Genomic DNA, 461,373 nt, shown 5'->3' on the forward strand with positions numbered 1-461,373 from the left:
AACCCTGCTTCTCTTTGTGTATGATGTACGTGAAGTAAACTATCTTCTACATTACGAGTCATCTGTGGAAGGTTAAATACAGTTAAAGCTAAGGCTCCTGAAATAATGGAGAAACCATATTGAAATTGGACAACGAATATCAAATAACCAAATAAACCAACAACAACTGATGGTAAAGATGAAAGAATTTCAATACAAGTACGGATAAAGTTAGTAAGGGGGCCTTTAGTTGCATATTCAGCAAGGTAAATACCAGCACCCGTTGAGAGGGGAATTGAAATGAGTAACGTAATAACTAGTAGAAAAAATGAGTTATATAGTTGGATACCAATCCCACCACCAGCTTCGTATGAAGACGAGCGACCAGTTAAGAAAGACCAAGAAACATGCGGTAAACCACGGACGAGAATATATAGAATTAATGAAGCTAAAATAGCTACAATGATTCCAGCAATGGTATACAAAGTACCAGTTGCTAATTTATCAATCTTTTTAGCGTTCATAATTTCTCTTTCTCTCTTTCGTAATTAATTTAACTATTGAGTTAAATGCTAAACTCATTAATAATAATACTAAGGCTAATGACCAAAGAACGTTATTTTGAACAGTTCCCATAACTGTATTACCAATACCCATTGTTAATACAGATGTCAATGTCGCCGCTGGTGTTGTAAGTGAAGTAGGCATAACAGCTGAATTACCAACAACCATTTGTATAGCAAGTGCTTCACCAAATGCTCTAGCCATACCAAAGATGACTGCTGTAAAGATTCCTGGTCTAGCAGCATTCAATACAACACGCCAGATTGTTTGCCAACGAGTTGCACCCATAGCCATGCTTGCTTCACGATAATGACGTGGGACTGCTTTCAAACTATCCACAGTCATGAATGTTACAGTTGGAAGAATCATAACAAAGAGCACACAAACCCCAGATAAGATACCAAAACCAGTGCCGCCAAATAGTGAACGAACAAAGGGTACAATTATTTGTAAACCAATAAATCCATAAACAACTGAAGGAATACCAACAAGTAATTCAACAGCTGGTTGTAGTAATTTTGCACCATATTTTGGTGAAATCTCAGTCATGAATACTGCTGCTCCAATTGCAAATGGTGTTGCAATAATAGCAGAAAGGATTGTTACGACAAAAGAACCTGTAATCATTGGAAGTGCTCCAAGATAAGGCATACCATTCTTATCTTTCAAACTCGGTTGCCATTCTTTACCAAATAAGAAATCAAAAATATTTACTTTATCAACAAAAAAGGTTGACAACCCTTTTTGAGCAACGAAAATTAAAATCATTGCAACTATAAAAACGATTAAAGCTAAACATAAAAATGTTAATGTTTTACCAAATTTTTCTAAACGTGAATTTTTAGATGGCGAAACTAATTTTTTAGCTAATTCCTGATCTTTCATAATACTCCCACTATTTCTTTGAAACTTTTCCATCATGAGATTTAACAACTTTCATCTCAGTCATTGGAATATAACCCATATGTGTAACAACTTTCTTTTGTACTTCTTCAGAAGTCATAAAGTCAAGAAATTCCTTAGTTAAACCATCTGCTTTTCCATAAGTATACATATGTTCATAAGACCAAATTGGCCAGTCATTGGTTTTTACATGTTCCGCATTCGGAGAAAAACCATTTAGGTTAGGTGCTTTAACACTTTTATCAACGTAAGAAAATGCTAAATAAGAAATAGCTCCCGGAGTTTGAGCAACAATTGATTTAACCATACCGTTTGAATCTTGTTCTTGACTTTGTTTAGCTGGAACATCCCCCATGATAACATTGTCAAATGTCGCACGTGATCCAGAACTTGCTGCTCTATTAATAACAGAAATTTCTAGATTTTGACCACCAACTTGTTTCCAGTTTGTATATTCACCAGAAAAAATCCGTCTTAATTGGTCAGTTGTAAGATTTGAAACTTTAACTTTTTTGTTTGTAATAATTGCTAGTCCAGCTACTGCCACTTGATGATCAGTAAGTTTTTTAGCATCAATACCATCTTTTTCTTCAGCGAACAAATCACTATTCCCGATTTGAACTGATTGTGATTGAATTTGAGAAAGACCAGTTCCAGAACCACCGCCTTGAACATTTATTGTTTTACCAAGGTGTGTACTTGCAAATTCATCAGCTGCCGCTTCAACTAGTGGCTGTAATGCCGTTGACCCAACAGCTGTAATGGATTCACCTTTTTGAATCCAACTTGAACATGCTGTCAAAAATAGTGTTGATATTGTTAACAAACTAAACAAAAAGAATTTCTTTTTAATATTCATTGATTTATTTCCTATTCATAAAATATTAGGGTAGGTTGATTTTTCAACTCAATCATTATAGTAACATAACTAGCATTTCAAAGGAAGAACTTTTATCTGGATTGTACGAAAAAAGCAGACATTATATTTTTCTTTGAAATCTAAATATATTATTAGTATTTCAAGCTTAATTCAATATTTTTTTTAATACTGGAAGCTCTGCTTCTGGAACAAACATTACCTTCTGCCGAGTTTGAAAATCTGGTTTTTCACCTTCAATAGTGAGAAGTACATAACCTAATCTTTCACCAAAAATATACGCAGCTGCATAGTCCCAAGGCTGAATATATGAAAAGTAGCCAAATACTTGTTGCCTTAAGACTTTAATGATTGAAATACCAGCTCCGCCATAAATCCTAACACCTAATGACTGTCTAATTAAATTCATCAAACCACAATAATTTTCTAAATACATTCCTGAATTACAAATGACTAATGATTCTGATAAACCCTTAGGCTCATAAGGAAGTACTTTTTTATCATTAAATAAAACATCAAATTGACCACCACCCGCAAGGAGTTGATCTTTCATAACATCATATATAAAAGCAAATTGGCCTACACCATCTTCAAAGTAAGCTAACATAATAGCAAAATTTTCACCCTGTACAATAAAATTGACAGTTCCATCAATTGGGTCAATTACCCAAACAGAACCATCATTGATAGGATGTCTGACATCATTCTCTTCAGCTAATATATTGTCTTGAGGGTAGTGTTTTTTTATTTGGGAAATCAAAAAGTCCTGAGTTTCTTGATCCACATTTGTAACTAAATCGTCATGGTTGCTTTTAACCTGGATATCCAATTGTCCAGACATTTTTTCTTTAATGAAATCAGCTGCATCATAGATTAATGATTTTGCAAAGTCGAATTTATTTATCAAGTGTAAAATATCCTTCCTCAAGTTTTTTGGCAGCTTGAACTACTTTATAGGTAGAATAGCCACTACTTTTTTCAAATTCACGATCAATTTGTTTTTCTTGAGCTTTACTCGGAACTACTTTTTTAAACGCCGAGTATGCCTGCAAGAGATTTTTAGCATTAACTTTTCCTTCATAAGCAAGTTCAACTTGATTTAAAAAATGAAGCACTGATGTGATATCGTCAGTGCTCCAGTTTATATCAAGTGGATAATTATAATTAGTTGACATGTCATCCCTCAATTTCTGCTTTAATTGTTGCTTGACGTAATTCTTGTTTACGGTAATCTCTTGGTAAAAATGCTCTGATATCATCTTCGTTAAAACCAATTTGCATTCTTTTTTTATCCATGATAATTGGACGTCTCAAAAGACTAGGATTTGATGCAATTAAATCAATTAAGTCAGAAATGGATAAATCTTCTACATCTATATTTAATTTTTGAAATACTTTTGAACGAGTTGAGATAATATCTTCTGTCCCGTTTTCCGTAAATGATAATATTGATAAAAGTTCATCTCTTGTTAAGGGACTGGTAATTATATTATGTTCTTGAAAATTCACTTCATGTTTTAATAGCCATGCTCGCGCCTTACGACACGAAGTACAACTTGGTGATAAAAATAAGGTAACCATACTTTTCCTCTAATTTTTCTACTTACCTCATTATACAAAAATTTAATTAAATTTGCTATCTTTTTTCCAATTTAATGCAATCTCTTTATCATTATTTAATTGATCTATTAAATCTTCAATCCCCTCAAATTTAGCCATATCTCTTATTTTATCTAACCAGATAATTTCTAAAGATTCTCCATAGATATCACCATCAAAGTCAAAGATATTAACCTCGAGACGCAGCTCGTCTCCGCCGAAGGTAATATTTTTACCAATACTTGTCATTGAGCGGTAGATTCGTCCATTAACTAAGACATCTGTAACATATACTCCATCAGCTGGCAGATAAGTACGATCAATTGGTGCTAAGTTAGCTGTAGGAAATCCTAAGGTGCGACCACGCGCATCCCCGTGAACTACCATCCCTCTTGTCGTAAAATCATAACCTAATAATTGATTGGCAGCATTCACATCACCAGATTTGATAGCTTCTCTAATCCATGTTGAAGAAATCTTTCTTCCATTAAAAGAAACTTCATCAATTGTATAGACTTTCCCATCAAAATTGCGTTGTAAATAATCACTATTAGTACGATTATGACCAAATTTATAGTCAAAGCCAACTACTATATATTTGGCATTTAAACTTCCAATATAGTTTTTTATAAAATCATCAGAGGTAATTTTTGAAAAAGCCGTTGTAAAATCAATCAGGTAGAGATGGTCTACTCCATATTCTGAAAATTTTTGATATCGTTTTTCTGGGTAAGTAATGTGTAAAAGTAACTCTGGATTATATTTGGCAAAAGCGAGTTTTGGTGTTTCATTAAAAGTTAAGCTTACAATTTTAAAATTTTCTTTTTTAGCCAAACTTTTTGCTTTATCAAATAAAGCTTTATGCCCTCGGTGCAAACCATCAAAATAACCCAGTACTAAGACTGTTTTGTCATCTTCACTAATATCTTTATATGATTTAATTTGTTGAATTTTCATAATACCCTTTTTCTAGTAATCCTATAATAGGACTTTTTTTGGTTTATAACCATCTTCTCTTTGTTCAAGAACAGCGACTAACTGATCATCAAAAAAGGCAGCAACTAGTTTTTCCTGGCTTGGTAAGACTATCCTTCTGCCAAAAGATAGTTCCTCTTTTTCACTTTCACTAATCATCATTTTTGGTAAATCAGAAACACCTAAACTAATTGGAAGAAAGAAACTGTAATCTTGATTTTTTACAAGTTCCTCAATCTCACTAAGTGTTAGAGCATTGTCTAATGTCAAACCAGCTGAAGCTGTCCGCATTAATTTTGACATATGACTTGGGTAATCAAGCTTTTCACCTAAATCCACAGCTAAAGTTCTTACGTAAGTTCCTTTACTACATGCAACTTTAAAAGAGAAACGACATAGTCCGCCAACGAAAGTTAAAGGACTAGTTCTTTCAAACTGATAAATAGTAACTTGTCTTTCTGGACGTTCAACAGTTTGACCAGCTCGAGCATATTCATATAGTTTCCGTCCGTTTACTTTAACAGCTGAGTACATAGGAGGAATCTGAGTAATTTCACCAATAAATGTTTTCATCGTGGCATCAATTAATTCTTCAGTTAAATCTTTCGATACAGGAACTTGTTCAATGATTTCACCACTAGCATCTTCTGTTGTTGTTGAGAAACCTAGCGTTACTTCTCCCTCGTAGACTTTCCCTGCTTCAGTCATATATTCAATGACACGAGTCGCCTTTCCAACTGCTATTGGTAATACACCAACGACGTCTGGATCAAGGGTTCCACCATGACCAATCTTTTTCTCTTGCAAAATGCGTCTTAATTTAAAAACCACATCATGGGAAGTCATTCCAGCTTCCTTTTTAACATTTATTATTCCATTTTTCATAATTTTCTTTCATTTTCTGATTATTTTATCAATCTGGATTATACGTTTTTTCTTTCTCTTAACATACCAAAAGATTTTAAAGCAGCCTATTTACTCATTTCTTAAAGCATCAAATTTCTCACGCATTGTTGGATTCTGACGCGTTAATTTTTTTATTGAGACATCATCTAGTTTATTGTTTGCCAGACGGAGTTGATTCTCACTGGTAGTTAAAAAGCGTTTGACTTCTTCCATGCGTTTAATCGACTTGTCTATTTCATCAATAGCTTTTTTAAAGTTACTACTTGCTGACTGATAATTCTTAGCAAAGGCATTTTTAAAGAGATCCAAATCTTCTTCAAAGTGTGTAATATCTATATTTTGCTCACGAACTAAAGCAAGTTCTTGTTTGTAGGTCATGGCATTCATAGCAGCGTTTCGCAATAAACCTATAATTTGAATAAAGAATTGAGGACGAATGATATACATCTTTGGATATTCATGACTGACATCTACTATCCCTGTGTTATAGTAATCATTGTCTGCTTCAAGCATAGTGACTAAAACGGCATACTCACACCCTTTTTCACGACGATCACGGTCAAGTTCTTTCAAAAAATCACTATTTCTATGTTTGGTCTTGGTGGTGTCTGCCTCATTTTTCATTTCAAACATGATAGACAAGAGTTCTATCCCGTCTATATTCTCCTTAAAAATATAGTCCCCTTTTGAGCCACGACTTGATAATTCATTATCTTTAGCAAAATAAGCATTCGGAAAGGCATAAGCGCGAACTTTATTAAATTCAGTTTCTGCGTATAATTCTAAACTTTCTCCTATTGCTTTGGTTGATTGCTGTGCTTTAAAGTTTTTATAGAAATCAACTTGTTCATTTGCTGCTTTAAGTTGAGCATCGTAATCACGTTTTAAGGAAGCAAGAGATAGCTCGCTTTCTTTCTCCTGAAGAAGAATTTGATTTTGTAAGGCATCGCGCTCTTTTTCAATACTTGTCATTGCTGACTGTAATTTACTCTGATTTTCCAGTTCCATTTTTTCTAGCTTATTTTGTAACTGGGTTAATGCTTTATCTTTTTCAGTTAATGATTTGGCTAAATCTAAAGCATTTTGAGATTTAATCTTTTCAAGTTGACTTTCAAGTTCATAAATCTCTTTATCCTTTTGAGCTAGAGCTTCTTGCCGAACCATAGTCTGATCTTTTTCAGATTGGCTGAGTCGATTACTTAACTCTTGAATCGACTTATCTTTCTCCGCCAATTTTTCTTGTAACAGTCCTTTAGCTTTTTCTTGATGGATTGCTAATTCATTAGTAAGTCGTTGTTGAATTTCACGGTCAAATTCTTCACCTCTTATTTGTGACAATAATAAACTATATTCTGATTCATCAATTGTAAATACTGTATGACATTTAGGACATTTAATTTCTTTCATGATTACTCCAATCACTGATATTCATGCTTACTATTATAGCAAAAAAGACTAAGAATATGCTCATCTTAGCCTTTGTAATTATCTCTTTGTTAACTCACCCTCTTGATAAGTTTGATAAAAATTTGTTTTTTCCAATATAAAAGATTCCAAATCATTTAATAGTTGAAATAGCGAGGCACGATTTTCAAATTCTAATCGTGTTTTTGGTAATTCTTCATGCCTAAAAGTCTCTAATAGTTGTTCAATATCATCAATCAGTGTCAATGCTGGATTTCCTTGACTGAGTTGACTAGCTGTTTCGTGAATCAGGTGGGCTAGTAAGATACTTTGCCTTGTCGTTACTGATACTTTTGATATACTTACGAACATCTGTTTCATTAATTTAGTTTGTTGTTTGCGCATTTCAAAATAATGTACTTGATAGTTGCTAGCTTGAAATAATTGATTATAACTATCCCGATAAACAAGACCTAATGCCTCTTTTAAACTAGATTCTAAGTGTTGGATTTCAGACAAGCTACTTTGACTTGATTCTTCCAACAAATCTGCTTCCATCTCAAATAAAATTGTTTTCATTTGCTCTTCTACTTTTCTATGGTATTGGGCAATTTTACGTTGATTTGATCCCATATAACTATTAAACAAAAGTGCAACACATGTTCCAATGACAAAAATATAAAATTCATTTAATAACATTGATAGAGCAATTGACTGGATGGCCCATAAATGGCTGACTAAGACAGTAATTGGAACTAATCCAGATTCCAATTTAAAGAGATACAATATTGGAATTGTTAGTAAAAGGTATACTGAGAATGCTAATAGAGTATAACCTGTTACTTTAAAAATTAGTATGGCAATTGCAAATGCTAGAAAGAAGGATAAGAATCTGCTTAAGGCCACCGACAAACTAGATTTCCGAGTATCCAGTATACTTAGTAAAGCAATAATGCCTGCAGAACTGGCAAAGTCTAATTTAAAATATTGTGCGATTAGAATTGAAATAACTGTAGCAAAGACCATCTTAAGGGTACGTTCAATGATATTCATGTGAACTCCCTCAACTTAAAGCCTTTTCAATTTCATTTTGAAGATGTTGCCATTCTTGTTGGGCTCGATTCAATTTGCGATGATAATCGTTCAAACCTCTTAGATAATTATTTATTAAATAATCTTGTTTAACTAAGGGAATTACAGGTATAGAGATATCCAGTAAATCTTTGGTCGACAGATTAATAACATCTTTGCCATGATCTGCTTCATCTAATAAGGCTTGGCCAATTGGTGAATCCAAAAAGAACTTGATGTAATAGCCCCGGAAAGCTTTTTTTGGTCTTAATACTGTAATATTTAATGAAGCAACAATGTCATTTTCTTGTTTATGAAAAACACAAACTTTTTTAACTGTTCCTTTAGAAGCAATCAGGACATCCCCTTCTTCTAAAATATAACGTAATAGTTGGCGTCGTTCCATTTGGAATGTTCTTAAATGCTCATAATTGATTCCATCTTTTTGCATATCAGATAAATTAATCAATCCAAATTCGCCTTCTTCAATTTTACTAGAAATTGCTTTGCCTTTAAAGCAGTCTACAGTTTCTGCTAAAGTCATTTTCTCTCTATCATCATTAATGTAAGTATCAATAATGCTTTTCATATTATTTAGTATCTTTCTATCAATTCTTGGTATTTAAATACTATCATATTGTACTAAGAAATACAAGAAAAATGGATGCATTTTGCACCCAAATTTTTAGTCAACTGATTTTAATGCATCTAGCATATCTAGTCTTTTTAGTGACAAGTGAACAATAAAGCCTAAACCAATTATAAGAAGTGTAATTGTTATGACCGGAACCAAATAAACATATAAGTCCACATCCGTTCCAAAATTCATATTAGAAGCACCCATTAAAGTCATTAAAAGCTGATGGAGATAATAACCACTTATCAATCCTAATATAATACCAATTCCTGACAAGAGAATTGTTTCCTTGAAAATATACATGGTGACCTCTTTATCAAAGAATCCTAAGACCTTGATTGTAGATAGTTCTCGAATGCGCTCAGCAATATTTATTGTCGTTAAGTTATATAAAATGACTAATGACAGTGAGGCTGACAAAATGACAAGCAATGCCATCACTTGATTTAATGAATCAACAATTGATTGGACATAATCAGTAATCATGATATTTTTGGATAAACTAATCACTTCTGGCTTATTCATGAAAAATTTTGAGATGGATCTGACATCTTTTCTTGAATGCTTAGGGAGATTTATCAGAAAGGCTGGATTAGTCTCAAGCTGCTTAAAGGCTTTTTGATAATAGTCGTTTGAACAAATAATATAATGTCCAACTCGCATATCAATTACATTTGCTACTTTTACATTAAAGTTTTTCCCGTGTTTATCTGTTAATGTTAGATTTTGTCCTGGTTTTACGTTATAAAAAGATGCGAGTTTAGTAGAGATGAAAACGCCATTTTTAGGAACTAATAATGGTTTCTTTGTTCCATCATCAATTAGTTCCATATAAGGCTTTAAAGACGGTTTCTGGCTTGAAAGAACAGTGACCTTGGAATTAGTTCTCTGCCCTTTAATGTCCAAGTCCAAACTAGTTAAATTGATTTCTTGATAGGATGAGATATTTTGTATATGAAAATAGTCCTGAATAGTTTTCTGACTCTCTTCACTTTTTTTGGACACTAGTAAGATATCATATGGAGTTAATTCAGAAAATTGCTTATCAATTACTTTAGAAAGCGAAGATTGTATACCTAACCCTGAAAATAGTAAAGCTACTGAACCAGCTACACCTACGATAGTCATGATCATTCGTAGTTTATATCTAATGATATTTCGGGCTGTCACTTTCTGTGTAAAAGTGAGACGCGACCAAATAATAGGAAGACGTTCTAAAAATATTTTAGCACCCTTGCTTGGTGGTTTTGGGAGTAATAGCTGAGCAGGTGCCTGATTAAGTTCTTTTCTAGCCACTAAATATGCTGGTAAGAGAGCTGATAAAGCAGCTAAAAAGAATGCCAAAGCAGTATAATTCCAATAAAAATGATAAGTGACACTCTCAAGAATTAAATTATTTAAACAGATTTTAACAATCATGGCTGATAAGAGATAGGTTCCTCCAATCACACCGATAAGTGTACCAAGTGCACTAGCAATAAATCCATAAATAATAAACTTTTTATAGATATCTTTTTTTGAATAACCAATTGCTAGTAATAATCCTGAATTAGTCCGTTCTTCATCGACAAAGCGGGTCATCGTAGTAAATGTAACTAGAGCTGCAACTAAGTACAGAACTACTGGAAATATATTACTGACATTCGCAATTGAAATGGTTGATGAATGATAAACCTGGTAACCTTCTCCACCTTCTTGGGTCTGACGGTTAGAGATTAGATAGACTGGTTTAGGCATTGCTTTGACATCTGATTTAGCCTGCTCAATTGTTTTTTCTTTTTTGGCTAATTCTTTTCTTGCCTGATCAATTTTTGTTTTAGCAGTTTTTAAAGTTGGGCCATTTAAATAAATTAGTTTCTTTTCTTGATTTGAAAGATTAGTTTCTGCTTCAGTAATTTTTTGCTCATTTTCAGCAATTCGTGATAGGGACTTCTTTTGTAAGTCCTTAAGTCGCTCTTTACTATTATTATAAAAAATATTTTCTAAGGACTCCTCCTTTGTTTGCAAACTTTTATCATATTTAATTCCAAAAGGATTTAATTTTGCTAAATCATTATAGCGAATGCGAGCAAGGTTTTTTTCGCCTTTAAAAGCATCTGGAGCTATGAGACCATAGAGAGCTAAATTACCATCTCCTGTCCGAGATGCGCCTAAATTTTTCTTTGACCAAATTTCTGGATTTTCGTAAAAACCAACTATTTTGAATGAATCTTGGTTTAAAAGTTGTGTTTTTGGGCTATGGATTCTGACAGTATCCCCGACTTTATAATCCTTTTGATACCAGCTCGAGAGAGCTATCTCTGAACTAGTGCTTGGTAATCTACCTTTTTGTAAGCTACTAGTTGAAATTCTTTTGTCAGGTGATTGTAGCCGAATGGCGGCACCACTAGTATCGAAATTTGCTTCAACTTGATGAGACAACTCATAAGTAGCATTGGGGATTGATTTTATCTCTTGGAGATCTTTTTTTGAAAAGCCGTGACTTCCCATTATTGAAAGATCCATTAGCCTATGCTGATTAATATAGTGTCTAGCTGTGTTTTCTAGGTTTGGTCCTGAGACTTTTAAGCCAACTAATGCAAATGAGCCTAAGGCCATGAGCAAAAAAAGTGATAGAAAACGGCCCTTTGTTTGCCATATCGATCGGAAGATATCTTTCCATAAGGTTTTTTTCATCATAGTGTCACCTTAATATTCTATCTGATCAATACTGAGTGGATTTTCGTTCTTAGTAACCTTTGTAACCTTAGCATCATGCATATGGATAACTCGATTTGCGATTGGTGCAAGGGCAGTGTTATGTGTCACTATTACGACTGTTGTTTCTTTATTTGCTGCCATCTTTTGAAGTAATTTCAAAATCTGCTTACCAGTTTGGTAATCTAATGCTCCTGTAGGCTCATCACATAAGAGAATTTTAGGTTTTTTGGCTAATGCTCTTGCAATTGACACCCGTTGTTGTTCCCCACCAGATAACTGACTTGGAAAGTGGTCCAAACGATGTGAGAGTCCAACCTCTGTTAGGACTGTTTCTGGATCTAATGCATTTCTTACTATCTCTACTGCTAATTCAACATTCTCTTTGGCTGTTAAATTTGGAACAAGGTTATAAAATTGGAAAACAAAGCCAATATCATTGCGTCGATAGTTGGTTAATTCCTTACTACTATAACTGGAGACGAGCTGACCATCTACTAGCACCTGACCTTGGTCATTGGTATCCATTCCACCTAAGATATTTAAGACAGTTGATTTACCAGCACCAGAAGCTCCTAGTATAACGACCAACTCCCCTTTTTCAATATCAAAAGTAACCTTGTTATTGGCAATAACTTGGCTTTCTCCTATTTGATAATATTTGGATGACTCTTTTAATTCTATATATGCCATTGGATATCTCCTTATATCAACATGCTGTTGATTTAACTTTATGTCTATTATATAATGTCTTTAAAGTATCTTCAAGAACAGACTAATGCAATCTGTTGATTTAAGGAGAGAATTTTGGTAAATAAACGACATACGAATTCAAAAGCAGCTATTAATAAGGCTTTTATTTCATTAATGAATGAGAAAGAGTTGGAAGCAATTACTATCTTTGAATTAACGAGAAAGGCCCACTTAAATAGAGGGACCTTTTATCTACATTACAAAGATAAAAATGATTTACTTGAACAGATCAAAGCAGATTTTTTCAATCATTTGTTTATGATTTTAGATGATGAAATAATTTACACGGATACTGCTCATATTTTAGAAAAAACTTTAGAAGCCTTTAAGGCAAACTATCCCCTTGTTGCAGCCTTATCTCAATCTACAAATTTAGATTTTAGAAAAACACTTGCTGATTTTATTTATAGTGTTCTTTTGAGTATTGATAACTATCAATTTTTGATTCAAGAATCATATGATATACCTTTAGACTATGCTCTTGAAGTTTATATGACAACGATTATTTCAATTATCTCACATTGGATAAGTAAAGGATGTTTAGAAGAGCCTGAACAAATTTCTAGATATATTTTAAAAATAATTTCTGTCGCAAACTAAAAAGTACCATTTGATGGCACTGCACCCAATAAATGAGACACAAGAAAAACACTCCTGTAGAATTCTAGTAAAATAGAATCAGGAGTGTTTTATTATGGTCAAAAAAGCTTACTCGTTAGAAACCAAATTAGCCTGTATTGAAATGAAGAAATCAGGTAAGCCCGAAAAAGTTATTATGGATAGACTTGGTATTAAAAATAAAAGCCAGATATATACATGGTGGCGCTGGTATCAAAAAGGAGAAACGTATCGTTTTCATCAACCTGTAGGTAAGCAATATACTTACGGTCAAGGAATGGAACAGTTATCAGAAGTTGAGCAATTAAAACTACAAGTTGAACTTTTAAAAAAGTATCAAAGCTTGATGAGAAAATCGATAAAGTAACACTCATCAAGCTTGTTGATTACTACAGATATCAGTATCCATTAGGTTTTATTCTGGACTGTTTTAAGGTCTCACGCTCAACCTATTATCGGTGGAAATCTAATATCAAGCCTCCTATTCATGATAGTCTTATCGAAAAAGTTGAAGAGCTCTGCTTAAAATATAAGTTTATATATGGTTATAGAACCATTACAAGTCTTCTAAAGAAAGAGTTTGGGATTAATGCCAATGTAAAGAAAGTCTATCGTATCATGAAGAGCAGAGGGTGGCTATGTCGCACTAGAATAAAGAAGTCCCCTAAATTAGGTAGGCCATACTACGTCACAGACAATAAGCTAGACCGTGACTTTAAGGCAACCAGACCATTACAAAAACTAGTTACAGATATTACTTATCTCAACTTTGGAAAAACTACCTTATACTTGTCATCTATTATGGACCTTTATAATCGTGAAATTGTGGCCTATACTATTTCAGATACACAGGACAATGATCTTGTACTTGATACCCTTAATCAACTTGATTTAGAATCAGGAGTCCTATTACACAGTGATCAAGGATCTGTCTATACATCACATGCTTACTATCTCGCTTGTATTGAAAAAGGCATTACCCGCTCAATGTCTCGAAAAGGGACACCTGCAGATAACGCCTGTATTGAATGGTTTCACTCCGCTTTAAAGACTGAAACCTTTTATCTCCAAGATAGGAGAAAACACAACAAAGTTAGTATAACAAATATTGTTAAAAATTACATAACATTTTATAATGAAACTAGAATTCAACGTCATTTAAAAAACCAATCTCCTGTTCAATTCAGAAAATTGGTTTCATAAGAGTGTTTTTCTTCTGTCCCACTATTGGGGTGCAGTGCCGATAATGGTACTTTTTAGTTATTTGATTGCTTTTAAGGCTGTGATTGCAGAAACATAGTCAGGTTCATTATTAACATTTTCTAAGTATTGAGTATACACAATTTTATTGTCTTCATCAAGTACTAGTACTGCGCGTGCTAATAGATGCCATTCTTCCATTAATAAGCCATAGGCTTTACCAAATGAATTATCATAGTAATCTGATAGCATGATCACATTATCTAGTCCTTCCGCTGCGCAAAAACGCCCTTGGGCAAAAGGGAGATCACAAGAAATTGTCAGTACATATGTGTCATCTGACTTTGTCAATTCTTCATTAAACGTACGCGTTTGAGTTGAGCATACACTAGTGTCAATTGAAGGCACTACACTAATAACTTTTTTCCCTTTGAAATCTGAGAGTGATTTTTCTACCAAATCCGGTGTGATCAGTGTGAAATCTGGTCCAATTTCTCCAACTTGAAATTGTTTACCAACTAATGTTACTGGTTTCTCAATAAATGTAGTCATAATTTTCCTCCTTTGTAAATTCAAACATAAAACAAGTTCTTACAGTTCTATTTTATCGTAGAAAGGAATAGATTGAAAATGAAAGGTTTTGTTAATTTATCAAATTAATTTGGGATATTATAAGCCCATTCTTAAATTAAAATAATTTTTCATGCGTGAAAGTACAGACTCATCACCGACAAAGTAAATATGATCACCTTTTTCTATGACGGCATAAGGTCCAGGAGAGATAACGAAATGGCCTTCATGCTCGATAGCAACTACTGTAGCACCTGTCTGATGCCATAAATTTAGGACACCAATAGATTTACCAAAATGATCAGAATCCTGGCTACAAATAATTTCATAGGGTGCTAATGGATATTGCTTACTGATTGATTGACTTTGCATCATAAAGTCATTAACTAATAAAGACAACTCCTCCATTTCTTGCTTTTGTTGGTGAATGTTTTTTCTGATATTTTCTTTGATAACAGCAATAGAATGAGTTGTTTCATATTGATTAATGAATTCCATTGCTTTCTCTTTAGATAATACAATTGCCCCGCTACCATGTTTTAAGGTTAAAATTTTTAAATCTGCTAAAATATTTAAACCTTTTCTAGCGGTTTCTGGTGACACATTAAAAGTGGAGGCAATTGTTGTCCTAGACTTTAATTTTTCTCCTACTTCATATTCACCACTGGCAATCCTTTCAGCCACTGAAATAGCAATCTGCTGATATTTTGAGCTCGTTAGTTCGCTCTTATTACCCTTTGCCATATTATCGCTCCTTTATACTAACTAAAACATTCCTATTATTTCATATTTCCAAACTTTTTTCAACACCACCTTTTAAGGTTGTTTCAAACTTATAGAAAAAGCTGGCAAAAAACCAGCTTTTCGGGTTAACACTGTCAGTTATCTGAAAACTAGTTCACTAATCCATCAGTTTGATTTGAAGATGAGGTATTCTTTTTCATTTTCTCAGTTTTTTCACTGACAAATTGTGATGTTGAATTAGCAGCTTTAGACATACGATCTTGGACTGTTACTTCTGCTTTTTCTTGTTCCTCTTTTGTACGAATATCAACAACGTTAACATTAACTTCAATGACCTTAAGATGTGTCATCTTATCAACGTTTTCTGCTACAATTTCCTTAATATGATCAGCAATTTTTGGAATATCTTTACCGTATTCAACAATTATATCCAAGTCAACAGCAACTTCTTCGCTACCAACTTCTACACTAACTCCGTCTGTAACTGAATTGGAATTAACCATATTGTTTTTCACGCTAGAGAAGAAACCACCTTTTGCGGATAGTAAACCATCAACACTTTCTAGTGCATGTCCAACGATTTTCTCAATTACTTTGTCATCATAAGTTATCTTATTTTTTATGTTAGTGTTAGTTGGATTTGATGTATTATTTTTTGAATAGTTTTCGGTTGTATTTGTATTGATTTCAGTCATAGTGTTCTCCTTATTTAATATCTTTCAGACCTTTTGAAAGCCCTTTTAGTGAGTCTTTTACATCAGTAGTAAATTCGTCTACTTTACCGGATGTATTTTCGACTTTACCTTCAGCCTCTAATGACTTGTTATTAGAAGCTTTACCAAAAGTCTCTTTCACTTTACCACTTACCTGACGTAATTTAGCATCTACTTTTTCTTCTGACATATGATTCACCTTCTTTGTAAGATAATTAATTATTTAACGCGAGGCTCACTTTGCATGTTTTCAGCACCAGACTTAGCGTTATTTACTTGTTTTTTTGTAAATTGGCTTGTTGTTTGTGCAGCATCAGACATTTTATCTTGAAGAGTTACTTTGTCTTGTTCATGTTGCGCACGAGTTTTAATATCAACTACGTTAACATTACATTCAACCACATCTAAATCTGTCATTTTCTTAACTTCTGTTTCAACAATTCCTTTAATGTCTTTAAAGATTGTTGGAACATGTTTTTGATATTCAGCGACGATATCAAGATCAACGGCTACCTGTTTTTTACCTACTTCAACGTTGACACCATCTCGAACATTATCAGTATTAACAAGTTTTCCTTTAATGTTTGAGAGAAGACCACCAGTTACGGCTAGTAATCCATCAACGTTTTCAATAGCAAGACCGACGATTTTTTCAATAACTTTATTTTCATAAGATAATTCGCCACGAATTCCTGCACCATTTGCGTTAAAATCATTAGTGTTACGAGTGTTAGTTGTTTGAGTGTTTTTAATGTAAGTTTCAGTCATAATCTTTCTCCTTTAAATCAAGTCAATAACTAATAAAATGATTTTTCCATATATTAGCGACGATTAATAAAATTATCTATAAGTCCAGTGCTTTTAACAAATAAGCCAGCATAGATACCTAAAACAATGAATATGATTGCAATTAAAGTTTTAAGGAATCCAAATGACATAAGTAATATTGCTAATACTAGACCTACTACGCCACCAATAATTGGATATTTATATTTTTCGAAAAATGCCATACATAACTCCTATTCTACTCGGTTTTTCTTACCGAATGTCATATCTGAATCAGAAATGTCCTTAACTCGAACTTTGAAGTTAACGGGTTTATCTAAACCAAAGAATTCGTTAAAACCTTTTTCAATACCTTCTTTGATACCACTAACTTGTTCATTTACACCGATACGAGAATCTAAACGTCCAGCAACGTCAATATCAAATTTACGTTTATAAAGAGTTGCTGAAACATTTGGGTTTAACATTAAACCAGTTTCTTTTAAAGCTGTTTTTACATATGCTTCAATAGCTGATTTTTTTAATAGTAAACTACCATTATTTTTTCCAAGTTTAATTTCTGTATAAGTTCTTGGATAAAAAATTACTGCTAAAATTCCGATTATAGTTAAAATAGCTAATGTGACTGCAGTCCAGAAGAAAAAGTACTGTAGTCCTGGTGTAAGATAGTCAGGTACGCGATTCATGTCGAATCCCATCCAGTCATAGCTATGAGGCATATTCAAATAACCTTGAGTCACTCCAATTACCAATAAGAACATCGATAATAATATCAGACCTAACAGTGTATAAAATACTTTCAATGATTTTGCCATAATTACCTCTTTTCTACTGTACGACTAATTTAATTAATACAAATTAGTTCATTTTACTTAAGATAATTGAGGTAACAAAAACTACCAGTACTGCACCAATGATCGAAGGAATCAATGCCATTCCTGCTAATGATGGTCCCCAAGAACCTAGTAATGCTTGACCAACCCAGGCACCGACTAAACCAGCAACAATGTTAGCAATCCAACCCATTGAACCACCATGTTTTGTAAGAGCTCCGGCAATCAAACCAATGATACCACCTACGATTAATGTCCATAATAAACCCATAATATTTCTCCTTTACTGAATTTTGCTACAAACAAGTTATAGCACCTATTTTAAATAAATTAATCCATTTTACTTAGTACAAATGATACGACAACAACGACGATCACTGCACCAATAATTGAAGGAATCAATGCCATCCCTGCTAATGATGGTCCCCAAGCTCCGAGTAAGTTTTGACCTAACCAAGCGCCAACTAAACCAGCAACGATGTTAGCAATCCAACCCATTGAACCACCATGTTTTGTAAGTGCTCCGGCAATCAAACCAATGATACCACCTACGATTAATGTCCATAATAATCCCATAATATTTCTCCTTATATGTCTAACGATGAAAGTTTCATCGTCTAACGGTATTTAATATATTAATGCATTTTACTTAGTACAAATGATACAACAACGACGACGATCACTGCACCAATGATTGAAGGAATCAATGCCATCCCTGCTAATGATGGTCCCCAAGCTCCGAGTAATGCTTGACCTAACCAAGCACCAACTAAACCTGCTACTATGTTAGCAATCCAACCCATAGAGCCGCCTTTTGTAAGAGCTCCTGCGATTAAACCGATTAAACCACCTACAATCAATGTCCATAATATAGCCATAATGACATCTCCTTTTCTTTGGACAATTGTCCTTGATATTTTTTATCACCTAAGTGACCATATAAATTAACTTCATAGTGTCTTTAAAATATATTTGTTAGATAAACAATTATATAAAGCTTATATAACAACGTTTTTAAAAGTGACCACTCGTTATTTAATTTATATTGTTATTATACAATACTGATTTCAGATTGCAAGGAATAACACTCGATTTATTGAAAATATATTTATAGAATTAAAAATAAGTTCTTGCAAATCCTAATCTATAGGATTTACAAGAACTTAAAATTTTATTTTTTTGTAATTGGAGCTACACTTGCCAGTAATTTTTTAAGGCCAACGTCAGGAAATTTTATTTTTAATTCCATTGTTTTTCCACTGCCAGACACTTCTAGGACAGTTCCATCCCCCCACTTTTTGTGCTGGGCAATATCTCCAATTTGCCAATCTATACTATCTGATTGCGCTAAGTTATTGCCAAATGGTAAGTGACCATCCGCTAATGAAGTGACTCTTTCTTTATTTTGAGCTTGGCTCTTACGAGCTTGAATGGCTTGTGAGAGACTCATACCTTGTCCGAATTCAGATGTTTTTTGTTGACTGTAGCGAACACCAAAGGAAGAATTTGCTGGACGAGCTAGTCCTTGATAAGATAACAACTGGTCAGAAATTTCTCTTAAGAAGCGTGTTGGTCGATTATAGCTGCTTTTACCAAACAAGGTTCTTGTATTTGCATTTGTTAAAAAGAGTACTTGTTCAGCACGTGTAATACCAACATAAGCAAGACGACGTTCTTCTTCAAGTTCAGCTGGATCTTCAGAAGCTCTAGATAGTGGGAAGACACCTTCTTCCATACCTATCAGAAAGACCACTGGAAACTCTAATCCCTTAGCAGCATGGAGGGTCATCAGTGTCACTTCAGCTACATCTGCATCGCCATTATCTGTGTCAGCAATCAATGCTAAGTCATTTAAGAATCGACCAAGTCGGTCAAGCCCGCTTTCATCTTCTTCAACATTGTTTTGATTGTCATCGAAGTTTTTAGTTACCGAAATGAATTCTTCAAGATTTTCTATTCGGGCTTGACTCTCAAGTGTATTCTGAATCCGCAGAGCTTCTAGATAACCCGATTGATCGATTAACTGCTCTGTTAATTCTGTAATTGTTAAGTTATCCAATTTTAATCGAAAATCTAAGAATAGATTTGCCAGGTCCATAATTGACTGCGCAGCTTTTCCCTTTAGGGGAGACATTAACAGATTTGATGAGGCATCCATTAATGACATCTCATTTTGAAAAGCAAATAAACGGAGTTTTTCCATTGTTCCTGGTCCCACGCCACGTTTAGGTTCATTGACAATGCGCTCAAAAGAGATGTTATCAGAAGGGTTGGCTATAATATTAAGATAAGATATAACATCGCGAATTTCTTTTCGGCTATAGAACTTAGTCCCACCAACCATAGTATAAGGTATATTTGATTTCAAAAATGCTTCTTCAATAGTACGTGATTGAGCATTAGTACGATATAAAACGGCGAAATCTTTGAAATTTTTCTCATTACCTTGGCACATATTTGAAATAGTTGATGCTATAAAGACTGCTTCATCATGTTCATCGTTTGCTCGATAATAGACAATCTGTTCACCATCAGCATTCTGTGTCCAGAGTTTTTTATCACGTCTATTTTGATTATTTTTTATGACATCATTTGCAGCTTGAAGAATTGTTTTAGTTGAACGATAGTTTTCTTCTAATAATACCACCTTAGCAGATGGGTAATCTTTTTCAAAATCCAAGATATTTTGCATATCCGCTCCGCGCCAGCCATAGATTGACTGGTCGGCATCACCGACAACACAAATATTTTTAAAGCGAGAGGCCAATAATTTTACTAACTGATATTGAGCATGGTTAGTATCTTGATACTCATCAACATGTATGTATTGGTAACGTTGTTGATAGTAAGCTAAGACATCTTTATTGGTATCAAAAAGACGAAGGGTCATCATAATTAAATCATCGAAGTCCATTGCTTCACTACGTCGCAATTCCTCTTGATATGCCTTATAACAACGAGCTACAATTTGGCTATACATGTCAGCTGCTTGAGCTTCAAATGCTTTTTCATCCAATAAGTCATTTTTGGCATTGGAAATAGTCCCTAAGATTGAGCGTTCACTCCATTTCTTAGGATCCAAATTAAGTGATTTGAGAATTCGCTTCATCAATGTTCTTTGTTCGCCTGGATCAACTATCGTGAAATTACGATTATAGCCAATATGGTCCGCTTCACGTCTTAAGATTCTGACACACATTGAGTGAAAGGTCGCAATTAAAGTGTCTATAGTTGCAGGATTCAAAGCAAGTGCTCTGTCTCGCATTTCACGCGCAGCTTTATTGGTAAAGGTAATTGCTAAAATGTTCCAAGGATTGACAAATTTTTCATCAATCAAGTAAGCGATTCTGTGAGTTAAAACTCTTGTTTTACCAGACCCTGCTCCAGCCATAATTAACAACGGTCCTTCCGTTGTTTGGACTGCTTCTGCTTGTTTTTCATTCATTCCATTTAATAAAGGATTCATTATTACTCCTTGTCGTAATTATCCATACAGTTATCAACTTTAAAATTATACCATGATTAGATGAAAAAATAAAAAGCATTTCTTTTTGAACCAAATAAAAAAAGAAAGTTTAACTGACAATAAATTAGATTTTAAATTAAATATCGTTTATATCTATACTTTTACAAAATTATTATTGACAACATTCGTAATTTACTGTATTATTAATACAATTTAATATAACCGATTGATATCATACAGGAGAAGAAAGTTTTTTCGCCGAAGGAGTTATACTCTCAGGTGTTCAATTTATTTGAACGGGACTGCATGATGGACGGACTTCTGGAGAGACCTATCTAGGCGCCGAAGGGGCAAGGCAATTTCGCTCAATCTCTCAGGCAAAAGGACAGAAGATAATAATAATTACTAGTTAAGGTTTTTCCTTTATTGGTTTATTTTATCTACCTTACATTTCAGAAGTCATCCTCAGGATGACTTTTTTTGTATTATCATCGGTGAAATAAAAAGGAGATAGCATGTTAAATATTGTTAAAATTATCGATGATTTGGTTTGGGGACCTCCTCTACTAATTCTTTTGGTCGGAACTGGGATTTACTTAACAGTTCGTTTAGGACTTTTACAAGTTACAAAATTGCCAATGGCATTCAAACTAATCTTTTCAGAAGATGAAGGTCATGGCGATATTTCTTCCTTTGCCGCTTTAGCCACTGCATTGGCTTCAACAGTAGGAACAGGAAATATCGTAGGTGTTGCTACAGCCATCAAATCAGGTGGACCAGGGGCATTATTTTGGATGTGGATTGCCGCTTTCTTTGGGATGGCTACAAAATACTCAGAGGGAGTCTTAGCCATTAAATATCGAACTAAAGATGCTAATGGCGAAATTTCCGGTGGACCAATGTACTACATACTTAATGGTATGGGGCAAAAATGGAAACCTTTAGCCAGCCTATTTGCAATTTCTGGTATATTAGTTGCCTTATTCGGAATTGGAACTTTTGCTCAAGTCAATTCCATTACTTCCGCTTTAGATCATAGTTTTGGAATTTCGGGAAAATTTTCAAGTATAATAATGGCAATTATTGTTGCCTTTATTATCTTTGGAGGAATCCAATCAATCTCGAAAGTTGCAGAAAAAATAGTACCTTTTATGGCATTTATATATATTTTTGCCAGTCTGGCTGTTATCATCATGAAATACGATCAAATCATTCCAGTCATTTCCTTAGTCTTAAAATCTGCTTTTACTCCAACTGCTGCTATTGGCGGATTTGCTGGTAGTCTGGTAAAGGATGCTATCCAAAAAGGGATTGCCCGCGGGGTCTTTTCAAATGAATCTGGACTCGGATCAGCACCGATTGCAGCCGCTGCAGCAAAAACAAATGAACCCGTAGAACAAGGATTAATATCTATGACAGGTACATTTATTGATACTATTATCATCTGTACTTTAACTGGTTTAACCATTCTAGTTTGTGGTCAATGGACAAGTAACCTTGAAGGAGCTCCATTAACCCAAGCATCATTTGCCTCTGTCTATGGTAATTTCGGAAGTATGGCATTAACAATCTCACTTGTATTATTTGCCTTCACGACTATCCTAGGGTGGAGTTATTATGGTGAAAGATGTTTTGAATTTTTATTTGGAACAAAACATATCCGCATATTCCGTCTTCTTTTTGTATCAATGGTTGCCCTAGGTGGCTTCTTAAAATTAGAACTCATCTGGATTATTGCTGATATCGTAAATGGACTAATGGCCCTTCCAAATTTAATTGCCCTTCTAGCACTTTCACCAATTATTATTTTTGAAACCAAAAATTATTTTCAACGAAAAAACATCTAGCCAAAAATGGATTTCAGTAATGACACACAGCTCCACTAGCACAATAAATACGATGACTTATGGTATAATGGTGTGATTAGTATAAAGGAGTTACAATGACAAGAGATCCGAGTGCAGACCTTAAATTAGCAAAAAGAGGTCCAATTTTAAGTATAGTAGTCTACCTATTAATTAGTTTGGCAAAATTGATTTTTGGCTATAGTTTAAACTCAAATTCACTGATTGCTGACGGGTTTAACAACGTTTCAGACATTATCAGTAATGTCGCTTTATTAGTCGGACTCCATTTAGCAAGTCAACCAGCCGACTCTAATCATCGTTTTGGTCATTGGAAAATAGAAGATCTGTCAAGCTTAGTCACATCATTCATCATGTTCATCGTTGGTTTCCAGGTTTTGATCCAAACGGTGCAGAATATCATAAAAGGTGACACCGCACCAATTGATCCACTAGGAGCAATTGTCGGACTAGTCTCCGCAGGACTAATGTTTATTGTTTACTTGTATAACCGAAAATTATCAAAAAAAGTTAAATCCAGTGCACTGGTAGCTGCTTCTAAAGATAACTTGTCTGATGCCGTAACGTCAATTGGAACCTCAATTGCTATCGTTGCAGCCTCACTGAATCTACCAATCATCGATAGAATAGCTGCCATTATTATTACTTTCTTTATCTTAAAAACAGCTTATGATATCTTTTTACAAAGCGCTTTTAGTTTATCCGACGGATTTGATAACAAACATTTAAAATCATATAAAGACGCCATATTAACAATTCCAAAAATAACTGATGTTAAATCTCTCCGAGGTCGCACTTATGGGAGCAACGTTTATTTAGATATTGTCCTTGAAATGAATCCTGATTTATCAGTATTTGAAAGTCATGCCATTACCGAAGAAGTTGAACAACTCCTAAGTGATAAGTTTTATGTTTATGATATTGATATTCATGTCGAACCTTCAGTCATTCCTGAAGATGAAATATTTGATAATGTCAAAAAGAAGATTTTTAGAAATGAAAAGATTATTCTCTCAAAAGTCCCCGACTATCACCGTTACATTGCAGATGACTTTACTTTAATTGATAAAGATGGACAAACTTATAATCGGATGCAATTTTTAGAAAAAGAAGACTATTTTCCAAGTAATTTTGAAGAATTCAATATGATTTCGATTAGTCAAAAAACTAAATTAGTGACCTATAAATTGAATGGTTGCCAACATACCAGTATCTGGCGACGCCACGAAGTATGGTTCTTAATTTTCCATCAAATATCACCAAATCAAATACCTGAATTAAAACATAAACATTATACAGTTAAAAGACTACATTAATAAGATGCCAAGAGTGAGGACAAAAATATTTGTCTTCATTTTTTTAATCAAGTGTTTGAAGCCAACAATGTATCCTTGCTTCGATATATCTAGGATTGCAAGTAAATCGAACACTGAACTATTGCTTTCAAAATTATACAACAAGGACATTAGTTATGATAGATTAAACAGGAATTTATCAATGATAATCATCCTTAACATAAAAATAATACATTTTTCTGTGGTGGAAGTATTATAGAAAATCTTTTTCGAGATATCTATACATTAAAAAGATGACCATACGGTCATCTTTTTTTAATTTTTAACTTGATCAGTTGCTACATCTTCACCAAACCATTTGTTTGAGATTTCTTGGAATTTGCCATCTTTATATAGTTTTTTAAGTGATTTATTTAGATTTTTAACAAGTGTTTTGTCTTCTTTACGAACACCAACAGCAAAGTTCTCACCCTCGTATTCACTTTTTACAATATTATAGTTAGCTAATTCGCCCTCTTGTTTCAAATAGTAGTTAGCATAAACTTTATCAATCAATAAGCCATCAATACGACCACTTTTAAGGTCGATAAAGGCTTGTGTGAAGGTTTCATATTGAGTTGCATCTTTATCCTTAACAATGTCTTTAAGGACCTTAGGATTTGATGTAAAGGCGTCATAACCCGATGAACCGGATTGAGCTCCTAAAACTTTTCCTTTCATCCCTGAAAATGAGGTGATATTAGCCGATTTTTTGGTTACTAAAACTTGTTCATTCTTCATATACGGATTCGAAAAGGCCACTTTAGCTTGACGTTCTTTTGTAATGGAATAACCATTCCAGATCATATCAATTTTACCGTTTTTAAGCTCAGTTTCTTTCAAATCCCAGTTAATTGGTTGGAATTTAACTTTAATACCGTATTGATCAAAAACGGCTTTAGCCAATTCCACATCGAAACCGGTATTTTTACCAGATTCATCTTTATATCCCATTGGAACAAAAGTATTATCAAAACCTAGGGTAATTGTTTTTGTTTTTTTATAGTTAGCCCAACCATCACTTTTAGTTGAACTTTCTTTACTGCCGCATGCTACAAGAATAATAGCCATAAAAGCTGTCATTGCTGTCAAAATTAGTTTTTTTAATGTCATAAGTCTACTCCTTATTTCGGATTCACTTTAATGATTCGATCAGAAATGGTTTCAGCAAACTGCAAATCATGGGTTACCACAATTTGAGTAATACCCATTTCTCGATTTTGAAGAATCAATTTCTCTACCTCCTGGCGTAGTTCAGGATCGAGAGCACTGGTTGGCTCATCATAGCCAATTATTTGGGGGTCAATCATCATTGCTCTGGCAAGGGCGACCCTTTGTTTCTGTCCGCCAGAGAGTGAATGGGGATACACCAGCATATGGTCTTTTAGCCCCAAACGCGTCAACAAATCTTCAGCTTTCTTCTTAGCTTCAGCTTTTTTAAGGTCCATGGTAATTGTCGGAGACAAAATGAGATTATCTAAAACTGTTAAATGAGGAAAGAGCTGAAAATCTTGGAAGACAAAGCCCAGTAAATTACGATTTTCCAGGTGGTCAATTGGAACTGGTTCATTATTATAAATGATTTCACCTGAATCAATCGGTTCCAGCCCTGCTAACATTCTTAAGAGCGTTGTTTTACCACCACCTGAAGGTCCTACTAAGGATAAAACCTCACCATTGGATAAGGTTAAATTAAATTGGTCAAAAATGTGTTTGTTACCAAATTGTTTGGAAATATTTTTTAATTCTAACATATGGTCTCCTTACTTATAGTAATTGAAACGTTTTTCGACATGACGAGAAATTAAAGTCACGATACCAATCAAGAGCAAGTAAATAATTCCAGCAATAAACATTGGTGCTAATGTTGCATCTCGGTTAGCAGCTGTCTTGCTAGCAAGTAACAAGTCACCAACTCCTAAAACATAAACTAATGAAGAATCTTTAACTAAGTTAATCACTTCATTAAAGACACTAGGAAGGACAATCTTAAAAACTTGGGGCAAGATGATGTGACGAATTGTTTGTAACTGTGACATTTTCAAGACTTTTGCAGCTTCATATTGCCCTTTAGGAATAGCTTCAATTCCACCTCTGAAAATTTCAGCAAAATATGCGGCATAGTTCATTGTAAAAGCAAGAATTGCTGCCGGCATCCGGTCAAACGTAATACCTACACTAGGTAAAACATAATAGAAGAATATTAACTGTAATAATAAAGGTGTGCCACGCATTACCCAAACATACAGTGTTAAAAACCATTGCAAGGGTTTGAAATTGACTTTCATTAAAAATGCTAAAACAGCTCCTAAAGGAATAGACAGTATAATGACTATAGAGAATACTTGTAAGGTAACCATAGCCCCATCTAATAAACTGGGTAAAACTTGTAATATATATGTCATAGAAGCTCCTAAAAAAATAGTTGTTCTCATTATATCAAATTTTCAGATTTTTTGTTTCAAATATGAATAAAAATTCACTGAAAGAATGAATACACATTTTATGATTTACAATTTCTTTACAAATTCTGACTTTAATTTCATTGGTCCAAAACCATCAATCTTACAATCAATATTATGATCACCTTCAGCAAGTCGAATATTTTTAACGCGTGTACCTTGTTTTAAATCTTTTGGTGCACCCTTAACTTTTAAATCTTTTATGATTGTGACTGTGTCGCCATCTTGTAAGAGACTGCCATTACTATCAAGGACTTTAAGATCTTCTTCAATCTCTTCTTGACCTGGTGTCCATTCTAATCCGCACATTGGACAAATCAATAAATTACCATCTTCATAGACATATTCAGATTGGCATTGTAAACAATTTGGTAGTGACATAATTTTCCCCTTATATTTGTAGATTTCTAATAGTTTACAGTAGATTCCATAATTTTACAACATGAATACGTTCACAATATGAAAAAACCTAGCAATAACTAGGCTTTACTTTTAAACTGCTTCAATACTTGCAACAATTTCATTAATTAATTCTTGATCTTCTAAAGATGTCACATCAGCCACAACTTTTGGAAGGTCATTTTCTGAAAGCATGACTTGAAGTTGTACACTTTGTTCATCGTTTGGATCATTGTATTTAAATACGTAAGCAACTGTCTCGAGGAGATTAGAGTAAGACAAACCACGTTCTTTTAGTTCACGAATCGGACGGATAAATCGTTCATCATAACCAAGTTTACGAATAGGAGTTCTTGCAACACGAACAACATCGTCAACAATAAATGGATTTTCAAAACGACTAATAATCACATTGTGGTAAGCAACTAAGTCTTCTTCGTCAAAGTTCCATTTAGCAACTAGTAATGAACGTATTTCTGCTAAAACAGCATGAAGTTGTTCTTTAACAGCTGGTATTTGTAAAGCTTCTAAAATTGTTTTAGCTCCAGCATGTGCTCCGGTGTATGCTGATGTCGCATGACCTGAGTTTACTGAGAACAATTTACGTTCAATAAATGGCTCCAAATCTTCTTCGTAATGCACGCCTTCTAATTGAAGGTCTCTATTTTTCATACGACTTGTTTCAACAACCCACTCATTAAATGGTTCAACGACAACAAATAATGGATCTTCATGGATCTGAGCAGGAACAATTCTATCAACAGCCGCATTGGGGAAACCAACAAATTCTTCTACATAAGCTTCATTTTCTTCAGAAAGGTATTTTTTTACTTCTTCCAGTAAAAATTGTGACCCCCCAATCATATTTTCACAAGCCAAAACATCAATTGGGTTATTATTTCCATCTGCTTGACGTTTTTGAATACCTTTTGCGATTAATTCTGCTATAAAAGGCAAGATATTTGGCCCAATTGCTGTTGTAATAATATTAGCTTCTGCAACTGCATTAACAACTTCTTCAGGATTGAGACGGTTATTAATTCCTGAAACATTTTCAACTAAGATATGACGTTTGCCATCTTCAGCAATCTCAATTTCATAGGCATGTCTGTCATTTAAGGCGTTGATAATAGCTTCATTAACATCAACAAATTGAATTGAAAATCCATTTGCGGCTAATATTTCACCAATAAAACCACGTCCAATATTTCCTGCTCCGAAGTGTACTGCTTTTTTCATTCTTTTTCTCCTTTAGAAAGCTTGTAAGAGTATATTAAAAATTAGTCGACTGAGTTTAGTAATGCAATAATTTGACTTTCTGTTTTTGCATCAGCTAAGCGAACAACGTTATCAACATCTGCACAGAAGATTGAAATTTTTTGAATCAATTGTAAATGTTCATCACCAATTCCAGCAATCCCAAATAGTACTGTAGCTGTTTGAGGGGCTTCTTCTGTTCCGAAATTAACACCATCTGGTACTTGAACAACAGACAATCCAGATTTAATCACTTTTTCTTTTGCTATATCTGTACCATGAGGAATAGCAATAAAATTACCCATAAAGACTGATAGTTCATTGTTACGATCAATCATCGCCTGAATATAATCTTCTTCAACGTAACCATTTTCAAATAGTAATTGACCACAATAACGGATTGCTTCTTCCTTGTCATTAAATGACTGGTTTAATTTAATAAGTTCTGGTTGAAATTCCATCTTAATTCTCCAATTTTTTAATTCTCTCTGTAAAAATCTGATTTAGTAATTGATAGATAATATCATAGTTTGCTTTTTTATAAATTTCGGTGTAGAGATGATTTTCAATGATTGATTGACTAATGGCAGTCATCAAATCTCTAATTTCATCTCCCTCATCAATACGGGTTAGCATAATCAAAACACGAGTTACTAACTCATCTTGTCCATTCATTGACTTAGCCATTACTGGGTGTTCCAGCTCCACAATTCTAAAAATGGACTTGTCCGTTTTACTAGACTGAGTATGTAATAAAGCTAAGTTAGTATCAGGAATAGCCATTGGACTATCGTGAAAGCGACTAATTAGTTTATTTGCCAGATAAGCTTTATCTGCCACAAAATCCAACTCATTAATCAGTTCATTAATGGTTTGATCAAATTGCTGTGAGTTATCTATTCGATGCAATGAGAATTCTTTGAGGATTAGCTGACTTGCAGATAGGTAATCTTCAAAATTTTTTTGATTGCTGATCGCGTCGCTATCTCGCAACTTAACATCTCGATTTAATTGAACCTCTTGAAGAAACTGTTCGATTTCAAGAATTTCAGCTGGATTTGGGAAGGTAGATACTAGTCGAATGCGATTATCATTTAGTAGCTTAGTCGACAAAATGGCGTCATAGGCATCGAAGTCTCTTTCTTCCAATCCATTTGTCCCTTTAGTATGAATCATTTCAATAAAAGGAGCAATATTTTTAAGGCGAGAAACTAATAACTCAGTTGCAAGAGGCCGCTCATCTGTTAGCAATAAGATTCTAACTGGATAAATCTGTGGACTTCTGCGTAAACTTGATGCAAAATGTAGGGTCAATAATTCCAGTTCACTATCTGTTCGTAAGTAGGCTGGGAAAATTTCCATGACTAATAAGGTAATGACCCGATGTAAATATTCATTGTGGATTAATGCTTCTTGTGCTAAGTCAGCAATGTTTCGGTCAGTATATAGGATTGGTACTGCTAAATTCAATCTAATATGATTGAATAAAAATTTAAAAAGTGTTTGATCCTTTGTAAAATTAATTTTTGTATAAAGGGAAACCTTATCAATTAAATTTGACACATTATAATAAAATTCACTGTCAAAATTCTCTTGAAAAAGAGGTGTTTCTTGTCTTTTTAATATCAAATTATCAAGCATCTTGGCAAAATATAGAATTTCTTGAATAGCATATAACTCATTCATTTCAATTGATAATTTTGCAAAAACTCTTTTTGAAAAATCTAAGGCAACTTTACTTACCGGCTGTTTGTCAACATCAATTAATGACCAGTTGCTCAATGCCAATAAGATAATGAAAAATTGGACTAATTTAGCATCCATCTCAGGTAAATCTGATTGATATGACTGAAAAATATCTTTGGTCAAACTGAGTCGTTTTTTACTAATAAAGTCAAAATACTGTGTCTCTAAGTGCCAATAATCAGATAAATGCAGGTTATTAGCAAGAAGGATAGCTAATAGTTGACGTTTCTTATGAAACTCATCAACTATAGTATATCCTTTTTGTCTACTAACAGTTAGACCAAAATCAGCTAAACGTTTTTCAATATCACTAATATCTTGAATAATAGTAACATTGCTAACACCAAGCTGTTCTTGTAAGTACTCATTTGTTACTTCCTTTGTTTGAATTAACAAAAAATAAGTAATTAAATTCAGGCGTTCCGTTTTTGTGAAGTTTTCCTGACTCGAAAATTCGGATAAACGGTCAAGTTGGCCAGTTAAATAATATTTTTGATCTTCTTTGACAATTCCAATATTCAGTGTATTTAAAGAGTTTGTCAAATCATTCAGTACACGATAAACTGTACGTCTTGAAACTTTTAAAATATCACTTATATTATCAATTGAAAGCTTCCCATAATTCAGGAAAGCTTTCAATAATTGTTCTTCACGTTTTGTTAATAGCATATGTTAATTATACACCATATTTAGTCTTATTTATGCATTCTATCAACCATTTTGTCATATTCTGGTGTAGTAACCAAACTATCTACTACAAGAATTTGAGCATTTGGCGCATATTTTTGTGCTTCTGATTGATTAGCAATGTTAGATACAACTAAAATGTTTTTGGCATTGAAACGACCAAGTTGAGAATTTTCTACTTTTGATACAGGAATATCGACTTTTCTCACTTTGAAAATTTCGGCTAAGGTAGCTTGACCCATTGTTGCAGATCCTTTTGCTTCTCCATAAGCAAATACTACTTCATCAATATAGTTCAAATCAATAGATTCTTCAGATCCTGAATCTTGATTTGGAGTTACAAGACCAGCTTCAGGCTTTTTTGCAAGTTTCGCTACGATTTCATCATATTTTGGAGTTGCTAAGAAATTATCAACAGACACATGTGAAGCACGTGGTGTTTTTTGTGCAGCACGTGGTGCTAATTCTTGTTGAGTAACAATCAATGTATTAGTTACATCTGTTAAGTTTGAGATTGCTTTATTTGTAACTGGGATAGCAAGACCAGCTTTTTTAACTTTATCACGAAGGATTGAAGCACCCATTGCTGAGCTTCCCATACCTGCATCACATGCAAAGATAATTTGTTGAATATCATCGTTTGCAAATTCTTCTGAAGCGACACCGTTAATAGATTGGCCTTTTGATTCTGCTTTGGCAGCTTTAGTAGCCGCTTGTGCTTCTGCTAGGGCGCTTTCATCATCCTCAGATTTATCTGCTTTAAGAATAACAGAGGCAATTAAGAATGATACAGCTGCTGCTGAGAATACACCGGCTAGAACTGCTAATAAGTTACCTACGTAGTTTCCTGCTTTTGGAACCATACTAACGATTGCAAAGATAGATCCAGGTGATGCTGGAGCACCTAAACCAGAACCTAGTAATTGGTTTGTGAATGTACCTGTAACACCACCACCGATAACTGCTAAGAATAAAGCTGGTTTCATCATTACATATGGGAAGTAAATTTCATGGATACCACCAAAGAAATGAATGATTAATGCACCCCATGAAGATGATTTAGCTGCGCCACGACCAAAGACTAAGTAAGCTAATAAGATACCAAGACCTGGACCAGGGTTTGCTTCAAGTAGGAAGAGGACAGATTTTCCTGTTTTAGCAACTTGTTCTGCACCAAGTGGTGTAAAGATACCATGGTTAAGAGCATTGTTTAGGAATAAGATTTTTGCTGGTTCAATTAGGATATTTGCTAATGGTAACAATTTCATATCAACAATTGTTTGAACACCATTACCAATAGCTGTTGTAAATACTGCAACAAAAGGACCAACTAATTTAAAGGCAATTAAAAGTAAGGCAAAACCGATTAAGCCTGCTGAAAAATTGTTAACCAACATTTCAAAACCAGGACGAATTTTTTCTTGGAAGGCTTGGTCAAATTTTTTGATAGCCCATCCACCTAGAGGACCCATAGCCATAGCACCAATAAACATTGGAACTGTTGAACCTGCAACAGCACCGAAGGTTGCAATTGCACCAACAACACCACCACGTTGACCGTGAATAACATAACCACCAGTATACCCAATTAAAATTGGGAGTAAGTATGAGATCATTGGACCAACAGCTGCACCAAATTCTTTATTTGGTAACCAACCAGTTGGAATGAATAGGGCAGTTAAGACACCCCAAGCAATAAATGCACCAATATTGGGCATAACCATATTAGACAAAGCTGTTCCCAGCTTTTGTACTTTAACTTTAAGTGAAGATTTTTGTTCCATCAGAACGCCTCCTAGTTTATTTACATTATTATCTTATCACGAAAGCACTTTTCCTAAAACTCAAACTTTGGCACATCTTTTGTGACAAAAAAAGACATCTGTGACACAGACATCTTTTTGGATTAAAACTATTACTCAACAGTTACTGCTTTCGCAAGGTTACGTGGTTTGTCGACATCAAGCCCACGTTGTAATGATGCGTAATATGCAATTAATTGAGTCGGGATTACCATTCCAATAGTAGCTAAGTAAGGGTGAACTTTATTAACAACGATATCGTCGTCTTCCCGTTCTAAACCTTCTTCTACTACGGTTAATACGCTAGCGCCACGAGCAGAAACTTCTTGGATATTGCCTCTCGTATGCGCAGCAACTAATTCGCTAGATGAAATCAGTCCAATAACCGGCGTACCATCTTCAATCAGAGAAATTGTACCATGTTTTAATTCACCAGCGGCAAAGCCTTCACATTGAATATAAGAAATTTCTTTCAATTTAAGTGAAGCTTCCATTGCTACATAATAATCGTTACCACGACCAATGTAGAATGCGTTACGAGTAGTTGCTAATAATTTTTCAACTTTTGAAGCAATTAAATCTTTTTCAGAAAGTGTTGCTTCAATAGATTGTGCAACAAGAGACAATTCATGAACTAAATCAAATTCAATAGCTTCTTTTTTACCATTAGCTTCACCAACAGCTTTAGATAGGAATGCAAGTGCTGCAACTTGTGCAGTATAAGCTTTTGTGGAAGCTACGGCAATTTCAGGACCTGCATGAAGAAGCATTGTGAAAGTCGCTTCACGTGAAAGAGTTGAACCGGGGACGTTTGTTACTGTCAAACTTGGAATACCCATTTGATTAGCTTTCACAAGTACTTGACGACTATCAGCAGTTTCTCCTGATTGGCTAAGTAAGATAAACATTGGTTTTTTACTTAGTAATGGCATGTTATAACCCCACTCTGAAGCTACACCCATTTCAACTGGAGTGTCAGTTAATTTCTCAATCATTGATTTAGAAGCAAAACCAGCATTGTAAGAAGTACCAGCTGCAAGTATATAGATACGGTCAGCTTCTTGTACTGATTTAACAATTGCTGGATCAATAACCATCTGTCCAGATTCGTCTGCATAAGTTGAAATTAATTTACGCATTACAGTTGGTTGCTCATCGATTTCTTTCAACATGTAGAAAGGATAAGTTCCTTTTCCGATATCAGACAAATCAAGTTCAGCAGTGTATGAACCACGTTCCATTTGATTGCCTTCATAGTCAAGAACAGTTACTGAATCTTTGGTAAGAATAACGAGTTCTTTATCATGAATTTCCATGAATTCACTTGTTTCACGAATCATAGCCATTGCATCAGAACAAACCATGTTATAGCCTTCACCTAAACCAATCAATAATGGTGATTTGTTTTTAGCGACATAGATTGTTTCTGCATCTTCTCTGTCAATAAGTGCAAAAGCATATGACCCTTCAATAATTGATAATGCTTTTTTGAAAGCTTCCAAAACTGACATACCATCTTCATCGACGAATTTACCAATTAAATGAACAGCAATTTCAGTATCAGTCTGACCTTTAAAGTCATGACCTGCCAAATATTCCTCTTTCATTTGGAGATAATTTTCGATAACACCATTGTGCACTAACACAAAGCGTCCAGTTGCTGAGGTATGCGGGTGTGCATTTTCTTCCGTTGCTTGACCATGTGTAGCCCAACGTGTATGTCCAATACCTGTATGTCCTGCAACGTCTATACCGATTTTAGCACGAAGATCTGCAATTCTTCCTACAGATTTTACTAAGCTAGATCTGTCACCATTTGCAACAAAGATTCCAGCTGAATCATATCCACGGTATTCAAGTTTTTCAAGTCCTTGCATTAAAATATCAGTTGCATTTCGATTACCAACAACGCCAACAATTCCACACATAATTTACTTTCCATCAGTAAGTTTTCTTACTGCTTTCTATATTTTTCATTATATTTTTAAAATTGGTATAGTCTAATTTTACATATCAGAAAACCTGTATTTAAAGTATAAACCTTTGATAACTTCTTGTCAACAATTAAATTGGTATAGTTTGATAAAAATTTTACAAAGAAAAAGTAGAGTAGTTTTACTACTCCACTTCTACGAAACCAAACTTATTAAGAGGTAAAACTCTGAAAATAACAATTCCTTTAATTTTTGATTTATCAATCAAACCAAATGACCGACTATCATCTTTGTTTAAACGATTATCATTTAGCACTAAAAACTTATTTTGCGGAATAACATCTGTTTTTCCCTCAGTAAGTGTTGAGATATTAAAATCATCGGTATACAAAGAACCCATCGGAGCCGTTGATAAATAATCTGTTTTTTCTTTTTCAATATAAGTTTGAGGCTCAACTCTATCATTTAAGTAAAAAATGTCATCCATATATGTGACTTTTTCACCTTGAGTAGCCACCACTCGGCTCATGTATTTTTTCCCATTCATATTATAAACAACGAAATCTTTATATTTAGGGGTTATATTCTTCTTTATTGTTATTAAATCACCTGGTTGTAAATAGGAATTAGCTGAATTATCTGTTACTTTATAAGTTGAAAACACAAATATCTTTAACAAAATTGCAACTATTACTATTATCAAAGCAAGTATAATGTTTCGTATAAAATCTCTTTTTACCATGTTTGCTCCTAGTCTTTAATCTATTATAACATGATATTGATAATAACTAAAGTATGGTAATTTCAAACTGTTTGAAAATTCCTTAAATAAGAAAAAGACATAAGCTAATCTTATGTCTTTTAATATTTATTTATTTAACAGTACGAACACGCATTGTGTTAGTTCCACCAGAACCAACTGGTACACCGGCAACAATAACAATGTTGTCACCTGATTTAACAAGACCAGCTTTAAGTGCAACTTCTTCAGCAACTTCAAACATATCATCAGTTGATGCTGGTTTAGTAGCAAGAACTGGAATAACACCCCAATAGATCATCAATGCTTTTTGAACTTTTTCATCGAAAGTAATAGCAAGGATATCCGCATCAGGACGGAATTTAGAAATTGAACGAGCAGTGTAACCTGATTCAGTAATAGTTACAACTAATTTAATGTCCATTGAATGTGTAGCATCTTTAACTGCTGATGCAATAACATCTGTTTTATTTGTACGTGGGAATTTAGAAGAATCTAAACGACCATATTCGTTAAGCAATGTTTGTGCATTCTTATCGATTGTAGCCATTGTACGTACTGATTCTACTGGGTATTTACCATTTGCTGATTCACCTGATAACATTGTTGCATCAGTACCATCAATAACAGCATTGAATACGTCTGAAACTTCTGAACGAGTTGCACGAGGTTTATCAGTCATTGTTTCAAGCATGTTTGTTGCAGTAATAACTGCCTTACCTGCAGCATTAACTTTAGTGATAATCATTTTTTGGAATACTGGAACCATTTCGAATGGTACTTCAATACCCATATCTCCACGAGCAATCATGATACCATCAGCAGCTTCAATAATTTCATCTAAATTATCAATACCTTGTTGGTTTTCGATTTTAGCAAATAATTGGACATGTTCATTACCAGTTTCACGACAAATTTCGCGAACTTCTTCAACGTCTTTTGCAGTACGCACAAATGAAATAGCGATAAAGTTTAAGCCTTGTTCAAGTCCAAAACGAATGTCAGCATTATCACGTTCAGCTAAAGCTGGGAAAGGAATCTTAGTGTTTGGAATATTAACACCTTTTTGATTAGCAATCAAACCATCGTTTTCAACGACAGTAACAAATTGACGTGTTGAAATATCTTTTTCAACAATTTTTAAGCCAAGTTTACCATCATCGATAAGGATTGTATTACCAACTTCAACTTCATCATAAATATCAAGATTACCAGCTACACTCAAAGCAATAACTTCACGAGTTGATTTGATACCTTGTTCAGTAGCAACACGAATAGTTTCACCAGTTGTATAACTAAACTCTTTAGAACCATCTTCAAATAGTTCTGTTCTCATCTCAGGACCTTTTGTATCCAATAAGAAAGCTACTTTTTGACGAGCCATTTCTTCGGCACGGCGAACTGTCGCCATACGATCACCTTGCTCTTGGTGATTACCATGAGAAAAGTTGAAACGGAAAACATTTGCACCAGCTTCGATTAATTCAGCAATTTTTTTAGCTGAAGCTTCAACATCAAGTTTGCCAGCCCAGTAGCCATCTTCACCGTATTTTTTACCACCACGGATTTCTACCGCAGGACCAAGTGTTGCAACAATTTTTACGCGTTTATTCATATTATATGAAACTCCCTCTTTTTTGTCGAATGTCGACGATATTACTATAATTATTGTGGTTTTTATACCTAATTATCTATTAAGTGTACGGTTTAATTCTGCAAAATCTAAACGTGCTTTGTGTGGATTATTAACAACAATTTTACCGTCATCAGTAAGTGAGAATAATGCTCCTTCTTCTGAAGTTCCAAGAATTGGACTTTCGACAAGTTCTTCATTATGGATACCTACAGCTAGACCACCTTTTCCTTCTTTAAGAAGTTTCACAGCATGTGAACCCATCCAAGAAGCAATAACACGATCTCTTGAAGTAGGTGAACCCCCACGCAAAATGTGACCCAGGTTTGTTACACGTGTGTCAGTATTATTGCCAGCTTCTTTGAGCTCTTTAGCAAATTCCTCACCACTCTTAACACCTTCAGCTAATACGATAATATGATGGTTTTTACCCTTTTTATTAAAGTCTTCATCAATAGTAGCAACTACTTTATTGATGTCATAACCTTCTTCAGGAACAATAATTTGATCAGCTCCACTTGCAATACCTGCCCAAAGTGCAATATCACCAGCGTTACGCCCCATTACTTCAACTACAAATGTACGACCATGACTTGATGAAGTATCACGAAGTTTATCAATAGCTTCAACGGCTGTATTAACAGCTGTATCGAAACCAATTGTGTAGTCAGTTCCAGCGATATCGTTGTCAATAGTACCAGGAATTCCGATTGCTGGGAATCCATGTTCAGTAAGACGCATAGCTCCATGATAAGAACCATCTCCACCTAATACCACAACACCTTCAATACCATGTTTTTTTAATTGTTCAATACCAGCTAATTGACCTTCAAGTTGAGCAAACTCAGGATAACGCGCTGAATACAAGAAAGTTCCACCACGAGAAATTTTATCACCAACATCTCTAGATGAGATTGGGAAGATGTCACCAGCTACTAAACCTGCGTAGCCATGGTTTACACCAAAAACTTCCATTCCTTCATAAATTGCTTTACGAACAACTGCTCTAATCGCAGCATTCATTCCAGGGGCGTCACCACCACTAGATAAAACAGCAATACGTTTCATTTTATAGGTACTCCTTTTATTAATTTAACGACTTTATTATAGCATATTACTTTGAAAAATACTTCACTAATATACCACTTTTTACTTATAAATCGTTTTCATTGCGATTGTAGCGATTTCATTTTCAAAATCATTTGTGATAGCAATAAACTTACCATCAATTGCGAGCGTTTCCTTAGATTCTTGATAGTGAATAATAACCGGAACAGATCCTGGATATCTATCTAAAATATTAGCTATTAGAGCATCCTGATCATGATTTTTAAGTAAAATCCAATAACTCTTTTCCTGAGCAAATTGAATTGAGGATAATATCATCTGCAAGCGATTGTCTCGCTCTTTTACTCGACCAGATATAAAATAGAGTTGGCCTTCTTGTAGCATGTCCTTGACCTTAGCATACTGCTCTGGGAAGATTGTCACATCGAATTTTTTCTTCGTATCAGTCACCGATAAAAATGCCATTTGTTGCCCATTACTTTTAGTTCTGATAATTCGAATAGAATCAATTTGCACTAGAATCTCAGCATCTGTATCTTTAACAAGTTTTGTGATTGGTGTAAACTGTTTTCGCGTCTTCTCAGCTAAAGCTAATAGAGGATGTTTACTCAAACCCACCCCTATTATTTCTTGTTCAAGTTGATATTTTTCAGAATTTGAGTAATCATCTGCATCAACCCAACTAAAAGAAGAATCCGCAAATAAAGAACCAAGTTCATTCACAAATACAAGCAAAGCTTCACAGTTTTCGATTACTTTTTTTCGATTAGGTTCAAATTGATCAAATAGGCCAATTTGAATCAAAGGAATCAGTGCTTCTTTTTTCTTATATTTTTCAGGAATTCTAGTCATAAAGCTTTCAATTCCACTAAAGGGACGATTTTCAATAATCCAATAAGCAAAATCCCTTGGAAGACCTTTAATATTTTTCATCCCCATTAAAATGGTGTTTTTTTCCACTTTATCAGTATAGGGAATATTATTAATACTTAAAGGGATAACTTTAAAATCAGAATCCAAAGCATCACTGATATAATCACTATTTGAGTAATTCATAATGACATCAAAAAAAATACCAGGGTAATGTGCTTTAAAATAGGCCAGTTGAAAAGCTAAAGCTGAATAAGCAAAGGCATGACTCCTGTTAAAACCATAACCAGCAAACTTCTCCATCCGTTTGAATAACAACTTTGCAGTTTCAAGTGAACGACCTAATTGAGTAGCACCAGCTAAAAATTCAGATTCGAGCTTCTTCATTTCAGCACTATTTTTTTTGGACATAGCTCGGCGCAATAAATCGGCTTTGCCTAAACTAAAACCTGCGAAGACTTGTGCGATCTGCATAACTTGTTCTTGATAGAGCATGATGCCATATGTCGATTCCAAAATAGGAGCAATTACGGGATCAATTAAATCAACGACCTCCTGACCATTGCGCCTTTTAATGAAATTGTTTGTATAATCACTGGCACCGGGACGATTTAATGACGTTGTCGCAACAATCTCTTCAAAGCGAACAGGTTTAATCCGCTTCAATAAACTAATAGCTCCATTTTGTTCAAACTGAAAAATACCTTTAGTATCACCACGCGCAAACAATGCTAAGGTATCAGAATCTTCTAAATTAATATCCGCAATCGAAATATCAATACCTTGATCTTTAAACAATTTCTCTTTCATTTTTTGAACAAAAGTCAGATTGCGTAAGCCAAGAAAGTCCATTTTCAATAAGCCATTGGCTTCAACTGCCGCTGCATCATACTGAGTAATCATCATATCATCGCCAAGTTTCAAAGGGATGTGGTCAGTTAAATTATCATCACTCATCACAATTCCCGCAGCATGAATTGACGTCTGCCTTGGATTACCTTCAATGCGCTTAGCAATTTCAAAAGCCCTTTGATATTCGAGTCGACTATTAACAAATTGTCTGAAGCTTATATTTTTTTCATAAACGGAATCAAGTGTATCTTTAAAACCTATTTTTTTGGTTAAATGGCTCAGTTCATATTCAGGTACTCCGAATCTTTTGAAAACATCTCGAATAGCTTGTTTAGGTCCAAATGTTGAAAAGGTTACAATTTGAGCAGAATGATCACTACCATATCTATTTCGAACATAGTGTAGAAATTCACTTCGGTAAATATCGGGTAAATCAATATCGATATCTGGCATACTATAGCGTTCTTTGTTTAGAAAACGTTCAAATAGCAAGTCGTTTTTTATTGGGTCAATTCCAGTTATTTCAAGACTATATGCAACTAAAGAACCTGCTGCCGAACCACGCCCCATCCCCATGTAGTAGCCTTTACTCCGTCCAAAACGAAGTAAATCCCAGACAATTAAGAAATAATCATCAAAGCCCATTTCTGAAATAATTTGCAGTTCTTTTTCTAATCTTACTTGGTAATCAGGCAACCAAAGGTTCTTTTTCTTTAGTCCTTCTTCGGTCAATTGTCTTAACTGATCCTTAGCAGGAATTTCCCTATTAAATCTTGGCAATTTTAGTTGTGAATCAAAGTGATATGAAATAGTCGATGTGAGATTCTCGAGATTTTTTAATGCATCTGGAAATTGCACTTTAAAGAAATCCGTTACTGTTTCAACAGAGTCTAAAAATTGACCTTGCTCTACTAATGATGTTTCAGTCAGGTTTACATTATCACGAATAGCATGTAAGGTTTGAAGACTTTCTCGATCATTACCAGAGAAATATCTGACTTTCCGTAATGCGATCAGAGGATTATCTGTTGGATTTGATCGAGTATCCGGATAGACTCCAAAATATGTTTTTAATGGTAAGTCTATTGCTTGCAGATTTGCTTGGTCGGGAATTATTGCAACTAGACCATCTTTAAAATGCTCTAAGTCTATTTGATTAAATTCACCAGACATTTTGGACGTTGAAATCTTCAGAAGATTTTTATACCCTTGATTATTTTGAGCAATTAAAAACAGGGTCATTAAATTGTCTTGACTAGGGTAATCTATCTCTAGACCTAAAATGGGTTGGAGGCCATGTTTCTGACAACCAGTAATAAAATGATAAGCTGCATAAAGGTTATCCTTATCCATGATACCTATTGTTTTATAGCCTAGTTTTTTTGCTTCTGTAAAATAATGTTCTAAGTCAACCAGACTATCCATGAATGAATAAACTGTTTTTGTATCTAATTGTGCAAACACTGACTACTCCTTTCCTAACTGTTTTCTTCTATTATACTATGAAAAGCCATTTGATGCCTTATTTTTATTTTTATGCATTATATGATAAAATTGTCGCAAAATATTAGTTTACTTGACATTTTCAACTATTTTCTGTACCATTGATATAGTACAATTCAATATGTCTTACATTTCAATTGTGATTGAATATTTTTAGAGAGGGGAACATATGTCTTGGAATTTTGATGAAAAATCTCCCATCTACGCACAAATTGCACAGCATATCAAAATGCAAATTGTCAGTCAAGAAATTAAAAGTGGTGATCAATTACCAACAGTTAGAGAGTATGCAGAAAATGCAGGTGTTAACCCAAATACTATGCAACGGGCTTTTACAGAATTAGAACGTGAAGGCATGGTTTATTCGCAACGCACCGCAGGACGATATGTCACTGATGATCAAGAACTGATTTCTCAAAAAAGACGTGAACTTGCCAAAGAAGAGCTAGATTCTTTTGTAACAAATATGTCTAAAATGGGTTTCAGTAAAAATGAAATTCTTCCAGTTTTAGAGGCCTATATAAAGGAGGACAAATAGTATGGGACACTTGTTACAATTGCACCATGTTTCTAAATCCTACAAACGAAAAAATGTTATAAATGATCTAACACTTACCATTCCACCAGGAAAGATTATCGGTTTACTTGGTCCAAATGGAAGTGGAAAGACAACTTTAATTAAATTGATTAATGGTCTAATTCAACCAAATAAGGGTGAGATTGTTATTGATGGATTTAGACCATCAATTGAGACAAAAAAAATTATCTCATATCTTCCAGATACATCATACCTTCGTGAAGATATGAAAATTGCTGATATTGTTGAATTATTTGCTGATTTCTATAATGATTTTGATAGAGCAAAGGCATACAGTTTATTTAGAGATTTAAATCTAGACTTGGATGATCGTCTAAAAAATTTATCCAAGGGTAACAAGGAAAAAGTCCAATTAATATTGGTTATGAGTCGTAAAGCAAAACTATATATTCTTGATGAACCAATTGGTGGAGTCGATCCTGCTGCCCGTGATTATATTTTAAAGACTATTATTAACAACTACAGTGAAGATGCTTCAGTACTGATTTCAACCCATCTCATTTCTGATATTGAACCAATATTGGATGAAATTATTTTCCTTAAAGATGGAAATGTTCATTTAAGCGGAAATGTTGATGATTTAAGAGAAAGTCATAAACAATCCATTGACTCACTCTTTAGAGAAACTTACAAAGTATAGGAGGCACTATGTTTGGAAAACTATTAAAATATGAGTTCAAATCTATCGGTAAATGGTATTTTGCGATAAATTTAGCAATTATTGCCATTGCAGGTTTACTCTCAGTAACCATTAAATGGTTGGAAATTGGCAGCAAACCTCAAAGTGCCACATTGTCACTGCTCAACCAACTCCTACCATTAGCCCTAAGTCTAATATTTGGATCACTAATTACTGGTTCACTCTTAGCAACATTGTTAATTATCATCAATCGTTTCAATAAAAATATTTTCGGACGAGAAGGATATTTAACAATGACTTTACCCGTCTCAGAACATCAATTAATATTATCGAAACTAATATCATCTTTAGTATGGGGATTCTTTAATGGATTGATTTTAATTCTAGCAACACTAATTATGGTCATCCCCCAAGTATCATCGAGGGAAATTAATGGTGTAATTAAAAATGTTAGTGACATAATAATGAAAAACCCATCAACCAGCGTTCAAATAGCTGTCTATTACCTATTATCTGCTATTGGAAGCGTCTTATTAATCTATTTAGCAATTTCAATTGGACAATTATTTGCTAATAGACGTGGCTTAAAAGCGTTCATTGCCTATTTTATCATTACTATCGCTGTAAGTATCCTCTTAGCATTTATCAACTTCCAAATTTTTGATATAAAAACTACTAATTCTAACCTGATATTTAGTCAAAGGTTTTATTTAATTGGAATTGTTGAAACACTGATTGAAACCATTATTTTCTATCTAGCTACATATGGAATTATCAAATACAAACTAAATTTACAATAAAAACTTTAACCTTTTAGGGTTAAAGTTTTTTTGTTATAAATCCTATTTAATAAACCACCTAATTAAATCCTCTCCGAAAATAAAGAGATAACTATACCCAATAATTGAAATAGGTTTAAAAATCATGATTATACTTAAAAATCGTTTAGAGGACATGTTTGTTAAGCCAGTAATCATAACCATAATATCGGCAGGTGATATTGGTGAAGCCATGCATAAAATAAATAATTTCTCATACCCTGGTGTTTCAAGCTTTCGCTCATAACTGTAAAAAGTTTTCTCATCCACAAATAATAAGATAAACTTTCTCCCATATATTTTAACAATAATAAACAATAGGTAACTGCCAATAATAATTCCTATATAATTATATATAAAACCCTCAATAGGTCCAAAAATGAGAAATCCAGCAATAGTTGTCAGTCCACCAGGTATAACTGGAAATACAATTTGGAAAATCTGAACAACGATAAAAATAACCGGACCCCAAAATGGATAGGCCATTACTAAATCCTTAAGGGCATTCCTATCATTCAGAATCCCTAATCGATAAGCCCACAGGACAAGGAAAAAAGTACCTACCAAGGCTAATAAACCTAATATTTTAAACAATTTTTGCATAAATTTATAGGTTTTTGAATTTTGATCTTTCATAATTTTATCATACCATAAGCAAAGATATTTTGCTATCTAATTTATTTTTTGTTATAATACTACAAGTAAGTTAAACTTACCCTTTATATTAAGGGGTTGTTACGGATTCGACAGGCATTATGAGACATGTTTTGCGACCCATCGGCAGATGTAAAATGCCAGTTAAATATAACTGCAAAAAATACAAACACTTACGCTTTAGCTGCCTAAAAACCAGTTAGCGTGACTTCAACAAGATTGCTTGTGTCCTGTTAGAAGTCTCAAAATAGCAAGCTACGCTAATGTGTCCGTCTAGCCACCTTAGAAGAGATTAATAGACTCGCATCTTAATGGCTTGAGTTATGTGTCCTTAGTATGTTAAATTAATACATAACCTATGGTTGTAGACAAATATGTTAGCAGATGTTTGGACGTGGGTTCGACTCCCACCAGCTCCATCTCGACTTCTAAAAAGTCACCCGTAACTTACCAGAATCTTGATTTTTCAGGGTTCTTTTTTGTTTCTACAGTTCTACTTAGCTAATATTATTTAGACCTACATGTATTATGACAATTATACTTAAATTTTTCATAATATCATATTACAGATGTTATGTTAGGAATCAATATTTTTAAATCCTTAAATTAGTTGATTAAAGAAAATACTCATTTTCAGGGCTACCAAGTCGCAAGTAGTAAAATACAAGAAAAATAAAATATGATATAATAATAGTAACTATTTAGATTTGGAAACCGATTATGACTATAAAAAAATTAGTAACTATCCTTTTAATACCAACAATTTGCCTTGCTGTTGCCGCATGTTCCAATAAATCGGATAAAGAAAAAAGTAAAGATGATAAAACTGTCTTAGAAAACAAAAAAAATCAAGTTGCACCTCAACAAGATAAACGTTTAGCATTTGATAAGATAAAAGTTGCCTCAGCAAAAGATCAATTCAAAGGTGGCTCTACGCTTGAAGAATTAAAAGTACTCTATGGCGAGCCAACTAAACATGAACAAAAACCGGCTGGAAATGTCAAATTAGACATCTACTCTTGGACCTTTGATCGTGTTGAAATAACAATTAATATGTTTCAAAATTCAACTATTGTTAAATCAATTGCTAACTTTGCCTTTACACGAGATTTGAAAATATCACTCAAAGACTACAATAAATTAAAAAATGGAATGACTTATAATCAAGTAACTAAAATCTTAACTGAACCAGATGATTATACTATGGCTTCTTCTTCTGAAAGTGATCAAATCCAAGCAATTTGGATCTCTGGATTAAAGACGAATAATCGTAGTGCTAATATCACTCTTATATTTGAAAATGATAAATTAGTAAGTATGTCACAAAAAAGTTTAATGAAATAAAAAAAGAAGATAGAATGTTCTATCTTCTTTTTTTGTAAAATTTGAGATTGGCCAGTAAAAAAGACATTTTTATAAGACATTTTTAGTTTTTTTCTATCCACCTTGAGAGAATCGAACTCCCATCTCAAGAACCGGAATCTTACGTGATATCCATTACACTAAAGGTGGTAACACCTTAATAGTATACCATATAATAGATAAATTGAGAAGATGGATAAATGATTTTTTTAGACAAAAAAAGCTAAGAAATCTTAGCTTTTACTTGATTATAATTCAATATCACCGAACAAGTCAGCCATAGAGAAACCAGTTTGAGTTTCTGGTAATTCATAATCACGTTTTTGTTCACGTTTTGGACGACGTGGACGTGATTGGCGTTCGCTGTTGTTGTAGTTGTTTTCGCCTTCAGCTTGTGCAGGACGTTCTTCAAGAGCTTTGATTGAAAGTGATACACGTTCATCAGCAGCATTAACTTCAAGAACTTTAACAGTAACTTCTTGACCTACAGAAAGTACATCTTTTGGATTTTCAACACGGTTGTGAGAAATTTGTGAAATGTGAACAAGTCCATCAATTCCAGCTAAAACTTCTACGAAAGCACCAAAGTCAGTTAAACGTTTAACTTTACCTTCAACTACATCGCCTTGAGCAAGTTTTTGTTCAACACCATCCCATGGTCCAGGGGTTGTAGCTTTAAGAGAAAGTGAAACACGTCCAGCTTCTTCGTCAATTGAAAGTACTTTAACTTCAACTTCTTCACCAACAGAAACAACTGATTTAGGTGAAACATTACGTTCGTGTGATAATTCAGTCACGTGTACAAGTCCATCAACACCACCAAGGTCGATAAAAGCACCAAAGCTTGTTAAACGAGCAACTGTACCAGTTACAACTGAACCCTCAGAAAGTTTAGAGAAGACTTCTTGGCGAGCTTCTTTAGCTGCTTCTTCAATAACTTCACGACGAGACAAAATGAAACGGTTTTCTGCTGCGTCAACTTCTTTGATTTTAGCTTCAAATTCTTGACCAACAAATTTTTCAGTGTTACGTACGAAACGAGTGTCAATCATTGAAGCTGGGATAAATCCACGTAATCCTTCAAATTCAACTGAAAGTCCGCCTTTAACAGCGCGTGTACCTTTAACAGTAACAACTTCACCTTCGCGACCAACAAGTTTGTCCCATGCTTTACGAGCTTCTAAACGTTTTTTAGATACTAGGAAAGTAACTGTATCAGTGTCTTTACCTACAACTTGACGAAGAACAAGCACTTCAACAGTGTCGCCAGCTTTAACAAAATCGTTGATATCAGCATCACGATCGTTAGTCAATTCGCGAAGAGTTAACACACCTTCAACGCCAGTACCATCAATAACAACGTTTGCTTGACCGTTATCAACTGTTAAAACTTCCGCAGTGACTACATCACCTGGGTTTACTTCGCTAACACTGTTTAGCAAATCTTCAAATTCATTCATTCTAAAAAATCCTCCAACAAAAGCTAGCTTCAACTAGCTTTTGATAACAATATATTTTCTCAAGGTAGCCCGCAACGACATGTTTATCTTTGACGGTCTCAGCTTCCACTGATACCTTTGACTGGGGTAGCTGGATTCGAACCAACGCATGAGGGAGTCAAAGTCCCTTGCCTTACCGCTTGGCTATACCCCAAAAAATGGAAAGAGAGGGATTCGAACCCCCGAACCCGAAGGAGCGGATTTACAGTCCGCCGCGTTTAGCCTCTTCGCTATCTTTCCATAGCAACAAAAACTATTCTATCATAGATTTTGTGTCTACGCAAGTGTTTTTGACCACTTTTAGTGATTCAAATTATAGCTTTCAATGATGTTTTCAACAGCTTGTTCCAAAGTCTTGAAAAAACTTTCAACTGTCGATTTTTTCAAAACTGCAAAGCGATCATCCAACTCTGCAATCTCACCAACAAGTCTTTTTCCGATTAGTAATTGATAACCATCAACTTTTTTGCCTTCAAGTTCAACTTTACTTTCGACCAGTTGAATTTCAATTTTTTTATCTTTTTTACTCATTTCTTACCTCACTTTTATCATTTTACACAAAATTAAATGAGCTTGCAAGAACAAGCTCACTAAAATTAATCAACTTTGACAATCCAACCTTCAGGTCCCTCGATATCTCCAAATTGAATCCCAACCAACTCATCATATAATCGACGCGTAATCGGACCAACTTCTGTTTCACTATAAAACACATGAAACTTATCTTGATATTGTATACCACCTATTGGTGAGATAACTGCGGCAGTACCGCAGGCTCCCGCTTCCACGAACTGATCCAAGCTGTCAACAGGAATATCCGCTTCAATGGCCATCATTCCCAGACGCTTCTCAGCAAGTTCCAAAAGGGAATACTTGGTAATCGATGGTAGAATTGAGGGACTAATCGGAGTGATAAACTGATTATCTTTGGTAATACCGAAGAAATTAGCTGCTCCTACTTCTTCAATTTTAGTATGAGTTGCAGGGTCAAGATAAATGACATCAGAGTATCCTTGCTCTTTTGCACGTTTACCTGGTAAAAGAGATGCAGCATAGTTGCCTCCAACTTTAGCAGCTCCAGTTCCGTATGGAGCTGCTCGGTCAAAATCTGTTGCAACAATAAAGTTTGAAGGTACAAGACCGCCTTTAAAGTAAGCACCTACTGGCATTGCAAAGATAGTAAAAATATATTCGTCTGCTGGTTTTACACCAATAATATCACCAACACCAATTAACAATGGTCGTAAATACAGGGTTGCTCCAGTCCCATAAGGTGGAACATAATCTTGATTAGCAGTGACTACTTGTTTAGCAGCATCAATAAACATGTCAGTAGGCACTTGCGGCATCAATAAACGATCAGCTGTGTCTTGTAATCGCTTCGCATTTTGATCAGGTCTGAAAAGTTGAATCGAACCTGTTTTAGTCCGGTAAGCTTTCATTCCTTCAAAAGCCTGTTGACCGTAGTGTAATGCAGGTGAACTTTCTGAAATATGTAAGGTAGAATCCTCACTTAATCTTCCTTCTTGCCACATACCATCTTTAAAATGTGCAATATATCTAAATGGTAATTTATGATATGCAAATCCTAAATTTTCCCAATCCATTGTTACTGACATAAGCCACCTCATTTCTACTTTTTTATATTGTACACTAAAAACGAAATTATTCAAACATTTTTTATTTTCTGAATTTATCATATACAATAAAAAGAGTTGCCTCTTTTTATTTTAGTCTTGCTGAGAAGACCTCTTGGTCAGAAATTGCATCGGAAATGAAGGAACCATTACTTGTTCGGTCAGATAGATTTAGATTATTTAACTGAACTTCATAAACTTGACCTGTTTTTGAAGTAACCTCTAAGACAGACGCTGCTTCTGTTTCTTCTTCTGGACTTGTAAATAAATCTATCTTACTAGATTTAAGACTTCCTTTTACGCTATCAGCTAAGAAGACACAGTGTGGTTTACTCTTTAATTCTCTTAATACGAGTAAGCCCCGATTGGCACGACTGGTTTGCGGAATATCAGTAATTGCAACACGTTTTAAACTTCCTCGTTGGGTTAAAACAAAGAAACTATCAGACTGAACAATGAAAGCAGATGCTATGTAGTCATCATTTTTTAAGTTCATTGCTTTGACGCCAGCTGATTTTAAGCCTTGCACGGGAACCTCTTGGCTTGAAAATCGCAAAGCATAGCCGTTATGGGAAACCAAAGTGATATCTTCAAAGAAAATTGGTGAAATGCTTATTATGCGATCTTGATCATTTTTGATTTTAGCATATTTAGTTGATTTTGAACGGTGTGTTCGCCATGGTGCTAAATCTTTTCGTTCAAAACGTTTGATTTGTCCTAATTGGGTGACTGAATAATAAGTTCCTTTTGTAAATTGATCAACAATTTCAACATGTAGGACTTCTTCATCGGTTCCGTAATTGGTAATAGTTTGTGATAAGTGTTCACCAGTGTCCTTCCAACGGATATCAGTTAATTCATGGATTGGACGGTAGATCACATTTCCAAGATTTGTGAAAATGAGTAGATGCTGAGTTGTCTTAGCAGCTTCAACAAATACCAATTGATCATCATCACGTTTTCCAATTTCATCAATACTTGAAGCATTAAATGATCTTGGACTGGTCCGTTTAAGATAACCACTACGGGTTACACTTACAAAGGTTTCTTCCTCAACAATGAGACTAGCTGTGTTAATTTCAATTGTCTCTGCTTCAACTTGTAATTCTGAGCGACGCGCATTAGCAAATTTTTTCTTAACTTCACGAAGTTCACGTTTCATCACATTAAACATAGTTGCTTCATTACCAATGATTGCTGCCAACATTGTAATCAAATCACGTAATTCTTTTTCCTCATTTTGCAAGGTAACGATATCTGTGTTTGTTAAACGATAAAGTTGTAGGGTCACAATTGCTTCTGCTTGTTCTTCAGAAAAATCATAAGACAATTTTAAGTTTTCTTTTGCATCACTCTTATTATCAGATGCTCTGATAAGGGCAATCACTTCATCCAAGATTGAAAGGACACGTATCAAACCTTCAACAATGTGTAACCTTTTTTCAGCCTTTTCTTTATCAAACTGTGAACGTTTGACAATAATATTCTTACGGTGGGCAATGTAAGATGACAGAATTTTAATCAGACCAACTTGTCTTGGTGTGTAGTTGTCAATTGCCACCATATTGAAGTTATAGTTGACTTGCAAGTCAGTATATTTCAAAAGATAATTTAAGACGTTTTGAGCATCCGCATCTTTTTTCAATTCAATAGCAATCCGTAATCCAGTACGGTCTGACTCATCACGAACTTCAACAATACCTGGAACTTTATTGTTGACACGGACATCATCAATTTTCTTAACTAAAACAGATTTATTAATTTCATAAGGGATTTCTGTCACAACAATCTGTTGTTTACCACCTTTAAGTGTTTCAAATTCTGTTTTCGAGCGGACAATAACACGTCCTTTACCAGTTTCATAGGCTTTTTTAATTTCCTCTGCACCTTGAATGATTCCTCCAGTAGGAAAATCAGGACCAGGTAAAAATTCCATCAGCTTGTCGAGTGATGCTTTAGGATGGTCAATCATGTAAACGACAGCGTCTATGACTTCAGCTAAGTTATGTGGTGGAATATCCGTTGCATACCCCGCTGAGATACCAGTTGCACCATTGACCAAAAGGTTAGGGAAAGCGGCTGGTAAAACAGTTGGTTCTTTTTCGGTGTCATCAAAGTTCCAAGCAAAAGGAACTGTTTTTTTCTCAATATCTTGTAAGAGATAGCCAGAGATTTCGGATAGGCGAGCCTCTGTATAACGCATTGCGGCAGGTGGATCACCATCCATGGAACCATTGTTACCATGCATTTCAACAAGGGTTTCTCGATTCTTCCAGTCTTGAGACATCCGAACCATGGCATCATAAATAGAACTGTCACCATGGGGGTGAAAGTTACCCATGATATTTCCGACAGATTTTGCTGATTTACGGTAACCTTTCTCAAAGGTATTGCCGTCCTTGTTCATTGAATAAAGGATACGACGTTGAACAGGTTTCAAGCCATCCCGAATATCAGGAAGAGCCCTCTCCTGAATAATATATTTGGAATAACGCCCAAAGCGTTCTCCCATAATGTCCTCTAAGGACATGTTTTGTACGTTTGACATAAATTAAGATACCAAGCCCGTCAGTTGCCAAGTAAAAATAGGAAATTGCCAGTTCATCCTGATGAGCTAGGAGATTTATCTTTTTTACACAGCAACTAGGGCGGGTTCAATTCCTTTCTTTTGTTTTGAAAAGAGTATTGTATTTTGAAAGGATTATACTGAGCAGAGGGTTTAGCCTTTGTTCAATTCCTTTCTGTAAATTTGAAAAGAGGTTGAATGGTTATTAATTAGAATCTGATCTCACCAAAGGGTGGATTCAATTTCATTTGTGGTGAAAAGAGCATTTTTATTTCTATCTGAATTTGAGATAATTCATGCTATTAAACATCCAAAACTGAATTCTCTTCCAAAGTAAATTTAACATTGTCTTCAATCCATTGGCGGCGTGGTGCTGCTTTATCCCCCATGAGGACGGATACTCTGCGCTCTGCATGCGCTAGATCATCGATTGTGACACGAATCAAAGTTCTTGTTTCAGGATCCATAGTTGTTTCCCAAAGTTGATCGGCATTCATTTCACCAAGTCCTTTGTATCGTTGAAGCATGGCTCCTTTGCCAAATTCTTTACGAAGATCATCTAATTCGCCATCGGTCCAAGCATAGGCAATCTTCTCTGATTTTCCTTTGCCCTTAGACATTTTATAGAATGGTGGTAAGGCAATATAGACGTGGCCTTCTTCAACAAGCGGACGCATGTAACGATAAAAGAAAGTTAATAGGAGGGTCTGAATATGGGCACCATCGGTATCGGCATCGGTCATGATGATGACTTTGTCATAGTTAATATCCTCAATAGAAAAATCAGCACCAACTCCAGCTCCAATAGTATGAATCATGGTATTGATTTCTTCATTCTTGAGAATATCAGCCATTTTCGCTTTTTCTGTATTTAAGACTTTACCACGGAGCGGCAAGATAGCTTGGAACTTACGATCACGACCTTGTTTAGCTGAACCTCCGGCAGAATCCCCTTCGACCAAATACAATTCGTTTTTCTTTGGATTCTTAGATTGGGCAGGCGTTAACTTACCAGATAAAAGCCCCTTGTCCTTCTTGTTCTTCTTGCCGTTTCGTGATTCATCACGCGCTTTACGGGCAGCTTCACGAGCATCTCTTGCTTTAATCGCTTTGCGGATAAGATTGGAAGCCAGTTCACCATTTTCCAACAGGAAGTAAGTTAACTTGTCTGATACAATCCCATCAACTACAGGCCTAGCCAATGGCGAGCCAAGTTTATCTTTGGTTTGTCCCTCAAATTGCAAGTGCTGCTCTGGAACAAGAATTGAAAGAACGGCAGATAGTCCTTCGCGGTAATCTGAGCCTTCCAAGTTTTTATCTTTTTCTTTGAGTAAATTAGTCTTTCTGGCATAATCATTCATTACTTTAGTAATGGCTGCTTTCAAACCAGTTTCATGGCTACCACCATCTTTTGTACGAACGTTATTGACAAAAGATAAGATATTATCAGAGAACCCATCGTTGTACTGAAGAGCAACTTGAACTTGAAACTCTTGATCTTGCCCTTCAATATAGATAACCGGTGTTAAGGTTTCTTTATCTTCATTCAAATACTCAACAAAGTCCTGCACACCATTTTCATAATGGAATTCTTCAACAACTGGTTCATCACCCCGCAAGTCTGTCAGCGTCATTTTCACATCTTTAAGAAGGAAAGCTGACTCTTTTAGACGTTCAGCAATCGTATTAAACTTAAAGTCGATGGACGAAAAGATGGTTTCATCAGGCATAAAAGTAACTGTTGTACCAGTTTTTGATTTTGGAGCAGTCCCAATTTTTTTAAGGGTAGAAACTGGTTTCCCACCATTTTCAAATCGTTGTCGATAAACTACGCCATCTCGAGTGATATCAACTTGTAACCAAGCTGACAAAGCATTTACTACAGAAGAACCTACACCATGTAGTCCGCCTGAAGTTTTGTAGCCACCTTGTCCAAATTTACCACCCGCATGCAAGACAGTAAAGATAACTTGGACAGTTGGAATCCCCATGGCATGTTTACCAGTTGGCATACCACGTCCACTATCTTCAACACTAACAGAGCCGTCTTTGTTAATGGTAACTTTAATAGCATTACCAAATCCCGAGAGAGCTTCATCGACAGCATTGTCGACAATCTCCCATATTAAATGATGAAGCCCAGTACCATCAGTTGAACCGATGTACATCCCTGGACGTTTTCTTACAGCATCCAAGCCTTCTAAGACTTGAATGGCATCATCATTATAATTATTTATAGTTATTTCTTTTTTAGCCAATTCTGACCTCCAGATTTTTTCATCTTTCTTATCTTACAAGTTTTTTTAAGATTTTGCAAAGTTATTTTTTTCTTTCCTAAAAAATTTCCTAAAATAGTCGCACAATTATCCTTTATGGTATAATATGGCTATGACTTTACTATTATTAATTATTATTGCCTATTTCTTGGGATCAATCCCTACTGGTTTATGGATTGGCCAACGTTTCTTTGGTATCAATTTACGTGAAAATGGTTCAGGAAATACCGGCACAACCAATACTTTTCGAATTTTAGGAGTTAAGGCTGGTCTTGCGACTCTAGCAGTTGATGTGCTTAAAGGAACTCTCGCAACTTTATTACCTGTCTTAATTGGATATACAGCAATCTCACCACTTGTCATCGGCTTCTTTGCGGTCCTTGGCCATACTTTTCCAGTCTTTGCAAAATTTAAAGGTGGTAAGGCTGTTGCAACAAGCGCAGGCGTTTTACTTGGCTATGCACCACTTTACTTTATCTTCTTAGTCCTTGCATTTGTGATTATCCTCTACCTCTTTAGCATGATTTCACTATCAAGTATTTCTGTAGCTATTATTGCTGTGATTAGTGTCTTAACTTTTCCAGCTATGCATTTTCTATTACCAAGCTACAATACCTTTTTAGTTGTCATTGTCTGCTTACTAGCAGCAATTATTATCTACCGTCATAAAGACAACATCCAACGGATTCGGCAAAAAGAAGAGAATTTAGTCCCATGGGGGCTCAACCTCAGCAAACAAAAACAAGATTAAAGCAGAGCAATTAGCTCTGCTTTTTCTTATTCAGCTTCTTGATAGACCACTTGTCCTTTACAGATTGTGTATTTAACTTTACCGACTAGTTCTTCACCGACAAATGGTGAGTTACTGGCTTTTGAAGCAAAGTTTTCAGTGATTCGTCGTTTTTCCTTATCAGCGAAAATAACCAAGTCTGCAGGGCCATTCTCCGCCACATAACCAGCTTCAAAAGAATAAAGTGATGCTGGATTAATGGTCATTTTAGCTAAGAAATCCATTAATGACAAATGGGCGGTTTCAACCAAGTGGGTTAACCCTAATGAAAGGGATGTTTCGAGGCCAGTCATTCCTGAAGGTGCTTCCCATATTTTGTCGACAGCCTTCTCATCTCGGTGATGAGGCGCGTGGTCTGTGGCAATAACAGAAATCACACCCGACTTAAGCCCTTCAATTACTGCTTGACGGTCACTCTCAAGACGCAATGGCGGATTCATCTTAGCATTAGCCCCTGCAGTCAGCAATAGCTCTTCCGTTTTTGAGAAGTGCTGAGGCGCCACTTCAGCCGTCACATTGGCGCCAATGGCTTGCGCAAATTCAACTACTTTGACTGATTCGGCTTTTGACAGATGTTGGATATGAACGTGGGCTTTACTGTCGTAAGCAATCATCACATCTCTCGCAATCATACTGTACTCTGCAACCCCAGTGGCACCACAAAAATGATAGTGTTGTTGAGCTATATTTTCGTTAAACCCAAGAACGCCATTCAAAGCAGGATCTTCTTCATGCAGAGCAATGAAGGTATTATTTTCACGGGCTAAGTCAAAAGCTTCTTTTAAAACTTTTGAACTTTCTAAAGGGATGCCATCATCTGAAAAAGAGACTGCACCAGAAGCCAGTAAGCCTTTAAAATCAGTCAAGTTTTCGCCATCAAAATTGGTCGTTACGGAAGCATTTGTATAGATGTTAATCTTTTCTTTGGCAGCACTAGCTAGCACTTCTTCCAAGACCTCAACAGTTGAAATGGCCGGATTAGTATTAGCCATCATTACTACTGATGTCACTCCTCCAGCTGCCGCAGCAAGGGCACCAGTATGAATATCTTCCTTGTGGGTTTGACCAGGTTGTCGAAAATGAACGTGAATGTCAACCAAACCAGGTGCAACAATATAACCTGAAGCATCTATGACTTCAGCACCAGCTTTTTCAATTGATTCAGCAATCTCAACAATTTTATCGTCTTCAATTAAGATATCAACTGGCCCATCAAAATCCGATTTAGGGTCAACTAATCTACCATTTTTTATTAATAACATCTCTACTCCTCTAAAAAACTTACAACTTAGCTAACCAATCAATAGGCTTAATGCCATGATCTTCCAAAAAAGTATTGGTCTGTGAGAATGGTTTACTACCAAAAAATCCCCTATATGATGATAATGGACTTGGGTGTGCACTTTCAATAACTAAATGTATTGGATTGGCAATTAATTTTTTCTTCTTGCGAGCATAGCCACCCCAGAGGATAAAAACAACAGGGCTTTCTTTTTCATTTAAAACTTTAATAACGGCATCTGTAAAGGGTTCCCAAATTTGTCCTGCATGAGCGTTAGCTTGGTGTTCAGGAACAGTTAGGCATGCATTCAGAAGCAGAACACCTTCTTTTGCCCAAGGAGTTAAGTCATGATGGTCACGATGCCCAATGTCGGTCGTCAATTCTTTTAAAATATTTTGCAAAGATGGTGGCGCAGCGATTTCCTCCGGAACAGAAAAAGAAAGGCCTTGAGCTTGATTGGGTCCATGATAGGGATCTTGACCAAGAATTAATACCTTGGTTTGGTCATATGGTGTTGCTCTCAGTGCATTAAAAACTTTTTCACGGGGTGGATAGATAACTCCTTGACTATAAACCTTATCCAGAAAATGATTAATCTCTGAAAAATAGTGCGCTGGTAAATGGGCTTTAATTGGCTCTTGCCATCCTGAATCTTTCATAAACACCGACCTTTCAAACTTTCTATTAGTCACATTTTACCACAAATCTGATAGAAAATCCCTTGAATTCAAAAATTCAAGAGGAATAATCGGTTTTTCTTAATATGCTAGTTTTTCTTCAATCACAGCCTGTGATTTTTCCAAAACGATTGTAATTCCCCAATAGATCAAAGCAACTAGAATATACATAGACATGTAGTCCCATTCACGACTACCAATGATTTTAGCATTCTGAAAAATGTCCGGTACCGTAATCATCGCTGTCAATGAAGAGCTCTTGACCATATCAATGATGACATTACCAAGTGATGGCACAGCAATCCGAAAAGCTTGTGGCAAAATAACTTGTTTGACGATACTAGCATAAGGTAAGCCTAAAGCACGCGCAGCCTCCCATTGACCAAAATCGACCGCTTCAATTGAGCCTCGGAACACCTCGGCCATATAAGCAGCGCTGACCATGGTAAAGCCAATCAAAGCGCATAAGAGTGCTGGCAATTGAAAACCGTAATAAGGTAGCCCAAAATAGAGGACAAAGAGAACCACAATCATTGGTACTCCCCGCATAAAGGAAACGTAAAATTTAATCAGCTGCCTTAGCCAAGTTTGTTTAGATCTGCCTAGGAGAGCTAATATCAACCCTAAAAATAATCCTGAGGTAAAACTTAATAGAGAGATTCCTAAAGTATAAGGAAGGCCACCTAAGACATAACCTAAGCTTTTCCAAATTAATTCTAAATTGATCAATCATGCTACCTCTCTTTACCTATTACTCAACATCTTTAGTGTCAATTACAGGAATCTTTTTATCTCTACCAAATGGTACTGTTAAGTCTTGACCACCATAGTAAGTTTCAGATATCTTTTTCAAGCTACCATCTTTTTTCATGGCTTTAATAGTCTTGTTGATTTCTTTTAATAGACTATCATCATTTTTACTCATAACAATCCCTTGTTCAGTTGGATTATATTGAACATCAGCCATTTTTATATTCATTTTTGGATTTTGTGACTTCATAAAATCAACAAACAATTTTTGAGCAGGGTAATCATTTGGAATAAAGTCTGTACGTCCATTAGCCACATCATTTAAGTAAACATCATTGGAAACATTGTCATAGGAAACTAGTTTTGCACCAAGTTTCTTAGCAATTTTCATTGATTCTGTTCCTTCAACACCAGCAGCTTTTTTGCCTTTCCAGTCACTCAAGTCTTTCTTGGAAATACCTGAAGTACCATCTGCACGAACAATTAATCCACCAACCCCATATTTATAAGGTTCAGACATATTGTATTTAGTAGTACGTTTTTTTGTGATATCAAAGTTATTGATTGATAAATCAACACGACCACTGTCTAGAGATGTAAACGCTTGATCAAAACCAGTTTCAACAAATTTAACCTTAACATGAAGACGTTTAGCAACTTCTTTCATCATGTCAACTTCATAACCAACTAGTTCATTTTTATCATTCATATATGAAGTTGGTTGGTAAGTTTTAGGGGTACCAACGGTAATAACGCCTTTTTTCTCAATCTTATCCCAAGAACTTGTTTGAGAAGATGTATTTGAAGAACAAGCTGACAAAGTCAAAGCAGCAAGTCCTAGTCCAACTAATGCATAGTGTCTTTTCATTAAAAGAGACTCCTTTTCTTTAATAAAATTAGTATAGCACTGTCAGTTTAAATATAAAATGATAATGCTTACAAAAAAAGAGAAGCTATCCTATAATAGACTTCCCTTTTTAAACATGTATTATATAAAAATAAGATTATAACATTAATTTTCCATTATCTTCGAAGAGTTGTGCTACTTGCAAAAGAAGATCTTCTCTTCCTTTAGCAGCCATGAATTGTATACCCAGTGGTAATCCTGACTTGGTTTGGTGCGTTGGTAAATTAATTGCTGGTTGCCCAGTCAGATTCGCTAGGGGGGTATAAGGATTCAAAGCAAGGCCTGGTCTAAACATCTCTGTCACCAATTGCATCTGCTCAGCAGGCATAAACTTTTCAGCATTGGCCAATTTTTCCAACAATTGAGGACTAGGATTAATTTGACCATGTTTGGGCGCAACGTCATGAGTTGTCGGCGTGAGCAAGAGATCATAAGTCTTATGAAAAACGTCCATAATAGCACTGTAGTTATCCCAAACATGCATCATGGCTGTGTAATCTTTAGCCAAAATCATTTGTCCACTTTGATAGATAGCCCAAGTCATCGGCTCCATATCAGCCTTAATAACTGGACGACCCAAAAATTTCTCAATTCCTGCAAACATACTCGCCGTCTCAACTGAATTCATCACATAATAATGAGAAATCAATTCTTTCATATCAATTGGCGCAGACTCTAGTTCCACAGCCTCATATCCTTTGTCTTTAAGAAATTGCACAGCATTAAGCACAGCTTGCTTCGCCTCAGAACCAAGATCAGTACCATCAGGATTCTTAGTCAAATAGGCCACCTTCATATGTGGTAATTGACTATCAAACAGCTCTTCCTTTGTCAGAATTGGCAAGGGAAATGGACTCTCCAACTGACAATCTTGCAAGTAGTACAATAAATTTCTCGTATCGCGAACAGATTTAGTAATGGCAAACTGGACCGCTGCCCCCTGCCATCTACGGTAAGGATTGGGACCGGATGGAATTCGTCCACGTGATGTTTTCAAGCCAATCAAACCATTAAATGAAGCTGGAATCCGAATTGAGCCACCACCGTCACTTGCTGGTGAGATAACTGTTATGCCGGCCGAAATTAAAGCTGCCGCAGCTCCTGATGAACCACCTGCATTACGGCTTTTATCGAAAGGTAAATTAACAATGCCAAAAGTCCGACTATCAGAGATATTTTTAAAGCCATATTCTGGTGTATTGGTTTTACCTAATATAATAAAGCCTAAATCTTCTAAAGCCTGAACATAATAGTCTGTCTTACTTGCAATAGTGTCTTTAAACAAAATTGAACCTGAACCAGATAATTCATCTTTCATATCCATCCCCAAGTCTTTTAAGTAAATTGGGACACCAGCAAAGGGTTTATCTGTAAAGTCACGTTTATCAGCCTCTTTCAAAGCCTTTTCATACCTAGTCGAAATGATGGCATTAATGTCTGGATTCAATGCATTTGCTTTTCTAATAGTGTCCATTACTAATTCTTTAGGACTAACTTGTCCAGCTCGTACGGCCTCAGCCATAGCAGTTGCATCTTTAAATTCCATGTTTTAGTATTCTCCTACTAATTTAACTTTCTGACTATCTAGAATATGACCCTCAATAGCATTCATGAGGTGATTTAAATAAAAGCCATTTTCTAACTCTAAAACTGAATCCAAGGCATAGACCACCAAATGATAGTCATGATCCTTATCAGGTGGTTTGGGGCCAATATACTGTTGGTCGATTGTCTTCACTTCAGCAGAGAAAAAATTGCTAACTAATGAATTTTTTCCTTCCAAATGCTCCTTATTCTCAAGAGAAAAATTTCTAGCAATAGTGCACTGGTCGGTTTTAACATTGGCAACTAACCAATGGATGTAAGGAAAACCACAAACAGGAACGGCATCATAATCAATTAAAGTCCAGGCCAGTGATTTTGTTCCATTTGGTAGCTCCTCTATAGAGAAAGGAAAGGATGTAACAGCCATTCCAAATTCTGTTACTTGGGCATTTTTAGCATAGTCATCTGGGATAATTAAATTATTAAATGGAAAATTTACTTTCATTCTTAAGTCCTCAATCCTTTAAAGAAAATCTAGTCATTATACTGGAATTGGTTCACTATAGACCATTTGGTCATCTAAATCAAAATAAGTACAGGTTTTTACTAACAAGTCAACATCCCACTTATAGATACCTGCATCAGTAGTATCCTTACAAAAGGTTGAAAAATCAGTTTGACCAGATTGGTGCAATTTTAACTGTTGCATAAAATAATCTTTATCTAAATTTTCAGCAACCGCTTCAACTTGAAAGGCTGCCATTGCCACTTGATTACCATCTTTATCATTATAAATAGCTTTCCCATCTTTAATGTTAACAGTATTGCTAACCATTCCTAGATCTAGAAAAGCTTGTACCAACATTGGAAAATTACGGCCGCCAAATTCCTCTTGAGCCTTTGTTATAGCATCTTTAGTTATCATTTTCTCTCTCCTTTATTACGTCAGTTATACCATAAAAGAAGATAAATCACCATTACTTAACACGGTCGAAAACTAGCATCAGTTTTCAGAAAAAGATGGGTTATCAGATTTTAAAGCGTTCCAGTAATAAGCTGCTTCCTGATAGCCTTGATGTTCATACATATCCCGATTTTCTTCTTCGGAAACAAGGATTAATTTTTTGAAATATTGGGCAGCAGTTCTCTGTAAAGCAGAACCAATTCCTTTACCACGGTAGTCTTCAATCAAAGAAAAATCATCGATCTCTATATATTCTCCATATTCCCAAGCAGTCACATCTCCAACTAATTTTTCACCATCTTTAGCAACATAGATTCGAGACCCTTTTTCAGGCAAATGCATGCGATTGTATACTAGCATCTGCTTAGCAAAATCTTCACCATAAACCAAACTTTGTTGGTATTTCAAATCAAGATAGTCAGAAAAATCTGAAGCATGTAATTCCTCAATGGTAATTGATCCAATATCTTTTTGACTAAGTTTTAAATTACTAAACTGATTTGTAAATATAATATGTCGCGAAAACTTAAAGCCCTCTTTCTCCAAGTACTCTTTAATCTCTAAATCAGGGTAATAATTCTCTGGAAAATTAAACATAATATATTTGTGCGGGTAATTAATTTGCTCCTCTTTTATATAGTCAATATCTTTAGCCAACTCCTCAATATTTGGGACAAGCTTATAATCTATATAGTTGGAATAATAACGTTCAGAAAGAATATCATCCTTCATGTGAGTAAAACGGTCAGTATCTAGATATGGCATCTTATTTGTATTTAAAAGTTCTTTATATCCCATTGATCAGAATCTCCTTCAATTTACATTGTCACATCTAATTATAACACTCTCCAACAAAAAAAGCAGGAAGCACCTGCCCTTTTACTTATTTATGCCAATTTTCTTGGTCCTCTTTAAATTTCTTTAAGAGCTGTAAACCGTCAGCATCAATGTAGCCTTTAACTTTAGCCACTCTAATTAACTCTGAGTAATTAGACAAAGTAATTAACTCGATCCCAGCCTCTCTGAAACTAGCTGTTGCTTTTGGAAGTTGATAAGTGAAGATAGCAACAACTCCTAGGACTTCTGCTCCTTCCCGAATAGCTGCCGCAGCCGCATCTAATACCGATCCGCCAGTTGAAATTAAATCTTCAATGATAACCATTTTTTGACCAGGCAAGACACGTCCTTCAATTTGATTACCAGCTCCGTGATCTTTTGGCTTACTACGAATGTAAGCAAAAGGTAAGTTCATTTTATCAGCAATAATAGCACCATGAGGAATACCAGCTGTTGCTGTACCAGCAATCACTTCAACCTCTGGATAATGCGCTTTAATTGTTTCAACAAAGCCATTTTCAATGATGGTACGTGTTTCAGGGTATGATAAGGTAATTCTATTGTCTGTGTATATGGGGGATTTGATACCAGAAGCCCAAGTAAATGGATCTTCAGGTTTTAAATAAACAGCTTTAATATCAAGTAATTCAGCAGCAATTTGAGATGATAATGGCATAATAGGCTCCTTTGGTGTTATATAGAGTAAATAAATTTCTTAAGCATTCCATTCAGCTTTAATGGCATGGTATGAGGCCACAGGATCGTCTGCAAGCGTGATTGGACGACCAACAACAATATAGTCACTACCAATTGTTTTAGCTTGACTAGGTGTCATAATACGCTTCTGGTCACCAATATCAGAACCAGTTGGACGAATGCCAGGGGTTAAACAAACAAAGTTATCTGGCGTTACTTCTTTAATTGCTTCAACTTCATGTGCTGAACAAACGACACCGTCTAATCCGGCAATTACAGTCCGTTTAGCATAATGTAAAACAGATTCTAGAAGTGTCGATTGAATGTTCTGATCTTCACGCATCATTTCTTCACTGGTTGACGTTAATTGTGTCACTGCAATCAAGATTGGACCTTGACCTAAGCCCTTACGCGCAGCTTGGAGCATTTCAACACCACCAGCAGCTTGGACGGTTGTCATATCAATCCCCATTTTTGACAGAACTTCCATTGTCGACATAACGGTGTTAGGAATATCGTGCAATTTCAAATCAAGAAAGACGCTGTGACCAAGCGCCTTCACATAGCGAACAATTTCAGGACCTACGGCGTAGTAGAGTTCCATCCCTATTTTGACATAAAGCTTTTCTTCTTTGGGAAATAAACCTAAAAAAGATTTCATTTCTTCAAATGACGGGAAATCAAGAGCAATAATCGGACGTTCTTCGTGCATGGAGTTTTCCTTTCTGGGCTATCCATTTTAGGGATAAAAAAACCTTACTTCCAAAGAAGCAAGGTTACCGAAAAGTTGGCGTGCAAATGCACCCTTTTTGTCATGTAACCTTAGGAGCCTCTCTGGACTTTTTTAAAGGTATCAAATTTTCTCCTTATTATATCTTTTTTTAATTAGACTGTCAAAGCTTTTTCAAAGGCAAAACTGGAATTTGCTTAAAACCTGAACAATAAAAAAGCCTATCTTAAAGATAAGCTTTAGTTTAATAATTGTTCATTTGCACTAAGTGCCTCCGGTGAGGAATGTTTTGGCCCTTGATAATGCTTAATAAAAGCATCTTCTTCAATGTTGACCATTTTAATATGTTCATACAAAACAGGAGGAACGGGCACTTCTTTGAGTGACATCACAATGATTTTCAAAGATGAAAAGACATCAATTAAGACACCAAAAACACGAATTCTTTTATCTCCAAGGATTGCTTGAAAAACATCTTTATTTTGGCAAAGTTCAACTAGATTCTCAAGACCACGAATCCAAGTATCTACAATTTGCAAAGTCTTGTTCATTAATTTGAATGCTTTCTCTTCATACCAAAACGTTGATTCAATTAAACGTTGCTGATAATCCAATTGATTAATTGCAGAAACAATTTCACCCAACTCAGATTGAACAGATTGAGCCGAAAACTCGCCACCTAAAATAGACGGCGTCCGCTCCACTAATTGGAGTTCATCTTTAAACAGTGTCAAATAATGAATACTGACCAATAATTTTTGAATTAAAACTTTATGACTACTTTGTTCAGTACGACTCATACGACACTCCTTCTTTGAAAACTCTTCCATGGTAAACTATATTATAAATATAACACAAGACTATTAAAAGGGCAATGAAATGAGGTGAACTAAACAGCATTTTAAATATATTGTTTAATAGTATTCTGAACGATTTCTTTACCAATATCATTGTAATGAATTCCATCATTAGTTACATTAAACTCAAGATTATCATCTTTTGATAACACAAAATTTAAATCAATAACTTTAATCGACTTATGAGATGAATATTCTTTTATCCTATCATTAACACACTTAACTCTTGCATTATCAATTTCAGGTCTAAATAATGAATATGGGATAGTTGTTAGAGTAATATTAATATTTTCCAACTCTAAGAAATTCAGTATTTCCTCTAAATTTTGAATTATTTTACTAATACTGTACGAGGCTGATATGTCATTAATACCTGCAGAAATTAAAACTTCTTTGACTCCATAACCCTGAATTAACTTAATTTGACGATTGATGGAATTCAATGAAACATTTCCAAAACTAAAATTATCATAAGCATCTAGTTCGATATCTATCATTCTAGAGTCACCAATAATTAATTTGTGATATCTCATATTTTCTATTTTCTTTTTAAAAAATGATATATATTTTTTTTGATTTTCAATTTCCCTCCTTGTATAATCAAAATATATTTGTCCTAATACGGCTTTAAAATCCTCTAGATAATCAATATCGTAAGAAAATTGATGTTCCATTAAGTAAGCCTTTGTTCTATTTGTAAAAAAACTTTGATTTTTGATATAACTTTTCTTAGATGATATAAATATTGCACCATTAGGATAAAAGTAATCTTTTTTATTTTGCCTTCTATATCCCTTATCAACTCCTGCAATCTCCTCAGCAAATCCATCTTTTGTTAGCGTGGATAACAAACTCGGATGCTTATCAGCTTTAGTGAAACTTACAACATTTTCTGATTCTTCTGATGATTCAAAAAGCTGTAATGCTTCTTTCAAATGTTGGTGATTTCTTAAAGGTGATGTAACTTGTAGAAGTGCAAAGACTTGATTTTCATGAAAATCCTTCAAAAAATCATTTAACATATCTGCTGTTGTTGAAGTATCAGATGATAATTCAGGACTTCTCATTTTTACTGAAATTCCTTTTTGTAAACAAATTTCTGCGTATAATTGCGAATCTGTACTGACAAATATATCCTCTTTTTTAAACATTTCACTGTTGATTGCTGCGTCTATAGTGTGATAAATCAGTGGCATTTCATCAAGAAATAACATATTTTTGTTTGGTAGTCCTTTTGAACCTGAGCGTGCAGGGATAATACAGATTGGATTCATTTCATACCTCAATCATTTAATTTTCTAGCAGGAACGCCTACATATGTACCTGTTTCTGTTAAAGATTTAATAACAACAGTTCCTGCACCTATAGTTGTATATGGGGAAACTTCAATTAACTGTACTAAAGTACAACTGCTTCCGGCATATACCCCTTCATTAAGAATGCATAATCCATTAATAGTTGAGTTTGGCGCTATATTACAATGACTTTTAATAATTGAATGGTGTTCAATAACAGCTCCAGTATTAACAACATTATTATCATAAATTTCTACTTTAGATCCTACGAATGCACCAATCCCAATAAATATGCCCCTTCCCTTAATACTTTTAGGTGATAAAATAATTGCTTTTGGACTTATTATATTTATAAGAGAATGGTAATATTCTTTTGCAACTAAATCAAATAATTCCTTTCGTTTCACATTATCACCAATGGTAATAAAAACATTGTTAACTTCACCACTTTCAAGGTAGTGAAGGATATCATGCATTTTCCCAAGAATTGGATAACCATCATGCTCTTTTATATCTTTGTCATCAAAATATCCCATAAACTCGTAATTATTCAAATCAAGTATTGGTAAAATAGCATCCGCGTGACTTCCTGCACCTAAAAAAGCAACTTTATTTTTCATAGCTAAACTCCAAATCATTAAATTCTTTGTAAGTTGTAATCTCCTTATTTAATAGTTCTTTAATATTCAAATAGGCAATTTCACTAGAATTTTCTTTCATATATGGATTTTCAAAATCTGTAATTAAATTCATAGAATTGATACCATTAATAATAGCATTTTTATCAACTGGAACATTTATGATACTATTACCTTGCAATCTTCCCTTTTGTCTATCTCCGATATTTAAAGTTGGTTTCAACAAGCTTGGGATTTCAATAATACCTGATGAGGAATTACCAATTAGCCCCTTAGAGTTAAGGACCAGTGAGTGAAAAGTTTTTGTTGGTAAACTTGTAAACAAATATGAGTTCTTTTGAAAATCTATGAATTTTTTAATTTCTTTCATTATAAAATCTGATCCGGTATCAGAATTCGATCCAATAAAAACATATGAAGAATTTTCTTCTTCTAGTGCTGCTAGTAAAACCTTAACTTGAGACAACGCCGCATCTTCTCCTAAAAGAGTTTCAGGGTGAAATAATACAACATAATACTCTTCAGGTAAATCGATTTGCAATATTTTAGATAATTCATTAAATGAGTACTTTTTGCTTACCATTACATTTTCTACACCTAGGGAACCGGTATTAACTACCATTTCAGGCTGTTCCCCAATTTGAATAACTCTTTTCTTATACTCCTCTGTCGATACAAGATGTAAATGACTCATTTTTGTAATCGCATGTCTTATATACTCATCAAAATTACCAAGAGTTTTTTCCCCACCGTGTAAATGACATATAGGAATATTATAAATTAAAGCTGTATTAACAACTGGCAACATTTCATAACGGTCACCAAGGATTATAATTAAATCGTAGTTTTCGAAGGAAAAAATTGAACTTAATTCCAAGGTTAAAGTAGAAATTGACTTACAAATTGTTTCTTTTGAGGTATCAATCAATTTTAATGGAATTTTATAATTAATTGTATAACCATCCTCTTCAATAATTTTGTAGGTAAAACCAAACTTCTTTTCTAAATGCATCGCAGTTGCGATAATATGTAAATCAATATCAGCATCATTATTTAGTTTTGAAATTAAGTTTTTCAAAATGCCATATTCTGCCCTAGAACCTGTAACTAGTCCAACTTTTTTCATTTTAACTCCTTAAAATTTTTAGTCTTTAATTTGAAATTCAAATCTGCTATCTTTTACCAATTGATCTGGCTCAAAACTTTCCTCTGCTTGATCACCAAGAATATCATACCAATGCATAGGAGAAATACCATTACCTGGTCGTTTAACTGTAATATTTTCTGTTGTATAAGTATCACCCTTTTTTATTTCCTTAAGTGCAACAATTGATTTTCGAGCAACAATCTTATTTTTTTCTTCTACAGGATCTGGAATTTTCTCTGATTTTCCAAGTGCTGATTCTACTATCCTAATTCCTTTCACTAAATCTGAAAGAATTTCTGGAGTTGCACTAGCCTTATGATCAGGGCCAGGCATATTTGTATCTAATGTAAAATGTTTTTCAATAACTTCTGCTCCAAGTGCCGCTGCAGCAATTGGAACTTGATAACCAATTGAATGATCTGAATATCCAATTTTTAAATTAGGAAATTCCTTTTTTAATGTATTTAAGACATTTAAATTAATACTTGTAAATGGGGTTGGATACTCTGTTGTACAATGTAGAATGGAAATATCTTTTGTTCCATTATTCACTAAAATATTTACTGCATTATGAATTTCTTCCATATTTGCCATTCCAGTTGATAGAATCACTTTTTTGTTTAATTTACCAATAATTTCAAGATATGGTAAATTAGTAATTTCTCCTGAAGGTATTTTATAAATTGGCATGTCAGTTGAAATCAAAAAATCTAGAGATTCAAAATCAAAAGGTGTTGAAAAAACATCGACTTTTTTTGCTAAACAATAATCTTTTAGCTCAAGGTATTCTTCAAATGAGAGTTCTAAACGTCGAGTCATTTCAAGTTGTGAATCCTCAATTCCAGTAGTAATTTTTTGATACTCTGCTTTTGGTGCATATTTCGAAATTAATTTATCAGCTTTGAAAGTTTGAAATTTTACAGCGTCGACACCACACTCTACTGCAACATCAACCATTCGTTTTGCTAATTCAATATCTCCATTGTGATTACATCCAATTTCTGCGATTATATAAACCATTTCTTTTCTCCTATTTTAACTTTCTATATTGACTTCTTAGCTGCTTCAACATAAATAATGTAAAAGCAGATCCTTTAAAACCTAATAATTTTACTAAACTACCACGTGCTTTTATATTTTTATTTTGCAACAGACGATAGTCATGACACAAATAGCTATATTTCTTTGCTAAATCATAGATTTCATTATTACTTTTATACATATATATATTCGGTAATACTGCTAAATAATAGTAAGTAGCCAGTAGATTTTGACTTGGATTTTCTGTATTTGAAGAATTTGACAAAATAATATCAATACTCCTCAAAATATCTAATACATTTTTTTCTTTTATGACCGATGTAATACTTCCTGTTCTATTTTGTCTATACATATACTGATAAGAATCTAACACAGCATAGGTTGAAATATGATTTAGAATATCACTACTCCATAAACAATCTTCTGACAACATATTTAATGCAAATGTAAGATTATTGTCTTTTATTATTTGAAGTTTAATACATTTTTGCCATGCTGAAACTGAGTAAAGACCTTCAGAAATTAATCCGAGACTTTCTTGTTTGAAATTTCCAAATTTATTGGTAAATTGTACCCCATTTGTTGACTTATTACCATTATAAAAATTTGAAAAAGAAAACAATATGACATCAGGTTCACTACTATTAACTATATCATTGATTTTTTTTAAAAAATAAACATCACTCCAAAAATCATCACCATCTAGAAAAAAAATATATTCTCCTGATGCATGCCGAATACCGAAATTACGAGCGTCAGATAATCCCCCATTCTTCTTATGGTAAGTTCGAACCTGAGGAGATTTTTTCGTTAAATTATCACAAATTTCACTTGTTGAATCTGTCGAACCATCATCTATAAGTAAAACCTCAAATTCAAACTTATTTTCAGTTTTTTGACTTACTACACTATCGACACACTCTTCAATATAATCTTTAATATTATATGCAGGTATAATAATCGAAAATTTCAACTTAATGACTCCTTCTATTTCTCATGAAATGATTTATATCTTCTTTATTTGCCAGGTAGAAATAGGACAAAATAACTAAACCGGCAAAGTATCTAACTAAAATACTTCCAGCAAATTTTGTAATAAAAAATGTGTAGATAATTGCACAAAGCGAAAGAATAATATATGTTTTTTCTGTAACATCATCATAATGATATTTCACTTTAGAGATGTAATGGTGTAATATTAGCAAAACTAGATACGAAATCATTGTTGCAATTGCTGCGCCATATATTCCTACTCTTTGAATCAAGAAAAAATTCAGCAAAAAATTAACTCCGGCTGCAAATAAAGTTCCTATAGGAATAAATTTAGTATTTGCATAATAAAATTGAATGTTAACAGGAAAAGTATATAGAAATACAAAGAAATAACTAAGTATAATCATTGGAGTAAAATAGATGCTCTCGGTATATTTAACACCACCCATTATTTTTATGACTTCAGGAGATATTGTGAGGTATACCAATGTTGAAAATAAACCGATTTTTAAATATTTTGAAATAATTTCTTTTAACTCTGGTAAATTATTTTTGCGAGATTCAAAAAACCAAGGAACCCATACAGTATTTAATGCCATTAATACAACTTGAATAATAAGTCCTAATGAATAGCCAAAACTATATAAAGCAACATCTTTAACTGTTAAAAATTTACCAATCATGACCCTATCTAACTGATTTAGAATTTGATTTCCTAGAGCATGAAAAATCAAAGGAAAAGAGACAGTGATTGTAAAATGTAAATAATTCTTATTTAGTAAAGTTTTTCCATTTTTATATATAACAGCTATACAAACAAGTGTTGCTATACTATATGGAATAATTAAACCAACAACTCTTGATAAAAAATCACTATTAATGTTTTTTAGTAAAACAATAGAAATAATAATACTTGCCAGAGATGTAAATAATGATAATATAAGACTTGAAATTGTTTTTTGATACTGTATAAAATATTGACTAAAGAAATTAACTACAAAATGAAAATAACTTTGAAGCATTAATAATATCGTTATTTGATTAGAAAATCCTAGAAATTTAGAAAATGCAGGTAAAAATATTAGGCTAAGAGAGAATATTACAAGAAATACTAAATTTGAAAAAGTTAAGGCATGAGAACTATACTCTTCATAATGATCACCATATTTTAATTTAGCAACACTTAAAGAGCCATTTGTTTGAAACCCAATTATTATTGAAATAATGGAGACCCATGACATGTATAAACTAAATTCACCAAAACTAGCTTGATTCATCAATCGCGTATATATTGGAAGTGTAAAAAATGCTAGTCCTTGTACTAGCATTATTCCCAAAGTATAAATAATTCCTGATTTAACTAATTTATTTCCCATCTACTTCTCCGACTTTTTATAAAATTGTGAAAGGGTTTGATTGTTTATTTTTTTTCTTTCAAAATCAAAAAACCAACCCCACTTACTAAAATAATGAACTGCAGATTTTACAAATATTTTAAATAATTTCGAGTTGTGATTAGCACCAGACTCATAATCATGAATTACAGTAACCTCTGGAAAATAAATAGTTTTTGAAATTTGATGCATTCTTCGAGAAATATCCCAATCTTCAAAGTACATAAAAAATTTGTCATCGTAGAGGCCAATTTTTTTCAGGTTATTGACTCTAATTACTGAAAAGCATCCTGATAAAATTGGCGCCTCATATATCATTGTCTCAGAATACGAACGAAGCTCATATTTCTCAATAAAATTATTATAAACGAATTTAGGAAATTTCGTCTTTCTTAATAGCATTCCAATAGGTGTGGGTAGCAACTTAGGAAGATGTTGAAGACTTCCATCGCTATTTATTACTTTTGGCATCATCATTCCAACATCAACATGATCTACTAAAAATGACACCATAGGAGTGATAACATCCGAAGTTGAAGATATGTCAGGATTAATCACAACATGAAAATCCGCATTTTCTTTAATTGATTTTTTGAGTGCAATATTATGACCTGCTCCGAAACCAATATTCGAATTATTAAAAATATATTCAATATTTTCATTCAAATCTTTACAAATCTTTAATTTATCAGTGGGTGAGTTGTCAATTAAAATTAATTTTTTTTCTATTATTTTAGACTTTGTAAAACTATCAATTGCTCTTTTTAATTCATCAATACTTGTATTGTATAATACTATACTTCCGTATACTTTCAAAACATTATTACCTTTCTGATAAAATTGAAACGTATGGGGTCACTCCCTTATTTCCTGGAACAGCTTTTTGACTATTTACAATGTCTATTTCAAAGAATAACAAACTAAACACTAAAGCAATTGTCACAATGACTTGCCTCCATCTACTTTTAGAGTCAAGTACTAGCATTATTGAATAGATTAGTGAAACACTAAACAAAGTTACAAATCTATGAAAAATGTAAAATTTCAGTGAGATTATTATACTAATAATCAAAATGATATTTAATAGCATAATGATATTTCTTTTCTTTAAATTATCTATTTTAAAGTATGACTTTTTAACGAAGAAAATAGGAATAAGTATAAAATATCTTAATACCATTCCAATACCACTACCAATTTCTGTTGCTTTATTATAAATATCCAAGTTTAAGTAAAATTGATATTTTGTCCCAGCAAGTATACCTGTCTGAGCTAAAATCTGAACAAGAGATATTCTAAAAAATAAAATTGATAAAATTATTCCAATAAAAAATGTACGCTTATTATATTTTAATTTATTAAACAAAATAAATGGTAGGAACAGTATAGAAACATAATGAAAACCTGTTGCTAATAGGACTAGTAAAATATATTCTTTTATATTTCCTTCAAATAATACTAGAATAGCATATATTAATATACAAACCGCAGTTTCCTGTCTCATGGCATTTAGACTATTTAAGTAAAAATAAACATAGTATAAAAAAATAAATATTTCTGGATATTTAACTTTATTACACGATAAAACAATAAAAATCGAATTAACAAAAGCCATAAAAACAAAAATTGACTGACTGGTAAACCCGATTGTTTTTAGTGCCTTATTTACTATTAGGAATATAGGTTCTAAAGTGTGAAAATTATATATATTAATATTGTTAAAAATATTTTGATATGTTTCAAAATCTGCGCCAACACCTTTTCTTAAAGCAGCTGTTAAAAATAATCCTAAAAACACAAAAAATAATGAAATATTTCTCGATGCTTTATTTTTTGAATTAGTAGCTAAATAGCTAAATATTAAGCAATATAATAATAATCCATTGTATATAATTATTGTACTAATCATTTAAAACTTTCTAAAAATTCAATATTGAAGGAATGTAAAAGTTCTTGTTCTTTTTCAAATTCCTTCATAGGTAACATTTTAACTTCAATATTTTTCAAATTATCATATCCTAATACTGCCGAGCTAAATATCGTATAAAGTTTGATTTTACTATATTTTCCTAATATCGATGAAAGGTAATCTTCAAATATTAAGTCTGTATTTATATAATTAATTCCATTTACAATATATGTTTCTCTTGGATGAGGATAATAATACTCAATTTTTAAATTCTTGGCAATCTGTTCAAATGTATTCTTATTTTTTGATCCATCTTTATAAATAGGTTGACCAATTAATATTGAAATTTCTTTATCAGGATTTATTTTAGTATCAATCTTATAATCAAATAAAGTCAATTTTTGACAATTGGATATAATATTATTTCCACTGTAAATTGTATAATGTACTTTTGAAAATTTTTTAATTGATTCCAAATCATATGATATGAATAATACTTTTTTCAACAGTTTTAGTGGACGTGGAGTTTGATTCTCGTATAGCAAACTATTTTTAAATAAATTAGCAACACCATCATCAAACGTCATTAGTTCATTAAAGACTATTGAAGTCAAAATAGATTGAACAAAAATTGAATCTATACTAGCTATAAAAACCTTTTCATATCTTATACGATTTCTTAAAAATCTCTGTCTAATAGTTTCCTTTACTAAACCTTTGGAATCATGTAACTGAATTTCCTCTGAAATCTGACAACTCTGACTCAAAAGCTTAAAATAATATTTACGTTTTGTATTGTCTGAAAAAAAATAATTAATTAAATGAAACTGTTCCATTTTATGGTTTTCAATAATTTTTTTAGCAATATACATTTGTAATGGTGTATGACAAATTATCAAATTCATTATAAAATTTCCCTTTTCCAGATTTTATGTTCAAAATCGTATCGTTTTAATATTTTTGCAGGAGACCCACCGATTATAGAATAATCTGGAAAATTACCTTTAACAACACTATTTGCACCAACTATAGTTCCATTTCCCAATACTGTCCCAGGTAAGATTACAACATTTTCACCAGTCCAACAGTTTTCACCTATAATTACTGGCTCAGAAAATAGTTTCCTATCATCAGGGTATTCTAAAGGACTTGCTTGATTTTCACCTTTATACTTTCCATGCTCATTATCTGTAATAAGAATATTAGATGCAAAAAGACTATTTTTTCCAATTGATATCTTTTCTACACTTGAAATATGTACTCGATCACCAAATTTACAATTGTCTCCAATTTCTACACATCCAAATTCAGAAGAAGAGCGGCGATATACTTCAAATCTACAAAAATATCCAATAGTTAAACCATTCCCATATTTCAGGTAATTCTTGCCTCTTATAAAAAATGGACGTCGAATCAATCTTGCTTTTGGCCAAAAAATTTTTGTATAAATTAGATTTCTTATATTATTGAAGAGCTCGGTAGGGCTATATACTTGTTTTAATTGTTTCATTTAGTTCCGTCATTTCTATAGTCTTTTTAAAATCAAATTTCTGATAGTTAAAACTATATTTACTTAATTGTTTATCATAAGTTAAATTACCAAACATTTTTTTGATATTGTCATTAAAAAATAAACGCTTAATTACTGGGTTAAAGAGCTTAGTTTTAAATTGTTTACGATTATGAACTTTCGCAATTATTGACATCATGTTAGTAGTGGAAACATATTCTGCATTTTGTGGGAAGAATATTCCACTACTTTCTGTTAACAACAGTTGTTTAACAAATTCACAAAAATTTCCAATATATAACATACTACGCTCATTAACATAATTTGGTATAATCGGAAGTTTTCGAGAAAGTTTTGATAGTCTTGGGTAATTTCCTTTTGAGCCTTCCCCATATATCATAGGTGGTCTAATAATAGCAATTTTAAAATTTTCATCACTCAAAGCTTGCAATCTTTTTTCTGCTTGCCACTTACTATCACCATAAAAATCACTTGGAGATGGTTCTGTATCTTGATCAATCATTCTACTAGCTTTTGTACTATCACCGTATACAATAATACTACTCATAAAAATAAACTGTTTAACCCCAGAGCTCTTGGCTTTTTTGGCAGTTTTTTCAGTTAACTCTGTATTGACTTTGTAATAAAAGTCTTTTTTACTCTCATCTTTAGAGAAGTGTGCAATACCAGCAACATGAAAAACACTATCATACTGTGAAAAATCATTTTTTTCCCAATTAGGGTCAACCATATCTAAAGTATCAACCTGAAAAGTTTCTACAGAATTCATAAGCCAATTTTCTAAAGATTGGCCAATATATGAATTAGCTCCTGTAATTAGAATTTTTTTCATCTTATTTCTCCTTTTTTTGTCCTGTACCACCTTCAACTACGCCATCACTTCTAAGGACACTCAAGAATGTTCCAAAGAAGCACTTAAGATCTAGTAAAAATGACATATTGTCAACATAATAGCCATCTAGCCTTGATTTGTCTTCAATTTCTAATTCATCACGTCCATTGATTTGTGCCCAGCCTGTTAAACCTGGTCGAATATCATTGGCTCTGTATTTATCTCTTTCGGCGATTAAATCAAATTGATTCCACAAAGCAGGTCTAGGTCCTACGATAGCCATTTCACCTTTAAAAATATTAAAAAGCTGAGGCAATTCATCTAAACTTGTTTTTCGTAGAAAAGCTCCTACTTTTGTAATCATAACTGTAGGATCTTTTAACATATGTGTTGGCATATCTGCAGGAGCATCGACATACATACTTCTGAACTTGTAAATCATAAAGTGACTTTTATCTTTTCCTACCCGTTTTTGTTTAAAAAGCACAGGCCCAGTGGAATCAATCTTTATTGCGATAGCAATTCCCAGTAAAACTGGTGCTAAAATAATGATGGCAATTCCTGAAACGATAATAGATAAGCTACGTTTGATAATGGGGTACATTCTCTACTCCTGTTTTGCAAAGTGAATCAATGTTTCTTTCAAATTGTCTGTTGGCAGTTGATCTAAGTTTGAAATGATAGCTTCAACTTCTGCTAGTGGTTTACTAGTAACTTTACCAACAAAAATTTTATCATGTATTTGTTCACTGACTCGTTCATTTGAAGATAACAATTCTTCATAAAGTTTTTCACCAGGTCTGATTCCTGATTCTACAATTTTAATGTCTTCTTCTGTGTGACCACTCAATTTGATTACTTTTTTCGCAAGGTCTAAAATTTTGACTGGTTCACCCATATCAAGAACAAAGACCTCTCCACCTTTAGCTAAAAATCCTGCTTGAATAACAAGACGACTAGCTTCCGGAATGGTCATGAAATAACGGGTCATTCTAAAGTCTGTTACTGTGATAGGTCCACCTTTTTTGATTTGCTCTTTAAAGAGAGGAACCACACTACCACGACTACCAAGGACGTTACCGAATCGCACAGCTGCAAACTGAGTTTTGCCTTCTTCATTCAAGCCAGTGACGATCATTTCAGCGAAGCGCTTAGTTGCACCCATCACATTAGGCGGATTAACTGCTTTGTCAGTTGAGACCATGATAAATTTAGGAATCCCAGCAGCCTTGGCTGCTTCCGCCACATTTTTTGTCCCAAAGATATTATTTTTAACAGCTTCTTTTGGATTGTATTCCATCAATGGCACATGTTTATGTGCTGCAGCATGATAGACTATATCAGGTCGATAATTCGCCATAATTTCAAAAATCAAGTCTCGATCTTGAATGTCCGCGATAATTGGGACAATGTCAATTCGTCCCTTTAACAGTGCTGATAATTCACGATGAATCAGATAAATGGAATTTTCACCATGCCCTAAAAGTAAAATGCGTGCTGGATTAAATTTAGAAACTTGACGACAGATTTCTGAACCAATTGATCCTCCTGCACCAGTTACAAGAACTGTTTTCCCGTTAAAAAATGAATTTAAAGACGTTTGATCTAATACTACTTCCTTTCGTCCAAGTAAGTCAGCAATCTCAATTTCTTTAAATTTATTAAGTGACACATTACCTAGAACGATATTCTCAATACTAGGCATATTGTTTACGTGAACGTTTGCGTTACGGCAGATATCTAAGATTGATTCTCGTTCTTCCCCAGATAAACTTGGGATGGCAATCGTAACTTGTTTAACTTCATATTCTGCTACTAATCTTGGAATGGAATTTTTATTTCCCAGTACTTTAATCCCGTGTAAGTAGGTGCCTAATTTATTGATATCAGCATCAACAATACCGACAATGTCAATATCTTTACTCTTATTCAGAATTGTTTGAATAAAGGCACTACCACCTTCACCGGCACCAACAACCAACATTTTTGTCTTTTGGTCTTTTTTATTATGTTTGACAAACAAATTTTGTTCATGCCACATCCGCCAAATCATCCGAGGAAGGATAATTAAAAATGTTCCAAAAAGGAATGATAAGAAAAGAAAACGACGACTGAATGTATCTAGGAAAAGAACGTCGACCAAATAACTTAATAAGGATGCGAAGAACATGTTAGCTATTAGGATAAAGATGACTTTATAATCGGTAAAGCGATTGATAATGGAAAAGATTCGAGCTCTTATTCCTAAAACTGTATAAACGAAAAGTGTTACAAAAAGAGTGATATAGATTTCTTTGTCGCTTAATCGAGTACTGTATGATAGTAAGAACCGAAAAGCCGACAGATGTGCGAATGTAATCATAAACACATCAATCAGATATAAAATCGCTCTTTTTTGACTTCTTTTCATTTTTTATCTTCTCTTTCTAGATTTCTTTTTAGCTGGCTTACCATAATTCCCGTAAGCCCCATAACTACCATAACCACCATATGAATCAAGTGTTTCTTCTACTTTATTTAAAATAACACCCAAGAACAAGGCACCACTTTGTTCCATTTGTTCTTTTGCTTTTTGGATAAAGCGTCGTTTAATAGCCCCTGCTTCTGTTACTAAAATGTTTGCGTCAGCTTTTTGTGAAATAATCGCTGAGTCTATAACAAGGCCAATAGGTGGGGTATCGATAATCACATAATCAAATAACTCTTTTACAGTATCAATCATGAAATTAAAATTGCTATTTTGGAGTAAAGTTGTTGGATTAGGAGGAACATGTCCTGCTGGAATCAACATTAAGTTTTCAATATTTGTATGAGAAATAACTGCTGATAATTCTGCATTACCTGATAGGTAACTTGATAGACCTTCATACTTTTCATCAGCTTTAAATGTACCAGACATAACTGAATTACGGATGTCTGCATCGATTAATAGGGTTTTAAGACCTGCTTTAGCAAATGAGATAGCAATATTTGCGGATAATGTCGATTTCCCTTCACCAGGTTGTACTGATGTTAAGGTGATAACTTTTAAATCTCGACCACTAAATTGGATGTTAGTCCGAATGGAGTTATAGTACTCTTCGGCGATATCATATAGTTCTTTTTTACTTTTTACTAATTCTAAACGTGCCATTCTTTACCTCTTACATCTTGTTAGTGTTAGGTACAATACCTAACAAAGTCATACCAAGAAGCTCTTCAACATCTTCTGGGCGTTTCACGCGGTCATCAACGACTTCTCCGACAATCACTGTCACGATTGTTAAGAAAGCACCGAATAAAATACCAACAAGTGTGTTACGTTTGATATTTGGTGAAGATGGACTTGTCGGCATAACTGCTTTTTCAAGCGGAGTCACATCTTGGACCTTAGTGACTGATTTAATTTTTTCGGATGCAACATCGCGAACTGAGTTTGCTAAGTCTTTAGCAGCCTGAGGATCATGATTTGTCACAGCAATTGAGATAACACGTGTATCTGCTGGAATTGTTACAGCAATCATCTTACTCAATTCTTCCGGTGTCATTGAAACACCGTCATTAGCAATGACATCTTTCATAACATCACGAGATGTAATAATTTCCTTATAGTCATTAACTAATAAACCACCGGCTTGCAAGTCAGTTGCTGACAAATTATCAGCTTGTTGTGTTTTATTAAGAACATAAATACGTGTTGATGCTGTGTAAGAGGGCTTAATTAAGAAGATACTAGATAATAAAGCCAAAGTCCCAAAAAACAGGGCCATGAAAATAATTAAAAACTTCTTCGTCCATAACTTCTTTAATAAACTCAATACATCAATTTCCATTGATGGTTTTTCCATGTTATTCATAAATTCTCCTATAAAAATTCGTTATTGATCAAACTTGCAGCATTCTCTTCAAAAAGTTTTCTTGCCCGTCTTGTTCCATAATCCTTTTCAACGATTTGATAAGCCTGTTTCATATATGGTGGACGTTTTTTTAGATTATGCATATCACTTGATATACAATGGACTAAGTCCTTATCCAAAAAGTATTTGGCACGTTTTTTAAAGATTTTAAGTTTATCACCAAATAGCTTCGCTTTTAAGACATGGGCACTATTGACTTGCGTGTAACAACCCATATTAATTAACTCCTGCACACGGTCCCCATTAAATTCAAGAACTGCGTAGCGTTCGATATGCGCGACAATTGGTGTAATTCCTAACATTAACACTTGAGATAAAGCTAAATGGATATCCTTCCATGGGGTCATCTGGCTAAATTCAATTAGAGCAAAACGTGTATCGTTCATGCAAGGAATTTCATTATTTTCCAGTTTTTTTAGAATGTCTGCTGTGAAGTATAATTCACCACCGTATAACAAAGTTAAGTCAGGAAACTTATCTGCAGCTTCCCGTTTAACATGCATAAATTTATTTAAAATGTCATCTTCTGGTGTTTCAAACATTCCTTTTCTGCGATGTGATGTTGATACAATTGTACGAACACCTTGCTTATAACTTTCCTCAAGTAACGATAAACTTTCATCTATTGTTAGCGGACCATCATCCACATCGAAAATGATGTGGGAATGGATATCAATCATTTAATTCCCCTCCATGGTATTTTTTATTGCTTCTTTTGCAGTTTCGACACTCTGATCATCTAGTTTTAACATGTATAGAGCAGAACCTGGCATTGCATAAGATGGTAATTCACCAGTTGACCCTGAACCAGTAACATCTTGTGACGTTACTGTATATGATGATTTATCAGCTACCTGTGAATTTGCTAATGTCATCAATTGATTTAATGATAAATTTGTTTGAATTGAATTTTGTAATCCCGTTACAATTGATGTAAATTGTGCAGGTGATTTAATTGTTGATAATTTTTGAATAACTGCAGAGATGACCTTCTCTTGGTTTTTACCACGATCGTTATCTCCACCTTGTAGTGAATGACGTTCGCGAACAAATGTTAGAGCTTGTTTTGAATTCAGAGCAATCCGACCTTGTGGGAAGTCGTAACCATTTGCACTAAATGCTTGGTCATTATTAACTTCAATGCCACCTAATAAATCAATTAGATCCATGAAGGTCGAGAAATTAATTCTTGCATAGTTATTAATCTTGATGTCATATAGACTTTCTAGAGTTGCCATAGAAGTCTCTACACCATAGATTCCAGCATGAGTTAACTTATCGTACTGATCTGCTCCTCCGCCAGGAATTTTCACATAAGAATCACGAGGTGTTGTTGTTAACAGAACTTTATGGGTCTTAGTATTGGCAGTCAAAATGATGTTCACATCTGAACGTGAAACTGTAGAAATTGCGCCGTAAGTATCAATACCACTGATATAGACGTTAAAGGAATCCTTGTTTGATGACAGTTTATTTGACGATTTGATTGCTTTTTTGACTTTGTAAGTGTAAATAGTCTTAACCTTATCCCTATAGTTGGCATCTGATTGCTCAATCAATGAACCATAGGCACTATTTAAAACCATCGCTTTGGAAGAACCAATCATGATTTTGTCATAGGCTTCCTTATATGAAGCGACATTATTGCTTGCTAAATCAATTTTTTTGTCTTCTTTAATACGTTCCAACAAAGAATGAATATTCGATGCATCCATATCAGTTGGCGCATCAACTTCTTTCAACTCAGAAACAGATTGAATTGAACTATCTTTAGGAACAACTACTAACATTTCAACTTCTGAGAAAGATGCCGTTTTATTCATCTGTGCTGTAAAGTCAATAGTTTGTTTAAAAGCAAAAAGAGTAATTGCCAAAATAATATTAGCAATTATCAAAGTAATCATTGATAGAAATCTTGCTCGTTTTCTAATAATTAAGATAAGCCAGAACAAAAAGAGCAAAAATAAAATCCCAGCCACAATTAAATTGAAATGATGGAATGCAAGGAAATTATAAGTATACATTAAGAATATAATGATAAGCGATAATATCGCATATAGCACTAGTAAAGCGAAATTAATTATGCTAAAACTTGTGCCACTTTTTTTAGTAGTACCATGACTACTTCTTGATCTTGATGCCATTAATTTAGTCTCCGAATCATGTTCTTACACAGAAATATAGAGATATTATACCACTTTTTCATATATTTTACAATTTTTGATTATTAGAATATTAACAAAAATTCAATAAATTTCAATGAAAACGGTTACTTTCTAAATTATCTTTTTAAATTAGAAATTGTATATTTTTAAGTTCGCCGATTGTAAAATTAAGCTAGACAAATAAAAAAGTCATTTGTGCTACACTCAAGATAGTTCCCGCAAAAGAATTATAAGGAGTGAAGACAAATGACCTATACCCATCTTACATCAAATGAACTTGCAATGATAGAGGCGTATTATAATAATCATCAATCTGTAGCTAAAACCGCAGTACTATTGAATAGATCTAGACAAACGATTCATAAAGTTTACCAATTTTTCAAAACAGGGCACAATGCTCTAGATTATTTCAATCAATACAAGAAGAATAAAACTCGCTGTGGCAGACGTCCTATTGTCTTATCAGATGAACAAACAGAATATATTCAAAAGAGGGTTGTTCAAGGTTGGACACCTGATGTGATTGTTGGCCGTGCAGAGTTTTCTATTTCTTGTTCTATGCGTACACTTTATCGTATGTTTAAACAAGGCGTATTTGAAGTGACTCACCTACCTATGAAAGGAAAACGTAAAGCCAACGGACACAAAGAAACTCGGGGAAAACAATCTTTTCGTCGATCACTTCGTGACAGAGGAAATGATTATTCTAAATTCAATCAAGAATTTGGCCACCTTGAAGGGGATACTATTGTGGGTAAAAAGCACAAAAGTGCTGTTATTACCCTCGTTGAGCGATTATCTAAAGTAATCATCACTCTTCAGCCAGAAGGCAGACGAGCTATAGATATTGAAAATCGTTTGAACCAATGGATGCAATCTGTACCTAAGCATCTATTCAAATCAATGACTTTTGATTGTGGAAAGGAATTTTCAAATTGGAAATCAATCAGTAATATAAATGATATTGATATCTATTTTGCAGATCCTGGTACACCATCACAAAGAGGGTTAAATGAAAACTCTAATGGTTTATTACGTAAAGATGGTTTACCAAAGCAAATGGATTTCAACGAAGTTGATGAATCTTTTATCCAATCTATTGCATCGAAAAGAAATAATATCCCTCGAAAATCATTAAACTATAAAACACCAATAGAAGTATTCTTGAGTCACATATGCAAAGAGGAATTGTCTAACTTAATTTGACAATTAATAGTTTGTAATATATATGGTTTTTAAAAATATACCGTTGAGGATACTTAATCTTGATAAAAATTGCTATTTAATATAGACTGAAAGTATGAGATTACAACAATTACATTACATTATAAAAGTTGTTGAATGTGGCTCGATGAACGTCGCAGCAAAACAACTTTTCATTACTCAACCTAGCCTCTCAAATGCTGTTAAGGATTTAGAAAACGAGATGGGAATTACTATCTTTAATAGAAATCCAAAGGGTATCACCCTAACAAAGGATGGTGTCGAATTTTTATCTTATGCACGCCAAGTTGTTGAGCAAACATCCCTCTTAGAAGACAGATATAAAAATCTCAATTCTAAACGAGAACTTTTTAGTGTGTCTTCACAGCACTACGCCTTTGTTGTTAATGCTTTTGTCTCACTATTAAAAGAAACCGATATGACCCAGTATGAACTTTTCCTTCGTGAAACAAGAACTTGGGAAATCTTAGATGATGTTAAAAACTTCCGATCTGAAATTGGTGTCTTATTTTTAAACGACTATAACCGTGATGTCCTGAGAAAGATGATGGAGGATGACCACTTAATTGCGACACCACTCTTCAAGGCTCACCCTCACATTTTTATCAGTCGAAATCATCCGCTTGCCAAGCATACACGTTTAACCTTCAATGATTTAAAACCATACCCTTATCTCAGTTATGATCAAGGCTTACACAACTCCTTCTACTTTTCGGAAGAAATGTTGTCAGAAATCAGTCACCCCAAATCCATCGTGGTCAGTGACCGAGCAACCTTGTTTAATCTTATGATTGGTTTAGATGGTTATACCATCGCCAGTGGCATTCTGAACAGTAATTTAAACGGAGATGGGATTGTTGCAATCCCACTTGATGTTCCTGACATTATCGATATTGTATATATCACACACGAAAAGGCAAATTTATCAAAAATGGGCCAAGCCTTTATTGACTATTTGATCAAAGAGGTTCAATTTTAAAAGACAAAAGCTAGTCATCCAATGACTAGCTTATTTTAATTGTAACTGCTCTTCGATGACAGTATTAATCCGATCGAAGTAAAATGGCGTGCGTTGATAATCCACTCCAGCATAAGTTGCCAGCTCAATAATTTTATCAAGAAAAGCTTGCGAAGAGAATTGGGTTGTCCGGTGTAACTCTTCTTCATCAAATGCTTTGATTAAATGAGCTAACGGATTACGAACTGATTTTTCAAATTTCCTTAAACCTTCGACAGTTGTTTTTATGTCAGTAGGTAAGTAAGATAATTGAATTAAGTCACTAAGACTTCGACTAGTAATATTGCGGCTTTGACGTTTTGATAAATAGTTATCAAACAATGGCAAGTGAGCTTGATACATAGCATCAAAATTCCAAGTATCATACTCCTCATTTTTAGCATCATTAATAAAAGTATCTAAATTAGGTACTTGTGATTTTACCAACCTCAAAAAGAGACGATAAAGGATTGGTGAAACCGAACGAACAAAATCAATAATTTCACCATTTTTGACTTTTACTTCTAAATCTAAAATGTAATTAGCAAGTTGTTCATCCAATTTATCTTCATTCATAAATAAAGGAATTTGATACTTTTCTTCGATACGTTTTGTATCAGCCTCATGCTCATAGAGAAATTCTAAATTGAGTTCACGACGTTCTTTTAATAATTCAATCAAAAATAAGGCATCCACAGAAAGGTTAGTCATTTTTGATGCAACTTTAAATGCGTGACTATAAGCATAGACATCCAAAAGGATATCTATTGTTTCATTTAAATCAGTCATAGGCAATCAGCGTTTCTAGTCCAACCTTCATCATATCAGTGAAAGTTGTTTGACGTTCTTCTGCACTAGTATCTTCACTTGGATCATTCAAGTTATCAGAAATTGTCATGATTCCCAAAGCTTTAACACCATGTTGTGCAGCTAAATAATAGAGGGCTGCAGCTTCCATCTCGATTGCTTTAACGCCTAGTTCCCCAAGAGCCATATTACGTTCAGGCATATTTGAATAAAAAACATCTGAAGATAATACAGAGCCAACATGAGTAGTTACACCCATCTCTTTTGCAATATGGTAAGCCTTATCAAGCAAATCAAAATCAGCAATTTGTGGGAAATCAAATTCTGGGAAATCATTACGGATAATATAAGAATTTGTCGCCGCAGCTTGTGCTAAGACCAATTCACGGACATGAACATTAGGATCAATAGCACCAGCAGTTCCCACACGGATAAGGGTTTTCACCCCATAATCAACAATTAATTCGCGGGCATAGATAGAAATTGATGGCATACCCATCCCAGTCCCCATTACAGAAACACGTTGTCCTTTGTACATACCAGTGTAACCAAACATGTTACGAACCTCGTTGAAACACACAGCATCTTCAAGAAAATTTTCAGCGATGAATTTAGCACGCAAAGGATCCCCCGGAAGAAGAATCTTATCGGCAATCTCGCCAGGTTGCGCAGAAATATGAATAGACATAATTTAAGATATGAAGGGCGACAGAGAACAAAGTAAAAATAGGAAACTGACGACGCATCACAGATACTAGACAGTTTATCTTTTTGACCAAGTCCTTAGCCTGAGTTCAAATCCATGAGCTCAGCCCTCACCTTTCTGATTTTATTTTTTTAGAATTTTATTTTATAGTTCAGCAAGGATTGCTTTTACCAATCCTTTGAAATCTTCTTTGATATGTTGTGTTACTTCAACTACTTCTTCGTGGTTTAATTCTGATTGGAAACCAGCAGCAAAGTTTGTAATGGCAGAAATACCCAAAACTTTCATTCCTGAATGGGCAGCAACAATGACTTCTGGAACAGTTGACATACCAACCGCATCTGCACCGAGTGTCTTGAAGGCACGGATTTCAGCAGGTGTTTCGTAAGTCGGACCTGTAACACCAATATAGACACCACCTTCAAGTTTTATGCCTAATTTGTCAGCAACTGTAAGGGCAGTTTTACGATAATCTGAGGTATAAGCGTCAGACATATCTGGGAAACGTGGACCGAATTCTTCCAAGTTTTCACCAATCAATGGATTATTGCCAGTCATATTGATATGATCTGTAATTACCATTAATGTGCCAGGACCATAGCCAATACCTCCAGCAGCATTTGTTACAAGGACACCAGTACAACCTAAAGCTTTCATCACACGAACAGGGAAAGTTACCGTTTCCAGAGGATTACCTTCGTAAAAATGGAAACGACCTTGCAAAGCAAGTACTTTACGTCCTGCTAATTCACCATATACTAATTTCCCAGCATGGCCAACAACTGTTGACTGTCCCCAGTTGGGAATTTCTGAGTAATCAATTACGATGGCATTTTCAACTTCTTCAGCTAATTCTCCTAAACCTGATCCTAAGATAAGACCAAATTCTGGTTCAGTAATACCTTTTGCTAGCAAAAAATCTCTTGTTTCATTAATTTTTGTCATTAACGACATATACATCTCCTAAAATTATAATGGATTAACCACTTCACCATCTTCCTTAGTATAAGGACTTGGTAGTGGAACAGGTAAAATCTCAAGTAAGGCTTCTGATGGACGGCAAAGTTTTGTCCCTTTTCTTGTTACAACAATTGGACGATTAATCAAGATAGGGTCTTCCATCATGGCATCCAGAATCTCATCTTCAGTCACAGCTTCTTTATCTAAACCATGCTGATTATACTCTGGTACATTTTTGCGCACAAGTTCTTGGAAAGAAATGCCCATTGCTGCCACCAAATCCAATAATTTTTCTCTGCTCGGCGGATTCTGCAAATACTCAATTACTTGAGGTTCAATGCCTGCATGACGAATTATTGCAAGTACATTGCGGGAAGTTCCACAGTTGGGGTTGTGATAAATAGTTACTTTTTCCATATGGCTCCTTATTTCAATTCAGATAAGAATGATTGACCAATCATCGCTGTTTCAACGCCAAAGTTTTCAGCCACTGTTGCAGAAATGTCCGCAAAGTGTCCTTGAGGGATCAGACCATTGCCAGTAAATGATGGTGAGTAAGCTAAAAGCGGAATGTATTCACGCGTATGGTCAGTCCCCACATAAGTTGGGTCATTTCCATGGTCAGCCGTAATCAACAAGAGATCTTCTTCTTTCATATTAGCAATGATCTCAGGAAGACGTTCATCAAACTCATGCAAACAATCACGGTAGCCTTTCGTATCACGACGGTGACCAAAGTTGGCGTCAAAATCAACTAGGTTAGTAAATGAGAAACCTTTAGTAAATTCTGGCAATTGCATTGTTTTAAGCAATGTATCCACACCGTGGCTATTTGACTTGTTGTGCCCCATATCATTTGTGATACCAGACCCATTAAAGATGTCATTAATTTTTCCGACGGCATAAGTTGGCACACCAGCATTTGCTAAATTATTAAGAACTGTATCTTGGAAAGGAGAGACAGCATAGTCATGACGATTGGCAGTACGTGTAAAGTTCCCAGGCGTACCCACATAAGGTCTGGCAATAATTCGTCCAAGAAGTGCAGGGCGTTCCAAAGTAATTGAACGGGCATATTCACAAATGCGATAAAGCTCATCTAATGGAATAACATCCTCATGCGCAGCAATTTGAAGAACTGGGTCAGCTGAAGTGTAAATAATCAGCTCACCAGTTTCCATTTGACGAGGGCCAAAATCATCAATGACAGCTGTACCTGAATAAGGTTTATTAGCTTCACGAATGACTTTACGACCTGAGAATTCTTCAATTTTTGTTAAGATTTCTTCTGGAAAACCATTCCAGAAAGTATCAAAAGGTTCTGTAATGTTAAGACCCATGATTTCCCAGTGACCAGTCATTGTATCTTTACCAAGAGAAACTTCTTCTAATTTAGTAGCATAGCCACTAGGATTTTCTTCCTTGGCAACAGTTTTCAAAGGTGTTTCGCGAGGAATATTTCCTAAACCGATTTTCTCCATATTTGGAACTGTTAAACCAACTTGTTCTGAAATATGGCCTAATGTGTCAGATTCTGTATCAGCAACACCAGCATTGAAAAAGTTATCAGAGTCAGGTGCAGCACCGATTCCTACTGAATCTAGCACAACTAGATGAATACGATTAAATTTAGACATACGTCTCCAATCTAAGGGAGGTTACGGTTGGCTCCCTAAAACCTATAAATATTTTTTTATTTTATAAACACTATTTTTTTGGAGCTTCGAGGACTTTAACACCATCTTTTCCTGCAACGATGACTTTGTTGACCATACCATTAAAGAGACCATGCTCAACAACACCTACAGTTTTATCCAGCATTTCAGCAAACTCAAAAGGTTTTTCGATTTTGCCTAAGTCTAAGTCAATGATATAGTTCTTCATATCAGTGATTAGACGTTGATTTTCTTTCATCCGAAATGATGGTTTATAGCCTGCTTTTTCAAATACGCGGAACAAACGGTCTGCACCATATTGGATAACTTCAACTGGTAATTTGAAAGCTCCCAAATGTTCAACCATTTTTGATTCGTCAACTACCCAAATGTACTCTTTAGTTGGTGTCGCTACAATTTTCTCCATCAGAAGAGCAGCTCCCCCACCTTTGATTCCATTGAAGTCTTTGTCAACTTCATCAGCACCATCAACTGTTACATCTATGCTATCAATGTCATCAACATCTTTTAAAGGAATACCTAGACCTTCTGCTTGTTTAGTTGTTGCACTGGAAGTGGTTACGCCTACAACTTGTAAACCTTCATCCTTTATTCTACGACCGATTTCCTCTACGAAGAAATAAGCAGTTGACCCTGTCCCTAAACCAACAGTCATTCCATCAGTAACAAATTGAGCAGCTGTTACACCAGCTTGTTTTTTTAGTGCTTCCATGATTCCTCCTAATAAAAAAGTGTTCAGATATTTTTATTATACCATGAAAGCCCTAACTTGTTAATGAAAAGTGGCGTGAAACGCAACTTTCAAAATGAAGTTGAAGTCATTTATCTTCTCCTTTTGATACTTTTTTATTAGCAGGCAATTTTATCTAACTTCCGAAAGAATTTTAGAGAAGAAGTAAATGATCTGATAAATTTGACACTTATACTACAACCTCAAAATTTCATGAAACAAAACTTATACGAGGTCATTCATAAAATCATTAACAGAGACAAAACCTTGCATTCTTTGGGCACTTATCTTACAATTAAGGTTATGAGTATAACTAAAGAATTTGATACAATTACAGCTATTTCAACGCCTCTTGGTGAAGGGGCAATTGGGATTGTCCGCTTATCAGGTAGTCAGGCATTAGATATTGCAAAATCAGTCTTCAAAGGAAAAGACTTAGCAAGTGTTGCTAGCCATACTATTAATTACGGGCATATCCTTGATCCAGATAAAGATGAAATTCTCGATGAGGTCATGGTTTCTGTCATGCGCGAGCCTAAGACTTTTACCCGTGAGGATGTTGTTGAGATCAACACTCATGGTGGAATTGCGGTCACAAATGAAATCCTCCAATTATTAATTAAGCACGGGGCTCGTATGGCTGAACCAGGTGAATTTACAAAGCGCGCCTTTCTCAATGGACGCGTTGATTTAACCCAGGCTGAGGCTGTTATGGACATCATTCGTGCTAAAACGGACAAGGCCATGAATATTGCTGTGAAGCAATTAGATGGCTCCCTTAAGCAGTTGATTGATGCCACTCGCCAGGAGATTCTCAACACTTTAGCTCAAGTAGAAGTGAACATCGACTATCCCGAGTACGACGACGTCGAAGAAATGACTACTGCTTTAATGCGGGAGAAAACCCAAGAGTTCCAGACGCTTTTGGAGAATTTGCTGCGCACTGCCCGCCGTGGGAAAATCCTTCGTGAAGGGCTCTCCACTGCCATCATTGGCCGTCCGAATGTCGGCAAATCAAGCTTGCTCAATAATCTTTTGCGTGAAGAAAAGGCCATTGTTACTGATATAGCAGGTACTACACGTGATGTGATTGAAGAGTATGTGAACATCAAAGGCGTTCCCCTAAAATTAGTTGACACTGCCGGCATCCGCGATACCGAAGATATAGTGGAAAAAATTGGTGTCGAACGTTCTAAGAAAGCTCTCAACGAAGCAGACTTGGTACTTCTTGTTCTTAATGCATCAGAAAAGTTAACCGATCAAGACCATATCCTGCTTGATCTCAGTCAAGATAGCAACCGCATTATCCTTCTCAATAAGACAGACCTTGAGGTTCAAATTGAGAAAGACCAATTGCCATCAGATTATATTGAAATCTCAGTTCTTAACAATGAAAACATTGATCAAATTGAAGACCGCATCAATCAACTTTTCTTTGATAATGCAGGACTGGTTGAACATGACGCAACCTATCTATCCAATGCCCGTCACATTTCATTAATTGAAAAGGCAGTCCAAAGCTTACAAGCAGTTAACGACGGCCTAGCTCTTGGAATGCCCGTAGACCTCCTCCAAGTTGACCTAACCAGAACCTGGGAAATCCTGGGAGAAATCACCGGCGACGCAGCCCCAGATGAATTAATCACACAACTATTTAGTCAATTTTGTTTAGGAAAATAAAGTCCAATAATACTTTTCATCTGCTGTCCACACCACAGATGAAAAGTATCAAAAAATAAAATCAAATATCATATCAGCAAAAAAGAAGCCTTGCGGCTTCTTTTCTTCTGTCTATTTAATTAATTCATAGATGGCTTCTGCGTAGATTGCTGCTGAGCGGAAGATATTATCTAATGGCATGTATTCGTTGGCTTGGTGCATTGTGTTTTCGTCGCCTGGGAACATTGCTCCAAAGGCTACACCGCGTTCTAGTAAGCGTCCGAATGTACCACCACCGATAACTTGTTCAAATCCTTTAAGGCCAGTTTGTTTTTCATAGACTGACAGTAAAGTAGCAACTAATTCATCATCCATTGATACATAGTGTGGTGTGTGGACGTGTTCTGATAAGCTCACGCGTGAAACGCCAGCTAATTTTTCCAGACCAGATTTAAGTCCTTCAGGATCAATACCTTTTGGATAACGGAAGTTAAGGGCAATGGTGTTATCAGTAGCTAGCTGATCGAAGTTGAAGACACCAGCATTCATACTAAGGGCACCCATTTTTTCATCAACAAAAGCAAGCCCAAGTTTTTTGGCATCGAAATCTTCATGCAATGTGAGGCCAGCAATTTTAAGGAATGCTTCGGCAGGTCCTGCAAATGTGAATTGGTTGAGGAATTTAGCTAATAAAGTCGCTCCATTAATACCAAGTTCTGGTGTTGACCCATGTGCAGATTTACCAATGACAGTAACTTTAATGCCTTCTGCTTCTTCTGTGATTTGTCCAGTCACATTTTCTTCAGCAAGGAATTGTTCAAAAGCAGCTGTTAAAACAGAAAACTCATGAGCTGAGGTGATAAGCGCTGTTGCTGATTCAGGAACCATGTTCTCACGAAGGCCTCCTTTAAAGCTTTTTAGGACAAAAGCACCATCATTAGCACCATCAAAATGAAGGTACTCCGTGATATTACCTTTTTCACCATTGATGATTGGGAATTCGGCATCTGGTGAGAAACCAAAATCAGGGTCTTTAAGTCCGTTATGAGCGAAGTAATAATCCATGTCGCCCCATCCAGATTCCTCATCAGTACCAACGATGAATCGTACTTTTTTAGAAACAGGAAGACCTAAATCTTTGATAATTTTTAAAGCATAGTAACAAGCTAAAGTAGGTCCTTTATCATCTGAAGACCCACGCGCATAAATACGGTTGTCCTTAATCACTGGCTCATATGGATCTGTATCCCAACCAGCACCTGCTGGAACAACATCTAAGTGAGCAAAGATTCCAAGTACTTCTTCACCTTGACCAAATTCAAAGTCACCAGCATAGTTGTCAATGTTTCGTGTTTGGTAACCATCACGTTCAGCCATTGCTAGAAAATGCTCCAAAGCTTTAACTGGACCAGGGCCAAATGGGTGTTTGTCATCAACTTGACTATCATCACGCTCAGAATTGATGCGCAATAAGCTAATGAGGTCTTCTAACATGACCTCTTTACGTGCTTCAACTTCTGCTTTAAAATCTATCATTCAATTACTCCTCTTCTAAAGGGAAATAAGCTGTATGATCACATACAACTTACTTAACCATTTATTATTATTTATAGTAGTATTATACCATGTTTGCCAATAGAATGCTCTGGCAAATTGTTAACGACGTTCAATTAATTCATCAACAGGTAGACGGTAGCTTGGCTCTGGATGCTCATCGCTATAGCCGACAGTGATTAAAATCTCAGGACGGAAACGTGAATCCACATCTAAAATTTCATTAACGATAGTTTTATCAAAACCAAGAATCATATTAGAAGAAATTTTTTGGTCAGTCAAAGCAAGAACTAAGTTCATTGCCACAAGGCCAGTATTAAAAGCTAGGTAATCACTCTTTTGATCAGGTTGGAATTTGTCATAACGTGGAGGTAAAGTTTCCATGTAATAGCCAATTAAATCATCAGGCAATGATTTGACACCGACACGGGCAATCTTACGCGAACGTTGAGCAAGATCAGTATCAGAGAAAACAGCAATAACGTACTGTGCTTGTTCAATCTGAACTTTATTTCCTTCAACCATATCTTTAGCAAGGTCAGCTTTTTTGTTTTCAACCACAACAAATTTCCAAGGTTGAATATTGTTGGCACTTGGTGCTAAAGTCGCAATCTCGATGGCTGTCCGTAAATCTTTAAAGTCAACTTTTTGATCATTAAATGATTTAACAGCGTGGCGTTTCTTATTCAATTCTAGAAATTTCATAACAAAACTTCCTATCTTTCTTTATTTTCGTACACCTTATTTTATCATTTTTTGAAACTGTTTTCATGCTTTTTTTGCAATTTTCAACCAAAAGTTAGTCATTTTTTTGATTAAAACTAGCTAGTAAATTTTCGGCAACTTTTTCTGGAATCCCCAAGGCCCTTATCTCATCTACAGTGGCATTACCAATAGCTGTCATATTCTTAAAATGTTTGAGCAAGGTTTGCTTGCGCTTAGGACCAAGCCCCTCAATATTGTCCAATTTTGAGGAGAAAGAATTCTTACTGCGAACCTGTCTATGGAAGGTAATAGCAAAGCGGTGAACCTCATCTTGAATGCGATGAAGCAAGAAAAATTCCTCTGAATTGCGGGGTAAATCAATCACTTCCAAGGGGTCACCAAACAAGAGTTCTTGGGTTTGGTGCTTGTCATTTTTTTGCAAACCAGCAACTGGAATAGATAAGCCGAGTTGATTTTGAATGACATCCTTAGCGATATTAACTTGCCCTTGTCCTCCATCAATGATGATTAAATCTGGAGCTTGTAAGTTGTCCTTTTGAACCCGACTATAACGTCTGGAGATAACTTCCCGCATACTGGCATAGTCATCTGGCCCAGTGACTGTTTTGATTTTGAATTTTCGATAATCTTTTTTACTTGGTTTTCCATCGACAAAGACGACCATAGCGGCGACTGGACTTGTTCCTTGAATATTCGAGTTATCAAATGCTTCAATTCGAATAGGTGTTGGAATAGCCATTAACTCACCTAGATTATCAATAGCCCCTTTTGTCTTTTTGAAATCTTTTTCCAGCAAATCAAATTTTTGTTGAAGGGAGACACGTGCATTCTTGGTTGCTAAGGCGACTAGCTGCTTCTTCTCACCACGTTGTGGTTTAATTATCTTGCTTGGGACAATAGCTTCTACCAGTTCGTGGTCAATGTTAGCAGGAATGAAGACTTCCTTGGGTAGGAAATGTCTTTTATCTTGGTAAAATTGCCCCATATAAGTTAAGAAATCATCTTCTTCCTCGTTATAGTAGGGGAACATATTAACATCTCTTTGGATTAATTTCCCCTGTCTAACAAAGAAAACTTGAACGCACATCCAGCCTTTTTCGACGTAATAGCCAAAAATGTCTCTGTCCATTAAGTCTTTACTCATCACTCGTTGTTTGGTTCTCAGCGTAGCAATTCCCGAAATCAAATCACGATACTCAGCAGCTCGTTCAAACTCCAATTCCTCGGAAGCTGACTTCATCTTTCTTTTTAGACCATCAATGATTTTGTCGTCTTTACCATTCAAGAACAGTTTGACGTCTTCCACCAGGCCATCCCAGTAAGCTTTATCAGTTTGACAAATGGTATGGGCATTACACTGGCCGATGTGATAATAAAAGCAAACTTTGTTTACAGGGTTAGTACATTTCTTAAAAGGGAAAATTCGGTCCAAAAGCTTTTTGACTTCATTTGCTGTATAAGAATCAGGATAAGGGCCAAAATAGAGCCCATCATTCTTACGAATTTGGCGAGTAATCAATAGACGCGGGAAATGCTCATTAGTAATCTTGATAAAGGGATAAGACTTGTCATCCTTTAACTTGATGTTATATCGAGGCATGTTCTCTTGTATCAAGTTAATTTCTAAAAGAAGAGCTTCTGTATTTGAGCCCGTTACAATGAATTCAAAATCAGCAATTTCTGAAACCAATAATTCAGTCTTGGTATCATGACTTCCTCTAAAATAAGAGCGAACCCGATTCTTTAAATTTTTAGCTTTTCCAACATAGATTATTTTGCCGTCTTTATTTTTGTGGAGATAACATCCTGGACTATCAGGAAGCAATTCCAGCTTATGTTTAATCAGATCATTCATAAATACTATTCTACCAAATTTTAGCCTGAAAGAGTCAAAAAAGAGCTGATGGATCAAATTCTTAGTATACATATAAATTAATATTTTTCATAAAGCAAGAAGTGATAATACTTATAGCAAAAAAATACTTTTCATCACGATGAGAAGTATTTTTATAAACTATTTTGAATCCTGAATCCTAAAATAAGCTTTATTCGATGATATGAATCTTAACCACTTTTGTATGCATAATTGCCATAAGAAATAATAAGCTAATCAGTACTAGTGGGAAAAGGGACATTGAGATATATTGGGCAATAACACCAAATAATGGGGGAATAATGACAAATCCCAAATAAGCAAAGGCCATCTCGACACCAATCATTGCCTGTGACCGTTCCTTACCGAAATGCTCCGGTGTGGAATGAATAATACATGGATAAATTGGTGCACACCCTAAGCCGATTAAGAGCAAACCTGCTAGAGTAAGGCCATGGATTTGCAAAGGAATTAAGAAAATCAGAATACCTGACCCAATTAATACGAGCCCAATCCGAATCAACTGATCATTGGTAAAACGCATGGCCATAAAACCATTTATCCCACGACCAAGTGTGATGCCCAAATAAAAGAGGGTGGTAAATGTAGCTGCCATAGGTACACTCAAACCTTTAACTTCAACCATATAGGAACTTGTCCAAAGTCCCGTCACTGATTCCAGTGCACAGTAGGCAAAAAACGTCAGCATTATCTCTTTGGCACCAGGAATGGCCAATACTTCTTTAAAACTTAAGACTTTAGCAACTTGCTGATTCTGACTGGGATTAACATGGTCATTTGTCCAAAGTGGCAAATTCATAAAGAGCACAGCTGTGAAAATAACCTGTATTACTCCCACTAATATATAGCCACTATTCCATGTGTTTCCCAGATTCATCGCATATCCAAGGGAATAGGTCCCCGTCGAAACACCTACACCCCACATACAATGCAACCAACTCATATGTTTGCTTGAGTAGTGCAGCGCAACATAATTATTTAAGGCAGCATCAACGGATCCCGCACCTAAACCATATGGAATGGCTAATAAACAAATCACCCAAAATGAATGACAGAGACCAAAACCAAGAATAGCGAAGGCTGTAATGGCTACGCTGACTGCAGTTACCATGCCGGTTCCAAACTTTTTGTTAAGTCGGTTACTTTGTAAACTTGAAAAGATTGTTGCCATGGAGATTATGGTGGTTAGAATCCCCATATAAGAAACAGGTAAGCCCATTTCCAGTTGCATGGCAGGCCAGCCTGCACCGAGTAAGCCATCTGGTAATCCTAAACTAATAAAAGCCATGTAAATGACCAGTAATAATAAATGTGTCATTCTATCCTATCTTCTAATTAGTTTGTCAATGACAACTAGAACCCCATTTTCATTATTGGTAGTTGTTTGATAAGTGGCAACCTTCTTAACATTTTCATTAGCGTTTAACATAGCATATGAATTATCTGTAAGCTTGAGCATTTCTAAATCATTATCACTATCCCCAAAAGCAACAAGATTAGTAGCTTTCAAGCCCCAATGGTCTAATAAATAGGTTAGAGCTGTGCCTTTATTTACGCCAGTCCCTATCACATCAACATTATCATGACCAGTTGCAACTGCTTGGACTTGGCCTGAAAGTGTCTCATTAAGGACTTTAATAATTTCATCGGTCACATCTAATGGGGTATTAAAAGAGAACTTCAAAATCTTATCTTGGGGAAGCTCTTGAAAACTTGCTACTTCTTCTAGTCTTGTGTAATAGATACTAAAATAGTCTTTATTTTCTTGACTGGATGAAGCTAAGATATAAGCTGAATTCTCACCACAGACAACTGCTTCTGAGGATAATTGATTACGATCCAAATAGGCAATCACAGTTTCAACAATATCATTTGGCAGTGGATAGGATTTTAAGAGTTGACCTTTATCAACAATATAGGCACCATTTTCTCCGACAATTGTCATTTTGTCTTGATAGTCCTCAAAAAATCCTGCAATTTGATAATATTGGTTTCCACTAATAGCCACAAAATGCATATCTTGATCAGTTAACTGTGCAAATAATTGATTAAAATAAACTCGGTCATATGAATTTTGATCATTTAAGAATGTACCATCCATATCTGTTGCAAATACTTTAATTGTCATCATTGACTCCTTATCTAAAAAAAGGCTTAAAGAGATACCCTTTAAGCCTTTCGTTTAGGTATAACCTAATTATTTTTTGGGTGTGTAAATCAAATGTTCATTAACAAAGGCAGTAAAGCCTAGTTCACTTAATTCACGACCATATCCTGAATTTTTAATTCCGCCGAATGGAAGTTCTGGAAGACTAGCCCAACCTGAGTTGATGAATGACATACCAGTTTCAATTTTAGCAGCTACTGCTTCGCGGTGTTCTTTGTTGCTTGAGAAGATTGTACCACCCAAGCCATAATTAGAATCGTTAGCCACTTCGATAGCTTCTTCTTCTGAAGACACTTTGTAGATTTCGCCAACTGGACCAAAGATCTCTTGGTAGTAAATTGGGTTATCTTTAGTCAATCCAGCAATAATCGTTGGCATAACAAAGTTACCTGGATGATCAATGGCTTCACCACCGTAGACTAATTCAGCGCCGTTATCAACTGCCAATTTAATTTGAGCTAGAACATCTTCTTTAGCTTGAGCTGATGATAATGGTGCCAAAGTAGTTTCTGGATCCATTGGGTCACCCCATTTAGCTGTTTTGAAGACTTTCGTTAACAATTCTTTGAAACGGTCGTAGTCTTTTTCAAGAACGATGAAACGTTTAGAAGAGGTACATACTTGACCTGCATTATATAAACGTGAGAAGAAAAGAACAGATTCTAACTCATCCCAATCAGCATCGTCGAGAATGATGAAGGCATCATCACCACCCAATTCAAGGGTCGTTTTCTTCAAGTTTTTACCAGCTTCTTCAGCGATAGATGCACCACCACGTTCAGAACCAGTTAAGCAGACTCCAACCACACGTTTGTCAGCAATAATTTGTGATACTTGCCCATAAGAAACAAAGAGGTTTGTGAATGTTCCTTTTTCTGCACCAGCTTCAATAACTAATTCTTCAAATGATTGTGCTGACCATGGACAGATTGATGCATGTTTCAAGACCATTGGGTTACCGACGATAAAGTTTGGTGCAAATACACGCATGATTTGATAATATGGGAAGTTCCAAGGCTCAACCGCAAGAATAACACCTGTAGCTTGTTTGATATAGTAAGCTTCACCAGTATCAGTATCAAGTGTTGTTGGTTCTAAGAATTTGTCTGCATTGTCCGCATAGTAGTCTGCAATGTCAGCACAAAGCTCAATTTCACCTTGAGCTTCAGTGAAAAGTTTACCCATATCTTTAGTCAAAATTTCCGCATATTTATCGCGGTCACGACGCAAGATTACAGCAACTTCATGAAGTTGTGCTTTACGTGTTTCTAATTGGTCATCTTTACGCCATTTTTTGTAAAGTTGGTGTGCCGTTTCTAGCACTTCTTCTAATTGTGCATCACTAGTGTTCTCATACTCTTTAAGAACTTCATTTGTAAAAGGGTAGATAGTTTTATAAGCCATAATAAGCCTCCTTTTGTTATTATCTAAAGTCTATCAGAATTTGGCAACGATTTCAAAAAAACGCTACGAAAAGAGAAAATTTTAAGAATTACTCGAATAACAAGTCTTTTAATTGCTCATAATTTGCAATAATATAATCTGGAACTGATTTACTGTGATTTTCAAGACCATGTGGATTATACCAGACTGTCTCGATCCCAGCATTATTTCCGCCCTGAATGTCTGCAGTCAAACTGTCTCCAATCATTAGTGCTTTTGTCGAATCAAAACCTGGAATTTGCTCGGCAATCCATTCATAAAAAGCTGGATCTGGTTTTTGGCTACCTGATTGCTCAGAAATGAAAATCTTATCAAAATACGTTTCAATATCTGAGTGGGCAAGTCGCCCTTCTTGAATTTTTGTGATGCCATTAGTTGCGGCATATAGTGAATAGCCTTCGGCTTTTATATCTGCAAGCAACTGTGTAGCCCCAGGATAGGTCTGTCCTTGATTCTTGAGGTGGGCTTGGTAGCGTTCAGCCATATAGATGCCGTCAACCTCTTTTCCGAAATAATTAAATAATTTGGCAAAGCGCGTGTTGACCAATTCTGGTTTGGTAATTTGTTTTAATTCCAGACTTTTCCACATGGCCTGATTCATCGGTTTGTAATAATCCTTGTAAACTTCAATATCTGCAATCTGACATTCAATCAATAAGTCTGTCAAAGCTACTTCTTCTGCTTGGTCAAAATCCATTAGGGTATGATCTAGGTCGAATAGTAAAAATTTTTTATCCAAAACAAGTCCTCGTCTTTCCTATCATTTGTCCAATTATATCAAATTGCAGTCTCTCAACCTAAAATTTTTTCATAATCTCAGATAAATATTCCGAATTTCAGCAAAAAGCCCTAATTGACATTAGTTTAAGGCTTGGTGGATAATATACTAAAATTATAACTAATTCAATAATCTTTTCCTTATAATTCCAAGGCTTGAATTAATAAGTCTGCCACAGCTCCACCCGACATTGGATTTTGTCCTGTGATTAAGTGTTTATCTTGAATGGCAAATGAGGTATAAGGAATTGTTTTTTGAAATTCTGCTCCTCGTTCCTTAGCCATTTTTTCCACACTATAATTTATATAGGATTGTTTACCACTTAGCAATTCTTCCTGATCAGTAAAACCGGTCACTTTCTTCCCATCTAAAAGGTAGTCATCAGCAGCATCTTTAACATTTAATAAGCCAGCTAAACCATGACAAACTGACATAACATAACCCCCATAAGTGAAAATATGACTGGTCAATTTTTGCAGAGCATAGTTATTGGGGAAGTCCCATAGCACACCATGGCCTCCTGTATAATAAATTCCTAAATAATCATCTGGATTAACATCTTTAGCTGTCATGGTATTTGACAGTGCTCGATCCTGAAAATCCTTTGATTGATAAAGCGTCAGGTCACTTGGCTTAATGTAAGCTCCCTTTAATGAACGTGGGTCAATTGGGACATAGCCACCTTCTGGGCTAATATAATCAACTTGAAAACCAGCTTTCGTTACCACATTGACAAATTCTGTTGCCTCTGCTAACCACAAACCAGTTGCTTCTAGTTTTCCAGGAAAATTTGGAGTGTTTGTTAAAACTACTAATATCTTTTTCATCTTTTTTCCTTTCGGACTTCTACTTATTGTCATTATACATTTTTTAACCATTTATGTCATTTATCCAAATTTATCCTATTTACTGAAAAATCCAAATATATATTATTCCGAAATTTATAAATTTTATTGTCTAAATAATGTTTTTAACAATTTCTAAGCTTCTATCTTCAACGTCATAAACTATCCGGTGATGACCATTCCCTTTACCTAATCTAAAAATGTTAACGAGACATCGAAAAAAATTCCCTACTTATAAAAAGTTGGGAATTTTTACTATGCTTATTTTCAATTAATTTCATTGACTCTAAGCTATTTATTTTATAAGACTATTTGTCTTTTTTCGCTATTAGGTTATCGACTGACAAAGCACCACTACCAGCAAAAACAAATAGTAAGAAGACAACTGCATATAATGCTGCTAACTCTCCTTTATTAACATATGGTAAAAAAATATTACCTGGTAAACCATGGAACATAAAATAAGCAACCGCCATTTGACCTGATAATATAAATGAGGCTAATCTGGTAAATAGTCCAATCATTATTAATAGGGCAGTTATTAACTCAATTATGCCACCAATACCCATTAATGATTGAAGCGGTACTTGCCCACCAAATAATCCAAAAACTTTATCCAACCCATGTAATAACATCATATATCCAGCAACCACTCGTAATAAAGTAAGTGCATATGGTCTAACTATCTCAATTTTTTTATCATTTTCTTCTCCTTTTCTGGTCCGACACATATCACTAGTTAGTTATATCTGTCAGAAAATATATTATATGATATTCTAATAAAAAATACAAAATTTTCGACTTGTTTTCATCAAAATAATAAAGAACCTCAAAATATTCTTTTGAAGTTCTCTATTGAATATTTTTATTGATATCTTAAATCATGTCTATTCTATGGATTAATTATGCCATCACCATTTAAGATAAGAACACGATCAAGATTGAATAATAAGGGATTTAACCGGTATTTCATTGAACCCGATTCGAAGAGTAAATAAATTTTACCCTCATAGCCTAGTGCCTGTTCTAAATAAGGTGGCAGCTTCAGTTGCGACTCAATTTGACCTTTATTTAACTGGAATTTGGGGTCACTTAATTTATTATCAAAAATAATCAGTTTGGATTTATTTAATCCGTAGGATTGCGTCATAAAAATGGAATCCTTGTAAAAGGAGATTCCTTGAATATCACTATAAGTATCAAGCACGCGAACTGGTTTTGCTAACTTTTCTTTTGATTTTAGCAACTGTCCTTCCTTATCAATTGAAAAAACAGCAAGTTTTCCTTGCCCTTTCAGCTTAAAGTAACCAATATAGAGTTTACCTTGATGATAGGACATGTAGGAGGTTTCTTTAATGCCTTTTAAATGTGCTGTTTTTGAGAAACTAATAGACTGATTACTATCCTTGAAATCGTAGTTTTTTATTTGTTTTAGAGTTAGTGCTTGAACTTGCGCAACTGAGTGATTACCAATAGTGGCAATCCACAAAACCTGATTATCATTATCATAAGCAATAGCCCCAAGATATTCTTTATTTTCCAAAACAATCGTTTTAATGAACTTTCCTGTTTTCCTTTCAATCAACCAAAGAACAGAGTTAAATTTCTTACTCTTACTGTAAGCTGAAATTACAAGATAGTCTTCATTTAGAATTGCCAAGCCTTGCGGGACCATATCACTTGCAAGCACTGCTCTATTCCCATTCTTAGTTTGCTTGAGCGACTGGCTTTGCTTTAAACCGGGTATAACATAAGTTCCTTTGGCAGATTCACTTCTGTCCAATTGTTTAGTCAGGTCAGGATACTTCTCTTCCAATTCTAACATGAATTGTCTGTCAGAATTAATAATAGGATTAATATTATTACCTTCTTTTAAAACCACTTTTGGACTCGTCAGCTGTCTGTATAGTGCAAAAGCAATTAAAGCTAGCGCTAGCAACAAGAAAAAGGATAAACTGATTTTTATTAATTTTTTCATTTTACCCCTCTTTTTAGTTTATGATACTTTTTATTTATTTTACAAATCTCGAATGACTTCTACCCTTGTAATCAGTCCACCACGCATCTTATCAATCCTAAGGGCAAAGGAACCGAGATTCAAAACTGCTCCAACAGAAATAGAACGATCTTCTTCTTGAAGACGTTTAGTCATATAATCTCGAAGTTTTTCTTCTTTGGGGCCATCAATGGAGACATGGGCAATCATCTTGGTCATTTTTAAGGTTTGGCTACCGCGTATCATTATTGAAGTTGACTCATCAAACTTGACAAATAAATAGCGACGAATAGCAAAAAGAATAGCAACAGCAATTATTCCTAAAAGAAAATCAAACATTTTTGGGTGATCAACGATCATTTGACGCGTTAAGGCAAATAAGAGAACTTCAATAACTGTACCAGGTGAAGGTTTAGATAACATCTTAATCAGCTCAACACCAACCGCTAAGGTCAAAGCACGACCTAAAATATTCTCAAAAAGGTGATTATTGTTGACATCACTTATCAAAAATCCTGGCAAATTAGCCACTAATGATATAGCAAAGAAAATCATGGCGATTGTTAAAATTAAAGATAATAATATTTCCAGATAATGGGAAATTTCTGTTACAAGTTCTTGTAAATATTTTCTCATTGACTCTCCTTGTTTTTCATAATTTCTTTAAACCAGTCCTTACTTAATTTCAGATATGCTTGGCTACCCAAGTTACCATCAACCCGATCATAGGCATGATTGGTATAAGGAACGATGACTAACTTATTGGTGATTAGTTTTTCAGTTAATTGTTCGGCTAGTTCATAAGTTGACTCTTGTGGAACTAAACTATCTCTCGCCCCAGAAATAAATAAACTTGGTGGTGTTTTTTTACTAATAAAATTCTTTGGTGTTATGGCAGAATATTTCTTAGGTAATTGATCAGGACGTCCACCCAAGTAGGATACTGCCATATACTTGGCTAAATCTCCTTTGACACGGTCACTATTTTCATAGAATGCTCGTGGGTCTGCTACCGGGTATGCAACTGACACTGCATCAATTTTTGGTAATCTCGTATCATCAGCATACCTATACTTACCATTATTGATTTTATATGCCAATTCCAGAGCTAAATTCCCACCAGCAGACACACCAGTGACAAATAAGTTCTTGGTGCTCCCACCATAGTCTTCAATGTTGTTTTGGACCCAGGCAAAGCCTTTGGTTAATTGTCGTTCGGTCACGTCTGAGAGGTGTCGGTGCTTGCTTGATAGGTCATAATCTAAGCTGACCACCACATAGCCTGATTTTGCAAAGGATTCCCAGTAGTAGGCATGTGAATTGCGGTGCCCTGCAATCCAACCACCACCATGAATGAAAATTAAAACTGGCTTATTTTTTTTACCATCATCGACTTGATAGACGTTGAGTCTGGCGTGGCCCAGTGGTGTTTTGTCATATGTCTCAACATTGATATCGACACCACTTGTTTCTTCTGCTTGATAGGATCTGAAGAAACTGACACCTGCTCCCAGTTGATTCAGACTTGTTTGAATTGAAATGATAATATATAGACCAATCCCTAAGCAGAGTGCTGCTAAAAGGAGATTAGTTAAGTGCCATCGACTTGAGCGATGTCTTAATGAAAATACAAGACTGGCTATAAATAAAATGATCATCAATGGCAACCACAGACGAATATAGGGTACCGTGTAGTGATTGGCAATTGAACCAAGATAGGGAATTGGAAATAAGGTTGCTAAATTAAATACTAGTAAAACTAAAACCGCACATTCTAATAGTACAAAAGCCAATTTTTTGATAATTGTCATATTCCCTCCCCAAAAATTCTTTATTATTCTAGACTATCAAAACTTTTTCAGTTCTGCAATTCTGAGGCTTATAGAGTAGAAAATTTCAAAAAAAAGAGATCTTAATGATCTCTTTACCAAGTTCCAATAAGTGCTTGCATTGCTAAGCTTACAACTGTGATAGCTACCCAACAGATGGCACCTAGTGTGATGGCTTTCCCACCAGTCTTAAACAGTTTAACGATATTTGTATTTAACCCGATTGCTGTCATTGCCATCACAATGAAGAATTTAGATAAGGTTTTTAATTGATCAAAAATAGATGGATTTAGCCCCATAGCACTAAAAACAGTTGTTACAATTGACGCGAGCAAGAAATAAAAGATAAATGTTGGAAAAGCTTTTTTCAAACTAAAACTAGAGTCATTATTTCCTTCTTTTTTTGCCTTATAAAGAGATAAGATAAGGGTAATTGGAATAATAGCTAATGTTCTGGTTAATTTAACAATGGTTGCTCCATCCAAAGTATTAGAACCATGAATAGCATCCCATGAAGCTGCAGTTGCTGTAACTGATGACGTATCATTGACAGCCGTTCCCGCAAAAATTGCGAAGCCATGATTTGATAAGCCCAGTAATTGCCCTAAACTTGGAAAAATAATGGCAGCAATCACATTAAAAAGAAAAATTACTGAAATAGCTTTTGCAATTTCTTCATCTTTCGCCTTAATCACCGGTGCCGTTGCGGCAATTGCAGAGCCACCACAGATTGATGAACCAACCCCAACTAATGTTGCAGTATTGACATCAATATGCATCCATTTTTGTAAGAAATAGGCGACCAGTAAAGCAATTGCAATGGTTGAGATAATAATTGGTAAGGATTCAATCCCCACTTTCATAATCTGAGTCAAATTTAGTCCAAAACCAAGAAGCACAACTGCTGTCTGCAAAATATATTTTGAAGTAAAAGCAATACCAGTTTTGGTCTGATCACGTTTTGTATAAAATAAGGCAATAAGCATGCCCATTAAAATCCCAAAAACAGGACCACCAATAATTGGAAAGAGCTGACCCAAAAACCATGCTCCAAGAGCAATAATTAAACAAACTAAAATACCTGGAACTTTTTTCTTAATAGATGACATAGAAACTCCTTTACTCACTCTATTATAAGACTTTTTTAATTGATTGTAAAACCCATAACAAAGTAAAGTAAATAAATTTATATGTACATCCAATTCCTCACACATCAGAAACGTAATAAGAAATAAAACACCTACCTCAAAAAGGTAGGTGCTTCTTCTAATTACAATGCACCAACAATTTGGTGTGGAAGATAAGCTTTGTCTAACATTGCCATTTGGTTATCAGTTAAGATTAATTGGAAGGCACCTAAATAATCATCAAGGTATTTTTCTTTGGTAACACCAACAATTGGTGAATCAATACCTTTTTGCCAGAGCCAAGCTAAGGCTACCTGTGCACGAGAAACATCTAACTCTTTAGCTAGCTCAGCAACACATTTAACAATCTCTTTGTCTTGTTCCTCAGTACTGTCATATTTCGATTTAGCTATTTCATCTGTTTTACTTCTTGCCGTATCAGCATCCCAGTCACGAACAACCCGACCAGCAGCTAAAGGACTATATGGGACCAGAGCAACACCAGAATCTTTACAGAAAGGAATCATCTCACGCTCATCTTCGCGATAGAGCATATTGTAGTGATTTTGCATGACAGAGAATTTAGTCCAGCCATTTTTTTCTGCCACATATTGAGCTTTTTGGAATTGCCAAGCGTACATAGCTGATGCACCTAAATAATGCACTTTACCAGAACGGACAAGATCATTTAGAGCAGCCATTGTTTCTTCAATTGGCGTGTTATAATCCCATCTGTGGATATATAATAAATCAATATAATCAGTACCTAAGCGTTCTAAACTAGCATTAACCTGATTGATAATAGCTTTGCGTGAAAGACCTTTAGTATTACGTCCCTCATGTTGACCATCACCAAAAAATAATTTTGTAGCAATCACAATTTCTTCACGATCAGCAAAATCTTTGATCGCACGTCCAAGGTATTCTTCACTTGTTCCGGCAGCATAGGTATTAGCAGTATCAAAGAAGTTAATTCCCATATCGAGAGCTTTCTTAATAATCTTACGACTTGCATCTTCATCTAAAAGCCAACCTGAGTGAAAACCTGTACTTGAATCTCCAAAACTCATACACCCTAAACAAAGTTTTGACACTTCCAAACCTGTATTACCTAATTTTGTATATTCCATTTCGTCTCCTTTGTAAATCCTGAACTTAATCTTTCCAAATTTCTTTAGCTCGATTAAAAGTAGACCAGGCTTTTGGCCAACCCACATAAAAAGCTAAATGAGTAATTATTTCTGAAATCTCTTCTTTTGTGACACCATTTTCCTTAGCAAAATTCAAATGATGATCAAGTTGTTCCAAATTACCACCAGAAATTAATGCCGAAACAGTAATCATCGATCTTGTTTTAGCAGGAAGTTCACTTTCTCTGGACCAAACTTCTCCAAATAGGACATCATCATTAAACTCTGCAAATTTTGGTGCAAATTCACCCAAGTTATTTCTTCCAGCTGTTTGTTTAACTGCCATATTTAATCACACTTTCTATCTTATAATTTGTCGTATTCTTCATCAGTAACTGCTTCATAAAACTCACTAGCACCAGATGTTATAGCTATATGAGAAAACCATGAATCCTTAGTTGCACCGTGCCAATGGCGAACCATCTTGTCGGTCACAATGACATCACCGACCTTAAGTAACTGAGCAGTCTTGCCTTCTTCTTGATACCAACCTTGACCAGTTGTGACAAGTAGAATTTGAAAACCATCTAAATGAACATGCCAATTGTTACGACAAGCTGGTTCAAAGCTAACATTCCCCACCTGCAAATTTTGATCAGGTGACTTAGCTAGAGCTTTTAAAAATGATTGTCCCGTGAAAAATTGCCCGTAAGGATTTTCTTGTCCTAGTGGGAAAATACCATTCAAAACTTCTTCTTCGTTCATATTAATCTCCTTTTTATTTATCAAATAATTGGTGTTCACGAGGAACTATCTTATTCTTATAATTATCTATTTTATGATTGAGACGGTCCAGAGCCTGATTGAGTTCGTCAAGTCTTGCTTCCATGGCTTCTTTTTCATCTTGCAGAATAGCCAAGCGAGCTTCAATCGTTTCATCGCCAAGTTGAACAAGTCCAATATACTCAATTAAACTTTCAACTGGAATGCCTGCGCCCCTAAAGTATCTGACAAACTCAAGCACATCAATATCATGCTGTGAGAAATCACGGATTCCAGACTGCGTCCGCCCAATAGGAGGAATCAAACCAATCCGTTCATAATAACGAATCGTATCAGCTGATACACCCGTTAATTCACTTACTTTCTTAATATTCATATCAATTCCTTATTAGCTGATAATAACTAATGATTTAATGGCTTTGCGTTTATCCATTGCCTCATAGGCTGCTTGGATGTCATCTAAAGCAAATGATTTTGTGAATACTTTACCTGGATTAATTTTATCTGTTAAAACAGCATCTAATAAAACTTCTTTGTCAAATGTTGTTACAGAGGCGATGCCTCCACGTAAGCCAATATTTTTCCAGAATAACTCATTGGTATTCATGTTTGGATTTTGTGGGATACCTACACGACCAATAACTGCACCAGGTCTTGCTACTTTAACAGCTGTATCGACTGACTGTTCTGTGCCAACACATTCCAAAATAGCATCCGCCCCAGCATTATCAGTTAATTCCATTACTTTTACGACTGCTTGGTCACCACGTTCAGCAACAATATCAGTTGCTCCAAACTCAAGTGCTAGGTCTTGACGGTCTTTATGACGGCTCATTGCAATAATACGTTTTGCGCCAAGTAATTTTGCACCAATCACGCCACAGAGGCCGACAGCACCATCACCCATGACAACAACTGTATCACCTTCTTTAACTTCGGCTGTTTTAGCAGCATGATAACCAGTTGCCATAACATCAGAAAGGGTCAAAAGGGAATTTAATTTTTCTTCAGAGTAGTCCGAAGGCTGTCCTGGAATTTTAACTAAAGCCCAGTTAGCATTTGTATAACGAAGGTATTCACCTTGGTAGCCAATATTTTTACCAGCTTCATGATTTGTACAGTTCCCATCAAAGCCTGCTTGACAAGCTGCACATGAACCACATCCATGAGTGAAAGGAACAACAACAAAGTCACCAACTTTAACTTGATCTACTGCTGAGCCAACTTCTTCAACAATTCCAATAGCTTCATGTCCAGCTGCTGTATTTGTCTCACGTTTTGAAATACCACGGAACCACCACAAGTCAGATCCGCAGACACATGCACGGACAATCTTAATGATGGCATCTGTTTCTTTTTCAATAACAGGTTTTGGAAATTCTGTCACTTCCATTTTGCCGATTTCAATAAATGTTGCTACTTTCATATGATTCCCCTTTTTTATTATTAATTTCATTATAAACCTTAGAGTAGACTCCAGGTCAAGCAAGAACATTAATTATTTATAATTTTTCATTTATTAGAACAGATCTATCAAAAGTATGAAATCTTGTTCCAAAAATATTTCTTATCTAAATAAAGCAATGTTTTGATTTAAGTAGCGTTCTGGTTGATCAATAATAGTTGATACAAGTTCAATAATGGCTTTTCTAGAAACATCATGACCAGTTACAGTTTCACCTTTAAGAGAGATTTGGCAAGTCGTATCTGAGCCATTATCAAACCAAGCTGGTCTCAGAATAGTATAATCTAAACCTGACTCTTCTACTATATCGGCTGTTTGACGATAGGGTTGTAAAATTGGATTATTTGATATATTTCCTGAGCCTCTTATTTCATTATAAATACCAATAGAAGAGACAAAAACAATTCTCTTTACCTTATTATCATACATTACCTTTAGAATAGGTTTAATCATTTCTGGTAAATTTCCAGACAAAGCCACAAAAACAATATCTTGCTTTTGCATGGCTCGATTTAACTTCTCGTCTTCAAAAACAGAAGCAGCCATAGCCTGTTCATTTTCATTGAGTCTTAGAAGATTACTACCTCTTGAAAACAAAGTGAGTTGATATTGATCCTGGTTAGCCAATTTTCTACGTAATGTTTCTCCTAAGGATCCTGTCGCACCAATAATTAATATATTTTTCATTGAATTTCTCCTAAATTGTTGAAGCAAGCTGGTTTGTAACATGCCACTTGCCATTAATTTCTTCAAAGGTCATTTTAATTTCTAAGGGCCACTTATGCATTCGACTGCCTCAAATACTAGCTACAACGTAACTGCGACCAATGACAAGCATTTTTTTATTATCTAAATCCCTAACAGTGGCTGATACAAACTGAGAGGAGTTATAGATCAACTGGTCGTTTGCAATATCACTAAGCCATTCCACTAGAGGTTGAACATAACCAGTCATATGAACCAAAACAGAGTCCTTTGAAATTATATTCTCTAAAGTTTCAATATCCTTTTCAACCATTGCTTGATTAATCCTACGATAGCTATCAATAAATCTTTTGGTATCATCTCTTGTCTAACTTTCTTTATTTGGTTGTAAAGGTCCGTAGAAATAAGAAGCTGTCGCACCACCATCAATTAAGAGTGTTGAGCCTGTCATGTAAGCTGCCTGTTCACTTAGAACAAGCTCTGCTAAATTAGCTACTTCGTCTGCTGCACCTGGTCTGCCTGCGGGAGAATTAGCGAACATATTCTTATAGAAGTCTCCTCGTGGTCCATTAAATTCGTCCAAAGCAAGTGGTGTAACAATAATGCCTGGGGCAATAGCATTAATACGAGCTCCTCTTTTGCCCCATTTAACGGCTTCACCCATAACCCTTTTCTCATTTGCTCGTTTTGCAAGCTGATAAGCGTGCAAACTGTTCTCAATTTGGTCAACTTGCAAAAAGTCTAGGTCTAACAGTTGATTTGGATCAGTCATCGCCAATGCTCGGTCTTGTTTCTCAGTTAGTGCCGGCATTCTAAAACCTGACTGACTTGAAATGGTAACACCTCTGCCGCCTTGAGCAATAATTTTACCAACTTCCTCCAATAGGACAGCTGTCCCATATAAATCGACAGCTAAAACCTTTTCTATTGAAGCTTGTGATGGTGAAACGCCTGCGCCATTAATCATATAATGAATTTCACCAAAATTTTGCGCGTATGTAATAAAGTCCAAAATAGATTCTTTATCAGATAAGTCCATTTCTTTAGCTACCACATCAAAACCAGCTTGGCTTAAGACTGTCGCCATTTCTTGGGCATTTACTATTGATTTATCCCCTAAGACAATTTGACAGCCGTAGGCAATTCTACGCGTAATTGCTAATGAAATTTGTCCTGCTCCTGTTACTAAAACTACTTTTTTCATATTCCCCTCTTTTCTATTTCTTCTATGATAATCCTTGGAGTTAACTCTAAGTCAAGAGAAAAATAAAAAAAGTTGAAGAAAACTTCAACTTTTATTTACCACTAAAGACTGGGAATTTTGTATATTCGCCATAATCTGTTACATTGATTGCTTTTAGAATTGTCATATCCTTACTATCTACCGTGAAATCAAGTTTCATATTAGTCAACATATGATTTGGGTTAGTTGATTTTGGCAAGGCAACCATTCCCAATTGCATAACGTATTTGATACACAACTGAGCAGTTGACACCTGATACTTTTCGGCCATTTCTATAATTGTAGGGTTCTGTAATGCTTGACCATGTGCAATTGGTGAATAAGCTTCAAGAATAATATCTTCTTTTTGACAAAACTCGATTAAGTCAAATGGTGTATTTCCAATATGTGTTAAGATTTGATTTACGACTGGTTTAACTGTGCCATGTTTAAGAATGTTCTTCAAATCATTGATAAGGAAATTTGATACCCCAATCGATTTTACTTTTCCAGCTTTTTGAGCATCTTCAAGGGCTCGCCATGCTTCCATATTCCCTTTGTCATAGTTTTTATCCGTTTGACGCCATTCAGTCCATGGCTGTGGACTATGAATAATCATTAAATCTAGATAGTCTAAACCTAGCTTTTTTAAGGACTCATCTATTGATGCGGCTGCATCATCATAATTTTTATGTTCAGCTGCTACTTTACTAGTTACAAAAATCTCTTCACGAGGAATCCCGGATACGAAAATACCTTTTCCTACACCAGCTTCATTACCATATGCTTGTGCAGAATCTATATGACGGTAACCCAACTTTAAAGCTTGGGATACGACGGATTCAACATTCTCATCATTAATCATCCATGTTCCTAAACCTAAAACTGGGATGATTAACCCATTGTTCATTTTTACTGTCTCAACCATAATTAAACCTCCGTTATTAGTCTATTATAGCATTTGCCCCTTAGGGTCGGTCAACTATAAAACGTAAACCGGAGAAGCTCAACCTTTAAAACTTGTTTTAATATTAATATTAAGCACGTTTCTTTAAAATAGCACCAATTCGTCCTTGGATTTTTTCAGATACTTCTCTTTTACGGATACCAGTATAATCATGAATTAATTGTCTCATGGATTTAATCATGACAGCTTTATGAGCTTGGTCGATTGAACGTAAACTACTGAGAACTTGATAGAAATTGACAAAGGCTTTTTCATCAAAAGTAAAGGCATGGAGGCTTGTGATACCACTACTGATTAAAGCATCAAAAAACAAATCACAAACCATCTTTAATTCCTGTTTTGAAAGTTGTCTATTCCATTCTTTAAAAGTTAATTCTAAATTTCGACTAAGACTGCTTGGATGGGGAACAGTTACAAATTTCCCTTTAGCATCGACTTGCCAACTACTTGTTTTATGTTGCAAAACTCCAAAAGCACTACTTTTAACAATTTTAGGTGGAACATCACAATAGAGCATAACTCCAACCACTGATTCTTGTGGTCGAATAACAATCAGTTTTTTTCTAATTGATTGATAGCCTGGTCTCTCTAATAAATCTTCTGATAAGCCTGGTGAATCTAATAAATAAACTTTCTTAATTGCCTCTTGATAACTAGGAGTAATAAAACTCGTTCCATAAAGGGCTAGGGTGCCACCCTTGGAATGTCCAGATACAATGATTTGATCCTCAGGGTTTTCATCTAAGTAATTTTTTATAAAGGAAATGGCTGCGCGATGAGCTGGAATCTCACGCATATAGGTTAATTTAAAATCTTCTTTCCAGCCAATCAAACTGTCATCTGTCCCACGAAATACTACTTGAACGTAGTTAAGACTTTTGATTTTAAAGACCATGCCCGCAAACTGGCGTTCAAATTCAACGTCAATTTCATTAATATAATGTGAAAGAGCTAATTCTTTAAAGCGTTTTGATTGTCTAATAGCATGAAAAAGATTCAATCTTTCTTTTGTTATTAAATAATTATAAACGCTGTTTAATAGGTCTTTCTCATCATCCACTGTCAATTCTGACAAGTAGACATCCGATTGACTGGTAATTGTTTCTTTAACAACATCATCAAAGGATAAGTAACCAATTTCATTGATGGCTACAATATCTAATTCATTGATTGGTAAATCTTTAAAACTTTTATTTTTATTTTCTGTAATATAATCAACTAATGTCGGCAAAATTTCACCATCTTTCTACTTCTAATTTTCATTTTACCGAAGATAAGATTAAAAATCAAGTAAAGGAAAAGCCTTTAATCAAGGCTTTTTCACTATAATTTTCTCATTTTTCACAGATAACCATTAAAGAATACGTTCCATTTGGGTCTGCTGAGGTATAAAATCAAGACCTAGGTAAAAATCATAAGCAGACTTGTTGGCATTCCAAACATTCAGAGTAAGGTTATAACAACCATTTTCACGTGCTAAGTTCTCTGCGAAACTCATCAGTGCTTTTCCAACACCTTGTCCGCGACTAGCCTCAGAGACACATAAGTCTTCAACATAGAGGCTTTTATATGGCAAACGAACTGGTGAATCAGGAATTTTAAATTCTAGAAATAAATGACCAAGTATTTGTCCATTCTTATCTGCATAAACATAAATTGGTTTGTTTGGTTGGTCTAAGAGTTCTTCTAAACTTTTTCGATTGAATTTTCCTGAGCCTTCCTTAAAGATATCTGGTCGCACCTGATGATGAATCAAACAGATATCTTTCAAAAGGACCAAAATTCCTGGAATATCTGATTTTTCAGCTAAACGTATCATATTCTGTCTCCTATTTATTATAAAAGCTAGCGCAGTCCGTCCCATTCCGCATAGAACTGGTCAAGGTACTGCAAAAGAAAGTTATGTCTTTGCTCTGCCATTTGACGGCCAAAAGTGGTGTTCATTAAGTCTTTTAATTTAAGCAATTTTTCATAGAAATGCATAATGGCTGTATCTTGGCCATTTCGGTAATCCTCTGGAGTTAAATCTTGACGAGGCTGCATGTTGGGATCATGAATAAGACGCCCTTTGTGACCGGAATAGGCCATACATCTGGCTATCCCAATTGCTCCAATAGCATCTAGTCGGTCTGCATCCTGAACCACTTTGCCTTCGATGGTATCAAGAACTTTCCCTTGCCCACCTTTGAAAGACATGTTATCAATAATATAAAGGATTTCTTTACTCGTTTGTGGCTCCATTAAATGATTAGCCAGCCATTCAATTATTGCTTGACGTGCGGCTTCAGGGTCAGCATTTAATTTTTCATCAGCCATATCATGGAGTAAGGCTGCAAGTTGACAAACGAAGGAGTCCGCTCCTTCTGCTTCAGCTATGGTCTTAGCTGTATTTCGTACGCGCACAATGTGCCACCAATCATGACCACTTGATTCGCCATCAAGTTTGTTTTTCACCCACTTTTGCGCTTCTTTTAAAACAAGCTCTTTATCCATTATCTTCTCCACCATCAAATAAAGCCAAGTAATTACCATAGCCTTTTGCTGCCATTTCCTTATACGGAATGAATTGCAAAGCAGCCGAATTGATACAGTAGCGTAAACCACCTTTGTCACTGGGACCATCATTAAAGACATGACCCAGATGAGAATTAGCTTCCTTGCTTCGTATCTCTATCCGTCTCATCCCAAAAGATTGATCATCGTGGTGTGTCACCGCACGATTCTCGACTGGCTTAGAGAAAGCTGGCCAACCACAACCCGAATTAAATTTATCTAAAGAAGAAAAGAGGACCTGACCATTCACCACATCAACATAAATCCCCTTTTCAAAAAAATTATCATATCGACCAATAAAAGCAGGCTCAGTCGCCCCATTTTGCGTCACCTCAAAAGCTAGCTGACCAATGCGATTTACTAGTTCTTTTGAATTAATTTCATTTTTCATCAATTAATAACTCCATTTCTATACAGGGAAGTTCCTCACCCCAGATTAACAATTCGCGCTTATCAACAAAGCCAAGGAGATGATAAAATAATCTAGTCAATTTATAATTTATATCAGGATGCTTATCAGACAATGTTTTAACAATAATCCCCAAGTAGTTGTTTACTCTCGCATATTCAATCAAATTATTTATTAACTGCCTGCCTACTCCTCGTTTATGGTATATAGGCTTTACTCCCATTGCATCAATTTCTAGAAAATCATTTGATTCAATAATAGAAAGAAAACCTATTATTTCATCATTATCGTATGCAATAAGACAAGGTACAATACAAGCAGATTCAATGTAGGCTTGAGTAGATTGTTCGATTCCAAACCATTCAGGTAAGGTTCTTAAAACTTCACTTGAAGCTGTTTATTTATTTTATAATTCTTAGAACATATAATAGATACCATAACCATACCTTTCGAATCATTATTAATTTATTTTACCAAATTAAATAAGAAAGATGAACATTTTACTAGGGTCAGAAATATTCCATTTCAAAAATTAAGATCACTGAGAAACATTTCTATGTATTTAGACTGCTGATTTATTTTTTGTATTAGCTATAATTATTAAGTTTAAAAAGTCATAAATTATTAACTTAGAAATTTTTATTTAATAAACTCGTAAGTTTGACTATTAAAATTAAAGCTTAACTATTTTGTTTGCATAGTATTTAAAAAATTGTTAATTTCTTTACTTTTCTCAGTGGTATAATTATCTAAAATATCATGTTTTAAATTAATGGGAATTTTTTAGACGAGGCTGAAAAATTAAGCCTGGAATCCCTTGGATTTCTAAAACATTCATTCACCACAAATGAAAAGTACAAAAAAAGAAGACAAAGTACTTTGTCTTCTTTTTTAATAATAATAATTATTTCTTAGTATCATCATCCATTGATAGAACGCTTAGGAAGGCTTCCTGAGGTACTTCAACTGAACCGATGGCTTTCATGCGTTTTTTACCAGCTTTTTGCTTTTCTAAGAGTTTGCGTTTACGAGAAACGTCACCACCATAACATTTGGCCAGGACGTTTTTACGTAAGGCTTTGATGTCGGAGCGGGCCACGATTTTTTGGCCGATGGCTGCTTGGATTGGCACTTCAAATTGTTGGCGTGGAATGATTTTCTTTAATTTTTCAACAATGAGTTTTCCACGTTCATAAGCAAATTCGCGATGGACAATAAAGCTGAGGGCATCGACTTTTTCGGCGTTGAGGAGAATATCCATTTTCACTAATTGTGATTTGCGGTATTCGGAAATCTCATAATCAAAGCTGGCGTAGCCGCGAGTTGATGATTTGAGCTTGTCAAAGAAGTCAAAGACAATTTCTGCCAGAGGAATCTGATAGATAACATTGACGCGGTTGTCGTCGATATAATCCATGGTCACGAAATCGCCGCGCTTCCTTTGGGCTAATTCCATCACCGCCCCGACGAACTCCTGAGGCACCATGATTTGAGCTTTGACGTAAGGTTCTTCAATAGACTCAACCTTAGTTGGATCTGGGAACTCAGACGGATTTGAGACGCGTACCAAATCACCATCAGTGGTGTTGATTTGGTAGACTACCGACGGCGCTGTCATGATCAAATCGATGTTGAACTCACGCTCCAAACGCTCTTGGATAACGTCCATATGCAAGAGACCCAGGAATCCACAGCGGAAACCAAAGCCCAAGGCTTGAGAGGTTTCTGGCTCGAACTGCAAGCTGGCATCATTCAGCTGCAACTTCTCCAAAGCTTCCCGCAAGTCGTTGTACTTGTTAGACTCAATCGGGTAAAGGCCGGCAAAGACCATTGGGTTCATTTGTTTATAGCCGTGCAGGGCTTCAGCAGCGGGATTGGTTGCAAGCGTGATAGTATCACCCACGCGCGTATCAGCCACCGTCTTAATAGATGCGGCAATGTAACCAACGTCTCCGGTTGCTAAGAATTCACGACCCACTGTTTTCGGTGTAAAAATACCAACTTCGGTAACATCAAAGGTTTTACCATTTGACATCATCTGAATCTTATCACCAGGTTTAACAATACCATTGATTATCCGAACCTGTAAAATAACACCACGGTAGGCATCGTAAGCTGAGTCAAAAATCAGGGCTTGCAATGGGGCATCGACATCACCAGATGGTGCTGGAACCTTTTCAACAATCTGTTCCAAGATTTCTTCAATCCCAATACCAGCTTTAGCGGAAGCTAAAACAGCTTCAGAAGCATCAAGACCAATCACATCTTCAACTTCCTGACGAACCCGTTCAGGGTCAGCCGCAGGCAAGTCGATTTTATTAATAACTGGCAAGATTTCCAAGTCATTATCTAAGGCCAAATAGACATTAGCTAAGGTTTGTGCTTCAATCCCCTGAGCTGCATCAACAACCAAAACCGCTCCTTCACAGGCAGCCAGAGAACGCGATACCTCATAAGTAAAATCGACGTGACCAGGTGTGTCAATTAGATGAAGAATATAAGTCTCACCGTCTTTAGCAGTATAATTTAGTTCAATGGCATTTAATTTAATTGTAATCCCACGTTCACGTTCCAGGTCCATAGAGTCCAATAATTGGGCTTGCATTTCACGACTTGAAACTGTTTCAGTTTTTTCTAAAATTCTATCCGCGAGAGTTGATTTCCCATGATCAATATGGGCTATAATAGAGAAATTTCTAATTTTTTCTTGACGATTTTTAAGTTCTTGACTGTTCATTTTGGTTTCCTATACACATTTTTCAATTCATTATATTATATCAGAAAAGTATACTTCTAGCTAGATAAATAACATGAGCTTAATTGCTAATATGCTATAATCTCGTAATATAAATGAAATTAACATTATTTAATATATTGCAACAATTTAAGATATCATTTACATTTTTATGATATATTAATAGAATGAAAACATTAAATCTCACGGGAGAGAGATTTGGTCGCTTGACAGTTCTTGCTAAAACAAGCAAAAGAGCTGGAAACAATGAAATTGTCTATATTTGTAAATGTATCTGTGGCAATATCATTGAATCCTACACATCTCTTTTGCGACGTGGTAAAACACGTTCATGTGGATGTTTACAAAAAGATACACGTCTGTCTGACTTAAGCACCCTTAATCAAAAGAAGACTTTTGTTGATGGTGTTGAAATGGACATGTTTACTAATCGCCAGAATAAAAATAATACCACTGGTTATAAAGGTGTCTACAAGCATCACAAAGGTTATATTGGTCGTATCTGTGTCAAAGGTCAGCATCACAGTGGTCCGCTACGGGCAACCAAAGATGAAGCTTATCAAGATCGTTTAAACTTGGAAGATAAATACCTTCCTAAAATAGATACAAAAAAAGAATAGTCGCTCAGTTTTCAAATTTTGAAAATGTCAGAGCAGACTATTTTTTTATTTTTGATCTAATTCATGATTACCAAACCATAAATCAATTTCTCTAAGCGCTGCTTCAGGAGAATCAGAACCGTGGACCACGTTTTCCATACCCCCAGTATCCCCGGGTGCTTGCGCAAAATCACCACGAATTGTACCTGGTAAAGCATCCTTTGGATTAGTAACGCCCATCATAGTTCTCCAAGAAGAGACAACACGATTCCCAGAAATAATTCCAATTAAAATTGGACCCTTTGTCATATAAGCTTCCAACTCTGGATAGAAAGGCTTTTCAACCAAAGCACTATAATGCTGTTTTAGTAATTCTGGACTCGCTTGACAGAGTTCCAATTTCTCCAAGTTGAAACCACGACGTTCAATCCTGTACAAAACCTGACCAATCAAACCACGTTCAATACCATCAGGTTTAATCATAAAAAATGTTTTTTCCATTAGAAGATCTCCTCTTATTTTTTCTCATTATAGCACATATGTAAGGGCTTGCAAAGAAAAAACTAGGATCATTTGTTAATTAACCAGAAGCCTTTATTTTACAAGCTTTTTACAGAAATTTTGCAAAGAAAATTAATGAAAATAGTGCTTTTTAAATTTATATTCTAGCCAAAAAACATAATAAATATTCAAAAAAAATCCTAGTTTGGATATTATGACAAAAATTTTCCAAAACCATACAAAAAGCCATTTTCATAAAAAATGGCCTTTATGATAACAGCTTTCACTTGAGTGATAATTTAATGATTTCCCAAAGGACCGCAACCCAGTAAAATGACAAAAAGAATCGTCCCAAGGAAAAAGACAATACAAAATGCAATGACTATCATTTGGATAAGCAGATCAAGCAAGTGGATACCTCATAAAATAGGCAAAAAGGACTTTAATAAACAACAAATCTAAGACTACAAAAACTTATTAACATAATGGATTTGGAATCATTCAAAATAACATAGCTCTAAAACATACATAGTTATTAGGATGTGCTTTGATGTGTTTTGGAATCATTCAAAATAACATAGCTCTAAAACGATAAACCTTTGATAACTACTGTATGCCCCGTTTTGGAATCATTCAAAATAACATAGCTCTAAAACCTAACATAAATGCCGCTCCTACATCTTATAGTTTTGGAATCATTCAAAATAACATAGCTCTAAAACTTGCTGATTATGTTACTTAAGTCAGACAACGTTTTGGAATCATTCAAAATAACATAGCTCTAAAACACCCATTCCGGTTCGTTCATTTTTTCCACCGTTTTGGAATCATTCAAAATAACATAGCTCTAAAACGAAGCCTATTTTGCAGAGATTGAAGAAGAAGGTTTTGGAATCATTCAAAATAACATAGCTCTAAAACAACTTTTTTATTATTGTAAAACTTTATTTGGTTTTGGAATCATTCAAAATAACATAGCTCTAAAACAACTTTTTTATTATTGTAAAACTTTATTTGGTTTTGGAATCATTCAAAATAACATAGCTCTAAAACAGCATGTCAATTCTTGAAAAGAAGATTATGGTTTTGGAATCATTCAAAATAACATAGCTCTAAAACCCAACCATTACCATTCCTGATTGCGAACGAGTTTTGGAATCATTCAAAATAACATAGCTCTAAAACAGTTAAATAACATGAAACTAAAAATAAAACGTTTTGGAATCATTCAAAATAACATAGCTCTAAAACAACTCTTCAAAAATATCAGCTAACTTCAAAGTTTTGGAATCATTCAAAATAACATAGCTCTAAAACTTGCAGCATCTGTTTTCATATCCTGAAAATGTTTTGGAATCATTCAAAATAACATAGCTCTAAAACAGAAGAAGATAAGTTCAGAGTATTTTTTGAGTTTTGGAATCATTCAAAATAACATAGCTCTAAAACAAAGCTATTAGGACAAGAAATTGACAAACTGTTTTGGAATCATTCAAAATAACATAGCTCTAAAACTGCTTGAATCATAATACTTCCAGTTCCTGCTGTTTTGGAATCATTCAAAATAACATAGCTCTAAAACAGAAGATGAAATCCCTATTGCTGGTGAAGGGTTTTGGAATCATTCAAAATAACATAGCTCTAAAACAGTAGTTCTGATTTTTTGATATTAAATATCGTTTTGGAATCATTCAAAATAACATAGCTCTAAAACCATAATCATATGTAGCTCCACCAACGCGAAGCTTTGGAATCATTCAAAATAACATAGCTCTAAAACTTACGTTCATATTCCCATTTGTGTTCTGTTTGTTTTGGAATCATTCAAAATAACATAGCTCTAAAACATTATATACAAAACTGTTCAATTTTGTTCAGTTTTGGAATCATTCAAAATAACATAGCTCTAAAACACGTGATCAAGTATGATTGCTTGTTTATCAGTTTTGGAATCATTCAAAATAACATAGCTCTAAAACAGAATAAAGAAGCATTATCTAAAGGAATGAGTTTTGGAATCATTCAAAATAACATAGCTCTAAAACCTGGAGTCTGTAACAGTCGCTCTGACAGTAGTTTTGGAATCATTCAAAATAACATAGCTCTAAAACAAGCACACAGAAACCGATTGCAAAATACTCGTTTTGGAATCATTCAAAATAACATAGCTCTAAAACGCCCTCTGTGCCATATCCATTAAATAAGGTGTTTTGGAATCATTCAAAATAACATAGCTCTAAAACTGACGGTGTGGCACACTCCACGTCTTACAAGTTTTGGAATCATTCAAAATAACATAGCTCTAAAACAGTTATTATCTAGCCTAGCAACATTTGAGTGTTTTGGAATCATTCAAAATAACATAGCTCTAAAACGTAAATCGTGTTACTTTAAATCCTTGCGACGTTTTGGAATCATTCAAAATAACATAGCTCTAAAACGATATTGTCGTAAACTCTTGGAATATCCAGGTTTTGGAATCATTCAAAATAACATAGCTCTAAAACTGATAAGTATAATTCCACTATCAAAATTCAGTTTTGGAATCATTCAAAATAACATAGCTCTAAAACGTGTGACCAAATGGATGATTACTTGTCGCGTTTTGGAATCATTCAAAATAACATAGCTCTAAAACTGACGTCCGTCTTTATCTTTTGAATTGACGTTTTGGAATCATTCAAAATAACATAGCTCTAAAACCTATCACTATTACTATAAAAATTAGTCAATGTTTTGGAATCATTCAAAATAACATAGCTCTAAAACGCCGTAATGATACGAAAGGTTGCGATAGTTGTTTTGGAATCATTCAAAATAACATAGCTCTAAAACTGTATAAACAGTTTTTTCTCCATATATAAAGTTTTGGAATCATTCAAAATAACATAGCTCTAAAACCTCGTGGAATAATTTTTCCAAAAGATTTCGTAATCGCGCTACTCATCTTAGCAGGACTTCAACTTTGAAAGATACCTATTTCGGGAATCCATTCTACTACTATTATACCACTTTAGGAGACATAAGAAAGAAATCTTGATCTAAAATATATTGAGGAAAATCATATAATTTCCGTGGTTCTAAAAATAAAACAGATTGATTCGACAATGAGATGTATTCAAACAATTGTTCTACTTCTTCCTTGCTCAAGTAGGAACCGGTATTGATAAAAACGAGCAATTTTTTCTTGTTTAAGTATTTATACACCTGTAGAATTTCAAGACATTTTTCAAAAATTGTGTCACTTTGTGTTTCAAATTTGACACCCAATGCTTTGATTAATTCGAGTACTGTTATTTCATCATATTCCAAATCAAGTTCACTTTCCAAACATTCAAAAGCAATTAGTTCTGTAATAGTCGCAGCAAGTTTATCGACCATTGATTTAACTTCTGGTTTTTCGTTCAATTGATTTTCTAAATCAGCATGAATAAGTTTTAAAAGCGATGGTGCATTAATATCATAACCTAAAATATCTGTAACAAGCATAATTTCAGTTTCTTTAATTGATTTTAGTTTTTCATCAAATAATTTCAACAAATCATTTTCTGAATACTGATAAAAATGTTTAACCAAAGTTGAAAAAACAGTAACATTTTCCACAGTAAAGACAGTATGTGATTCAATTAATATTGGTCCTTCTAAAATAGGAAAATTAAGTTTTATCTTCATATTCCTCACCTAAAAAAACAATTCGATTATCAGAATTTGCAAAACTTGTATCTCGATAGCCACTTAAGTATATCATGCGAGCAAACTGTTTTTCAGTAACCGTTAAAAGAGTTATATTACCACTTTTAGGATTATTTTCTTGCAACCTATTAATCATGGCGGTATTGGCACTATTATTTAGCAACAATTTACTATAAACCGAAAATTGATGCATAATAAAACCTTCACTAATAAGAAATTTTCTAAACTTACGATATGCCTTTCGTTCATCAGCTGTATCAGTTGGCATATCAAACATAAGCAACATTCGCATATACCTATAACTCATATCCTAAACTCAGGAACTCCTTTCCCATGATTATTGAGCGATTTAACAACCTTTTTAGTGTAATCACTGACAATATTAGTCAAATACATCTCTTTACTATTGTATTGATAAGTATTTGAGAAAATTGAAAAGAGGTGACGTTTTATTTGAACAAAACTAACGCTTCTATTTTCATAAACAATTTGGTCAATTATAGGACGAAACGGTTCCATAATATCACTGGCAAAGTTGAACTGGTTGAATTGATTAGAATGCTTCAAACCAAACTGAGTCATACAGCCAGATACAACAAGCTCACGCGCAAACATACTTAAAAGTAATGTATACCCATAATCTAAACCTGCATTAATATTATTATCTTGCTCCCTAGAAAAATCATTACCAAAAAGTGTATTAAAATAGATACGAGCAGCATGCCCTTCTCTATTTGAGGGATCATACTTTTCCAAACCATGGTATAAATCCATTATGGACTGCGATTTTTCATAAAAGCCAGAGGTACCTAAAAAAAGACTTTGATTGATTATTTTCTGTGCAATAATAGTAGTCCAAACTTCTGCTTTTAATTCTTCATTCCATAAAATTTGTTTAGACAACTGTAAACTGGAATCATGTCGACCATAATAAGGTGTCAATAAAGCTGTAGGTAATCGTTTATCATCACAAAAAATCACTAAAATATTTTCATCAACTAATCTTTTAATTAACATTGTCGATAATACAATATCTGTTGTTTCCAATAATAAGATGTCAATCTCTGACAAGTGAATCATTTCTGTCCGAGAAGCATCCTTAAAAATTAGATGATTACTCTTATAAGTTAGTTTGGAATGTGTATTGACAATAACTGTACGCCACCCCATCAGTCTCCTCCAATTTTACTCAAATCAATACGTGTTTCATAAAGACCAGTAATAGATTGACGAATTAAAGTACTGTTTAGAATCTCAGTTGAAGAAGTATATCGTTTTCTATCAATATCAACATTAAAGAACTTGAGTGTAGCAGGTGCTCCTAAGCCCGTAAATGTGAAAAGATTTAACATATTTGTTGCTTGTTCTTCAATGCTAAATTGATTTTTTTCATTATAAAGGGTTAGAATTTTTTCTAAATTAGCATCTGCTAATATGTATCTTCTAGAAAAATCAGCAATAATATCCTTTATTTCATCAAAATAATGCAGGTGACTCTCAACAAAATGCCTATGCTTTTCTCTATCTTCCTCTTTTCCAGAGAATGATGTATAGCGAGATGCTAAATATAAAAATTGGATATATTTGTTAGGTAATGAGAGTTCATTCCCTTTTTGCAATTCTTTTGCACTTGCTAAAAGACGTTTTCTTCCATTTTCTAATTCAAAGAGACTAAATTTAGGTAATTTAATAATGAGACTCTCTTGTATGTCTTGATAGCCTTTCTTTTCAAGGAAAGTAATACGATCTTTTTCAAATTCATTTTGCTCCATAATTGTTATTCCAACTAATTCTTTAACTGATTTTGTTTTTTGGCTCTTCCCTTTTGTAACTTTAGCAACAACTAATACAGAATAGGCAATAATTGGACTGCCAAAACCACCATATTTTTTTGGATCCCAATTGTTTTTCCGTGGAATCAATTTATCAGAATCACGTTTTGACAAAATAGATTCTTTAGAAAAACCACCTGTCTGGACTTCAGTTTTCTTAACCACGTTAATTTGCGGTATTGATAAAACTTTTCGAATTGTTTTTATATCTTTGACTTTATCCCAAACAATTTCTCCAGTTTCTGTATTAGTTTCAATTTGTGGTCTGGTTATAACCGTACCATCAGCAAGTCTAACTTCTTTTTTAAAGAAATTCATAATATTGGAATAAAAGAACATTTTTGCGGTCGCTTTACCTAGAGATGTATCACTTTTCACTACCAAGCTAGCCAAATCATAATGCTTATAGTCTCCATAAACAAATTCTGCCTCAAGTTTTGGATATTTTTTCAAAAGTGCTGTTCCAACGACAGCATTGAGATAAGCGTCATGTGCATGGTGATAATCATTTACTTCGCGTATTTTATAAAAGCCGAATTCTTTCCGAAAATCGGATACCATTTTTGATTTAAGAGTAATAATTTTAACAGGCCTTTTATTTTTAGAACTATCATCTACATTATTGTTAAAACGGTTATTTAAAATTTGTGCAACATGCTTGGTAATTTGTCTGGTTTCAACTAACTGCCGCTTAATAAACCCAGCCTTATCATATTCAGATAATCCACCTCGTTCTGCTTTAGTCAAGTTATCAAATTTTCTTTGTGAAATAGCACCACTTTTTAATTGATGCTGCCAATAAGATTTCATCTTATTTACAATAGCAATATATGGAACATTATCAGATTTTCCTCTGTTAGATTCTTGTGATGTTAAGACAATATTGTCAATGGAATTATCTTTTATAAAACTTTGAGGAATAATATGATCGATATCATATTGACTAAGTCGATCGAAATCTAAGTCTTTCCCAGTATACATATCTTTACCATCTTGTAAGAGATATAAATAAACTCTATCACTTTGTAATTGAGCATTACTTATTTCATGCTCTTTTAATATCTTACTTCCTATATTTTTATGTACTTCTTCTAATTTACGTAATCTCTCACGAGAGTTATTGATTCCTCTTTGAGTAGACTGATTTTCCCTTGCCATTTCAATAACAATATTAGACGGCTCATATCCCATAACCTTAACAACTTCATCAACAATCTTAACACTTTGGAGAATGCCTTTTTTAATGGCAGGACTACCTGCTAAGTTTGCAATAGTTTCTTCAAGTTTTTCACTTTTAATTGTCTTTTCCTGGGCTTCTTTGATGATAGATGCAAAATCTAAAGATGGATCATTTATTAATTGCATGAAATTGCGATTGGCTTGTCCATCTTCTATTAGAAAGTCAAGTATTGTTTTACCTGTTTGCTTATCTCTTATACCATTAATTAATTTTTGAGATAAACGACCCCAACCTGTATAATGGCGTTTTTTCAATTTTTTCAAAATTGACGGGTCAAAAATAGACTCATATTTGGATAACCGCTTGGCAATCATCTTTTCATCTTCAAAGAGTGTCAGTGTTAAAACAATATCCTCAAGACTATCTTGATTTTGCTCATCATCTAAAATTTTTTGATTTTTTATTATATTTAATAAGTCATGATAAGTTCCTAATGAGGCGTTGAATTTGTCTTCTACACCGGAAATTGTGATAGAGTCCAAACACCGGATTTTATTAAAATAGTTTTCTTTTAATTGTTTTACGGTGACTTTTCTTTCCTTTTTGAAAAGATTTGATACAATCTCAATTTTTTCTTCAGAAGATAGAAATTCTGGTTTTCGCATTCCTTCAGCCTGGTATTTTACCTTTGTTAGTTCATTATAAACTGTAAACATCTCATACAAAAGACTGTGTTTCGGTAATACTTTTTCCTCTGGAAGATAGGTATCAAAATTGGTCATTCGTTCTATGAAGACTTTCGCAGATGCTTCTTGTTCAACAACTTCCTCAAAATTCCATGGTGTAATAGATTCATTAGAACGTCGTTTAACCCATGCAAATGAACTATTTCCGTTTGCCAAAGGACCGACAAAATATGGAATCCTAAAAGTAAAAATTTTTTCAATTCTAACTTGTTTATCTTTTAGAAATGGATAGTATTTTTCTTGACGTCGAATTATAGATTTAAGCTCATTCAAATGAATTTGATGAGGTATGGAGCCATTATCAAAAGTTCTTTGTTTCCTTAGAAAATCTTCTCTTTCAAGTTTTGAAATAAGACTTTCAGCACCCTTTAATTTCGAAAGAATTGGTTTGATATACTTATAAAAATCCTCTTGACTTGTTTTTCCATTAATATATCCTGCATATCCATTTTTATCTTTGATATCAAAGATTTCCTTGTACTTTTCTGGAAGCTGCACTTTAACCAATTTTTTCAAAAGTTTTAAATCATCTTGATGCTCATTAAAGCGTTGTACCATTGATGCTGATAAAGGAGCTTTCGTATTTACCCCTTTCACGGTCAAAATATCTGATAATAAAATAGCATCTGATAAATTTTTAGCTGCAATGAAGAGGTCTGCATATTGATCTCCAATCTGAGCCAATAAATTATCAAGATCTTCTTCAAAACTCTCTTTCGAAATTTGAAGTTTTGCATCTTCAGATAATTCAAAATTGGCTTTAAAATTAGGCGTTAATCCCAAAGATAAAGATATCAAATTGCCAAAAAGTGTATTTTTCTTTTGGTTAGGAATTTTAGCAATGAGATTCTCCAATCTACGTGATTTACTCATTTTTTCCGTCAGTATGACAGTAGCATCAATAGTTTGCGTGTCAATTTTATCATCTTCAAACATGAGATTATAAGTATCGACTAATTTTAAAAACAATGCATTGACATCTGTATTTTGGGAATCTAAATCTCCTTCAATTAAAAAATGGCCTCTAAATTTAATAATATGTGCAAGAGCTAGGTAAATCAACCGTAAATCAGCCTTTTCATCACTATCTGCTAATTTTTTTCTCAAATGATAGATTGTTGGATAGTTTTTATGATAATCCACTTCATCCTTAATATTCCCAAAAATGGGATGACGATCATCATTTTTATCGTCAGGAACTAAGAAGGAGTCCTTTATACGTTGGAAGAATGCAGAATCAATTTTTGACATTTCATCATCAAAAATACTCTGCAAGTACTTAATACGATTTATTCTTCTAGTATATCTTCTTCTAGCAGTTCTCTTCAAGCGTCTTGCTTCAGCAGTTTCACCGCTATCAAACAAGAGTGTTCCAATCATATTTTTTTTAACAGTCTGACGGTCTGTATTTCCCAAAACCTTCATTTTTTTTGCAGGAACCTTATAATCATCAGTAATAACAGCCCATCCGACACTATTTGTACCGATGTCAAGTCCTATAGAATATGACTTTTTCATAATAATCTCCTTTGATTATGATATCGTTTTCATTATAGGTCGAAATTATCTAAAAATCAACCTTAAAAACGTATTTAAAATTAATTGAAGTAGAAATATTGTAAGAATTATTAACTCAATTATTTTTTTAAACGTCTTTATTTTTTTATTTATTAACCTTCTTTTCATTTCAATAATTCCTTATAACACAATATGTTTTATTGTATCATGAGGATTTAAATTATGAAATTTTTTTATTAAATATTAATTGTCAAATTAAGTTAGACAATTCCTCTTTGCATATGTGACTCAAGAATACTTCTATTGGTGTTTTATAGTTTAATGATTTTCGAGGGATATTATTTCTTTTCGATGCAATAGATTGGATAAAAGATTCATCAACTTCGTTGAAATCCATTTGCTTTGGTAAACCATCTTTACGTAATAAACCATTAGAGTTTTCATTTAACCCTCTTTGTGATGGTGTACCAGGATCTGCAAAATAGATATCAATATCATTTATATTACTGATTGATTTCCAATTTGAAAATTCCTTTCCACAATCAAAAGTCATTGATTTGAATAGATGCTTAGGTACAGATTGCATCCATTGGTTCAAACGATTTTCAATATCTATAGCTCGTCTGCCTTCTGGCTGAAGAGTGATGATTACTTTAGATAATCGCTCAACGAGGGTAATAACAGCACTTTTGTGCTTTTTACCCACAATAGTATCCCCTTCAAGGTGGCCAAATTCTTGATTGAATTTAGAATAATCATTTCCTCTGTCACGAAGTGATCGACGAAAAGATTGTTTTCCCCGAGTTTCTTTGTGTCCGTTGGCTTTACGTTTTCCTTTCATAGGTAGGTGAGTCACTTCAAATACGCCTTGTTTAAACATACGATAAAGTGTACGCATAGAACAAGAAATAGAAAACTCTGCACGGCCAACAATCACATCAGGTGTCCAACCTTGAACAACCCTCTTTTGAATATATTCTGTTTGTTCATCTGATAAGACAATAGGACGTCTGCCACAGCGAGTTTTATTCTTCTTGTATTGATTGAAATAATCTAGAGCATTGTGCCCTGTTTTGAAAAATTGGTAAACTTTATGAATCGTTTGTCTAGATCTATTCAGTAGTACTGCGGTTTTGGCTACAGATTGATGATTATTATAATACGCCTCTATCATTGCAAGTTCATTTGATGTAAGATGGGTATAGGTCATTTGTCTTCACTCCTTATAATTCTTTTGCGGGAACTATCTTGAGTGTAGCACAAATGACTTTTTTATTTGTCTAGCTTAATTTTACAATCGGCGAAACTAAAAGTATTGTGTTATAGTTTTAGTGTTATTTTTGTTTTTTCTCTTGACTATTTGATCCAGAAGTTGTATCATAATGGTGTTGGAATCATTCAAAACAACATAGCAAGTTAAAATAAGGCTTGTCCGTAATCAACCTTTCAAGGTGAACACCGATTCGGTGTTTTTTTTATTTACTATGTCAAATAAACCAAAAAACAGGCACTTTAAAAAGTGCCTGTTTTTTGGTTGTAGAAAAAGTAGTTTTTTATCAACTTTTGATAAAATAAATAATATAATTATAATATTTTCAATACTGTTAAATATCAAACTTTGCGAATGAAACGAAACAAACAGAAACTTTACGCCGTAGCAAAAATGTTAGTAACTATAAATTTCTTAGTTTCGAAAATCCAAAGATAAAATTTTTCATTAAAATAGCCATTTTCCCGTGCGGTAAGGTCAGAAATGAGAACATTTCTGACCTAGGCAAATATTGAAACAGAGTTTCAATATTTAGTCATGGAATGCCGTAGGCGGTCGCTGACGGCCTCGCATAGGAAAAGTGGTTATTTTGACAATTTTGGAAAATTTTTACAAATAAAAAAACAAGCTCTGACATAGTACTTGTTATTTTATTATCGTCTCCTTTTGCTAGTGCTATAAAGTCCTATAAAAATGGCTTCATAGAGGATAAAAAAGAGAATGAAGCAATGCATGAAGAAGGCTTCCGGTAGTATCCAGATAACGGGGTCAGTTAAGGGGTCAAAAGACCAGTTATCCTTACCGGCAAAGAGGATATGGTGGAAAAGGACAAAGAAATTGTCGAAGCCCATGAGGAAAGCCATAAGAACAATTGCTAGGGGCAAGACAATAGCCAGTCCAAAAAAACGACTATATAGCCCTAGTGTCCTTCCTTTCATATTCTGATATAGAAAAGGCAAAGTAATCAGACTGCTTAGGACAAATAATACTTGGCTTAAATGGAAGAGGCCTTTGACATCTGCGAAGTGGGCTAAGCCTGCTTTTGAAGCTGAGAAACTGGCAAACTTGAGGGACTTGACCAAGGGATTGGTCAAGTAGTCCATTAAGCCATTGAAGTTATAAAGAATGGACTTTTTGGTCATGAAGATAACTTGGCTAATTTTGAGATAATCCACTTCAATGGGATAAAAGAGCCAAGCTAGGTAGATGGTTAAAAGGACTGATAATGAGAGGACCCAGATGAAAGTTGACAGAATTTGGCATTTTTCTTTCATGACAAGTCCCATTCATCCAATGAAGCAATAACATAATCCGGTTTGACTGGTAAGCTTGGGACTTCTTCTGGCTTAGTGAAGCCTGTTGTTACCAGTAAAGTTGCCACATCATTTTGAATACCAGCCATAATATCTGTCAAATAATTGTCGCCAACCATAATGGCTTGAGAGCGTTTGACATCAAGAATATCTAAGGCCTTGTTCATGATGATGGCATTTGGTTTGCCAATAAAGACTGGTTTAACACGGGTAGCTGCTTCTAATAGTGCAACTAAAGAGCCTGCACCCGGCATGAGTCCTCTTTCCGTTGGAATATTCAAGTCTGGGTTGGTCCCGATAAATAGGGCACCTTTTGCGATAGCTAAGGTCCCCACTGAAAGCATTTCGTAAGTCAATTGGGTATCAAGGCCTACAACCACGTAAGCAGGATTGTCGCTGTCAATTTCATAGCCTGCTTGAGCGATAGCCGTCTTGAGTCCGGTTTCGCCGATGACATAGGCAGTTTTGCCCCGATTCATGTCATTCATGTAGTCAACGGTAGCCATGGTTGCCGTGTAAATAGATTTTAGCGGTGTTTCAATGTCAAACTGGGTAGCCAACATGTCTTGGACCATTTCTGGCGTCCGCGTAGTATTGTTGGTCACCAAAAGATAGGGAATTTCTTGTTCTTGTAGTCTTTGAATAAAGCGTTGCCCGGCTGGGATGCGCTCTTTTCCTTTGTAAATCGTTCCATCTAAGTCAATTAAATAGCCTTTGTAGGTCACTGCTAACTCCTTTTAGTCAATTCTCATCCATTCAATAATGGCTTGTGCGTTCACCTGCCCCTCCGATTGAATCTCATGGCGAGTGGTTAAATGATCTTGGACATGACGGGATATAATCTGACCGCCTGGCGCTACTTCTTTGACATATTTGAGGCGCAGGCTGACGGGGTTATGGTGTCTTAAGAAGTCATACCCTAAGCTATCATACATCCAATCCAAGTACTTACTGTTATTAACATGGCCGTTCATATCAATATCGAAGTAACGAACATGGTAAGTTTTGTCTGTTGGGTTTTCCAAAGCTTCAGGTTTGAAGGCCCGACGCATTTTTTTAACAAACTCAGATTCAAAAGGAGCCACTAATTCTTCTGGAATTGCGAACACTTTACGAGTTTCAGGATTCATGAGGGCAAAGATGGTTAAGATATCAGCCAATTCATTGCCTTCTTGGTCATAGATATAAAACTGACGATAACAGAATATTTTATTGTAGGAAACGGCTTCTGTTTTGATGATAATAGTCTCATTAAAAACAGGTAGGCGGTTAATATGAACTTCGTAGTCAGTAATTATCCATACAAGGTTAAAATGGTCTAAAACATAGTCATCACTCCGATTTAAACCATTGGATTGACGGGCTGAAACGGTTAAACAGTAAGCCAATAATAAGGGTAATTTGGCATCGTGTTTGACATCACAGAGGTCAAAGGGCATGGTAAAGCTTTCTTGATATTGTAATCCCATTTTAATTCTCCTATTGTAAGATAAATTTCTCTGCAACTGAGTCCCCTAAGAAGAGGCCTCGTTTGGTCATGCGCACTGTTTTGGGGTCATCAACTAAGAGCCCATCGGCTACCAGTTTTTTAACAACCTGGCCATACCTTTCTACAAAAGAATAAGGGAACTTAGCTTCAAACTGAGCGATGGAAACACCCGTTTTTTTCCGCAAGCCTAGGAAGAGCTCTTCTTCCATCTTCTCTTCCATAGTCAGGACTTCTTCAGTCAGGCGGGCATTGCCTTCAGCCACAGCCTTGAGGTAGTGTTGGATGGGCACCCGATTGCGGTAACGCACACCATCCAAATAACCCGAAGCTCCAGCTCCACAGCCGTAATACTCATCATTGTTCCAATACATTAGATTATGCTGGCTATAAAATCCTGGTTTTGAAAAGTTAGAAATTTCATAGTGCTCAAAGCCATTGGCTTCCATTTCATTAATAATGTAGGTAAACATTTCAGCTTCTAAGTCTTCCGTAGGTAAGTTTAACTTACCACGGCGCATCTTGTTCATAAAAATAGTATGGTGTTCTAAAATTAAACTATAAAGGCTAAGGTGAGGAATATCCAAGGCCAAGGCCTTAGCCACATTTTCTTTGACTTGGTCTAATGTTTGACCGGGAAGTGCATAAATTAAATCAATTGAAATATTATGAAATCCAGCCTCTTTTAGACTGTCGATCGTACTATATATTTGTGCCTCATTATGGCTACGCCCAATTTGTTTCAAGTGTTTATCATTAAAGGTTTGAACGCCGAGTGAAACACGATTAACGGCTGATTTTTTCATAACCTCAATTTTATCCGGAGTTAAGTCCCCTGGATTGGCTTCAATAGTAAATTCTTCCAAATAAGGCAAATCTAAGTCTTTGACCAATTCGGTCAGGAGATAATCTAATTGTTGGGCTGTAATAGAAGTTGGAGTCCCACCACCTATATATATAGTCCGTAATTTCTTTATTCCAAAAGAGCGAAACTCAGCAATAAGAGCCCGTAGATAATCATCTACAGGCTGATTTTTGATAAAGACTTTTGAGAAGTCACAATAATAACAGATTTGTGTACAAAAAGGGATGTGCACGTAAGCAGATTCGGGTTTTATTAACATAACCTTATTATACCATTTTTGATTTTTTAAACATAGCTGAGTGGTTTTTAAGATGTGATATTCAGTTTCTTTTCCATTCGGATAAAATCGAAATCAGCTCCATTAGTTGTCTGTTTAAAAGTTTCAATCTTTTTATAACCGCTATTTGTATATAAGCTTATGGCACGACTATTAAAGGCAGCGACATTAAGAACAAGGGTGTCGCATGAATAATTAGCTTTAGTATAATCTTCAATCGTCCTAAGGAAGTCTTTTCCATGGGATTGACCTGTCCATTTTGGTGCCATACCAAGTCCAATTTCCAGCTCCTTATCATTAATTTCAAATGAGGCAAAGCCGAAAAGAATTCCATTTCGAATGACCTGAAAGTAGCTGTTTTGACGGAGCTTGGGGTCAATCATCTCTGCATAATCTTCGGGGTCCGCAGCTAGGTTGTAAAAGTCATAAGGTGCTGGGTAAAGCCAGTCCTTGGCAATGATTTCCGCACTTTCTTGGGTCATAGGCATGATGTAGAACCAGGGCTTCTTTTGCCAAAGCAGAAAAAGTTTAGACATATATTTAAGACGACGCTTCTGAACCGAACAATTGTCCGACTGGTAAATATAGTTAAGATAACCTTTTTGGTATTCAGGAATAATATCCTTAAAGTAAGCAGAAGCCTGGGGATCCAAGCGCTTAAGGACTTCTTGGGTTTTATCTTTCATACTGGTCTCCTTTATAATAGATTGAACTTTTAAGAGTCAAAATTAAAAGTTTAAAAAATAAAATCTGGCTAGATCAAAAGATTATTTATGATTCTAATATGATGTCACTTATTCTTTTGACTTAGGGTCTTAATAATAGTTGAAGCTAGAACAGACTTGTCCTAGCTTCACTATTTTTTTAATTTATTCTTGTCTTTTAATTTCTACATCAAGTTGCTTAAGTAAAGAAAGTACAAGTGAATTTTGGTGGCTTTAGTCAATTCCAATTTCTGCACGGACAACATCAGCAATTGTATCAACATAATAGTCAACTTCTGCGTCAGTTGGAGCTTCAGCCATAACACGTAAGAGTGGTTCAGTACCACTTGGTCTTACTAGGATACGCCCATTGCCTTCCATTTTAGCTTCCATTTTTGTAATAATTTCAGAGATTGCTGGTACTTCCATGGCTTTATCCTTCATGCTATTTTCAACACGAATGTTAACGAGTTTTTGAGGATAAATTGTGACTTGAGCAGCTAGCTCTGATAATTTTTTACCAGTTTCTTTCATAACTTTTGTCAACTGAATAGCTGTTAATTGGCCATCTCCTGTTGTATTATAATCCATAATAATAACATGACCAGATTGTTCCCCACCTAAATTATAGTTGGATCTACGCATTTCTTCAACAACATAACGGTCACCAACTGCAGTTACAGCTTTGTTAATACCATGTTCATCTAAAGCCTTATGGAAACCTAAATTTGACATAACCGTCGTAACAATTGTATTTTGGGCAAGTTGACCATTTTCTGAAAGGTATTTCCCAATGATAAACATTACTTTGTCACCATCAACAATCTCACCATTCTCGTCGACAGCAATCAACCGGTCACTATCACCATCAAATGCTAACCCAATTTCTGATTGGGTTTCTTTTACTAGTTCTTGTAATTTTTCTGGGTGTGTCGAACCAATTCCATCATTGATATTTAAACCATCAGGTTTTTCACCAATAACAGAAATATCAGCATGTAAGTCGACGAATATATCACGGGCAGTGGCTGATGCAGCACCATTTGCAGTATCAAGAGCAACTTTCATGCCTTCTAAATCTAAGCCAGTTGAAACTAGAAATTTTTCATACTTACGTAAACCTTCTGGATATTCTACCAAAGTCCCAAGTCCACCAGCACTTGGTCGTGGAAGTGTATCTTCTTCAGCATCAAGTAAGTCTTCAATTTCCAATTCTTGATCATCAGCTAATTTAAAACCATCTGATCCAAAGAATTTAATACCATTATCTAAAGCAGGATTGTGACTTGCTGAAATCATAACACCAGCACTTGCTTTCTCAGTTCTAACTAAGTAAGAAACACCGGGAGTTGCAAGAACTCCTAATTTATAAACTTCAATTCCGACTGACAATAAACCAGCAATCAATGCTGATTCAAGCATCTCACCAGAGATACGAGTGTCACGTGCAACAAAGACTTTTGGTCTTTCTGTTTCATGTTGACTTAAGACATAGCCACCAAAACGACCAAGTTTAAATGCTAATTCAGGAGTTAACTCAACGTTAGCTTCTCCACGGACACCATCTGTACCAAAATATTTACCCATATTTATTTAAGCGACGAACGCTTTTTCCTCCAAATTCTTCTGTTTAAGTTTTTTTACTTCTTTTTGACTGTTAATTGAACATTCAATGATGACGGTTCAATTGTGACAGACTCTTCTGATAAAGTAACTGTTTTGCTTGTTGACTTTGTCACATCAGTAATATCAACTTTGGCAGTAACTTCATTTATAGTATCTAGAACCTCTCTAGGTCCAGAAATAACCACAGTTTGTCTAGACAAGCGTGGTTGTATTTCACTAACTCGATTACTCATTTGACCAGTCATTAGGACAGATACTGGAACTGTCTTACTAATTTTTTTAATTTTAACTTCTAAGTCTGTTTTAGCAGGATTAATAGAACTTGCTAAAATTGTGCCATCTGCAGAGACTGCTTGTAAGGTAACCGTATCATTATAATCCGAGGATAACTTAACATTGTCCGGTAATTTAGCAACCACATGATCAATTAAATCAATTTTAGATTCATCACTTGTAACTTCAACTCGTTTATCAGTTGAAGTAATGCTTGCAATCTCATACCCAGAAACAATTTGTTTTGGATCTACACCACCTGTAACTGGAAAAGATTTTGTTTTCTTTCGTCCAATTGTGACTGTTAAACGATCCGGAGTCACTTTTGCTGTTAAACCAATTGGTAAATTAGAGACTTTCAAAGGCACCGATACCTTACCTGGTTTTGAATTGGTTAAATCAGCGACAATTTTAAAATGTCGTGTATCACCGTTAACTTCTGAATCCAGTTTTACCCTATTCGTTGATGAAAGGTAGACTTGAGAACCGTATGAATAATCACTGATAAAGTATTTATCACTATTATATTTCATATCAATTGGCACATCAGTTATACTTTGTGTAAAAGTCTCAACTGGATTATTTTTTTGTGAAGAAGCATTGTTGGAATTACTTACAGCAGATAAGAACAAGAGAATAGCAAAAAATACAGAAACAAGTCCAAGCCAAAGGCGACTATTATAAAACTTTTTCACGTCTATTTGCCTCCCAATATATTTTTATACCAAGGTGAATCATTTTTTGCATCTGTAATGAGAAACGATTTGAGTGTAGACTCAAATTCATCCATTGACAAATCATGCAAAAATTGACTTTTATGCGTAATTGAAATTCCACCCGTTTCTTCAGAAACAACAATGGTTATAGCATCTGAAGCTTCAGATAAACCAATTGCTGCTCTATGACGTGTACCAAATTCTTTTGAAATGGACATAGATTCTGATAATGGTAAATAAGAACAAGCAGATTTAACCTTATTATCAGCAATGATAACAGCACCGTCATGTAATGGTGTGTTTGGAATAAAAATATTTATCAATAACTGATTGGAAATTTCCGCGTTCAAAGGTATCCCAGTACTAATGAATTCTTGTAGTGTTTGTGTTTCTTGTATTGCAATAAGTGCACCAATTCGCCTTGGGCTCATATAGGAAACTGATTTTACAATAGCATCTACAAGAAGTTCTTCACTGGTTTTCGTTTCTTTTTGGAGGAATACTTGTGTACTGCGACCAAATTTCTCTAAAACAGTTCGAATTTCTGGTGCAAATATGATAACGCCCGCTATTACCCCATAAGTAATAACTTGGTTCATCAAATAGGTAATTGTGGTAAAACCAACCCATTCTGCAATTATTTTAAGTAATACAAAGAAGACGACACCCTGAACCAATGACATAATCTTAGTTCCCGCTAATGCCTTTATGAAACGATAAATGACATAAGCAACAATTAGAATATCAAGAATATGTATAGTAAGTATCCAGGGATCACTAAAGAGGTTCATTATAAATTTTGAATCAATATTATTAAAATTACTCATTTTTCCCTCTTTCCTAGTAAAATTGGCATTGTAAATATTATATCATGTTTCTTTAAGATTTTCTGTATCTAAATTTATCAATTGTATGTTAAAATATAAACATGAAAATTAAGACGTTTATGGGCATTACTGCCGGAAAATCAGCTCAATTTGTTTTGAATAAACTTGGTCGTGGATCAACTTATCCTGGTAAATTGGCTTTACAAATGGACAAGGATATCTTAGACTCCCTTGCCAAAGATTATGAAATTGTAGTAATCACTGGAACCAATGGTAAAACTTTAACAACTGCACTAACTGTTGGAATCTTAAAAGAAGCTTTTGGACAAGTATTAACTAATCCAAGTGGTGCCAACATGATTACAGGAATTGTTTCAACTTTCTTAACTGCTAAGACTGGTAAATCCGGTAAGAAGATTGCTGTTTTAGAAATTGATGAAGCAAGTCTTCCTAAAATTACTAAATATATCACACCAAGTTTGTTCGTTTTTACTAATATCTTTCGTGATCAAATGGACCGCTATGGTGAAATTTATACAACTTATCAAATGATTATTAATGGTGCTAAAAATGCTCCAGAAGCTACAATCCTCAGCAACGGTGATAGTCCAATTTTTGCCTCTAAAGAGCTTGATAATCCGGTCAAATACTATGGTTTCAATACAGAAGACCATGAACCAAAATTAGCTCATTATAATACTGAAGGAATTCTTTGCCCTAATTGTGAGCATATTTTAAACTATCGTTTAAACACCTATGCTAATTTAGGACATTACATTTGTCCAAATTGTCAATTTGAGCGACCAGAGCTAGACTATCAATTAACAGAATTGACTAATATCAGTCATAATATGTCTGAATTTGTAATTGATAATCAATCCTATAAAATTAATGTCGGAGGCTTATACAACATTTATAATGCCCTAGCTGCCGTTTCAGTAGCTGAATTCTTCGGAGTAGCTCCAGAAAAAATTAAAGCTGGTTTTGAAAAGAGCCGTGCTGTTTTTGGTCGTCAAGAAACTTTTACTATTGGCAATAAAACATGTACTATTGTGCTGATTAAAAATCCAGTTGGAGCTAGTCAGGCTTTAGAAATGATTAACTTGGCAGACTTCCCATTCTCATTATCAGTCTTACTTAATGCCAATTATGCTGACGGTATTGATACTTCTTGGATTTGGGATGCTAACTTTGAATTGATTAACCAAATGGATATTACTGAAATCAATGCTGGTGGTGTCCGTCATTCTGAAATTGCCCGTCGTCTTCGTGTTACAGGTTATGACGAAACTAAAATTACTCAAGCTGAAAAATTAGAAGATATTATGGTAGCAATTGAAGCACAAGAAACGGATCACGCTTATATTTTAGCTACTTATACAGCTATGCTTCAATTCCGAGAGTTGCTTGCAAACCGTCATATCGTGAATAAGGAGATGAACTAATGACATACACTTCTTTACAATCTCCTGAAAGACAGGACTATAAATACCAAATTAGAATTGCTCATTTATATGGAAATCTAATGAACACTTATGGTGACAATGGCAATGTTTTAATGCTCAAATACGTTGCAGAAAAACTCGGTGCTCAGGTTACTGTCGATATTGTCTCAATTGATGATGACCTTGATCCAGACCATTACGATATTATCTTCTTTGGTGGGGGGCAAGATTACGAACAAACCATTGTCGCTCGTGACTTACCTGGAAAAAAAGCCGCTATTGCCGATTATATAGAAAAAGAGAAAGTCATTTTAGCAATCTGCGGTGGTTTTCAGTTACTCGGACAGTATTACGTCCAAGCAAATGGTGAGAAAATTGATGGTATCGGGGTAATGGGACATTACACGTTAAGCCAAAATAAAAATCGCTACATCGGAGATATTAAAATTCATAATGAAGAATTTAATGAAACCTACTATGGCTTCGAAAACCATCAGGGTCGTACCTTCTTATCAGATGATGAGAACCCCTTAGGGAAAGTTGTCTACGGAAATGGCAACAATAAGGTAGATCAGACTGAAGGCGTTCATTACAAAAATGTCTTTGGTAGCTACTTCCACGGACCAATCCTATCTCGGAATGTTAATCTAACCTACCGGTTAGTGACGACTGCCTTGAAAAATAAATATGGTTCAGCCATAGAATTGACTGACTACACTACTGTCCTTGGAAATGAAGTTTCTGAAGAATATGCAGATGTTAAAAGTAAAGCTGAATTTGAACAAAAATAAAAGTTTCCCATTTTATGGGAAACTTTTTTGTTATGCAACGATTGCTTTTGCAATCTCTTCAACTGTGATACGTGAGAAGTACTGAGCAGTATCAATCGTTTTAAGTTTTTCAAGTACATCTTTGTACTCATATTTAGTTCCAATGAGAATTTTTTCAATGTCTTCAACGTCTTTAATACCGAAGAAATCGCCATAAATCTTGATATTTTTAATGACTGACTGTTGAACATTAGCAAAAGTATTAATTTTACCTGCTGGGTAGCGAACATTGCGTTCAATTGTATACTCAGGTGCTTTACCATAAGTCCAATCCCAAGTGCCAAATTGTGTATCCGCTGATTCTTGAATTTTAACTAATTCATCTTCAGAAAGGACGTATTCAGTCATATCTGGATATGTTTCTTTCATTTTTTCTAAGATTTTATCTGAAAATTCATTAACAGTTATTTTTTCAGGTAATTCATTAAGGATATTGGTTACGCGAGCACGAACTGATTTAATTCCTTTAGATTCAATTTTATCTTTACTTACTTTAAGGGCATCGCCAAGCACTGACATATCAACATCAAACAAGAGACAGCCATGGTGCATCATACGACCTTTGTAATAAGCTTGCGCATTACCACAGAATTTCTTTCCATCGATTTCAAGGTCGTTGCGTCCAGTAAATTCTGCTTTAACACCTAAATCAGCTAAAGTTGCAATAACTGGTTGTGAGAAAGTTTTGAAATCGAAGGCACCCTCTTCAGATTTGTTAGAAATAATGGTATAGTTCAAATTGTTTAAGTCGTGATATACAGCACCACCACCAGATAAACGACGAACGACATGGATACCATGTTCATCAGTATACTCTTTGTTGATCTCTTGAATGGTATTTTGGTGCTTACCAACAATGATTGCAGGTTCGTTAATCCATAAGATAAAGATTTCATCTTCACTTGTAAGTTCACGAAAAGCGTAAGCCTCTAAAGCAATATTATAAGCAGGGTCATTACTTTTGTTAACGATATATTTCATTTCTACTCCTAATTGTTTTCTACGTCATTACTTAATATTTTAAGACAAACGCTATAATTAAACAAGTCAAAAGATTGATTTTTCATTAGTTTCAAGCACTTTTGTGACTTTAATATTCTATCAATATTTTGATATGCAGCCCAGCCATTCAAAAAAGCTTAGGAAAAATCCTAAACTTTTTTATTAATCATTTATGCTTATTTTCTTTTTGGTGGGTTATGGATTGCTTCGCCTAATACATCAGCAAATGCCTCGTACATAACTTCTGAGAATGTTGGGTGACCATGGATTGAAAGTAATAATTCATCTACTGTCAATTCAGATTCCATAATTGTAGCAGCTTCGTTAATCATTTCAGCAGCTGCAGGTCCTACGATATGAACACCAAGGATTTCATGGAATTTAGCATCAGCAATAACTTTTACGAAACCTTGAGCTTCGTTTGAAGCAATAGCACGACCATTACCAGTAAAGCTGTTACGTCCAACTAATACATCACCATATTTAGCACGTGCGTCTTCTTCAGTAATACCAACCATTGCTACTTCTGGGTGAGTATAAACTGCTGCAGGAGTATATTCTAGGTTAACTTTACGAGTGTTTCCACGCATTGCATTTTCTGCTGCAATCTCACCCATCCGGAATGCAGCATGAGCAAGCATTTTAGTTCCGTTAACATCACCTGGTGCATAGATACCAGGGATTGAAGTTTCTTGGTATTCATTAACTTTTATACGGTTACGTTCCATATCAAGATTAAGATTTTCAAGACCATTCATTTGTGGAACACGTCCGATAGAAAGAAGAGCTTTTTCAGCAACAATTTCCTCACCATTGTTAAGTTTCAGCGTTAATTGATTGTTTTCTTCAACGATTTCAGAAACTCCAACTGAAGTTTTGATCTTCATACCTTTTTTAGCTAAGATTTTTTGTAATTCAAGTGATACATCTTTATCCATAGCAGGAATGATGCGGTCTGCCATTTCAACAACAGTTACATCAACACCGTAAGATGCCCATACTAAACCAAGTTCAATACCAACAACTCCACCACCCATAACTGCAAGTGATTTAGGCATTTCACGTAAGTCAAGGATATCATCAGAAGTTAAAACAAGTTTAGAATCAATTCCCGGGATATTGATACGCGAAACTTTTGAACCAGTTGCAAGGATGATAGAACGTCCTTTAATTGTTTCTGAACCAATTGTAACAGTTTTGTCAGGGTTAACTTGACCAAGACCATTAAATAAAGTTACTTTGTTTGATTTCAATAGACCTTTAACACCACCAGTTAACGTTTTAACTACTGAGTTTTTGAAATCAACTGTTTTATCCATATCAATTGTATAGTTAGTTGATGCTAAATTGATACCACGACCTGCAGCAATCTTAATACCATCAAGAATTTCAGCATTTTTAAGGTATGTTTTAGTTGGGATACATCCAACGTTTAAACAAGTTCCACCGAATTCTGATTTTTCAATGATTGCAACTTTTCCACCCAATTGAGCAGCACGTATTGCACCGTAATAACCAGCAGGTCCGCCACCAACAACAACGATATCGTATTCGTTATCAGCAAGTGGAGCTTTGTCAGCTTTGGCTGGAGCTGCATCATCTGCTTTAGCTTTAGGTACTTCTAAACCAGCTGATTCAAGGTTTTCTGTTGCTTTTGCATCAGATGATGCTGATGATGATACTTCATCTACAGATTCGCCCTCTGCTCCAATGTATCCGATAACTTCTGTTACAGGAACTGTTTCACCGTCTTTACGAACGATTTTTAAGAGGACACCAGCGTCTTCTGCTTCAATTTCCATGTTAGTTTTATCTGACATGATTTCAAGAAGGATATCACCTTCATTTACAGTATCGCCTTCTTGTTTTTTCCACTCGATGATTTCACCTTCTTGCATATCAACACCAAGTTTAGGCATAATAATTTCAAAAGCCATTATTTTCTCCTTTAAATACTTCATATATAGGTATGTACAATTAAGATTGACTCTTTTACACTGTCACTATACCACATTATTAATCAATTTGTTGTATCTTGACGACTTATCAGATTAATAGTCCAAATGGATTTTCCATTAAGTTTTTAAGATCAACCATGAATTTAGCACCGTTCATGCCATCAACAAGTCTATGGTCAATTGTTAAACACATTGCCATGATTGGACGAGGAACGATTTCACCATTAACTACAGTTGGTGTCGGAATAGTTGCTCCAACACCTAAGATTGCTGAGTTTGGTTGGTTAATGATAGGGTTAAATGTTTTAGTACCGAACATACCTAAATTTGTGATAGAGAATGTTGAACCTGACATTTCAGCAGCTTTTAATTTACCTTGCTGAGTTTTCTTAATGACATCTTTTGATGCAACAACGAAATCAGCAAGTGACATCTTATCTGCATTGTGAACTACTGGTACAATTAATCCATCATCAAGACCAACGGCAATACCAATATTTACAAATTTGTGTAATTCAATTTCTTGTGCGTCATTGATTAATGAAGCATTCATGTATTGATGTTCTGGTTTCATCAATGTTTTAACAACGGCCATACCAATTAAGTCAGTAAAACTTACTTTCAAACCAGTTTTTTCCATGATTGGGTCAATTAATTTTTTACGAAGAGACATCATCTCAGTCATATCAATATCATAGTTCAATGTGAATGACGGAGCTGTTAGGTAAGAGTTAGTCATACCTTTAGAGATTGCTTTACGCATTGCAGACATCTTGATAACTTCAACACCTTCAGGAAGTTCAGCTTTCGCATTTTCTCCTTTTGCCGGTTTAGCAACAACTTCTTCAGCTGGTTTTGATGCTTTGATTGTAGCTAAGATATCTTCTTTCATCACTTTACCATTAAACCCAGTACCAGTGATATCAGCTAAGTTGAGACCAGCATCCTCTGCCATTTTACGAGCAAGTGGTGAGGCTTTAGGTTGAGCGTTTTTGAAGTTTTCAACATCTTCTTGATGAACACGACCTTTAGGTCCTGAACCAGGAACTTGACCAAGTGAGACACCCATTTCAGAAGCTGTTTTACGGGCAGCAGGTGTCGCACGAACTTTTTCGCCATTTCCTTGAGGGAGAGTAGTTTCTACAGTTATTTCAGATCTTTCAACATCTTCTTTAGGTGCTACCGTTGGGGCAGCATCTGCCGAATTTGGAACAGGGATTTCAGTTGTTTTTTCACTTGAAGCAATATTCTCAACTGATTCACCTTCAGCACCAATATAACCAATAACTTCAGTTACAGGAACAACATCTCCTGCAGGACGAACAATTTTCAACAAGATACCAGCATCTTCAGCCTCAATCTCCATATTAGTCTTGTCAGACATAATTTCTAGAAGAATATCACCTTCATTGACACTATCGCCTTCTTGTTTTTTCCACTCGATGATTTCGCCTTCTTGCATATCAACACCGAGTTTAGGCATAATAATTTCAGCAGCCATAGTTTTCCTTTCATTGTCTCTATGAACTAGTAAACACTGAAGGAAGCCTCCTAGAGAGACTTCTTCATGTCTTTATTAGTTACCTTTTTTTGCCATTTTTACAATAGCAGCTTTGATTTTTTCAACATCTGGTAAGATAGCCTGTTCAAGAATACGTGCATAAGGAACTGGCACATCTTCACTAGCTAGACGTACTACTGGATGATCAAGATAGTCAAACGCTTCACTTTCAGTAATCATAGTTGCAATTTCACCGATGTAACCACCAGTTTTGTATGCGTCATTGACAAGCATTACACGACCAGTTTTCTTAACAGATTCAATAATCAATTCTTTATCAAGAGGTACAAGTGTACGGGGGTCAAGAACTTCAACGTTGATTCCTTCTTCAGCAACTTCTTCAGCAGCCTGAAGAACACGTTCTAACATACGACCATAGGATATGATTGTTAAATCAGTACCTTCACGTTTGATTTCACCTTTTCCTAATGGAATATAGAATTCAGGATCTTGATTAACTTCTTCTTTTTTACCATACAAAGATTTTGGTTCCATGAAGATAACAATGTTATTATCTTGGATTGCTGATTTCAAAAGACCTTTAGCATCATTTGCATTTCCTGGTGCAACAACTTTGATACCTGGAATATGTGTCATCCAAGCTTCTAAAGATTGTGAGTGTTGAGCAGCAGATCCGATACCAGATCCAGAAGCAACACGGAAAGTTACAGGTGTTTTAAGTCCGCCACCAAACATGTAGTTATTTTTCGCACCATTGTTAACAATAGCGTCCATCATGATTGTAAGGAAATCCATGAACGTTACGTCAACAATTGGACGTAAACCTGTAATTGCAGCACCAATAGCAGCACCAGAAATGGCAGCTTCTGAAATTGGTGTGTCTTTAACACGTTTAGCACCGAATTCTTCAATCATACCAACTGATGTACCAAAGTCACCACCATATACACCAACATCTTCACCCATAAGGAAGATGTTTTCATCTTTGCGCATTTCTTCTGACATGGCAAGATTTACGGCTTCACGCAAAGCCATTAATTTTGTTTCACTCATTTATTTTTTTCTCCTAGTTTTTACAAAATAGAAATAATCCGTTTAATTCGTTAAATAATAAGAATTGATTGTATAACTTATTAGTCAACCCAAACATCTTCAAATGCAACTGAAAGTTCAGGATCTGGACTGTTTTGAGCAAATTCGTAAGCATCATCAATTTCTTTTTTAACTTGTTCTTGGATAGCATCCAATTCTTCGTCAGTTACAATACCTTCTTTTGTAAGATAAGTTCTGTACTTAATCATTGGATCTTTTTCTTTCCATGATGCAACTTCTTCTTTAGTACGGTATTTACCAGCATCAGCTGTTGAATGACCAAACCAACGGTAAGATTCAACTTCGACAATAGCAGGTCCGTTTCCACCACGTACATGTTCTACTGCTTTTTCCATAGTTTCGTATACTGCTAAAACATCATTTCCGTCTTCACAGTAGAATCCTGGAATTCCGTATGCTTCTGCACGAGTATATAAATGAGGTGTGTTTGTTGCATTATTGATATTCATTGAAATACCATAACGGTTATTGATGATAAAGAAGATTACTGGTAATTTCCAAGTAGCAGCCATATTAACTGATTCGTGGAATGAACCTTCATTTGTAGCACCATCACCAGAGAAAGCAACAGCAATGTTGTTTGTACCTTTGTATTGTTGAGTTAATGCGGCACCCACTGCAAGAGCGTAACCACCACCAACGATACCATTTGTACCATAGTTACCTTTTTCAATATCAGCTAAGTGCATTGAACCACCGCGTCCTTTTGAGACACCAGTTGCTTTACCAGCTAGCTCAGCCATCATTTTATTAAGATCCATATCTTTTGCAATTGATTGACCGTGTCCACGGTGATTTGAGAAGATAATGTCATCATAAGTTAAATGAGCAACAGCACCGACGTTAGCTGCTTCTTCACCAACTGAGAAGTGGGTCATCCCTTGTACAAATCCACGACGAACAAGTTTGTTGATACGTGAGTCAAATTCACGAATACGTTCCATTTTTAAGAACATATCCAAATGTTTTTCTTTCGAAACTGTTACCATTTTGGCCTCCAAAATATTAATTTACTTTTTAATCATAACTTTTTTCATCACAATTTGCAAGAAATTAAATCGCTTTCTAGCCTTTTATTATGCGATTTTTAAAGATTGATAGTTTGAATTTTCACAAACTATTTTGTTATAATATAGTCAATCTGTTATATATTACAGTTAAAAAGAGTTGCTATTGCAACTCTTTTCTTAATTTCTTATTTTTTTCATCTAGTATCTCAAATTTCTAATTGCTGTCCAATCTCTTCCCACTCAGTCAAAAGTGCATCCTGCTGTTCATTTAACTGGTCAATTTCCTTTTGCATATCAATCAACAATCCAGCATCATTCGTCGACAACATTTGTTCTGAAAGCTCAGCTAAAGAAGACTCAATCGATTCTAACAGGTTCTCGACTTCAGATAAGCGTCTTTGTAATTTGCGGACTTCTTTTTGGTTTTCCTTCTGTAATTGATAATCATTCACTGTCTGGTTTTCTTGACTCTCTTTAGTCAATGGCTGCGCCTCTAAACGGGCCAATTCTTCCAGCTCAGCTTTTTTCTCCACGTAGTAATCATAATCCCCAAGATAAAGTTGTGAACCCTCCTCAGTAATTTCTAAGACTTTTGTAGCTACGCGGTTGATAAAGTATCGGTCATGACTTACAAAGACTAGGGTGCCGTCATAATCAATGAGGGCATTCTCTAGGACCTCTTTACTATCAATATCCAAATGGTTAGTTGGTTCATCTAATAGTAAGAAATTGTTATTTTCCATGGATAATTTAGCTAAGAGCAGACGCGCTTTCTCACCACCTGATAACATACTAACTGTCTTTTTAACATCTTCCCCACTAAAAAGGAATGCTCCTAGTCGGTTTCGGATTTCAACCTCTGGAGTTCTTGGAAAATCACTCCATAGCTCATCAATAACAGAATTATTTGCAGTTAAGCGAGATTGTGTTTGGTCATAGTAACCAATCTCTAAGTTGGAACCTAATTTGAGTTGACCTTTGATAAAAGGTAATTGTCCTATCAACGACTTAATTAATGTTGATTTACCAATTCCATTTGGTCCTACAATGGCAATGGCATCCAGTTTATTAACCTCAAACGAAATGGGCTCAGACAATATATGATTATCATATCCAATTGCTGCATCTTCAAGATTTAGCACTTTATTACCTGAGGGTTTGTCGCTATGGAAGGTCATATGGGCTGATTTTTTTGAAGCCGTTGGCTTATCTAAGCGGTCAATCTTTTCCAGTTGCTTGCGTCTGGCTTGCGCACGTTTTGTTGTTGATGCTCGTACAATGTTTTTCTGAACAAATTCTTCTAATTTAGCAATTTCTTTTTGCTGTTTGTCAAAGTTCTTTTGCTCGGTTGCAAGCTTCTCTGCTTTCAAATCCACGAAATGTGAATAGTTACCGACATATCGATCAAGTGAAAACTTATTTAAATCCAGTGTCACGGTCGCAACTTTATCCAAGAAATAACGGTCATGACTGACAATAATCAGAGCACCTTGATAATTAGTTAAATAATTTTCTAACCAAGCAATAGTCTCAATGTCTAAATGGTTTGTAGGTTCATCAAGTACCAATAAGTCAGGTCCTTCTAAAAGCATTTTGGCCAAGGCCAGACGTGTATTTTGACCACCTGACAAAGCTGAAATTGGCATATCCCACATCGTTTCATCGAATTTAAAACCATTTAAAATTGCCCTAATTTCAGACTCGTAAGTAAAGCCTTTGTTTTGGCGGAAACTTTCTGACAGCTTATCATAGTCATGCATTATTTGATCTAATTGCTCAGCAGACGAATTGGCCATGTCTGATTCCATCTGTCTGAGTCGCGCTTCATCATCTCTTAGTGCTGAGAATACTTTTAACATCTCTTGATAAATTGTCTTATCGGACTCAAAACGACTATCCTGAGCAAGATAGGATAGACTGATATCCTTCTTCTTGATAATGTCTCCACTAGTTGGGCCTTCTTCACCTACTAGAATTTTCAAAAGTGTTGATTTACCCGCACCATTTGGCCCAACTAAGGCAATCCGATCACGTTCATCAACTTGTATATTTATCCCTTTAAAAAGAACATCTCCTGAAAATGAGCGTTCAATTTTATTTCCTTGTAAAATTATCATAAATCTATTTTAACAAAAAAATACCCCAATGGGGCATTTAGTAGTTTAAAACTTGTCTTTCTAGTTTCCTTGATATAGCTCAGATACCTGATTGATGTCAGTCTGTTCAATGCCAAAAAATGAACCTGAGGATTGCATTACCGAATTTTCAGTATCCTTATGATTAAGACCAATCGCATGACCTAATTCATGCTCAGCTGTATGAACAATTCGATCAGCTTGGTATCCATAGGACTGATCCATTAAAAAATAAGAATTTAAATATACCTTAGCTGAAGATAACTGGTGATTTAATGTTTGGCTTTCAACTTTTGCTAATCCAGCAGCAATGACTTTAGAGTCATTCATTTGATCCGCAATAATATTTGCCTTCTTTTGATTCATAGTTAAGGTAAAAGTAAAGGCTCCAGTATTATTCCAGTTATTTATGGCTGCATGATAGGCATTAATAAAAACTGGATTAGTGGCATTAATATAAACACTTGCTTTATTAGACGACCATTTGCTATTTTCTGTATCTTTAATATGGTCATTATCCTGGTGTTGACTTGCCGAACTAGATTTCTGACTATTACTAATAGTATTAAATATGGCAACAATTTGATTGGTTACATTAGCAATTTGGTTAGCTAATGGTGAATCACTGTGATTGGAATAGTAAATCAAACCAAAAAAGATAATAGCTAACAATAAAATCGTTTGAACAAAGCCCCAAATTATCCGAAAAAGCCATTCAATCAGCTTCATTGGCAGCCACAAAATTATTTTTAAAAATTTTTTCATACTCTAAACTAACTTCAAATCTATTCGATCTAAGATAACCTTTCCTCTTTTATGTAGTTTATTGGTAACCATTCTAATAATACTTCTAATTGCTGATTCCAATAATACCATTCATGTTTACCATGGTCTTTTTGATAATCAATTTCGAGACCTAAATTGTTTAATTCTTGGACAGCTTTTTCATTTGCTTTAAACAAAAAGTCCTCATAACCACACCAAGCATAAAATTTAGTCTGAAAATCAAAGTCTTTAACCATACTTCTTAAGTAATATTCATCAAAATGAGAAGCATTAGGATTGCCAAAAATGCCCTGCCAATAACGCATACTTATCTCATCCAACTCTTCTTCACCAGCTTCGGGAATAGTTAAGGCGCCAGAAAAAGAAGCACAATATGAGAATTTTTTACTAGTTAAAGCTAACTTATAAGCCCCGTAACCACCCATTGAAAGTCCAGCAATAAATGTTTTTTCACGCTTTTTAGTCATATTAGGAAAAAAATTTGCAAGAACCTTTGGTAATTCTTCAGCAATCATCTGATAATAGGGCAAACCAGAGGCAGTATCTGTAAACCAACCAAGGTCAGTTGAAGGCATCACAACAATCACATTAGTGTGACGGACCAGACGTTCAATATCCGTTCTTTTTTGCCACGAATTTTCATTTCCACCCATCCCATGGAGCAGATAGAGGACAGGAATATCCTGATCCCCACGATCCTCAGCCTTTAATTCAGATTGATCAGGATAAATGACATTGACTTGTCGTTCCATCCCCATTACTTCAGATTTATACTCAATTGCCATTGATGCCATAAAAACTCCTTTTGTGATTCAAATAGAGAAAGAGGATAAGCTGATTAACTCAACTTTCCTCTCTTTTCATTTTAAAATTGCTAGCGCCCGATAGCTAAATCGATTGACAATTTTATGATCTCACTTCCATGACTACCGGAAGAATAGCAGGGCGACGTTTTGTTTGTTCAAATAAGAATTTAGACAATTCATCTCTGACAGAACTTTTTAGTTCTCCCCAATCAAAGTTGTCTTGTAATAAATAGTTACCAACAGTTGTATTTACCAAATCAGCACTTTCACGTAAAATATCACGACTCTTCTTAACATAAACGAATCCTCGTGTATTGACTTTTGCTTTGGAAATAATTGTTTTTTCTTTTTTGCTAACAGTAATGACAACGATAAAAATTCCATCTTCTGACAATACTTTTCGATCTCTAAGAACAATATTCCCGACATCACCAATTGCATTACCATCAATCATCACATCACTGGCTGGAACACCACCTTCATGAAGGAAGCCATCAGGATTCAAGACCATAATATCGCCTCGTTTCATGATATAAATATCTTCAGGAAAGACACCAACCTCTTCAGCGACGACTGCATGTGCAGCTAAATCACGATATTCACCTTGAACAGGGAAAAGATATTTTGGTTTCATTAAATTGATTAGAAGTTGTAAATCACGACCATTTGCATGTCCAGAAACGCGTAGATTTTGTGTAATTAGTTTCACACTGCCCCCTGCTTTATAAACAAGGTTTTCAACACGCGCCAACATTGCTTCTTTGGAAACATTTGGAGTTGTGACGATATAGACCAAATCACCTTCTTTGATTTGCACATAACGGTGACGACCAACTGCCATTTTTTGTAAACTGTTAATCGGCTCGCCCATACGACCAGCTTCTAAGATGACCAATTCATTATCGTCGTATTTATTCATATCTTTTGGTTTAATCAAGAGTCGTTCATCGACAATCATCAATTTTTTCAAACGAATAGCTGTACGAACAATGTTCTCAACATCTGTACCAGTCAAGACAACGCGACGACTATGCGCAACTGCTGCATCTAAAACTTGTTGAATACGAACTAAGTTTGAGGCCACTGCTGCCACGATAACGCGACCATCAGCATCCCCAATGACATTATTCATTTCTTCGCCAACTTCTGACTCACTGGCAATTTGCACATTGCTTGTTGCATTTGCAGAGTCAGCTAATAATGCCAAGACACCTTCTTTACCAATTTCAGCTAATCTGCCTAAATCAGTTTCGTAAGACTTGCGAGCTGCAGGATCAAATTTAAAGTCCCCAGTATAAACAATATTACCTTGATCTGTGCCAATGACAATTCCTAAACTTTCTGGAATCGAATGTGTTGTTTTAAAGAAAGAAACGAGACCATCTTTAAATTCAATTTCAGTTTCGCTGTCTACAACATGGAAATTATTAAATTTCTTAGTGTTATTGTTTCCTTTAACAAATAATTTAGCTAATTCAATTGTTAATTCTGAACCAAATACAGGTACTGAGACATCTGATAATAAATAAGGCAAAGCACCTATTGCATCAGCATGGCCGTGCGTTAAAAATACACCCTGAACCTTATCTTTATTTTCAATCACATAATCTAAATTAGGAATAACCAAATCCACACCTAATTGTTCGTTTTCTGGATACTTAATACCAGCATCTAAAATAAACATTGACTCATTAACTTCGACCAAATAGAAGTTCTTACCATATTCACGAACTCCACCTAAGGCGATTACTTTAATATCACTCATGATACTCCTCTTTTTATTTTTATTACATACGGTCCTTAACTTGTAAGTCGATTTACTGCTTTGTAGCAAAGCTACACTCCCTTACAGTATATCACAAAAATGCTAAAGATTCATGAAAATCAATTCATACTTTCAGATAAAAAAGCCAAGTTCTATTTGAACTTAGCTTTATTTTTATTCAAAAAGCTGATAATAATCAGAGATGGTCATCTGTGCCTTTAATGTTTGGTCTAAATCTTGAATGATTTTACCATCTTTCATAACAATCAAACGATTTCCAAAGGTTAATGCATCTTCCATATGATGGGTGATCATTAGGGCTGTTAGTTGAGCTTGATTAACAAACTGATTGGTTAGATTCATTAAGGATTTACTTGTCTTGGGATCCAAGGCTGCAGTATGTTCGTCAAGCAATAGCAAATCCGGACGCTTTATGGTTGCCATCAATAGACTTAGAGCTTGTCTTTGGCCGCCAGATAAGAGGCCTGTAGGCGTCTCTAAATGCTTTTCAAGGCCATTACCAGTTTTAGCTAATAAGCTTAGATAATCTTGATTGCGATGAGCCAAGGTCCGTTTAGTCAATTGTCTTTTTTGACCTCTTTTTTCAGCAATCAAGAGATTCTCTGCGACAGTCATCCTTGGTGCAGTTCCCATTTTGGGATCCTGAAAAACACGTGCTAGGTAAACAGCTCTTTTTTCTGCTCCCATGTGTGTAACATCCTGTCCCAATATCCTAATTTGTCCCTTACTTAAGAAAAGAGTACCAGCAATAACATTAAACAAGGTTGATTTCCCTGCACCATTTCTACCAAGAATAGTAATAAAATCACCTTGACGAATGGTTAAATTAACATTATCCAGAATTGTTTTCGTCTCATCAAAACCATTATTAATGGTAAGGCTGGCATCAATTAATTCAATTATCTTATCTGTCATCTACTCAACCTCACATTTCTAAACAATTTTTGACGAAGAACAGGAACCATTAAGCAAATGGCTAAAACGATAGCACTAAATAATTTTAAATAATTAGTATTAAATCCTAAAATAATTACTGCGGATATTAGAAATTGATATAAAATCGAACCAACTACAATAGCAATTAGACGTTCAAGTAAAGTTAGTCCAGTTGAATAGAGAACCTCACCAACAATGATACTTGCTAATCCAATAACTATCACGCCTATTCCCTTTGAAACATCGGCATAGCCATCTTGTTGACTAACTAAGGCACCAGATAGACCAATTAGCCCATTCGAAACAACTAAGCCCATTACTTCCATCCGATCAGTATTAATCCCAAAGCTCTTTGCCATATCTCGATTATCACCAGTAGCTATATAGGCTTGTCCCAAATCAGTATATAGAAAATAAATTAAAACTGAAATAACTAAAACCACTGCTAGTAATCCCATTAATAAGATATTGATATCTGGTCGAAAAGGGAAATAATCTTGCAATCTTTTCAAATTATGCAGACCAAGATTAGCCCGTTTCATAACCATTAACATAATTGAATTACAAGAGGTCATAACCAAGATTCCGGCTAGAATAGTTGGGATTTTACCTTTTGTATATAAAAGTCCAGTTACCAATCCTGCTAATGCACCGGCAAACATCCCTAAAAAAGCTGCCAAGAATGGATTGTGTCCCTGATTCATCATGGTTACAGCGACTGCTCCTCCCAAAGGAAAAGAGCCCTCTGTTGTCATGTCAGGAAAATTTAGAATCCGAAAAGTCAGATAAATCCCTAAACCAAGGATACCCCATAAAAGGCCCTGTGAAACTGATGAAATAATCATATCTTATCCTTTCTATTCTTTAACCAGAATGTCTGATGTTTTCTTTAACTGGTCAGGCACGGTTATGCCCAGACTTTTTGCGGCTTGTAAATTTAGAACTGGTTTTCCAGTGTCGACAATCTTAACTGGTACTTGCGACACTTTCTTACCTGAAATCAGTGCCTTAACTTGTTTTGCAGTTTCTACACCTAATTGATATTGGCTTTGGGAAATTGAAGCAAGGCTACCATCCTTAACCATTGTATCCACACTAGAGTAGACTGGTAGGCCAGCATTGTTAGCTGTCGATATAACTGTAGCGAAGGCTGATGCAATTGTATTATCCTGAGGAATAAACAAGGCATCGACTTTTCCTGATATAGCAGACATGGTTGATGAGACTTCATTCGTTGAAGGGACTGAGTAGGTCTTAATTGTATAGCCTTTAGATTCTGCTGAGGCTTGGAACTCTTTGACTTGAGAAATCGAATTATCTTCGTTGCTAGCATAAAGGATACCGATAGTCTTCACACTTGGTGTTAATTCTCTGATTAAGTCGACTGTTTGCTTAACGGGTACTTTATTAGACAAACCTGTTACATTCCCCTCAGGCAGTTTGAGATTTGTAACTAATTTGGCGCCAACCGGATCAGAGATGGCAGACATAACAACCGGAACATCCTTAGTGGCTGCAGCCAAGCCCTGGGCTGCAGGCGTAGCAATTCCGACCAAAATATCACTGCCACCATCAGCCAATTGATGACTCATGGTCTGAATCTTACTTTGATCACCCTGAGCATTCATCAATTTAATCTCGATTTTCACTTTTGAACCATCTGATTTCCCTAATTCATCCTCAATCCCTTTTTCAATTTGATCCAATGCTTCATGTGTGATTAATTGAAGAATCCCAACGCGTACAACCTTTTTATCCAAGAATAGATTTGGTCCTTTCGGTTTTTCAAATAGCAAAGCACTACAAACTAGGAGTGTGATTAACAATAATGTTGCAATTAAACTTTTATTTTTCATAAATGTCCTTTCAATAATAAATAAAAAAAGCGCAAAGTATAATCTACTAAGCGCTTTTTTGATAGTCAAGACTCGCGCACAGATAGTATTTTAGAGTACCTCTAAAAGCCGTATCTATGCCAATCCATAAACACAACTTTACCTATGCCAGCTTTGCCAATTTAAGTTTATCATTGTGTTTGTCATCTCAACTTCTCCTCATGTATTTTTTTACATTATATCTTAAATTCAGAAAATTGCAAGTCTTCCATATTATTATTTTCCACCATCAACTTGTGTTATAATTAAGAGATTAGAAAACAGAAAGGAGAAACCATGTCTTTTGACGGCTTTTTCTTACATCACTTAACACTGGAACTACAAGAGGTCTTGGTAAATGGTCGCATTCAAAAGGTTAACCAACCTTTTCAGAGCGAGCTTGTTCTCACTATCAGAAACCATCGACAAAACTATAAATTATTAATTTCAGCCCATCCTGTTTTTGGACGAATTCAAGTTACTCAAAGTGACTTCCAAAATCCACAAACGCCAAACACCTTTACCATGATTATGCGTAAATACTTACAAGGTGCAGTTATCGAAAGCATTGAACAAGATGATAATGACCGGATTCTTGAAATCCGTGTTTCAAATAAAAATGAGATTGGTGATGCCATTCAAGCCACTCTAATGGTTGAAATAATGGGTAAACACAGCAATATCATTCTCATTGATCGTGCTGAAAAGAAAATTATAGAGTCAATAAAGCATGTTGGTTTTTCACAAAATTCTTACAGAACTATTCTACCGGGCTCTGCTTATATTCACCCTCCTAAAACGGGTTCAAAGAATCCCTTTACTATTTCTGATTTAGAATTATTTGAAATCTTACAAACAGAGGATTTGGCACCAAAATCTTTACAAAAACTCTTCCAAGGTTTAGGAAGAGATACAGCAAGCAACCTTTCAGATCAGCTGCAATCAAACAAATTAGATCAATTTAGAGCATTTTTCAATACTCCAGTCCTTCCGACGCTGACTGAAAAATCATTTTCTGCAATTCCTTTTTCTGATTCCCAAGCTGGCGAATTTAATAGATTATCTGAATTACTTGATTACTTTTATCAAGATAAGGCAGAAAAAGATCGTATTTCTCAGCAAGCTAGCGACCTCTTACATCGTGTTCAAATTGAGCTTGAGAAGAATATTAAAAAACTGGCCAAGCAAGAAGCTGAATTGGTGGCAACAGAGAATGCTGAAGAATTTAGACAAAAAGGTGAGCTTTTAACTACTTATTTGGCGCTTGTTCCGAATAACAAAACAAGTGTTACCTTAGATAATTATTATACAGGTGAACCTATCGATATTGCTTTAGACCTTGCCTTAACCCCTAATCAAAATGCACAGCGATATTTCAAAAAATATCAAAAACTAAAAGAGGCAGTCAAACACTTGAGCAACTTGATTGAAGAGACTAAGCAGAGCATTGCTTATTTCGAAAGTGTTGACTATAATCTGTCTCAAGCGTCGATTGATGAAATTGCCGATATTCGTGAGGAGCTAGTTGAAGCAGGCTTTATGAAACGTCGAGCTACTGATAAACGACATAAACGAAAAAAACCTGAGCAATATCTGGCTACTGATGGCAAAACGATTATTATGGTCGGACGAAATAATCTCCAAAATGAAGAATTGACTTTCAAAATGGCAAAAAAAGGCGAACTATGGTTCCATGCCAAAGACATTCCAGGTAGTCATGTTATTATCAAAGATAATCTTAATCCTAGTGACGAAGTGAAAACTGATGCTGCTGAATTAGCTGCTTTCTATTCAAAAGGACGCCTATCAAATCTGGTTCAAGTTGATATGATTGAAGCTAAGAAATTACATAAACCTTCTGGTGCTAAACCAGGTTTTGTAACCTATACCGGACAGAAAACGCTTCGTGTAACTCCAATCAAAGATAAAATTGAAGCAATAAAACTAAAATAAAAACTGAACCGAGGTTCAGTTTTTATTTTAGTATATTATCTATTTTACTTTTCTTATGTGGTGAGGTATTAATTCCACAAAATAGGTCCACTGGACCTTTTTATCTACTCTGATTTTCTGATATCTTCTTTTAAGGCTTCAACGTCAAATTTAGCTTTTTGAAAAGCTTCATTTTGACTTGGAAAGTCTTGCAATAAATGTTCAGCATATCCAATTTCAACTTGACCCTTAGCCATTTGAAAGTCCATTACATGCCCACCAAATTTCAGGTCATCTGATAGGAAATGTAGATGATAGCCCGCCACACTCACACCGTGAAAAAGTTCTGGTGTCCAGAAACCAACCAAGCTACCTGAAATATTTTCTTCAATAAATTCAGGTTGGTTACTAGCTATTTCTGCAAAACTTTTTCCAATTGGTGACTTAGGAATCATTCTGACATGCATTTGATCAAATTGACCATGGATTTTTATCGACTGAAATAGATTGGCACTGATAAACTTAGCTTCCATCATTTCTTTTAATTCACTATCACTTATTGATTTTGTAATATCAAAATTAATATCATTATGATGATTAATAATAGCTGCATACGGAACAGTTTCTGTACCATTAAGAGAAATAACCTCAGCTTTTTCACCAGTTCCAATAGCTTGATAAGCTTTGCCATCAAGAATAATCAGTTCTCCATCTATACCATCTACAGTACCAATACCAAGATTACCTTTTTCAAGCAAATCAAAAATGGACATAGTCCCATGATAGAGACCAGCCATTAATGATGCTAGTGTATTATGTTGAAAAAGAGTTCTATTTTCTGTCATTTGTCCACCTTCTTAATAAAATTCGTCAGGTAAAATAGTTTCGCCAAGTTTTACGTTATCTTTGTAATCAATTGGAATATCAATCAATACTGGACCGTTAATTGATTCTGCGATAGCTTTGGCCAAAATATCTTTAAATGCTTCTGCACTATCTGCACGGTAACCTTTCGCTCCGAATGCTTCTGCATATTTAACGAAGTCAACATCACCAAGTTGTACACCTGAAGATCGACCATATTTCATTTCCTCTTGGAACTCAACCATATTGTAGCGACCGTCGTTCCAAATGATGTGAACAATTGGAAGGTTCAAGCGAACAGCTACTTCTAGCTCTTGTGCAGAGAAGAGGAAGCCACCATCACCTGAAACTGAAATAACTGTTTTGTGTGGACGGACTAGTGCTGCTGAAATTGCCCATGGTAATGCAACACCAAGAGTTTGCATACCATTTGAGAAGAGTAAATGACGGGCTTCATATGATTTAAAGTAACGAGCCATCCAGATATAGTGACTACCAACGTCAACAGTTACCGTCATGTCATCTTTTGTTTGTTCTTGTAAAATGTCAATGACATCAAGTGGATGAACTAGACCGTCTTTTGAATCACGTTCAAATTTGATATCACCAGCCATGTTCTTCTTAAGGTTTTGTAGATACTCAACTGATCCTTCTGGTAAAGTATAACCATTGACAGCAGGCAATAACAAATCAATAGTATCAGAAATGTTCCCAATTAACTCACGTTCAGGTTGGAAATAAGTATCAATTTCGGCTTGTGCTACATCTATTACGATAGTGCGTGCTGAGACTTCTGCATTCCAGTTGCGAGCTTCATATTCAATTGGGTCATAACCAATGGCAATGACAAGGTCTGATTTCTTAAGAAGCATATCACCTGGTTGATTTCTAAACAAACCAACACGGCCAAAGAATGTTTCTTCTTCAAGTTCACGCGAAACAATTCCAGCACCTTGGAAAGTTTCAACAACAGGAATTTTGACAGATTCTAATAAACGACGGATTGAAGCTGTGACCTTGGCATCAGATGCACCATTACCTAATAATAGGACTGGTAATACAGCATTGCGGATTGCTTGTGCAAGATAGTTAATATCCTCAACTGAAGCAGACCCTAACTTAGGTGCAGTAAGTGGTTTAATTGCTTTAACAGATACTGGACTGTCAGTCACATCTTGTGGAATTGAGATAAAACTTGCTCCAGGCTTACCTGACTTGGCTAAGCGATAAGCATTAGCAATTGTTTCAGAAAGCGTATTAGCATCTTGTACTTCAACTGAATATTTAGTAATTGGTTCAAGCATAGCAACGTTCTTCATTGATTGGTGAGAACGTTTAAGTAAATCACTACGTTTAACTTGTCCACCAATAGCTAAAACAGGATCTCCTTCGGCTGTTGCAGTTACTAATCCAGTAGCCAAATTTGAAATACCAGGCCCTGAGGTTGCAATAACAACACCTGGTTGTCCAGTGATACGTCCAATACCTTGTGCCATGAAAGTCGCATTTTGCTCATGACGCGACACAATTAATTGCGGACCCTTGTCTTCTAAAGTATCAAAAACTTTATCAATTTTTGCGCCTGGAATCCCAAAAACATATTTTACATCATGGTTAATAAGGCTATCAACTACTAAGTCAGCCCCATATAATTCTTTTGAATCTGTCATTATAATATCTCCTTAATCATACGATAAGATAATTATAGCATTTGAAATAGTAAAAAACTTACAATTTATTTGTGAATATTTTCATGTTATTTTCAACGTTTATTTGCAACCGCTTAGAACTTACCAAGAATCATTTAAAAAATTTAACATATTGATATCATCAGGTACAAGTTTCAAGTAGCTTTCAGCCATTTGTCTTGCTTTTTGACCATTTCCAAATTCACGGAGAATTAAGACATAATCAGAGAGAAATTCTGGATTATCTTTTAAATCATTTTCTAATTCTTGATAGATTTCAAATGCTTCCTCTTCACGATCTAATCCTTGGTAGCCCTTAGCTAAGTTCCATTTACTTAAAACGTTATCTGATTCTTCTAATTTTAAATTGATGACATCTGCGAATCGCTGCGCATCGATGTATAAATTTGACAGTCTCATTAAAACTTCATCATCATCCACACTAATTTCCTTAGCCTTTAAAAGATAAGATTCAGCACTGCTTATATCATGAGATTCAAAAGCAAATTGCGATGCTAACAATAATAATTGTGGATCGAATTGATTTTTTCTGAGAGCTTGCTGAGTCAAACGAAGTGCTTGGTCCGTTTTATGCTCGGCATGTAAACTCTGGGCATACACGTACTCATAACCTGGGAAATCAGGATTCATGGTCTCCAATTGTTTGAAATATAAATTGGCTTTTTGGTATTCACCTTGATCATATAAAAGAGTTGCTAATTCATAAAGGCTCTCATCTTCATATTCAATCTCAACTGTTTTCTCAAGAAATTCAATAGCTGCTTCAAACTTGCCCAAGCTAGCATAAGCTCGACCAATACGTTGATAAGTAGAAACACCTGTATCTTCAAGGATTTGACGATTATCAAGTTTAGCATATAGAGCTATAGCTTGATCAAAATGTTCCAAATCTAATTCAATTTCAGCCAAACCAAAAATAATTAAAGGATCTGGATTCAATTGACTAGCTTCAACAAGTTTTTCGCGTGCGACATCAGTCAAACCTTCCATATCATATAAGTCAGCCATAACAAGTAAGGCATTGACATAATAGGGACTGTCTTCATCAATGGCATCTAAATATAAAAATGCTTCTTCAACCAAGTTATCTTCAGCTACGATCTGTGCCAAATTAAGATTTAATTCAGGATATTGGTCTTTTAGTTGTAAGTAAATGCGTTTGGCATGGGGAAGAAATCCGATACTCTCTAAGTATTCACCTAAAGCTAGAAGTGTTTCATCAGAATCACTCTTTAATGCACGTTCAAAATACTTCTCTGCATGTGCTAAATCTTGTTGATCTAGAGAAGCAATCATTTTTTCACTATTCTGCATGGTCACGTTTCTCCTCAACAATAATTTTTTTATCCACGTAAAGGCTACTTACACCTTTATACCAATCAAATAATTCTTTGACAACGACTTTAACAGAGGCATAAATTGGAATGACTAAGAAGACACCCCAGACACCGAACATGGCACCTGCTGTCAGTAATAAGAACATAATTGTAATCGGATGGATGCTCAGCTTATTCCCTAAAACTAAAGGCGTTACGAAACGTCCTTCAATTGTTTGCTCAATAGTAAAGACAATCAAGACTTTTACTAACATTAGGGGGCCTTGAACCAAGGACATTATGACAACAGGAATCATCGCTAAAAATGAACCGAGGTAAGGAACCATATTTAAGAATCCTGCCACAATACCAAAGGTAACTGAGTACTTGAGCCCAACAATACTAAACATGATACTAAACATAATACCAACAATAATAGCGACGGTCACTTGTCCTTGCACGTAGCCAGATAATTGTTTGTTTATGTCCCCCAATACACGCGCAATTGGTTTTCTTAGTCGAGTAGGTAAAGTTTCTACAATTCCATCCTTCATTTTTCCACTATCCCTCAGGAAATAAAAGAGAATAAATGGAGAGATGATGATTGAGATGGTAATCCGAGCAATTGCACCTGCGAAATTCCCGGCCCAATCAATCGCATGTTTCGAAAAAGTTTGAGCGTAATCTAAAGCTTTGTTAGTAATATTTGTAAGCATATCTTGAAGTTCTGCTTGATAGCTGACCAACCATTTGTTTTCTAAGAATTTATTAGCTTCTTGATTAACAGTTCCGACATACTTGGGTAAATCTTTAAGGAAAGTAGTCATTTGATTGCTAATCATTGGAATCAACCCTGAAAATGCCCAAATTAAGATACAAATAATTAAACCAAAAACAATAAAAATAGATGTTGTTCGATTTGGTCCTAAATTTTCAATTAAATCTACTGACGGTTTTGTCAGATAATATAAGATAGTAGAAATTACTAAAGGTAACATCAAAATAGTTAAAAAGGAAAAAATAGGTCTAAAAAGAAAGGAAACTTTGGTAAACACTAGAATCGTTAATAAAAATACTAAAACTACAAGCATAATGCTTAATGCTTGATTATTTAAAACCCATTTATAAAACCAAGTTTCTGAGAGCTGTGAATCATTTTTTTTATTCATTTATTATTACATACTCCTTATTATTTTTCATAGAAGTGTACAGATTGATCAATTAATTGATTTGATTTATCATAAGTAAATTTAGCTGAAAAGAATGGACGATCTTCTAAAATCCACTTGAAGATTTCATAATCACCTTCCCAAGTTGGTTTCTTTAAGACTTCATCATAAGGAACCCATTCTAAAGTTCCTTCTCGAGATTCTTCGTCTGAAATCAATTGTCCTTCAAAGTCCGTCACTTTAAAAACGTAAGTATACCAATCAAGACCAGGTGTAAATTCAGGAAAAGTAATCACACCCTTAAAGTCCATCTCTTTAACAGTTAGATGTGTTTCTTCAAATATCTCACGAATAGCACATTCATCAGGACTCTCGCCAGATTCAAGTTTACCACCCACAGAAATCCATTTCCCTTCATGAATATCATTCTCTTTTTTATTTCGGTGTAATAGTAATAATGAGTCTCCATTATCAATATAACAAATTGTTGCTAATTGCATCATAATTGCCTTCCTTTTCTATCTGTATCTATTATACCAATCTGATGAAATATTGCTATCAATCATTTTCTTTTTCAAAAATATCTTTTTAAAACTAACTTTCAAGTGTAATAAATTACAGTTTTTTTACTCTCGAGCTTTTAAATCATCTTTTTAAAAAAGTTTTAAGACTTTGAAAAGAAACTTTTCATGTCCTCAAACTGTAGGATTTCACAAATATATGCTATAATTCATTTAAACGTGGAGGAAAACTAATGAACACTTCACTATATTTTGGAACCTATACAAGAGGAAAATCTGAAGGTATTTATCAGACACAATTTAATCAAAAAACTGGTCAACTTTCAGTTATAAAATTATTTGCTAAGTTACAAAATCCTACATATCTAACTAAATCAGTAGCTGGAAATTTTTATGCCATCACTAAAGTAAATGACATGGGTGGTTTAGTTGCCTTAAACAGCAATGGCCAAAAGATAAACGATGTTCTTCTTAAAGATGGCTCATTATGCCACCTAACAATTGATGAAGACCGTCAACTAGTTTACGCAGCTAACTATCATAAAGGCCAAATTACCTTATATAAAATTAACGAGGATGGTGGTTTGACCCTTATAGATTTGGTCCAATTACAAGGCTCTGGTCCTCACCCTAATCAGAAATCAGCTCACGCCCACTACGTTGGAATAACGCCAGACAAATATTTGGTGACTTGTGACTTAGGAACAGACTCAGTCACAACATATGACATTACTAGTGATTACAAATTAAAGCAAATTGCGAATTATCAAGCAACACCAGGAGCTGGCGCTCGTCATCTTGTTTTTCATCCTAAAGAAAAAATTGCCTATTTACTAGGTGAACTGAATGCAAGAATCGAGGTCCTAATTTATAATGGATTGGGTCAATTCGAAAAATTACAGAGTTTATCGACCTTGCCAACTGACTATATTGATTTTAATGCAACAGCAGCTATTCGAATTAGTGCGGATGGAAAAAATTTATACGCTAGTAACCGTGGCCATAACTCTATTGCGGTCTATTCAATCAGAAAAGATGCCCAACTAGATTTATTGGAAATTGTTCCAAGTTACGGGGATACGCCTCGAGATTTTATTTTGACAAAAAATCAAAACTACTTGATTATCCCACATCAAGAGTCAGATAATGCAACTGTCTATAAACGCAATCTACATACTGGTCATCTAGAATTGATGAGCAAAGATTTTTATGTACCCGAATCTGTCTGCGTTTTTGAAGATTAAAATATTTGCAAAAAAAGCATTCCTATGGTTAAATTAAGAAAATAAATGTTAGAGGTAAAACCATGCAAGCACAAGAACTATTTGAACAAGTTAAAGAACTAATTGCTAACAAAGATTTAGCTGGTGCAAAAGATTTCATTACTGAACATAAAGATGAACTTGGATCATATTTTGACCAAGCAAAAGGCTTATTAGATGGTTCAGAAGGAATCAGTGGAGTCTTAGATCAAGTTAAAGGTTTATTTGGAAAATAATTGATAAAAAAAGAGCCTAGGCTCTTTTTTTATTTAATGATTTCTTGTGTTTTTGCATAGTTTGCTTCAACTGCTTCTTTGTCAGCTTTCCACCAGTCTTCATGTTCTTTATACCAATTGATTGTTTCTTCTAAACCAGATTCAAAATTAGTAAATTCCGGAACCCAACCAAGTTCATCCCGAAGCTTGCTTGAGTCAATAGCATAACGTAAGTCATGTCCTGCTCGGTCAGTTACGTGATCATATCCATCTTTAGGTTGACCCATTTTTTCAAGTATTAATTCTAAAACTTCTTTATTGTTTTTCTCACCATCTGCACCAATTAGGTAAGTTTCACCAATTTGACCTTTGGTGAGAATTGCCCAAACACCAGTAGAGTGGTCGTTTGTATGGATCCAGTCACGAACATTTTTACCTTCACCATATAATTTTGGTTTAATACCAGATAGAATATTAGTGATTTGACGAGGAATAAATTTCTCAATATGTTGGTATGGACCATAATTATTTGAACAATTAGAGATTGTTGCTTGAACGCCAAATGAACGAACCCAAGCTTTAACAATCAAATCTGACGCAGCTTTTGTTGAAGAATATGGTGATGAAGGATTATACTTTGTTTCAGCAGTAAATTTTTCGCCTTCGCCTTCGCCATGTCCTGGTAAATCTTCACGTAATGGAAGGTCACCATAAACTTCATCAGTTGATACATGGTGGAAGCGAATATTGTGCTTGCGTGCAGCTTCTAACAATGTGTAGGTACCAATAAAGTTTGTATGGATAAATGGGCTTGGATCCTTTAGTGAATTATCGTTGTGGCTTTCAGCTGCATAGTGAACAATAGCATCCGCTTTTACTGCTAATTGATCAACTAATTCTGCGTCAGCGATATCCCCAACAACCAACTCAACACGATCACCCAAAATTTCTTCAAGGTTAGCACGGTTCCCAGCATAAGTTAATTTATCCAAAACAGTAACATGTACATCTGGATGGTTGTTATAAACGTAGTGAACAAAGTTAGAACCGATAAACCCAGCTCCACCTGTTACAATAATATTTTTATAATCTGACATGATTTTTCCTTAATTCAATTTTTATAAATCTGTTGCTTTTAATGGTGTTACATCCTTAAGCATTGGATGATTTTTGTCTGCGTCTGAAACTTCTGCTTGGTCTAAATTTTCCCATTTAATTCCTAAGGTAGGATCAGCGTAGTTAACAAAAGCATATTTCGGTTTTAAATCCAAAGCCCAATAATCATTGACAAGATAACTATAAGATACTTTGTCAGATAATACTTGGAAACCATTGGCGACACCACGTGGTACAAAAATTCCTTTTGAAGCATCAATAACAGTCTGGTAAACATTACCAAAACTTTCACCTTCACGAAGGTCAACCCAAGAGCCAAGAACTTTTCCATCATCAGCTACGGAAATATATTTATCCCAAGGTTCAGCATGCAGTCCACGTAAAACATGTTTGCGAGAAAAGCTAACATTATTTTGTAATTTTCCTTCATCAAAAAAGCTTTCTGGAAATCCTAAAGGAAGCATTTTTTCCTTTTGAAAGTTTTCTTTAAACCAACCACGATTATCACCATGGACTGGAATATCAAATTCGATTAGCCCAGGAATGGCTTCGATTGGCTTAGCAGCAAGTGCCTTTTCAAAAAAAGTTTCTGACATTATGCTTCTCCAATTAATCTAAGTAAATATTGTCCGTATTCATTTTTCTTCAATGATTGAGCTGATTGAAATACTTGCTCTTTGGTGATGTAACCCATACGGTATGCAATCTCTTCGAGGTTAGCAACTTGTGCATTTTGTAAACGTTGAACAGTTTCAATATATTGCGCAGCTTCTAAAAGACTTTCGTGTGTACCAGTGTCTAGCCATGCAAAACCACGACCCATGAGTTCTACTGATAAATCACCACGTTCCAAATAAGCTTTGTTAACATCAGTAATTTCAAGTTCACCACGAGGACTTGGTTTAATATTTTTTGCAATTTCAACGACATCATTATCATAGAAATACAAACCTGTAACGGCGAAATTTGATTTAGGTTGTTCAGGTTTTTCTTCAATTGAAATGGCATTCATTTGTTCATCAAATTCAACGACACCAAAGCGCTCCGGATCTTTTACTTGATAACCAAAGACTGTTGCACCTTTTTCTTTTGATGCAGCTTTTTGAAGCATTTTTGTTAAGCCATTTCCATGATAGATATTATCACCCAAAATTAATGCCACATTATCATCACCAATGAATTCTTCACCAATAATGAAAGCTTGTGCCAACCCATCAGGACTTGGTTGTTCAGCATAAGATAAATTAATACCAAATTCCGAACCACTTCCAAGTAATTCTTCAAAACGTGGAAGATCTTGAGGTGTTGAAATAATTAAGATATCCTTGATTCCAGCCAACATAAGTGTAGAAAGTGGATAGTAAATCATTGGTTTGTCATAAATTGGCATCAATTGTTTTGATGCTGCACGGGTTAATGGATACAAACGTGTTCCAGAACCACCTGCTAGTATAATACCTTTCATTCAGAAACTCCTCTATATTATATTTGTATAAATCTATATTATTCTATCATTTTTTTTGTAGACTGTCACTTAAACGGATATATGAATCAATTGGATACTGTTCAAGATTTAAAAATGTTTCCTGATTTTTAACTAAATTTGCTAGTTCTTTTCCAATCAATGGTCCAACGGTTAAACCTGATGAGCCTAGACCGCTTGCCGCAAATAATCTTTTTTTCTTAGGAATTTTTCCAAAGAATGGGAGAAAGTCACTACTGTAAGCTCTTGTTCCTATTCTAACAGTTTTCTTTGAAGCATTTTTCAGATTTGGATAAAAAGTGATAGCTGTTTCTTCTAAGTGACTTAGTACTTTATCATCAGCTGATAGGTCATAGCCTTTATCATTTTCATGACTAGCTCCAACTGAAATTTTTCCATTAGGAAAGGGAATGACATCTATCTCACCTTCAGGCATGACAACGGGAAAATTCTCACTAGCCAGACCATCGAAATGATAGTCAAGCAATTGACCTTTTTGAGCTCTAATATCAACTTGGTAACCTAAAGGTTCTAATATTTGTCCCAACCAAGCTCCACAAGCTAAGATGACCTCATCGAATAGCTGATCATCAATCAAATATTGTTTCCCTTGACTGCTTATCTTTACCTTTTTTGAAATCACTTCAATACCCGATGCTTCAATTAAAGATTGGCATAATTTTGCACCATCAACTCGAGCACCTCCTGAAGCAAATAACAGTTGATTAAAACCTTCCAATTCTGGAAATTTACTATTAGCTTGCTCTTTTGAAAGAAGTGATAAATCACCTATTAAAGGTGCATCAGCTTTTCTTGATTGTGCTAGTTCTAATAAGTCATTTAGTTTTTCTTCTTTATTCTTCAATAGAAAAACACCATTTTTTTGATAAAAGCTAGTGTCGATATTTTCCTTTTCTAAATCAGTAACCAAGGTTTGATAAAAAGCCGCGCCCGATTTAGCCAAATGATACCAAGCTTTGTTTCTTCGTTTAGAGAACCAAGGACTAATTATCCCTGCTGCTGCTTTGGTTGCCTGTCCCTGACCAAAATCAAAAATCGTTACGGCTATATTTTTTTCCTTACTTAAATAATAAGCTGCAGTTGAGCCAACTATACCAGCACCAACAATTGCTACTTGTTTCTTTTCATTCATCTCTTTACCCCAATGCTACATCTAATACCATCATAATCACAAATCCAAGCATTAAGCCAAGGGTTGCAATATCTGTATTACCATTGGTTTGTGATTCCGGAATTAACTCTTCGACAACTACGAAAATCATTGCACCAGCAGCAAAAGACAATGCATATGGAAGAATTGGCAACATCTTGAGAACAAGTGCCGCCCCAATAACCGCGCCAATTGGTTCAACAATTGCTGACATTGAGCCCCAGTAAAAAGCTTTAGCCCTTGATTTACCATCGGCACGAATTGGAATAGACAAGGCGGCACCTTCTGGAATATTTTGAATCCCAATCCCAAGAGCTAAACTAATTGCACCTAACAAAGCAGCTTTTGAAAAATCACCATGTGCCAGAGCTCCGAAGGTAACACCCACAGCTAAACCTTCAGGTATATTATGAATCGTAATAGCTAAAAATAAAAGTGCTGTTTTTGATAATTTTTTACCAGTTTGAATCCCTTCCATTTCAGACACTTCTTTGTCTAAATGCAAGTGAGGTACCAGAGCATCTATTCCCCTCAAAAAGAAACCACCAAGTAAGAAGCCTGCCGCAGCTGGGAACCAAGCAAGTCCACCATATAATGATTTAGCGAACTCAATAGACGGAGCTAACAAAGACCAAAATGAGGCAGCAATCATAACACCTGCTGCAAATCCCATCATACTGTCAAGTAAGCGACGGCTAATCGTTCTAAAGAAAAAAACAATAGCTGCTCCAACAATTGTACAAGACCAGGTAAATAGCCCTGCTAAAAAGGCTAAAAAGACAAGGTCCTGATTAGCAATCCAATCCATAACGAACTCCAATTCTATAGGTAATTAAATGGATTGGTTGAAGACATACTCGGACGGACGATAATATCCCAACCTGCTTCTTGATTCCATTGTTCAAGTAATTGACTTATTTTCTCAATAAATATGACTTCAATATGATGTCCTGGATCAATTGCTAAAAGTCCATCCGTCAACATTTCTTGAGCCGTATGATAATAGATATCACCAGTTATATAAACATCTGCTCCCTTAGCCAAAGCATCTGTATAAAAGTCGTCACCACTACCACCACAAATGGCAACTCTCGAAATCATCGGATTGACTTGACCATATCTTACTAAGCGGACTGTTTCAAGATTAAAAGCTTGCTTAACAGTTTGCGCAAAACTTTCTAATGGTTGTTTATCAACTGAACCAATGCGTCCAATCCCAAATCCATCTCTAGTTTCAGACAAATATTGAGCCTCTTTAATGTCGAGCATTTCACAGAACCAATCATTAAGTCCACCATCCAAAACATCGATATTAGTGTGACTAACATAGACAGAAATGTCATGCTTGACCAAATCCAAAAGAATGTCCCTCTGCGGAGAAGAAATTAAATCCTTAACCCCTTTAAAAATTGGTGCATGCTTAGTAATGATTAAGTCAACATCATTGGCGATAGCTTCCTTAACAGTCTCTTCACGAACATCCAACGTAACCATTACTGCTGAAACATCATTATCTAAACTACCAATTTGTAAACCAACAATATCTCCAGGTATCGACAAATCTTGAGGACAAAATGCTTCATAACGATTAACAATATCTCTAATTTTCATCCTTAATCATCCCCTTAATCAACTCCATTTTTTGGAAAATAGCAGAGCGATCTTCCAGATTGTCCTCTGGAACGCAAGAGTAGGCATAGGCCAACTTCTCGAATTCTCTCAGCCATTTGGCTTTAAAAACAGGCGACTTTTCAGGACCTAAAAGCGGTCCAAAACGCGTTTCCAATTGTGATAATTCACGACGGCCATGCTTGGCCAGAATGATTTCATAAAATTTATCATTCTCTGTCATGATTGTTTCACCAGAAATGACAAATCCATTTTGAGACAGCCAACGTCTTAAATCATCCTCACGATTGTTAGGTTGTAAAACCAAAACATCAACACTGTCTAATTTTTCTTTTCCTGCTTCAAGAATTTCAGCTATTAACCGGCCACCCATTCCACAGATCGAAATTGCAGTAACATGGTCACTTTCATCAAAAGCTCCTAAACCATTAGCCAATCTAACTTCAATTTTATCAGCTAATAAATGTTGACTGACATTCTTTTGGGCTGATTCAAAGGGACCTTTAACCACCTCACCAGCAATAGCTGATGAGATTAAGCCTCTTTCCGCAAGATAAATAGGCAAGTAAGCGTGGTCACTCCCCACATCCAATAATTTACTCCCCTTTGGGATATAATTTGCAACAACGCGCAAACGTTGTGATAAATATTCCATAATTACTCATACTTTCTACTCTTAATACCTATCCATTATAACAAAAATAGCAAAAAAGAATAATAGGATAACTTATTATTCCGAACCAAGTGAATTTATAAAAGCATAAAGATGAAATTATGTAGACCATGGACAGCAATACTAATATCTAATCGTTTAGCTTTTAAGTAAACTAAACCTAAAATCATCCCCATGGAAGAATAGAAGAGTAAAACTAAACTAAGTCGAGGCTCATGCATTAAACCGAAAACTAGTGAACTAATCAGTAAACCTAGAAGGGGTTTGCCTTTAAAAAGATAACCAATTATGCCCACGCGAAAAATTGTCTCTTCGATACATGGGATTAATAATGAGCCAAAGGCAAATTTTATAATAAAATTAAAATGAGAGAATAAAGCTAGTAATAAATTTCCGTTTTCACTACTTGTAATCTTGTATAATAACAAAATCTGCGCTGAGATTTGAGCAATTATGTACATACTAGCAACTCCTAATAGCACAATTAGAAATTCCTTTGCACTCCAAGGCCAGTGTGCAATAACTGGAAACTCCCATTTTTTTGCTAAGTAAATCATTACTATAACAGTAATTGATAAGAGAATCAATCCAATGATTTGATTAAAGATTGGTAGTGAATTTCCATTACTTATCGGTAAAAACGTTAATGTCAATAAATTCCCATTTACCACAGTAATTAATAGTAAGGTCAACACACGAATCAATTTTTTCCCAAATGACATCATTATTCCTCAATATATTACATTAGAATTTTCAAAAAATCCAATGTAGTTATTATCCTGATTAGAATTATATTAATTATACCATTCGAGAATATTTTTTCAATCTATAAGTAAAAAATAAAAAAAGCTTAATTTTAAGCTTTTTTGTTTTCTTTGTAATAGACACAATAGGATGTCAAGGGACAAATCTCACATTTGGGATTTTTAGCTAGACAATGATAGCGTCCAAAAAAAATTAGACGATGATGGGTTACAACCCAATCTCTTTTAGGAATCTTAGCCATTAAATCTTTTTCAATCTGTGTCACGTCAGCATCTGGAGCTGAAATATTTAGTCGTTTTGAAACGCGAGCAACATGGGTATCAACTGCAATTGATGGAATACCATAGATTTCACCTAAGACAACATTTGCAGTTTTTCGTCCGACACCAGGTAGAGTTTCTAACTCAAGGTGACTTTTAGGGACCTGTCCATCAAACTTATCTAGGATTTCCTGGGCAGTTTTAATAATATTTCGTGCTTTATTCTTATACAAGCCAATTGTTCGAAGGCAATTTTCAACATCACTCAAATTTGCTGAAGCTAAATCTTCAATTTCAGGATATTTAGCCCACAAAAGTGGTGTTATTTTATTAACTGCTTTATCTGTTGTTTGTGCAGATAAAATGACGGCAACAAGTAATTGGAAGGGTGTCTCCCAATTAAGTTCTCCTTTTGCTTCTGGAAACATCTCCGCAATGATAGCAAGAACTTGTTTTAGTCGTGCTTTACCAATTCTCATTGATCACTCCAAAGGTTCATAGCGGATAAAAAATCTTCTGGAACAACAACATTTGACCCGTTTATATCATCTCTGGCTCTTTTCTTCTCTTCAACTTGATGTAAATTAGTAATACCTTCTTTACGCCAATTACGTAGGATAGCTTGAATGTATTTCCAATTGGTTTTACCATTAAAAACAGCTTCTTTCAAAGCTTCTCTAATTAATGCTGGATCAGTCTGATCTTCATTAACCGATTTTTCTAAATCTTCAAGTTCAAAAGGACTTAAAAAGCGACCCAACTCTCTCTCAAAATCATCAACAAGTAATTTGAATTGATTTGGATTGTTTTTAGTCTGTTCACCAGTCTCTTGGACACTTAGTAATTGATCTAATTTCTCTAAAGCAGGACTTGCATCGAATAAAATCTCAATCTCATCAGCAATCTTAATTGTTTTCATATTTAACAATTCTTGATTGGTTAAATTGGAGATAGATTTGTTAACCTCAGCTACAGTTTTGCCAATAGCATTGGCAATTTGACTAGGAGCTAAATCATCCATTTTAGTCGTATTTTGAAGAAAATAGAACTGCCATACCAAATAATCATTAGTATCTGAAAAAATATCATTAAAATGAAAAAGTAAGGCACTTGGAAGAACCAAGTTACCTGACTTATAATTTTCTAAAAAACTCATAATACCTCTATTATGCTATAGCAATAGCCATAGTTTCTATCAGTTTTTTCAATGGTTAAGTAAATTAACCTGGGAAATTCATCAAGACTTTATAGTCGATATCGCCTAAAGCGTCACGACCGTTTAAGCCATCTAATTCAATTAGGAATGCACAACCTGCAACTACTCCACCTAATTGTTGAATCATGTCGATAGTTGCTTTAACTGTACCTCCAGTCGCTAATAAATCATCTACGATAAGAACACGTTGACCAGGTTTAATAGCATCTGAATGCATTGTTAAAGTATCTAAACCATATTCTTTTTCATAGTCAGAAGAAACAACTTCACGTGGTAATTTACCTGGTTTACGTACTGGAGCAAAACCAATACCTAGTTCAACTGCCACAGGGCAACCGATGATAAAGCCACGCGCTTCAGGTCCGACAATCATATCAATATCTTTATCACACGCATATTGAGCAATCTCACGAATTGCATAGCTATATGCTTTACCATCAGCCATTAAAGGTGAAATGTCACGGAAGGTAATACCTTCTTTAGGATAGTTTTCAATTGATGCAATAAATTTTGTTAATTCCATAATTAATTTTAAATCTTTCTAGTGGTCTTAGCCAACAATAAAATACTCTTTATTATACCATTAAATGGAACTTTCGTAAATTAAAGGAGACAGGAGTTTTTTGTCAATTCAAATCTCAGAAAACCATTGCCTATTTAATCTTCATTAACCAAAAAATCATAAATTTCTTGCGGTGTTCCAAGTGACATTAGCTCTTGATACTTAACTAGTTTTTGTAATTCTTGATAAGTTTTACTATCCGCGATGTCACGTTTTGATGCATCCTTATTAACCGTCATTAAACCATTATCAATTGCAACAAAACCTAATTCATTAAAAATTTGAATCATTTTAACTAAAAGATATTTTTCAATTTTCAAGTAATCACTTAACTGACTTAATTTAAAACGAACATCAAATTCCGGAAATTGGTAAATCGTTTTATATAATCTTGCAAACTGATCCTTACTACCAGAACCGGAAAGATAATAAGGCTTATCAATATTATTTTTGAAGTAAATAGCTTCAAAATGTCTCTTTTGGAATTGCTGGCGCAAAGCCTCCAAATCCTCTGGCAAATCAATAATAGCTACTTCCTGACCATCATTTTCCACCATGATATCTGAAATATCATCCGGCAAAGTCATATTTCTAGCCCTGAAATCAAATAATTGCGGACTTTTGGTAGCCCTGGCATCGACTAACATAAGCTGAAGACTGGTGTTTCCATTCCAAGAATTAACTGTCAAAGTCACGGCCAATTCTAAATCAGCCAGTTGACTATATTCTAAATGATATTGTCCTTGATTAAAGGCAACAACATCAGTTTCAACTGAACCATTTTTTATCCGGAGCTTCAAGTGACTTTGATCAGCACCCATAGTCCGTGCTTGAACAACTGTGAAATCTTTGAGAGCAAAAACAGGTTTTTTATTGTCCATGCCAAATGGAGCTAAGATATTCAATTCTTTCAAGAATTCCAAACTCAAGTGATCAAGATCTAACCAACTATCAATTTTTAAACTATTTTTTTGACTTGTATCAATCTTTTCAGAGACAACGTAATCAGTTATGGAATCTGATAAAGCTTGAATATTTTCAGCTGGTAAGGTCATCCCAGCTGCACCACTGTGACCACCAAAAGCAGTCATCAATTCTCGTTGATGATTTAAGGCATCAAATATATTAATAGCCTCTATTGAGCGAGCAGAGCCTTTAGCAACCCCATTTTCAATATTCAAGACGATAACTGTTTGACTGATTTCTTCAAGAATTCTCCCAGCAACAATCCCAAGTACACCAGGATGCCAGCCGGCCTTAGCCAGAACTTGAACTGGTTTACTTAAGTCAACCATCTCAACAGCTTCATTATAAATAGTTTGAACCAAGCTTTTACGCTCTTCGTTTTTTTCATTAATCATGAGGGCAATGTCACGGGCTTCTTCATCATCAAATCCAGTCAAGAGTTCAATTGCTGGATTAGGATCATCTAAGCGACCTAGAGCATTTAATTGCGGGGCAATTTTAAAACCAACAGTATCCTCATCAATAGCGTCTAAATCAACTCCTGAAATAGTCATTAATTCTTGTAAACCTTGCCGTTCACTCTTTTTTAGGACTTTCAAGCCATTCTTTACTAAAACGCGATTTTCATCCGTTAAGGAAACCATATCCGCAATAGTACCAATAGCCACTAAATCCAGAAATTCAGTTGGAACTGTTTCTAGCAGGGCGCAGGCCAGTTTAAAAGCAACGCCACAGCCGGCTAATTTTTTAAAAGGATAGTCAGCTTCTGGATGTTCTGGGTGAATAACTGCGTAAGCTTGTGGTAATTGATCAGGTAGAGAGTGATGGTCCGTGACAATCACATCGACACCTGCTGCTTGCGCGTAAGCAATGGCCTCGTGACCCGCAACCCCATTATCAACTGTAATAATTAAACTAACTTGGTTTTGCTCAATGAAATACTTATAGACGCTTTCATTTGGACCATAACCATCTGTAAAACGGTTGGGGAGGTAGATTAAAGCCTCAGCTCCCATCATTTCAAGTGTTTCTTTCATGATGGATGCCGATGTCATCCCATCAGCATCATAATCTCCATAAACCAAAATCTGTTCAAAGTTTTCAATGGCGGTCCGAATTCTGTTCACCGCTTTGTCCATATCATTTAATAAATAGGGATCGTTTAAGTCAGAAAGGTCGGCCCGAAGAAAATGGTCTAATTTTTTTTCATCATCAATTCCTCTATCATAAAGGAGCCGACATATATCTTGACTAAGACTTTTTTTCTTTGCTAGTTTAAAGAAGCCATCATCTGGCTTCTTTTCATTTATAATCCAATCATATTTGGCTCTTATCATTTAAAATTAAAAACCTTTCTTGCGAGAAAATCTGAAAATCTTGGGAAAAGAGCATACCATTTTGCTGTAAATGCTAATAAGAGAGGCAGATTAATCTCACGTTTATTCGTACCAATACAAGTAACAACTTTATTAGCTACATGGTCTGCTTCCAAAGCAATCTGATCTACAGATTTAAGATAATTTCCATCCGGATCGGCAACTTCGAAGAACTTTGTTCTGATTGGTCCTGGGTTAATACTAGTAACATGGACACCACGGTCAGCTAATTCTAACCGAAGAGCATCTGTAAAACCAATCATGGCAAATTTGGTCGCGGAGTAAACACTCGATTTACTTGTTGAGACTAGACCTGCAATTGAGATGACATTGATAATGTGCCCCTTACCACGCGCAGCCATTTTTTGTCCGAAAAGACGGGCAAAATGCATGGAAGCAAAGGTATTAACCTTAAACATATCCTCTACTTCTTGACTGTTAAACTGATCGTACAATTTAAAGGCGCCATAGCCGGCATTATTAATTAAGACATCAATTTGGCCAAATTCTTGTGTAATGGATTCAACAATGGTTTCAATTTCCTGATGGTGACTAATATTTAAGGCATAACACATCTTGTTACTTCTCTTTTGGTACATTTTCTCAAGTTTAGCTTTATCACGGCCAAGTAAAATCAAAAAATCGTCAGTTGGCAATTGTTTGATAATCGCTTCTGCTAAGCCACCTGATGCACCTGTAATTACTATTTTTCTTCCTGTCATTAAATTGTAACTTCCTCTAAATCTTTGACGATTTTAACATTCTCAAAAATACTTGCCGCATCTTTTTCCATTTGTCGGCAATCTCTACTTAAAAAGCGAGCCGAGACATGGTTTAAGAGTAATTTTTCAACACCGGCATTTTTGGCAACTTGCGCAGCCTGCATGTTGGTTGAATGACCATGATTGCGAGCGATCTTTTCATCACCTTTGCCATAAGTTGACTCATGAACTAAAACATCGGCATTTTTAGCAAGTCTTTCTGAAGCTGGTGTTTTCCGAGTATCACCAATAATGGTAATTATCTTTCCTGGTTTTGGTGCCGAAATATAGTCTTTTGCATAAATAGTTCGGCCATCTTCTAAAACAATATCTTGGCCACTTTTTATTTTACCAAATAGAGGTCCAAAATTGACGCCAGCTGCTTTTAATCTTTCTGCATCTAATGTCCCTTCTAAATCTTTTTGAACGACCCGATACCCCATACAAAAGATAGTATGAGCTAACTTCTCAGCATAGACAATAAATTTATCTGTTTCCAAAATTTTGCCGAGTGATGATTCATCAAACTCATGAAAATTGATTTGATATGGTAGGCGTGATCCTGACAATTTTAAAGATGTTTGAACATAGTTTTTGATGCCAACCGGTCCATAAATATCAATATCTGTTTGTTCATCACTTGCTTGAAATGCTCGGCTTGATAAAAAACCAGGTAAACCGAAAATGTGATCTCCATGTAAGTGAGTAATAAATATTTTTTCTATTTTGCGGGGTTTAATTGTCGTTTCTAAAATTTGTCTTTGTGTTCCTTCACCACAATCAAACATCCATATTTGATTGATTTCATCTAATAACTTTAAAACTAAACTAGAAACATTGCGTTGCTTGGCCGGTTGGCCTGCTCCTGTTCCTAAAAATTGTAATTCCATTCGGTCTATTCTTTCTATTTGTCTAAATGAATAAAAAGCTTAAATTCACGCTCTTTATATTGATAATAGTATTGTCCCTGATAATGTTCAGCAAGAGATAGTACTTCTTCTTGATTATAACCACTAATACTAATCACTTGCTTTGAAAGTTTGAAAACTTTACTGAGCATTACGCCAGCTGGTGTGATATCTTCAATTTCCTTATCACCCCAGTTTAATTTGGCCATATGAATCTGATTAGCCATCACAAATACTTGATAATGGGGGAAAATTTGGGCAATTTCAAATAATAAGTCCGTATTCAATGGGTATTCAGTCTCACCAAATATCAATGATTCTTCATTTTCAGACGTGATATAAGCATAGCCGAATGATTTGCCTGAGAGATTTAAACGAATAAATGGTTTTCGTTCATCAAAACTAGGTTGTTCAGTCATCAAATCTAATGCCTGTGACATTTGAAAGTAATAATCAGTAGCCTCTTGTGGTGATTGTTTCTGATAAATTTCAGCAAAATAAGCATTAATAACACTCGGTGGGGGGGTAATAAAAGCTAATTTTTCAGTTGCTGGTAAATGTTCTAATACATTTTCTAAATAAGGTTTGTCTAGAGTCGTAAAACCGCCATACATAAGTGCTAATGAAATATAATCAGTCATATAAATCGTCTAATCTCCATTTATTTTTGCTGGCAATAAAGCCCGAAATGTCCTCAACTTCTTGATCAAAAGTGTAATTATCTAAAAGAGCTACTTTATTCAATGCATACAGTTTGTAAGCCTTGTCTTGATGAACTTTTATTGAAAATGGTTCAAAACTATCTCTGATTTGATCGATGATCAAATTTCTTAACATTTGGCGACTACCTTTGTCACGCGCTGATAAGCGAACATTGGGAAAAGCTGTCGCAGTCAATCCATCCGCAATGTCCATCTTATTATAAATGGCCAATCTAGGAATAGATAACATATCCAAATCTTTCAAGATATCTAAGACGACCTTCTCATGCTCAGTATGATCAGGGTCACTAGCATCTATAACATGTAGGAGCAAGTCGACATGTCGACTTTCCTCTAATGTTGATTTGAAAGCAGCAACCAATTCTGTTGGAAGATCTTGAATAAAGCCAACTGTGTCTGTTAAAGTAACTTGAAATTGATTTTGTAAGTAAATTTGTTTTGTTGTGGCATCCAAGGTTGCAAAAAGTTCATTTGCCTCATATTGGCCATCATCGGTCAAAACATTCATAATTGTTGATTTACCAGCATTGGTATAACCAATCAAGCCAATTTTAAAGGTTTCTGAACCAATCCGTTTATCTCTAATGGTTTGACGATTTTTCTCAACAACTGCTAGTTGCTTCTCAATATCTGTAATTTGATTACGGATTGACCTACGATTCAATTCTAATTGACTTTCACCAGGTCCTCGACTGCCAATACCACCGGCTTGGCGACTTAGCATAATTCCTTGTCCCACCAAACGTGGCAACATATATTTGAGTTGAGCTAAATGAACTTGCAATTTCCCTTCATGACTTCTTGCGCGCATGGCAAAGATGTCCAGGATTAATTGCATTCTGTCAATTACTTTAACCTCTAGTTCAGCTTCTAAATTAGAATTCTGACGTGCAGTTAAACGGTTATTCACAATAACTGTGTCGATGTCTTCTGCTTCAACAATCTCTTTCAGCTCGGCCAATTTACCCGAGCCAATAAAAGTCTTACTATCATACTTTTCTCTATTCTGAGTATAAGTATTAACAACTTCGGCACCAGCCGTTTCGGCTAAACTGGCTAGCTCTTTCATCGACATGTCAAAGTTTTCACTGGTTTGTAAAGCTACCCCTAGAAGGATAACCCGTTCTTTTTCTACTTTTGTTTCTGTCATTGCCATAAGCTTAGCCTCCAAATTCCGTAAGCTTTATTATACCATAATTCTGATATAAATCTCGAAGCTCAGCCTTGTAAAAATCCATTATTTTTCTAGAAATTGTTCAACAAATTTAAAAACATTATTGGGATAATCATGATCACTAATATGGAAAAAAGTGACCTGCATCCGATTCCTAAACCAGGTTAATTGACGTTTAGCAAATCGTCTTGTATTTTGTTTTAATTTTACCAAGCTATCCTCTAACGACATCTCCCCTCGAAAATAAGGAAAAAGTTCTTTATAGCCTATCCCTCGACACGCTTGAACTTCTGGATGATTATCAAATAACCATTTTGCTTCTTCTAATAGACCAAGTTCGACCATTTGATCAACTCGGTGATTAATCCGATCATAAATAATAGAGCGGTCATCATCTAATCCCACCAAGAGAACGTCATAGGGAAAGTCTTGGTTTTCCATCTCACCAGCAAACTTTTCTAATTCTAAGGCCCGAATCGCTCTGCGACGATTTAACTGATCAATAATAATTTCCTTTTCTGCAAGTAGCTGATAAAGTTCTTCGTCAGTTAAGAGGTCTAATTCCGCTCTGTAGTTTAATAGATCGGTTTGATTAACTTGTCCACCTAAATGGTAACCTTCAATTAAGCTTTGTATATACAAGCCAGTTCCACCAACAATGATTGGTAATTTTTTCTTGTCCTGAATAGTCACAATTGCTTGTTTTGCATCAGATACAAAATCAAAGGCTGAATAAGTCTCGGTGACATCTTTGATATCAGTCAAATGATGTGGAACAGCTGCCATTTCTTCTGGACTAGCTTTAGCAGTTCCTATATCTAGTTGTCGATAGACTTGTTGGCTGTCTCCAGAAATAATTTCGCCATTGTATTTTTGTGCTAATTTAATTCCTAATGCTGTCTTTCCAACAGCTGTTGGACCTAAAACAACAATTATTTTATTCTTCTTTTTCATGTCGTTCTTTCTTTTAAAATTATAGTCAAAGAAACGTCTTTTCCTTGATATTTCTTGTGTTTTCCGTTACCATATATTATAACATAAGAACAGGAACGAAATAGTTATCTGTTTATAGAAATGGAGAATCGCTATGTCTAAAAATTATCAATTTGCTAAAGGTCTAGCAACTGGTGTAGTTGCAACTGCTTTAACTGTTGCTAGCGCTGTATTTGCTGTTAAGAAAACAATTATCGAACCTGAAGAAGAAAAAGAAGCTTTTGTTGAAGAAAATCGTAAAAAAGCTGCTCGTCGTCGTGTAGCTCGTTAATTCTAACAAAAAAGCATATTAAGAAAAGAAGCCGACTTTTAGTCGACTTCTTTTTTGTATAAATAAGCTAAGTAGGTCACCAAGACATAAGAAACTAATAGGGTCGCAATCACAATTTCAGCACTAATTAAGATACTGAGCATCTTTCCCCAATGTAAAAAAATACTGGCCATACGAAGAGATGTAGCACTAATGACATAGGGGAAGGTGAAGGCCGAAAAACCTGGATTAAAGGGACGACGTAAGAGTCTTGGCAATTGCACAAGAACAAAGAAATACATGGCCTGTGAGGTTACCAATAAGAAGATAACCATAGCTTCTTGTGGCGTTTGAAAACTTGATAGATAACCTGCCAACAAAAGGCTAAGTGGTGCACATATGGTTGAAATGTTAGGTTTAACTGCTTCTGGCAAGCCAATTTTATAGGTTTTTATATAGAGGATGGGAAATAGCAAGAAGGTAATGACCAAACAAATCCAAAAGACAATTTTCCCGAATAGAAAAGCCTGGCTTGCTGGTGCTGTAAAAGTCGACATTGCTATCCCAACAAATAAGACTGTCCAAGAAGGATAGACATTCTCCCAAGAAAATTTGATGACAAAGTTGAGGCAGTAATAAGTGATTAAAACCAAATTACCAATAACAAACAACCACCAAAATGGCAGTCCAATCACTTTCAAACCTAATTGAATGGCTAATGATGAAAAGAGCATACCAACCATAAAAAAGGTCGGAAATACTGAGGAAACCAAAGGAGATTGGATTTCCTTTAGAGCTTGCTCTTTATTGGTAATGATCCCCTTTATTAAGAGAAAATATAAGAATAAAGCAAGGGCTGTAAAAGGTAATTTTATGATTGGAAGATAATTGGATAACAGATTGCCTACTGCCATTGTTCCTAAAACTAAACCAGACATAACTAAAGATGGACGATTTTGTTGATGCATTGTTAAACTCTTTTTCTACTTTATTTTGAAAGTGCAATAATTTTTAATGAACCTTTTAAGACGAAGATAAAAATCAAGCAGCCAATTAACAAATCAGGAATAGGCGATTTGGTCCAGCTAACTAAGAAACTGCTGACTATCAAGCCTACATTAATTAAGATATCATTGGATGTAAAAATTTGTGTCGCCTTCATATGAACTTCCTTTTGATCAGCTTTAGAAATTAGATAAAGGGAGACGATATTGGCAGCTAAGGCCATGAAAGCGACGGTCATCATTCCAATCCCATTTGGCAGATATTGGTGATTAATGACTCTAAAAATGACTTGACCAAAACCAATCAAAGCTAAGACCAACTGTAAATAACCAGCAATGGCAGAAACTAATTTCTTCCGAGATACTGATTGGGCAACTGCCATCAAAGCCATAAAATAAACTAAACTGTCAGCTAACATGTCTAAACCATCAGCTGAAAGTCCTAAAGAATGAAAAAAATAGCCTGCGAGTTCTTCAATCACAAAAAATGACAAATTGATAATCAAAACTTGCCCTAAGATAAATCGTTGAACAATTTGGTTTGTTTTCGAATTTATAGGACCTTCTACTATCTCACTACTAATAATCTGTGATTCTAGGCTTAGTTTGTCAATAGCTTGCAGGAGCTGGTCAGGATTTTCCTGATGGATAACTTTTGCCTGTCTTTCTTCAAAATCAACCGAGATATCTGTAATTCCTGAAAAATCAGACAGTGCCATTCTAACCAGTTGCTCTTCACTGGGACAATCCATTTTATTAATCTGAAAAATTGTTTTTGTGTAGGTCATTCATACTCCTCGTTCTTACAAGACAAAATATTCTCTATTATACCATAGCAAAATAAAAAAAATTCGGTTTCCCGAATTTTTTCAAACTGTTTCTAAAGCTGGTAATGTTTCACCAATTGCTTCTAATCGACTAGCCCATTCTTCACGGCTAAGTCCATTTTCAGCAACATAGCGATTTTTTTCATGTGCGCGGCATTCAGCTGAACAGCCACGTACATATTTGGCTTCATTTTCTTCACTGGCAAAAATTTGCTTATTACAAAATGGATTAGCACAATTCACGTAGCGTTCACAGGGTTGTCCATCAAAGTAATCTTTAGCGACCACAGTAGGATTGACATGATTGATTGGCACTGCAATTCGTTCATCAAAGACATACATGGCACCGTCCCACAATTCCCCTTGAACCTCAGGATCTTTACTATAAGTAGCAATTCCACCATGTAGTTGGCCAACATCTTTAAATCCTTCACGGACCATCCAACCAGAGAATTTCTCACAGCGTACACCGCCTGTACAATAGACAACCACGCGTTTTTCCATGAACTTCTCTTTGTTATCGCGAACCCATTGGGGTAAATCACGGAAATTACGGATATCTGGACGAATTGCTCCGCGGAAGTGACCTAAGTCATACTCATAGTCATTACGCGTATCTAAAACCACAGTTTCGTCATCTAGCAAAGCCTCTTTGAATTGACTTGGTGACAAGTATTCACCTGTAGTTTCCAAAGGATTAATATCGCTATCAAAATCTTCGTCTTCTAAGCCTAGATGGACAATTTCTTTTTTGTAACGAACAAACATTTTCTTAAAGGCTTGCGCATCTTCTGTATCTTCTTTAAACCATAAATCGGCAAAGCGTTCATCTGAATGAACCCAATCCATATATTTTTGAGTTGTTTCAAAATCACCTGAAACAGTACCATTAATTCCTTCATCAGCAATCAAAATGCGACCTTTAAGACCGATTGATTTACAAAATTCAAGGTGTTTAGCTGCATAAGCCTCAGCATCTTCAATGGCAACATATTTGTAATAGAGTAAAACTCTAATTTTTTTAGACATAATATCTCCTATAATAAAAAAACTTTGGTTCTATTATAGCTAAAAAGAGTAAGAGCTAGCAAAGTATTAGCTTGAACTATTTTTCACATAATAAAATTAGCATACTTATGTTTACTTTTTGACTTAAATTGAGAAATGTGAAAAAATAATATTAGAAAAGAAAGGGGTTTTATATGATTATTGGGATACCAAAGGAAATTAAAAACAACGAGAATCGTGTAGCTATTACACCTTCCGGCGTGCTTACTCTAACTGAGAACAATCATGAAGTTTGGATTGAAACTCAGGCTGGACTTGCTTCAGGTTTTTCAGACCAAGAATATCAAGAACAAGGTGCAATTATTAAATCCAGTCCTGAGGAGACTTGGCAAGCAGATATGGTATTGAAGGTTAAAGAGCCACTACCATCTGAATACAAATACTTTAGACCAGGATTAATCCTCTTTACTTATTTACATTTGGCTCCAGCACCTGAGTTAACTAAAGCCATTATGGATAGTAATATAATAGCTTTAGGATATGAAACACTAGTCGACAATAATACACTCCCTCTTCTCAATCCAATGAGTGAAGTTGCTGGACGTATGGCGACTCAAATTGGTGCTCATTATTTAACTAAAATTGAAGGTGGATCAGGAATCTTACTTGGTGGTGTTCCAGGTGTAAGTAAAGGCCATGTTGTCATTGTGGGAGGCGGTAACGTAGGTGTTAATGCCGCTCAGATGGCAGTTGGCTTAGGAGCACGGGTAACTATTCTAGATATCAATCCTAAACGTTTAGCTGAGTTGGATGCCATGTTCTCTGGTAAAGTACAAACCCTTATGTCCAATAGCTTGAATATTGCTAATAGTGTTCGGGATGCTGATTTAGTTATTGGTGCTGTCTTAATTCCTGGTGCACGTGCTCCAAAACTTGTCACTAAAGAAATGATTTCAACTATGCGGGAAGGATCCGTTGTTATTGATGTGGCTGTGGACCAAGGTGGTATTATTGAAACTGCTGATCGAACCACTACCCATGATGAACCAACTTATATCATTGATGGCGTCGTTCATTATGCCGTAGCAAATATGCCGGGAGCAGTTGCAAGAACGTCTACTATTGCCTTAACAAATGCAACATTAAAATATATTTTAGAGCTGGCAAACAAAGGTTTCAATAAGGCAATTAATGAAAGTCAACCCTTACGTTCAGCATTGAATGTCTATAAAGGCACTATAACAAATAAAGCTGTCGCTAAATCACTTGATTTAACATACCAAGAGCCAAATAATATTTAAAATTAAGAAAATATGTTTTACTATTACTAAAGGAGAAAAAATGACTTACGAATTATGTTTAGAATATGGTACTTATCCATTAACCGTTGAGGATGCACAATTAGATCAAGACAATGAAATTCCAGATTTTATTAAAAATGATCAAGACTTATTGGATAAATTAGACCGTATCAATACATTATTCCATGAATTATTTCTCACAATTGAATGCCAATTTCATTATATAGGTCATGAATATCCAGGAAAACGTCAAGAGATTGCAAAATTATATGATGACATAATTACTACATTACAAAATAATTATGCTGATCAGGATATTATCATTCGCAAATTGTTAATTCATTAATCAAAAAAGCAACTAAGATTTCTCTTAGTTGCTTTTCTTATAAAAAATTTATAATTTCAGCTTCACGGGGGTGGTAGTAACCAATTTCAATCCCTTTTTTTAGTCGATTGTCATATTTCTGGTTCAAATCATCAATTGTTCTTGAATAATTGTCATAATCTGGAACATCATCTCTACTAGTTTCAGGATTCGACATGTCAAAATGTTCAGTTGTTATAATTTCACCATCAGATACTTTTAAATAATCTTCGAAAGCTGCAGTTGAATCGTAAGAAAAATAAGTGTGTAAATGATTGTCTCTCATATTCGATACCTCACAATAATATTATATCAAACAAATAAATAAAGGTTGGAAAATTTCCAACCTTTATATTTTGGCTCTATAATTTCTGTAGTGGGTAAATCCACTGTAGAGATTATGGAGCCTTTTTGAGTATATACAAAAAGTCCCATATGACCTATAATGAAAAGTGCTCAAACTATCATTTTAGAAAGACTCATATGGAACAACTAAATCTTATCACAAATTTTCTCAGAATTAAAGACAAAAATATCACTATCACTGATGAATATGATATGGGAACTCACTTAGAACTCCACGGTCACTTGGACTACACAGCCCCTAAATGCCCAAAATGCAAGGGACAAATGGCTAAGTACGACTACCAGAAAACTTCTAAAATCCCCTACTTAGAAACTGCTGGCTACCCTTTACTTATCCGCCTTAGAAAGCGTCGTTTCAAGTGTAAAGATTGCGGAAAAATGGCGGTCGCTGAAACTCCTCTTGTCAAGAAGAACCACCAAATCTCTGTCGCTGTTAACCAGAAAATCGCACAATTACTCATCGAAAATCAAGCAATGAAACATATTGCACACAGGCTATCAATTTCAACATCGTCAGTTATGAGAAAGCTCAATGAGTTCAAGTTTGAAACGGATTGGAATACCCTACCTGAGGTGATGAGTTGGGACGAGTATGCCTTCAAGAAGGGGAAAATGAGCTTCATCGCTCAAGATTTCGACTCCCTAAATGTCATCGCCATTCTCGACGGAAGAACTCAAGCAACCATCCGAAACCACTTTCTTCGCTATCCTAGAAAGGTTAGAAATCGGGTCAAAGTGATTACCATGGATATGTTTAGTCCCTATTATCAACTTGCTAAACAACTTTTTCCGAATGCAAAAATTGTACTCGATCGCTTTCATATCGTGCAACACCTTAGTCGTGCTATGAACCGTGTCCGTATTCAAATTATGAATCAATTCGACAGAAAATCGCAGGAATACCGAGCCTTGAAACGTTACTGGAAATTGATACAACAAGATAGCCGTAAACTCAGCGATAAACGATTTTATCGTCCTATGTTTCGAATGCATTTGACTAACAAGGAAATCCTAGAAAAACTCCTGTCTTTCTCCGAGGAACTACGACAACACTATGTACTCTATCAGCTTCTCTTATTTCATTTCCAAGAGAAGAACTCAGACCATTTCTTTGACCTCATCGAACAGGAAATAGCCATCGTTAATCCTATTTTCCAGACGGTATTGAAGACATTTTTAAAGGATAAAGACAAGGTTGTAAACGCCATGGAATTGCCTTATTCCAACGCCAAACTGGAAGCTACCAATAATCTCATCAAAGTCATTAAGAGAAATGCCTTTGGTTTCAGGAACTTTGAAAACTTTAAAAAACGGATTTTGATTGCATTGAACATAAAGAAAGAGAGGACGAAGTTCGTCCTCTCTAGGTGTTAGCTTTTCATCTACCCACTACAGTTGACAAAGAGCCTATATTTTTTAATTTTCTGAATGCCAAATTTCTTGGTTATATTGTTCAATTGTTCTGTCTGATGAGAAAAATCCAGCTTTACCAATATTGTTCACAACTTTAGTCATCCATAGGTCCTGATCTTCATAATCGTTAATCATTTTTTCTTTAACTTCAATATATTCAACTAAGTCAATTAATGTCATAAACCAATCTTTAACAACAAGTTCTTTATATAAGCGAGCCAAGCGTTCGCCATTACCAAGTTGCATCATTTCAGGGCTAATAATAAAGTTAACCGCATCTTTGATTTGAGGATGAGCATCGTAGTAAGATTTTGGAACATATCCACCATCAGCATAAAGATTGATAATAGTATCAGAATCTTTACCAAAAGTATAAATATTATCCATACCAGCTAATTCCGCAATTTCAACATTAGCACCATCCATTGTACCAAGTGTTAATGCTCCATTTAACATAAATTTCATATTACCTGTTCCAGAAGCTTCTTTAGAGGCTAATGAAATCTGTTCTGAAATATCAGTTGCAGGAATAAGATGCTCTGCCACAGTAACATTATAGTTTTCAACTAGATGAACATTTAAGAAAGGACTAACTTCTGGGTCATTATTAATCAATTCTGAAAGACAAAGAATTAAATGAATTATATCTTGTGCAATAACATAAGCTGGGGCTGCTTTACCACCAAAAATAACAGTAATTTTGCGTTTAGGTAGGTTGCCCTTTTTGATTTCCAAATATTTATGAATGACATAAAGAGCATTCATTTGTTGACGTTTGTATTCATGGAAACGTTTAATCTGTGTATCGATAATAGAGTTTTCATCTAATTCAATACCTTTATTTTCCTTCAAATAACGTTTCAAGGCTAATTTATTATTAAATTTTATCTCTGCTAATTTTGCATGAACTTCTTTATCATCAGCAAAAGCTAATAATTTTTCAAGTTTACTTGCATCAGTGAGATAGTCATCTCCAATTAAATCTTTGATATAAGCCGCCAAATCCTGGTTAGCAAATTCTAACCAGCGACGGAAAGTAATACCATTTGTTTTATTGTTAAATTTCTCTGGGTATAATTGATAGAAAGCTTTCAATTCACTGTTTTTAAGAATTTCTGTATGCAATGCAGCCACGCCATTAACGCTTGTTGCAAAGTGAATATCCATATGAGCCATATGTACACGACCTTCTTGGTCAATAATCTGAACAGAAGAATCATTATTTTCTGATGCAATTAAATCATTTAATTTCTCAATGATTGTTACCAAGTGAGGAACTACTTCATTTAAGTATTCCAAAGGCCATTTTTCTAAGGCTTCTGCTAAGATTGTATGGTTTGTATATCCAACCATTTGTTTCACAATTGACACTGCAACTTCAAATGTCATGTCATACTTTTCAGTTAATAAGCGGATTAACTCAGGAATGACCATTGAAGGATGAGTATCATTGATTTGTACATAAGCATATTCAGGCAAATCAAGAAGATTTGAACCACGTTGGATGGCTTCATCAATTAATAACTGAGCCGCATTTGAGACCATAAAGTATTGTTGGTAAATACGTAATAACTCGCCATTTTTGTCCGAATCATCTGGATAAAGGAATAGTGTTAAGTTTTTTGCAATTTCAGTTTTATCAAATGAAATACCATCCTTGATTAATCCATAATCAATACCATCAATATCAAATAAATTCAGATAATTCTTTGTATCGCGTTTATATCCAAGGACATCAATTCGATCCAGACGTGATTTCAAAGTGAAATTTTTAAATGGTACATCATATGAAATCTCAGTTGGAACTAACCATGAATCTTTTTCAATCCAAAAGTTTGGTTCTGCTTCTTGTTCATTATGATTGAAAACTTGTTTAAAAAGTCCACAGTGATAATTTAAACCAACACCTTCGCCGTTAATCCCAAGACTTGACATTGAATCAATAAAACATGATGCTAGGCGACCTAAACCACCATTACCTAAAGAAGGTTCAAGCTCTTCATCTTCAATTTCAGCTATAGACTTACCAACAGAAGAAAGTTCTTCCTTGACCTCTTGATAAATTCCAAGATTAATAAGGTTATTTGATAATAATTTACCAATTAAAAATTCTGCAGATATATAGTAAACTTTGCGTTTAGCAGTATTCTTTGATTTTCCACTTGCTTCTTCTTTAACGAAATTTAAAAGTGAAATATAAAGTTCTTTATTACTTGCTTCCGCAAGTGACTTCCCTAGATTAGATTCCGTATAAGTTGTAAAAGTGTTCATGTATTCCTCTTTCAATTATTTTTCTTTATTAGCATTTGCTCTTCCATAAAGGTCAGTTAAATGGATAAGATATTCTTTATGAGCTTCAGTTAAATCTTCTTCTAACATACGCCATTGCCAGTTTCCTCCAAGTGTATTTGGAATGTTCATTCGGCTGTCAGCTTCTTTGTCAAGCAAATCTTGCATACATAAGATTGCTGTATCTCCAACAGATGCAAAAATAGTTCTTAACATTGCTTCTGTAATAGTTTCATCTGCTGCACGACTAATATAAGCTTCTGCGAAACGTGCTTGTTTCACAGTCATATTTTCATACCAACCATTAACTACTTCATTATCATGAGTACCTGTATAGACAATACAATTAGTATCATAATTATGAGGTAAATCAAAGCTTTGGCTGATATGATCAAATAAACCAAATTGAAGAATTTTCATTCCTGGAAAGCCAGTAGCTTTCAAGAGTTTTTCCGCTCTTTCGTCGATATAACCTAGGTTTTCGGCAATGATTGGTAGATCTCCTAGTTCATCACGAACAGTTTCAAATAAAGCTAGACCAGGAGCAGATTCCCAGTGGCCATTTCTTGCTGTAGTGTCACCTCCAGGAATTTCCCAGAAATCAGAAAAACCTTTAAAGTGGTCGATACGAACTTTGTCATAGAGTTTAATGCTTTCTTTAATACGATAAACCCACCATGAAAAATTAGTTTTTTCATGTTCTAACCAATTATAGATAGGATTACCCCAAAGTTGACCATCTTCGCTAAAACCATCAGCAGGTACGCCAGCAATATAAATTGGTTTTTTATCAGCATCAACTTTAAATAGTTCAGGCATAGTCCAAACTTCCACACTATCAGCTGAAACATAAATCGGCATGTCACCAATAATTTCAATACCGTTGGCATTAGCATATAATTTTAATTCTAACCACTGTTGATAAAAGAAAAATTGACAAACTTTATGATAAGTAATCGCTTCTTCTAATTTATCACGGTAGAATTCAAGAGCACTTTCCTCACGTTTGATGATTGATTTATCATCCCATTCTTGTAACGCTTTATTACCAAAGTACTCTTTAATAGCCATAAATTCAGCAAAATCCCTAACCCATTGTGCTGATTCCTCGAATGTTGACAGTTGTCTTTGACCATCCTTACTAGCCATAAAGTTTCTCACAGCAGTTTCGAGGATTGGACGACGTGTATTAAAGATTATAGCATAATCAACTGATTCTGGGTTATCACCAAAATTTACGTCCTTGTAGTCATCTTCACTAAGGTAACCAGCTTTTGTTAAATTATCAAAATCAATAAAGTGTGTGTTTCCTGCTACTGCAGAAAATGATTGATAAGGTGAATCACCAAAACTTGTCATTGATAATGGTAGAATTTGCCAATATGATTGTTTTGTATCTCTTAAGAAATCAACAAAGTTGAAAGCTGATTTCCCAAATGTTCCAATACCAAATTTCCCTGGTAATGAACTGATATGCATTAAAATGCCACTTGCTCGCTTGCTCATAATTCCTCCTCACTATATATAACTATAAGGAAATTATAGCGCAACCGTTTGCGTAAGTCAATAAAAAAACAACATTCTTTGTAAATGCTGTTTTTATTTTGAAATATTTCGTACACTTTCTCTTTCTTTCAGTGTAAATGGTACAAATATTTTTTGACTGAGGGTTGATTGTTTGGAACTGATTATTTCCATTAATTGTTTAAAACTAACAATACCTAAATTTTCTACATTGATATCAAAAGTAGTTAGATAAGGATGGACTAACGTTGCATAGGTTGAATTATTGAATGTGATAATTGAAATATCATCTGGTACTTTTAAATCATAGTATGATAAGAGCTGAGTTACACGGACAGAAAGGATTTCACCTATCACAATTAGTGCTGTTGCCTGAAATTCTTTTATTGTTTCCATCAAATTCTCAACAAGCACTGGATTTTTACGATCAAATAATAACATCGTCTTATTATCCAAACCTAATTTCATACAACCTTTTAGATACCCCATATACCGCTCTGAAGCTACTTCCGAAAGTAAATCATCAGTTATAAATAGAATCTTTTTATGTCCTTTTTCATAAAGATAATTAACTGCTGACTTGGCCATTAATTGATTATCATTATCAATATAAGTAATCTTATTTTCAAACCCTTCTGGTGCTCCTACAATAACAAATGGTATGTTATTTGACATTAAATATCGTCTAACTGGGTCTTCTTGTTCTGAATAAAGGATAATAAAGCCATCTACTCTTTTTTGAAGATGCATCAATTTAACCTGCTCCTCCAAATCAGTAACAGTCATACCTGTTGCAATAGAGACAGTAAAGTGATTAGCCTTCGCTTCATTTGTAATTGTCGATAGAATTTGCATAAAAAATGGTTCACTGAGCCGATCTTTAAAGGTAATTGGTGGAAATACTAAACCAATATTCTGAGTCAATCCACTGGCAAGCATTTGCGCAGCTACATTTGGCACATATCCTAAATCATTCATTGCCTTTCTAACTTTATCCTTTGTTTTTTGAGAAATAGAATGATTATCTTTCAAAACTCTGCTTACTGTTGAGGGGTTAACTCCTGCCTTAAAAGCCACATCTTTTATCGTAACCATTTATTACTCCTTTCGATTTATTTTTCGTGATTATTTTCGTTTAATACTATTTTTTTCCATTATACAATTTTATGAGTAAATTGCAATATAAAGTAAAATAGAGTATATAAATATCATAACAGACAAATAAATGTTATTAATTTTAAAAAAGCTATTGACATTTCTTGCAAACGGTTGCATAATAAGAGTGTAACTAATATTCATCTCTAGGAGGAGAAAAAATGAAAAAATCTACTTTGAAGAAGCTACTTGTTAGTTCTGCAGTATTAGGGTTAACAACTGGACTTGCTTTAACAAGTACTTCTCAGGATACTGTTCAAGCTGCAGGTAAAAAAACTACCGTTAAATTGTGGGTTGGATCTAACGCTAAAAAATCTTACGTTGGCACTATTAAAGCCTTCGAGAAAGAAAATCCTGGTGTAAAAGTTAAAATCATCGAAACTGATGATTCAAAAACTCAAGAAACATTAAAAAAAGACCCAAGTAAGGGTGCTGATGTTCTTTCACTTCCACATGACCAATTAGGACAATTAGTTGAATCAGGAATCATCCAAGAACTTCCAGAAAAATATACAAAAGAGGTCAAATCTACTCAAACTGACCAAGCAATTGCTGGTGCTCAATATAAAGATAAAACTTATGCATTCCCATATGGTATCGAATCATTAGTTCTTTACTACAACAAATCTAAATTAAGTGCTGAAGATGTTAAATCTTATGAAACTATTACTTCAAAAGGTAAATTCGGTGGTAGCTTTAAAGAAATGGACGCATACTATACTGCACCTATCTTCATGACTGCTGGAGCTCATTTATTTGGTCCTGAAGGTGAAGATGTTAAAGGTACGAACTGGGGTTCTGATGCTGGTGTTAATGCTCTTAAATGGATTTCAGCCCAAAAATCAAATCCAAACTTTGTTCAAGCTGATGCAGGTTCAATTATCTCAGAATTTGGTAAAGGTAAATTTGATGCTGTTGAGTTAGGCCCTTGGAACTACGATGCTGTTAAAGAAGCAATCGGAGAAAAAAATGTTGGTATTGCAACTTACCCAACAATCAACATTGGTGGTAAAGACGTTCAACAAAAAGCATTCTTAGGTGTAAAACTTTATGCAGTTAACCAAGCACCTGCTGGTGGAAATACTAAACGTATCGCAGCTAGCTACAAACTTGCAGCTTACATGACAAATGCTAAGACACAAGAATCTTCTTTCAAAGCTGAAGATCGTCGTGTGATTCCTTCAAATAAAGAAGTTCAAAACGCTGACTATGTAAAATCTAATGAACTTGCTCAAGCTATTATTAAAATGGGTTCTTCGTCAGACTATACAGTAGTTATGCCAAAACTTTCACAAATGTCAGTATTCTGGCCTGAGTCTGCTGCTATCTTAAGTGATACTTACAATGGTAAACTTAAAGAATCAAGCTACCTCAAGAGATTACAACAATTTGATAAAGATATTGCGAAAGCTAAATAAATTTATCTTTTAATTGTGCGAGGTTAGGTGAAACCTGACCTCGTATTTCTTTTATCTTTTCAATAAAGGAATATCAAGAGAGAGATAGTGATATAAATAAAGGATACACTATGATAAATAAACAACCTTATGAATCAGTTTCAATGAAAGAGGTTTTTTCAAAAGGCAATCTAGTAATTAAATTATCATTCTTAATTATGGGACTAGCTAATTTACTAAACCGGCAAATCATCAAAGGATTATTATTTCTTGTTACTGAGATATTATTCCTCATTAGCTTTTTTACACAAATTATACCTGCTCTGAAAAAAATTATTACACTTGGAACAAAAACTCAAGGGGTACAAACAAAAGTTATTGATGGCATTAAGATGCAAGTCGTTGTCAATGGTGATAACTCTATGCTTATCCTCATTTTCGGTTTAGCTGCAATAATTTTTTGTTTACTTTTTGTTTTCATCTATTGGACTAGCCTAAAGAGTACTCGTAAAATTTATCTTCTTAAAAAAGAAAATCAAAAAATCCCAAGCTTCAAAGAAGACTTTATGACTTTGACACATGAGCGTTTCCATATGACCCTAATGGCCATTCCTATGCTTGGTGTTCTATTATTCACAGTACTTCCACTACTTTATATGGTTAGTTTAGCTTTTACCAGCTATGATCATAAACATATGCCACCAAAATCACTATTTGATTGGGTTGGTCTAGCAAACTTTGGGAATGTCCTTAATGGACGGATGGCAGATACCTTCTTCCCAGTATTGTCTTGGACTTTAATCTGGGCCGTGTTTGCTACAGTAACTACTTTCTTCTTTGGAATTATTTTAGCCCTTTTAATTAATACTAAAGGTCTTAAATATAAAAAAGTATGGCGTACATTATTTGTCATTACAATGGCCGTTCCTCAGTTTATCTCTTTATTAATTATGAGAAACCTCCTAAATGACCAAGGTCCAATCAATGCACTATTAATGAATTGGGGGCTTATCAAATCAGGCCTTCCATTCTTAACAGACCCACTTTGGGCAAAATTCTCTATAATCATTGTCAATATGTGGGTAGGTATCCCAGTAACAATGCTTGTTTCTTCTGGTATCATCATGAACTTACCACAAGAACAAATTGAAGCTGCTGAGATTGATGGCGCAAGTAAATTCCAAGTCTTCAAATCAATTACTTTCCCTCAAATCCTATTGATTATGACACCAACATTGATCCAACAATTTATTGGTAATATCAACAACTTCAACGTTATTTATCTTTTAACTGGTGGAAATCCAGTTAACTCAAACTACTATCAAGCCGGTTCAACAGACCTCTTGGTAACCTGGTTATATAAATTAACTGTTTCCGCAGCAGATTACAACTTAGCTTCCGTAATTGGTATCTTAATCTTTGTTATCTCAGCTGTCTTTAGTTTATTAGCCTATACAAGAACTGCATCATACAAAGAAGGAGTTGTTAAATAATGAAAAAGAAAAATAACCTTAATTTAACTTTTGTCTATATCCTTCTAACTGTTCTTGCTATCATCTGGCTCTTCCCAATCGTTTGGGTTGTACTAACTAGTTTCCGTGCTGAAGGTGGTGTTTATGTTGATTATTTCATCCCTAGACACTGGACATTTGAAAACTATACGCGATTATTTACCAATGACTCATTCCCATTCGGACGGTGGTTCCTAAACACTTTAGGTGTTGCGACTGCTACCTGCATCATTTCAACATTTATTACAGTGGCGATGGCCTATTCACTTAGTCGGATTAAGTTCAAGCACCGCAATTCTTTCCTAAAAATTGCTCTTGTCTTAAACATGTTCCCTGGTTTTATGTCAATGATTGCTGTTTATTACATCTTAAAAGCTTTGAACCTTGACCAAACTTTATTAGCACTTGTGCTAGTATACTCTTCCGGTGCAGCTTTAGGATTCTATATTGCTAAAGGATTCTTCGACACTGTTCCTTATTCACTAGACGAATCAGCGATGATTGATGGTGCGACACGCGCAGATATTTTCTTCAAAATTACTCTGCCACTCTCAAAACCAATTATTGTTTATACCGCACTGATGGCCTTCATGGTGCCATGGATGGACTTCATCTTTGCTCAAGTTATTCTAGGTGACATGACCAGCAAGTACACTGTAGCTATCGGTTTATTTACAATGATTACGAAAATCAATATTTACGAATGGTTCACTGCCTTCGCTGCTGGTTCCGTTATCATCGCAATTCCAATCACCCTCTTATTTATGTTCATGCAAAAATATTATGTAGAAGGAATCACTGGTGGGTCAGTAAAATAATTCTGACATGCTATATCAAAAAAAGGCTATCCTCGGATAGCTTTTTTCTTTTTCATTTGGAATGGATGGCTCAGATTAACAAAAAAACAGACTGGTAACGCCTGTCTTCTTATTTAATCCTATTTTGGTCTTAGCGCAGCCATTCTCAAAAATGAGACTAGCCTAAAGACTAATCCAAATTGGGGTCTGACTTAAATCAACTTTCCCATCAGTAACAACTACTGTTTCATCTGTCAGTTGATTGATATAATTGCCATCTTCCAAAGGTAGATCAGTTTCACCTGTTCTGCCTTTGAATGAGAAAACTCCCACAGTTTCAACTTTGTCTGAAAAGTAGGCAATCACAACTGAATCAGTCTCATCAGATGCTTGTATTTCATAATTTGCATCAAGTGAGAGACCTTTTTTTAAGGATGCTAATTTTGTTATATAGTCAGAAATGTTATATTGACCATCCCAAGCAACTGTTCCTGTTTCAAATAGACTAGGTTCTACAGCGTCACAAACTTCTTGTCCATTATAGATAAGTGATGTGCCTTTTTGGAAGAATTCAAATGCAGTCCATTGTCTTAATTGTTCATGATTTGTAACTAATGAGGCAATCCGTTTAGTATCATGATTTTCAAGATTACGAAGCTTAATGTAATTTGCTGGGAAGATTAAGTCTTGTTGGCTAAGTGCTTCTGCATATCGAGTTAATGGAATTTTTCCTTGGAGATAGTTATCAAAGAATCCTCTCATGTCATAATCGTAGGTAATATCAAATGCTTGGTAAACTTCAGAATCACTATGTGCAATCAAATTACGGTTTCTTAATTCTCTTAGGAAGCCAAAATCAATTGATTCTGATAACCAAATGTGATCTGGATTGATTTCACTTACAGCTTGCCGAGCTTGATTCCAAAATGCCATTGGCACTAATGGAGCAACGTCACAACGGAAACCATCAACTCCTTTTTCAGCCCACATCGTTAACATAGCAATCTGATAATTCCACAAGTCTTTATTAGCATAATCTAAATCAATAATGTCTGTCCAATCTCCAACTCTGTTTCCAAAGCTTCCATCCTCTTTATGATAAAACCATTCAGGATGATCTTGGACTAATAGGGAATCTGGAGAGGTATGATTAAAGACAATATCGATCATCACTTTCATTCCTCGATTATGGATTTCAGATACTAGATGTTCAAAGTCAGCCATAGTTCCGAACTCAGGGTTGATAGCACGGTAATCACTAATTGCATAAGGTGACCCTGCTATACCTTTTCGATTAACTTTTCCAATTGGATAAATTGGTAAGAACCAAATAATATCTGTCCCTAAATTTTTTATACGATCCAACTCTTTTTCAACAGCTGCAAAAGTTCCTTCATCTGAGAAATAACGTGTGTAAACACAATAAATGAGTTTGTTTCTCAATTCCTTATTCGTTTGAATTGCCATCTTGTCCTCCTATAATATTAATCAATCTATTATACTATATTTCAACCCAATTATGCAATCGATTGCGTAAAATTTGTTAAAGGATATAATAAAACCAAAACTATTTTACCGTTTTGGTTTTCATTTCTTTATAAGTTAAATTAGCCCATTCTTTAGTATAGAAATAACTATCAATATCATATTTTACTTTAGTGGTTTGAGTTGCTAAAAATGGTTGAACTTGCTTATCGAAAGCTAACCAGCCATTCCATCCTAAATGAATTGTATCATTCATAAAATAAGGTTTACCACCATCCTGGCTTAAATCAGTGATATTATTAAAACCTTGAGCCTGTAATTGGAATTTTATCTTTTGAACTGCGTCTTGATATTTTTGTAAATCTAAACCTGTATAAGCAGCCCACTCTTTATTAACAGGCGTAACAACAAACATTACATCTATATTTTTCTTAGCAAACTGTGACAATACTAATTGAAAATCGGTATACTCTGGAGAAATAATATAGGATTCTTTAGATTGAAAGCCTTTTAAACGTTTCATATTCTTAGCTATACGACCAGTAAAAAATGTATTGCTAATTTTGAATGGATTGTTTGAAGTTGCTATCTGTCCACGACGATCAGCAAGTTTATTCAAAGTTTCATATGAAAAATGCTTTGGTAGCCCTTTTGTTCTTGGATAAATTTTATCTTGATAGGATTTTGAGTAAGACAGGTGACTAAATAGTACTTCTACTTTCTTGGATAAATAAGCTGAACTTTTAAGATAACTGAGTTTAACCTGACTGATTGGTTCACCTTTACTGATTTTCTTTAAGTAACCTGAGTAAACAACACTTGGATTTAATATGAGCAAACGTTGAGCAGCAATATGAGCTTCTTCATCCTTGGGATTTGCTTGTAAAATAAAATCAATAACTTGGGTATTGGACAAATATTTTTGAACAGCCTGACCATCAGTCCCTTGACTACTAAACCACTGTGGAGAAATAACAAAAACTGCTTTTTTGTTTTCCATATATGGCGTCATATGTTGGAGACCAAAATAATGTGATAAACTTTGCGTACCACGTTTCCCAACTAAGTAGGGAATATAATTGCGATGATATTTTTTTGCTAGTACTGAAGGATGCATGCTATCCATTCGACTCCATTCACTAGAGCCAAAAAATGGGACAAAATTTTTCTTTTGATCAGTGAAAGCTTGTGTCTTTATTTCCCCATTTTTAAAGGAATTATCAGTTAAGGATACTGCATTTTCTCGTTCCTGTTTAAAAGAGAGTTTTAGATGTGAAGGAAAACTTAATAGGGTAATGACCACTAAGCTCAATGCTAAAATTACTGGCCCTAAAAGATGCCAAAATTTCTTAAGCATTTTGAAGTTCCTCTACACCTGCGACAATTTTATTTACAGTATTCCAGTCTTCACGTCCAAATTCTGAGATGGGCACCTTAATATTAAAAATATTTTCAAGTTCCACGATTAACTCTACGGTTCCTAAGCTATCTAACACGCCAGCATCAAATAAATCCTCGTCTAAAATATCAGATACGTCCTCCATAAATAGACGATCAAATAGGTTAATAACAGTTTCTAATGTATTCATTTTGTATACCTCTTTTTATTTTGGAATAGTTGGGAACCATAGATCATTTAGAAATCCAGAGAAAATTAATAAGGAAATCATTACGATATGGAAAGTAAAAACAATGGAGAAAAGATGGAACAATTGACTTTCAAACAATGGTTTTAGGCCTTTTTTCTTACGTTTTCGGTTAATTTCTTTTTTCTTTCGAAGCCAAATATCAGTCAGAATAAGACCAATCCCGTGAAATAATCCGTAAGCAATGTAATACCAAGTAAACCCATGCCAGAATCCCATAACCAACATGTTCACAAGGTAAGCGACACTGGATGTTGTATTACGATTTTTAAAGGTCTTATTTTTAAAGAATAAATGAACTAGTCGCATAAAGACAAAATCTCTAAACCAAAATGACAAAGACATATGCCAACGATTCCAAAATTCTTTTAAATTGGGAGAAAGGAATGGCTTATTGAAGTTTTCTGGAGTTTTAATCCCCATTATATATGAGATAGCAATCGCAAACATGGAGTAACCAGCAAAATCAAAGAAGAGATTTAAACCATATCCATACATGACTCCTAAAGTTGGAAGACTGAAAAGTGTACCCGTTTTTAATGCTTTAGCTTGAATAGTTGGTAGTAAGATATTACCTAAAACATAAGAAATAATAAATTTATATAAGAAGCCCAACATAATATAGTTGATAGCTTTTTCCAGCAACTTGAAATACTCATCTTGATTTGGAATAGTTTCATAATCTTCATTGAATCTACGATAGCGGTCAATAGGTCCGCTAGAGAAAGTTGGAAGGAAAATAATAAAGCGTAGGAAGGATACTAAGCTAAAATCCTCTAAGGTGCCATCACGCATTTCTACAATCATTCCAATTGATTTAAAGGTTAAATAGGAAATACCTAAGAAAGAAAATAGTGATTGCCTTTCATCAAAAGCTAGAATTGGTACTACTTTTACACAAAGCAAAGGAAAAATAACCAAAAAAGTTGCTAGATAAAATATAAAGGTTTGATTATGGTCTTTTCTATACAATTTATAGGCAAAGACACAGATAGTCTGCCAAATCATATAAAGGATAAAAGCTAACAATTGATAATAATTGTTCTCACCAAACATCAAAGCAATAAATAAGAATGAGACTAAAAACTCATAAATTGGAAATCTTTTTCCTTTAAAAATTCCAATTACAATGGGAAGCAAAAAGAGCAACAAATATAGAAAGTACTGAGGGTTAGCATAAGGTTCCAGATAGGGAATTGATTCTAAAAACCTTATCATTGTTTATTAACCTCAGCAATCAACCCTTTAATATCAATCTTCCCATTAGGAGTCAAAGGAAGTTCTGATTTAAAGAAAAATTTAGAAGGCATCATATAGGGCATCATGTTATTTGAAACTGATTCTTTGATAGCCTTTGTCATTTCACGCTCGTTGCTGAATTGCTCCGCTACACCTTCTTTTACAATAATGAAAGCTAACAAGTTTTGAACCTTATGCTGCTGATTGTAGCGAGGAACAGCTACTGCCGCCTCAACAAATGGAGACTGATTTAACTGTTGAGAAACATCCTCTAATTCAATACGGTAACCACTATATTTGATTTGGAAATCAAGTCGCCCACCATATAAAAGGATATTATCATCTGTTAATTGTCCTAGGTCGCCTGTATGATAAGCTTGTTGATCGTTAAAGGTAAAGAAAGCTTCAGCTGTTTTTTCAGGGTTGTTTAAGTAACCTTTAGAAACCGCTGGACCTGTAACAATAATTTCCCCTTGTTTACCCGGTTCTAAAATATTTAACTCCTCATCAACAATAAAAGTTGGTGAATCTGATTTTGGATAACCAATAGGTAGTCGAGTCAGTGTTTCAGTCATTTCTTTTGTAATTTGAATAGCGGACAAAGCTACTGTTGCTTCTGTCGGACCATAAGCATTAATAATTTGAGCATTTGGAAAACGTTCAAATAATTTCTTTGCTGTCGCGACAGTCAATTCTTCTCCATCAAAATAGAAATGGGTCAGTTGCTGTAATTTTTCCTGACAAAAATCTTCACTAAGCATTGCCATATCGACAAATGACGGTGTTGACGTCCAGATTTCTATCGGCAAATTAGTAATTGTTTTGAATAATAATTTATAGTCACCTAAAATTTCCTTAGGTAAGGCAAACAAAGTTCCTCCCAGAGCCAAAGCTGGTGCCCAATGCATAACAGATAAGTCAAATGAATAGGGTGCCTGAGCTAACATCTGTGGTTTTTGATTAATATTAAAAGATTTATCTGTAATCATCCAATTGGTATAGCTAAGCAGGTTATTATGTGAAATTTGTACACCTTTAGGTTTACCAGTTGTCCCTGAAGTAAAAATAATATAGTAGTTATCATCTCCTACAACACAATGATCAAGCTGGTAGCTTACTTTATTTGCTTTAATCTTATCAATTTCTGCAAAATCAATAATTGGACAAGAAATATTCTCTAGAGGAAAATCTTCAATTGCGATGATCAAGCTAGGATTAGCAACATCAATGATGTCATTTATTCTATCTATAGCCGAATGAACATCTACCGGTATATAGGCATGACCAGATTTAGTTAAACCAACAAAGGTTGCTAGCATATCATAAGACTGTGCTCCAAAGACTAAAACAGGAGACTTTTCCTCCAAATTTAAACTGTCTATATGTGAGGCAATGCTATCAGAATGTTGTTTCAATTCTGAATATGTGTTTTTCTTTCCCAAACAATCGTAAACAAAGCTGTCACCGGAGACAGATGCAAAGTGTTCTATTTGTTCAATCATATTTGTAATCATCATCTTCTCCTAAAATTCATTGTAAATAAAACTTCCTTGAAAATGACCGGCATAGGCAAAAAAGTAAACTAATAGCATAAATATAAAATAATAGAGAACTATCTTACCTAAGAAAATTAGACAATCTCTCATTTTTTTGTTCATTTCTTGATTCATTCATTACCTCATTCAAGTCTAGGTACTAGAAAAATTTTACCTTAATTTAATGATTAGAGCAAGATGAAATTTATATTATTAAATAGAAAATTATTGTAATAATATGTTGAAAACAAACTGGTATAACCTTTTTTTAAAATCAGTTTTACGATAACATCCTTAAAAATTACTTAATAAAAGAGAACAAATAAAAAAAGCTAAATTATTTTAGCTTTTTTAAGGTTAATCCATTGTTTTTAATTCAATGACAATATCACGAATTTGGGCCGCCAATTCGAAATCAAGCATTTCGGCTGCTTCATGCATTTGTTTTTGCAATTTCTTAATGGCTTCTTTACGTTCTGATTTGTTCATTGCAGTATAGTCAGGACTTGTTTCTTCTACATCAGCACCTTTGCCTTTACTGATACCAATTAAATCACGAATTTCTTTTTTAATTGTTTTTGGCGTAATGTCATGTTCTGTGTTATAGTCAATCTGGATTTGACGACGACGAGCAGTTTCATCAATAGCTTTCCGCATAGATTCAGTCATTTTATCAGCATACATAATAACATGTCCTTCGGAGTTACGAGCTGCACGACCAATCGTCTGAATCAGACCCCGTTCATTTCGTAAGAAACCTTCTTTATCAGCATCTAAAATAGCAACTAAACTTACTTCTGGAACGTCAATTCCTTCACGCAATAAGTTAATTCCAATTAAGACATCAAATACCCCTAAACGAAGATCACGAATAATCTCTGTTCGTTCTAGTGTTTTAATATCACTATGCATATACTTGACCTTAACCCCCATCTCTTTAAGATAGTCTGTTAAATCTTCTGCCATCTTTTTAGTTAAGGTTGTAATAAAGGTTCTCTCACCCTTTTCAGCTCGCGTATTAATTTCACCAAGTAAATCATCCATTTGTCCCATTGAAGGACGAATTTCGACTTCTGGATCTAACAGTCCAGTTGGACGGATAATTTGCTCAATGATTGTATCTGTCTGTTCCATCTCGTAGTCGCCTGGAGTGGCAGATACATAGACAATCTGATGAACATGACTTTCAAATTCCTCACGACGTAAAGGACGATTATCAAGCGCAGAAGGAAGTCTAAAACCATAATCTACTAGCATTTTCTTACGGGCTTGGTCACCATTATACATCCCTTTGATTTGACCCATAGTCATGTGACTTTCATCAATCATAATTATGAAATCTTCAGGGAAAAAGTCAAGCAGGGTATAAGGCGGCTCACCAGCAGCACGACCATCCATATGACGCGAATAATTCTCGACACCATTTGTATACCCCATTTCTCGGAGCATTTCAATGTCATATTCTGTTCTTTGTTTTAATCGCTGCGCTTCTAAAAGCTTCCCTTCACTTTCAAACAACTTAAGTTGCTCTTCCAGTTCTGCTTGAATTTTTGCTATCGAGGTCTCTATGTGTTCATCGTTAGTCACAAAGTGGGTGGCTGGGAAGAGCACTAGGTGGTCAACTTCGCCAAGTATCTTGCCTGTGAGACTTTCAATCTCTCTGATTCGATCAATTTCGTCCCCAAAGAATTCAACACGAAAGGCATGCTCGTCGCGAGAAGCCGGAAAGACTTCAACAACATCGCCTCGAACACGGAACCGGCCCCGTTGGAAATCAATGTCGTTGCGTTCAAATTGAATATCAACTAATTGGTTTAATAATTGATCACGTGAGATTTCTTGACCAGGTCTTAGAGAGACGGCAGAATCTGCATACTCTTTGGGTGATCCCAAACCATAAATACATGATACTGAAGCAACTACAATAACATCATTTCGTTCTAACAAAGAAGATGTGGCAGAATGGCGAAGCTTATCAATTTCATCATTGACCGAAGAATCTTTTTCAATATAGGTATCACTAGAAGGTACATAGGCTTCCGGTTGATAATAATCATAGTAAGATACAAAATACTCAACAGCATTATCAGGGAAAAACTCTTTAAATTCACCATACAATTGGCCCGCTAAAGTTTTATTATGGGCTATAACAAGCGTGGGTTTGTTCACTCTGTTTATAACTTGACTCATCGTAAAAGTCTTACCAGTACCAGTCGCACCAAGCAAAATCTGGGCCTTTTCACCACCTTCAATATTATCAACCAGCTCTTCTATAGCTTGTGGTTGATCCCCAGAAGGTTGATATTTAGAAACCAAGTGAAATGGTTTATCAATTCGTTTATCAATCATTTTTTGTCCTCTTTTTATTCCTTAGTCCTATTTTAACATAGGAAGAATAAAATGCTAATTTCTAAAACTAATTTTATCGATGTTAGGTTTTCTAACATGAGGCATCGATTTTCTTGCTATCTTCAAAATATTCTGATATAATTAACAAATATTTTAAAAGGAGACACGTATGAAGAACAAATTAAAAGTCTTTATGCTGGCAATCCTATCCACAACACTTTTGTTTGGGGGAATTGCTAGCGCTGAAACCATTAAAATCGTTTCAGACACTGCCTATGCACCATTTGAATACAAAGATTCCGATCAGGTCTATAAAGGAATTGATGTTGATATTATTAATGAAGTAGCAAAACGTCAAAATTGGGATTATAAAATGACCTATCCAGGTTTTGATGCTGCAGTAAATGCTGTTCAGTCAGGTCAAGCTGATGCTCTAATGGCCGGAACAACAATTACTGAAGAACGTCAAAAAGTGTTTAATTTTTCTGACCCATATTATGATACAAAAATAGTTATTGCAACAAAAAAAGCACATCCAATTAGTAAGTACAGTCAATTAAAAGGCAAAACAGTTGGTGTAAAAAATGGAACAGCTTCGCAAACATTTTTAGATCAAAACAAAGATAAATATGGCTTTAAGGTAAAAACTTTTGATACAGGTGATTTAATGTATAATAGCTTAGCAACAGGTTCTGTGCAAGCTGTAATGGATGATCAACCTGTCATTCAATTTGCAATTAATCAAAATCAAGATTTAGCTATAAATATGGACGGTGAAGCTATTGGTAGCTTTGGCTTCTCTATTAAAAAAGGTAGCAAATATGATTACTTGATTAATGATTTCAACACTGCTTTGAAAGAGATGAAGGCTGACGGAACTTACCAAAAGATCATGGATAAATGGTTAGGTAAAGAAGTTAGTACAACTTTAACATCTACTGGAGATGCAAATAACAAAGCAAAACCTGTTAAAGAAACATATAAAATTGTTGCCGATTCTTCATTTGCACCATTTGAATTCCAAAATGGTAAAGGCAAATACGTCGGAATCGATATGGACTTAATTAAAGCAATTGCCAAACAACAAGGATTTAAAATTGAAGTTTCAAATCCAGGATTTGATGCGGCTTTAAATGCTGTCCAATCTGCTCAAGCTGATGCAGCGATTGCTGGGATGTCTATAACTGATACTCGCAAAGAAATTTTTGATTTCTCAGATTCTTACTATACATCTAATATCTTGCTTGGTGTTAAATCAGGAAATTCTATCAAAGCTTACAAAGACTTAAAAGGAACTACTGTAGGTGCTAAAAAAGGGACTGCATCATATGATTTCCTAGACAAAATTAAGGATAAATATAATTTTAAACTAAAAGCATTTGATGAGGCTTCTTCAATGTACGATAGTTTAAATTCAGGCTCAATCAAAGCTCTAATGGATGATGAAGCTATCCTTAAGTATTCAATTCAACAAGGCCGTAAGTTTGATACACCTATTAATGGAGAACCTTCTGGAGAGTATGGTTTTGCCGTTAAAAAAGGAACTAACCCAGAACTAATAGAAATGTTTAACAATGGTCTTGCTAAACTGAAAAAAACAGGACAATATGATAAGATTGTTAACAATTATTTATCTTCTGAAGATGATAAAAAAATGGCTAATAAAGGTGCTGATGAGTCAACAATGAGTGGCTTAGTGTCAAATAACTATAATCAATTACTAAGTGGTCTATGGACAACTCTAAGTTTAACACTTATCTCATTTGCGATTGCCATGATAATTGGATTAATCTTTGGGATGATGGCAGTTGCTCCAAGTAAAGCATTACGTATCATTTCTTCTATATTTGTTGATGTGGTTCGTGGTGTTCCATTAATGATTGTTGCAGCATTTATTTTCTGGGGTATACCTAACCTGATTGAAAGCATGACAGGTCATCAATCACCAATTAATGATTTCTTAGCTGCTACTATTGCCCTTTCCTTAAATGGTGGTGCTTATATTGCTGAGATTGTTCGTGGTGGAATTGAGGCAGTTCCATTAGGACAAATGGAAGCCAGTCGAAGTCTTGGTATCCCTTATAAAATTACAATGCGTAAAGTTATCCTTCCTCAAGCAATTAAAGTGATGTTGCCCAACTTTATCAATCAGTTTGTTATTTCTTTAAAAGATACAACTATCGTTTCAGCAATCGGTCTAGTTGAATTATTCCAAACTGGTAAAATTATCATTGCAAGGAACTATCAATCATTCCGTATGTATGCTATTTTAGCAATCATTTACTTAATCATGATTACTTTCCTTACTAGACTTGCAAAACGTTTGGAAAAGAGGTTTAAATAATGGCAGAATTAAAAATTGATGTTCAAGATTTACATAAATATTTTGGACAAAATGAAGTATTAAAAGGAATTGATGCTAAATTCTATGAAGGGGATGTCGTTTGTATCATTGGTCCTTCTGGCTCAGGAAAATCAACTTTCCTTCGTACCCTAAACTTACTAGAATCAATTACTTCAGGTAAAGTTGTTGTAGATGGTTTTGAATTATCAGATCCACACACCAACATTGATAAAGCTCGTGAAAATATCGGTATGGTTTTCCAACATTTCAATCTTTTCCCACATATGACTGTACTTGAAAATATTATGTTTGCACCAGTTGAGCTTGGTAAAGAAACGAAAGAAATTGCTAGACAACATGGTAAAGAACTACTAGAAAAAGTTGGTTTATCGGACAAAGCCGATGCTTATCCTGGTAGTTTATCTGGAGGTCAAAAACAACGTGTGGCAATTGCCCGTAGTTTAGCAATGAATCCAGATATTATGTTGTTTGATGAACCTACTTCTGCACTTGACCCGGAAATGGTTGGTGACGTTCTCAATGTTATGCGTGACTTAGCTGAGCAAGGCATGACTATGTTAATCGTTACCCATGAAATGGGATTTGCCCGCCAAGTAGCAAATCGTGTTATCTTTACTGACGGTGGTCAATTCCTAGAGGATGGTCGACCAGAGGATATCTTTGATAATCCAAAACATCCTCGCCTCATTGAATTTTTAGATAAAGTTCTTAATGTATAAACAAAAAAGATTGGAGGGGCGCAACGCCATTACCAATCTTTTTTGTATTATTTTGTTAAAGTTTTCTAATTTAAATTTGACAGGCATTCTTTTTGATGCTATCATACAAGTAATTACAACTCGGAGGTACAAAGAGCAATGGATAACTAAAAAACTAAAAGAAGATAGCCTTATCAAGTCTTTAGTTTTTTAGTGTGCTCTATATCTCAAACTACGTCTTTTTTGGTAGTTTATTTATTTGCATCTTCTTGACTTTCTACTTGCTAGGGTAGAAAGTTTTTTTCTCTTCTTTTTAATAGATTACTCACAAAAAGGAGACTATATGCTACAAATAATAAATGTTACATTAACCCATCAAAATGATTTAAGTAAATTGACAGATAAGCTAAGCTTTACATTATCAACAGGTGAAAAATTAGGAATCATCGGTGAAGAAGGTACTGGAAAATCTAGTCTACTACAAGCTATTTATCAACCTAACTTGATTTCATCATATTTAGATATAGAAGGTCAAATTACTAACCAATTTAAAAAACTAGCCTACTTACCACAAAGTCTTGAAAAAAGTGTCCTCAACCTAAGTCCTTCAGAATTTCTTTATCAGGATTTAGATTATGATATGTTTGACTTCAATCATTTCTACCAACTTGCAAACCAACTCAACTTTAAGACTGATCATTTAGAAAATGATCAGTTGAAAATGAAGGATTTATCAGGTGGCGAACGACTCAAGCTTCAATTGAAGAAGCTCTTAGCACATGGCCCTGACCTTCTTCTCTTAGATGAACCTTCGGCTGATTTGGACTTGACCTCTTTAGAATGGCTAGCGCAATTTATCAAGACAAGTCCACTGACTATTATTTTTATTTCTCATGATCAAGCCTTGTTAGAAGCTTGCGCAACTGCAATTCTTCATCTTGAATTAGTCAAAAAGCGAACTGTTGCATCATATCATTTCTCAAAAACCAACTATTCCGACTATATCACAAATAGGCTAGCAGCTTTTGTGAAACAGAGTCAATTAGCCAATAAGGAAAAAGAAGAGTTTGACAAGAAGGAAGCTCGCTTTAAACGCGTCCATGAAAGTGTACAACATCAACTTGAACATACAAAAGATTCTACTGCTGGACGCTTATTAGCTAAAAAAATGAAAGCTCTTAAATCACAGGAAAGTCGGTTAGCAAAAGATCAGAATCAGTTGACCAAAGCACCCCTGGAAATGGATAGTCTTAACTTATTCTTCACGGATATTCCTCGCTTGGCCAAGCAGCGAACTATCTTGCACTTGCAGGATCAAGTCTTGATTAGTGGTCAGGTCATCTCTTTCTTGGTTAAAGGACAAGACAAGGTCGTCATTGCTGGTCTAAATGGAATTGGTAAAACCAAGTTATTAAAATATATCCTTGAAACCCTACAAGCTGATCCGACTTTGTCGATTGGCTATATGCCACAAAACTATGAAGAGCTTTTAAATCCTGAGCAAAGTCCCCTGGAATTTTTAGACGATTACCCTCTTGAGGATATCAAATCGATTTTGGCTAGTTTGCAATTCACGAGGGAGGAAATCAAGCATGGTTTTGGTCAGTTATCTGGTGGTCAAAGGGCTAAACTGTTTTTAGCAAAAATGGTATTAGATAAAAATAATCTATTAATTTTGGATGAACCAACTAGACATTTTTCACCGACAAGTCAACCTTTAGTTCGCCAATTATTTATGGATTATCCTGGTGCAATCATTTCTGTTTCCCATGATGCCTATTTTATTAATGAAACAGGTTTCTCTATTTTTCAATTAACTGATAATGATTTATTAGCCCAAGCTATTGACAGATAGTCTCGTCTGTGTTTGAATTAGTACATGAAAACATTACGTTATTTCACTATTACTGAATGGTCATTGTGGTTATTTTCAATCTTGGCTATTCTTAGTACATCAATCTATTTTGGTAATCAAGAGCCTTTAGCTATCTTAGCTTCAATGATCGGAATTACTTCCTTAATTTTTTCAGCCAAAGGTAATCCTATTGGTCAGGGATTAATTATTATTTTTGCTGTGATTTATGCCTACCTAGCCCTACGAAATAACTACTATAGTGAGCTGATTACCTATAGTTGTCTAACTCTACCTATGGCTGTATTTTCACTTTTGTCCTGGCTGAGTCATCCTTTCCAAGGAAAAAAGGCACAAGTTACAATCAGTCAAGTCAAAGTTAAGGATTACTATTTATTATTTCTTCTAACCGTTCTGATTACTGTCATATTCTATTATATTTTAGGAATATTTCATACACCATTTTTACTGGTTTCAACGCTTTCCATAGCGACTGCTTTTGCTGGTACCTTTCTTACTTATAAGAGAAGTCCTAATTTTGCTTTAGCTTATTGTTTAAATGATATAATCTTAATTGCCTTATGGCTGTTTGAAGCACAATCAGATAGTAGTCACTATGCTTTAGTCATTTGCTTTGCGACATTTCTGGTAAGTGATATCTACACCTATTTGAACTGGCTAAGAATCCAAAAATTCCAATTAGTGGCCATAGAAAAAAAGAATGAGCTTTAGGCTTCATTCTTTTTTTCTAGTTTTTCCCGCTCTAAACGTAAACGTCGATTGGGATTAAGTTGGTTAAAAAGTTTCTCTAGTTTTTCAGCATTCCAAACATCAGCTGCTGAAACGAAGTTGCCATCCTTATCTCTAAAAGATATGGGTTTATCTCCCATAAGAATGCTCCTTTCCTAAAACAAATAAATAGTTGCAAGATTAATCAACGAATTCAAATTCATAACTACCAATACGAACGATATCACCGTCTCTAGCACCACGTTCACGAAGTGCTTCATCGACACCCATACCACGTAATTGACGAGCAAATTTCATGATTGATTCATCACGTTCCATATTAGTCATGACAAAGAGACGCTCAAGTTTTTCACCAGATAAGATCCAAGTTGCGTCATCATCACGTGTAATGTCAAATTCCTTATCATCACCAACAAAGCCATAGTATACTTCTTCATCATCTTGGAAATCAGATTCATCGTATAATAAGAATTCATCAGTCTTAGCCAATAATTCAGAAATAGCTTCTAAAAGATTATCCAATCCTTTTTGTGCTAATGTCGAAATTGGGTAAATTAATGGTTTTTCTTCAAATTCATCATACTCTGCATATAATTTTGCTTTGAAGTCTTCTAAATTTTCTTCTGCATCTGGCATATCCATTTTATTGGCGACAATAATCTGAGGACGTTCCATCAAACGAAGGTTATAAGTTTCAAGCTCATTATTAATTGATTTGTAGTCATCATATGGATCACGGCCTTCAGATGCAGACATATCAATGATATGCAGAATAACACGCGTTCTTTCGATGTGACGTAGGAATTGTGTCCCTAAACCAACACCTTGACTAGCTCCTTCAATTAGACCTGGTAAATCTGCCATAGCAAAACTATCACCAGACTTTGTTCTAACCATTCCAATATTAGGAACAATTGTTGTAAAGTGGTAAGCACCAATTTTAGGTTTGGCTGCTGATACAACACTTAATAAAGTTGATTTACCAACAGATGGGAAACCAACAAGTCCAACATCAGCTAAAATTTTCAACTCAAGTTCCAGCTCACGTTCTTCACCTGGTTCACCATTTTCGGCAATTTCTGGTGCTGGATTACGAGGTGTTGCAAAACGAATGTTTCCGCGACCTCCACGACCACCTTGAGCAATATTGAACTCCTGACCATGTTCAACTAAGTCGATAATGACTTTACCAGTCTCAGCATCCTTAACAGTGGTTCCTTGTGGAACTGGAACAATTAAGTCTTCTGCTCCACGGCCATGCATTCCTTTAGTCATCCCTTTTTCCCCTGCTTTAGCACGGAATTTTCGGTTATAACGGAAATCCATTAAGGTTCTTAAACCTTCATCTACTTTAAAGATGACTGAGCCACCTTTACCACCATCACCACCCCAAGGGCCGCCATTTGGTACATACTTTTCTCGCCTAAAGGCAACCATACCATCACCACCGCGACCAGCATGAACACTAATCTTAGCAGTATCTAAAAACATACTCATTTTAATTCTCTAACTTTCTTTTCTGTTAAAAAAACGCCATACGGCGTTCTATCCCATAAATACTGATAAGGCACCCATAATTAAGCCACCTACAGTTACTAGTACCATTAAGATGACAATAAACATTGTTATTTTTTCAAAACCTGTTTTCTTACGAGGTCCATTTTCTCCAAAAGCCACAATTACTACCTCTTCTATCGATATTTTTCTTTATATATCTTAACATGAATGGTATCAATTAGCAAATCAGAAGACAAGATTTACTATCTGAGAATAATCTAATTTTAATAGCCTTTTGAGTATTACTGGCATTTATGTTATATTAGAATAATAAAATATTATAATCATAAGGAGACCAAAATGGTTTTACCTAATTTTCAAACAAATTTAGAGAAATATGCTAATTTGTTAATTAATAAAGGTGTCAATGTCCAAAAAGGACATACGCTTTTAATTGCAATTGCTGTTGAACATCATGTTTTTGCTCGTATGCTTACTAAAAAAGCTTATGAAGCTGGTGCAGCTGAAGTTTTTGTTGATTATATCGATGATACAATTACTCGCGAAAAATTAATCAATGCAGACTATGAACGCTTAGTAAATGTTCCTGATTTTGTTGTTGAAAAATCCAATTATCTATTAGGAAAAAATACGAGCCGTTTGTTTGTCCGTTCATCAGATCCAAATGCTTTTTCTGGAGTTGATTCTGAACGCTTATCAGCTTCGACTAAAGCAACTGCCATTGCCTTAGAAAAACAACGTGCTGCGTCACAAGCCAATAAATTCAGCTGGAACCTAGTTTCCGCTTCAAGTCCTGAATGGGCTAAAATGGTCTTTCCTGACTTAGCTACTGAAGAAGAGCAAGTTGATGCACTTTGGGATGCTATCTTTAAGATGAACCGTATCTATGAAGAAGATCCAATTAAAGCATGGGACTTACATCAAGAAAAATTAGTAGCAAAAGCAACTATCCTTAATGATTACCAATTTGATGCCTTACATTATATGGCTCCAGGAACAGATTTAACACTAGGTATGCCTGAAAACCATCTTTGGGAAGCTGCTGGAAGTGTTAATGCGCAAGGCGAAGAATTCATTGCTAATATGCCAACTGAGGAAGTTTTCTCAGCTCCTGACTATCGTCGTGCAGATGGCTATGTTTCATCAACTAAACCATTGTCATATGCTGGTGTCGTAATCGAAGATATGAAATTCACCTTCAAAGATGGCCAAATTGTTGATGTTACTGCAAAAAAAGGAGAAGAAACAATCAAACGTTTGGTTGAAGAAAATGATGGGGCACGCGCCCTTGGTGAGGTTGCCCTCGTTCCTCACAAAACACCAATTTCATTATCAGGCCTAACATTCTTTAATACCCTATTTGATGAAAATGCTTCTAACCATTTGGCAATCGGCGCAGCCTACGCCTTTAGCTTAAAAGGTGGAACTGAAATGAACAACGAAGAACTAAAAGCTGCTGGATTAAATCGTTCAACAGCACACGTTGACTTCATGATTGGTTCTGAAAAAATGGACATCGATGGTATTACTAAAGATGGGCAAATTATTCCAATCTTCCGTGGTGGAGAATGGGCAATTTAATTCATTAAAAAGTCAGTAAATAACTGGCTTTTTTTAATTCCTCAGCTTATAATAGGTCTATGTACTATCAAATTTTACAAACACTTAAACCAACTACTTTCGATGATGCTTTTTTTGGTAGCCATCCATTTGTGGCAGTTATAAAGCCTGAAGAATGGCAAGGATTGCAACAAGATTTCCATATGGGTATTGATATGGACTTTAACATTTTTTCTGCCAACTCAACTAAGGCCGAGGTCAATTTGGATTCTTTGACAGGGACTTTTAAAGTTCCAGTTCGTGATGATCTGATTAGTAAAGCTATGGACTTCTCCTTTGCGTTAGATGAACGTGGCATCATTTTCATCGATTGTGATGAACATGTGGAACAATTGCTAAAAAAAATCCAAAAAACAAAACGTTGGAAGCAACCAAGTCTGGAACGCTTTATTTATGACTTTTTAGAGTTTATCATTAAAGATGATTCTGAACTTTTAGAAGCCTTTGACCGTGAATTGGATCAAATTGAAGAAAATGTGTTAGATGGTGTTGAAGAGAACAATGACCATCAGTTGAATAAGATACGCAAGAAGTTAATTAAATTGAATCAACATTATATGCAACTGATTGATTTGGCACAAGAATTTAGTGAGAATGAAAATAATTTTTTCAAGGACGAAAATCTGCGTTTCTTTCACTTATTTGCATCCCGTGTCTCTCGTTTGCAAACTACGGTTCAAACCTTAAGAGAGACCATTATTCAAATTAGAGACTTAGCTCAGGGACGTCTTGAAATGAAACAAAATAAAATTATGGCTATCTTAACCATTGTAACGACTTCCTGTATGCCTTTAACCATTCTAGTTGGCTGGTATGGAATGAACTTTAAGTATATGCCTGAATTATCCAGCAAATGGGGCTATCCAGCTGTAATCTTAGTAGCAATCACTATTTTAGTATCAACTTTGACCTTCTTCAAATATAAAAGATGGTTATAAAAAAAGATACCTCCTGGTGTCTTTTAGTTTTCCATTAAACTACTTATCTCTTGATCCGTTAAACGGCGAAATTCGCCTAATCCTAGAGTATTATCTAATTTCAAAGGTCCCATTGTCAACCGTTGTAAGTCAGTAACCTCTTTTCCACAGGCCTTGACCATTCGTTTAACCTGATGAAATTTACCTTCTTTCAAAGTAATCTTAACTGTGCAAGTTTGCTTCTTTTCATCTTTATCAATAATTTCTAAATTCGCAGGCAAACAAAGATGGTCTGACAATTGAATTCCATTTTCAAATGCCAACTGATCTGCTTCTGTCATTACCCCTTTAACGTGAGCCTTGTATATCTTATTGACATGCTTCTTAGGAGAAAGCAACTTATGTGCTAAATCACCATTATTGGTTAAAAGCAGCAAACCATGTGTATCCTTATCCAAGCGTCCAACTGGAAAGACTTCCTTTTGTCTAGCTCGGTCGTCTAACAAATCGACAACCGTCTGATGAAGATTATCTTCAGTTGCTGACACGACGCCGGCCGGTTTATTAAACATGTAATAGAGAAACTCTTCATAAACAAGTTCCTGCCCTTGATAAAGAATCTGATCCTTGTCAGAATCAATTTGTCGTTTAGCAGAGCTCTCCACCTTGCCATTAACTAAAATCTCTTTTTTCTTAAGCAAGTTCTTCACTTGACTACGACTACCAATACCAGCATCAACTAAAAATTTATCTAATCTCATTACCAATCCTATTTTGCATATGTCTTATAGAGCCATTTAATCATTTCTCGTAATTCTTTTTCAGGTAGCTCTTGATTATGAAGCAATTTAAACCCTCGTTTACTGTAATCCAAATGTGGATAAATTGTTTTAAAATGCTCAACTGCTTCTGGCCCAATATAGATATTTAAATGTTGTGAATAATCCTGAAAATGAATTAAATAAGTCCCTTGCCAATAAGAAGCCATGGACCAAGCAATACCTTCATTGACTGTCTCAGGTAAGGACTCGATAATTATAAGTCTTAAAGCTTTTAGAAATGCTTTATGGTTATCTGGTCGATTATTGATATAATCAGTCACAGCTTCTTTATTTACTTCCATCACTACCTCATTTTCTTATTTTAGTATACCATAATCTACAGTAAAGCCATGACTGCTACACAAACTTGTATTATAATATAAGAAAATGGAGGATTTTATATGACAATTTATACGCATCAATTTGATACAAAATCTGAACACTCAGCCAAACATTTAGGATCTGGTAGCTTAGAAGTACTTTCCACACCGGCTATTGTTGCCTTTATGGAACATACGGCATACCTATATGCACAAGAAACAATCGAGGACCAGGGCTATACTACAGTTGGTACAGAAATAGCTATTTCTCATATTGCTGCTTCTAAAATTGGCCAAGCTCTCACAGTTATTATTACTGCACTGAAAGAAGAAGGACGCCGTTATGACTTCCGGATTGAAGCTTTCGCAGGGGAAAAATTAGTTGCCAAAGCTTGTCACACACGTGTTCGAATTGACATTGAAAAATTCTTGGAAAAACTATGAGACTGGGACAAAAATCAGTAATTTACTAGAAATTTGATTTGTCCTTCCACCTCTGCAAAGTTGACTAGGGCTGTAAAAGTTGACTTTCTACCTATTAGAGCCCACTCAACCACTGCCTAATAGTCATAAATCCAAATAAAAAATAGAGTCTGAGAACATTTGTCCCAGACCCTTTTATTTATACTTAATTTTCTAAAGCTTGATAGACTGTTGCTTTTAAGTTACCAATTGTCCACATTGCTACAAAGCTGACTAAGTAGAGTGAAGATAGGAAGATCATAACCATTGGAACACCTGATGCGTCTAAAATCTTACCAATAATAACTGATGAGAAGCCCCCGACTGCCCGACCGACATTTAAAATCACGTTGTTTGCTGTTGAACGAATATAGTGTGGGTAGAGTCTTGTAATCATTGCCCCGTATCCTGCAAACATCCCATTTACAAAGAAGCCAACAATTGCGCCACCAATAATCATTGTTGGCATTGAGTTAGCAAATTGGAAGAGGTACACACAAACTGATGATGCTAATAGGAAGACTGAGTAAACTAATCTTGGGCCAAATTTATCTAAAATTTGACCAAATGTGAGCATTCCTAAACACATTCCTAGAATTGTTGCAACCATCCATAACGACGAATCTTTAACTGAGATACTTAGGCTTGTTTGAATAATCGTAGGTAGCCAGTTCATCATCCCAAAGTATCCTGCAATTTGGACTGTTGTCATCACCATTAGTGCAAGTGTTTGAGCTGTCAAAGTCGGTGTCTTAAAGAGTTCACTAATTTTAACGGGCTGACTTGTTTCTTCACTCTGATCAAGTCCGCTGTCGATAATGTTATCATCATCTATTGCAAATTGCATCCAGAGCACTAGTAAGATTGGTACTAAACCAAATAAGAACAATCCTCGCCAGCCGAGTGTTGGCGCTAGCCATCCTGCTAATAAAGCTGAGGTAATTGAACCAACTTGTCCAGCAATCCCATTGAGTGATGAAATCCGACCCATTTTTTTAGGTGGTACTATTCCAGCCATAATGGCAATGGCAACTCCGTACTCACCACCTACCCCAATACCTGCGATGAAGCGCATGATGTAAAGATAGTTAATGCTTTTAGTGAAGAAGATTAAACCAGTTGCAATTGAGAAGACAAGGATAGTCCATTTAAAAACTTTGAATTTGTGGTGACGGTCAGCTAGTAATCCAAAAAGTAAGCCACCACATAGCATACCTAGGTTTGTGATGGTCGCTATCCAACCACCTTGTGCACCAGTAATACCTAATTCGGTAATAATTGAAGACATTGAGAAGGCTAGGAACATGACGTTTAAGTCATCTGTACCTGAAGCGACAATTGCACCAACAAGAGCACGTATGTTGTTCTTGTCTAATGATAGTTTTGACATAAAATTCTCCTTTTAATGGTGACTCTCTGTTCACCTTAATTAATTGAATACCCTTTACAAAAAAAGACTCAGGAGCAAGTCCTGAGTCAATTAAAGTCCGTCAAAATTAGAGCATGCTCAAAGAGCAGTCTCTTTTTTAAACTTTCATGTCTCACGGGACATAGTTAAAGCAGTATTTAATTGTAATAAGTATAAATGAATTAACCTTACTTGTCAACCTCTCATTATCTAAAATCTAACAATTTAATAAAATAGAAATTTGTGTAATTCATAAAAATATGTTTTTGTGAAAATATGAAATCAACTCATTTCTTAACATAATCTGATGAAAATTTTAAAAAGACAATTTTTAGCAAGATTTTAAAGAGATTTTCACCAAAAACAGGTCTTTCTTTGATATAATGCTAAACAGAGGTGAAAAATATGAAAAAACTTGCTTTTGATTCAGATAAGTATTTGCATTTACAAAGGGATCATATCTTAGAACGTATTAATCAATTTGACGGCAAACTTTACATGGAGTTTGGTGGAAAAATGCTTGAAGACTATCATGCTGCGCGTGTTCTTCCAGGATATGAACCTGATAATAAAATTAAACTTTTAAAAGAACTAAAAGATCAAGTTGAAATTGTTATTGCTATCAATGCTAATAATATTGAGCACTCAAAAGCTCGTGGTGACTTAGGTATTTCCTATGATCAAGAAGTCTTTCGTTTAATTGATAAATTTAACTCATTAGATATTTATGTTGGCTCAGTTGTTATTACACAATATAATAATCAGGCTGCAGCTGATATTTTTCGTAACCAATTAGAAAAAAATGGAATTGCATCTTATTTGCATTACCCAATTAAAGGTTACCCTACAAATATCAATCATATTATCTCACCAGAAGGTATGGGGAAAAATGATTATATCAAAACTAGCCGTAATTTAATTGTTGTTACAGCACCTGGACCTGGTTCTGGTAAATTAGCAACCTGTATGTCTCAAATGTACCATGACCAAATCAATGGCATTACGTCAGGATATGCTAAGTTTGAAACCTTTCCTGTCTGGAATTTACCACTTCATCATCCAGTCAACTTAGCCTATGAAGCAGCAACGGCTGACCTTGATGATCTCAACATGATTGACCCATTCCATTTAGAAAAATATGGTAAAACGGCTGTTAACTATAATCGTGATATTGAAGTATTCCCTGTTTTAAACAGAACCTTTGAACGAATCCTTAACAAATCACCATATGCTTCTCCTACAGATATGGGCGTTAATATGGTAGGTTATTCAATAATTGATGAACAAGCTGCTATTGAAGCTTCTAAACAAGAGATTATTCGTCGTTATTATCAAACCCTTGTTGATTTTAAAGCAGAACGCGTTTCTGAAGCAGCTGTTAAAAAAATCGAATTATTGATGAATGACATTGGTGTGTCTCCTGCAGACCGCCAAGTGACAATGGCTGCTCGAGAAAAATCTGAAGCTACTGGTGCTCCTGCTCTTGCATTACAACTTCCAAATGGTCAAATCGTGACCGGAAAAACTTCAGACCTTTTCGGACCTACAGCTGCCGTTGTTATTAATGCTATTAAAAAATTGGCATCAATTGACAAGTCTACACACTTGATTGAACCTGAATATGTTAAACCAATTCAGAATTTAAAAGTCAAACATCTTGGCAGTCATAATCCAAGATTACATTCAAACGAGATTCTTATTGCATTGGCAATCACTGCAATGAGCAACACCGAAGCAGACCTAGCCATGAAAGAACTTGGTAATCTTAAGGGAAGTGAAGCTCACTCTACTGTTACACTAACTGAAGAAGATAAAAATGTACTTCGTAAATTAGGTGTTAATGTTACTTTTGATCCCGTATATCAACAACATAAACTTTATAGAAAATAAAAAAGAAGCTTAGGCTTCTTTTTTTATTGACGTTTGACAACTAATTGTTTTTTATCGTTGAAGAAACCTTTATATGCCAAGTATGATGCTACAAAAGAGGCAATTGAGGTCGTTGATAAAAGCATAAAGGTAACCATCATTTGATATTTAACAGCTTGAATTGGTGAAGTACCAGCTAATATCAGACCAGTCATCATCCCTGGTAAGGAAACAATTCCTAAAGTCTTAGATGAATCAATTGTTGGTACCATACCAGTTTTTATTACATCACGAATAATATCAATCGATGCTGGTAAAATATCTGCTCCGAGAGCTAATTTAGTCTCTACTTCTTCTTGTTTGTTTTGAAAATCTGACAATAGTTGTTTATAACACAAACCAATAGCAACCATTGAATTACTAATAATCATTCCGCCGACCGGAATCATTTGATTGGGAACAAAATGTAAAATACGTGACAAAATTAATACTGATAAGGTAATGACAGCTCCCAAAGTAATTGCTAGAAATGAAATAGCAAAACCATTTTTAATACCTTTACCTCGTTTTGCTGCATTATAGGATGCATTAACAATCATAAATAAAAGTAAAAGTGCTGTAAAAATTGGATTTTCATAGCCAAAAATATAGTTTAAGACAAAGCCAACTAAAAGGAGTTGCACTACTGCTCGAATAGCACCAACAATAATTTCTTTTTCTAGTCTTAATTTTTGCCAGTATGAAAAAAAGAGGGTAATAATGACTAATGAAGATGCTATTAATAATGAGGGTACTGAGATTGATGCCGCGCTATTCATTTGATTACCTCCAATGATTCTATTTGTCCCTTGACAAGCGTCAATAATTTATTAGCATACTTTTTGCTTTGCTCAGCGTCATGGGTTATCCATAGAATGGTCATTCCTTTATGATGTAATTCCTGAATAACACCTTCAACAATTTCTTTATTTACTGAGTCAAGTGCAGATGTAACTTCGTCAAGTAACAAAACTTTTGGTTCAAAAAGTAATTGTCTAATCAGCGCAATACGTTGCTTTTCCCCACCAGACAATTTTTTGACATCTTGATTCAAATAAGTTTTATCCATTTGAAATAATGTAAAGAGTTGATCCACTCGGCTTTGATTGAATTCTTCATGTCGAATATCAAAAGGAAATGCTAAATTATCTTTGACGGTGGACCCAAATAGATAGGGGGTTTGAAAACAGTAAGATAGTTGCTTGCGCGTTTCAATTGGATCCTGCTTTGCTATATCCTTTCCATTAAAAAGAATCTCCCCTTTGGTCGGTGAAATGAGGCCTGAAACTAATTTTAACAAGGTACTCTTTCCACTCCCTGAAGGTCCAACAATAGATAGAAAATCACCTTCTTCGACAGTAAAATTAACGTGATTTAGGATGTTTTTATTATCTACTTCAAACTGAACTCGATTAAATGAAATAAGTGACATTTTTTTCCTCTCTCCATATTATTTATAATCATTCTTATTAATAGTCTATCACTTATTATTAAAAAGTTCAGAGAAAATGCTCAAAAAAAGATTAGGATAAGCCTAATCTTTTTGATCAACCGGAATTCCACGATCACTTGTCCCTGTGACAAACATAGTACAAGAATTTTTTGTCAGTAATTGATCTTCTTCATTTCTAATTTCAATATCAATTACTTTTGTTGTTTTACCATTGTGAACACATTTACCATGAATATAGAGGCGTTGTCCTGCTTTACCAGGTTTGAAATAGTTGATATTTGATTGCAGGGTAACTGCTTCAAATCCAGTTGAAATTGAAACTAGTCCTGCAATCTGATCACAGAGTGTAAATAAATAGCCACCATGTGCAATACCATAGTAGTTTAGAGAACTTTCTATTACTTCAGTTGAAAGAACCACATGTCCAAATTCAGCCCTTTCAACACGATAGTTCTCAAAAACTTCGATTTTTTTTAAGTTAATGTCTTCCATTTTTAATCCTTTATCACTTGTATTATTAAAATTATAAAATCTATTATACTATAAAAAGTCAGGATCTCTAAAAGAAAAACCGTCTTTTATTAGGTTTTTAGAAAATTAGCACCTGCTTTTTTTAAAAATTTTTTTCAATATGATTGAAAGAAATAATAAACAATTAATGACAAAAGCTTTGTTGTTTAAGGTGTCAATTCCAAAACATTTACAGCTTTTTGTCAGAATTAGACATTAACGATAATTTGAAAATTTATAAAAGCCTTTTAATATGGTTTCAAAAACATAGTTTTCAACAGTAGAGTATTTCGTTTTTTTCGGTCGACAAAACATGGGTTTATATTTGATTGGGTCATCAAACCGTTTTTCAACGACACCCAAATAGTCTAATCGTTCAATATAACGGTTAAAGCGAGCCGTTGGTAATATGGCTATAATATCATTAATTGCACAAGACTCAACTAAATAGTCCCAACTTGATGATGTCATCAAAAGTTTGGCTGTTGATTCTTCTTCAGCTAATTTATCCATGATCAAATCATAAGATGCAAAATCATCACTAAACATGGTGATGTATCGGTCATCTAAATCTTTCCATGTTAATATTTTTTTCTTTGCCAAGGGACTCTGTGGACGCATAAATGCTGCTATCTCAGATAAAATAATCAAATGTTGTTCAAAACGTTTATCATCTAGATGCGTCGGCTCTTCAATCATGGCAAAGTGCAACTCATTGTCAATTAACATCTGCCTTAGGGTTTTATTATCCTCTTCGACAATCTCGATTTTTACGTCAGGATTTTCCATCAAAAAATTGGGGAAAAATCTGGTAAAGAGAATACGCATAGTTGTTGAAGGAATTCCAATTCGAATCATACCGCGACGTTTTTGTCCCTCAACTTCAATCATCTGACCTAAGTGATCGTAGCGTCTAAGAATATCTAAAACCTCATGATACATTTGTTTGCCAACAGGTGTTAAACCAACCAAGCGTCCATTTTTTCTGATAAATAAGCTAACATTTTCTGCTTTTTCGAAATTAGAAATAAATTGACTCAATGTTGATTGGGTCACAAAAATTTGCTTTGCAGCATCTGATAAATTATAGTCCGCATCGACGATAGCTACCAAATAATTCATTTGTGCAATATCTAACTTCATATCTACCTCTTCTAAGTCATCTTTTATAACTTTTCATTCATTATAATCTAATGTCGACAATGCTTCAAGGAAGACGCTTTCAAACAAAAAACTTCACAAATACTTGCGAAGTTTTTTATAACTAAGAAACAAAGATTAATTAACGATCACCGACATATTCAAAGATACCAGCTGCTCCCATCCCTACTCCGATACACATGGAAACCATTCCATAACGAGTTTCTGGACGTTTACTCATTTCAGATAATAAGCGTGAGGTTAAGATTGCTCCTGTTGCACCAAGTGGGTGACCTAAGGCAATTGCACCACCGTTTACGTTAGTAATATCCATATTAATACCGAGTTCACGGATTGATGCTAATGCTTGTGCAGCAAATGCTTCATTAAGTTCAATGAGATCAATATCTTTTAATTTTAGTTGTGCATTTTCCAAAGCTTCTGGAATAGCATAAGCAGGACCAATTCCCATAACTTTTGGATCAACACCGACTGCTTTAAAGCCAACAAAACGGGCAATAGGTTTAACATTTAATTGATCAACCATTTCTTTAGACATAAGAACTACAAAACCAGCACCATCAGAAATTTGAGATGATGTTCCAGCTGTCACTGAACCATCAGCTTTAAAAACTGTTCTTAATTTGCCTAGTGATTCAGGCGTTGATTCAGGACGAATACCTTGGTCTGTTTTAAAAGTTTCTGTGACAACTTGTGGTCCCTGTGCTGTGTACTTGATTTGTTCAATTTCGACAGGAATAATTTCTTTTTCAAATTTACCACTTGTTTGCGCAATATATGCCTTTTGATGACTTGCAGCACCAAATGCATCTTGATCTTCACGGCTCACATGGTATTGTTCAGCAACATTTTCAGCTGTTAAGCCCATTGGATAGGATGCTCCAATATCTTCATTTTGAAGAGTTGGATTTACTGTTGGTTCTGCGCCTCCCATCGGTACTGCTGACATGAATTCAACACCACCAGCAACTAAACAGTTTGCTTGTCCAGCCATAATAGCATTGGCTGCTGTCGCAATGGTTTGGAGACCAGATGAACAAAAACGATTAACCGTTTGACCAGCGACTGTATGTGGTAACCCAGCTCGTAAGGCAATAGTTCTTGCAAAATTTATCCCTTGAATGCCTTCTGGAAAAGAACAGCCTACAATAACATCTTCAATATATTTAGGATCAAAATCACCTTCAATACGATTAATAACACCTTTTAAGACTTCTGCTGCTACATCATCAGGACGACTGTGGGCATAAGCACCTCTGGCATTACCTTTTCCAATTGCTGAACGTCCGTAAGCAACTATATAAGCTTCATGCATATTTATTTCTCCTTCTACTAAATCACTAATATTCACTAATTACGTAATGGTCGTTTAGTCTCTAGCATATGAGCAATACGTTCATATGTTTTTTGATTGCCACTAAGTTTTAAGAAATTATTTTTCTCTAAACTTAATAGGTAATCGTGATTAATATAAGTATTTCGAGGTAAATCACCACCTGCTACAATATCAGCAACAGAGAGACCAACTTCCATATCATAATCACTAATAAAGTGACCTAGACGCATAGCATCAAGATTTGATTCAACAATTGATTTAAAATCACGACCTGGAGCAAGATAAGTGTATTTTTTAGCTACTTGGTAACCATATTTAGAATAAAACTTGGCTAATTCCAATGCTGCATATACGCGTTGTTCATCGTTTTGAACGATGACATCTGTATCTCTTAAAAAGCCGGCGGCTTTTGCTTGGTAAGCATTCATCGATACATAAGCCGATGATACATTTTGGACTAATTTAGCTAAACGGGCGAAGCGATTAGAGGGAACATCATCATCTTTTAAGATGCGTTCTGTCAACTCGGCTAGTCCACCGCCTGATGGAATTAAACCTACACCCACTTCAACTAGTCCCATGTAAGTTTCTGCTGCTGCTACAACAAATGGAGATGCTAGTAAGAGCTCTGCACCGCCACCTAATGCACGACCTTGAGCAGCCGTAACGATTGGTTTTTTGGAATAACGCACACGTTTGATAGCTCCTTGGAGGATATCAACACCTGGACCTACTAATTCATTTACTTTTCCTTCTTCAATGGCTTGACGCATTCCCATTAAGTTTGCGCCAACACAGAAGTTTGCCCCATTTGAATAAAGAACCATACTAGAATAATTATTACTTTCAAGGTATTCAACAGCATCGGCTAAATCTTGTGAGAAGCCTGGTGTGATTGAATTTGCTGGTGTCTGCATCTTCAATAGGAGTTGATCATCATTGACAACTGATAAATTGGTATCTACTTTATTCCAAATTTCTTTTTCAATTTTTGTTTCAATAGCTGGAACATAACTTAATGTATCACCAGCTTGGTAGAAATCATCTCTTTTATTCTCAATCCATCCAGGTAATGATCCTAATTCATCTTTCATACGGTTTTTAACTTTTTCAAATCCTATGATATCCCATAATTGGAATGGTCCTAATTTCCAGTTGTAACCCCATACCATGGCACGGTCAATATTTTTATAATCATTAGCTGCTTTTGGTACATTTAATGCTGAATAGTACATGACATTACGGAGGGTTTCCCAAAGGAAAATACCTTCTTTTTCAGTAGAATTAAAGATAACCTGTAAGTTTTTCTTAAGGCTACGACCTAATTCTTTTTGAATTGGTAAGTTTACTTTTTCAAGTGGCTTATATTCCATTGTTTCAGGATCAATCACAAAACGGTTACGACCTTCTTTTTTATAAGCACCTTGTTTTGTTTTATTTCCTAAATACCCTGCCTGAATCATTTTTTCTAACATTGGTGGAACTGAGAAAAATTCTTTTTCAGCTGCATCTTGCATCATCCCTTTTGTAACATTATAAGCAATGTCTAGTCCAACCATGTCACCAAGTTTAAATGTACCCATTTTTGGTCGACCAATGTACTCACCTGTTAGGACATCAACTTCTTGAATAGATAATTTAGCTTGGTCAGCACGCTTCATAATGTCCATTGATGAGTAGGTACCAATACGGTTGGCAATAAAACCACTAACGTCATTCGCTGGTACAATTCCCTTGCCCAATTTATTAACTGTAAAATCTGTTATGCTATCCATTGTTTCTTGGGATGTTTTCGTATTTGGAATTAACTCAACAAGTTTCATAAATCGTGGTGGGTTGAAGAAATGCATTCCCACGAATCGTTTACGTGTTTCATCATCCAAGGCTTTAGCAATTACTTCAATTGGAATTCCAGAAGTATTGGTTGCCAAGATTGCATCTTTCTTCGCAATTTTTGCTACTTTAGACCATAAGTCATGTTTAATATCAACTTTTTCTGCGACAGCTTCAATAAATAAATCAGAATCACTTTGTTTCTCGAGTGCATCTGTAAAATTACTATAAGTAACATTTGAAGCAAATGATGGATCGAAAAGGAGACCTTTTTTAGGATGTGTAATACGATCGTAAGCTCCCTTTGATAGTTTATTCTTATCATTTTCATCTATAACGATATCCAGTAATTCTACTTCTAGACCAGCATTAACAAGAACGGCAGCTATCTGGCTTCCCATCACGCCAGCTCCTAAAATGCTTGCTTTTTTAATAGTCATTCTCTTTCCTCCAATTAATCATGAAATTTATCTTGAAATTTTCTTAGTATTCCAGCTTGTTTGGCTTGATTCATTAATTCTTCTCTAAAATCAGGATGCGCAATCTCAATTAAAGCAACTGCTCGTTCTTCCATTGTTTTATTAAAGAGATTAGCAATACCATACTCTGTAACAATATTCATGACATCTGCTCTCGGTACAGAAATCGGTGTTCCAGCTTCAAAGGTTGGTACAATATTTGAATATTCTTGTCCAGTTTCTTCATCTACTCGAGTTGATGCAACACAGATGAAACTTTGTCCACCCTTAGATGCTCCTGCACCTCTGACAAAATCACTAGCACCCCCAACCGAACTAACAATACGGTGACCAGCTCCTTCTGATACCACTTGACCAGTCAAATCAACCATTAAACACGCATTGATTGAAACAAAATCGTCATACTTGGCAACTTCAAAAGCTGAATTTACATTTGTTACTAAGTCAACTTCAACTTGTTCATTATCTCCAGTCCAATCATACAAATCAACTGAACCAAAAGCAAAACCACCACGAATTTTACCAGTAATAGCACCAATTTCTGCTAAATATTTCATCGATTCCGTAATCATTTCTGTATGGACAGATAGATTTTTCTTGTCCTTTAGCCCATAAGATACTGCACCTGACAAACCTCCAAAACCAATTTGAATCGTAGATCCATCTTTAATTTTTGGAACAATCAATTTTGCAATTTCTTGATCCACATTTTTAGGTTTTGGTTCTGGTAGTGGCATCATCTCATAATCACGTTCAATTATATGAGATACTTCAGAAAGGTGAATTCGTGTATTTTCCCCATGTACTCTTGGAATTTTGTCTGAAACTTGAACAATAACTTTACTTGCTATATCAGTTGCTTCGCGCCCAATCGACGTACCCATCGGACCAAAATTGAAATAACCTTCGTCATCCATAGGAGATACCGTTGTATAAAAAACATTTGGTCTAATCACTTCTTTGATTGCTCTACCAATATTCGAAAAGTTAACAGACATCATTGATTCATAACCCAATGGATAAACTTTACGATCTACTGGCCCCATAAAGAAACCTGTAAAATGAATTTTTTCAGCTACTCGTGGGTCCATTAAGAATGATAGCGGAGCTAAGGGGAAGGAAGAACTTACTTGAACATTTTCTAATTCTTCATATCTTTCTCCTAGACCCGATAAAAATTCAAGTGGCATTTGCGCCGCAGGACTTACAATAATGCGATCATCAGACTCAATCATCTTGATGGCCTGACTAATATCAATTAATTTATCTCTATAATCTTGTTTGTCAATCATTCACTTATTACTCCTATTCTTCAGTAATAAAAGTAAAGTTTGGAAGAATTATCCAAAACTTTACTCTTAACTCGCTATTAAATGAAGGCTTGTTTACCAGTTAAGGCACGTCCAATTACAAGAGCGTTGATTTCATGAGTTCCTTCGTAAGTATAAATAGCTTCAGCATCACAGAAGAAACGAGCAATATCGTAATCTACAGTAATTCCGTTACCGCCACAAATACCACGACCCATAGCAACTGTTTCACGTAGACGAAGAGCATTAAACATTTTTGCCATTGAAGTAGCAATCTCACTGTATTGGCCAGACTCTTGCATTCTTGCTAATTGTGTAGAATAGGCTAAGCCTGACATTGTGTTTGCTTGCATCATTGCCAATTTTTCTTGAACAAGTTGATAGTTGGAAATCTCTTTACCAAATTGTTTACGTTGTGTAACATATTTTAGAGTGGCTTGTAATGCACCTCCCATTCCTCCAGCAGCCATAGCAGCAACACCTGCACGAGTAGAATAGAGAATTTTAGCAACATCTTTAAAGCCATTGATATTTTGTAGTCGTTTAGATTCAGGAACTTTAACATCTTTCAGATGAAGATTGGCATTAGGAACAATACGCAATGCAATTTTATTTTCGATAACATCAGCTGTAAAGCCTTCTTGTCCCTTCTCAACAATGAAACATTTAACTTGGTCAGTATCGACATCTCGAGCAAAGACTGGAACAACATCAGCCATAGCTCCACCACCGATCCAACGTTTTTCACCATTTAGAATCCAATTTTCACCATCATATTTAGCAGTTGTTGTTAAGCCACCTGCTACGTCAGATCCATGTTCTGGTTCAGTTAATGCAAAACATGTCATTAATTCATGAGATTGTAATTTTGGAATGTAGTACTTAACTTGTTCTTCGCTACCACCAAATAAGAAAGTGTTGTGACCAAGACCAATGTGTACGCCGACGAAAGTATTCATTGAAATATCAAAGCGAGAAAGCTCGTAACACATGAAAGCAAAGTACATTTCACTGCGACGTTTTGCACCATCTCGACCTTCAAACAAGAGTGGGTCATTTAAATAATTCATTTTACCCATATCTTTGAAGAAGTCTTCAGGAACTTCTGCTTTCATCCAACAATTATTTACTAAAGGACGATATTTTGTTTCTAATAATTCACGAATTTGAGTCAGTTTTTTGATTTCACCTTCAGTTAATTCTTGTGCAAATCCCATAACATCTTCTGGATAAAGTGCTTTAAGCATTTCTTGTTTTGTTGACATAGCGAGTCTCCTTTTTTTAGATAAAATATTTTTGTTTATTTATTAAGCGCTTACAATATGATTATAAGGCATGATATAAGAGATTACAAATTAAGAATTTTAATTGACACTATTAGCTAGGTTAATAGTTGTATTTATAGATTTGAAGTATAAAACAATAAATATCCAATAAAATCTTATTAAATCAGCCTTTTACTTCGCTAAAAATAAAAAACCATATTCTTCATAACTAAAATTAGATTGAATAATGTGGTTTTTTTGTAATAAAATATTTAAATTAACTTATTATTTTGAAAGGACTTGATTAAGGAGTTTTTGAATTGCTAACTTGTCAATTTTCCCAATAGCATTTCGTGGAAATTCATCTAAAAGAAGATAAGCTTTTGGCACTTTATAGCCTGCTAAATGTTCTAAACAATAACGTGTTATTTCTTTTTCATAATCTGGACAATCAGCATTTAAAATGATAGCTGCACCGACTGACTCACCAAATTCTGGATTATCATAACCTAAAACGACTGAATCTCGAACAATTGGATAGTTGTTTAGAACTGTTTCGACTTCAGAAGGAAGGACATTTTCTCCACCAGTAATAATCAACTCTTTCTTCCGATTGACGATGTAGTAAAAACCATCCTCATCCTGTTTAGCTAAATCTCCAGTACAGAAGAATTTACCATAAGAGGCTTTTTCAGTCTCTGCCGAATTTTCCCAATAACCACGAAAGACATGCTGACCTGATAAGAGTAGTTCACCAATTTCACCCTGTTTTACATCTTGAAAATTTTCATCAACAATCCTTGCACCAACAAACATTAGTGGTTTACCAATACTCTTAGGATGATCAGCCACTTCACTAGCTAATATCCTAAAATTATTTGGACCCACTTCTGTTAAGCCATAAGAATTAATGATGTTATGCCCAAATTTTTCAAAGCTCTTTTGAACAAAATTAGAGGCTGGCGCACCACCTGAAATCATCACTTTAACTGAAGATAAAGCTTTACTATCAAAGGAATCGTGCGTCAATAGAGTATAATACATGGTCGGAACCATAAATAAATGCGTAATCTTATAATTTTCAATTAATTGAATAGCCTCTAAAGGATTAAAGTAACGTTGCAGTACAACCGTCAATCCATTGACGATGAAGGGAATAGCAAAGCCCCCAAAAGCAGCAATATGAAACATGGGCGCACTGACTAAAGTTGAGTCATTAGCGACAAAATTCCAACTAGCAATTCCATTGAGTGCATTTTGAATCATACCATTGTGGGATATCATAACCCCCTTAGGCATACCAGTTGACCCACTAGTATACATAATAAAAGCTGGGCTATATTTATCAATATGAAGCTCTGGCAAATCCTCACTAATAGGTTTGGAAAAAAATGGCATCATAGTCTTGTGAATCAATATCTAACATATCTTTTTCAGCAAAAATCGACTCGATACGATCTTTATGATGTTCAGCGTATAGGACAAACTTAGGTGAACAATCTTTAACAATTTTTTCTATTTCAATTGATTTTAACCGCCAATTGAGTGGAACCATTATAGCTCCTATTTTTGTGCAAGCAAACAACAAATCATAATAGGCAACATCATTTGGGGCAAACAGAGCAACGCGATCACCTTTGGAAATATTGCGCTTTAAAAGATAATGGGCGAGGTTTATTGCACGTTGATGCAATTGACCATATGTCCATTGTCGTTCTTTTAAAGGATCAATAACCGCAATCTGATCAGAACTAAGTCGAGCCCTAGTCTTTAAGAAATCGATCTCCATCTTATCTCTCCTATATTTTATTGTAAGCACTTACATAAAGTTTACCATTTACTTTTAACTTACGCCATTATTGTGCCTCAATAATTTAAAAATTATCAGAAAAGATTCAGAAATTATGATAGGAAAATCCTCTATTTTCTGCCTTTGAAGAATAGTCAAAGGCTCTCATTTCCTGATGAAGTGTATAAACAAATACCATCTTGATAATCAAACATGCCCCAGGTACCACCGTCACATTAAGTAAATTCCCAAGTATCAAGCTTAAAACAGGAATAATAATTGCCACAAATTGATAAGCAGCTGATTTGTATAGACAAGAATAAGGTAACAAATGCGCACCAAATACCATAGCATAAACCATGACCATTTTGTTAGGCTCCACATTAAAAAACCACATTACAATTAATAAGTAAGCATTTGATTCATGGTAAAAAGCATTACCAACTTAGATATAGGGTTGTTAGTTTTGAACAAATCAACATTTAAAAATTTAGTTGCAATGCTTGCAAATAAGATCATGGGAGCTGAACAAGTAAAGACAAGGATATTCTGTGTCATTATTGACAGATGCATAAATAAAAGGTAATCCTTTTTTTGTCGCATAAGAATGTCATCACTTAATTATTCTAAAGTCATCAAGAATCTCTTTCATTTATTAAAATTTCAGCCATATTATAGCAAAAAAACCGAAATGAAAGCGCTTTTATCAACTATTTTGATATGTTAAAAAGACTAAAGGATTGATTCTGTTTAGTCTTTTCTTTAATTATTATCTTTGATTAATAAGCTGCCATTGCAGTTCTGAGACAACTTCAATCCCATAAGCATCATCTTTAATTGCCGGCTCATCATTCATGATATAAGCTGGGCTACCTCCTAATTCATTTGCCCAATCAAGAACTGCTTGCATAGTATTATTAGGCAAATCAGGATGTTGTAGATGAGAAAAAATGGAGAAATCCACAATCCCTAAAGCTTGGTCTGAATTGACTAACTTCTGCCAGTCGACAAAGAAGGAACAAATTCTTGGGGTCAAAACCATACTTCCAGCACTAAGGCCAATGTAAAGAGCAGCTAGGTTAGGCATCAGCTCAGCAAAGCCAGACTCTTTCATCCAATAATACAAGTACAGTGGGGCTCCGCCATTAACCAAAATAAGATCAGCTTCTTGAACTTGCTTCTACCGGACATCTGAATCAATACTTGGTATTGCTGATAATTCTAAGAGTGAAATTTGGCCCCAGCCTTGATAAGGAAGTGCTTCTGGACTCTTCTCAGTAAAGACATTCCAGGCATAGTATGCACCATTTTTCATAGTATAAAGTGCTGTCGTGATACATACAGCCTTAGAATCTCGAGGTGCTTTGCCAAGCATTTCCAGCATAGCTTTTTTTGATAGTGGGATTGGTAATTTCACCTGAAGTTAACAAATATCTCATAGAGAGTTTACTTCAAATAGTCTGGTAGGACCTGTAATAAGTGGTCAGAACTGCTGACAATTATACCATTTAATTTAATCAAACCAACGGTATAGAGGTTAACATAAGCAAATTGTGATTCGGCAACTGTTTGGAGTGCATCTATTTTTTTCTGATTATCTGCCCCTAATTGACGAGAATCTGTATATAAACCAATGATTGGGATACCAGCCTGATAGGCAATCCCAATTTCAGAAGCTACACCTGGATCAATCACTTGCCCGTCAAGGACGGCAATCATCAAATCACTTTCAAGTACTGCTTGTGTATCCAACATGGCAATCATTTTTGAGTCTGCATAGGCATTTTTGTCATTTATTTCACCTTGTTCTTGAGGTAAAAAGATATCTAAAGTTGGATAATCCCGTCTAATCTTGTTCACTAAGACTTGATTGAAAGTAAATTCCATCTCTGTAAAAAGTGGGCTGGCAAAATAAATTTTCATGGTATGCTCCTTGTTCTGATTAAATTGATTAATTAATTATACCATGTCTCAACAATCTTTTCTTACATCACCTGTAATTTCAGACTCTAATCTTCTACTTTAGTAATCATCTTAGTAATAATCATCACAACTGCAAATAATAGCCCTGCTATTGGCCAAACTATCCAAGTCTCTTGCCAATTATTAGTTGCAAATGACCAAGCGAGGTAGATGGCTGTTGTGCTGATCCAGTAAATTCCTGAAATACGACTTATTAATGGTGAGGCTTCTTTTTTAGACATGGTAAAATCACCCTCTTGCAGTAATTTATTATAAGCATCCATGCGCATTTGACTTCGAATAAAGACTATTACTGCAAATCCTATGACAATCAACATTATCCCAATCATTATCGTTAGAATATAAGATTCCTCTGTTAATGTTGACACAGCAATTAAGGGAATAACACTAAAGATACAAAGCATTACTCCTAGGGTAATATTGCGATGATAACTTGGTTCAAATTGAACTTTGTTTTTATTAGCTAAGCCATCAACACCATACTCTGTTTCAATATTATATTTTTCTAAAAATTCAAAGCGTTTCAAAATAAAACTACTATTAATCAAAAAATAGACACCGAAGCCAATAAATGATAATAGAGACACAATTCCAATGCTTCCTGCTAGTTTTTCTGTCACACCCATTTTATGACTATCAGCTAGACCACCTAATACAACTAATGGCACACAAGCTATGATACAGAGAAAAGCACCTTTGGCAATTTTTCCGGATTCAATCATTGTTGTAGTCATTAAATCTTGAGCTTCTTCCATTGAAACTTTCCTAAAAGGCTTTCCATCAAAGGCTTTATTGGTATCGTCACTTACTAGTGAAGTTTTTTCTTGGTCTTCTCTTAATAAATAATCTGTCGAAACACCAAATATTTCTGCCATTTGAATGATTCGATTTAAGTCTGGAACCGATTGTGCACCTTCCCATTTTGAAACAGATTGTCGTGAGACATCTAATTGCTCGGCTAATTGTTCTTGACTCCATCCATTGCTTTTTCTTTCCTCAATTATCTTATCTGCTAAAATCATATTAAGACCTCCATGTCATTTTCCTTTTTTATTTGTCCTTAGTCTAACTTTTTTGGTGGTTGCAGACTAGAAAGTCCACCTTTCAATTTGTCAACTGACGGTTGCAAGCTTAATCTGACGGCGTTTTCTAATAAGATATTACAAAAGTTTAATTGATTATTTTTTCTATCTTGTAAAAAAGATATACTCTGTTTCTATTATTATTGTAACACCAAGCGAACACTTTTGGGCTTTTTAATTTAAAATGTCAGATTATATTACTTTAACCTTACAAAGCTGTATACTGAAATAATGAAAAATACTGAAAAGGACTAAAAATGAGAGAACTCATACTATTTTTACATAGCTCACTTGATGGTTTTGTTGAAGGGCCGAATGGGGCTATGGATATTGTTTTTTTTGCCTATGACCATGATTTAGAAAGCTATGCTAACCTTACATTAGCTACTGCAGACACTATTTTATGAGTCAGACCTATATATGAGATGATGCACAGCTATTGGCCATAAATGATTAATCATCCAGAAGCCTCTGATCATGGGCTTAACTATGCCAAATGGATTAGTGTCGTTGAAAAAGTGTTCGCATCCACTACACTTGATGAAGTGACTTGGAATAATTGCAAACTAATTAAAGAAAGCTTGCCCCAGGCTATCACAGAACTATAAAATCGTGAAGGACAAGATATCATTGTTCTTGGTACCCCACGTCTTGCCAAAGAACTACTAAAAATGGAGCTTGTAGACCGAATCAAATTAACCGTCTCTCCAGTACTCCTGGGCGATGGCTTGCGCCTCTTAGAAAATGTGGTTGCTGATTTGGAATTAGTGCATTCAGAAACCTTTGCCTCTGGAGCTCTCGCTTTGGACTATAGAATTAAAAAAGACAGAAAAGAGAAATAAAAATGACATTATTGATTGCAATTATTACCGGAATGATTAACTTTATGATTGGTGGACTATGCTATGGACTGCTCTTTAGAGACCCATGGATGAAGCCATGGGCATAAAACAAAAGATATCGGAAAAAATGGAGATGGAAAAAAATGATTATGACAGCAATCGTCAAAATCATCATTAGAATCTTAGTTATCTTCTTCTTACAATCTATCCATGCTACAACACTAACATCAGCATTAGTGTTTGGTGTCATCGTCGAACTAACAGCTCTCAAAAACTACTTCTTCTGACAAAAACCAGTCCAACTCATTCTTATCAACGAGAGCCACAAACTCGTGGCCTTTCTCATTATTGGATTAGCACTCTTGTTTGTATAGTCAAATAGAACCACTTCCTAACTTTTGTTAGGAAGTGGCCTTTATTTTAAATAATCTGTTATTAAAGTGTGTCCGCAATTACCTGTGTCCCAGCAGCAAAATCTGCTAAATACCTTTTGTCTTTTCTGAACAATCCCATAGCTAACATGATTACTAACAAAATAATGGCTAGCCTTTGGATGATAATACTAACAGTATTAAAATTGTTATAGATACTATGGGTAATACCAAAATGAACAATTTGCTAAGACATACATTTAATTAGATTACTAACCAAAGTAGACTGAAATTTTGGTTTGGTATAAGTTAATTTTAGTTTAGCCATTCTCCTACCAGGACTGCAACCATTTATATCAAAAAAAGTAAAAATAGTGATAATCGGTATGACAGAAAAAAACAAGGCAATAAATTGAGACTGAGCTTCAGTAAAGTGTGCAATACCACCAAATTTAAATGGTAAAAAAGCATGATCATTCCAAATAAAACACAAAGATAAAAACTGATAGTCATCCAATCAATGACTAATTCTTTTAAACGCTGAACAATTTTAATCTTATTAATTTGGTTTGTCATAGGATCCTTCTAAATTAAGTATTAATGTCATTTAAATTTTAATAAATATTAATTGTCAAATTAAGTTAGACAATTCCTCTTTGCATATGTGACTCAAGAATACTTCTATTGGTGTTTTATAGTTTAATGATTTTCGAGGGATATTATTTCTTTTCGATGCAATAGATTGGATAAAAGATTCATCAACTTCGTTGAAATCCATTTGCTTTGGTAAACCATCTTTACGTAATAAACCATTAGAGTTTTCATTTAACCCTCTTTGTGATGGTGTACCAGGATCTGCAAAATAGATATCAATATCATTTATATTACTGATTGATTTCCAATTTGAAAATTCCTTTCCACAATCAAAAGTCATTGATTTGAATAGATGCTTAGGTACAGATTGCATCCATTGGTTCAAACGATTTTCAATATCTATAGCTCGTCTGCCTTCTGGCTGAAGAGTGATGATTACTTTAGATAATCGCTCAACGAGGGTAATAACAGCACTTTTGTGCTTTTTACCCACAATAGTATCCCCTTCAAGGTGGCCAAATTCTTGATTGAATTTAGAATAATCATTTCCTCTGTCACGAAGTGATCGACGAAAAGATTGTTTTCCCCGAGTTTCTTTGTGTCCGTTGGCTTTACGTTTTCCTTTCATAGGTAGGTGAGTCACTTCAAATACGCCTTGTTTAAACATACGATAAAGTGTACGCATAGAACAAGAAATAGAAAACTCTGCACGGCCAACAATCACATCAGGTGTCCAACCTTGAACAACCCTCTTTTGAATATATTCTGTTTGTTCATCTGATAAGACAATAGGACGTCTGCCACAGCGAGTTTTATTCTTCTTGTATTGATTGAAATAATCTAGAGCATTGTGCCCTGTTTTGAAAAATTGGTAAACTTTATGAATCGTTTGTCTAGATCTATTCAGTAGTACTGCGGTTTTGGCTACAGATTGATGATTATTATAATACGCCTCTATCATTGCAAGTTCATTTGATGTAAGATGGGTATAGGTCATTTGTCTTCACTCCTTATAATTCTTTTGCGGGAACTATCTTGAGTGTAGCACAAATGACTTTTTTATTTGTCTAGCTTAATTTTACAATCGGCGAAATTTAAGATCAAATAACAAGTTACTAACGTTTTATCTTCCACATCATCCACATCAATGAAAGTTACAAACTTGTCTCCTTTCTTGTACTTAGATTAATACTTTTATTTGTAGAGTCATAAAAAAAAGCTCTTCCATTGCTATTGATAAGGAAGTGCTTTTTTAGATGCAATCTGTTTTTATTGCGGGGTTAGCTATTACCTGTGTCCCTACTATTTATTTTGCTAAGTGTCTCTTGGCTTTCTCAATGCTCATTTAAGAGGTAGATAGCTAGCGAGGTTAGACCAACTGCTAGTAAGGCAATAGCTTCTTGCATTCCAAGCTTACCTAAAGCCTAAAGCCTAAAGCCCATGGTAACGGGGATAGCTCTCAGAACTAGTTTAATGGTAGTTTGTGTGTCAGTCTTTGTTTTAAGACTTTCTTGCTTTACTGATGTTTGTATAAGATCCTCCAATCTGATGTTTAAAATATCATCCAATTTAGGAATAGTATTTGTATTTGACAAAGAGAGATCTTTTCTCCATTTTGAAAAAGCCTTATCTGTCACACCTAAAAGTGATGACAGTGCTAATTGTGTCATTGCTTTTTCTTTTATAGCAATAATCATTCCCACACTTTCCTTGGTCATCAGTTTTTCTCCTTCACTTATTACCTTAATCATATCAAGCACCTCCAAAAAAACAATCGAGTAGTGGTTTATTTTTCTCGACTTTTAGTTTAGTTTAGTCATTTGAGCCAGATTGGGCTTACATGAAACAGATAAATCTGCTAGAATATTTTCTTTCTCTACTAATTTTCCAATCCTCCTACTTGCACACTTTTCTGGTTATGGTATAGTATTAAGGAAGATATTTAGTAGCCGTGGGCTACTATTTTTTATGTAAGGAGAATTATTAATGACTGCTGAGAATTTTTGGCAAGATTTACCAAAACCATTTTTTATTTTAGCACCTATGGAGGACGTGACTGATGTAGCTTTTCGTCATGTCGTCGCAAAAGCTGGAAGACCTGATGTTTTCTTCACCGAATTCACAAACTCTGCTTCTTATTGTCATCCTGATGGTATTGAATCCGTTAAAGGGCGTCTGACTTATACCCACGATGAACAACCATTAGTGGCCCATATTTGGGGTGATGTTCCTGATAACTTTGCTGAGATGGCAAAAGGCATGAAGGAAATGGGCTTTGCTGGTGTTGATATTAATATGGGTTGTCCAGCACCAAATGTCTTTAAGCACGGCCGCGGCTCGGGTCTGATTTTAAGACCAGAGGTTGCCGCTCAATTAATTCATGCAACTAAAGAAGGTGGCCTTCCGGTATCCGTTAAAACGCGCCTGGGTCACGCCAAGCCAGAAGAGTACAAAGTTTGGCTTAAACACGTCCTGGAACAAGGCATTGCCAATCTTTCCATTCACCTAAGAACCAAGACCGAAATGTCGAAGGTGGACGCTCATTGGGAGATGATTGGTGAAATTAAAGAGCTGCGCGATCGCATCGCTCCCGATACGCTGCTGACAATCAATGGCGACATTCCAAACCGCCAAGTTGGCTTAGAGCTGGTTGAGAAATACGGCGTCGATGGTGTCATGATTGGGCGTGGTATATTCCACAACCCTTACGCTTTTGAGAAAGTTCAGTCTGCCCATAGTCCCAAAGAATTGATTGATCTCTTCCGCTACCACTTGGATCAGTTTGACAAATATCAATTGCGTCCCTTCCCATCAATGAAACGATCTTTTAAAATTTACATCCGCGGCTTTGCTGGCGCAAATGAGCTCCGCATTGCCCTTATGGATGCTAAAAATACAGATGAGTGTCGTAAGTTGGTAAATGAGTTTGAAGCAAAACAGTTATAACATACAAAAAAGGCTTATTTCTAAGCCTTTTTTGTGTTAACTATTGGTTTATGATTTCTTAATAGACATTCCAATTACCAAGCCGATCAGCATTCCAAGCGAAACACCAGTGGCTAAATTTTTAGTCAATGCTCCCAAAGCTGCACCGAGGGAAAGCCCAATTGCCATACCTAATGACATATAATTGTCATCTGCTACCTGTTCAATATTACTTTCAACGTCCTCTTTAGTTGCTTCTTCTTTAGATTTTTTATTGCTGATATAAATAATAAAAACGATGAAAATGATTACTGGTAAAATCATTAAAAATACATTATGCCATTCCATTACTGAAACCTCCTAACATATATCTCTATTTCCATTATACCAAAGTCAACAATATTTGCAGTTAAAAAAGCCTGAAATAAAAGTCAGGCTGTTTATAACTTGTCATAATTAGGATGGCGGCATGAATTAGTTGCGTTTCTCTAACAAGCTCACACACTCCACGTGGTGCGTTTGTGGGAGTAAAAAGATACGGAGGACCTTTTTAGCATGGTGCCTTGAAACTGGAAAGCACCATGAATTAGTTGCGTTTCTCTAACAAGCTCACACACTCCACGTGGTGCGTTTGTGGGAGTAAAAAGATCCGGGGGACCTTTTTAGCATGGTGCCTTGAAACTGGAAAGCACCATGAATTAGTTGCGTTTCTCTAACAAGCACACACACTCCACGTGGTGAGTTTGTGGAAATAAATCCACCGGCTGTACTTTTTTAAGGTCATAACCTAGTTCTTGGTATAGTTTGATGTCACGTGCCATGGTAGCTGGGTTACATGAGACATAAGTAATTTTTTCTGGATTCATTTCAACTGAAGCTCTGATAAAGCTTTCTGTTAGGCCTTTTCTTGGTGGATCTACTAAGATAACATTTGGATGAATGCCTTCTTTAGACCATTTTTCCATAGCTACCTCTGCAATATCTGTCACAAATTGAACATTCTTAATACCATTAAGTTCAGCATTTTTACGTGCATCGAGAACAGCTTGTTCAATGACTTCAACACCATAAACCTTTTTAACAGATTTCGCGAAAGATAAACCAATTGTCCCAATACCAGAATAAGCATCAATGACGATATCGTCTTTAGTCAAATTTGAAAAATCAATAGCTGTTTGATATAACTTCTCAGCCATTTCAGTATTAACTTGATAGAATGATTGGGCAGAAATCTCGTAAGTGTTGCCAAGCATGCTATCTGTAATAGTATCTTTTCCATAAAGGGTGCGGAATTCTTTTCCAAAAATAGCATTACCATTTTGATCATTGATATTTTGCATTACTGATACGATAGCTGGAAATTCTTCCGTAATTTTAGCAATTATTTGATCAACACGGAAAACTTTTGGTCGAGATGTAACAAAAATTAACATCATTTCACCAGAGTTTTGACCACGACGAACAACTAGATTTTTGATTAATCCAGTTTTTTCCTTCTCATCATAAGGGCTAACTTCAAAACGTATCAACAAGTCACGTGTATAGTTGATTAGACGATCAATCTCTTTATCTTGAATCAGATAATCAGAAATAGGTAATAAATCATGTGAATTTTTTCTGAAGAAACCAGTTTCTAATTTACCATTAACACGACGAACTGGAATCTGTGCTTTATTTCTGTAGGCAAATGGATTTTCCATGCCGATTGTTTCTGCAACTTCAACATCAGTTAAGCCTGCTGTTTTATAAAGATTGTCAGTAACTTGTTTAGCTTTGAATTTTAATTGTTCTGAATAAGCCAAGTGCCCAAAATCGGCAATCCCGGTACGTAAATAAGCGGCATCCAAGTCATCATTACGAAACTCAGATTTTTCAAGATAGCTTTCAACTTTACCAAAACCAATTTTTTTGTTTAATTTCAAAACACGCATTTGGATTTTTTCGCCAGGAAGAGCATTCTCTACAAAGAAGACAAAACCATCATACTTTGCGACTCCAGAGCCTTCATGGCTTAAATCAACAATTTCTACTTCGACAACATCATTTTTCTTTAACATCTATTTTCCTTTTCTCACTTTAGTCTTGCCCATAAAAAGAAGGGTAACCTAAGTCCCCTTCATTATAACATATTTAACGTAAACCCATTCTTTTCAGTTGCTTTTGATATTTCACAAAATCTACCTGAAGGGCTTGGCCTCCATACATATCATACTCATCAATCCAATCGCCATTTTCAGGAACAGTCACATGTTCAACGCCCTTGCCATTCGACATCACTGACAAGCCTTTTTGCGCCACAAATGGAAAGGATACATTGGTCGATGTTAAGGCATAAATCTTACCAATTGCCGCCGACCCAGTAAAGAGTCTTGCTGGATTTTTAACCTGAGACATGATTGCCGCCATCACTTGTTGCTGACGGACAGTCCGACCATAATCACCATCGTCATCCTTACGGAAACGCGCATAATTTAGAAGCGTCCGACCATCCATCTTTTGTTCGCCAACTTTGATGGTCTGTTGAGGAACGACACCATCCTTCATTCTTAAGTCGTCAGGAACTTTTACCGAAGGAACTGCTTCGCCGTCAACCGTTGCAAATTTAGCATCAATTTTTACACCCCCCGGAAAAAGCGTATCAATAGCTTCCGCGAATGTTTCAAAATCGACCATAACATAATACTTACAATCAATGTCATAATTAGCTTTCAGTGTCTTCCGAACTAAGTCAGCACCTTTATGATTATCTTGTTCACCGAGATTAAAAGAGGAATTTAACTTCATATCATAAGTATAGTCATTGTAACTATAACCTGGAATATTAACGAGAGTATCTCGCATAAAGCTAGCTATCTTAACTTTTTTATCCTTATTCCCAACATTGACCACCATAATAGTATCAGTCCTAGCTTCTGTCGACCCTTGTGTTACACGCTTATCTGAACCAAGAACTAGGATATTAGTCCCATCCTTAGTGTCAACACCATTGAAGGTTTCTGAAACTGCTGGTTTGTAGTTTTGCTTGTTTCCAGAGATATCAAGCATGCCTTTAAAGAACATAAAGACAATTCCCAGAATAAGGAAAAGAATAAACCAGAGTAACCATTTGAAGTAACGTTTTAGATTTTTCTTTGTTATTTTTCGTTTAGGTCTTTTTACATTTGAGTCCTGATAGGGAGAGACATCATCAGCGAAAGAACTTTGAAAGCTATCATTATTATCATATTGATCCTGATAACCAGAATTACTGTAATAGTCAGTTGAAGCTATGGTTTCCTGATAAAAAGGAACAGCGTATGTATCTTGTGCCTCGACTTGGCCAAAATCTTGATGATTATCTCTGTTTATAGCTTCTTGATAATTTCTACTTGACCGTTTTCTCCTTGATAAGGGTTTATCTTTTGGATATACGGGTAATCCGTTTGAGAGCGTTTCCGTTTGGAAACTTTCTTCTGGCCACTCATGATTGGGTACAGGATTTTGAGAATAAGGTAATGGATCAGGGTCAACTACATACTCTGGGTAGTCGTGTCGCCCATGCCTAAATTGGGTCTCAAAAGTTGGAGTACCGGCTTCGAGTTTTGACTTTAAATATCGAAATTCTCTATTTTCATTTTCACTTAAATAATTGAGATTTCTTAAAAGATAATAATATCTCAATTCTTCATGGTGACTAAGGCCACCATTACCACTTTTTGTCATAATGCATCCATCTAAACTAATATTTATTCTATAGTTATATCTATTCTATCATACTTTAATATTTCTATTATAGCCTATATTTATTAGATTGTCTTATAAAATTACCATTTGCCAATATATTATTTACTATTTACTATTTACTATTTACTATTTACTATTTACTATTTACTAACAATACAAAAAAAGAAGGTAATCTTCTTTTTTAAATACTTTTAATAATACGCACTATTTCTTCAGGGGTTCGATGATCGACATTAATAATTAAATCAGACAATCCTTCATATAACATCATGCGTCTTTCAAAGATTCCATGAAAATCTTCTTTTGAATTATTGAGAAAGAGTGGCCTTTGAAAAACCTTATCTTTTTTAATTCGGTCATAAAGAACTTCAAAACTGGCCGAAAGGAGGATATTATTTTTTCGATTTTCTCTGAGTAGTTGACGATTCCTTTCACTGATTACAACGCCACCACCTGTTGAAATAATGATATTCCCTTCTTTTGTCATTAATTCCTCCAGAAGAGCTGACTCAACCTGTCGAAATGCTGCTTCCCCTTGATGAGCAAAAAAATCTGAAATCGACATGCCTACTCGCTCTTCAATTATTAAATCCATATCCAAAAAATTATCATCCAAGAAAGAACCAATCGTGGTCTTTCCAGCACCCATAAATCCTAATAATACTTTAGCCATTACTAATCCTTTCTAAATCTGTTAAAAATGTTGGATAGCTTGTCGCAATTGCTTGAGATCCTGATAAGTCGACACTCCCATCATTAACAACTAAGCTAGCAATAACAGCCATCATTGCTAAGCGGTGATCCAAATGGGCATCAACTTTCCCACCACGCAATTGATTTGGTCCATTAATAATCATACCATCTGACTTAGCTTCAATAGCAACGCCAAAGGTTGATAAGATTTCAGTCACAAGTGCAATCCGATCTGATTCTTTCACTCGTAATTCCTCAGCATCACTAATGGTTGTTTGTCCTTTAGCTTGACTAGCAAGCAAGGCAATAATCGGTAATTCATCAATCAAGCGTGGAATTAACTGACCAGAAATTTCAGTCGCTTTAAGTTGGGAATAACGGACTCTAATTGTAGCCGACTGGTTGACTTTGTCTTCGTCAGTCAATTCTATCATTCCACCCATTGCTTTAACAACATCTAGAACACCTGTACGCGTCTTGTTAATCCCGACATTAGTTAGCATAATATCTGAACCCGGAACAATCAAAGCAGCTACAATCCAAAATGCGGCACTTGAGATATCACCTGGGACTTTAAACCTCTGCGCTTTTAAAGATTGAGGACCATTAATGGTTATTTCCTTACCCTGCACAGCAATTTCCCCACCAAACTGACGAATCATTTCTTCTGTGTGGTTTCGGGTCAACTCTTTTTCGATGACTTTAGTTTGTCCCTTGGCCTGAATAGCAGCCAGCAAGATAGCCGACTTCACCTGAGCAGAAGCTATCGGAAGATGATAAGTAATCGGTTTAAGCTCTGCTACTTCCTCAATAAACAATGGTGGATTAGCTTTTTGCGTCTGACCTTCAATTTTGGCACCCATTCCTTGCAAAGGAATGGTAATCCGATCCATAGGTCTGTTACTCAAGCTGGCATCGCCAACTAATCTTGTTGAAAAATTTTGACCAGCTAACAAGCCTGAAATTAAGCGCATTGAGGTTCCTGAATTGCCCATATCTAAGTCGTGGTTAGGTTTGGTTAAACCTTTTAGTCCTTTACCATAGACATAAGTCAAATGTCCTTCTTGAACAATCTTAATCCCCATTGCTTGAAATACTTTCATCGTCGCCAAAACATCTTCACTGAGCAATAAGTCTTCAATAACGGTGACCCCTTCAGCAATAGCTCCAAAAATGAGTGACCGGTGACTAATCGATTTATCCCCAGGTACAGTAATCTTTCCATGTAATCCATTTTTAGTGGCTTTTAATAACATTTAATCCCTTTCATCAACCTTAATACTTTTATTTTACAGAAAAAAATAAGCTTTTCAAGATAGAATAGCTTATTTTTGTTGTTTGTGTTTACCAAATCTTCTTTTAAAAACCGATACAATATCGCTACTACGGCCTTCTAACTTACCTTGATCAATTTCCTGATAAGTCGCATTAAATATTGCCCCTAAAATTAAAATCCTTGCTAAAAAAATAAACCATAACATGATAATGAAAATCATGACCGAACCAAAGGTTTTAATATCGACCATTTTTTCCACATTGACGACAACATAATGACCAATCAAATTACTTAAGAAAGTCATTACAAACCCTGTAAATAAAGCTCCAGGCATAATGTAACGGATTTTCTTGATACGAATATTAGGTAGCAAGAAGTAAAGAGCCATTAAACCAAGCAAAATTATAATAATTGTAACTGGCTGGATTAAAGTCAAAAAAAGACTAGTTAAACCATCACTCAAATGATAATGATTATCCATTACTTGAATTGCTGCTTTTGAAAAGGTAGAAAAAATAAGGACAAAGGCTAGTAAGAATAAAATAAAGATACTGGCCAAGAGACCAACTAGGTGCCCTAGCAGAAAATCCCTATGTGGTGAAGCATCATAGGCTTTGTTGATTGCCCTCTGCAAAGAAGTTAAACTTTTAGACATGGTCCAGAGACCAGTAAAAGTCGCTACTCCCAAAACGCCTCCTGCTGGTTTAGAAAAGATATTAATGACAACAGATCTGGCTGATTGGTAGATGTCATTAGGTAGACTCTGCTTCATTAATTGAAGCAAATCCCTAATATCAATATTCAGATAAGGGAAAATATTGGCCGCGATAACAATCAAGGGAAAGACTGTTAAAATCAAATAATAAGCTACGGCTATCGAAGATAAATCCATTTCAGCACTTTGAAAGTGCCTCAAAAAAGCCTTTATAGTCTCATTTTGAAACTTTGAAGAGACTTTATCAAGGAATTTTTTTTTCTCCATATTAGTAAGTTCTTTCTTCTCCTTGGCTTGTAAGAATACGTGGTCCATCTTTGGTGATAACAAATTGATGTTCATATTGACAAGATAAACCACCATCTAAAGTTTTATGAGCCCAACCTGTTTTCATGTCAGTATCAATTTCCCAAGTTCCAGTATTGATCATTGGTTCAATCGTTAATACCATCCCCTCCTTAAGTCGTAATCCACGCCCTGCAATTCCATAATTAGGAACCATAGGTTCTTCGTGCATTGTTGGTCCAACGCCATGTCCAACTAAATCACGGACTACACCATAGCCACGACTTTCAGCATACTCTTGAATAACTGCGCCAATGTCTCCAATACGATTCCCAATGACTGCTTTCTCAATTCCCAAGTACATTGCTTCTTTTGTAACATCCATTAAGTTTTGTACTTCTTCAGATGGTTTACCAACTGCGTAGGCCCAACAAGAATCCGCTAAACCACCTGTATAAGGTTCTGTCAACTTCTTTAATTGTGCAACGTTGTCAAAGTCTAATTTCGAAACATCCACTATTTCTTTGTCTAAAGGTTCGCTTAAAACAGTATCTACTTTTAACAAATCTCCTTCTTGGAGGATATAGTGACGTGGAAAAGCATGTGCTACTTCATCATTTAAACCACAACAAGTAGCATATGGGTAATCCATAAGATGGCCTTCAACTCCGATTTGCAATGGCAAAACATTTTCTTCCTTACAACGCTTGCGGACATATTCTTCAACTTCCCACATATCAGCGCCTGGTTTAATAATCTCACGTAAGCCGATGTGGATACTTGCTAGAAAATCACCAGCTTTATCCATAGCTTCAATTTCACGTGCAGATTTCAATGTAATCATGTAAATAATACTCCTTAAAAATTTTAATTAATTCGAGTAGAAACAACAGCTTTCGCAATTATCTGTTCTTCTACATATAGTTCGATATCTATTGTACCGCTTCTTCTTGTCTCTGAAATAATTTTTGGATGAATTGTCAATAAGTCATCAATCTGTGCGGCATGTAAAAAGTATATCATCATTTGTTCAATAATTACATTTTTTTGATATTTTCGATTGAAAACTTTTAAAGTTATTTCCTTTAATATTTCAGAAACAACGCCTTGTGCTAAATTCCCAGAATTATCAATCATACTTGGTTCAACATGAATCGAGAACTCATTTTGATTTTCTTCCATATGAGATAATAATTGATTACTGTAGGTATCCTTAATCTCAGATTGATTATTTTGCATATATTCCACGGCTAATCTACGTGTGATTATCCCCAATATTTTTTGATTTTCATCGACTACAGGCATCATATTTAAGTCTTCAAATATCATTTTTTGACTAACATTTGCTAGGCTCGTATGTGGTGACGTTGTAATCGGACTTTTTGTCATCACCTCTTTAATATTGACATTTGATTTTTGATTTACAACATCGCGCATGCTGATAAAGCCAGTAACAGTCCCATCCTTTTTAATAATTGGAAAACGTACTTGTTTAGTTTTTTTAATTAATTGATTAAGATCATCAATCGTACTATCGTCGTATAAAAAACCATATTGGGACAGCGGAAGCATAATTTCATCTACTGTTTTTAAATCTGTTTTAATTCTAAAACTCATTAGAGCATGATTAATTAAGGTCGCAACAGTAAATGTATCATATTGACTAACCATAACTGGTATTCCCAAGCTATCTGCTGTTTTAATAACTGCTTTAGAAATAGCAAAACCACCAGTAACTAATATGGCATTCCTACTTTCCAAGGCCAATAATTGGATATGCTCTCGGTCCCCAACAATTAGTAGGCCACCTTTTGAAAGGTACTTACTGACATTATTTCTAGTCATTGCTCCAATAAAAAATTTACTGAATTCATTACTTAAACCTTCACGGCCTGCAACAACTGTCGAATCACTTATCCGAGCAACTTCTGTAAAAGTTAATTTTTCAATAGCTACACGTGATTTCTTTTCAACCCGAACCGTGCCACTTCGCGGTTTCGTTTCAACAATTCCACGATTTTCAGCTTCTTTAATAGCACGATATGCAGTACCATCACTTACATTTAAATGGTTAGAAATACTTCTAACACTAACTCTTTTGCCAATTGCTAACTTTTCTAGATAGTCTAATATTTCTTGATGTTTACTCATTATGATATCCTATTTTCATTTGATATTTGAGATACTGTTTCATTTGGTGTGTATAACGGTCGCTTCCTTTAAACTGAGACACAAGCTTAAATCCAGATTTTACTGCAACCTGTTGACTTGCATTATTTTCCAAATGTGTTATGATGACTAAATTTTTTAAACCTAATTCTTTAAAAGCTAAGAAAACAATATTTTTGACAGCTTCTGTCATAAATCCCTGATTCCTATAGGCTGAATTTAAAACGTAACCGAGTTCTGAACAAGCCTTTTTGAAATCTAAATTTTCCAGTCTAATGATACCAATCATTTTTTGACTAGATTTTTCAGTAATAGCCCAAATCCCTAATGGTGATTTAAGAAATGAATGACTAAAAAGATAATCACTTTCATTTTTACTGAGACAAGCGGGGAAAACAAAAGAAAGATTTTCAAAATCATTGCTGATTTCATAAAAATCTTCTGAGTCAAAATAAGACAGAGGACGCAAAAGTAATCTTTCTGTTTCAAAATAAGAATACTTTGCCAAAGCTGTCCAAATATCCATTTTAACCCCTTTTTATTTGTTAATAATCACTTTATTATAACAAATAAAATATAATTTTTCTATAACAGATAGTGTTTTTTGTAAACTGTATTAATTCAGAAAAAAAAGCCCACAAAAGCGGACTTTGACATTATTTATTGGATAACTGATATAAAAATAGGTACTTATTCATTAAATCTTCTGCCATAACAGAATTCTTTGTTTTAAAAGCAACCAAAAATGCTTCATAAACATTTATCAGCTCTTTTTTATATTTTTTATAATTTGTATTAGCAACTAATAATGTTGGCAAAAACCTTTCAATAACAATATTTTCACTATATTTAGCTAACAATTTATGGAATTCAGTATCTAAACGTTTAATCTCGGGAAGTTCATTTTTCAAGGCAAGTATAATTTTCAATAACAGATTTTCAATAACTTCAAGTTGGTCTGTTTTTATATTTTGGGCTGCCAAACTTGCCATTTTAGGTTCAACTAGTAATCTGATAGCGAACATATCTGAAATTAAGGTTTCACTATTCTTTAATATGGAAAAACCAAAGGGATCTTCTGAAACACCCCTTTTTGGGCTAATAAAAGTACCTGAACCTTGCTTTACTTCCAAAATATTTCTAGCTACTAGAGTTCGTACAGCTTCTCTAATTGTACTTCTTCCGACATTTAAATCTTCAGCTAGTTCAAACTCATTCGGCAATTTTGCTCCAGTTTCATAATTTCGTTCCAATATTAAGTCTAATAATTGATCAACTTTCTGTCCAACTAGTGGTTTTTCCATATTACTCTACCTTTCATTATCTCTTATCACCATTGTACAAGATTTTATTCAATAATCACAAACAAATGTTATTAAGTTCAAAAATTTATCATCAGACAACAAAAAAGAGGACCATTCGTCCTCTTTTGTTTTATTCTTCAATTAATTGTATGTCTGCTCCTAAATCTTGAAGTTTCTCGATGATATTGGCATAGCCGCGTAAAATAAATTCAATGTTGCGAATTTCTGTTTTTCCTTCGGCCATTAGTCCCGCAGTTACTAGTGCTGCACCTGCTCGCAAGTCAGTAGCTTTGACTTGTGCACCGCTTAATTGATTAGGACCATGGTAGACAATTTTGCCACCTTTTAGAGAAATATCAGCGCCCATACGAGCCATTTCTGGGACATGGTTGACCCGTTTTTCATAAATCGTATCAACAATTGATCCCATGCCTTCTGTTGTAAGCAGTAATGGTGTTAATGGTTGTTGTAGATCTGTTGCAAAACCAGGATATGGTGAGGTTTTAATGGTTACAGCTTTCAATTTATCTTGTTTTTCAACAAAAATTGAATCTTCCTCAATTGTCATCCGAACTCCCATTTCTTCAAGTTTCGCAATAAAACTTTCTAAATGTTCATATAAGACATTTGTTACCTTTATCCCTGTTCCAATTGCTGCTGCCATTGCAATATAAGTACCAGCTTCAATTCTGTCAGGAATAACTTGGTGAGTTGTTGAGCCTAATTTTGTAACTCCTTCAATAGTTATAATATCTGTTCCCGCTCCACGAATATGAGCCCCCATATTATTTAAAAGCGTTGCAATATCAATAATTTCTGGTTCACGCGCGGCATTTTCAATGACAGTCTTACCATTTGCTTTTGTAGCAGCAAGCATTGTATTGATTGTCGCACCTACACTGACTGTATCCATGTAGATATGTGCGCCATGCAGTTCACCTTCATTAACGGCAATATGCATATTTTCACCAACATAAGATACTTTAGCTCCCATTGCTTCAAAAGCTTTCAAATGTAAGTCAATTGGTCTTGGCCCCAAATCACAACCACCTGGTAGACCGACAGTAGCTTGACCAAAACGTCCAAGTAAACTTCCATAAAAATAATAAGAAGCTCTCAAACTATTAATTTTACCAAAAGGAATTGGTTGACTAATTACTGTTCTAGGATCAATTGTAAGTGAATCGTTCTGACGAGTAATTTTGGCACCCATCAATTCCATGATTTCAATTAAACTATCCACATCACTGATTGATGGAACTCCATCCAATGTGACAACATCATCAGCTAGCATAATCGCTGGGATTAAGGCAACAACACTATTTTTTGCACCGGAGACAGCAACTTCTCCTGATAAAGGTTTTCCACCATTAATTATAATTTTACGCATACATCCTAAACTTTCTTATACTTGAATTCAACCTTATCATATTATCATAATTTTAGAAACATTACAATCTAACTTCTTGTGAATTTTGCCTTCAACTCAAGCAAAAAGGACACCATATGGCATCCTCTTAATTTTATTATTTTAACAAGAAGTTTTTCAATTCATCAACTTTATCACATTTTTCCCATGGTAAATCAATGTCAGTACGACCCATATGACCATAAGCTGCCGTTTGACGATAGATTGGACGTTTCAAATCTAACATTTTGATAATACCAGCCGGACGTAAATCAAATAACTGACGAACAGCTTTTTCGATTTTTGCTTCTGGAAGAATCGCAGAGCCGAAGGTATCAATACGAACAGACACAGGATGTGCCACACCAATTGCGTAAGCTAATTGAACTTCTGCTTTCTTGGCCAAGCCAGCAGCGACAATATTTTTAGCAATGTAACGCGCTGCGTAAGAAGCAGAGCGATCAACTTTAGTAGCATCTTTACCAGAAAAGGCCCCGCCACCGTGACGCGAATAACCACCGTATGTATCTACAATAATCTTACGTCCTGTTAAACCAGAATCACCTTGAGGGCCTCCAATAACAAAACGACCAGTCGGATTAATGAAATACTTAGTTTGGTCATCTAAAAATTGATTTGGAATAACTGATTTGATAACTTTTTCAATTAAATCAGTATGAATGGTTTCATTTGAAACATCTGGATCATGTTGTGTAGAAATAACGACAGTATCAACACGAAGTGGTTGATCATTTTCATCATATTCGACAGTAACTTGTGATTTGGCATCAGGTCTCAAATAAGCTAATTGGTTTGATTTTCTCAAGTCAGCTAATTTCTTAACTAATTTGTGTGATAAAGAAATTGGTAATGGCATCAGTTCAGGTGTTTCATCAATAGCAAACCCAAACATCAAGCCTTGATCACCAGCTCCAATTAAATTTAAGTCGTCAACTTCCTTGCTTTCGCGTACTTCCAAGGCTTCATTGACACCTTGAGCAATATCTGATGATTGCTCAACAAGTGATGGATGTACACCAACTGAATCGGCAGAAAAACCATATTCCGCTTTTGTGTAACCAATTTCAGCAATGGTATCTCGAACAACACGGTTGATATCAACATAAGCTGAAGTTGAAATTTCTCCAAAAACATGAACCGACCCTGTATAAACAACTGTTTCTGCTGCTACGTGAGCATCAGGATCTTGAGTGAGAATTTCGTCTAAAATAGCATCTGAAATTTGATCCGCGATTTTATCTGGATGGCCTTCCGATACAGATTCAGACGTAAATAATTTACGTTCTGACATAAAAATGTCCCCCTTTTAATAAAAGTATATGGCAAAAAGCCTTCGCAAGGAAAAGTTACTAATAACTAAGTTTTATAATATAGCAGCTACCGAATAAACAATAGTTACTTTAGTCACATGTTTTACTTGCGAGTCAAAAAGTTACAAAGCACTAGCAGTTTGCACTGCTACCTTTTCGGGACTAATTAACTTTTCTATTATACACATTTTTGAATTATTTTACGAGTACTATTTTTAAAAGGTTTGTAAAAGTTTGATTTTTTCCTGTCTTTTCAGTCATGTGAACTTGAAATATCAGGCGAATATACTATACTAGTTCTATGAAGACATCAGAGAAATTATATCAAATATTAAGTCAATCAGAATCATTTATTAGTGGTGAAAAACTCGCCGACCAATTATCTCTTTCTCGCACAGCCATTTGGAAAGGAATAAAATCTCTTGAAAATCAAGGAATTGAAATTTTGGCCACCAAAAAAGAAGGCTACAAAATAATCAGTGGAGATTTGCTATCTGCACAAGAAATATCTGACAAACTGAATATATCGGTTACCCTAAATGAATCAAGTCTTTCTACGCAATTAGATGCCAAGAATGCTATTGCAACCAATCCAAGTGTCCCTCATCTCTATTTATCACCTAGTCAAAAACAAGCTAAAGGACGTTTAGGCCGTGATTTTTATGCCTCAAAAAACGGTGGCATCTATATGTCACTCCATTTGAAACCTAACCAAACTTACCAAGAGATGGAACCATATACCATGATGGTTGCCTCAAGTATCGTCAATGCCATTTACCGACTTACTGGTATTGAAACCCAAATAAAATGGGTCAATGATATCTATTTAAATGATAAAAAGATTGCTGGTATTTTAACCGAGGCTATAACATCTGTTGAAACTGGCTTAATTACTGACGTGATTATCGGAGCTGGTTTAAATTTTCATTTGACTGACCTCCCTGAAGAACTAAGTTCAATAGCAACATCACTCTTCCGACATCAACCAACTATCACCAGAAATCAATTGATTTCTGAAATTTGGAAACTTTTCTTCCAAATACCAGTACAAGATCATTTAAAAGTTTACAAAGAAAAATCACTCGTTCTTAACAAACAAGTGACCTATAGTAAAAATAATCAAATTATCCATGGACGCGCCATTGATATCACTGACCAAGGTTACTTAATCGTTGAAAAAACAGATAAAACACTTGAAACATTGCATAGTGGTGAAATCAGTCTTTCTTCTTGGACTCTTTAGCAGCCTCTATTAATTTTTTTGAAAAATTGGTAATAGCATAGACCTTCCTTAAATCACGATAGAGGAGAATACCCCAGAAAAGTGCAAATAAGAAATCGCCTGCTAGGACAGAGTCGTTAAAAAAATAGGTTTCAAAAGCACATAATAGTGCCATAAAAATAAATTGTCTTAAAGTCATAGTTGTATTTTACCAAAAAAAAGAAGATTCTACGAAGAATTTTCTTTTTTTCTTAATCTTCTACCTGTTTTATTTTTTCAGACAGGAAATCAAATTCTGGTGGAAGAAATGATTCCTCCTCCGCTTTGTTTACCTGTACTGGAGATTTGTCTTTCATTTTTTTAGCAAATTCACTCCGAATGTGATTAAAATCTGATCGAGGGACAGCTAAAATATGTGGTGTGAAACCAGCTGCTTTGCTCATAATATTACCAAACATATCATTTAAATCTGTTCGGTTCATGGCTTGTTCTGCATTGAAGGCAGCCTCAAATGCAAGAATAGCATTCTCACTGTTAGCCAAAACTGGTTCAGAACCAAGCAACAAAGCTCTATCCTGTGGAGAAATACTATCCAAGATTTCATTCCAAACTGATTTCAAAGAATCTAAGTATTGTCTAGACTGCTCACTATCTTGAACGGTTTCTTCCATAATTGTTAAAATCTTTTGACGATCAACTTTATAAGTAAAAGTTTTCTTGGAAACTGGTTTAGCTTTGGTTGTAACGGGTGCAACTTCACCAGATGATAACGATTCAAGTTGCTCTTTTAATTGGTCGACTTGCATCTTTAAGGCATTGATTTCAGCTGATAAGTGATTATCGTCTGAAGCTGAATTCTGAACAGGACTAAGGTGAGCCAATTCAATGGTCATCATTTCTGCATAAATACGAGGATGTGAACCCCGTTTTATTTCTGGAACATGTTTAGTAATAATCGCAATCATCTGAAAAATAGTTTCGCGAGGAACTGCTAAATTATCCGCAAAATGCTCTGTTTGATAACTACTCTCAGCACCACTTTGAACCATTAATAGTTCTCTGAAATAGGCTAATAAGTCCGTCGCAAAACGACTCATACTTTTACCATTATCAAAAATAGTCTCTAAATTAGAAAGAGCAGCCTGTGCTTCTTGGTTAATTATATTTGCCACATAGTCATCTAAAGCCAGAATGCTGATAGACCCAGTAATCTCTTCTGCAATTGATAATGTGATCTGATCATCTGGGGATAAACTAAGTGCCTGGTCTAAAATTGACAGGGCATCACGCATTCCACCTTCAGCGCGTCTCGCAATTAATCCTAAAGCTTCTTCTTCAAAAGGAATATTTTCCAAAGTCAAGATATGCATCAAATGAGCCTTGATATCTTTTTGTTTAATTGATTTGAATTCAAAACGTTGAACACGAGACAGAATCGTTGCCGGAATTTTGTGAAGTTCAGTGGTTGCGAGGATGAAAACAACATTTTCAGTTGGTTCCTCCAAGGTTTTTAATAAAGCATTAAATGCACCCGTTGATAGCATGTGCACTTCATCAATGATATAAACTTTATAGTTTGCACGACTCGGTGCATAAGTTGATTTATCACGAATTTCACGGATTTCATCCACACCATTGTTTGAGGCTGCATCAATTTCAATGACATCTTCTAAACTACCATTTGTAATATCATGACAAATATCACAGTTATTACAAGGCTCTCCATTGACTTGGTTCGGACAGTTCATTGCCTTAGCAAAAATCTTTGCTGCACTGGTTTTACCTGTTCCCCTTGGTCCAGAAAAGAGATAGGCATGACTAATTTTTTTGGATTCAACAGCCTGTTTCAAGGTTGTCGAGATGACAGATTGGCCAACCATTTCATCAAAGGTTTGGCTTCTGTATTTGCGATATAGGGCTTGATACATTATTTTTCTACTCCAAACATGTCAAAATTAAACCTTGTCTTTTCTAGTAAAATGGAGACAAATTCTTCCAGGTACTGTTTATCAATTTGATCATAATCACAAGTGGCAGAGGAATCTAGGTCTAATACTCCAATCAAACGATTATTTTTAATCATCGGAACTACTATCTCACTCAAAGCTCGTGAATCACAGGAAATATAGTTACTGTGTTGTCTAACGTCATCGACGATAATTGTTTCTTGCTGGCTTGCCGATTGTCCACAAACCCCTTTACCCATTGCAATATGGACGCACGAAACGCCCCCTTGAAATGGACCAAGAATCAATTCTTGACCGTCATGCAAATAAAATCCAGTAAAAACTGAATTTGGTAAAGTCATGTTTAATAAGGCACTAGCATTTGATAAATTTGCCATAACGTTGCTTTCACTAGTAAACAAAGCATTTGCTTGTGCAATCATTACTTGATAGTTTTCTTCTTTTGTACTTGTTTTCATGCTTCTTATTATACCATAAGGCTAATCAGATGATAAGCTTTTCCTTTTAGCCTAAAATTAAAAAGCCTAGCAAAAATTGCTAGAACTTTTAAATCATGGTAATAGAGTGCTCTAGTCCTTGAGGTAGACCCAATATAACAAATAAATCCCTATGAAAATCATAAAGATTCCTAAGACCCAAACAACCTGAAAGTACCATTTTTTTGTTTTATGATGGAATAGGTTCCCGCCTAAGATTGCGCCAATCCCACCAAAAAAGAAGGCAATTAGTAATAAAGTTCTTTCAGAAATGCGCCATTCCCCTTTTACAGCCTTACGTTTGTCAATCCCATATAAAGCAAAAACAACCACATTCCACATAATAATGGCACCAGCTAGTGCTACAAACATATCATTCTCCCTTAACTAGTCTCGATCGACTAGGATACTTGCAATTTTTGTTGTAATTAAATCAATTGCAACGACATTACTTACTCCTTCAGGAACAATAATATCAGCATAGCGTTTGCTTGGTTCAATAAATTGATGATACATTGGTTTTACCACGGTTGTATATTGTTCAATAATACTGTCTAAACTTCTGCCTCTTTCAACCATATCGCGTTTAATACGTCGGATAATTCGAATATCATCATCAGTGTCGACAAACAGCTTGATGTCCATCAGATCTCTTAATCTCTCGTCTTCTAAGACAAGAATGCCTTCAACGATAATAACATCTTGCGGCTCTTGACGGAAGGTTTTATCACTTCTCGTGTGTCGCGTATAATCATAGATAGGAATGTCAACAGGGCGTCCTTCAAGCAATTCCTTTAACTGTTCGATCATAAAATCAGTTTCAAAAGCTAGTGGATGGTCGTAATTAGTTTTGATACGTTCGTCAAAACTTAAATGGGCTTGGTCCTTATAATAAGAATCATGTTGAATCATCGCAATTCTTGCATCTGGGAAACTATCTAAAATCGCACGAGAAACGCTTGTCTTCCCGCCTCCAGATCCACCTGTGACGCCAATAATGATGGGTTTTTTATGCATCTTGCACTCCAAATCTAAAAAGTCTTCTGTATATTTTACCAAAAATTAAAAAGTTTTTCTATAAGATTTTCCTTAAACTTTCTTTTTCCTTTATTAGGAGCCTCTCTGAAATCATGTTATAATAGACTCAGTTACAATTGAAAAGGAAAAAAAATGATCAAAGAATTCCCACAAATTTGGCAAGACCAATTAGAAACTAGCCAAATGACAACTTTAACAGATATCCAAGAATCTGTATTTGAACCAATTCATTCAGGAAAAAACGTCCTCGGAATCAGCCCAACAGGGACAGGAAAAACCTTAGCTTATCTTTTCCCAACTCTACTAAAAATAACTAGCAAAAAATCACAACAACTTTTGATTTTATCTCCAAATACGGAACTTGCTGGACAAATTTTCGAAGTTACAAAAGAATGGGCTGAACCAATTGGCTTAACAGCGCAATTATTTATATCAGGAACTAGTCAAAAAAGACAAATTGAACGCCTTAAAAAAGGACCTCAGATTATTGTTGGCACACCTGGCCGGATTTTCGAACTGATTAAACTAAAAAAAATCAAAATGATGAATGTCGACACTATCATTTTAGATGAGTTTGATGAATTGCTGGGCGACTCACAATATGGTTTTGTGCAAAAAATTACCCATTATGTTCCCCGTGATCACCAATTTATCTACATGAGTGCAACTAATAAACTAGATCGTGCTAGCATTGAGCCAACAACTGAAATAATTGACAAATCAGACCAAAAGCTGGAAGCTATTAAACATTTCTATATTTCAGTAGAAAAACGTGATCGTCTTGATTTATTAAGAAAATTTTCAAATATAACAGATTTTAGAGCCCTAGTCTTCTTCAATAGCTTATCTGATTTAGGTGCTGTCGAAGAACGTCTGACCTATACTGGTTCTACTGCTGTTTCCTTAGCTAGTGATGTTAATGTAAGATTCAGAAAAACAATTTTAGAAAAATTTAAAGATCACCAAATTTCCCTCCTACTAGCCACTGATTTAGTAGCTCGTGGGATTGATATTGAAAATCTTGAATATGTCATCAATTTTGAAGTAGCCCGTGATAAAGAGAATTATACTCACCGCGCTGGCCGCACAGGTCGAATGGGTAAAGAAGGTGTCGTTATCACTTTTGTAAATCACCCTGAAGACATAAAAAAATTGAAAAAATTTGCCGATGTGTCTGAAATTCAATTACACAATCAACAATTATACAAAAAATAGAATCCAAAGGATTCTATTTTTTAGTTATCTCCCAATAATTTTGAAACAGTTACACACTGATAGCCTTCTTTTTTAAGATAGTCAAGTACTGTCGGCAAGGCCTGTAAGCTAGTTTGATGGATATCATGCATTAGGATAATGCCACCTGGATGTAATTGACTCTTAATATTGGCCATAATTTTTTCGGTATTGTGATTTTCCCAATCTCTCGTATCGACAGTCCATAGTATTTCAGTCATACCAGACAGTTTTTCAACTCTTGCATTAGTTGCTCCATAAGGTGGCCTTAGATAAATCGGACGCTTTCCACATGCTTTCTCTATTGCTATATTTGTTCGTTCAATTTGTGATTTCACTTCTTCATCAGACTGCTTAGTTAAATATGGATGATCCCATGTATGGTTTCCTATTTCAGAACCACTGGTAATGACCGATTTTAAGATACTTTCATTTCCCAAAACTTTCGAACCCATCATAAAGAATGTCGCTTTAGCATTGTATTTTTGCAAAATACTTATAACTAGTGGACTAGTAAGCGGGTTTGGTCCATCATCAAATGTTAATGCAACTAATTTTTTGGGGTGCAAAGCAGCTTCCTTAGCTTTTTGATATTCTATAAAATCTATTTTTGATTGTCCTGTTAAAAAATTAGAATCAATCACATCAAATAATTCTTGTAGTGGAACTTGAATAGTCTTATCTATGATAAGTATTTTATCTTTCACCTTGAAATGATCCCGTAAGATACCATTTTCTTCACTAATTTGTGAATAGTCACTAATTTCAAACTTTTGATCAGGATAATCTTTTGTTACTATACGAGTGATGTCGTCTAAATGACCAGACACTAATTCAGATAAATGAAAAGTTTGATAATCCGTTTTGATATGATAGTCACTGACTACATGGTCGCTTACTCTTTTTAGTTTTAAGAAACCTGTCTCATAAACTATTTTGTGGATTTTTACATTTTTAACACCTTTTAAGTCAGTAGTAGAAAACTCTGGTTTCAAAAAAACATATTGATCTTTCTGAGTGCTTTTGTAGACACTCGATGGTAGATTTTCATGGTAAAAGTCTTTATTGATTGCTGTTGGTGCAAAATAATAATATGTTTGATTCTTTCGATCAATAATTTTTTTACTTAAAAACGAATTTTCTGTAAGATTATTAATGTTTTCCTTTTTAATAATTTTCACTAAATCATTTTGTATCGACCAAGATTTCCAAAGAAAGAGACCACTAGTAATCAATATAATTCCTAAAAAGCCAATTAAGGTATAAAAAACTTTTCTCATTTCAAACTCCTTTTGTGTTATTATTATAGCATAAGAAAGCTAAATTATTACTAAATTTTTTAATTTTATAGCCATAAAATAATTAGTTTTGTAATAAAATTAAAAAGCAGAAACTAAATTTAGTTTCTGCTTTTTTGTTTATTGAAAAATTTGATTATTCAATATCAAAGACGATTGATTTTAGGTTTGTCATCGCATCGATAGAGTATTTAACACCTTGGACACCAGCTCCTGATTTCTTTGCACCTAAAAATGGGAAATTATCTGTTCCACGTTGTGTTTTGTTATTAATATGAACTGTACCAACTTCTAGTTTTTCACCAATTGCAAATGCACGAGGGAAATTATTTGTGAAGACTGATGCTTGAAGTCCGTATTCAGAAGCGTTAGAAATTTCAATTGCCTCTTCTACTGAATTGATACGGATAAATGGTAGAACAGGACCAAAAGGTTCTTCCCAAGCTAAACGCATATCTGTATTAACGTTATCAAAAATAACTGGACAGATTAAGTTTCCTTCACGTTTGATTTCAGTAATTGCTTTAGCACCTTTTTCACTAGCTTCATTGATAAGACCTTCAACAAAATCGGCTGCCTTTGTATCAATCAATGGGGTGATGTCTGCATTTTCTTCAGGCATACCAACTGAAAGTTTTTTCACTAAATTGTGAACATGTTCAATTAATTGGTCCGCAACTTTGTCCATTACAAGAACACGTTTTACAGCAGTACAACGTTGTCCAGAATATCCAAAGGCACCGGCAACAATATTTTTAGCTGCCATTTCAAGATCTGCATCTTCCAAAACAATAGCTGAGTCTTTACCACCAAGCTCAAGCATAATTGGACGCATACCAGCCAATTGACCAATACGTTCTCCAACTGGAGTCGAACCTGTAAAGTTAATAAAGTTTACTGCTTCATGTTCTACAATATAATCACCAATAACTGAACCACGACCTGTGATTGTATTGAAGACACCTGCGGGAACACCGGCTTCAGCAAAAGCTTCTGCTAGTAATAGTCCTGACATTGAACCTTGTGTAGGTGGTTTAAGGGCAACAACGTTACCTGCAATTAAAGCTGGAGCAATTTTTGAACCTGCTAAGTTAACTGGATAATTGAATGGTGAAATTGCTAAAACAAGACCAACTGGCTCATGACGCACAATAGCAATTTTTTTCTTGCTTGATGCTTCAAAACTTCCGCCTTCAAGAACTTCACCTTCCATGCGGATACCTTCTTCGGCAGCATAGTTAATAATTTCTGCGGTACGAATAACTTCACTAACTGCTGCTTTGTGACCTTTAGCAACTTCTTTAGAAAGTACAGAACCAATTTTTTCAGCGTCACGAACTAAAATGTCTGCTGCTTTATGCAAAATCGCTGCTCGTTCAACGTATGATAGCGCACGCCATTCTTTAAAAGCATTTTTCGCTGATTCGTAAACGAAGTCTACTTCTTCAGTTGACATTGCTGGAACTGAACCTAATTCTTCGCCAGTTGCAGGTGCATAGATTTTGATTTCATTTTCTGAAAGTTTCCATTCACCGTTAACAAGATTTTTGTATTGTTTAGTCAAATCGTTATCTCCTTTAATGATAATACATCTATTCTATCACTTTTTGATGATAATTCAAACATCTGACACGACAATTATCTGAATATTGCTAATATTAACCAATAAAAAGAAGTCGGTTTCCCAACTTCTTATATCAGATTATAAATATTCTTTAGATAATTCAAGAACTTCTTCTGCAGTTGAACATGTTGTTAAAGCACGTTGTGCATATTCTTGCATCTTAGACGTATCTAAAGTTTTCATCAAACTTCGAGTACGTAGTACTGATGTAGCTGACATTGAAAATTCATCCAAGCCCATACCAACTAATAATGGTACAGCTTGTTGATCACCAGCCATTTCACCACACATACCAGCCCATTTACCTTCAGCGTGTGCTGCTTTGATAACATTGTTAATCAAACGGAGGATTGATGGGTTGTATGGTTGGTAAAGGTATGAAACTTGCTCGTTCATACGGTCAGCAGCCATTGTATATTGAATAAGGTCATTTGTTCCAATTGAGAAGAAATCAACTTCCTTTGCAAATTGGTCTGCAAGCATTGCTGCTGCAGGAATCTCAATCATAATACCAACTTGGATATCATCTGAAACTGCGATACCTTCAGCAACAAGTTTTGCTTTTTCTTCATCAAATACTGCTTTTGCAGCTCTAAATTCTTTAAGTAAAGCAACCATTGGGAACATGATACGAAGTTGTCCATGTACAGAGGCACGTAATAATGCACGCATCTGAGTACGGAACATACCATCTCCAGTTTCTGAGATAGAAATACGTAATGCACGGAAACCTAAGAATGGATTCATTTCTTTTGGAAGGTCAAAATAAGGAAGCTCTTTATCTCCACCAATATCCATTGTCCGAACTACAACTGGTTTACCATTCATTCCTTCAAGAACTGCTTTATATGCTTCATATTGCTCATCTTCAGTTGGGAAATCTTGTGAGTCCATGTATAAGAACTCAGTACGGTAAAGTCCTACTGCTTCAGCGCCATTTTCATTGACACCTTCAACATCTTTAGGAGTACCAATATTTGCAGCTAATTCGAAATGTTTGCCATCAGCAGTTACTGTTTCAGCATCTTTAAGTAATGCCCATTCAGCTTTTTGTTTAGCATATGCTTCGCCAGCTGTTTTGAATGCAGTAATTTCTTCTTCGCTAGGGTTGATAATAACTTCACCAGTAATACCATTAACAGCAATCATATCGCCATCGCTGACACGTTTAGTGATATCGTTAGTTCCTAGTACGGCAGCAATTTCAAGTGTACGAGCCATAATAGCTGAGTGACTTGTACGTCCACCAATATTAGTTACAAATGCTTTAACATATTTTTTATCCAATTGTGCAGTATCAGAAGGAGTTAAATCATGAGCAATCACGATAGATTCTTCATCGATAGTAGCAGGATTAGGTAATTTAACACCAAGCAAATGTGCTAAAACACGTTTTGCAACGTCACGGATATCTGCAGCACGTTCTTGCATGTATGGATTATCTTCCATACCTTCAAAAATAGTGATGAACATATCTGTAACTTCTTTAAGACCAGTTTCAGCATTAGTTTGTTTTGCACGAATTGTTTCTTTGATTTGGCTAATCATTTCTGGATCAGCTAATACCATCAAGTGAGCGTCAAATACTGAAGCTGCTTCTTCGCCTAAGCTCTCTACTGCTTTTTCGCGGATAACAGAAAGCTCGTCTTGTGAAGCTTGTAATGCTACATCAAGGCGAGCTTCTTCTGCGTTTGTATCTTCGACTGTAACAGTCTCAAATGACAAATCCGGTTGAACTAGTAGATATGCTTTAGCAACAGCAACACCATCAGAGGCTGCGATTCCTCTAAGCATTTCTGTCATAATATTATGCCAATCCTTCTTTTGTCATTGTTTCTTCGATTGCTGCGATTGCATCTTCAGCATCAGCACCTTCAGCTGAAATTGTAACGTCAGCACCTTGACCAACACCAAGGCTCATAACGCCCATGATTGATTTAAGGTTAACTGCTTTACCTTTGTAGTCTAAAGTAATATCTGAAGCAAATTTGCTTGCAGTTTGTACTAATAAAGTAGCTGGACGTGCGTGAATTCCTGTTTCTGCAACAATGTGAAAATCTTTTGAAGCCATAGTATGGTTCTCCTTTAATAGTTGTGTATTTTTGAGCTATCAGATGATAACCCTTACAATAACAGATTATAGCATATTGTGTTTTAATTTTCAAGATTAAATCTCTACTCTAGGAAAAAAGCTATGCTATTTTCTCCCAAATTTTCAATCTTTCATAAATTATATTTCATTCTCATATTTCCCATAGTGTTCCTATTAATGAGGGTTTTAATAATATCTCGATTTACAATAATGTAGAAAAAATGTTATCAACTTCTTATAAATATTTTCTATATTGATATTATGTCAGCCCACCATTTAATTAATCAAATTATCCCCTTTTTTTTCAATTTAAAAGATATTGGCAAATCCTTATTTGACAGGGTTCACACAATATATAGTTGTTAGAATTAAAACCAACCCCAAAATATTGTGTTTTTTTCAGAGAAAAATCTTGCTTTTTATTTCTAAATTTTATATGCTATTAGTATTGAAATTCTCAGTTGAGAAAAAATTGAAGGAGAAGATACATGATTACTGTTTATTCAAAAAACAACTGCATGCAATGTAAAATGACCAAAAAATTTCTTGATCAAAATGGAGCAAGCTACAAAGAGATTAACATTGATGAACAGCCAGAACAAGTCGAGTATGTAAAAAGTTTAGGATTTGCCTCTGCACCTGTTATTGAAAGTGGCGATATTGTCTTTTCTGGATTCCAACCAGCTAAATTAAAAGAACTAATAAAGTAATTAAGGAAATAATAAATGAGTTTAAAAGATATTGGCGAAATTTCTTATTTTCGTCTTAACAATGAAATAAACCGTCCAGTCGATGGTAAAATCCCATTACATAAAGATAAAGAAGCATTACAAGCTTTTTTTGAAGAAAATGTAATCCCTAACACAAAGCCTTTCGCTTCAATTACAAAAAAAATTGAGTACCTTTTAAAACATGATTACATTGAATCAGAGTTTATCTCAAAATACTCAAAAGAATTTATTGAAGAGTTAGCTAGTATTATCAAAAATGAAAACTTCCAGTTTAATTCCTTTATGGCTGCTTATAAGTTTTATCAGCAATATGCTTTAAAGACTAACGATGGTGAGTATTACTTAGAAAGTCTTGAAGACCGTGTCATGTTTAATGCTCTTTATTTTGCTGATGGTAATGAAGAATTAGCAAAATCAATCGCAATTGAAATGATTAATCAACGTTATCAACCAGCTACTCCTTCATTTTTAAATGCTGGACGTAGTCGACGTGGTGAATTAGTTTCTTGTTTCCTTATTCAAGTTACTGATGATATGAACTCAATTGGTCGCTCAATCAACTCAGCCCTCCAATTATCAAGAATTGGTGGTGGTGTTGGTATCACACTTTCTAACTTGCGTGAAGCTGGTGCACCTATTAAAGGATATGCTGGAGCAGCCTCAGGTGTTGTTCCCGTTATGAAATTATTCGAAGATAGTTTCTCTTATTCTAATCAATTAGGTCAACGTCAAGGTGCTGGTGTTGTCTACTTAGACGTTTTCCATCCAGACATCATTGCCTTTTTATCAACTAAAAAAGAAAATGCTGACGAAAAGGTTCGTGTTAAAACCTTATCACTTGGATTAACTGTTCCAGATAAATTTTATGAATTAGCTCGTAATAATGATGATATGTATCTCTTTAGTCCATATAGTGTGGAAAAAGAATATGGTATTCCTTATAATTACATTGATATTACTGCAATGTATGATGAGTTAGTTGCTAATCCTAAAATTACAAAAACTAAAATTAAAGCTCGTGATTTAGAGACTGAAATTTCTAAACTACAACAAGAATCAGGCTACCCATATATCATTAATATTGATACAGCAAATAAAGCAAATCCAGTTGATGGTAAAGTTATCATGAGTAACTTGTGTTCTGAAATTCTTCAGATTCAAAAACCTAGTGTCATTAATGACGCACAGGAATTTGTTGAAATGGGAACTGATATTTCATGTAATCTTGGATCAACTAATATTTTAAATATGATGACATCTCCTGATTTTGGAGCTTCAATTAAAGCCATGACACGTGCACTAACATTTGTTACGGATTCTTCACAAATTGAAGCTGTGCCAACAATTAAAAATGGTAACCAACAAGCACATACCTTTGGTTTAGGTGCAATGGGACTTCATTCTTATTTGGCTCAACATCATATTGAATATGGTAGCCCTGAATCAGTTGAATTCACTGATATTTACTTTATGTTAATGAATTACTGGACCTTGGTTGAATCGAACAATATTGCTCGTGAAAGACAAACCACATTTACAGGCTTTGAGAATTCAAAATACGCTGATGGTAGTTACTTTGATAAATACGTGACTGGTAAATTTGTTCCTCAGACTGAATTTGTTAAGGATCTTTTCAAGGATCATTTTATTCCTCAGGCATCAGACTGGGAGACTTTACGTCAGGCTGTTCAAAAAGATGGTCTCTACCACCAAAACCGCCTTGCTGTCGCTCCTAATGGGTCAATATCATATATCAATGATTGCTCCGCTTCTATTCATCCAATTACACAAAGAATTGAAGAACGTCAAGAGAAGAAAATTGGTAAAATCTATTACCCTGCAAATGGACTTTCAACTGATACAATTCCCTACTACACATCTGCTTATGATATGGATATGCGTAAGGTTATTGATGTATATGCTGCTGCGACGCAACACGTTGACCAAGGTTTGTCACTAACATTATTCTTACGAAGTGAATTACCTAAAGAACTTTATGAATGGAAATCTGAAAGCAAGCAAACAACGCGTGACCTTTCAATTCTCCGAAATTACGCCTTTAACAAAGGCATTAAATCCATTTACTATATTCGTACATTTACTGACGATGGTGAAGAAGTTGGCGCAAATCAATGTGAATCATGCGTGATTTAATTGGTATAGAAGCAATAGATGCTTAAGTATCTATTACCTCTACGGCAGTCTGTTTTTGTTGGTAATTTATTTATTCTCAACTGTACTAAAATACTTATAGAAACATATTTGTACCAGTAGGACTTTGGTCGGTTCTACTGGTTTATCTCGTTATTATTAACGCACTTTACTACTCTTTAGGAGATCATTTTTCTATGACAACATATTATGAAGCAATTAACTGGAATGAAATCGAAGACGTGATTGACAAGTCTACATGGGAGAAATTAACTGAACAATTTTGGTTAGATACTCGTATTCCTTTATCAAATGACTTAGATGACTGGCGTAAATTGCCTGCCAAAGAAAAAGACCTTGTCGGAAAAGTCTTTGGTGGCCTAACTCTTCTAGATACCATGCAATCTGAAACTGGTGTTGAAGCAATTCGTGCTGATGTTCGTACGCCTCATGAAGAAGCTGTATTGAACAATATCCAATTTATGGAATCAGTTCATGCAAAATCTTACTCCTCTATTTTTTCAACTTTAAATACTAAAAAAGAAATTGAAGAAATTTTTGACTGGACTAATAGCAATGAATTCTTACAGAACAAAGCTAAAATCATCAATGACATCTATGAAAACGGCGATGCCTTACAAAAGAAAGTTGCCTCAACTTATCTAGAAACATTTCTTTTTTACTCAGGTTTCTTTACACCTCTGTATTACCTAGGAAATAACAAACTAGCTAATGTGGCTGAAATCATCAAATTAATCATCCGTGATGAGTCTGTTCACGGAACTTACATTGGTTACAAATTCCAACTTGGATTCAATGAATTATCTGAAGAAAAACAAGAGGATTTTAAAGAATGGATGTATGATTTACTTTATCAATTGTATGAAAATGAAGAAAATTATACAAAATCACTTTATGATCAAGTAGGGTGGACTGAGGAAGTTATGACATTCCTTCGCTATAATGCCAATAAAGCTTTGATGAACCTAGGTCAAGATCCTTTATTCCCTGATACAGCAAATGATGTCAATCCAATTGTTATGAACGGAATTTCTACCGGAACCTCAAATCATGACTTTTTCTCACAGGTAGGTAATGGATACTTACTCGGATCTGTTGAAGCTATGACGGAATCAGATTATGATTTCGGAAAAGAAGCTTAATCTTTATTAAATAGTTTCCAATTAATTAATAAACCTCAAGTAGATTAACTACTTGAGGTTTTTATTTATTTCTTTTTGAAATTGATTGATTCTTTAGAATCTTTCAGCACTAATTTTTTGTCTTTTAATTCATAAGATAAGTTCTTGTTGATATCATTTTTTGAAATTCCAGGGACATCCTTATTGACACTAGTTACTTTAACAGTGTGCATCAATTGGTTAACATCACCTGAGAAGACTTTAAATGAGATTTGTCCAGTTGCTTTGTCATATTCGCCGTTAGATTGGATAGCAGATTTTTGAAACTCTTTATCTAGCTCATCTTCAAGTTCTTGGGTTTTTGGTCGAGCAGATTCAAATGCTTTTCTTGTTTCATCATCTAAATCATCTAAACTAACATTGTTATCAGAGAAGCTTTTCTTCAATGTTTCATCAAATTTCTTAACAATAGCATTTACTAGATATTTTTTATCAAAAGTCGATTTTACAACTACTTCTGCTTTTCCATCTTCAACAGTCATGACAACTTTAGGTACCTTGACCATCTTTTTAGGTTCAATACCTATTTCTTTATCATAGGAGCCTAAAGATTTATAAAATTCTTTGTAATATTGGTCACCAAGTTCTGTCGCCGTCCATTTGCCTTCAATACTACCTGTTTGAAAACGATAAAAGGCAAAGATTCCTACAATTGCTAAAATAGCAACTAATGCTAAAAGTAATTTCCCGAAAATTGATTTCTTTTTTTTCATAATAACTCTCCTGTTTCATTTAGCATTATAACATTTAGAATTTTATAATGCAATTTTCATCTGACTTTAGGAATATGGAGATATTTTGAATAAATAAAATTTTATACTTTTCTAAATCCTTTCTATGCATCTCCCCTTTTGATATAATAGGTCTATGTCAAAAAAAATTAAAGAATTTACAAAATGGACTGTTTTATTAGTACTGACCGGAATAAGTGCGGCTATTGCTGCCAGTTTAATGATCTTTCTCATTGAACTTATTCAAGGATTGAGCTTTGGAATTACGCATGGAAGTTTTGATGACCAAATCTCTTATGTCAATCCAATCCGACGGTTTTTTTCAGTCTGCTTGTCTGGGCTCCTGGCAGCATTTGGTTGGCACTATTTAAGTAAATACTTAAACCCAAGTCCGACAATTACAGAAATAGTTCATAAAGATAAGGAACCAAAACCCAGCGCCAACTTTCTCCATGGTCTGCTTCAGATGGCGACCGTTTCTATGGGGTCACCTTTAGGTCGAGAAGGTGCTTCCAGAGAAGCTGCTGTGGCGATAACTGGAAGTTGGTTACCCTTTATTAAGCTGGATAAAAATAAAAGCATCCTACTCTTAGCCTGTGCTTCTGGAGCGGCCTTGGGTGCTGTCTATAATGCTCCCTTAGCGACCCTCATTTTTATCATGGAAAATGTCCTCCTATCATGGTCTTGGAAAAATGCTTATGCTGCCAGTGTAACATCTTTTATTGCAGTTGGTTTTGTAAACTTAGTATTTGGTAGCGAGATTCAGTATAAAATTCAGCAGTTAGAATGGAACACTGACCTCTTTATATGGTCCCTAATCTCAGGCTGTCTTCTAGCCATCATCATCTACACCTACAAAAGTTTACTTGAAAGTTCACCTAAAAAAGATCCCAAATCTATAAATTATTTGATTTTTGTCCCACTGTCCTTCATCCTTGTAGCTATCTTAAGTCTTTATTTTCCTGAAATTTTAGGCAATGGCAAAGCAGGTTTGATTTACTATTTCAACCAACCCTTTTCAGCCACATATGCTTTTCCACTCTTTTTGGCAAAAGCCTTAGCAGTTTATATTACCTTTTATGCCGGAGCTTATGGTGGTAGAATTGCACCTTCCATGATGATGGGCGGCGCTTTGGGACTATTTACAGCCCAATTATCAAATATGATTCTCCATAGTCATATACCCATCCAATTTGCAATCTTAATTGGTGCAGCCTTATTTTTAGCTATAATCAATAATATTCCAATTGCAGCAGTCCTTTTCTTACTTGAAATTACTGGACAGCCACTAATCAATGGAATTCCAGTAGCTATGGCAATGGCCTCAGCATATCTTACAATATATTTCTTAAAAAAATTTGCCCAAAAAAAAAGTAGAAAAGTTTAACTTTTCTACTTTTTTTCTTATAACTGATTTGGAACTTCGTTTAGAAGATCATTGATTTTACTTGCATCAGAGCCACCAGCCATAGCCATATCTGGTTTACCACCACCTCGACCTGAAACAATTGGAGCTAAAGCTTTGATCACATTACCTGCATGAAGTTCTTTTGATTTACTTGCAACTAAGACATTAACTTTTTCACCAATTGCTGCAACCAAGATTAGGATATCAGAGTAATCTTTTTGTTTCCAATTGTCAGCAAAAGTACGGAGAGCACCTGCATCAGAAACTGAAACTTGTGTTGCAATATAAGTATGTCCATTAACTTCTTTAACATCTTTAAAGACATCGCCAGCTTGAGCGGCTGCTGCTTTTTCTTTCAATTCAGCAACTTCTTTTTGCAATTCACGTACTTGTTCATTCAAACTTGCAACTTTTGTAGGGACTTGTTCAATTTGAGGAGCTTTAATAGTACTTGCAATTTCTTTCAAAGCATCTTCTTCTTTACGATAAGCCTCAAATGCTTGCTTACTTGTTACTGCTAGGATACGACGAGTTCCTGAACCAATTCCTTCTTCTTTAACAATCTTGAACAGACCAATTTCAGAAGTGTTTGAAACGTGTGTTCCACCACAAAGTTCAACAGAATAATCGCCAATAACAACGACACGAACTAACTTCCCATATTTTTCACCAAAGAGCGCCATAGCACCCATTGATTTAGCAGTTTCAACATCAGATTCAATCGTTTGAACTTTAATAGCATTCCAAATTTGTTGGTTAACTTCTTCTTCAATACGACGTAACTCTTCAGCAGTAACTGCCTCAAAATGAGTGAAGTCAAAACGAAGGAATTCTTCTTCATTTAATGAACCTGCTTGAGTAGCATGTTTGCCAATAATATTATGCAAAGCAGCATGAAGCAAGTGAGTTGCAGTATGGTTTTTCTCTACTGCAAAGCGACGTTTGTGGTCCACTTTGAGCATATATTTTGTGCCAACTGATAAGTTTGCTAAAACCTCAACTGTATGAAGTGCTTGACCATTTGGTGCTTTTTGTACATCAATCACATTAGCAATAACTTCACCATTATCATTTAAAATAACACCATGGTCAGCAACTTGTCCACCCATTTCAGCGTAGAATGGTGTTTGGTCAAATACTAATAAGGCTTGTCCTTCTGATACGGCTTCACTACGTTCATTATCCACAACAATTACTGATAACTGACCTTCTAATTTTTCTCTATCATAGTTAAATTCAGATAACTCAGTGATATTTGCAAGAGTTTCATTTTGCATACCCATTGAACCACCTTTAACCACAGCAGCACGCGCTCGGTCTTGTTGTTCTTTCATAGCAGCTTTGAAGCCATCATGATCAATCTTATAACCGGCATCTTCTGCCATTTCCTCAGTCAATTCTACCGGGAAACCATAAGTGTCGTAAAGTTTAAAGATATCTTTACCTTCAAGTGTATCTTTACCCTCCTCTTTTAACTGTGCTAACAATTGATCCAAATGACCAGAACCAGCATCGATGGTACGAGCAAATGTTTCTTCTTCACGTTTAACGATTTTTTCAATGAAATCTTTTTTCTCTAAAATTTCAGGGTAGTAAGATTCCATGATTTGACCAACAACCATTACTAATTTGTAAAGGAAAGTTTGGTTAATGCCTAGACGACGACCATGCATAACCGCACGACGAAGCAAGCGACGTAATACATATCCGCGACCTTCGTTACCAGGAAGTGCCCCATCACCAATTGCGAAAGATAGAGCACGAATATGGTCAGCAATAACTTTAAAGCTCATATTGTCACCATCTTGATCATAAGTTTTACCAGAAAGTGTTTCAACTTCACGAATGATTGGCATAAACAAATCTGTTTCAAAGTTAGTTTTAGCACCTTGCATAACAGCTACTAAACGTTCTAGACCAGCACCCGTATCAATGTTTTTGTTAGGTAATTCTTTATATTCAGAACGAGGAACTTCAGGATCAGCATTAAATTGTGACAAAACAATGTTCCAAATCTCAATGTAACGATCATTTTCTAAGTCTTCTTCTAAAAGACGAATACCAATATTTTCGGGATCGAAGGATTCACCGCGGTCAAAGAAAATCTCTGTATCAGGCCCTGAAGGACCCGCACCAATTTCCCAGAAGTTTTCTTCCAAAGGAATTAAGTGACTTGGCTCAACGCCAAGAGCAATCCAACGGTTGTAAGAATCAGTATCAGCTGGATAATAAGTCATGTATAGTTTTTCTTTAGGGAAATCAAACCATTCTGGACTTGTTAACAACTCAAATCCCCATTCAATAGCTTCATCACGGAAATAATCACCAATTGAAAAGTTACCAAGCATTTCAAACATGGTATGGTGACGAGCAGTCTTGCCAACATTTTCAATATCGTTAGTACGGATTGATTTTTGTGCATTTGTAATACGTGGATTTTCTGGAGTGACAGACCCATCAAAATATTTCTTTAAAGTTGCAACCCCTGAGTTAATCCACAATAGTGTTGGATCATTTACAGGAACAAGATTTGCAGATGGTTCCACTGAGTGACCTTTTGATTTCCAAAAGTCTAACCACATCTGGCGAATTTCAGCTGATGTTAATTTTTTCATAAGTTTACCTTCTTTACATTTTTAAAAACAAAACAAGCCCATTGGACAGAGGGCGAAAACCGCGGTACCACCTCTATTCAATGAGCTTGTCATTATCTTTAGTTATTATTCAATTTGATAGTTAAGTAGCAAATTTATCAGATTGTCCATGACTTGCATCACCCGTCACTTTTCTGGTTCAAATCTTAATAGATTATTCTTAACTTACTAATTATACTGTCTTTTTCAGCAAAGGTCAAACAAAAGCTGATTATTTATCAACTGATGTTTTCAATGCACTATTAGCAGATTGTTTATCAGAAGCAAATTGAGATAAGATATTTGAGAATGCTTTATCTTTAATTTTAACATTTGCTCTATCTAACTCTTTTGCGATAACTTTGTTTTGGAAAGCAGTATCATTGTTTTTTTCATCCAAAATAATTTCTTTTAGACGAGTTTTATATTCTTTCCAATCAGCTTTCTTATCTTCTTTCTTAGCCATGTTAACAATGTAATATTTCTTCTGATAAGTAGAAGGGTCCATTACTGAAATTAACTCTGATTTTTCACCAGCTTTTAATTTGCTAGCTTCTTTAATAACATCACTTGGCAAGCTTTTGTCAGACGAATCAAAGGTATAATCTACTTTTTTCTTTTCATTAACAGTATTCTTTTTAGCAATATCTTCGAAATTAGCACCTTCTGCTTTTGTTTCTTCTAATACTTTTTTAGCTTTTTCTTCATCATCTAAAGTAATGACTTGAGTAGTCATCTTAGGTGTGTAGTTATCATAGGCTTTTTTGTAATTAGCATCTGTTAATTCTTTTTCAGCTTCTTGCTTAACTGCATATGTGACTAGCATGGTTGTACGAATTTGTTTTTTATATGTTTCAGTTGTCATACCAGCTTGTGAAAGTGCTTCAGAGAAGGATGCCCCATATTGTTCAGCAGTTTTATTGTATGACTTTTCTACTTCTTTATCAGATACTTTTTTACCATATTGGCCTTCAAAAACACGCGATAAAATTAAACTGAGCATTGATTGTTGTGCAGCTTGTGTTGTCTTTGCTTCATTATAAAAGTCAGTTACAGTGATTGTATCACCCTTCATTGAAACCAGTTTAGTATTGTCATTTGTTGAATTACATGCTGCTAATGTCATTACTGATGCAAGTGTAATAAAACCAGTAATTAACTTATTAGATTTTTTCATTAAATTATTAGCTCCTTTTTTATCTTTAACCAAATCATTATAACATATTTTCTTAAAACTTTCTTAATCTGGTAAGTCAATTACCTCTTGGTTTTTGCGGACCATTAATAAACCATCCGATAGAGGCAGAAGAGTGGCGGTCAGTCCTGGATTGTCCAACGTAGCTTCAAACAGTCTTTGCAGTCCACGGTAGATTGTCCGCTGCCCACGACGAACTTCCTCAATCGGCTTTACAATATCCCCACCTTGAAAAATATCATCAAAAACGATCATCCCTCCGACTTTTAAATGCTTGAGAATTTCAGGTAGAAAGACAATGTACTTGGATTTGGCAGAGTCCATAAAGACAAAATCAAATTCTTCATCCAAGTTTGTAATTAAGTCAGCAGCATCACCTTCAAGTAATTGGATTTGATTACGTCTATCAAATTTTGCAAAGTTTTCTTTAGCAAAAGTAATCATTTCTTCGTTACGATCGATTGTTACTATTTTTGATTGCGGTGCATTTTCAGCCATCAAAAGTGCTGAAAAGCCAATCGCTGTACCAATTTCCAGAATTTTCTCAGGCTGTAAGCTTTGCATTAATAATCGGAAGTAAGCCACTACTTCGTGCTGAATAATGGGAATATTTTCTTGCCGAGCGAATGCTTCAAGCTCAGCTAAAAATCCTGTATTTTGTTTTTGTTGTTTTCTCATAAAATGCACAATGTCATCCTTTATAACAGGACGACGCATATTATGATTTGCATTCTTACTATATGAATTTACCATAAAAATAGCATATCACAGACAATCAACCAGTGTCAAGAAGAGCGCTGTCTAGGGATTTCTTCTTTGAATCGAAATTTAGAAAATATAGAATCTGATTAAGAAGACATACTCCTTCATACCTCTTAATCAAATTCTTTCCTGTTATCTAATTATTCACTTTTTAAAGCTAAATCCAATCGACTTCTGAATGATTTGCAGGTTTGTTCAATCTCTTTAGACCTAGCAATTGCTGAAATGACTGCTATACCATTTGCTCCTGCTTTAATTATTGGTTCAATATCATTTTGACTTATACCACCAATAGCAACTATAGGAAGGCTTTGATTTACTAGTCTGATGGCTTGGATACTACTTGTTCCCACCGCCTCTTGAGCATCAACCTTTGATTGTGTTGGATGGTATGGACCAACACCAATATAATCAAGCAAGTCAATCTCTGACTTTTCATACTCTTCCAGATTATTAACAGACAAGCCCAAAATTTTATTGCCAATCTGCTGTCTGGCTTCTTGGACAGAAATATCTTTTTGACCAATATGTAAGCCATCAGCATCTAACTTTTTAACAAGATCAATATCATCATCAATGATAAAGGGAACGTGATAAGTTTGACAAAGTAGATGTAATTGCTTAGCTAGCTCTTCTTTTTCTTGACCTACCATAGCATTTGGTCCTTTTTCTCGAAATTGAAAACAGTTCACCCCACCTTTTAATGCATTCTCAAGTGTACGAATCAAGTCGCCATTGGGACAGTTTGAAGTTCCACAGACAAAATACAAGCTTAACATCTCAATTCTCCTCTAACAGATTTTGATAAGTAATTAAGTCATTTACATTGATGGTGTAAAGATGGTCAATAAATGCTTCTTGAAAACTGGCTGGTCCCTTCACATATGATTCTTGCTCTGCCAATTCTCCGGCGATATTATAAAGAGATAAGGATTCTATCATGCATTCAAAATACTGGTCTTTTTCTGCAATACCAATAAAGGCAGCTAAGAAAGCCCCAAGTAAGCAGCCGGTACCTGTCACTAATGGCATCAGGGGGCTACCATTTGCGAGTTGAACAACCTTCCCTTGGCAAGCAATGGCATCCTCCTTACCTGAAATCACGATTGGAATTCCAAGTTCATGGTTAGCCTTCAGGGCTAGTTCGGAAATTGAGCCATTATAGGAACCATCAGGACCTTTTGCACTTTGTTCTTCTCCAAGAATTGCTGCAATCTCACTGGCATTTCCTCTAAGAACGCTGATTTCTCGATTTTTCAGAATTTCTTTGGAAAGGTCCAACCTAACTTTACTAGCACCAGCAGCAACTGGATCAAAAATAACAGGAATCTGGTGCTTGTTAGCAACTGCTATGGCTGATTCAAATAGAGAGATATTATCATCTGAAAAAGTCCCAATATTAATCAGTATTGCATTGGCAACAGGAACTAAACCTCTCAAATCCACTAGCGATTCACTCATTGCAGGAGCTGCGCCAATAGCCAACAAACCATTTGCAGTAAAATTTTTAACAACATTATTGGTAATACAAATAATAAGTGGATTTTTTTCTTTGAGCTTTTCTAAGAACATTCTATTCTCCTTTAAAAGTAACATGATTAACTGGGCCATTTCCATGTCCCAATTCTGGTGCTGTTTTGATGGCGCAAGTGATAAAGGCTTTAGCCAATTGGACAGCTTCCTGTACAGTTCGTCCTTTAGCCATTTCTGCTGCACAAACGGCCGCAAAAGTACATCCTGTTCCATGTGTATGTTTGGTATTAATTCTTTCAGCATTAAGGGTAATTAGACCTTCATCCTCTAAAAACAAGAAGTCTTTCGCCTTCCCACTACTGTGACCGCCCTTGATAAGTACATTCTTAACCTGATATTTGCTTTGAATTTCAAAGCCAGCTTTGATAATACTTAACTCATCTTTAAGGGGATAACTTACAAGTACTTCTGCCTCTGGTAAATTAGGTGTGACAAGTGTAGCTAAAGGAAGTAATTCCTGCTTAAGTTCCTCAACAGCTTCCTCAGAGATTAGTCTATCACCACTAGTAGCGACCATTACTGGGTCTAAAATATAAGGTTTTTTAAATTTTCTCAAATACTCTCCAACTATTTTTATCATTTCAGGCGTCGCTAACATGCCACTTTTAACGGCTTGTGGAGGAATATCTTCAAAAACGACGTCCAATTGATCTCTGATCATTTGACCATCAACAGTCATGACTGATTTTACACCTTGTGTATTTTGTGCAACGATACTAGTGATGACTGCCATCCCATAAGTTTCTCTAGCTTGGAAACTTTTCAAATCAGCCATAGCTCCTGCACCACCACTTGGATCTGTTCCGGCAATTGTTAATACTGTATCTAAATGTGACATTTTAATCTTCCTATCTTTCTTAGTCCACTGCCATTTAAAAGAAACGTCTTTCATGTTGGCGAGATTTAATAAAATTATCAACCAGTTGCATTTTACTACTGTTTGATAATTATTCTGCATAAGTATCAATCATCCTAAAATAATGTTTGATGACAACAGTTGAAGAATCATCTGCATAAAAATGTATCCATTCATAAAAAAATGCCCTTCTGAAATCTCATTCTCCGATATAATTTTTTTGGCTACTTGATTATAAATCCAGGGACAAGGTCCCATAACTGATAATGCTCTAGCAATCCCAAATTCGTGCTCATTATATTACATGTGTTTGATATAATGATCAAACGATGGGCACCATTGACTACCACTGATAATGGATTGATAGCTTTGCCCTGTATATTTTGCAAGCGATTGGTGTGGCTCTTCTGCTGCCCCCATTTCATAATCCAAAATAGCTGAGATCTGATTAATGAAAAATCGTTTATCATCTTTACTATTTGCTTTAGTTAAGCAAAATGCATATTTATCTAAAAATTTATCAAGTAAGCATGATCCTCTTATAAATAATGACAAATTGCTTTCGGGTCAATATTTGTCTCAACAATTCCTTGAATAAATAGATTGTGATAAATAATATCAATATATTTATTAGCCTTTTCAAGCATAACTTCTTTTAACATGGTTCTCCTTCATCTTACCTCTATCTGAATTGGTAAAAATGCACCAGCAAACTGACAAAACTAACACTAGCTAAAAACATGATAGCTTTCCTTGATCTGGTTTTTTTAATACAGCAAGTAGATGGCCAAACTGCTTTTTCCACACCGTGAATAACTACTTATCAGAACAGATTCCATATCATTCACGATTAAGTCGATATCCGCAAAAATAGGATTACTTCCTGGAAATGAATAAGTTAGATTTTCAATTGTTAACATTCATTTACCCGTCTATCCATTTGATACGAGTTGAGCACTCCGCCTTTTTCTAATTGTTGACCTATCATTTTTGAGAGATAAAAGAAGGCAACTGATGATAAGGTTCTTATAATAAGCATCGTAAAATTGTACTTAAAAGAGAATTCAGATAATCCGTTAGTATAAAATGACCAAGCGTAACTTAATAGTGATGCAAAAATGGCAGATAGTAAAAATGGTAGCCAATCAAACCGTTTATATTTTAAGAGGGGAAAGCCTAGTTCTGATCCCAATCCCTGTAAAAAACAATAATTAAACCACTTGGAGCAAAGACAGATCCAATTAGTACTTCAATTAAAGCTGCTAATAACTCTGTAATTAAGGCAGTTCCCGGTTTTTTTAAGATGTAAATTGCAATTGGTCCTGACATAAACCAAATGCCATAAATTACTTCTTAGCCAGCCTACTGGTCCCAAAAATGGAACTAGGATATTCGAAAATAAGCCCGTTGAAAATGATACTACTCCTAGAATTACTGCAATCAGTGCAATTAGTAAAACATCTTTTAATACAACTTTATTCGTCATTTTCTTCCTCGTATCGATTTCTTTTGTATATCACAACACTTTTATTTATAATAAAATTAATTTGCTTTCTTTCACTACCAGACATTATCTAAGGCGTAATCACTCCTCTCATTATTTTTAACATAAGCATATAATTTATAATAAAAATTAGGAAAACAAAAAAACTCCATTTACATATAAATGGAGTTTAACTATTGATTACATTGAAAAAGAATTTGATAAATAAACTTCTTCTTCAGTCCACGACAAAAATAAGTTTCGTGAAACACATTTCCCTTCGCCAGTCCTAACTGTATCAGGTTCAATGGGTATAATCTCAGCATAACAGCACCCCAAATGTTCTATTAAATTTTACAAAAAGATAATATCATATATTGTGAAAAATGACAAGGCTTTCATTTCACAAATGTTTTTCTATAATAGCAGGTAATTCAGATAAATCATTCAAAATGATGTCAACCTCTGAATAATCCTCTGGTTTTATGGTATACAAGTTATTTTGATAGTAGATTGTTTTCATATTAACAGATTTTGCTGCTTTCAAATTTGAAATAGAATCCTCAACTAAAGGAATTTTTTCTAAGTCAAAATGATATTCATTTGCAATATATTGAAAATAGGCAGCATGTTTATCCTCAAAAACTGTATCCATAACACTTAAGACATCTGTAAAATAATCAAATATACCAGCTGATCGCAAACCAATTTCTGCGATCTGCTTGTAGTTACTTGTAATGGCGTATAGTTGAAATCCCATTTCAGCTAGCTTTTCGATTGTTTTTTTAGCATTCTTCATTAAAGTTACATGAGCATAACCATCGATTAATAATTGATGCTTTATATCAGCAATGTCTTGTGCCTGAAATTCGGAGATAAGTAAACCAGAAAGATAAGTATCAGCCTCAGACATTGATAGTGACCATAATTGGTCCTGAATCTGATCAGTGAGACTTAGACTTTTTAATGCAAGAAGATGATTAACTAGATCATCCCAAATCTGATAAGAATCAAAGATAACACCATCTAAATCAAAGAATACTTGTTTTATCATTTTTTCCAATCAATTATTTTATTTCTACTAAGCTTTCTTTTTTATCTGTCGCTAAACTATTCTTCAACCAGACAGAAATTGATAAAGCCAGTAGATACAAGCCGATGAAGACCACTAAGGTATTAGTATAACTCTTAGTCATTTCAAAAATCATAGATAATAACATTGGTCCTACAAGCGCAGCGATTCCCCAAGCAGTTAAGATATAGCCATGAAGGGTTGCCAATTCTTTCGCTCCGAAAATATCACTCAAATAAGGAGGGATAAGAGAGAAGCCTGCACCATAACATGTCATTAAAATTGCCATTGATAGGACAAATAGAAATGGTATATGGAAGATAATTAAGAAGAATGACATGAGGACATTAACAATGAATAGAATGACAAATGTTAAGGGACGGCCAATAAAATCTGAAAGGCTAGCCCATAATAAACGACCAAAACCATTGAAAATCCCCATTAAGCCAACAACTACAGCTGCAGCTTCGACAGACATTCCAGCAACATCTTGTGCCATTGGAGCTACTACAGAAATAAGACCTAGTCCACAGGCAATATTAATAAATAAAATTAACCATAAAATATAGAATTCTTTTGTTTTTAATGCTTGGCTAGCAGACATTCCATTTGTCAAATCAGTTGCTGATTTATCCTTACTTTTGTCAACTAATTGTTGAAACTCTTCAGGATTTGGTTTTTTGATAAATTGCGATGAAATTAGCATAATTACAAAATATACTAAACCTAATATATAAAACGTATTAACTAGTCCTCGATGATTAATTAAGTATTGGGCAATTGGACTTGTAAGCAATGAAGCAAATCCAAATCCCATAATTGCTAATCCTGTAGCCAAGCCTCTTTTATCAGGAAACCATTTTATAATGGTCGATACAGGAGTAATATAACCAGCTCCTAAACCAAGTCCACCAACAACACCATAGCCCAGGTAAAGTAACCATAATTGGTGGTTAGCGACAGCTAGTCCTGTAAGCATCGTGCCACCTGCATATAGAATTGCTGAAATAGTACCTGTAAGACGCGGACCAAACTTTTCAACTAGTTTTCCCATAAAGGCAGCAGACATTCCTAAACAGAAGATTGCTAAAGAAAAAGCAAATGCGACTGAAGATTGTTGCCAACCAGTTTCCATTATAATTGGATTACGATAAACACTCCATGCATAAGTCGATCCGAGCATTAAATGAAGAACTACTCCTGCAGTAGCTACGATATATCTATTTGTCTTTTTCACCAAAAACCTCTTTCTATAAATCCGAACATAAAAGTGAAGCAAATTATGTAATGTTAGGTTTTTAGTTTATAAAACTTATTACATTTTGTCAATTTATTTGTTTTAAATTAAAACACGTACATTATCAAACCGATCAAAACATTTCATACGCTTCTTTAAAGCTGGATATCAGTTTGTCACAAGCTGATAAGTCTTGTTTGGGATAACCAGGGTTAGCAAAGCCAACACAGGTCATTCCCGCTGCCTTGGCTGCTAAGCTTCCATTCTTAGTATCCTCAAATACAATACAAGCTTCAACTGGTGCACCTAATAATTGTGCAGCTTTCACAAAAACATCTGGTGAAGGTTTTGAGTGTTCTACTTCTTCTCCACTGACTAACACATCAAAAACATGGTCAAGTTTAAGCGCCTTTAAGTTGCGCTCAATATCTTGTCTGGGTGAGGAAGAAGCAACTGCTAAAGGGTAGCCTTTTTCATGTAAATACTTGATAAATTCTGGTGTATGTTGGATTGCTTTAACGCCATCCCTAGAAATCATCTCTTCTCTACGATCATTCATTTCATTAATTAAGGTTTCCACTGAATCATCTAGCTGACATTCGGATTTCATTTTTTGCCACATGAATTCAAATGTGGTTCCCATGAATTGGTATTGATAAGATTCATCTGTATCAATACCTCTATCTAATAGCATTTGTGTTTTACTGCTTAAAAAAGTGTATTCGGAATCAACAATGACTCCATCCATATCAAAAATAATAAATTCTTTCATATTTCCCCCTCAAACTCAGAACGTTTTCTATTTATGAAAAAATCATTCAACTGAATAATAAACTATTATCAATTGAATGACCTTCTTTTCAATATTGTAATAGCAAAATTAAATGATAAAACTTCACTATTTATCTTATGTTATAGTTAAACTAATCACAAATACAGAACTTATTTGTGCGCGCCTTTAGCAACTAATTCTTCTAATTCAGTTAATCGTGCTTCAAAAACAGCGAATGCTTGATCCAAGTAGTCTTCTTGAGTCATATCAACACCTGCTTTGGCAATGACTTCTAATGGGTAATCAGAATTTCCTGCTTTCAAATATGACAGATAAGCACCAATATCTTCTTGACTTCCATGGACAATTTTATTTGCTAAATAGCTTGCCGCAGCAAAACCAGTTGAGTATTGATAAACATAATAATTATAGTAGAAATGTGGAATTCTAGCCCACTCATATTGAATAAAATGATTATCTTCTTTAGCTAGTCCATAATATTTTTGATTAAGTTCGGCGTATAAATTATTAATGTATTCACTTGTTAAGACTTCACCATTTTGATCAGCTTGGTGAATCGCATGCTCAAACTCAGCAAATTGAGTTTGACGGAAAACAGAACCTCTAAAGCCATCCAAATAATTATTTAAAATGGCAAAACGAGTTTTATCATCAGCTACTTCTTTCAAGAGAGCTTCAGTTAAAATATTTTCATTTGTTGTCGATGCAATTTCTGCCAAGAAGATACTATAATCACCATAAACATATGGTTGATTTTCTCTAGTTAAAGTTGAATGTAGGCTGTGGCCAGTTTCATGAATCAGTGTATAAAGGTTATCAAGATTATCTTGCCAGTTAAGTAGCATAAATGCATTTGTATCATATGATCCACCTGAATAGGCACCTGAACGTTTACCTTTATTAACATGAACATCAATCCAACGTTCTGTGAATGCACGATTTACTCGGTCTGAATATTCCTTACCAAACACTTCTAAAACAGTTTGTACTTTCTCAATTGCTTCATCATATGTCATATCAAGATTTGTCTCAGATAATGGTGTATAAACATCATACATTTTAAGTTCATCCAAACCAAGAACTTCTTGTCTTAATTTCAAGTAACGATGTAATAATGGTAAATGTTTATTTACTGATGAAAGTAAAGTGTCATAAACTGCTTCAGGAATGAAATTTGCAGACATTGCTGCTTGGCGAGCAGAGTCATATTTATGAACACGCGCTTGATAGTTTTGTACTTTTACATTTGTTTGAAGTGTTTTGGCGTAAGTATGTTGAAATTGTTCATAAGTACTATACATTGCTTCATAAGCAGCTTTGCGCACATTACGATCTTTTGATTCCATCAAACTGATAAAGTTACCATGTGTGATTTCAACTTCCTTACCATTATCATCTTTCACAATTGGGAATATCAAATCGGCATTATCCAAAATACTAAATGTTTCTTCTGCCCCATTAAAGATTTCTTGTGCACCAGCTAAAAGTTCTTCCTCACGTTGAGACAAAACATGCTCTTTATATTTTAATAATTTTTCAAAGTAGTGATTGTAAAGTTCCAATTGACTTTCTTCAGCTTTAAAAGTATCTAATTGTTCAGTTGACATGGTCATAAATTCAGGCTCATAAAATGAGAAAACTTGCCCAAATTTTGCATATAAACTAGATGCTTTTGCTTGATACTCTTGATATTTGGCTACGGTAGTATCTTGATCGTTTTTCATTGATGCATAAACATAGACTTTTTCAATGCGACGCGCCAATTCAAGCTGACTATTCGTAATTTCAAACAACATTTTACTTGAATCTAATAAATGACCAGCATATTTTTGCGCTGCATTAGTATCCTGATTTAAGACCTTTAGTTCAGTTTCAAATTCTTCATCTGTTTTGAAAATTGTACTTAAATCCCAAGTGTACTTTTCATCTAAATGACTACGATTGTCTATCATAAGTTCCTCCTAAAATTGTGTTCTCTCATATTTTAACATAAAAGCTAGGAGGGTGAAGCGTTTGCACGTCTTTATTAGAAATTTCTTTATTATATGCCTCAAATGCATCATAAAAAGGTTTTAAATCCGACTCAATTAAACAGAATCCTTGCTCACACTTAGGTGGATTATATTGCGGATAAAAATCCTCAACCGACAAACATAAAAGATTAATTCCCATTTGATAGGCTTTTTCCTGCCTAATCATCCAATACTTATTCCGATATTTCAAAGCTTTTTGAATTTTTTGCAGAAGATGGCTATCGCTTTTTACCTTGATAGGTTCTAGATTCATTTTTTGAAATGGCATTCTAAAAAATGACATAAGGTTCCCATCCATTTGAAGATAACTTAATTTATGCTTTATCCATAGATTCTTACCTAATAACCAGATAATGTATTGATCATTGTCTCTATAATTTTTTGTTCGTTCCACTAATCTATCTGGAGGTAATGAACTACACTGGACTTCTAATACTAATTTATGATTGACTTGTAAATCAGCAATTTGATTGATACTTGGAAAAAAGGTTTCAATCGTCACTTCTTCACTCTTTTTAAGATTCTGGTAGAGTTTAGCCTTGAGTAATAAATGTTCCGTTGATTCGTTAAGTGAGCTGTTAGGACAATTTAATAAATTCTTATGAGCAAAATGTGCTTGTTTCACTTTTCCTCTCTTTAAAGTGACTTGACCTTTACATACTGGACAGTAATAGATACCTGTTTTGGGTAAATTATCTAAGGTGGTGAGCCGATTCCCCAAATCATCAATTGCAACTAACATTATTTCTCCAAATCTGTTTCCTATCTAATTATTCGTAAATGACAAAAAAAAGCTATAGTCATAGCTTTTTATTTTTTTGGTAAGGCAAGATAGACTAGGCTGGTGATAAACATGAGGGCACTAGTTATATAGAAGGGTGTAATAAAGGCTTCCATATGAAAGGCCGCTGGTAGTTTAGTTAGAATTACTGGCGTCAAAATAACACCAATATTTCCAGCGGTGATAGCTAAGCTAGTTACAAAATTGATATGTTCACGGCTATAGTATTTTGCAATATAATTGAAAACTGATGACATTGTTCCGACAAAACTTGCACCGATTAAGAATGCTGCAAGGAAGAAAACAAATTTATGATTTGAAAGGGTTAAGATGAAATTTCCAATCCCCATTAAGAGAATCATTACTAGCATTGTTTTTTCTGATAAGACTTTGGTCAATTGACCAAATACTAAACCAACAAAGATACCACTAAAAGCTAATAACGATAATAAATTACTTGCAAAAAAGCTAGAATAACCATAATGACTGACCAATAGTGTAGGTAATTTAATAGTTGCACCAATGTAAGAAATACCAACAAAGAAAGTTACTAACATTAACAATATTGCTTTTTTATCAAAAACTGTTGCTGATTTTAAAGGTAAAATTTCTTTGTCTGATTCCGGAACAATTTTCGTAAAGAAGAAATAAACTGGGATAACCAATAAATAAACAAGATAAGTGTAATTAACTCCAATTAACAAAGCTAATCCAACAATAAAGGTTGTTAGTGCTTTTCCAATATTTAAAGTTGCTGTCCGAAAACCAATCATATTTGCTCTGGTTTCACCTTCATAATAGTCACTGATGATACTAATTGACAGTGCATTATATAAACCAATCCCAATTCCTAGTAATAGGCGACAGATTAAGACAATTGTGAAATTGGTCGTAATAAATGAGACTAATCCTGAAATTAATATAAAGATTAGACCGAGTTGTATTGTCTTTTTCTTACCAATTTTGGCAACTACTAAATTGCTAAGAATAACAAAAATGGTAATCATCATTGCTGGAATAGTCACTAAACTCTCAACAGATGCAAGACCTATATGTGGGTTTTGACCATGGTAAAGTTCAAATAATTTGGGAATAGCTGGCGCAATGGCTAGGTGCGACATGAGGAAAATTGAAATTGACAGAATGGACAATTTCGTCGATAATTTATCTTTCATGAATAATCTCCTTAAAAATGATACCTTCTTAGTATATAGCCCGTCGGGTATTAATGCAAGGATTGTGATTTTTTTCATGAATGTTTTTCTAATAATAGGTTAATCTAAAAATTTAATTATTTCTGTCTTTTCCAGTTCGGTCAGTTTTCGGTATTGTCCAACTGGTAATTCACCCAAGGTAAGTCCAGCAAAGGAAATTCTTTTTAAGTAGATTACTTTCAGTCCATAAGCCAGAAACATCTTCTTAACTTGATGGAATTTTCCTTCAGAAATCGTAACAACTGCTTCCGAACATTTCTCATCTTTTTTCAAAATCTGCAAATGGGCTGGTTTACATTTAGTCCCATCATGAAAGACAATTCCTTCTTCAAAAAATACGAGCGCATCATCTTTTAATTGGCCATTAACACGAACCAGATAGGTTTTAGAAACATGGTGCCTGGGATGAAGCATTCTAAAACCAAGTGGTCCATTATCAGTCAATAAGACTAACCCTTCAGTGTCACGATCTAATCGACCTATGGGATAGAGTTTTGCATATCTATCTTCCACAGATAGACAATCAATAACTGTTTGATGAAGCCCATCACTTCTTGCGGATACAACCCCATTTGGTTTATTTAATATAAAATAATGATGGCCTTCAGCTTGAATGGGAGTACCTGAAGCAGTAATTACCTGCAAACTAGGATCAACATTAGTTTTACCATCCGTTATGACCTGTTCATTAACTTTTACTTGCTGACTTTTTATAAGAGTTTTGACTTGATTACGCGAGCCAATCCCTTCTTCTTCCAATAATTTATCTATTCTCATAGAGGTAGTTTACCATATTTCAACAAAAAAAGAGCTAAGAGGAGAATCTTAGCCCAAGGGGAAACGAGATTAATTAATTAATTTAAAAGCGAAGCGGCATCCGTATCGACTATAACAACACAATTTGGATGTTTTTGTAGAATTGAGGCTGGTAAGTCCTCAGTAATGTCACCAGTTAACATTGCTCTCACTGCTTCTGCTTTTTCTTTACCAAAAGCAAGCAAGACAACCATTTTTGAATCCATAATTGAAGCAATACCCATAGAGATAGCTTGTTTTGGCACATCATCAATGGAATCAAAGAAACGACTATTAGCTTCTATGGTTGAAGCTTCAAGATCAACAACATGTGTTCTTTCTTCAAATGATGTACCTGGCTCATTGAATCCAATATGACCATTACGTCCAATACCTAATATTTGAAAATCGATTGGGTATTCAGAAATAACATCATTATAACGTGATACTTCTTGATCTAAATCACTTGCTAAACCATTGGGTAGATAATTCTTTTTGAATGGTTTTTCATTAAATAAATGATCACGCATGAAATAATCATATGATTGGTCATTTTCGACTGGTAGTCCAACATATTCATCTAAGTTTATACTTGTAATTTCAGAAAAATCTAAATCACTAGCAACAACTTCTTTATAGAAGGTTACCGGAGTTGAACCAGTTGCAAGACCTAAAGTTTTTGCGCCTTTTGCTAAACTATCCTTTAATAAAGTGAAGGCAACTTTTCCACCTTCTTCTTGATTTTGTACACGAATAACTTTCATTTCATACTCCTTTTATTGGTATAGACCTTTTATAATTATATTATATGGTATATACCAATTTTTGTCAAGTCAAATACTCATGTTTTTGAAATTAATCTAATGACGCTTCCAGCCTCACGTGATATAATAGTTAACGATCTAATTATTGCAGGGCATAAGATTTTAGCTTTGCCATTACACAAAGGAGAAAAATGAATACAAACGATTTTGATTTTGACCTACCCGAAGAGTTAATTGCTCAAACACCGCTTGAAAAACGTGATAGTTCAAAACTGTTAATCATTGATCATAAAAAAGAAACGATGGTTGATAGCCATTTTGATCACATTATTAAAGAGCTTAATCCTGGTGATGCACTTGTCATGAACAATACGCGAGTTCTTCCTGCCCGCTTGCATGGTGAAAAACCTGACACTAAAGGTCATGTTGAACTACTACTACTAAAAAATACCTCTGGTGACCAATGGGAAGTCTTAGCTAAACCTGCTAAAAGACTCAGAGTTGGCAGTCAAGTCTCTTTTGGTGATGGCCGTCTTAGTGCCACTGTTATTGAAGAACTAGAGCATGGTGGTCGAATCGTTGAATTTTCTTACGACGGGATTTTCCTTGAAGTTTTGGAAAGCCTTGGGGAAATGCCGCTGCCGCCTTACATCCATGAAAAACTTGAAGATTCAGAACGTTATCAAACAGTATATGCAAAAGAAAATGGCTCTGCGGCTGCACCGACTGCTGGCTTGCATTTTACCCAAGAACTGTTAGAAAAAATTGAGGCTAAAGGTGTCAAACTAGTTTATCTGACACTACATGTTGGGTTAGGTACATTTAGACCAGTCTCTGTTGATAATGTCGATGAACACGATATGCATTCTGAATTTTATAGTCTTTCTGAGGAAGCTGCAACTACCTTACGTCAAGTCAAAGCTGATGGTGGACGAGTGATCGCAGTTGGTACTACTTCAATTAGAACGCTCGAGACTATTGGTAGTAAATTCAAAGGTGAAATTGTAGCCGATTCTGGTTGGACAAATATCTTTATTAAACCAGGCTATCAATTCTCAATTGTCGATGCCTTCTCGACCAATTTTCATTTACCAAAATCAACTCTTGTCATGTTAGTATCCGCATTTGCCGGACGTGATTTTGTTCTAGAAGCCTATAAGCACGCTGTCAATGAAAAATATCGCTTCTTCAGCTTCGGAGATGCAATGTTTGTAAAATAGGTATTTTTTAAAAAATAAAAACGATATGAGAAATCATATCGTTTTTTATTATGAGACTATTTGTGTTGGATCTTCCTCTAATGAAGCTGGTTCTTGTTCCAATGCTGGCGTTGGCTGATCAACTTTATTGTGATTTACGCGATGCCATTCATTAATGACATAAGTTAAAGAAACTAATTGTCCATAACCGATACCATTTATTTCGTCAGATTCCTCCGTGCTTCCCCCAAGATATCTAGTATATAGAGCAATTAGATATGGACTCTTCTCACAGACTACAGCGTCAACATTTAACGCTTCACGAACATAGCCCGGTTTTTGATAAACTACTACATCCGCTGGAAGATACGTTTTATAGTATTCTCCAGGGAAAGATTCTCCAATATAATATAAAATATCTTTATATTTTTCTTTATGTTTCCAAAGGTAATCTAACACTTGGATATAGTAATCACTTGTAGTTTTATTTCCTTTTTCTTTAATCGTTTTAATTTCAGCCTTTGATTTACCATACTTACCAAGTTTAGTGTATGCTTTTCCCATACCACCTAAGCGATCCCCTAAAGCATAGGCTGGCGTATTTTCAGAATAAACTAAGGAATACTCTTGCATATCAGGTATTGACATTGCCCCATTGAATTGTGCCATGTAAGCATTGTGTTCATTAAGTAACTCATAGTTTGTATTGGTGATGTCAAATCGTTGTTCAAGGGTATATTTGCCCTTAGCAACCTCATCAACAACAAGCATGTTTAAGGGTAATTTATAGGTTGAACCAGCTGTCATTGGTTGCGTATCATTCATAGAAGCTGTTTTCCCAGATTCTAAATCTTTATATGAAAAAGCAACTTGATCATGAGCTATCCCAAACTCATCCAAATAAGCTTTGACAGTATCTTCCAAACTAAGGTGGGAGTAATCGTAGTATAGCCCTAAAGCATTCATACGATCTTTATCAGCTTCCATAGTGGCATCTTTGTCAGCTTGACTTTTTTCTTTCACTTTTTTTGGTTTTGACTTTGTTTTTTTGACTGTCTTCTCCTCTTTCATTTTTGTATTTTGGGCTAATGCAGAGCCTGTTAATACTAATCCTGAAAAAGCCAGCAATCCTAAACATAGTAATACTATTGTCTTTCTTAAAGAAAAATAGTTTCTCTCATTTAACATTTTATATCTCCTACACTATTATTTTATAATAATTTAATAAATAATCAAGTTAATATGACATAATTTCAACAAATTATTTCAAAAATATTACAAGAGAGTATAAAAAAAGCAAATTCAAAAGAATTTGCTTATAATGTTATGCTTTTGCTGATTGATATAATTCATCAACTTTATTCCAATTAATGATTTCAAAGAAAGCTTTAATATAATTAGGACGAACATTACGATAGTTTAAGTAATATGCATGTTCCCAAACATCCAATCCTAAAATTGGTTTTAATCCTGATGAAATTGGTGTATCTTGATTAGCAGTTGACATAATTTCAAGTTTACCTTCTTTATTTACAACTAGCCATGCCCATCCAGAACCAAAACGTCCTGTTGCTGCAGCTGTGAATTGTTCTTTAAAGGCATCAAATGAACCAAATGCTTCATCAATTGCAGTTGCAACTTCTGAAGAAATTTCAGTATTCTCAGGAGATAATAATTCCCAAAATAGTGCGTGATTCAAATGTCCACCACCATTATTAATTAGGGCTTGACGAATATCTGAAGGAATAGATTCCACGTCTGCTAGAAGAGTTTCTAAATCTTCACCAATTTCTGGGTGTTTTTCTAAAGCAGCATTGGCATTTGCAACATAAGTTGCATGGTGTTTATCATGATGGAGAGTCATTGTTTCTTGGTCAAATTGAGGCTCAAGTGCATCATATGCGTAGGGAAGTTCTGGTAAAATAATAGCCATGTCAAAATCCTCTTTTCCTTTATTATAGGTCTATATTATCGCATTTTGAGAGAGCTTTCAACTATTTTGATTAAGTGACCATAAAAAAACTAATGCTGTCAGAATAGCTATGATAACAGTTTCAAAAGGAGAATATCAAATAAATAAGACTTGTCATAGGTACCAGTTTTAATTTGGAAATCTGTCTCTATCAGTGCTTTCACAGCAGATTGTAGATACGTTTTACTTAAAGTTCTTGAATCTTTAATAGCATACTTAACCTGATAGGGATTAATTTTTCGACCTAAAACATCAGATAAAGCTAATACAATTTGTTGTTCATTTTTTCCTTGTCCTTTTAATATTGCAATTTGTAAAAAGAGTCTAAACTGCCCAAGCATAATAGCTATTAACTTGATTTCATCTTCTCCGGTTAATCTTAAATCGTGGACAAGATTAATTGCATCTTCCACTTTCTTTTGTAAGAGAAAACGCGTTAAATCAAAGATATTATCTTGCAAGGATTTCGGGATAGCCTCATCAACATCATACAAAGTAATACGACCTTCATTTTTGTATGATTTTAGAAAGTTAATATTTTTCAATATTTGACTAAAGTCATCGTTTGATTTTAAAAGTAATCTTTCAAATACACCACTATCATAGGATAAGCCCAAATGGTGACTGTACTTTTGAAAATAAGTCTTTGACTCGGCTTCTTTTAGCTGAGTTGCTTCAATGACTTGGGCATCTCTTTTTAATAGTTTAACAATTCGACGCTTGCCATCCAATTTACCGGGTGCAAAGATAATTAAACGCGTTGAATCCATAGGTTTTTCCAAATATGACTCAAATGATTTCAACTCATTTTCTTTAAGATAATTCTTTTTAGCAGTCGTTAGGTCTAAGAAGTGATCAAAAATAACTACTTTTTGATCTGCAAAAAATGGTAAACTCAGCAAATCAAGTTCAGCATCTTGGTAGTCAGTTTCTGATAAATCGAAATAGGAATAGGTTAAGTCGTCTTTATCGTAGGCTATTTTTTCCATTAAGACAGACTTAATTTGTGAAAACTGTCCAAGATCTTCACCAGTAACTATTGTAATTAAATCTAATTTCTCTTTGGTTAATTTTTCTATCTCTTCAATTGCAATCATGTCTATATTATAACAAAATTTAGTTAGTATTTGTCATCTAATTAGATTAAGGATTAACGCATTCGATTGTCCACTTAAATAAACCTTTAAATCGAATTGCTCCATTTTGGTCAGTCCGTAATGTATTAATTTTCCGTCGATGAAAACGACTTATAGTTTCTTGATGTGGATGCTTATAAATATTGTTTTTCCCAGCTGAAAATAAAGCTATTTGTGGTGAAAGTTGATCAATGAATTCTTCAATAGACGATCCCTTCGACCCATGATGACCAGCTTTCAAAATATCAGCTTTCAAATCGGGATAATTTCCCAATATTTCTTTTTCCCCATCAGCTTCTAAATCTCCAGTAAATAAAAATCGCTTATTCAACAATTTTCCATACAATACGATGGAATCATTATTTTTCCCATCCCCTTTTTTAAAAGGATAGAGAACCCTAAGCTGACTCCCCATAACAGGTAAAACATCTCCTCTTTTAATCACTTTCACTTTTCTTTTCATCTTATATAGCCTGTCTACAAACTCTTGATTCGTTAAACTACCTTGACTAACCAATATTTCCTTAATATTAATTGATTTCACAACATCCTCCATATCACCAACATGGTCTGTATCCGTATGCGTTAGTAATAGTTGATCGATCTTGTTAATACCCTGACTTTTCAAATATGGAATTAATGTTTTCTCCGCATTAGAAAGATTATGTCTTCTTTGCCATTCCATTTTTCCTTGTTGTTTATGGACTCCTCCAACGTCAATTAAGATAGTTTTGTTAAAGATATCCCTAATCAATATACTATCCCCTTGTCCGACATCAACAATTGTAATTTCATTTTTGAATGGCTGAGCAATTGAAAACCAAACAAGACTAAGAAGAAAAATAAGGAGATACCTCACATTTTTCCTATTCCAAAAATCATATAAAATAACTAGCAAAGCCAAAATTAGGAAAAGTTGAATTTGATTTGGTTTTCCAATAATCCATGCATGACCAAATTTTTCACATAACCAGCGAACAACCACTTCCATCGATTCAAAAATGCCGTTCAAGGTACGTAAAGGTAAAATAGGAGTCAAAAAATAAACAACTGTTAAAAGCGGCAAAATGAGCTGATCAAATAGCAAGGAAAATAATGCGGTTAAGAGAATAGATATTGGATGGTAAACCGAAAAGTAAAAAGTCAAGAATGGCAAACCGGCACATGCAATTGAAAGAGGGAAAATAAATTGTCGACACTTGTGATGATGATATCGATTGTTCAAAATCGATATAACAAATGCATAAGCTAAGGACAGTACCCCTCCTACAGTTAAGAGAAAATTAGGAGAAAAGACAAAAAGTATAAAAACTGTAAATGCAATATTATCTTCCTTACTAACCTTTAAGTTACTTAGATTCCTTTGAGATAAACTCCTTAAAACAGAAATACTATAGCCAGTTATTGCAGCATAAAAAATTGAAAAGAGCAATTCAATTCCTGGGAAGTACTCTTGTGGAATTGATATCTTGATTAAGACTTTTCGAAAATTATTAAAGAAAAATCCAACATGCATCCCTGACAAGGCAAAGAGATGAATAATTCCTAGCTGACTATATATATCTGTCATCTGTCCAAAACTTTTATCTAAAAATCCGAATAGCAAGCCAGTCATATAATGAGCCATTGGATCCGGATAAGTCTGCTGACAGGTAACAATAGCCAGTCTTCGCCATTTCACCAAGTGTTCAAATAGATTTCGGACCTTTGAAATACGCATTTTCTTAATATCTTTAAGTCGACCAATTCGAAAAATTCCATGATTTTTTAAGTGCTTCTGATAGTTAAATCCATTGAAATTTCTTTGTCCATCAGCATGCTCTAATTTTATTTCCGTTTCAATATCAAGATAATCACTGCAATTGCGATAAAATAAGAATTCCTCTTTCGTTTTCAGCTGATAAAAGATTTGATATCGATTTTCATTTTCTTCACCTTCAAAAGATAAAAGGTCTCCATTAATATTAATTGAATCAGGAATTAACCGAATATGGTAAATAACTTTGGGTTGGTGCTTAAATTTGTAGGCGGAAATGTGAGAATTGACAAGAAAGTAGAAAGCAAAAAATGTAAGAACTAAACAAGCTTTAACAAAAACTATTTTCCCATAATTGTTGATTAGTAATATTAAAAGACAAATAAAAAGCAATACTGCTAAATGACTTCTACAATTAATTGAGTAAAACATCATTATTGTTATCAAAGCTAACTGAGCAACTGGAATCGGCAAGTATTTATTCAATACTTAAATTATCTTTCATTTTTTCAAGTGTTTTCTTACCAATGCCAGAAATTTTGGTTAAATCTTCCAGACTTTTGAAGCCACCCATTTTATCTCTAGCTTCGATAATTTCATGCGCTCGTTTTTCGCCAATCCCTGGAATTTTAGTTAGTTGATCACTTGTCGCACTATTTATATTAATCTTTTCATCATCACTAGGTGCGTCTGCAGCTTGGACTGTCGATGAGGGTAAAACTGATTTATTCTCTCCCAATCTAGCAATATAAATAATAGATGCATCGGATAATTTTTGAGCGAGATTGATGGCTTGCCTGTCAGCATCTTGAGTCAGCCCACCGGCCATTTTGACCAAATCAGTCACTCGACTATCTGCTGGTAACTTATAGACCCCCTCTTGCTTAACAGCCCCTTTCAAATCAACCATAATTTGGTTACTTGTATCAGTCGACTTTGATTCTGCTTGGCTCTGCTCCTTGTCTTCTTTAACTTCTATAATTTCTTTTCTTAATTCAATCATGTCTTCTTCTTTTTGTTTATCGGCTGTGCTATTCCCAAAAACAAAAAGAGATAGAGAAAAAAGAAGACAAATACAAACAATAATTGCGATGATTCTGCCTAGAATATAGTGATTAACATACCACTGTTTTATATCTGTTAGAATTTCTTTCATAATCCACCTCACATATATATTCGTAAATAAAATAAAAAAATCATTCAAATGAATGATTTTTATTTTCTATGTTTATCAGGATCCCAAACGAAGCTTGCTATATATGAGAAAATCATCGTCAATAGTAAAACAATAATTAAAACAAGTGCTAATGGAATACGATAGAGATATGTTAGTGGATTAAGCGATTTTCCAGGCTGATAAGGAACCATCTCAACATCCATGCGGTCAAATTCTGCTTGAATCCTTTGAGCAACTTCTGCAATGCCCTCATCGTTCATCCGCTTGATATCTGAAATGTCTATTGGATTTCCGAAATTCATATCAACACGCTCACTCTTAAGTAACCCTTTAACTGTTAGCGGACCAGCATAGGCGGCTGGCATAATTCGAACCTTGGCCATCTTGGCAATTACAGCTACACCACCTTTAACATCTTTAGAATGACGGCTACCACTTGGAAACATGACCAATGATTTGTCTTTCTTTTTTAAAACATTAACTGGGTATCGAATGGCATCATGACCTGGGTGTTCCCTATCAATTGGGAAAGCACCGCACATTTTTATCCACCAAGCAAATAAACGATTGGTAAATAATTCTTTCTTAGCCATAAAAATGAATTGTTTTGGTCGAGCAGCAAAAGCCATATAGACTGGATCCCAAAAAGTACGGTGTGGTGCTACCAAAATATAATTTTCATCAGCTGGTAAGATTTTTTCTTGATTATGGTAGTGAGTATTGCCATTAACAACCCACAATAAAAAGACTACTAAGCCACGTAAGTATGAATAGAACACGTGATTCTCCTTTATAATTTCTATCTTGTATATTGTATCATGAATACTAACTTTCGGAAAGTCTGATCTCTCTTCCTAATTTTTCTTTAGATACCATTAGTGGCTATCAGACTAGATTCTTTTTTGATATAATAAATGAATGGATAAAATAGAACTAAAGGATGGAGAGCGCATCGATCAACTCTTCTCCACAGACGTAAAAATCATACAAAATAAAGATGTTTTCAGTTACTCAATTGATAGTGTACTCCTATCCAGATTTCCTATAATCCCAACAAGAGGATTAATTGTTGATTTATGTTCTGGAAATGGAGCAGTTGGCCTTTTTGCTAGTACAAGAACGAAGGCACCAATTATTGAGGTTGAACTGCAGGATCGGTTAGCTGAAATGGCTCAACGGTCGATAATTCTAAATAACTTGGAAAGCCAGGTGAAAATGGTCAATGATGATTTAAAAAATCTATTGAATTATGTTCCTCGTTCAGGTGTCGATTTAATTCTCTGCAATCCACCCTATTTCAAAGCTAAAGAATCATCTAAAAAGAATCTTTCTGAGCATTATTTGCTAGCAAGACATGAAATTACTACTAATTTAGAAGAAATTTGCCAGATCAGTCGACATGCATTAAAGTCAAATGGTCGATTAGCAATGGTTCATCGACCTGACCGTTTCATTGAAATTATTGATGCCTTGAGAAGCAATGGTTTAGCTCCTAAACGCATTCAATTTGTTTACCCTAAAGTGGGCAAAGAAGCAAATATATTGTTAATTGAGGCAATTAAAGATGGTTCTATCGAAGGGATGACGGTTCTTCCTCCCCTTATTGTCCATGAGGACAATGGCGACTACACTGATCACATCCATAAGATATATTTTGGAAAACCAAATAAGGAGAAAAATGATCTCTAACGAGGAAACCCCAAAAGCTTACATGTATGTTTTAGAATGTGCAGACCATACCTTGTACACTGGTTATACGACTGATGTTGAAAAAAGATTAATAACACATAATGCTGGTAAAGGGGCAAAATACACGCGTGCCCGTTTACCAGTAACGCTACTTTATGTGGAAGAATTTGCCAGTAAACAAGAAGCAATGTCTGCTGAAGCATTATTCAAAAAACGAAAGTCAAGACGACAAAAATTAAACTATATTAATGAACATAAAAAAATTGAGAGCTAAACTCTCAATTTTTTTATTTAATTTCTTTTGGTGTTTGAAATTCTTTAATTGGTAATTTCAAAATATCTGAAAGAATCAATGGAACCACTTCGACTTTAACTTCAGAGTATTGAAGACCAAACCAGCGAGCTGGCGTAGCAGTGAAATGTTTAATACTTGCTTTAGTTTGCATGATAAAGCGTTCAAAGCCATTTAATTGACGCGCATTAGATACACGTTCTTCAATAATAACAAATCTAAAGTCACCAACTTTACGACCTGGTGTAATAGAGTATTCTTGAACTTGTTGAGGCAAGCGACCACTTTCCATCAAGTCTTGAACAATTGTTCTAAGATAACGTGGTACAGACTGAGGCATTCTAAATCCTAGGAAAAGTTCAACCTTCACCATGTAGTCTGTTCCCATCATATCAACTTTATACTTAGCAGTATATGGTTCATCGGTTACCTTAACATTAACAAACCAATACACCTTAGCACGTTTTGGTCTTTTATCCAAAATTGAGTAAAGAATGGATTTATCAATCATATTGTCTTGTAATCTATTTGTCAAATAAACAACGTTTGTTTGATAAAGATCAATTGCTTTATCATCACGTAAGGCTTTGATTTGATCTCTGTAATCCAATAGATTGAGTGATTTAACATATTTAAAGACAATTTTTGTCCCTTTATGCCAAATAAACATAACTGACACAATTCCTAAGGCAAGGATAACAACTACGTAACCACCGTGCATAAATTTAACAGCTGAAGCTGCAAAGAAAATGAATTCTATCAGTGCAAAGAATGACATAATAACGTGAGCTATTACCGAGTTCATCCCCTCTTTAATTAAGTAATAATTTAAGAGTACGGTTGTCATCAACATAGTTATAGTAATAGCTAAGCCATAAGCTGCTTCCATATTAGCTGAATTTTTAAAGTAAAGCACCACGCATGAGGTGATAAAACATAAGAGCCAGTTAATAACTGGAATATAAAGTTGTCCCAAGTTTTGACCTGGATAAGTAACTCTAAACAATGGAAAAATTTTAAGACGCATTGCTTCCGCAACCAATGTAAATGAACCAGTGATTAAAGCTTGTGAGGCAATGATTGCAGCAGCCGTAGCAATTAGCACCGCAAATACTCGGAAACTTTCTGGAACAGCAGCAAAGAAAGGATTTAATTCAATTCCACTATTACGGTTTGCCAAAATCCAAGCACCTTGACCACAATATGATAAAACGATACATATTTTAACAAAAGGCCAAGAGAAATAAACGTTACCCCGACCAACATGCCCTAAGTCAGAATAAAGAGCTTCTGCACCAGTTGTCGCAAGAAAAATTGAGCCTAGAATAAATATCCCACGATGATTTTCTGGACTTAATAAAAGATGTATCGCGTAATAGGGATTAATAGCTTTAAAAACTTCTAAATTTCCTAAGGCATTATATAGTCCTGTTAATCCTAAGAAACTGAACCAGACCAACATGACTGGTCCAAATAGCTTACCAATCAAACTCGTACCAAAACGTTGGATACTAAACAAACTTAATATTATTAGTAAAGTTGTAATAATAACATTGGTCTGATTTTGATAAATACTACTGATTCCTGGTACAGCTTTTAGTCCCTCAATTGCTGAAGTAACTGTGACTGCAGGTGTTAGGGCACCATCTGATAAAAGTGTTGCTCCACCAATCATTGCAGGTACAATCAACCATGGAGACATTTTTCTTACTAATGTATAAAGCGAGAAGATGCCACCTTCATGATGGTTATCAGCTTTTAAAGCAATCCAAACATATTTAATTGTTGTAATTAAAGTGAGGGTCCAAAATATCAAAGATATAGAACCAAGAATAAAGATTTCAGAAACACTAGATAAACCACCTTGGTTTTCAACCAAGGATTGCATTGTATAAAGAGGACTCGTTCCAATATCTCCATAAACAATTCCAAGTGCAATGATAAAACCGGCCTTCGATGCTTTATCAAAAGCAGCGTGATTGGCATTAGACATCCCAATCGTCCTCCTAAATTTCATAAAATACCAAAAAATGGTTGAAACCATTATAACAGATTATCAATAAAAAAGGAATTAAACTAAAAAGAAAAGTGCCGAGATCACTCAACACTTTCATTTTATTAGTTTGACTTGTTACGGATAACAAATCCCTTATCTTTACTTGAAGATTTTGTATCTTTATTATAAAAATCTTTTGCATTACGTTTAGGTTTACGTGAGCCAGTTGAACTTGCGTCATGGCTATCACGTTTATTTTTACGACGGTCGCCTTCACGATCATCACGAGATCCACCACGACGGTCATCACGTCTACCACGATTTCCACCACGGCCACGATCATTACGACCACGTCCGCCTTTACCACTCTTGCCACCACCATGGCCACCACCAACATATTTAAATGGTAATGGTTTTTCACGAGCGATTTCAACTTCTGGTTGATCAGCTGGATCTTGAACAGTTAAGCTTAAGATGTATAAAGCCAATTCTTCAGGTGTAAATTCAGAAGCAAGCTGGATGGCATCATCTTTGAATTTATCAAAGTTAGAACGAATCGTTTCATCTGCAAAATCACGTTCAATCTTTTTAAGAGCCACTTTCTTCTTAGCTTGAAAAGCTTCTTCAGCTGTCGCTGGTTTAAGTGGTGTCATTTGTTTCTTAGTGAGGTTCTCAATCATGCTTAAGTAACCCATTTCATTTGGGGAAACGAAAGTGATTGATTCACCTGATTTACCAGCACGGCCAGTACGTCCAATACGGTGAACATAGCTTTCTGGATCTTGAGTAATATCGTAGTTATAAACGTGAGTAACGTCAGAAATATCTAATCCACGCGCAGCCACGTCTGTTGCTACTAGAATATCAACTTGGTCACCTTTAAAATCACGAATAACACGTAAACGTTTATTCTGATCAAGGTCACCATGAATACCTTCAGCACGGAAACCACGTAATTTTAAACCACGAGTGATCTCGTCTACACGACGTTTTGTCCGACCAAATACAATTGAAAGTTCTGGTTGATCAACGTCCATCAAACGTGTCATAGTATCAAATTTTTCTTGTTCCTTAACACGAACGTAAAATTGTTCAACATTAACGTTAGTTAATTCTTTATTTTTAATTTGCACATGCTCAGGTTCTTTCATGAACTTAACACCAATTTGTTTAATCGGAGCTGGCATAGTAGCAGAAAATAGCAAAGTCTGACGATTAGCAGGAACTCGGCTGATGATTGCTTCGATATCTTCAAGGAATCCCATATTAAGCATTTCATCTGCTTCATCAAGGATTAATGTTTCAACATGATCTAATTTTAAGGCTTTACGCTTAATTAAATCTAATAGACGTCCTGGGGTACCAACTACAATATGAGCTCCTGATTTCAAAGCTTTAATTTGTTTGTCGATACTTGATCCACCGTAAACTGAGCGAACCTTAACGCCCTTATCACGACCAAAACGGAACAATTCTTCCTGACTCTGAACAGCAAGTTCACGAGTAGGTGCAATTACAAGAGCCTGAATGATATTTTCATCCGTACGGACCTTGTTTAAAGTTGGCAAACCAAATGCTGCTGTTTTACCAGTACCTGTTTGTGCCTGTCCAATGACATCTTTACCCTCAAGGGCTAATGGAATAGTCATCTCTTGGATTGGAGATGCTTTTTCAAAACCAGCTGTTACTACTGCTGATTGGATGTCTTCTGATAAGTTAAATTCTGTAAATTTCAAATGTTTCTCTTTTCTAAAAAGCAGTGCGAAGCTGCCTTATAAGCCTTTATAGTTCTGTCGTTCCATTAACAACTAGACTAGTGTAACACAATTAAAAATAAAAAGATAGGAAATATGTCATGTAAGTGTTTTTATGATATTATTGACTTATGAACTATAAAGGAATTGTATTTTTTGACTTAGATGGCACCTTACTTGATGCCACTTCACATGTTTCTGCGGATAATAGACTAGCATTGAATCAGCTAAGAGCCAATGGCTATTTACCTGTTATTGCAACTGGTCGTTCTGTACTTGAATTGGAAAATATATTAGAGGAATCAGGCATTTCTTCCGTAGCCATGCTTAATGGAATGGTAGTTCAAGTTGAAGGACAAATTATCTTCAAAGAAACAATTGATAACGCAGATATTGAGGAAACGCTCAAAATTGCAAATGAGCTTGGAGAAAGTATTGCATACTATACTCCAGATGAATTAGTCTTGGCTGGTTTATCTGAAGGCTTGAGAGGTCACTTTGCTTATTTTCATGGACCACTCCCTCGTATTGATAAAGATTATTTCAAAGAAGAAGATGTTAATATGCTTCTGGTAGGTGGGGCAGATAAAAATAATGACCACTTCTACCAGGAAGGTGTTCCTAACCTAAAATTTTTACGGAATAGCCCCTTCTCTATTGATGTAGTCAAAAAAGGTTATAATAAGGGAACTGGTGTTGCTTTGATTAAAAAAGCCCTGCAGTCTGAGCACCTACCAACCTATGGCTTTGGTGACGGAGGAAATGATTTAGACTTACTAGCTGCCGTTGACCATCCAGTTGCTATGGAAAATGCCATTCCTGATCTGAAAGAATTAGCTGAATTTATTACCCATAAAAATACTGAAGACGGAATAGCTTTTGGACTTAGACATTATGGATTGATTTAAAAAATAAAAACCTAGTTATCTAAACTAGGTTTTTATTGAGCTTTACAATATGATTCTGCAAACATAGTATCACATTGTCCAAATGCAATTCAATCTTTGGTAATAGTGTTTCCAACCTTATCGTTTTAGTATGCTGAGATTGGATTAATTCCTATATCACTAATTGGACTATTTACTGATTGAGCAGAAAATGAAACGTTAGAACATTAGTGCAACATGAATAAAAACAGTATGAATTATCATACTGTTTTTATTTTTACATTTTTTCTTCTAATTTAACATCAGGATATTTATCCGCAAACCATCTTAGTGCAAAATCATTTTCAAATAAGAAGACAGGTTGATCGAAACGGTCTTTGGCTAAAATGTTTCGGCTTGATGACATACGTTGATCAAGGTCATCCTCACTAATCCAACGAACAGTCTTTTTACCCATTGGCGTCATGACAACCTCGGCATTGTATTCACCTTCCATACGGTGTTTGAACACTTCAAACTGCAATTGACCAACTGCTCCTAACATATACTCGCCAGTTTGGAAATTTTTATAGAGTTGAACTGCACCTTCTTGAACCAATTGTTCCATTCCTTTATGGAATGATTTTTGTTTCATGACATTTTTTGCTGAGACTTTCATAAATAATTCAGGTGTAAAGGTTGGTAATGGTTCAAACTCAAATTTATTTTTACCAACTGTCAGTGTATCTCCAACTTGGTAAGTCCCAGTATCATAAACACCTATGATATCACCAGCTACTGCATTCTGAACATTCTCACGAGATTCTGCCATAAACTGTGTGACATTTGATAATTTGGCACCTTTACCTGTCCGGGTTAAATTGACAGACATCCCTTTTTCAAATTCCCCTGAGACAATCCTTACAAAGGCAATTCTGTCTCTGTGACGAGGATCCATATTTGCTTGAATTTTGAAGACAAATCCTGAAAAATCTTTGTCTAATGGATCAATCATTTTATCTTCAGTTGTTTTATGGCCGTGCGGTTCTGGAGCAAATTGCAAAAAGGTATCTAAGAAGGTTTGTACACCAAAGTTTGTTAAAGCTGAACCGAAAAATACAGGGGTCAATTCACCATCAAGAATAGCTTGTTTTGAAAATTCATTTCCAGCTTCTTCTAACAATTCAATGTCCTCTCGAGCCTGTTCATAGAAAGGATTGTTTGAGAAGAGTGAATTCCCTTCATCGAAATTAGCAAATCGTTGCTCGCCTTTATAAAGCTCTAAGCGTTGGTTGTGCAAATCATATAGACCTTCAAAAGCTCTTCCCATACCAATTGGCCAGTTCATTGGATAAGAGGCAATACCGAGTACTTCTTCAAGTTCTTCTAGTAATTCAAGTGGTTCACGACCATCTCTATCCAACTTATTGACAAAGGTAAACACTGGAATATTACGGTGTTTAACAACTTCAAATAACTTTTTAGTTTGTGCTTCAATCCCTTTTGCAGAGTCAATAACCATAACTGCTGCGTCTACCGCCATCAAAGTCCGGTAGGTATCCTCAGAGAAATCCTCATGCCCTGGAGTATCTAGGATATTAACGCGTTTTCCAGCATAATCAAATTGCATTACTGATGAAGTAACAGAGATACCACGTTGTTTCTCAATATCCATCCAGTCCGATTTAGCAAAGGTTCCGGTTTTTTTCCCTTTAACTGTACCTGCTTCGCGAATTTCTCCTCCAAAGTAAAGTAATTGCTCAGTAATTGTCGTTTTACCAGCATCCGGGTGACTGATGATGGCAAAAGTGCGACGTTTTTTTATTTCTTCATTTAATGACATATTATTTTCCTTGATTTAATCTTGTTATATTATGTTTTTTTGTTTTAAGATTACTTTTTTTACATTGGCTTTACTCCATTTAATTAACAAAAAAGAGTCATGTTTTAAACAACTCTTTCATTATATATGATTTTAGAAGCTTTCGCAATCTCTTACTTTCGAGCAACGACCTTTATCATTGTTTGACTATTTTCTTGACTCTTATCGAAGAGATATTCCACTGTTTTTATCATAACTGTTAGTCCACTGGTCACTACTATATAATTGAATACTAAATGATGGGAGTGAAAAATTGGAAGATCGGTTAAAAAACCGTAATTTCCTTTTGTCATAAGATTTACCATTAGGATGAAAAAATTAATATAGGCCAAATCTCTAAATAAAGCAGTTGGAGCCAAAGGTTGCTCTTGATAGTGATATAAGTATAGGAGACCATTCACCAATAGAGCATAATGACCTAAATAGAATGCAACATTGGTTACATGAAATAAGGAATAGGGATAAAAATCTGGTGAAATCAAAGCTAGGAATGTACCACCTATACCTAGTGTCATAAACAATTGCTTAAACCGACTACCATTTGGTAATAAAAATACGGCCAACATGGCAATCCGACAATGGTAAAAAGGCAATGCTTCATTTAGCGGAAAGCCCTTAAAGAGATACCAATTATATAGAGAAAAAATTTGTGTAATTTGAAGCCATATAAACATCTTGCCATAAAACTTTGAATCTTGTAATCTACTTGTCATCATCACTAGCATACAAGCTATAAGAATTGTTCCAAGATAAAAAACAGACGTAATATGTGGTATTCCAATTGGTTTTAAACTAAAAAAATCCATAAACATTCCTTTCTTTATCATATCATTATACCTTATAGTGATTTTCATAACAAGTTCATTAATTTAATAAAGTGTAAGAAAGTGTTTATAGATAATTATTAATTGTTTAGTTCTAAATACTCTACCAGTCGATCGAGGTGCATTGAATTGCTACCTTTCAAAAGAATCTGGTCATTTTGTCCTAGTTTTTCTTTTGTTAATTGGCAGAGCTCTTCAAATTGATCCAGCTGTTCATCTTTTTTGAAGAAATAAACATGCCCAATTGGGAACATCTGACTAGCTAATTGTGACAGTTCTTGAATGTCTTGTCCATAAAAAATTAATGTATCGATTTTCTCTGGACTCAGACTCATTATCAGTTTAGAATGCAAAGAAACGGAGTCAGGTCCTAGTTCTTTCATATCTGCAAGCACAGCAATTTTCTTGCCATCCGGATTATTAGGGATGTTAGAGAAAGTTTCGAGAATGAGTTGCATTGCTGTCGGGTTAGCATTATAAACATCAGATAGAATATCCGCACCATTTGCTGCCTTTTTCCACTCTGTCCGATTTTTTGTTAATTGGACTGACTCCAAAGCCTCAACAATATCTTCATCAGAGACAGCTAATAATTTTCCGACATAAGCCGCTATCATGGCATTGGTTGCATTGTATTTACCTGATAATGGTAAGGTTACTGCTTGATCAAGGACATTGGTTGTAAATGTTAAGGAATTTTTATCTTCTTTGATATCCTTAACAAATATTTCTTCTCCTTCACCAAATCGAATCACCATTTGGTTATCAGGTAGGTAAGGATCTATAATCGGATCTCCAGGTGCAAGTAGAATTCCATGAGAATCCATGCCATCAACAATTTGCATTTTTCCTTGAGCAATCTTTTCGCGTGAGCCAAAGAATTCTAGATGTGCTTCTGCGACGATTGTTAAAACAGCAATACGAGGTTGAGCAATCTCTGATAATAAATGGATATCACCCATATGATCTTGTCCCATTTCAAGCACAACTTTTTCAGTTTCATCAGGCATATGTAAAACAGTATAAGGTAAACCAATCTCATTGTTATAGTTACCTTGTGTCTTATAAGTTTTATAAGTAGTAGCAAGTACTGCTTCAATCATATCTTTTGTACTGGTTTTTCCATTAGATCCAGTTACGGCAATGACATCCAGACGCATTTTTTCAATATAATATTTTGCTAATGTTTGATAGGCATGTAAACAATCATTTACCAATAAATAAGGTTTCCCCTCAATAGGATGCTCAGAAAAAGTGGCCGCTGCTCCTTTTTCAAAAGCCAGTTCAATAAAGTCATGACCATCTCTTTCACCTTTTAAAGGTAAAAAAAGGTCGCCTTTTACAATTTTCCGGCTGTCAAATTCAATTTGATTCAGAGGAACGTCGTCAAATTCAGAAAGTGAATTTTGAGCCTCCACAACTTTTGCAATTTCATGTAATGATAGTTTCATCTTATATCCTTCTTAATCGAATCGTCCAAATAGACTTTCCTAATATTATACCATATTTTTTATTAAAAAATTAGCATTTTCAATTCCTGTCACTTATGATATAATTTTCTCAGTTCCTTGTAATTAATTACAGAAACTACAGAGTAGGTGATTTGCGTCAAGTGTATGTGAATGGGATGTCGTCACATAAGGAAGCCAAATGCGCGGTAAATCATTGCATCCGCTGTTATTAAATTAACAGCTCCAAAAAATTCAAAGGAGCAACAATGAATACTTATTTTCATAATCCAAAACTAACACCTCAAAGGTTAGTTTCCTTGGCTATGTTAATTGCACTTTCAGTAATCGTCAGTAAGTTTGCTTTGCCAATTATTCCAAAACAATTGGTAGTTAGTTTAACATTTATTGTCAATTCTGTAATTGGGATGATAGCTGGTCCGATTTGGGGATTTATTTCTCTTGGCTTAATCGATGTTGTCGATAACTTGTCCAGTGGTAGTGGTGACTTTATTATCTGGTGGACATTGATGGAGGCTATTCAAGGATTCTTTTATGGTCTATTTTTCTATCGTAGGCCTTTAGACACTAAGAAAAAATTCGACTGGTTATATGTAACAATTGCAACAATTGTTATCATGTTAATTGGAACCTTTATTTTAACGCCATTACTAATCCAAATTTACTATGGAGTGCCATTTTGGGCACAGTTTATTGCTGGTCGATGGCTCAAAATATTTGAAATTCCACTTCGCGTAGTCATTACTATGGCTGTTTTACCAGCAATTCAGAAGATTCCTGAATTAAAGAAATTATCAACTACATAAAAAGAAGAGAGTTCCATCCCTACTCTCTTCTTTTTTATGCTTATATTAAATGACTTTCACGTTTTTCAAACATTTCTATTGCTAGTTTGACTAACTCTTCAATTAAATCTGAGTATACAAGTCCCATATTTTCCCAAAGTAATGGATACATCGACCATTGGGTAAATCCTGGCATAGTATTTAATTCGTTGAGATACATGTGACCATCTTCAGTCAAAAAGAAATCACAACGAGATAGTCCGCAACCTCCTAGTGCTTTAAAAGCAGCTTCTGCATAGGCTCTCATCTCTTTAACGATTTCTGAATCAATCTCCGCGGGAATCGCCATTGTAATTTTGTTGTCGATGTATTTTGCTTGATAGTCATAAAAAGCAACATCTTTAACAACTTCACCAGGGAAAGTTGACTTGACCGAAGTATTTCCAAGCAAACCTACCTCGATCTCACGCGCAACAACACCTTGCTCAATAAGAATACGGCTGTCATATTTCAGTGCCAAGCCAATAGCTTCTTCTAATTCCATTTCAGTTTCCGCTTTAGAGATTCCTACTGAAGAACCCATATTGGCCGGTTTAACAAAAATTGGGAATTGTAATTTTTCCATTGTTTCTGACATACAAGCATCTAAATCATTACCTTCAATATAGACTGTAAAAGCTACTTGTGGAATACCTGCTGATGCAAGAACATGTTTGGTTGTAATTTTATCCATTGCCACACTTGAAGATAAAATATTTGTTCCAACATATGGCATTTTTAAGACTTCAAGAAATCCTTGAATTGAACCATCTTCTCCCATTGGACCATGGAGTACTGGGAACACAACTGCATTTTCTTCATAAATATCACTTGCTTTAATAAGTTGTGATTGCTCAATACTTTGATTAGTCATTAATTTTTCGTTATCATCTGGTTTTTGACTTAATTCTTGCGTTTTATAAAAATCACCTACTTGTGAAATGAAATATGTTTTTACGAAGAATTTGTCATAATTGATAGCTCTCATTACGCTTTCTGCTGATAACACAGAAACTTCGCGTTCAGCAGAACGACCGCCATAGAGTAAAACAAGGGTTTGCTTAGACATTATTATACTTCCAATCTGATTAATTTCTCCTAATTATATCAGAAAATGTAAGGCATTTCAAAAACTCTTAAAAATTTCAAAAACAAAAAACAAGAAATGATTTTCTTGTTTTTTTAAAGTTCTGTTCTGTTTTCGATAGCTTGCAGTAAAGTAACTTCATCTGCATATTCGATATCGGACCCTACTGCTAATCCTCTAGCCAACCGCGTAACTTTTATTCCGGCTGGCTTAAGTACACGGGAAATATACATAGAAGTCGCTTCGCCATCAGCAGTTGCATTTGTAGCAACGATAACCTCATTAACTTTCCCATCCATTAGTCGCGTAATTAAAGGTTTTAAATTGATATCATCCGGACCAACACCATTCATTGGTGAAATTAGACCATGAAGAACATGATATAACCCATGATATTCTTGAATCTTTTCCATAGCTGAAACATCTTTTGATTCTTCAACAACAAGAATAATTTCTTGGTTACGATTTGGGTCGGTACAGATTCCACAAGGATCATCATCTGTTAAATTTCCACAAATAGAGCAGTAAGTTAATTCACGTTTTGCTGCTAATAAATTTTTGGCAAAATCATTGACATCTTCATCACTCATTCCAATTGTATAAAATGCTAAACGAGTTGCTGTTTTAATACCAATTCCTGGTAACTTTGAATAACTATCAATTAATTTTGCTATTGGTGTGGGATATAACACTTGCTAGCTCCTTTTTATTTTTTATACTTGTTTAGATAATCTGAAATAATATCACGCGCCATATATTGGTGTGACTTTGTCAGTGAATCTGAGGCATGCGGATACATGATGGCAACTGCAATTTGCGGATCTTGACTTGGTCCATAGGCAACAACATTTAAATTATAGGTACCAACAGTGTTCCCATTATCATCTTTAACATACGTTTCAGCTGTACCTGTTTTGGCACTAATTGAAACATTTGTTCCAACTAATCCTTTACCAGTCGCAAAGCCACTTGAACTATTTACAACTTGATAAAATCCTTCTTGGATGATTGCCATTTCTTGATCTGAGATATTGACTTTATTTAATTCTTTGCCAGTTATTGTATTGTTTAATCGACCTAAATTATCTTTTTCGCTTTTAGCTGGATCAGTCGTATCCTCATAGATACCATCGACTAAATGCGGAGCGATTCTTTTACCACCATTAGCAACTGTTGAAACATATTGGGCCAATTGCATTGTTGTATAGTTATCATACTGACCAAAAGCTTCTGTAATTACATTTGAAACCGTATAGTCTTTGGTTAAAAATCCTAATGACTCACCTGGTAAATCGATTCCCGTACTTGTTCCAAGACCAAATTCTGCATAGGTCTTACGAAGCTGAGACATTGCTGTTTTCATCCCATCAGTCATCAAGGCCATACCTGTGTGATACTCCTGACCCATCATTTTTAAAGCCACCTGTACCATATATGTATTTGATGAATATTCTAACGCTTGGACTGCAGATATGTTTTGTTGACCAGCTGTAAACCATGAATTTATAGGTTTTGAATTACCAAATTGGATTGGTTGATCGGTTAATATTTGATTTCCTGAAATCACACCATTTTCCCAACCAGATGCCAAAGTTGCACCTTTGACAACAGATCCTGGTGTAAAGACATTGGTAATAGTTCCGAGGGCATCTTTTTGTAATTGATTGGTATCCCTATCATGCACCAATCCGGTCATAGCAAGTACGGATCCTGTTTGCGGATTGATTGCAACAGCATAAGCACCTTCGGAATATTTCCCAGACCCTGAAGCTATTTCAGCCTGCAGATGTTTTTTGACAATATTATCAACATCTTTTTGAAAATCTAAGGAAATTGATAGTTTAATATTTTTACCAACTTGTCCTTTGTGTTTGATTTTATTGGAAATAATTTTACCAGATTTATTTGTTTTAATTTGTCTTATTTCATGTTGCCCTTGAAGGATATCTTCATATGCTTTTTCAAGATATGAAGTACCAACTCGATCATCTAAGGAATAGCCCTTTTTGATATAGCTGTCTACTTCTTCTTGAGGAAGTCCAGCTTCTCGACTGGAAACTTTACCAATAATCGATGTTAAACTAGCATCTTCAATTTTACGATTCCAATCTGTCGCGACCGAAATACCTGGGAGCTTGCTTTTATTGGCAATAAGATAAGCAATTTCTTCTTCACTTAAATCTTGTGTTTTTAATGTGATTGTGTCAAAAGTTGCAACACTATTCATCTGATTAAAAATAGCAATTTCTTTAAGATCTTCTTTTGAATAATTTAACTCTGATTCTGTAATAGAATCAACTGCATTATTATAAACTTGGCTCTCTTTTAGACCATTTCCATAATTATCAAATTTCTTCTTTTTGGGTAATTTTTCGACTACTTTTGCATAAATTTCTGGATCCGCTAAATAGAAATCAATTTTAGCTCGTTTTGAAACCTTTGCTTCAGGATAATCGACATATCCTGCTAAATCCTTAACTAACTGCTTCATTTCTTTAGTACTGATTTTAGGACTGCGTGTAAATGAAACAACATCTTTTATATCATTTGAAACAAGAATTTTCCCATCTCGATCAAATATCTTTCCCCTTGGATTAGAGGTCTTTATATTATAAACCGTGGAAGTTTTTAATTTTGCATCATAAAATGCTTTATTTTGAATTTGCATTACTGCCAAACGGAGTATCAATGCAGTGAATAATAGAACAATAATTAGAAAAAGGATGTGAATTCGGTTGGTAATACTAGCTGTTTTTTTTGATATTGTTTTCGATTCAAATTTTTCTTTGATGACCAAAACCTCCTTTTTACTATCTTTATTATTTTAACATAAATTGATAAAAATAAGACCGAGAATAAATTCTCGGCCAAAAATTTTTTTAGGGCACCTTGGTTAATCATTATGTTTATGGGTAAAAGCAAAATAGTAAAATAAACTAACAAAAACGGCTCCACCTATTATATTTCCTAAATAAACAAAAGAAAAATTTTGGATAAACTCAAGCCAGGTTGCACCTTTTTCAAAGATTGCAGCAGGGATGACAAAGGCGTTAGCGACGCTATGTTGGAAACCTAAAGCGACGAATGTCATAACAGGGAACCAGATTCCTAAAATTTTGCCAGAGGCATCTTCAGCGCCATAATTGAGCCACAATGCCAAACCAACAAACCAATTACAGCCAATTCCAGAAACAAAGGCTTGTAGCGGGCTAGCAGCGATTTTCGCATGTGCTACTTCAATTACTTCTTCTTTAAAAATTCCTGTCGACGTTAAACCTAAAAAGTGACCAAAAACAAAGGCTACAAAAAAGGCGCCAATCAAATTAAAAATGGTAATGACTAACCAGTTTTTAAGCAGGTCAGAAATGCTGATTTTCTTCGAAAAGAAAGTAGCTGACACGGCCATCATATTTCCAGTAATTAATTCTCCACCAGCCATTAAAATGATAATCAAACCAATTGGAAAAGCACATGCTCCCAGGATACTCGAAAAACTACCAAATGCTTCTAAACCACTGGCTGCAATCCGTACGTAAAGTAAGTAGCCTAAGCTGATCATTGCTCCACCGATGAAACCTAAAATAGCTTTTGCTAAAAATGGTTTTTCGATTTTATGATGGCCTGTTTCAATTGTTGCCGCTAATATCATATCTGGACTTTTCATATTATCTCCTATTGTTACAACACTCACAAATGCATAAACTAATATACCAGTTAAATAAAAAAATGCAAGCCCTTCCAGAAAGAAACTTACACTTTTTATATTATAATGGTTTAATATTAAGTCCGATTCTAGTAAGTATGATATTCCAAAGACTAAGAGCCAAGTAGAAATCAACTAAGCCATGTACTATAGTGCCCAATCCCACCAATAAAAAGATTGACCAGATATAGCCAACATCAGGAGATTGTCCACTTGTAAATAAGAGTACAACGAGAAATTCTCCTAGCCCATGGATGATATTAATAAATAAGGCGAATGGCAAAGCTTTTATGGGTGATGAGATTTGTGATTGATGATTTCGAATGTAAAAGGCAGCAATCAAAGTGAAGAAAATCTGTGAAAAAGCTCTAAGAACAATTACAAAGGGAAATCCTGCTAGAAAAAATCCTAATGTTGTCCCCAGACTTACAAAGATTGCTACTGCTGGTGAAATAAAAATTGCTAAAAATAATGGGACATGGCTGGCTAAGGTGTAAGATGCAGGGCCAATAATTATTTTAACTGGCATAATCATTGGAATCAAAATCCCAAATGCTACTAAAATTGATGAATAGGCAATTGTTTGTGTTGATTTATTAGTCATAAAATCTCCTTTTTATTATATTATAAAGCAAAAACCATACAGGTGTCAAGACACCTGTATGGTTTTATTTATTGATATAAAGAATGTTTCTATGCGCTAACTTTTTTTTAATCATTTCAAATTGCTCTTGACTTGGGCAAGAAATAAGATGACTATGCAGTCCATTAGTTAAACTAGATAGTAATTCAGCTTGTTCATGATTTACCTTATATATAAAGTCTATAATATCTTCTTTAGATTTAATATTCAATGACGCAACTAACATGCCATAGATAGGGTGTTCTACTTCAACTGTCGAAACAACTCCTCCATGAGAAATAATGATATCCAATTCATCTTCAGTCATTTCAATGCTATGTTGACAAACAATTCTACCAGTAAAATTACTATTAGTTAGCAGTTGATTCATCTGATAACCTCTTGGTGTAGATAATATATCAACTTGTGAAGCCCTCAAAATAGCAATATCACCCACTATAATTTGTCGACTGACACCAAATTCCTCAGCAAGATAGCTTGCCGATAAGGCCGTAACACTTTTTTCAAGCATACCTAAAATCTGTTGTCTACGTTCTTTGGCTTTCATTGGATTACCTCGCTTTCCCATTATCATCATACCATAAATCAATTTGAGTTTAAATCAAAATAAAAAACCAAGCCTGGCTTGGTTTTTACGATACTATTTACCTAAATAGTATTCAGCAGTAATATTTAATTTCTCATCTAATTCAAAAACTAATGGTGGGAAGTTTGGAATTTCAACATTCATAATTTCATCATCAGATAAGCCTTTAATATGTTTAACAATGGCACGAATTGAGTTACCATGTGCTCCTACGAAAACATTTTTACCTTCTAATAAAGTTGGTGCAATTGTTTCTTCCCAGAAAGGTAATGCACGTTCTAAAGTGATTTTTAAGTTTTCTGCATCAGGAATCAATGCAGGATCAACGTCAGCATAACGACGATCAGTATGTGCTGAGTATTGGTCATCTTTAGGCATTGCTGGAGGCAATACATCATAAGAACGACGCCAGATATGAACTTGTTCGTCACCAAATTCTTCAGCTGCTTCTGCTTTATTTTTACCAGTAAGAGCACCATAGTGACGCTCATTTAAACGCCAAGATTTTTCAACTGGTAACCAAAGTTGATCAGAATACTCAAGTGCTAAATTTGTTGTTTTGATAGCACGCGTTAAAACTGAAGTATAAGCTTTATCAAAAGTAATTCCTGCTTCTTTAATTAATTTACCAGCATCAATAGCTTGTTGTGTACCTTTTTCTGAAAGATCAACGTCAGCCCATCCTGTAAAGAGGTTAGCTTTGTTCCATTCTGACTCACCGTGGCGAGCGAAAACCAATTTTACCATTAGTTAATATCTCCTTTTATTTTAGGTTTAAACCTAGTACATCTACTATTTTACAAAATTAAGTACAAAAAAGCTAGTGGATAATGGTTGTTTTTGAAAACTCTATTGAGATTATCATGAAAATATAAATAGTTCGTCTTTTTAGAGAAATCTGATTACAGATTAAAAATTTTCTTGCTAATCATCTGACCAAGTGATAAAATAGAAAAAAATTGTCAAAATTTGGAGGAAATTATGATTTCAACAGCAACACAAATTTCAAATATTACATTTGATAATTGTTTAATGAATGCCGCTGGTGTCTATTGTATGACCAAGGAAGAACTGATGGAAATCGAGAATTCTTTGGCTGGATCATTTGTCACTAAAACAGGAACTTTAGAAAAAAGAGATGGCAATCCTGAACCACGTTATGCTGTAACAGAACTTGGATCAATTAATTCAATGGGCTTGCCAAATCTTGGTTTCCAATATTACTTAGATTTTGTCATTGAATTGGCAAAAGTGCAAAATAGTAAAAATCATTTTCTTTCTGTTGTTGGACTCTCACCTGATGACACTGATACCATCTTAAAAACAATCCAAGAGTCAGATTATCAAGGATTAGTTGAATTAAATCTATCTTGTCCAAATGTACCTGGAAAACCCCAAATTGCCTATGATTTCGAAATGACCCATTCACTCCTGACAGAAGTATTTAGCTATTTCACCAAACCTCTTGGCGTTAAGTTGCCACCATATTTTGACATTGTCCATTTTGACCAAGCAGCCGAAATCTTTAATCAATTCCCATTAGCCTTTGTCAATTGTGTCAACTCAGTCGGAAACGGTCTTGTAATTGAAGATGAATCAGTTGTTATAAAACCCAAAACCGGTTTTGGAGGGATCGGTGGCGATTATATTAAACCAACTGCTTTAGCAAACGTCCATGCTTTCTACCAGCGTCTTAATCCTTCTATTCAAATCGTTGGCACTGGCGGTGTAAAAAACGGTCGCGATGCCTTTGAACATATCCTCTGTGGGGCGAGTATGGTCCAAATTGGCACAGCTTTACATGAAGAAGGACCAGAAATCTTTAAACGTATAACTGAAGAATTAAGAGTCATCATGAAAGAAAAAGGCTATCAAACAATTGAAGATTTCCGAGGAAAATTACATTATCTAAAATAAAAAAAAAGAGATTACTTAAAGTAGTCTCTTTTATATTTAGTTGATTCATCTATTTGTACATCATCACTAATTTCAATAATATTGTCATTATCATTCTTAACCTTTTTAGATAAAAATATATCCGAAAGCTTGATAAAAATAATAATTTTGACTATTGAAAAGATAGCAAGACCAATTAAAACTGTTTCTAGCATACTATCACCCCATCATAAATCTCCTAGTAATAGTATAAACGCTTTCATATTTATTTTCAAGTCAATTATTATTGAAATCCCAAAAGTCGCATGCCGTTTAATATAACTAAGATAGTTGAACCTTCATGACCGACCACTCCTAGAGGAAGTGTCACAACTTGAAAAACATTGGCAAGAATTAATAAAGTGATTACTGACAAGGCAAAGATAATATTTGTTTTAACAATACCTTTCATTTTTCTTGAAAGTTTTATTGAGAATGGAATCTTAGTTAAATCATCCATAATAACACTATCCGCACTTTCCATAGCAATATCAGTACCTGTACCAATAGCATATGAAACATCGGCTTGAGCTAAAGCTGGGGCATCATTAATACCATCACCCACCATCGCTACAAAACCATATTTTTCTTTAATTTCTTTAATCCGTGTTACTTTATCTTGAGGCATACAATTAGCAACAACATCATCAATACCAAGTTTTTCAGCAACATATGCAGCGGTTTTTTCTTGGTCACCTGTTAACATAACAGTTTTAATTCTCATATCATGTAACATTTTTATGGCTTGACGCGATTCTTCTTTAATATCATCTAATAAAGCATAGTAAGCAACAAGTTCAGTACCTTTGCTGACATAAACTAAAGTCTTCCCTTGACCTTCTAATTTTTCAATTTCAACTTCAAGATGATTAATATGCTCTACTACTTCAAGAATAAATGTCTTTTTACCAATTCGCCATTCCTGACCTTGATAGTTGAAAACAAAACCTTTTCCTGAGATTTCATGACTTCCTTCCAAAGTAAGTCGTGGACTATCCTGAGTAAAATCTTGTAAAGCTTTTGAGATTGGGTGTGTTGAAGCTTCCTCTGCTGTTTTAACAATTGAATCAATAGTTGCTTTATCACCTTCATAATGACTATCAACAACTGAAGGTTTACCTTGAGTTAATGTCCCCGTCTTATCCATGACAACAGCTCTAATATCACCCATATTGTCAATGATATCTCCACCTTTAATGATCAATCCCTTATGAGCTGCTCGACTAATAGCCGAAAGACTTGCTGGAGAGGACGAAGCGACTAATGCACACGGTGAAGCTACTGTTAAGAGAATCATACCACGATAGAAAGCAGTCAACCATTCCCATCCTAAGACAAAATGACAAAAAAGGATAAAGAAAGGAACTAGTAGCAAAACAAATTTAACGTAACCATCTTCAAGATTTTCAATAAATGTTGCTGTTTTACTTTTTTGTGTCTGGGCAGATTCTACTAAATTAACAATCTTAGCAAATAAAGTATCTTCATTTTCAACAGTTACCAACATATCAATCGTTTGACCTTCATTAATGGTTCCACCAATTAATGCTTGACCTCTTTCTTTGTCAACTGTTATAGGCTCTCCAGTTACCATTGATTCATCAAATTGCCCAAATTGACTGATTAATTCTCCATCAATGGGAACTGATTCACCTTTACGTACTTGAAGTTTATCGCCAATATGCAAATCTTTTGTTTCAACTTCAACGATTTCATTTTGAACATTATAACGTCGAGCAGTATCTGGTGTTAAGTTCATTAAAGCAGAAATAGAATCTCTACTTTTTTCCATCGCCATTTCTTCAAGTGTACTTGAAAGAGAAAAAATAAAGATTAACAGTGCACCTTCTAGCCAATATCCAATAATACCTGCACCAATTGCTGCTAAAATCATAAGGATGTCAACAGATAAATGTTTATATTTTACTAAATCAAGAAGCCCTCCTTTTGCAGATTCATAACCCCCAATTAAGAATCCGGCAATAAAAAATCCGGCTGCAAGTTGTGGATGATTACCTAATAATGGTAAGCCAATTAAAATCAAAGCTAGACAAGCTAAAGTTTCCATTAAATGCATATGTTCTTTAATCCAAGTCATTTTTTCCCTCCAAAAAACGTAGTTGAAAATCTCATTTGTGTGTATTTTTTAAATTTTCTTATTTACTTAATTATAATTGTTCTAAATAAAAAAGTCAAGTTATCTAGAATGATTCTAAATAACTTAACCAGCTAAGTATCTTTATCAAATATAAGAAGCATCGATAATTACATGATCAATAAAAAAAGACCAACTAACAAAATTGTTAGTTGGTCCTTCAAAAATATTAAATTATTTTACTGCATCCTTAAGAGCTTTACCTGCTTTAAATGCTGGAACTTTTGATGCCGCGATTTCGATTTCTGCACCAGTTTGTGGGTTACGACCTTTACGAGCTGCACGTTCGCGAACTTCGAAGTTACCAAAACCGATTAATTGAACTTTTTCACCTTCAGAAAGGAATGCTTCGATTGCAGAGAATACAGCGTCAACTGCTGCTGCTGAATCTTTTTTAGTAAGTTCAGTTGCTTCTGCAACTTTTGCGATTAAATCTTGTTTGTTAGCCATTTAACAAATCCTCCAATTAATTAATAAGCAATATGCTTTAACAATACTAATAATATCTAAAAAATGGCTATAGGTCAAGTATTTAACGTTATTTAGCCTTTTTCTTGTAAATATCAAAAGTAATTTGGTTATTCAGTAAATCAACTTTTTTAGCTATTAAATAAATATCTGCATCATTTTTTATCTGCTGTAAATTTATTATTATAGATGAGTTATTCTTATTAACACTTACAAAATCTGGAAGTTTATAGGATGACTTAATATACTGAAGAACCTCTCCTTCTGGTAATGGAAGGGTTCCGGCTGAAATAGAGGTTATTTGAAGTTGTAAACTGCCATTTTCTAATGCGATTGGTTGAAAGTAAATATATAAAGGTACTTCATAACCTAACAGTTGATACTTCCCTTCAAAAACAATAGATGAAGAAGTTGTATAAATCTTGTAAGTCATGTCGTTCTTTTGATAATCCTTCAAGTAACTGGCAACTGTTTTATTGATTTGACGACGATTAGTGGATATTGTCCCGATTTTCACCGAGCTAGATATTGATGAAACAAGCTTTTCAGAGTTTGGTTCACGAACTTGAATTAAGCGACTTCCAATTACCAAAATAAAAGCAAAATTAAAAGCAAGTAACAAGAGGAATGCCCATCTCCACCAATTAATCTTAGATTTTTGGTTATAAGCTATTTTATTTTTTTCATTTCTTTTCATATTTTAATATAGACTCCAATACTGCGTCTGACATAATTTGATACCCAATATTATTTGGATGAAAATGGTCTTGATTAAACAAAGCATCATTAACGACGCGTGTCTGGTCTCCATCTGATTGAACAATTCCTTCTTGTCCATCGATTCCTCGATATAATTGTTTATTAATAGGTACATAATGAACGTGCTCAAATTGACTGGTCACTTCTTTTGTCTTATTATTCCAATTATTAATTACATTTTGCATTTCAGTCATCTCAGGAAAGTTTAGATAAAATGGATTATAAATACCTAAGATATAAATATGTAAGTCATTATTATCTTTTCTTGCTAACTTGACAATTTTCTGTAGTCGTAATTGATAGTTCTTTTCTGGTAACTCAAAACTAGATACTTTTAAATTAGCTAAGTTTTTTCTGATGACGGCCATGACATCATTACCACCAACAGTTATGGTCAAAATATCAGCTTTTTTCAAGTCATTTTTCAAGGCCTTGTCAGATTGCATCCGCTTCAAAATTTGCTGACTAGTATTACCCGAAATCCCATAATTCTGTGAGGAAACTTCAACATCTAAGTTGTCTCTAATATCATTTGCAAGTAGTGGGACAAATCCACCTTGACCAGTAGAATCACCAACACCTTCTGTTAATGAGTCACCTAAAGCAACATAATTAATTATTTTGGTTTTGGATTGAATATAATCCATTCTTTTTATCTGTGAATCTGAATTAGGTAGGACAAAATTCAAGAAAAGAATACTAAGAATCAGACAAGTTGCAAAAAAGAGAAAATCTTTTAATAAAATTATTTTATTCATATCTAATCATTACGGCAAATGCACCCTCACCCGTATGAGTCTGGATAATTGACCCTGTTTCTAAAAAAGCAATTGGATTAGTATAATACTCTGAAATAATTTCCCTTAAATGGTTCGCTAAACCTTGATCTCCAGCATAGGAAATACCTAACTCTGCAATTACTTTATCCTTTGTTTCAGCCATGTAAGAATCAAGCCATTTATTAAAAGTTTTATTTCCTCGCCCTTTGACTACTGTTTTCAGTTCTGCATCTTTTAGTTCCATCAACACACGAATATTCAACAAGGTTGAAATCAAACCTGTAACACGACCAATTCGACCACCTTTAACTAGGTTTTCTAAAGTTGAAACTCCAATAAAAAGTTTAGTCTTTTCTTTGACTTCTTGAATCTTTTCCAAAATTTCAACAACTGAAGCACCTTGACTAGCTAATTTAGCAGCTTCTTTAACTTGAAATTTCATGCCTTGATCAGTAAAACCAGAATCAACTATATGACAATGAGCTCCAGCAAGCTCAGCACCTTGACGAGAAGCCTCAATTGTTCCTGATAGAGCAGGCGTTAAATGAATTGCAATGATTTCATTATAACCTTGTTCAATGAGGGCCTTATAATATTCAGCAAATAGTCCGACCGGAGGTTGGCTTGTTTTGGGCAACTCCTTACTATTTTGCATTAACTTCAAAAATTGACCTTCTTCTTTTAAATCATTGTCAGAATATAATTTACCATCAATCATTACTGACAAAGGAACTACTGTAATATCATATTTTTCAATCAATTCCTTTTCAATTGTTATAGATGAGTCTGTCAAAATTTTAATTTTTTCCATTTATTATTTTCCATTCTTTTAAAAGCGTATTTTCCCTATATTTTATCATTGATTGTCAAATAAATCAAAAAGAGACAAACTAAACTGTCTCTTTTATGATTTTATGGTTTTGCTAACAGGTCTCTTGCTTGTTCTCTTGCCGTTTCTGTTACTTCATTTGCTGCTATCATATTAGCAATTTCTTCAACACGTTCTTCATAGGTAAGAAGACTGACCGTCGAAACAGTAGAATCCTCCTTGCTTTCTTTGGAAATGAAGAACTGGTAGTCAGCAATAGCAATCACCTGTGGTAAATGTGAGATAGCCAGAACTTGTCCATTTTGACCAATTTTATGAATTTTTTTGGCAATAGCTTGCGCAACACGACCAGAAACGCCTGTGTCCACTTCATCAAAGACAATACTTGTTTTGTCTTCTCTTTTCGAAACAGCAGATTTAATAGCTAACATCAGACGAGATAATTCCCCACCAGAAGCTACTTTTACCAAGGGCTTGAAGCCTTCACCAGGATTTGTTGAAATATAAAATTCAACTGTTTGGTTCCCTTGAGAATTAAATTTTGATTTATCAAATTTAACCTGAAAATCAGCCTTTTCCATGTATAAATCTTTTAACTCTGCCTTAATATCAGCTTCTAATTGCAGAGCTAAATTTTGGCGTTGTTCGCTTAATTGTGTTGCCTTACTAACAAGCTCTTTTTCTAACAATTTTAATTGGGAGTCACTTGCACCTGATGCCATGTTGTCACCAGTGAGAAGTTGATATTCTTTTTGAATATTATCATAGTAATCTAACAAGTCATCAGCGGATCCACCATATTTACGTGTCAAACTATTAATGAGTGTCAAACGACTTTCTATCTCCATCAAACGACCTGCATTGAAGTCAAGCGAATCAATTGTATCAGATAATTGTTTGGTCACATCTTCTAAAATATAATAAGCTTCCGAAATACTTGTGGAAATAGCTTTATAATCAGAATCATAATTTTCAATTGTCAAAAGATCATTCATTGCAGACCGAACATTGTTTAGGCTTGAAATATCATCATTATCAAGCATAGCATAGGCATTAGCTAAAGTGTCAGCAATATTTTTGTGATTTAAAAGCCGATGGTGTTCCTGATTAAGGCTTTCTTCTTCACCCCTATGTAAATCAACTGCTTCGATTTCAGCTAGTTGAAAGGTTAACATCTCAATCCGTTCTTTATGTTCACGTTCATTTTTCTGACGTTCAATGACACGTTTTCTGACCGTTTTATAACTGTTAAATGTTTCTTGATAGCTTGTTTTAAGGTCCTTAAAATCTTGATTCCCAAATGAATCTAAAATTGCTAAGTGATGAGATGCGCGCATTAATTCTTCTTGGTCATGTTGACCATGAATATCAACTAGATACTGTCCAACTTCTTTTAAAAAGGTTAAATTAACCATTTGCCCATTTATACGACTGACACTTCGACCATTAGCAAAAATATCTCTGCGAATAATGAGTTCATCTTGAACTGGAATACCATTATCTTCTAAGAGAGCTTGAAGATCCAAATTTTTTTCAAGTGAAAAGAAACCTTCAATTTCAGCTTTTTGTTGACCATGACGAATAACCTCAGTACTGGCACGCGCACCAAGCATCATATTCATCGCATCAATAATAATTGACTTTCCGGCTCCTGTTTCGCCAGTTAGGACAGTCATGCCATTTTCAAACGTCAATGAAATTTCTTCAATGATGGCAAAATTTTTAATTGAAATTTCTAATAACATTCTATCCTCTTTCTATTATCTTTCTTCAGCTTTCCATTGAAGGACTTGTTGTCGAATATGGTCCGCATCAATCTCAGTATTGGCAATTAATAAAATACTGTCATCATCTGCAATTACAGAAAAGATTGAATCCGCAAAATCCTTAACTAAATATTTTTTAATGACCATCGCATTTCCAGGGATAACTTTTAAGAATAGATGACATTTTAAATCTGATCGTTTCTCTGAAATACTTAGAATATTACTCTTAATTGATGTTGGACGCTGAAAAATCTTTTTACCACTATCTTGTGACAAGCCATAAATATAACGACCTTTAGCAGATGGAATTTTGACAATACCAATTTCGTTCATATCTCTTGAAATGGTGGCTTGAGTTAATTCTAAACCTTCATTACGAAGTAAAGCTAGTAAATCATGCTGTGTTTCAATCTCGTTTGCCAAGACCATTCTTTTAATTAAATCTAAACGTTCATTCTTCTTCATTTTGATTAAATTCCTTATGTGATTTTTCAACAACTTCTGAAAGGAGACAAACATCAATCTCTTTAATTTGTTCTGCTTTTTCCATATAAGCTAAAAATTCAATATTACCATGTCCACCTTGTATAGGCGAAAAATCGATACCTTTTATATTAAATCCGTATTCCTGTGCAAAAGTTGTCACTTTTTCAAGAACTTTTAAGTGAACCGATTTATCTTTAATAATTCCATTTTTTCCAACTTGTGATTTGCCTGCTTCAAATTGTGGTTTGATTAGGGCAACTACTTGGCCTGAAGGAGCTAAGATTGACTTCAATGCTGGTAAAATCAGGCTTAATGAAATAAAAGAAACATCAATACTAGCAAATGTAGGTTGGCCTTCTGTAAAATCTTCTAGCTGAGCATATCTAAAATTGTACTGTTCCATACTCCGCACACGTGAGTCCTGACGTAATTTCCAAACCAACTGATTAGTCCCCACATCAACTGCATAAACTAATTGAGCACCAGATTGGAGCATAACATCGGTGAAACCACCTGTTGAGGCACCAATATCAATGCAGACTTTGTTATCAACTGAGATATTAAAAATAGATAAGGCTTTTTCTAATTTCAAACCGCCACGACTAACATACTTGAGCTTTTCACCTTTCAGCTTTAATTCAGTTGCGTCATCAATTTTTTCACCAGGTTTATCAAAACGTTCACCATTGAGGACTGATACAACTAAACCAGCCATTACTCCTCTTTTTGCTTGTTCACGGGTATCAAAGAGGCCTTGCTTGAAAGCCAAGACATCTACTCTTTCCTTAGGCATCTAGTCTCAACCTTTCTACTAAATCAATTAGGTTCTGTGGGTTAAAATTTGTCTGATTTTTAGTTTTTTCAAAAATGAACAAGGCCCCATCTAATTCTTCATTTAATACTTGATATGATTTTTCTAATCCCAGTAATCCTGGATATGTTGATTTATGGGCAGTTATATCTTTGTTGGGCGTTTTTCCTAAGTCTTCAAATTTTGCTGTGATATCAAGAATATCATCCCGGACTTGAAAAGCATGGCCAATTAACTCACCCGCTCTTGTTAAGTCAGATATCATGTCTGCAGGTAATTGAGCAATGATTGCAGCAGCCATAAATGGATAAGCCAAAAGTTTACCCGTTTTATGACTATGGATGCCCTGCAATTCTTCTATGCCTAATTTTTGATCTTCAGCTCTCATATCCAGCATCTGACCACCAACCATACCAAAAGTTCCTGCTGCATTGCTCAATTGGGCGATTAAGTCAACTTTTATTTGTGGTAAAAAATTAGTTTCTGCAATCAATGAAAAGGGATCAATAAAGAGACTATCCCCAGCCAGAATTGCTGTAGCTTCATCAAATTGCTTATGATTCGTTAATCTGCCACGGCGATATTCATCATTATCCATAGCAGGTAGATCGTCATGAATTAAACTTCCAGTGTGAACCATTTCTAACGCTGCAGCAACTTTAAAATGATCTTCTGTCAATGTAATATTGAAAGCTTCTAAAGATTCTAATAAGAAAAGGGGTCTAATTCTTTTTCCTCCAGAATCAACAGAATATATAATAGAATCAATTAAATCCTGAGAAACAAAATTTGATTTTTGATAAAAATGGCTAATTGTTTGATTGATTTTTGTTAACTTTTCCATTAAGCATCCATATCTACTTCTGAACCATCCGCTTGCATAACTTTAACAAGTGTTTTTTCGGCATTTTGTAATGTTTTTTGAAGATTTTTAGAAAGAACCATCCCTTTTTGAAACTCTGCAATAGCTGTTTCCAATGGCACATCGCCATTTTCAAGTTTGGAAACAATCATTTCTAATTCTTGCAAATTATCTTCAAATGTTTTCTTAGTTGACATCTTTTACCTCTACTTCTAATTGACCATCTTTTAATTGAATATTAAGATGATCACCTTTTTCAATTTGTTCGACTGATGCAATAACTTCCTCTCCTTTGTGAAGCATTGCGTAACCTCTTGCAATGATGCGGCTTGTATCAAGAGATAGCAAGGTATCTTGCGCTTTTTCAAAACGTCTTAATTTGCTTTCAAATGATGCTTTAGCATCATAAGTCAACTGTTGACTGAGACTCGTAATACGATCTTGGTAACGATTAATACGACTCATTAAATCAATTGATTGCAAACGGTGTCTTATTTGGATTTCTGAATCTTTATTACTGGCTATATTCTCTTTAAATGATGATACCAATGACATATTGAGACGATCAAGTTTTTGGAGATAGCCGTCATACAGGCGTTCTGGTTGCCTAAAGATAACTGACTGCGCTAGCTTATTGACTCTTTCTTGATTTTCACGCACTATTCGATTACTTGCTTGAAAAGCACGGGTCTGACGCTCATTAATCCAGGCTAATATATCAGCTTTAGTAACAGGCGTCGCTAGTTCTGCTGCTGCTGTTGGTGTTGCAGCCCTGCGATCGGCGACGAAGTCGGCCAAAGTTATATCTGTTTCATGGCCAACACTAGAGATAATTGGAAGCTGTGATTCAAAGATTGCATGAACAACTTTTTCTTCATTGAAGGCCCAGAGATCCTCAATTGAACCACCACCTCGACCGACAATTAGAAGATCCAAATCGTCCCTTTGATTGGCTCGAATGATATTATCCACAACCTCTTGAGCAGCACCTTCGCCTTGAACCTTAGTTGGAAACAGTAATATCTCAACTCCCGGAAAACGACGTGAAATTGTAGTAATAATATCCCGAATAACGGCTCCACTTGGAGAAGTTAAAACTCCGACTTTAGTTACAAACTGAGGTAAGGCTTGCTTATGTCTATCATCAAAAAATCCTTCACTTGTCAGTTTCTTTTTCAATTGTTCGAATTGCAAAGCTAATGCACCAATCCCGTCTGGTTCAGCACGTTCGATGATAATTGAGTAAGCTCCTGAAGGCTCATAGAGCTGAATCCGACCAACGACATTAAGCTTCATGCCTTCCTCAAGATCAAATCCTAATTTACTATAAACACCTGCCCACATTGTGGCCTGAATAACAGCACCTTCATCTTTTAATGAAAAATATTGATGTTTTGGTCTTTTTCTAAAATTGGAAACCTGACCAGTCAGATAAACCCGTTCCAAATAGGGGTCTCGGTCAAACTTCATTTTTAAATATTTAGTCAGATTGCTGACACTTAAATAATCTGTCATCAGGTTCCTTTCCTTATAATTAAAGGCACTACTGCCTTTTTATACTATTGCAATTATACCATTTTTCATTTTAAATTGTTAAGATTAGTACCAAAAAAGAAGCTTTAAAGCTTCTTTTAAAATCTTCTTATTAATCAGCTTTCGCATACTTATTCATCCATTTTTGGATAGAGTCACTAATTTGCGTGGGTAGGACAACATAGTTATCTCTTGCCAAGTCATCTGCTATTGCTGAATGAAGATAAGTTGCCGCTGCAACAACTTTATAAATGCTTTTTTGTTTAAATTGGGCCACAAAGCCGGCAATCATTCCAGCTAGGGTATCGCCCATTCCACCTGTAGCTTGATAAGGTCCTCCAACGTCAAGGAGAGAAATCTCTTCAGTCGAGATTAGAGTCGTTTCATCACTTTTGGCTACTAAGATTGTTTCTTGCGGAAAATGCATTAAAGCTTTTTGAGAGGCTTGAGGATTCTGATCCGCAATAGCTAGTTTACTCAACCTTTCCCATTCTTTTTGATGAGGGGTAAGGATAACTTGCTTATTCTTTAAGATTGAAACATCTTCTTCTGCTAAGAGTGTTAAAGCAGAGCCATCTATGATCAGAATTTGTTCAGGGCTAACCCCTTGCAAGACTGTTTTTAATAGTTCTTCTGCTTTGCTATTGTCCCCAAGGCCTGGGCCAATTAGGATTACATCGGCTGTAATCATCGTTTTTTGCAAGAAGTCTTGGTCATCCACTGAAAAGGCCATTGCTTCAGCCAAATGGTTATGTAAGGCTGGTATATTCTCTTTTTCAGTCGCCACAGTTACTAGACCTGCGCCACTTTTGACAGTAGCAATTGCAGACATAATAATTGCTCCACCATAGGGATATAGACCACCAATTAATAGCACGCGCCCATAATCGCCTTTGTGGGAATTACGACGTCTAGGACCAATAATTTCCTTGGCCAATTCTTCGTTTAATTTCATTTTGACACACTTCTTAAACAAGCTTGATAAGTTTGTTCTAGTAACATCGTAATTGTCATCGGTCCAACTCCACCTGGGACTGGTGTGATGAAACTAGTTAAATCAGCCACTTGATCAAAATCAACATCCCCAATTAATTTACCATTATCATCACGATTCATTCCAACATCAATAACAACAGCACCTTCTTTGACAAATTCTTTAGTTACAAAATTTCCTTGGCCAATTGCCACGATTAGGATATCTGCGCGACTAGCTACTTCTGGTAAATGCTTGGTCCGCGAATGTGTTAAAGTAACGGTCGCATTTTTATCTAGTAACAATTGGGCCATTGGTTTGCCAACAATGTTTGAACGACCAATGATTACTGCATTTTTACCCTCTAAATCGATACTGTATTCACTAAACATCTCCATAATCCCCGCTGGTGTACAAGGAACCATAAGTGGGCGACCTGACCACAAGTGACCAGTATTCATTGGATGAAAGCCATCGACATCTTTTTTAGGATCAATTGAGAGGATTATTTTTTTGTCATTAATATGGCTTGGCAATGGTAATTGGACTAATATACCATGTATGCTATCATCTAGGTTATATTGATTGATAATATCAATCAGCTCTTCTTGACAAGTTGATTCCGATAAGCGAACAGTTTCACTTTTAAAACCAGCTGCTATAGCTGCTTTTTCTTTATTTTTGACATAAACTTGACTGGCCGGATTATTACCAATTAATATCACTACTAATCCTGGTACAATATGGTACTTATTATTTAAAACTTGCACTTTATCAGCTAAATTTGATTGCATCTTTTGGGCTAGTGCTTTTCCATCGATTATCTGTGTCATGAATTCTTTCCTTATCTATCTTTTTATCATTATACCAAAAAAAAGAGGGAGCATTCCCTCTTTGTCAATTATTTATCTTTCATTTTATCTTTGATTGGACAAGAACAATTGCAATCGCCACATGAACCATTTTGACTGCGATAATATTTTAAACTAAAAAATACTAGAATGACGATAATAATAAAAATAATAAACGTCGACATTAGTTTTTATCCTCCCTATAATTGAAAATATTAGTTAATGTGATTAGGTTTTCTTGACTTTCTTTAGGTTTCCTCAAAATCAGATAACTAGCTATTATTAACAAGAGGACTGCAATGATTGTGAAAAATGAAAGTTGTCCTGTCTGAAAATAAAGACCCAGTTGATAAATGATAAAACTTACCGAATAAGCTAGTGCTGTTTGAAAACCTATAGCAAACAATGACCATTTCTTACTATTCATTTCACGTTTTATTGCCCCGATAGCTGCAAAACAAGGAGTGCATAATAGATTAAAAACCAAGAAGGAATATGCTGCTATAGGAGAATAGTCTAATCTTAATTGATTCCAAAGCAAATTCGGTGACACAGTCATTTGATTATTTTGATAAAAGATACCAAATGTTGCAACCACGGTTTCTTTAGCTAACAATCCAGAAAAAGTTGCTACTGTTGCTTTCCAATTACCAAATCCTAATGGTGAAAAAATCCAAGCAAAATGACGTCCTATGTCTGCTAATATGCTTTCTTGTGCATTAACGGGTTGAAATCGAAAATCATAGGAAGTTAAATACCAAAGTAGAATTGTTAAAACAAAAATGACAGTACCTGCCTTTTTTATAAAACTTAAGGCTTTATTATAAGCATATAGTATTACTGTAGGTAAATGTGGTAAATGATAGGCAGGCAACTCCATGATAAATGGACTTGCTTGACTTGACAATAATTTTGTTTTTTTCAGGGGAATACCTGATAAAACAATAGAAGCAATTCCAATAAAATAGGCACTTGGGGCAATTATAGGGTTATTGGGAAAGAAGACACCCGAAATAAGAGCGACTATGGCCATTTTAGCCGAACATGGCATGAATGTTGATGTCATAATCGTTATCTTTCGATCTTGTTCATTTTCAATTGTACGACTGGCCATAATAGCAGGAACACCACACCCAGTAGCAATTAACATTGGAATAAATGTCTTTCCTGATAAGCCAAACTTACGGAAAACTCTATCCATTACAAAAGCAATCCGACTCATATAACCAATATCTTCAAGTATACCCAAACAAAGAAATAAAACAAACAATTGAGGAACAAAACCTAGAACTGCTCCAACTCCTGCAACGATGCCATCAATTATTAAGGACTTCAACCAAAAATCAACTTTTAAGTATGTTAACACAGTTTGCAGAGTATTTGGAACTAGTTTTCCAAATAAATAATCGTTAGCCCAATCAGTTCCTAAGGTTCCAATTGTTTGAATGGATAAATAATACACAATAAACATGATAATAGCAAAAATAGGTAAAGCTAAAAACCGGTTAGTGATAATAGTATCAATTTTGTCAGATAATTTAAGCTCGAAATTATCTTTTTTTATTTGAGCCATTTGACAAATGCTATCAATATAAGCATATCTTTGATTAATAACAATAGATTCTGCATCTTCCGTATAAATCTTCTCTGTAATTGCTGAAATATATTCAATTTCCGAAATGATATCAGAAGATAATTCAAGATGTTCCTGAACAAGAGGGTCTCGTTCAAATAATTTTATCAAGTAGTGTCGTCTACTGAGCCCTAAATCATAGTCTGTTAGAAGTTGCTCTATTTGACTCAATGCAGCTTCAAAACTATCTTCATAAATTGGGTAAGGTGAAGGTGACCCACTATGAACTAATTTTTGGATGTACTTAACCATCTTATCAATCCCTTTATTTTTTATGGCACTGATTGAAACTACAGGTACACTTAGCAGATAACTAAGTTTATCACAACTAATCTGATTTCCGTTTCTTTCTACAACATCCATCATATTTAAGACAAGAAGACAAGGAAAACCTAATTCTAACAGTTGGGTTGCTAAATAAAGATTTCTTTCAAGGTTTGATGCATCTAAAACATCAACAATAAGCTGAAGTTGCCCACAAAGCAGATAATCTCTCGCCACTTTTTCTTCAGATGTATAAGGAGATAAAGAGTAAACTCCTGGTAAATCTTGAATTTCAATCTGTTTATCTATTTTTAAAAAGCCACTTTTTCGATCAACAGTGACTCCTGGCCAATTTCCAACTTTCTGATTACTTCCAGTTAATAAATTAAATAAACTCGTCTTTCCACTATTTGGGTTCCCAATTAATGTAACTTTTCGCATAACTCCTCTTAAATGTTCTATCTTCGATCAACGCTAATTAATTGTGCTTCTGATTTTCTAAGTGTTAGTTCAAATCCTCTCACTGAGATTTCAATTGGATCTCCCAAAGGAGCAACTTTTATTAATTTGACTTGCGTCCCTTTCGTTAATCCCATATCCATCAAATGTCGCTTAGTTTCTTTATTTGTAAAGATATTATCAATATAAGCTTTTTCACCTACCAATAAATCGGTAAGTGGGACAGCATTTGAGGTCGTTTGATGTAGTTCAACATCAATATTATCTAAAATACTTTTATCAAATGCTAGTCTCTGATCTGATAACATTACGATAGCACTATTATTAGTCTTTGAAATGAGCATAATCTGTTTGTCAGGCAACAAGCCTAAATGTGACAAATGTTTTTTAAATGAATCAGGAAGATTAATAGACTTGATAAGATACTTTTTCCCAATTTCTGCTTGTAATAATTTCACACTATTCTCCCTTTAATATCTTCCAATTATAACATAAGAAAATTATAATGTAATCCTTTTCACTAAAAAATTAAAGAGAGTTAATAAAAAAGTTGGATTTCTCCAACTTAATTAAAGTATTTTACTCAAGAAATCAACGGTTCTTGCTTGGCTTGGGTGGTCAAAAATTTCTTCAGGCTTGCCTTCTTCGACAATCATACCATCATCCATAAAGATAACTCGGTCTGCAACTTCCTTTGCAAAACCCATTTCATGTGTAACAATAGCCATTGTCATTCCGGCCAGAGCGAGTTCTTTCATAACAGTTAAAACCTCACCCACCATTTCAGGATCTAAGGCAGATGTTGGTTCATCAAATAAAAGCATATCGGGGTCCATCGCCAAGCTTCGAGCTATCGCAATCCTTTGCTTTTGCCCACCTGAAAGAGAATCTGGATAACTTGTAGCCTTATCAGCGAGACCAACTTTTTCCAAAAGGTGATAAGCCTTTTCTTCAGCTATCATTTTACTGACCTTTTTAGTTTTGATTGGTGAGAGAGTAATATTGTCTAAAACGGTCATGTTGGGAAAGAGGTTAAACTGTTGAAAGACCATTCCCATTTTTTCACGCATTTTAAAAATATCATTTTCCTTATCCGTAATGTCAGTACCCTCAAAGGTTACTTTTCCTTTGCTTGGTGTTTCTAATAAGTTCATCGTCCTTAATAATGTTGACTTACCAGATCCAGACGGTCCAATAATGACTAAAACCTCTCCTTGCTCAATTGTTAAGTCGATTCCCTTTAAAACATGATGCTGACCAAAAGACTTATGTAAGGCTTCAATTTTCAATAGTTCTTGACTCATAAACTTTTAACTCCCTGTCCCATCTTCTTTTCTAATAAATGTAATAGTTGTGACATTACAGTCGTAACCATCAAGTAATAAAATGCTCCAAACAATAAAGGTGTAATTGGCTGATACGTTGACGTAACAACCGATTGGGCACCATTCCATAATTCCATAACACCAATTGTTTGCAAGAGTGCACTATCTTTTATTATTGTAATAAACTCATTGCCTAATGCTGGAAGGATATTCTTAAAAGCTTGAGGTAATATAACAAACCGCATCGCATTTTTAGGGCGAATGCCTAAAGAGTATGCTGCTTCTAACTGGCCAGCCGGTACGGCCTCAATCCCAGCTCTGACTATTTCGGAAATATATGCTCCGCTATTCAATGAAATAATAATAATCCCAGGTAAGAGTCGTGAAAAATCAAGGTTTAGGACACCAAAATCTATAATAGGCATTTGATTAAAGTGCATCCAAGCAAAGGCAATCATAATTTGAACGACCATTGGTGTCCCTCGGAAAATCCAAACATAGAAAGAGGCAAGCCATTTCAAGGGAAGAATAGAACTTCTCTTCAAAAATGTAATAATTATGCCTAATATGGTGCCAAAAAACACTACAGCAATTGAAATAAAAATGGTGACTAAGACACCGTAATTAAAGTAGCCCCAGTAATGTGGCAAAAAAGAAAAATTCATATTTATACTCCAAACATATCGATTTTTTAAAACAACGAAATAATTATAACACTTTATGTATAAAAATACAATAGAAACTAAAATAAAAAACCTGCCTGGGCAAGTTTTTTTTAAAAAAGATTAATATTAATATAATAAATCGTAAATTTCCATTGCAATTAAATCAATACTATCAAATGAATATGATTCACGAGCTTCAACATCACGTAATGTAAAAACTGGTCCAGTTTCAACATCATTTGCAAATGCTACTTCAGCAACTACTACGCCATCACGTTCAAAATTTCTTTTTAAGTTGCCACCGTCATTAACCATTAATTCTAAGCGGTTGATGATTCTCACTAAATGTGATTCCATTTCTGTTCTCCTATTCCTTAGTTTTCCATATTATTTTAACATAATTTGCCCTAAACAAACACTAAAAGAGACAAATTTCTCAATCTTTTCCTTTGTTATGTGTGGTAAATTGCTGTTTTTTCTCGAAAATATTGTGATTATCACTCTATTCTGGAGAGTGCTAAAAATTCGAACTTTTTACTTGATTTCCAAAAATAGGGTGCTATAATATGGTTATAAAGTTTGACCATGTTTGACTATAAATCAAGATGGTCGATAGAAATGCATTGGAGGTATGCTATGCTCTGTCAGAATTGTCAATTAAATGAAGCTTCAATCCATTTATATACCAATGTTAATGGGAAACAAAAGCAAATTGATTTATGTCAAAATTGCTATCAAATAATGAAAACGGATGCGAATAATTCAATATTAGGGGGAATTGGTTCGCGTTCAGAAAAAAAACAAGACCCAATGAATCCATTCTTTGATGACTTTTTCGGTGATTTGAATAACTTTCGATCTTTCGGAAATCTACCTAATACTCCTCCAACTCAGGCAGGTGGAAGCGGTGGAAATAATGGGAAAATTCCTAACCAACAGGGCTCTCGTAATCAAAATGCACAAGCTACTCAACAGCCTAAAGGCTTACTAGAAGAGTTTGGTATCAATGTTACGGAAATTGCCCGTAAAGGAGGTATTGACCCTGTTATAGGTCGTGACGAAGAGATTACACGTGTCATTGAAATTCTCAATCGTCGTACAAAGAATAATCCAGTTCTAATTGGCGAACCCGGTGTTGGTAAAACTGCTGTCGTTGAAGGTTTAGCTCAAAAAATTGTGGACAGTGATGTCCCATATAAACTTCAAGGTAAACAAGTGATTCGTTTAGATGTTGTTAGTTTAGTCCAAGGAACTGGAATCCGTGGTCAATTTGAAGAACGAATGCAAAAACTGATGGAAGAAATAAGAAACCGTCAAGATGTTATCTTATTCATTGATGAAATTCACGAAATTGTTGGAGCCGGTAATGCAGGTGATGGCAACATGGACGCTGGAAATATCTTAAAACCTGCACTTGCTCGTGGTGAATTACAGTTAGTTGGTGCTACTACACTTAATGAGTATCGAATTATTGAGAAAGATGCCGCCTTAGAACGACGTATGCAACCTGTTAAGGTTGATGAGCCTTCTGTTGAAGAAACAATTACCATCTTAAAAGGGATCCAGACTAAGTACGAAGATTATCATCATGTTAAGTATACAGATGATGCTATCATTGCTGCTGCGACACTTTCTAATCGATATATTCAAGATCGCTTCCTTCCAGACAAAGCAATTGACTTACTCGATGAAGCCGGCTCAAAATTGAACTTGACGTTAACTTTTGTTGATCCAAAAGAAATAGATCAACGTCTTGTCGAAGCCGAAAACTTAAAAGCGCAGGCTACACGAGATGAAGACTATGAGCGCGCAGCTTATTTCCGCGACCAAATTATCAAATATAAAGAGTTACAAAAGCAAAAAGTTGATGAAGAAGATACCCCAATCATTACTGAGAAAACAATTGAAGGTATCTTAGAGGACAAAACCAATATCCCTGTGGGTGATTTGAAAGAAAAAGAACAATCACAATTGATTCACCTGGCTGAAGACTTGAAGAGTCATGTCATTGGTCAAGACGATGCTGTTGATAAAATTGCTAAAGCTATTCGTCGTAACCGGGTCGGTCTAGGTACGCCAAATCGACCAATCGGTTCATTCTTATTCGTGGGTCCTACAGGTGTAGGGAAAACTGAGTTATCTAAGCAATTAGCAATTGAACTTTTTGGTACAGCCGATAATATGATTCGTTTTGATATGTCAGAGTACATGGAAAAACATGCCGTTGCTAAGTTGGTTGGTGCCCCTCCTGGCTATGTCGGATATGAGGAAGCCGGTCAATTAACGGAAAAAGTCCGTCGCAATCCTTATTCACTCATTTTGCTGGATGAAATTGAAAAAGCTCACCCTGATGTTATGCACATGTTCCTTCAAGTTTTAGACGATGGTCGTTTGACTGATGGGCAAGGCCGGACAGTTAGCTTTAAAGATACCATCATCATTATGACTTCTAATGCCGGGACAAGTACTAATGAAGCCTCTGTCGGATTTGGGGCAGCCCGCGAAGGACGAACAAGTTCAGTTCTGGGACAATTAACAAATTTCTTTAATCCAGAATTTATGAACCGTTTTGATGGTATTATTGAATTCCAAACATTAAGCAAAGATAATCTATTACATATTGTTGATTTGATGTTAGAAGATGTCAACAATCGCCTCTCTCAAAATGGTCTTCACCTTGATGTGACCAATAAAGTTAAAGAGAAATTAGTCGATCTTGGTTATAATCCAAAAATGGGTGCTCGTCCATTAAGAAGAACTATTCAAGATTACATTGAAGATGCTATTACTGATTTCTACTTGGAAAATCCAAGTGAAAAAGAGCTTAAAGCAATGATGACTAGTAATGGAAATATCATTATTAAATCAGCAAAAAAATCTAATTCACCTGTGGAAGATCAAACCAAGTCTTACGAAAATTAATTTGAAAAGTGATAATAATTATTATTATCACTTTTTTGATGAAAATTTTCACATATTATGAAAAAAAATAAAGCGCTATCTTCATTTTTTTAGTATAATATAAATAGGAGGGACGGCTATGACAGTTCCAAAATTCGGCGAAAAAATTGAAGAAAAAAACTACAAATCTCGGTATGGAGTTTATGCAGTTATTCCAAACAGTGATAAAACAGAGGTCATCTTAGTACAGGCACCCAACGGGGCTTGGTTTCTTCCTGGTGGAGAAATTGAGGAAGGTGAGAATCACTTAACTGCTTTAGAGCGAGAATTGATTGAGGAGCTCGGATTCTCAGCTGAGATTGGATATTACTATGGCCAAGCAGACGAGTATTTTTACTCACGTCATAGAGATACCTATTACTATAATCCAGCTTACTTGTATGAAGTAACTTCTTATAGTATTCAAGGAGATCCCTTGGAAGACTTTAACAAACTAGCTTGGTTCCCAATCGAGGAAGCAATTGCCAACTTAAAACGCGGCAGTCATAAATGGGCAATAACTGAATGGCAAAAACAACACCATTCTTAATAACTATTAATTTATTGATGTATAGTGATTGATAAAGAGGAGATAATTATGAGACTTATTAATACAACAGGGAGTCATCCTGAACTGGTAACCAATCAACTAACAAATACAGATGCTAAATTGGTTGAAGTTTACTCGGCAGGTAACACAGATGTCGTTTTCACAAAAGCACCAAAACATTACGAACTATTAATCACTAATAAATATCGCGCAATTAAAGATGAAGAATTAGAAGCAATCCGTGAATTTTTCTTAAAACGTCGCATCGATCAATCTCTTATCATTAATGGGAAAACAAAAATGGTTCATACCAATAATTTAATTGAAATCTCATTCCCAATCAAAGAAGAAAACTAGCCCATCAAGGTTAGTTTTTCTTTATCACTAACAAACAAAAAAATCTGACCGAAAGGTCAGATTTTTTATTTAGTTTCAAATCCTTCAGCTACTGCCTCTGGGAAATTTTCTTCAATTATTTTTGCACTTGCATCACAGACAAATGCTCCATAAGGACGCATTCTAGTTGTCGGATCAACGCGGCGAGAACGCTCACACACTTCACCTACTGCATGTTCTACAGTAAATGCAACACCATCAAATGCTATTGCATTTTCAGGCGCTTCTTCTAAATCAGCAACTGTCAATTGAGATACAATCATTAATAGTGCAATATCACTATCTAAAGCTGTTAATAATGTTTTGACATGCGGACTAGCATAGACTGTCAAGTGTGCTTCAAGAGATTTACCGATAATTTTCTCATTACGAGCTTCTTCTAAAGCTTTTTGAGCTTGTGTACGTAGAGTCATGAAAGCTTCCCATGCAGATAAAATATCCACTTCACCTTCATAGCTTTCAGCTAGAGGTAACTCTGATAACTGTACAAATTCTTCACTTTCAAATTCTAAATAGGACCAGATTTCCTCAGCTGTATGAGGTAAAATTGGTGTTAATAGTTTAGTAATTTTAACCAAAATATCATAGAATACTGTTTGCATGCGACGGCGTTCAGGGCTATTAGCTCCTTCAATATATACAACGTCTTTAGCAAAATCTAAATAAAAGGCTGATAAATCAATTGTCACAAAGTTAACAACTGCTTTGTAGATTGCCATGAAATCGTATGATGCATATGAAGTATTGATTAATTCAACTAATTTGTTAAATTTGATTGTCATATATTTATCAACTGCAGAAAGATTTTCATAAGCTACAGCATCAGTATTTGGATTGAAATCAGACGTATTAGCAATCAAGAAACGTAGCGTATTTCTGATTTTACGATATGTTTCTGATACTTGTCCTAGAATATCCATAGAGACACGGACGTCATTATCGGTGTCAACTGAAGTAACCCATAAACGCAGAATTTCTGCACCATATTGTTTAGTCACATCACTAGGTAAGATTGTATTACCTTTTGATTTAGACATTTTTTCACCCTTACCATCAAGGACAAAACCTTGTGATAAGACTTCTTTATATGGGGCATGACCATTAACAGCAACTGATGTGATTAATGATGAATTAAACCATCCTCGGTACTGGTCTGATCCTTCTAAATAAAGATCTGCTGGGTAGTCTAAGTGTCCACGAGCATTCATTACACCATTCCAAGATGAACCTGAATCAAACCAAACATCCATGATATCTGTTTCTTTTGTAAACTCACCATTTGGTGAACCTGGATGAGTAAAGCCTTCAGGTAGTAATTCTTTTGCTTCTTTCTTCCACCAGATGATTGAACCTTCTTGTTCAAAAAGATTGGCAATATGGTCAGTTACTTCTTTTGTCATAATAGCTGTGCCATCCTCAGCATAGAAGATTGGTAGAGGGACACCCCATGCACGTTGACGTGAGATTACCCAATCGCCACGGTCACGGATCATATTATAAAGACGCGTTTTACCCCATGAAGGATGGAAGTTAACTTTTTCAATTTCATCCAAGATTTCTTGTCTGAAATCTGATACTGAAGCAAACCATTGTGGAACAGCACGCCAAATGATTGGTTTTTTAGTACGCCAGTCAAATGGGTATGAGTGATTTATAACTTCACTAGCTAATAATAAGTCGCCAAGCTTTTCTTTAACAATCGGTGTCACTTTATCATAAAATTGGCCTTGGAAATCTGGTCCTGCATTTTCCATCATGATGCCGCGCTCATCAACAGTAACAGCAACTTCTAATTTATATTTACTACCAACATTGTAGTCATCTTCACCAAAACCAGGTGCTGTATGAACAATACCTGTACCTGATTCAAGTGTAACGTGGTCACCTAAAATAACAAGTTCATCAACTTCTGTATCCCATGGGTGCTCAGTCACAATATATTCAAGTTCACTTCCTTTGAAGCTATTAAGGACTTCAAATTCTGGCCAACCAAATTTATTTGATAAACTTTCAAGTAAACCTTCAGCTACGAGATATTTACAGTCACTTCCAGCAGGTTTAACTTGTACATAGTCCATATCTGGACCAACAGTAAGGCCACGAGATGCTGTAACCGTAAATGGTGTTGTTGTCCAAACAACGATATAAGTATCTGTATCTAATTTACCCTTGCCATCTTTTACCTTATTGGCGTAATATAATGACGTTGAGTCAATGTCATGATACTCAATCTCAGCTTCAGCCAAAGCTGACTCTGAAGACCATGACCAATAGACTGGTTTCGCACCGCGATAGATATAACCCTTATCAGCCATCGCACCAAATACACGAATTTGATCTGCTTCGTATTGAGGCATCAAAGTTACATAAGGGTTTTCCCAATCTGCAGAAACTCCAAGGCGTTTGAAATCTTCACGCTGTTTATCAACTTGGCTGAGTGCATAGGTACGACACATTTCCAAATATTCAGCCAAATCCATTTCTTTACGTTTTACACCTTTTTTAGCTAAAACTTGTTCAATTGGTAACCCATGAGTATCCCAACCTGGGACAAATGGCGCTTGGAAGCCAGACATAGATTTTGAACGAACAATGATGTCCTTAGATATTTTATTTAAAGCATGGCCAACGTGAATATTTCCATTGGCATAGGGAGGTCCATCATGTAAATGAAAACTTGGTTTTCCTTCATTTAATTCTTGACGTTTTTTATAAAGATTAGCTTTGAACCAAGCTTCTTGCCATTGAGGCTCTTTATTAGGAAGGCCAGCACGCATTGGAAAAGCTGTTCTTCCAAGATTTAAGGTTTCTTTTAATTTCATTTTTTTAACTCCTTAGTCATAGTTCATGTTATTGACAATATAAAAAGAGCTCCATCCGTAAAAGGACGAAAGCTCGTGGTACCACCTTAGTTTAGAATAATTTCTTATTCCCTCTTTCGCTCGTAAGGTGAGCAGACCTCCTAACTTACTTGGTTCAGTTAGGAAGAAAGAAAATGATAATTAAATTTACTAGGGAATGTAGAGCTCTCATCATCCTCTACTTGCTGTGAATATTGTAAATTAAACTGTGTTTTTCTTATTCTTCAATATTTAATTTAAAGGTTTGTGTTTCATTAAGGTTGATTGCAGGTTCACTTGCTTCACTATTGTAATGATCAAAATTTGCATCTTCCAAATCTTTATTACTTTCATCAACACGACGTTGTAATTCTTCCATTTCCTCTGGAGTGAATTGGCGTGTTGCATCAAATGATGCACTGTCTTCAGTTTCAGGTACTTCTTCGTTAAGAACTTCTTTCACAACTTCTTTAAAAGCAGCATCTGAATTTTGAAGATAGATTGCTGTTGGTTGCAACAATTCATCCCATTCAGGTGCATTGGCTAAGTTCAATTGAGCTTCAATAGAAGAAATAAGACGTTGATGGAAGACACGAGTTTGACGTTTCAACTCTTCTGTTTCTACTGCAACTCGTTTTGCTTCATCTGTAGCATCACGCAACATTTGGTTTGATTTCGCTTTTGACTCATCTAATAAATGTTGTGCATCATAATTTGCTTTGCTAACAAGATTTGATGCCTCAGAATTTGCTGTAGCTTTTACTTTTTCAGCAGTTTCTTGAGCTAAGATAACTGATTGACTTAAAGATTCTTTCATTTCATCAAAATAAGAAAGTTTTTCTTCTAAATTTTTAATTTTTGCTTCGTGTTCACGGTTCTTTTTCACAAGTGCTTCATAATCGTCTACGACGATATCTAAAAACTCGTTAACTTCTTCCTCGCTATATCCACGGAATTTTGTTTTAAATGTTTTATCTTTAATTTCAAGTGCTGTAAGTGCCATTATTTCTCCTTATTTACGCATCGTTTTACTGATTGTTAATTTAATCTTCCCATTTTTACTTAGACCATTATCTGATTCGATTTTGAAGCGACCATAACCTCTTACACTAATCATATCGCCTAGAGCAAGATTATCTGATGTTCTAGTTACTTTACGATAATTAACTTTTACTTTTTCAGATTCAATGAATTTCATCGCCTGACTTCTGGATATTTTGATAACTGAAGCCATAATCAGATCAATTCGCAAACTTGAAACCAAAATGTCTGTTGAAGTCATTTCATTTGCTTCCTTAATTAGCTGATTGATTGGAATTTTTTTAAGTGTTACACTGGCTCTACCAATTTTACTAATATTTCCTAAAAAATAATTCAGTAGATGATGACTAATCATCAGTTGAGCGTAACCTTCCTCTACTAGGATATCTCCCATAGACTCTCGCTTGATTCCTAATTCATTTATCAAAGTACCTAGAATTTGCGAATGCCTTAATTGATTGAATTTAGCATTATAATTAATTTCTAGTAAATCTAACTCAAAATCATTCTGATCAAACTGGTAATAAGCTGGTGCAATGATCACCCTGCCATATTCAGTTCCATAATAATCATTGGAACTAAATGTTTGTAATTCGGTCGGGGCAACCAAGGATTTTAGAATATCAATTTGTCTTGGATTTAAAAAATCAGTGACATTAATAACATAAGTATCTTCTACTCGATTAATTATTTCACTAACTTTATCAATGAACGAATATTCCTCGGGATGAAAATGTTGGTATTTATCTTTTAGATTGACCATCATATAAAAATCTGGATTAAAATTCTACTAAGAAAGTTCAAGGCAAGAATTACGACTAAAATAGTGAAGTCCATTCCAGCAAACTGTAATGGCAGATTTTTAAAAGGTTTAATTAGTGGTTCAACTAACTGACGAATTAAACGGCCTAAAGTTGTATCATATGCTCCTGGAAACCAAGATAATAAAGCATAGCCAACTAACAAATAGGTGTATAGTCTTATGATATTAAGTAAAATATATAAAATAAATCCCATAGATTAACGTCTCTTCATATCAAAATCATATCCAAAATCTTGATTATTATTTGGGATATTCATATCTTCAATATTAACAGATACATTTGATGGGGTCAACAAATACATAGAAGACCCAACTTTCTGTAAGGTTCCATAAAGAACTTTACTAGCTCCATCAATAAAATCAAGACAACGTCTTGCTTGAGCATCCAACATAAATTGAAAATCAATCAATACACATTCATTTTCAATAAGTAGATCAACAATTTCTTGGGCATCTTCGTAACGTTTAGGATACTTCAAAGCAATTGTTGTTTGACCTTGGTTAGAATTTGCCTGAATGTGATTATTTTTATTTGTTGGTGCAGAAGTTTGATAAGAGTTTTGACTTGCTCTTCTTTCACTAGCATCAGTAACTTGTCCACGTGATTGATATCCAGTTGAATATTGTTCACTTGCTCTTTGACTACTTGTAGGTTGAACCGGACGTGTAGTAGCTTGACTTGGTCGAGCTTGTTGCTGAACAGGTCTAGTGGGTTGTTCAGGTTGACTTGGTCTAGTTGCTTGCTGAGGTCTAGCCTGTTCCGCATTAATCGGAGCTTGCTCTTCACCTTCAACTTCACTAACTTCGTCAGTATCAAAATAAGAAATCATCTTATTGAATGTGTCTTTAAGTGCCATATAGTTCTCCATTTACTTGAAGAAAGAAGATCCGATTCTTACAAAAGTTGCACCTTCTTGAATGGCAATTTTATAATCACCACTCATCCCCATGCTTAATTCTGTAAAAGGCATATTCTTTCTGTTTTCTGACTCAAGCTTAAGTCTTAATTTATTTGCTTTTTTAAAAATATCCCTAATGGTTCCTTCACTAGCTCCAAGCGGTGCCATCGTCATTAATCCAACGAGTTGAATCTGATTCAATTGAGCTAGCTCTTCAATAACCTGTGGAAGTTCAGAAATCGTAAAACCATGTTTACTTTCTTCTTCAGAAATATTTACTTGTAAAAAACACTTAATTGGATGCTTAGCTCTTTTTTGAATTTCTTCAGCAAGACTTACCGAATCTAGAGCATGAAAATAGTCTACCAAATTAATAACAGATTTAACTTTACGGCGTTGGAGACTGCCAATCAAATGCCAAGTTAAGTCTTTGTTTTTTAATGATTCATATTTATCTAAAAATTTATCTACTCTATTTTCAGCAATATGAGTCAATCCAGTTTCCATCAAGGCACCAGCGATACCTGCATCTACATATTTTGTAACAGCAATTACATTTATGTCTTCAGGGTTTCGATGGGCCTCAATTGCCGCCGTTCCAACATCTTTTAAAACTTGATCTCTATTTTTTTGTAAATCCATAATGTAAATTAACGATTTTTAAAGAATGGTGGTGTTTCTAACTCATCATCACCCGACTCATCATTTGGAGAGAATCTTGACATATTTAATTGATTATCAAGTTCACTTTCACTAGGTTTAGCAATATTATCGCGTCTTAAATCCCAGTTCCCAAATGCTGAACCCTGATTTTGTGGTGCTTGTTTTTCTTTTGTATATGTTCTAGGCATCTCACGAGATTCAGCCATATCAAAATCATAATTTGAAGGACGTTCAAAGTTTGGTTGACTTGGTTGATGAGTTTGTTCTGAAGCATATTGTGCTCCAGCTTGCTGTGCTACCACATTAGAATTTGTATTTGATGAATCATGGTTAAAAGTACGTGGTTGACGGAAACCTGAAACCTTTTCAGCTTTATCTTGACGAACACCCGTTGCAACAACTGTTACACGGATTTCATCTTTCATACTATCATCAATTGATGTACCTAGCCAAATGTTAACACCGTTTCCAGCCGCTTGACCAACAATTTCTGATGCTTCTTCTGCTTCTGTAAGTGTCATATCTAATCCACCAGTAACGTTGACAATAACGTCTTCTGCACCATCGATTGTAGTTTCAAGTAATGGTGAGTAGATTGCTTTACGAGCTGCTTCGATAATTCGTTCTTCACCAGAACCAACACCAATTCCCATTAATGCATTACCTTTGTTGGCCATAACTGTTTTAACATCAGCAAAGTCAAGATTAATTAAACCTGGGCTTGTGATTAAGTCAGTGATACCTTGTACACCTTGACGTAAAACGTTATCAGCTTCACTAAGTGCTTCAAGTAGCGGAGTCTTTTTATCAACAATTTCAAGTAAATTATTATTTGAAATAATTAATAAGGTATCTACTTGATCACGTAATTCTTGAATACCTTCAATTGCAAAATTACCACGTTTGTTTCCTTCGAAACCGAATGGACGAGTAACTACTGCAACAGTTAGAGCACCTAAACCTTTAGCAATACGAGCAATCACTGGTGCAGCACCTGTACCAGATCCGCCACCCATACCGGCAGTGATGAAAACCATATCTGAACCAGATAACGCTTCTGATAATGCTTCTTCACTTTCTTCAGCTGCTTTGCGACCAACTTCAGGTTGACCTCCAGCACCTAAACCTCGAGTTAATTTAGGGCCAAGTTGAATAACTGTTTCAGCTTTTGATGAACTCAAAGCTTGAATATCAGTATTAGCTGCGATGAATTCTACACCAGCAACGCCTTCATCAATCATACGATTGATTGCGTTACCACCGCCTCCACCAACACCGATTACTTTAATTACTGCACCTTGCATAGATGCTGTATCGAATGAAAATGCCATTTTATTTCCTCACTTTTATTACTATCTATTAATCAAACATACTTCCAAAAATACCACGAACGCGATCACCTAATTTTTGTTTAGGTTGAGTTGGTTCTTGAGAATTATAATCTACTGGAGCAACTGGCTGTTGGTTATAATTTGAAGTTTGTGTTGATGGTCTTGATTCATTGAAATTAGGAACATAATTATCACGTCCAGCAAAATCAATTGGTTTGCGTCTTAACATTTCTTCACCTGAAACCGCATTTTGTGCCAAAACATCAACTTCAGACATTTTGCCTACGAATTCTACAAGGCTAATAACATTTGCAAACATTGGATTTCTGATACCTACTTGATTCGGTACATGTAATTTAACATTAGTTCCTAGGATTTCTTGAGCTACATCAACTACACCTGGCATAATTGCGCCACCGCCTACTAAAACGATACCACCAGGTAAATCAAGTAAACGTCCACGTTCTAAATCTTGTTTTACACGATCTAAAATATGACGAACACGAGCAGAAACAATTTCAGAGAGATAACGTTCTGTTACTTCTACTGGTTCCTCACTACCAACTACATCAACTTTTACAGTTTCAGTTTCACTTGCTTCGTTGATATTTGCTTGACCAAAATTAAATTTTAAAGCTTCTGCAATTGACATTGATGTCTTAAGAACTTTTGAAATATCTTTGGTGATATAATCGCCACCTTCAGTATAGATATTTGTATATTGTAATTCTTGAGCACGCATTGTCGCAACAGTTGTTTGACCGCCACCCATATCAATTACAGTAGCACCAAATTCTCGTTCACCTTCGTTAAGAACAGTCCTTGCCATTGCTAAAGGTGTGATGATAATGTTCTCAACAGAGATACCAGCACGTTCAACCGTCTTACGAAGATTGTGTAGAATGGTACTTGGTCCTGTATAAATTAGACCACGCATCTCTAAACGAATCCCCATCATTCCACGAGGATCACGAATTCCTTGGAATCCATCAACGATAAACTCTTCAGGAACTAAAGAAATCACTTCACGTTCTGGTGTGATACTTTTTGTAAGTGCTGATTTAACGACGCTATCAACGTCTTCATCTTTAATTTCTTTTGATTCACTTGGGACCGGAATCATGCCTTGTGATGGTTCAATTTGAAGAAGATTAGCTGGTAACCCAACATTAATCTTATCAATTGTCATCCCAGCTTTTTCTTCCGCTTGCTCAACAGCTGTTTTAATTGCAGCAGCTGCTGCTTCAATATCAATAATTATTCCATCTTTTACGCCTGTACTAGGGATATTACTAACACCAATCACGTTCATTTCGCCAGAAATAAATTCTGCGACAAGAACTTTTATTGAGCTAGTTCCTATATCCAAACCAGTAAAAAAGCCATTCCTAGCCATTCACTTGACCTCACTATCTTTCCAAACTTTTACTATTCTAAAATCTGTTAAAAACAGAATTATTCAGTCAATATTATAACATAAAAAAGCGCGAAATGTTATCATTTTACGCTTTTTGTTATATAAACTTAATCTTTTACCTCATTTATATTTTAACTAATAATCGCTGAAATTTTTAGGAATTTTTTTATTGTGGAATTTGTGTCTCCGCTGGCGCAGGTGCCTCTGCTTCACTCGATGTTTCAGTCGTAGTGTCTTGAGACGAACTTGCTGTTTGACTGGAAGAATTTGAAGTATCTGTCGACTGAGTTTTCTCCTTCTTGTTTGCATCAGCATTAGCATCAACTTTTTTAACAGGCTGTGCTTCTATTTCTGCTGTAGTTGAATAGATGCCAACTTCCATGTCAATAATCGATTTTTCCTTTAACTTTTTCTTGATTTTCAAGTAATAAGGCATTTTTGTTTCAAGCTGTGATTGAGGTACACGAACAGTATTGCCATCATGCATTTCAATCACTATCAAATCCGAAGTAGATTTGGAATTAGCTGGTGAAACAGACTTAATATTAGTAACTATTTTTTCAGGTAATTTTGTTAATGTTTTTACTAAATTTTGAATATCATTTTCATTAGTTAAATTGATAATTAAATATTCTTTTGGTAATTCACTTTCTTTAACGACCTTAACACGCACACCATTTTCTAAAATTGGTTGAAAACCTGTTTTTTCTTGAGCATATGCAATAATTTTGTATTCCTTAACCTTGAAAGTAAAGTGGTTAAAGAAGCTATACTTAATTGAAACATCTTTTACCCAAGGATTTGTTTTAGTAATATTAGATTCAAATTTAGATGCGGATTTAATAACTGTGAAGATATAATCTGAGTCACGGATATCACTTTGTTTTATCAGACTATTAAGACTGGTATGGCTATTCCCATCAGCTTTGAAATCCTTTATTTTACTAAAAGGCGTCATTAAAAAGACTGAAATAAATAAAATTAGAATACTTATTAATAAGACAGGTAACGCTTTAATTAACGCAATCTGACGTTTCGTTTTTGATTTTTTTTCTTTATGAAGTTTTTGTTTCTTTTGATTTTTTTCAGGACTTTCAACAACTTCCTCAGTTTCCGTCACCTCAGTCTCATTAGAGGACTCCAACTTTTTTTCAACTTGTTGAATTTGCTCTTTTTTCTCAATCCGTAATTTTTCTCTTAAAGCTTCATCTTCTTTAGCTTCTTTTTTCTTTTTTTCGATAAATTCCAGATTTCGTTTTTGCCACTCTGTTAAAACAACGGGCTCATTTGGAGTCTTTTTTTTATTTTTTGCCATTTATCATCCTTTAGTCTGCCAGCCCATATCAGTGATTAATAATTCATAAAAACGGTCTGGAGATTTAATTTCTTTGGCCATTGCCATGGATTGAACATATGAATCTGATTCTTTCACCAATTGATTGATTTCAGACTCTAAAGTTTCGAATGTCAACTGATCTTCTGCTATTTGACGAGCAAAATGATGTTTTTCAAAATATGCAGCATTTTCTAATTGATCACCGCGTGAAGCTTCTTTTCCTAGGGGAACAATTACATGCAATTTTTGCATAGCCAATAATTCAAAAAGTGTATTGGAGCCTCCGCGAGTAACGACAACATCAGCCATATCCATCAGTGGTTGATAAAGATCCGTAACATACTCAACGCGGTAGCAATTTTTACCTAAATAATTTAATTCTGAATGTCCAGTAATATTTATGACGTTGAACTTATCCATCAATTCCGGATGCTTGCTGATAAAGTCATTAAAAACCTTTGCACCAGCTGATCCACCTACAAAAAGCAGCGTTTTAAGGGATTGATCAAAATGACTTTTGATTTCTCTCATTTCAGGAAAATTTTCTTCAATTTTTGGTTTTACTTTAGTAACTGCACCAACGTGCTTCATCTTTGCAAGTGGATGTTCTTGAGCAAAAGTTGTATACATAATTGTCGCAAATTTCAAAGCGATTTTATTTGCTAAGCCCATTGAAAGATCTGACTCGTGGACATAAACAGGAACACCTAGTACTTTAGATGCCACCACAGGCGGTACAGAAACAAAGCCACCTTTAGAAAAGAGAGCTTTAGGGCGTATTTTAGCAATGATGGCTAAGGACTGAAGTAATCCAATACCTACTTTAAAGACATCTAAAAAATTTTGCCATGAAAAATAACGTCTCAATTTACCTGTCATAATACCATGAAAAGCAACATCTAAATTAGACTTTTTGATTTCCTGATATTCAATCCCGTTTTTATCACCAATATAGTGAACTTCCCAACCATCATCGATAAACTTGGGGATTAAAATAAGATTCAAGGTAACATGTCCAACAGTTCCACCACCAGTGAAAAGAATACGTTTTGCCATTAGGCATCTCCTTTAATTTGCTCAAAGGCCTGAATAAATTCATCCCCACGGGTTTCAAAACTCTTATACATATCCCAACTGGCATTGGCAGGACTTAATAGAACAACATCTCCCTGTTTCGCTTCTTTGAAGGCAATAGCTGTCGCCTCAGCCACATCTTTTGCATCAAGATAGCTGACACCCGCTTTTTCAGCGGCCTTTTTCATTTTATCAGCAGACTGACCAAGCAAAATCAGTTTCTTTAAACCAATGATATCTGGGACTAAGTCATCAAATTCATTTCCTCTGTCTAACCCACCGGCAATAAGGATTAAATTGCTATTATCAAAACTTGACAATGCTTTTTGGCAGGCTAAAATATTTGTCGACTTGCTGTCATTATAGAACTTAATCTGATTAACTTGACCAACATATTGAAGACGATGCTTCACACCACCAAAACTAGCTAGTGTTTTCTTGATACTGTCATTATCGACATTAGCTAATTTTGCGACAGCGATTGTCGCCAAAGCATTTTCAACATTATGAAGTCCTGGAACGCCAATTTGATCAGCATCCATTATATATTCGCCTTCGAAGTATAGTTTTCCATCAAGACAATATGCACCATCAACTTCTTTTTGGCTAGAAAAATAGAGAATAGTCGCTTTAGTTTTGTTAGCTAAGTCATATGAAATTTCTTGATCACCATTTAAAATGAGAAAATCTTTGTCTGACATATTATTTTGAATGTTCCACTTAGCATTGACATATTCTTCAAAACTGCCGTGGTAATCAATGTGAGTTGGCATTAAATTCGTGATAACCGCAATATGTGGGCGGAACTGGTCAACACCCATTAATTGGAATGAAGACAATTCCATAATGAGTCGATCATTTTCTTTAGCATCGACTGCAACTTCAGAGGCAGGAAAACCGATATTGCCAGAAAGGAGGGCCGATTGCCCAGCATGATTGAGCACATCTGCAATCATCGTTGTTGTAGTTGTTTTACCATTTGAACCAGTAATAGCAAAAATAGGAGCTTCTGAAATAAGATATGCAAGTTCGACTTCGGTTAATACTTGAATGCCTTTATCAAGGGCTTTTTTGACCATCTCATTTGAATAAGGAATCCCTGGATTCTTCACTATTAAAGCAAAATCTTCGTCTAATAATTCTAAGGGATGACTGCCACAAATGACTTTAATCCCTTCTTCAAGCAATACTTGTGCTGAAGGATTTTCCTCAAAGGCTTTTCCATCATTCACTGTAACAATGGCCCCAAGCTTAGACAAAAGTTTTGCAGCAGCTTGACCTGAGCGTGCTAATCCTAAAATTAGAACTTTTTTATTTTGAAAATCAGTAATTTGTTTCATTTTTTAATCCACTCTATCTTTTCATTTCCTTACTATTTTACATTTATTTAATGGCTTTTTCAAGATTTTTAAAGAATCGCTGACGCGTCAAATTATTCCAGTCTCAAATCGGTCTGGAAAAAAAAGCCAAACCCTGTGGGTCTGACCTTTTAGATTACTTTTTAGGCATTTTTATAACATCTTTCAATGAAAAATAAGCTAAAACCATCATTGCTAACGCTACAAAAATTTCTGGAGGTGTTTGCATAATTTTAATAATGCTCATACCAGCAAGAACTAGCAAAAGTGCAACAAGTGCAACCATACCAATCATTGAAATGGTATTACGGATACTATCAGGTGCCATAAAAAGATAATAAGAAATGATTAATATTGCAATGATTAAATAAAACAAGATATCTCCCTAACCTTTATCTTTTTAGACGCAAAAAGCATTAAAACATTTCTGCTTTAAAAGCTTTTCATCGACAGCATGATACTAATATTATTCAGCTGATTTTTTCTTTTTGCCTGCTTTATCACGAGCAGCTTTGTTCAAGATTTGTTTACGTAGACGAATTGATTCTGGTGTAACTTCCATGTACTCATCATCAGCTAAGAATTCTAAAGATTCTTCAAGAGTAAGAATACGTGGTGTTTTAATAACAGAAGTTTGGTCTTTATTTGCAGAACGAACGTTAGTCATTTGTTTTGCAGTTGTGATGTTTACACCAAGGTCATTATCTCGAGCGTTTTCACCAACAATCATACCTTCATAAACTTCAGTACCTGGATTTACAAAGATAGTACCACGTTCTTCAATACGCATAATTGAATAAGTAGTTGCTTTACCTTGGTCGATAGACACAAGAGCACCACGGTGGCGTCCACCAATTTCCCCACCAACTACTGGTAAGTATTGATCAAAGGTATGGTTCATGATACCATAACCACGTGTCATTGATAAGAATTCTGTAGAGTATCCAATAAGTCCACGAGCTGGAATCAAGAAAATTAAACGTGTTTGTCCGTTACCAACCATTTGCATATCTAACATATCACCTTTTCGTTCTGAAAGTGATTGGATGATTGCACCTTGGTATTCTTCAGGTGTGTCAATTTGAACACGTTCAAATGGTTCACATTGAACACCATCAACGTTTTTAATGATAACTTCTGGACGTGATACTTGCAATTCATAACCTTCACGACGCATTGTTTCAATTAAGATTGACAAGTGGAGTTCACCACGACCTGAAACTGTCCATTTATCAGGAGAGTCAGTTGGGTCAATACGAAGTGAAACGTCTGTTTGAAGTTCAGCTAACAAACGTTCTTCAATTTTACGAGAAGTAATCCATTTACCTTCGCGACCTGCAAATGGTGAATTATTTACTAAGAACGTCATTTGTAAAGTTGGTTCATCGATACGTAAGATTGGTAATGGTTCAATAGCATTTGTTGGCGTAATTGTTTCACCAACGAAGATATCTTCCATACCAGAAACGGCAATTAAATCACCAGCTTTAGCTTCTTGAATTTCTTTTCTATCAAGACCAAAGAAACCAAAAAGTTTAGTAACACGGAAGTTTTTATTAGTGCCATCTAATTTAGAAAGCGTAACATTATCTCCAACTTTGATTGTTCCACGGAATACACGTCCGATACCAATACGACCAACAAAGTCGTTATAGTCAAGTAATGATACTTGGAATTGTAATGGTTCTTCAGAATTATCAACAGGAGCAGGAATATGCTCAATAATTGTATCAAATACTGGAGCCATTGTATGTTCTTGATCTGTAGGATCATCTGACAATGATGATGTACCATTAATCGCAGAAGCATATACAACTGGGAATTCTAATTGTTCGTCGTCAGCACCAAGTTCGATGAAAAGTTCTAATACTTCATCAACAACTTCTGCTGGACGAGCAGATGGTTTATCAATTTTATTAATAACAACAATCGGAATTAAGTCTTGTTCCAATGCTTTTTTCAACACAAAACGTGTTTGAGGCATCGTTCCTTCATAAGAGTCGACAACTAGGACAACCCCATCAACCATTTTCATGATACGTTCAACTTCTCCACCGAAGTCCGCGTGTCCTGGTGTATCCATGATGTTGATACGTGTATCTTTGTAAGCAACAGCTGTATTTTTAGCAAGGATTGTAATACCGCGTTCTTTTTCGATGTCGTTTGAGTCCATTGCACGTTCTTGAAGTTCTTTACGTTCATCAAGAGTGTGTGATTGTTTTAATAGTTCATCAACTAATGTAGTTTTTCCGTGGTCAACGTGGGCAATGATAGCGACGTTACGGATATCTTCTCTGAATTGTGTCATTTTTTCCTCTTGTAGCTTAATTATTTTTTAACTTACCAAGTATAGCACTTTGAATTGAAAAAGTCACGCATCTTTATATGATGATTCTTAAGTAAATGCTTTCAACAATATAATTGATTCTTACATGAAAAAACACCAAAAGCCCCAAAATAGAAACAAGTTTGATGTGAAATCAAACTTTTACTTGCTTTCTTTTACTTTGCCATCCCAATAATCGATACCGTCACGGAGGACATACAGATTATTAAAACCTGCTTTTCTTAGCTTTCTTACAGCACTTGGAACAAGTGTGGAACGAGAAGTTTCATAAATCAGAATTGGTTTATCTTTACGTAAAGCTTTTGTTGCACCATCAAATTGTTGCCCTGGAAAATTGCGTGCCCCGATGATATGTTTTTTTCTAAAGGACACTGGATCACGTAAATCGATAACTTGGCTATAATGCATCATTTCTTTAAATTCATCGTTTCCAATTTGCTTTGCCATTCTCTTAAAAGTAAAGTAATTATAGGCAAAATAGACGGCAATCGCTACGATGATAATCCATAATATTATTGTAAATGTTGACATGAGGTCCTCCTATACAGTTTCAGATGTTCTTGCTAGACTTGCTGCTCCGATAATACCGGCATCATTTCCAAGTTCAGCAATTTTGATTTTTGTTGATTGACGTACTTGTGGGAATGTGAAGGTCATGAAGTATTTTTCAATCCGCGAACGTAAGAATTCACCAGCAGCTGATACACCACCGCCAATTACAACTGAGTCTGGATTTAATATGTTCGACATATTTGCTGAAGCTAATCCTAGGTAGAAAGAAACTTTTTCAACAACTGAGTCAGCGAATGTATCCCCATTTTGAGCCGCTTCAAAGATATCTTTACTTGTAACAGCTTCGCCATTATCAATTGCTTTTTTAATTTGTGAATCGCCTTCATAGCTTTCGGCAAGCAGTCTAGCCACTTTAACAACACCTGTTGCTGAGGCTACTGTTTCTAGACAGCCATGGCTTCCACAAGTACAAGCAAAACCATTTTCAGTTTCAACAATCATGTGACCAATTTCCCCACCGGCACCGGCAACACCATGAATTAGGTTTCCGTCAGCAATGATTCCACCACCAACTCCAGTTCCAAGGGTCATAAAGATAACATCTGGATTGTTTTCACCAGCACCTACCCAACGTTCTCCTAATGCTGCAACATTAGCATCATTGTCAATAGCGACTGGAATGCCAACTTCTGCTTCAATGACTGAGCCCACTTCTTGGGTATCTTTCCAGTTTAAGTTGAAAGCGCCAGTTACAGTATTTTTTTCACGGTCAACGGCACCTGGAGAGCCCATCCCAATTCCAAGAAAATCATCTTTTGTTAAACCATATAAGTCTAAACGGTGTTTTATAGAAGCTACGATATCAGGAACAATATGTTTACCATCTTCTAAAATATTCGTTTCAATTGCCCATTTTTCTTGAACTTGTCCATCTAAAGTAAGAATACCAAATTTTACAGTTGTGCCACCTAAATCAATCCCCAATAATTTTTGAGCCATTATTTCTACCTTCTTTTTCCAATTCTATTCTGTGTTCATGTCTTAAGACTAGCTCAGACTTAATGTAATCTTCTTTTTCAATCAACCCATTTTCATAGAGTTTTCCTAATTCAATCTTCATCATTTCTATATCATATAATCTCTTGCCAAGATAAATATAAATGCCAAAATTCTTCAACAATTGTTGCACGTCATATAATGTTTTCATACATAATGATTTTAGCACAAATATCAGAGAATTTCAAGATATTTGTGCAATCGCTTTCTGGTTTTCAGAAAAAGAAAAAGGTTTGATTTTATCAAACCTTTTAATGATCAGAAAGATTTTACAATTTAGTAATGACTAGTTATTCTACTTCTGGTTTTGTACCTAATTCTGCATTTAGCATCCATATCATTTTTTCCGTTTCCGCTTTTGCAGAAGTAAAGATATCGTTTGTTGGATCATCTCCTTCTTCTGAAGTGATATCTAAACCAACTTGGTAAAGTTGATCTAAGTAGCTATATACCTCAGTTAATCGTTTTAAATGATCTTTCATTTTTAGATCAAAAGCCCCTCTCGTTTCTTCTAAGTTAGACGCTTGATCAAATTCTTTAAGAGTTGAATATGGTGACCCTCCAATTGTAATTAATCGCTCACTCATTACATCTAAATCGGCATTTAAACTATCCATCAATTCGTCCATTTTAGGATGTAAATTGAAGAAACCAGGTCCACGCATGTACCAATGAGTTTGGTGAATAATTGAGGCCGCCTTTGATAAATCTGCTACTGCTTGATTTAATACTGCTTTTGTCTTTTTGTATTTAGATTTATCAGATTTAGCTACTGATTTTCCGATGGATTCTTGTAATTTTTTTATTTCGTTTTTTGCCATAATAAAATTCTCCTTTTTCTAAATATAAAAGCAATAGAATCATAATAAATTTAAGATTCTACCTAGACTATACATAAATTGTAACGCTATTTGATAGACATTTCAAATTTCTACTATACTTTTTCGAATAGATAGATATGGACATCTTCTTTACTTATGCTTATTTACTATTGTTTTCACTACTACTCAGCTATTTTGACTTAAAAAGTTTTAGCTATCCTTTTTTTCTTTGGTTCTTGGGAACAAGTCTTTTATTACCCTTTTATCGAATCAATAGCTTATTTGTTTTCCTAATAATGATAGCTTTGCTTTGTAATATTATAAATCTTAGTATTGGCGCTGGTGATTTTTTATATCTAGCTACTTTATCATTGGTTTATACTCTAGAAGATATCCTTTGGATTGTTCAGATTGCAAGCCTTCTTGGTCTTTTTATGAGCTTTTCCTGTCAAACCAAACGATTGCCTTTTTTACCTTTTTTAACTATAGGTCTATTTATTATCATGAACAATTAAAAAGACCGAGGTTTCCCTCAGCCTTGTGAACTATTTATTAAAAAACTGGACTTGTTTCCATCATGCCAGCTTGTAATTGATACATCTTGTGGTAAGACCCTTTTTTAGCTAGTAAGTCTTCATGGCTTCCGCTTTCAATTATTTTGCCTTTTTCTAGAACATAGATACAATTAGCATCTTGAATTGTTGATAAGCGATGGGCAATTGCAATCGTTGTTCTACCTTTACGCATTTTTTCTAATGAGTGTTGGACAATTTGTTCTGTCGCAGAATCAATATTTGCTGTAGCTTCATCTAATATCAAAATTTTAGGTTGACTTGCAACCGTTCTAGCAAATGCTAATAGTTGACGTTGACCAGTTGAGAAACTAGATCCACGTTCGGTAACCTTAGCATCATATCCATCAGGTAATTTTTGAATGAACTGATCTGCATCAACAAATTCTGCTGCAGACATAACTTCTTCATCACTTAAATCTTGATACATTTTAATATTGGAAGCAATTGTTCCATGATATAAAAATGGATCTTGTAAGACTAGTCCAATTGCTTGACGCAATGATTTTTGACTGAATTGTCGAATATCTTTGCCATCTAACAATACCTGTCCCGTTTGGAACTCATAAAAGCGCATAAAGACATTGATAATTGATGATTTACCAGACCCAGTTGATCCAACAAAAGCAATTGTTTCACCTTTGTTAACTTTGAAAGAGATGTCATCGAGAATCTTATTTTTGCCATCGTATGAAAAGGAGACATTTCTAAATTCGATATTTCCGTCGGTGACTTCAAAGCCATTATCTTCTTGACTTGGTTCATAACCTTTTTCATCAATTAATTTGAATACACGGCCTGCCGATACCATAGAAGTCTGCAGGGTCGAAAAGTTTTGGGTTACTTCAATCAGTGGATCAAAGAGGCGGTTAATATATTGAATAAAGGCATACATTAAACCTGCTGTTAAGCCACCTTCTAAGCCATTGAAACCAAAGTAGGCCATTAAGACTGCATAAGCAAGCAACTTGAGCAGGGACATAGCTGGTCTTAAAAAGATACTATCTAAGGCAACTGATTTATTAGCATAAAATACATGTTCTTCATTGATTGCTTCAAATTCGGCTTTAAGACGTTCTTCTTGGCCAAACGCCTGAATGATTCGAATCCCTTCAATACTTTCAGCAAGTTTGGAGTTGATATCACTTAGCAAACTTCTGGTTTTAGCAATTACTTGAACTGATTTTTTACGATAGATATTAACAAGGATGAAAATGAAAGGGAGAAATATTAAGACAATTCCAGTTAACTTAGCATCCAACATTAGCATCGTGTAGAGGGTTACTGTAAAAATGAAAATTGCGGAAATGAAACTTGAAAGAATTCCCGAAAACATGTCACTGATAGCTTCTGTATCATTTGTGATACGAGAGACGATTGAGCCTGAGGGAGTTTTATCAAAATAAGACATTCCTAGTTTTTCCATATTGGCAAAGGCATCGTGACGAATATCTCTGACTATTGAATAGGATACTTTAGCAAAGTATAAATTACCGAAATACTGAATCAAACTTTGTAATACATATAGGGCATAGTATCCAATTAGGATGAAAAAGGCTTTATCATTGATATGTATTAAAAAATGGTCAATGAAGTATGAAGCAACTAAGGGGATTAAACTCTTAATGACTGTTGTTAGTAAAAGTAAGCCCAAAGCTAAGGCTGTTAGTAATTTGTATGGTTTCAAATAGCTTAAGAGGCGTTTGAAAATTTGCCATTGATTACTCTTGTACATTTTCTTCTGCCTCCATTTCCATTTGTTGTGATACGTATGTTTTTGCATACCAACCATCTGCTTTGATTAAATCATCATGTTTTCCACGTTCAATAATATGACCATTTTTCATGACTAAGATGATATCGGCATGAACAACTGCACTTAAGCGGTGAGCTGTAATAATAGTTGTTTTATCTTGTCTTGTTTCTTTTAAGTTTTCAATGATAGCATGTTCTGTCTTAGCATCGACAGCTGACAAGGAATCATCTAATATCAGGATTGGAGGATTAAGAACCATGGCACGACTCATTGCAATCCTTTGTTTTTGACCACCAGAAAGTGACACACCTTTTTCACCAATTAAGGTATCAAAGCCATTTGGCATATCTGTTATATCATCATAAACCTGAGATAAACGAGTTGCTTCTTCAATCTCGTCTCTTGGAATACTTGGGTCTCCAAAACTAACATTTTCTAAAATTGATGTTGCAAAGAGAAACTGGTCTTGAGGGACATAACCAATTAATCCTCTTAAATCTTTCAAACGGTAGTCTTTAATATTATGACCATTGAGTGAAATTGAACCATTTGTGACATCATATTCTCTGAGCAAGAGTTTAATTAAGCTTGTTTTACCAGATCCAGTCTGACCAACTAATCCTAGTGTTTGCCCTTTTTCCAAAGTGAAGTGAATGTCATCTAAAGTTGGTTCGTCTTCATATTGGAAATCATTGATATCGTAAACCAAGGAACCATTTGAGATAGACTCAATCGGATTTGTACTTTCTTGGACATCAGATTCTTCTGCAAGTAATTTGTCAATACGATCATAGGAAACTGAACCACGTTGAATCATATTAAATAAGAAACCAACTGCCATTAAAGGCCAGACTAACATATCCAGGTAAGAAATAAAAGTTACTAGGCTACCAATGGTTACTTGTCCAGCTTTGATCATGTATGCACCAACTAGGAGTGTTAAGACATATGATCCACCAATAAATAATAAAACCAATGGGTCAAACATAACATCATAAGTCATTGTTTTAATATTTTTGCGGAAGGTTGCTTGGTTTATCTCTTGGAATGAGTGCAATTCTTCAGTTTGGTAACCAAATGATTTTGTCACTTTAATGCCTGATACACTTTCTTGGACCTTGTTGTTAAGATCTGAGAAGGCTGCCTGTGATTCACCAAAAGCTTTGTGGGTCTTCCGACCAAGTCGACTGGTAGCGTATGCCATTAACGGCAAAGGAAGAACAGCAATCAAGGTCATCTGCCATGAAATTGAGAAAAACATGGTAACTAAGGTGACGATAGCTGTAATCGAAGCATCAACAGCCGACATAACACCTCCACCTGCTAAACGGGTTAGGGAATTAATGTCATTTGTTGCATGGGCCATCAGGTCACCTGTACGGTAATGTTGGTAGAAAGATGGCGACATCTGTGTGAAGTGATCAAATAGTCTAAATCGCATGATTCGACCTAAACGGTAAGAAGTTCCGAAGATACAAATCCGCCAAATATATCTTAAAATATACATAGCTACTGCTGCTAAAACTAGCCAGAGTATTTGCCATAATAATTGATTTTTTGATAAATTGCCACTAGTTATGCCGTCAATGACATGGCCCATAATTTTTGGTGGAATCAGATTGAGTAAAGCAACTAAGCTCAGGGTCAAGATTCCTATCAAGTATGGTTTCTTCTCTTGTTTAAAGAACCACCATAAATTTTTTATAATTGACATAGGTCACCTTTCGTAAGTAAAATTTTCAAATAGTTTAATCATAGAATTTTGCTTAAAAAGTCCTCCCTAGTTAGAGAGAACTTTTTTATCTAACAAATTTCATTTTAACATATCGATAGACAAAATAGGCAATCAATGCACCTAATGCATTTGTCCAAATGTCATCGATTTTAAAAACCCGATTGGCATCGATGGCTAAATCAAGTAGTAATTGAGTCACTTCAATAGTTAAACTGATAAATAGTCCTAGGACAAAACTTTTGCGATACCCATGCCATTTATCTGTCAGGAAATGAAGTAAAAAGACTAAAGGAAAGAGCAAAAGCATATTCATTACATTTTGAAGAGTGAACCAGAATAATTCAAAGAGACTCACAGCTTTGGTCATGCTGACAATTGTATTAAACGGGATCAATAAGAGGCGTAATCTCCCCCACATAATGATATTAGGAGTATGAATACTATCAAATAATTTTGGTTGGGGTGTAAAACACATGACAGCAATTGCAATTGCATAAGCAGTCAGTGCTAGCCAGATAATCGTTCGATGATGAAGCAGATTTTTGAGATTTTTGGGTAGAGCCATTGTTATTTAGCTGCATCCGCGACAGCTTCTTGTCTGTCTTTCTTCATTGTATTTGAACGCAATTGCCCACAAGCTGCATCAATATCAGTACCATGTTCTTGACGAACAACACAGTTAACCCCAGTTTTCTTAAGGACATCATAAAATGCTGAAACGCGTTCTTTAGGACTTCTACTATATTGATCATGTTCAGATACTGGATTGTAAGGAATGAGATTCACATAGCAAAGTTTACGAATATTTTTTGTTAAATCAGCTAACTCTTTTGCTTGTTCAACACCATCATTAACTTCATTTAACATAATGTACTCAAAAGTTACACGTCGATTTGTTGTTTCAATGTAGTATTCAATCGCAGCAAATAACTTTTCAAGTGGGAATGAACGATTGATTCGCATTATTTGTGAACGTAGGTCATTGTTTGGTGCATGTAAAGAGACAGCTAAGTTTACTTGAACACCTTCATTAGCGAATTCTCTGATTTTATGTGCTAAACCAGAAGTTGACACAGTAATATGACGTGCACCAATAGCTAAACCATTATCATCATTGATTGTACGAAGGAATTTCATAACATTTGTATAGTTATCAAATGGTTCACCAATTCCCATAACAACGACGTGACTAACACGTTCGTCCTTACCACGCTCGTCAAAGTATTTTTGGACTAACATAATTTGGGCAGTAATTTCTCCACTATTTAAGTCGCGTTGTTTTTTGATTAAACCGCTGGCGCAAAATGTACACCCAATATTACAGCCAACTTGTGTTGTCACACAAACCGAATGACCATAGTGCTGACGCATCAATACTGTTTCAATCAGCATACCGTCTGGCAGCTCAAATAAATATTTGACAGTACCATCTGCCGATTCTTGAACAATACGTTGTTTCAAAGGATTGACACAGAAGTTGTCATTCAAAAGAGCAATGAAGTCCTTTGAAATATTTGTCATTTCTTCGAAGCTGTCTACACGTTTTTTATATAGCCAGTCCCAAATTTGTGTTGCTCTAAATTTCTTTTGGCCATTTTCAATTGCCCAAGAAATCAGTTCATCACGTGTTAAGCTGTAAATTGATGGTTTCATGGATTAATTATCCTTCTTTCTGATTATAAAATGACCTGTTTTATCATTTGATTCTTTTGGTATGTTTGAACGTTCAGATAAACGATTACGACCTGGATTTTTCTCTTGTCGTTTTTTCCGAGAAAACACTTGTTTATCTTTTGCTCTGTTTTCGTTTTTTGGATTATTTGCTTTATTTGCTGGCTTTTGTTTTGGTGATTCTGATTTTCTGGTTTCATCAACTTTAGGCTCAGTTTTTCTAGAATTTGACCGTCTAGAATTAGGTTTTCTAGAATCTGATTTGCGACTATCAGATTTTTTCGACTCAGCTTTAACTGCATTTGGTTTTCTTGAGTCATTTGTTCGTGAATCGGTACCTTTTGTATCGTTTGAATTTGTGCGAGACTTGTTTGATCGATTAGAACGTTTACGACGCGGAGCTCTCTCTTCTTCAAATTTTATTTCCTGAGGTGCTGGATTTTCTAAGACAAAATAAGCACAACCAAAATTACAAAATTCTTTGATATAGTCATCTAAACGTGAGATACGACTTGATTTTCTAATGTCGTTTTCGTCCTTGTAAAAACCCCTTAATCGAAGTTGTTCATTGCCCCAATCACCAACAATATAATCGTATTTTAATAAGATTTCTGTAAAGCGTTGACCAAAATTAGTTGTATTAAAAGCATCTTTGACATTTTCTAAGATGATAAATTCAATAGCATCACTTTTAACATGGTTGTCAAAATGAATGAACTCAGGACCAGGGAATTTATTATAGTTGTACATCTCTGGTAAAATTTCTTTTTTCATTGGTCTCCTTTCTCAATTAATTTTGTTTTATATAGTTAGCTATGACTTGACGTAATAAATCTGGGAATAACAATTGAACCGACTGTTTTTTAATCGACTGGAAATAAGCTGCAAAATAGTATTGATCGACGACCACTAATTTGACCTTATCCAATTTACCCATAACTTTATCATTATACACTATTTTTCCAGATTTGTAAGTAAATCCAGAGCAGACAATTTGACCGAATTTCTTCCCACGGAAGCCCATGCCTCTAATTTCCTGTTCTTTTAATAATTCGCCTTGCGTAAAAATATCTTGACAAATAGTTAATAAGTCCCTTTGACTAACCTCCATCACAGCCAAACGCATTTGGTGAGGTAAACTAGAATGCAAACTACCTTCCGTTAGCTGTTGAGCAAAGGGCTGAACCATTAATCCTGAATTGATGATACAAATGTCCGCTTGGGCATAGTCCAGCATAGCATCCATCAATAGCTCCAAGGATTGCTCTATAGTTAGACCTTGTTCAAACTCCTTCAATTCTTGATGTTGGAGAATTGCTCTGCCTTGATCATTTAATTCTTGGATGAAGTCAGCATCCTCTGGGTGACTTTGATAGTGACTGGTCTCATGCGCAACAATTTCAATCTCTTGCAAACGATGCTTATCCAAACGTAAATTAATCTCACCAACATACTGACCGTATTTGCCAGCGGCAGCTAAGTAGGTCCCATTTAGACAGGCGCCGTCTTCGAAGACATGATGGGTATGAGCACCAATAATCAAGTCAACATTATCACATTCTTCAGTGATTTTCTCATCTAGGCGGATGCCAAGATGGCTGATAATTATCCGCATATCTGCGCTAGCAACTTCTTCAATAGCCAAGTCCCGTTTCAAACAAGCTATGGGATCTTGAACTTGCCAGCCGTTTGGAGTATAGGTTTTATAATAAGGGAAAGTGTAGGCCAAAAAGGCGATGCGGGTGCCTTCCTTAGTGGTGTGGATTTGGTAAGGTGTTGCCCAATCAGGTCGCCCATTTTCATCTTGTAAATTATTGAGAATAACTGTGAATTCTGCTTGGTCATAAACTTGGTTTAAATCAGCTTTTGATAAGCCAACTCCTTCGTTATTTCCAATTGTCGCATATTGAATGCCTAAACGATTCATGAGTTGCACATTTGCCTTACCATGGGTCGCATCAGTTAGAGGATGACTGGAATCAATATTGTCCCCAATATCCAATTTAATGACTTCGGTGGAAGTTTCGGAAGCAGACTTAAAAAACCTTTCCAATTTTGGATAAGCTTCAAAGTGTGAATGCAAATCGTTTAAATGCAAAATTCTTAACTGTTCCACCATTATTCCCCTTTTAAGACTAGTCAGTTTTCTTTTTATTATAACATGATAGTGCTATTAAATCTGATAACAAAAATGATAAATAAGCAATAAAAAACGAAGACAATATTTCGTCTTCGTCAGATTTTAAGGCTATTTTAGAGAACTGAATTACCAGTTGTATTTATCAACGTTATCTTTTTTAACTAAGTAAATTGGAGAAACTGTTGATTTTTCAACTTTTTTACCTTGATAGTGGTCAATTGCTGCTTGGATTGCAATTTCACCCATTTTAGCTGGTTGTTGTGCAATTGTAGCTGTGATATCACCTTTTTTTATGGCATCGTGTGCATCTGGTTGTCCATCAATACCAATAATCATCACATCTTTAAGTCCAGCAGATTTAGCAGCTTGTGCAGCACCTAGTGCCATTTCATCATTTTGAGCAAAGATAACTTGTACATCTTTGTTACCTTGGATCATATTTTGAGCTGTGTTTAACGCTTTAGCACGGTCAAAGTTTGCTGATTGGCTTGAAAGAATATCAAGTTTTGTTTTAGCAATATCATTAAAACCTTTACCACGGTCTACAGTTGCAGAAGCTCCAGGTACCCCTGATAATTCAAAAGTTTTAGCTTTTTCACCAAGTTCTTTAACGGCAAATTCAGCAGCCATTTTACCTGCAGCAACATTATCAGAAGCAACAGTTGTTAAAACGTCGCCACCTTCACTACCACGGTCAATTAAGATTACTGGAATGTTTGCTGAGTTAGCTGCTTTGATTGAAGTAACAACAGCTTTTGAGTCAACTGGGTTGATTAAGATAGCATCAACATTTTGGCTAATAAAGTTTTGAATATCGTCAGCTTGGCGCGCTGCATCATCTTGTGCATCAGCAACTTTTAAGCTAACTTTTTTGTCTTTTGCATATGAATCAAGACCATCTTTCATTGATACGAAATATGGGTTGTTTGTTGTTGAAATTGAAACACCTAATTTAAGATCTTTGGCAGCTTTTTTAGTTACTTCTTTTGAAGAAGAACCTGATGAGTTACCTAAGCCTGTTTTTCCACATGCGCCTAGAACTAATACTAATGACATTAATAAAGCAAAGAAACCAAGTTTTTTTCCAAATTTCATTTTTTTATTCCTCCAGAATAATAGTCGTGTTATAGAAATAATAGTGTTCTAAAATGTCTATGAGACATTATTAGTTACTTTAAAACGATCAAGGAGAACTGCAATTAAAATAACTACCCCTTTTACTACTTGTTGCCAGAAAGCTGATACCCCAATGATATTTAAACCATTATTTAGAACGCCGATGATTAAGGCACCAATCAGTGTTCCAAGGATGCGACCTTTACCTCCTGAAAGTGAAGTTCCACCAAGGACAACTGCCGCAATAGCATCCATTTCATAGCTAGCTCCAGCAGTTGGCTGTGCAGAACTTAAACGTGATGTAATGATTAAGCCAGACATAGCTGCCATCATACCAGAAATAGTATAGATAATGATTTTAACTTTATTCAACTTAACACCTGAGATATATGCTGCTTTTTCATTACCTCCTAGCGCATATACAGATTTCCCAAAAGCAGTTTTATGTAATAGAACATACAAAATAAGAAAAATAATAAACATGAGGATAACTGGGAATGGTACACCTAAGAGATAGCCTTGACCTAAGAATTGGAAAAAGAAACTATCTGATGGCACTGCACCCAATAAATGAGACACAAGAAAAACACTCCTGTAGAATTCTAGTAAAATAGAATCAGGAGTGTTTTATTATGGTCAAAAAAGCTTACTCGTTAGAAACCAAATTAGCCTGTATTGAAATGAAGAAATCAGGTAAGCCCGAAAAAGTTATTATGGATAGACTTGGTATTAAAAATAAAAGCCAGATATATACATGGTGGCGCTGGTATCAAAAAGGAGAAACGTATCGTTTTCATCAACCTGTAGGTAAGCAATATACTTACGGTCAAGGAATGGAACAGTTATCAGAAGTTGAGCAATTAAAACTACAAGTTGAACTTTTAAAAAAGTATCAAAGCTTGATGAGAAAATCGATAAAGTAACACTCATCAAGCTTGTTGATTACTACAGATATCAGTATCCATTAGGTTTTATTCTGGACTGTTTTAAGGTCTCACGCTCAACCTATTATCGGTGGAAATCTAATATCAAGCCTCCTATTCATGATAGTCTTATCGAAAAAGTTGAAGAGCTCTGCTTAAAATATAAGTTTATATATGGTTATAGAACCATTACAAGTCTTCTAAAGAAAGAGTTTGGGATTAATGCCAATGTAAAGAAAGTCTATCGTATCATGAAGAGCAGAGGGTGGCTATGTCGCACTAGAATAAAGAAGTCCCCTAAATTAGGTAGGCCATACTACGTCACAGACAATAAGCTAGACCGTGACTTTAAGGCAACCAGACCATTACAAAAACTAGTTACAGATATTACTTATCTCAACTTTGGAAAAACTACCTTATACTTGTCATCTATTATGGACCTTTATAATCGTGAAATTGTGGCCTATACTATTTCAGATACACAGGACAATGATCTTGTACTTGATACCCTTAATCAACTTGATTTAGAATCAGGAGTCCTATTACACAGTGATCAAGGATCTGTCTATACATCACATGCTTACTATCTCGCTTGTATTGAAAAAGGCATTACCTGAAAAGGCAACACTTTTCTGAACAATTTTTATAAAGTGCTTTTTAAGCGATAATTCGTTTGGTCATGGGAGTTTGGTAGTTAAGACTACCATGAATGCGATGATAGTTCCACCAGTGGACATAATCTTTCGTTTTGAGGGCTAATTCTTCTAGTGATTGAAAGGTTTCTTGGTTGATAAACTCCAGTTTGAAGGAACGATAGGTACTCTCAGCGACGGCATTGTCATAGGGACAACCAGCCTGACTGAGAGAACGGGTGATTCCAAAAGCTTCAAGCATCTCATCAATCAGCTGATTGTCAAACTCCTTGCCACGATCAGAATGGAACAACTTGACCTTGGTTAGTGCATAAGGGATGCTTTGAATGGCTTGTTTAACGAGCTCCGCAGTCTTGTGCCAGCCAACGGACAATCCTATGATTTCACGATTAAAGAGGTCAATGATGAGACAAACGTAAGCCCAGCGCCTATCCACACGGACGTAAGTCAAGTCGGTCACCAGGGCTTCCAGTGGTCTTTCTTGGTCGAATTGCCTGTCTAGGCGGTTTGGAATAGGAGCTTCGTTCTTCCCTCTAGAATGCGGTTTGAAGGCTGCTTTCTGATAAACGGATACCAAGTGGAGTCTCTCCATGATGCGACGAATCCGACGGCGAGAGAGTATGATGCCGTCCTTTTCTAAGCATTTCTTGATTTTTCTAGCCCCATATCTGGACTTGCTCTCAAAGAAAATATAGGTAATTTTATCCTCGAGATCAGCCTCTGACACAGGATCTACAACTTGGTAGTAGTAACTTGAGCGCGGGATGTTCAGCCAACGACACATAGCTGAAATGCTGTATTTATCCTTGTTTGCAGTGATTACTTGTCTTTTCGTGCCATAATCACTGCCGCTTGCTTTAGGATGTCTAATTGCATTTCGAGTTCTTTATTGCGTTTTCTGAGTTGAATCAGTTCCCGTTGTTCATCTGTCATATTATCAACAGACTTGAAGGAACCCGTTAGTTTGTCTTGTCTGACCCACTTATCGAAGGTTGAGGGCGTTAACTCATATTCTTTGATAAGCTCACTTCGTTTCATTCCAGCATTGTGCAAGTCAACGATTTGTTGCTTAAAATCATCGGTGAAGTGGCGACGTATTTTTCTAGACATATCTGTTCTCCTGTTTTCTTTAGTGTAGAACACTTTATAAATTCTGTCTAGTTTAGTGTAACCGATTCAACCCGCTCAATGTCTCGAAAAGGGACACCTGCAGATAACGCCTGTATTGAATGGTTTCACTCCGCTTTAAAGACTGAAACCTTTTATCTCCAAGATAGGAGAAAACACAACAAAGTTAGTATAACAAATATTGTTAAAAATTACATAACATTTTATAATGAAACTAGAATTCAACGTCATTTAAAAAACCAATCTCCTGTTCAATTCAGAAAATTGGTTTCATAAGAGTGTTTTTCTTCTGTCCCACTATTGGGGTGCAGTGCCGATAACCCTTTTGTTATTGGGTTCCCATTTGAATAAACAAGTGTTGCTCCTCGGAAAATAGTCATGGTAGCAAGAGTTACGATAAATGGTGCTAATTTTCCATAAGCAATTAAGAGTCCATTTAACATCCCAAAGATACCACCTAAACCTAAGGCTAAAATAATCGCCACGCCGACTGGTACGCCCTTACCAATTAATCCAGCTGTTAAGGCGCTAGATAAGGCAAGAATGGAACCAACAGATAAATCAATGCCACCTGTCAAGATAACAAATGTCATCCCAAAAGCAATAAACCCATTTGCTGTAACTTGCAGAAGTAAATTCATTAAGTTATTAGTAGTTAAAAAGTTTGGATTAAGTAATGTAATGATAATCATTAATCCAATTAAAGCAACCAGAGTTGTTAACTCTGACATATATTTCATGACTTGTTTCAACTTATTGTCCTCCTGTAGCTAGTTGCATAACACTTTCTTGATTAGCTTCTGCCCGTGATAGTTGTCCTGTAATTTTACCTTCATGCATGACGATAATGCGGTCACTAACTCCAAGAATTTCAGGTAAGTCTGAGGAAACCATGATAATTGGTACTCCTCTGTCGGTTAGTTCATTCATCAATTGGTAAATTTCTCGTTTAGCACCAACATCGACACCACGAGTGGGTTCATCAAGGATTAAAACTTTAGGTGCTATTCCAATCCATTTAGCCAGTACAACTTTTTGCTGATTTCCTCCTGACAGATTACCAACTAGGGTCTTTGGCTGACCTGTTTTGATGCGTAAGCGATCAATCAGTTGCTGAACAAAAATAGTACTAGTCTTTTCATCAAAGAATCCTTTTTGACTGAAGTCTTTGGTACTTGGTAGTGTCATGTTATCTTTAATTGAGAAATCAAGGATTAGGCCTTCATCCTTACGATTTTCAGTTAGGAAACCAATGCCTTTTTGAATGGCTTGTGCTGGGTTAGAAATGGTAATTTCTTGACCGTTTACTTTAACTGTCCCAGAAACTTTTTTATCCAGTCCAAAAATAGCTCGCATAACTTCGGTCCGACCTGCACCCATTAACCCAGAAAAACCAATAATTTCGCCTTTTCTGACACTAAATGAGACATCTTTAAACATCTCACCTGTGAAGTTTGAGACTTCAAAAACGACATCACCAATCTCTGTCTGACGGTCAGGATAATAGTCACCCAATTCGCGACCTACCATTTTTTTAACGAGTTCATTAGATGTTGTTTCAGCAGTTTTAGTAGTATCAACAGCGATACCATCACGCATAACGGTTACTAAATCTGTAATTTTAAAAATTTCTTCCATCCTGTGTGAGATGTAAACAATTCCCACACCTTGGTTTTTCAAATCATTAATAACTCGAAACAGATTTTCAGTTTCACGGTCAGTTAAAGCCGCAGTCGGCTCGTCCATTATCAATAAAGATAATTTATTAAGAAGACACTTGGCAATTTCAATCATTTGCTGTTGCCCAACAGATAATTCTCCAATTGGTCGATTTAATGGAATCGAAACACCAAGTTTTTTAAAGGCTTCTAAGGCTTTTGCTTTCATTGCTTTTTGATTCAATAGACCAAAACTACCTTTAATCTCGCGACCTAAAAATAAATTTTCTAACACTGTCATTTCTGACCAAGTATTCATCTCTTGATGGATAAAAGAAATCCCAAATTCTTCAGCTTCCTGTGGGTTGCTAAAGGTCATTTCTTGATCATCAATTAGGATTGTTCCTGTAGTAGCCGGAAATAGACCTGTTAAGATATTCATTAAGGTTGATTTCCCAGCACCATTTTCACCCATCAAGGCATGAACTTGACCAGACTCCAAAACTAAATCGATTTTTTCAAGTACCTTATTAGCACCAAATGTTTTGGAAATGTCTTTCATTTCAATTCTCATGAGAACCTCTTCTATATTGTTACTCCTGATTGTAGGATGATATTCGAGTATGGTGTGTTTTCACCAGTTCTAACAACTGCTTTGACCTCTTTATTCAGCTCTTTCAATTCTTCATGACTGACATACTCGACAGTCACATCTTGATCGAGCTTATTCAATAATTCTTTCAATTGTTTTGGATTTTGCTCTTTAATTTCTTCAGCAAGGAGAACTTTTTCAACCAAGATATTTTCAAGATAAACATCAACCACATCTTGGAAACTTGGTGTCCCCTGTGTTAAAGATAAATCAATTTTCTTGACGCCATTTGGAACTGGTAAGCCTAAGTCACCAATGCAGACGCGATCAGTATGTCCCAAATCATCAGCTAATTTAGCTAAATCACTATTTAAAATTCCAGTTTTCTTCATATTTTTCATGACCTTTCATTTCTTCAAGAGTTGGCATTCCACCTTGCGCACCAAATTTTTGAACAGATATATGGGAAGCTAAGGTAGCAAAACGAATGGCTTCTTTAATTTCTAACCCTTTAGCAAGAGCAAAGCCAAAGGCTCCGTTAAAGGTATCACCAGCACCTGTCGTATCCACTGCATCCGCTATAATAGCTGAAATGTGTTGCACTTCTTCTCCGTCAAAGTACATAGCGCCTTCTTTTCCGAGTGTCACAATCAACTTATTCGGATAATCATGTAAAATATCTTCAAGTGAACGAGCCGGAAAAAGTTCCATACATTCATGATGGTTTGGTGTCATAAAATCAACAATTGAAATCATCTCCAAGTCAGTTTCACGAGAAGGAGCCGGATTATAGAGAACTTTAACCCCATGATCATGACAGAATTTTGCAATTGCTAAATTGGCATTGTGGGGAATTTCGTTTTGTAAAATAACTAAATCAGACTCTGTCAGTAAATCCCACTCTGCTTGCCATTGATTAGGATCAACGAGACCATTTGCACCAGGACAATAGATAATCCGATTGTCCTGGTGGTAAAGAGTAATTTGGGCAATTCCACATGATGATGGTACCGTTCCCACACACTCTACAGATAAATGATTATCTTGCAGGTTTTGTTTGAGAATCGGAGCAAATGAATCCTGACCGAGACAACCAATCATGGCTATCTGATCTCGGCTGTCACTCAATCGTCCGACAGCAACAGCTTGGTTAGCTCCTTTACCCCCAGGTACCATTGAAAAACGATCGCCAAAAACAGTTTCTCCTTCTTCTGCAATGCGACTTGTTTCCATAACTAAGTCCATTGAAATACTACCAATAATTACTATACGAGTCATATTATCTCCTTAAAGTTTCTCGTTCAACAAAGTGGACAGGTAATTTAATGCGTTTTTCTTTAATTGGCATCTGATTTGAAATCTTATAAATCAGTTCTGCGGCATTGCGTCCCATTCGATAAGATGGTTGATGAATAGTTGATAAGGATGGGTAAATCAACTTACTTATTAAAATATCATCATAGCCAACAACTTGAACATCCTCAGGGATTTTTTTCCCTCTTGAAAACAATTCATGGAAGTAAGCAATAGCATGAATATCAGATGGGGCGATGATTGAATCAACATTTGGATATGTATCAAGAGCCATTCTAGCTTCTTCAATAATGTCATCAAAATCAAAGGTTTGACTATCACTGATATGAGTTGTCACTTCTTTGCGAGATAGATAATCTAAACTGGCGAAATAACGTTGATTAGTGATATTGGAATGTCCCATTGGACCTTTAACGAGGAGAACATTATGCGCTCCAGCGTTGGTTACAGCCTGTGCGGCTAACTTACCACCAGCTTCATTATCAGCAAAAACAGCATACTCTGTATCTTCTTCAACCCGGTCAACTACTACCACTGGAATAGCCAAGTTTGGGTATTTTTTTGTAAAATCATGTGTTGTAATAATACCAGCTGCGTTGCTTTGCAATAAGGTATTAATATAATCTTCTTCGAGCTGGGCACTCCCACCAATATTGCCAAATAAAATCCGATAGTCATGTTCTTTTAAAAATATCTCAGCACCTCTAGCAACCCTAGGGAAGAAAGGGTTAGAAATATCTGGTAAAAGTAAGCCAACTAGCTGATTTTTCTTTGTCTTTAAGGATTGGGCAATCATATTAGGACTATAATTGAGTTTTTCAATAGCGTCCTTAATCCGGTCTCTTGCTTGCTCCGAAACATATCCATTTTGTGAGATATATCTAGAAACAGTAGATTTTGAAACACCAGCTTCTGCAGCAACCTCTTTTATCGTAGACATAAATCCTCCCAAGATGTGTGGAACCGTTCTCACATATATTATTGTAACCGTTTTCTTTTATCTTGTCAATTTAAATTTGTATAGATTTAATAAAAATTTTTGAATGACTAGAACCTGATTCTTATCAGAAGAATCAAAATTCATATAGCCCTAACACATACAGCTTCTCTTCTTTACTGTTATCAGTAAAAATCCAGAATTTGTCTAATATCTTTTCCCACAAAAAAACCAATCTCTTGGGATTGGTTTACTTTTTCAGATAACTGATTGCGTCATCGACTGTCTTGACTGGAACAATCTTCATTTTTGTTTTTAATTGCTTAGCAGCTTCTAAGGCTTCTTTATAATTAGTTATTGCTTTTGGATCAACTTTTTTGACACGCGGATCAACTGGATTATTAGGAACGAAGAAAATCTCTGCCCCTTCTTTAGCAGCCGCAACTACTTTTAAGCCTGCACCACCAATATCACCAACTTTACCTTCTTGGTCAATTGTACCAGTACCAGCAATATTACGCCCCTTACGTAAATCTTCTTTATTGATTTGGTCAAGAATATCAAGGGTGAACATCAAACCAGCACTTGGACCACCAACGCCTTCAGTTGTAAAATCAATTTTTTCTTTAGTGTGTACTTTGGTATGGTCAGTTAAGCTGATTCCAATCCCATTTTTACCATTTTTCAACTTAATAATTTTACCATTGGCTGATTTATCTTTACCATTACTGGTATATTGGACACTGACTTTATCCCCCAACTTCATGGCAGACACAAACTTAATCAAATCAGCTGAACTCTTAAAGTGTTTTTGATTAACACTTGTAACTGTATCAGCAATATTCAAAACCCCTTTAAGAGAAGAATTTTTACTGACATCAAGAACATAAACACCTAAGTAGTCAAGGGAAACAGGTTTACCAGCTTTTTTGAGAGCTTGATAAACAGCACCATTTTGTGAAGTTTCCATATAGAATTGATTAATTCTCATGTAGTCTGCATCACTATAGCCACCAGTAGTTGCTTCTGCTGATGAAATCTCTGTAAATGGTGTTGCCCAAGCATAGAGAATTTGTGCAAATGTCGCATGACTAATACTTACAGCAACAAAATTATAAGACCCTTTTTCCTTGTCTTTTTGTTCATTTACCTTAAGGACACTACGGATATCATAGGCACCACCAGGCATTTCAATATAATAAGGTAGAGGATAAAATAGTGAAAAACCAATTGCAATGACAGCAATAATGCCCAATAACCAGATTTTTAATTTATTATTTTTCTTCATTCATTTGCTCCAAATAGGAAATTACTGATTGGGGTACTAAACCTTCAATTGATGAATTAAAGTGAATCAATTCTTTAACACGGCTTGAACTAATTGGTTGCATATTGTTTCTAGCAATTAAGTAAACCGTATCAATGCTTGGGTCTAGACGATGGTTAAAATACTCCAAATTTGATTCATACTCAAAATCAGTTGGATTACGAAGCCCTCTGACCATATGAGTCACCTCTAATTCCTTAGCTAAATCAACAGCTAAGCGATTATCTGTCCAAACGACAGAAACATTATCATAGCTTGCTAAAGCTTCCTCTAAGACCATAATTCGACCTTCTAAATCTAAGAAACCCGCTTTATTTGTATTGTAGAAGATACCAACGTAAAGCTTGTCAAAAAGCTGACTAGCCCGATCAATGATATCCATATGCCCATTTGTGACTGGATCAAAGGATCCAGAATAGAGTCCAATTTTATTTGACATAGACTGTTACCTTACTAATTCCATATACTTTTTCTTTCCAGATACCTAAGGAAGCTACTTCCTCTGGTAAACTTACCATTTTATCCGTTTCACAAACGACCATCACATCATCAGAAAGAAGTCCTTTTTGTTCAAGTGCTTCAATGGTCTCGACAATCTCTTCCATGGCATATGGTGGGTCAAGAAAAACCAAATCGAAAGCCTGATCCAATTTCATTATTGCTTTTTTTGCATCCATTTTTAGGAGGGTAAATTGTTCTTCCGACTTGGTCATTTTGATGTTTTCTTTGATGATCGCTTGCGCGCCCCTATCACGTTCAACTAAGGTAGCACTAGCCATTCCCCGAGAGACAGCTTCAATCGAGAGCCCTCCAGAACCAGCAAAGAGGTCTAGAACACGGCCGCCTTCAAAGTAGGGACCAATCATATTAAACATGGCACCTCGAACCTTGTCTGATGTAGGTCGAGTCGTTTTTCCTGGGAGGGTCTTTAGGGGACGGCCTCCAAATTCACCTGATACAATTCTCATAGTCCCTATTATAACAAAATTATAGACCAAACAAAGAATTTTTATCCTTTAAAAATTAAAAAACCTACCAAAATAGTAGGTTCTTCTTATAATATGTTTTCAAAGTTCTCTCGAACTTCAAGTGGCCAAACAGATGTTTGGACTTCACCAATATGTTTCTTACGAAGCAAGAACATAGCCATCCGGGATTGTCCGATTCCTCCACCAATTGTGAGCGGAAACAAGCCGTTTAGGAGTGATTTATGCCAATCAAAGTTTAGGCGGTCATAGTCACCTGTAATAGCAACTTGACGTTTTAAGGCGTCTTCGTCAACACGAATTCCCATTGATGATAATTCGAAAGCTGATTCTAATTGATCATTCCAAACAAGAATGTCCCCATTCAGACCTTTATAGTCACCTTCGCTAGCACTTGTCCAGTCATCATAGTCTGGTGCTCTTCCATCATGAGGTTTTCCATCTGATAGGACACCACCGATACCAATTAAGAAAACAGCACCATGTTCTTTAGTAATGGCATTCTCGCGTTCTTTAGCTGTCAAATCAGGATACATGGTTACTAAATCTTCAGTATGAACAAAGGTAATTTTCTTAGGTAACACTGCTTCAATATCATAACGCGCTTCAACAGCTAATTCTGTCAAACGAATAACTTTATAGATTGTTTCAACTGTTTCTTTCAAATAAGCTAAGTTACGTTTCCCATCTGGAATAACTTTTTCCCAGTCCCATTGATCAACGTAAACTGAGTGCGTTTGATCTAATGAATCTTCATCAGGACGGAGGGCTTTCATATTCACAACGAGGCCTTCTCCTTCATTGAATCCAAAGCGTGCTAAAGTATGACGTTTCCATTTTGCTAATGAATGGACAACTTCAAATTTTGCTTCAGGGATTTTCAATACATTAACAGAAACAGGATTTTCAATACCAGACAAATTATCTTGCATACCATCCCCGACCCGACTTAAAATCGGACCTTGCACTTCGACAACGTCAAGTTTTGCAATTAAATACTGTGTGAATGTATTTTTAACAAAAGAAATCTCCTCTTGTTGATGAATAAAACTTTTTTTCATAGCTCCTCCTTAAATATTTTTTTCTCACATATTATGAGATATGAGATTTATTATACACTGAATTTCAGTATATTTAAAGACTAAATTTTCTATATTTTTAAAATAATTAAGGATTTCTTGGAAAAAATAAAAGCCCTAGGGGAACTAAGGCTTTTAAGAGTATATAATTAATCACACACGATTTGAGTACCAGCCCCCTCAGAAAGGACCTTGTCAATATTTTCAAGTGAAGTGATGATTGCTTTTGAAGAAGGTTTGTTTTCCACAAAGGCAATTGCTGCTTCAACTTTAGGTAACATGCTACCTGGAGCAAATTGATTTTCAGTGATATATTGTTTCATTTGTGAAACAGTTACAGTTTCCAATTTTTGTTGGTCTGGTTTGTTGTAGTTTACAAAAACATTATCAACACCAGTAAGAACGATGAACATATCTGCATCAACTAATTCTGAAAGTGTTTGACTAGCGAAATCTTTGTCAATAACTGCTTCAACACCAGTAATGTATTTAGTTTCAGGATCTTCCACAACTGGAACACCTCCGCCACCAGCACTGACAACAACAACACCAGAATCAACTAAGCTACGGATAACATTAACTTCTTTGATGCCAACTGGTTTTGGAGAAGGTACAACTTTTCTCCAACCACGACCAGCATCTTCTTTAAAGTTAGCGCCAGTTTCTTCCATTTGTTTCTTAGCTTCTTCTTCAGAAAGGAAAGGTCCAATTGGTTTTGTTGGATTGCTAAAAGCAGCATCATTTTTATCAACAATAACTTGAGTAACTACTGCTGCAACATCCTTTTCAATGCCTTGAGCTTTCAATTCATTGTCAAGTGCGTTTACTAACCAGAAACCGATGCTTCCTTCAGTCATGGCAACACATGTATCTAAAGGCATTGCAGGATTTTTTTCTGTATCAGCTGCCGCTTGTTGTAATAATAAGTTACCAACTTGTGGTCCATTACCATGTGTAACGATTACTTCGTTACCATCTTGGATCAATTTAACAAGTGATTTTGAAGTTGAAATTAATGCTTCTTGTTGTGCTTTAGCTGATGCATCTGTTGAAAGAATGGCATTACCACCTAATGCTACAACAATCTTTTGTTTAGTCATACGTTTTTTCTCCTCATAATTAATTATCGCGTTAGACGGAAAACAGTTTCCGCATAGATGTCCATTGCCTTGAAAGCATCTTCTAAAACGATGTTTTCATTTTCTTGATGTTCTGTTTGAACAGAATCTGGGAACAAAGCCCCAAATGCCACACAATTTGGCATTGTTCGTGCAAAAGTAGCTCCACCAGATGAGACAGCTGGACTTTGATCACCAGTTTTTTCTCTGTATACATCTAATAGTGTTGTAACAAGTTCACTATCTATTGGAACATATAATGGTGCTAAATAATCAAATTCTTCATAAGTTAGGCCATATTCTTTTGCTTTTGCTGTTAATTGTTGAACAAGTTGATCTTTATCAGCTAAAACTGGGATACGAATATCGAGACGAACTTCTGTTTGATCTTTATTCAAGGTTAATCCAGCAGCATTAAAGCTTAAGTTCCCTGATGGCTCGTCTTGGACATCTCCAAAGATATTAAATCCTCTACCATCTTCATCAACAACATTTGCTAAGAAATCAATTACAGGTTCATCAACATGTGCGTCAAGTGATTTTGCAAGACGAACAAGTGCATTGATACCAAATTGAGCATCTTTAGAATGTTGGGCAAGACCATAAACGGTAACTTTCCCATCTTTTTCAACATATTCAAAATCAAGACGGTTTAACTCTTCTTTAACTTGACCAAGATATTCACCACGATATGAAGCTCGGGCTGGCACGACATTGTAGGCTTTTCCAGCTTCAATTTCAAGAGTATCAGAACCATCACCAACTAGTTTTGCTTGCAATAAACCTTTTTCAGCATAAATAAGAGGGAAGCTTGAATCAGGAGCAAAGCCAAAAGTGGCTTGTTCTTCTTTTTCATTATAACGGTTCAAACAGCGCCATAATGTTTCTTCATCAGTTCCAAAAATGAATCTAATGCGTTTATTGAAGGTTACACCTGCATCCATAAGAGATTTAACTGCAAACAAGGCTAACATTGATGGACCTTTATCATCTTGTGTACCTCGTCCATAGAGATGACCATCTACTTCGACACATTCAAATGGATCTGTCTTCCAAAGACTACGATCTCCTTCAGGAACAACGTCCAAGTGACAAAGTATAGCTAACATTTCTTTATCTTGACCGTATTCAGCATAGCCATAATAACCGTCAGGATCTTTATAAGTTTTAAACCCTAACTCCTCACAGAGTTGTAAAGTTCTTTCTAAGACATCAGAGATTGCTTGCCCAAATGGGGTACCATTTTCCCCTTCGTTACAAACTGAAGGATAAGATACAATTGTTTTGATTGCTTCTACACATGCATCTTGATGATCTTTGGTAATATAGGACTTCATATTCTTTTACCTCCCATTGTCTTCAATTATTAGATGAAGAATGTCGCAATCAGCATAACAGCAAGGCTGACTACCATTACTAAAACGATAAATTTAGTTACAAATTTCCACCAAGTTGCAATATCAACTTTACCAAGAGCTAAAGCACCCATAACGATTGCTGAAGTTGGCGATACGATGTTAAGTACACCTGAAGCTGATTGGAATGCAGTAATTACCAAGTGAGCTGGTACATGTGAGAATTGGCCTAGAGGTGCCATGATACCCATTGTCGCTCCAGCGAGACCTGAAGTTGATGGAATTAAGAATGACATTGGTAAGTAGAATAAGTAAGTTAAGATTACGAATACTTGTGAAGATAGACCTGAAAGTCCTTTCTCACCCCAAGAAAGAATCGTTGAAGTAATCATACCATCGTTCATGATAACTTGGATACCACGTGCTACCGCACAGATAATTGCTACACCAAGTAAATCAGCTGCTCCTGCGATGAATGAAGAAATGAAATCTTCTTCTTTCATTCTATAAACCATTGCTGCCAAGATAGACATCATTATGAAGAGCATAGAAATTTCTGGGAAATACCAGTAACCTAATTGCAACATGTCTTTACCAAGGAATGTATTAAGTCCAGGAGTTCCTACAAGTGCATTGTTGATATTTGTAAATAATTTTATACCAAAGTCTTCCCAAGGAATAAGACTAAGAATCATGATTAAGAATGTAATGATGAAAATCCACAATACATGACCTTGACGTTTAGTCATATCTTCGCCTTGGTTTTCAAGTTTAAACAATTCTTTATGTTCTGCCATTTTATCAGCAATAAGTGATTGGCTTGGATCTTTTTCAATTTTGTCAGCATAACTGTGAACGTACCAAACTGAAATAGCCACTAAGACAACCCATTGAATAATACGCCAAATCATACCATCTGCAATAGAGACACCGGCTGCGTCAGCTGCTACCCCTGTTGCGAATGGATTGATTGTTGAAGCCAAACATCCAATCTGGGAACCAATAAGGATGATTGAAACGGCGACAAGTGTATCAAAACCAACGGCAATCATTACAGGAATTAGTAATGGATAGAAAGCCATTGTCTCTTCACCCATACCATAAGTTGTTCCACCTAATGCAAAGATAGGAATCAAAATGGCAATGAGCATCTTTTCTCTGCCTTTATTTTTCTTAACAACAGATGCAATACCTTGGTCAAGAGCACCTGTTTTATTAATAACACCTAAGAATCCACCAACCATTAGGATAAAGAATGAAACTTGGATTGCGCCATCAGTTTTATCTGTACCTAACATACCGCGAACAGGTGCCATGAAGACATCATATAAACCTTGAGGATTTGATTTAACAGCATGATAAGTTCCAGAAATAACGGCACCATCTTTAGTTGTATCATAGGCTCCGGCCGGGATAACCCAAGTCAAAACTGCCATAATAGCAATGATGATAAAAAGAACTGTGTAAGAAGAAGGAATGCTAAAGCCCCGTTTTTTTTGTTCTTCCATTTTATTTACCTCTAATTTTAAAAAATAAAAGGTCGTTCTGGTTCTGGTAAGTGTTGCCAGATCCAGAACGACCAAGAAATAGTTAATGTGTTATTGATGATTACACTTTAGGAATGAATAGATTTCCTAGAGTTGCTGCCATAACAGCTTTGATTGTGTGCATACGGTTTTCAGCTTGGTCAAAATGACGAGCATATTTACTACGGAATACTTCATCAGTAACTTCCATTTCTTCTACACCGTATTTATCAGCAACATCTTTACCATAAACAGTTGTTGTATCATGGAATGCTGGTAAGCAGTGAAGGAAAATAAGGTTTTCGTTGTCTGCTTTTTTAATTAAATCCATGTTAACTTGGAATGGTTGAAGCATTTCAACACGTTCTTTGAATTTATCTTCTTCACCCATTGATACCCAAACGTCAGTGTAAAGTACATCTGCACCTTTAACTGCTTCATCAGCATCATCAGTAACAAGGATGCGAGCACCAGATTCTTTAGCAAAACCTTCAGCAAGTTTTACAATTTCTTCTTCTGGGAACAATTCTTTTGGTGAGAAGATATGTACATTTACACCCATAAGTGTACCTGCAACTAATAGTGAGTTAGCAACGTTGTTACGTCCATCACCACAGTAAACAAGAGTAATGCCTTCTAATTTTCCAAAGTTTTCTTTTACAGTCAAGTAGTCAGCAAGCATTTGTGTTGGATGCCATTCATCAGTTAAACCATTCCATACTGGAACACCTGAGAATTCACCTAATTCTTCAACCATTCTTTGGCTGAATCCACGGAATTCAATACCGTCAAACATGCGTCCAAGAACTTTAGCTGTATCTTCAGTTGATTCTTTTTTACCAAGTTGAATATCATTTGCTCCAAGGTATTCAGGGTGTGCACCTAAATCGATGGCAGCAGTTGTAAATGCGGCACGAGTACGTGTTGATGTTTTTTCAAATAATAGGGCAATGTTTTTGCCTTCTAAATAGTGATGTGGAACCCCACGTTTTTTAAGATCTTTTAAGTGTGCTGCGAAATCGATTAAATATTCAAATTCTTCGCGTGTAAAATCTTTTTCTGCTAGGAAATTGCGTCCTTGGAATACTTGAGTCATCTTCTTTCTCCTTTGAATTCGTATTATTTCTTTTTACTGTTTTTGTATAAATAGACAGCTATAAAGCCACCCATTAGTGCAGATAAGGATATAAATATGTCCATATTCTTCTCCGTTTATCTTATTTGTTTTTGAAGTGATTGACACTTTTCACCATCTTCGATATAAATATCACCAAAAGCTTGGTAGCCGATGCTTTCATAGAATGATTTAGCAGTTAATTCGCTATGAATAACCAATCTTTCAAAGCCCTTCTCTACTGCATATTTTTCTAAGGAGTGAATCACTTGGGCACCATATCCTTTTCCTCGGTAGTTAGGAAGTGTAGCAATTCTAGTTAAACGAGCCTCAGAATCTGTTTCGGCTAGGAAGCGCCCCGTAGAAACTGGTAGATCATCTTCATATAGAACTGAGTATATGGTCCCATTTTCGTCATTGTTGTCAAATTCGTCTTCCATCTTAATATCTTTTTCTAATACAAAGACGGAATAGCGGATAAATAAACTTGCTGCTCTTTGATAAGGTTGGCTACCTACTTTTAATGTATTCATAACGTTAATAATAATTAGAGATCTTCACGTTCAAATGGCATTGACATACAACGAGGTCCACCACGACCGCGAACTAATTCACTTCCGTTGATTTTAATCAAACGTAAACCTTTAGATTCTAAGATGGCGTTTGTAATTGTGTTACGGTTATATACTACTACAACACCTGGTGCGATAGTCAATGTGTTTGAACCATCGTTCCATTGTTCACGTCCAGCAGCAACTAAGTTATCACCACCACAACGAATCAATTCAACTTTTTCAACACCTAGGTTAGCTGCAAGTAATTCTGCTAGATCACCTTTTTCTTCGTGAATCTTAAGGTCATCGTTTTCATATGTTACAGAGTAAACACGTAGGTCGCCTTCAATTTCTGGGTGAATAGTGAATTTATCATAGTCAACCATTGTGAACACTGTATCTAAGTGCATGAATTTACGGTTGTTAGCAAATTCAAATGCCAATACTTTCTTGAAGCCAATGTTTTGTTTGAAGATGTTTACCAATAATTTTTCAATTGATGCAGCATCTGTACGTTGTGAAATACCTACAGCAAGAACATCTTTTGAAAGAACAAGTTCATCTCCACCTTCGATACGAGTGTTTTCGCTACGGTCATAAACCATAGGAACTTTTTCACCACCGTAAACTGGGTGATATGTGAAAATATATTTTCCGTATAATGTTTCGCGGTTACGTGTTTCAGAGAACATGTGGTTAAGTGATACACCTTCACCAATTGTTGCAAATGGATCGCGAGTGAAATAAAGGTTAGGCATTGGATCAATTGCGAATGGGTAGTTAGATTCAACAAGGTCAGTCAATCCTTTTTCTTCAGCAGCAATTTCTGGAAGTTCAGATTTTTGAACTCCTGCCATTGTTTTGTCAATCAATTCTTGGTTATCTTTGATAGCCATCAAGAATTCACGAATCGCAATTTTAGTAGCACGACCTCTGATATTAGCTTCTGAAATGTATTCGTCAATGAATTGTTCACGGACTTCATCATTAATTAAAGATTCAGCAGCCAATTTTTCTAAGTAAAGTACTTCTACGCCTTCATTTCTTAACGCTTCTGCAAACGCATCATGTTCTTTCTGAGCATCCTCCAAATAAGGAATATCATCAAACAAAAGTCTTTCTAAATAGTCTGGCATCAAGTTTTCGATTTCTTTACCAGGTCTGTGTAGTAAAACTTTTTTAAGTTTCCCAATTTCAGAATAAACATGAATCGGTGATTTAGCAGTCATAAGTAATACCTCTTTCTAAATATGATAAGTTGTGAATTCACGTTTCAAGGTTTTCTAAACCTTGCTTACATTTATAGTTTACCTTTTATAGTTGAAAAAAATGGGAATTCCTTCACTAAATTTTGTGTAATCGTTTACACTTTACTGTCTCGAAATCTATATTTATAAATTTATATACGTTTACTTGTAAGTTTCTTGCATTTTTTCGTAAAAATTTATGTTTATAAATTTAAAATAAATGTAAAAAAGTTTAAAAAATCGAAAAAAATATAGTTTTTCGATTTTAACTTGTATAATTCATAAAATAGTCTTTATCAAGGAAAGTTAAGTACTTCCCTTTTGACTCAATTAGCTGATCTTTCTTCAGTTGCCTAAGTACGTGACTTACAGTTTCTCTAGTGGTCCCACTCATACTAGCAATATCACTACTTGTTAATTGGAAGGGGATACTACCATCATCTTTAGCCATTTCAATTAGTAAAATACCTAGTGATTGCACAACTCGTGAAGTGGCACTTGATGTAATTAAATTTCTTACTCTTAACTCATGTAATTCTAGTAAACGAGATATTTTACTATAAAGATGTTTCATTTGTGTTTGATTGGTTAATGAGAATTTTTCATATAGGTCTATAGGAATATAATAGTAAGAAACTTCGGTCATCGCTACGACAGAAAAATGATAATTGGAATCATTAAATAAGCCACCATATGGAAATACAGTACCATGTCTAATAAAATCCGTATATACAAATTCACCAGATGAGTCTGTTTGTTCAATTTTAAAGTAACCATCTGTTACTAGAAAAAGTTTGTCCCGTCGATCGCCTTCAAAAAATAAAATATGTCCTTTAGGAGCTTTACGGTGTTCCATTTGTCCGACAATCTTATCAAATTCTTCAATTGAAAAAAACTTAAAATCATCTAATTTTCTAAGGTATTGATAATCTTCTCTTTTAATCAAATTCGACCTCCTATTTTTCTCGAGTACTTCTATTCTATCATAATGCGAACGTTTGTGAAAGCTGTTCAGAAAAAACTTTACAGTAAACAATCTTTTTGATATACTCTGGTTAATATTTGTATTAAATTAAAGGAAAATGAAAATGAATAAAAAAGAGACTAGGCACCAACTGATTCGTTCTTTAATCTCAGAAACAACTATTCATACCCAACAAGAACTACAAGATCGCCTTAAAAAAAATGGAATCCATATCACACAAGCAACCCTATCTCGTGATATGAAAGAACTTAACTTGGTAAAAGTATCTAATGGAACAGAAACCCATTATGAAGCTTTATCTATTTCTCAAAGCCGTTGGGAACATCGCTTGCGCTTTTACATGGAGGATGCCCTTGTGATGCTTCGCGTGGTTCAAAATCAAATTGTCCTAAAAACCTTACCAGGACTTGCCCAATCATTTGGGTCTATCCTAGATGCCATGCAAATTCCAGAAATCGTAGCCACCGTCTGCGGAGACGATACCTGCCTAATTGTCTGCGAAGACCACGAAGCAGCCCAAAGTTGTTATGAAACATTAAGTCATTACACCCCACCATTCTTTTTTAGTAATAAGTAAAGGACAAGCTCTCACTTGTCCTTTTTCTTATAATTGAATACTTGAGAGTGACTTGTCTAAAATATACATTTCTGTCTCGGCACCTAAATTAAGTTTGGCTTGGCCTTCGATGAATGACAGAGCTTCTTGCATGCGGTCTGCATCAGCTGGGTTAATGGCTTCAATAACCACAAAAGCATTGGTTGTGTGTGGTTGAATCATCGTCCGCTCGCCATCACGCCAATTAAGACAACGACAAACCGCGCCCGCTTCATCCTTGTAGCAAAGCTCATTAGGAAGCGTTGGATTGTTCTTCTCATCACCAATCAGATAGAATTCATCACCACCATCAGTGATTGTCAAACGCAAATCACCAACAAAACGATCAATATCTTCTGCTCCAACCGGTAAACCAAAACGCAAGCTTGCAGCATTATAGATGTCTACTAATGGATCAATTGAAGGAATCATTTGCCCATTAGAAACACGCTTCAAAAGGGCTTCAATGCTTGAACGGACACCTTTTTTCGTTTTAAATTTTTGATAAGCCTTACGATAAGTTTGAACGACTTCACTGTCACTGAAATTCTCTTCATCAATATAGACTTTCGCTAATTTGTGACTTTCTTCCAAAAGTGCTTTAATTTCAGAACTTGATTCGCCTAAACCATCATAATTTTTCAAAAGCAAGACACCTAATTTGGCATCAGGAAAAATTTCCCAGAAGCTTTGATCTGCAATAAATTGTGACATAATTAGTCTCCTTTTTAATATTTTTCTTTTAATAACTGGTGTGATTTTAAGTAAGTAAGCAAATCAGGGTGAACCCTCCGCGGACCACGAACGGCAGTCACCCCATGAGCTTTCATCACATCAAAAGTAATCTGATTGTCTGGATAATATTCAAGCATCCGTAGCCGCATCAACTGATTGATCCCCGTTTTCTTGCGGTAGCCATTATTAGGGATATTGGCTTCCAAAACCTGACAGGCATAACGAATGGCTTTGGTCGGCGCCGTAATATAGATAAAGAGGTAATCACCAGCTTTGATGCTGGCTTTTTGCGTCCAGAGAATCTCTGGATTGGCTGCAAATTCGCGATCTATATCATAGTACTTGAGATTTGCTGGAATCACCCAGTAATCTGGGCCACCTTCAGGATTCGCTAATGCTGAGGGAGCAACCAAACGTCGACTCTCACTCAGCAATCTCCATAAGACTTGGTCTGAGATCTGGTCATCTAAAAGGACCGAAACCCAGGATTTTTTGGACATGTGGTAGGCGGGGTAGACGCCTTCAAGCGCCAGCAATTCCGCCATATCCGAAGGCTTGACCTTGAGATTGACCACCTCAAAATCCTTGTCCTTCTTGTCGTCGGCAATCCCCTCTAACTTTTCTCCCTTAGCCGGATAAACCAAGGCGTACCACTTGCCAGCCACCCGGTAAGAAGTGTACTCATTGGCTTTTTCGAAGGGTTTGTCCCAAGAATCGCCGAAGCTGTCAGCGATTTTTGTAGCCATTCTGTTCATTTGAGTAGATAAGAATGGCATCTCCTGACAGCAGCGCCCAGTAAAATCCTCAAGCACTTCTGTATAGGCCTGTCGGACTTCTGCCACATAGCCAGAACGGTTATTAGCATAGATAGCGTGATAGGGTTCATTCATATCCAGGTCTATGATATCTGTTTCAATCTGCTTATTAGAAAAGACTGTAATGTTAACCTGAAAAGCTCCATCCATAATGGTCGTTTGGTAAGTATAGGATTGATCTGGTTGCTTAATAAAACCAAAATCAGCAAGTAAATTAAAATCAACTACTTGTTTGGAAAATAGTAAAGCGGGATTATACATAGCTTCCTTTCATTACTTAATCATCATCATGATCTTTTCTAACATAACGGCGCATCCAAATCATGGATGCAATGGCAACTATAGCTGATAAAATGGTTATAATTACCCAAACAATATCCACTTTAGCAAATGGTAACTTGATGTTCATTCCATAGAAACTAGTTACTGAAGTCATGATAGCCAGACCAAGTGAAAGAATAGTTAAATTGGTCATATTATCATTTAATCGATTACTAAGTACATTATTATATGAAGAGGATAAATCATTCAACATTTTCGAATGCAAAGATGTCATGTTTTTCAGTTGTCGACTTTCAATGTAGGCGTCTGAATATACTTCCTTTTCTTGATCACTAGCTGAGTCATACATACTAAAGTTTTTAAACTCAAGCAACATATCTGCATTTTGTTGGGCTGAGATTAAAAGATAAGCTGATCCTGTTTGCAATTTTGCTAAATCAGCAATATTCTTCTTATTGGCTCGTTTTTGTAAATCCTTAATCAGTTTGTCCCGTTTGTTGGCAACTTTTTCCAATAATTGGAAATATTGTTGACTGATTAGCGTAAGAATATAGAACAAATGATATAGTGGTGTTTTACTGTCATCAATATTGTCTTTAAACTTAGCATATAATTTACTAGTTTTAGTATTGGTCAAGACTAAAAGTTGGTCCTGATTCATTGTCATAAGAATAGGCAATGTCCTAGGCATATCACCAACTTTGTAATGATTATAATCGCCATCCAGCATCAGAAAGACGGCTGTCAGGTGATCTTTATTTTGTTCAATAAATGAAGTCTCATTTTTATCTTTAGCATAGGCCATGATTTCATCATCAAGCAAGCCAGTATCAAAATACAGCTGTAACTCAGTATCTGAAACTTCATCTAAATTTATTTCAACAATTGACTGTTTGTTGTGATTCTGATTTTCCGTCATATTTCTCTCCTTTCATTCAAAGATTAAATCTTATTACTATTATTAATTAATTTTAATCATTTCTCAAGTAGAAAGTAGTCGAAGCAATAAATCAGTCCTAAGACACTAATAGTATGTACTATTCAGTTTTTTAAACTGGAAACATTAATATTCAAAAAAAGCACTCGAGAGTGCTTTTTTAGTATTTCCCCCATGTTTTGTAAAGGTCTTCGATAATTTTGATGCCCATCAGAGTCATTTCTGGTCGCATGATTGGGCTTGTGATCTCGCCTTCTTGGATCATCTGACTGACGTGAAAGGCTTCAGAGGCGAAATCACTGACCATAGGCGCCTCAATCAGCTTGCGGCTGCCATCCTCATGAATGATCGTAGCGGCCGTCGACTTCCAAAAGCTGGGAATCTCTAGCGAACCTTTGGTCCCATAGATGGTCATTTTATGTTTTCGTTTAATGTCTGTCGTGAGATAAATGTCTGCAATGACACCATTCTTCAACTGTAAGATAAGCTTAGATTGGCTGTCGCTCTGGTTCTTAGGAAAGTTGGCGATGCCACCAGCCTTTTCAATGGACGAATCAAAGATATACTGCAGATAGGCTAGTGCGTAAGGCGCCATAAAGTGGGTTGCCCCACCGCCTGCGGACAGGTCACGAAACCAAGAAATATGATCGATGTTTGGATAAGAGGTCACAGATGAAACCGAAACGACTTCCCCAATCTCACCGGATTCAAGGGTTTCTTTGATAACATCAGTCAAAGGAATGAAGACCGACTTTTGAGCCTCCATCAAAAACAGGTCCCGGCGGTAAGCCATATCAAAGAGCTCACGCGCCTCATCAAATTTTAAGGTGAAGGGTTTTTCAACCAGGACATGCTTGTTTGCCTTTAATGCCTTCTTAGCCACATTAAAGTGGTCCTTGTTGATAGTTGGCACATAGACGACGTCGACATCTTTGTCGGCCAAAAGACCAGTCAAAGAACCATAAGCCTTAGGAATATCATGTTGTTGGGCAAACTCTTGAGCCGCTTCAAAAGAGCGACTTGAGACAGCCACCACTTCCCCATTACCTGCCAAACGCACCCCCTCAATAAAACGGGGAGCAACTTGAGCAGTTGACACGATCCCATACCTAATCTTCGCCATACTAATCTCCTTTATCACATATAGATTCATTATAACATGATTTGGAAATAAAAGCAGAGATGGACAGAGGTGATAAAAGAAAACGATTCAGCAAAGGGGCAGGCATTTCTATTATGTAAAAAACTTCTTATGTGATGTAAACTTAGGCTATCTTGAATGGTCTCACTCTATTCAAACAACTAAAAGAATAAAAAATGAGACAATAATCATTATAATAAATAACATGATAGTAATCATCAAATGAAAAGCTAATTTTTCTCAAAAACTATCTTCTCTTTCTCAGCAAATTGGACAAGCCAAAAATTACCCATTGACATCTTATTTGAAATACAATACCAGCTTACGCTTTTTATTCTATCATTTTTCTTACCAGCAAAAAAACAGCTCTAATCTTTTTCCAGGGTAGTAAGACTATACTCATGAAGGATAGACCTAACATCATCAAAGAATTTCTCTCTTGATCAGCAGTCTGAGGAAGGCTTTCTTTAGTCTCGACTGACATCTCTTGGCTATTATGGTCAGCTAAATCTGTTTTACTAGTTCTTTTACTATGAACTAAGCTGTTAGCTACTATATCTTGATCTTGCTGTTTAACACTTGATTCTTTCTTCTCTGACGGTGCTTGTTCTTTTTGTGACACTTTAGCAGCATTGTCATCCAGGACTTTAAGAGCATCTTGACAAGCATCTTTGATGGCGAAGAATATCCCCTCCCTATGGTAGGCTGCCTTATCAACTGGCCTGATTTGTGAGAGTTGTGAAAGATTTTTATGGAGAATATCTTGAATGCTAAGTCCTTCATAATCTGGCAAAGTGGCAATAGCCAAGCTGTGATAGCCTTCATTGTCTTCGTCGACATTCATAATTGGATTACCATAGTCATCAAATTGGTTTTGTCCCACTTGCTCACTTCTATCTAAGACAAAGACAATCTTACCTTCCTTATCGAAATAGAGATTAAGAGCAATATAATAATCTGGAATTGGTAGTGGAGATTCCAAATGATAAATACCTTCTACCATGTTCAGTGAATCTAACTTACCATCATTTTTAACCAAATTACTTAAGAAGTTTAGTTCTTTGATCAGACGATTAATTCTTTGTTCAGAGAGTGCACTATTGGTGTAGGCAACTTTAGCTTCTCCTATTTTGCCTTCCAAAAGACTTGAATCTTTATAATGGGGATGACTCTTATGGACTGAGATAGCTTCTTTTAAGCTCTTATCCAATTCAATCCGAGACATAAAGAATTTAGCTTCCTTGACAAATTGGTTCTGTGCTCCTTGTGACAACTTATTATTATTTAAGAGTTTTTCAGCTCTTTTTGCTAATTCGACATAGTAGGTCTTTGTTGTTTCTTGAAGCTGATCTAAGTCAAGTTCTTTAATTTTTTTGAGCAGATCTGCAATAGGAGTCTTATCCTTACTTAAGAGATCTGGATTGACGACGAAAAAGTCGCCATCTGCCAGTGGTGAAACTAGCTTATCTTTTGTCTCAATAAGTACCTTATTGTATTTCGGATGACCAGTATTTTGGTCAAAAGCATTAAAGACAATACCTTGTAGACTATTCGGAACCACCAATTCACTTAGTTGATTGGTCTTGAAAGCTTGAGCTGAGATATTTTCCAAGTGAGGTGGCAAGGCTACTTTTTCCAAAAGGTTATCCGCAAATGCTTGTACAGGTATCACCTTCAGATTATCCAAACCACTGAGGTCAATATCTGTCAAGGCGTTTGATAAAAAGGCCATTTCTCCTAGTTCACTTAGCTTATTGCCCATAAAGAGTAAATGTTGGGCTCCATTTTGACGAAAGGCTGAAATACCAATCTTTTCTACATTTTTAGGAATAACGATGGCATGGATTCGGTTGATATGGAAAGCAGCGTCGCCAATTGTTTTTAGCTTTTCGTTTAAGTCCAGAACATCAATCTGATTATTCATAAAGGCACCTTGTCCAATGACTTCTAACTCTTCACTGGCTTCAAAGCTGGCTAAATTATTAGATTGGAAGGCAAAGTCTCCAATAGTTTTGATTGTTGATGGGAGGATAAGTTCTTCAATATCATATTTTCTTAGTGTCTTATTTTGAAAATCAACATTTCTAAATGCATTAGGAGCAATAGCTGTGACAGATTCTCCTTGAGCATTGAGCTTAGGTATTTCTAAACATTTATTGTGACGAATTTTTAAAAGTCCTTTATCTGAAAAACCTGTAACACTTGTCCCATCATAGGTAAAATCAGCTACCAACCATTTCGTCACGTCAAGATCTGGCAAAGCTGTTTTTTTATCCTTACTAGGATTAACATAAACATGCTTATCAATAACCTTAATCTCTTTGGCTGATTTTGATAATTTAATAACCACAAAGTTGCCATAGTGAGCATCACCCGGATTTGCAGCGAAGGCATTTTCTTCTATCTTCTCAATTGGACTCTCAATAGCAATATTGGATATCGAATTATCTTCAAAGACAGCTTCCTTAAACACTTTCAAAAAAGGACTCTTTGAAACAAGTGTACTGATTCTGTTGGACTTAAAGGCACGTTCTCCTAAGTCTTTTAAGTTGTCAGGTAGAACAAGCTCCTTACTTAGACGGTTATCAAAGAAAGCATTATCGCCAATCTTTTCAAGAGATGAGGGCAATTTTATCTGACTTAAATTATTATGGGCAAAGGCATAGTCTGAGATCGACTTTAGTGATTGTGGCAAATTGATGCGTGTTAAATTCTTATTCTCAGCAAAAGCATCTGAACCTATTGAGGTATAACCTTCTGGTATAGTGAGTGATTTTAGGGCATAAGAACTAAATTCTTCTCCCTCATTGATAATTGGTTGTTGATCAACATCAAGATTATCCACCTTACCGTTTTCACCTGGTCGACTAGTATAATCCGGAATGGCTGTCTTTTTATTTGGAGAAAAGGCAAAACTGGCAACTCTCAAAAATTGTTTCCCAGCTTCATCTTTATCAGGCAAGACAAGATGACCTGTTTGCCTTAACTTGTTAGTACCTGCTTTGCTGAAACCAATGATTTGCTGATTTTTAATAATAAAATCAGAAAACTTCCAGATTGACTCAACTGGTTCAACTGCCGGGGCTAAATTATGCTCGACTTGCGGCTTATCTTCTAAAAGGTTCTTGTCCAAACCACTGATTGGCTGACGAGTTAGATTATTTTCCTCTTCCTCATTTACCAGCGGGGCCTTTTCAGCTTCTTTTGGAGAAAGACTTTCTTTTTCAGGCTCTAAAGCTGGACTTTCTGAAGCTAGCTGCTTATCCTCCTGAACTGCTTCTTTTTCTTCAGTCAATCCTTCCTGACTAGCATTTGAAGACTTGTCGTCTATAGAACTAGCTTGATCTTGAGAATTTGTCACTTCTTCTAAGTCTTCAGGATCTTTCTGATCACTAGGAACGACTTTTTCAGGTTTTGCTACTTCTTCACTTGCCGGAGCTGGTTCTTCGGCAAATAAGTCTGAAACCTCTTCATTGACTGGTTTATCATCCGCAATGCTTGGTTTGTCGACAATATCATCTGCATCGTCCTCAAACCAATCCTCATCGTTTGCAGACTGATTATTATGAACGACAGGTTTGGACTCTAGCTCATTGGCATGGACCTCCTGACTACAAAGAAGACTTGTCGCCGTTAAGAGCGACAAAGTAATTAGTATGGGTTTAGTTTTCATAACCACAACGTTCCTTTCTGTTACTAACTAATTTATAATAAAGGCAATCAAATATAGAGCCTTAATACTTATTGATTTAATTATAGATTATTAATAATATCCCCTGTCTTAGTTTGAACCTAATATCACTTTTTGAATAATAGCATAATAAAACTAAAATTACAATACCTTAATTATTTTTTTAAGCAACATTAATTTTTATGAATAAAAAAATAAAAACAACACTAATAAGCGCAGTACACTACACATTAGTCAGAAAAAACACTTCTATTTTGACTTGACCCAAGTGCACTAGAAGTATTTTCTGTATATAATATGAAAGGTGTGTGGGAAAATTTTTGTGACTTATTTTTCTTCCCTGTATTATTCCAAAAAATGAGTTCACACACCCAAGAAGCGAGCGACATGCAAAAAATACCATATCTTTTATTCCCAAATAATTTCAATTCACGCACCCGTAAAGGGTGCGACGAGGGTGAAAAGCAAAAATTTGAAAATGACCATTAAATTGTTTATACTTTAGTTAATAATTAAATCGGAGAAATAAGATGGAAATAAATGATTTTGTTGTTAATCATGTGTACAGTAATGAAGATCTAGAACAAGCTTTTAGGCATTCTAGAATGTCAGGAATGAGGTATTCTAGCAAAACTCATACTTTAGTATTAATTTCAAAAAATCTAAAAAGTAATCTATATAAAGACAAATGGATTAATAACGTTTTACACTACACCGGTATGGGTCAAACGGGAGATCAAAAATTTAAGAATCAAAATAAAAGATTAGCTGAATCGAATAATGACCCTAAACTTAAAATATTCTTATTTGAAGTCTTTAAAGAAAAAGAAATGACTTTTGCTGGACAAGTTAAATATGTAGAACCGGCTTATATCGATGAAGAATTTGATAGTGAAAATTATTTAAGAAAAGTAATTAAATTTCCAATACAATTACTTGATCCCACTTATGCTCCACCCATTGAAAACATTATTGAAGAAGAATTTAAAATTGATAAACAAATAAAAAAAAGAAGTAAAACTGTCAAAAATTTCAGTCAATCTGAATTACTAACAAAAGCACTCTCTTATAGTAAGGAGAATGCTCAAAATACAATTTTAAGAAAAGTAAGTACACAAGTTTATGATAGAAACCCTTATATTAGGGAATACGTGAAGTCTTTGGCGCACGGTATCTGCCAATTATGTCAGCAACCCGCACCATTTGAAGTTGATGGAGAGCCTTTTTTACATGTTCACCATATTGAATACCTAGCTAATGGCGGCCATGATACAATTGAAAATAGTATTGCAATATGTCCAAATTGTCACTATAGAATTCATAAACTAGAATTAAATGAAGATAAGGAAAAATTGACAAAAATAGTTGAAAATAGACTAGGATAAAATAATTAAAATTATTTTATCCTAGTCTATTAATAAATCTCTCTTTTGCTTGTTCAGTATAATTTTTTATATTGTTTTTGAAATATTTTTTTGCTTCCTTAACACTATCTTCTCTTTTAATTAGTAAAGATTTCATATATATATAATTATTATGATATTTAGACCTCAATTCCGATTCTTCGAAGAATTGAATAATTGACTTCATATTTTTTATATCTCCAAATTTTTCAGATATATCAAACTTCACAAACCTTGCATATTGTATTGTTGGATTTATTGAAATAACTCTATCAATTTCAGTTATAGCTTTTTCATAATCTTCTTCAATATATGCTGCATAGTGTGCTTTAAATCTTGAACTCATCTCTTTTGAAACTTAATTTCCAATTCAATGTTATTGTTAGAAAATATTACAAATCATCATATTTCGTACTGTTATTCTCAAGGACTGTTTCAACTTTGGTTCTAAACTTTCCTTTGATAGCAGTATCAATTTGTCCAGAAATTGCTGTAATAGCAGCTTTGGCAGTGGTTGCTGTTTCTTCAATTTCTACGTCATAAGTAGAAACTATAGCTCTTCGTTTACTTTTTTTACGAGGAGCATGGACAGTGATGACTAATAATTTATCCAATTCTTTTTTTACTGCTTTCATGTCTTCTTTTCTTAAAAGAAAATCCATAACTACACTCATTCATTTACTCCTATCATTCTAAATGACATCTTTCTCTTTGAAGAGCATTTTTTTGTTCTAGTTGATTACGTTTTTTCTGATAATCACGACTAGTTGATCTTCCAATTCAATCAAATTTTGATGTACTTGATTATAACCATCATCTAATTCCGTTTGAAAGGACTCTATGATTTGATTTAATGACCTAAAAGAATCTTCATCTACTATGTCATCTTTTCGTAAGGTATAACTTGTAGCTTCATAAGACTCTTGAAAAAAGTTTTCCAATTCCGTCCGCTTTGAATCCAGTTCAAAAAACTGTTCTGAAATGTCATGAGCTTGACGATGATAGTTGTCTTCTAGTTTTTCCAATTCCAGATGTTTAGATGATAAAGCTTGTTCTAACTCTTCTAACTTTCCCATTCTTTAAAATCTCTAGCTAATTCACTATCCTTTTCAAGCATTGACGCAATACCTTTTTCAATATCATTTTTTAAATTTGTATAAGCAGTCACTTGTTCTCCTGCATGACTGACTTTTTCTTTAAAGTATTCCGCAGTTTTGGTAACAATACTTTCTTTGGTTACTTGACCAATCTCGTAAGCTTCTGCTAGTTCTGTTTCATTTAGCTCTGTCACACCGAACGGCATTTCTAAAGTTGTATTAAATAATTCTTCCGCTTCTTCATTCGCTTTATCCGCAGAAGATTTTATTTCATCATAAGTAGTCTGTGCTGTTGAAACTAATCCACTAGAAATCACAGTAGCTTGTTCAGCATCTAGGAAGATTTTTTCATGCGAATTTAGGCCTTTACCGGATTTTTGAAATTTTTTCTTGTCCTTATAGAAAGCTCCCATGGCTTTTCGAGGATTTTTTACTTCTAATGGTAAATCAGTATCAATGACCTTAATTTGTCCATTTTCTAACTTATAACCATAAGTCATATGTTGATCAATAACACCAATGTCTTTACTGTCAGTATAATAAACAGGCTCTTTGTCAACTGTAGTGGGTAGATGAAAAGCTAACACCTAGAGAGGACGAACTTCGTCCTCTCTTTCTTTATGTTCAATGCAATCAAAATCCGTTTTTTAAAGTTTTCAAAGTTCCTGAAACCAAAGGCATTTCTCTTAATGACTTTGATGAGATTATTGGTAGCTTCCAGTTTGGCGTTGGAATAAGGCAATTCCATGGCGTTTACAACCTTGTCTTTATCCTTTAAAAATGTCTTCAATACCGTCTGGAAAATAGGATTAACGATGGCTATTTCCTGTTCGATGAGGTCAAAGAAATGGTCTGAGTTCTTCTCTTGGAAATGAAATAAGAGAAGCTGATAGAGTACATAGTGTTGTCGTAGTTCCTCGGAGAAAGACAGGAGTTTTTCTAGGATTTCCTTGTTAGTCAAATGCATTCGAAACATAGGACGATAAAATCGTTTATCGCTGAGTTTACGGCTATCTTGTTGTATCAATTTCCAGTAACGTTTCAAGGCTCGGTATTCCTGCGATTTTCTGTCGAATTGATTCATAATTTGAATACGGACACGGTTCATAGCACGACTAAGGTGTTGCACGATATGAAAGCGATCGAGTACAATTTTTGCATTCGGAAAAAGTTGTTTAGCAAGTTGATAATAGGGACTAAACATATCCATGGTAATCACTTTGACCCGATTTCTAACCTTTCTAGGATAGCGAAGAAAGTGGTTTCGGATGGTTGCTTGAGTTCTTCCGTCGAGAATGGCGATGACATTTAGGGAGTCGAAATCTTGAGCGATGAAGCTCATTTTCCCCTTCTTGAAGGCATACTCGTCCCAACTCATCACCTCAGGTAGGGTATTCCAATCCGTTTCAAACTTGAACTCATTGAGCTTTCTCATAACTGACGATGTTGAAATTGATAGCCTGTGTGCAATATGTTTCATTGCTTGATTTTCGATGAGTAATTGTGCGATTTTCTGGTTAACAGCGACAGAGATTTGGTGGTTCTTCTTGACAAGAGGAGTTTCAGCGACCGCCATTTTTCCGCAATCTTTACACTTGAAACGACGCTTTCTAAGGCGGATAAGTAAAGGGTAGCCAGCAGTTTCTAAGTAGGGGATTTTAGAAGTTTTCTGGTAGTCGTACTTAGCCATTTGTCCCTTGCATTTTGGGCATTTAGGGGCTGTGTAGTCCAAGTGACCGTGGAGTTCTAAGTGAGTTCCCATATCATATTCATCAGTGATAGTGATATTTTTGTCTTTAATTCTGAGAAAATTTGTGATAAGATTTAGTTGTTCCATATGAGTCTTTCTAAAATGATAGTTTGAGCACTTTTCATTATAGGTCATATGGGACTTTTTGTATATACTCAAAAAGTCTCCATAATCTCTACAGTGGATTTACCCACTACAGAAATTATAGAGCCAATAAACATTCCCAACCGAATCATCACTTCCAGTTTTTCCCTTACGTCCTACCATACTGATAGAGTCTTTCGGATCAGCATATACAATAATTTTACTTTTTATTGAATATGCTGTTTTATTCTGTTCTTTAGTTAGTGTAGGATAAATATCTGGAGAATTATAAATATGAACAGAATTGATTCTTTTTAAAGCTTTCTTATCTTTGATATTTGAAACAGCATATTGAGCATTCATACCTCCTAATGAATGACCACTTAGTTTTATTTTGGCATTCGGATATGTTTCCATTATTGCATTCAACTCTCTCGATGATGCTTTTAGTTGAGGTGATGCAGCTTTATTATAAAAAGGATTTCCACTATCATTCATGAAGAATATATTTTTTGCCATAGGTAAATCATTAAAAAGCCAATCATTTACAACATCCACTGGATCTTTTAAAAAATCCGTTGGGCTTGTAGAGCCCTTAAAAAGAACTGTTACTTCTTTTACATCTTCTCCTGGAATAGATCTATCGTCAACCACAGCATAAACCTGTTCGCCAGAAAAAGTTGTATTATCATAAACTTGTGAGTCAACACCTATTTTTCTATTATTTTGATCTTGAAAAACCTTTCCTGGGTGAGCAGCTTTATTATATTCTGTCATTGCTGTTTGCAAATTTATCGTCATCAATAAAATGTTTCATTTTAATATCCCAACATTTTAGAAAGATCTTCAGATAGTGCAAAATATGCGGAATGATATGTCCCATCTCCATTATCAATCAAATTAAAATCAATAGTTAAATCACTATTATCATTAATTATTAAGCTTATCATTAATCCCCCCATTGGATTATAATCTAAGCTTTTATCATCAATAGAATATTTTTTTATTCTAAAGTCATTAATTTTATTGGCTGATGCTTCCTTATTTTCATACTCAATCTTTATATCATATACTTTTTTAGCTTCTACACTGTGAGCTATTGCAATCATTTTTTCTTTTTCTGTGTGTTGTTTAAAAAATCATAAATCCCATTCCTCCAAAAACTGTTATTAATAATATTATTAATATCCAATACTTTTTCTTCATTTCAACACCTTTATTATATTTTATTAAAATTTCTGTTCTAATTTATTTATAGTATACAACAAATTTAATACTATGAATATTAAAAATAATGAATTCCTAACTATATCACTCTTTTCATTTGTTGCTACTTATTTTACAATACCAAGATTCATAGAACATGTAACCCTTTTTCATCCGACATCCTACGGCAAATATTTTATTTTCAATATCCTAACTTTTCTGCATAATCTGTTCTTTTAAATTATTCTAAAACCAATTCATTTTTAATTCACTTATAGTTTACTACAAATTAGTAAAATATTATATTCTGCGAGTATTTTATAGTTTTTGTATAGTTTATCAAATGTATTTATAAAATTAAATTTAAAAAATGGTTTCAATATCTGACTTTCCTGCCATCTTGACAAATTTCCTGACTTTTTTATACTGCAAGTGAAAATCTCGAAAAGGTAGGTTGTTGACTTATGGTTGTTAAAATCAGTTTTAGCTTTTTTTTGATCATATTTTTATGTAGACCTTTATCGTCCTGGGCGACATTCAGCCAGCCATTTCATAACATCGAAGGAACTATCTTTCTCTCAGTATTCACTTTTATTATTTCCTACATTTTGAAAAAAATGAAGATAAAACAAATCGAAAAGGATAAGTAAAAAGCGACTTCCTTAACAGCTATGTGACTAAATACAGTCTGATATTTTTCACAGAACCAATTCAAAAAGCCAATCCTAGAGATTGGCTTTCTTTATATTAAATATAATTAGTTATCTTGAAGAATGGTGCACTGACACCAAGGTTATCTGATGTAAATGTTGATCGTTCATTCCATAGATTTGCTACTGGATACCAACCACAATATCTTTGTGTATATGGATCATAGACATAGGTGTTCCCATTTTGGTAACCTTTATAAACCATTTCATGACTTCCATTTCCAACAAATTTATTATATTGAATAGCTCCTGCAACATGGAAACCTGCTTTTAGAGCTGATATCAAATCTGTTTGTGTAATGAGGTTAGTAGATTGGTAACCAAAGTGGCTAACAGCCTTTAGTAAACCTGTTGTAGTTGTTCCAATCTCTGATTTATTAAAGTCGTTGGTGCTGTAATAAAGGAAATCTGCAACTTGTGGTGGTAAAACTGCTTTACCTGAAAGTGAAGAAAAGATCATGGCAAGACTAGTAGGAACACATCCAGATGCACCCATTGTATAGTAACCATAAGTTTTATTACCCCATCTTGGATCTTTCTGGTTATAATATGGGATATCATAACTGGCATTTAAAATATAATTACCTAAAGCTTTATTTTCAACAGTTCCGTCTGCAAAAGTTACCAAGGCATTAACATAGTAATTCCCTTTTACGCCACGGTGATTAATTTGATTAACAGATAGGCTGAGATTTCCATTGATTATACTGCTGGCATTGTAAGTAGAGAGGTTTGATTTATTTTCTTGAGACCAAACATCCAGTTTAACAGCTCGAATGGCCTTATCGCTAGCTTTTTGACTGAAGACAAAATCGACCACTCCTTTACTAGGAACATGATTTAAAACAATGTAATTTACTGATTGTTGAATAGTATTTTTAGGAATATTTGACTGCGCATCGACAACAAAGCCTTGGCTGGTAAGACCGATTGTTTGCTTACCAATTCTACTTTTACCATAAACATGCACAGCATATTCACCCAAGTCAAATTGATGATCACGTAAATCAATTAGTGCCGTATAATTACCAACAGCATCTTTAATTGCCTTGCCCCAAAGGATATCATCCTGGTCATTCAACTTAGACCAAGTTGGAACTAAAACCTCGCTGATGTAAAGTGGCACATTAGTAATGGAAACTTGATATGTAGAAGGCGACTTTTGTTGAATCGTTGCACTGACATGGGGACTAGGAATGGTAATTGTTGCAGTCGTTAAACCAATCATTTTCCCATCGCGCAGCTGATATGCATGGATATTGTAAAGACCAAAATCTTTGTGGTTCTCATAATTAGCAAGAACTCTTCCGGACGCATCCGCAGTATACCATTTTAAATCGTCTTGCTTGTTGGCGTCAGACCAAACTGCATATTTGATTTGCGCATTTGTAGCTACAGTATTTGATTCAAGAGCTATGGCAATGCCACTTGTTGTCAAATTAGCATGTATTTTGTTAATAACTGGTTGATTATTCTCAATCTTGTAAGAACCTAAATTTGTCCCTACTTTACTGCCATCAGTATAATTCGTATAAACATGAACTAAATAGTTATCACTTAAGTTAGAATGATTTTTGATATCAATAGTAACCTTAGCCTGATTATTAGCAATGGTTGGTTTATACCAAACTAAATCATCTTGATCTTTGTCTTCTGACCATACTGCTACACTAACAGAAGAAATCATCTTAGTGTCTTTTGTACCACTTACAATCACTTCAAAGGTCGGATTGTTTTGGTCATAATTAACAATAGTAACTGTTGCATTTTGTGGTGTTGCAACACTGAAGCCTGCACTTGAAGATAGCCCGATTAATTTATTCAAATATTTATCAAAACCATAAATATGGGCACTGTATTCTCCAGTATTATTCTGATGTTTTGAAAGTTGAACATTTACTTTATAAGTTGTAGTATCTGTTTTAGTTGCTGTATACCAAATCAAATCATCTTGATTATTCAGTTTAGACCAAACGGGAACTTTGACAAAACTGATATTGTTAGGAACATTACGGATCATAATATCATATGAAGTTGCAGATTGTTTAATAATTTCTGTTAGAATTTCTGGTTTTGGAATAGTTATTTTCAATGCATTTAAGCCTTGATACTGATTATAGGTATGGATATGATAAATTCCATAGTCTCTATGTTTAGCTAAGTCTACAATTAATGAAGCATTAGCATCTGCATTATACCAAATTAAATCATCTTGTTTGTTAACATCAGACCAAACAGCAAATTTTATTTTCTCACCAGGATTTAAGGGATGGTTATATTTAATATGAATTTTACCATCCATAACATTTGCACTTGTTAGAGGAAGGGTGGTACTTGCCGCCACTGCAGCTAATGATGTAGTTGCAGTATCCTTAGCTTGCACTTCAGTTACGACTGGTACAGTTTCCATTTTATTATCTTGAACGACGGGTGCAAGAGTTCCATTTTCTGTTTGAAGAGGTGTCTCCACAACCTCATCAGAAACTCCATTAACAACTACTTCCTTATCACTCTCAGTAGTAACTGGTTGGACTGGAGTAGTTTGATCGTCACTAACAGTCATTTCTTGATTAACAGTTTCTGCCGGAGTCGGTGAAACTGTTTCCTGACTATTATCTGTAGGATCAGCAGTTTGCTGAATGACGACAATTTCATTTGTCGCTTCATTTGTTGGAACATCCTCTGCCTTAACTAAATTTCCACCCAAGAAACTCAGCCCAACAACACTAGCAACAACCCAATTTTTCTTGGACTTATACATCTTTTTTTTCAATAGTTATGCCTCCTCATTGATATCCTAAATTAAATTCTCCAAAATACAACTATTTCCTCAGTATTTCACTTTTATTATACACCTTTTAAAGTTATATAAAAGTCCCTATTATCTTATATTATTACGTTAAAAAAGCTGATAACGCTAAAAAGAATTGAACAAGGGAATGTTCAAGTCTTTTTATTTTCTTAAATTTTTGATTTCAATAGTGATAGAAATATCAATCTAACTTACGAATAAATATATGTAGAGGCACTAAATATAGAAAGGAGGGTAACTATGAAAAAAGCATTATCACATTATTTACTACTTTGTTGTTTATTAATAAGTTCTTTAAATCTTAACTGTTCTATAGTTCAAGCAAGTGGAAAAAGTATTCTTCCCATAAATAATGAAGTGAATCTGTTAACACATCCAAATCGTATTGAGATGAAAAGTGTACCAACTGTTGCAGTTAAGAAATCAATTCGTTGGGCCATACGCCATAGTGATGACCTAATAAGGGTTGCATCCCAAACAATTGGGTCTGATGCTGCTAAAGTCGTTCAAAAAAATTTTGCTAAAGCAACCCCTGTATTGAATAGATTATTACAATATGATACTTTAGTATGGCAAACAGTTCAAGATCAGTTAACACATGTTGTTGGAAGACAAGCTGCTATTTGGATACGGATGGCTCTTGAGTGGTTATTATAAGGAGTAAGATTTTATGGCTGGTTTAATTAATGACAATTTTAAAGAAGAAATTATGACAGAACTTTCTTGGATGATGACGGCTCTTGATGACATTAGTTCCAAGTATAAAATTGAGACCTATGAGCTAACTTTAATTAAGTATCGCGTGCAACCAGAAGAGGAACAGATAATCAATAAGTTCGTTACATTGAATAATAGAACTATTCAAACTTTCGCTATCCAAGAAATCCAAAAGTGGATGTCCAATGAATTTCAAGTAACATTCCAAAAAGATTGGATCATGTCTGACCAACTAGTCCAGAAACTCATTGACTTAAAATGCCAGCAACTTCAAATTATTGATTAAAACAAGAAAAAAGACTTGAACCGAATTTAGTTCAAGTCTTTTTAGTTATATAAATTTTTGACCTCGTTTTAGATGGAAGTATCAATCTAACTTACGAATAAATAAATGTAGGAAAGTATCGAAGGCGGGACGGAAATCTATTTTAGGAGGTGATGCCTATGCATTTACTGTCCATAGAAAGGTTTCGTCATGTCAGTTTTTCAAGCATTAATGCTTATGATTAACTTTGGCATTCTTTTATTGACCATAGTTTCAAAAAGAAAATAAGTCAGCAAAAACCGCCCTCTTCTACTTTGACCGGTGTTGAGTTGCGGTTCTTACTGCTTCTTTTTATCCGTCCCGTCTTTAAAACGGTCCTCCAGGGAACTACCAAAAGTAGTTCCCTTTTTTATTTATTGTACAATAAGCTAACAAAATGTCAACAGAATGATTACTATAAAACAAATCACTTTTTTCAACCCCAGATAAAATTTTGAACTACGACAAAAAGAGCCTTAACCCTTAGACTGAAAATCTGGGGATAAGACTCTATTATATACTAAACCTGTAAAATGATGAGTTGTCTAATTCAATGAACGGCTTTTCAAAATACAATGCAGAGGTTCGAAGATAGGACTGATGGTCCATCAAGAGCCTCTAAAGCCGTAGTGAAAGTTGTTCATTAATTAGAAAGTTTCTTCATTTCAACAATGCGATCCTTGGTCGCATCAAATTTCGCCTGATAATCCGCCTGCTTGTCGCGTTCTTTTTGAACCACTTCTGGTTTGGCGTTGGCTACGAAGCGTTCGTTGCCTAGTTTTTTGCCGACCATGTCTAGTTCTTTTTGCCATTTGGCTAATTCTTTATCTAGACGAGCGAGTTCTTCTTCGACGTTAAGCAAATCAGCTAGTGGCAAGTAGATTTCTGCACCTGTGATGATGCTTGTCATGGCCAACTCAGGTGCTTCCATGTCAGATGAAATAACTAATTTCTCTGGATTTGTGAAGCGGTTGATGTAATTGGTGTTGGCAGTGAAGAAGTCTTCTAATTCTTTGTCAGACGTTTTAATCATAATTGTGATAGCCTTGCTTGGTGCAACGTTCACTTCTGCACGCGCATTACGAACCGCACGGATCAAGTCTTTGAGGCTTTCCACGCCATTGTGCGCAGCTTGATTTTCAAAAGCAGGATTAACGACTGGATATGCTGCCGTTACGATTGAGCCCTCGGCGATTTGTCCGAAAATTTCTTCCGTCACAAACGGCATGATTGGGTGAAGGAGACGCAAGATTTTGTCCAAAGTATAAAGAAGGACCGAACGGGTCATCACTTTTTCGGCTTCATTTTCGGAATAGAGCACTTCCTTAGTCAATTCGACATACCAGTTGGCAAACTCTTCCCAAATGAAATTGTAAAGGATGTGGCCTGCAACACCGAATTCGAACTTGTCAAAGTTCTCCGTAACTTTGACGATAGTCTCATTAAGGTTGTGAAGAATCCATCTGTCAGTCACATTCCCCGCTTCAGACTTAGCAATCTTAGCCACATTGCTTTCAGCTTCTTCAAGTGTCAAGCCTTCGTTGTTCATGAGGATATAGCGGGAAATGTTCCAAATCTTGTTAATGAAATTCCAGCTGGCATCCATTTTTTCATAAGAGAAACGTACGTCTTGACCTGGAGCAGAGCCGTTAGATAAGAACCAACGGAGAGCATCAGCACCATATTTTTCAATGACATCCATTGGATCAATACCATTACCCAAGGATTTAGACATTTTGCGTCCTTCTTCGTCACGGATTAAACCGTGGATAAGAACGTTTTGGAATGGGCGTTGATCAGTGAATTCCAATGATTGGAAAATCATGCGTGATACCCAGAAGAAGATGATGTCATAACCTGTTACTAATGTTGAAGTTGGGAAGTAACGTTTGAAGTCTTCTGCATCTGTATCAGGCCAACCCATGGTTGAAAATGGCCATAAAGCAGATGAGAACCAAGTATCAAGAACGTCTTCATCTTGAATCCATTCGTCGCCATCTGGTGCTTCTTCACCTACGTAAATCTCACCTTCAGCATTGTACCATGCTGGAATTTGGTGTCCCCACCATAATTGGCGCGAAATAACCCAGTCGTGGACATTTTCCATCCAGCTCATGAATGTATCATTGAAACGTGGTGGGTAGAATTCTACCTTACCATCTGTTTTTTGGTTAGCAATAGCATTCTTAGCCAATTGATCCATTTTAACAAACCATTGGGTTGAGAGACGTGGTTCTACTACGGCACCTGAACGTTCTGAGTGTCCTACTGAGTGAACACGTTCTTCAATTTTAACAAGGGCACTAAGTTCTCTTAATTTTTCAACTGTTGCTTTGCGGGCATCAAAACGGTCCATCCCAGCAAATTCACCTGCCAACTCATTCATTGTTCCGTCATCGTTCATGACGTTGACTTGTGGTAAGTTATGGCGTTGACCAACTAGGAAGTCGTTAGGGTCATGGGCCGGTGTTACTTTAACAACCCCTGTTCCAAATTCAGGATCCGCATGCTCATCACCAACGATCGGGATAGGCTTATTCACGATTGGTAAGATAACGTTTTTACCGATCAAATCTTTGTAACGAGGATCTTCTGGGTTGACAGCTACGGCCACATCACCAAACATTGTTTCTGGACGGGTAGTTGCTACTTGCAAGCCGCGCGAGCCATCTTCCAACATATAAGTCATATGGTAAAAAGCACCTTCTACGTCTTTATGGATAACTTCGATGTCGGACAAAGCTGTGCGGGCAGCTGGGTCCCAGTTAATGATGAACTCGCCACGGTAAATCCAACCTTTTTTGTAGAGGTCAACAAAGACCTTACGAACGGCTTTCGATAAACCATCATCGAGGGTGAAGCGTTCGCGAGAATAATCAACTGAGATTCCCATCTTGCCCCATTGTTCCTTGATTGTTGAGGCGTACTCATCTTTCCAATCCCAGACTTTTTCAAGGAATTTTTCTCGGCCAAGATCGTAGCGAGAAATGCCTTGCTCGCGCAGACGTTCTTCTACTTTAGCCTGTGTTGCAATCCCTGCATGGTCCATCCCTGGTAACCATAGGGTATCAAAGCCTTGCATCCTTTTTTGACGGATAATAATATCTTGAAGTGTGGTATCCCAAGCATGTCCAAGGTGAAGTTTCCCAGTAACATTCGGTGGTGGAATAACGATTGAGTAGGGTTTAGCTGTTTTGTCGCCTGAGGGCTTGAAAACATCTTGGTCCAACCACTTGTCGTAGCGACCTGCTTCAACCTCGGTTGGGTTATATTTTGGTGATAGTTCTTTAGACATATAAGTCCTTTCTTGATTTCTTTAATCCGGTTCTTGTCCGTCGTGTGCTGGCCATTGGCAGTCTTCTAGTTTGAAGTCTGTAAATGTTGCTTTGAAGCTTGAGTCCTCTGGGCTACAAGCATAGATACCAAATTGGACTGGGCCTTGGGCTTTACTCATGTGGCAAATCCGCATTTGTTTAAAAGTTTGACCATCCTGTGAGCTCTCGAGGCGGAAATCATTGCCGCGGCGGCTGAGGCGATACCACATTTCCTTGATTGAAGCATCAATTTCTGTTGTTGCCCAGTCTGAATAGCCTTGATTAGTAACGACGGAGCCCAGGTGTTGGTATTCCTCATTTTCATATTCAATAGAAGCTTTTAACCAATTCTCGGAGTCCAAATACATGACGATACCACATTGATCAAAGCGATGACCTGAGGAAAAGGCTGTTTTGACCGTGAATGAGAAAAAGTCTTCATCTAATGTCATCTGTAAGACAGGCGCATTATCATTTTGGAAATGATAAAAAGTCCGCTGCCAAAGGTCCGTGTGCTCCAAGGTTTCAATGATGACTCGTTCATCTGATACCTCATAAGATTTTGGTTGACGGGTCCAGACTAGGTCTGATGTTTTAAATGTTTTCATGATGCACCTAACTTTCTGGATCAATGGTTCTGATCACTTTTGCAGGAACACCACCAACCACCGTATAGGCTGGCACGTCTTTGGTAACAACTGCTCCCGCTGCTATGACTGCCCAATCACCGACCGTCACTCCAGGCAAGATAGTGACGTTGGAGCCAATCCATACCTTCTGACCAATATCAATTGGTGCATAAGAATTTTTACGGTCGTGACTTGGTTCCAGAGCATGGTTGACTGTTGCGAGGACTACATTGTGACCAATCAAAGTTCCACGGCCGATAGAGATACCGCCTTGGTCCTGAAAGTGACAACCAGAATTAACAAAAACATCTTCATCAAAAATGATATTTTTGCCAAAATCAGTGTAAAACGGTGGGAAAATACGTAAACTATCCGGAACCGTTTCCCCTGTTAATTGTGACATCAAATCTCTGAGTTCATGTGGCTGATGATAAGAACTGTTCATTGCCATTGTCAAAGCAATAGCCTCTTCAAATAATTTTCCATCTTTAAAGCTAGTATACTTAGGTTTAATGCTCATTACGACTCTCCTCATTTATAGAAAAATCCCTGCCTAGCTAAGCTAGACAGGGACGAATGTTTTTATCCGCGGTACCACCCATATTCAACTGACTGGCAGTTGCAACTTTATTTTCAATTGTAGACCTCAGCAACATCTTTTAATCGTTGTACGGATTTCTCAACACCACCGCTCTCTGGAACAACTACCTTTAAAAGACCTCTGATTGCTATTATTCTAACAAATTTAGGGGGGATAAGCAATTACCTATTGCTTATTTTTTTAATTTTGCACCATTTTCAACAAGTTTATCAACTGTTGCTGGTCCAATACCGTTAATAGCAATTAAATCATCTTTAGACCATTTTTTGAAATCAGCGGCTGTTGTAATACCTTCATGATAAAGCATTTCAACTAAGTCTGAACGGATATCTGCAACTTCTTTCAATTCTGAAAACTCATTTAAGCTACCTTTACCGTCAACACCAACTGTTTCAGACAATTTTTCAACTGTCGCTGGTCCGACACCTTTAATATCAAGTAATTCTTCTTCTTTGAAGTTTTTAATTTCTTCTGGAGAAGTAATCCCTTGGTCATATAATGATTTCACTTTGTCAGCTGAAAGACCTTCTAACTCTGGATTTTTTGCAAATTCTTCAAAGCTTGGTTTTTCAACAATTTCAACTGTTTCAGCATCTGTTGGGATAGCTGTGATATCAGTTCCTTTATCAAGTGTAACTACTTTAGGATGATCTTGCCCTGTAATTCCTTGGCGTTTAAGTTCTTGTCTTAATTCTTTTTTTCGATTTTTTTGATTAGCCATTTATGTATCTCTCTTTCCCATTTAATAATTTTTTGAAGCAAATAAATCATCTGGTACATCGTGGAAATCTTTACCGTGTCGATAATTTTCAAATTTCCCTTGTAAAAATTGATAAGCATCCAATTTACTTTCGTAGCGGATGAAGGCATCCTTAGCACGCTCATCGCCATCTTCTTGAGCTATTTGTCGACTGGTTGTCATTGCAAGTTGGTTAACTTGAATCTGAGTTTGCACCCATTCTTCAAAGTCTCTTAAAAACTTTTCTTCGTAAGTCATGAAACCTTCCTTCTAATCTATGTAAAAATTATAGCATAAGTGTTCATTTACCGCCATTTTCAGCCTTTAATATTGTAAAAAAGTCTAGATTTTCATAGGAAGCTATGTTATAATTGACAAGTTGCATAGGATGCTATGGAAAAGGAAGATAAAAAATGGAACATGAACACATCGGAGTCTTAATCAAAATGGCTAGTTTAGAATTTGATCGCCAATCAAATAATTTACTGATTTCTGAAAATCTGACCGCGAGTCAATTTAAGATTTTAAAATACTTAACTTTGCACCCTCAAGCTAGTGTCCGTCAAATTGACTTAGAGTTATTTTTTGGTATGACTAATCCAACTGTCACAGGAATTATTCAAAATCTTGAAAAGAAAGAACTAATTACCAGACAAAATCATCCAGTTGACAGACGTTCTAAAGTCATCCTCCTAACAGAGAAAGCTATGACTATGCATGACAAAATCCTGGAAACCAGTAATCTGATTGAAGCTGGTTTTACCAATAAACTGAACCCTGAGGAGATTGCTTTACTTCGACCACTCCTCATTAAATTACTCAAAACACAACATGAAAAAGTAAACAAAGGAGGACTTAATGCAAGTCAATAAATTTCAAACTGAATCAATCCCAAAATTACTATTTGCCATGGCAATGCCAGCCATCACGGCTAACTTAGTTAATTCCCTCTATAATATTGTCGACCAAATCTACATTGGACACGGTATTGGTTATCTAGGAAATGCTGCCACCAGTGTTGCCTTTCCACTAACTATCATCTGTTTAGCTTTTGGACTTACCTTTGGGCTAGGTGGTGCTTCTAACTTTAACTTAGCACTTGGCCGTGGTCAAATCGATAAAGCCAGTAAAATCGTTGGTAATGCCATTACTTTATCTCTAAGTTTTGGCTTTGTCATTGGAATCTTGGTTATTGTCTTTCTTAAACCATTGCTTGTATTATTTGGAGCAACTGAAGCGACAATGCAGCTGGCTCAAGATTTTACAGCCATGACTGCTTTTGGGATTCCTTTCTTACTCTTCACCATGAGTGTTAACCCCTTAGTCCGTGCCGATGGTAGTCCAACTTACTCGATGATGGCAATTATTTACGGGGCAATTCTCAATGTAATATTAGTTCCTATCTTTCTCTTTTATTTAGATTGGGGAATCATGGGGGCTGGACTTGCTACCTTAATTAGTCAAATGGTTTCAGCCATTTACATGGGACTTTACTTTAGAAAATTCAAGTCTGTTAAGTTAACGAAAAATGATTTCAAAGTTCGTAAAGAAATTTTCACAACTATCATTTCAGTTGGTTTCTCTTCCTTTATCTTTCAATCATCGATGTTGGTAATTCAGATTGTGACCAACAATATGCTCCGCAAATTTGGAGCTGAATCAGTCTATGGCAGTGATATTGCCATTGCCGTTGCTGGAATCGTGATGAAAATCAATTCAATCTTTGTTGCAATTATTATTGGACTTGTACAAGGAGCTCAACCGATAATTGGCTACAACTACGGGGCTAAAAATCTTGAACGGGTTAAAGAAACAACCAAACTACTTATTAAAGTTGCTTTTGTTATCTCAATTATTTGCTTCATTGGTTTTGAAGTATTTACCCGACCATTCCTTGAAGTATTTGGTGACGGTACCGACCTTTATTACCAATTTGGAATGAAGTATGTCCGTGTTTTCCTATTCTTTGTCTTCCTAAATGGTGTGCAAGTTTCTGCAACAACCTTCTTCCAAGCCATTGGAAAAGCTAGAATTGGTGCTTTCTTGTCACTGATGAAACAAGTTATTTTCCTCTTGCCACTACTGTTTATCCTTCCACACTTTTTGGGCGTGGATGGTGTTATGTATGCCGGACCAATTTCTGACTTAATTGCCTTTATCGGAAGTCTTTACTTCCTAAGACGCGAATTCAAACGAATGCCACATGACCTTAGAGCAGATGGCATGTAAAAAAGCTAAAGAAAATTCTTTAGCTTTTTTTCTATTTTTTAGTTAATCTTAATTTCCCACCGACAGCTAGATCATGGACACGTTCTGGATTGACGACATCCTCTCTGAGCTTATCTGGATTGCCATTGAAAACTGCCCAGTCAAAGGCATCAATTGAACCCCAATGGATACAAACCAAATCGGCTTTTGGATAAGTCTTAGCTTCCAACAAGGCGTTGTCATAACCAATGTGCCATTCATTATCTGAGAAATCAAAGAAGATCAAATCAGGATTGTCCATTTCCAAATGCTCAGGCAAGAGACGTGAATCACTTGGTAACCAAATTGTGCCATCCAGGGTCTCAATCCAGTAACCAACGTACTCTTCTTCTTTCCACTCACGGAAATTATATTTTTCTTTCTCACTTTGCCAATTGTGCTTGGTTGGCGTCGGTTTAATTTTAATCCCATTGACCTCAAAAACTTCACCAACGGCATGTTCTTGCGTAACAAATCCTTTTTCTTTCATGACGTCTGCGACATAAGCTGGCGCGTGAAAGCTCTTAGTTTGGCCTTTGATATTTTCCAAAGTATCAAAGGCCAAATGGTCATTATCGATATGCGAAATGAGCAAAGCATCGACCCGAGGGATATCCCGAGAAGCAATCGGCATATCTATTAGAAGAGGCATATCAAAGCTATCTAAAATCGGATCAATCAAAATAATCGTACCACGACTATTAATCAATAAAGATGAGTTTCCTAACCAATAAACTTCTGTCCCAGAAATGGTATCAAAAGCAGATGTATCAAGTTTGACAGTTTTTTCTGGCATTGCTTGACCAGTTTTACTAAATGTAATTGACATAAGAGTCCTCCAAAATCAGGTTATGCTTTTTTGCTAGCATAGACTAATGATACCATAGCTAAAGCTAATAATATCAAGAATAAAATAAGTGCAGGATAATAAGAATTGGCAAAGTCGTAAATAAAACCAATTGCTGAGAAAGCTAATGCTGCGCCTGTGTTTGTCGCAAAGTTTATTATTGGATAAGCTTTCCCATAATTATCTAAGCCAAATAATTGGCGTGTAATTAATGGTATTGAAACAGCTAAGACACCAAAGATAGCTCCAAAGAGAAGAGCTGCTGGCATTAACATAACTGGTTTAGATGAAATTAAGAAAATGAGAACTGCAATCAAGTTGGCTGAAACAAGAACCAGACAAGCCTTAATTGGACCAAGTACATCACTTAAGAAACCTACAATCAGTTTAAAGACGATATTACCAATCATGGCCATCGATAAGAAGGCTGCTCCTGTTGTCACATCAAGTTTGATACTTTCTGCAAAACCTGGGAAATGCTGAACCATACTTGAAATGAATGCAAGTGACACTGCAAAAATAATCATCGCAATATAAGCTGAGTTAACTTTGAAATGACTAGTAACCGGCCCTGCATCGGAAATGACTTCTTTGTGACCGTAAGGACTTCTTCCTTCTTTGAGCGGATTGTCCTGGAAGGGTAAGACTAAAGCTGGTACACAGAATAAGAATAATGCCAGAGCTTGTATCCAGTAAGCAAAGTGCCAACCATTAGCCACAATAATTTTTGCAAAAATAGGAGACATCATAGCGCCGGTGATCCCGCTAAAGCTGAGGGCGATACTTGTTGCTAGACCATTTTTTTCACTAAACCAATAATTAATGATTAACGTTAGGGTCATGATTGAGAACATCCCTGTCGATATTCCGCGCAGGGCTCCTAACAAGTAGAATTGCCAAAGCTGGCTTGAGTTACCCATGAGTCCAGTTGATAAGGTGGCCAGGATAACGGATGCTGTTAGGACTAATTTAAATGGGAAACGGTCAAAGAGGCGAACAACGAAGAGACCGGCAATGGCATTAACCAATGAAAAAATGGTCATGTTAAAGGCAAAAGCCCCTCGAAAAATGCCCAGGTCCTCAGATACCACACTATAGAATACACCAGATGTGTTAATCGAGATGCCAATTGATGCGGCCGCTAATCCACAAAGGGCAATTAAGACCAACCACGATTTATGTATTTTTGTCATTATGTCCTCCAAATTGATGTGATAGACAAGAAGCTTAGACTACTTGACACTTAATCTATTTTAACTTTATCATATGATAGCGTTTTCAACAATTAAAGTATTCTGAAAAAGTAATACCATTTCACAATTCCCTTTTAATAGCCAATTTTATGAAATCGGATTGCAAAAAATGACTTGCGTACCAAAACAACATATAGTATTATAGAAAGGTAGCCGCTATAGTTAAATGGTATAATAAAGCAATGGTAATGCTTCGTTCCGAGTTCGATTCTCGGTGGTGGCAAATTTAATATAAAAGAACCTTGGTAGGCACTGCACCCCAATAGTGGGACAGAAGAAAAACACTCTTATGGAAAGTCAACGAAAAACTAGACACGGAGTTAAGAGAATTTAAGAATTATATTTTTCAAAGTCTTTTGGAGACTTGTAATCAAGACCTGAATGCATCCTTTTTGTATTGTAATAGGTCTCAATGTATTTAAATATTTCTTGAGTAGCCTCAGCTCTTGTCTCAAAATGAGCATCATTAATAAGCTCCCTCTTTAGCGTCTTATAAAAAGACTCCATCATTGCATTGTCATAGGGATTTCCTTTACGACTCATGCTAGATTGAGCACCGACTTGACGAAGAGTAGATTGATAACGAGAGCTTGTATATTGACTCCCTTGATCAGTATGGACAATCAAGCCAGGCTGAGGATGTTCTTTCCCACAAGCTTGTAATAAGCAATCCCTCACCAGTTTATCTTGCATCCGTGAAGACATTGACCAGCCTACAATCTTACGTGAAAAAACGTCGATATTCACGGCTAAGTATAAGGTGCCTTCTTTGGTAGGGATATAGGTCATGTCTCCCAGCCATACTTTATTAGGAGCTGTTGCTTTAAAGATCTGATTAATTAAATTGGGTCTTGAAAGCGAAGCTCCTTTTCTGTTGTAATGTTTATATTTATAACGGCTTCCCTTGGCATAAAGTCCCATCAAGTGCATCAGTTTCCCAACACGTTTCGTGTTGGTCATAATACCAGTATTATGAAGTACCTTGGTAATTCTAACCGCACCATAGCGTCCCTTATGCTCATGAAAGACAGCTTTTATCTTCTCTGAGAGAATTTCTCTCTCCACTTGTTGTTTTGAAGGACGACGATGCATGTATTCATAGAAACCTGAGCGAGAAACCTTAAGAACTTTTACTGCATGCTTAATTTTTATCTTCCCATGATGTTTCAAGAGAAATTCAAAACGTTTTACTTGCTTCGCTTCAAGAAGACCCGGAACTTTTTTAGAAGTTCAAGTTCCTCCTGAAGATAACGATTTTCTTTCTCTAACAATTTAATCTTATGTTGGGCATCAGCTAGGGCTGTCCCATTGCCTGGAAAAGCACTTTCTCCATATTCTTCAACTTCTTGAACCCAGCGATAAAGACTATTGGCATGAACCTCAAGCTCTTGGCTGACTTCTTTAACAGAGTAACCCTCTTCAAGAATGAGTTTTACTGCAGAATTTTTAAATTGTTTATCGAATTTTCTTCTTGCCATAATAAACCTTTCCACGATTTCTCTTAACTTTGTGTCTAGTTTATTATAACCTTTCCAAGGAGTGTTTTTCTTGTGTCTCATTTATTGGGTGCAGTGCCGTATGACAAGGTTTTTTTGCATTTATTCTATATTTGTTCTAGTAAAGTCATTTTCAAAAACTAACTTTGAGTAAAAATTTATATTAATAATATAATAAAAAGCTCTATAGCTTCTTCGTAGTTATAAAGCATTAAAAATACATAACATTGTTAATTAGTTTTATACTAAATAGTTAATTGTCCTTCTAAATATAACTTAGCTTGGCCTGTAATTTTAACCTTCTCTCCGTCTAATTCAACAATCATTATACCTTTTCTTTCGGATAATTGTTTGGACACTAGTTGTTTCTTACCTAGTTTCTTAATCCACAATAGTGCTAGACGTGTTTGGGCAGATCCTGTGACTGGATCTTCACTTATTCCATAATTAGGTGCAAAATAACGTAATACGTAATCATTATCACTTTCATCACTTAGTGCGGTAACTGTTACACCATGCGGAGCAAGTTTACTAATCCTTTCTAAGTCAATACATAGATTTTCTACAGCTTCTTGATTTTCCATTACCAAGATTAGATGCTCTTTATCATTAGTTTTATACGCTTCTAAAACTTTAATATCAAACAATTCATTCATTTCTGAAGTAATCTTTACGTTATCAATTTTAACAGTTGAAAAATATATAGTCATTTCATTCTCATTGACAACAACTTCAAGTAAGCCTGATTTTGAAGAAAAAGTAATATGCTTTAGATTACTTTCTAGAAAATGTGAGATAACAAAAGTACTTGCAAGAGTTGCATGTCCACAAAGGTCTACTTCTTTTTGAGGTGTAAACCATCTTATATTATAATAATTTTTTTCTCTTACTATAAAGGCAGTTTCAGGGAGATTATTCTCTTTAGCGATTTTCTGCATTAACTTTTCTTCAAGTTCATTTTCCAAAACAACGACTCCAGCTGGGTTGCCAGAAAATGAGACATCAGTAAAAGCATTTACAACATAATAAGGTAACATTTCGATTTCCTATCTTTTTAAATAAAACATATAATGAGGTACACAATTATTTTTTTAAAAATCTCTGTTTAATGATAGACCCAGATTTTATTGTAATATTCATTTACAATCTGCATATTATTCCACATTCACCAACTATTTCTGAAGTTTTTTTATCAATAATTTTCCATAAACCAAACCCATAATTTTGATAAGAATTAAAATTCTAGTTTAACCGACTCTGAAAATCTTGATCAGAATCAGAAAAAAATTTTAGACTAGTTCTAATATAACAGACATACAAAGAAATTTCTGTAATAATAGTTTAAAATTGATATCTAAATTAGTATGTGAAATATCAACAACTAATAAAGTCTATTAGATCAATTTATTAGTTGTTATTGTTCGTGAGCCTTGAATAATTTTTTTATTACCTTTATAAAGTTCTACTATTGTCCAAAATAATATTAGCAGTATTAAGACAATAATAAAGTAGGCTATATGATCAGCAGTCTGAAGTTGATGCTTAGTTGGATTGTCTCCGTAGAATGCCTCAATTTGACTAGGTAGTCCTTTTATATTTAAATAAATTAATCCAGTTACAGAAATCCAACCTATTAGCTTTATCAACCAACTATTTTTAAAAACAGTCATCATTTCTACTTTGTTATTAGTGAAAATTAATAATGGTAACATTGAAAATGGTAATGCAAAAGCCAGAAATACTTGAGAATTATTCAACAAATTATTAATTGCAATGTGTTCTTCTACCGTTGATTTTCCGCTTGCCAAAATAACACATATAATTACTGGGATAACCGATATGAGGCGAGTCACTATTCGACGTAACCAAATAGGAATTTTCATATGTATAAAACCTTCCATGATAATCTGTCCTGTTAAAGTTCCTGTTATTGTCGAATTTTGACCAGATGCTAGCAATGCTATGGCAAATAATACCGATAGTATACTTGAACTAGCGATATGCGCTAAAACAGAATTACTCATCACTAAAGGATTAGATAGAGCCTCAAATAAGCCAAAAAATGATGGATCTTTAACACTACCTGATTTAAAAACTGCAACCCCCATGATTAGTAATAAGGAATTTATAATAAAGGCCATAAACAATTGAATATTGGAATCTAAAGTTGAAAAACGTATAGCCCTAGCAACATCATTCATATCTTCATGATTCACTTTTCTACTTTGAACTACAGATGAGTGCAAATAAAGATTATGTGGCATAACAGTTGCACCAATAATTCCTAAAGTACCTGATAGAGGAGTTTGACCATTTACCGAACGAGAAGTATCAAAAGCTTTTGCATTAGGAACTAATCCTTTTAAAACATCCCCCCAGACAGGATCAGATAACAATACTTGGTATGCAAATACAAAAAATATCACTAAAATCAATATTACTACTATCGCTTCAATTTTTCGAAAACCTATTTTAGTTAATAGTAATAATAATAAAACATCGAAAACAGTAATTAAAACTGCTATGCTCAAAGGAATGTGAAATAAGAGATAGAGAGCTATAGCTCCTCCAATAACTTCTGCTATATCAGTTGCCATGATAGCAAGTTCAGTTAGAATCCATAAAATAATTCCAAGTGGTTTACTTGTACTTGCACGAATAGCCTGTGCTAAATCCATCTGAGTTACTATCCCTAGCTTTGCAGACATATATTGCAGTAACATTGCTATTAAACTAGACATCAAGATAATAGACATCAATAAATAATGGAAATTTTGACCACCTGTGATAGAAGTTGACCAATTTCCAGGATCCATATATCCCACTGCTACTAAAGCACCTGGACCAGAATAAGCAAATAAAGTTCTTAAAAAGCTCATATTATTAGGAACAACTATTGTTCCGTTTATCTCTTCTAGAGAAGGACCATTCGCATACTCTATAAAACTATGTTTTTTTTTCATGAAATAACCTCTCCTATTTTTAATATTAAGTATACTTAATATAAAGTATGTTTAATATTACTCCTTTTTCTAATTTATATCAAGCTTTTTAAATTATTAATTGTCAAATTAAGTTAGACAATTCCTCTTTGCATATGTGACTCAAGAATACTTCTATTGGTGTTTTATAGTTTAATGATTTTCGAGGGATATTATTTCTTTTCGATGCAATAGATTGGATAAAAGATTCATCAACTTCGTTGAAATCCATTTGCTTTGGTAAACCATCTTTACGTAATAAACCATTAGAGTTTTCATTTAACCCTCTTTGTGATGGTGTACCAGGATCTGCAAAATAGATATCAATATCATTTATATTACTGATTGATTTCCAATTTGAAAATTCCTTTCCACAATCAAAAGTCATTGATTTGAATAGATGCTTAGGTACAGATTGCATCCATTGGTTCAAACGATTTTCAATATCTATAGCTCGTCTGCCTTCTGGCTGAAGAGTGATGATTACTTTAGATAATCGCTCAACGAGGGTAATAACAGCACTTTTGTGCTTTTTACCCACAATAGTATCCCCTTCAAGGTGGCCAAATTCTTGATTGAATTTAGAATAATCATTTCCTCTGTCACGAAGTGATCGACGAAAAGATTGTTTTCCCCGAGTTTCTTTGTGTCCGTTGGCTTTACGTTTTCCTTTCATAGGTAGGTGAGTCACTTCAAATACGCCTTGTTTAAACATACGATAAAGTGTACGCATAGAACAAGAAATAGAAAACTCTGCACGGCCAACAATCACATCAGGTGTCCAACCTTGAACAACCCTCTTTTGAATATATTCTGTTTGTTCATCTGATAAGACAATAGGACGTCTGCCACAGCGAGTTTTATTCTTCTTGTATTGATTGAAATAATCTAGAGCATTGTGCCCTGTTTTGAAAAATTGGTAAACTTTATGAATCGTTTGTCTAGATCTATTCAATAGTACTGCGGTTTTAGCTACAGATTGATGATTATTATAATACGCCTCTATCATTGCAAGTTCATTTGATGTAAGATGGGTATAGGTCATTTGTCTTCACTCCTTATAATTCTTTTGCGGGAACTATCTTGAGTGTAGCACAAATGACTTTTTTATTTGTCTAGCTTAATTTTACAATCGGCGAATATTATTAATTATAAATGAATAACAGAATGATTAGAGTTAATGTTTCGAAGTTTATTTTTTTTTGAGTTTCTATAATAATTTTTTATACAATAATCAAAAATATGTTGACCATTCTACAAAAAATATTTTTCTTCTTAAATTTGTTTTTAAAAATCTAATTTTTAAAAATGAATCATAAAAATAATTATATTGTTATCCTCAGTGGTGACATCAGATAAAAACAGCCCCCTCATCTCTGAGGGGGCTGTTTAAGTTCCTTCTACTCCGTCCGTAGTGCTTCGACGGGGTCTTTTTTGGCGGCCATCCGCGATGGGAAGATGCCGGCTATGAGGGTTAAGATGGTGGAGATGAGGATGAGGATGATAGCTGCTTGCCATGGCAGTGCTGTGATTTTCGAAACACCGGTGAGGTGTTTAACAATCATGTTGATTGGAATATTGAGAAGCAGTGTCAGAGCTATTCCTAGGACTCCGGCAAAGATCCCTTCTATCACTGTCTCAGCGTTGAAGACATGAGAAACATCACGTTTTGAGGCACCCATTGCGCGGAGTATCCCAATTTCTTTGGTTCGTTCCAAGACTGAGATATAGGTAATAATCCCAATCATAATTGATGATACAACCAAGGAAATGGCTACAAAGGCTATTAAGACATATGTAATCATGGTTACAATTGAGGTAACACTAGACATGATTAAACCAACAGAATCCGTATAGTTCAAGACCTTGTCATAATCCTTGTCCTTTTTCACCTTACTATTGTAGGATTGAATCAAGTCCTTCAAATCATCCTTGGTCTTAAATGACTTGGGATAGAACTTAATGGTACTAGGTTTATCCAACTCGACATAGCCTAACTTACTCAGATTATCCTTGTAAGTTGCACTTGCATTTTCACTCATTCGATTCATGTAATCCGTCAATTCTTCTGGTGACATTTGTGACAATTGCAATTTTTCTTCGTCGGACAATTGCTCCGCTGAGAAAACTTGCTTTTTCGGATCGGTGATGAAAGCTTTCTTAGTAAAGACATTAGTGCCTTTTTGGGCCACCTGTTCCTGAATTATCTGACTCTGATTATTGTCATCTATAATCTCAGCCGTTAAGTCCTTTGTATAGCCAATCCCAGATTGATTGGCTATACCTTTAGCATCCGCTTTCGGCTTAATAATGCCGACAACTTTGATTGTTTGTGCTTTGGTAATCAAGTCTTTCATGGCAGTGGCATTATCTTTGATATCCACCCACTGGTCGTCTTTCTTCTGATAAAATGCACTAGGTAAGACTGCCTTAAATTCCAGTGCCATTAAATCATTGAAACTATATGTCTTTGAAGTTTTCGTTGATTTCTTAGCAGATGCTTTGGTGTCACCTGATTTTGCTTTACTCTCTTTTTCTTTGTTGACCAATTTGTCTAATTCTGCTTGGCTCTTTAGCCCTAAAGCATAAAGGGCAAAATCATTAAGTTGGTTGTCCTGGTCGACCATAATAACCACTTCGTTAGCACTCTTAGGCAGATGCCCTTTTAGGACCTGATACTGAGATTTGAGCAGATTTCGGTTGTCAATCATCTCTTTCCAGACATTTGTCGAAAAGAGGGAAGATTGGGCCATCGGCGACTGCTTGGCCATTGGACTTTGGCTCTGATCAAATAAAACATCTAAAGGACTTGGGCTAACGGCTTGCGCGCCATCAGTTGTGTCCGTTTTGTAGAGCTGAAGGGTGATTGGGTAAGCATACTGAATAGCATTAGTGTTCTTCTTATAATGAGACGGATGCTTTTCAATATAGGATTTAAAAGAAGTCAAATCGTTGTTTTGGACGTCCGATTTGAGCATCTCAGACAACTGATTGTCCTCATAAACTTTGGACAGATCCTTATTTTTCTTATTAGTTTGTTTATCCAGTAGCGCCGACAAGTTTGATGAAGTCTGAGTAATCTCCAAAGGATAAGAAGTCAGGATATCCTCTTGCATTTTACCTATATAATCCTGGACCCCATTGGAGAGCGACAAAATCAAGGCAATCCCAATTATCCCAATTGAGCCCGCAAAGGCCGTCAAAATTGTTCTTCCTTTCTTGGTCATTAAATTGTTCAAGGACAAGGATAATGCCGTCAAGAAAGACATCTTCGTTTTAGGAGCTTTAGCCAAATCGCCCTGCTGGTCAAGACTAGCATCATAGGGATTTGAATCAGATAGGATATGGCCATCTTTGACCTTGACGATACGAGTCGAGTATTTTTCAGCTAAGTCAGGATTATGGGTCACCATAATAACCAATCTATCCTGAGCAATGTTCTTAAGCAATTCCATAATCTGCACTGAAGTTTCAGAGTCAAGGGCGCCAGTTGGCTCATCGGCTAATAGAATTTCTGGATCATTGACTAAGGCTCTGGCAATAGCAATCCGTTGCATTTGACCACCAGACATTTGACTAGGACGTTTATCAACGTGGTCTTTTAAGCCAACCATTTCAAGAGCCTTTAAAGCCTTTTGGCGGCTTTCCTTTTTAGAAATCCCTGATAAGGTTAAGGCTAATTGAACATTGGAAAGAGCCGTTTGATGGGGAATTAAATTGTAGGATTGAAAGACAAAACCGACAGAGTGATTTCTGTAAGAATCCCAATTACGGTCTTTAAATTGCTTGGTTGACTTGCCATTAATTTGCAAGTCACCACTTGTGTATTGGTCTAAGCCACCAATAATATTTAGTAAGGTTGTTTTACCTGAGCCAGATTGGCCAAGGATTGAGACAAACTCATTTGAACGAAAGGATAGATTAATATCATCCAACGCCTTTTGAGTAAGACTGCCAGTTTGGTAGATTTTAGTAATGTGACTTAAAGTTAACAATGAATTTCCTCTTTATCTAATGAAAACATAATCAGTTGAGTTCCCAATCAAGCATTGGTCCTTTGGGAACAATCCCTGTAGGATTGATTGTTTTATGACTGCCATAATAGTGCTCTTTGATATGATCAAAATATACTGTTTCAGCAATTTTTGGCATGTTGTAAATCGTTTTTGTGTAGTGCCACAAATTCTTATAGCTAGTAAGTGGCTGGTAGTTACATTTAAAATGACCATGATACACCGAATCAAAACGAACTAGTGTCGTAAAAAGACGAATATCTGCTTCTGTAAACGTATTTCCAATTAGATAGTCTTGGTTTTCAAGTACCTCTTCTAACTGATCTAATGCTTTAAAAAGATTAGCTACTTCTGTTTCATAAACAGCTTGTTCTGTCGCAAAGCCTGCTTTGTATACACCATTATTTATGTTGTTATAGACAAAGTCATTCATATCATCAATTTCAGAGGCTAGTTCATCTGGGTAATAATCAGTTGAATTGTCTTGGAAGGCTTCGAAGGCTATATTAAGCATTCGGATAATTTCTGCTGATTCATTACTAACAATTGTTTCTTTCTGTTTATCCCATAGAACTGGCACCGTCACGCGTCCACTATATTCAGGATTGGCTTTTAAATATAATTCATACAAGAAGTTAAAACCATAGAGGTCATCTTTGACATCTGATTTAGATGAGTCAAAAGTCCAACCATTTTCAAGCATTAGAGGGTGAACCACCGATACAGTTATAACTCTTTCTAGACCTTTTAAGGCACGCATCATTAACGTTCGACAAGCCCAGGGGCAAGCATAGGATACATACAAATGGTAACGGTCGGCTTCTGCTTTAAAGCCCGCTTCTCCTGTTGGTCCAGCAGAACCATCTTTGGTTACCCAATTGCGAAACTGTGCTTGTGACCGCACAAATTTCCCTTTTGTTGATTTGGTATCATACCATTTGTCTTGCCATTTTCCATCGACTAATAACCCCATATATTTTCTCCTTCGAAATTCTAATAATTACCTTCATTTTAACATGGCAGTGATTGATTTTACCAATTTTCAGCATGAGTCTCAGGAGGAATGCTTTCAGCACGACCGTTAAGTGATAAATTGGCTATCAAAAAAATTCTGTAATCAGAATTCCTAATTATTCTGCCTTGCTATTTCTCAAAAATTAATGGGACACATTTAATAGCTATTTCAAAAAATGGCAAGGCCAGTCTGAATTATCGAACCACTCGCATTGCATATACTTTAAGACAAGATACAATTAATAACAAGAAGTACAAGTACTTCGCCTTTAAAAACGATGATACTCTGCTCTTAAGTGAGGATAGTTATCTCCTCCTTGACCCCAATAAAGCAATCGCCGATCAATTTGTCAAAGTTGATAGTAAACTCTATAATTATATTGAAAAAAAATTAAATCCACATCTTGCTTTTGATCTGGATTATTTTATACCGAAATGAAAGTTATACCTAAAACCTGACAAATTTTCTCCAAATCAGAGCTCTTCACAACTATAGTTGAACACGGTGTCCCTGGCGCAAAGACCAACTTCTCATGTCCTAGTAATTCCTTGTCAAAAATTAAGGGTGTTTCTTCTTCATAGCCCAAAGGGCCAACAGCTCCCGCTTCTTGACCAGTCATAATCTCCATAACATCTGTTTTTTCAATCGACAATCTTAAGCCAGTGGCTTCTTTAAGAGCTTTGAAATCGACCTGTTTTTCCGGCAATGTCAAATAAACATAGTGCCTTTTCTTCTTATCTTTTAAGTAGAGTGACTTGGTTTCTGTTCCCCAAAAACCTTTCTCAGCTTTCATTGCTTCCGCCCCTTCATAAGTAAAAATGGGCTCATGGTCATACCACTCAAAATAAAAATCAGCTTGGGTAAATACTTGTTTTAAATCTTTCACTAGATAACCTAATTTCGTTTCATCTTACCTCTATTTTACTACAGTTCTTTCAGGTAGTCATTAGAAAAGCAAATTCTGTATTAAATGAGAAAAATTTAACCGTTTATATGTTTTCTATTGACATATTTGTCAAGCGTGCTATACTATTTTTGTAAAGGTAACTTTACAAATACCCTTAGGAGTAAACAGATGTTACAGATTAATCATTTATCCAAATCTTATGGAAAAAAAGAGATTCTTAAAGACATGTCTTTTGACATTGAAACTGGGAAAATCTGTGGTTTTGTAGGCAAAAATGGAGCAGGTAAAACAACCTTCTTTCATTCACTTTTAAATTTCGTCTCATATCAAGGTGATATTCACTTTAACAATAAACCCTTTACTCGAGGCAGTTATTCTAATGTTGGCTACCTGCCCGAAGAACGAAGCTTAATGCCCAAATTAACTGTTTATCAACAAGTCCATTATTTGGCCAGCCTTAAAGGGATGACTAGTAAAGAAATCAAAGAAAAATTACCTATTTGGTTGGATAAGTTAGAAGTCAAAGGGAAAGCTACCGACAAAATAAAAAGTTTATCAAAAGGGAATCAACAAAAAATCCAATTGATTATTACCTTAATTCATGAACCTGATTTAATTATTTTAGATGAACCTTTTTCTGGACTAGATCCAGTTAATACAGCCATTCTAAAAAAAGTTATCTTAGAAGAGAAAAAACGTGGTGCAACTATTATCTTCTCTGACCACGTTATGACAAATGTTGAAGAACTATGTGATCATTTGATTATGATAAATGATGGTCAAGTTGTCCTCAATGGTAGCATTCAAGAAATAAGAGATGCTTTTGGGAAAACGCGACTCTTCCTACCAGGTGATTTACCTGAAGAAAGATTGCAAACTTTGCCTCATGTAACATCTTATAGCAAAAATAATTCAGGTAATTGGCGTCTCATTTTAGATGATGCATCTGCTGGTCCACAACTATTTGATTTAATTAGTGGTGGACGCTATTTATCAACATTTGATCAACAAGCCCCCTCTATTGATGAAATCTTTAAATTAAAATCAGGAGTTAAATCATGAAAGAATTATGGATTGTAACCAAGGAAACCTATCTCAGACAAGTTAAATCATGGACCTTTTTCTTCATGATTATTTCCCCTTTTATCTTTTTAGCTATCTCAACTGGAATTAGCTATATTTCAGGTAATTCTGCAGAAAAAGCGAATCAGATTGCTGTTGTCGTTCCTGCAAAAGATTATAAAACCGCTTTAATAAATTTAGATAATGTAACCTATAAGTACAACACAAAAGAGGCAGCAAAGAAAGCCTTGGACAAAGAAAAAGTCACTGGATACTTACTTATTGAAAACAAAGATAATCATATCGTCGGTACTTATAAAGGAAAAGATTCACTATCAATGCAAACAAAAGGGATGATAAATCAATCACTCTATCAACTACAAACACAATTAAGCATGATGACGGCAAATCTATCCCCAGATCAAATTAAAGCAATAAACCAAAAACCAGAATTAAAAGTTGTCTCAGAAAAGAAAAATGAAACAGCAACTGCTGCTAAATTTATTTCTTTCTACGGTTTGATTTTTATCATGTATATGATTATCATCATCTATGCTGCACAAACTGCTCAAGAGATAGCCTCTGAAAAAGGAACAAAAATTATGGAAGTCGTCTTCTCTAGTGTTCCTGCAGAGAAATACTTCTATGGACGGATTCTTGGTATCTTCGGCGTCATTTTAACACATGTCCTTATCTATATTGTTGGTGGTTACCTAACTTATGAAATCTTAAGTAAACTTGATGGTACAAAAGATATGGTTACATCCGTTAAACCACTCTTAAAACAAGTTTTCAAACATTTTGATATCACAATTTTAGGATTTGCAGTATTAGGGCTTCTCATCTTTGTAGTCCTAGCTGCCTTATGTGGCTCACTAGTTGCTCGAGCTGAGCAAGCTAATCAAGCCGCTCAACCCGCCATATACTTAGTAATGGTTGGATTCTTAGGTTCATTTGCCCTAGGACAAGCTGGTAGCGACTTACTAGCCTTGAAAATTGGTTCTTACATTCCTTTTCTCTCAACCTTCTTCATGCCCGTTCGTTTAATCAATGGCTATGCTAGCCAGATGGAAAGTTTTCTCTCATTAGCTATTTTAGCACTTGCTGCTTTTCTCCTAATTGTCTTTATTGGTAAATCCTATTCAGGACTAATCTTACAAACGGATGATATTGGATTCTTCAAGAGTCTTAAGAAAGGCTTAGCTCACAATTAAAAAAAGAGGGCAACCTCTTTTTTTCTATGCTTTATTCATTTGGCGTTTAATGACCATAAAAATAATCGGCAGAACTGAAACAAAAACAATAGCTAACATAATTAATTCAAAGTGTGCCTTAACAAATGGAATTGAACCGAAGAAGAAACCTGCTAAAATACCAATGATTACCCATGATAAGCCACCAATACAGTTAAAGATGAAAAATTTCTTAGTATCCATTTTTCCAATTCCGGAAATAAAGGGAATAAAGGTTCTGACAATCGGAACAAAACGCCCTAGAGAAATAGCAATATTCCCATACTTAAGGAAGAAATGCTCAGTCTCAGCAATATGACTATCCTTAATAAATTTCCCAAAGAAAGGAACTTTTCTCAAGGATAACCCATATTTTCGACCCAGACTATAATTGACAAAGTCTCCAAGAATAGCAGCCACAGCAAGAATAAAAATAAAAAGGATTGGATTATAAGCACTCTTTGCAATAAAAGCACCTGTCATAAACAAGAGGGAATCCCCTGGTAAGAATGGAAAGAAGACTAAGCCAGTTTCAACAAAGATAATCAGAAAGATAATTAAAAAAGCATATAGACCGTATTGAGTTAAAATCAAGTTAATAAAATTGGTAAACATAAAAATCCTTTAATTTTGAAATATAGTAACATTAATAAGCTTAGCGTAAAATCGAGAAAAAAGCTATCCTATTTTTATTTAATCTAAGATACTGTAATAAACTTAAAGAAAGCTTATACGAAGCTCAGTAAAAAAATCGTGATTAAAACAATACTGGACAAGATGGTCAGTGAATTCACGGTGGCTGGTACTGAACTTTTGATTCCTAATTCTTGTGCGTAGAGTGGGGTAACGACAGCAATTGGAGCTAGTAAGCAGATGGTCAACATCTGCTTGACAACCATATCCAACGGTAGCAATGTGACCAGTGCAACCATTAGCCCAGAGCCGAAAAGACGAAGACCAAGTAGTTGTCCCAATTCTTGAAGGGCTTGTCGGTTAAATTTGAGATCAACCATCACCCCTAAGACAAACATGGCTAAAAAGGGATTAGCATCTGCTCCGACCTTTGCAATAGTTAAGATTGGACCTGGTAAATGCCACTGTAAGATGGAGAGAACGAAGCAGATAAGATAGGTGACAAAAGGAACTGAATGCAAGAGTTTTTTCAAGAATGCACCAACTGTTAATTTTTCAGAACCAGGGCTAAAGAGACTAGCCACCGCATAATTGCCGCCAAAGACCATAATGGCATTTCCGGTATCAAAAAGTATGACATACATCAAATAAGAAACTGGAAAAAAACTTTGGACAAATGGGAACGCAAAGTTGCCAATGTTGAATCCCGACAATTGAATAACATTTTGGGTTTTGCTTAAAGGCTCAGCCTTCCGACCTCTTATATAACCTAATGCAAGCATCAGCCCATTAGCAAGCAAAGCTAGACCTAGCGGGATTAAGAGAAATCCTGACAGGGTAATGCTTTTTGCGGACAGTAATAATGCGCAAGGCAATGTCACTGTCATCACAATTTTGGACAGAGCATGCCCTTCTTGCAAGCTAATTAGTCCTCTTTTCTTAAAAAAATAACCTAAACAGACAACTAGCACAAAACTGCTAGCTTTAATTAATATGGTAAGCACGCGCAACTCCTTTACCTAAATAGTATATCACATTCTGAGCCCACAAAAATGACAGGCAGACTGGCCTGTCATTTAGTTTTTTATTATAAATTTTGTGAAAAACTTTCGGCAGCTAATTTACCTGAAGTTAATGCCCAAGCATTATTAGCTCCTGATGGCGAGTCTGTTCCCATAACACCGCCAACAACTTCACCGGCTGCATATAAGCCTTTGATTGTTTCCCCTTTAGTATTTTCAACTGCAAGATTTTTGTTAACCACGAGTCCACCCATAGTTGTTGCAAAACGTGGACGTTGCTCGATCATGTAATATGGTCCAGCACCAACTTTTTCTTGTAAGAAACGATTTTCTCTGTTAAAGTCGCTATCTGTACCAGTTTCAACAAAGCTGTTATAACGTTCTACAGTTTCAGCAAGTGCTTCTTTGTCCATGCCTGCGCGCTCTGCTAATTCTTCCAAAGTGTCAGCATGGAAAAGGTAAGGCGTTTTTTGGCCATTAGCATCTAACCATGATGTCACTTCTGCTTCGGAAATTCCGCCTTCGGCAATTTCTTTTCGGAAGATATCAAAATGTCTTTGGTCTAAGAGTAGGTATAGCAGTTTAGCTTTTTGTTCCATCAACACCTCAAGTATGTCATGGTTACTTGCTCGTTCATTTACGACACGTTTGCCATCTGTTGACACCAAGAGGCCATTTTGTTTGAGGACTGCTAGGTTACCACCAATTGTTGATTTAGCATAGCCAGGTGCAACTTCGACACCATTTGGATAGATTTTACCAAACTCCATTAAACGACTTGCGGCATCAATTTCAGGAACTTGAGCCATTAAGAGACCTTCACCCATTGATGAGCTTGTCCCGTAGAACAAGACATCTTTAAGGTCTTCTGATAAGAGGGCTTTGTTATTACCATAACCACCTGTGGTAAGAATAACAGCTTTACTTGCAATACGGTGCGTTTTACCTGTTTCTTCAACAGCAACTAATCCGGTCACATTACCTTGTCCATCATGTAAAAGTTTTTCAGCTTTTGTTTGAAGGAGTAGGTTAACATTTGATGCTGCCATTTTTTCACGGACTGTATCAGCAAAGCCATGTCCACCATGGGCATAAGCTAATTCCCGATCTTTTCTGTATTCCGCGAGGACGTGTAAGCCTTTATCATATTGGACACCAATATATTGATTTACCCAATCTGTTGCTTGACCAACATTCTCAGTCAAAAGTTCAAGCAATTCGGGAACATTTTTTTGGTTTCCATTTTCCATAAAGTCTTCATACATGATTTGCGCATTATCATCAATAACGCCTTCTTGGATTTGTAATTGCGATCCCATGACAACTTGGTTTCCCCCAGAAACAGAGATTGCCCCACCAATAAAGCTGAGTTTCTCAATTAAGGTGACACTTAAACCAAGTTGATCGGCACGAAGGGCAGCAGCAATTCCGGCTGCTCCACCACCTACAACGACAAGATCAACCGACTCATCGACTACTTCTGTTGAACGATGAACAGTTGGTTTTGGACGAGCTTTCAATACATCAACGGCATCTTGACCACTGGCTTGCATTACAGCTTCGGAAACGCCATCAATGACACCTTGGCTGGTTGATGAAGCTCCAGAAACGGCATCAACATTTAAAGTTTGGAAATCAATGATTTGTTTTGGCATTTTTTCAAAAACTAAATCAGAAAGACCAGCTGATTCACCAGCACTGTCGATTTTGATTTCAGTTATAGATTCGTCATTGAAGGTTACAACCATTGGTAATTCACTATTATGTCCATGAGCCATCACACGATATGTACCAGCTTTGTACTCCAGTGGTTTATTCATCAATGTTTTTAGACGTTCTGCTTTCTCAGTTTCAGCAACTGTATCTTTAACTAAGAAGAATGTTTCATCCATAAATTTCCATAAAGGTGTCGGAATGATTAACTTTTCACGGTCATGGATATCAGCAAAAGTAGGAATTACTTTGTCAGCCATGATTGCTGCAGCCCAGTCTGTTTCAACTAAGAAACCTTTTGCTACTGCTAATAAATCATAACCAGCTTCCAAAGCTTTTTCAGCATCTGCTTTCTGCATGATACCTCCAACTCCCATAACTGGTACTTGTGCAAGTTTTTCTGAACGTTGAGCAGTATACTTATTAATAGTGGGTTCTAAATCATTTGTATTAATGATAGAACTTCTTAAGTAAGCCCCCATTGAAAAATGAACATAATCAAGTCCAACTTCAGCTAAGCTATTTAAGAGGAACATACTATCTTCAAAATGAATCCCTGGTTCTTCTAATTCTTCTGGCGAGAAACGGTAACCAATGATAAAGTCTTGCGCATTCTCTTCTTGTTTAACTGCTTGAGCTGCTTTTAGGACTTCTAATGGGAACTTAGCACGTTTCTCTATACTACCACCCCAAGCATCTTGTCTTCTATTTGAATGAGGAGAAAAGAATTGTTGTAAAAGATATGTATTTGCACCATGCAATTCAACACCATCAAATCCAGCTTGAATCGCGCGACGTACACCGTTGGCAAAGGCTTCGACCATTTCTAAGATTTCTTGGTGCGTCATTTCAGTTGGTACCGGTGCGTTTGGTCTTAGTGCTGCTACTGCAGAAGCTGAAATTGGGGTTGCCCCACCATTCATTTCAGGCCATGCCATGCGACCAGCATGATAAATTTGGATCAAGGCTTTTGATCCTTTATTTTTTATGGCTTGCGCCAATCGGCTAAGCCCTTGAATTTTATCATCGTGGTCAATCCCAAGTGCGCCAAAGAAACCACGTCCTTTATCTTCCACAAAAGCACTTTCGACAATAATTGTACCAGCTGTTCCAGATCGTTCAGCATAATACTTAATCAACTCTTCTGTAATACTACCATCAAAATAAGCTGATTGTGTCGTCATGGGAGCCATAACAAGACGATTTTTAAGTTCTTGACCTGAGGTCAAGCTGATATTATCTATTAAAGTTTTTGTCATATTTTATCCTTTTCTAATTCAGTTTAAAGTTGTCAGAATATCTCTTAATAAGCTTACAGGAACCTGTCCTGGGGCAGAAGCTTGCCCAGCTGAACCAAAGGTTGCTGCAGAGCCAAATACTTCTCCACTGACCCGACTAACCATACCTAGACTACCCATAGACATCGTAATTAATGGACATGCAACTTGATCATCAGCAATTGCAGTTGCTTGTAACAAGGTCAAAACATCGTCTTTAGATTGTGGCATAACGGCAATCTTACAAATATCAGCACCCTTAGCCTCCATCATTTTGAGACGGTCAACTATTGTTTCTTGAGCTGGTGTTTTATCAAAATCATGATTACACATAATGACTTTAATCCCTTTTTGATGAGCCTTATTAACAATTATTTTGACAATATTTTCTGGCATAAAGAGTTCCACATCAAGTAAATCCAATTTCCCTTCGTCAATTAAAGATAGATAAAGATTTCCATATTCTTGGTCTGAAAGAGCACAGACACCACCCTCACGTTCTGATCTAAATGTAACTAACAAAGGTTTTTTGAGGATATCTTTTACTTTATATGATAAGGTAGCAACTGCTTTAGCATCCTTTACTTCCTTATAATGGTCAATACGCCATTCTACAAAATCACAATCAATTTTGCTAATATTGTTTGCCGCATCTAAGATATCTTGACTATTTGTACCCACAATTGGCACAATAATTTTAGGCTGTCCTTGACCAATCTCAACTTGATCGACCATTACTGTTTTTTTCATAAATACTACCCTCACTTTTATTCAAATAAATCCCTATTAAAATGTGATACTTTTCACTAAAAGTATATCATGGGCAATGATAGAAAACTAATGATTCTTTTTTATCTGATTAATAGACAAAATCTATTAATTGAACTGAAAAAGGAAACTTGATATTTCCTTTTTCTTTGTAAATTTTAAAAATGGAGAACACCAAAGATAATTGCTGTTATAATTACAATGATATTTGTCACAGACATAATGATTACCCCGCGTTTTGTGAATGATGTTGGCTCAATTTCACAAAGTGTTGCACCTACATAGGTAGCTGAATTCATTGGTGTTACAGATGTAGCAAGTGCTAAATTACATACAAATGGGGCAATGACCATTATTGGTGATAATCCAAATGTTGCTCCAATTGTGATAAATAATGGATAAAAGGCATTATATAACTGATAAGGTACAAAATAAATAATTGGTACACAGAAGGCTAGGAATATAATATGGATGTAACGCATTAAGAATACAGGGAATATACCTTTGAGTAACTGTGCAAGTGAAGCAACCATTGATAATTTACTTCCGTCTTCTGGTGCTGCGTTGAAAATTGCTAGATAGAAACAAATTGCTAGAAGCATCAAGACAACGTTAAAAAATGTAATACCAGCTTTATTCCAAATAGCTCCAAAATCTTTTGGATAGTTAACCATGGCTGTAATAATTGATGCAGCAACAAATACGAGATAAGATGGAATCTTGAAATATGCCAATGCAACAATTACAGCAAGAAATACGAATAGGTTAAACCAGAATAGTTTTGGTCTGGCATTAGGTTTTTCTTCTAATTTTTCGACTTCAGCTTCAACTGTATCTTTAGATAGTCCTAATGTACCATGTTCTTTTTTATGTTTATAGGCAAAATAGACATACTGAAGTATTATTGCAGGAATAAAGCAAAGTCCCCAGGGCATCGCTGCAACTGCCAGCGTTTCCGCATCAGTTCCGGCCATTGTTGCAGACATGATTAATCCGATTCCCCCAGGGTAACCAACACATGGCGCCTATGGCAGTTTGACAAATAATGAAGGCAAAATCACGATCCAATTTAAACTTCTTGTAAAGCGGAATCATGATTGGAAAAACGATTAGATAGGTTGTTGACATGTTGGCTGTGAGGTAAGCTATTGCTCCTAAAATCGTGGTTAAAATCATAACTCCGATGACATTGAGCTTATCTCCAACTTTTTTCATGACGGCGTTTACTATGGTATCAAACATTCCTGTTTCAGTTACCATAGTAAAATAGATCAAACCAAACAAGAGCATATATCCAGTTTGAGACATCACGAGATTAATTTGATTAATAATAAATGTGCTTGTTTCCATAACATTGTAACCCATTAAAAAACTAAATATAACGGGTACAACAAACATGATAAAGTTTAAAGGAACTTTATTCCACAGGATAAAAGCGACAACGATGACAAGCATCAATAGTGCAAGTACGGCTGGACTCATAGTATTATCTCCTCAATTTTTTAAATTGTTCAAAAGACCAAATTCTCTTTTATAGGACCATGCCATCATATCATGGACAAAGTCGGTATATGGGTGTGGGGCTGCAGTAAAACAGTGTCCGAGTCGCGGTGCCAAGAAGAACTCACATGGAACACCGGCGCGTAGAAGTCTCTGAGTATAGTTCCAAGCACTGTCTCGTAAGGTATCATATTCACCAGCAATAATCATTGTCGGACCAAGTCCTCCTATATCATGGCAAAGGCCTGGGAAAGCATAATATGATGGTTGTTGACCATTATAGCCTCCTAGATAGGTTGCTTCTGCACCTAAAGCTTTCTTATCTGGTCCCATTTTTAGTTGAATTAGTTGTTGGAATGAGTATAACTCTTCAATAGCTGTATCAAAGGTTGGACAATTGAGAACTGTTAATTTAGGCATTGGTTCATTACGATCTCTTAGATAAAGGGCTAAACCTTCTGCAAGATTTCCTCCCGCACTTGACCCATGGATACCCATTAAATCTGGATTTCCACCCAACTCCTCAGCATGGTCATGTAAATACATGTAGGCTGCATGACAATCTTCAAGTGGCATTGGAAAATGATAACCCTTTTTTCCACCTGATAGACGATATTCAACTGCAGCTACAATTGCTGGAACACGTTGTGCTAATGCTAGACATCGCGCATTATCAAGGGCAACTGTACCAGCAACAAAACCTCCTCCATGAATATCCAATATAATTGGTGAATGCTTAGGTAAATCTTTTGCTTTAAAAAGTCGTAATTGGAGTTCTTGATCCTTATCTGGACCTGGAATCATGATATCTTCCATATTCATATCTTCTGGAAGCTGAAAATCCATCATAGCTTTTCCTTGTGCTTCTTTTCTTGCTTTAGTTTCAGAACTTTCGTCACTCAAATAGCTAAAAAGATGATTTTCATATCCGGGGAATGGTTTTAATTCCATAATTAAATTACCTTTCATTTCTAATCTTGTTAATAGTTTAACATGATTTGATAACTTTTTCACAAAGATTTTCCATAAAATTTAGAAAGCGAATTCATAATTTATTTCTATAGATAAATATATTTGGAAAACAAAAAAGACTCCTCATGTTAGTACTTCATACTTACATGAATGAGTCTTTCTAAATACTATTTAGTTTTTTTCATTAAATAATAAATCACGGATATATTCTACAGGCATTTCTTCTCCCGTGAATAATTTGAATGCTTCTGCACCTTGATACAACATCATGCCAAGTCCATTTATTGCTTTTTTAGCACCGTTTTCTTTAGCGAATTTCAATAATTTTGTTTCTGCAGGGCTATAAACAACATCAAAAACTACAAGGTCTGGACGAATAACTTCTGGATCATTGATAAGGCTTTGATCTTCCAGAGGCTTCATTCCGACACCTGTGGCATCAATATAAATTGATGATTCAGCAATTGATTTTTTGAAGGCCTCTTGGTCTGCTAAATCACAGACACTTGCTTTAGTATTTGTGCGATCATTAATTTTTTCAACTGTTTTTTCAGCATTTGCGTAACTTGGATCTTTTTGGTTGAAGATACGAACTTCTTTTGCGCCATCTAAGCCGAGTTGAACGGCTATGGCAGTTCCTGCTCCGCCAGCTCCAGCTAATGTGATAATTTGATTTTTAATATCCACACCTTCTTCAGCCAATGCACGAACTGCTCCTGTTCCATCAGTAACGTGACCAACTAAGTGTCCTTTGCCATCTTTATTGACAACGGTATTAACTGCTCCAACTAATTCTGCTGCTGGTGAAATTTCATCAAGATAAGGAATGATTGCTTGTTTGTTTGGCATTGATACATTTGATCCACGAATGCCTAGAGCACGTATACCTTGTACAGCATCAGCTAATTCTTCATTACCAACTTCAAAAGCCAGGTAAGCATAATCTAAGCCTAATTTCGCAAAAGCTTCATTATGCATTTTTGGAGATAGGCTGTGACGAATTGGTGTAGCTATAAGTGAAATTAATAAAGTGTGACCTGATAAACGTTCTGACATAAGAATTACCTCTCTTTTAATGAATATCTATTATGTTAGTCTCAGAATGAAAGACTTTTTGATAACGAAACGAAACGATAGTTAAAACAATTGACCCTAATAGTGCTAATACAGCAACTAGAACAAAGACTAACTCAATACTCTTCTCAGCCACGACCCCTGTTAAAAATGGTGCTCCCATAACAGAAAGTGAAGTTGCTAAAGAATAATAACTAGTCACTAAACCTCTCCTCTGTGGGAAGAAGTCCAAAAGTGTGGCAAGCCCCAGTTGCCAGATACCTCCTGCAGCGAAAACTCCGATTACCACAGTAGCTATTACTACTGTAACCAATTTGGGATGAGTAACCATTCCCGTAATTGCGAGTGCTGTGATCGTTGTACAGAAAATCATGAAGTTGACAACATTAAGTCCACGTTTAACAACTGCTGATGTGATAAATACTGAAGTAAATGAGCAAATACTATAGAGACTGACAAACATTAAACTATCTGTTTTAGCAATTCCGACAACAGTTTCAGCAAAAGTAGGAATCCAGATAATAAAAATATTGAAGAGTGACACGGAAACCAGTGAAAAAATTAATAGACATACCCCTTCAATGGCAAAATTTGATTGTACCCATAACAATTTTGTGTCTTCTGATAGTTGTTCTTCAGATAACTTTTCACTATTCCCAAAAAGTTTAGGAAATGGAAGTTTAGCAAGGAAGAAAATATTTACTATCAAGAAAACTGCGGATGCAATAAAAGTCCAACCAAAATAGAGATGATTTCTAAAAATATAACTGGTAACTAATGGTAAGATAAACTGACCAACTGAAATAAATGCTTTATTTAAAACGCTTAGGGCACTATTGTTATTGTGATCCTCAAAAGCTTCAACAACAACTGGATAGGTTGATGTATCTAGAAATGAGTTTCCAATACCTGCAAAGATAGCAAAAATAAAGGCCAAAATATAAGAGTTTGAAAATGTTAAACCTAAGTAAAAAATTATATAGGATAAAACACCAAGAATAACAGCTTTTCTTCGACCTAAGTAATCAGATAAGAAACCTGCTAAATTGACACTTAGAACTCGGCCAAAACCAATAGCACTAATCACTAATGTTATTTGACTAAGTGAAGCTTGCCATCTACCCTCTAAAACAGTCATATTTTGTGAAATGATAATGGCCGCTATACCTTGAAAAATATAGTTTATATAAAGTGCACCAATAGTCGGTACATACTTATTTTTCATCGGGGGTTAATCTCCTTTATTGCTATAATGCAGTTAAAATGAAAGATTTCTCTTTCATTCTACTGTCTAATTTTTTATTTTTTTGAGTTTGAAAAGACTGATACTCCAAAAATATGGCTGTAACGTTTTCCAGCAAAGAACATAAGTGCTGCTGAAGCAAAACCACAAACTGATACAAAGAGCATAATGAGATCAGCTCTGTTAGCAGCAATTAATTTTGAAGCTAACATTGGAACAATGTATGAACCTAATGCCATAACAAAATAGTAAATACTTGTGTTACGACCTTTATTTTTATCAAAGAATTGGTTTAATACAGCGTTACCCATTTGGAGAAGACCACCAGCTGCGAAGAAACCAATGACGATGCCGGCAATTGTTAAAGTTGCTGCTGTTGGTACAAAGTAAACGAGTAATCCTGCAAGACCTGCAAAGATAGGACTAATAACAAGCAAGGCAATGTCACGAATACCACGCGCCATCATAATTGAGAAAACAATTGTTGCAATCAAACCACCTAATTGGTAGTAAGAAGTAACGGATGCTGCGCTTGTTTCGGACATATGAATGACATTTTGTGCATATAATTTAGAAGCTTGTTGGAATAAGTAGAATGTAGAATAGATTGTGAAGGCAAAGGCTGAAAGGATAACACCGTCAACTGCAAAGTTTGCTGTACGACGACCTGTGACAGTCTTTTCTTCAGTTGTAGTTGGCACAACACTTTGACGTGATTCTAAGATTTTAATTGCTTCACGCGCTGAAACCTTTTCTTCTTTACGAATATCATTATCTGGGAAACGAGCGATTAAAACACCTGCTAAAACAATAATACTGAGAATGAAGGGAACCATAATCCCAATTTCAATTGCCATTTTATGACTAACTAAGAATGCTACTAAAAGTGGGTATAACATTGATGAAATTGAAATGAAAGCTTTACTGAAAATTGAAGCTGTTGATTTATTTTCAGGGTACATTTCGAACAAAGCTGGATTAATCGCACCATCATAGAGTGATGTCATTGCTCCACCGATAAAGGCTAAGATATTGGCCATCCAGAGGTTGTTAGCAACCAAGAAGGAACCAAACATGATCACAAAGCCGATAAGACCAATAACGATAAGCGGTTTACGACCTACTTTATCTGATAGAGAACCAGAGAAAGTTAAAAAGGAAATTTTTCCTAAACCAGTCCATGCGATAACCGCAAAGACAGCTGCTGCTTCAACGCCCCATTTGTTGGCGAAGAAATCTGCATTTTGCGAAATAATAATAGCTTGAATCCCATGACAAAAGTAAGTCATCCATAAAAGGATTGCTGTAAAGTTGTATTTATTGTTTTTAAACATCTTTTCTCCCTTGCTAGCCTGACAAAGCTGGCTAATCCTTATTACTTATTAGCCTTGATACGTTCTAAGTAAGCATTATGCTCTTTTTCAGCATACTCACGACGACCGCCAGGTTTTGGTGTTTGGTCACCCATCATAATACCGAAACCACCTTCTACACGTAACTCATGACCATTAGTATAGTCTGAACGATCACTTGCCAAATACATAACAGCATTAGCAATATCCATTGTGTTACCGATCCGTTTATTAGCTGTTAAAGCTTTACGACCTTTTTCTACTTCAGGATCAGCATAAAATGCTTCAGATAAAGGTGTTTTAACAAAACATGGTTGAATACAATTACTTCTGAGGCCAAATTGACCCCATTCAGCAGCCATTTGACGAGACATCATGTTAACACCGGCTTTTGTTGAACTATATGCTGCTGAATATGTTTCTGGGAATACAGAGGCAATTGTTGAAACATGAATCATGTTTCCATGTCCTTGCTTAATCATTTGACGTCCAAAACGTTGAGATACTAAGAAATAACCTGTTAAGTTAATATCAACTGTTTGACGCCATTCTTCAAGTGGTAAATCCTCAAGCGGACAAGCACGAAGCATAGCAGCTGTGTTTACTAAAATATCAACTTGACCAAAAGTTTCAACTGTTTTAGCAACCGCATTTTCAACTGCTTCTTCTGAAGTTGAATTTGTCACAATAGCTAATGTTTCTACGCCATATTGACTTTTAACTTCCTCTGCATAAGCCTTCAATTCATCTTCTTTAATATCAAGTAAGACAACTTTAACATGTTGTTTTGCAAATTCTTGGACAATAGTTTTACCCATTCCTCCAACAGCTCCTGTTACAACTGCGACTTTTCCGTCCAAACCTAACCATTGCTCTGTCATAATTTCTCCTTTTTCTATTATACCCTATAAAAATAATTTAATCTAATTGTTCTGGCCAAGCTTCACTCAAAACTTTAACAGTGTTATCATAAGTAAACTGACTAGCATAGTCTAAGCCCTGTTCCAAAATGTTATCCGAAATAACTTCAACACCAATGACTTTTGGATTAATTCCTGCTTCCTTAATCATCTCAACAAAGCCTTTAGTGTCTTTAGCTCCCGTTCCTGGTGCAAGACGGTCATGCATTGATTCATCACGGAGAATAGCTGGTGCATAAGCACGTTCATAAGCATCATTGATTTGAATCGAAATGACTTTAGCAGCTTGTTCCTTAGTCAACTGACGATAAGGTTGGTCTGCACGAACCCAGTGCCAAGTGTCAAGAATTAGCATTGCGTTCTCACAGCCAGAGGCTTCAACAACTGCATAAGCTTTATCAAAATCAGGTAAACCACTGTAAGGCATTGGTTCTACACCGATGATTAAATTACCAGCACGGCCACAAAGTTCTTTCAACTTTTGAGCAGTGTATTCAATAGAATAATTTTCCATTAAGCCACAATTGATATGACCCACTTCAAACAAACGACACATATGGAAACACATTTGTTCCTTATATTTTTGCTCGTAAGAACGTTTTTCTTCTGCCCATTGAACAATGTATTCAACTTCTGTTACTTTGATATCATATTTTGCTAGGATATCTAAAATAGCTTGGTCAGTTAAACCTTCATTTAAAGCATCTACGTAAGTTTCTGAACGAAGTCCAATTCCTTCATAACCTGCTTCTTTAGCCGCTTTAACACGATCCTCAAATAGGCAAGTGTCCCCTAAAGTCCAAGAACTAATAGTGATTGGTGATGTTGTTGACATGCTAAGTCCCCCTTGAAAGTTTGTTAAAAAGTTAACATTCATTTACAAATTCATTATAAGTTAAAAAAATCACAAAAACAAATTGATTTTTGTACGGGTTTTCATAGAAAAAATTTATATGTTGTGATAAGATAAATTTAGGATCATGAGGGGGATTTAGAATGAATCTACAGCATTTAAGGTATTTTATTACGTTAGCTAATTTAGAACACTATACAAAAGCAGCTAGACAATTACATATCACGCAACCAACACTTAGTCATGCTATTTCAATTATTGAAAGTGAATTAGGAGTGATTTTATTTGAGAAAAAAGGGCGAAACATCAGTTTAACAGAAAATGGTAAAGCTTTTGCCAAAAATATCCAAGAAGCTTTAAATTTAATTGATGATAGTGTTGCTACCTTACAAGCACAAACAATCAAATCATTTAATATCAATATTGCATTACTTAGGGTATTAAGTCATCGGGTGATTCCTAATTTAACACGGCAGTTCTTAACAGATAATCCTAACTCACCAGCTAATTTCATCTTCTATAATGATAGCGGGATGACTGAAGATTTATTAAGAGGCTTAATTGATGGTCGTTATGATTTAGCATTTTGTTCTAAAATTGGATTAAACCCACAAATAACTTATATACCAATTGCTGTTCAGGATATGGTAATTGTAGTTCCTAAAAATCACCAATTAGCTCAAAAAGAACATGTTTCTATCGCAGATACATTAGCCTATCCACAAATTTGGTTTTCAAAAAAGAGTGGTGTCCGACCAGTTGTTGAAAAATTATATCAAGACCAAATGGATCAGGTGAAAATTCAATTTGAAATTGAAGAAGATGAGACAATTGCTGGTTTGGTTGCACAAAACTTTGGTATTGCTATCCTACCCAAATTAGATTTTTTAAAAACATTAGACGTCGAAATAATTGAATTAGATGAACTAAAAAAATCACGCTACTATTATATGGCCTATTTAAACAATATCTCCCAACCCCCAGCAATCAAAGCCTTTATCAATTATGTCACCAACCAATATCAAATCGAACAAATGTCAAAATAAAATCCAAACAGTGAAGTGCACCCCAAAAGTTAGACAAACAATCTAACGAATAGGGTGGAAAGGTTATAATAAACTAGACACAAAGTTAAGAGAAATCGTGGAAAGGTTTATTATGGCAAGAAGAAAATTCGATAAACAATTTAAAAATTCTGCAGTAAAACTCATTCTTGAAGAGGGTTACTCTGTTAAAGAAGTCAGCCAAGAGCTTGAGGTTCATGCCAATAGTCTTTATCGCTGGGTTCAAGAAGTTGAAGAATATGGAGAAAGTGCTTTTCCAGAGAAAATATATCTGGGAACCATTTTACATAGCGACCAAGCTTGGCAGTACCAACATGCGTTTTATCATAAGTTTCTTGAAGACCATGGTATGAAACCCTCAATGTCTCGTAAAGGCAATAGCTTAGATAATGGCATGATGGAATCTTTCTACTGAAAAAAGCTATTTCAGAATATATCAACTACTACAATACTAAACGAATCAAACTAACATTAAAAGGACTGAGTCCTGTACAATACAGAACTCAATCCTTGGAAAGTCAACGAAAAACTAGACACGGAGTTAAGAGAATTTAAGAATTATATTTTTCAAAGTCTTTTGGAGACTTGTAATCAAGACCTGAATGCATCCTTTTTGTATTGTAATAGGTCTCAATGTATTTAAATATTTCTTGAGTAGCCTCAGCTCTTGTCTCAAAATGAGCATCATTAATAAGCTCCCTCTTTAGCGTCTTATAAAAAGACTCCATCATTGCATTGTCATAGGGATTTCCTTTACGACTCATGCTAGATTGAGCACCGACTTGACGAAGAGTAGATTGATAACGAGAGCTTGTATATTGACTCCCTTGATCAGTATGGACAATCAAGCCAGGCTGAGGATGTTCTTTCCCACAAGCTTGTAATAAGCAATCCCTCACCAGTTTATCTTGCATCCGTGAAGACATTGACCAGCCTACAATCTTACGTGAAAAAACGTCGATATTCACGGCTAAGTATAAGGTGCCTTCTTTGGTAGGGATATAGGTCATGTCTCCCAGCCATACTTTATTAGGAGCTGTTGCTTTAAAGATCTGATTAATTAAATTGGGTCTTGAAAGCGAAGCTCCTTTTCTGTTGTAATGTTTATATTTATAACGGCTTCCCTTGGCATAAAGTCCCATCAAGTGCATCAGTTTCCCAACACGTTTCGTGTTGGTCATAATACCAGTATTATGAAGTACCTTGGTAATTCTAACCGCACCATAGCGTCCCTTATGCTCATGAAAGACAGCTTTTATCTTCTCTGAGAGAATTTCTCTCTCCACTTGTTGTTTTGAAGGACGACGATGCATGTATTCATAGAAACCTGAGCGAGAAACCTTAAGAACTTTTACTGCATGCTTAATTTTTATCTTCCCATGATGTTTCAAGAGAAATTCAAAACGTTTTACTTGCTTCGCTTCAAGAAGACCCGGAACTTTTTTAGAAGTTCAAGTTCCTCCTGAAGATAACGATTTTCTTTCTCTAACAATTTAATCTTATGTTGGGCATCAGCTAGGGCTGTCCCATTGCCTGGAAAAGCACTTTCTCCATATTCTTCAACTTCTTGAACCCAGCGATAAAGACTATTGGCATGAACCTCAAGCTCTTGGCTGACTTCTTTAACAGAGTAACCCTCTTCAAGAATGAGTTTTACTGCAGAATTTTTAAATTGTTTATCGAATTTTCTTCTTGCCATAATAAACCTTTCCACGATTTCTCTTAACTTTGTGTCTAGTTTATTATAACCTTTCCACCTTATCTTAAATATACTGTCTAACTTTTAGGGATCACTTCATATCTTAGCTCTTTTAGTTTCGTTTTAAGGCACCATTGATGGTTTTGGCTAGAATTTCATAGCCTTTTTCTCCAAAATGCAAGCCATCATCTTTGATGCCAACGAGAATGTCTTCAAGTGATACTTCAGGTGTTGCAGCATCACGGAAAGCTTGATTCAAATCTAAAACACAACAGTCTTTTTCCTGACAAACTTTAGTAATCAGCTGACCATATTGGACCAATCGTTGATTGGTTCTTTTTTTCTGCTTTGCTTCATCCACAGGAGGTGGCAGCAAAAAGTGAATCCGTTGTGTCACAAAGCGTGTTTCAAAGATATCAATCAATTGATTCAGATTCTTTTCAAATTCAAGGGGGCTGACATCTCTGTCTATTGATAAATCATTTGTACCGACCAACACAAACAAATACTCTGATTGAGTATCCATGATAATGTCATCATAGCGAGCTAACAAGTCGCGCGTGCTATTACCCGAAATAGCCGAATTAGTCACTTTCAATGTCGGATCTAAGTCATACAATTTAATGTTGACCATTGGGATATCGGCGTCTTCATGTCTTGCCATCAAACTATCGCCTGTCACATGTATTTTCATAGATTCTCCTTATCTTTTAGGAATGGCTACTCAGTTATTTTCAGATTCAGTGAGCAGAACTTGCCAAGGTTCAACCAAGTTTTTACTGGCTAAAAGCTCTGAAAAAGATATAATTTTTGGGGGTTGGCTGGTGTGCTGACCAATCAACTTTTCCATCCAAATCATATCAAACCAACTGTTAAACTTAAAACCAGCATTATTAAAGTGACCAACTATTTTGTATCCAAGTTTCTGATGGAAGGCTTGACTGCGATTATTTAGAAAGGGAGAAGCTTCTTTTGTCCAAGCTATACAAGCATTCAGATTCAGAAATCCCATTTGTTCCAATAAACATTCCAATTCTTGATAGAGTATTTGCCCTAAACCATGCCCTCGCGCGCTTTGATCTAAATAAATGGTTACCTCTACAGACCAGGCATAGGCTTGACGCTCATGAAAGGCTGAAGCATAGGCATAGCCAATTAGGACGCCATCTTTTTCAAGGACTAAATAAGGGTAAGCAGACTGAATAGCCTTGATTCTTTTTGTAAACTCTACTAAAGAAGGCAATTCATATTCAAAACTGATAGCTGTTTCTTCTACGTAAGGTTGATAAATGGCAAGTAAGGCTTTTGCATCTTCTAGCCTTACTTGCCTAATGAGAACAGTCAAAGAGTCACTTCCTTTCGCTAAACAGAGTTAATTATTTCATAAATACTTGTAAACCTAATCATAACATTTTTGTTAGGATTAGGTTTATAAAAAACGTCTAGCATAGAAAACATCGTTATTGTGTTTGATAGGATAAGCCGCCTTGACTAATTACTAATTCTCCTGAAAGAACATTTAACTGTTTATCACCAACAAATTGAGCAGCATCCCTAATATAGGTTTTAAAATGCTCTGTCTCAATATGGGACAAGTAAGCCTTCTCATCTTGATAAATTTCAAAGAAATACCATTGATTCAACTGTGACTGATCACGCGCCGCAAAGAGGGAAATAACACCTTCTTCAACTTGAACAGCCTTTTCCATTTCAATAGCAACAATATCTCGAAACTGACAAGCATCCTCTTTTTTTACAGTAATTTTTGCTAATCGAATTGAATATTCATTTGCAGTGTCAATTGCTTTTTTACCTTCTTTTTCAAAGAGTAACTCAGCTTGTAAACTAATCACTTGACGCTCACGAACAGACTGTCCTGCATAACTTACAAATGCTTGAAAGTGCTCAGAGCTGACATGTTTTTCATAGGCTGCTTGGTCTTGATAAATTTCATAAACCAATTTCCTACCCTTTTGACCAGGTAAATGACAAGTCGCCATAAATAGTGTGCCTTCTTCTTTTTCCAAAGAAGCTAGCAAATTTTCTCGTCCGACTGCTGAAAATTGGTACTGACTTGTCGGATCAATGCTCAGGTTAAATAATCTGATGATTGGTGCTTGGCTCAGTTGATTCATCAATACTCTCCTCTTATTAACTGCAGCAAATTAGCTTGGAAGATGCCATCTTTGGCCTCCTCTGTGAGTGGTAGCTCCTCAATAGCTTGGATGATCTCCACTGTTGCACCTGCTGGAGCAATTCCTAAAGGGGCATCCGTTCCAAAAAGGACATGATCAAAGCCAAAATAGTCGACAGCTAGCTCTAATGCTTTGGGGTTGCCAAGAAGAGCGGTATCAACATAGAATTTCCGGAAATCTTCGGCTAGCTTTTCTGGAAGGATATGGTTGATGCGCTCCGCAAAGTAGGGGGCCATAGCTCCGGCATGATGGACGATGATTTTAAGATTGGGAAATTCTTGAAAATAACGAGCTTGGACCACTTGGAGCATGGCTTGCGTTTGCTCATATTCCCAAGAGAAAATGATATTGTTATCTGGCTTGCGCGTGTCAAAGACCGGATGAAGCCAAATGGGAATGTCTAAATCTGCACAAATTTGAAAGATTGGTTTAAAATCTGGATGAGCAAGAGATTGTCCCAGATGTCGGGTGAAAAGTTGAATCCCAAAAATAAGTGGATTCGTTGCCACTTCTTCTTTAATGAGCTTAACTGATTCCGAGACATTGTTAAGAGCAAGCATGGCAACTGCACCAGCATAAATATCTTGATTCTCTTTGACTAAATTTACCAACTCAATGTTTGCTGATTGAACAAGTTCAATAGCTTTGTCAGGGTCAAGATAGTCCTCGGGATTGGTATTCACATAAGATAGAATTTGTTTAACGCCAGCATTTTGAGCTTGACGTCGTGCTTCCATATCCGTTAAGAGGGGATGATTAATAAATGGCATTTGTTCTGGTATAGCTGGTGCCACTTCCAAAATTTTTGCTTTAAATTTGGGTAATAAGACATGGGCAAAACAATCAATCTTTTCCATCTTAAGTCTCTTTTCTCATTTTCTCCATTATAGCAAAAAAAAGAAGTTAAGGGTTTCCCTAACTTCTTTTGTGTCTCTTTTCAATTAAGAGATTGCTTAATTTTCTTTACGACGTTATTAACACAGAAGAAATACCTATACAGGCGATTTCTAAATGTTGTGAAAACTCAAACATTTATATAATAATATTATCGTTTTGTAATATCGCCGATTGTAAAATTAAGCTAGACAAATAAAAAAGTCATTTGTGCTACACTCAAGATAGTTCCCGCAAAAGAATTATAAGGAGTGAAGACAAATGACCTATACCCATCTTACATCAAATGAACTTGCAATGATAGAGGCGTATTATAATAATCATCAATCTGTAGCCAAAACCGCAGTACTACTGAATAGATCTAGACAAACGATTCATAAAGTTTACCAATTTTTCAAAACAGGGCACAATGCTCTAGATTATTTCAATCAATACAAGAAGAATAAAACTCGCTGTGGCAGACGTCCTATTGTCTTATCAGATGAACAAACAGAATATATTCAAAAGAGGGTTGTTCAAGGTTGGACACCTGATGTGATTGTTGGCCGTGCAGAGTTTTCTATTTCTTGTTCTATGCGTACACTTTATCGTATGTTTAAACAAGGCGTATTTGAAGTGACTCACCTACCTATGAAAGGAAAACGTAAAGCCAACGGACACAAAGAAACTCGGGGAAAACAATCTTTTCGTCGATCACTTCGTGACAGAGGAAATGATTATTCTAAATTCAATCAAGAATTTGGCCACCTTGAAGGGGATACTATTGTGGGTAAAAAGCACAAAAGTGCTGTTATTACCCTCGTTGAGCGATTATCTAAAGTAATCATCACTCTTCAGCCAGAAGGCAGACGAGCTATAGATATTGAAAATCGTTTGAACCAATGGATGCAATCTGTACCTAAGCATCTATTCAAATCAATGACTTTTGATTGTGGAAAGGAATTTTCAAATTGGAAATCAATCAGTAATATAAATGATATTGATATCTATTTTGCAGATCCTGGTACACCATCACAAAGAGGGTTAAATGAAAACTCTAATGGTTTATTACGTAAAGATGGTTTACCAAAGCAAATGGATTTCAACGAAGTTGATGAATCTTTTATCCAATCTATTGCATCGAAAAGAAATAATATCCCTCGAAAATCATTAAACTATAAAACACCAATAGAAGTATTCTTGAGTCACATATGCAAAGAGGAATTGTCTAACTTAATTTGACAATTAATATATTAATAATTATGTAAACAACTTTCCTAGACTGTTACAATAGGTTTTTTTGGTAATTTTAAGAAAAAGCCATTTTTGATAAAATAGCTTTCTGTTTTTCATGAACTTTATTTTTTTGTTAATTTAACTACTGCTTCTGTTCTGGCTGTATGAGGAAACATATCGACTGATTGAATATACTCAACCTTGTAAACTTTTGTTAAAGAAACTAAATCTCTAGCTAATGTTGATGTATTACAAGAGACATAAACCATCTTTTCTGGCTGATAAGTAATAATTGTTTGCAATAGTTTATCATCTAAACCAGTTCTTGGAGGGTCTACTATTATAGCATCAGCTCGGTAACCTGACTGATACCATTTAGGGATTATTTCCTCAGCTTTTCCTGTTTCATACAAGGTATTAATAATAGCCAAATCTTGTGCATTTTGTTTGGCGTCAGCGATGGCCTCAGGTACGATATCCATTCCTCTGATGCTAGCAACTTGATTAGCAAAAGCAAAGCCAATTGTCCCAACTCCACAATAAGCATCAATAATATGGTCGGTTGCTGTTACTTGTAGAGCATTTTTTACTTCTTGATAAAGAACTTGTGTCTGCTTGGGATTGAGCTGATAAAATGCTCGTGGGGATAAGCTAAATTGATAGTCTAAGACTTCTTCCTCAATTTTATCTTCTCCCCAAATAATCTCTGTTGACTCCCCGTAGATATCGCTTGATTTTGATTTGTTATGGTTAAGTGCAATTGTCATAATTTGAGGATGCTCCTTAACCAAATCATTAATAAAGTCAGTTAATCTTAAAGCTTTACTAGTAATCAGAATGACTTGTATTTTTTTGCTTGCCACAGCTTTGCGAATCATCACTGTTCGTAAGCCATCAATTTTTCGCTCATTAAAAATAGGAAGTTTGTGCTTGTCTAATAATTTTACAATACTATTAATCACAAGTTGAGTATCTTTATCTTGAACTAAACAATTTTCAATCGTGACTAAGTGATGGCTATTCTCAGCAAATAAGCCAGCTCGAATTTTTCCGCCAAATTGTCTGGTTTGAAATTGCAGTTTGGCTCGATAATGCCAAGGTTCATCCATACCAAGTGTTTCACGGATTGGATAACTTTCATAACCTTCAGGTTTAAATTTTTTCAAGGCTTGTCGGATGACATCAGTCTTGAACACGAGCTGCTTTGGATAAGCCAAATGCATAATTTGACACCCGCCACACTCCTTATAGATGGGACATCTTGGCTCTACACGATCTTTTGAGACTTTATTTATGGTTAATAGCTTTGCTTCGACAAAATTTCGTTTGACAGAGGTTATTTGACAAAAAATATCCTCTCCTTTTAATGCACCAGGTACGAATACTAAGGTTTTTTTATAAAAACCAATACCTTCACCATTAATTCCTATTCGTTTAATTTTTAATGGAATTTTTTGTCGTTCTTTAAGATAGTTCATACTGCCCCCGTTACTTTGTTTCTACTCTTATAATACCCAAGCTTTAATTTGGAAATAATTATCATCTCAAAGCTGTCACCATCTATTTTACCATTTATTTGGTATAATGATTAGTATGAAAATCAGTAAAATTGAAAAGAAAAAACGTTTATACTTAGTTGAGATGGATGACTCTGAGAAATTGTATGTTACAGAAGATACGATTGTTCGCTTTATGCTCAGTAAAGGGATGACCATCACTGCTGACCAATTAAGACAAATCCAAGAATTCGCTCACTATTCACACGGAAAGAACTTAGCGCTATATCATATTTCATTCCAAGTGAGAACAAAAAATGAAGTCAAAAAATATCTCGAAAAACATGAGATTGATTCTGCTACTATTGAACAAGTTATAACAGATTTAGAGAAAGATAAGTGGTTGGATGACCGTAAATATGTTGAGTCTTATGTCCGACAAAATGAATTAAATGGTGATAAAGGACCAATGATTCTGAAACAAAAATTAATGCAAAAAGGAATCTCCTCCCATTATATCGAACAAGAACTACAGAATAATGACTTTACTGAAATTGCCGATAAAGTTGCTAATAAAATAATTAAAAAATTTCAAGGTAAACTACCTCCTAAAGCACTTCAAGATAAGCTAACCCAGCAAATGGTTTCCAAAGGCTTTTCATTCGACCAAATCAAATCTGTTAAAGCAACTTTTGATTTCAATGAATATGATGATAATACTGATGACTTATTGGGAAAAGAATTAGAAAAAGCCTATCGTAAATATTCACGAAAATATGATGGTTATGATCTGAAACAAAGACTTTTCCAAGCTTTATATCGAAAAGGTTTTGACAGTGACGATATAAGTAGAGAATTACGAGAATACTTATAAGTCACTCAAATTGAGTGATTTTATATTACTTTTATGATAAAATAAATCTGATAAGTTTAATTGTAGAAAGTTGGTTGGGCATGAAGTTACCTAAAGAAGGCGACTTTATTACAATTCAAAGTTATAAGCATGATGGTAGGTTGCACCGAACTTGGCGTGATACTATGGTACTAAAAACAACTGAAAATGCTCTTATCGGCGTAAATGATCATACATTAGTAACAGAAAGTGATGGTAGACGATGGGTTACAAGAGAACCAGCAATTATCTATTTTCACAAGAAGTACTGGTTTAATATTATTGCTATGATAAGAGACAATGGCATTTCTTACTACTGTAATTTAGCAAGCCCCTATGTGCTTGATGGTGAAGCCCTCAAATACATTGACTATGATTTAGATGTCAAAGTATTTGCTGATGGGGAAAAACGATTATTAGATGTTGATGAGTATGAACAACATAAAAAAGAAATGCACTATACAGAAGATATGGATTATATCCTGAAAGAAAATGTAAAAATTCTTGTTGATTGGATAAACAACGGGAAAGGACCTTTTTCTGAAGAGTATATCGCTATTTGGTACAAACGTTATCTTGAACTGAAGAATCGTTAATAGTTGTCTGGCACTCCATTGGGGTGCTTTATCACTTGAAAGGAGTAAAGATGGCATTTCAAAACACGAAAGAACGCTATGCCAGTTTCGGCATTGCTACAAGTATTCCCCCTGAAATCATTGACTCTTTTTGGGCATTTATCGACAATAACCTAAAAGGTGTTTTTAAGTTAGACAATATCCTTGTTTTTCGAATTCTCGATAATAAGAAAAAAACTGCTATTGAATACAATGATCAGAAAAACAAAGTAAGAATAGTCATTGATACACCATATACATATGACCCATTTTTGCCTAAAGTCATCTATATTGTTGATAACAATGGTACAGAAACTATATTACTAGGACATGAAATCTACTAAAAAAGGGCTTGCTTGGCTCTTTTTTAGTTTGTAGTTGAAATATCATTAGTATAATAATTTGGCACAAAAAAAGTTCTCAATAATGAGAACCATACTATAGTCCGTACGGGATTCGAACCCGTGTTACCGCCGTGAAAAGGCGGTGTCTTAACCCCTTGACCAACGGACCATAATAAATTTAATGGGCACGAGTGGACTCGAACCACCGACCTCACGCTTATCAGGCGTGCGCTCTAACCACCTGAGCTACGCGCCCAAGCTACTAGCTTGGAAAATATATTTGCATAAAGCAATGCCGGCTACATGATTTGAACACGCGACCCTCTGATTACAAATCAGATGCTCTACCAACTGAGCTAAGCCGGCTTATTATCTTTATGCGGGTTAAGGGACTTGAACCCCCACGCCGTTAAGCGCCAGATCCTAAATCTGGTGCGTCTGCCAATTCCGCCAAACCCGCTTAAGATGACCCGTACTGGGCTCGAACCAGTGACCCATTGATTAAAAGTCAATTGCTCTACCAACTGAGCTAACGAGTCTTCATTGAATCTAAATCCAATTAAAAATGAAACCAGATTAATATCGATTTCAACGGTCCCGACGGGAATCGAACCCGCGATCTTCGCCGTGACAGGGCGACGTGATAACCGCTACACTACGGGACCTTTATGGGAGTTAACGGGTTCGAACCGCTGACCCTCTGCTTGTAAGGCAGATGCTCTCCCAGCTGAGCTAAACTCCCAATGAGTATTCTTTAAGCTAAGCGACTTCCGTATCTAACAGGGGGCAACCCCCAACTACTTCAGGCGTTCTAGGGCTTAACTACTGTGTTCGGCATGGGTACAGGTGTATCTCCTAGGCTATCGTCACTTAACTTTGAGTCCACTCAAAATTGAATATCTATATTCTAACAAGTTTGACCAAAACTGTCAATAAACTATTTGTTCATACTTATCTTAGGATAAGTCCTCGAGCTATTAGTATTAGTCCGCTTCATATATCGCTATACTTCCACTTCTAACCTATCTACCTGATCATCTCTCAGGGCTCTTACTGATATAAAATCATGGGAAATCTCATCTTGAGGGGGGCTTCGCACTTAGATGCTTTCAGCGCTTATCCCTTCCCTACATAGCTACCCAGCGATGCCTTTGGCAAGACAACTGGTACACCAGCGGTAAGTCCACTCTGGTCCTCTCGTACTAGGAGCAGATCCTCTCAAATTTCCTACGCCCGCGACGGATAGGGACCGAACTGTCTCACGACGTTCTGAACCCAGCTCGCGTGCCGCTTTAATGGGCGAACAGCCCAACCCTTGGGACCGACTACAGCCCCAGGATGCGACGAGCCGACATCGAGGTGCCAAACCTCCCCGTCGATGTGAACTCTTGGGGGAGATAAGCCTGTTATCCCCAGGGTAGCTTTTATCCGTTGAGCGATGGCCCTTCCATGCGGAACCACCGGATCACTAAGCCCGACTTTCGTCCCTGCTCGAGTTGTAACTCTCGCAGTCAAGCTCCCTTATACCTTTACACTCTACGATTGATTTCCAACCAATCTGAGGGAACCTTTGGGCGCCTCCGTTACCTTTTAGGAGGCGACCGCCCCAGTCAAACTGCCCGTCAGACACTGTCTCCGATAGGGTTAACCTATCTGGGTTAGAGTAGCCATAACACAAGGGTAGTATCCCAACATTGCCTCAGACGAAACTGGCGTCCCGTCTTCAATGGCTCCTACCTATCCTGTACATGTGGTACAGATACTCAATATCAAACTGCAGTAAAGCTCCATGGGGTCTTTCCGTCCTGTCGCGGGTAACCTGCATCTTCACAGGTACTAAAATTTCACCGAGTCTCTCGTTGAGACAGTGCCCAAATCATTACGCCTTTCGTGCGGGTCGGAACTTACCCGACAAGGAATTTCGCTACCTTAGGACCGTTATAGTTACGGCCGCCGTTTACTGGGGCTTCAATTCATACCTTCGCTTACGCTAAGCACTCCTCTTAACCTTCCAGCACCGGGCAGGCGTCACCCCCTATACATCATCTTACGATTTAGCAGAGAGCTGTGTTTTTGATAAACAGTTGCTTGGGCCTATTCACTGCGGCTGACGCTAACGCCAGCACCCCTTCTCCCGAAGTTACGGGGTCATTTTGCCGAGTTCCTTAACGAGAGTTCTCTCGATCACCTGAGGCTACTCGCCTCGACTACCTGTGTCGGTTTGCGGTACGGGTAGTATGTAATTAAACGCTAGAAGCTTTTCTTGGCAGTGTGACATCACTAACTTCGCTACTTAATTTCGCTCCTCATCACAGCTCAATGTATTAGGTATAAGCATTTGACTCATACCACACCTCACTGCTTGAACGTGCTCTTCCATTCGCACGCTTTAGTTAGCCTACTGCGTCCCTCCATCACTTTACATACTAGTACAGGAATATCAACCTGTTGGCCATCGAATACACCTTTCGGTCTCTCCTTAGGTCCCGACTAACCCAGGGCGGACGAGCCTTCCCCTGGAAACCTTAGTCTTACGGTGGACAGGATTCTCACCTGTCTTTCGCTACTCATACCGGCATTCTCACTTCTATGCGTTCCAGCACTCCTCACGGTATACCTTCTTCACACATAGAACGCTCTCCTACCATTACCTCTAAAGGTAATCCACAGCTTCGGTAAATTGTTTTAGCCCCGGTACATTTTCGGCGCAGGGTCACTCGACTAGTGAGCTATTACGCACTCTTTGAATGAATAGCTGCTTCTAAGCTAACATCCTAGTTGTCTGTGCAACCCCACATCCTTTTCCACTTAACAATTATTTTGGGACCTTAGCTGGTGGTCTGGGCTGTTTCCCTTTCGACTACGGATCTTAGCACTCGCAGTCTGACTGCCGATTATATCTCGTTGGCATTCGGAGTTTATCTGAGATTGGTAATCCGGGATGGACCCCTCACCCAAACAGTGCTCTACCTCCAAGAGACTTAACATCGACGCTAGCCCTAAAGCTATTTCGGAGAGAACCAGCTATCTCCAAGTTCGTTTGGAATTTCTCCGCTACCCACAAGTCATCCAAGCACTTTTCAACGTGCCCTGGTTCGGTCCTCCAGTGAGTTTTACCTCACCTTCAACCTGCTCATGGGTAGGTCACATGGTTTCGGGTCTACAACATGATACTAAGTCGCCCTATTAAGACTCGGTTTCCCTACGGCTCCGTCTCTTCAACTTAACCTCGCATCATATCGTAACTCGCCGGTTCATTCTACAAAAGGCACGCTCTCACCCATTAACGGGCTCGAACTTGTTGTAGGCACACGGTTTCAGGTTCTATTTCACTCCCCTTCCGGGGTGCTTTTCACCTTTCCCTCACGGTACTGGTTCACTATCGGTCACTAGAGAGTATTTAGGGTTGGGAGATGGTCCTCCCAGATTCCGACGAGATTTCGCGTGTCTCGCCGTACTCAGGATACTGCTAGAGTCATTTACTATTTTAAATACGAGGCTATTACTCTCTTTGGCTTACCTTCCCAGGTAATTCTTCTATAGTATTTGATCCCACGTCGCAGTCCTACAACCCCGAGGAGTAAACTCCTCGGTTTGCCCTTCTGCCGTTTCGCTCGCCGCTACTAAGGCAATCGCGTTTGCTTTCTCTTCCTGCAGCTACTTAGATGTTTCAGTTCACTGCGTCTTCCTTCTCATGACCTTAACAGTCATGGATGACATGCATTACATGCCGGGTTCCCCCATTCGGACATCTCTGGATCAAAGCTTACTTACAGCTCCCCAAAGCATTTCGTCGTTAGTCACGTCCTTCATCGGCTTCTAGTGCCAAGGCATCCACCGTGCGCCCTTATTAACTTAACCTTATTTCCAGTCTTTCGACCTTCTTTTAATTTTTTTTAATATGTTCGCGTTTATCTTTTTTTCGGTTTATTTCTTGTTACTTTTTTCTACAATTAATTTCTTAATTGTGGAATTTGATATAGATATTCAATTTTCAATGGACTATGTTAGGATTTTTATCCTACTTATCTAGTTGAACACGAGATTAATTTCTTAAGAAATTTCGGCAAGCCGAACATCTCTTTGTATCCTAGATAATGGAGCCTAGCGGGATCGAACCGCTGACCTCCTGCGTGCAAAGCAGGCGCTCTCCCAGCTGAGCTAAGGCCCCGACTAATAAACTGGTTGTTACATTATTAGTGGTGTTTCTATCTCATTACTTTAATAAGACCTCTCAAAACTAAATAAGACTTTTCCTAACGTGCTTCCATTTCCTTAGAAAGGAGGTGATCCAGCCGCACCTTCCGATACGGCTACCTTGTTACGACTTCACCCCAATCATCTATCCCACCTTAGGCGGCTGGCTCCTATTAGGTTACCTCACCGACTTCGGGTGTTACAAACTCTCGTGGTGTGACGGGCGGTGTGTACAAGGCCCGGGAACGTATTCACCGCGGCGTGCTGATCCGCGATTACTAGCGATTCCGACTTCATGTAGGCGAGTTGCAGCCTACAATCCGAACTGAGATTGGCTTTAAGAGATTAGCTTGCCGTCACCGGCTTGCGACTCGTTGTACCAACCATTGTAGCACGTGTGTAGCCCAGGTCATAAGGGGCATGATGATTTGACGTCATCCCCACCTTCCTCCGGTTTATTACCGGCAGTCTCGCTAGAGTGCCCAACTTAATGATGGCAACTAACAATAGGGGTTGCGCTCGTTGCGGGACTTAACCCAACATCTCACGACACGAGCTGACGACAACCATGCACCACCTGTCACCTCTGTCCCGAAGGAAAGTCCTATCTCTAGGACGGTCAGAGGGATGTCAAGACCTGGTAAGGTTCTTCGCGTTGCTTCGAATTAAACCACATGCTCCACCGCTTGTGCGGGCCCCCGTCAATTCCTTTGAGTTTCAACCTTGCGGTCGTACTCCCCAGGCGGAGTGCTTAATGCGTTAGCTGCGGCACTAAGCCCCGGAAAGGGCCTAACACCTAGCACTCATCGTTTACGGCGTGGACTACCAGGGTATCTAATCCTGTTTGCTCCCCACGCTTTCGAGCCTCAGCGTCAGTTACAGACCAGAGAGCCGCTTTCGCCACCGGTGTTCCTCCATATATCTACGCATTTCACCGCTACACATGGAATTCCACTCTCCCCTTCTGCACTCAAGTTATCCAGTTTCCAAAGCGAACCATGGTTGAGCCACGGCCTTTAACTTCAGACTTAAATAACCGCCTGCGCTCGCTTTACGCCCAATAAATCCGGACAACGCTCGAGACCTACGTATTACCGCGGCTGCTGGCACGTAGTTAGCCGTCCCTTTCTGGTTAGTTACCGTCACGTAATGGATTTTCCACTCCCATTACCGTTCTTCTCTAACAACAGAGCTTTACGATCCGAAAACCTTCTTCACTCACGCGGCGTTGCTCGGTCAGGGTTGCCCCCATTGCCGAAGATTCCCTACTGCTGCCTCCCGTAGGAGTCTGGGCCGTGTCTCAGTCCCAGTGTGGCCGATCACCCTCTCAGGTCGGCTATGTATCGTGGCCTTGGTGAGCCGTTACCTCACCAACTAGCTAATACAACGCAGGTCCATCTCATAGTGAAGCAATTGCTCCTTTTAAATTTAGTACATGAGTACTTAATTGTCATGCGGTATTAGCTATCGTTTCCAATAGTTATCCCCCGCTATGAGGTAGGTTACCTACGCGTTACTCACCCGTTCGCAACTCATCTGACTAGTGCAAGCACCAGTCTTCAGCGTTCTACTTGCATGTATTAGGCACGCCGCCAGCGTTCGTCCTGAGCCAGGATCAAACTCTCATTTATATGTTAATTTGATGTTTAACTCATTCTTATCTGTCGCTGACAGATTTATTGTTTTTTTGTTACTTAATTGACAGGTAATATGCATAAACATATCACCCTGCACGTTTGGTTTTTGTCTTATTCAGTTCTCAAAGGTCTTCTTATCTCTTACGAGACAACTATTATATTCTATCAGGTCTGATAGTTGCTGTCAACAACTTTTTTAAATTTCTTTTTAATTTCTGAAATCTCTAACCAGTCGTTTTTGATAGCTTGATTAGTATAATATACTGGCATCCGTTTTGTCAATATATCTTGCTTATTTATTTCAAATAAAAGGAGTGCCCAATGAGCACCACCTTTTTTTGTTTTGATTTAATGGATTTAATTAATTAATCTTGTCTAAATTACTTCGCTTCAATTAATCCTAGATCGCCATCTTCACGCTTATATAGTACATTCGTTTCGCCGTTTTCAGCGTCTGTATAAATATAGAAGTCATGGCCGAGTAATTCCATTTGTAAACGTGCTTCTTCAATATCCATTGGTTTTAGAGTTACATTTTTTGTTCTGACTACGCGAATTTCAGGAGTTTCTTCCACCTCTTCCGCTTCAAACTCTGTTGTAAAGACTTGGCCGGTTGGCATTTTTTCACGATGTTTTTTGGCAATTTTAGTTTTGTTCTTTCTGATTTGACGTTCAATTTTATCTACCACCAAATCAATTGAGCCATACATATCTTGTGAGACATCTTCTGCTCGTAGAGTCATTGAGCCTAAAATAATTGTAACTTCTACTTTTGCCGTCTTTTCACGATATACTTTTAAGTTGACACGAGTATCTATTTCATTGTCTTCAACAAAGTACTTTTCAATTTTTGAAAGCTTTGATTCAACATAATCGCGAATTGCTTCTGTAACTTCGATGTTTTCTCCACGAATACTAAATCTAATCATAAGATACCTCTTTCCTGCGCTTTAAGCGCTTTCTTTACTTATATTATATCGTTTTCATGAAAATTTGCAAGTTTTTACCTTGCTATCGATACACTTTTTATATCATTTATACCATGCTGATGTAACAACTTTCTGATTTGTGAAATTGTTGTCCCCGTCGTATAAATATCATCAATAATTAGTATTTTTTTTGGAAGATTTTCTATATGAAGAAGTGAAAATTGATTCTCAGATTCTAGCCTTTGATGTTTGGTTTTTTCAGACTGCTTTTTTCCTTCACATTTTCGTAAGATATCTATATAAGGAATATTGACGTCTGCAAGAATTGAGGATACTTGATTAAACCCACGCGTTTCCATTCTACTCTGGCTAATTGGTACAACCAGATTTGTATAACCTTCATAATTCTTTTCAATGTATATTTTTAATTCTTTAGAAAATATACTTTTTAATAAATAGTCACCTTGAAACTTGTATTTAGAAAAATAATCTTTCATTGCTAAATTATACTTATATAGTACTTTGTGTGATACTTCTACCCCATTTTCAAACCATGATTTACAGTCACTACACATTAATTCTATACCAACTTTGCAACAGGTTGGGCAATGTTTCCTACCAATTCTTTCGAATAAGCCAGAACATGTTTCACACAGTTGGCTTTGGCGATTCACCATAAAACAGATATCCGTAAATGATAATCTTGGTCTACAATTTTCTCCACATATTAAACACTTATTCACCATATGCTTCCTTATTCATTTCTATAATTTGTTTACGAGCTTTCTTCATTTGTAGACTTACCCCTTCATGAATAAATAGTAACTGCCCACTTGGTCGAGATACGGATCTCCCTACGCGACCTGCTATCTGAATCAGGCTACTACTCGTAAATAGCTTATGATTTGCCAAAATAACGTAAACATCTACTTCTGGAAATGTTACTCCCCTCTCCAAAATAGTCGTAGTTACAAGAATATCAATTTGTCTTTTTTTAAACGCATCAATTTTCTCTTTTCGATCATCAGATTTACTTGATACAAAGGCAATTTTTTCTTTAGGAAAAGCTTTTTGCAATATTTTCGTAAATTTTTCCCCTTCTGTAATTAGAGGGTAGAAAATTAGTAAAGGGAATGCAGTCTGTCTTTGTTGACTAATCAAATTACTTAGTAAGTTAGGAAATTTATTTTTTTCAAACTGTTTTGATAATGGATAAATTAATTGAAACTTAGGAACGACCAATGGTTGATTATGGAAACGTCTTGACAATCTTATTTTTTCATAATGTCCATCGCTGACTTTTTGTTCTAATTCATTTGTCGAAGTTGCAGTCAGACAAACAACTTTACCTTCCTCTTTTAAACATGATTGTGTTGCTTTATTTAGAACCACATTCCCTAAAAAAGGAAAAGCATCAACTTCATCTATTATTAATAAATCAAAGGCTCGATAAAATTTTAAGAGTTGATGTGTTGTTGAAACTATCAAGTGGGCTGGACGATATTCCTCGGACCCTCCATACATAATTGTTATTGGGCAAGAGAAGTCTCGAACTAAACGATTTTTGATATCAATACAGACATCTACTCGGGGACTAGTAAAACAGACCCAGCCACCTTGATTGATTACTGATTCAATTAATTTATATATCATTTCTGTTTTTCCAGCACCTGTCACAGCATGGACTAAGCTGTTTTTTTTATTAAGATAATTGCCTAACAAAAATTCTGAAATTTTTTCTTGATATGGGGTTAGTTGACCATTCCAGCTTAAATAATCACCTTTCGGAAATGCTTGAGGTGCAAAATAATAGAGTTGTGATTCAGATTCCACCCTACCAAAGGCAATACAAAATCTACAATATGTCTTCCCATTAGGTAAAAGATTAGTTTTAGCAACTTCTTGAAAACATCTATTGCAACATTGCTTACCAGACTCCATACTCATACTTCCTTTCATGGAAAAAGTTCTCGCAGTTATCACATTTTTCATTTGTTGTTCAGTAAAAAGTCGACCTTGTTCATAATAATTTTTTCCCATACTTAGATATTCGAAAAAACTTTGCTAAAAGAGGGGAATTACTGTAAAATTTTGATATGGAAAGTTATAAAACAATTGAAAATGATAGTCAATCTGAGCAAATCATCAAAAAATCACGCTTTATTTGTCATCTATTTCGAATATCTTCAGAGGAAGAAGGCAAAGACTATTTAGCCCAAATCAAAAAAGAACATTACAAGGCTAATCATTCCTGCCACGCCATGATTATTGGTGAAAATAGTGACCTAAAACGATCAAGCGACGACGGCGAACCTTCAGGAACAGCTGGAATCCCAATTCTATCAGTATTAGAAAAGCAAAACCTAACAAACGTTCTAGCAGTGGTGACTCGTTATTTTGGAGGCATAAAATTAGGAACAGGCGGATTAATCCGTGCCTATTCATCAGCAACAGCGCAAGCTCTTCAGAATGTAATCATGGTAGAAGTTAAGGAGCAAAGCGGCCTCAAGTTAACACTAACATATCCGCAGTACCAAACCCTCTCTCTCTTTTTAGAGGATAATCAGCTGCGCGAAGCGGAAACTAATTTCTTAGACCAAGTCTTTGTAACCATATATTTTGACCCAGAGAAAGAAGACGAGATCTGTCAGAATTTACAAGATTTCTATTCTGGCAAAGCCAATTATCAAAAAGTCGATTCACAAATTATTGAAGTTAGACTAACATAATCGTTTGTGCTGATAGTTTTCTACTATCAGTACGATTAGGATTGGATATTTTACTTTTAGTTTAAAAGTGATTATACTTAATTTATATAAGCATTTTAAGAATTTTAAAAGGAGATTTGCTCATGTCAAAAATATATAATAATATCACTGAATTAATTGGCCAAACACCAATTATTAAGTTAAATCAAATGGTTCCTGAAGACGCCGCTGACGTTTATGTTAAATTAGAATCTTTCAACCCAGGTTCATCAGTTAAAGACCGTATTGCACTAGCAATGATTGAGGCTGCTGAGAAAGATGGCACAATCAAACCAGGTGATACAATCATTGAACCAACTAGTGGTAACACTGGTATTGGTTTAGCATGGGTAGGCGCTGCAAAAGGTTACAAAGTCGTCATTGTCATGCCCGAAACAATGAGTGTTGAACGCCGTCAAATCATTCAAGCCTATGGGGCACAATTAGTTCTAACACCAGGTGACCAAGGAATGAACGGTGCAATTGCCAAGGCTAAGGAATTAGCAGAAGATATTAATGGTTGGGTTCCCTTACAATTTGATAACCCAGCCAATCCAAAAATTCACGAAGATGCTACTGGACAAGAGATTCTCAATGCTTTCCAAGAAATTGGTCTCGATGCATTTGTAGCTGGCGTAGGTACAGGCGGTACTGTCTCTGGTGTTTCCCATGCCTTAAAAGCTAAATTACCAGATTTAAAAGTTTACGCTGTGGAATCAGATGAATCTGCTGTTTTATCAGGTAGCAAACCTGGCCCACACAAAATCCAAGGAATCTCAGCAGGTTTTATCCCTGAAACCCTTGATACAAAATCTTACGATGACATCATTCGCGTAACGTCAGAAAATGCATTACTAACAGGACGTACAACTGGTATTAAAGAAGGGTTCCTTGCTGGTATTTCATCAGGTGCAGCAATTTACGCTGCAATCGAAGTCGCTAAGAAACTTGGCAAAGGCAAAAAAGTACTTACCCTTCTTCCAGATAATGGCGAGCGTTACCTATCAACTGAGTTATACCAGTTTGATAAATAAGAAAACCAAGCAAATCAAAGTTTTCACAGTAAAGTAAAAAGCATCTCTAGCTAGTCTAGTGATGCTTTTTTATTGCTACTTTTTAAAGTTTTCAAGACCTTCATTAATCCACTGAGGTAATTCCTTAGCCAAAGGCTTAAAACCAATTGACAAGCGACTATTTGTAAATCGGTGACGATGAGTAATTGTATGTTTTTCTTCTTCCAGTGTTCTTAGAGAAAGACTAGCTTTGTTTGTAAACTCATCTACGTCAACAACTTGAACAAGGACTTCTTGTCCCTTGCATAATATATCATTAATATTGTCAATATAGCCACTTTTTATTTCTGAAATATGAACGAGACCTGTTGTCCCATCTTCTAGGGCAACAAAGGCACCATAAGGTTTTATACCAGTAATTTTACCATGCAATTTGTCGCCAATTTTCATTAGTCTACAACCTCAATTGTTTCGATGATGACATCTTCTTTTGGTTTATCCTGTGCTCCAGTTTCAACTGATGCAATTTTATCAAGCACCGCAAAAGACTCAGCGTTCATCAGTTGACCAAATACAGTATGACGACGGTCTAAGTGTGGTGTTCCACCATTTCTAGTATAAGCAGCCGCAATATCTTTTGGCCATCCACCACGTTCGAGTTCTTTCTGAGCATAAGGAATTTTATCGTTTTGGACGATAAAGAATTGGCTACCGTTAGTATCTGGTCCAGCGTTTGCCATCGAAAGGGCTCCACGAAGGTTATATAATTCATCAGAGAATTCATCCTCGAAACTGTCACCATAGATAGATTGTCCCCCCATACCTGTTCCAGTTGGATCGCCACCTTGAATCATGAATTCAGGAATAATACGGTGGAAAACAATTCCATCATAATAGCCTTCCTTAGCAAGACCAATAAAATTAGCTACTGTTTTTGGTGCTTGGTTGGGGAACAAAGCAAGTGTCATATCACCATGATTTGTCTTAATAGTCGCTTTTGGACCTTGATGTCCTTCAAGTTCTAACTGTGGAAATTGTAATTCTTTTTCAATCAAACCTAACTCCTCAAGGGCATATTGAATGCCGTTTTCTTCTACTTTTTTTGTAATAAAATCAGCTTTCTCTTGAACAAGTGGATGTGAGACACCCATTGCCACACTGATTCCAGCATAGTCAAATAGTTCTAAGTCATTTAACTCATCTCCAAAGACTAAGATATTTTCAGGTTTTAACCCTAAATGTTCAACGACTTTTGAAACACCTAAAGCCTTAGATGTATTTTTCAAAACGACGTCCGATGAATTATCATGCCATCTTACTAAACGTAAATGTTCTGCTAAATCTTCTGGCAATTGTAGAGCATCACCTTTATCTTCAAATGTCCACATTTGATAAACATCATGTTTTTCATTATAGTCTGGTACGACTTCTAAATTAGCATAGACATTGTCAATAGCATTATTAATTAAATCATTACGGTCAGAAAGTACGGCTTCATGACGTCCAGCCATTCCATAGTGAATCCCTGAAGCATTAGCCCATTCTTTATAGCGAACGACAACTTCATCAGGGATTGGTGCTTGGAAAATAATATTTTTTTTATTATCTTTTGCATAGGCACCATTCAACTTGACACAATAATCAGCATTCAAGTTTTGTACTTCTTCGGGTACACCATAACGCGCTCTACCTGAAGCAATCCCAGTTAAAATACCATTAGCTTTTAGTTCTTTAAAAATTTTTTCAATTGATGCAGGCATGTAACCAGTATCTTTTACTCGTAATGTATCATCAATGTCAAAGAAAACCATTTTTATTTTCTTTGCTTTATATTTTAATTTTGCGTCCATTTTCTTCCTCCATACAGTGATACTATTATATCATTAATTGTCATCTTGTGGCACTATATGGTGTTGGAATGCGTAGACTACAGCTTGTGTTCGATCGTCGACGTCCAATTTAGAAAGAATATTTGAAACATGTGTTTTTACAGTTTTTAATGAAATAAATAACTCATCAGCAATCGTTTGATTATCATAACCTTTGGCTAACAGATATAAAATATCAAATTCCCGAGCTGTTAACTCCTCATGCAATTCTGGATTTTTATCATGCTCTTTTATTTTTTTGTCAACTTCTGTCTCGATAGCTAGTTGGCCTTTTGCTACTTTTCTAATTGCATTTAAGATTTCTGCAGCACTTGAAGTCTTTAACATATAACCTTTGGCTCCGGCATCAATAACTGGATAGATTTTCTCATTATCAAGATAGGAAGTCAGTACTAAAACTTTAGCTTCTGTCCATTTTGAAAGAATATCTAATGTTGCTTCAACTCCACCCATTTCAGGCATCACTAAATCCATGACTAAAACATCTGGACGTAGTTCTAAAGCTAAATCAATGCCTTGGCGACCATTAGATGCTTCACCAATAACTTCTATGTCTTTTTGCATATTTAAGAAGCTTTTTAAGCCTAAACGCACCATCTCATGGTCATCAACTAATATGACACGTATTTTATCCATTTTCATCCTCCAAAACGACTGGCAAACGAATATCCATTGATACACCTTTACCTTTTTGACTTAATAAATTTACTGATCCCGCTAGGTCATCAACACGGTCCTCAATATTTTTCAAACCATAACTTAACTCTCTAACGTCATCCATATCAAAACCGACACCATCATCGACCATTTTTAGTTGAACTTCATTAGATGATTGATTGAGATAAACTTCTAGACGACTTGCCTTGGCATGTTTGAGAGTATTACTAATAAACTCTTGGGCAATTCGAAAGAGATTATCTTCCATTGATTTTGGAATTTTAGAAATATTTTCTCGATAAACAACTTCAATATCACTCTTATCCGTTAATTCTTTAAAAATCATATGAAAGCCTTCTGTTAAGGTACGATTTGCTAATTCTGTCGGCCGCAAATGCAATAGCAGGATACGTAAATCCTTCTGAGCATTTTGCAACATGGATTCAACAGTTAAAATCTGGCTTTGCAATTCATCTTTTTCCAAATCTTCGATACTCATGGAGACGCCTGATAGAATCATCGAGGATGCAAATAATTCTTGACTAACCGTATCATGTAAATCCCGAGCAATTCGTTTGCGTTCCCGTTGCACTATTTTCTGGTTATCTAAAATGTAGGCACTTTCTTTTTTCTGTAAACTAGCTGTCATGTGAGCCATCTTTTTCGACAAACGAATGAGATTGATATTGATTTCAGAATTTTCTTCCAGAGAAATTGGTTGGTTATTTAAAATCCGTCTTAGGTTTTGATTAGTTCCACGACGACTATTATCGTCAAGGATAATCCACAAAAGCAATAAGAGCAGGGTTACTGACACAATCAAAAGAGTTATTGAAAATAAGAGTCGTTCTGTTTTCCAGAGGTCAACTTTCAAATCATTGATTGTTAAACCAAGGTTATTCATGACTACAACAACAATCGTAAGAACAGTGACACTTGAATAGAGCCATACTAAAAAGTAATAACGTTTTTTCATCGTCTCCGCACCTCCACAGCTCCTGCTAAGGTGTTAATTACGATTTTTACTTTTTTCAAACTGTCGCTAGCACTATCGTATCCAAGTTTAATGGATTCATTACGTAAATCATATTCCTGGCAACTGAAAAATTTGATACTACCATATATTGAACTTACATCAATTGTCACAGCAATATCAATAGGAACTAATATCTTGGTCGGTCCGTAGATTTTACGGATAATAATAACATTATCTTCCCCTTGCACAATAACATTTGTTAAATCAATCGTGTCACTACCACTGATTCGAATAATATTGATATCATCAAAGGCATAATAATCACTATCGTATGTCGCTGCACCTATCCATTGATGTCTCGTTTTGCGAAAGTTAATATCTTCTTGACCAAAACGAATCAATGCAAATCTATTTTTCTTTTTAACCTGTGAAAAGTGGTTAATGACGACATAGATGATGGCAATCAAAATAGCAAGAATGATATAGGGATTTAACATAAAAATCAGAAATAAAAGTAATAAACCAACTGTTAATAAAAAATTATTCCGATTATCTTGATTATAAAATCTTAGTGCTAGTAAAATGATGACTAAAATAAAGATAAAACTACTCACATCATTTTCTAATATAGTCATGATTCCCATGGCTAATAGGATACATTCAACTAATAAAAAAAATTGAAATTTTTTCATTTGGCTCCTTCCATACTTTGTCATTTTATCAAAATTCACATAAAAATTCACCTTAAAGTTTCACCGAATAAAAAGAAAACAACATCTCAACTGGTAACTTGGCTTTTGACAGTTGTCAAACCAGTTGATACAGTTGAAATGCTGTTTATATTAAGGTGTAGTAGTACTTGTATCCGAAGTCGTTGAATCAGTAGTTGTTGCATCACTACTACTTGAACTTGTTGTTGATTCAGAGCTTGTAGAAGTTTCTGTGCTTGTACTTGTTTCCTCTTCACTTGAACTTGATGTCGATGTTGGTGTTGATGAGAATACAGTTGTATTATCTCCAGAATCTGGACTTAGATAAAGTTCAATATCTTCCTTATCTGAAATAATGTAATAAGTACCAACTATTGGATATTGTCCCATAACAAGTTGTGAATCTTTTGGTGAGCTTACCTTGGAATAATTTTCTGGATTCGGAGCATCTTGATAATAGGCAACAATTCGATTTGGATGAATACCATACTCATTTGTTAACATATTAAGGACATCTTTGTAAGTCATATTCGTAAAATCAGGCATTAACACTTTATCTTTACTTTTCTTCTTAACTTTAGGTTGTCCAGTTGAAACAAAGAGATCAATCCGAGCCCCTTCACGGCGCTCAGTGCCTGCCTTAGGATCTGTTTTAATGACCTTACCAGAATCAACTGCTGTATCTTCCATTTTGTGAATCTGACCAACTTGGAAACCTAAATCAGTCAATTCTTTTTTGGCCACACTCAATGTAGTTCCATTCACATTTGGAACCTTCACCGTAGATGGCTTCGTTAGGACTAAAAAGGCAAAGACAGCAACCAAAACAACAAAGAGGGCGAATAAAATTTTGAGTAAAGTTCCCAAAAGACGTCCACGTTTTTTCTTTGTTTTTTGAGGTGTAACCGCATCATCATGGATTTCAGATCCAGATGTTTGAGGTGCTACAGATGATTTGGTTTGCGTAACCGGAACAGGTGTAACTTTAGGTAGTGGCTTGGTACTTTCAACATCATGGAAGACTAACTTCCGTTCACGGCTTCGATTATAGCTTAGCGCTGTCATCAAATCTCTGCTCATATCAAAAGTAGTCGCATATCGATCACTTAAACGCTTAGCTGTCGCTTTAATAACAACATTCTCAAGAGCCTGCGGTACACCTTTATTTTCTTCAATAATTGAAGGCAGTGGTTTTTGGAAATGTTGTAAAGCAATTGTTACGGCACTATCCCCGTCATAAGGAATATGACCAGTTAACATTTCAAACAACATAATACCCATGGCATAAATATCACTTTGGATAGTCGCTTTTGAACCTCTTGCTTGTTCAGGTGAAAGATAGTGAACACTACCTAGCATTGAATTTGTCTGAGTTAAACTTGTCTCAGCAAAGGCAACTGCGATCCCAAAGTCTGTAACTTTGACAACTCCATCCTTAGTTAGCAGGATATTTTGAGGTTTTAAATCTCTATGAACAATCCCTTTTTGATGGGCTAAAGTCATAGCAGATAAAACTTCTTCCATGATTCTAACAACTTGTTCATTTGGAATTGGTGCATTTTCCTGGATAAATCGTTTAAGATCAAATCCATCAACATATTCCATTACTAGGAACTGCTGTCCGTCCTCTTCCCCTATATCTCTAATTGCAACGATGTTTGGATGATTTAATTCAGCCATAGCACGCGCTTCCCGTTGGAAACGAGCTACTGCTACTTGATCCGTCTGATAATTGGTTCGCAAAACTTTTATTGCAACATCTTCATTATCTAATATCAAATCATTGGCTAAATATACATCAGCCATACCACCGCGGCCAATAGACTTCAGGATACGATAACGACCAGCAAATAATTTGCCAATCTGTATCATTATTCGTCATCCTCACTTTCGTTATGAACCAAAGCGATCGTGATATTATCCAGTCCGCCTCTTTCATTAGCTAGGTCAATAAGAGCTTTATTCTTTTCATCAAGACTAAGCGTGCGAGAAAGAATTTCTACGATTTCATCATTAGTCACCATGTTAGTTAACCCATCGGAGTTGATAACGAGGTAATCATCTATTTCTAAAACTTTAATACCTAAATCAACTTCTAAGGGATTAGCTTGACCAATCGATTGCGTAATAATATTTTTTTGTGGATGGCTGGCCGCCTCTTCTTCAGAAATTTGTCCTGCCTTAACTAGCTCATTAACAAGCGAATGATCGCTTGTTAAAAGTTTGTACTGACCATTTTGAACAAGTCCAATTCGAGAATCTCCAACATGAGCAAAGATTGCACTATTACCAACTAGAACAACGGCTTCAACTGTCGTACCCATGCCTTTATAGTCCTCTGTTTGCCCCATTTGGTATATGCGTTGATTTTCAGATTCAATCGTTTCTAATAACCAATCTCTAATTTGACTTAGTTCTGTAAATTCAGTTTGAACCCATTCTTTACCTAGGTCTGTAACAGTCATTTCACTGGCAATATTACCAGCTCGGTGACCACCCATACCATCAGCTAAGATAACTAAGGTAATCCCTTTTTTATTATCAAATTTATTGATAAAATCTTGATTATTTGAGCGTTTTTGCCCAATATCAGTAATTAATGAAATTTTCATATGTGTCCGTCTGACAGAGTCAGTTTCCTCCTAAATACTACAAGACGCGTCTAACTTGTCCAATAAAGAATCCGTCAGTCTGATATTGTTCAGGTGTAATAACAATACAACCATCTTTAACAATATCCGCTTGTGTATGGTTTAGTTTTACTTGTTCAAAATTTGAATGACTTTGCAAGAATTTTTCAATGACTTGAAAGTTTTCTTCATCGAAAATTGTGCAAGTGCTATATGTTATTATACCACCTTTTCGTACGGTTTGACAAACACTAGCCAATATCTCCAATTGAATAGCCTGTAATGCTTCCAAATCTGTTAAGTCTTTACTATATTTAATATCTGGTTTACGTCGTATTAATCCAATTCCAGAACATGGTGCATCAACCAAGATTTTATCAAAAGAATCTGCTGGAAAAAACTCATGAACTTTTCGGGCATCTAATACTTGCGTGTCGATACGCTCACTTAAGCCAAGTCTTTTAGCGTTTTCCACGACCAATTCTAATTTATGATCATATATGTCCAAAGCAGTAACTTTGCCACTTGTTAAATAAGAAGCCATATGAACGGCTTTTCCCCCAGGCGCGCTACAAGCATCAAGGATATTATCATCTTGTTTAATCTCTAAAGTAGGAGCAACAAGTTGACTTGACTCATCTTGAACAGTCACTTTGCCTTCGGCAAAAGCCTGACTTGAGGCAAAATGTCCTGATGATTTGGTTAAACCAACAGGTGACAGAACTGACTTATCAGCTTCTAATTCTTCTTGTAGTTGGTCAATAGAGACATCATCTGTAACACGAATACTTGCTTTACTTGGGGTAAATAAACTTTCCATGATTTTGACAGCCCGTTCTTCTCCAAATTGGTCAATCATTTTTTTGACCATCCAAGTCGGCATTGAATATTTGACTGAATAACGTTTATTTTTTCGTTTGATATTTTCAATATCCGGCATTTTATTTTCACTCAAAAGTCGCAAAATAGCATTAACGTACTTTTCAGCACCACGTTTATTTCCTCGATTTTTGGCGATATTTACAGCATCATTAACAATTGCATGTGCTGGTACTTTATCTAAATATAGTAATTGATAAAGACTGAGCAGCAGTAAATAATAAACCCATTTTTCAATTTTATCACGGTCTTCTATGAAGTGGGCTAAATACCATTCTAAAGTCATCTTACGAGACAAAGTTCCATAAACTATTTCTGTTATTAGACCTTTATCCTTACTTGATAAAGCAATATTTGTTAATTGATTATTCAATGCAAGATTTGAATAGGCATCATTTTCAAAGATATCTTCTAAGACAATTAGTGCTTTTCCTCTTGCTAATTTTTTCCAATCATTGGCCAAATCGATCACCTATTTCTAATTCCCGTCCAACACCATTTAAAAAGTCAGCAATTCCCATTTTAGGCTTGCCAGCAGGCTGAACTAATTTTAATGCGACAGCTTGTTTCCCTGCAGCAACCACCAGACTTTTCTTGTTTTTAGCAATAATTTGACCTGGCTGTCCCTGACCATCAACCACTTCAACTTCATACAACTTAAAACGTTGGCCTGAGAGATAGGTGTGGGCAATTGGCCATGGATTCATTCCACGAACTTGATTGAATACATCTCGCGCAGTTTTTGACCAATCAATTTTTTCTTCTTCAGAAGAAATATTTGGTGAGAAGGTCGCTTGAGAATTATCCTGAGTTGTTGGCTTCAACTCACCTGATAAATATGCAGGTAAACTTTCAAGTAATAAATCACGCCCAATAACGGCTAATTTCTCAAACATGGTTCCAACATTATCAGTTTCTGTGATTGGTGTACTAGCTTTTGACACCATATCGCCAGCATCCATCTCCTTGACCATTTCCATGATAGTCACACCAGCCTCTTTTTCGCCATTAATAATAGCGTAATGAATTGGTGCCCCTCCACGATATTTTGGTAATAGTGAGGCATGAACATTTAAAGCAAAGTCAACTGAATTGAGTAATTTGCTTGGTAAAAATTGACCAAAGGCGGCTGTAATAATGCCATCTGCACCCAATGCCATAATATCTTCTAGTTCTTTTGATCCAGATAATTTCTCAGGTTGATAAATTGGTAATTGGTTGGCTAAAGCAACTTCTTTAACTGGTGTCATTTTGATTTCTTTTTTGCGACCAACTGCTCGGTCTGGTTGTGTTACAACTGCTAAAATATCATACTTGCCATCATCTAAAATGCCTTGCAATACTGTAGCAGAAAATTGGGGGGTTCCCATAAATAATATTTTTGTCATGTGACCTTCCTTAATACTTACTATTTTAGTAAGAATCTATTCTATTATAATTTTACATGAAATTTTGCGGTTCTTGGTCAATAATCACTTTTAAATCTTTATTTCCTTTTGCTTGCGTCCAATCTAGAATAGTATTTAATGTCTCTTCTAAATTATTCTCAAAACGATATTTTACAATTATTTGATAATGGTATAAATTATGCGTCCGTGCGACCGGTTTAGGTGTAGGACCTAAAATCTTAATTTTGTCAGATAAGTTTTCTTTTAATATGGACATAACTTGATAAGATTTTATAACTAATTCTTGTTCGTCTTTCAAGGATAAGGTTATACCAACTGTAAAATAATATGGTGGATAAGCCATCTTTTGACGAATGCCCATTTCATAAGTATAAAATGCTTCATAATCCTGATTTTTAGCCATTTGGATGGCATAATGATTGGGATTATAAGTTTGAATTAAAACCTCACCGGGTTTTTCTGCCCGTCCCGCACGACCTGCAACCTGTGTCAACAACTGAAAGGTCTTCTCAGAAGACCTAAAATCCGGCAAGTTTAAAGAGGTATCAGCATTTAAAACACCGACTAAAGTGACATTAGGAAAATCTAAACCTTTAGCAATCATTTGAGTACCTAATAAGATATCAGCCTCATGATTTCCAAATTGCGCAAGAATTTTCTCATGGCTTCCTTTTTTACGAGTCGTATCAACATCCATTCGGAGGATCCGCGCTTCAGGAATCGCTTCTAGCAATTCATCGTAAGCTTTTTGTGTACCCGTCCCATAATAGCGGATACTCTTACTTTGACAATTTGGACAAATTCTCGGAATTTCCTTTTGGAAACCACAATAATGACAATTCATAGACTTTGTGTCCATATGAAGGGTCAAAGAAATGTCACAATTTGGACAACCATCAACATAACCACAATCACGACACATGATGAAGCTTGAATAACCACGTCTATTAAGCATCAAAACAACCTGCTCATTTTTTTGCAAACGGTCTTTAATTTTGTCTAACAAATAAGGCGTGTAGTTACTAAGTGATTGTTTACCAATATAGTCTCTAAAATCAACAACTTCCACTTCTGGAATTTTAGCCAAAGGATTGGCACGTTGCGTCAATTCAATAAAATGGTATAAGCCTCGACTAGCTCGAGCCCTACTTTCGATACTTGGTGTTGCAGATCCTAAAACTAATACAGCTTGATGGAATTTTGCCCTCAATAAAGCCACATCTCGTGCGTGGTAGCGTGGATTAGATTCTTGCTTATAAGTTGACTCATGTTCCTCATCAATGATGATAGCCCCGATATTTTCTAAGGGTGCAAAAATAGCTGAGCGCGCACCAACAACTACTCGTGCTTGGCCAGTCTTGATTTTTTTCCACTCATCAAACTTTTCGCCGTCGGATAAGCCCGAGTGCATAATAGCAACCAGTTTCCCAAAACGTGAAATAAATCGGTTGGTCATTTGTGGTGTCAAAGATATCTCAGGAACTAGGACAATAGCTGTTTTTCCCATTTTAAGGACACGATCAATTGTATGTAAGTATACCTCCGTTTTACCTGAACCCGTAATTCCTTCAATTAGGAAAGGATTAGAATCTTTCCCAATAGCCTGAGTAATCTCTTGAACAGCAGTTTCCTGTTGGTGATTCAGCTTTAAAAAGTGAGAAGACTCAACCTTTTCAAAATAAGCATCACTTCGATTGACAGCTTCCTCATATGAATCAATTAAGTGATTGCTAACAAAATATTTGACCACATCACTCGAATAATCTTTACGCAAGTCACTTAACTTGCCATCTTCTGAATGACTTAATAGAAAATCTTTAAGTTGCAATTTCTTTTTTGCACGGGCTGAGATTTCTGAAGCCATTAATAATTGTTTGTTTACCTTATAATAGGAAACTGTTTTGATCGTTTTTTTATCTTTAGCCAGATAGGTCATTTCAATACGACCATTTTTGATTGCTTTAAGTGCCAACGCTTCTTGGTCACTAGTTAATTGTGACATCAAGACACTTGATTTATGATTAAAAATAAGATTTCTTTCTTGCAAACTTGTATTTTCTGTAACTTGCAATTCTTTATCATAATGCGAATTTAGAAGATTGGGAAGCATAGCTTTGAGGAGAGTAATTTTATAAGAAAAAACTGTTTTTCTTAAAGAGTCTGCAAGTTGTAACTGTTCTGAATTTAGAACTGGATCTACATCCAGTAAGTCACTTATCTCTTTATAGTCTCCATCAAGGTTAGAAAAACCAACGATAAAGCCTTGTAACAAGCGATTACTTTTCCCAAACGGTACGTGTACTCGGGAACCTAGTTCAACCAGTCCAATCAGTTGGTCCGGTATTGCATAACTAAAAGGTTTATCCGTTTGCATTAAAGGGATATCTACAATTATATGGGCAACTCTCATCAATTCTCCTTTCCATACTACTTAAATGAAAAAAACTAAGATTTCATCAACCTTAGATTTTTTCTCCTTCTTCTTCTTTTTCTTTTGCAATTTGTTCTTTAATCTTGCGTTCTTCTTCTTCTTTTGCAATGCGTTCAGCTTCAATTTTTGCTCTAACTGCTGCACGTTTTGCTGATGGGTCTGGATGAATAACAACATTTCCTGACTCAATTTCTTCTAAGGCTTGTAAAGTTGATTTTACTGATTTGAAGCCCTGGGTTGGATTTGCACCAGCTTCAAGTTCATGAGCCCGTTTAGCTTGTAAGATCACTAAGGAATATTTTGATGGTACTTTATCTAGTAAAGTATCAATTGAAGGTTTTAACATCATGGGATTTAACTCTTTTCTATTCTATCAACGGATTGGCTTTGTATTCGAAATCATTTTGTCATAGCGACCAATAACACGCTCAACTCTAAAATGTTCTGTTTCAATAATTTGTTTGACACGTTCTGCAGCTAATGGTACTTGATCATTTACAACTGCATAGTCGTATTCTCTCATCAAGGCAATTTCTTCTCTAGCACGTTCAATGCGCTGAGCAATCACTTCTTGACTATCTGTTCCGCGACCTACCAGACGATCTTCTAATTCTTCCAAATCTGGAGGAGTTAAGAAAATAAAAACGCCATCTGGCACTTTGCTTTTAACTTGTAGGGCGCCTTGAACTTCAATCTCTAAGAAGACGTCTATCCCTTTATCAAGAGTTTCGTTAACATAGCTGAGCGGTGTTCCATAATAATTACCCACATACTCTGCATATTCTAACATTTGACCACTTTTTATTAATTCTTCAAACTCATCACGTGTACGGAAGTAATAATCTACACCATCAACCTCTCCAGGTCTTTGTGCACGTGTGGTCATCGAAACTGAATATTCAAATTTATGATCGGGGGTTGAGAAAATCTCATGTCTGACCGTCCCCTTACCAACACCAGATGGTCCAGAAAAGACGATTAACAAACCACGTTCGGACATTATGTTCTCCTTAATAATTGCTTTCTAATAGTTTATCATGATAAAGCATGATTTTCAAGCCAATAATTGCGCAAGTTAGGAAAACAAAAAAGAGGATAACTCCTCTTTTATTTTGCATAATCAATTGCACGCATTTCACGAATAACTGTTACTTTAATATTCCCTGGATAATCTAGATTATTTTCAATTTTCTCACGAACTTTGTGTGAAAGAATAACAACTTGATCGTCACTGATTTTTTCTGGTTGAACCATGATTCGAATTTCTCGGCCTGCTTGTAAAGCGAAGCTAGTTTGAACTCCATCAAAGCCATTGGCAATCTCTTCTAAATCACGAAGGCGTTGAATATAATTTTCCATAGATTCATTACGTGCACCAGGTCTCGCCGAACTCAAAGCATCCGCAGCAGCGACAACTACTGCAATGACAGATTCTGGTTCAACATCACCATGGTGACTTGCAA

432 protein-coding genes, 12 tRNA genes, 3 rRNA genes, 1 other RNA gene, 10 pseudogenes, 1 CRISPR repeat array and 3 riboswitches (2 of these 462 cut by a window edge) are annotated in these 461,373 nt (G+C 35.4%); of the genes and pseudogenes, 74 read left to right on the forward strand and 384 right to left on the reverse strand.

Annotation, left to right across the window (positions count from 1 at the left end; all coding sequences use genetic code 11):
* The 13 genes from pstA to MKY69_RS05845 form a co-directional block, all read right to left on the reverse strand.
* A protein-coding gene (gene pstA, locus MKY69_RS05785) for a phosphate ABC transporter permease PstA (protein WP_003106960.1) crosses the window boundary here: on the reverse strand, positions 1–503 show its 5' portion. It extends 385 nt beyond the left edge of the window; 503 of the gene's 888 nt are visible here — the first part of the coding sequence; its start codon is at positions 501–503; its stop codon lies off the left edge, out of view.
* On the reverse strand, positions 493–1,428 hold the full coding sequence (gene pstC, locus MKY69_RS05790) for a phosphate ABC transporter permease subunit PstC (protein WP_037619678.1): 936 nt from the start codon (positions 1,426–1,428) through the stop codon (positions 493–495). Before pstC ends, pstA begins: the two co-directional genes overlap by 11 nt.
* A 10-nt stretch (positions 1,429–1,438) precedes the next feature.
* A complete protein-coding gene (locus tag MKY69_RS05795; protein WP_003102551.1) occupies positions 1,439–2,305 on the reverse strand; it encodes a phosphate ABC transporter substrate-binding protein PstS family protein in 867 nt (288 codons plus the stop codon).
* Between the two features lie 166 nt (positions 2,306–2,471).
* Positions 2,472–3,230, reverse strand: coding sequence for an inositol monophosphatase family protein (locus MKY69_RS05800; protein ID WP_003103151.1), 759 nt, complete (start codon positions 3,228–3,230; stop codon positions 2,472–2,474).
* The gene (locus tag MKY69_RS05805) at positions 3,220–3,498 is read right to left on the reverse strand and encodes a UPF0223 family protein (protein ID WP_003104353.1); all 279 of its coding nucleotides are present in this window, start codon (positions 3,496–3,498) and stop codon (positions 3,220–3,222) included. Before MKY69_RS05805 ends, MKY69_RS05800 begins: the two co-directional genes overlap by 11 nt.
* 1 nt (position 3,499) lies before the next feature.
* Positions 3,500–3,904, reverse strand: coding sequence for a Spx/MgsR family RNA polymerase-binding regulatory protein (locus MKY69_RS05810; protein ID WP_003106962.1), 405 nt, complete (start codon positions 3,902–3,904; stop codon positions 3,500–3,502).
* Between the two features lie 42 nt (positions 3,905–3,946).
* Positions 3,947–4,879, reverse strand: coding sequence for a bifunctional riboflavin kinase/FAD synthetase (locus tag MKY69_RS05815; RefSeq protein ID WP_340791140.1), 933 nt, complete (start codon positions 4,877–4,879; stop codon positions 3,947–3,949).
* A gap of 21 nt (positions 4,880–4,900) precedes the next feature.
* Complete coding sequence (gene truB, locus MKY69_RS05820; RefSeq protein WP_340791141.1) at positions 4,901–5,782, reverse strand: tRNA pseudouridine(55) synthase TruB; 882 nt, start codon at positions 5,780–5,782, stop codon at positions 4,901–4,903.
* 90 nt (positions 5,783–5,872) lie between these two features.
* Positions 5,873–7,210, reverse strand: a complete 1,338-nt coding sequence (locus MKY69_RS05825) for a DUF2130 domain-containing protein (protein WP_003102843.1) — start codon at positions 7,208–7,210, stop codon at positions 5,873–5,875.
* A gap of 78 nt (positions 7,211–7,288) precedes the next feature.
* Complete coding sequence (locus MKY69_RS05830; RefSeq protein ID WP_003103800.1) at positions 7,289–8,260, reverse strand: aromatic acid exporter family protein; 972 nt, start codon at positions 8,258–8,260, stop codon at positions 7,289–7,291.
* Positions 8,261–8,270: 10 nt separating this feature from the next.
* Positions 8,271–8,867, reverse strand: a complete 597-nt coding sequence (locus MKY69_RS05835; RefSeq protein ID WP_340791142.1) for a restriction endonuclease subunit S — start codon at positions 8,865–8,867, stop codon at positions 8,271–8,273.
* Between the two features lie 96 nt (positions 8,868–8,963).
* Positions 8,964–11,594 (reverse strand): FtsX-like permease family protein, encoded by a 2,631-nt coding sequence (locus MKY69_RS05840; RefSeq protein ID WP_340791143.1) that lies wholly within the window; start codon positions 11,592–11,594, stop codon positions 8,964–8,966.
* Positions 11,595–11,603: 9 nt separating this feature from the next.
* Positions 11,604–12,305: an ABC transporter ATP-binding protein gene (locus MKY69_RS05845; protein ID WP_003108413.1), complete on the reverse strand. Its 702-nt coding sequence runs from the start codon at positions 12,303–12,305 to the stop codon at positions 11,604–11,606.
* 114 nt (positions 12,306–12,419) lie between these two features.
* Between MKY69_RS05845 and MKY69_RS05850 the strand changes: the two genes are divergently transcribed.
* Entirely contained in the window at positions 12,420–12,965 is a 546-nt protein-coding gene (locus MKY69_RS05850; RefSeq protein WP_003106974.1) for a TetR/AcrR family transcriptional regulator, read from the forward strand.
* Between the two features lie 94 nt (positions 12,966–13,059).
* Positions 13,060–14,186 (forward strand): IS3 family transposase gene (locus MKY69_RS05855; RefSeq protein WP_233847614.1). Its coding sequence is split into 2 segments (ribosomal slippage): positions 13,060–13,330 and positions 13,330–14,186, totalling 1,128 coding nucleotides; the frame shifts between segments, so codons are not numbered across the junction.
* A gap of 57 nt (positions 14,187–14,243) precedes the next feature.
* Here the strand turns inward: MKY69_RS05855 and tpx are convergent.
* The 11 genes from tpx to pcrA form a co-directional block, all read right to left on the reverse strand.
* A complete protein-coding gene (tpx, locus tag MKY69_RS05860; RefSeq protein WP_340791144.1) occupies positions 14,244–14,735 on the reverse strand; it encodes a thiol peroxidase in 492 nt (163 codons plus the stop codon).
* Between the two features lie 117 nt (positions 14,736–14,852).
* Positions 14,853–15,497: a TrkA C-terminal domain-containing protein gene (locus MKY69_RS05865; RefSeq protein ID WP_003106977.1), complete on the reverse strand. Its 645-nt coding sequence runs from the start codon at positions 15,495–15,497 to the stop codon at positions 14,853–14,855.
* 149 nt (positions 15,498–15,646) lie between these two features.
* A complete protein-coding gene (locus tag MKY69_RS05870) occupies positions 15,647–16,192 on the reverse strand; it encodes an Asp23/Gls24 family envelope stress response protein (protein ID WP_003106979.1) in 546 nt (181 codons plus the stop codon).
* Between the two features lie 10 nt (positions 16,193–16,202).
* On the reverse strand, positions 16,203–16,400 hold the full coding sequence (locus tag MKY69_RS05875) for a CsbD family protein (RefSeq protein ID WP_003106980.1): 198 nt from the start codon (positions 16,398–16,400) through the stop codon (positions 16,203–16,205).
* A 29-nt stretch (positions 16,401–16,429) separates the two neighbouring features.
* Positions 16,430–16,978: an Asp23/Gls24 family envelope stress response protein gene (locus MKY69_RS05880; RefSeq protein ID WP_003105556.1), complete on the reverse strand. Its 549-nt coding sequence runs from the start codon at positions 16,976–16,978 to the stop codon at positions 16,430–16,432.
* A 53-nt stretch (positions 16,979–17,031) separates the two neighbouring features.
* Positions 17,032–17,220, reverse strand: coding sequence for a DUF2273 domain-containing protein (locus MKY69_RS05885; protein WP_003105137.1), 189 nt, complete (start codon positions 17,218–17,220; stop codon positions 17,032–17,034).
* 9 nt (positions 17,221–17,229) lie between these two features.
* A complete protein-coding gene (gene amaP / locus MKY69_RS05890; protein WP_003106984.1) occupies positions 17,230–17,811 on the reverse strand; it encodes an alkaline shock response membrane anchor protein AmaP in 582 nt (193 codons plus the stop codon).
* Positions 17,812–17,854: 43 nt separating this feature from the next.
* A complete protein-coding gene (locus MKY69_RS05895; RefSeq protein ID WP_003105380.1) occupies positions 17,855–18,100 on the reverse strand; it encodes a GlsB/YeaQ/YmgE family stress response membrane protein in 246 nt (81 codons plus the stop codon).
* A gap of 59 nt (positions 18,101–18,159) precedes the next feature.
* Positions 18,160–18,405: a GlsB/YeaQ/YmgE family stress response membrane protein gene (locus MKY69_RS05900; RefSeq protein WP_003106985.1), complete on the reverse strand. Its 246-nt coding sequence runs from the start codon at positions 18,403–18,405 to the stop codon at positions 18,160–18,162.
* Positions 18,406–18,464: 59 nt separating this feature from the next.
* A complete protein-coding gene (locus tag MKY69_RS05905; protein WP_003106048.1) occupies positions 18,465–18,707 on the reverse strand; it encodes a GlsB/YeaQ/YmgE family stress response membrane protein in 243 nt (80 codons plus the stop codon).
* Positions 18,708–19,000: 293 nt separating this feature from the next.
* Entirely contained in the window at positions 19,001–21,295 is a 2,295-nt protein-coding gene (pcrA, locus tag MKY69_RS05910; protein ID WP_340791145.1) for a DNA helicase PcrA, read from the reverse strand.
* Positions 21,296–21,606: 311 nt separating this feature from the next.
* A riboswitch (glycine riboswitch) is annotated at positions 21,607–21,694 on the forward strand.
* Between the two features lie 116 nt (positions 21,695–21,810).
* Here pcrA and MKY69_RS05915 point away from each other — a divergent pair.
* Positions 21,811–23,142: an alanine/glycine:cation symporter family protein gene (locus MKY69_RS05915; protein WP_340791146.1), complete on the forward strand. Its 1,332-nt coding sequence runs from the start codon at positions 21,811–21,813 to the stop codon at positions 23,140–23,142.
* A gap of 95 nt (positions 23,143–23,237) precedes the next feature.
* Entirely contained in the window at positions 23,238–24,476 is a 1,239-nt protein-coding gene (locus tag MKY69_RS05920) for a cation diffusion facilitator family transporter (RefSeq protein ID WP_003104694.1), read from the forward strand.
* A 294-nt stretch (positions 24,477–24,770) separates the two neighbouring features.
* On the opposite strand, the gene MKY69_RS05925 is transcribed toward MKY69_RS05920, so the two are convergent.
* The 13 genes from MKY69_RS05925 to MKY69_RS05985 all read right to left on the reverse strand — a co-directional run bounded on the left by MKY69_RS05925 (position 24,771) and on the right by MKY69_RS05985 (position 41,428).
* Positions 24,771–25,607, reverse strand: a complete 837-nt coding sequence (locus tag MKY69_RS05925; protein ID WP_003103662.1) for an amino acid ABC transporter substrate-binding protein — start codon at positions 25,605–25,607, stop codon at positions 24,771–24,773.
* 11 nt (positions 25,608–25,618) lie between these two features.
* Entirely contained in the window at positions 25,619–26,248 is a 630-nt protein-coding gene (locus MKY69_RS05930) for an amino acid ABC transporter ATP-binding protein (protein ID WP_003102511.1), read from the reverse strand.
* A 9-nt stretch (positions 26,249–26,257) separates the two neighbouring features.
* Positions 26,258–26,899, reverse strand: coding sequence for an amino acid ABC transporter permease (locus MKY69_RS05935; RefSeq protein WP_003105377.1), 642 nt, complete (start codon positions 26,897–26,899; stop codon positions 26,258–26,260).
* Between the two features lie 105 nt (positions 26,900–27,004).
* Entirely contained in the window at positions 27,005–27,337 is a 333-nt protein-coding gene (locus MKY69_RS05940; RefSeq protein ID WP_003106989.1) for a zinc ribbon domain-containing protein YjdM, read from the reverse strand.
* Between the two features lie 111 nt (positions 27,338–27,448).
* Entirely contained in the window at positions 27,449–28,594 is a 1,146-nt protein-coding gene (locus MKY69_RS05945; protein WP_003103217.1) for a mannitol-1-phosphate 5-dehydrogenase, read from the reverse strand.
* Positions 28,595–28,635: 41 nt separating this feature from the next.
* Positions 28,636–29,073, reverse strand: coding sequence for a PTS sugar transporter subunit IIA (locus MKY69_RS05950; protein ID WP_003104224.1), 438 nt, complete (start codon positions 29,071–29,073; stop codon positions 28,636–28,638).
* 1 nt (position 29,074) lies between these two features.
* Positions 29,075–31,027, reverse strand: a complete 1,953-nt coding sequence (locus MKY69_RS05955; protein ID WP_003103298.1) for a BglG family transcription antiterminator — start codon at positions 31,025–31,027, stop codon at positions 29,075–29,077.
* A 26-nt stretch (positions 31,028–31,053) separates the two neighbouring features.
* Positions 31,054–32,829, reverse strand: coding sequence for a PTS mannitol-specific transporter subunit IIBC (locus MKY69_RS05960; RefSeq protein WP_340791147.1), 1,776 nt, complete (start codon positions 32,827–32,829; stop codon positions 31,054–31,056).
* A gap of 131 nt (positions 32,830–32,960) precedes the next feature.
* A complete protein-coding gene (glmS, locus tag MKY69_RS05965) occupies positions 32,961–34,775 on the reverse strand; it encodes a glutamine--fructose-6-phosphate transaminase (isomerizing) (protein WP_003105015.1) in 1,815 nt (604 codons plus the stop codon).
* 190 nt (positions 34,776–34,965) lie between these two features.
* Complete coding sequence (gene lepB, locus MKY69_RS05970) at positions 34,966–35,523, reverse strand: signal peptidase I (RefSeq protein WP_003105324.1); 558 nt, start codon at positions 35,521–35,523, stop codon at positions 34,966–34,968.
* Positions 35,524–35,653: 130 nt separating this feature from the next.
* Positions 35,654–37,156, reverse strand: coding sequence for a pyruvate kinase (gene pyk, locus MKY69_RS05975; protein ID WP_003106992.1), 1,503 nt, complete (start codon positions 37,154–37,156; stop codon positions 35,654–35,656).
* Positions 37,157–37,228: 72 nt separating this feature from the next.
* A complete protein-coding gene (pfkA, locus tag MKY69_RS05980) occupies positions 37,229–38,242 on the reverse strand; it encodes a 6-phosphofructokinase (RefSeq protein ID WP_340791148.1) in 1,014 nt (337 codons plus the stop codon).
* Positions 38,243–38,323: 81 nt separating this feature from the next.
* On the reverse strand, positions 38,324–41,428 hold the full coding sequence (locus tag MKY69_RS05985; protein WP_340791149.1) for a DNA polymerase III subunit alpha: 3,105 nt from the start codon (positions 41,426–41,428) through the stop codon (positions 38,324–38,326).
* Between the two features lie 208 nt (positions 41,429–41,636).
* Between MKY69_RS05985 and MKY69_RS05990 the strand changes: the two genes are divergently transcribed.
* Genes MKY69_RS05990 through MKY69_RS06000 form a run of 3 tightly spaced genes read left to right on the forward strand, consistent with a single transcriptional unit; the run spans position 41,637 to position 43,505 of the window.
* Positions 41,637–42,005, forward strand: a complete 369-nt coding sequence (locus MKY69_RS05990; protein ID WP_003105858.1) for a GntR family transcriptional regulator — start codon at positions 41,637–41,639, stop codon at positions 42,003–42,005.
* A gap of 1 nt (position 42,006) precedes the next feature.
* Positions 42,007–42,705: an ABC transporter ATP-binding protein gene (locus MKY69_RS05995; protein ID WP_003104040.1), complete on the forward strand. Its 699-nt coding sequence runs from the start codon at positions 42,007–42,009 to the stop codon at positions 42,703–42,705.
* Positions 42,706–42,713: 8 nt separating this feature from the next.
* Positions 42,714–43,505 carry an ABC transporter permease gene (locus tag MKY69_RS06000; protein ID WP_103344478.1) on the forward strand — a complete coding sequence of 264 codons (792 nt, stop codon included), beginning with the start codon at positions 42,714–42,716 and terminating at the stop codon, positions 43,503–43,505.
* Between the two features lie 42 nt (positions 43,506–43,547).
* Here MKY69_RS06000 and MKY69_RS06005 read toward each other — a convergent pair whose 3' ends face one another.
* Positions 43,548–44,159 carry a TVP38/TMEM64 family protein gene (locus tag MKY69_RS06005; RefSeq protein WP_340791150.1) on the reverse strand — a complete coding sequence of 204 codons (612 nt, stop codon included), beginning with the start codon at positions 44,157–44,159 and terminating at the stop codon, positions 43,548–43,550.
* Between the two features lie 92 nt (positions 44,160–44,251).
* Between MKY69_RS06005 and ssrA the strand changes: the two genes are divergently transcribed.
* Positions 44,252–44,599, forward strand: a transfer-messenger RNA (tmRNA) gene (gene ssrA / locus MKY69_RS06010).
* Positions 44,600–44,897: 298 nt separating this feature from the next.
* Complete coding sequence (locus MKY69_RS06015; RefSeq protein WP_340791151.1) at positions 44,898–45,521, forward strand: DUF3862 domain-containing protein; 624 nt, start codon at positions 44,898–44,900, stop codon at positions 45,519–45,521.
* A 96-nt stretch (positions 45,522–45,617) separates the two neighbouring features.
* On the opposite strand, the gene MKY69_RS06020 is transcribed toward MKY69_RS06015, so the two are convergent.
* The 8 genes from MKY69_RS06020 to parE all read right to left on the reverse strand — a co-directional run bounded on the left by MKY69_RS06020 (position 45,618) and on the right by parE (position 53,499).
* Positions 45,618–45,689, reverse strand: a tRNA-Arg gene (locus MKY69_RS06020).
* Positions 45,690–45,787: 98 nt separating this feature from the next.
* Positions 45,788–46,999 (reverse strand): 30S ribosomal protein S1, encoded by a 1,212-nt coding sequence (gene rpsA / locus MKY69_RS06025; RefSeq protein WP_340791152.1) that lies wholly within the window; start codon positions 46,997–46,999, stop codon positions 45,788–45,790.
* Positions 47,000–47,120: 121 nt separating this feature from the next.
* Positions 47,121–47,192 (reverse strand) — tRNA-Gln (locus MKY69_RS06030).
* Positions 47,193–47,197: 5 nt separating this feature from the next.
* A tRNA-Tyr gene (locus tag MKY69_RS06035) sits at positions 47,198–47,278 on the reverse strand.
* A gap of 60 nt (positions 47,279–47,338) precedes the next feature.
* Entirely contained in the window at positions 47,339–47,569 is a 231-nt protein-coding gene (locus tag MKY69_RS06040; RefSeq protein WP_003104102.1) for a DUF2969 domain-containing protein, read from the reverse strand.
* A 65-nt stretch (positions 47,570–47,634) separates the two neighbouring features.
* Entirely contained in the window at positions 47,635–48,657 is a 1,023-nt protein-coding gene (locus tag MKY69_RS06045; RefSeq protein WP_003102933.1) for a branched-chain amino acid aminotransferase, read from the reverse strand.
* A 106-nt stretch (positions 48,658–48,763) separates the two neighbouring features.
* On the reverse strand, positions 48,764–51,223 hold the full coding sequence (gene parC / locus MKY69_RS06050; RefSeq protein ID WP_340791153.1) for a DNA topoisomerase IV subunit A: 2,460 nt from the start codon (positions 51,221–51,223) through the stop codon (positions 48,764–48,766).
* A 320-nt stretch (positions 51,224–51,543) separates the two neighbouring features.
* Positions 51,544–53,499, reverse strand: a complete 1,956-nt coding sequence (gene parE, locus MKY69_RS06055) for a DNA topoisomerase IV subunit B (protein ID WP_340791154.1) — start codon at positions 53,497–53,499, stop codon at positions 51,544–51,546.
* Between the two features lie 130 nt (positions 53,500–53,629).
* Between parE and plsY the strand changes: the two genes are divergently transcribed.
* Entirely contained in the window at positions 53,630–54,268 is a 639-nt protein-coding gene (plsY, locus tag MKY69_RS06060) for a glycerol-3-phosphate 1-O-acyltransferase PlsY (protein WP_340791156.1), read from the forward strand.
* A gap of 26 nt (positions 54,269–54,294) precedes the next feature.
* On the opposite strand, the gene MKY69_RS06065 is transcribed toward plsY, so the two are convergent.
* From MKY69_RS06065 to cpsA, 28 genes are all read right to left on the reverse strand, one after another.
* Positions 54,295–55,569 carry a dihydroorotase gene (locus MKY69_RS06065; protein WP_340791157.1) on the reverse strand — a complete coding sequence of 425 codons (1,275 nt, stop codon included), beginning with the start codon at positions 55,567–55,569 and terminating at the stop codon, positions 54,295–54,297.
* A 19-nt stretch (positions 55,570–55,588) separates the two neighbouring features.
* Complete coding sequence (locus MKY69_RS06070) at positions 55,589–56,248, reverse strand: uracil-DNA glycosylase (protein ID WP_340791158.1); 660 nt, start codon at positions 56,246–56,248, stop codon at positions 55,589–55,591.
* Positions 56,249–56,347: 99 nt separating this feature from the next.
* Entirely contained in the window at positions 56,348–56,995 is a 648-nt protein-coding gene (locus MKY69_RS06075; protein WP_003104874.1) for an amino acid ABC transporter permease, read from the reverse strand.
* Positions 56,996–57,017: 22 nt separating this feature from the next.
* Entirely contained in the window at positions 57,018–57,884 is an 867-nt protein-coding gene (locus MKY69_RS06080; RefSeq protein WP_340791159.1) for a transporter substrate-binding domain-containing protein, read from the reverse strand.
* Between the two features lie 136 nt (positions 57,885–58,020).
* Complete coding sequence (locus MKY69_RS06085) at positions 58,021–59,469, reverse strand: amidase (protein ID WP_100084008.1); 1,449 nt, start codon at positions 59,467–59,469, stop codon at positions 58,021–58,023.
* A gap of 3 nt (positions 59,470–59,472) precedes the next feature.
* The gene (locus tag MKY69_RS06090; protein WP_003103412.1) at positions 59,473–59,973 is read right to left on the reverse strand and encodes a YbhB/YbcL family Raf kinase inhibitor-like protein; all 501 of its coding nucleotides are present in this window, start codon (positions 59,971–59,973) and stop codon (positions 59,473–59,475) included.
* Between the two features lie 36 nt (positions 59,974–60,009).
* Positions 60,010–60,393, reverse strand: coding sequence for a DUF1398 family protein (locus MKY69_RS06095; RefSeq protein WP_340791160.1), 384 nt, complete (start codon positions 60,391–60,393; stop codon positions 60,010–60,012).
* Positions 60,394–60,471: 78 nt separating this feature from the next.
* On the reverse strand, positions 60,472–61,230 hold the full coding sequence (locus MKY69_RS06100) for a GNAT family N-acetyltransferase (RefSeq protein WP_003105616.1): 759 nt from the start codon (positions 61,228–61,230) through the stop codon (positions 60,472–60,474).
* Positions 61,231–61,315: 85 nt separating this feature from the next.
* Positions 61,316–61,945, reverse strand: a complete 630-nt coding sequence (gene pyrE, locus MKY69_RS06105; protein ID WP_340791161.1) for an orotate phosphoribosyltransferase — start codon at positions 61,943–61,945, stop codon at positions 61,316–61,318.
* Between the two features lie 39 nt (positions 61,946–61,984).
* A complete protein-coding gene (gene pyrF, locus MKY69_RS06110) occupies positions 61,985–62,677 on the reverse strand; it encodes an orotidine-5'-phosphate decarboxylase (RefSeq protein WP_003102931.1) in 693 nt (230 codons plus the stop codon).
* A 257-nt stretch (positions 62,678–62,934) separates the two neighbouring features.
* Positions 62,935–63,495, reverse strand: coding sequence for a hypothetical protein (locus MKY69_RS06115; protein WP_340791162.1), 561 nt, complete (start codon positions 63,493–63,495; stop codon positions 62,935–62,937).
* 101 nt (positions 63,496–63,596) lie between these two features.
* Complete coding sequence (locus MKY69_RS06120; protein WP_340791163.1) at positions 63,597–64,826, reverse strand: cytidylyltransferase domain-containing protein; 1,230 nt, start codon at positions 64,824–64,826, stop codon at positions 63,597–63,599.
* Between the two features lie 8 nt (positions 64,827–64,834).
* Positions 64,835–65,467, reverse strand: a complete 633-nt coding sequence (locus MKY69_RS06125) for a NeuD/PglB/VioB family sugar acetyltransferase (RefSeq protein WP_340791164.1) — start codon at positions 65,465–65,467, stop codon at positions 64,835–64,837.
* The gene (gene neuC / locus MKY69_RS06130) at positions 65,457–66,611 is read right to left on the reverse strand and encodes a UDP-N-acetylglucosamine 2-epimerase (protein ID WP_340791165.1); all 1,155 of its coding nucleotides are present in this window, start codon (positions 66,609–66,611) and stop codon (positions 65,457–65,459) included. The genes MKY69_RS06125 and neuC overlap by 11 nt, the downstream gene beginning before the upstream one ends.
* Positions 66,612–66,629: 18 nt before the next feature.
* Positions 66,630–67,652: an N-acetylneuraminate synthase gene (gene neuB, locus MKY69_RS06135; protein WP_340791166.1), complete on the reverse strand. Its 1,023-nt coding sequence runs from the start codon at positions 67,650–67,652 to the stop codon at positions 66,630–66,632.
* 10 nt (positions 67,653–67,662) lie between these two features.
* A complete protein-coding gene (locus MKY69_RS06140; RefSeq protein ID WP_340791167.1) occupies positions 67,663–68,646 on the reverse strand; it encodes a glycosyltransferase family 2 protein in 984 nt (327 codons plus the stop codon).
* A 1-nt stretch (position 68,647) separates the two neighbouring features.
* Entirely contained in the window at positions 68,648–70,042 is a 1,395-nt protein-coding gene (locus MKY69_RS06145) for a lipopolysaccharide biosynthesis protein (protein WP_340791168.1), read from the reverse strand.
* Positions 70,043–70,876: a glycosyltransferase gene (locus tag MKY69_RS06150; RefSeq protein ID WP_340791169.1), complete on the reverse strand. Its 834-nt coding sequence runs from the start codon at positions 70,874–70,876 to the stop codon at positions 70,043–70,045.
* Positions 70,877–70,883: 7 nt separating this feature from the next.
* Entirely contained in the window at positions 70,884–71,969 is a 1,086-nt protein-coding gene (locus MKY69_RS06155) for an EpsG family protein (protein WP_340791170.1), read from the reverse strand.
* Positions 71,966–72,874, reverse strand: a complete 909-nt coding sequence (locus tag MKY69_RS06160) for a glycosyltransferase family 52 (protein WP_340791171.1) — start codon at positions 72,872–72,874, stop codon at positions 71,966–71,968. The genes MKY69_RS06155 and MKY69_RS06160 overlap by 4 nt, the downstream gene beginning before the upstream one ends.
* Entirely contained in the window at positions 72,874–73,479 is a 606-nt protein-coding gene (locus MKY69_RS06165; RefSeq protein WP_340791172.1) for a DapH/DapD/GlmU-related protein, read from the reverse strand. Before MKY69_RS06165 ends, MKY69_RS06160 begins: the two co-directional genes overlap by 1 nt.
* Entirely contained in the window at positions 73,454–74,332 is an 879-nt protein-coding gene (locus MKY69_RS06170; protein WP_340791173.1) for an NAD-dependent epimerase/dehydratase family protein, read from the reverse strand. The genes MKY69_RS06165 and MKY69_RS06170 overlap by 26 nt, the downstream gene beginning before the upstream one ends.
* A 1-nt stretch (position 74,333) precedes the next feature.
* The gene (locus tag MKY69_RS06175; protein ID WP_003108309.1) at positions 74,334–74,936 is read right to left on the reverse strand and encodes a sugar transferase; all 603 of its coding nucleotides are present in this window, start codon (positions 74,934–74,936) and stop codon (positions 74,334–74,336) included.
* Positions 74,937–74,939: 3 nt separating this feature from the next.
* Positions 74,940–76,742, reverse strand: a complete 1,803-nt coding sequence (locus tag MKY69_RS06180) for a polysaccharide biosynthesis protein (RefSeq protein WP_037619549.1) — start codon at positions 76,740–76,742, stop codon at positions 74,940–74,942.
* A 3-nt stretch (positions 76,743–76,745) separates the two neighbouring features.
* Positions 76,746–77,465 (reverse strand): tyrosine-protein kinase, encoded by a 720-nt coding sequence (locus tag MKY69_RS06185; protein WP_003107042.1) that lies wholly within the window; start codon positions 77,463–77,465, stop codon positions 76,746–76,748.
* A gap of 10 nt (positions 77,466–77,475) precedes the next feature.
* On the reverse strand, positions 77,476–78,168 hold the full coding sequence (locus MKY69_RS06190; protein ID WP_003108307.1) for a Wzz/FepE/Etk N-terminal domain-containing protein: 693 nt from the start codon (positions 78,166–78,168) through the stop codon (positions 77,476–77,478).
* Between the two features lie 8 nt (positions 78,169–78,176).
* The gene (gene cps4B / locus MKY69_RS06195) at positions 78,177–78,908 is read right to left on the reverse strand and encodes a capsular polysaccharide biosynthesis protein Cps4B (RefSeq protein WP_340791174.1); all 732 of its coding nucleotides are present in this window, start codon (positions 78,906–78,908) and stop codon (positions 78,177–78,179) included.
* Positions 78,909–80,372 carry an LCP family glycopolymer transferase CpsA gene (gene cpsA / locus MKY69_RS06200; RefSeq protein WP_340791176.1) on the reverse strand — a complete coding sequence of 488 codons (1,464 nt, stop codon included), beginning with the start codon at positions 80,370–80,372 and terminating at the stop codon, positions 78,909–78,911. It abuts the gene before it with no gap.
* 267 nt (positions 80,373–80,639) lie between these two features.
* Here cpsA and MKY69_RS06205 point away from each other — a divergent pair, with 267 nt between their 5' ends.
* Together MKY69_RS06205 and MKY69_RS06210 are read left to right on the forward strand one after the other, a co-directional pair.
* Positions 80,640–81,599, forward strand: coding sequence for an IS30-like element IS1062 family transposase (locus tag MKY69_RS06205; protein WP_002360751.1), 960 nt, complete (start codon positions 80,640–80,642; stop codon positions 81,597–81,599).
* A gap of 94 nt (positions 81,600–81,693) precedes the next feature.
* On the forward strand, positions 81,694–82,596 hold the full coding sequence (locus tag MKY69_RS06210) for a LysR family transcriptional regulator (protein WP_311982271.1): 903 nt from the start codon (positions 81,694–81,696) through the stop codon (positions 82,594–82,596).
* A 30-nt stretch (positions 82,597–82,626) separates the two neighbouring features.
* On the opposite strand, the gene MKY69_RS06215 is transcribed toward MKY69_RS06210, so the two are convergent.
* From MKY69_RS06215 to rpiA, 6 genes are all read right to left on the reverse strand, one after another.
* On the reverse strand, positions 82,627–83,403 hold the full coding sequence (locus MKY69_RS06215) for a hypothetical protein (protein ID WP_003107046.1): 777 nt from the start codon (positions 83,401–83,403) through the stop codon (positions 82,627–82,629).
* Positions 83,396–84,109 (reverse strand): purine-nucleoside phosphorylase, encoded by a 714-nt coding sequence (deoD, locus tag MKY69_RS06220; RefSeq protein WP_003107047.1) that lies wholly within the window; start codon positions 84,107–84,109, stop codon positions 83,396–83,398. The genes MKY69_RS06215 and deoD overlap by 8 nt, the downstream gene beginning before the upstream one ends.
* Positions 84,110–84,271: 162 nt before the next feature.
* Positions 84,272–85,081: a purine-nucleoside phosphorylase gene (locus tag MKY69_RS06225; protein WP_003104363.1), complete on the reverse strand. Its 810-nt coding sequence runs from the start codon at positions 85,079–85,081 to the stop codon at positions 84,272–84,274.
* A 15-nt stretch (positions 85,082–85,096) separates the two neighbouring features.
* Complete coding sequence (gene arsC / locus MKY69_RS06230) at positions 85,097–85,504, reverse strand: arsenate reductase (glutaredoxin) (RefSeq protein ID WP_003107048.1); 408 nt, start codon at positions 85,502–85,504, stop codon at positions 85,097–85,099.
* A gap of 8 nt (positions 85,505–85,512) precedes the next feature.
* Positions 85,513–86,724, reverse strand: coding sequence for a phosphopentomutase (locus tag MKY69_RS06235; RefSeq protein WP_103344562.1), 1,212 nt, complete (start codon positions 86,722–86,724; stop codon positions 85,513–85,515).
* A gap of 70 nt (positions 86,725–86,794) precedes the next feature.
* Positions 86,795–87,475 carry a ribose-5-phosphate isomerase RpiA gene (gene rpiA / locus MKY69_RS06240; RefSeq protein ID WP_071520033.1) on the reverse strand — a complete coding sequence of 227 codons (681 nt, stop codon included), beginning with the start codon at positions 87,473–87,475 and terminating at the stop codon, positions 86,795–86,797.
* A gap of 321 nt (positions 87,476–87,796) precedes the next feature.
* Here rpiA and mnmE point away from each other — a divergent pair, with 321 nt between their 5' ends.
* On the forward strand, positions 87,797–89,173 hold the full coding sequence (gene mnmE / locus MKY69_RS06245) for a tRNA uridine-5-carboxymethylaminomethyl(34) synthesis GTPase MnmE (RefSeq protein WP_037619617.1): 1,377 nt from the start codon (positions 87,797–87,799) through the stop codon (positions 89,171–89,173).
* 111 nt (positions 89,174–89,284) lie between these two features.
* Here mnmE and pepV read toward each other — a convergent pair whose 3' ends face one another.
* From pepV to lepA, 28 genes are all read right to left on the reverse strand, one after another.
* Positions 89,285–90,688, reverse strand: coding sequence for a dipeptidase PepV (gene pepV / locus MKY69_RS06250; protein ID WP_003103644.1), 1,404 nt, complete (start codon positions 90,686–90,688; stop codon positions 89,285–89,287).
* A gap of 120 nt (positions 90,689–90,808) precedes the next feature.
* A complete protein-coding gene (locus MKY69_RS06255) occupies positions 90,809–91,411 on the reverse strand; it encodes a nitroreductase family protein (protein ID WP_340791179.1) in 603 nt (200 codons plus the stop codon).
* A 94-nt stretch (positions 91,412–91,505) separates the two neighbouring features.
* The gene (gene uvrC / locus MKY69_RS06260) at positions 91,506–93,287 is read right to left on the reverse strand and encodes an excinuclease ABC subunit UvrC (RefSeq protein WP_340791180.1); all 1,782 of its coding nucleotides are present in this window, start codon (positions 93,285–93,287) and stop codon (positions 91,506–91,508) included.
* 190 nt (positions 93,288–93,477) lie between these two features.
* Complete coding sequence (locus tag MKY69_RS06265) at positions 93,478–94,644, reverse strand: MFS transporter (RefSeq protein ID WP_340791181.1); 1,167 nt, start codon at positions 94,642–94,644, stop codon at positions 93,478–93,480.
* A gap of 6 nt (positions 94,645–94,650) precedes the next feature.
* Positions 94,651–95,454 carry a Cof-type HAD-IIB family hydrolase gene (locus tag MKY69_RS06270; RefSeq protein ID WP_340791182.1) on the reverse strand — a complete coding sequence of 268 codons (804 nt, stop codon included), beginning with the start codon at positions 95,452–95,454 and terminating at the stop codon, positions 94,651–94,653.
* Between the two features lie 69 nt (positions 95,455–95,523).
* Positions 95,524–96,897: an NAD-dependent succinate-semialdehyde dehydrogenase gene (locus MKY69_RS06275; RefSeq protein ID WP_003103365.1), complete on the reverse strand. Its 1,374-nt coding sequence runs from the start codon at positions 96,895–96,897 to the stop codon at positions 95,524–95,526.
* 88 nt (positions 96,898–96,985) lie between these two features.
* Entirely contained in the window at positions 96,986–97,675 is a 690-nt protein-coding gene (locus MKY69_RS06280; protein ID WP_013794049.1) for a YjjG family noncanonical pyrimidine nucleotidase, read from the reverse strand.
* Between the two features lie 179 nt (positions 97,676–97,854).
* A complete protein-coding gene (locus MKY69_RS06285; RefSeq protein ID WP_340791183.1) occupies positions 97,855–98,541 on the reverse strand; it encodes a type 1 glutamine amidotransferase domain-containing protein in 687 nt (228 codons plus the stop codon).
* A gap of 326 nt (positions 98,542–98,867) precedes the next feature.
* Complete coding sequence (locus MKY69_RS06290; protein WP_340791184.1) at positions 98,868–99,290, reverse strand: DoxX family protein; 423 nt, start codon at positions 99,288–99,290, stop codon at positions 98,868–98,870.
* A gap of 161 nt (positions 99,291–99,451) precedes the next feature.
* Positions 99,452–100,537 carry a YncE family protein gene (locus MKY69_RS06295; RefSeq protein ID WP_062806527.1) on the reverse strand — a complete coding sequence of 362 codons (1,086 nt, stop codon included), beginning with the start codon at positions 100,535–100,537 and terminating at the stop codon, positions 99,452–99,454.
* 39 nt (positions 100,538–100,576) lie between these two features.
* On the reverse strand, positions 100,577–101,191 hold the full coding sequence (locus tag MKY69_RS06300) for a phosphate-starvation-inducible PsiE family protein (protein ID WP_003107064.1): 615 nt from the start codon (positions 101,189–101,191) through the stop codon (positions 100,577–100,579).
* Entirely contained in the window at positions 101,188–102,366 is a 1,179-nt protein-coding gene (locus MKY69_RS06305; RefSeq protein WP_003107066.1) for an alpha/beta hydrolase, read from the reverse strand. The genes MKY69_RS06300 and MKY69_RS06305 overlap by 4 nt, the downstream gene beginning before the upstream one ends.
* Before the next feature lie 113 nt (positions 102,367–102,479).
* Positions 102,480–103,493, reverse strand: a complete 1,014-nt coding sequence (locus MKY69_RS06310) for a YeiH family protein (protein ID WP_003103697.1) — start codon at positions 103,491–103,493, stop codon at positions 102,480–102,482.
* A gap of 161 nt (positions 103,494–103,654) precedes the next feature.
* Positions 103,655–104,641: an aldo/keto reductase gene (locus tag MKY69_RS06315; RefSeq protein ID WP_003102681.1), complete on the reverse strand. Its 987-nt coding sequence runs from the start codon at positions 104,639–104,641 to the stop codon at positions 103,655–103,657.
* Between the two features lie 25 nt (positions 104,642–104,666).
* Positions 104,667–104,987 carry a carboxymuconolactone decarboxylase family protein gene (locus MKY69_RS06320; RefSeq protein WP_003105483.1) on the reverse strand — a complete coding sequence of 107 codons (321 nt, stop codon included), beginning with the start codon at positions 104,985–104,987 and terminating at the stop codon, positions 104,667–104,669.
* A gap of 20 nt (positions 104,988–105,007) precedes the next feature.
* Complete coding sequence (locus MKY69_RS06325) at positions 105,008–105,406, reverse strand: cupin domain-containing protein (protein WP_340791185.1); 399 nt, start codon at positions 105,404–105,406, stop codon at positions 105,008–105,010.
* Between the two features lie 13 nt (positions 105,407–105,419).
* Entirely contained in the window at positions 105,420–105,800 is a 381-nt protein-coding gene (nmlR, locus tag MKY69_RS06330; protein WP_003104344.1) for a stress response transcriptional regulator NmlR, read from the reverse strand.
* Positions 105,801–105,812: 12 nt separating this feature from the next.
* The gene (locus tag MKY69_RS06335; RefSeq protein WP_003107079.1) at positions 105,813–106,850 is read right to left on the reverse strand and encodes a zinc-dependent alcohol dehydrogenase family protein; all 1,038 of its coding nucleotides are present in this window, start codon (positions 106,848–106,850) and stop codon (positions 105,813–105,815) included.
* A gap of 141 nt (positions 106,851–106,991) precedes the next feature.
* Positions 106,992–107,576, reverse strand: a complete 585-nt coding sequence (locus MKY69_RS06340) for an NAD(P)H-binding protein (RefSeq protein WP_062806530.1) — start codon at positions 107,574–107,576, stop codon at positions 106,992–106,994.
* Between the two features lie 109 nt (positions 107,577–107,685).
* Positions 107,686–107,937 carry a nuclear transport factor 2 family protein gene (locus tag MKY69_RS06345; RefSeq protein WP_445684234.1) on the reverse strand — a complete coding sequence of 84 codons (252 nt, stop codon included), beginning with the start codon at positions 107,935–107,937 and terminating at the stop codon, positions 107,686–107,688.
* A gap of 24 nt (positions 107,938–107,961) precedes the next feature.
* The gene (locus MKY69_RS06350) at positions 107,962–108,798 is read right to left on the reverse strand and encodes an SDR family oxidoreductase (protein ID WP_062806531.1); all 837 of its coding nucleotides are present in this window, start codon (positions 108,796–108,798) and stop codon (positions 107,962–107,964) included.
* Positions 108,799–108,889: 91 nt separating this feature from the next.
* Positions 108,890–109,744: an aldo/keto reductase gene (locus MKY69_RS06355; RefSeq protein WP_003107086.1), complete on the reverse strand. Its 855-nt coding sequence runs from the start codon at positions 109,742–109,744 to the stop codon at positions 108,890–108,892.
* Between the two features lie 109 nt (positions 109,745–109,853).
* Positions 109,854–111,014, reverse strand: a complete 1,161-nt coding sequence (locus tag MKY69_RS06360) for an Mbeg1-like protein (RefSeq protein ID WP_062806532.1) — start codon at positions 111,012–111,014, stop codon at positions 109,854–109,856.
* Between the two features lie 123 nt (positions 111,015–111,137).
* Positions 111,138–111,602, reverse strand: coding sequence for a GNAT family N-acetyltransferase (locus MKY69_RS06365; RefSeq protein WP_003107089.1), 465 nt, complete (start codon positions 111,600–111,602; stop codon positions 111,138–111,140).
* Positions 111,603–111,628: 26 nt separating this feature from the next.
* Positions 111,629–112,276, reverse strand: coding sequence for an HD domain-containing protein (locus MKY69_RS06370; protein WP_003104008.1), 648 nt, complete (start codon positions 112,274–112,276; stop codon positions 111,629–111,631).
* Positions 112,269–112,727 carry a peptide-methionine (R)-S-oxide reductase MsrB gene (gene msrB / locus MKY69_RS06375; protein WP_041828444.1) on the reverse strand — a complete coding sequence of 153 codons (459 nt, stop codon included), beginning with the start codon at positions 112,725–112,727 and terminating at the stop codon, positions 112,269–112,271. The genes MKY69_RS06370 and msrB overlap by 8 nt, the downstream gene beginning before the upstream one ends.
* The gene (locus MKY69_RS06380) at positions 112,717–113,097 is read right to left on the reverse strand and encodes a GNAT family N-acetyltransferase (protein WP_311201949.1); all 381 of its coding nucleotides are present in this window, start codon (positions 113,095–113,097) and stop codon (positions 112,717–112,719) included. The genes msrB and MKY69_RS06380 overlap by 11 nt, the downstream gene beginning before the upstream one ends.
* 552 nt (positions 113,098–113,649) lie before the next feature.
* The gene (gene lepA, locus MKY69_RS06385) at positions 113,650–115,482 is read right to left on the reverse strand and encodes a translation elongation factor 4 (protein ID WP_003107093.1); all 1,833 of its coding nucleotides are present in this window, start codon (positions 115,480–115,482) and stop codon (positions 113,650–113,652) included.
* Positions 115,483–115,667: 185 nt separating this feature from the next.
* On the opposite strand from lepA, the gene MKY69_RS06390 reads away from it, so the two are divergent.
* The gene (locus MKY69_RS06390; protein ID WP_003107095.1) at positions 115,668–116,120 is read left to right on the forward strand and encodes a hypothetical protein; all 453 of its coding nucleotides are present in this window, start codon (positions 115,668–115,670) and stop codon (positions 116,118–116,120) included.
* A gap of 45 nt (positions 116,121–116,165) precedes the next feature.
* Here MKY69_RS06390 and ndk read toward each other — a convergent pair whose 3' ends face one another.
* The 14 genes from ndk to cdaA all read right to left on the reverse strand — a co-directional run bounded on the left by ndk (position 116,166) and on the right by cdaA (position 134,926).
* Positions 116,166–116,600, reverse strand: a complete 435-nt coding sequence (gene ndk / locus MKY69_RS06395; protein WP_003107097.1) for a nucleoside-diphosphate kinase — start codon at positions 116,598–116,600, stop codon at positions 116,166–116,168.
* A gap of 488 nt (positions 116,601–117,088) precedes the next feature.
* Positions 117,089–119,501: a CRISPR direct-repeat array (repeat unit 36 nt; unit sequence GTTTTGGAATCATTCAAAATAACATAGCTCTAAAAC).
* Between the two features lie 102 nt (positions 119,502–119,603).
* Positions 119,604–120,272, reverse strand: a complete 669-nt coding sequence (gene csn2, locus MKY69_RS06400) for a type II-A CRISPR-associated protein Csn2 (protein ID WP_003107099.1) — start codon at positions 120,270–120,272, stop codon at positions 119,604–119,606.
* Positions 120,256–120,600, reverse strand: coding sequence for a CRISPR-associated endonuclease Cas2 (gene cas2 / locus MKY69_RS06405; RefSeq protein ID WP_037621903.1), 345 nt, complete (start codon positions 120,598–120,600; stop codon positions 120,256–120,258). The genes csn2 and cas2 overlap by 17 nt, the downstream gene beginning before the upstream one ends.
* A complete protein-coding gene (cas1, locus tag MKY69_RS06410) occupies positions 120,597–121,463 on the reverse strand; it encodes a type II CRISPR-associated endonuclease Cas1 (RefSeq protein ID WP_340791187.1) in 867 nt (288 codons plus the stop codon). Before cas1 ends, cas2 begins: the two co-directional genes overlap by 4 nt.
* Positions 121,463–125,569 (reverse strand): type II CRISPR RNA-guided endonuclease Cas9, encoded by a 4,107-nt coding sequence (gene cas9, locus MKY69_RS06415; protein WP_340791188.1) that lies wholly within the window; start codon positions 125,567–125,569, stop codon positions 121,463–121,465. The genes cas1 and cas9 overlap by 1 nt, the downstream gene beginning before the upstream one ends.
* Positions 125,570–125,819: 250 nt before the next feature.
* Entirely contained in the window at positions 125,820–126,779 is a 960-nt protein-coding gene (locus MKY69_RS06420) for an IS30-like element IS1062 family transposase (RefSeq protein WP_002360751.1), read from the reverse strand.
* 713 nt (positions 126,780–127,492) lie between these two features.
* The gene (locus tag MKY69_RS06425) at positions 127,493–128,113 is read right to left on the reverse strand and encodes a TIGR01906 family membrane protein (protein ID WP_003107103.1); all 621 of its coding nucleotides are present in this window, start codon (positions 128,111–128,113) and stop codon (positions 127,493–127,495) included.
* The gene (locus MKY69_RS06430; protein WP_003107104.1) at positions 128,110–128,877 is read right to left on the reverse strand and encodes a TIGR01457 family HAD-type hydrolase; all 768 of its coding nucleotides are present in this window, start codon (positions 128,875–128,877) and stop codon (positions 128,110–128,112) included. Before MKY69_RS06430 ends, MKY69_RS06425 begins: the two co-directional genes overlap by 4 nt.
* Before the next feature lie 12 nt (positions 128,878–128,889).
* Positions 128,890–129,621 carry an acyl-ACP thioesterase domain-containing protein gene (locus tag MKY69_RS06435; RefSeq protein WP_003107105.1) on the reverse strand — a complete coding sequence of 244 codons (732 nt, stop codon included), beginning with the start codon at positions 129,619–129,621 and terminating at the stop codon, positions 128,890–128,892.
* 10 nt (positions 129,622–129,631) lie between these two features.
* Positions 129,632–130,762, reverse strand: coding sequence for a radical SAM family heme chaperone HemW (hemW, locus tag MKY69_RS06440; protein WP_003107106.1), 1,131 nt, complete (start codon positions 130,760–130,762; stop codon positions 129,632–129,634).
* Positions 130,763–130,809: 47 nt separating this feature from the next.
* The gene (locus MKY69_RS06445; protein ID WP_003107107.1) at positions 130,810–131,466 is read right to left on the reverse strand and encodes a GNAT family N-acetyltransferase; all 657 of its coding nucleotides are present in this window, start codon (positions 131,464–131,466) and stop codon (positions 130,810–130,812) included.
* A gap of 252 nt (positions 131,467–131,718) precedes the next feature.
* On the reverse strand, positions 131,719–133,071 hold the full coding sequence (gene glmM, locus MKY69_RS06450) for a phosphoglucosamine mutase (RefSeq protein WP_340791189.1): 1,353 nt from the start codon (positions 133,069–133,071) through the stop codon (positions 131,719–131,721).
* A 53-nt stretch (positions 133,072–133,124) separates the two neighbouring features.
* The gene (locus tag MKY69_RS06455) at positions 133,125–134,078 is read right to left on the reverse strand and encodes a CdaR family protein (protein WP_340791190.1); all 954 of its coding nucleotides are present in this window, start codon (positions 134,076–134,078) and stop codon (positions 133,125–133,127) included.
* A gap of 2 nt (positions 134,079–134,080) precedes the next feature.
* Positions 134,081–134,926, reverse strand: a complete 846-nt coding sequence (cdaA, locus tag MKY69_RS06460; protein WP_003102717.1) for a diadenylate cyclase CdaA — start codon at positions 134,924–134,926, stop codon at positions 134,081–134,083.
* Positions 134,927–135,027: 101 nt separating this feature from the next.
* Here cdaA and murT point away from each other — a divergent pair, with 101 nt between their 5' ends.
* Together murT and gatD are read left to right on the forward strand one after the other, a co-directional pair.
* Positions 135,028–136,371, forward strand: a complete 1,344-nt coding sequence (gene murT / locus MKY69_RS06465) for a lipid II isoglutaminyl synthase subunit MurT (protein WP_003103687.1) — start codon at positions 135,028–135,030, stop codon at positions 136,369–136,371.
* Positions 136,371–137,162 (forward strand): lipid II isoglutaminyl synthase subunit GatD, encoded by a 792-nt coding sequence (gatD, locus tag MKY69_RS06470; protein ID WP_003105080.1) that lies wholly within the window; start codon positions 136,371–136,373, stop codon positions 137,160–137,162. Before murT ends, gatD begins: the two co-directional genes overlap by 1 nt.
* Positions 137,163–137,192: 30 nt before the next feature.
* Here gatD and MKY69_RS06475 read toward each other — a convergent pair whose 3' ends face one another.
* The 12 genes from MKY69_RS06475 to trpX all read right to left on the reverse strand — a co-directional run bounded on the left by MKY69_RS06475 (position 137,193) and on the right by trpX (position 152,111).
* Positions 137,193–138,182, reverse strand: a complete 990-nt coding sequence (locus tag MKY69_RS06475) for a lipoate--protein ligase (protein ID WP_099567376.1) — start codon at positions 138,180–138,182, stop codon at positions 137,193–137,195.
* A 197-nt stretch (positions 138,183–138,379) separates the two neighbouring features.
* Positions 138,380–140,140, reverse strand: a complete 1,761-nt coding sequence (lpdA, locus tag MKY69_RS06480; protein WP_340791191.1) for a dihydrolipoyl dehydrogenase — start codon at positions 140,138–140,140, stop codon at positions 138,380–138,382.
* Positions 140,141–140,249: 109 nt separating this feature from the next.
* A complete protein-coding gene (locus MKY69_RS06485; protein WP_340791192.1) occupies positions 140,250–141,662 on the reverse strand; it encodes a dihydrolipoamide acetyltransferase in 1,413 nt (470 codons plus the stop codon).
* A 75-nt stretch (positions 141,663–141,737) separates the two neighbouring features.
* Positions 141,738–142,736, reverse strand: a complete 999-nt coding sequence (locus MKY69_RS06490; RefSeq protein WP_003104558.1) for an alpha-ketoacid dehydrogenase subunit beta — start codon at positions 142,734–142,736, stop codon at positions 141,738–141,740.
* A gap of 80 nt (positions 142,737–142,816) precedes the next feature.
* Positions 142,817–143,785, reverse strand: coding sequence for a thiamine pyrophosphate-dependent dehydrogenase E1 component subunit alpha (locus tag MKY69_RS06495; RefSeq protein WP_003105156.1), 969 nt, complete (start codon positions 143,783–143,785; stop codon positions 142,817–142,819).
* Positions 143,786–144,012: 227 nt separating this feature from the next.
* Positions 144,013–145,923 (reverse strand): ABC-F family ATP-binding cassette domain-containing protein, encoded by a 1,911-nt coding sequence (locus tag MKY69_RS06500; protein WP_340791193.1) that lies wholly within the window; start codon positions 145,921–145,923, stop codon positions 144,013–144,015.
* A gap of 60 nt (positions 145,924–145,983) precedes the next feature.
* Positions 145,984–146,670 (reverse strand): M57 family metalloprotease, encoded by a 687-nt coding sequence (locus MKY69_RS06505; RefSeq protein WP_003107121.1) that lies wholly within the window; start codon positions 146,668–146,670, stop codon positions 145,984–145,986.
* A gap of 65 nt (positions 146,671–146,735) precedes the next feature.
* Positions 146,736–147,521, reverse strand: coding sequence for an alpha/beta hydrolase (locus MKY69_RS06510; protein ID WP_340791194.1), 786 nt, complete (start codon positions 147,519–147,521; stop codon positions 146,736–146,738).
* A gap of 112 nt (positions 147,522–147,633) precedes the next feature.
* Complete coding sequence (locus tag MKY69_RS06515) at positions 147,634–149,298, reverse strand: ribonuclease J (RefSeq protein WP_003106093.1); 1,665 nt, start codon at positions 149,296–149,298, stop codon at positions 147,634–147,636.
* A gap of 174 nt (positions 149,299–149,472) precedes the next feature.
* Positions 149,473–150,234: an ABC transporter ATP-binding protein gene (locus tag MKY69_RS06520; RefSeq protein ID WP_340791195.1), complete on the reverse strand. Its 762-nt coding sequence runs from the start codon at positions 150,232–150,234 to the stop codon at positions 149,473–149,475.
* On the reverse strand, positions 150,231–151,100 hold the full coding sequence (locus MKY69_RS06525; RefSeq protein WP_003103962.1) for an ABC transporter permease: 870 nt from the start codon (positions 151,098–151,100) through the stop codon (positions 150,231–150,233). Before MKY69_RS06525 ends, MKY69_RS06520 begins: the two co-directional genes overlap by 4 nt.
* Before the next feature lie 12 nt (positions 151,101–151,112).
* On the reverse strand, positions 151,113–152,111 hold the full coding sequence (gene trpX, locus MKY69_RS06530) for a tryptophan ABC transporter substrate-binding protein (RefSeq protein ID WP_340791196.1): 999 nt from the start codon (positions 152,109–152,111) through the stop codon (positions 151,113–151,115).
* A 315-nt stretch (positions 152,112–152,426) separates the two neighbouring features.
* Here trpX and MKY69_RS06535 point away from each other — a divergent pair, with 315 nt between their 5' ends.
* Positions 152,427–154,082, forward strand: coding sequence for an Rqc2 family fibronectin-binding protein (locus tag MKY69_RS06535; protein ID WP_340791197.1), 1,656 nt, complete (start codon positions 152,427–152,429; stop codon positions 154,080–154,082).
* 104 nt (positions 154,083–154,186) lie between these two features.
* Here MKY69_RS06535 and budA read toward each other — a convergent pair whose 3' ends face one another.
* The 5 genes from budA to MKY69_RS06560 form a co-directional block, all read right to left on the reverse strand.
* The gene (gene budA / locus MKY69_RS06540; protein WP_003107129.1) at positions 154,187–154,906 is read right to left on the reverse strand and encodes an acetolactate decarboxylase; all 720 of its coding nucleotides are present in this window, start codon (positions 154,904–154,906) and stop codon (positions 154,187–154,189) included.
* 12 nt (positions 154,907–154,918) lie between these two features.
* Positions 154,919–156,595 carry an acetolactate synthase AlsS gene (gene alsS / locus MKY69_RS06545; protein ID WP_003107132.1) on the reverse strand — a complete coding sequence of 559 codons (1,677 nt, stop codon included), beginning with the start codon at positions 156,593–156,595 and terminating at the stop codon, positions 154,919–154,921.
* A gap of 120 nt (positions 156,596–156,715) precedes the next feature.
* Positions 156,716–157,948 carry a tetratricopeptide repeat protein gene (locus MKY69_RS06550; RefSeq protein WP_062806541.1) on the reverse strand — a complete coding sequence of 411 codons (1,233 nt, stop codon included), beginning with the start codon at positions 157,946–157,948 and terminating at the stop codon, positions 156,716–156,718.
* Entirely contained in the window at positions 157,938–159,119 is a 1,182-nt protein-coding gene (locus MKY69_RS06555) for an AI-2E family transporter (protein ID WP_003104801.1), read from the reverse strand. The genes MKY69_RS06550 and MKY69_RS06555 overlap by 11 nt, the downstream gene beginning before the upstream one ends.
* A gap of 20 nt (positions 159,120–159,139) precedes the next feature.
* Positions 159,140–159,622, reverse strand: coding sequence for an NUDIX hydrolase (locus tag MKY69_RS06560; protein ID WP_003108263.1), 483 nt, complete (start codon positions 159,620–159,622; stop codon positions 159,140–159,142).
* Positions 159,623–159,873: 251 nt separating this feature from the next.
* On the opposite strand from MKY69_RS06560, the gene MKY69_RS06565 reads away from it, so the two are divergent.
* The gene (locus tag MKY69_RS06565) at positions 159,874–160,884 is read left to right on the forward strand and encodes a lactonase family protein (RefSeq protein ID WP_003104420.1); all 1,011 of its coding nucleotides are present in this window, start codon (positions 159,874–159,876) and stop codon (positions 160,882–160,884) included.
* A 62-nt stretch (positions 160,885–160,946) separates the two neighbouring features.
* The gene (locus tag MKY69_RS06570) at positions 160,947–161,138 is read left to right on the forward strand and encodes a hypothetical protein (protein ID WP_003103548.1); all 192 of its coding nucleotides are present in this window, start codon (positions 160,947–160,949) and stop codon (positions 161,136–161,138) included.
* Between the two features lie 29 nt (positions 161,139–161,167).
* On the opposite strand, the gene rfbB is transcribed toward MKY69_RS06570, so the two are convergent.
* The 17 genes from rfbB to miaA form a co-directional block, all read right to left on the reverse strand.
* Positions 161,168–162,214: a dTDP-glucose 4,6-dehydratase gene (gene rfbB, locus MKY69_RS06575; protein WP_003107140.1), complete on the reverse strand. Its 1,047-nt coding sequence runs from the start codon at positions 162,212–162,214 to the stop codon at positions 161,168–161,170.
* 21 nt (positions 162,215–162,235) lie between these two features.
* A complete protein-coding gene (locus MKY69_RS06580) occupies positions 162,236–162,829 on the reverse strand; it encodes a dTDP-4-dehydrorhamnose 3,5-epimerase family protein (RefSeq protein ID WP_003105922.1) in 594 nt (197 codons plus the stop codon).
* Complete coding sequence (gene rfbA / locus MKY69_RS06585) at positions 162,829–163,698, reverse strand: glucose-1-phosphate thymidylyltransferase RfbA (RefSeq protein WP_003104922.1); 870 nt, start codon at positions 163,696–163,698, stop codon at positions 162,829–162,831. The genes MKY69_RS06580 and rfbA overlap by 1 nt, the downstream gene beginning before the upstream one ends.
* Before the next feature lie 46 nt (positions 163,699–163,744).
* Positions 163,745–164,869 carry an NAD(P)/FAD-dependent oxidoreductase gene (locus MKY69_RS06590; RefSeq protein ID WP_340791198.1) on the reverse strand — a complete coding sequence of 375 codons (1,125 nt, stop codon included), beginning with the start codon at positions 164,867–164,869 and terminating at the stop codon, positions 163,745–163,747.
* A gap of 4 nt (positions 164,870–164,873) precedes the next feature.
* Positions 164,874–165,695 (reverse strand): ZIP family metal transporter, encoded by an 822-nt coding sequence (locus MKY69_RS06595; protein ID WP_003103893.1) that lies wholly within the window; start codon positions 165,693–165,695, stop codon positions 164,874–164,876.
* A 14-nt stretch (positions 165,696–165,709) separates the two neighbouring features.
* Positions 165,710–166,498: a Nif3-like dinuclear metal center hexameric protein gene (locus MKY69_RS06600; RefSeq protein WP_003107147.1), complete on the reverse strand. Its 789-nt coding sequence runs from the start codon at positions 166,496–166,498 to the stop codon at positions 165,710–165,712.
* Complete coding sequence (locus MKY69_RS06605) at positions 166,488–167,171, reverse strand: tRNA (adenine(22)-N(1))-methyltransferase (protein WP_013794081.1); 684 nt, start codon at positions 167,169–167,171, stop codon at positions 166,488–166,490. The genes MKY69_RS06600 and MKY69_RS06605 overlap by 11 nt, the downstream gene beginning before the upstream one ends.
* 95 nt (positions 167,172–167,266) lie before the next feature.
* The gene (locus MKY69_RS06610; RefSeq protein WP_340791199.1) at positions 167,267–167,914 is read right to left on the reverse strand and encodes a CPBP family intramembrane glutamic endopeptidase; all 648 of its coding nucleotides are present in this window, start codon (positions 167,912–167,914) and stop codon (positions 167,267–167,269) included.
* A gap of 131 nt (positions 167,915–168,045) precedes the next feature.
* Positions 168,046–168,693 (reverse strand): endonuclease III, encoded by a 648-nt coding sequence (nth, locus tag MKY69_RS06615; RefSeq protein ID WP_076752121.1) that lies wholly within the window; start codon positions 168,691–168,693, stop codon positions 168,046–168,048.
* A complete protein-coding gene (locus MKY69_RS06620) occupies positions 168,690–169,370 on the reverse strand; it encodes a DnaD domain-containing protein (protein WP_003103839.1) in 681 nt (226 codons plus the stop codon). The genes nth and MKY69_RS06620 overlap by 4 nt, the downstream gene beginning before the upstream one ends.
* A gap of 64 nt (positions 169,371–169,434) precedes the next feature.
* On the reverse strand, positions 169,435–169,953 hold the full coding sequence (locus tag MKY69_RS06625; protein ID WP_003107150.1) for an adenine phosphoribosyltransferase: 519 nt from the start codon (positions 169,951–169,953) through the stop codon (positions 169,435–169,437).
* Positions 169,954–170,087: 134 nt separating this feature from the next.
* Positions 170,088–172,295 carry a single-stranded-DNA-specific exonuclease RecJ gene (gene recJ / locus MKY69_RS06630; protein ID WP_340791201.1) on the reverse strand — a complete coding sequence of 736 codons (2,208 nt, stop codon included), beginning with the start codon at positions 172,293–172,295 and terminating at the stop codon, positions 170,088–170,090.
* Positions 172,292–173,056 (reverse strand): SDR family NAD(P)-dependent oxidoreductase, encoded by a 765-nt coding sequence (locus MKY69_RS06635; protein ID WP_340791203.1) that lies wholly within the window; start codon positions 173,054–173,056, stop codon positions 172,292–172,294. Before MKY69_RS06635 ends, recJ begins: the two co-directional genes overlap by 4 nt.
* Positions 173,056–173,985, reverse strand: a complete 930-nt coding sequence (gene rnz, locus MKY69_RS06640; RefSeq protein WP_003107154.1) for a ribonuclease Z — start codon at positions 173,983–173,985, stop codon at positions 173,056–173,058. The genes MKY69_RS06635 and rnz overlap by 1 nt, the downstream gene beginning before the upstream one ends.
* A gap of 14 nt (positions 173,986–173,999) precedes the next feature.
* Positions 174,000–174,644, reverse strand: coding sequence for a hypothetical protein (locus MKY69_RS06645; RefSeq protein WP_003105761.1), 645 nt, complete (start codon positions 174,642–174,644; stop codon positions 174,000–174,002).
* Complete coding sequence (gene hflX, locus MKY69_RS06650) at positions 174,637–175,875, reverse strand: GTPase HflX (protein WP_096633746.1); 1,239 nt, start codon at positions 175,873–175,875, stop codon at positions 174,637–174,639. The genes MKY69_RS06645 and hflX overlap by 8 nt, the downstream gene beginning before the upstream one ends.
* A gap of 87 nt (positions 175,876–175,962) precedes the next feature.
* Complete coding sequence (gene miaA / locus MKY69_RS06655) at positions 175,963–176,853, reverse strand: tRNA (adenosine(37)-N6)-dimethylallyltransferase MiaA (protein ID WP_003103573.1); 891 nt, start codon at positions 176,851–176,853, stop codon at positions 175,963–175,965.
* Positions 176,854–176,986: 133 nt separating this feature from the next.
* On the opposite strand from miaA, the gene MKY69_RS06660 reads away from it, so the two are divergent.
* Positions 176,987–177,163, forward strand: coding sequence for a DUF3042 family protein (locus tag MKY69_RS06660; RefSeq protein WP_003103674.1), 177 nt, complete (start codon positions 176,987–176,989; stop codon positions 177,161–177,163).
* A gap of 38 nt (positions 177,164–177,201) precedes the next feature.
* Here the strand turns inward: MKY69_RS06660 and MKY69_RS06665 are convergent, their stop codons facing one another.
* From MKY69_RS06665 to trhO, 3 genes are all read right to left on the reverse strand, one after another.
* Complete coding sequence (locus MKY69_RS06665; protein ID WP_340791204.1) at positions 177,202–178,110, reverse strand: TDT family transporter; 909 nt, start codon at positions 178,108–178,110, stop codon at positions 177,202–177,204.
* 20 nt (positions 178,111–178,130) lie between these two features.
* Positions 178,131–178,934, reverse strand: coding sequence for a cation transporter (locus MKY69_RS06670; RefSeq protein ID WP_003107157.1), 804 nt, complete (start codon positions 178,932–178,934; stop codon positions 178,131–178,133).
* An 81-nt stretch (positions 178,935–179,015) separates the two neighbouring features.
* On the reverse strand, positions 179,016–180,002 hold the full coding sequence (trhO, locus tag MKY69_RS06675; protein ID WP_003107158.1) for an oxygen-dependent tRNA uridine(34) hydroxylase TrhO: 987 nt from the start codon (positions 180,000–180,002) through the stop codon (positions 179,016–179,018).
* Between the two features lie 173 nt (positions 180,003–180,175).
* On the opposite strand from trhO, the gene ald reads away from it, so the two are divergent.
* Both ald and MKY69_RS06685 read left to right on the forward strand, forming a co-directional pair.
* Positions 180,176–181,282 (forward strand): alanine dehydrogenase, encoded by a 1,107-nt coding sequence (ald, locus tag MKY69_RS06680; RefSeq protein WP_003107160.1) that lies wholly within the window; start codon positions 180,176–180,178, stop codon positions 181,280–181,282.
* 40 nt (positions 181,283–181,322) lie between these two features.
* The gene (locus MKY69_RS06685; protein ID WP_003105071.1) at positions 181,323–181,628 is read left to right on the forward strand and encodes a hypothetical protein; all 306 of its coding nucleotides are present in this window, start codon (positions 181,323–181,325) and stop codon (positions 181,626–181,628) included.
* Between the two features lie 40 nt (positions 181,629–181,668).
* Here MKY69_RS06685 and MKY69_RS06690 read toward each other — a convergent pair.
* Positions 181,669–181,932, reverse strand: a pseudogene (locus MKY69_RS06690) (hypothetical protein); the annotation flags it as partial.
* 197 nt (positions 181,933–182,129) lie between these two features.
* Here MKY69_RS06690 and MKY69_RS06695 point away from each other — a divergent pair.
* Positions 182,130–183,386, forward strand: a complete 1,257-nt coding sequence (locus tag MKY69_RS06695) for an ISL3 family transposase (protein ID WP_017768237.1) — start codon at positions 182,130–182,132, stop codon at positions 183,384–183,386.
* Between the two features lie 42 nt (positions 183,387–183,428).
* Here MKY69_RS06695 and glgP read toward each other — a convergent pair whose 3' ends face one another.
* From glgP to MKY69_RS06710, 3 genes are all read right to left on the reverse strand, one after another.
* Positions 183,429–185,696, reverse strand: a complete 2,268-nt coding sequence (glgP, locus tag MKY69_RS06700) for a glycogen/starch/alpha-glucan family phosphorylase (protein WP_340791206.1) — start codon at positions 185,694–185,696, stop codon at positions 183,429–183,431.
* A 15-nt stretch (positions 185,697–185,711) separates the two neighbouring features.
* Positions 185,712–187,220: a 4-alpha-glucanotransferase gene (malQ, locus tag MKY69_RS06705; RefSeq protein ID WP_103345001.1), complete on the reverse strand. Its 1,509-nt coding sequence runs from the start codon at positions 187,218–187,220 to the stop codon at positions 185,712–185,714.
* Positions 187,221–187,313: 93 nt separating this feature from the next.
* A complete protein-coding gene (locus tag MKY69_RS06710) occupies positions 187,314–188,333 on the reverse strand; it encodes a LacI family DNA-binding transcriptional regulator (RefSeq protein WP_003104360.1) in 1,020 nt (339 codons plus the stop codon).
* 221 nt (positions 188,334–188,554) lie between these two features.
* Here MKY69_RS06710 and MKY69_RS06715 point away from each other — a divergent pair, with 221 nt between their 5' ends.
* The 3 genes from MKY69_RS06715 (at position 188,555) to MKY69_RS06725 (ending at position 192,119) form a co-directional block, all read left to right on the forward strand.
* Positions 188,555–189,811 (forward strand): extracellular solute-binding protein, encoded by a 1,257-nt coding sequence (locus MKY69_RS06715; protein ID WP_003107166.1) that lies wholly within the window; start codon positions 188,555–188,557, stop codon positions 189,809–189,811.
* Between the two features lie 110 nt (positions 189,812–189,921).
* Positions 189,922–191,283, forward strand: coding sequence for a carbohydrate ABC transporter permease (locus MKY69_RS06720; protein ID WP_003107168.1), 1,362 nt, complete (start codon positions 189,922–189,924; stop codon positions 191,281–191,283).
* A complete protein-coding gene (locus MKY69_RS06725) occupies positions 191,283–192,119 on the forward strand; it encodes a sugar ABC transporter permease (RefSeq protein ID WP_003106005.1) in 837 nt (278 codons plus the stop codon). Before MKY69_RS06720 ends, MKY69_RS06725 begins: the two co-directional genes overlap by 1 nt.
* 162 nt (positions 192,120–192,281) lie before the next feature.
* Here MKY69_RS06725 and MKY69_RS06730 read toward each other — a convergent pair whose 3' ends face one another.
* The 7 genes from MKY69_RS06730 to uvrB all read right to left on the reverse strand — a co-directional run bounded on the left by MKY69_RS06730 (position 192,282) and on the right by uvrB (position 200,352).
* Positions 192,282–193,565: an alpha-amylase family glycosyl hydrolase gene (locus MKY69_RS06730; protein WP_340791207.1), complete on the reverse strand. Its 1,284-nt coding sequence runs from the start codon at positions 193,563–193,565 to the stop codon at positions 192,282–192,284.
* 100 nt (positions 193,566–193,665) lie between these two features.
* Positions 193,666–194,940 (reverse strand): D-alanyl-lipoteichoic acid biosynthesis protein DltD, encoded by a 1,275-nt coding sequence (dltD, locus tag MKY69_RS06735; protein WP_003103357.1) that lies wholly within the window; start codon positions 194,938–194,940, stop codon positions 193,666–193,668.
* Positions 194,933–195,172: a D-alanine--poly(phosphoribitol) ligase subunit DltC gene (gene dltC / locus MKY69_RS06740; RefSeq protein WP_003107171.1), complete on the reverse strand. Its 240-nt coding sequence runs from the start codon at positions 195,170–195,172 to the stop codon at positions 194,933–194,935. The genes dltD and dltC overlap by 8 nt, the downstream gene beginning before the upstream one ends.
* Positions 195,173–195,187: 15 nt before the next feature.
* Positions 195,188–196,447, reverse strand: coding sequence for a D-alanyl-lipoteichoic acid biosynthesis protein DltB (gene dltB / locus MKY69_RS06745; protein ID WP_003108242.1), 1,260 nt, complete (start codon positions 196,445–196,447; stop codon positions 195,188–195,190).
* Positions 196,444–197,982 (reverse strand): D-alanine--poly(phosphoribitol) ligase subunit DltA, encoded by a 1,539-nt coding sequence (gene dltA / locus MKY69_RS06750; RefSeq protein ID WP_340791903.1) that lies wholly within the window; start codon positions 197,980–197,982, stop codon positions 196,444–196,446. Before dltA ends, dltB begins: the two co-directional genes overlap by 4 nt.
* A gap of 9 nt (positions 197,983–197,991) precedes the next feature.
* Positions 197,992–198,126 carry a teichoic acid D-Ala incorporation-associated protein DltX gene (locus MKY69_RS06755; protein WP_445684235.1) on the reverse strand — a complete coding sequence of 45 codons (135 nt, stop codon included), beginning with the start codon at positions 198,124–198,126 and terminating at the stop codon, positions 197,992–197,994.
* A gap of 234 nt (positions 198,127–198,360) precedes the next feature.
* The gene (gene uvrB, locus MKY69_RS06760) at positions 198,361–200,352 is read right to left on the reverse strand and encodes an excinuclease ABC subunit UvrB (protein ID WP_340791210.1); all 1,992 of its coding nucleotides are present in this window, start codon (positions 200,350–200,352) and stop codon (positions 198,361–198,363) included.
* Between the two features lie 169 nt (positions 200,353–200,521).
* Between uvrB and MKY69_RS06765 the strand changes: the two genes are divergently transcribed.
* The 4 genes from MKY69_RS06765 (at position 200,522) to pnuC (ending at position 205,999) form a co-directional block, all read left to right on the forward strand.
* Positions 200,522–202,696 carry an ABC transporter substrate-binding protein/permease gene (locus MKY69_RS06765; RefSeq protein WP_340791212.1) on the forward strand — a complete coding sequence of 725 codons (2,175 nt, stop codon included), beginning with the start codon at positions 200,522–200,524 and terminating at the stop codon, positions 202,694–202,696.
* The gene (locus MKY69_RS06770) at positions 202,696–203,436 is read left to right on the forward strand and encodes an amino acid ABC transporter ATP-binding protein (protein ID WP_003107174.1); all 741 of its coding nucleotides are present in this window, start codon (positions 202,696–202,698) and stop codon (positions 203,434–203,436) included. Before MKY69_RS06765 ends, MKY69_RS06770 begins: the two co-directional genes overlap by 1 nt.
* A 322-nt stretch (positions 203,437–203,758) precedes the next feature.
* Positions 203,759–205,270 (forward strand): ATP-binding cassette domain-containing protein, encoded by a 1,512-nt coding sequence (locus MKY69_RS06775; protein ID WP_340791213.1) that lies wholly within the window; start codon positions 203,759–203,761, stop codon positions 205,268–205,270.
* A 24-nt stretch (positions 205,271–205,294) separates the two neighbouring features.
* A complete protein-coding gene (gene pnuC, locus MKY69_RS06780) occupies positions 205,295–205,999 on the forward strand; it encodes a nicotinamide riboside transporter PnuC (RefSeq protein WP_311982130.1) in 705 nt (234 codons plus the stop codon).
* On the opposite strand, the gene MKY69_RS06785 is transcribed toward pnuC, so the two are convergent.
* From MKY69_RS06785 to MKY69_RS06795, 3 genes are read right to left on the reverse strand one after another with little or no spacing between them, the layout of a single operon-like run.
* Positions 205,996–206,157, reverse strand: coding sequence for a hypothetical protein (locus MKY69_RS06785; RefSeq protein WP_311982128.1), 162 nt, complete (start codon positions 206,155–206,157; stop codon positions 205,996–205,998). The two genes, pnuC and MKY69_RS06785, sit on opposite strands and share 4 nt — an antisense overlap.
* Before the next feature lie 40 nt (positions 206,158–206,197).
* Complete coding sequence (gene obgE, locus MKY69_RS06790; protein ID WP_340791214.1) at positions 206,198–207,514, reverse strand: GTPase ObgE; 1,317 nt, start codon at positions 207,512–207,514, stop codon at positions 206,198–206,200.
* 48 nt (positions 207,515–207,562) lie between these two features.
* A complete protein-coding gene (locus tag MKY69_RS06795; RefSeq protein WP_311982126.1) occupies positions 207,563–207,694 on the reverse strand; it encodes a DUF4044 domain-containing protein in 132 nt (43 codons plus the stop codon).
* A gap of 180 nt (positions 207,695–207,874) precedes the next feature.
* Between MKY69_RS06795 and MKY69_RS06800 the strand changes: the two genes are divergently transcribed.
* Positions 207,875–209,116, forward strand: a complete 1,242-nt coding sequence (locus MKY69_RS06800) for an aminopeptidase (RefSeq protein WP_340791215.1) — start codon at positions 207,875–207,877, stop codon at positions 209,114–209,116.
* Positions 209,117–209,175: 59 nt separating this feature from the next.
* On the forward strand, positions 209,176–210,093 hold the full coding sequence (locus MKY69_RS06805) for a magnesium transporter CorA family protein (RefSeq protein WP_340791216.1): 918 nt from the start codon (positions 209,176–209,178) through the stop codon (positions 210,091–210,093).
* A 23-nt stretch (positions 210,094–210,116) separates the two neighbouring features.
* Here MKY69_RS06805 and MKY69_RS06810 read toward each other — a convergent pair whose 3' ends face one another.
* Together MKY69_RS06810 and MKY69_RS06815 are read right to left on the reverse strand one after the other, a co-directional pair.
* A complete protein-coding gene (locus tag MKY69_RS06810) occupies positions 210,117–210,833 on the reverse strand; it encodes a pseudouridine synthase (protein WP_340791217.1) in 717 nt (238 codons plus the stop codon).
* 8 nt (positions 210,834–210,841) lie between these two features.
* Positions 210,842–211,195 (reverse strand): iron chaperone, encoded by a 354-nt coding sequence (locus MKY69_RS06815; RefSeq protein ID WP_076752149.1) that lies wholly within the window; start codon positions 211,193–211,195, stop codon positions 210,842–210,844.
* A gap of 99 nt (positions 211,196–211,294) precedes the next feature.
* Here MKY69_RS06815 and MKY69_RS06820 point away from each other — a divergent pair, with 99 nt between their 5' ends.
* Positions 211,295–211,657 carry a thioesterase family protein gene (locus MKY69_RS06820; protein WP_076752151.1) on the forward strand — a complete coding sequence of 121 codons (363 nt, stop codon included), beginning with the start codon at positions 211,295–211,297 and terminating at the stop codon, positions 211,655–211,657.
* Positions 211,658–211,841: 184 nt separating this feature from the next.
* Here MKY69_RS06820 and MKY69_RS06825 read toward each other — a convergent pair whose 3' ends face one another.
* Positions 211,842–213,065, reverse strand: coding sequence for an MFS transporter (locus MKY69_RS06825; RefSeq protein ID WP_340791219.1), 1,224 nt, complete (start codon positions 213,063–213,065; stop codon positions 211,842–211,844).
* Positions 213,066–213,488: 423 nt separating this feature from the next.
* Between MKY69_RS06825 and MKY69_RS06830 the strand changes: the two genes are divergently transcribed.
* Positions 213,489–214,973 carry a DUF1846 domain-containing protein gene (locus MKY69_RS06830; protein ID WP_340791221.1) on the forward strand — a complete coding sequence of 495 codons (1,485 nt, stop codon included), beginning with the start codon at positions 213,489–213,491 and terminating at the stop codon, positions 214,971–214,973.
* Positions 214,974–214,996: 23 nt separating this feature from the next.
* Here the strand turns inward: MKY69_RS06830 and MKY69_RS06835 are convergent, their stop codons facing one another.
* From MKY69_RS06835 to MKY69_RS06905, 15 genes and pseudogenes are all read right to left on the reverse strand, one after another.
* A complete protein-coding gene (locus tag MKY69_RS06835) occupies positions 214,997–215,770 on the reverse strand; it encodes an ABC transporter permease (RefSeq protein WP_340791222.1) in 774 nt (257 codons plus the stop codon).
* Positions 215,767–216,423 (reverse strand): ABC transporter ATP-binding protein, encoded by a 657-nt coding sequence (locus tag MKY69_RS06840; RefSeq protein ID WP_013794108.1) that lies wholly within the window; start codon positions 216,421–216,423, stop codon positions 215,767–215,769. Before MKY69_RS06840 ends, MKY69_RS06835 begins: the two co-directional genes overlap by 4 nt.
* Before the next feature lie 102 nt (positions 216,424–216,525).
* Positions 216,526–216,936, reverse strand: coding sequence for a PaaI family thioesterase (locus tag MKY69_RS06845; RefSeq protein WP_003107193.1), 411 nt, complete (start codon positions 216,934–216,936; stop codon positions 216,526–216,528).
* A 234-nt stretch (positions 216,937–217,170) separates the two neighbouring features.
* On the reverse strand, positions 217,171–218,097 hold the full coding sequence (locus tag MKY69_RS06850) for a LysR family transcriptional regulator (RefSeq protein WP_003107195.1): 927 nt from the start codon (positions 218,095–218,097) through the stop codon (positions 217,171–217,173).
* Positions 218,098–218,236: 139 nt separating this feature from the next.
* Entirely contained in the window at positions 218,237–219,430 is a 1,194-nt protein-coding gene (locus tag MKY69_RS06855) for a thiolase family protein (RefSeq protein ID WP_003107196.1), read from the reverse strand.
* Between the two features lie 35 nt (positions 219,431–219,465).
* Positions 219,466–221,724, reverse strand: a complete 2,259-nt coding sequence (gene fadB, locus MKY69_RS06860) for a 3-hydroxyacyl-CoA dehydrogenase/crotonase FadB (RefSeq protein WP_340791223.1) — start codon at positions 221,722–221,724, stop codon at positions 219,466–219,468.
* A gap of 14 nt (positions 221,725–221,738) precedes the next feature.
* Complete coding sequence (locus tag MKY69_RS06865; RefSeq protein WP_003107199.1) at positions 221,739–223,055, reverse strand: acetyl-CoA hydrolase/transferase family protein; 1,317 nt, start codon at positions 223,053–223,055, stop codon at positions 221,739–221,741.
* Between the two features lie 77 nt (positions 223,056–223,132).
* Complete coding sequence (gene fadE, locus MKY69_RS06870; RefSeq protein ID WP_013794113.1) at positions 223,133–224,338, reverse strand: acyl-CoA dehydrogenase FadE; 1,206 nt, start codon at positions 224,336–224,338, stop codon at positions 223,133–223,135.
* A gap of 285 nt (positions 224,339–224,623) precedes the next feature.
* Positions 224,624–225,739: a class I adenylate-forming enzyme family protein gene (locus tag MKY69_RS06875; RefSeq protein WP_340791224.1), complete on the reverse strand. Its 1,116-nt coding sequence runs from the start codon at positions 225,737–225,739 to the stop codon at positions 224,624–224,626.
* The gene (locus MKY69_RS06880; protein WP_340791225.1) at positions 225,711–226,127 is read right to left on the reverse strand and encodes a class I adenylate-forming enzyme family protein; all 417 of its coding nucleotides are present in this window, start codon (positions 226,125–226,127) and stop codon (positions 225,711–225,713) included. The genes MKY69_RS06875 and MKY69_RS06880 overlap by 29 nt, the downstream gene beginning before the upstream one ends.
* 106 nt (positions 226,128–226,233) lie before the next feature.
* Positions 226,234–226,730: pseudogene (locus MKY69_RS10570) on the reverse strand (DUF7010 family protein).
* 166 nt (positions 226,731–226,896) lie between these two features.
* A pseudogene (locus MKY69_RS06890) lies at positions 226,897–227,292 on the reverse strand (Type 1 glutamine amidotransferase-like domain-containing protein); the annotation flags it as partial.
* Between the two features lie 15 nt (positions 227,293–227,307).
* Entirely contained in the window at positions 227,308–227,544 is a 237-nt protein-coding gene (locus MKY69_RS06895; RefSeq protein ID WP_340791226.1) for a hypothetical protein, read from the reverse strand.
* A 29-nt stretch (positions 227,545–227,573) separates the two neighbouring features.
* Entirely contained in the window at positions 227,574–228,050 is a 477-nt protein-coding gene (locus MKY69_RS06900) for a nucleoside 2-deoxyribosyltransferase (RefSeq protein ID WP_003107210.1), read from the reverse strand.
* An 86-nt stretch (positions 228,051–228,136) separates the two neighbouring features.
* Positions 228,137–229,132, reverse strand: a complete 996-nt coding sequence (locus MKY69_RS06905; protein WP_013794114.1) for a helix-turn-helix domain-containing protein — start codon at positions 229,130–229,132, stop codon at positions 228,137–228,139.
* Between the two features lie 317 nt (positions 229,133–229,449).
* On the opposite strand from MKY69_RS06905, the gene MKY69_RS06910 reads away from it, so the two are divergent.
* The 3 genes and pseudogenes from MKY69_RS06910 (at position 229,450) to MKY69_RS06920 (ending at position 230,321) form a co-directional block, all read left to right on the forward strand.
* On the forward strand, positions 229,450–229,599 hold the full coding sequence (locus MKY69_RS06910) for a hypothetical protein (RefSeq protein WP_340791228.1): 150 nt from the start codon (positions 229,450–229,452) through the stop codon (positions 229,597–229,599).
* A 216-nt stretch (positions 229,600–229,815) separates the two neighbouring features.
* Positions 229,816–230,034, forward strand: a pseudogene (locus tag MKY69_RS06915) (dihydrofolate reductase family protein); the annotation flags it as partial.
* A gap of 143 nt (positions 230,035–230,177) precedes the next feature.
* Positions 230,178–230,321, forward strand: a complete 144-nt coding sequence (locus MKY69_RS06920) for a hypothetical protein (RefSeq protein ID WP_231070379.1) — start codon at positions 230,178–230,180, stop codon at positions 230,319–230,321.
* 715 nt (positions 230,322–231,036) lie between these two features.
* Here the strand turns inward: MKY69_RS06920 and MKY69_RS06925 are convergent.
* Together MKY69_RS06925 and MKY69_RS06930 are read right to left on the reverse strand one after the other, a co-directional pair.
* Positions 231,037–231,996, reverse strand: a complete 960-nt coding sequence (locus MKY69_RS06925) for an IS30-like element IS1062 family transposase (RefSeq protein ID WP_002360751.1) — start codon at positions 231,994–231,996, stop codon at positions 231,037–231,039.
* A gap of 427 nt (positions 231,997–232,423) precedes the next feature.
* Positions 232,424–232,750 (reverse strand): DNA-binding protein, encoded by a 327-nt coding sequence (locus tag MKY69_RS06930; RefSeq protein WP_340791229.1) that lies wholly within the window; start codon positions 232,748–232,750, stop codon positions 232,424–232,426.
* 235 nt (positions 232,751–232,985) lie between these two features.
* Here MKY69_RS06930 and MKY69_RS06935 point away from each other — a divergent pair, with 235 nt between their 5' ends.
* The gene (locus MKY69_RS06935) at positions 232,986–233,945 is read left to right on the forward strand and encodes a tRNA dihydrouridine synthase (RefSeq protein ID WP_340791231.1); all 960 of its coding nucleotides are present in this window, start codon (positions 232,986–232,988) and stop codon (positions 233,943–233,945) included.
* A gap of 48 nt (positions 233,946–233,993) precedes the next feature.
* Here the strand turns inward: MKY69_RS06935 and MKY69_RS06940 are convergent, their stop codons facing one another.
* The 12 genes from MKY69_RS06940 to metK all read right to left on the reverse strand — a co-directional run bounded on the left by MKY69_RS06940 (position 233,994) and on the right by metK (position 246,809).
* Positions 233,994–234,272 carry a glycine zipper family protein gene (locus tag MKY69_RS06940; protein ID WP_003102408.1) on the reverse strand — a complete coding sequence of 93 codons (279 nt, stop codon included), beginning with the start codon at positions 234,270–234,272 and terminating at the stop codon, positions 233,994–233,996.
* 350 nt (positions 234,273–234,622) lie between these two features.
* On the reverse strand, positions 234,623–235,981 hold the full coding sequence (gene rlmD / locus MKY69_RS06945) for a 23S rRNA (uracil(1939)-C(5))-methyltransferase RlmD (protein ID WP_013794115.1): 1,359 nt from the start codon (positions 235,979–235,981) through the stop codon (positions 234,623–234,625).
* 73 nt (positions 235,982–236,054) lie between these two features.
* Positions 236,055–237,626, reverse strand: a complete 1,572-nt coding sequence (locus MKY69_RS06950) for an LCP family protein (protein ID WP_003107224.1) — start codon at positions 237,624–237,626, stop codon at positions 236,055–236,057.
* Between the two features lie 202 nt (positions 237,627–237,828).
* Positions 237,829–238,320: a shikimate kinase gene (locus MKY69_RS06955; RefSeq protein WP_062806554.1), complete on the reverse strand. Its 492-nt coding sequence runs from the start codon at positions 238,318–238,320 to the stop codon at positions 237,829–237,831.
* On the reverse strand, positions 238,313–239,596 hold the full coding sequence (gene aroA, locus MKY69_RS06960) for a 3-phosphoshikimate 1-carboxyvinyltransferase (protein ID WP_062806555.1): 1,284 nt from the start codon (positions 239,594–239,596) through the stop codon (positions 238,313–238,315). The genes MKY69_RS06955 and aroA overlap by 8 nt, the downstream gene beginning before the upstream one ends.
* Before the next feature lie 69 nt (positions 239,597–239,665).
* Positions 239,666–240,598: a YihY/virulence factor BrkB family protein gene (locus MKY69_RS06965; RefSeq protein WP_003103605.1), complete on the reverse strand. Its 933-nt coding sequence runs from the start codon at positions 240,596–240,598 to the stop codon at positions 239,666–239,668.
* A 1-nt stretch (position 240,599) separates the two neighbouring features.
* Positions 240,600–241,460: a methionyl aminopeptidase gene (locus MKY69_RS06970; RefSeq protein WP_003104772.1), complete on the reverse strand. Its 861-nt coding sequence runs from the start codon at positions 241,458–241,460 to the stop codon at positions 240,600–240,602.
* A gap of 23 nt (positions 241,461–241,483) precedes the next feature.
* A complete protein-coding gene (gene spxR / locus MKY69_RS06975) occupies positions 241,484–242,767 on the reverse strand; it encodes a CBS-HotDog domain-containing transcription factor SpxR (RefSeq protein WP_340791233.1) in 1,284 nt (427 codons plus the stop codon).
* Positions 242,760–243,311, reverse strand: a complete 552-nt coding sequence (locus MKY69_RS06980) for a GNAT family N-acetyltransferase (protein WP_003105507.1) — start codon at positions 243,309–243,311, stop codon at positions 242,760–242,762. Before MKY69_RS06980 ends, spxR begins: the two co-directional genes overlap by 8 nt.
* Positions 243,312–243,441: 130 nt before the next feature.
* The gene (locus tag MKY69_RS06985) at positions 243,442–244,089 is read right to left on the reverse strand and encodes a FadR/GntR family transcriptional regulator (RefSeq protein WP_100084075.1); all 648 of its coding nucleotides are present in this window, start codon (positions 244,087–244,089) and stop codon (positions 243,442–243,444) included.
* A gap of 130 nt (positions 244,090–244,219) precedes the next feature.
* Positions 244,220–245,479, reverse strand: a complete 1,260-nt coding sequence (locus MKY69_RS06990) for a UDP-N-acetylglucosamine 1-carboxyvinyltransferase (RefSeq protein WP_003107228.1) — start codon at positions 245,477–245,479, stop codon at positions 244,220–244,222.
* A 136-nt stretch (positions 245,480–245,615) separates the two neighbouring features.
* Positions 245,616–246,809 carry a methionine adenosyltransferase gene (gene metK, locus MKY69_RS06995; protein ID WP_003104206.1) on the reverse strand — a complete coding sequence of 398 codons (1,194 nt, stop codon included), beginning with the start codon at positions 246,807–246,809 and terminating at the stop codon, positions 245,616–245,618.
* 320 nt (positions 246,810–247,129) lie between these two features.
* Between metK and birA the strand changes: the two genes are divergently transcribed.
* A complete protein-coding gene (gene birA / locus MKY69_RS07000; RefSeq protein ID WP_003104797.1) occupies positions 247,130–248,071 on the forward strand; it encodes a bifunctional biotin--[acetyl-CoA-carboxylase] ligase/biotin operon repressor BirA in 942 nt (313 codons plus the stop codon).
* Here birA and MKY69_RS07005 read toward each other — a convergent pair.
* The 5 genes from MKY69_RS07005 to udk form a co-directional block, all read right to left on the reverse strand.
* Complete coding sequence (locus MKY69_RS07005) at positions 248,046–248,249, reverse strand: DUF3272 family protein (protein ID WP_003103383.1); 204 nt, start codon at positions 248,247–248,249, stop codon at positions 248,046–248,048. The genes birA and MKY69_RS07005 overlap by 26 nt on opposite strands.
* 52 nt (positions 248,250–248,301) lie before the next feature.
* Entirely contained in the window at positions 248,302–249,978 is a 1,677-nt protein-coding gene (dnaX, locus tag MKY69_RS07010) for a DNA polymerase III subunit gamma/tau (protein WP_003103253.1), read from the reverse strand.
* Positions 249,978–250,475 (reverse strand): GAF domain-containing protein, encoded by a 498-nt coding sequence (locus MKY69_RS07015; protein WP_003103631.1) that lies wholly within the window; start codon positions 250,473–250,475, stop codon positions 249,978–249,980. Before MKY69_RS07015 ends, dnaX begins: the two co-directional genes overlap by 1 nt.
* Positions 250,476–250,586: 111 nt before the next feature.
* Positions 250,587–250,865, reverse strand: coding sequence for a DUF1294 domain-containing protein (locus MKY69_RS07020; protein WP_311981160.1), 279 nt, complete (start codon positions 250,863–250,865; stop codon positions 250,587–250,589).
* A 15-nt stretch (positions 250,866–250,880) separates the two neighbouring features.
* Positions 250,881–251,510, reverse strand: coding sequence for a uridine kinase (gene udk, locus MKY69_RS07025; RefSeq protein WP_003104936.1), 630 nt, complete (start codon positions 251,508–251,510; stop codon positions 250,881–250,883).
* A 153-nt stretch (positions 251,511–251,663) separates the two neighbouring features.
* Here udk and MKY69_RS07030 point away from each other — a divergent pair, with 153 nt between their 5' ends.
* Positions 251,664–252,746, forward strand: a complete 1,083-nt coding sequence (locus MKY69_RS07030) for a DEAD/DEAH box helicase (protein WP_003105885.1) — start codon at positions 251,664–251,666, stop codon at positions 252,744–252,746.
* Between the two features lie 20 nt (positions 252,747–252,766).
* On the opposite strand, the gene MKY69_RS07035 is transcribed toward MKY69_RS07030, so the two are convergent.
* The 4 genes from MKY69_RS07035 to MKY69_RS07050 all read right to left on the reverse strand — a co-directional run bounded on the left by MKY69_RS07035 (position 252,767) and on the right by MKY69_RS07050 (position 257,757).
* Entirely contained in the window at positions 252,767–254,044 is a 1,278-nt protein-coding gene (locus MKY69_RS07035) for a polysaccharide deacetylase family protein (protein ID WP_340791234.1), read from the reverse strand.
* Between the two features lie 154 nt (positions 254,045–254,198).
* The gene (locus MKY69_RS07040) at positions 254,199–255,626 is read right to left on the reverse strand and encodes an NADP-dependent glyceraldehyde-3-phosphate dehydrogenase (protein WP_003104175.1); all 1,428 of its coding nucleotides are present in this window, start codon (positions 255,624–255,626) and stop codon (positions 254,199–254,201) included.
* A 138-nt stretch (positions 255,627–255,764) separates the two neighbouring features.
* Entirely contained in the window at positions 255,765–257,489 is a 1,725-nt protein-coding gene (gene ptsP, locus MKY69_RS07045; protein WP_340791235.1) for a phosphoenolpyruvate--protein phosphotransferase, read from the reverse strand.
* Between the two features lie 4 nt (positions 257,490–257,493).
* Entirely contained in the window at positions 257,494–257,757 is a 264-nt protein-coding gene (locus MKY69_RS07050; RefSeq protein ID WP_002984031.1) for a phosphocarrier protein HPr, read from the reverse strand.
* 509 nt (positions 257,758–258,266) lie between these two features.
* Between MKY69_RS07050 and nrdH the strand changes: the two genes are divergently transcribed.
* From nrdH to nrdF, 3 genes are all read left to right on the forward strand, one after another.
* A complete protein-coding gene (gene nrdH, locus MKY69_RS07055) occupies positions 258,267–258,488 on the forward strand; it encodes a glutaredoxin-like protein NrdH (RefSeq protein ID WP_003104527.1) in 222 nt (73 codons plus the stop codon).
* A 15-nt stretch (positions 258,489–258,503) separates the two neighbouring features.
* Entirely contained in the window at positions 258,504–260,663 is a 2,160-nt protein-coding gene (gene nrdE / locus MKY69_RS07060) for a class 1b ribonucleoside-diphosphate reductase subunit alpha (RefSeq protein ID WP_045407064.1), read from the forward strand.
* A gap of 194 nt (positions 260,664–260,857) precedes the next feature.
* Entirely contained in the window at positions 260,858–261,823 is a 966-nt protein-coding gene (gene nrdF, locus MKY69_RS07065) for a class 1b ribonucleoside-diphosphate reductase subunit beta (protein WP_003105294.1), read from the forward strand.
* A 65-nt stretch (positions 261,824–261,888) separates the two neighbouring features.
* On the opposite strand, the gene MKY69_RS07070 is transcribed toward nrdF, so the two are convergent.
* Positions 261,889–262,575, reverse strand: coding sequence for a hypothetical protein (locus tag MKY69_RS07070; protein WP_340791236.1), 687 nt, complete (start codon positions 262,573–262,575; stop codon positions 261,889–261,891).
* A gap of 154 nt (positions 262,576–262,729) precedes the next feature.
* Between MKY69_RS07070 and MKY69_RS07075 the strand changes: the two genes are divergently transcribed.
* Positions 262,730–263,980 carry a chloride channel protein gene (locus MKY69_RS07075; RefSeq protein ID WP_100084078.1) on the forward strand — a complete coding sequence of 417 codons (1,251 nt, stop codon included), beginning with the start codon at positions 262,730–262,732 and terminating at the stop codon, positions 263,978–263,980.
* Positions 263,981–263,997: 17 nt separating this feature from the next.
* On the opposite strand, the gene alaS is transcribed toward MKY69_RS07075, so the two are convergent.
* The 17 genes and pseudogenes from alaS to nagB all read right to left on the reverse strand — a co-directional run bounded on the left by alaS (position 263,998) and on the right by nagB (position 281,152).
* On the reverse strand, positions 263,998–266,616 hold the full coding sequence (gene alaS, locus MKY69_RS07080; protein ID WP_003103535.1) for an alanine--tRNA ligase: 2,619 nt from the start codon (positions 266,614–266,616) through the stop codon (positions 263,998–264,000).
* 250 nt (positions 266,617–266,866) lie between these two features.
* A complete protein-coding gene (gene prsA, locus MKY69_RS07085) occupies positions 266,867–267,811 on the reverse strand; it encodes a peptidylprolyl isomerase PrsA (RefSeq protein ID WP_062806562.1) in 945 nt (314 codons plus the stop codon).
* 63 nt (positions 267,812–267,874) lie between these two features.
* Positions 267,875–268,582, reverse strand: a complete 708-nt coding sequence (locus tag MKY69_RS07090) for an O-methyltransferase (protein WP_013794129.1) — start codon at positions 268,580–268,582, stop codon at positions 267,875–267,877.
* Between the two features lie 149 nt (positions 268,583–268,731).
* The gene (thiE, locus tag MKY69_RS07095) at positions 268,732–269,370 is read right to left on the reverse strand and encodes a thiamine phosphate synthase (RefSeq protein WP_340791237.1); all 639 of its coding nucleotides are present in this window, start codon (positions 269,368–269,370) and stop codon (positions 268,732–268,734) included.
* 1 nt (position 269,371) lies between these two features.
* Positions 269,372–270,163, reverse strand: a complete 792-nt coding sequence (gene thiM, locus MKY69_RS07100; RefSeq protein ID WP_003108207.1) for a hydroxyethylthiazole kinase — start codon at positions 270,161–270,163, stop codon at positions 269,372–269,374.
* 1 nt (position 270,164) lies between these two features.
* Positions 270,165–270,962, reverse strand: coding sequence for a bifunctional hydroxymethylpyrimidine kinase/phosphomethylpyrimidine kinase (gene thiD, locus MKY69_RS07105; RefSeq protein WP_003108206.1), 798 nt, complete (start codon positions 270,960–270,962; stop codon positions 270,165–270,167).
* A 318-nt stretch (positions 270,963–271,280) separates the two neighbouring features.
* Positions 271,281–271,535, reverse strand: coding sequence for a hypothetical protein (locus MKY69_RS07110; RefSeq protein WP_231070381.1), 255 nt, complete (start codon positions 271,533–271,535; stop codon positions 271,281–271,283).
* A complete protein-coding gene (locus MKY69_RS07115; protein WP_003104426.1) occupies positions 271,520–271,642 on the reverse strand; it encodes a hypothetical protein in 123 nt (40 codons plus the stop codon). The genes MKY69_RS07110 and MKY69_RS07115 overlap by 16 nt, the downstream gene beginning before the upstream one ends.
* A 251-nt stretch (positions 271,643–271,893) precedes the next feature.
* Positions 271,894–272,466 (reverse strand): annotated as a pseudogene (locus MKY69_RS07120) (ECF transporter S component).
* Between the two features lie 255 nt (positions 272,467–272,721).
* A riboswitch (TPP riboswitch) is annotated at positions 272,722–272,811 on the reverse strand.
* 55 nt (positions 272,812–272,866) lie between these two features.
* Positions 272,867–273,517: an HAD family hydrolase gene (locus MKY69_RS07125; RefSeq protein WP_003108204.1), complete on the reverse strand. Its 651-nt coding sequence runs from the start codon at positions 273,515–273,517 to the stop codon at positions 272,867–272,869.
* A 13-nt stretch (positions 273,518–273,530) separates the two neighbouring features.
* Positions 273,531–274,772 (reverse strand): L-lactate MFS transporter, encoded by a 1,242-nt coding sequence (locus tag MKY69_RS07130; protein ID WP_340791238.1) that lies wholly within the window; start codon positions 274,770–274,772, stop codon positions 273,531–273,533.
* Positions 274,773–274,905: 133 nt separating this feature from the next.
* Positions 274,906–275,544, reverse strand: coding sequence for an HAD family hydrolase (locus tag MKY69_RS07135; RefSeq protein WP_003107261.1), 639 nt, complete (start codon positions 275,542–275,544; stop codon positions 274,906–274,908).
* Between the two features lie 170 nt (positions 275,545–275,714).
* The gene (pepF, locus tag MKY69_RS07140) at positions 275,715–277,517 is read right to left on the reverse strand and encodes an oligoendopeptidase F (RefSeq protein ID WP_062806566.1); all 1,803 of its coding nucleotides are present in this window, start codon (positions 277,515–277,517) and stop codon (positions 275,715–275,717) included.
* A gap of 25 nt (positions 277,518–277,542) precedes the next feature.
* Positions 277,543–278,340, reverse strand: coding sequence for a competence protein CoiA (locus MKY69_RS07145; RefSeq protein ID WP_340791242.1), 798 nt, complete (start codon positions 278,338–278,340; stop codon positions 277,543–277,545).
* Between the two features lie 68 nt (positions 278,341–278,408).
* Positions 278,409–279,554, reverse strand: a complete 1,146-nt coding sequence (locus MKY69_RS07150) for an MFS transporter (RefSeq protein ID WP_003102523.1) — start codon at positions 279,552–279,554, stop codon at positions 278,409–278,411.
* A gap of 99 nt (positions 279,555–279,653) precedes the next feature.
* Positions 279,654–280,370, reverse strand: a complete 717-nt coding sequence (locus MKY69_RS07155; RefSeq protein ID WP_003107266.1) for a pseudouridine synthase — start codon at positions 280,368–280,370, stop codon at positions 279,654–279,656.
* Between the two features lie 77 nt (positions 280,371–280,447).
* Entirely contained in the window at positions 280,448–281,152 is a 705-nt protein-coding gene (gene nagB / locus MKY69_RS07160; protein ID WP_003104983.1) for a glucosamine-6-phosphate deaminase, read from the reverse strand.
* A 191-nt stretch (positions 281,153–281,343) separates the two neighbouring features.
* On the opposite strand from nagB, the gene queA reads away from it, so the two are divergent.
* The gene (queA, locus tag MKY69_RS07165; RefSeq protein WP_076752198.1) at positions 281,344–282,372 is read left to right on the forward strand and encodes a tRNA preQ1(34) S-adenosylmethionine ribosyltransferase-isomerase QueA; all 1,029 of its coding nucleotides are present in this window, start codon (positions 281,344–281,346) and stop codon (positions 282,370–282,372) included.
* A 48-nt stretch (positions 282,373–282,420) separates the two neighbouring features.
* Here the strand turns inward: queA and MKY69_RS07170 are convergent, their stop codons facing one another.
* The 6 genes from MKY69_RS07170 to MKY69_RS07195 all read right to left on the reverse strand — a co-directional run bounded on the left by MKY69_RS07170 (position 282,421) and on the right by MKY69_RS07195 (position 289,171).
* Complete coding sequence (locus MKY69_RS07170; protein ID WP_003107268.1) at positions 282,421–283,539, reverse strand: serine hydrolase; 1,119 nt, start codon at positions 283,537–283,539, stop codon at positions 282,421–282,423.
* 136 nt (positions 283,540–283,675) lie between these two features.
* Complete coding sequence (gene sodA, locus MKY69_RS07175; protein WP_003107270.1) at positions 283,676–284,284, reverse strand: superoxide dismutase SodA; 609 nt, start codon at positions 284,282–284,284, stop codon at positions 283,676–283,678.
* A 107-nt stretch (positions 284,285–284,391) separates the two neighbouring features.
* Complete coding sequence (gene holA / locus MKY69_RS07180; RefSeq protein ID WP_003104123.1) at positions 284,392–285,420, reverse strand: DNA polymerase III subunit delta; 1,029 nt, start codon at positions 285,418–285,420, stop codon at positions 284,392–284,394.
* Between the two features lie 46 nt (positions 285,421–285,466).
* Positions 285,467–287,701 (reverse strand): DNA internalization-related competence protein ComEC/Rec2, encoded by a 2,235-nt coding sequence (locus MKY69_RS07185; RefSeq protein WP_257875936.1) that lies wholly within the window; start codon positions 287,699–287,701, stop codon positions 285,467–285,469.
* The gene (locus MKY69_RS07190) at positions 287,694–288,371 is read right to left on the reverse strand and encodes a helix-hairpin-helix domain-containing protein (protein WP_340791244.1); all 678 of its coding nucleotides are present in this window, start codon (positions 288,369–288,371) and stop codon (positions 287,694–287,696) included. The genes MKY69_RS07185 and MKY69_RS07190 overlap by 8 nt, the downstream gene beginning before the upstream one ends.
* Positions 288,372–288,430: 59 nt before the next feature.
* A complete protein-coding gene (locus tag MKY69_RS07195) occupies positions 288,431–289,171 on the reverse strand; it encodes a lysophospholipid acyltransferase family protein (RefSeq protein WP_003107274.1) in 741 nt (246 codons plus the stop codon).
* Positions 289,172–289,310: 139 nt separating this feature from the next.
* Between MKY69_RS07195 and MKY69_RS07200 the strand changes: the two genes are divergently transcribed.
* Together MKY69_RS07200 and MKY69_RS07205 are read left to right on the forward strand one after the other, a co-directional pair.
* On the forward strand, positions 289,311–290,081 hold the full coding sequence (locus tag MKY69_RS07200) for a tRNA1(Val) (adenine(37)-N6)-methyltransferase (RefSeq protein ID WP_013794142.1): 771 nt from the start codon (positions 289,311–289,313) through the stop codon (positions 290,079–290,081).
* The gene (locus tag MKY69_RS07205; protein ID WP_003108195.1) at positions 290,071–290,355 is read left to right on the forward strand and encodes a GIY-YIG nuclease family protein; all 285 of its coding nucleotides are present in this window, start codon (positions 290,071–290,073) and stop codon (positions 290,353–290,355) included. The genes MKY69_RS07200 and MKY69_RS07205 overlap by 11 nt, the downstream gene beginning before the upstream one ends.
* Before the next feature lie 13 nt (positions 290,356–290,368).
* On the opposite strand, the gene MKY69_RS07210 is transcribed toward MKY69_RS07205, so the two are convergent.
* Together MKY69_RS07210 and MKY69_RS07215 are read right to left on the reverse strand one after the other, a co-directional pair.
* Complete coding sequence (locus MKY69_RS07210) at positions 290,369–292,366, reverse strand: KUP/HAK/KT family potassium transporter (protein WP_003103019.1); 1,998 nt, start codon at positions 292,364–292,366, stop codon at positions 290,369–290,371.
* Positions 292,367–292,491: 125 nt separating this feature from the next.
* A complete protein-coding gene (locus MKY69_RS07215) occupies positions 292,492–294,105 on the reverse strand; it encodes a DEAD/DEAH box helicase (RefSeq protein ID WP_003104600.1) in 1,614 nt (537 codons plus the stop codon).
* A gap of 149 nt (positions 294,106–294,254) precedes the next feature.
* Between MKY69_RS07215 and MKY69_RS07220 the strand changes: the two genes are divergently transcribed.
* Complete coding sequence (locus tag MKY69_RS07220) at positions 294,255–295,031, forward strand: Cof-type HAD-IIB family hydrolase (RefSeq protein ID WP_003108192.1); 777 nt, start codon at positions 294,255–294,257, stop codon at positions 295,029–295,031.
* Between the two features lie 256 nt (positions 295,032–295,287).
* Here MKY69_RS07220 and MKY69_RS07225 read toward each other — a convergent pair whose 3' ends face one another.
* From MKY69_RS07225 to MKY69_RS07235, 3 genes are all read right to left on the reverse strand, one after another.
* Positions 295,288–296,832 (reverse strand): peptide chain release factor 3, encoded by a 1,545-nt coding sequence (locus MKY69_RS07225; RefSeq protein WP_003103506.1) that lies wholly within the window; start codon positions 296,830–296,832, stop codon positions 295,288–295,290.
* 152 nt (positions 296,833–296,984) lie between these two features.
* Positions 296,985–297,677 carry a TMEM164-related integral membrane acyltransferase gene (locus MKY69_RS07230; RefSeq protein WP_003107281.1) on the reverse strand — a complete coding sequence of 231 codons (693 nt, stop codon included), beginning with the start codon at positions 297,675–297,677 and terminating at the stop codon, positions 296,985–296,987.
* A gap of 98 nt (positions 297,678–297,775) precedes the next feature.
* Positions 297,776–299,146: a UDP-N-acetylmuramoyl-tripeptide--D-alanyl-D-alanine ligase gene (locus MKY69_RS07235; protein ID WP_003105979.1), complete on the reverse strand. Its 1,371-nt coding sequence runs from the start codon at positions 299,144–299,146 to the stop codon at positions 297,776–297,778.
* A gap of 137 nt (positions 299,147–299,283) precedes the next feature.
* Positions 299,284–299,374, forward strand: a riboswitch (THF riboswitch).
* Positions 299,375–299,412: 38 nt separating this feature from the next.
* On the opposite strand from MKY69_RS07235, the gene MKY69_RS07240 reads away from it, so the two are divergent.
* Positions 299,413–299,970, forward strand: coding sequence for a folate family ECF transporter S component (locus MKY69_RS07240; protein ID WP_003105280.1), 558 nt, complete (start codon positions 299,413–299,415; stop codon positions 299,968–299,970).
* A gap of 40 nt (positions 299,971–300,010) precedes the next feature.
* On the opposite strand, the gene MKY69_RS07245 is transcribed toward MKY69_RS07240, so the two are convergent.
* The 7 genes from MKY69_RS07245 to MKY69_RS07275 all read right to left on the reverse strand — a co-directional run bounded on the left by MKY69_RS07245 (position 300,011) and on the right by MKY69_RS07275 (position 306,754).
* A complete protein-coding gene (locus tag MKY69_RS07245; RefSeq protein ID WP_071519884.1) occupies positions 300,011–301,057 on the reverse strand; it encodes a D-alanine--D-alanine ligase in 1,047 nt (348 codons plus the stop codon).
* 113 nt (positions 301,058–301,170) lie between these two features.
* On the reverse strand, positions 301,171–301,767 hold the full coding sequence (recR, locus tag MKY69_RS07250) for a recombination mediator RecR (protein WP_340791249.1): 597 nt from the start codon (positions 301,765–301,767) through the stop codon (positions 301,171–301,173).
* 14 nt (positions 301,768–301,781) lie between these two features.
* Positions 301,782–303,872 carry a penicillin-binding protein PBP2B gene (gene pbp2b / locus MKY69_RS07255; RefSeq protein ID WP_041828453.1) on the reverse strand — a complete coding sequence of 697 codons (2,091 nt, stop codon included), beginning with the start codon at positions 303,870–303,872 and terminating at the stop codon, positions 301,782–301,784.
* Between the two features lie 96 nt (positions 303,873–303,968).
* Complete coding sequence (locus MKY69_RS07260) at positions 303,969–304,739, reverse strand: formate/nitrite transporter family protein (protein WP_003102739.1); 771 nt, start codon at positions 304,737–304,739, stop codon at positions 303,969–303,971.
* Between the two features lie 100 nt (positions 304,740–304,839).
* Positions 304,840–305,382, reverse strand: coding sequence for a hypothetical protein (locus MKY69_RS07265; protein WP_003107287.1), 543 nt, complete (start codon positions 305,380–305,382; stop codon positions 304,840–304,842).
* 64 nt (positions 305,383–305,446) lie between these two features.
* Positions 305,447–305,968: a transcription repressor NadR gene (locus MKY69_RS07270; RefSeq protein WP_003104515.1), complete on the reverse strand. Its 522-nt coding sequence runs from the start codon at positions 305,966–305,968 to the stop codon at positions 305,447–305,449.
* Positions 305,969–306,061: 93 nt separating this feature from the next.
* On the reverse strand, positions 306,062–306,754 hold the full coding sequence (locus tag MKY69_RS07275) for a phosphoglycerate mutase (protein ID WP_003104178.1): 693 nt from the start codon (positions 306,752–306,754) through the stop codon (positions 306,062–306,064).
* Between the two features lie 234 nt (positions 306,755–306,988).
* Between MKY69_RS07275 and MKY69_RS07280 the strand changes: the two genes are divergently transcribed.
* On the forward strand, positions 306,989–307,924 hold the full coding sequence (locus tag MKY69_RS07280) for a dihydroorotate oxidase (protein ID WP_003107288.1): 936 nt from the start codon (positions 306,989–306,991) through the stop codon (positions 307,922–307,924).
* 11 nt (positions 307,925–307,935) lie between these two features.
* Here MKY69_RS07280 and MKY69_RS07285 read toward each other — a convergent pair whose 3' ends face one another.
* The 20 genes from MKY69_RS07285 to MKY69_RS07380 form a co-directional block, all read right to left on the reverse strand.
* Positions 307,936–308,118 carry a hypothetical protein gene (locus tag MKY69_RS07285; protein WP_003108186.1) on the reverse strand — a complete coding sequence of 61 codons (183 nt, stop codon included), beginning with the start codon at positions 308,116–308,118 and terminating at the stop codon, positions 307,936–307,938.
* Between the two features lie 68 nt (positions 308,119–308,186).
* Positions 308,187–310,040 (reverse strand): heavy metal translocating P-type ATPase, encoded by a 1,854-nt coding sequence (locus MKY69_RS07290; protein ID WP_003107290.1) that lies wholly within the window; start codon positions 310,038–310,040, stop codon positions 308,187–308,189.
* A 231-nt stretch (positions 310,041–310,271) separates the two neighbouring features.
* Positions 310,272–310,547 (reverse strand): HU family DNA-binding protein, encoded by a 276-nt coding sequence (locus MKY69_RS07295; RefSeq protein ID WP_003104951.1) that lies wholly within the window; start codon positions 310,545–310,547, stop codon positions 310,272–310,274.
* Between the two features lie 88 nt (positions 310,548–310,635).
* The gene (locus MKY69_RS07300) at positions 310,636–311,262 is read right to left on the reverse strand and encodes a YpmS family protein (protein ID WP_003108184.1); all 627 of its coding nucleotides are present in this window, start codon (positions 311,260–311,262) and stop codon (positions 310,636–310,638) included.
* On the reverse strand, positions 311,249–312,082 hold the full coding sequence (locus MKY69_RS07305; RefSeq protein ID WP_003107291.1) for an SGNH/GDSL hydrolase family protein: 834 nt from the start codon (positions 312,080–312,082) through the stop codon (positions 311,249–311,251). The genes MKY69_RS07300 and MKY69_RS07305 overlap by 14 nt, the downstream gene beginning before the upstream one ends.
* The gene (locus MKY69_RS07310; protein ID WP_003108182.1) at positions 312,075–312,914 is read right to left on the reverse strand and encodes a DegV family protein; all 840 of its coding nucleotides are present in this window, start codon (positions 312,912–312,914) and stop codon (positions 312,075–312,077) included. The genes MKY69_RS07305 and MKY69_RS07310 overlap by 8 nt, the downstream gene beginning before the upstream one ends.
* 101 nt (positions 312,915–313,015) lie before the next feature.
* Positions 313,016–314,677, reverse strand: coding sequence for a DNA repair protein RecN (recN, locus tag MKY69_RS07315; RefSeq protein ID WP_003107293.1), 1,662 nt, complete (start codon positions 314,675–314,677; stop codon positions 313,016–313,018).
* A 15-nt stretch (positions 314,678–314,692) separates the two neighbouring features.
* A complete protein-coding gene (locus MKY69_RS07320) occupies positions 314,693–315,163 on the reverse strand; it encodes an arginine repressor (RefSeq protein WP_003104351.1) in 471 nt (156 codons plus the stop codon).
* On the reverse strand, positions 315,150–315,977 hold the full coding sequence (locus tag MKY69_RS07325) for a TlyA family RNA methyltransferase (RefSeq protein ID WP_003105099.1): 828 nt from the start codon (positions 315,975–315,977) through the stop codon (positions 315,150–315,152). Before MKY69_RS07325 ends, MKY69_RS07320 begins: the two co-directional genes overlap by 14 nt.
* Complete coding sequence (locus MKY69_RS07330; RefSeq protein WP_062806572.1) at positions 315,970–316,839, reverse strand: polyprenyl synthetase family protein; 870 nt, start codon at positions 316,837–316,839, stop codon at positions 315,970–315,972. The genes MKY69_RS07325 and MKY69_RS07330 overlap by 8 nt, the downstream gene beginning before the upstream one ends.
* Positions 316,839–317,054 carry an exodeoxyribonuclease VII small subunit gene (locus MKY69_RS07335; RefSeq protein WP_003102366.1) on the reverse strand — a complete coding sequence of 72 codons (216 nt, stop codon included), beginning with the start codon at positions 317,052–317,054 and terminating at the stop codon, positions 316,839–316,841. Before MKY69_RS07335 ends, MKY69_RS07330 begins: the two co-directional genes overlap by 1 nt.
* The gene (gene xseA / locus MKY69_RS07340; RefSeq protein WP_003107300.1) at positions 317,044–318,372 is read right to left on the reverse strand and encodes an exodeoxyribonuclease VII large subunit; all 1,329 of its coding nucleotides are present in this window, start codon (positions 318,370–318,372) and stop codon (positions 317,044–317,046) included. Before xseA ends, MKY69_RS07335 begins: the two co-directional genes overlap by 11 nt.
* Positions 318,373–318,502: 130 nt before the next feature.
* Positions 318,503–319,345 carry an NAD(P)H-hydrate dehydratase gene (locus MKY69_RS07345; RefSeq protein ID WP_003107302.1) on the reverse strand — a complete coding sequence of 281 codons (843 nt, stop codon included), beginning with the start codon at positions 319,343–319,345 and terminating at the stop codon, positions 318,503–318,505.
* A complete protein-coding gene (locus MKY69_RS07350; protein WP_003103748.1) occupies positions 319,342–320,196 on the reverse strand; it encodes a bifunctional methylenetetrahydrofolate dehydrogenase/methenyltetrahydrofolate cyclohydrolase in 855 nt (284 codons plus the stop codon). The genes MKY69_RS07345 and MKY69_RS07350 overlap by 4 nt, the downstream gene beginning before the upstream one ends.
* Before the next feature lie 68 nt (positions 320,197–320,264).
* On the reverse strand, positions 320,265–320,399 hold the full coding sequence (locus tag MKY69_RS07355; RefSeq protein ID WP_003107303.1) for a FeoB-associated Cys-rich membrane protein: 135 nt from the start codon (positions 320,397–320,399) through the stop codon (positions 320,265–320,267).
* Positions 320,399–322,552: a ferrous iron transport protein B gene (gene feoB / locus MKY69_RS07360; RefSeq protein ID WP_071519882.1), complete on the reverse strand. Its 2,154-nt coding sequence runs from the start codon at positions 322,550–322,552 to the stop codon at positions 320,399–320,401. Before feoB ends, MKY69_RS07355 begins: the two co-directional genes overlap by 1 nt.
* A 17-nt stretch (positions 322,553–322,569) precedes the next feature.
* Positions 322,570–323,028, reverse strand: a complete 459-nt coding sequence (locus MKY69_RS07365) for a ferrous iron transport protein A (RefSeq protein ID WP_003105762.1) — start codon at positions 323,026–323,028, stop codon at positions 322,570–322,572.
* A gap of 111 nt (positions 323,029–323,139) precedes the next feature.
* A complete protein-coding gene (locus MKY69_RS07370; protein ID WP_003102516.1) occupies positions 323,140–323,874 on the reverse strand; it encodes an amino acid ABC transporter ATP-binding protein in 735 nt (244 codons plus the stop codon).
* Positions 323,871–324,560: an amino acid ABC transporter permease gene (locus MKY69_RS07375; protein WP_003103587.1), complete on the reverse strand. Its 690-nt coding sequence runs from the start codon at positions 324,558–324,560 to the stop codon at positions 323,871–323,873. Before MKY69_RS07375 ends, MKY69_RS07370 begins: the two co-directional genes overlap by 4 nt.
* Positions 324,561–324,686: 126 nt before the next feature.
* The gene (locus MKY69_RS07380) at positions 324,687–324,917 is read right to left on the reverse strand and encodes a DUF1797 family protein (RefSeq protein ID WP_003105222.1); all 231 of its coding nucleotides are present in this window, start codon (positions 324,915–324,917) and stop codon (positions 324,687–324,689) included.
* Between the two features lie 279 nt (positions 324,918–325,196).
* Here MKY69_RS07380 and MKY69_RS07385 point away from each other — a divergent pair, with 279 nt between their 5' ends.
* The 3 genes from MKY69_RS07385 (at position 325,197) to MKY69_RS07395 (ending at position 328,407) form a co-directional block, all read left to right on the forward strand.
* A complete protein-coding gene (locus MKY69_RS07385) occupies positions 325,197–327,482 on the forward strand; it encodes an ATP-dependent Clp protease ATP-binding subunit (protein ID WP_003108178.1) in 2,286 nt (761 codons plus the stop codon).
* A gap of 118 nt (positions 327,483–327,600) precedes the next feature.
* The gene (locus tag MKY69_RS07390) at positions 327,601–328,050 is read left to right on the forward strand and encodes an NUDIX hydrolase (RefSeq protein ID WP_003103112.1); all 450 of its coding nucleotides are present in this window, start codon (positions 327,601–327,603) and stop codon (positions 328,048–328,050) included.
* A 48-nt stretch (positions 328,051–328,098) separates the two neighbouring features.
* The gene (locus MKY69_RS07395; RefSeq protein WP_003108176.1) at positions 328,099–328,407 is read left to right on the forward strand and encodes a DUF1827 family protein; all 309 of its coding nucleotides are present in this window, start codon (positions 328,099–328,101) and stop codon (positions 328,405–328,407) included.
* Between the two features lie 65 nt (positions 328,408–328,472).
* Here MKY69_RS07395 and ileS read toward each other — a convergent pair whose 3' ends face one another.
* The 25 genes and pseudogenes from ileS to MKY69_RS07520 form a co-directional block, all read right to left on the reverse strand.
* On the reverse strand, positions 328,473–331,268 hold the full coding sequence (gene ileS, locus MKY69_RS07400; protein WP_003108175.1) for an isoleucine--tRNA ligase: 2,796 nt from the start codon (positions 331,266–331,268) through the stop codon (positions 328,473–328,475).
* Positions 331,269–331,524: 256 nt separating this feature from the next.
* The gene (locus MKY69_RS07405) at positions 331,525–332,289 is read right to left on the reverse strand and encodes a DivIVA domain-containing protein (protein ID WP_003107309.1); all 765 of its coding nucleotides are present in this window, start codon (positions 332,287–332,289) and stop codon (positions 331,525–331,527) included.
* Positions 332,290–332,298: 9 nt separating this feature from the next.
* Positions 332,299–333,090: a YlmH family RNA-binding protein gene (locus MKY69_RS07410; RefSeq protein WP_037619483.1), complete on the reverse strand. Its 792-nt coding sequence runs from the start codon at positions 333,088–333,090 to the stop codon at positions 332,299–332,301.
* The gene (locus tag MKY69_RS07415) at positions 333,090–333,344 is read right to left on the reverse strand and encodes a YggT family protein (protein WP_003103585.1); all 255 of its coding nucleotides are present in this window, start codon (positions 333,342–333,344) and stop codon (positions 333,090–333,092) included. Before MKY69_RS07415 ends, MKY69_RS07410 begins: the two co-directional genes overlap by 1 nt.
* A 3-nt stretch (positions 333,345–333,347) precedes the next feature.
* Entirely contained in the window at positions 333,348–334,007 is a 660-nt protein-coding gene (sepF, locus tag MKY69_RS07420) for a cell division protein SepF (protein ID WP_003108174.1), read from the reverse strand.
* A 12-nt stretch (positions 334,008–334,019) separates the two neighbouring features.
* Entirely contained in the window at positions 334,020–334,691 is a 672-nt protein-coding gene (locus MKY69_RS07425) for a YggS family pyridoxal phosphate-dependent enzyme (protein ID WP_003105548.1), read from the reverse strand.
* 8 nt (positions 334,692–334,699) lie between these two features.
* Positions 334,700–336,043 carry a cell division protein FtsZ gene (ftsZ, locus tag MKY69_RS07430; protein WP_003107315.1) on the reverse strand — a complete coding sequence of 448 codons (1,344 nt, stop codon included), beginning with the start codon at positions 336,041–336,043 and terminating at the stop codon, positions 334,700–334,702.
* 28 nt (positions 336,044–336,071) lie between these two features.
* Complete coding sequence (gene ftsA / locus MKY69_RS07435) at positions 336,072–337,439, reverse strand: cell division protein FtsA (protein WP_003107316.1); 1,368 nt, start codon at positions 337,437–337,439, stop codon at positions 336,072–336,074.
* Between the two features lie 187 nt (positions 337,440–337,626).
* A complete protein-coding gene (locus MKY69_RS07440) occupies positions 337,627–338,775 on the reverse strand; it encodes a cell division protein FtsQ/DivIB (protein ID WP_071519879.1) in 1,149 nt (382 codons plus the stop codon).
* 3 nt (positions 338,776–338,778) lie between these two features.
* Positions 338,779–339,852 (reverse strand): UDP-N-acetylglucosamine--N-acetylmuramyl-(pentapeptide) pyrophosphoryl-undecaprenol N-acetylglucosamine transferase, encoded by a 1,074-nt coding sequence (locus tag MKY69_RS07445; protein ID WP_003108171.1) that lies wholly within the window; start codon positions 339,850–339,852, stop codon positions 338,779–338,781.
* Complete coding sequence (murD, locus tag MKY69_RS07450; protein WP_003108170.1) at positions 339,852–341,210, reverse strand: UDP-N-acetylmuramoyl-L-alanine--D-glutamate ligase; 1,359 nt, start codon at positions 341,208–341,210, stop codon at positions 339,852–339,854. The genes MKY69_RS07445 and murD overlap by 1 nt, the downstream gene beginning before the upstream one ends.
* A gap of 154 nt (positions 341,211–341,364) precedes the next feature.
* Complete coding sequence (locus MKY69_RS07455) at positions 341,365–341,604, reverse strand: DUF3165 family protein (RefSeq protein WP_003102438.1); 240 nt, start codon at positions 341,602–341,604, stop codon at positions 341,365–341,367.
* A 90-nt stretch (positions 341,605–341,694) separates the two neighbouring features.
* Positions 341,695–343,536, reverse strand: a complete 1,842-nt coding sequence (gene typA, locus MKY69_RS07460; RefSeq protein ID WP_003105330.1) for a translational GTPase TypA — start codon at positions 343,534–343,536, stop codon at positions 341,695–341,697.
* Positions 343,537–343,716: 180 nt separating this feature from the next.
* On the reverse strand, positions 343,717–344,106 hold the full coding sequence (locus MKY69_RS07465; protein ID WP_003107319.1) for a rhodanese-like domain-containing protein: 390 nt from the start codon (positions 344,104–344,106) through the stop codon (positions 343,717–343,719).
* Positions 344,107–344,115: 9 nt separating this feature from the next.
* Positions 344,116–345,087, reverse strand: a complete 972-nt coding sequence (locus MKY69_RS07470) for an ROK family glucokinase (protein WP_003108168.1) — start codon at positions 345,085–345,087, stop codon at positions 344,116–344,118.
* Positions 345,062–345,295 carry a YqgQ family protein gene (locus MKY69_RS07475; RefSeq protein ID WP_037619442.1) on the reverse strand — a complete coding sequence of 78 codons (234 nt, stop codon included), beginning with the start codon at positions 345,293–345,295 and terminating at the stop codon, positions 345,062–345,064. The genes MKY69_RS07470 and MKY69_RS07475 overlap by 26 nt, the downstream gene beginning before the upstream one ends.
* A 139-nt stretch (positions 345,296–345,434) precedes the next feature.
* A complete protein-coding gene (locus MKY69_RS07480) occupies positions 345,435–345,965 on the reverse strand; it encodes a Dps family protein (RefSeq protein WP_003108166.1) in 531 nt (176 codons plus the stop codon).
* 552 nt (positions 345,966–346,517) lie between these two features.
* Complete coding sequence (locus tag MKY69_RS07485) at positions 346,518–348,272, reverse strand: ABC transporter ATP-binding protein (protein ID WP_003104916.1); 1,755 nt, start codon at positions 348,270–348,272, stop codon at positions 346,518–346,520.
* A complete protein-coding gene (locus MKY69_RS07490) occupies positions 348,259–350,007 on the reverse strand; it encodes an ABC transporter ATP-binding protein (RefSeq protein ID WP_003103266.1) in 1,749 nt (582 codons plus the stop codon). The genes MKY69_RS07485 and MKY69_RS07490 overlap by 14 nt, the downstream gene beginning before the upstream one ends.
* An 85-nt stretch (positions 350,008–350,092) precedes the next feature.
* The gene (locus MKY69_RS07495) at positions 350,093–350,593 is read right to left on the reverse strand and encodes a VanZ family protein (RefSeq protein WP_340791293.1); all 501 of its coding nucleotides are present in this window, start codon (positions 350,591–350,593) and stop codon (positions 350,093–350,095) included.
* Positions 350,594–350,595: 2 nt separating this feature from the next.
* Positions 350,596–351,681 (reverse strand): 23S rRNA (adenine(2503)-C(2))-methyltransferase RlmN, encoded by a 1,086-nt coding sequence (gene rlmN / locus MKY69_RS07500; protein WP_003108164.1) that lies wholly within the window; start codon positions 351,679–351,681, stop codon positions 350,596–350,598.
* Between the two features lie 390 nt (positions 351,682–352,071).
* Positions 352,072–352,473, reverse strand: a pseudogene (locus MKY69_RS07505) (YutD family protein); the annotation flags it as partial.
* A gap of 16 nt (positions 352,474–352,489) precedes the next feature.
* Positions 352,490–353,818: a bifunctional metallophosphatase/5'-nucleotidase gene (locus tag MKY69_RS07510; RefSeq protein ID WP_003107326.1), complete on the reverse strand. Its 1,329-nt coding sequence runs from the start codon at positions 353,816–353,818 to the stop codon at positions 352,490–352,492.
* A 147-nt stretch (positions 353,819–353,965) separates the two neighbouring features.
* The gene (locus tag MKY69_RS07515; RefSeq protein ID WP_003108162.1) at positions 353,966–354,934 is read right to left on the reverse strand and encodes a substrate-binding domain-containing protein; all 969 of its coding nucleotides are present in this window, start codon (positions 354,932–354,934) and stop codon (positions 353,966–353,968) included.
* 57 nt (positions 354,935–354,991) lie between these two features.
* Positions 354,992–355,507 (reverse strand): annotated as a pseudogene (locus MKY69_RS07520) (ABC transporter permease subunit); the annotation flags it as partial.
* Between the two features lie 80 nt (positions 355,508–355,587).
* Here MKY69_RS07520 and MKY69_RS07525 point away from each other — a divergent pair.
* Positions 355,588–355,878 carry an IS3 family transposase gene (locus tag MKY69_RS07525; RefSeq protein ID WP_003106754.1) on the forward strand — a complete coding sequence of 97 codons (291 nt, stop codon included), beginning with the start codon at positions 355,588–355,590 and terminating at the stop codon, positions 355,876–355,878.
* Between the two features lie 5 nt (positions 355,879–355,883).
* Complete coding sequence (locus MKY69_RS07530) at positions 355,884–356,495, forward strand: IS3 family transposase (protein ID WP_340791905.1); 612 nt, start codon at positions 355,884–355,886, stop codon at positions 356,493–356,495.
* A gap of 40 nt (positions 356,496–356,535) precedes the next feature.
* Here MKY69_RS07530 and MKY69_RS07535 read toward each other — a convergent pair.
* A protein-coding gene (locus MKY69_RS07535) for an IS3 family transposase (RefSeq protein ID WP_100083757.1) occupies positions 356,536–357,641 on the reverse strand; the annotation gives its coding sequence in 2 pieces (ribosomal slippage) (positions 356,536–357,365 and positions 357,365–357,641; 1,107 coding nt in all).
* Positions 357,642–357,713: 72 nt separating this feature from the next.
* Between MKY69_RS07535 and MKY69_RS07540 the strand changes: the two are divergent.
* Positions 357,714–357,935: pseudogene (locus MKY69_RS07540) on the forward strand (IS3 family transposase); the annotation flags it as partial.
* A 38-nt stretch (positions 357,936–357,973) separates the two neighbouring features.
* Here MKY69_RS07540 and MKY69_RS07545 read toward each other — a convergent pair.
* The 16 genes and pseudogenes from MKY69_RS07545 to MKY69_RS07620 all read right to left on the reverse strand — a co-directional run.
* Positions 357,974–358,411, reverse strand: a pseudogene (locus MKY69_RS07545) (ABC transporter permease); the annotation flags it as partial.
* A 1-nt stretch (position 358,412) separates the two neighbouring features.
* A complete protein-coding gene (locus MKY69_RS07550) occupies positions 358,413–359,891 on the reverse strand; it encodes a sugar ABC transporter ATP-binding protein (protein ID WP_340791295.1) in 1,479 nt (492 codons plus the stop codon).
* Positions 359,892–359,902: 11 nt separating this feature from the next.
* Positions 359,903–360,301 carry a D-ribose pyranase gene (gene rbsD / locus MKY69_RS07555; protein WP_003102489.1) on the reverse strand — a complete coding sequence of 133 codons (399 nt, stop codon included), beginning with the start codon at positions 360,299–360,301 and terminating at the stop codon, positions 359,903–359,905.
* Positions 360,276–361,187: a ribokinase gene (rbsK, locus tag MKY69_RS07560; protein WP_003103508.1), complete on the reverse strand. Its 912-nt coding sequence runs from the start codon at positions 361,185–361,187 to the stop codon at positions 360,276–360,278. The genes rbsD and rbsK overlap by 26 nt, the downstream gene beginning before the upstream one ends.
* 1 nt (position 361,188) lies before the next feature.
* Positions 361,189–362,163, reverse strand: a complete 975-nt coding sequence (locus MKY69_RS07565) for a LacI family DNA-binding transcriptional regulator (RefSeq protein ID WP_003108157.1) — start codon at positions 362,161–362,163, stop codon at positions 361,189–361,191.
* A 247-nt stretch (positions 362,164–362,410) separates the two neighbouring features.
* A complete protein-coding gene (locus MKY69_RS07570) occupies positions 362,411–363,448 on the reverse strand; it encodes a SepM family pheromone-processing serine protease (protein ID WP_003106043.1) in 1,038 nt (345 codons plus the stop codon).
* Positions 363,435–363,926: a pantetheine-phosphate adenylyltransferase gene (gene coaD / locus MKY69_RS07575; protein ID WP_003103109.1), complete on the reverse strand. Its 492-nt coding sequence runs from the start codon at positions 363,924–363,926 to the stop codon at positions 363,435–363,437. Before coaD ends, MKY69_RS07570 begins: the two co-directional genes overlap by 14 nt.
* Positions 363,916–364,455, reverse strand: a complete 540-nt coding sequence (rsmD, locus tag MKY69_RS07580; protein WP_003108156.1) for a 16S rRNA (guanine(966)-N(2))-methyltransferase RsmD — start codon at positions 364,453–364,455, stop codon at positions 363,916–363,918. Before rsmD ends, coaD begins: the two co-directional genes overlap by 11 nt.
* Before the next feature lie 86 nt (positions 364,456–364,541).
* The gene (asnA, locus tag MKY69_RS07585; protein ID WP_003105278.1) at positions 364,542–365,534 is read right to left on the reverse strand and encodes an aspartate--ammonia ligase; all 993 of its coding nucleotides are present in this window, start codon (positions 365,532–365,534) and stop codon (positions 364,542–364,544) included.
* 167 nt (positions 365,535–365,701) lie between these two features.
* On the reverse strand, positions 365,702–366,652 hold the full coding sequence (gene arcC, locus MKY69_RS07590; RefSeq protein WP_003103897.1) for a carbamate kinase: 951 nt from the start codon (positions 366,650–366,652) through the stop codon (positions 365,702–365,704).
* 23 nt (positions 366,653–366,675) lie between these two features.
* Complete coding sequence (locus tag MKY69_RS07595) at positions 366,676–368,007, reverse strand: dipeptidase (protein WP_003105780.1); 1,332 nt, start codon at positions 368,005–368,007, stop codon at positions 366,676–366,678.
* 29 nt (positions 368,008–368,036) lie between these two features.
* Positions 368,037–369,533: a YfcC family protein gene (locus MKY69_RS07600; protein WP_003102757.1), complete on the reverse strand. Its 1,497-nt coding sequence runs from the start codon at positions 369,531–369,533 to the stop codon at positions 368,037–368,039.
* 100 nt (positions 369,534–369,633) lie between these two features.
* Positions 369,634–370,647, reverse strand: a complete 1,014-nt coding sequence (gene argF / locus MKY69_RS07605) for an ornithine carbamoyltransferase (RefSeq protein WP_003103580.1) — start codon at positions 370,645–370,647, stop codon at positions 369,634–369,636.
* A 116-nt stretch (positions 370,648–370,763) separates the two neighbouring features.
* Complete coding sequence (locus MKY69_RS07610) at positions 370,764–371,198, reverse strand: GNAT family N-acetyltransferase (RefSeq protein WP_003104399.1); 435 nt, start codon at positions 371,196–371,198, stop codon at positions 370,764–370,766.
* A gap of 14 nt (positions 371,199–371,212) precedes the next feature.
* Positions 371,213–372,448 carry an arginine deiminase gene (arcA, locus tag MKY69_RS07615; RefSeq protein ID WP_003104748.1) on the reverse strand — a complete coding sequence of 412 codons (1,236 nt, stop codon included), beginning with the start codon at positions 372,446–372,448 and terminating at the stop codon, positions 371,213–371,215.
* A gap of 283 nt (positions 372,449–372,731) precedes the next feature.
* Positions 372,732–373,412, reverse strand: coding sequence for a Crp/Fnr family transcriptional regulator (locus MKY69_RS07620; RefSeq protein WP_003107338.1), 681 nt, complete (start codon positions 373,410–373,412; stop codon positions 372,732–372,734).
* Positions 373,413–373,554: 142 nt separating this feature from the next.
* Between MKY69_RS07620 and argR the strand changes: the two genes are divergently transcribed.
* Positions 373,555–374,028 carry an arginine repressor gene (gene argR, locus MKY69_RS07625; RefSeq protein WP_003106066.1) on the forward strand — a complete coding sequence of 158 codons (474 nt, stop codon included), beginning with the start codon at positions 373,555–373,557 and terminating at the stop codon, positions 374,026–374,028.
* Between the two features lie 27 nt (positions 374,029–374,055).
* On the opposite strand, the gene MKY69_RS07630 is transcribed toward argR, so the two are convergent.
* The 5 genes from MKY69_RS07630 to hupY form a co-directional block, all read right to left on the reverse strand.
* Positions 374,056–374,760, reverse strand: coding sequence for a B3/B4 domain-containing protein (locus MKY69_RS07630; protein WP_003107339.1), 705 nt, complete (start codon positions 374,758–374,760; stop codon positions 374,056–374,058).
* Positions 374,761–374,774: 14 nt separating this feature from the next.
* Positions 374,775–375,857, reverse strand: a complete 1,083-nt coding sequence (locus tag MKY69_RS07635) for an MmcQ/YjbR family DNA-binding protein (protein WP_003108154.1) — start codon at positions 375,855–375,857, stop codon at positions 374,775–374,777.
* Positions 375,858–375,873: 16 nt separating this feature from the next.
* Positions 375,874–376,797 carry a magnesium transporter CorA family protein gene (locus MKY69_RS07640; RefSeq protein WP_071519872.1) on the reverse strand — a complete coding sequence of 308 codons (924 nt, stop codon included), beginning with the start codon at positions 376,795–376,797 and terminating at the stop codon, positions 375,874–375,876.
* 178 nt (positions 376,798–376,975) lie between these two features.
* Positions 376,976–377,938 carry a Gfo/Idh/MocA family protein gene (locus tag MKY69_RS07645; RefSeq protein WP_003108153.1) on the reverse strand — a complete coding sequence of 321 codons (963 nt, stop codon included), beginning with the start codon at positions 377,936–377,938 and terminating at the stop codon, positions 376,976–376,978.
* Between the two features lie 349 nt (positions 377,939–378,287).
* Positions 378,288–381,629: a leucine-rich repeat adhesin HupY/LrrG gene (hupY, locus tag MKY69_RS07650; RefSeq protein WP_340791307.1), complete on the reverse strand. Its 3,342-nt coding sequence runs from the start codon at positions 381,627–381,629 to the stop codon at positions 378,288–378,290.
* 548 nt (positions 381,630–382,177) lie between these two features.
* Here hupY and MKY69_RS07655 point away from each other — a divergent pair.
* Entirely contained in the window at positions 382,178–383,032 is an 855-nt protein-coding gene (locus tag MKY69_RS07655; RefSeq protein ID WP_003108150.1) for an HNH endonuclease, read from the forward strand.
* A 16-nt stretch (positions 383,033–383,048) separates the two neighbouring features.
* On the opposite strand, the gene MKY69_RS07660 is transcribed toward MKY69_RS07655, so the two are convergent.
* From MKY69_RS07660 to MKY69_RS07695, 8 genes are all read right to left on the reverse strand, one after another.
* Complete coding sequence (locus MKY69_RS07660) at positions 383,049–383,396, reverse strand: hypothetical protein (RefSeq protein WP_037619431.1); 348 nt, start codon at positions 383,394–383,396, stop codon at positions 383,049–383,051.
* 46 nt (positions 383,397–383,442) lie between these two features.
* Positions 383,443–383,724 (reverse strand): hypothetical protein, encoded by a 282-nt coding sequence (locus MKY69_RS07665; protein ID WP_003108148.1) that lies wholly within the window; start codon positions 383,722–383,724, stop codon positions 383,443–383,445.
* A gap of 57 nt (positions 383,725–383,781) precedes the next feature.
* Positions 383,782–384,126, reverse strand: a complete 345-nt coding sequence (locus tag MKY69_RS07670; RefSeq protein ID WP_003108146.1) for a hypothetical protein — start codon at positions 384,124–384,126, stop codon at positions 383,782–383,784.
* Positions 384,114–384,734, reverse strand: coding sequence for a hypothetical protein (locus MKY69_RS07675; RefSeq protein WP_340791309.1), 621 nt, complete (start codon positions 384,732–384,734; stop codon positions 384,114–384,116). Before MKY69_RS07675 ends, MKY69_RS07670 begins: the two co-directional genes overlap by 13 nt.
* Complete coding sequence (locus MKY69_RS07680) at positions 384,728–385,984, reverse strand: ISL3 family transposase (protein ID WP_017768237.1); 1,257 nt, start codon at positions 385,982–385,984, stop codon at positions 384,728–384,730. Before MKY69_RS07680 ends, MKY69_RS07675 begins: the two co-directional genes overlap by 7 nt.
* Positions 385,985–386,083: 99 nt before the next feature.
* Positions 386,084–386,758, reverse strand: a complete 675-nt coding sequence (locus tag MKY69_RS07685; RefSeq protein WP_340791312.1) for an Mbeg1-like protein — start codon at positions 386,756–386,758, stop codon at positions 386,084–386,086.
* 41 nt (positions 386,759–386,799) lie between these two features.
* Complete coding sequence (locus MKY69_RS07690; protein WP_003103453.1) at positions 386,800–387,090, reverse strand: DUF1310 family protein; 291 nt, start codon at positions 387,088–387,090, stop codon at positions 386,800–386,802.
* An 844-nt stretch (positions 387,091–387,934) separates the two neighbouring features.
* On the reverse strand, positions 387,935–390,670 hold the full coding sequence (locus tag MKY69_RS07695) for a GBS Bsp-like repeat-containing protein (protein ID WP_003107370.1): 2,736 nt from the start codon (positions 390,668–390,670) through the stop codon (positions 387,935–387,937).
* Between the two features lie 279 nt (positions 390,671–390,949).
* On the opposite strand from MKY69_RS07695, the gene MKY69_RS07700 reads away from it, so the two are divergent.
* From MKY69_RS07700 to MKY69_RS10575, 3 genes are all read left to right on the forward strand, one after another.
* Positions 390,950–391,366 carry a hypothetical protein gene (locus MKY69_RS07700; protein ID WP_003107372.1) on the forward strand — a complete coding sequence of 139 codons (417 nt, stop codon included), beginning with the start codon at positions 390,950–390,952 and terminating at the stop codon, positions 391,364–391,366.
* Positions 391,367–391,379: 13 nt separating this feature from the next.
* Positions 391,380–391,712, forward strand: a complete 333-nt coding sequence (locus MKY69_RS07705) for a hypothetical protein (RefSeq protein ID WP_003107373.1) — start codon at positions 391,380–391,382, stop codon at positions 391,710–391,712.
* Between the two features lie 189 nt (positions 391,713–391,901).
* Positions 391,902–391,979, forward strand: a complete 78-nt coding sequence (locus tag MKY69_RS10575) for a putative holin-like toxin (RefSeq protein ID WP_219565302.1) — start codon at positions 391,902–391,904, stop codon at positions 391,977–391,979.
* A 394-nt stretch (positions 391,980–392,373) separates the two neighbouring features.
* Here MKY69_RS10575 and MKY69_RS07710 read toward each other — a convergent pair whose 3' ends face one another.
* The 5 genes from MKY69_RS07710 to MKY69_RS07730 all read right to left on the reverse strand — a co-directional run bounded on the left by MKY69_RS07710 (position 392,374) and on the right by MKY69_RS07730 (position 397,271).
* Complete coding sequence (locus tag MKY69_RS07710) at positions 392,374–395,025, reverse strand: valine--tRNA ligase (RefSeq protein WP_340791318.1); 2,652 nt, start codon at positions 395,023–395,025, stop codon at positions 392,374–392,376.
* Positions 395,026–395,046: 21 nt separating this feature from the next.
* A complete protein-coding gene (locus MKY69_RS07715; RefSeq protein ID WP_003107376.1) occupies positions 395,047–395,652 on the reverse strand; it encodes a DUF1349 domain-containing protein in 606 nt (201 codons plus the stop codon).
* 7 nt (positions 395,653–395,659) lie between these two features.
* Entirely contained in the window at positions 395,660–396,193 is a 534-nt protein-coding gene (locus MKY69_RS07720; protein ID WP_003107378.1) for a DapH/DapD/GlmU-related protein, read from the reverse strand.
* Positions 396,194–396,446: 253 nt separating this feature from the next.
* The gene (locus MKY69_RS07725) at positions 396,447–396,995 is read right to left on the reverse strand and encodes a helix-hairpin-helix domain-containing protein (protein WP_003104448.1); all 549 of its coding nucleotides are present in this window, start codon (positions 396,993–396,995) and stop codon (positions 396,447–396,449) included.
* Between the two features lie 21 nt (positions 396,996–397,016).
* Complete coding sequence (locus MKY69_RS07730; protein ID WP_003103881.1) at positions 397,017–397,271, reverse strand: DUF1912 family protein; 255 nt, start codon at positions 397,269–397,271, stop codon at positions 397,017–397,019.
* 155 nt (positions 397,272–397,426) lie between these two features.
* Here MKY69_RS07730 and MKY69_RS07735 point away from each other — a divergent pair, with 155 nt between their 5' ends.
* Positions 397,427–397,885, forward strand: coding sequence for a MarR family winged helix-turn-helix transcriptional regulator (locus MKY69_RS07735; RefSeq protein ID WP_003103299.1), 459 nt, complete (start codon positions 397,427–397,429; stop codon positions 397,883–397,885).
* Positions 397,872–399,242, forward strand: coding sequence for an MATE family efflux transporter (locus tag MKY69_RS07740; RefSeq protein ID WP_003107381.1), 1,371 nt, complete (start codon positions 397,872–397,874; stop codon positions 399,240–399,242). Before MKY69_RS07735 ends, MKY69_RS07740 begins: the two co-directional genes overlap by 14 nt.
* A gap of 31 nt (positions 399,243–399,273) precedes the next feature.
* Here the strand turns inward: MKY69_RS07740 and MKY69_RS07745 are convergent, their stop codons facing one another.
* Entirely contained in the window at positions 399,274–400,089 is an 816-nt protein-coding gene (locus MKY69_RS07745; protein ID WP_004235041.1) for an MBL fold metallo-hydrolase, read from the reverse strand.
* 20 nt (positions 400,090–400,109) lie between these two features.
* On the reverse strand, positions 400,110–401,300 hold the full coding sequence (locus tag MKY69_RS07750; protein ID WP_004235043.1) for an MFS transporter: 1,191 nt from the start codon (positions 401,298–401,300) through the stop codon (positions 400,110–400,112).
* 212 nt (positions 401,301–401,512) lie between these two features.
* On the opposite strand from MKY69_RS07750, the gene MKY69_RS07755 reads away from it, so the two are divergent.
* Positions 401,513–401,583 (forward strand) — tRNA-Thr (locus MKY69_RS07755).
* Between the two features lie 107 nt (positions 401,584–401,690).
* Here the strand turns inward: MKY69_RS07755 and MKY69_RS07760 are convergent.
* The 7 genes from MKY69_RS07760 to MKY69_RS07790 all read right to left on the reverse strand — a co-directional run bounded on the left by MKY69_RS07760 (position 401,691) and on the right by MKY69_RS07790 (position 411,751).
* Positions 401,691–402,838, reverse strand: a protein-coding gene (locus tag MKY69_RS07760) for an IS3 family transposase (protein ID WP_096368445.1) whose coding sequence is annotated in 2 segments (ribosomal slippage) — positions 401,691–402,586 and positions 402,586–402,838 — 1,149 coding nt in all. Because the reading frame shifts where the segments join, the coding sequence is not laid out codon by codon here.
* Between the two features lie 263 nt (positions 402,839–403,101).
* Positions 403,102–403,893, reverse strand: coding sequence for a PhzF family phenazine biosynthesis protein (locus MKY69_RS07765; RefSeq protein WP_004235061.1), 792 nt, complete (start codon positions 403,891–403,893; stop codon positions 403,102–403,104).
* 357 nt (positions 403,894–404,250) lie between these two features.
* Positions 404,251–405,819: an Nramp family divalent metal transporter gene (locus tag MKY69_RS07770; RefSeq protein ID WP_004235064.1), complete on the reverse strand. Its 1,569-nt coding sequence runs from the start codon at positions 405,817–405,819 to the stop codon at positions 404,251–404,253.
* A 103-nt stretch (positions 405,820–405,922) separates the two neighbouring features.
* The gene (locus tag MKY69_RS07775; RefSeq protein WP_002360751.1) at positions 405,923–406,882 is read right to left on the reverse strand and encodes an IS30-like element IS1062 family transposase; all 960 of its coding nucleotides are present in this window, start codon (positions 406,880–406,882) and stop codon (positions 405,923–405,925) included.
* 355 nt (positions 406,883–407,237) lie between these two features.
* The gene (locus MKY69_RS07780; RefSeq protein ID WP_004234967.1) at positions 407,238–409,832 is read right to left on the reverse strand and encodes an ABC transporter ATP-binding protein/permease; all 2,595 of its coding nucleotides are present in this window, start codon (positions 409,830–409,832) and stop codon (positions 407,238–407,240) included.
* 31 nt (positions 409,833–409,863) lie between these two features.
* Positions 409,864–410,823, reverse strand: a complete 960-nt coding sequence (locus MKY69_RS07785) for a glutathione S-transferase family protein (RefSeq protein WP_004234965.1) — start codon at positions 410,821–410,823, stop codon at positions 409,864–409,866.
* Positions 410,824–411,289: 466 nt separating this feature from the next.
* The gene (locus MKY69_RS07790; protein ID WP_003107398.1) at positions 411,290–411,751 is read right to left on the reverse strand and encodes a YbaK/EbsC family protein; all 462 of its coding nucleotides are present in this window, start codon (positions 411,749–411,751) and stop codon (positions 411,290–411,292) included.
* A gap of 189 nt (positions 411,752–411,940) precedes the next feature.
* On the opposite strand from MKY69_RS07790, the gene MKY69_RS07795 reads away from it, so the two are divergent.
* A complete protein-coding gene (locus MKY69_RS07795) occupies positions 411,941–412,834 on the forward strand; it encodes an ABC transporter ATP-binding protein (RefSeq protein WP_003107400.1) in 894 nt (297 codons plus the stop codon).
* The gene (locus tag MKY69_RS07800) at positions 412,831–414,048 is read left to right on the forward strand and encodes an ABC transporter permease (protein ID WP_003107401.1); all 1,218 of its coding nucleotides are present in this window, start codon (positions 412,831–412,833) and stop codon (positions 414,046–414,048) included. Before MKY69_RS07795 ends, MKY69_RS07800 begins: the two co-directional genes overlap by 4 nt.
* A gap of 24 nt (positions 414,049–414,072) precedes the next feature.
* Here MKY69_RS07800 and MKY69_RS07805 read toward each other — a convergent pair whose 3' ends face one another.
* The 12 genes from MKY69_RS07805 to MKY69_RS07860 all read right to left on the reverse strand — a co-directional run bounded on the left by MKY69_RS07805 (position 414,073) and on the right by MKY69_RS07860 (position 427,375).
* Positions 414,073–414,681: a VTT domain-containing protein gene (locus MKY69_RS07805; protein WP_003107403.1), complete on the reverse strand. Its 609-nt coding sequence runs from the start codon at positions 414,679–414,681 to the stop codon at positions 414,073–414,075.
* 113 nt (positions 414,682–414,794) lie between these two features.
* Positions 414,795–415,703 (reverse strand): AEC family transporter, encoded by a 909-nt coding sequence (locus tag MKY69_RS07810; protein WP_004234962.1) that lies wholly within the window; start codon positions 415,701–415,703, stop codon positions 414,795–414,797.
* Positions 415,704–415,786: 83 nt separating this feature from the next.
* Positions 415,787–418,693 carry an NADH-dependent flavin oxidoreductase gene (locus tag MKY69_RS07815; RefSeq protein WP_013794190.1) on the reverse strand — a complete coding sequence of 969 codons (2,907 nt, stop codon included), beginning with the start codon at positions 418,691–418,693 and terminating at the stop codon, positions 415,787–415,789.
* Positions 418,694–418,711: 18 nt separating this feature from the next.
* A complete protein-coding gene (aroD, locus tag MKY69_RS07820; RefSeq protein WP_004234958.1) occupies positions 418,712–419,461 on the reverse strand; it encodes a type I 3-dehydroquinate dehydratase in 750 nt (249 codons plus the stop codon).
* 176 nt (positions 419,462–419,637) lie between these two features.
* Positions 419,638–420,465: a hypothetical protein gene (locus tag MKY69_RS07825; protein ID WP_004234956.1), complete on the reverse strand. Its 828-nt coding sequence runs from the start codon at positions 420,463–420,465 to the stop codon at positions 419,638–419,640.
* On the reverse strand, positions 420,440–420,961 hold the full coding sequence (locus MKY69_RS07830) for an SLC13 family permease (RefSeq protein ID WP_004234953.1): 522 nt from the start codon (positions 420,959–420,961) through the stop codon (positions 420,440–420,442). The genes MKY69_RS07825 and MKY69_RS07830 overlap by 26 nt, the downstream gene beginning before the upstream one ends.
* Before the next feature lie 12 nt (positions 420,962–420,973).
* Positions 420,974–421,948 carry an alpha/beta hydrolase gene (locus tag MKY69_RS07835; protein ID WP_311201950.1) on the reverse strand — a complete coding sequence of 325 codons (975 nt, stop codon included), beginning with the start codon at positions 421,946–421,948 and terminating at the stop codon, positions 420,974–420,976.
* A 174-nt stretch (positions 421,949–422,122) separates the two neighbouring features.
* Positions 422,123–423,007 carry a shikimate dehydrogenase gene (locus tag MKY69_RS07840; protein WP_003107408.1) on the reverse strand — a complete coding sequence of 295 codons (885 nt, stop codon included), beginning with the start codon at positions 423,005–423,007 and terminating at the stop codon, positions 422,123–422,125.
* Positions 423,008–423,023: 16 nt separating this feature from the next.
* Positions 423,024–424,250, reverse strand: a complete 1,227-nt coding sequence (locus MKY69_RS07845) for an MFS transporter (protein WP_004234948.1) — start codon at positions 424,248–424,250, stop codon at positions 423,024–423,026.
* Between the two features lie 74 nt (positions 424,251–424,324).
* Entirely contained in the window at positions 424,325–425,602 is a 1,278-nt protein-coding gene (locus MKY69_RS07850) for an MFS transporter (protein WP_003107410.1), read from the reverse strand.
* 41 nt (positions 425,603–425,643) lie between these two features.
* On the reverse strand, positions 425,644–426,501 hold the full coding sequence (locus MKY69_RS07855; RefSeq protein ID WP_003105209.1) for an SDR family NAD(P)-dependent oxidoreductase: 858 nt from the start codon (positions 426,499–426,501) through the stop codon (positions 425,644–425,646).
* A gap of 37 nt (positions 426,502–426,538) precedes the next feature.
* Positions 426,539–427,375: a sugar phosphate isomerase/epimerase family protein gene (locus tag MKY69_RS07860; protein ID WP_076751590.1), complete on the reverse strand. Its 837-nt coding sequence runs from the start codon at positions 427,373–427,375 to the stop codon at positions 426,539–426,541.
* A 161-nt stretch (positions 427,376–427,536) separates the two neighbouring features.
* On the opposite strand from MKY69_RS07860, the gene MKY69_RS07865 reads away from it, so the two are divergent.
* Both MKY69_RS07865 and MKY69_RS07875 read left to right on the forward strand, forming a co-directional pair.
* Positions 427,537–428,439 carry a LysR family transcriptional regulator gene (locus MKY69_RS07865; protein WP_013794192.1) on the forward strand — a complete coding sequence of 301 codons (903 nt, stop codon included), beginning with the start codon at positions 427,537–427,539 and terminating at the stop codon, positions 428,437–428,439.
* A gap of 172 nt (positions 428,440–428,611) precedes the next feature.
* Positions 428,612–429,012 (forward strand): annotated as a pseudogene (locus MKY69_RS07875) (IS3 family transposase); the annotation flags it as partial.
* Here the strand turns inward: MKY69_RS07875 and MKY69_RS07880 are convergent.
* The 5 genes from MKY69_RS07880 to MKY69_RS07900 all read right to left on the reverse strand — a co-directional run bounded on the left by MKY69_RS07880 (position 429,009) and on the right by MKY69_RS07900 (position 433,208).
* A protein-coding gene (locus MKY69_RS07880) for an IS3 family transposase (RefSeq protein WP_096368445.1) occupies positions 429,009–430,156 on the reverse strand; the annotation gives its coding sequence in 2 pieces (ribosomal slippage) (positions 429,009–429,904 and positions 429,904–430,156; 1,149 coding nt in all). The pseudogene MKY69_RS07875 and the gene MKY69_RS07880 overlap by 4 nt on opposite strands.
* Before the next feature lie 112 nt (positions 430,157–430,268).
* On the reverse strand, positions 430,269–430,850 hold the full coding sequence (locus tag MKY69_RS07885; RefSeq protein ID WP_003104832.1) for a GDSL-type esterase/lipase family protein: 582 nt from the start codon (positions 430,848–430,850) through the stop codon (positions 430,269–430,271).
* Between the two features lie 30 nt (positions 430,851–430,880).
* The gene (locus MKY69_RS07890) at positions 430,881–431,501 is read right to left on the reverse strand and encodes a GNAT family N-acetyltransferase (RefSeq protein WP_003107414.1); all 621 of its coding nucleotides are present in this window, start codon (positions 431,499–431,501) and stop codon (positions 430,881–430,883) included.
* Positions 431,502–431,616: 115 nt separating this feature from the next.
* Positions 431,617–432,291, reverse strand: a complete 675-nt coding sequence (locus tag MKY69_RS07895) for a putative quinol monooxygenase (protein WP_076751591.1) — start codon at positions 432,289–432,291, stop codon at positions 431,617–431,619.
* Complete coding sequence (locus tag MKY69_RS07900; RefSeq protein WP_003105791.1) at positions 432,291–433,208, reverse strand: amidohydrolase family protein; 918 nt, start codon at positions 433,206–433,208, stop codon at positions 432,291–432,293. The genes MKY69_RS07895 and MKY69_RS07900 overlap by 1 nt, the downstream gene beginning before the upstream one ends.
* Before the next feature lie 298 nt (positions 433,209–433,506).
* Between MKY69_RS07900 and MKY69_RS07905 the strand changes: the two genes are divergently transcribed.
* Positions 433,507–434,466: an IS30-like element IS1062 family transposase gene (locus tag MKY69_RS07905; protein WP_002360751.1), complete on the forward strand. Its 960-nt coding sequence runs from the start codon at positions 433,507–433,509 to the stop codon at positions 434,464–434,466.
* Between the two features lie 116 nt (positions 434,467–434,582).
* On the opposite strand, the gene rlmD (MKY69_RS07910) is transcribed toward MKY69_RS07905, so the two are convergent.
* The gene (rlmD, locus tag MKY69_RS07910) at positions 434,583–435,938 is read right to left on the reverse strand and encodes a 23S rRNA (uracil(1939)-C(5))-methyltransferase RlmD (RefSeq protein ID WP_340791345.1); all 1,356 of its coding nucleotides are present in this window, start codon (positions 435,936–435,938) and stop codon (positions 434,583–434,585) included.
* 115 nt (positions 435,939–436,053) lie between these two features.
* Here rlmD (MKY69_RS07910) and recX point away from each other — a divergent pair, with 115 nt between their 5' ends.
* From recX to MKY69_RS07925, 3 genes are all read left to right on the forward strand, one after another.
* Positions 436,054–436,830 (forward strand): recombination regulator RecX, encoded by a 777-nt coding sequence (gene recX / locus MKY69_RS07915; protein ID WP_340791347.1) that lies wholly within the window; start codon positions 436,054–436,056, stop codon positions 436,828–436,830.
* 80 nt (positions 436,831–436,910) lie between these two features.
* Positions 436,911–437,444 (forward strand): nucleoside tri-diphosphate phosphatase, encoded by a 534-nt coding sequence (gene ntdP, locus MKY69_RS07920; RefSeq protein ID WP_003107423.1) that lies wholly within the window; start codon positions 436,911–436,913, stop codon positions 437,442–437,444.
* Between the two features lie 50 nt (positions 437,445–437,494).
* Positions 437,495–437,806: a DUF960 domain-containing protein gene (locus tag MKY69_RS07925; RefSeq protein WP_003108472.1), complete on the forward strand. Its 312-nt coding sequence runs from the start codon at positions 437,495–437,497 to the stop codon at positions 437,804–437,806.
* 97 nt (positions 437,807–437,903) lie between these two features.
* Here MKY69_RS07925 and MKY69_RS07930 read toward each other — a convergent pair.
* From MKY69_RS07930 to MKY69_RS07995, 14 genes are all read right to left on the reverse strand, one after another.
* Positions 437,904–437,975 (reverse strand) — tRNA-Glu (locus tag MKY69_RS07930).
* A gap of 13 nt (positions 437,976–437,988) precedes the next feature.
* Positions 437,989–438,062: transfer RNA gene (locus MKY69_RS07935), tRNA-Ile, on the reverse strand.
* Between the two features lie 37 nt (positions 438,063–438,099).
* Positions 438,100–438,172 (reverse strand) — tRNA-Thr (locus tag MKY69_RS07940).
* A gap of 12 nt (positions 438,173–438,184) precedes the next feature.
* Positions 438,185–438,266, reverse strand: a tRNA-Leu gene (locus tag MKY69_RS07945).
* Between the two features lie 6 nt (positions 438,267–438,272).
* A tRNA-Lys gene (locus MKY69_RS07950) sits at positions 438,273–438,345 on the reverse strand.
* Between the two features lie 53 nt (positions 438,346–438,398).
* A tRNA-Asp gene (locus tag MKY69_RS07955) sits at positions 438,399–438,471 on the reverse strand.
* Positions 438,472–438,475: 4 nt separating this feature from the next.
* Positions 438,476–438,548: transfer RNA gene (locus tag MKY69_RS07960), tRNA-Val, on the reverse strand.
* Between the two features lie 16 nt (positions 438,549–438,564).
* Positions 438,565–438,680: ribosomal RNA gene (gene rrf / locus MKY69_RS07965) — 5S ribosomal RNA — on the reverse strand.
* Positions 438,681–438,763: 83 nt separating this feature from the next.
* Positions 438,764–441,667 (reverse strand): 23S ribosomal RNA (locus MKY69_RS07970).
* A gap of 237 nt (positions 441,668–441,904) precedes the next feature.
* Positions 441,905–441,977: transfer RNA gene (locus tag MKY69_RS07975), tRNA-Ala, on the reverse strand.
* Between the two features lie 108 nt (positions 441,978–442,085).
* A 16S ribosomal RNA gene (locus tag MKY69_RS07980) occupies positions 442,086–443,634 on the reverse strand.
* Together the 16S, 23S and 5S rRNA genes with 8 tRNA genes alongside form the textbook arrangement of a ribosomal RNA operon.
* Before the next feature lie 386 nt (positions 443,635–444,020).
* A complete protein-coding gene (gene hpf, locus MKY69_RS07985; protein WP_003105371.1) occupies positions 444,021–444,569 on the reverse strand; it encodes a ribosome hibernation-promoting factor, HPF/YfiA family in 549 nt (182 codons plus the stop codon).
* 74 nt (positions 444,570–444,643) lie between these two features.
* A complete protein-coding gene (locus tag MKY69_RS07990) occupies positions 444,644–445,246 on the reverse strand; it encodes a ComF family protein (protein WP_340791352.1) in 603 nt (200 codons plus the stop codon).
* 58 nt (positions 445,247–445,304) lie between these two features.
* Entirely contained in the window at positions 445,305–446,609 is a 1,305-nt protein-coding gene (locus MKY69_RS07995; RefSeq protein WP_340791354.1) for a DEAD/DEAH box helicase, read from the reverse strand.
* A 56-nt stretch (positions 446,610–446,665) separates the two neighbouring features.
* Between MKY69_RS07995 and MKY69_RS08000 the strand changes: the two genes are divergently transcribed.
* Both MKY69_RS08000 and cysK read left to right on the forward strand, forming a co-directional pair.
* A complete protein-coding gene (locus MKY69_RS08000) occupies positions 446,666–447,298 on the forward strand; it encodes a YigZ family protein (protein ID WP_004234979.1) in 633 nt (210 codons plus the stop codon).
* 122 nt (positions 447,299–447,420) lie between these two features.
* Entirely contained in the window at positions 447,421–448,350 is a 930-nt protein-coding gene (cysK, locus tag MKY69_RS08005; protein WP_003103108.1) for a cysteine synthase A, read from the forward strand.
* Between the two features lie 75 nt (positions 448,351–448,425).
* Here the strand turns inward: cysK and MKY69_RS08010 are convergent, their stop codons facing one another.
* The 13 genes from MKY69_RS08010 to MKY69_RS08070 form a co-directional block, all read right to left on the reverse strand.
* Positions 448,426–448,779, reverse strand: coding sequence for a S1 RNA-binding domain-containing protein (locus MKY69_RS08010; RefSeq protein ID WP_003103672.1), 354 nt, complete (start codon positions 448,777–448,779; stop codon positions 448,426–448,428).
* Positions 448,779–450,179: a bifunctional Cof-type HAD-IIB family hydrolase/peptidylprolyl isomerase gene (locus tag MKY69_RS08015; protein WP_003104279.1), complete on the reverse strand. Its 1,401-nt coding sequence runs from the start codon at positions 450,177–450,179 to the stop codon at positions 448,779–448,781. The genes MKY69_RS08010 and MKY69_RS08015 overlap by 1 nt, the downstream gene beginning before the upstream one ends.
* A gap of 33 nt (positions 450,180–450,212) precedes the next feature.
* Positions 450,213–450,854, reverse strand: a complete 642-nt coding sequence (locus tag MKY69_RS08020) for a response regulator transcription factor (protein ID WP_003107492.1) — start codon at positions 450,852–450,854, stop codon at positions 450,213–450,215.
* Positions 450,847–451,851, reverse strand: coding sequence for a sensor histidine kinase (locus MKY69_RS08025; protein ID WP_003107494.1), 1,005 nt, complete (start codon positions 451,849–451,851; stop codon positions 450,847–450,849). Before MKY69_RS08025 ends, MKY69_RS08020 begins: the two co-directional genes overlap by 8 nt.
* On the reverse strand, positions 451,848–452,543 hold the full coding sequence (liaF, locus tag MKY69_RS08030) for a cell wall-active antibiotics response protein LiaF (RefSeq protein ID WP_037620823.1): 696 nt from the start codon (positions 452,541–452,543) through the stop codon (positions 451,848–451,850). Before liaF ends, MKY69_RS08025 begins: the two co-directional genes overlap by 4 nt.
* 150 nt (positions 452,544–452,693) lie before the next feature.
* Positions 452,694–454,433: a Stk1 family PASTA domain-containing Ser/Thr kinase gene (gene pknB / locus MKY69_RS08035; protein WP_003107495.1), complete on the reverse strand. Its 1,740-nt coding sequence runs from the start codon at positions 454,431–454,433 to the stop codon at positions 452,694–452,696.
* On the reverse strand, positions 454,433–455,173 hold the full coding sequence (locus tag MKY69_RS08040) for a Stp1/IreP family PP2C-type Ser/Thr phosphatase (RefSeq protein WP_004234987.1): 741 nt from the start codon (positions 455,171–455,173) through the stop codon (positions 454,433–454,435). The genes pknB and MKY69_RS08040 overlap by 1 nt, the downstream gene beginning before the upstream one ends.
* 37 nt (positions 455,174–455,210) lie before the next feature.
* The gene (gene rsmB / locus MKY69_RS08045; protein ID WP_003105444.1) at positions 455,211–456,533 is read right to left on the reverse strand and encodes a 16S rRNA (cytosine(967)-C(5))-methyltransferase RsmB; all 1,323 of its coding nucleotides are present in this window, start codon (positions 456,531–456,533) and stop codon (positions 455,211–455,213) included.
* The gene (gene fmt, locus MKY69_RS08050; protein WP_340791366.1) at positions 456,523–457,458 is read right to left on the reverse strand and encodes a methionyl-tRNA formyltransferase; all 936 of its coding nucleotides are present in this window, start codon (positions 457,456–457,458) and stop codon (positions 456,523–456,525) included. Before fmt ends, rsmB begins: the two co-directional genes overlap by 11 nt.
* A 52-nt stretch (positions 457,459–457,510) precedes the next feature.
* Positions 457,511–459,892, reverse strand: a complete 2,382-nt coding sequence (locus MKY69_RS08055; protein WP_180373296.1) for a primosomal protein N' — start codon at positions 459,890–459,892, stop codon at positions 457,511–457,513.
* A gap of 49 nt (positions 459,893–459,941) precedes the next feature.
* Positions 459,942–460,259 carry a DNA-directed RNA polymerase subunit omega gene (gene rpoZ, locus MKY69_RS08060; RefSeq protein WP_003102967.1) on the reverse strand — a complete coding sequence of 106 codons (318 nt, stop codon included), beginning with the start codon at positions 460,257–460,259 and terminating at the stop codon, positions 459,942–459,944.
* A 24-nt stretch (positions 460,260–460,283) separates the two neighbouring features.
* Positions 460,284–460,910, reverse strand: a complete 627-nt coding sequence (gene gmk / locus MKY69_RS08065; protein ID WP_003106012.1) for a guanylate kinase — start codon at positions 460,908–460,910, stop codon at positions 460,284–460,286.
* 107 nt (positions 460,911–461,017) lie between these two features.
* A protein-coding gene (locus tag MKY69_RS08070; protein ID WP_004234999.1) for a ribonuclease Y crosses the window boundary here: on the reverse strand, positions 461,018–461,373 show its final stretch. The gene runs 1,252 nt beyond the window's last position; 356 of the gene's 1,608 nt are visible here — the last part of the coding sequence; the start codon falls outside the window, past its right edge — the gene reads right to left on this strand; the stop codon is at positions 461,018–461,020.

The sequence above is a fragment of the Streptococcus sp. FSL R7-0212 genome, from assembly GCF_038007985.1.
Classification (GTDB): domain Bacteria; phylum Bacillota; class Bacilli; order Lactobacillales; family Streptococcaceae; genus Streptococcus; species Streptococcus parauberis.

Excerpts from the sequence above, each read along its gene's own strand:
- pstC (WP_037619678.1), bottom strand. The coding sequence starts at position 1,428 with ATGAAAGATCAGGAATTAGCTAAAAAATTAGTTTCGCCATCTAAAAAT.
- MKY69_RS05795 (WP_003102551.1), bottom strand. The coding sequence starts at position 2,305 with ATGAATATTAAAAAGAAATTCTTTTTGTTTAGTTTGTTAACAATATCA.
- MKY69_RS05805 (WP_003104353.1), bottom strand. The coding sequence starts at position 3,498 with ATGTCAACTAATTATAATTATCCACTTGATATAAACTGGAGCACTGAC.
- MKY69_RS05810 (WP_003106962.1), bottom strand. The coding sequence starts at position 3,904 with ATGGTTACCTTATTTTTATCACCAAGTTGTACTTCGTGTCGTAAGGCG.
- MKY69_RS05815 (WP_340791140.1), bottom strand. The coding sequence starts at position 4,879 with ATGAAAATTCAACAAATTAAATCATATAAAGATATTAGTGAAGATGAC.
- truB (WP_340791141.1), bottom strand. The coding sequence starts at position 5,782 with ATGAAAAATGGAATAATAAATGTTAAAAAGGAAGCTGGAATGACTTCC.
- MKY69_RS05825 (WP_003102843.1), bottom strand. The coding sequence starts at position 7,210 with ATGAAAGAAATTAAATGTCCTAAATGTCATACAGTATTTACAATTGAT.
- MKY69_RS05830 (WP_003103800.1), bottom strand. The coding sequence starts at position 8,260 with ATGAATATCATTGAACGTACCCTTAAGATGGTCTTTGCTACAGTTATT.
- MKY69_RS05835 (WP_340791142.1), bottom strand. The coding sequence starts at position 8,867 with ATGAAAAGCATTATTGATACTTACATTAATGATGATAGAGAGAAAATG.
- MKY69_RS05840 (WP_340791143.1), bottom strand. The coding sequence starts at position 11,594 with ATGATGAAAAAAACCTTATGGAAAGATATCTTCCGATCGATATGGCAA.
- MKY69_RS05845 (WP_003108413.1), bottom strand. The coding sequence starts at position 12,305 with ATGGCATATATAGAATTAAAAGAGTCATCCAAATATTATCAAATAGGA.
- tpx (WP_340791144.1), bottom strand. The coding sequence starts at position 14,735 with ATGACTACATTTATTGAGAAACCAGTAACATTAGTTGGTAAACAATTT.
- MKY69_RS05865 (WP_003106977.1), bottom strand. The coding sequence starts at position 15,497 with ATGGCAAAGGGTAATAAGAGCGAACTAACGAGCTCAAAATATCAGCAG.
- MKY69_RS05870 (WP_003106979.1), bottom strand. The coding sequence starts at position 16,192 with ATGACTGAAATCAATACAAATACAACCGAAAACTATTCAAAAAATAAT.
- MKY69_RS05875 (WP_003106980.1), bottom strand. The coding sequence starts at position 16,400 with ATGTCAGAAGAAAAAGTAGATGCTAAATTACGTCAGGTAAGTGGTAAA.
- MKY69_RS05880 (WP_003105556.1), bottom strand. The coding sequence starts at position 16,978 with ATGACTGAAACTTACATTAAAAACACTCAAACAACTAACACTCGTAAC.
- MKY69_RS05885 (WP_003105137.1), bottom strand. The coding sequence starts at position 17,220 with ATGGCATTTTTCGAAAAATATAAATATCCAATTATTGGTGGCGTAGTA.
- amaP (WP_003106984.1), bottom strand. The coding sequence starts at position 17,811 with ATGGCAAAATCATTGAAAGTATTTTATACACTGTTAGGTCTGATATTA.
- MKY69_RS05895 (WP_003105380.1), bottom strand. The coding sequence starts at position 18,100 with ATGGGTTTATTATGGACATTAATCGTAGGTGGTATCATTGGTTTGATT.
- MKY69_RS05900 (WP_003106985.1), bottom strand. The coding sequence starts at position 18,405 with ATGGGATTATTATGGACATTAATCGTAGGTGGTATCATTGGTTTGATT.
- MKY69_RS05905 (WP_003106048.1), bottom strand. The coding sequence starts at position 18,707 with ATGGCTATATTATGGACATTGATTGTAGGTGGTTTAATCGGTTTAATC.
- pcrA (WP_340791145.1), bottom strand. The coding sequence starts at position 21,295 with ATGAATCCTTTATTAAATGGAATGAATGAAAAACAAGCAGAAGCAGTC.
- MKY69_RS05915 (WP_340791146.1), top strand. The coding sequence starts at position 21,811 with ATGTTAAATATTGTTAAAATTATCGATGATTTGGTTTGGGGACCTCCT.
- MKY69_RS05920 (WP_003104694.1), top strand. The coding sequence starts at position 23,238 with ATGACAAGAGATCCGAGTGCAGACCTTAAATTAGCAAAAAGAGGTCCA.
- MKY69_RS05925 (WP_003103662.1), bottom strand. The coding sequence starts at position 25,607 with ATGACATTAAAAAAACTAATTTTGACAGCAATGACAGCTTTTATGGCT.
- MKY69_RS05930 (WP_003102511.1), bottom strand. The coding sequence starts at position 26,248 with ATGTTAGAATTAAAAAATATTTCCAAACAATTTGGTAACAAACACATT.
- MKY69_RS05935 (WP_003105377.1), bottom strand. The coding sequence starts at position 26,899 with ATGACATATATATTACAAGTTTTACCCAGTTTATTAGATGGGGCTATG.
- MKY69_RS05940 (WP_003106989.1), bottom strand. The coding sequence starts at position 27,337 with ATGTCACTACCAAATTGTTTACAATGCCAATCTGAATATGTCTATGAA.
- MKY69_RS05945 (WP_003103217.1), bottom strand. The coding sequence starts at position 28,594 with ATGAAAAAAGCAGTACACTTCGGAGCAGGAAATATTGGACGTGGTTTT.
- MKY69_RS05950 (WP_003104224.1), bottom strand. The coding sequence starts at position 29,073 with ATGGAATTTCAACCAGAACTTATTAAATTAAACCAGTCATTTAATGAC.
- MKY69_RS05955 (WP_003103298.1), bottom strand. The coding sequence starts at position 31,027 with ATGCTATTAACAAAACGTGAAGAACAATTATTGAAAGCTTTCCTGAAT.
- MKY69_RS05960 (WP_340791147.1), bottom strand. The coding sequence starts at position 32,829 with ATGGAACAAAAATCTTCACTTAAAGTTAAAGTACAAAAGCTGGGAACA.
- glmS (WP_003105015.1), bottom strand. The coding sequence starts at position 34,775 with ATGTGTGGAATTGTTGGCGTTGTTGGTAATCGAAATGCAACTGATATT.
- lepB (WP_003105324.1), bottom strand. The coding sequence starts at position 35,523 with ATGGTAAAAAGAGATTTTATACGAAACATTATACTTGCTTTGATAATA.
- pyk (WP_003106992.1), bottom strand. The coding sequence starts at position 37,156 with ATGAATAAACGCGTAAAAATTGTTGCAACACTTGGTCCTGCGGTAGAA.
- pfkA (WP_340791148.1), bottom strand. The coding sequence starts at position 38,242 with ATGAAACGTATTGCTGTTTTATCTAGTGGTGGTGACGCCCCTGGAATG.
- MKY69_RS05990 (WP_003105858.1), top strand. The coding sequence starts at position 41,637 with ATGTCTTGGAATTTTGATGAAAAATCTCCCATCTACGCACAAATTGCA.
- MKY69_RS05995 (WP_003104040.1), top strand. The coding sequence starts at position 42,007 with ATGGGACACTTGTTACAATTGCACCATGTTTCTAAATCCTACAAACGA.
- MKY69_RS06000 (WP_103344478.1), top strand. The coding sequence starts at position 42,714 with ATGTTTGGAAAACTATTAAAATATGAGTTCAAATCTATCGGTAAATGG.
- MKY69_RS06005 (WP_340791150.1), bottom strand. The coding sequence starts at position 44,159 with ATGAAAGATCAAAATTCAAAAACCTATAAATTTATGCAAAAATTGTTT.
- MKY69_RS06015 (WP_340791151.1), top strand. The coding sequence starts at position 44,898 with ATGACTATAAAAAAATTAGTAACTATCCTTTTAATACCAACAATTTGC.
- rpsA (WP_340791152.1), bottom strand. The coding sequence starts at position 46,999 with ATGAATGAATTTGAAGATTTGCTAAACAGTGTTAGCGAAGTAAACCCA.
- MKY69_RS06040 (WP_003104102.1), bottom strand. The coding sequence starts at position 47,569 with ATGAGTAAAAAAGATAAAAAAATTGAAATTCAACTGGTCGAAAGTAAA.
- MKY69_RS06045 (WP_003102933.1), bottom strand. The coding sequence starts at position 48,657 with ATGTCAGTAACAATGGATTGGGAAAATTTAGGATTTGCATATCATAAA.
- parC (WP_340791153.1), bottom strand. The coding sequence starts at position 51,223 with ATGTCAAACGTACAAAACATGTCCTTAGAGGACATTATGGGAGAACGC.
- plsY (WP_340791156.1), top strand. The coding sequence starts at position 53,630 with ATGACTTTACTATTATTAATTATTATTGCCTATTTCTTGGGATCAATC.
- MKY69_RS06065 (WP_340791157.1), bottom strand. The coding sequence starts at position 55,569 with ATGTTATTAATAAAAAATGGTAGATTAGTTGACCCTAAATCGGATTTT.
- MKY69_RS06070 (WP_340791158.1), bottom strand. The coding sequence starts at position 56,248 with ATGAAAGATTCAGGATGGCAAGAGCCAATTAAAGCCCATTTACCAGCG.
- MKY69_RS06080 (WP_340791159.1), bottom strand. The coding sequence starts at position 57,884 with ATGAAAAGACACTATGCATTAGTTGGACTAGGACTTGCTGCTTTGACT.
- MKY69_RS06085 (WP_100084008.1), bottom strand. The coding sequence starts at position 59,469 with ATGGAATTTAAAGATGCAACTGCTATGGCTGAGGCCGTACGAGCTGGA.
- MKY69_RS06090 (WP_003103412.1), bottom strand. The coding sequence starts at position 59,973 with ATGAAAGTAAATTTTCCATTTAATAATTTAATTATCCCAGATGACTAT.
- MKY69_RS06095 (WP_340791160.1), bottom strand. The coding sequence starts at position 60,393 with ATGATAACTAAAGATGCTATAACAAAGGCTCAAGAGGAATTTGGCGGC.
- MKY69_RS06100 (WP_003105616.1), bottom strand. The coding sequence starts at position 61,230 with ATGGGATATAAAGAACTTTTAAATACAAATAAGATGCCATATCTAGAT.
- pyrE (WP_340791161.1), bottom strand. The coding sequence starts at position 61,945 with ATGCCATTATCATCTCAAATTGCTGCTGAATTACTTGATATTAAAGCT.
- pyrF (WP_003102931.1), bottom strand. The coding sequence starts at position 62,677 with ATGCACGAAGAACGTCCGATTATTGCTCTTGATTTCCCGTCATTTGAA.
- MKY69_RS06115 (WP_340791162.1), bottom strand. The coding sequence starts at position 63,495 with ATGAGTCGTACTGAACAAAGTAGTCATAAAGTTTTAATTCAAAAATTA.
- MKY69_RS06120 (WP_340791163.1), bottom strand. The coding sequence starts at position 64,826 with ATGAATCCAATCTGTATTATCCCTGCACGCTCAGGTTCAAAAGGACTA.
- MKY69_RS06125 (WP_340791164.1), bottom strand. The coding sequence starts at position 65,467 with ATGAAAAATAAAGTTGCTTTTTTAGGTGCAGGAAGTCACGCGGATGCT.
- neuC (WP_340791165.1), bottom strand. The coding sequence starts at position 66,611 with ATGAAAAAAGTTGGACTAGTTACAGGTTCTAGGGCAGAATATGGCATT.
- neuB (WP_340791166.1), bottom strand. The coding sequence starts at position 67,652 with ATGGTTTATATAATCGCAGAAATTGGATGTAATCACAATGGAGATATT.
- MKY69_RS06145 (WP_340791168.1), bottom strand. The coding sequence starts at position 70,042 with ATGGGAAATAAATTAGTTAAATCAGGAATTATTTATACTTTGGGAATA.
- MKY69_RS06155 (WP_340791170.1), bottom strand. The coding sequence starts at position 71,969 with ATGATTAGTACAATAATTATATACAATGGATTATTATTATATTGCTTA.
- MKY69_RS06160 (WP_340791171.1), bottom strand. The coding sequence starts at position 72,874 with ATGAATTTGATAATTTGTCATACACCATTACAAATGTATATTGCTAAA.
- MKY69_RS06165 (WP_340791172.1), bottom strand. The coding sequence starts at position 73,479 with ATGAAACAATTAAAACAAGTATATAGCCCTACCGAGCTCTTCAATAAT.
- MKY69_RS06170 (WP_340791173.1), bottom strand. The coding sequence starts at position 74,332 with ATGAAAAAAATTCTAATTACAGGAGCTAATTCATATATTGGCCAATCT.
- MKY69_RS06175 (WP_003108309.1), bottom strand. The coding sequence starts at position 74,936 with ATGTACCCCATTATCAAACGTAGCTTATCTATTATCGTTTCAGGAATT.
- MKY69_RS06180 (WP_037619549.1), bottom strand. The coding sequence starts at position 76,742 with ATGAAAAGAAGTCAAAAAAGAGCGATTTTATATCTGATTGATGTGTTT.
- MKY69_RS06185 (WP_003107042.1), bottom strand. The coding sequence starts at position 77,465 with ATGGCACGTTTAGAATTAGTAAAAAGTAAAAAAGAACTATATGATATC.
- MKY69_RS06190 (WP_003108307.1), bottom strand. The coding sequence starts at position 78,168 with ATGAATAACATGGAAAAACCATCAATGGAAATTGATGTATTGAGTTTA.
- cps4B (WP_340791174.1), bottom strand. The coding sequence starts at position 78,908 with ATGATTGATATCCATTCCCACATCATTTTCGATGTGGATGATGGTCCG.
- cpsA (WP_340791176.1), bottom strand. The coding sequence starts at position 80,372 with ATGGCATCAAGATCAAGAAGTAGTCATGGTACTACTAAAAAAAGTGGC.
- MKY69_RS06205 (WP_002360751.1), top strand. The coding sequence starts at position 80,640 with ATGACCTATACCCATCTTACATCAAATGAACTTGCAATGATAGAGGCG.
- MKY69_RS06210 (WP_311982271.1), top strand. The coding sequence starts at position 81,694 with ATGAGATTACAACAATTACATTACATTATAAAAGTTGTTGAATGTGGC.
- MKY69_RS06215 (WP_003107046.1), bottom strand. The coding sequence starts at position 83,403 with ATGACTGATTTAAATGAAACAATAGATATCCTTTTGGATGTCTATGCT.
- deoD (WP_003107047.1), bottom strand. The coding sequence starts at position 84,109 with ATGTCTATTCATATTTCTGCGCAACCTGGCGAGATTGCCGATAAGATT.
- MKY69_RS06225 (WP_003104363.1), bottom strand. The coding sequence starts at position 85,081 with ATGTCGTTAATGACAAAAATTAATGAAACAAGAGATTTTTTGCTAGCA.
- arsC (WP_003107048.1), bottom strand. The coding sequence starts at position 85,504 with ATGGAAAAAGTAACTATTTATCACAACCCCAACTGTGGAACTTCCCGC.
- MKY69_RS06235 (WP_103344562.1), bottom strand. The coding sequence starts at position 86,724 with ATGTCTAAATTTAATCGTATTCATCTAGTTGTGCTAGATTCAGTAGGA.
- rpiA (WP_071520033.1), bottom strand. The coding sequence starts at position 87,475 with ATGGAAGCACTAAAAAAACAAGCTGGTGTAACAGCTGCTCAATTTGTT.
- mnmE (WP_037619617.1), top strand. The coding sequence starts at position 87,797 with ATGAGTATAACTAAAGAATTTGATACAATTACAGCTATTTCAACGCCT.
- pepV (WP_003103644.1), bottom strand. The coding sequence starts at position 90,688 with ATGATAGATTTTAAAGCAGAAGTTGAAGCACGTAAAGAGGTCATGTTA.
- MKY69_RS06255 (WP_340791179.1), bottom strand. The coding sequence starts at position 91,411 with ATGAAATTTCTAGAATTGAATAAGAAACGCCACGCTGTTAAATCATTT.
- uvrC (WP_340791180.1), bottom strand. The coding sequence starts at position 93,287 with ATGAATGATCTGATTAAACATAAGCTGGAATTGCTTCCTGATAGTCCA.
- MKY69_RS06265 (WP_340791181.1), bottom strand. The coding sequence starts at position 94,644 with ATGACACATTTATTATTACTGGTCATTTACATGGCTTTTATTAGTTTA.
- MKY69_RS06270 (WP_340791182.1), bottom strand. The coding sequence starts at position 95,454 with ATGACAATTAAAGTATTTGCAACAGATATGGATGGTACATTCTTAAAT.
- MKY69_RS06275 (WP_003103365.1), bottom strand. The coding sequence starts at position 96,897 with ATGGCTTATAAAACTATCTACCCTTTTACAAATGAAGTTCTTAAAGAG.
- MKY69_RS06285 (WP_340791183.1), bottom strand. The coding sequence starts at position 98,541 with ATGAAAAAGATATTAGTAGTTTTAACAAACACTCCAAATTTTCCTGGA.
- MKY69_RS06290 (WP_340791184.1), bottom strand. The coding sequence starts at position 99,290 with ATGTGTCGGACCAGAAAAGGAGAAGAAAATGATAAAAAAATTGAGATA.
- MKY69_RS06295 (WP_062806527.1), bottom strand. The coding sequence starts at position 100,537 with ATGAAAAAATTAATAAAAATCAGTTTATCCTTTTTCTTGTTGCTAGCG.
- MKY69_RS06300 (WP_003107064.1), bottom strand. The coding sequence starts at position 101,191 with ATGAGAAAATATTTACAAGAACTTGTAACAGAAATTTCCCATTATCTG.
- MKY69_RS06305 (WP_003107066.1), bottom strand. The coding sequence starts at position 102,366 with ATGACAATTATCAAAAAATTGGCTTTTGTACTATTAGAATGTGCGGTT.
- MKY69_RS06310 (WP_003103697.1), bottom strand. The coding sequence starts at position 103,493 with ATGTCATCTATTAAGAAAAAAGTTCCAGGTATTTTAGTTTGTTTAATT.
- MKY69_RS06315 (WP_003102681.1), bottom strand. The coding sequence starts at position 104,641 with ATGGAATATACAAAATTAGGTAATACAGGTTTGGAAGTGTCAAAACTT.
- MKY69_RS06320 (WP_003105483.1), bottom strand. The coding sequence starts at position 104,987 with ATGGCAGTTAAACAAACAGCTGGAAGAAATAACTTGGGTGAATTTGCA.
- MKY69_RS06325 (WP_340791185.1), bottom strand. The coding sequence starts at position 105,406 with ATGAACGAAGAAGAAGTTTTGAATGGTATTTTCCCACTAGGACAAGAA.
- nmlR (WP_003104344.1), bottom strand. The coding sequence starts at position 105,800 with ATGAATATTAAGAAAGTAAGTGAATTAACGGGTGTATCAGCTGATACG.
- MKY69_RS06335 (WP_003107079.1), bottom strand. The coding sequence starts at position 106,850 with ATGAAAGTAGCAACATTTATTGAAATCGGCAAAATGGAAGTGACAGAA.
- MKY69_RS06340 (WP_062806530.1), bottom strand. The coding sequence starts at position 107,576 with ATGAAAAATATATTAATTATTGGTGCGACAGGATCCTTAGGAGAAACA.
- MKY69_RS06350 (WP_062806531.1), bottom strand. The coding sequence starts at position 108,798 with ATGAAAAAAGTAGTTTTAGTAACAGGAGCAGGACAAATTTCATTAGCA.
- MKY69_RS06355 (WP_003107086.1), bottom strand. The coding sequence starts at position 109,744 with ATGGTTGAGACAGTAAAAATGAACAATGGGTTAATCATCCCAGTTTTA.
- MKY69_RS06365 (WP_003107089.1), bottom strand. The coding sequence starts at position 111,602 with ATGATACGTTTAGCTGAAAAATCAGATATTCCAGGAATTTTGGTCCTT.
- MKY69_RS06370 (WP_003104008.1), bottom strand. The coding sequence starts at position 112,276 with ATGGATAAAGAGCTTGTTTTAAAAGAAGCGCAAAAGTGGGTGAAAAAC.
- msrB (WP_041828444.1), bottom strand. The coding sequence starts at position 112,727 with ATGAAAAATGAAATTAATTCAAAAGAACTAGTAAATCGCATTGGTCAG.
- lepA (WP_003107093.1), bottom strand. The coding sequence starts at position 115,482 with ATGAACAGTCAAGAACTTAAAAATCGTCAAGAAAAAATTAGAAATTTC.
- MKY69_RS06390 (WP_003107095.1), top strand. The coding sequence starts at position 115,668 with ATGAAAACATTAAATCTCACGGGAGAGAGATTTGGTCGCTTGACAGTT.
- ndk (WP_003107097.1), bottom strand. The coding sequence starts at position 116,600 with ATGGAAAAAACATTTTTTATGATTAAACCTGATGGTATTGAACGTGGT.
- csn2 (WP_003107099.1), bottom strand. The coding sequence starts at position 120,272 with ATGAAGATAAAACTTAATTTTCCTATTTTAGAAGGACCAATATTAATT.
- cas2 (WP_037621903.1), bottom strand. The coding sequence starts at position 120,600 with ATGAGTTATAGGTATATGCGAATGTTGCTTATGTTTGATATGCCAACT.
- cas1 (WP_340791187.1), bottom strand. The coding sequence starts at position 121,463 with ATGGGGTGGCGTACAGTTATTGTCAATACACATTCCAAACTAACTTAT.
- cas9 (WP_340791188.1), bottom strand. The coding sequence starts at position 125,569 with ATGAAAAAGTCATATTCTATAGGACTTGACATCGGTACAAATAGTGTC.
- MKY69_RS06420 (WP_002360751.1), bottom strand. The coding sequence starts at position 126,779 with ATGACCTATACCCATCTTACATCAAATGAACTTGCAATGATAGAGGCG.
- MKY69_RS06425 (WP_003107103.1), bottom strand. The coding sequence starts at position 128,113 with ATGAAAGAAAAATGCCAAATTCTGTCAACTTTCATCTGGGTCCTCTCA.
- MKY69_RS06435 (WP_003107105.1), bottom strand. The coding sequence starts at position 129,621 with ATGGGATTACAATATCAAGAAAGCTTTACCATGCCCTTTGACCTCTGT.
- hemW (WP_003107106.1), bottom strand. The coding sequence starts at position 130,762 with ATGTTAATAAAACCCGAATCTGCTTACGTGCACATCCCTTTTTGTACA.
- MKY69_RS06445 (WP_003107107.1), bottom strand. The coding sequence starts at position 131,466 with ATGAAAGATAAAACCCAAGAAGTCCTTAAGCGCTTGGATCCCCAGGCT.
- glmM (WP_340791189.1), bottom strand. The coding sequence starts at position 133,071 with ATGGGTAAATATTTTGGTACAGATGGTGTCCGTGGAGAAGCTAACGTT.
- cdaA (WP_003102717.1), bottom strand. The coding sequence starts at position 134,926 with ATGAGTAATTTTAATAATATTGATTCAAAATTTATAATGAACCTCTTT.
- murT (WP_003103687.1), top strand. The coding sequence starts at position 135,028 with ATGAAAATTAAGACGTTTATGGGCATTACTGCCGGAAAATCAGCTCAA.
- gatD (WP_003105080.1), top strand. The coding sequence starts at position 136,371 with ATGACATACACTTCTTTACAATCTCCTGAAAGACAGGACTATAAATAC.
- MKY69_RS06475 (WP_099567376.1), bottom strand. The coding sequence starts at position 138,182 with ATGAAATATATCGTTAACAAAAGTAATGACCCTGCTTATAATATTGCT.
- lpdA (WP_340791191.1), bottom strand. The coding sequence starts at position 140,140 with ATGGCTTTTGAAATTATTATGCCTAAACTTGGTGTTGATATGCAAGAA.
- MKY69_RS06485 (WP_340791192.1), bottom strand. The coding sequence starts at position 141,662 with ATGGCTGCTGAAATTATTATGCCTAAACTCGGTGTTGATATGCAAGAA.
- MKY69_RS06490 (WP_003104558.1), bottom strand. The coding sequence starts at position 142,736 with ATGAGTGAAACAAAATTAATGGCTTTGCGTGAAGCCGTAAATCTTGCC.
- MKY69_RS06495 (WP_003105156.1), bottom strand. The coding sequence starts at position 143,785 with ATGGTAACAGTTTCGAAAGAAAAACATTTGGATATGTTCTTAAAAATG.
- MKY69_RS06500 (WP_340791193.1), bottom strand. The coding sequence starts at position 145,923 with ATGATAATTTTACAAGGAAATAAAATTGAACGCTCATTTTCAGGAGAT.
- MKY69_RS06505 (WP_003107121.1), bottom strand. The coding sequence starts at position 146,670 with ATGAAGCTGATTGAATGGCTTTTTCGGATAATTTGGGGCTTTGTTCAA.
- MKY69_RS06510 (WP_340791194.1), bottom strand. The coding sequence starts at position 147,521 with ATGGCATCAATGGCAATTGAGTATAAATCTGAAGTAATGGGGATGGAA.
- MKY69_RS06515 (WP_003106093.1), bottom strand. The coding sequence starts at position 149,298 with ATGAGTGATATTAAAGTAATCGCCTTAGGTGGAGTTCGTGAATATGGT.
- MKY69_RS06520 (WP_340791195.1), bottom strand. The coding sequence starts at position 150,234 with ATGACAGATAAGATAATTGAATTAATTGATGCCAGCCTTACCATTAAT.
- MKY69_RS06525 (WP_003103962.1), bottom strand. The coding sequence starts at position 151,100 with ATGATTATTTCATCAGTTTCACAGGGCCTTTTATGGGGTATCCTTGGT.
- trpX (WP_340791196.1), bottom strand. The coding sequence starts at position 152,111 with ATGAAAAATAAAAGTTTAATTGCAACATTATTGTTAATCACACTCCTA.
- MKY69_RS06535 (WP_340791197.1), top strand. The coding sequence starts at position 152,427 with ATGTCTTTTGACGGCTTTTTCTTACATCACTTAACACTGGAACTACAA.
- budA (WP_003107129.1), bottom strand. The coding sequence starts at position 154,906 with ATGACAGAAAATAGAACTCTTTTTCAACATAATACACTAGCATCATTA.
- alsS (WP_003107132.1), bottom strand. The coding sequence starts at position 156,595 with ATGACAGATTCAAAAGAATTATATGGGGCTGACTTAGTAGTTGATAGC.
- MKY69_RS06550 (WP_062806541.1), bottom strand. The coding sequence starts at position 157,948 with ATGCAGAATAGTGAAAAAATGATTGCTTCTCTAGATCAACAAGATTTA.
- MKY69_RS06555 (WP_003104801.1), bottom strand. The coding sequence starts at position 159,119 with ATGAATAAAAAAAATGATTCACAGCTCTCAGAAACTTGGTTTTATAAA.
- MKY69_RS06560 (WP_003108263.1), bottom strand. The coding sequence starts at position 159,622 with ATGATGCAATTAGCAACAATTTGTTATATTGATAATGGAGACTCATTA.
- MKY69_RS06565 (WP_003104420.1), top strand. The coding sequence starts at position 159,874 with ATGAACACTTCACTATATTTTGGAACCTATACAAGAGGAAAATCTGAA.
- MKY69_RS06570 (WP_003103548.1), top strand. The coding sequence starts at position 160,947 with ATGCAAGCACAAGAACTATTTGAACAAGTTAAAGAACTAATTGCTAAC.
- rfbB (WP_003107140.1), bottom strand. The coding sequence starts at position 162,214 with ATGTCAGATTATAAAAATATTATTGTAACAGGTGGAGCTGGGTTTATC.
- MKY69_RS06580 (WP_003105922.1), bottom strand. The coding sequence starts at position 162,829 with ATGTCAGAAACTTTTTTTGAAAAGGCACTTGCTGCTAAGCCAATCGAA.
- rfbA (WP_003104922.1), bottom strand. The coding sequence starts at position 163,698 with ATGAAAGGTATTATACTAGCAGGTGGTTCTGGAACACGTTTGTATCCA.
- MKY69_RS06590 (WP_340791198.1), bottom strand. The coding sequence starts at position 164,869 with ATGAATGAAAAGAAACAAGTAGCAATTGTTGGTGCTGGTATAGTTGGC.
- MKY69_RS06595 (WP_003103893.1), bottom strand. The coding sequence starts at position 165,695 with ATGGATTGGATTGCTAATCAGGACCTTGTCTTTTTAGCCTTTTTAGCA.
- MKY69_RS06600 (WP_003107147.1), bottom strand. The coding sequence starts at position 166,498 with ATGAAAATTAGAGATATTGTTAATCGTTATGAAGCATTTTGTCCTCAA.
- MKY69_RS06605 (WP_013794081.1), bottom strand. The coding sequence starts at position 167,171 with ATGGAATATTTATCACAACGTTTGCGCGTTGTTGCAAATTATATCCCA.
- MKY69_RS06610 (WP_340791199.1), bottom strand. The coding sequence starts at position 167,914 with ATGATGTCATTTGGGAAAAAATTGATTCGTGTGTTGACCTTACTATTA.
- nth (WP_076752121.1), bottom strand. The coding sequence starts at position 168,693 with ATGAGAATTGGTAAAGCACGACTAAAACAAGTTCTTGCTATCATTGCG.
- MKY69_RS06620 (WP_003103839.1), bottom strand. The coding sequence starts at position 169,370 with ATGAGTTTTTTAGAAAATTATAAGTCAGGTAACTTGGTTCTTCCAAGT.
- MKY69_RS06625 (WP_003107150.1), bottom strand. The coding sequence starts at position 169,953 with ATGGAATTAACAAAATTTATTGCATCAATTGAAAACTATCCTAAAGAA.
- recJ (WP_340791201.1), bottom strand. The coding sequence starts at position 172,295 with ATGATAAGAGCCAAATATGATTGGATTATAAATGAAAAGAAGCCAGAT.
- MKY69_RS06635 (WP_340791203.1), bottom strand. The coding sequence starts at position 173,056 with ATGACAGGAAGAAAAATAGTAATTACAGGTGCATCAGGTGGCTTAGCA.
- rnz (WP_003107154.1), bottom strand. The coding sequence starts at position 173,985 with ATGGAATTACAATTTTTAGGAACAGGAGCAGGCCAACCGGCCAAGCAA.
- MKY69_RS06645 (WP_003105761.1), bottom strand. The coding sequence starts at position 174,644 with ATGACTGATTATATTTCATTAGCACTTATGTATGGCGGTTTTACGACT.
- hflX (WP_096633746.1), bottom strand. The coding sequence starts at position 175,875 with ATGACAGAAACAAAAGTAGAAAAAGAACGGGTTATCCTTCTAGGGGTA.
- miaA (WP_003103573.1), bottom strand. The coding sequence starts at position 176,853 with ATGAAAAAGAAGAATAAAATAATTGTTGTTTTAGGTCCAACAGCTGTT.
- MKY69_RS06660 (WP_003103674.1), top strand. The coding sequence starts at position 176,987 with ATGTCTAAAAATTATCAATTTGCTAAAGGTCTAGCAACTGGTGTAGTT.
- MKY69_RS06665 (WP_340791204.1), bottom strand. The coding sequence starts at position 178,110 with ATGCATCAACAAAATCGTCCATCTTTAGTTATGTCTGGTTTAGTTTTA.
- MKY69_RS06670 (WP_003107157.1), bottom strand. The coding sequence starts at position 178,934 with ATGACCTACACAAAAACAATTTTTCAGATTAATAAAATGGATTGTCCC.
- trhO (WP_003107158.1), bottom strand. The coding sequence starts at position 180,002 with ATGTCTAAAAAAATTAGAGTTTTACTCTATTACAAATATGTTGCCATT.
- ald (WP_003107160.1), top strand. The coding sequence starts at position 180,176 with ATGATTATTGGGATACCAAAGGAAATTAAAAACAACGAGAATCGTGTA.
- MKY69_RS06685 (WP_003105071.1), top strand. The coding sequence starts at position 181,323 with ATGACTTACGAATTATGTTTAGAATATGGTACTTATCCATTAACCGTT.
- MKY69_RS06695 (WP_017768237.1), top strand. The coding sequence starts at position 182,130 with ATGGAACAACTAAATCTTATCACAAATTTTCTCAGAATTAAAGACAAA.
- glgP (WP_340791206.1), bottom strand. The coding sequence starts at position 185,696 with ATGAACACTTTTACAACTTATACGGAATCTAATCTAGGGAAGTCACTT.
- malQ (WP_103345001.1), bottom strand. The coding sequence starts at position 187,220 with ATGAGCAAGCGAGCAAGTGGCATTTTAATGCATATCAGTTCATTACCA.
- MKY69_RS06710 (WP_003104360.1), bottom strand. The coding sequence starts at position 188,333 with ATGGTTACGATAAAAGATGTGGCTTTTAAGGCAGGAGTTAACCCCTCA.
- MKY69_RS06715 (WP_003107166.1), top strand. The coding sequence starts at position 188,555 with ATGAAAAAATCTACTTTGAAGAAGCTACTTGTTAGTTCTGCAGTATTA.
- MKY69_RS06720 (WP_003107168.1), top strand. The coding sequence starts at position 189,922 with ATGATAAATAAACAACCTTATGAATCAGTTTCAATGAAAGAGGTTTTT.
- MKY69_RS06725 (WP_003106005.1), top strand. The coding sequence starts at position 191,283 with ATGAAAAAGAAAAATAACCTTAATTTAACTTTTGTCTATATCCTTCTA.
- MKY69_RS06730 (WP_340791207.1), bottom strand. The coding sequence starts at position 193,565 with ATGGCAATTCAAACGAATAAGGAATTGAGAAACAAACTCATTTATTGT.
- dltD (WP_003103357.1), bottom strand. The coding sequence starts at position 194,940 with ATGCTTAAGAAATTTTGGCATCTTTTAGGGCCAGTAATTTTAGCATTG.
- dltC (WP_003107171.1), bottom strand. The coding sequence starts at position 195,172 with ATGAATACATTAGAAACTGTTATTAACCTATTTGATCGTCTATTTATG.
- dltB (WP_003108242.1), bottom strand. The coding sequence starts at position 196,447 with ATGATAAGGTTTTTAGAATCAATTCCCTATCTGGAACCTTATGCTAAC.
- dltA (WP_340791903.1), bottom strand. The coding sequence starts at position 197,982 with ATGATTACAAATATGATTGAACAAATAGAACACTTTGCATCTGTCTCC.
- MKY69_RS06755 (WP_445684235.1), bottom strand. The coding sequence starts at position 198,126 with ATGAACAAAAAAATGAGAGATTGTCTAATTTTCTTAGGTAAGATAGTT.
- uvrB (WP_340791210.1), bottom strand. The coding sequence starts at position 200,352 with ATGATTGATAAACGAATTGATAAACCATTTCACTTGGTTTCTAAATAT.
- MKY69_RS06765 (WP_340791212.1), top strand. The coding sequence starts at position 200,522 with ATGAAGAACAAATTAAAAGTCTTTATGCTGGCAATCCTATCCACAACA.
- MKY69_RS06770 (WP_003107174.1), top strand. The coding sequence starts at position 202,696 with ATGGCAGAATTAAAAATTGATGTTCAAGATTTACATAAATATTTTGGA.
- MKY69_RS06775 (WP_340791213.1), top strand. The coding sequence starts at position 203,759 with ATGCTACAAATAATAAATGTTACATTAACCCATCAAAATGATTTAAGT.
- pnuC (WP_311982130.1), top strand. The coding sequence starts at position 205,295 with ATGAAAACATTACGTTATTTCACTATTACTGAATGGTCATTGTGGTTA.
- MKY69_RS06785 (WP_311982128.1), bottom strand. The coding sequence starts at position 206,157 with ATGGGAGATAAACCCATATCTTTTAGAGATAAGGATGGCAACTTCGTT.
- obgE (WP_340791214.1), bottom strand. The coding sequence starts at position 207,514 with ATGAGTATGTTTTTAGATACTGCTAAGATTAGTGTTCATGCTGGTCGC.
- MKY69_RS06800 (WP_340791215.1), top strand. The coding sequence starts at position 207,875 with ATGGTTTTACCTAATTTTCAAACAAATTTAGAGAAATATGCTAATTTG.
- MKY69_RS06805 (WP_340791216.1), top strand. The coding sequence starts at position 209,176 with ATGTACTATCAAATTTTACAAACACTTAAACCAACTACTTTCGATGAT.
- MKY69_RS06810 (WP_340791217.1), bottom strand. The coding sequence starts at position 210,833 with ATGAGATTAGATAAATTTTTAGTTGATGCTGGTATTGGTAGTCGTAGT.
- MKY69_RS06815 (WP_076752149.1), bottom strand. The coding sequence starts at position 211,195 with ATGGAAGTAAATAAAGAAGCTGTGACTGATTATATCAATAATCGACCA.
- MKY69_RS06820 (WP_076752151.1), top strand. The coding sequence starts at position 211,295 with ATGACAATTTATACGCATCAATTTGATACAAAATCTGAACACTCAGCC.
- MKY69_RS06825 (WP_340791219.1), bottom strand. The coding sequence starts at position 213,065 with ATGTCAAAACTATCATTAGACAAGAACAACATACGTGCTCTTGTTGGT.
- MKY69_RS06830 (WP_340791221.1), top strand. The coding sequence starts at position 213,489 with ATGAAAAAACTTGCTTTTGATTCAGATAAGTATTTGCATTTACAAAGG.
- MKY69_RS06835 (WP_340791222.1), bottom strand. The coding sequence starts at position 215,770 with ATGAATAGCGCGGCATCAATCTCAGTACCCTCATTATTAATAGCATCT.
- MKY69_RS06840 (WP_013794108.1), bottom strand. The coding sequence starts at position 216,423 with ATGTCACTTATTTCATTTAATCGAGTTCAGTTTGAAGTAGATAATAAA.
- MKY69_RS06845 (WP_003107193.1), bottom strand. The coding sequence starts at position 216,936 with ATGGAAGACATTAACTTAAAAAAAATCGAAGTTTTTGAGAACTATCGT.
- MKY69_RS06850 (WP_003107195.1), bottom strand. The coding sequence starts at position 218,097 with ATGAAGTTAGATATTGCACAAATGAATTATTTGGTAGCTATCGTCGAT.
- MKY69_RS06855 (WP_003107196.1), bottom strand. The coding sequence starts at position 219,430 with ATGCATGAAGCTTATATAGTTGCTTACGGACGTTCAGCAATTGGAAAA.
- fadB (WP_340791223.1), bottom strand. The coding sequence starts at position 221,724 with ATGACTATTAAAAAAGCAAGCATTTTAGGAGCTGGCGTGATGGGAAGC.
- MKY69_RS06865 (WP_003107199.1), bottom strand. The coding sequence starts at position 223,055 with ATGATTGACAAACAAGATTATAGAGATAAATTAATTGATATTAGTCAG.
- fadE (WP_013794113.1), bottom strand. The coding sequence starts at position 224,338 with ATGTCAACAAAACAAGAAATGCTTAAAGCACTTTATCCAGAAGATGTT.
- MKY69_RS06875 (WP_340791224.1), bottom strand. The coding sequence starts at position 225,739 with ATGATGCCATTTTTTTCCAAACCTATTAGTGAGGATTTGCCAGAGCTT.
- MKY69_RS06880 (WP_340791225.1), bottom strand. The coding sequence starts at position 226,127 with ATGGAGATCGATTTCTTAAAGACTAGGGCTCGACTTAGTTCTGATCAG.
- MKY69_RS06900 (WP_003107210.1), bottom strand. The coding sequence starts at position 228,050 with ATGAAAATTTATTTTGCCAGCCCACTTTTTACAGAGATGGAATTTACT.
- MKY69_RS06905 (WP_013794114.1), bottom strand. The coding sequence starts at position 229,132 with ATGATTTTAGCAGATAAGATAATTGAGGAAAGAAAAAGCAATGGATGG.
- MKY69_RS06910 (WP_340791228.1), top strand. The coding sequence starts at position 229,450 with ATGAGAGAACTCATACTATTTTTACATAGCTCACTTGATGGTTTTGTT.
- MKY69_RS06920 (WP_231070379.1), top strand. The coding sequence starts at position 230,178 with ATGATTATGACAGCAATCGTCAAAATCATCATTAGAATCTTAGTTATC.
- MKY69_RS06925 (WP_002360751.1), bottom strand. The coding sequence starts at position 231,996 with ATGACCTATACCCATCTTACATCAAATGAACTTGCAATGATAGAGGCG.
- MKY69_RS06930 (WP_340791229.1), bottom strand. The coding sequence starts at position 232,750 with ATGATTAAGGTAATAAGTGAAGGAGAAAAACTGATGACCAAGGAAAGT.
- MKY69_RS06935 (WP_340791231.1), top strand. The coding sequence starts at position 232,986 with ATGACTGCTGAGAATTTTTGGCAAGATTTACCAAAACCATTTTTTATT.
- MKY69_RS06940 (WP_003102408.1), bottom strand. The coding sequence starts at position 234,272 with ATGGAATGGCATAATGTATTTTTAATGATTTTACCAGTAATCATTTTC.
- rlmD (WP_013794115.1), bottom strand. The coding sequence starts at position 235,981 with ATGTTAAAGAAAAATGATGTTGTCGAAGTAGAAATTGTTGATTTAAGC.
- MKY69_RS06950 (WP_003107224.1), bottom strand. The coding sequence starts at position 237,626 with ATGACAAAAAGTGGTAATGGTGGCCTTAGTCACCATGAAGAATTGAGA.
- MKY69_RS06955 (WP_062806554.1), bottom strand. The coding sequence starts at position 238,320 with ATGGCTAAAGTATTATTAGGATTTATGGGTGCTGGAAAGACCACGATT.
- aroA (WP_062806555.1), bottom strand. The coding sequence starts at position 239,596 with ATGTTATTAAAAGCCACTAAAAATGGATTACATGGAAAGATTACTGTA.
- MKY69_RS06965 (WP_003103605.1), bottom strand. The coding sequence starts at position 240,598 with ATGGAGAAAAAAAAATTCCTTGATAAAGTCTCTTCAAAGTTTCAAAAT.
- MKY69_RS06970 (WP_003104772.1), bottom strand. The coding sequence starts at position 241,460 with ATGATTACATTGAAATCTGCACGTGAAATTGAAGCTATGGATAAAGCT.
- spxR (WP_340791233.1), bottom strand. The coding sequence starts at position 242,767 with ATGAGTAAACATCAAGAAATATTAGACTATCTAGAAAAGTTAGCAATT.
- MKY69_RS06980 (WP_003105507.1), bottom strand. The coding sequence starts at position 243,311 with ATGGATATTTGGACAGCTTTGGCAAAGTATTCTTATTTTGAAACAGAA.
- MKY69_RS06985 (WP_100084075.1), bottom strand. The coding sequence starts at position 244,089 with ATGGAAAAACCACTAGTTGGACAGAAAGTTGATCAATTATTAGACTTA.
- MKY69_RS06990 (WP_003107228.1), bottom strand. The coding sequence starts at position 245,479 with ATGCGTAAAATTATAATTAATGGTGGAAAACCTTTATCAGGAGAAGTT.
- metK (WP_003104206.1), bottom strand. The coding sequence starts at position 246,809 with ATGTCAGAACGTAAATTATTTACGTCTGAATCTGTATCGGAAGGCCAT.
- birA (WP_003104797.1), top strand. The coding sequence starts at position 247,130 with ATGAAGACATCAGAGAAATTATATCAAATATTAAGTCAATCAGAATCA.
- MKY69_RS07005 (WP_003103383.1), bottom strand. The coding sequence starts at position 248,249 with ATGACTTTAAGACAATTTATTTTTATGGCACTATTATGTGCTTTTGAA.
- dnaX (WP_003103253.1), bottom strand. The coding sequence starts at position 249,978 with ATGTATCAAGCCCTATATCGCAAATACAGAAGCCAAACCTTTGATGAA.
- MKY69_RS07015 (WP_003103631.1), bottom strand. The coding sequence starts at position 250,475 with ATGAAAACAAGTACAAAAGAAGAAAACTATCAAGTAATGATTGCACAA.
- MKY69_RS07020 (WP_311981160.1), bottom strand. The coding sequence starts at position 250,865 with ATGTTTGTAGCACTAGCTGGTGCCATTATTATGTGGAATGTGGTTGTT.
- udk (WP_003104936.1), bottom strand. The coding sequence starts at position 251,510 with ATGCATAAAAAACCCATCATTATTGGCGTCACAGGTGGATCTGGAGGC.
- MKY69_RS07030 (WP_003105885.1), top strand. The coding sequence starts at position 251,664 with ATGATCAAAGAATTCCCACAAATTTGGCAAGACCAATTAGAAACTAGC.
- MKY69_RS07035 (WP_340791234.1), bottom strand. The coding sequence starts at position 254,044 with ATGAGAAAAGTTTTTTATACCTTAATTGGCTTTTTAGGAATTATATTG.
- ptsP (WP_340791235.1), bottom strand. The coding sequence starts at position 257,489 with ATGACAGAAATGCTTAGAGGAATCGCAGCCTCTGATGGTGTTGCTGTT.
- MKY69_RS07050 (WP_002984031.1), bottom strand. The coding sequence starts at position 257,757 with ATGGCTTCAAAAGATTTTCACATTGTTGCAGAAACAGGAATTCACGCA.
- nrdH (WP_003104527.1), top strand. The coding sequence starts at position 258,267 with ATGATTACTGTTTATTCAAAAAACAACTGCATGCAATGTAAAATGACC.
- nrdE (WP_045407064.1), top strand. The coding sequence starts at position 258,504 with ATGAGTTTAAAAGATATTGGCGAAATTTCTTATTTTCGTCTTAACAAT.
- nrdF (WP_003105294.1), top strand. The coding sequence starts at position 260,858 with ATGACAACATATTATGAAGCAATTAACTGGAATGAAATCGAAGACGTG.
- MKY69_RS07070 (WP_340791236.1), bottom strand. The coding sequence starts at position 262,575 with ATGAAAAAAAAGAAATCAATTTTCGGGAAATTACTTTTAGCATTAGTT.
- MKY69_RS07075 (WP_100084078.1), top strand. The coding sequence starts at position 262,730 with ATGTCAAAAAAAATTAAAGAATTTACAAAATGGACTGTTTTATTAGTA.
- alaS (WP_003103535.1), bottom strand. The coding sequence starts at position 266,616 with ATGAAAAAATTAACATCAGCTGAAATTCGCCAGATGTGGTTAGACTTT.
- prsA (WP_062806562.1), bottom strand. The coding sequence starts at position 267,811 with ATGAAAAAATCTAATAAGTTAATTACTGGTTTTATTACACTTGCATCA.
- MKY69_RS07090 (WP_013794129.1), bottom strand. The coding sequence starts at position 268,582 with ATGGTAAATTCATATAGTAAGAATGCAAATCATAATATGCGTCGTCCT.
- thiE (WP_340791237.1), bottom strand. The coding sequence starts at position 269,370 with ATGTTAAGCTTGTATTTTGTCTGTGGAACTTCAAACTGTCCCAATGGC.
- thiM (WP_003108207.1), bottom strand. The coding sequence starts at position 270,163 with ATGTTCTTAGAAAAGCTCAAAGAAAAAAATCCACTTATTATTTGTATT.
- thiD (WP_003108206.1), bottom strand. The coding sequence starts at position 270,962 with ATGTCACATTTAGATACAGTATTAACAATTGCCGGAACAGATCCAAGT.
- MKY69_RS07115 (WP_003104426.1), bottom strand. The coding sequence starts at position 271,642 with ATGTTAAAAGAAGTTATGCTTGAAAAGGCTAATAAATATATTGATATT.
- MKY69_RS07125 (WP_003108204.1), bottom strand. The coding sequence starts at position 273,517 with ATGATAAAACAAGTATTCTTTGATTTAGATGGTGTTATCTTTGATTCT.
- MKY69_RS07135 (WP_003107261.1), bottom strand. The coding sequence starts at position 275,544 with ATGAAAGAATTTATTATTTTTGATATGGATGGAGTCATTGTTGATTCC.
- pepF (WP_062806566.1), bottom strand. The coding sequence starts at position 277,517 with ATGATAGACAATCGTAGTCATTTAGATGAAAAGTACACTTGGGATTTA.
- MKY69_RS07145 (WP_340791242.1), bottom strand. The coding sequence starts at position 278,340 with ATGTTAGTTGCAATTGATGATTTGGGGAATCGGCTCACCACCTTAGAT.
- MKY69_RS07150 (WP_003102523.1), bottom strand. The coding sequence starts at position 279,554 with ATGAAAGATAAATTATCGACGAAATTGTCCATTCTGTCAATTTCAATT.
- MKY69_RS07155 (WP_003107266.1), bottom strand. The coding sequence starts at position 280,370 with ATGAGAATAGATAAATTATTGGAAGAAGAAGGGATTGGCTCGCGTAAT.
- nagB (WP_003104983.1), bottom strand. The coding sequence starts at position 281,152 with ATGAAAGTTATTCGTGTACAAAATCAAGAAGAAGGTGGAAAAGTTGCC.
- queA (WP_076752198.1), top strand. The coding sequence starts at position 281,344 with ATGAATACAAACGATTTTGATTTTGACCTACCCGAAGAGTTAATTGCT.
- MKY69_RS07170 (WP_003107268.1), bottom strand. The coding sequence starts at position 283,539 with ATGTTAAATGAGAGAAACTATTTTTCTTTAAGAAAGACAATAGTATTA.
- sodA (WP_003107270.1), bottom strand. The coding sequence starts at position 284,284 with ATGGCTATTATTTTACCAGAACTTCCCTACGCATATGATGCACTTGAG.
- holA (WP_003104123.1), bottom strand. The coding sequence starts at position 285,420 with ATGATTGCAATTGAAGAGATAGAAAAATTAACCAAAGAGAAATTAGAT.
- MKY69_RS07190 (WP_340791244.1), bottom strand. The coding sequence starts at position 288,371 with ATGAAAGAAATTCTAACAGATATAAAACAGTGGTATGTTAATCACTAT.
- MKY69_RS07200 (WP_013794142.1), top strand. The coding sequence starts at position 289,311 with ATGGATAAAATAGAACTAAAGGATGGAGAGCGCATCGATCAACTCTTC.
- MKY69_RS07205 (WP_003108195.1), top strand. The coding sequence starts at position 290,071 with ATGATCTCTAACGAGGAAACCCCAAAAGCTTACATGTATGTTTTAGAA.
- MKY69_RS07210 (WP_003103019.1), bottom strand. The coding sequence starts at position 292,366 with ATGTCTAATGCCAATCACGCTGCTTTTGATAAAGCATCGAAGGCCGGT.
- MKY69_RS07220 (WP_003108192.1), top strand. The coding sequence starts at position 294,255 with ATGAACTATAAAGGAATTGTATTTTTTGACTTAGATGGCACCTTACTT.
- MKY69_RS07225 (WP_003103506.1), bottom strand. The coding sequence starts at position 296,832 with ATGTCATTAAATGAAGAAATAAAAAAACGTCGCACTTTTGCCATCATC.
- MKY69_RS07230 (WP_003107281.1), bottom strand. The coding sequence starts at position 297,677 with ATGGATTTTTTTAGTTTAAAACCAATTGGAATACCACATATTACGTCT.
- MKY69_RS07235 (WP_003105979.1), bottom strand. The coding sequence starts at position 299,146 with ATGAAACTATCATTACATGAAATTGCAAAAGTTGTGGAGGCTCAAAAT.
- MKY69_RS07240 (WP_003105280.1), top strand. The coding sequence starts at position 299,413 with ATGAATACTTATTTTCATAATCCAAAACTAACACCTCAAAGGTTAGTT.
- MKY69_RS07245 (WP_071519884.1), bottom strand. The coding sequence starts at position 301,057 with ATGTCTAAGCAAACCCTTGTTTTACTCTATGGCGGTCGTTCTGCTGAA.
- MKY69_RS07260 (WP_003102739.1), bottom strand. The coding sequence starts at position 304,739 with ATGAAAAGTCCAGATATGATATTAGCGGCAACAATTGAAACAGGCCAT.
- MKY69_RS07265 (WP_003107287.1), bottom strand. The coding sequence starts at position 305,382 with ATGACTAATAAATCAACACAAACAATTGCCTATTCATCAATTTTAGTA.
- MKY69_RS07270 (WP_003104515.1), bottom strand. The coding sequence starts at position 305,968 with ATGAAAGCCAAAGAACGTAGACAACAGATTTTAGGTATGCTTGAAAAA.
- MKY69_RS07275 (WP_003104178.1), bottom strand. The coding sequence starts at position 306,754 with ATGGTAAAATTGGTTTTCGCTCGCCACGGTGAGTCAGAATGGAACAAA.
- MKY69_RS07280 (WP_003107288.1), top strand. The coding sequence starts at position 306,989 with ATGATTTCAACAGCAACACAAATTTCAAATATTACATTTGATAATTGT.
- MKY69_RS07285 (WP_003108186.1), bottom strand. The coding sequence starts at position 308,118 with ATGCTAGAAACAGTTTTAATTGGTCTTGCTATCTTTTCAATAGTCAAA.
- MKY69_RS07290 (WP_003107290.1), bottom strand. The coding sequence starts at position 310,040 with ATGACTTGGATTAAAGAACATATGCATTTAATGGAAACTTTAGCTTGT.
- MKY69_RS07295 (WP_003104951.1), bottom strand. The coding sequence starts at position 310,547 with ATGGCTAACAAACAAGATTTAATCGCAAAAGTTGCAGAAGCAACTGAA.
- MKY69_RS07300 (WP_003108184.1), bottom strand. The coding sequence starts at position 311,262 with ATGAAAAGAAATGAAAAAAATAAAATAGCTTATAACCAAAAATCTAAG.
- MKY69_RS07305 (WP_003107291.1), bottom strand. The coding sequence starts at position 312,082 with ATGAATAAAATAATTTTATTAAAAGATTTTCTCTTTTTTGCAACTTGT.
- MKY69_RS07310 (WP_003108182.1), bottom strand. The coding sequence starts at position 312,914 with ATGGAAAAAATTAAAATTTTGACAGACTCATCTATAACAATTGAAAAG.
- recN (WP_003107293.1), bottom strand. The coding sequence starts at position 314,677 with ATGTTATTAGAAATTTCAATTAAAAATTTTGCCATCATTGAAGAAATT.
- MKY69_RS07320 (WP_003104351.1), bottom strand. The coding sequence starts at position 315,163 with ATGAAGAAGAATGAACGTTTAGATTTAATTAAAAGAATGGTCTTGGCA.
- MKY69_RS07325 (WP_003105099.1), bottom strand. The coding sequence starts at position 315,977 with ATGCCTAAGGAAAGAGTAGATGTCTTGGCTTTCAAGCAAGGCCTCTTT.
- MKY69_RS07330 (WP_062806572.1), bottom strand. The coding sequence starts at position 316,839 with ATGGAAAAGTTAACAAAAATCAATCAAACAATTAGCCATTTTTATCAA.
- MKY69_RS07335 (WP_003102366.1), bottom strand. The coding sequence starts at position 317,054 with ATGTCAACTAAGAAAACATTTGAAGATAATTTGCAAGAATTAGAAATG.
- xseA (WP_003107300.1), bottom strand. The coding sequence starts at position 318,372 with ATGACAGATTATTTAAGTGTCAGCAATCTGACTAAATATTTAAAAATG.
- MKY69_RS07345 (WP_003107302.1), bottom strand. The coding sequence starts at position 319,345 with ATGAAATTAAACGAAGAATTGGCCAAGGAAATTATTGGTCCTAGACGT.
- MKY69_RS07350 (WP_003103748.1), bottom strand. The coding sequence starts at position 320,196 with ATGACACAGATAATCGATGGAAAAGCACTAGCCCAAAAGATGCAATCA.
- MKY69_RS07355 (WP_003107303.1), bottom strand. The coding sequence starts at position 320,399 with ATGTCGACGTTTATTATTTTTATTATTATCGTCATTCTAGTATTTTTT.
- feoB (WP_071519882.1), bottom strand. The coding sequence starts at position 322,552 with ATGCGAAAAGTTACATTAATTGGGAACCCAAATAGTGGAAAGACGAGT.
- MKY69_RS07370 (WP_003102516.1), bottom strand. The coding sequence starts at position 323,874 with ATGAGTCAAGAACTATTGAAAATTGAAGCCTTACATAAGTCTTTTGGT.
- MKY69_RS07375 (WP_003103587.1), bottom strand. The coding sequence starts at position 324,560 with ATGAATTTTTCTTTTTTGCCACATTACTGGGGCTACTTTAATTACGGT.
- MKY69_RS07380 (WP_003105222.1), bottom strand. The coding sequence starts at position 324,917 with ATGGAATCACATTTAGTGAGAATCATCAACCGCTTAGAATTAATGGTT.
- MKY69_RS07385 (WP_003108178.1), top strand. The coding sequence starts at position 325,197 with ATGCTCTGTCAGAATTGTCAATTAAATGAAGCTTCAATCCATTTATAT.
- MKY69_RS07390 (WP_003103112.1), top strand. The coding sequence starts at position 327,601 with ATGACAGTTCCAAAATTCGGCGAAAAAATTGAAGAAAAAAACTACAAA.
- MKY69_RS07395 (WP_003108176.1), top strand. The coding sequence starts at position 328,099 with ATGAGACTTATTAATACAACAGGGAGTCATCCTGAACTGGTAACCAAT.
- ileS (WP_003108175.1), bottom strand. The coding sequence starts at position 331,268 with ATGAAATTAAAAGAAACCTTAAATCTTGGAAGAACAGCTTTTCCAATG.
- MKY69_RS07405 (WP_003107309.1), bottom strand. The coding sequence starts at position 332,289 with ATGGCACTTACAGCACTTGAAATTAAAGATAAAACATTTAAAACAAAA.
- MKY69_RS07410 (WP_037619483.1), bottom strand. The coding sequence starts at position 333,090 with ATGGTCAATCTAAAAGATAAATACCAACATTTTCATCCCGAGGAATAT.
- MKY69_RS07415 (WP_003103585.1), bottom strand. The coding sequence starts at position 333,344 with ATGGGATTTATTTTATATATTTTACTTAATATCATAAGACTATACACC.
- sepF (WP_003108174.1), bottom strand. The coding sequence starts at position 334,007 with ATGGCACTTAAAGACACATTCAATAAGATGATTTCTTATTTTGATACT.
- MKY69_RS07425 (WP_003105548.1), bottom strand. The coding sequence starts at position 334,691 with ATGGATTTACAAAAAAATAGAGATCAAGTTTTAAAAGATGTTGGAACG.
- ftsZ (WP_003107315.1), bottom strand. The coding sequence starts at position 336,043 with ATGGCATTTTCATTCGATACAGCATCTATGCAAGGTGCAGTAATTAAA.
- ftsA (WP_003107316.1), bottom strand. The coding sequence starts at position 337,439 with ATGGCTAGGAATGGCTTTTTTACTGGTTTGGATATAGGAACTAGCTCA.
- MKY69_RS07440 (WP_071519879.1), bottom strand. The coding sequence starts at position 338,775 with ATGGCAAAAAATAAAAAAAAGACTCCAAATGAGCCCGTTGTTTTAACA.
- MKY69_RS07445 (WP_003108171.1), bottom strand. The coding sequence starts at position 339,852 with ATGGCAAAACGTATTCTTTTCACTGGTGGTGGAACTGTTGGACATGTT.
- murD (WP_003108170.1), bottom strand. The coding sequence starts at position 341,210 with ATGAAACAAATTACTGATTTTCAAAATAAAAAAGTTCTAATTTTAGGA.
- typA (WP_003105330.1), bottom strand. The coding sequence starts at position 343,536 with ATGACACAATTCAGAGAAGATATCCGTAACGTCGCTATCATTGCCCAC.
- MKY69_RS07465 (WP_003107319.1), bottom strand. The coding sequence starts at position 344,106 with ATGTCAACATTTACAATAATATTATGGATTATCATCGTAGCGATTGCC.
- MKY69_RS07470 (WP_003108168.1), bottom strand. The coding sequence starts at position 345,087 with ATGGCTCAAAAATTATTGGGGATTGATTTAGGTGGCACAACTGTAAAA.
- MKY69_RS07475 (WP_037619442.1), bottom strand. The coding sequence starts at position 345,295 with ATGAAAACATTATATGACGTGCAACAATTGTTGAAGAATTTTGGCATT.
- MKY69_RS07480 (WP_003108166.1), bottom strand. The coding sequence starts at position 345,965 with ATGGCAAAAAACGAAATAAAAAAATTACAAGAATCCATCGGAAAATCA.
- MKY69_RS07485 (WP_003104916.1), bottom strand. The coding sequence starts at position 348,272 with ATGTACAAGAGTAATCAATGGCAAATTTTCAAACGCCTCTTAAGCTAT.
- MKY69_RS07490 (WP_003103266.1), bottom strand. The coding sequence starts at position 350,007 with ATGTCAATTATAAAAAATTTATGGTGGTTCTTTAAACAAGAGAAGAAA.
- MKY69_RS07495 (WP_340791293.1), bottom strand. The coding sequence starts at position 350,593 with ATGGCTCTACCCAAAAATCTCAAAAATCTGCTTCATCATCGAACGATT.
- rlmN (WP_003108164.1), bottom strand. The coding sequence starts at position 351,681 with ATGAAACCATCAATTTACAGCTTAACACGTGATGAACTGATTTCTTGG.
- MKY69_RS07510 (WP_003107326.1), bottom strand. The coding sequence starts at position 353,818 with ATGGTGGAACAGTTAAGAATTTTGCATTTAAACGATTTGCATTCACAC.
- MKY69_RS07515 (WP_003108162.1), bottom strand. The coding sequence starts at position 354,934 with ATGAAATTTGGAAAAAAACTTGGTTTCTTTGCTTTATTAATGTCATTA.
- MKY69_RS07525 (WP_003106754.1), top strand. The coding sequence starts at position 355,588 with ATGGTCAAAAAAGCTTACTCGTTAGAAACCAAATTAGCCTGTATTGAA.
- MKY69_RS07550 (WP_340791295.1), bottom strand. The coding sequence starts at position 359,891 with ATGAGAATTGAAATGAAAGACATTTCCAAAACATTTGGTGCTAATAAG.
- rbsD (WP_003102489.1), bottom strand. The coding sequence starts at position 360,301 with ATGAAGAAAACTGGAATTTTAAATAGTGATTTAGCTAAATTAGCTGAT.
- rbsK (WP_003103508.1), bottom strand. The coding sequence starts at position 361,187 with ATGACTCGTATAGTAATTATTGGTAGTATTTCAATGGACTTAGTTATG.
- MKY69_RS07565 (WP_003108157.1), bottom strand. The coding sequence starts at position 362,163 with ATGTCTACGATAAAAGAGGTTGCTGCAGAAGCTGGTGTTTCAAAATCT.
- MKY69_RS07570 (WP_003106043.1), bottom strand. The coding sequence starts at position 363,448 with ATGAAGAAAAATAATAAATTAAAAATCTGGTTATTGGGCATTATTGCT.
- coaD (WP_003103109.1), bottom strand. The coding sequence starts at position 363,926 with ATGTCAAATAAAATTGGACTCTATTCTGGATCCTTTGATCCAGTCACA.
- rsmD (WP_003108156.1), bottom strand. The coding sequence starts at position 364,455 with ATGAGAATTGTATCAGGTGAATTTGGAGGCCGTCCCCTAAAGACCCTC.
- asnA (WP_003105278.1), bottom strand. The coding sequence starts at position 365,534 with ATGAAAAAAAGTTTTATTCATCAACAAGAGGAGATTTCTTTTGTTAAA.
- arcC (WP_003103897.1), bottom strand. The coding sequence starts at position 366,652 with ATGACTAAACAAAAGATTGTTGTAGCATTAGGTGGTAATGCCATTCTT.
- MKY69_RS07595 (WP_003105780.1), bottom strand. The coding sequence starts at position 368,007 with ATGAAGTCCTATATTACCAAAGATCATCAAGATGCATGTGTAGAAGCA.
- MKY69_RS07600 (WP_003102757.1), bottom strand. The coding sequence starts at position 369,533 with ATGGAAGAACAAAAAAAACGGGGCTTTAGCATTCCTTCTTCTTACACA.
- argF (WP_003103580.1), bottom strand. The coding sequence starts at position 370,647 with ATGACTCAAGTATTCCAAGGACGCAATTTCCTAGCAGAAAAAGATTTT.
- MKY69_RS07610 (WP_003104399.1), bottom strand. The coding sequence starts at position 371,198 with ATGAATACATTAAAAGTAGGTAGCCAACCTTATCAAAGAGCAGCAAGT.
- arcA (WP_003104748.1), bottom strand. The coding sequence starts at position 372,448 with ATGACTGCTAAATCACCGATTCATGTTTATTCTGAAATTGGGAAACTT.
- argR (WP_003106066.1), top strand. The coding sequence starts at position 373,555 with ATGAATAAAAAAGAGACTAGGCACCAACTGATTCGTTCTTTAATCTCA.
- MKY69_RS07630 (WP_003107339.1), bottom strand. The coding sequence starts at position 374,760 with ATGTCACAATTTATTGCAGATCAAAGCTTCTGGGAAATTTTTCCTGAT.
- MKY69_RS07635 (WP_003108154.1), bottom strand. The coding sequence starts at position 375,857 with ATGTATAATCCCGCTTTACTATTTTCCAAACAAGTAGTTGATTTTAAT.
- MKY69_RS07640 (WP_071519872.1), bottom strand. The coding sequence starts at position 376,797 with ATGACGGAAAATCAGAATCACAACAAACAGTCAATTGTTGAAATAAAT.
- MKY69_RS07645 (WP_003108153.1), bottom strand. The coding sequence starts at position 377,938 with ATGGCGAAGATTAGGTATGGGATCGTGTCAACTGCTCAAGTTGCTCCC.
- hupY (WP_340791307.1), bottom strand. The coding sequence starts at position 381,629 with ATGAAAACTAAACCCATACTAATTACTTTGTCGCTCTTAACGGCGACA.
- MKY69_RS07655 (WP_003108150.1), top strand. The coding sequence starts at position 382,178 with ATGGAAATAAATGATTTTGTTGTTAATCATGTGTACAGTAATGAAGAT.
- MKY69_RS07660 (WP_037619431.1), bottom strand. The coding sequence starts at position 383,396 with ATGAGTTCAAGATTTAAAGCACACTATGCAGCATATATTGAAGAAGAT.
- MKY69_RS07665 (WP_003108148.1), bottom strand. The coding sequence starts at position 383,724 with ATGAGTGTAGTTATGGATTTTCTTTTAAGAAAAGAAGACATGAAAGCA.
- MKY69_RS07670 (WP_003108146.1), bottom strand. The coding sequence starts at position 384,126 with ATGGGAAAGTTAGAAGAGTTAGAACAAGCTTTATCATCTAAACATCTG.
- MKY69_RS07680 (WP_017768237.1), bottom strand. The coding sequence starts at position 385,984 with ATGGAACAACTAAATCTTATCACAAATTTTCTCAGAATTAAAGACAAA.
- MKY69_RS07685 (WP_340791312.1), bottom strand. The coding sequence starts at position 386,758 with ATGACAGAATATAATAAAGCTGCTCACCCAGGAAAGGTTTTTCAAGAT.
- MKY69_RS07690 (WP_003103453.1), bottom strand. The coding sequence starts at position 387,090 with ATGATTGCAATAGCTCACAGTGTAGAAGCTAAAAAAGTATATGATATA.
- MKY69_RS07700 (WP_003107372.1), top strand. The coding sequence starts at position 390,950 with ATGAAAAAAGCATTATCACATTATTTACTACTTTGTTGTTTATTAATA.
- MKY69_RS07705 (WP_003107373.1), top strand. The coding sequence starts at position 391,380 with ATGGCTGGTTTAATTAATGACAATTTTAAAGAAGAAATTATGACAGAA.
- MKY69_RS10575 (WP_219565302.1), top strand. The coding sequence starts at position 391,902 with ATGTCAGTTTTTCAAGCATTAATGCTTATGATTAACTTTGGCATTCTT.
- MKY69_RS07710 (WP_340791318.1), bottom strand. The coding sequence starts at position 395,025 with ATGTCTAAAGAACTATCACCAAAATATAACCCAACCGAGGTTGAAGCA.
- MKY69_RS07715 (WP_003107376.1), bottom strand. The coding sequence starts at position 395,652 with ATGAAAACATTTAAAACATCAGACCTAGTCTGGACCCGTCAACCAAAA.
- MKY69_RS07720 (WP_003107378.1), bottom strand. The coding sequence starts at position 396,193 with ATGAGCATTAAACCTAAGTATACTAGCTTTAAAGATGGAAAATTATTT.
- MKY69_RS07725 (WP_003104448.1), bottom strand. The coding sequence starts at position 396,995 with ATGGCTAATCAAAAAAATCGAAAAAAAGAATTAAGACAAGAACTTAAA.
- MKY69_RS07730 (WP_003103881.1), bottom strand. The coding sequence starts at position 397,271 with ATGACTTACGAAGAAAAGTTTTTAAGAGACTTTGAAGAATGGGTGCAA.
- MKY69_RS07735 (WP_003103299.1), top strand. The coding sequence starts at position 397,427 with ATGGAACATGAACACATCGGAGTCTTAATCAAAATGGCTAGTTTAGAA.
- MKY69_RS07740 (WP_003107381.1), top strand. The coding sequence starts at position 397,872 with ATGCAAGTCAATAAATTTCAAACTGAATCAATCCCAAAATTACTATTT.
- MKY69_RS07745 (WP_004235041.1), bottom strand. The coding sequence starts at position 400,089 with ATGTCAATTACATTTAGTAAAACTGGTCAAGCAATGCCAGAAAAAACT.
- MKY69_RS07750 (WP_004235043.1), bottom strand. The coding sequence starts at position 401,300 with ATGACAAAAATACATAAATCGTGGTTGGTCTTAATTGCCCTTTGTGGA.
- MKY69_RS07765 (WP_004235061.1), bottom strand. The coding sequence starts at position 403,893 with ATGTTACCTTATTATGTTGTAAATGCTTTTACTGATGTCTCATTTTCT.
- MKY69_RS07770 (WP_004235064.1), bottom strand. The coding sequence starts at position 405,819 with ATGAAAAAAAAACATAGTTTTATAGAGTATGCGAATGGTCCTTCTCTA.
- MKY69_RS07775 (WP_002360751.1), bottom strand. The coding sequence starts at position 406,882 with ATGACCTATACCCATCTTACATCAAATGAACTTGCAATGATAGAGGCG.
- MKY69_RS07785 (WP_004234965.1), bottom strand. The coding sequence starts at position 410,823 with ATGGGGTTATTAGTCGATGGAAAATGGCAAGACAAATGGTATGATACC.
- MKY69_RS07795 (WP_003107400.1), top strand. The coding sequence starts at position 411,941 with ATGTTACAGATTAATCATTTATCCAAATCTTATGGAAAAAAAGAGATT.
- MKY69_RS07800 (WP_003107401.1), top strand. The coding sequence starts at position 412,831 with ATGAAAGAATTATGGATTGTAACCAAGGAAACCTATCTCAGACAAGTT.
- MKY69_RS07805 (WP_003107403.1), bottom strand. The coding sequence starts at position 414,681 with ATGTTTACCAATTTTATTAACTTGATTTTAACTCAATACGGTCTATAT.
- MKY69_RS07815 (WP_013794190.1), bottom strand. The coding sequence starts at position 418,693 with ATGACAAAAACTTTAATAGATAATATCAGCTTGACCTCAGGTCAAGAA.
- aroD (WP_004234958.1), bottom strand. The coding sequence starts at position 419,461 with ATGAAAAAAACAGTAATGGTCGATCAAGTTGAGATTGGTCAAGGACAG.
- MKY69_RS07825 (WP_004234956.1), bottom strand. The coding sequence starts at position 420,465 with ATGTCTGCAACAATGGCCGGAACTGATGCGGAAACGCTGGCAGTTGCA.
- MKY69_RS07830 (WP_004234953.1), bottom strand. The coding sequence starts at position 420,961 with ATGAGTCCAGCCGTACTTGCACTATTGATGCTTGTCATCGTTGTCGCT.
- MKY69_RS07835 (WP_311201950.1), bottom strand. The coding sequence starts at position 421,948 with ATGAAAGGTAATTTAATTATGGAATTAAAACCATTCCCCGGATATGAA.
- MKY69_RS07840 (WP_003107408.1), bottom strand. The coding sequence starts at position 423,007 with ATGTCAGAACGTTTATCAGGTCACACTTTATTAATTTCACTTATAGCT.
- MKY69_RS07845 (WP_004234948.1), bottom strand. The coding sequence starts at position 424,250 with ATGAAAAATAAGTATGTACCGACTATTGGTGCACTTTATATAAACTAT.
- MKY69_RS07850 (WP_003107410.1), bottom strand. The coding sequence starts at position 425,602 with ATGTTTAAAAACAATAAATACAACTTTACAGCAATCCTTTTATGGATG.
- MKY69_RS07855 (WP_003105209.1), bottom strand. The coding sequence starts at position 426,501 with ATGACAGAGCAATGGTTAGGTTTGGACGGAAAAGTCGCAGTTGTAACA.
- MKY69_RS07860 (WP_076751590.1), bottom strand. The coding sequence starts at position 427,375 with ATGTCAACAACATCACCAATCACTATTAGTTCTTGGACTTTAGGGGAC.
- MKY69_RS07865 (WP_013794192.1), top strand. The coding sequence starts at position 427,537 with ATGAATCTACAGCATTTAAGGTATTTTATTACGTTAGCTAATTTAGAA.
- MKY69_RS07885 (WP_003104832.1), bottom strand. The coding sequence starts at position 430,850 with ATGAAAATACATGTGACAGGCGATAGTTTGATGGCAAGACATGAAGAC.
- MKY69_RS07895 (WP_076751591.1), bottom strand. The coding sequence starts at position 432,291 with ATGAATCAACTGAGCCAAGCACCAATCATCAGATTATTTAACCTGAGC.
- MKY69_RS07900 (WP_003105791.1), bottom strand. The coding sequence starts at position 433,208 with ATGGAAAAGATTGATTGTTTTGCCCATGTCTTATTACCCAAATTTAAA.
- MKY69_RS07905 (WP_002360751.1), top strand. The coding sequence starts at position 433,507 with ATGACCTATACCCATCTTACATCAAATGAACTTGCAATGATAGAGGCG.
- rlmD (WP_340791345.1), bottom strand. The coding sequence starts at position 435,938 with ATGAACTATCTTAAAGAACGACAAAAAATTCCATTAAAAATTAAACGA.
- recX (WP_340791347.1), top strand. The coding sequence starts at position 436,054 with ATGAAAATCAGTAAAATTGAAAAGAAAAAACGTTTATACTTAGTTGAG.
- ntdP (WP_003107423.1), top strand. The coding sequence starts at position 436,911 with ATGAAGTTACCTAAAGAAGGCGACTTTATTACAATTCAAAGTTATAAG.
- MKY69_RS07925 (WP_003108472.1), top strand. The coding sequence starts at position 437,495 with ATGGCATTTCAAAACACGAAAGAACGCTATGCCAGTTTCGGCATTGCT.
- hpf (WP_003105371.1), bottom strand. The coding sequence starts at position 444,569 with ATGATTAGATTTAGTATTCGTGGAGAAAACATCGAAGTTACAGAAGCA.
- MKY69_RS07990 (WP_340791352.1), bottom strand. The coding sequence starts at position 445,246 with ATGGTGAATCGCCAAAGCCAACTGTGTGAAACATGTTCTGGCTTATTC.
- MKY69_RS07995 (WP_340791354.1), bottom strand. The coding sequence starts at position 446,609 with ATGGGAAAAAATTATTATGAACAAGGTCGACTTTTTACTGAACAACAA.
- MKY69_RS08000 (WP_004234979.1), top strand. The coding sequence starts at position 446,666 with ATGGAAAGTTATAAAACAATTGAAAATGATAGTCAATCTGAGCAAATC.
- cysK (WP_003103108.1), top strand. The coding sequence starts at position 447,421 with ATGTCAAAAATATATAATAATATCACTGAATTAATTGGCCAAACACCA.
- MKY69_RS08010 (WP_003103672.1), bottom strand. The coding sequence starts at position 448,779 with ATGAAAATTGGCGACAAATTGCATGGTAAAATTACTGGTATAAAACCT.
- MKY69_RS08015 (WP_003104279.1), bottom strand. The coding sequence starts at position 450,179 with ATGGACGCAAAATTAAAATATAAAGCAAAGAAAATAAAAATGGTTTTC.
- MKY69_RS08020 (WP_003107492.1), bottom strand. The coding sequence starts at position 450,854 with ATGGATAAAATACGTGTCATATTAGTTGATGACCATGAGATGGTGCGT.
- MKY69_RS08025 (WP_003107494.1), bottom strand. The coding sequence starts at position 451,851 with ATGAAAAAACGTTATTACTTTTTAGTATGGCTCTATTCAAGTGTCACT.
- liaF (WP_037620823.1), bottom strand. The coding sequence starts at position 452,543 with ATGAAAAAATTTCAATTTTTTTTATTAGTTGAATGTATCCTATTAGCC.
- pknB (WP_003107495.1), bottom strand. The coding sequence starts at position 454,433 with ATGATACAGATTGGCAAATTATTTGCTGGTCGTTATCGTATCCTGAAG.
- MKY69_RS08040 (WP_004234987.1), bottom strand. The coding sequence starts at position 455,173 with ATGAAAATTTCATTAATTACTGATATTGGGCAAAAACGCTCAAATAAT.
- fmt (WP_340791366.1), bottom strand. The coding sequence starts at position 457,458 with ATGACAAAAATATTATTTATGGGAACCCCCCAATTTTCTGCTACAGTA.
- rpoZ (WP_003102967.1), bottom strand. The coding sequence starts at position 460,259 with ATGATGTTAAAACCTTCAATTGATACTTTACTAGATAAAGTACCATCA.
- gmk (WP_003106012.1), bottom strand. The coding sequence starts at position 460,910 with ATGTCCGAACGTGGTTTGTTAATCGTCTTTTCTGGACCATCTGGTGTT.